The organism is Enterococcus sp. DIV1368f, assembly GCF_051712245.1.
In the GTDB taxonomy this organism is placed as follows: Bacteria; Bacillota; Bacilli; order Lactobacillales; family Enterococcaceae; genus Enterococcus; species Enterococcus faecalis.
In genome coordinates this window covers 1,403,872-1,865,244 of record NZ_JBIOON010000001.1, presented here as the reverse complement: position 1 = coordinate 1,865,244, position 461,373 = coordinate 1,403,872, and the positions used below count along the sequence as shown (strand labels likewise).

Here is a 461,373-nt window from a genome sequence, read left to right as displayed (position 1 = left end):
AGTTTAGGAGAGATAGTATGATTACATTAAAATCACCACGAGAAATTGAAATGATGGATGAATCAGGGGAATTATTAGCGGATGTTCACCGTCATTTACGGACGTTTATTAAACCTGGCATTACAAGCTGGGATATTGAAGTATTTGTGAGAGACTTTATTGAAAGTCATGGTGGCGTGGCGGCTCAAATTGGCTATGAAGGTTACAAATATGCTACTTGTTGTAGTATCAACGACGAAATCTGCCACGGATTTCCTCGTAAAAAAGTATTAAAAGATGGCGACCTAATCAAAGTAGATATGTGTGTCGACTTAAAGGGCGCAATCTCTGATTCATGCTGGTCTTATGTCGTGGGTGAATCAACACCTGAAATTGACCGCTTGATGGAAGTAACCAAAAAAGCGCTATATCTTGGAATTGACCAAGCACAAGTAGGAAATAGAATTGGCGACATTGGTCATGCAATTCAAACGTATGTAGAAGGAGAAGGCTATGGGGTTGTTCGCGACTTTGTAGGCCACGGCATTGGCCCGACTATCCATGAAAGTCCAATGATTCCTCACTATGGTGAAGCAGGTAAAGGACTACGTTTAAAAGAGGGAATGGTTATTACCATTGAGCCAATGGTTAACACAGGAACTTGGCGCATGAAAATGGACCCAAATGGTTGGACTGCTTATACTGAAGATGGCGGTCTAAGTTGTCAATATGAACATTCATTAGCGATTACGAAAGAAGGTCCAAGAATCTTAACGTCACAAGGCGAAGAATTGACTTATTAATAAGGAGAGTGTGTGATGAAGTTTCTCGACAACATCAAAAAGAATCAATCTTTGATGCGTTTTATTGAGACAACGCAAAGTCACATGGTCACAGCCGAAATAGGCAACAGCTCAGTGGTTGTTGCCTATTATTTATTACTCTCGCTGTTTCCATTACTGATTGCGGTAGGTAATGTCTTACCTTATTTAAGAATCGACCCTAATTCTGTGTTGCCTTATATTGCAGAGGCGATTCCGAAAGATGTTTATAAGAACTTAGAACCAGCGATTCGTTCACTACTGACTCAACGTTCAGGCGGGTTGCTTTCTGTTTCCGCTTTAGCAGCATTTTGGAGTGCCAGTCAAAGTATTAATGCACTACAAAATGCGATGAATAAAGCTTTTGGTGTCGAACAAAGGAAAAATTTTATTCTCGTAAGAGTGGTTTCATTTTTAGTTATTTTGTTATTTATGGTAGCAATTGTCGGTGTAGTAGTAATTTTAGGTCTGGGTCAGTACATTATTGAATTACTGCAACCAATTTTCCATTACTCAACATCTGTGATCGATACTTTCCAAGCGTTAAAATGGCCGTTAACGACCGTTGTTTTATTAGTGATTATGTGTTTGATTTATGCGGTCGTTCCTAATCGGAAATTATCGTTACGTTCTATTTTGCCAGGGGCTATTTTTTCGACAGTCGGTTGGATGCTATTATCACAAATTTTTGGTTTGTACGTAAAATATTTTAGTTCTAGAATCGCAAGTTATCAAATCATCGGGAGTTTTATCATCTTGATGTTATGGCTGAATTTTGCTGCCACGATTATTATTTTAGGAGCAATTGTCAACGCTGTCGTTGATGAATACTTATCTGGAGATAAAGAAAAGAAACAACCAAGTTTTGAACAACGCTTGTTTAGATGGTTTAAAAAGAAAAATAAATAGATTTCTTTAAAAAAGTCTAAACCGTTGCCAGAACACATGTTTCAGCTTGTAAATGCTTCAGTTTACGGTATAATATACCCTGAACGAGAAGAAAGTGGGTTCGACTATGTCACTATTTATTTATGAAGTTTTGATACGTTTATTTATGACATTTATCTTATCTTTGCTATTAACACCACTTGTTAAGCTTCTAGCGTTTCGGATTGGCGCCTATGATGCACCAGGAGAGCGACGAATCAATACCAAAAATATGCCTACAGCAGGAGGACTTGCAATCTACATTGCTTTTGCTAGTTCATGTTTATTGATTTTTCGTTCGATTATCCCACAAGATTATATTTGGCCGATTATTTTGGCTGGTGGAATGGTTGTTTTGACAGGCCTCATTGATGATATTAAAGAGATTACTCCAATGAAAAAAACAATCGGTATTTTGTTAGCAGCATTAGTTATTTATTTTGTTGCTGGAATTCGGATAGATTTTGTGACGTTGCCAGTTGTTGGAATGATTGATTTACGCTGGTTTAGTTTACCACTAACTTTATTGTGGATTTTAGCGATTACGAATGCAGTAAATTTAATTGATGGTTTGGATGGTTTAGCATCAGGCGTATCCATTATTGGATTAACCACGATTGGTATTACAGGGTATTTTTTCCTACATGCTAAAACGGTCTATATTCCAATTGTTATTTTTATTTTAGTTGCGAGCATTGCGGGATTTTTCCCATACAATTTTTATCCGGCTAAAATATTTCTAGGAGATACCGGGGCGTTATTCCTCGGGTTTATGATTGCAGTAATGTCGTTACAGGGCTTGAAAAATGCTACGTTTATTACGGTAATTACGCCAATGGTGATTTTAGGTGTGCCAATTACGGATACGGTTTATGCAATTATTCGACGGCTATTGAACAAGAAGCCCATTTCCTCAGCAGATAAAATGCATTTACATCACCGCTTGTTATCTTTAGGTTTTACCCATAAAGGGGCGGTCATGACTATTTATGCATTAGCGTTAGTTTTTTCCTTTGTCTCTTTATTGTTCAGCTATTCAAGTACAGTAGCATCAATTTTATTAATTGTCTTTTGTTTAATTGGCTTAGAACTATTCATTGAACTAATCGGTCTAGTTGGCGAAGGGCATCAACCGTTGATGTATTTGTTACGGATTTTAGGGAATCGTGAATATCGTCAGGAGCAAATGAAAAAGCGACTTGGCAAGCATTCTAAGAGAAAGTAAAGAAATCTTTAGGTTGCTTTGCGAGAGCGTAAACCTATGATATAATTCCATTAAACTTAAAAAAGTATATGTGTGAAACATATGCTTTTTTTTTAAGACGATGTTTCAGTAGTAAGGAGAAATGAGCATGCAAGAAATGGTAACAATCTCGATTGTCACTTATAATAGTCGTTACATTTTTAATGTACTAGACCAATTAAAAGCCGAACTAGGTACTGATAGTATCTATGATATTCATATCTATGACAATCATTCTGAAACAGCGTATCTTGAAAAATTAACAACATATGAACCATTTATTACTATCCATCGCGCTGAAGAAAATCAAGGGTTTGGTCATGGTCATAATCAAGTGTTATTCAATGCTTCGACAAAGTATGCAATTATTTTTAATCCCGATGTGTTGGTTACTAAAGACGTGCTTGATCGTTTATTAGACCGTATCAAAATAGATAAGAACATTGCAGTCGTTAGCCCTAAAGTGTTAAATGAAGATGGCACGACGCAATATTTAGTTCGTCAAAAATTAGATGTCTTCGATTATATGTTACGTTTTATTCCCTTTCAATTTGTAAAGAAAATTTTTGATAAACGTTTGAGCATTTATGAATGTCGCGATTTGTCGGATACAGAAACAACGGATATTAAAATGGGCTCAGGTTGTTTTATGTTGATTGATCGTGAAAAATTCGTTGAAATTGGTGGCTTCGATGAACGTTTCTTCATGTACTTTGAAGACAACGATTTATGTTTACGCTTTGGCAAAGCAGGCTATCGGATTCTCTATACGCCTTTTGAAACGGTTGTTCACATGTATGAAAAGGGCGCCCATAAAAGTCGAAAATTGTTTAAAATCTTTATGCAATCAATGGGGAAATTTTTTAACAAATGGGGCTGGAGGTTCTTTTAATGAGTCAAAGATTAGCGGTAGTCATCGTCTTATATCAAATGAAAATGGCTGATACGCCGAATTATTTGTTATTAAAAGAAGTGGTAAATCATCCCGAATTGCACTTATTTATTTATGACAACAGCCCACTTCCTCAAGAAGATGCATTATTTTTACAACAAAATGTTACTTATCGACATAATCCTGATAATCCAGGCCTAGCGACCGCTTATAATGAAGCGATTGCTTTTAGTCAAACGAATCAATGTGAATTATTGTTGCTCCTTGACCAAGACACAGAAGTACCAGCTTCTTATTTTGATACGTTGATCATCATGCCGTTAGATCCGACTGTGGCAGTCTATGTTCCAATTGTAGAAGCAAATGGACAACAAATTTCGCCAGTATATAGTGATCAATATGTTGGACTTAAAGGAGCAAAGCCAACAGCAGGGATAGCCAACCAACCGTTGATGGCTATCAATTCTGGTACAGTCATTACGGCAGAAACACTGCGCTGGTTGGAAGGATTTTCGGAAGAATTTCCTTTGGACTATTTAGATCATTGGTTCTTTTATCAATTGAATCAAGCCAATAAAAAGATTGAAGTCTTACCAATCCACCTAAAACAAGAATTGTCTGTTTTAGATTATCGTACAATGAGTCCTCAACGTTATCGCTCTATTATTGAAGCAGAAACGTTATTTTATCGTCGATATGATCAAGAAAAGTTTTCCCATCATCGACGCCATTTATTTTTACGCAGTAGTAAGCAATTTTTAACTGTCAAAAATCGCCAAATTTGGCGGCAAACATTGGCAGAATTTCTCAAGTTAATGAAAGGATAATCTATGATCTCAGTTTGTATTGCGACATATAATGGAGAAAAATATCTCGCGGAACAATTAGATAGTATTCTTTTACAAGTCAGTGAAGAAGATGAACTAATTATTTCAGATGATGGTTCTACTGATCATACGTTGGAAATTTTGAGAACGTATGCAGCGAATTATCCCCAAATTCAATTGTTACAAGGTCCAGGGCAAGGAGTGATTGCTAATTTTGCATTTGCGCTTACGCATACGAAAGGCGAAGTGATATTTTTAGCAGATCAAGATGATGTTTGGTTGCCAAATAAAGTAACGACGGTGACAGAATATTTTGAAACGCACCCTGACATCCAAGTGGTTATTAGTGACTTGAAAATTGTTGATGCGGATTTACAAGTTACCAATCCCTCTTATTTTAAGTTTCGAAAAGTCAAACCAGGATTTTGGCGAAATGCGATAAAAAGTGGCTATATTGGGGCAGGTATGGCCTTTCGTCAAGAGATGAAAAACGTCATTTTACCCATTCCGCCAGAAGTTCCTATGCATGATATGTGGATTGGCTTATTAGCTGCACGGAAGAAGCAAACGGGTCTCATTAAAGAACCATTAGTGCTTTACCGAAGACATGGAGCGAATGTCAGCCCTATTATTACCAAAACAAGTTTCCAACAAAAATTAAATTGGCGTGTGAATTTATTAAAAGCTTTACATCAGCGTTTAAAGGAACAACGCTAAACTTTTACAGATTTGTAAAATTTACGTAAATAACATGACAAACCCTATGCTTAATGCGATAATAGGGAAGGATATTTGGTTTTATAGAAACTAAAAATAGAAGTATTTAAGGAGATTGTTCATGAAAGGAATTATTTTAGCAGGCGGAAGCGGGACACGCTTATATCCGCTAACAAAAGCAACATCAAAACAATTAATGCCAATTTACGACAAACCAATGATTTATTACCCAATGTCAACGTTAATGTTGGCGGGAATTAATGAAATTTTGATTATCTCTACACCAGAAGATACACCACGTTTTGAAAGCTTATTCGGCGATGGCCATGATTTAGGCATTCATATCGAATACGCGGTGCAAGAAAGCCCAGACGGTTTGGCGCAAGCATTTATTATTGGTGAAGAATTTATTGGTGATGATAGTGTCTGCTTAGTTTTAGGGGACAATATTTATTATGGTGGCGGTTTATCAAAAATGTTGCAACGAGCGGCTTCTAAAGAATCCGGGGCAACAGTCTTTGGTTACCATGTAAATGATCCAGAGCGTTTCGGCGTGGTAGAATTTGATGAAGAGATGCGGGCGCTTTCTATTGAAGAAAAACCAGCACAACCGAAGTCAAATTACGCAGTGACAGGTTTGTATTTTTACGACAATGAAGTGGTTGAAATTGCGAAAGGGATCAAACCGTCAGAACGTGGGGAATTAGAAATAACAGACGTTAATAAAGTCTACCTTGAAAAAAATAAACTTTCTGTTGAGGTAATGGGCCGTGGCTTTGCTTGGTTAGATACAGGCACACACGAATCCTTGCTAGAAGCGTCAACATTTATTGAAACAATTGAAAAACGTCAAAATTTAAAAGTCGCTTGTTTGGAAGAAATTGCTTATCGAATGGGCTATATTACAAAAGAACAATTGGTAGAATTGGCACAACCATTGAAGAAAAATGGCTACGGCCAATACTTGCTACGTTTAGCAGCAGAATAGGAGCGAAGAAACGTGAAAGTTATTGATACAAAATTACAAGATGTCAAAATTATCGAAATGGATGTTTTCGGTGATCATCGTGGCTTTTTTACAGAAAGTTATTCCAAAGCTAAATTTGCAGAACATGGATTAGACTTTGATTTTGTCCAAGATAATCATTCATTATCAACAGAAGCAGGTGTCTTGCGTGGATTGCATTTTCAAAAAGGCGAAGCTGCGCAAACAAAACTAATTCGCGTTGTAACAGGTGCGGTATTAGATGTGATTGTTGATATTCGTAAAGGGAGTCCAACCTATGGTCAATGGGAAGGCTACATTTTATCAGAACATAATCACCGTCAGCTTTTAGTACCAAAAGGTTTTGCCCATGGTTTTGTCACTTTGACACCGAACGTGAACTTTATGTACAAGTGTGACAATTACTACAATGCGGCAGCAGACGGCGGTATTGCTTTTAACGATCCAGCGTTAGCTATTGATTGGCCAATTGCGCCAGAAAAAGCGATTACGTCAGAAAAGGATCAAAAACATCCAACCTTAAAAGAATTTGAAGCGGAAAATCCGTTTATCTATGGCGAAATTTAAGAAAAAAGTAGGAGAGTTTCAATTATGAAAAAAATCATCGTAACAGGTGGAGCTGGTTTTATCGGCTCAAATTTTGTTCATTATGTTGTAAAGAATCATCCAGAAGTTCATGTAACTGTATTAGATAAATTAACGTATGCAGGAAATGAAAAAAATCTTGAAGGTCTACCAAGTGATCGTGTGGAATTAGTCGTAGGAGATATCGCTGATGCTGAATTAGTTAATCGTTTAGTCGCTGAAACAGATGCGGTCGTTCACTATGCTGCTGAATCGCATAACGACAACTCATTAAACGACCCATTCCCATTTGTACAAACCAATCTGATTGGGACGTACACATTGATCGAAGCTTGCCGTAAAAACAATGTTCGTTACCACCATGTATCGACTGATGAAGTTTATGGCGATTTACCTTTAAGAGAAGATTTACCAGGACATGGAGAAGGCGAAGGGGAAAAATTCACTGCCGAAACGCCTTACAATCCTTCAAGTCCTTATTCTTCAACAAAAGCAGGATCTGACTTGTTAGTCAAAGCATGGGTTCGTTCTTTTAACTTACAAGCAACAATTTCAAATTGTTCAAATAACTATGGTCCATATCAACATATTGAAAAATTTATTCCTCGTCAAATTACCAATGTCTTAAGTGGCATTACACCAAAACTTTATGGTGCTGGTAAAAATGTTCGTGACTGGATTCATACAAACGACCATTCTTCGGCTGTTTGGGCAATTTTAACAAAAGGTCAAATTGGCGAAACGTATTTAATTGGAGCCGATGGTGAAGAAGACAATAAAACAGTGATGGAATTAATTTTAGAATTAATGGGACAACCTGTTGATGCCTATGAGCATGTCAACGATCGTGCAGGACATGACTTACGTTATGCGATTGATTCAACCAGATTACGCGAAGAATTAGGTTGGGAACCAGAATTCACGAATTTCCGTGAAGGCTTGGCAGAAACAATCAAGTGGTATACAGAAAATGAAGACTGGTGGCGTGCAGATAAAGAAGCTGTTGAAGCAAAATATGCACAAAATGGTCAGTAATTTTTTCTGACATGTGAGATAACAGTCGAAAGGCGATGGCAAAGTACAAAAGCTACTTTGCCCTGCCTTTTTTTCAAGAAGGAGCGAAAAAAATGATTTTAATTACTGGTGGAAATGGCCAATTGGGCACAGAATTACGTCACCTATTAGACGAACAAGGAATTGAGTATGTTTCAACGGATTCAACAGAATTAGATATTACTGATGCGGATAGTACGTTGGCAAAAGTGAAAGAAATTCAACCAAGCGTCATTTATCATTGTGCTGCTTATACAGCTGTTGATAAAGCAGAAGACGAAGGCAAGGAATTAGATGAAAAAGTGAATGTAGATGGCACACGTCATGTTGCAGAAGCTGCTAAAGCAGTGGGGGCGACACTTGTTTACGTAAGTACAGATTATATTTTTGATGGAACTAAAAAAGAAGGCGTCTATGCGATTGATGATCAACCGAATCCTTTAAATGAGTATGGTCGGACGAAGTTATTAGGTGAACAAGCGGTCCAAGAAATCCTGGACGACTATTATATTATTCGAACATCATGGGTATTTGGCCAATACGGTCATAACTTTGTCTTTACCATGCAAAAATTAGCGGAAACAAGAGACCAACTAACGGTAGTGGACGATCAGTTTGGCCGCCCAACTTGGACAAGAACGTTAGCCGAATTTATGGCATTTGTTATTGCAGAAAAAGCGCCATTTGGTGTTTATCATTTGTCTAATGAAAACAGCTGTAGCTGGTATCAGTTTGCTAAAGAAATTTTAAAAGATACTGAAGTGGAAGTACTGCCAGTGGATTCAACTCAATTTCCACAAAAGGCGCAAAGACCACAATATTCTGTTATGGATTTAAGTAAAACAGAAGCGTTAGGCTTTAAAATTCCTACTTGGCAAGAAGCCTTAGCACAAATGTTAGAAAATGTTCAACAATAAATTGCTTTGTGTAAGTGAGGGGTTTTGTTAGAGAAAAAGTGGAAAGGTGTTTCTCTTTATGAAGGTACTTTTAATCATTCCTGCTTACAATGAGGAAGAAAACATTTTGCGGACGATTGCTTCCATTGAAACATTTAAACAGGAAGTTACGCATTTTCAACATGAATTGGATTATGTGGTAATTAATGATGGCTCGACAGATGGAACCAAACAAATTTTAGAAGTCAACCAAATTAATGCCATTCATTTAGTGTTGAATTTAGGGATTGGCGGGGCGGTACAGACCGGCTATAAATATGCCTTAGAAAATGAATATGATGTGGCGGTTCAGTTTGATGGTGATGGTCAACATGATATCAATAGTTTACCTATTTTACTTGAACCATTAGCAGAGGGTAAATGTGATTTTTCGATTGGCTCTCGTTTCATTCCTGGAAACGAAGCGGCTTTTCAAAGTACGAAAATGCGCCGTTTTGGTATTCGTTTGTTATCTTTTTGCATTCGAATGGCTTCTGGTAAAACAATTTATGATGTGACTTCGGGGTATCGAGCAGGAAATCGGAAAGTGATTGCTTTTTTTGCAAAGCGTTATCCGACAAATTATCCCGAGCCAGAATCGATTGTTCACTTAATTAAAAAACGCTTTGTGATTGTTGAAAGACCTGTCAATATGATGGAACGGCTTGGTGGTGTTTCTTCGATTCGTGCCTTGGCTTCTGTGAAGTATATGCTGGAAGTCGGCTCAGCAATTCTGATTGCTGCCTTTATGAAGGAGGGAGATTGATGCTACCAACCGTGTTATGGCTAGCTTTATTTTTATTTGCAATTGGCTTTTTCTTATACATTATTCGAGGGATTAATAAAAATATTTTTCTCCTAAAAAATGCTTTGATTTGGTTATTAATCTCAATTGTTTTAATTATTTTTGCTATTTTCCCGCATGTGGCAGAATGGTTAGCAATGGCCTTTGGGTTTGAAACAACATCAAACTTCTTATTATCAGCTGCAGTGATTGTCCTTTTAATTATGGAAATTAAAAATTCTGTGTTGATTTCAAAACACGAAAATCGCATTAAAACATTATTGCAGGAATTATCTATCATGAAATCTGAAGAAAATAAAAAAGATCGCTAATGTGTAGTGACCCTTAAAAGTTGGACCTGAAAGTCTAATTTTTAAGGGTCAGCTCAATGGATAGCGATCTTTTTTATTTAAGATTCATAATCACAATGCCGACAATAATAACCACAGCACCAATAAGGGCATTCGTTGTGATTGTCTCTTTTAGAATCAGATTTGAAGCGATTAAAATAGCAATGTTTGTACAGGCAACGCCTAAAGGAACAATGTAAGAAACATCGGAACGACTAATAATTAACATCCATAAAATAAAACTAATTAAATAACAAAATAAACCTAATAAAGAAATAAGTGAGATATTCATTGAAAAGATTGTTTGTTGGAGTTGGATGTTCAAACTGCTAGAACCTAGTTTAAATAAGACCAGACCAGCAGAAGACAGAAATACGTAAATAATAAAAAGAACCATAATTTCCCTTCTCTCAAAAATAGTTTCCATGCAAAAAATGCAAGACCTCCATTATTGTAGCATAATCTCCTAAAAATTGGACAAGATTTTTTAATATAGCGAAATCAGTTAAATTTTTCTTTATAAAAAGGGGTCTACTATTGAAAAGCTAGGCGTTTATCGATAAAATAGAAATGTTGTTTAAAATGGCATTTTTGTATCCAAAAATTTTAGATAAAAATAGTTTATTACGGAAGGAATAAGTATATGTTTAAAGAAACATTTTCAATTTTCAAGAATATTTTTCAGAACAAAAAATTGTTACTACAATTTTCATTTAATGATTTTAAGGCCAAGTATGCTGGTTCAGCACTAGGAATTGTCTGGGCGTTTTTAACGCCATTAGTAACTGTTTTGACGTATTGGTTTGTCTTTTCTGTAGGCCTTCGTTCTAGAGCTGGCGACAATATGCCGTTCATTGTCTATTTAGTAACAGGGATGGTGCCTTGGTTCTTCTTTTCAGATTCGTTATTATCAGCCACGAATGTGTTTCGTGAATATAGTTATTTAGTTAAAAAAGTCGTGTTTAATGTACAAATTTTACCAACGTCTAAAATTTTATCGAACTTGTACACCCACTTGTTTTTCATTCTAATTGGTTTTGTAATTACTACAGCTAACGGTTATTACCCAAGTCTGTACAGTTTGCAATTAATTTACTACTTAGCTTGTTTATTAGTCTTTTTAACAGCAATTACGTGGATTACTGCTTCAACACAACCATTTTTACCTGATATTATGCAATTTATCAATATCATTATGCAAACAGTTATGTGGACATTACCAATTTTATGGCAACCAACTGGAATGATTGCGACAATCTTAAAAATCAATCCATTATATTATATTGTTCAAGGATACCGCGAATCTTATTTAGGCGGTGCATGGTTCTGGGAACATTGGCAATATAGCTTATATTTCTGGGGAGTTACTATTGTTTTACTATTAATTGGCTCAACCGTGTTTAGACGCTTAAAACCACATTTTTCAGATGTACTATAAGGAGAGAACGACATGTCAGAATATGCAATCGATATCCAACATATTACCAAAACATACAACATGTATAAAAAGCCGTCCGATCGGTTTAAAGAAGCGCTTAGTCCAACCAAAAAATCTTACCACGATTTGTTTTATGCGTTAGACGATGTCACGATGCAAATTAAAAAAGGCGAGATGATTGGTTTTGTCGGCGAAAATGGCTCTGGGAAATCAACCATGTTAAAAATTATTACAGGAGTACTAACACCAACCTCCGGGTCCATGGTGATTAATGGGAAAATTTCAGCGTTGCTTGAATTAGGTTCAGGTTTTAACCCCGAATATTCAGGATATGAAAATATTTTCTTAAATGGAATGGTCCTAGGTTTTTCCCGAGAAGAGATGGAAGAGCGTGTCCAAGATGTCATTGATTTTGCTGACATCGGCGATCATTTGTATCAACCAGTTAAAACGTACTCTAGTGGTATGTTTGTCCGCTTGGCTTTTGCGGTAGCTATTAACGTGGACCCAGATATTTTAATTGTCGATGAAGCGTTGGCTGTCGGGGATTTAGAGTTTCAATTAAAATGTATGGAAAAATTTACGGAAATTAAAAATTCTGGTAAAACAATTTTATTTGTTTCTCACGATGTAAACTCCATCCGTCGTTTTTGTGACAGAACTTTTTGGTTGCAACACGGGAAAGTCGTTGAATATGGAGATACGATGGATGTGACTACCAATTACGAAAACTTTTTGAAAAAGAAATCAATTAAAACAGTTGACCGCGAAGCGACCATGAAAGATGAAACCCCAACACCAGATATTATTGAAGTGGATCATGCGGAACTTTTAAACGCGGATTATGAACCATTAGAAATGGTAACGCAAGATGAAAAAGTGATTGTAAAAATTGAATATACTGTCAAAAATGACCAAATTAAGAAGCCTGTTTGTGGGGTCGCTATTCGAACAGTGGACAACCATTATGTCTGTGGCTTAAATACGTTATTAGATGGCGTGCAAATTCCTTGGAAAAAAGGACGGAATGTTTTTTATTTAGAATATGAAAAAATGTCATTATTAACAGGTGAATATTATTTTGATATTGCTTTCTTTGAGGAACATGCAACAGTCCCATTAGTCTACAAAACAAAATACGTGACGATGTTTATTACCGGTCGTTATGCCGGAGAAGGAATTGTCATCTTAGATCATAAATGGAAGGATACGACAAAAGATGAAGTATGATTTTGAAATGGAAACAGACGAGAGTACCAGTGTTGGGAAAATCGTAGCACAAATCAAAGAAAATAGTGATGTCTTGGAATTTGGTCCAGGTAATGGGCGAATGACTAGCTATTTGATGGAAGAAAAAAAGTGCCAGGTCTCAATTGTTGAATTAGACAAAGAACTTTATGATCATGTCAGTCAATTTTCAACAGATGCCTTTTATGGCAATATTGATGAAAATGATTGGGTCGAATACTTTGCTGGTAAGACGTTTGATTATATCGTTTTTGCGGATGTGTTGGAACATTTAATGAATCCTCAAAACGCCTTAGCAAAAGTCAAACCGTTTTTAAAACCAGGCGGTCAAATTTTAATCACGTTCCCTAATTTGGCACATAATTCGGTCTTAATTGATTTATTTAATAATCGTTTAACATGGAATGAAACTGGGCTATTGGATGCTACGCATAAATCATTCTATTTACAAGAAGGATTTGAAAGAGTTTTTGCAGAAGTTGGTTTATACATTGCCAAAGAAGATTTTACATTTAATCAAGTTGGCTACAACGAAATTCCTACGACGTATGAAGCGTTACCTGTAGAAGTGCAAGCAGCTTTTAAAGCGCGTCCCTTTGGCGAAGTGTATCAGTACTTTTTTGCCTTGACTGCTGAACCAGTAGAACAGCCAGAGCGAGTGACACCAGTAAATTCATACAATGAAAAAAACGTTCATATTTTAATTAATTGCGGCGAAGAAAAAGAGACTGAGTTGGATCAACCAGTTGATTTACAAAAACCTGAAACAAAACAGTTCCAACTGAAGATACCAGAAGACGTCCAACTGATAAAATTATTCCCAAGTTTAACGGGGGCAATTGTCAAATTATCCATGACGATAGACGGGGAGACAGTCCCAGTCGCAGCAACAAATGCTTTTCTGGTACAAGAGAATGTCTATTATTTCTTAGATACGCAAGTACCTGTAATCGAAGTAACCGATGCACAAATGGCAGGCAAAGACCTGACAGTAGACATTGATTATTTCTTTGAAGGCAACTATTCAGAACGTGAGAATACCTTTATTCATGCACTGTTAGATGAAAGAAATCAATTTTTAGAAGAAATGAATAAACAGACGGAGACATCCCCTATGCCTACTGGAAAATATAAACGAATTACGTTAACTAAATTTGATAAAATGATTAATTTAACCATCGATGATATTGCTCGCGATGTAGAAAATAACGTTTCTGTTATCAGAGGGTGGGCGTATGACAAACAAACAAATTATCCGCTAAGATTCAGCATTGCAGAAGCTAGTGAATCAGTCACTTATACGGTGGAAACAGAATACCGTCGTGATGTTATTGATATGTTTGAATTAGAAGGCGATCAAGACTATGGTTTTGTCATTACGATTAAAGATCCAGAAGATTTACCAGCCTACACGCTAAACATTGACACCAAATCAGGTCAGAAGGTTCAATACGTGGTGGAGCGTCCAAACATGGTTCAACCAGGTACGAAATTTGATCGAGCATGGCGTTCGATTCAGACACGTGGTTTCATGGGCTCAGTGAAGTGGTACTTTAAACGACAAGAAAAAGCAGAAGCCCCTGTTGACGTGGAGGCAGTTTTAGCGGAAATTAAAACGTTCCAATTTCAGCCTAAAATTTCTGTCGCTGTGCCTGTTTATAATGTCGAAGAAAAATGGCTTGCAGCATGTGTCTCTTCTTTACAAAATCAGTACTATGAAAATTGGGAGTTATGTTTAGCAGATGATGCATCGCCAAGCGAACATATTAAGCCCATGCTAGAAAAATATAAAGAACTAGATCAACGAATCAAAGTTATTTATCGCGAAGAAAACGGACATATTTCAGAAGCAACTAACTCAGCTTTGTCGATTGCTACTGGCGATTTTGTTGGTTTCATGGATAACGATGATGAATTAGCGCCACAAGCATTATATGAAGTGGTCAAAGCTTTAAACACAGACCCAACGATTGATTTTCTTTATACTGATGAAGATAAAATTACAGAAAATGGTCGTCGCTTCAACGCGTTTTACAAATCGGACTGGAATCCAGAACTGATTTTAAACCATAATTACATTACACACTTTGTTGTTGTGAAACGTGATTTATTAGAAAAAGTAGGCGGACTGAATTCAGCATATAACGGCGCTCAAGACTATGATTTCGTATTACGAGCAACGGAACAAGCAACGAAAATCAAGCATATTCCTGGTATGATGTATCATTGGCGTGCCATTGAATCATCGACTGCTCTAAACCCTGAAAGCAAAGGTTACGCCTATGTAGCTGGTCAAAAAGCGGTCCAAGCGGCAACGGAACGCCGTGGCTTAAAAGCACAAGTAGAGATTGCCGAATTTTATGGTTCCTATAAAATTAACTATCTTTATGATCATGTGCCGATGGTATCATTGATTATTACGAATGATACAGAGAATATGAGTAGTTACTTACGTCAATTATTAGAAAAAACTGCCTATACAAATTATGAAATTCTATTGCCTGCACGCTTCGAGAATCAAATAAATATCCAAAATGACCGTCTTCGTTATGTTTCAACAGAAACTCGTCATGGCATGATTCAAGCTGCTAAGGGAGAATATGTGGCTTTATTAAATGCTGGATTGGTACCAACGAAAAATGATTGGTTAAAAGAGTTAATGAACATTGGTCAACAAGAGACCTCTGGTTTAGTGACTGGCCGCGTAGTTGACGCACGCTATCGCGTGGAAACGGTGGGAGTATCAGTTGATACAGACAAAGGTCGATTACTTTATCCTGAAAAAGGCACCCCTGGTAAAAGCTTAGGTTACTATTACAGAATTGCTTTACCAAGAAATATTCAAGCAGCAACTGAAGACTGCTTACTATTCAACAAGCAACTTTACCTAAATTTAGAAGGAATTAACGAAAGCTTAGGAAAAGAGTGGATGGGTGTCGATTTATCGTTACAATTTGCTAGCGCTGGTAAACGAAATGTATATGTGTCCTATGCAATTTTAAAAGCAGACGAAAAAATGCAAAACCATGATAAAAAAGGATCTTATAAAGAACTTGCGGAAAAATGGACTGCGGAAGCTTTAGTTGATCCTTACCGAAATCCGAAACATCTATAAGGAGAATGCACATGAATGAAGACATTAAGGTGATCTTTGATAGTATCTATCGCGACAAAACAACAAATAATTTAACCATTACAGGTTGGGCGTTGGATACAATCACTAAAGAAAGCCCAACTTTCACAATTAATAATGAAAACCAAGTGTCCGCTTATAACATTCAGCGCGTTTTACGTGAAGATGTTAATCAAATTTATCAAACAGAGCCTGCGATTGAAGCTGGCTTTGTTGTTACACTTGAAGGAATTAAACAAAAAAAAGTACTCCCTTTTCATTTTCAATCATCAGCACATGTTGTAACGGTGGATTTTCCCTTGAATAAAAAATATCCAGTGATTCCAGGGACAGAAGATAAAGTGACTCGTCTTTGGATAAAAGCCAAAAAAGGATTTAAGTATATGGCTAAAAATGGTATTTCTCATACCATTCAACGAGCGAAAATTGAGAAACTGAGAAATCAAGCTTCGTATCCTAACTGGTTAGCTAGAAATGAAGTACTAGACATAGAAGCGATGACACAAGAAATCGCAACATTTCATTATCAACCTAAAATTTCCATTGCGATGCCAGTGTATAATGTTGAAGAAAAATGGCTTCGGTTGTGCATTGATTCTATTTTGAATCAAGTCTATACTAATTGGGAATTATGTATGGCCGATGACGCCTCAACAGATCCCAATGTCAAAAAGATTTTAACAGAGTACCAGCAATTGGATGAGCGAATTCGGGTCGTCTTTCGTGAACAAAATGGTCATATTTCCGAAGCAACCAACTCTGCTTTAGCGATTGCTACCGGAGAATTTGTCGCCTTACTAGACAACGATGATGAATTAGCGATCAATGCTTTTTATGAAGTGGTTAAAGTGCTGAATGAAAACCCAGAACTGGATTTAATTTATAGTGATGAAGATAAGATTGACATGGATGGAAATCGTTCTGATCCAGCCTTTAAACCAGATTGGTCACCTGATTTACTTTTAGGAACGAATTACATTTCGCATTTAGGCGTGTATCGTCGGAGTATTCTAGAAGAAATTGGCGGCTTTCGAAAAGGTTACGAAGGTTCTCAAGACTACGATTTAGTCTTAAGATTTACTGAAAAAACGACAAAAGAACGCATCAAACATATTCCAAAAGTTCTTTACTATTGGCGAATGCTGCCAACCTCAACAGCAGTGGATCAGGGCTCAAAAGGTTATGCTTTTGAAGCGGGGCTAAGAGCCGTGCAAGATGCGCTCGTTCGTCGAGGTATTAATGGTCATGCAACGCATGGGGCGGCGAATGGCTTATACGATGTTTATTATGGCATTGAATCCGACAAGTTAGTCTCAATTATTATTCCAACTAAAAATGGCTATAAAGACGTACAACGTTGTGTTTCATCGATTATTGAAAAAACAACCTACCAAAATTACGAGATTATTATGGCAGACAATGGAAGTACAGATCCAAAAATGCACGAATTATATGCAGAATTTGAACAACAATTACCTGGCCGCTTTTTCGTTGAATCAATCGATATTCCATTCAATTTCTCAACTATTAACAATCGTGCAGCGAAAAAAGCGCACGGAGAGTATTTATTATTTTTAAATAATGATACCGAAGTGATTACAGAGAATTGGTTAACTTTGATGGTTTCATTTGCTCAGCAAGAACGGATTGGCTGTGTAGGTGCGAAATTATTGTATCCAAATAATACGGTCCAACACGCAGGCGTTATTTTAGGATTAGGTGGTGTTGCTGGACATGGTCATTATGGTTATCCCCATGGTGACTTAGGCTATTTTGGTCGGTTAGCTATTAATGTTAATTATTCAGCAGTAACTGCCGCATGCTTACTTATGAAAAAAGCAGATTTTGATGCAGTTGGTGGTTTTGAAGAAGCGTTTACCGTAGCTTTCAATGATGTTGATTTATGCCTGAAAGTCCAAGCTTTAGGACGTGACAATGTTTGGCTTCATGAAGCAGAGCTTTATCATTTTGAATCTCAAACTCGTGGATATGATGATAAAGGCAAAAAGAAAAAACGTTTTGAACAAGAAAAAGTGATGATGGAAGAAAAATGGGGACCTTTAATTGAAAATGATCCATTTTATAATCCTAATCTGACAAGGGATATTCCCAACTTTTCATTACGAATTGACTAGATGCAATTGCGGATGACGAAATGGAGCGAAAAGATGGAACAACAACTAACTACAAGAAAAGAAAAACAACCATTACGCAACCAAGCTGAGCAGAGCGCTCGCTTGGTTGATCATTTGTTACGCTGGCGCTATCTGCTAGCGGCAGTCATTTTTATTTTACTGGTCGCCTTTAAAGTCCATGGTAGTTCATTAAACATGTGGGATGCGTATGTTTCTGAATATGCGGATGGCCAAAAAAGTTCATTAATTGCTGGTGAACCAAGAGGTGTTCGTTCGGATGAATGGCTCGTTCAAACCCCATTTAGTCTGTCGCAAACACAAACGGGTTTGAAAACACATAATGATGTGATTACGTTAAATGGTCAAGACATGGTGGTAGGCTATAATTCGCCAGCGTGGAATTTGGCCACGTTAGCGAAACCTTTTACGTGGGGCTACGTGCTACTAGGTAAAGAATATGGCTTATCTTGGTATTGGAATCTTAAATTAATTGGTTTGATTTTATTCTCTTTTGAAATTGGTTTGATCGTCACACGGCGGAATAAATATTTAGCTTTGTTAGCAAGTGTTTGGATTCCGTTTTCTTCGGCCCTTCAATGGTGGTTTGTCTCGCCAGTTGGAGATTTAGTATTTTTTGGCTTAGGTTTTTTAGTGGGAATTTATAATTATTTCTATTATCATAGTAGTGTTCGACGTCGTGTCATTTGTGCGATAACGGCTGTTATTATGGCCTCAGGATTTGTTTTAGTTATTTATCCTGCGTTACAAGTACCACTTGGTTATTTGATTTTATTATTTTTAATTTTATTCTTTTTAGAATTTCGTAAAAAAATTAAGTTGGATAAGTGGGATGGGGTCCTGATAGGTGGGGCACTCTTGATGACGGCGATTATTGTTGGCGGATCGCTATATGGCTCGTTGGATTCCTTAAAAGCAGTAATGGATACCGCTTATCCAGGAAAACGGGTAAGTTTAGGTGGCGATATGCCTAAACGCGATATTTTGTTATTTTTAACAAATTGGAAAATGCCGTTTCAAGATGTTCCATATTCAAATAATTCGGAAATCAGTAGTTTTTATCAATTATTTTTTGTTATTTTGCCGCTCTCACCATTTATTTTTTATAAAAAAATCAAAGAAAACATTTACGGTTTTGTCTTATTCGTGTATTGTTTATTTAACTTAGTTTGGATGAGCGTGCAATTTCCAACAATTTTTGCTAAGTTGACATTGTGGTCTTATGTGCCAGAACAACGGGCGATGTTATCCTTCGGGTTTGCAGCTGTGTTGTTGAGTTTATGGTTCATCGATTATTTATGGAATCGCCAAGCAAAAATTCCGATGATGGCCTGGTTAGGGGCGCTAGGATTAAATGTTGTTCTGTATTTCTTTGTTTTATATACGGGCAATTTACGGTTATACGTTACACGAATGGACATCATTGGTGTCTTGGTTGTCGCTACCGTTTTAATTGTTGCTTTATTTAAACGTTGGCGCACGTTATTTGTCCTTGTCTTATTAGGAATCATTATGGTTTCTGGTGCCTTTGTTAATCCAATTTCTCGAGGCGTTTCTGCTGTCTATGGAAAAAAATTAGCAGTAGAAGTGGAAGAAATTAACAAAAAAGACCCCAACCAATTGTGGGTGGGCGAACGCTTGATGTATGGTTATTTGCCAATGTTAGGTGTGCATACATTTAACGGTGTTGCTTTTACACCTGACTTAGAGGCTTGGAAACCATTAGATCCAAAAGGAAAAGACACATTTATTTATAATCGCTATGCGCACATCAATGTTGAAGTAGGAAATCAGACCCCTGTTTTAGAGTTGATGCAAAAAGATGCGATTATTGCTCGTTTATCTCCAGAAAAATTAAAAGAATATGGGATTAAATATGCGGTCGTTTATAAACCATTAGAACCGTTAGACACACCAACGATTCATTTTGAAAAATTATATGGACCTGATCAGAACGGGGCATATATTTATCGAATAAACGACTAGTGATTCATTCATGGAATGAGGTTTGAATATGGGAAAAGTATTGAATAGAATCGGTCGACTTATTTTATTAGTTACAATGATCGGCTCGTATACGATGTGGGTCGTAGGAATTGATGCGCCAGTCACAAAATATATGTATGCCAATAGTTCAATTTTATTATTAATAGCAGTAATACTTGTACTGCTATTAAATTGTACGAAATTAAAATTTATTGACTGGCTGACCGTAGCGTTGGCGCTAGCCACCTGGCTCTTGTTTCACTTTACGGAATCAATCCGTCATAGCACAATGCAAACAGATACAATGATTCCTTTAATTATTTTGTTGGTCCTTTGTTTTAAAGTTTGTGTCTTTGACCGTATGGATCAAACGCTTTTATTAATTGTCTCTTTAGTTGCTTTGAGTGCGACTTTGTATCGGATGTCCGTGGAGTTGCCACAGTTGATTCCAGCAGACGAAATTTTTAAAGAATCAAATAAACTAGAAAGTATTTGGATTAATACCAATACGATTGGTGCAACGTTGATGTTTTCAACAATGATGGCCAGCAGTTTGATCAAAGCATATAGAAATAAAGTTTTTAACCTGCTGCTTTTACCTGTATACATTGGTGGTGTTTTAGGTACATGGGTCAGTCAATCAAAAACCTCTTTTGCCATTTTAGTTGGTTTTATTCTGGTGGATAATCTTTTACCAAAACGTTTCTTGCAACGTTCGAAAGTTTGGCTGTTTGGTTTTGTCGGAGTAGCTGCATTGGGACCACTGTTATTTTACTTATGTGCGGAATCGGATACTGTTGATTTATTTACAGGAAGAGAACGAATTTGGCATGAGTTTTTTGCTAAATGGTTATCTGATCCTCAACATATTAAAGTCGGTATGGAGCCTTTTGTGGCCTCATGGAAACCGCTGGGGACACATAATGCTTTTCTATTTACGTTAAGTAATTTTGGTGTTATCGGCTATCTGATTTTATTTGGTTTTTTAGTCAGTATGATTTTATTGATTGGTTTCCGCAAAAAAACATTGGATCGTTTGCAAGTTAGTTTACTTTTAGGCTTCCTTTTAATCTGGATTCATTCATTTATGGAAGATATTTTATTAGCGCCTCATTGGATGCCGATTGTTTATAGTTTCCTTGGGCTAGCCTTCTACTTCCGGCCAGAGAAAAAACGAGGAAGACATGAAAGACCAACGACGCCTAAAAGAAGAAAACGAGTGAAACAAACAAGTCCTGTTAGCAATGAAGAGGGCCCAATAACACCTGTTGACGAAGAGGGCTGGGACCAACCTGAAGAATTAAGTCGTGTCCAAAGACATCGCAGATAATTTTCATCCTATAGAACTTTCTTGTCCGCTGACATTATGGTAATATAGGGGTTGCATGTTATTACAAATAATGTAATTACTGGAAGTGAAGAGAGGAAGTTTTTAATGACATCAAAAAGTGAATGGAGTAATGCAAGACGAATTGTAATTATTTTAGCAGACGTTTTGCTCTATAATTTATCAATCATCTTAGGTTTTATGGTGAAATTTGGCCGAGAAATTCCTTCATTTAACTTTGTGGCTTATGAAAAATCTGCAATTTACATTTCAATCTTTTTTATCTTTTTGAATTTATTGTTAGGTGCGTATATTTTTTATAATCGCAAAATTAGTGACATCATTTTTGTCACGGTGATTGGTCAAATTTTAATGACTTTAACGATTATGATTGTGACATTTGCCGGACGTTGGTTTACGTTCCCACGTTCTGTTTTAGGATATTCCTTTATAATCGGAATTATTGTTCTAAGTCTTTGGCGAATTCTTGTTTATTATTTATACTTAAAGGTCAGCAATGAGCGAAAAGTTGTTTTACTAGGTAAAGAAAATCAAGTTATGCGGTCAATTCAAAACTTTATGTCTGATAAAAATAACAAGCATAAAGTAACGAGCGTTGTTGTCAGCAATTACTATGAAAACTTAAAAAAAATTATCGATGAAATCGATATTGTTTATATTTCAAGTAATGTTGATGAGAACGAAAAAGTAAAATTGTATCAATTAATTGTCAAACACAAGAAAAAAATCTTTTTAGATACAAGTTTTGAAAATCTAATTATGTTAAAACCAAACATGATGAACTTTGAAGATGAAAGTATTATCGAAGTCTCAAATTTTGAAATCCAACCAGAAGAGAATTTTATTAAACGTTTATTCGATATTTTAGTCTCTGTTTGCCTATTTGTGATTACCTCCCCCTTAATGCTTATTGCAGCGATTTTAGTCAAAGCAACCTCACCGGGACCAGTGATTTACAAACAAACTCGGATTACATTAGATCAACGTGAGTTCTCGATTTTAAAATTTAGAACGATGTCGGCAACAGCGGAAGCAAAATCAGGTCCAGTCTTATCTACAAGTAACGACAGTCGCGTCACTACAGTTGGTAAATACTTGCGCGCTTTACGTATTGATGAGTTACCACAACTAATCAATGTTATTCGCGGGGATATGTCCATTGTCGGACCACGTCCTGAACGACCATTCTTTGTTGATCAATTTAATCAGGAAAACCCGAATTACTATTTACGTCACAATGTACGTGCGGGGATTACCGGCTATGCCCAAGTTTATGGGAAGTATGCTTCTGACTACAATAGTAAATTGAACTTTGATTTACTGTACATCAAGAATTATTCATTACTATTGGATATGAAAATTCTACTTCAAACCATCAAAATTCTCTTTGATAAAGTATCATCAAGAGGATTGGATGAGTCTGAAGAACGTGAAGAATTGACGATGGATTATTGTAAAGAGAATGCTATTAGAATTTACCGTTAAAAGTTTGAGACATAAGTTATTTAAGCTTATGTCTCAAACTTTTTTTGGAAACAAGGAACGTTGAAATAATAAAAGAGCTATGCGATAATATAAACTGTTACATTCTTACATAAAATGCAACGAGGAGTGAACAAATGGAAACAGCACTTGTTTCAATTATTATGCCTATGTACAACGCGGGCAAATTTTTATCAAAATCTATTGAAAGCGTTCTGGAACAAACTTACCAGAACTGGGAATTATTACTCATTGATGATGGAAGTAAAGATAATTCTATTGATATTGCACTTGCCTTTATGGAAAAAGATTCAAGAATCTTTTTACTGAAAAATGAACAGAACATGGGTATTGCAAAGACCAGAAATAAAGGAATTGAAGCTTCAAAGGGACAATATATTGCCTTTTTAGATAGTGATGATTTATGGCTTCCTAATAAATTAGAAGTTCAAATCAAGTGGATGGAAGAAAAAAAACTTTTATTTACATGTAGTTCTTATTTTGTATGTAATGAAAATGGCAACATTACGCATGAGCGTAATTTTAGTGAGGGACCACAAACCTATCAAGATCTTTTAAAAACAAATACTATCGGCTGCTTAACGGTCGTAGTCGAATCTAATCTGCTTAAACGCCATTTAATGCCGGATTTAAAACATGAAGACTATGCTACTTGGTTAAACATTTTGAAAGAAATAAATACGGTCTATTTTATTAACGAAAAATTAGCCATTTATCGTAAGCTAACTACCTCTACATCTTCTAACAAATGGAATACAATCAGTTGGGTTTGGAAAATTTTGCGTCAAAATGAACAGTTTTCAGTTATTAAAAGTTCATTCTACTTAATGCGTTTTTTATTCTATACAACATTTAAATATGCAAAGAATGAATAGGGAGGAAAAGGAAAAGTGAAACGAGCCTGGGACAAAAATCACTTTGGATTTTTGTCCCAGGCTTAAAAATTGATAAACGGCGGGAACAGAAGCAACTCCTTCGGAAATAAGCCGAAATTCTCCAAAAATTATAGAACAATTTTCGGAAATTCCTTCTTATTTCTCGGAGTTAAACGCTTCTGTCCCGACCTCGTTCCATTTGAAGATACAAAAATGCCAATACCAGTGGGCTACAAGCGCTAATTGTTGATACTAAAAAATCGTACACAGAATATCTTAAAAAATAAATAAAAGATGAAAACAATCGATTAAAGATCTGTTTTCATCTTTTTACCATTTAAAAGTAAAAAATTGATATAGGAATGTTAAAAAAGCGTAATTGAATTTGAAATAAAGGTATGAGATAATGATTGGTGTTAGTTTTAAAATGTGAAAACAATTAGTTGAAGGTTATAGGATACACATTTTTCGAGAGGGAATGGCAAGTGTTTAAGAAAGATACATATTATTAAATATATAAGGAGAGTTTCATGAAAAAAATCATTTCAGGTATGTTAATTTGTACCGTATTATTAAATAGTTTTAGTGTGATTGCATCAGGAGAAGAGCTTGTAAAAACAGAAACAACGGGGGAGGCCGGCTTGGTCACTCAAGCCACGTCAGAAATAACGACTAATTCAACGGAGGATACATCTTCTGTTACAGAAGAAAATACCTCTGAAAGAGATAGTTCTGCTTCAAGCACAAAAGAAGAGACTCTTGATTCTTCAACAAATAGTACAACAGAAGGACATTCTTCTGTTTCAGAAACAAACACAACAGATAGTAAAACGGAAGAATCACAAAGCTCTGAAGTAGAAAAAAAGACCATTAATCAAGATGAAGCGGATTATCAAGAAGCAGCACGTGAAGGAACGAACCATAAAAAAGGAACATATGCTATGAAAAACGGCATTTCTTCTAGGGTAGCGCGAGCAACAGTTGCGAACGTCTATGCGAATGATCCTAATTTGCCTGGCAAGAATTTTATTGACGTTTCTAGTTGGAATGGAGACATTTCAGTAGCTGAGTATCAAAAAATTAAAAGTTATGGTGTAACAGGTGTCTCGGTTAAATTAACAGAAGGAACTTGGTATGTTAATCCATATGCTGCTGGCCAAATTAGTAATGCCAAAGCTGCTGGCTTAAAAGTTTCAGCATATCACTATAGTATGTATGTCTCTGCTGCGACAGCACAAGATGAAGCAAGATATTTCGCTCAGGCGGCGGCTAACTCAGGCTTAGATAAAAATACCATAATGTTTAATGATGCGGAAGATCCAACGCTTACAAACAATGGACGAAACGCCCATGCTAATTCTATTGCATTTAACCAGCAATTAAAGGCACTGGGGTATAAAAATGATGCGTTGTATGTCGGCAAATGGTGGTTAACAGCTGGTTATATCGATACCTCCGCCTTCGGAAGAGACAGAGTATGGGTAGCGCAATATCCATATACTCCTGATAGCTCCATGCAGTGGAATAATGACCATGGTGCTTGGCAATGGTCTTCGCAAATGTATTTCCCTGGTTTAGCTAATTATGAAGGACGTCCGTTTGATATTTCCATGACCTATAGTAATTTTTTAGATATGGGTAATAATAGTAGCGGACCTGACTTAAGTAAGTATTACACAACTAATCCAGGTCGAGTAGTCGTGATGAAAGATGAAACATTTTATAACAATGCCGACTTTACAAGCAAAGGTGCCGCAGTGAAAAAGAACACACTAGTAGAAGTGCAAGGAATTGAATATTCATCAACAGGGTACCCCCGTTTGGTCACACCTCAAGGATATTTAACAGCAAGAAAAGATATCGTTTTAGCAGCAATCAGTAATATTGATAAGTATTACACAGCTAATCCAGGTCGAGTAGTAGTAATGAAAGATGAAACATTTTATAACAACGCCGACTTTACAAGCAAAGGTGCCGCAGTGAAAAAGAACACACTAGTAGAAGTGCAAGGAATTGAATATTCATCAACAGGGTACCCCCGTTTGGTCACACCTCAAGGATATTTAACAGCAAGAAAAGATATCGTTTTAGCGGCAATCAGTAATATTGATAAGTATTACACAACTAATCCAGGTCGAGTAGTAGTAATGAAAGATGAAACATTTTATAACAACGCCGACTTTACAAGCAAAGGTACCGCAGTGAAAAAGAACACACTAGTAGAAGTGCAAGGAATTGAATATTCATCAACAGGGTACCCCCGTCTGGTCACACCTCAAGGATATTTAACAGCAAGAAAAGATATCGTTTTAGCAGCAATCAGTAATATTGATAAGTATTACACAACTAATCCAGGTCGAGTAGTCGTGATGAAAGATGAAACATTTTATAACAACGCCGACTTTACAAGCAAAGGTACCGCAGTGAAAAAGAACACACTAGTAGAAGTGCAAGGAATTGAATATTCATCAACTGGATACCCACGTTTGGTCACACCTCAAGGATATTTAACAGCAAGAAAAGATATCGTTTTAGCAGCAATCAGTAATATTGATAAGTATTACACAGCTAATCCAGGTCGAGTAGTAGTAATGAAAGATGAAACATTTTATAACAACGCCGACTTTACAAGCAAAGGTGCCGCAGTGAAAAAGAACACACTAGTAGAAGTGCAAGGAATTGAATATTCATCTAATGGATATCCCCGCTTGGTAACAAGAAAGGGATATTTAACGGCAAGAAAAGATATCGTTTCAGCAGCAATCAGTAATATTAACAACTACTATACAGAAAATCCAGTAAAAATTGTGATGCTTGTCAATGATCGTTATTATACTGATTTAGAATTTAAAACACCTGGATCTCCAGTAAAAAAAGGAACTACTATTAAAGTGCAAGGAATTGAATATAGTAAAAATGGATATCCAAGATTAAAAACACCACAAGGGTATATCACTTCAAATAAACGTTATGTACAAAAAGTGAATTAGTTAAGTAACTTAAAAAGGCTCTTTGTCAAATAATATCGGGAAAGAGGAATTGTAGAATCGTGTCAAATCTAGAGGATAAAATCCTCTGGATTTTTTTATTTGGACATTTTCCCGCACAGACAGTGGAAAACGATTAAAATAACGTTCTAAGTAAGGCAGCTGTCGGTTTTCAACAATATCAAATAATTTTCTTGTTTGCCCATTAAAAATGAGGAAACTCATGACATTAGAAACATGACGAACGGATAAAAATCCGTCAAAGTGAAGAACCGTTGGTAAGAGCGTTTAGTTATTTGTGAGAAAAAAACGGCGAATGTCTCCTAATACACCAATCATGAGTCCCGCAGAGAGTTCACTAATTTCTAGAATACTTTCGAATTATTCTGTCTGTTTGGCTGCTTCAACTAGCAGTTTACCTAATTGTTCTTTAGTTGTCAGTAATTTTTTCAATTGTTGGGTTAGTGTACAACTTTTTGATTGGAGATTTTTATCGGTATTTTTCTTTAAAAGATTTTTTTATTTTGTCTGCCTAAATTCTTCTAAATAATTAGGATATAAATAAAAGTTAATTGTAAAGTGGTATGCAGGTTTATTATCATGTGTTTAATGTCTCCTTCGATTTGTTGATTTCTGATAATTATTGTTTTTGTTTTCGTAAAAATTGACTATGAGCTTGAGCCAGACGATGGGCATCGCGTTTATCAGTTTTGACTGAACGCAAGTCGATAGTTAATTTGTTGTCTTTTGGCTTCTAAAGGATTTAATAAGCAATAAGATAAGTGGTTATTTTGCCAAAACGTTTCAATGACAATTGAATACACCCCAGTTGCTTCAAAAACAATTTGTGGGCTTTCTGGTAAAGAATGGATTTCTTTATGAAGCTGGCTAAAATGGGGCTTGTCATGAAGAATTTCTTGCTAAAAAAGACAGGTATTTTCATGATAAATAACGGCGTTACTTTTCCTCATTGAAACATCTAAAGCAAGTGCACACATAATTTACAACTCCTAAAAAATATTGAAAGGTTCTTCAATGCTTCATTTCGTTCCTAATTTCCTACATACGGGCTCTAAGCCATAACATACTTAAACCAAATTTTAAAATGACAGTGAAGGAGACCATTTTTTTGTGTGGACTCGAAGTCCAAGAGGTCATGTTCGGTCATCCTTTCACTTACAACTATACGCTTAAAAAGAGCAATAGAGGGGGAATTCATCCGTCGATGCATTTCCCCTCTAATCTTAGTATGTTTTTATTACAGAGAGATAAAACTGTGGATAATCATTATAAAAGATTAATTGAAATATATGTATGCGTATGAGATAATATGGGGTGTTATTTACCTAATAAGCAATAAAGTAAGAGCAGGGGTGAATGGATGGAAAAGATACTTGTATCAGCTATTATGCCTGTTTATAAATCCAATATATATCTTGAATGCGATAGAAAGTATCAGAAAGCGGACTTGTAAAAATTGGAAATTAATAGTTAATGAGAAGGGTAGTAGAGATCGATTGATTTTTGTTACTAACAAGTACATTAAAAAAATAAGCATATCAAGTTGATAAAGAATAATAAAAATATAGGGATTGTAAAAATAAGGAAGCATGGAGTTGAAAAAAGCTACTATAGAATGTATTGCTTTTCTTATAGTGATGATGTTTAGTATCCCGAAAAATAAACATTCCAGATAACGTTGATGCAAAAACAAAAACTTAATTTTTCTAGTACCACGTGTTCCATAGTCAATGGAGAAGGACATAAAGTTTATACAATTAATTAGGAACTATCTATTTATATCATGAGAGAATTCAATATCAGCTAATAAATATAAAACGATTAGTCGGGCTTGAAAATATCTATAGAGATGTTTTAAAGATCTATTGTGCTCAAACATTTTGTACATGTAAATTTCTTTGAGCATGAAAACGTTAAAATATATTAATAAATGAGGTAAAAGTGTGGAAAAAGAAAATTTAAAGTTAAGCGTGGTTATTCCAGTATATAATGTGATGACCACGTTAACTCGTGCAGTAACTAGTGTTTTAAACCAAGATTTATCAGTTCCTTATGAAATAATTTTGGTTAATGATGGTTCTTCTGATGACAGTGGCAAATTAGCTGAAAAATTAGCAGAAGAACATAAAAATATAAAAGTGTACCATAAAAAAAACGGTGGACTTGCTTCTGCAAGGAACTATGGTTTGAAGTATGCCGAAGGTACCCTTATTGCCTTTTTAGATAGTGATGATTATTTCTTACCAAGCATTTTAGATAAAGCGGTCCAAGCTTTTGATTCTCCTGAAATAGATGTAGTAGTGTTTGGTCTGATAAAAGGTAACGAAGCCAAAGAAATTTCTTTGATTCCTAAAGAGCAAATAATTACTGACAAAGAGGCGATCATCCGCTCTCTTTTTGTTGATAAAGGAATAGACTTTTACGCTTGGAATAAGATATACCGCAATCACCTTTTTGATGAAGTACGTTTTCCTGAAGGTAAATTATATGAAGACATAGTGCCTGCCTATGAGGTTATGAAACGAGCCAAAGCCGTTAATTACTTAGCCATGCCAGGGATTTATTATTACCAAAATCATTCGAGTATAGTACATCAAAAATTTAACGAGAAACAATACGATAATGTTACTCAACGGGAGATTTTGTTAAATAAAATAGTAGAGGAGTATCCTGCTTTATCGTCACTAGCTTTAGATAAAGTATTAGATGGATATTTATCTACAGGATTTAAAATAACAAGTAAACCTAGAGGGGAAATCAATAAAAAATATCTGGATTTTTCTAGAAAAAGGATTAGAAAAAATCTCGTTGAGTTAATGAAAAATACTAAAACAAGTAGTGCAAAAAAAATGGGTTTACTTCTATATTTAGTAAATGGCCCATTATATAATTTTATGTATCGAAAAATTTTAGGGAAGTAAGGAGTTAAAAATGTCAGAAATTAGTATAATTGTTCCTGTTTATAATGTCGGAAATTATTTGAAAAAATGTGTTGAATCAATACTTTCACAAACCTTTACTGATTTTGAATTATTATTAGTAGATGATGGTTCTACAGATTCATCAGGAGAAATGTGTGATGAATTAAAGAGATTAGATGAGCGGATAAAAGTAATTCATAAAGAAAATGGTGGATTAAGTTCTGCACGAAATGCAGGGATTGATGTTGCTAAAGGGAAGTATCTAACTTTTGTAGATAGTGATGACTATATTGATACACATATGCTAGAAGTATTGTACAAAAATATGATACAGGAAGATGCTGATTTATCCATTGTGGGGGTAACAAGTGTTTATTCTGGTCAAGAGCCTGAAATAACTCCTTCTGAAAAATATGTAGTGACTCAAAAAGAAGCGACTAAAATGATTTTAATCGGTAAACAAGCATCTGTTTATGCTGTTGCTAAACTATATAAGAGAAATATATTTGCTGACTTAAGATATCCAGTTGGTAAGGCCCACGAAGATGTTTATGTAATTATGGATGTTTTAAATCAATGTAAAAAGGTAGTTGTAGATACTGCTAGTTATTATTTTTATGTTCATAGAGAAGGAAGCATTACTGCTTCTAAGTTTAATATTAGAGACTTAGAAAGTATTGATTCTTGGGAACAAGCATGGCATACTATTCAAGAAATTATGCCAGAATATAGCGACCTTGCATTCAAACGTGTATGTGCAGCTAATTTTTATGTTTTGGACAAGATGATGAAATCAGACAGTGAGTCAGAATACCCTGAGATAACTAAAAGAATAGTAGACTTTTTAAAAGAAAATCAAAAGTTTATTTATGCTAACCCTTATTTTACTAAAAATAGAAAATTAAGTTTAACATTTCTTCGAATACACCCAATGCTTTATAAAGTTTTTCCTAAAATGCAACAGAGGTATTTAAGAAAGGTTAATAAGTAGCTATACTGAGAGGTGGATTTAATAAGTGGTCTTAAAATTAAAGGATAAGTGGCTTTATTTGAAAACAAGGGTCTTTTCAAGAATATTTGCAAATAGTATATTCTATTTACTGTATCCGATTTTAATTTTTTTTCCAATTAAAAAGAATAAAATTGTAGTCAGTAACTTTAATGGTAAAGGCTATGGGGATAATGCAAAGTATATATGTAATTATTTGTTGGAAGCTAAGGCCCCAGTTGATATTGTATGGTTAATTGACAAACATTGGGTTAAAGAAAACGGAGGTTGTCCAAATAGTGTTCGTACTGTTCATGTTCGATCATTTCAAGCATTATTTGAAATGTTTACGGCAAAAATTTGGATTGACAATTGTCGGAAAAGTTTTTATCCCCCAAAAAGAGCGAATCAGTTTTATATTCAGACCTGGCATGCTGGCTTTACATTAAAACAAATTGAAAAATATGTTGAAACTAAATTGCCATCAAGGTACGTAAAAACAGCAAAAAAAGATTCTCAAATGTGTGATTTACTATTATTTGAAACTTCTAATATGATTCCTGATGTACAGGATACATTTTGGTATGAGGGAGAGACTTTTAGAAATGGTCTTCCTAGAAACGATTTGTTGGTAAACTATGATAAGCTCATTGTCGAAAAAGTATATAGCTATTTTAATATTGATTCTTCAAAAAAAATAATTATGTATGCACCTACTTTTAGGCAAGAGTATGATTTAGAAATGAATAATGAATTACTTTCTAAAATTATTCAAGTCTATTCTAAGACATTTAATCAAGATGCTGTAATGTTGATTCGCTTGCATCCAAATGATACAGTAAACAAAAATCGTATAATTGGCGAAGGACTCCCTACAGGAATGATAGATGCTTCTTCGTATGATGATATGCAAGAATTATTATGTGCAACAGATACATTGGTGACAGATTATTCTTCAACTTTAGGAGAAATGTTGATTATGGAAAAAAAATGTTTTATTTATGCCTATGACTATGAAGAATATCTAAAGGATCGGGGATTGTTGATGGATTTTAAAGAGCTGCCCTTTCCGTTTGCTTTAACAGAAAAAGAGTTGCTTAAATCTATCAAAGATTTTTCTGCTTCTGATTATGTAAAAAAAGTCCGTGATTTTAAAAAAGAACATAACATTTATGAGACGGGACATGCGAGTCAAGATATAGGAAATCGTATTTTATTAGAAATGAAAAAATAACTGAGACTAGAATAGAGGAGAATAAATTATGAAACGAGTAATAACATATGGGACATTTGATTTATTACATTACGGGCACGTAAATCTTTTAAAGAGAGCTAAGTCAAAAGGAGATTATTTGATTGTTGGTTTGTCTACAGATGAATTTAATCTCAATAGTAAAGACAAAGTCTGTTATTTTTCCTATGAAGAACGGAAATCTATATTAGAAGGCATCCGTTACGTTGACTTAGTTATTCCAGAAGAAAACTGGGATCAAAAAGTAAAAGATATGAAGTTATATGATATTGACACCTTTGTAATGGGGAACGACTGGGAAGGTAAATTTGACTATTTAGCTGAAGAAACGGGTGTTGAAGTTGCTTATTTAGAAAGAACTCCTGAGATTTCAACTACTCAAATAAAAAAAGAACTAAAAGATTTTAAATAAGGAATCTTGTTATTTCATCCGATAGCAAAGAACTGGAGTGCTAAAATGAAACAAAAGTATAAAAATGAAATAAACTACTGGCGGAAAAGAGTAATTCCCAGAATTATTAGGACAATCTTTTTTTATATCTGTTATCCTGTTTTGTTTTTTGTTCCAATAAAAAGAGATAAAATTGTTGTTAGTAATTTTAATGGACAAGGCTATGGAGACAATCCGAAGTACATTTGTGAATATTTACTTAGTCAAAACGAAGCATTAGATATTGTATGGCTTATTGATGAAAAACGGGTGAAGAACACACAAGCTTTTCCATCTTCTATACGTTTAGTATCCTTGACTTCTTTTAGAGCGTTGTATGAGCTACATACAGCAAAAATCTGGATAGATAATTGTCGTAAAAATATATATCCTAAAAAGAGAAAGAATCAGTTTTATATTCAAACATGGCATGCAAGTTTCTCTCTGAAAATGATGGAACGTTTAGTGGAGGATAAACTACCACCTAAATATGTCAAACGAGCAAAAAAAGATTCTAAGATGTGTGATTTATTGATTTTTGAAAGTGCCAATACGATTTCGGATGTTCCGTATAATTTCTGGTATGAAGGTGAAATGTTTAGAAATGGTACACCACGTGGTGATATATTTATTAACTATGATGAGAGACTGGTCCGTAAAGTCTATGATCACTACAATATAGATTATCATAAAAAAATTGTGATGTACGCACCGACATTTCGTCAAGGTTATGATTTAGAAGTGGACATAACATTTTTGGAACGACTAACGCAAACTTTTGAAAAGAGATTTAAAAATTCCTATGTAATGCTAGTGCGTTTACATCCCAACGACACAAAAAATAAAGAAAGAATTTTAGGGGGAAGCCTTCCTCAAAATATTATCGATGCATCTGATTATGAAGATATGCAGGAACTTTTATGTGCTACAGATACATTAATAACTGATTATTCTTCTAGCTCAGGAGAAGCACTGATTTCAGAAAAAAAATGTTTTATTTATGCGTATGACTATAAAGAGTACTCTAAAGATAGAGGCTTACTGATTGATTTGGATAATTTACCTTTTCCAGTTTCAACAAATCAAGAAGAATTAATAAACCAAGTTTATAAATTTTCTAATAGTGATTATCTTGAAAAAGTTGAACGCTTCAAAAAAATATATAATGTTTTTGAAACTGGTCATGCAAGTCAAGATATAGGGGATCGAATCCTTCAAGAAATTGATCAGGTGAAATGATAGGAGGAAATTTAATGAAATCAAATGTGCAAAGGTTTAATCAGTTAAGCAAAGAGTATTATATTCTTTTTATGTTAATTCTGTTGATGTTCAGAGCAATAGGGCCATACAGTTTATTGCCATCTATTGTTGATAATCTTTTATATGCTGCGGGTGCAATTTTTGGTAGTATTATAATATTAATTGATTTAGTCAACATTGTACGTGGTAAAAAGAAGTGGAATTATAATTGGTGGTTAATTGGTTTTTTGGTTGTAATATTTATTTCTTCAATTGTTAATAGAAGATATGGAATTACAGGAAATATTAAATTGTTAGTTTGGCAATCTATTTATTTTTTAGTTGTTTACGAAGTCGCACAAGACAACGAAATTTTTCCAAGATTAATCAAAAAATTCACTGGTTTACTAACAAGTGTATGGTTTGTCTTAGCGTTAGTTTCTTTAATAATGTTTTTCTTTCAATATAGTTATGCTGTTCACCTACAAACAAGATCTCGTTTTCTACGTATAGGTTTCTATGAAGGCCGACTATTTGGGGTTTTTGAAGATCCTAACTTTGGTTCAACTGTTTGTGTGGTTGTTATTATACTGTCTTTTGCATATCTAGTCAGAAAAAGTTATGGAAATAAATGGCTTGGTTTATTACTGAAAATAAATATTATTTTACAGTTCTTATATATTGTGTTGTCAGGATCTAGGACTGGAGTGTTAGTCTTAATATCTGTTTTCTTCGTTTATTCCTTCTTTAAAGTTTTTTATTCTAAAAGAATAAACAAGCAGCATGTTCTTGTGAAATTTTTATGTGCAATTTTGTTATCTTTAGTAGGTTGTGGAATAATCTATTTATCTGTTGATTTGTTTAAATGGATTCTTTCTTATATTCCTGAACTATTTAATGAAGTGAAAACAAAAAATCCAGTCAAAGAAAAACCAGTTGATTTAACTCGTCCAGATGTTGAAAATAATGATGATATTTCGAATGGGCGTTTGGCACTTTGGAAAAGTGGTATCGAATTATTTAAATCAAGTTGGTTAGTAGGAGTTTCTCCTAGGAACATGTTACCTTACGCATCAGATATGTTGCCTCAAACGTTTATTGCTAAAACACAAAAATATACACATAATTCATATATTAATTTGTTGGCATCTACTGGATCTTTAGGAGTTGTAACTTTTTTTAGCTTTTTTGTATCGAGAATTATTGAAATTGTAGCTTTTTCTTTTAGTAAAGTTAATAATTTCTTTCAACAAGGTTACGCTACCTATGTATTAAGTGTTTTAGCTGTGGCAGTTTCAGGAATGTTTTTAAATGACATTATTTTAGTGAACTCCATCGGTTCCTTAATATTCTGGTTATTTTTAGGAAGAATTGTCTATCTATCAAAAGAATTTAAATAAAGGTATTATTTAGGGGTAGTTCAACAAGGTAGCTATTCCTTTCTATAATGGAGGCATTGATTGCTATGGGAAAATATAAGAAGCTTGCTGGGAACTCAGTTGTTTTTGCTGCAGGTAATTTAGGAAGTAAGATGATTTCATTTATTCTGGTTCCTTTATACACATACTATTTAACTACTACAGAGTATGGTATTGTAGATTTGGTTACAACGACGACTAGTTTGTTACTGCCAATTGTTTCTGGTGGAATTGCTGTAGCAGTTTTACGATTTACTTTAGATAAGAATGCAAATAAAAGTATTGTAGTGTCAAACTCAGCTGTGATTTCATTGATAGGAATCGTCTTATCCTTTGCTTTATATGTTGCATTGTCTTTTTTTAATGTTTTGGAAAATGCGTTAATCTATTTTGTTTTGTTATTATCTCTACAAATTTTAACACAGATTTTAGCTCAGTTTGCTAGAGGAAATGGACAAGTAAAAGTATTTGCATTCAACGGAATGTTAAAGACAGCGGTTATTGGTGTTACAAACATTCTATTTTTAGTTAATTTTCATATGGGCTTGCAAGGATATTTACTTGCTTTAGTAGTGGCAGAAATTGTTTCTCTAATATATCTGTTAATAACAACACCGTATTTTAGTTATTTAAAATTATCAGCTGTAGATTTTACGTATATGAAAGATATGTTGATTTTTTCATTACCTACTATTCCAAATGATGTTCTTTGGTGGTTTGTTAACAGCTCAAGCAGATATTTTATTTTGTTTTTTTTAGGTGCAGGTGCAAATGGTCTTTACGCTGTAGCTAACAAAATTCCCTCTCTAATTTCTATGATTCAATCTGTTTTTTCTCAGGCATGGCAAATTTCATTAGTGGAAGAAAAAGATTCTAAAAATAAACACGAATTTCACGGACAAATATTTAAGGTATATTCATTTCTGCTATTTACAGTTGCTTCAGGAATTCTTGTCTTTTTAAAATTTTTTACAGCCAATTTAGTTGCTAAAGCTTATTATGATAGTTGGCAAGTAACGCCTTTACTATTATTATCTGCTATTTATTCAGGATTCATTGGATTTTATGGTCAATTTTACGTTGCCGAGAAAAAAACAAAAGGTTTAATGAATACATCTATAATATCAGGTATCTTAAGTATTATTTGTAATTATATTTTTATTTCAGCATTTGGCTTAATGGGTATCGGGATAGCATCAGCCATCAGTCTCTTCGCTGGCTGGATGGTAAGAATTTATGATACTCGATCATTTGTTCATATAAAAATAGATTGGTCAAGGCTAATAGGCAATCATGTGATTTTACTTATTCAATTTATTTTGTTGTTTTTAGTAGATGCCGGATTATTAATGGTTATTGAATTTATAATGTTTATTGCATTAATGTTTCTTAACAAAGATATTGTTTCAAATTTTATCGAACAATTCATAAAAATAATTAAGCGAAAAAAATAATTTGAGAAAATGGAGAATTTTTCTGATTTAATAGAAAAATTTTTCATTTTTTTTAAATAAAGTAATGAATTTGAATAAATAAAATTTACTAGCTCTTGACCGTTCGATAAAAGTGTTAGAAAATCACTATAGTAACAACAGGTATAAAAAGAAATCAAAATTACGGAGTAGAAAGATACAAAGACATTTACTTAAATAAAAAACTGTCGATGGTCATATTATTAATGGTAGGAGCTCTATTTTCAAATACTCGTATTGCTGATTTCCATAAGTTCTATAAAAAAGAGATAGAAAATTCAAGTTGCAAAGCAAATATGATATTAGCTATTTATATAGCATAGAATGAATGGAGTGCTTTTTAATGTTAATGCTGATTATACGGGGAGTTTTGCAAACGGGAGTAGCGCTCTTGACTACGACGTAATCCTTGAGTCACACAACTATAACTGATCAGTGCAAAGCAAACGTAGGGTATATATACGAGTAGTTGTTTAGAGAGTGTCAAAAATAATAGTGAACAGTAAAAATTAGGTTGGATGGACAGATGAGGGTTAAACGAAGCCTTGTATACAGCAAATTTGAAAAAAGAAAACAAGATAATTGCTATGAAAATTTTAAATAAGCAAAAAACAGTCTGCTATATATCTAAAACCATCAAAGACAATAGAAAATGTGGTAAAATTAGGTTGAAAATCTAAATATGCCAACCAACAAGCAAAACTTATTCAATCAGCAGAACTGTCGAATTGTTTGATGGTGTATCAATTTTAATTAAATAATAAAACTATTGGGTATATTTAACTAAGATAGTAAGGAGTTATTAATAAAGTGGAAACATTCCTAATCACAGGCGGCGCCGGCTTTATCGGCTCAACCTTAGCAAATTATTATAGTAAAGACAATCAAGTTGTGGTCATTGATGATTTATCAATGGGCCAAACTGAAAATTTAAACGCATCTGAAAATATCACGTTCATTGAAGGTAGCGTGATTGATCAACAATTAATGGAAAAAGTACTACAAGAGTATCAGTTCGATTACATTTTTCACTTAGCAGCGATTGCTAGTGTAGCAGACTCAGTAGCACGTCCAGTGGAAACACACCAAGTCAATTTTGAGAGTGTGTTACAATTATTGGAATTAATTCGGAAATACCAGAAAGATTTAAAACGTTTGGTGTTTGCTTCTTCTGCAGCGGTTTACGGCGATGAGCCAACTTTACCAAAACAGGAAGAATCAGTAATTCGTCCATTAACGCCTTATGCAGTGGATAAATTTGCTTCTGAAAAATATGTGTTAAACTATTGTCATTTATATGATGTTCCAACAAGCGCTGTTCGCTTCTTTAACGTTTATGGGCCAAACCAAAACCCTAATTCGCCTTATTCTGGCGTTATTTCGATTGTGATGGACTCTTACAAACGCTTATTAGCTAATGAAGAAGTGACATTCAATATCTTTGGTGATGGAAAACAATCCCGTGATTTTGTCTTTGTAGAAGACGTGGTTCAAGCGTTGGATCTCGTTTCCCATTCTGACCAATCACTTGGGGAAGTGTATAATGTCGGAACAGGGAAAGCAACCGATTTAAATGAGTTAATTTCTTCTTTAAATGATATTATGAAAGTCACTTTGCCAGTTGAATACAAAGAAGCGCGAGCTGGGGACATCAAAGATTCCTTAGCGGATATATCTAAACTACGTGCCATTGGTTATGAACCGAAATATAGTATTCAATCCGGTTTGGATAAATATGTTAAGTATGAATTAAAAGAAGTTTTCAAGTAATTTGTACGAAGTAGTCATAGATAAAAAAAGTTTAATATGGTATGCTAAAATTTGTATGCAAGTATTAAATTTGGGGGATTTAACCTGTGAAAAAGAAAATTTTAATTTCAATACCCGCGTATAATGAAGCAAATAATATACGTCCTCTATATAAAAAATTAAATGAAACTTTAGAAAAAAAAAGAGATGAAGTTGATTTTGAAATATTATTTATTAATGATGGAAGCAAAGATAACACTGTGAGTGAAGTTTTATCATTAATTGAACAAACGGATAATGTTTCTTTAATTGATTTGTCTAGAAATTATGGAAAAGAGATAGCAATGAGTGCGGGATTTGATTATTCTACACATGATGCTGTTATTACAATGGATGCTGATTTACAACATCCGCCAGCTACAATTATTGATATGATTGATCTTTGGCAGCAAGGTTATGAAGATGTCTATGCTAAAAGAAATCAACGCAAAGGGGAGTCATGGTTTAAAAAAACATCCTCTAAATGGTTTTATAAAGTATTAGGAAAACTAGCCAATACGCCTGTTTTACCAGATGCAGGAGATTACCGATTACTTGATCGTAAGGTAGTAGAAGCGCTGAAGCAAATGAGAGAATCTCAACGTTATACGAAGGGGTTATATAATTGGGTAGGCTTCAAAAAGGTTGCGATTGAATTTGATGCGGATGAAAGATTACATGGTGAAACAAAATGGAGTTTTGGCGCATTATTGAAATTGGCAATTGAAGGAATTACTTCTTATACAACGGCTCCTTTAAAGATTTCAATGTATTTTGGCTTTTTAGTTTCTTTTGTTGCGTTTATTTACATGATATATGTATTAATTAAAACATTGATATTTGGAGCGGACACCTCAGGCTTCCCTTCGCTAATGATTATGATATTATTTTTAGGTGGCTGCCAATTGATTTCTGTAGGGATTTTAGGGGAGTATGTTGGCCGTGTATTTTTAGAGACTAAGAAACGTCCCTTGTATTTTGTAGAAAATATATACAGTTTGCCAAAGAAAAATGAGACTAAAGAATCAGAATTAAAAGAGATTGATTAATGAATATATTCATTTTACTTATAAAAAACGAGGTAGTAGTCGAATGACTGTATCTCGTTTTTCCTATATTTGAACCCACCTCACTCCAATGGTACAATAAACAAGATTGGAGTGAGAGCATGACAGACATTATTGCACATCGAGGAAGTAAAGGAACCCACCCTGAAAATACGTGTATTGCTTTCAGAGAGGCTGTTCGTGTTGGTGCTGAAGGAATTGAATTAGACGTTCACCTATCTAAAGATGGTTATTTAATCGTTATGCATGATGAAACGGTAGATCGTACGACAGATGGTCATGGTGAAATCCAACAGTTAACATTAAACGAATTAAAACAACTGGATGCTGGAAGCTGGTTTCAGAAAAATCCTTCTGTTCAATGTGTTCCAACATTGGAAGATGTTTTAAATTGTCTTGAAGAAGAACAATTCAATGGTTTTTTGAATATTGAACTTAAAACGGATATTATTCATTATGAAGGAATTGAGAAAAAAGTTGTCCAACAAATGAATCAAAAAAACTGGCCGTTTCGTTATTTATATTCCAGTTTTTATTTCCCAAGTTTAGTTAAATTAAAAAAAGCTGATCCTAAGACAGAAATTGCCTTTATTTATGAATCTGCAGAGGATTTAAGTCAAGCGGGACCGGCATTCGCGCTTGTCGATAGTTTACATCCAAAAATGTCTTGGGTGTTGGCTCATGAAAAAGAACTTATCACAATTGGTAAACCGCTGCGGCCGTGGACTGTTAATCGGATGGAAGAAATGGAAAATTGTTTTCAGCTAAAATTGGCGGGTGTTCATACGGATTTTCCTGAAGAAGCAAAATTTGCTCGTCAAAATTGGCAAGAAGAAGGAGAAACATAATTGGAGAAAGTATTAGTTATTGTAGGACCCACCGCGGTGGGGAAAACAGCATTAAGTATTGCTTTAGCAAAAAAATTTAATGGTGAAATTATTAGCGGTGACTCCATGCAAGTTTATCGCTCGTTAGACATTGGCACCGCTAAAGTCACAGAAACAGAAAAAGAAGGGATTCCTCACTATTTAATTGATTGCCGTGAAGTCAGCGAAACATATTCTGCTGCTGATTTTCAGAGAGAGGGTCGTCAAAAAATCAAAGAAATTACTGAAAAAGGGAAACTACCAATTATCGTTGGAGGAACAGGTTTGTATATTCAATCACTCCTTTATGATTTTCAACTAGGAAGTCGTGAGATAGATGACTCGCCTGAAATTAGAGAAACGTACAATTTATTTGCGGAAGAAAAAGGGAATCAAGCCTTATGGCAGTTATTACAACAAAAGGATCCTCTAGCGGCTAACAGCATTCATTTTAATAATCGCAAAAAAGTGATTCGTGTGTTAGAGGTCTTTGACAAAACCGGTTATAGTATTTTGACCCCAAAGGAAAAACCAGCTCGTCTCTATGATTATTATTTGTTAGGTTTGGAAACAGATCGCGCTTTATTATATGAACGTATTAATCAGCGGGTGGATCAAATGATGACAGAAGGGCTGGTGGAAGAAGCAAAACAGATGTTTCAGCAACCACATGCACAAGCAGCTCAAGGTATTGGCTATAAAGAATTTTTCCCGTATTTTTCCGGTGAACAATCATTAGAGATGGCGGTTGAAACAGTCAAACAGCAATCGCGGCGATATGCCAAACGTCAATTGACTTGGTTTAGAAATCGAATGGCTGCGCATTGGTGGGATTTGGTTCAGCAGCCAACAGATTTGCCCAAGTTGGAAAAAGAAGTAGCGCAATGGCTACAACAGAAGGAGAGTGAGTAGGCGATGACCACTCATGAAAAAGTGATTCTAGTAGGAGTTGAAACGGAAAAAAATTATCAGACATTTTCTGCATCAATGGAAGAACTGGCGAATTTAACGGAAACCGCTAATGGAGAAGTGGTGTTTGTTTTAACGCAAAAACGACCACAAGTCGATCGACAAACCGTAATCGGTAAGGGGAAATTGGAAGAATTAATTCAATTAACAGATGCCTATGAAGCGGATCTTGTGATTTTTAATCATGAGCTCACACCGCGTCAAAATCAACTGTTATCTGAAGCGTTAGCTGTGCGAGTAATTGATCGTGTACAATTAATTTTGGATATCTTTGCTTTGCGTGCGCGCTCCAAAGAAGGAAAGTTACAAGTTGAATTAGCACAATTGGATTATTTATTGCCTCGCTTGGCTGGCCAAGGAAAACAGTTGTCCCGACTTGGAGGAGGTATTGGGACACGTGGGCCTGGTGAAACGAAATTAGAGTCGGACCGCCGACACATTCGGAATAAAATCTTAGGCATCCGTCGTGAGTTAAAAGAAGTCACTGCTCATCGTGAACGAAGCCGCCAAAAAAGACAAAATTCAGAACTATTTCAAATTGGCTTGATTGGTTATACCAATGCTGGCAAATCAACCATTCTCAACATGTTGACAACAGCAGGAACTTATTCAGAGGATCAATTGTTTGCAACGTTAGATCCTTTAACCAAAAAATGGCAATTGCCTCAAGGCATGGAAGTTACTCTGACAGATACGGTCGGCTTCATTCAAGATTTACCAACACAACTGATTGAAGCCTTTCAGTCGACATTGGAAGAAAGTCGGACGATGGATTTACTGCTCCATGTGGTGGATGCAAGTGCGCCAGATCGGTTACAACATGAACGCACGGTTCAAACATTGATGAAAGAACTAGCGTTGGAAAATATTCCGTGCTTGACGGTTTATAATAAAAGAGATCAAGTGGACAGCAAAGAATTTGTCCCAACCTTATTTCCCAATGTATTGATCTCAACTAAAATTCCTGAAGATAAAGAACGACTGGTTCAAGCTATCCGTGCTCAAATGATGGAATTACTCGAGCCTTATCAATTAGAAATTAGTCCAACTGACGGACAACTATTAAGTGAACTTCGACGGATGACACTAATGGTTTCAGAAGAATATGCTGAAAATGAAAATCGGTATATCGTGAAAGGCTTTGCGAAAAAAGAGTCTAAATGGTTGGCTGAATCCGAAAAAGAATAAAAAATGGTAAGTTGATTAGAAATGATTTGTAAAAACAAATCATTTCTATTTTTTTGATTAGTTGGAGAAAATCAGCCGTGAAAAGATGGGAAAGTCCATATTTATCAGGTTTTTTGTTTTATGTTAGAAAATCTAACATAAGTTCTTGACAATTTGTCATTCTATTGTTATTCTAAGAAATAACTAAGAGAGGAGGATGGAGATGAGAGAAAAAGAGTTACGCCGTTCCATGTCAGTTTTTCCAATTGGTACAGTTATGAAACTAACGGATTTGACCGCTCGACAAATTCGCTACTATGAAGAACAGGGATTGATTCATCCAGAACGTAGTGAGGGCAACCGACGCATGTATTCTTTAAATGATATTGATGTTTTGTTAGAAATTAAAGATTATTTATCTGATGGATTGAACATGGCAGGGATTAAGCGTGTGTATGAAATGAAATTAGAGGAACAAAAAAACACCGCCGAGGCGACTCGTCCGTTAACCGATGCAGATGTTCGTCAGATTTTATACGACGAAATCCTTTCGCAAGGAGGACTTACTCAGCAAAATCCGTTCCAATCGAATGTACCAAGGCTTTAACGTTTCAGCAGCCAATAAAAATGAAGGATGGGGATCAGACCGATGACAAGAAAAGCCAAAACGGCAGAAGAGATTAAACATATTGCAGAAGAAGAAAACGTACGTTTTTTACGACTAATGTTTACCGACATTATGGGAACAATTAAAAATGTTGAAGTTCCTGTGAGTCAGCTAGATAAAGTATTAGATAATAAAATGATGTTTGATGGGTCATCCATTGAAGGATTCGTTCGTATCGAAGAAAGTGACATGTATTTATACCCTGATCTATCTACATGGATGATTTTTCCGTGGGAAAGCGACCATGGGAAAGTTGCGCGCTTAATTTGTGATATTTACAATCCTGATGGTACCCCTTTTGCCGGAGATCCCCGCGGTAATTTAAAACGCGCCTTAGCAGATATGAAAGAATTAGGCTTTACTTCTTTTAACTTAGGACCAGAACCAGAATTTTTCCTATTTAAATTAGATGAGAATGGTGAAATTACCACTGATTTGAATGATAAAGGTGGCTATTTTGATTTTGCGCCAACCGATTTAGGTGAAAATTGTCGCCGTGATATTGTTTTAGAGTTAGAAAGTTTAGGCTTTGAAGTGGAAGCTTCGCATCATGAAGTAGCACCAGGTCAACATGAAATTGACTTTAAATATGCTGATGTAGTTGATGCTTGTGACAATATTCAAACGTTCAAATTAGTTGTGAAAACTATTGCGCGCAAACATGGCTTGCATGCAACATTTATGCCAAAACCTTTGTTTGGAATTAATGGTTCTGGCATGCACTGCAATATGTCATTATTTAATGAAGAAGGTAATGTTTTTTATGACGAGTCAGGAGAGATGGGCTTAAGCCAAACTGCGTATCATTTCTTAGGTGGTTTATTAAAACATGCCCGTGCCTATACTGCGGTATGTAACCCAACAGTGAACTCTTATAAACGCTTGGTACCAGGTTATGAAGCACCTGTTTATGTAGCTTGGAGCGGCAGAAATCGTTCACCACTCATTCGAGTTCCTGAATCTCGTGGTTTATCGACTCGTTTAGAATTACGTTCTGTCGATCCTTCAGCGAATCCGTATTTAACAATGGCAGTCTTATTACAAGCAGGTTTGGATGGTATTCGTAATGAACTTACGCCACCGCCAGCGGTTGATCGTAACATTTATGTGATGAATGAGGAAGAACGTCAACATGCACAAATTGAAGATTTGCCATCAACCTTACACAATGCCATCAAAGAATTACGTAAAGATCAAGTAATGATTGATGCATTAGGTCGTCACATTTTTGCCAATTTTGTAGAAGCGAAACGAATGGAATGGGCAGCCTTCCGTCAAACCGTTTCTGAATGGGAAAGAGAACAATATTTGGAGTTGTACTAAAAAAAGAGCCTTATGGCTCTTTTTTTATTTTGTTTCCATCGGCACGAATGTAATCGTTATTTCTTGTGGAATGTTATAAAATGTTTTGTAACGGCGTATCCAATATTCTGAGGTTGTTCCTTTCTCCCAAAAGTATTCTCCATTTGGTAATAAAGGTAATTTTACGGAAGTTTCTTTATTAGCGATTGCCTCATCTATAATTTCTTTTCTCTGTTGTTCTACCCTGTAGGTATATGCAAACATCAAGGTATAAAAGGTTAATAAGATAAGAATTCCTTGTTTAAGAATTTTCGTTATAAACAGTATTTCATGGTTGTTTTCTGCTTCACTTTGTAAATTAAAATAATAAGCGATAAATTGCAAAATAAGTATAATCCAAAAAACGTAAGTAATATAAAATGACCGAGGACCGATGGGCTCAGCAATGAAAAGAGGCCCAGCTGTACATACGATAGATAAGAACAAGAAAAGTAGTTTTGCTTTTAAATTACCTTTAAATTGAATGAGTATAAATATAAATATTGAAAGGTAGTATAGTAAAGCTAATAGTGCAGTGAAATCTTGACTGCGATTATAGGATATTGTGAAATAAGGATAAATAAAGACAGAGAAAACCGTATAAGTACTTATAAAAAATAGAGCTCCTTTATTTATCAGCTGCGTTGCCTTTGATTGTAAAATATCTTTATCTTGTTTTTTAGAGATTAATAAAGTTAACGTTGCTATACAAAGATTAATGAAACGATTTTGATGAAAAATATTTTCTGCCATTGGTCCAATTGTTTTATAGTAAAAATATGAAAGCGATAAATTGATTTTTTTATAGCCATCAGTATTATTGGCAGCATTTAAGTAAGCTGGATTAATTAGCATAATAATCAAACTAAGGAAACTTGTAACTAGAAAAGCAAGTAAGAACGAATCAATCATCTTTCTGGTTTTCCAAGAATAAATACATAAAGCAATTGCAAGGAATGTGATATAAACGCTGATGTTTTCAGAAAAAAATTGAGTCCCTAAACTTAAAACAATACCTGTTAGAACAGGGTGTTTTAAATTAGCTGTTTCATTAGTAAATAAGTAATTCACTATTATGAAAAAAACCACTAAACTAATGACAGGAGGAACGAAGTTCACAAAAGCTGCCGGCCATCCATAAGTTTGTTGAAAAAGTTTTGTGGGAATTAATATAAGCAGAGCTAAGCTAAAAATCAAAAGAAATTTTTTATTTGTAGTTGTTTTTCTATCTAAACTTAGGTTAGTGAATTTTGTTAGTACTGTAAGTAATAATAGAATTGTGCCGCTCATAAACAAGCTTTTAATTAAAACACTACGAGTAATAATTAAAGCGAAGATATTCCCAAAGTAGCGTCCATTGTATCCTTGAAAGCCGTTTTTTAATAAATCAAGCCCTTCTTGACTTCCCCACATCCATTCATCGTGAGCGTAAGGGATAAAATAAAAAATGATGGTTAGTAGTAAAAAAGCAAGGATAATAAATTTATTTTTTTGAAGAGTTTTCAATATATTCTCCCTTTCTGTAGATCGTTATTTTCAGTTGTTATTATAAACTAATTATATATAAAAACATAGAGACAATTTGTAACTGTAAAAGGAAACTCTAAAGAATGTTTGTGAAAAATGTTTCAAATGTTTGGTTTTTACGCTATAATAAACAAGAATATGCGTGCAACTATTCTATTTTTTAGATATAAAGGATGAGAAAAACATGCGGAAAATGAAAACAATGGATGGGAATGCAGCAGCAGCTTATATTTCCTACGCCTTTACGGAATTAGCAGCCATTTATCCAATAACACCAAGTTCAACGATGGCTGAGCTTGTTGATCAGTGGTCGGCCGAAGGTAAGAAAAATATCTTTGGTCAACCTGTGAAAGTAGTTGAAATGCAATCGGAAGCTGGTGCTGCCGGCGTGGTCCATGGCTCTTTAAAAACTGGCGCGCTTACCACGACCTATACGGCTTCACAAGGGTTACTTTTAATGATTCCTAATATGTACAAAATAGCTGGAGAACTATTACCATCTGTTTTTCATGTGGCAAGCCGAGCTTTAACCACGAATGCTTTAAATATTTTTGGTGATCAAGGAGACGTAATGGCCGCACGTCAAACAGGCTTTGCTATGTTGTCAGAAAGCAGTGTGCAAGAAGTGATGGATTTGGCACCAGTGGCTCACTTGGCTTCGATTGAAGCGAGTGTTCCATTTATGAACTTTTTTGATGGCTTTAGAACAAGTCATGAAATTCAAAAAGTGGCAGTTCTTGACTATGAAGAATTAGCACCCTTAGTAAATCAAGAGAAATTAGCCGAATTTCGTCGTCGGAGCATGAACCCGAATCACCCTTCCGTTAGTGGAATGAACCAAAATCCAGATATTCACTTTCAACAACGAGAAACAATAAATCCTTATTATGAAAAATTACCTGGTATTGTTCAAAAATATATGACAGAAATTAATCGATTACGGGGCACCAATTATGATTTGGTGACGTACTATGGCGCAGAAGATGCGGAAGAAGTGATTGTCACAATGGGTTCAGTTGCGCAAACAATTGAACAGACGGTTGATTATTTACAACAACAAGGAAGAAAAGTTGGCTTTCTTAATGTCCATCTCTATCGACCATTTCCAGTTGAAACATTTCTCGAAAAAATACCACAATCAGTTAAAGCAATTGCTGTTTTGGATCGGACGAAAGAGCCCGGTGCTGGTGGCGAACCGTTATTATTGGATGTCCAAAGTGCGATGTATGAAGCGGACATTCGCCCAACAATTATTGGTGGGCGCTATGGTTTAGGTTCTAAAGATGTGCTGCCAAATCAAATTGTTGCGGTTTTTGATGAATTAATGAAAGAACGTTCTGCCATGAAGAAGCGTTTTACAATTGGGATTGATGATGATTTAACTTATACTTCATTAGAAGTTGGCAAACCACTTGATTTGACGAATCCGAAAACCTATCAAGCTAAATTTTGGGGCTTTGGTTCTGATGGGACAGTAGGGGCGAACAAGTCAGCAATTAAGATTATCGGTGATCATACAGACAAGTATGCACAAGGATTTTTCTATTATGATTCAAAAAAATCAGGCGGGTTGACCGTTTCTCATTTACGTTTTGGCGAGACACCCATTCGCTCAACGTACCTCATTGAACATTCTGATTTTGTGGCTTGTCATACAGCCGCTTATTTGCATACCTATGATTTAGTAAAAGGGTTAAAAAAGGGCGGTACTTTCCTCTTAAATACCATTTGGAATGATGAACAACTAGCACGATTTTTACCAAATCAATTAAAACGGTATCTAGCTGAAAATGAGATTCAGTTTTATACAATCAATGCAGTGAAATTAGCTAGTGAAGTCGGACTAGGTGGGCGAATTAATACCGCGATGGAAACAGCTTTCTTCAAATTAGCGGAAATCATGCCTTTTGAGCAAGTGTTACCAATTTTAAAAGAAGAAGCACTGAAAAGTTATGGTCATAAGTCCATGAAAGTTGTCGAAAAAAATATTCAAGCAATCGATAAGACCGTTGAATTGTTGCATCAGGTACCTGTTCCAGAAGAGTGGAGAACGCTTGAAGTTCAACCGCGAAAACGTTCAGAAAATGTTAGTGATTTTGTTCATGAAATTGTTGAACCGATTAATCGTCAAGAAGGCAATGCGTTATCTGTTGCGACACTAGCGAAAAATGGGATGACAGATGGGCGAATGCCTTTGGGAACTGCGGCAGTTGAAAAACGTGGAGTTGCATTAGAAGTACCTGAATGGATTAGCGATCGGTGTACCATGTGTAATGAATGCGCCTTTGTATGCCCCCATGCGGCGATACGACCATTCTTAGCCGATGAAGAAGAAATGACTGAAGCGCCAGAAGGATTCATTGTACGTGATCTACGTGGTGCCGACGGCTTGAAATATCGTATCCAAGTCTCAGTCAAAGATTGTACTGGCTGTGGACTTTGTGTTGAAGCCTGTCCAGCTAAAGGCAAAGCTTTAGTAATGAAACCTTATGAAGAAGAAAAAGAGCAGGCTATGAACTGGGCGTTTGCTATGACGTTACGTCAAAAGGAAAACCCAGCAAAACCGAATACTGTTTTAGGTTCACAATTTAATAAACCTTTATTAGAGTTTTCTGGTGCTTGTTCTGGTTGCGGCGAAACGCCTTATGTTAAATTATTGACGCAAATGTTTGGTGACCGAATGCTGATTGCTAATGCAACAGGTTGCTCATCGATTTGGGGTGCTGCAGCGGGTGTGACACCTTACACCACTAATGAACAAGGACAAGGTCCAGCTTGGTCAAATTCTCTTTTAGAGGATAATGCCGAGTTTGGTTATGGCATGTTGTTAGCAACGCAAGCGCGTCGCGAACGTTTAGCTAGTAAAATGACCAAAGCTTTTTCTGTAGCCAGTGATTCTTTACGTTTATTGATGGAAGATTGGATAGCACATCTGTCCGAAAGTGAAGGTACGCAACAACGTGCAGCTAAATTACGTGCAGCTTTGCTTGAAGAAAAAACGAATCAACCTTTATTGGAAGCAATTTATGACGATCAAGATCTTTTTGTCAAACCAAGTCAGTGGATGATTGGTGGGGACGGCTGGGCTTACGATATTGGCTACGGCGGGATTGACCACGTGTTAGCTAGTGGCGCGGATGTAAATATGTTAGTTCTAGATAATGAAGTCTATTCCAATACAGGTGGCCAAACTTCCAAAGCAACTCCTGCATCAGCGATTGCGAAATTTGCTGCCAGTGGGAAATATGCCTCTAAAAAAGATTTAGGGATGATGGCAATGACTTATGAAAATGTCTATGTCGCTCAAATTGCCTCAGGGGCAAACCAAATGCAGACGATTAAAGCTTTTGAAGAAGCAGAAAAATTCCCTGGACCATCGATTATTATTGCTTATACACCATGTATCACACATGGTTTAGCAGGTGGGATGAGTCAAACGTTGAAAGAAGCGAAAGACGCGGTTCATTCAGGTTACTGGTCTTTATATCGCTATAATCCATTATTGCGAGAAAAAGGCAAAGAACCAATGACATTGGATTTCAAAAAACCAGATTTTTCATTAATGAAAGAGTTTATGCGCCAACAAGTTCGCTTTGCGTCCTTAGAATCTAGTCAACCGGATACAGCGGAATTGTTATTTAATAAAACAATTAATGATGCTAAGAGACGGTTCTATAATTATGCTCGTTTAGCTGGTCAAGAAGAAAAAATTCGAGCAAAACTTGAAAAACAAAGTGAACCAGAAATAACTGCGCCAGAGAACGAGAAGCCACGAGTGAAAAAGGAACGCGTAGTTGATCCGGAAGCGGAAGCAAGAAGGGCTGCCCGCCGCGCAGAACGAGCAGCCAAGAGAAAACAACGTGAGCAAGATTAAATAGAAATCAAAAAAACGTGTCTGAGCTTTTTGCTTGGACACGTTTTTTAGTTAGAAATGCGATTTTTTGATGAAAAATTTCAAGTTATTTGAAAAAGTTCCTAAATTTTTTTGATGTTTCCGCTTGCGTTCTGTGATGAAAGAAAATAATGTGGTATACTTGTTAGGAAATCTTGAGAGAGAAGTGAGGGGTATGATGTCGTTTCAATTGAATCAATTATTAGATTTGAATTATTGGCAGCAAGTCATCTCAACGGATTTCTTATCTAAGGATTTTGTTATCAATATCATAGATATCCTAGTCGTATGGTACCTCGTTTACAAATTAATCATGCTTGTTCGTGGAACGAAAGCAGTCCAACTATTAAAAGGTGTCGCTGTTTTTATCATTATCCGCATTCTAAGTGAGATAATTGGTCTACATACATTATCTTGGTTAATGAATCAAGTCATCATGTATGGTGTAATCGCCGCAGTTGTTATTTTTCAACCAGAAGTGCGAAGAGGGCTGGAACATCTAGGGAGAAGTTCGTTTTTCCGCCCGAATAAAGGTGCGCAACAAGAAGATGAGCGTATTATTCAGGCCTTTGACAAAGCCATTCAGTACATGTCAAAACGGAAAATTGGTGCTTTGATAACCATTGAACGCAATACTGGTTTAGATGAATACATTGAGACAGGTATTGATTTGGATGCCGATATTACTGGTGAATTACTGATTAATATTTTCATTCCAAATACACCACTACATGATGGTGCAGTGATTATCAAAAATGAAAAAATTGCTGTTGCTAGTGCGTATTTACCGCTATCAGAAAGCAATTTAATTCCAAAAGAATTTGGAACGCGCCATAGAGCCGCAGTCGGTATCAGTGAAGTCAGTGACGCCATTACGATTGTTGTTTCTGAAGAAACTGGTGACGTTAGTTTGACGTTGAACAACGAATTAATTCCTGGCCTAACGCAAGAAGAGTATTTAACAATTTTGCGTAAGGAGTTAATTTCGGAATCATCGGAAGATAAAAAAAGTGCTTTACAGCATTTTATCGATGATGTAACAAAGGGGGTTAAACGCAAATGAGAAAAGCCTCCCAAAAAAGCTGGTTTAATGGTTTGCTTTCATTGCTGTTTGCATTGTTGTTATTTTTTAATGCCAATGCAACAGGCAATAATCCCTCCAATTCAGGTTCAAGCCAAACGTATAGTGAAACACTGAATAATATTCCTGTCCAAGTCCAATACGATAAAGACAAATATTATGTCTCTGGATTTGAAGAGAGTGTAAATGTTCATTTACGTAGTGCGAACCGCATTCAATTAAACATGGAATCAAATGCTGACACACGAAATTTCCAAGTGGTCGCAGACTTAACCAAATTGCCATTAGGGACTTCGGAAGTGCCTTTGACAGTGCGGGGACTAAGTTCAGCTGTTACAGCTGAAATTGAACCGAAAACAGTGACTGTAACGATTGAAAAGAGAGTAACAAAAAAATTCGATGTAGAAGCACAACTTTCTGATAACATTGAAAAAGAAGGTTATAAAGTAAAAAATATTTCTGTAGATCCAAAAACTGTAGAAGTAACAACTGGAGAAGAAACAGCAAAAGCAATTGACAAAGTGATTGCGCCAGTCTCAAGTGCCAAACAAACAATTGATACGATTAAACAAACGGTAAATGTTCAAGCGCTAGATGCCAAAGGTCAAGTCCTAAGTATCGAAAATCCAGCACCACAAGTCAAAGTAACAGTAGGCTTAACTGCGCCAACAAAAGATGTACCACTGAATGTTAGTATGACAGGTACGCCACCTGCTGGGATCGCTCATTACAATTATAGTTTATCAACGTACCAAGTTAGGGTCAGTGGCCCGCAATCAATTTTAGATACGCTAGAATCAATTGAGGTACCGGTAGATATTTCTGATATTCGTAAAGAAACAAAACAATCAGTGACTATTCCTGTTAATGGAGAATACGTAGTTACACCAGATGAGGTTGACGTTTCTTTAAGCCCCGTGTACAATCAACAACAGTCATCAAATACAAATGAAACTTCAGGGGAACCTGCAAGTTCAACAACGGTTGGCTCAGGTAGCCAAGCAGTACAACCAAGTACATCCAGTCAAGTAGAATCAAATACTTCTGAAACAACAAGTGAGGGATCAACAGTAGAAAGTACAACTGCTGGTTCAACTGAAAATACAGAGAATCAAGTGACTAAGGAGAATCAAAATGGGTAAATATTTTGGAACAGATGGTGTAAGAGGAATTGCAAATAAGGAGTTAACACCTGAATTAGCTTTTAAATTAGGACGTTACGGTGGTTATGTGTTGAGTCAACATGAAGATAGTTCAAGAAAACCTCGTGTTCTCGTAGGCCGCGATACACGTATTTCAGGTGAGATGTTGGAACAAGCATTGATTGCTGGATTATTATCAGTCGGAATTGAAGTTTTCCAATTAGGGGTGATTTCAACACCTGGTGTAGCATATCTTACTCGTTTACAAAAAGCATCCGCTGGCGTAATGATTTCAGCTTCACATAATCCTGCGGAAGACAATGGGATTAAGTTTTTTGGGGCAGATGGCTTCAAATTAGTAGACGATCAAGAAGCAGAAATTGAAGCATTGTTAGACGCAGAAGAAGACACCTTACCAAGACCTTCTGCAGAAGGCTTAGGCTCATTAGATGAATTTCCAGAAGGCTTACTAAAATATTCGCAATTTTTAGTTCAAAGTATTCCTGGCGATTTAGCAGATATGACTGTTTGTTTAGATGCTGCCAACGGAGCAACTGCAACAGCAGTCAATCGTGTCTTCGCAGATTTAGAGACAGATTTCTATACAATGGGAACAAGTCCTAATGGATTGAATATCAATGATGGTGTGGGTTCCACTCATCCTGAAGCTTTGGCAGAAATGGTTGTTGAAAAAGGCGCAGATGCTGGTTTGGCTTTCGATGGCGACGGTGATAGAATTATTGCAGTCGATGAATTAGGACGAATTATCGATGGTGATAAAATCATGTATATTTGTGCCAAATATTTAGCTGAGAAAAAACGTTTGAAAAAAGATACAATTGTTACAACAGTGATGAGTAATCTAGGTTTCCATAAAGCTGTAGAAGAAATTGGCTTAAAAGATGTGGTAACGCAAGTGGGTGATCGCTATGTTGTAGAAGAAATGCGTAAAAATGATTACAATTTTGGTGGCGAACAATCTGGTCACATGATCTTTTTAGATTACAACACAACAGGTGATGGCATGCTTTCAGGGATTCAATTGTTGAATGTTATGAAGCAAACGGGCAAAAAATTATCTGAATTAGCGGATGAAGTGACGATTTATCCACAAAAATTAGTCAATATTCGTGTCACAGATAAAAATGGTGCAATGGAAGTTCCAGCAATCAAAGCAGTTGTCGAACAAGCAGAAGCAGAAATGAATGGCGAAGGTCGTATTTTAGTTCGTCCTTCTGGAACAGAACCATTGTTACGTGTGATGGCTGAAGCGCCAACACAAGAAAAAGTTGATTATTACGTTGATAAAATTGCCGAAGTAGTACGTGCAGAAATCGGCGTTGAATAAGAATAAATTAGAAACCAGACACTTAATGCTAGCTTGCGTTAAGTGTCTGGTTTCTTTGTTGAAAATCAAAAAAAGAAAATAGCTAATAAGCTCCGTCTATCATTGACATAGAGCGGTTAAAAGGGTACTATTTTAGAAGTAAGATGCACCGCGTATCTTCTTTTTTTATTTGATAAAATCAAGAAGGGAGTGGCTGTAAATCAATGGAGTTATAGAATGGAGGAGCGAAATGAAAGAAAAAATGTCCGTCAAGACAATTGTAGCAATTGGAATTGGCTCTGCAGTTTTTGTTATTTTAGGTCGATTCGTTGTGATTCCAACTGGGATTCCTAATACGAACTTAGAAACGTCGTATCCATTTCTTGCTTTAATGTCAGTTGTTTTTGGACCAGTAGCTGGAGGGCTAATTGGTTTGATTGGTCACACATTAAAAGATTTTACCACGTATGGTAGCGCTTGGTGGAGCTGGATTATTTGTTCAGGAATTATTGGTATTATTTTTGGCTTCGCTGGTCGTAAAATGGATCTTCAACATGGTGAATTTACAACAAATGACATGGTGCGTTTCAATATTTTCCAAGCGTTTGGTAATATCGTCGTTTGGGGCTTAATCGCGCCTAGTTTGGATATTTTGATTTATAGTGAACCCGCAAGTAAAGTGTTTACACAAGGCGTATTCGCGACTGTTTCAAATATTGTCGCTGTGGGGATTATTGGAACATTGTTGATGAAAGCTTATGCATCAACAAGAACAAAGAAAGGCAGTTTATCAAAAGATTAAGAAACTGTCGAAATAATTTAAATGGTTAAGGGTCTGCCCTAGTAATTACTTTGCTAATGCTCAGACCCTTTCTTTTATGGAGAAACTGAGGTGAGGCCGAATGAAAAAACCAATCATTACTTTTAATAATTTTTCCTTTCAATATCATAGCCAATCTGAACCGACATTAAAGGGGATTCAATTAACCATCTATGAAGGAGAAAAGGTTTTAATCGTTGGGCCTAGTGGTAGTGGCAAATCAACATTGGCGCAATGTATCAACGGGTTAATTCCCAATATTTATGAAGGTGAGATTCAAGGAACAGCTACGGTTGCTGGTAAAAATATCCAAGAAACAAGTCTATTTGATTTGTCTTTTGATGTAGGAACTGTTTTGCAAGATACCGATGGGCAGTTTATCGGCTTAACGGTTGCTGAGGATATTGCTTTTGCTTTAGAAAACGATGCAGTTGAACAAGCAGAAATGAAAAAAGCGGTCCACAAATGGTCCGAGATTGTTGAGCTGAATCAGTTATTGCAACACCGTCCACAAGATTTGTCAGGTGGTCAAAAACAACGTGTATCTATGGCGGGCGTTCTAATTAACCAATCAAAAATTTTACTTTTTGATGAACCTTTGGCTAATCTTGACCCACGAGCAGGACAAGAAACAATGACTTTGATTGACACCATTCAACAAGAAACAAAAGCGACTGTTTTAATAATAGAACATCGCTTAGAGGACGTTCTTTGCGAATCAGTTGATCGAATTATTGTCATGAATGAGGGCGCAATTATTTCTGATACAACGCCAGATGAATTGTTACGTCAAGATACGTTGACCCAGCAAGGGATTCGTGAACCTTTATACGTTACAGCCATGAAATATGCTGGGATTGATTTAACACAAGTTAGTCATTTAGACAAATTAGCCGAAGTATCAGGCGAAATGGTTTTGCCTAAAATGACACAGTGGTCTGTCCAACCTAGTTCAGTTAGTGCAGTCAAAGGAGCTGAACTATTACGTTTGGAACAAGTGTCCTATCAATATGATCGTCATGGTGAAAAAGTGTTAGATGACTTCTCAGTAACTATTCATCATGGAGAAATGATCAGCATTGTAGGAAAAAATGGTGCCGGGAAATCTACACTTTCTAAAATAATTTGCGGGTTCATCACGCCTCAATCGGGCAAGATTTTATGGGAAGGGCAGGATTTTTCCAATTATTCAATCAAAGAACGTGCAGATAAAATTGGTTATGTGATGCAAAATCCCAATCAAATGATTTCTAAAAAAATGATTTTTGAAGAAGTAGCTTTAGGATTAGTTTTACGAGATGTGCCACAAGCAGAAATTGAGGAACGTGTGACGAATATTTTACATATTTGTGGGCTGTATCCCTTCCGGAACTGGCCGATTTCTGCGTTGAGTTTTGGGCAGAAAAAACGGGTAACTATTGCATCAATCTTAGTTTTAGAACCTGAATTATTAATTTTAGATGAACCAACAGCTGGGCAAGATTTTAAACATTACACAGAAATGATGACATTTTTAGAAGAATTGAACCGCTTAGGTGTGACTATTTTAATGATCACTCACGATATGCACTTAATGTTGGAATATACAACACGTGCGTTAGTAGTTTGTGATGGACGTTTACTAGCAGATGCGACTCCAGTTGCTGTTTTAACAGATGAAAAATTAATTCAAGCAGCTTCTTTAAAAGAAACGAGCTTGTTTACCTTTGCTAAAGCGTTAGGCTTGGAAAATCCCTTGCTATTTACGGAAAAATTTGTTGCTTACGATCGTGAGGTGCGTTTTGGATGAGTGAACGACAAATGTTAGGCTATCATCCTGATTCAACCTGGATTCATCGCTTAAACGGCACAAGCAAATTAGTCTTTTTAATCGTTGTCTCTGTGGCTTGTATGACCACGTATGATACTCGTTATCTGTTAGGAATGTCTGTGGTTTCGCTTGTTTTGTTAAAATTATCAAATATTAAATGGCATCAAATATCTTTTGTTATTAAATTTATTGCTATTTTTTCTTTGTTAAATATCTTAACGGTTTACCTTTTTGCACCTGAATATGGGGTTGATTTATATCAATCACGTACCGTGATTTGGGAAGGAATCGGACGGTTTACTTTGACACAAGAAGAATTATTTTATGAATTTAATTTAGTTTTAAAATATTTCTGTACGATTCCGTTGGCATTAATCTTTTTATTAACAACAAATCCTAGTGAATTTGCCTCCAGCTTGAATCGAATTGGTGTGAGTTATCGGATTAGTTATGCAGTAGCGCTGGCTATTCGTTATATTCCCGATATCCAAGAAGATTTTTTTAATATTTCTTTAGCACAACAAGCGCGAGGGTATGAGATGTCTAAAAAGGGACGGTTAGGCCAACGAATCAAAGGCGTAGCACAAATCGTTTTACCCTTAATCCTATCTAGTTTAGATCGAATTGAAACTGTGAGTACCGCTATGGAATTAAGGCGTTTTGGTCAAAAGAAAAATCGAACGTGGTATGCGCAACAACCTTTTCATCTGCGTGATTTTTCGGTAATGTTACTTGCCTTATGCTTATTAGGAATCAGTTTCTGGTTGTTCCATGTGAATGGTGGCCGGTTTTATAATCCATTCCAATAAATAACAAATTGATAAGGTTCTATAAATAGAACGGATATTTTTTTATTATTAAGAATCTAGTACTTTCTCTTACTATGAGTGTACTAGATTCTTTTTTTGCAACTTTAAAGAACTAGACCAATTTTCGTTTTTTAGATTTTTGTTGACAAGCACCTACTTTTAATTGTATGATTGTTTATGTTTCTACGGAATATATTTACAAAGGAGGTATATAGACCAATATCGGATAGCGCCAGACCTGAACGTTCAGGTGACGAGGAGAGAGCTTATCGAAGATTCGGCGGGTGGCTCTAGGGACTGCACTCTACAGATAACAAAGAAAAACTAATTGTGAAGTTAGAACAAAGCGGTTATCACGCAGGTAGAAACATATAATGGGATTTGCTAGTTAAACAGGACCTAGTAAATACAGAATTTCAATTGGAAAGTAGGAATTAGCATTATGTGTGGAATTGTCGGAATGATTGGGAAAGAAAATGTTACGGAAAGTTTGATCCAAGGATTAACAAAATTGGAATATAGAGGTTATGATTCTGCTGGGATTTGTGTGAATGATCAAAGCCAACAGCCCCATGTAGTTAAGGCAGTTGGGGGCATTGCCGATTTAGCAGCAAAATTAACGCCAGAAATCGATGGAACGGTTGGTATTGGTCATACTCGTTGGGCCACTCATGGCGAACCAACTGTCGCCAATGCACATCCCCATGTTTCAAGCGATCAACGCTTTGCATTAGTGCATAATGGTGTCATTGAAAACTTTGAAGAATTAAAAGAACAATTTTTAAGTGGTGCTCACTTAATTGGTGATACAGATACTGAAATCGTCGTTCAATTAATTGCTCATTTTGCTGAAAATGGTTTTTCAACAAAAGATGCTTTTAAAGCGGCTTTAGCCGAAATTAAAGGTTCATACGCTTTTGCATTAATGGATAAAATGGATCCCAATACTATCTACGTAGCGAAAAATAAAAGCCCGTTACTTATCGGTCTAGGTGAAGGCTTTAATGTTATTTGTAGTGACGCGATGGCGATGATTAAAGAAACCAATCAATTTGTTGAGATTGTTGATGGTGAAATTGTAACTGTTACAGCGGATAAAGTAGTAATCGAAACGCCAGAAGGACAAGTAATCAACCGAGAACCTTTTGAAGCGCAATTAGATTTAAATGACATTGAAAAAGGAACATATCCGTTTTATATGCTCAAAGAAATTGATGAACAACCTGCAGTGATGCGCAAAATTGTTCAAGCATATACTCAAGGTGAAAAAGTGACTTTAGATGAGGCGTTACTTGAAAAAATTAATCAATGTGACCGAATTTACATTATTGCTTGTGGGACAAGTTATAATGCAGGTTGGGTCGGAAAATCTTTAATTGAAACGATTGCCAGTATTCCTGTGGAAGTTCATTTATCAAGCGAGTTTGGCTACAACATGCCTATTTTATCTGAAAAACCGTTCTTCATTTTCTTAAGCCAAAGTGGTGAAACGGCAGATAGTCGCCAAGTACTGGTACAGGTTAATGAATTAGGTCATCCATCACTTACATTAACAAATGTTGCTGGCTCAACATTATCACGTGAAGCGGACGATACCTTGTTATTACACGCAGGACCAGAAATTGCTGTCGCTTCCACCAAAGCTTATACTGCTCAAATCGCTGTCTTAGCTATTTTAGCAAAAGCAATTGGTGAAGAACGCCAGACATTAGCAGCCGTCTCATTTGATGTGGCTCACGAATTGAGCGTGGTAGCAGCTGTCATGGAAACCTTGATTGATGAAAAACAACAAATGAAAGCCTTGGTGGAAGATTATCTGACGTATACTCGAAATGCCTTCTATATTGGGCGAGGAGTCGACTATTATGTGTCGATGGAAGCGGCCTTGAAGTTGAAAGAAATTTCCTACATTCAAGCAGAAGGCTTTGCGGCAGGTGAATTGAAGCATGGAACGATTGCCTTAATTGAAGAAGGAACACCTGTGATTGGGATTGTGACAGATGCCAAAGTCGCAGCCCATACAAGAGGCAATTTAAAGGAAGTCGAAAGTCGTGGAGCAAGAAATATTGTGATTGCCTTGGAATCCTTGGCAAAACCACAGGACCAACTAATTATTCCAGATGTTCATCCGTTACTTTCTGCCTTAGTTAGCATTGTTCCAGGTCAATTATTAGCGTACTATGCAACCTTACAAAGAGGCTACGATGTTGATAAACCAAGGAACTTAGCCAAAAGTGTAACTGTTGAGTAAATCAAGAACCTGAGAGAAAGATGTTTAACGGGTTCTCATAAGTTTTAATATCTGAGGTCGGGACAGAAGCGTTTAACTCCGAGAAATAAGAAGGAGTTGCTTCTGTTCCCGCCGTTTATAAGTTTTTGAGCGTGGAGCAAAAATCCAAAGTGATTTTTGTCCCACGCTCAGATATTTTTTATAAAAGAAAGATATTCAGTCAAAAATGAAATATTCCAAAGAAATTCTTTTTTTCCGTTGAAAACTGTTTGCATTTTAGCAAAATTAGATATAATTAATAAGAACCGAAAAATAAGAATTAGCCAGTGAGGTAACTTTGTTTGAAAGAAAGCAAAAAGTAGGTTAAGCTGAAAAGTGCTAATTTATTTAACAAAAAAAGATTGTGAGTTGTTTGATATGGATCAGTTTAGTACATTAACTGAACAAGAATTTACTACCTTTGCAATGACACATCCTGCAGGTAACTTTTTAGAAACACCCGAAATGAAACATTTATTGGAACGACGTGGCTGGCATTGTGAATACGTTGGCGTCAAACGAGAAGGGCAACTAATTGCTGCGTGTATCCTAAGCAAGAAAAAAGTCAAAATTGGTTATGCTTTCGACATTGACGGCGGAATTTTGATGGATTATACAGATAAAAAATGTGTAGAAGCCTTTTTCACAGGCTTAAAAAAATATGTGAAAAAAAATGATGGCCTTTATTTAACCTTTACTCCCAATAAACAAATTTGTTTACGTGATTTTAATGGCGGTGAAGTTGAAAAGGTCAATCAAGAAACATTTGACTATTTCACATCAATTGGTTTTGAACACCAAGGGTTTGATGTGCACAATTTTGATGGCGCGCCACGTTGGCTGTTTGTCAAAGATATGGCTGGATTAACAGAAGAAGAGCTCTGGAAATCTTATGGAAAAGATGCTAAATATGACATCAAGAAAACATGGGAATATGGAGTAGCAACCCGAGAACTTCGTTACGAAGAGCTACCTCTCTTTAAGAAATTAACGGAAGAAACAAGTGCACGACGTAATTTTGAAGATAAGGATTTAGCTTATTACCAAGCTGTTTATGAAGAGTTTGGCGAACGAGCAAAATTTATGGTGGCGGAACTAAACTTTGCTACTTATTTAGAAAATCTTCATGAGAAATTACGCAAATTACAAGAGACGCTCAACGAAGTCAATGAAGCGTTAATTGTCAATCCTAAAAGCCGTAAAAAAAATAACCAGAAACGTGAATTTGAAGATGAAGTTCGTACCGTGCGCAAACGGATTGACGAAGCTAAAGAAATGAAAACATCAGATGAACCTGAAATTTTAGCAGGCGCCTTATTCATTGTTCATCCACAAGAAGTGGTTTACTTGTTTAGTGGTACGTATGAAAAATATAAACAATACTATGCACCGTATTTAATTCAACATAAAATGTTAACTTACACAGTAGAAAATAACATTCCCAAATATAATTTTTATGGCGTTGACGGTGTCTTTGATGGAAGTGATGGGGTTCTTAAATTCAAACAATCCTTTGGCGGTCATGTCGAAGAATTAATGGGCAATTTCCAATGGAAAGCCAAACCAATGAAATATGCCTTATATCACGCATTAAAAACAATTAAAGAAAAAGTCTAAAATTAAAACCTAATCCTTAAAAAGGAATGGCAAAGTGAGGCGTTTAAATGGAAAATCAAGTTGAGGTTATGACGTATGCACAGTTAAAAGAAATTATGCAGGCGTTAGAAGCAAACGAAGCGATTACAGAAGATACAAAAGTCTTTATTGATACAGGCTGGGATAGCGTGCAAGAAGTAGCACCAGATGCAGTCAGTATTGAAAAAGTTGCTAAATTTACAGTAGCAGATGTTTTAACAAACGAAAGTTTTGCTGGGTATAGTTTAGAAGAAAAGGCGGAGAAGATGAACGCTGAAGGCGACCTAGAAACGGCAATTATTATTCGTAATCTTTACTAAAAAAGTCCGTTTGAATAGTTAAAATCGAGGTCGGGACAGAACCGTTTAGCTCCTAGCAACGCGTAGTGTTGGTTCTGTTCCCGCCGGTTATCAGGTTTTGAGCCTGGAGCAAAAATCCAAAGTGATTTTTGTCCCAGGCTCATCTGCTTTAAATAAGAAATAAAGGAGGTTAGATATGAGTACCATTCATGAATTTCCAAAAAACTATGAACGTTTTATTGCACAAGGAGAAGAAGCACTTGTAGAACATAATCAGATCGCCGCTTTAGAAAATTTTCAACAAGCCTATCAGCTACAACAAACGCCGCCAGTAAACCAAAAAATTGTCCAATTATTGTTGGAAATGGGTGAAGCTGACGAAGCACTAGCATTGGCAGAAGCGTTCCAAGAGTCTTATTTTGAGAACCTTGAAACAGCGGCAATTTATATGCAAATTTATAGTCAAAGTCGTCGCTTTATTGAAGGGTATATTTTATTGAAGCAATTACTTCAAACTAAAAAAATAACGCTAGCACAACAAAAAACGTTAGAACAGCAATTAATGCAAGTGGAAGAGGCGTATCAACAATTAGAAACGCAGCAAATTCAAGCAATTAAAAGGAACTTGTTAGTAAGCGATCAATTGCCCGTTTATCAACAATTAGCGAACATTAAAACCAGTTTATATTTGCCTAAACCAGTATTTGTGGAAGTCGCAAAAGATTTAGTTATGAACCAAGCACTTAGTTATTTTGCTCGGGAATGGTTCATTGAAGAATTAGCACTGTTGCAATTTTCAGAACCACTGACCTTTCTTTGGTATGACAATCAGCCTCAGACAGTCTTACTAGAAGGAAAAACTGGACCGTTAAATACGCCAATCTATTCCGAAATTTATACTGAACTTAGGAATCGCTTAGAAAATGATGATCCAATTATGCTGCAGCATTTGGAAGAAGAAATTCGATTGCATCTTGCCTATTTGTATCCATTAGCAGAGACGGTTATTTCAGATCCAACTATCTGGGTCTGGGGTTATTTGGCAACCTATTATCCTGAATATATTGAAAAAGAATTGACTGAAGCAAAAGGCCATCAAATCGATGCTGTTCAAAATGTTCAACAGGCGATACGAACGGCATTTACACAAATAATGCTTTAAAAAATGGCACGTCCTAAAAGCGAGGACGTGCCATTTTTTCGGTTTCAGAAATTTGCTGAATCTGCTCTAATTGCTTTTCTTGACTGATTATTGCGGATAATAGAAAAAAGCAAGACAGAAATAAGTAAAAAGGATTCCTTGAATCAAGCAAATCACAACGAACAATGGCGTTGCTCCTGGAAAAGAATCAGAAATCCGTGTAATTAAAAATTCAACCAACCACAAAATCATTGAAAATAAAAATAATTTTTTCTGACGAGTTCTCATAGTCCGCAACAACCTTTCTGGTGATTTTCACTTCTCTATCATAACATAGAAAACGAGCTGTTTTTTCTCAAAAATTTTGTTACTTCATAAGAAAAATGGGAAATAAACAAGTTTCAGGAAGTAATAAATGTACCCGAAAAGAATACTTAATCCATCTTAATCAAACCATACAGTCACGTTTATTGCAAAAGAAGTGTTTTTGGATGGAACAAATTATTTCATAAACACAAATATTTCTTTGTTGTTTGTATAAATGTCATAAAAGTGATTACTTACTACTTTTTGATTTTTAGACATATCCGTATCTGTCAGTGGTGCCATCTCTACTCCTAAATTCGATGAAGTATTGAACCAAACGTAATTAGGGAAGTATAGACCGTCATTTGGTGGCACGATTTTTGAAAGAATTGGGTAGTTTCGACTTGTATTAGCATAAACAGTTGAATTTTTGAAAAACGTATTTAAATAAACTTTTTTTCGTTCGTTTGTTACAACATTTTTTAAATCATCTGTTAAAACAGCTGCTTGGCGATTGAATGCTTCTTTTTGATAGTTTAATGTGGAAGAATACACCAAAACAAACGATAAAATATAATAAGATAACAAGCTGGCCACAAGTAACGAAGTTAGATAAATTGCTTTCACTTGTCGATTGTTAAATAAACTTAACATGCTGATTGTAACGAAAACAGCAAATCCGTAAATATAGCGAGGCGCATCACCTGCGATATTTCTTGAATAGACAATAAAAATACCAAAACTTAAGAGAGAAGCAAGTCCTAAATACAAGATACAATAAAGGAAACTTAGGCCTAAGTTGATTTTGCTATTTGATAGATGACTAATAAAAAATAAAACAAGCAGTAGGAGCAGTAATAAGAGCCATAAACGATTACTCTGGTTCAATAGCTCTGAAAAATAATGGTAACTATTTTGATAAGCCACACTGGGAATATCATGCAAACTTGGTAAGGCCTGACTGCCCCCAATGTTGTTTGTTGCGGAAGGTACAAATTTTAACTCGATAAGGTAGCTGACTATAGAAAGTAGATAAGCGATAGCAGCAAGTGCGACTTTTTTACAAAGAGCAATGAAATTTTCTCCAGCAAGTAACTGCTTGAAAGTAAGGAATAAGACGATAACTATATAAATTCCTGACGAGGCTTGGTAAGTATTAAACATAACAAACAGTGAAAAGACAGAAACCAAGAAAAACGTAAAAGAATTACGCTGCCACCAATAAAAAGGAAGAAACGAACAAAAAATACTCAATGCCATATAGGGACTATCAAACCTGAAACTAAGACATTGAAGGAACCAAGGATTGAGGCCAATTAAAGTAGCTACCAAAGAGGAACCCCAGCTAATTTTTTGGTCATTGATGATATAAATAGCTAGTATGCTTGTGAGAGATAAGATAAGACCTGTCAGAATCGGTGTGGTCAAGCCCAGATCTGTCAAATGACGACTTCCTTGAACAAACCATGAGAGAAATTCACTGCCCCAACGTGCGTAAGTCGTACCAAAATCTGTCATTCCAGCGACTTGGCGAGCATTATCATCTAAATAAGGGAAATTGATAATGCCGATGGATAAAACTGCCACTTGATAAATTAAAATGATCAATAGAAGATAGGTTTTATTTTCAATACACCAATTCTTTAAATCAAATTTTTTTGATTCTGTAGGTAATTGTTTCATGATTGTACTCCACTCCAATAATTATTTAACAATTAAAATATACCATAACGAGTGGAATGAAGAAATTGCTTTTGTTATTTTCTCATCTTGACAGAACACTAAGAGTAGGCAAAACAAAAAAATCCCAACTCTTTATTAAAGAGTTGGGATTTTACCAAAAAGCCACCTGCCGGGCTTGAACCGGCGACCCCCACCTTACCATGGTGGTGCTCTACCAACTGAGCTAAGGCGGCGTTTTTAAAGGCTACACTGCGACGAGTAAACGTCAAAGTTCCTTTTGAAAAATCGTACAAATCTCGTGCACAAGAAATAGAATAACGTATAGATGAAAGTTTGTCAATTGCTCTTTCGTAAAAAAAGAAAAATGATTTTTTTCTAAGAAAAACTGTTGACAATCTCTTTTTTGTCTAGTAAAGTGTAAATCAACATCACAGATAACTATTCATTCGTTGAAGAGAAGAGTAAATTTTGATGACCTTCAAAAGAGAGTCCTGATTGGTGAAAAGGGACAAGGTTCAGAAAAGTTGAAGATGGCCTCTGAGAATAAATTGCTGATAAGTAAGCAATTTCGGCTAAGCACCCGTTACCATGTGCACCAAGTTAATAAAGACTTGGATAAGAGATGAGATATAAAGAATCAGTTATATTTCGAAAAAAGGTGGTACCGCGAATCATTCGCCCTTTACTAGCAAAACGCTAGTGAAGGGCTTTTTGCTGTGAATCACTACGACTGGCTCGAAGCGACAGAGTAGATGATGAACAGTACAAGGTGACCGAAGGGCAAGTTGTGTCATTTGCACGAAAGTGTTCCTACGATTCTCGCCAAAGCTGCGATTCTCGTCACAGTCAAATCCTGTTGAGCACTACGACTGATGCAAAGAGAGAGAGCAGCTATTATCTGCGATTACTCGATGCTTGAAGGGATAGGAACTCTAGTCTGTTTGATTTTGAAAATAAACGAAAATCAGTTTAAAATGAATAGAAATAAAAAAGCAGTGATATAGTAAGTACAAGACTTGATTTGTCTAACAGAGAGCCTAGGTAGCTGAGAATAGGTGACAAAGACGTTTTGGAAAATGGCTATTGAGCAAGCGCTCCGAGTGTTAAACACAAGGCGGCGACGGGGGCTCCCGTTATCGAGCTAGGGTATCGAACATATTGTTCCGTACTTGAAAAGGGAATTTGTGTGAGCAAATTCTGAACATGAGGTGGTAACACGCAAAAAAGCGTCCTCAACGATACAACTCGAGTTGTGTCGTTGAGGATGCTTTTTTCTTTTTTATGAAAAAATGCAGATTGGTAAGAATGAAGGGGGATAAAGAATGATTGAACTAAAAAATATCAGTGTGACATTTCAACAAAAAAAACAAGAAATTCAGGCTGTCCAAGATGTTTCTTTGACAATTGATAAAGGGGATATCTACGGAATCGTTGGTTATTCCGGTGCTGGAAAAAGTACGTTAGTACGGGTAATTAATTTATTGCAACGACCAACAGCGGGCACCGTTATTATTAACAAAGAAAATATTTTAACTTTTTCTAAAAAGGAATTACGACAACAACGAAAAAAGATTGGAATGATTTTTCAACATTTTAATTTGATGAAAGAGCGGACCATATTTAGTAATATCGATTTTTCATTAAAATATTCTGGGCTAAGTAAAAGTGAACGGCGTCAAAAAATCAGCCATTTATTAGAGCTAGTTGGACTAAGTGAAAAACGGGACGCTTACCCCAGTCAACTATCAGGAGGGCAAAAACAGCGGGTTGCGATTGCCCGCGCTTTAGCAAATGATCCTGAAATTTTACTTTGTGATGAAGCGACGAGTGCGTTAGATCCAAAAACAACGGGACAGATTTTAGCCTTGTTAAAAAAGTTAAATCAAGAACTGAACTTGACGATTGTCTTAATCACCCATGAAATGCAAGTGGTTAAAGAAATTTGTAATAAAGTCGCGGTGATGGAAAATGGCTGCGTTGTCGAATCAAACGATATTGTTTCGATTTTTAGTCAACCCCAACAACCTTTAACCAAAGATTTTATCCGGACAGCAACTCATATTGACCAAGCATTAACCACGATTCTTGAACATCCTAAATTAGCTGATTTAGATAAAAATCAAGAATTAATTGAATTTTCTTATGTGGGAGATCAAACGAACGAGCCATTAATTGCACAATTGTATAGCCAATATCAGGTGTATACGAATATCCTTTATGGCAATGTCGAAATTGTTCAAAACGTTCCTATTGGCCATTTAATTGTGGTGCTTTCTGGCGATGAGGCCCAGCGTCAACAAGCCCTTGCTTATTTAGCGAAACAAGGCGTGCGAACCAATGTTTTGAAAACCTATCAGCAAACGAAGCAAAAGCAGAATTTACAGGTGATTTAAAAAAGGAGTGAACTGAGAATGTATCAATTATTTGAGAAATATTTTCCGAATGTTGTCCAATTAAAACAAGAGTTTCTTCAAAGTACATGGGAAACAGTATACATGGTTTTTTGGACAGCCTTGATTGCTGGCGTGTTAGGAGTCTTGTTGGGTGTTGTGCTTGTCAGTACTGGGCCCAGTGGTGTTTTGAAAAATCCACCCCTGTATAGTGTCTTAGAAAAAATTATTAATGTTTGCCGCTCTATTCCTTTCATTATTATGCTCGCACTGATTCAACCATTAACACGAATTTTGGCAGGAACAACAATTGGTACAACCGCAGCGTTAGTTCCGTTAGTTATTGGCGTAATTCCATTCTTCGCGCGCCAAATTGAAAATGCGTTATTAGAAGTAGATCCTGGTGTTATTGAAGCGGCAGAAGCCATGGGGACGAGTCCCTTAGGGATTATTTTTCGGGTCTATTTAATTGAAGGGTTACCAAGTATTATTCGTGTTTCAGCAGTGACAATTATTAATTTGATTGGATTAACAGCCATGGCAGGAGCGATTGGAGCCGGTGGTCTGGGCAACTTAGCGATTACTCGAGGGTACAATCGGTTTCAAACCGATGTGACATTTATGGCCACATTAATTATTTTAATTATGGTATTTATCAGTCAAGCCATTAGTAATCAATTAATCAAAAAAACATCACATTAGAAAAAAGGAGAACTGACAAATGAAAAAATTTAGTAAATTAATTGGACTTATTGGAGTATTAGCTTTTACGATTGCAGGTTGTGCATCGGGGACTGCGAAGGATACTAAGACAGAAACTGTTAAACTAGGCGTTGTAGGAACAAAAAACGATGAATGGGAATCGGTCAAAGACCGTTTGAAAAAGAAAAATATTGATCTACAATTGGTAGAATTTACAGACTATACGCAACCAAATGCAGCATTAGCAGAAAAAGAAATTGATTTAAATGCCTTTCAGCATCAAATCTTTTTAGACAATTACAATAAAGAACATGGGACGAAATTAGTATCAATTGGCAATACAGTCAATGCACCATTGGGAATTTACGCCAATAAATTGAAAGATATCACGAAAATTAAAGACGGCGGAGAAATTGCTATTCCTAATGACCCAACGAATGGTGGGCGGGCGTTAATTTTATTACAAACTGCAGGACTGATAAAAGTTGATCCTGCGAAACAGCAACTACCGACTGTCAGTGATATTACTGAAAATAAACGCCAATTGAAAATAACTGAATTAGATGCTACGCAAACAGCGCGTGCTTTACAAGATGTCGATGCTTCAGTGATTAATAGCGGCATGGCTGTCGATGCTGGGTATACACCAGATAAAGATGCTATTTTCTTAGAACCTGTAAACGAAAAAGCGAAACCTTATGTGAACATTGTCGTGGCTCGAGAAGAAGATCAAGAGAATAAACTTTATCAAAAAGTTGTAGAAGAATATCAACAAGAAGAAACGAAAAAGGTCATTGCAGAAACATCAAAAGGCGCCAATGTTCCAGCCTGGGAAACATTTGGTAAAAAATAAAGGAGGCATTTATAATGAGTACAACAACGATTCAAACAATCCAAGAAGCTATTGCTACAGAAAAGGAATGGATAATCCATTTAAGACGTCATTTTCATCAATACCCTGAAGCAAGTTTAAAAGAATATGAAACGATTAAGCGCATTAAAGAAGAACTACTAGCCTTAGCTATTCCTTTTGTAGAAGTAGGGGAAACGGGTGTTTTAGCAACCATTGAAGGAGGTCTTGGCGCTGGCAAAACGATTTTGTTACGTGCAGATATTGATGCGTTGGAATTGCCAGATGCAACAGGTGCTGCCTATGCTTCTAAAAATCCAGGACTCAATCATGCTTGTGGACACGATGGTCATGCGGCAGCATTGCTAGGTGCAGCTAAAGTGCTCAAAAAACATCAGGATACCTTTTCAGGAACGATTAAACTGGCCTTCCAGCCAGCTGAAGAAATTGGTGCAGGCGCTCGACAATTTGTGGAAGGAAATTATTTAGACGCAATCGACCAAGTGTTTGGGATTCATTTAGATTCTAGTGTGCCGGTCGGGAAATTAGTCGCTACCAAAGGCGCCACCAACGCCTCTTGTGATATTTTTAAAATTGAAGTCAGTGGTCAAAGTAGTCACGTCGCCCAACCACAGAATGGCCGAGATGCTGTTTTAGCAGCGGCCAGTATCGTTGTGGAATTACAAAAAATTGTAGCTCGCGAGATTGATCCTTTAGATTCTGTCGTAGTAGGAATTGGCGTTTTACAAGCAGGAACACGCTATAATATTGTAGCAAACCAGGCAACCATTGAAGGTACTGTTCGAACATTTAGTCAGGAAACGCGCCAATTTGTTTTACAACGAGTCGAAGAAATTGCCCATGAAATTGCCCAGTCTCATCGCACAGAAATTGCTGATTTTTCTGTTTATGCGGCAGCGAATCCATTAATTAATGAAGAACAAGCAACCAACCGTGCACAGCAGGTAGCCAGTGAAATTGTTGGTTTTGAAAATGTTGTGACCGATCATCCTAAAAGTTTAGGGGCGGATGATTTTGCTGATTACTTAGGGGTAATTCCTGGTATCTATGGACGGGTCGGTTCACGAAACCCTGAAAATCCTGCTACTCATTTTGGACACCATCATGAACAATTTGATATTGATGAACGTGCCTTACTTTTAGCAGCAGAGTACCACGTACGCTATGCATTAAATTATTTGTCAGAATAATAGGGATAGGGAGCCGACAAAATGATGGTTTGTGGGCTCCTTTCGTTATAAACCAACGTGGCTTGCTTTCTTGTCATTCTATGGTAGAATACAAGCATAAGAAAGGTGATTCACATGTTTTTTGTTTTAACTGATAAATTAACAAGAAAAGTAGCTCCCGATAGTTTAAGAACAGATGAAGCACTGTTGTGGAGCCGAGCAATTAATTTCTTCATCGCTTGATAGGACATTTTTTGACTAGAAAAGCTAGTCTTATTTGAGTGTACGTACAAGCGGTTGTCGGGATTTCTGTCAGGATGGACGACGTGCAGACGTGGTTCTTTTTTTGTTGTCCCAAAATAATCAGTTAACAAGAAAGAAGTGACGAAAATGAGTATTTTAACTATTGAACATTTAACGCATCGGTTTGGCGAAAAGGTCTTGTATGAAGAGGCTTCATTGCAAGTGAATAAAGGGGATCATTTAGGCTTAACTGGCCAAAATGGGGTCGGCAAATCCACCTTAATTAAAATTTTAACGGGGGAAGTATTGCCAGACGAAGGAACGATTCAGTGGCAAAAAAATTGCAAGATTGGGTACTTGGATCAGCATGTTTCTGTAGAACAATCACTAACGATGGTTGATTTTTTGAAACAAGCCTTTCAAGAACTTTTTGATAAAGAAGCGAAACTGACAAAACTTTATGAAGAATACAGTCAAACGGCTTCGGAAAAACTTTTAGAACAAGCAGGCAAGTTACAAACAGATTTAGATGAAAGTAATTTTTACCAAATCGACACGATTATTCAGGATTTAGCCAATGGGTTAGGACTACAAGCAATTGGTTTGGATAAAAAGTTAGGGGAGCTAAGCGGTGGTCAACGTTCAAAAGTGATTTTAGCAAAATTATTGTTAGAGGCCCCTGATGTGTTACTTTTAGATGAACCCACCAACTATTTAGATGATACACATATTCAATGGCTTGTTCGCTATCTGAATAATTTTGAAGGAAGCTTTCTATTAGTCTCCCATGATTATCAATTTTTAAATGAAGTGACGAATTGCATCGCAGACATTGAGTTTGGCAAGTTAACCAAATATACTGGAAATGTAGAAAAATCTTTTGCACAAAAAGAGCAGAATAAACAAACCTATTTGAAACAGTATCAGGCCCAACAAGAAAAAATTGAAAAAATGGAAGCCTACATTCGTAAATACAAAGCTGGAAATCGAGCAACGATGGCTAAAAGTCGACAAAAACAATTGGACCGCTTGGAACGATTGACTACGCCTGGTTCCTTGACTAAGCCGGCGATTGAATTTCCTTATCAAGGGTTAGTTGCAACGCAAGCACTAACGACCCAAAAGTTAGTTGTTGGCTATCGGGAACCTTTGTTAGAACCGTTAGATTTAATGGTTCATGTCGGTGAAAAAGTCGCATTGAAAGGTTTCAATGGGATTGGCAAATCAACATTAATTAAAACGTTAACGAAAGTGATTCCTTCATTAGATGGAGAATTTCATTATCCGCTGAATACAAAAATTGCTTATTTTACCCAAGACTTAGCGTGGCCTAATGAACAGTTAACGCCACTAGACTATTTATCAGATCGTTTTCCAGATACCACGATTAAAGAGCGAAGAAGTCATTTGGCTAGGGCAGGTTTACCAGATAAGTTAGCAATGCAGTCGCTAGCCCTGTTAAGTGGTGGTGAGCAAACAAAAGTAAAACTAGCGGAACTAATGATGCAAACAAGTAATTTGTTATTTTTAGATGAGCCAACCAATCATATTGATGAAGCGGCCAAAAAAAGTTTACAAGAAGCAATTCACGTTTACCCAGGAACGGTTTTTCTGGTTTCCCATGAAGCAGATTTTTATGAGGAAATTGTGGATCGAGTAATTGATATTGAGGAATTAGTTAAATAAAGAAGAAAGAACCAAGTTGAGGGGGAGTCAACTTGGTTCTTTCTTCTTTATTATTTATTTACTCATTAAGCCATCATGGATTTTTGTTAAATTCCAGTTCATCATGCTGTAGTACGTATCGCCTTCTGTTCCTTCTTTGGCAAGAGAGTCTGTGAAAAGTGTATCGTAAATTGGTCGTTTCACTTCTTTTGAGACACGTTCCATACTACGTTTATCGACACTGGTTTCAACAAATAACACAGGTGCTTTTGATTTCTTAATGGTATCAATAATCGTGGTCATTTGTTCAGGTGTTCCTTGACTTTCTGTGTTAATTTCCCAAATATAAGCGGCATTTAAATCATAAGCTTTGGAGAAATATTTAAAGGCACCTTCACTTGTAACTAATAATTTTTTATCATCAGGAATATCAGCAAATTTAGCTTTGGCTTCCTCATGTAGTTTGCTAAGTTTTTCGGTATAATTTTTCGCGTTTTCTGTATAGAAATCTTTATTTTTTGGATCTTTTTCTACTAACACGTCACGAATGTTTTCTACATATTTAATGCCATTTTCAATGTCTAACCAAGCATGCGGATCTTCTGTTTGTTCTTGACCGGCACTTGTTAAATATTGTGGCGTAACATTTTTGCTTGTAGAAAAGTAATCTTTATTCTCAACTTTTTTGGCCGTTTTCATTAATTTGTTAAACCAGCCATTTCCGCCTGTTTCTAAGTTCAAGCCGTTAAAGAATAAAATGTCCGCTTCAGAAGCTTTCGCAATGTCTTCTGGTAACGGTTCATATTCGTGAGGGTCTGTCCCAATTGGCACAATACTATGCAGCTCAATTTTGTCTTGCCCAACATTTTTCACTAAATCAGATAGGATCGAGTTCGTTGTCACAATTGCTAATTTTTCTTTCTTTTCAGCGGCTTGATTCCCGCAAGCAGCTAACGTTAACCCTGCTAAAAGTGTTAAAAAAAATAAACTAAATTTTTTCATTCGTTGATTCCTCCATTTCTTTCTGACGGTTTACAAATACTAGGCCTTTCTTTGGTGAGAAAAAGAAAGCCAATAAAAAGAATAAGGCGGCGGTTAAAACAATCGTCGCACCAGAAGCTAAGTTATAAGAATAACTGAAGAATAGGCCAATCACTGAACTTAAAATCCCAAAAGTAGAGGCTAAGCCAATCATTGTCGGTAAGTGATTTGTTAATAGATAAGCTGTTGCCGCTGGCGTAATCAGCATGGCAATGACTAAAATAGTTCCGACGGTTTGTAAAGAAGAAACAGCGACTAGTGTTAGTAAAAACATCAATGCATAGTGGAAAAATTGAATATTTAAACCATAGGCCTGAGCCATTGTGGGATCAAAAGAAGTGAGTTGCAACTCTTTATAAAACAATGCCACAAAAATCAAAACAATCACGCCGACGACACAAGTAATTAAAATATCGGTATCTGCAACCGCTAATACATTTCCAAACAGAATATGATATAAATCTGTGGAACTTTTTGCAAAAGAGATAAAAATAATCCCTAAAGCAAAAAAAGAACTAAAGACAACACCAATGGCAGTATCATTTTTTAGTGGACTTTTTTGGGTAATAAAGCCGATCGATAATGCAGCTAATAAGCCAAAAATAGAAGCGCCAAAAATATAATTGAAACCAAACATATAAGAAACAGCGACTCCTGGTAAAACGGCATGGGAAATCGCATCACCCATCAAAGACATCCCACGTAAAATAATGAATGAACCAATTACCCCTGAAATGAGTCCGACAATTACAGACGTCAAAAGGGCATTTTGTAAAAATTGATAACGGAATAAACCATCAATAAATGCAGCAATCATTTTGCAACCCCCTGTATTAATAAATCACCTAACAAATCACCGTATGCTTCTTGGAGCGTTTCTGCAGTAAATGTTTGTTCAACAGGACCCGCAGCAATTAGCCGGTTTTTCAAAACGATTAATTCATCAAAATAGTGGGACACTTTGTGCAAATCATGGTGAACAATGATAATCATTTTACCTTGATTTTTTAATGATTTGAGAATATCCATAATCACTTTTTCACTAGACATATCAATGCCGACGAAAGGTTCATCTAAAAAAATCACCTCAGCACCTTGGGCCAAAACACGGGCGATAAATACACGTTGTAATTGGCCACCAGAAAGTTCACCAATCTGGCGTTGCGCATAGTCTTCTAATTGCACCATTTTTAATGCAGCCATGGCTGCTTGCTTTTCTTTCTTTCCTGGGCGTTTTAATAGTCCCAAGTTTGGATAGGTTCCTAGCAAGACCGTTTCAAAAACGCTAATTGGGAAACTAAGATCCAAGGCGCTACGTTGTTCTACATAGGCAATGGTTGTTTTTTGTTGGTCAATCGCTTGATTATTTAACAAAACATCACGTTCCTTTGTTTTAATCAAGCCTAATAACCCTTTAATAAATGTTGACTTTCCAGCACCATTTGGTCCGATAATTCCAGTAATTTTACCGGAGGGAATAGTAACGTGGATATTATTTAAAGCGGTCCGTCCTTGATATTGAACGGTTAACGCTTGAACAGCTAAGTTAAAGCTTTTTCTCATGAAATTCCTCCTTTTTAGGTTTGCCTTAAAATCAGTATAAGGGATAGTTTAAGAAAATGCAAATAATTTTTAGGCGCACCTAAATACAAGCGCTTTTTTCACAAAGAAAACCGTTTCTTTCAATAAATTAAGGAGGATCCCATGATTTTTATGACAAAAAATGGTAGAATATGAATGAAAACGACTATTATTTTATATTGACGGAGGATATCATGACCGAAAACTATCAAGATGACACCTTACGCATCTTCAGTTTAAATGCAAATCGACCACTTGCTGAAAAAATCGCAGCATCAGTAGGAACAGAATTAGGAAAAAGCACCGTGCGCCAATTTAGTGATGGCGAAATTCAAATTAATATTGAAGAAAGTATTCGTGGCGATCATGTCTACATCATCCAAGCAACGAATGCCCCTGTAAATGATCATTTGATGGAATTGCTTATTTTAATTGATGCATTAAAACGTGCTAGCGCAAAAACAATTAATGTTATTTTGCCTTACTATGGTTATGCTCGCCAAGACCGCACAGCGAAACCAAGAGAGCCCATTACTGCGAAATTAGTTGCTAATATGTTAGTAGAGGCAGGCGCAACACGTTTGTTAACATTAGACTTGCATACTGTTCAAGTCCAAGGATTTTTTGATATCCCAGTAGATAATTTATTTACAATGCCTTTGTTTGCTCATTATTATCGTCAACAAGCATTAGTAGGGGAAGAAATTGTGATTGTTTCGCCTAAAAACAGTGGCGTTCAACGCGCACGTAGTTTATCGGAGTACTTAGATGCGACCTTAGCAATTGTCGACCATGAAGAGATTGATGGGGTGCGTCAAGAAGGTTACGTTATTGGGAATGTCGCTGGGAAAAAATGTATTCTTGTTGATGACATTTTGAATACTGGTCAAACGTTAGCCACAGCGGCGGAAGTTTTAATGAAAAATGGTGCGCAAGAAGTGTATGCTTGCGCCTCGCATGGTTTGTTATCAGAAGGCGCAAAAGCAACCTTAGAAAATGCGCCAATTAAGGAAATTAGTATTACTGACTCTGTTTATACGACAGCAGACCGCCAACCAGCAACCTTGAATATTATTTCTTGCGCTGAGTTAATGGGGGAAGCGTTACTTCGTATTCATGAAAATAAACCAATGAGTCCATTATTCCGTTTAGAACCAAAAGGAGAATAAGTGGTTCCTTAAACTAAAAATAGGTCTAACAACTTTAATAGTGTTGGGCCTATTTTTCTTATCTCTTTTATAAATAGAAGAGAAAGTATTCTGATTTTGTGTTTTAAGCTTTTTATGCTAGAATAACGCCAGAACATAAGGAAAGGGACGAGTCATTTGGAACCCATTTATTTAGATCATGCGGCAACAACGCCGCTTCATCCAACGGTCATTCAAGCGATGACTGAAAATATGCAAACGACTTTTGGTAATCCATCAAGTATTCATCAGTTTGGACGAAAGGCACACGGTCTTCTGGAAGAAGTGCGTCAAACGATTGCCGAGAGCTTACAAGCCAAACCCCACGAAATTATTTTTAATAGTGGTGGCACAGAAGGGGATAACACAGCCATCTTGGCAGTTGCTTTTTCTCGTCAAAAGGAAGGAAAACATATTATTACTACGGCAATTGAACATCCCGCTGTGTTACGAACGATGGAATACTTAGAAACGTTAGGCTTTGAAGTGACTTACTTACCTGTGAATGAAAATGGTCAGATTTCAATGGATCAATTCAAAAAGTCTTTACGCGAAGAAACGATCTTGGTTTCAATGATGTATGGCAATAATGAAATTGGAAATCGATTACCAATTGCTGAAGTTGGTGCAATTCTTAAAAATCATTCGGCGATTTTTCATACAGATGCCGTCCAAGCTTACGGAAGTGAAGTCATTTTACCTCATGAATTAGGGATCGACTTATTAAGTATTTCTGCTCATAAAATCAATGGTCCAAAAGGCGTAGGTTTTTTATTTAAAAGCGATGCAATCCAATTACCACCTCTTTTACATGGTGGGGAACAAGAAGAAAAACGACGTGCGGGCACGGAAAACTTAGCTGGAATTATTGGCATGGGTACTGCCGTTTCATTACTAACTTCTGCAGAAAAGCAAGCAAGAAAAACAGCCTATCAAAGTTTTCAAACGATTATTTTAAAAGCGTTAGAAGAAGCCAATATTGATTTTTCAATTAATGGTGAACCAACGAATCGTTTAGCGCATGTCTTAAATCTTCATTTAAAAGGAATTCCCAGTGATTTGCTCTTAATGCATTTGGACTTAAGAGGTATTGCGATTTCAACAGGCTCGGCTTGTACAGCGGGAACTGTGGATCCTTCGCACGTGTTGACAGCGATGTATGGAGAAAATTCCTCAGCTATTAAAGAATCAATCCGGATTAGTTTTGGCTATGGGAACACACCAGAAGAAATTGCGACTTTTTCTGAAGTACTAGTTGCAGTGATTCAACAATTGAAAAAATAATCTGATTGCGGCAGCTACAGGTTTTCGCTATAATGAAGATAACAATGAAAATAATGAGGTGGAACCCATGGCATTTACAACAACGGCTGCTGTTGAAGGCTCAACAGTTTTTTACAAAGTACATCCTAGTGCAAAACGCTATACATTAAAAGATAACGGCTTTACTGAAACAAAATCAGGGAACTTTCAATTGATTCGTTCCTTAGATCCAACGCCTCAGAGAAATGAAGGCTTCAAATTGAAAATTACGATCACTGCTGATCTAAAAGAGTTGAAAATGTCCATTACAACGGCAAATGGTTTAAAACCAATGAATATTTTCAAGAATGAACAACATGAAATGAGTAAAGAAAAATACTTTTTCTTAATGGATGGCTTAATTAGCCGTGGTGTATTAGAGAAAGTAGAATAACTTAGAGAAACCTGAAGAAACAAGTGAAAGTAGCTTGTTCCTTCAGGTTTTCTGTTTCTTTGAAAGCAATAGCTTGTTGGCTGTGTCTTTGTTCCAAGTATTTTCTCATTATACGCCCGGCTTGCTTTACTTATTTCAAAAAAATAGTATAATGAAAAGCACTGAAAAGTTACGACCTTCAAATCGTGGATGATTTCAGAATCTAATTGAAATGATGGTGATAAAATGGCAGATAACAGCAAAACGCGTGTCGTGGTAGGCATGAGTGGCGGTGTCGATTCATCTGTCACAGCGTTGCTTTTAAAAGAGCAAGGCTATGATGTAATTGGGATCTTTATGAAAAATTGGGACGATACAGACGAAAATGGTGTCTGTACCGCAACTGAGGATTATAAAGATGTCGCAAAAGTAGCGGATCAAATTGGGATTCCGTATTATTCGGTCAATTTTGAAAAAGAATATTGGGACCGTGTGTTTGAATATTTTTTAGCAGAATATCGGTTAGGACGGACACCAAATCCAGATGTCATGTGTAATAAAGAAATTAAATTTAAAGCATTCCTAGATTATGCCATGCAACTAGGCGCTGACTATGTTGCAACTGGCCACTATGCACAAGTAGAAACGGATGAAAATGGCGTAGTGCATATGTTACGTGGAATTGATAATAATAAAGATCAAACCTATTTTTTAAGCCAATTATCACAAGCCCAATTGGCAAAAACAATGTTTCCATTGGGTGGCATGGAAAAATCAGAAGTTCGTGCAATTGCTGAACGTGCTGGATTAGCCACAGCCAAGAAAAAAGACTCAACGGGCGTTTGTTTTATTGGTGAAAAGAATTTCAAAGAATTTTTGAGTAATTATTTACCAGCTAAAAAAGGCAACATGGTGACAGAAGATGGCGAAATCAAAGGACAACATGATGGTCTGATGTATTATACTATCGGTCAACGCCAAGGCTTAGGAATTGGTGGCGGCGGTAAAACACAAGAACCATGGTTTGTAATTGGGAAAGATTTAACTACCAATACATTATATGTGGGACAAGGATTTCACCATGAAAAACTATATGCAACACATTTAGAAGCCAGTGAGGTTCATTTTACTGTTGATACGCCAATGCCAAAAGAGTTTGACTGTACGGCTAAATTCCGTTATCGTCAAGCAGATATTCCAGTGCATGTTTCCTTATCTGAAGATGGCACAAAAGCAACCGTTACGTTTAAGGAACCAGCGCGCGCAGTCACTCCAGGTCAAGCTGTTGTTTTTTATGATGGAATGGAATGCTTAGGGGGCGGCTTAATTGATCGCGCCTACCAAGATGAAAAAGAACTACAATACGTCTAAAAAGTTTCACGAGTTGTGAAACAAAAAGGATGAAGTTAACCAAAAGAAAAGCAGATATGCTGGTCATAAAACCAGTAAATATCCGCTTTTCTTTTTTGTTTTATATGCCTATTTTTTTTAAAATAAGAAAAAGAGAAAAATTAAAAATTCAAATTGTGGATAACTTTTCTGTGTATAACTTAGTCATCATTTTTCTCTTTTTTTAATTCGGCAGTGCTTCGACGAACCCATAGAAGGTTAAGGAGAACCAGACAAGAAGTGGAAATAAAGACCCCACGATAACCGAAAGCGGCAGATACGCTTGAACCAATCATAGGACCAATCACATTTCCTGTCGCTTGGAAAGATTGATTGTAACTGAAAATACGACCTGCAGCGTCACTTGGGGAATAACGAGTGATCAACGTTTGAACAGCTGGTAGTAAACAGGCATCGGAAATCCCAACTAAGAAACGAAGCATGGCAAGCTGCCAGACATTTTGAACAAAGGCCATTGGTAGGTAAACGAAAATGGCTAAAATTAAGCCAATTGTCAAGATGCGTTCACTGCCAATACGATCACCTAACCGGCCAAAACGAGGGGCGGCTATTAACGTTGCAATCCCTGGAATAGAAGCAATGACTCCGCTAATTAAGGTGACATTTCCGTGACCACCCAACAATTGTTGAATATATAAACTGATGATGGGACTAATTGAATTATTGGAAGCTTGAATGATTAATGTCGTAATAAACATTCCAAGAATCACGTGGGGATGTTCTAGTTTTTTTAAAATTTGTTTCCCAGATGCGGCTTGATTTTTTTCAATTGGCACAAACTCTTCATGGACAAAGGCGAGACTCAAAACAAAAACGAGTAATAAAATCGTACCAGTAATGAAAAAGGTTGGCCGATAACCGAAAATAGACGCAGTGACACCGCCCAATAGAGGACCAAGCAATGTGCCGGTAACAGAACCAGTGGCTAAAGTACCAAGCACTTGACCGCTTTTTTCCTTAGGTGTACCTGTAGCAACTAACGCTGTCGCATTACTGATATAACCAGAAAAAACACCTTGTAATAAGCGCAAGCCAATCAATTGATAAACACTTGTGACTGCGCCCATTAAACTAATGACGATAGCCATCCCTAATGAAGCACGTAATAACATTAACTTGCGTCCTTTTCGGTCGGCTAAACGGCCCCACCAAGGAGAAACAATGGTCGTGACTAAAAAAGTGGAGGAGAACGTGATTCCGCTCCAAAAATTCAATTGTTGGTGGGTAAAAGTACCTAATGTGTTGATATAAAGAGGCATGAATGGCATCACTAAGCTAAAGCCAATACCAGCCATAAATGTGCCAAACCATAAAACGAGCAGATTTTTTTCCCAAGGTTGTCTTGGACGGAAAATTTTACTTTTAATTAATTCATACATTCTATTTCCTCACTTTCTAGTAAAGAAATTCAAATTTGGCTTTGGCGAGTAGTTGATCATTCAATGCTTGATGCAATTCATTCGCAAAAAAGCCTTCTTTTAAATTTAGTGGATTTTTTGTAGCGTACACATATAACGTATAGGTGTGCACACCAGAGCGAGGGCTTAACCCCAGATAACGTTCGGTTAACTCAGGTAACGTTTCAGTGGCAAGCGCAGGAATCATCTGTTTCCCCAAAGGAGAAGCAAGACTATTTTTTCCTTGAATGGTAGGCTTGAGTGCTGTTCGACTAAAGTCTTCAGGAATCTCATTGGTTACAGGAACATTGGCAGCTAACCAATGAATAAAAGGGAAACCGATTAGAGGAATCGTGTCATAATCAATTAATTCCCAGGATAAATAACGGGCTTCTTTAGGAATGGCCGCTAAAGAAATAGGAAAAGATAAAATAGGACGTTCGTGTAATAAAAATTCTGCACTGGTTCGTTTGCCATAACGATCGGCCAAATGAGAACGGTTGGTAATATGCATGCCAAACAGCCTTCTTTCAAAAATGATGTTTACAAATTATTATTATAAACTATAATTTATAGTTTAAAAAGAGTCAATAGATATGATAAACTAATACTTGTCCAAAATTTAAGAATTGGAGGCGTCAGAAAGATGGCAAAAAAACGGAATTTAACGAAAGCCAAAATCCTTGAAAGTGCCCGCAACCTAGCGGAAGAATTGGGCGTTCAACAATTAACCTTTCAAAATTTAGCCGTTGATTTAGGCATCAAGTATCCTTCACTCTATAATCACTTTAAAAATATTGCTGAAGTAAAAAATGCTCTAGTGGACTTGTTAATTCAAGAATTAAATGATGCATTGCGACGAGCCTTAGTGGGTAAGAGTGGCGCAGAAGCAATTCGGATATATGCTGAAACGTACCAACAATTTGCTTTTGAAAATTCTGCAGTCTATGAATTACTTATCAGTGTGCCGAAAACGCAAAACCAACAATTAATTGAAGGCATCCATGAAACCAATCAAATTATCTTACAACTTTTAGCTTTTTATCCATTTAATAATGAAGAACGACTGCATAAAAGTCGAGAATTACGTAGTTTAATCCATGGCTATATTACCTTACGTTTTTTAGGTTATTTTCAACGCGAAGAAGCCACGCCGGAAGAAAGTTATCGTCGCATGATTGAAGATTTTATTGCTTCTTTAGAAGTGGCAAGATAAAATAAATTTCAAAAATTTCTCAGTCCGAAACCAAATCCTTGCAACTTTTTCAGAAAGTGACTATGATACCTACAGTAGCAAAAAAAGGAGCGGTTCAATGTATCAAGTAATTACAATGTATGGCGACAATGAACCTTGGTGGTTTTTTGATGATTGGCAAGAGGACATTGTTCAAGAAAAAACCTTTGATAACTTGACCGATGCAGAGACATATTATGTGGAAGTTTGGCAAAAACTTTCTCAGAATTATACATACGTCAACACAAAGCCTAATTATTTAACGGCTTTCTGGAATGATGGGGAAGAACGCTGGTGTGAAGAATGCGATGAAGATTTACAACAATACTTCGGTTTAGCATTACTAGAAAATCATCATGCGGTTACTTTTGAAAATAAAGCTGAGTTTACCACAATATCCAATCATTTTGGCAAAACAAAATTCTGCAAACGGAAAGTTATTTGAAACGCATGAGTTTAAAGAAAAACCTCAGGGAATTTTCTTTAAACTCTTTTTCTATTCTCGGAATTTAGAGAAAATCGAGCTAATATTTGGTATAATACGAAAAGATAGCACTCAAAAAGGAGCGAAACTAGTGGTTGCAAAACAATTAATTATTGCTGAAAAACCTAGCGTAGCAAAAGATCTAAGTCGCGTTTTAGGAGCAAATCAAAAAAATAAGAATTATTATGAAGGACCCAACGTGATTGTCACCTGGGCTTTAGGCCATCTCTTAGGACTAAAAATGCCAGAAGATTTAAACAAAGAATGGCAAACGTGGCAAATGGAAACTTTACCGATGATTCCTAAAAATTTAGGGATTAAACCGTTACCGAAAACGGGACATCAATTAAAAGCGATTAAACAATTAGCTAATCGTAAAGATGTTTCTGAAGCCGTGATTGCCACCGATGCTGGTCGTGAAGGTGAATTAGTAGCCCGCTGGATTTTAGAATATGTCCGTTTTAACAAACCAGTCAAACGCTTATGGATTTCATCTCAAACAGACAAAGCCATTAAAGACGGGTTTAAGAAAATTCGCCCAGCGAAAGACTACGATAATTTGTATTACTCTGCCTTGGCACGCGCAAAAGCTGACTGGTTGGTGGGGCTAAACGTCACACGGGCCTTGACAGTGAAATATCAAGATAACTTATCCGCAGGTCGTGTTCAAACACCAACTTTAGCAATGGTACGCCAACAAGAAAAAACGATTGAACAATTTAAGCCTCAAACTTATTTTACTATCTCGTTATCTGTTGAATCAGAAAAAGCAAAGATGACCCAAAAAAATCCATACGCTTTAAAAGAACGGCAGGAAGCAGAACAATTAGTCAAAGAACTCTCAAAACAAAAGGGCTTAGTTACCGATATCCAAGAAAAAGTTAAAACAGAAAACGCGCCGTTACCATATGATTTAACCGAAATCCAGCGTGAAGCCAACCAGCGATTCCAATTTTCTGCAAAGAAAACGTTGTCTCTTGTACAAAGTTTATACGAAACACATAAAATTGTTTCCTATCCTCGAACTGACAGCAAATATCTAACAACGGATATGAAAGGAACGATGAAAGAACGACTTCAAGCCATTGCTGATTTTTCACCAGAAGTGAAAGGCTACCTTAAAAATGGGGCCGTTGTTAAACAACAAAAAGTTTTCCAAAATGCAAAAGTCACGGATCACCATGGATTGATTCCAACTGAACAACGTCCTCGTTATGAAAAGCTAAGCAATGATGAACAAAAAATCTATCAAATGATTGTTCAACGATTCTTAGGTTTGTTTGCTGAGCCAAATCAAACCAAACAAACAAAAGTTACAGTCGCTTTTGGAAAAGAAACATTTGTCTTTCATCAAAATAAAGTAGTTGTTGCTGGCTGGAAAACAACAGCCGAACAGCCGCTATCCACTGTCCAATGGCAAAAAGGCATGACCGTTGCGCCAAACTTTACCATTAACAAAGAATTAATGTCGCCGCCAAAACCATTAACCGAAGGAACGTTGTTAGGAAAAATGGAGAAACACAGTTTAGGCACACCGGCAACGCGAGCTGAAATCATTGAAAAACTGATTAAATCAGAATTGATGGAACGAACCAATAGCGGTTTAAGTGTCTCTGCCAAAGGAAAGCAACTATTAGACTTGGTGAATCCATCACTTGTGACACCTGAACTAACGGAAAAATGGGAAAAATCGCTCGAAGCAATCGCTTCGGGTCAACAAAAGAGTCAACTTTTCTTAAAGGATATTGAAGAGGATACGAAAAAATTAGTCCGTGAAATTAAACAAAGCGAGAAAAAATATCAAGATTTTTCCATTACGCAAAAAAAATGTCCAGATTGTGGCTCAAACTTACGGGAAAAAAATACGAAAGATGGGAAGATTTACGTTTGTACAAACCAAGAATGTTCTTATCGTCGGCGAAAAGATCCTAAAGTATCCAATCACCGTTGCCCACAATGTCATAAAAAAATGGTCATCATAGAAGGAAAAAATGGTCGTTCTTTCAAATGTAAATTCTGTTCGATTACTGAAAAAATTCCCGATAAAAAAGAACGAAAACAAAAAATGACTAAACATGAAGAACGTCGTTTGATGAAAAAATATTCACAACCAGACGAACCAGAAGAAAGTGCTTTAGCACAGGCCTTAAAAGCCGCTATGAACCAAGAGTAGCGATTTGACGAATGTTGGCTCTAAATAATCAAGTCATCCTTGTTGGTCTTTAGTAAACTTTCAAATAGAAAGAGAGGGACACGGATGCTCGCAAATTTGAATCAAGCAATGGATTATATTGAAGAACATTTAACGGAAGAAGTATCCTTCGATGAATTGGCGAAAAAGACAGGGATTTCTGTTTACCATTTTAAACGAACTTTTTCGTTTATTGCGGGGATGAGTCTGGCTGAGTATATTAAAAAGAGACGTTTGGCGGAAGCAAATTTAGCATTACTTGCTGGTGAAAAAGTGACAGATGTAGCTTTTAAATATGGTTATCAAAGTATTGAAGGATTCTCAAGAGCCTTTCGCGATTGGTCAGGACAAGCCCCTTCTGAAGTAATGAAAACACAAATCCAAAAAACGTTCCCTAAATTCTCTTTCTATATTGATATTAAAGGAGGACAATCAATGGATGTTAAATTGATTGAAAAACCAGCGTTTCAAATAGTCGGAGTTAGTCAGAAGGTTCCCTTGCAGTATCAAGGGGAAAATCAAGCAATCATGGAATTGGCACAGCGCATTACACCACAACAACGAGCGGAAATGCATACATTTGATGACATATATCCTCATCAAGTAGTAAATGCTTCTTTTGACTTTCAAGAGGGACGAACAACAGAAGGTGGAGAAATGACACACATGATTGGCTTTGCCACTTCGCAAGAAAATACCTATGAAGATTTGGAGCAACTAAGCGTACCTGCTCATACATGGGCGGTTTTTCCAAATGAAGGTCCTTTCCCACAAACTTTACAAGAAACCTGGGCAAGGATATTCTCTGAATGGTTGCCTTCATCTGGTTACCAAGTCGTTGCAGCACCAGAAATTTCGTTTACGCAATATCAAGGACCAGCAGAAGCTAAGTATAGTGAAATCTGGCTCGCTGTTACAGCTACTAAATAAAGAAGAGGTCGGGACAGAAGTGTTTAACTCCGAGAAATAAGAAGGAATTTCCGAAAATTGTTCTATAATTTTTGGAGAATTTCGGCTTATTTCCGAAGGAGTTGGTTCTGTTCCCGCCGTTTATCAATTTTTAAGCCTGGGACAAAAATCCAAAGTGATTTTTGTCCCAGGCTCTTTTCCGCCAAGAAGGAGAAAGTTTGGTATAATAAACGTGAAGAAAAAAATCAGACCTTTCTAAACTGAAATCTAGCTATGGATAAGTGATGCGAATACGGAATCATGGAGAAAAAATAATTCTCCGAGGTTTTAGAGTCATGTTGTTTAGAATGGTACCAAAACGTTTCGGCAAGGCGAACCCTGGTATTTGGTGTTTTAGAGCCATGTTGTTAAAAAACAAACTATCACCTCAAGCAATCCGTAATTTTCATCACAAGATTAGAATTTTTATCATCAAAGCCGAGCTACTTCAATTTTCGGAAACTAATCAAGTGATAAGTCAAAATGTTGATAGATTGAGATTAGTTCTTCCTTTTTTTAGGAAGGGCTTTTTTTATTGATAGAAGAAAGGGAAGAAATCTTGGTAGCACCTAAAAAAATTGTGAGAAATGCTTCTGTATTGTTTGGTTTCTGCCTCAGAAAGTTGTATACTTAGATTGGAATTATTCTATATTACATGCATTTTCACACTTTTTGGAAAAGTTCACTTGAATTTTCTTTTAGTTTTGTAGATAAAAGGAGTCATCGCTAATGGAAATGAACAATTCAGGTAAGCTTGTTTCTTTGTGTGGAGGCAAATCAGGGAGGAAATAATATGTTTGATATTGTAACATTGGCGAGAATCCAATTTGCGATGACAACAGTTTTCCACTTTTTCTTCGTACCGTTTTCAATAGGATTAGCACTTGTTGTAGCAATTATGGAAACAATGTACGTTGTGAAAAAAGAGGAACGTTATCGTAAAATGGCCAAGTTTTGGGGAAATATATTCCTATTAAGCTTCGCTGTTGGGGTTGTAACCGGGATTATTCAAGAATTTCAGTTTGGGATGAACTGGTCTGATTATTCTCGATTCGTCGGAGATATTTTTGGGGCACCGTTGGCGGTAGAAGCGCTCTTAGCTTTCTTCTTAGAGTCAACATTCTTAGGTTTATGGATCTTTACTTGGGATAAAATGAATCCAAAAGTTCACGTAACCTTTATCTGGTTAGTCGTATTCGGTTCAATGATGTCTGCTTTCTGGATTTTAGTTGCCAATAGTTTTATGCAACATCCAGTAGGTTATGTCATCAATAATGGCCGTGCTGAAATGGTGGACTTTGTAGCTGTCATCAGCAATCCAAAAGTTTGGTATGAATTTTCACACGTTATCATGGGCGCCTTTACATTGGGCGGCATGGCAGTAGCTGGTATGGCTGCTTTCCAATTGTTGAAAAAACGGGATATTTCATTCCACAAAGCATCTATGCGCATTGGTTTATGGGTTACTTTGTTCGGTTCAATCGGCGTTTTATTAGCTGGCGACTTGCAAATGAAAGCTCTAATTGAAGGACAACCAATGAAATTTGCGGCGATGGAGGGGGCCTATGAAGACTCTGATGATCCTGCTGCTTGGACATTGATTGCTTGGGCAGATGAACGGGAACATAAACAAGTTTTTGGTATCGATATTCCGTATATGCTAAGTATTTTATCGTATAACAAATTATCAGGTTCGGTTGATGGAATGGATACAGTCAACAAGCGCTTGGTAGAAAAATATGGGGATGATAAAAATTATTATCCACCAGTTAACACTTTATTCTGGAGCTTCCGTATCATGGCTGGTTTTGGTGCCTTAATGTTATTGGTTGCTGCCTTAGGACTATTCTTTACAAGGAAGAAAAAACCATCTCTGTACGAGAAGAAATGGATGCTGTGGATTGTTGCTTTATGTACGTTCGCACCATTCCTTGCGAATACAACAGGTTGGTTAGTCACTGAATTAGGTCGTTATCCCTGGACTGTCTATGGATTATTTACGATTGAACAAAGTGTTTCACCAAATGTATCGGTTGCTTCATTAATTACGTCAAATGTCATTTATTTCTTATTATTTGCTGGTTTAGGTAGTGTCATGGTTTACTTGGTCATTTTAGAATTACGTAAAGGACCAGACTATGAAGCGAAAAAATTAGCGAAAGAAAATGAACCAGCGTTGGATCCATTTGATAAGGGGGTATTTGGCGAATGAGTACACTACAATTATTATGGTTTGTCCTTATCGGCGTCTTGTTCTCAGGTTTCTTCTTCTTAGAAGGATTTGACTTTGGTGTTGGAATGGCCGTTCAAACGTTGGCACACAATGACGACGAAAAAGATCAAGTCGTTGCAACAATTGGACCTGTTTGGGACGGAAACGAAGTTTGGCTATTAACAGCGGGCGGCGCAATGTTTGCCTCTTTCCCATATTGGTATGCTTCATTATTTAGTGGCTACTATTTAATTCTATTTACGATTTTATTTGGCTTAATTATTCGCGGAGTTTCCTTTGAATTCCGCCACAACATGCCGGAAGGTAAACGTCGTCGGATGTGGAACTGGACGCTATCAATTGGTAGTTTCCTTGTACCGTTCTTCTTTGGTATTTTGTTTATCAGCTTAGTCCAAGGAATGCCTTTAGATGCAAACGGCAATATGCATGCGCAATTTACGGATTATTTTAATCTGTTTTCAATTGTTGGTGGAGTAGCCTTAACATTACTTTGCTACTTACACGGCATGAACTATATTGCTTTAAAAACAGAAGGCCCAATTCGCGAACGTGCTCGAAATTATGCAGAAATCTTATACGGCGTTTTATATGTCGGTTTAGTTGTTTTTGCAGTGTTGATGTACTTCAAAACGGACTTTTATGAAAAGAACTTTGCGGTCACTTTAATTTTAACGTTAGCAATTGTGGTCTTAACGGTCATTGCCAATGTTGGGGTGTTTAAACGCAAAGAGATGTTAGCTTTTCTAGCGAGTGGTTTAACATTAGTTGTACTAGTTGCTCTCTTGTTCAGTGGCTTGTTCCCACGTGTTATGATTGGTAGTGAAGGTTTTGATTTGTTGATTAAAGATGCAACAAGCACACCATATACACTAAAAATTATGACGTGGATTTCTTTAAGCATTTTACCATTCGTGTTAGCTTATACTGCTTGGTCCTATTATATTTTCAGAAAACGTATTTCACAGACAGCCGTACCAGAGGGGTATTAAATCTATGATTGATAAAGACATCTTACAGATGCCTAAAATCAAAAAAATTCTTGTCTTGCTTGCAGGTTTTTCTTTCCTGCAAGCAGTCTTTATAATTGGGCAAGCTTTTTTTCTTTCAAAAGCCATTGTCGGCCTTTGGAGTGGCGGGCATCTTAACCAACAACTACAGAGTATTTTACTCTTTTTTATTTTTTATCTTGGTCGACATGTTATTACGTATTTTCGTGAGAAAATGCTCGATACATTTAGTTATGAACGCTCGAAAGAATTACGCGAACAATTATTAACCAAAATTTTCCGTTTGGGGCCAAATGTTGTTCAAAAAAATGGGACTGGAAATATGGTTACCATGGCTTTAGAAGGCATCAGTCAAACCGAAAATTATTTACAATTGATTTTGACAAAAATGATGAATATGATGATTATTCCTTGGATTATTTTGGCCTTTGTTTTTACACAAGATATTCGTTCAGGCATAACATTGCTGATTGTTTTTCCGATTATTATTATTTTTATGATTGTGTTAGGTTATGCAGCACAAAGTAAAGCGGACAAGCAATATGCGGCGTTTCAAATGCTTTCCAATCATTTTATTGATTCCTTGCGAGGAATTGACACGCTGAAACTGTTTGGGTTGAGTAAAAAATATGCTGGGAGTATTTACCATACAAGTGAACGATTCAGAAAAGCGACCATGAGTACATTGAAAATTGCTATTTTATCAACCTTTGCGTTAGACTTTTTTACGACATTATCGGTAGCTGTTGTGGCAGTTTTCCTTGGATTAAGTTTATTAAACGGCACGATTTTATTATTTCCTGCCTTGGTTACTTTAATTTTAGCACCTGAGTTCTTTTTACCGATTCGTGATTTTTCAAGTGATTATCACGCAACCTTAGATGGAAAAAACTCTTTTCAAGCGATCCAAGCGGTATTAGCATTGCCAGAAGCAGAACAGACCGATGTGTTAACGTTAGATGATTGGCATCAAGAAAGTCAGTTGTCAGTCACAGCGTTAAATTTTTCCTATGAAGATGCAACGCAAGAAGCGATTCAATCGTTGCAATTCTCTGTTGATGGTCGTAAAAAGATTGGAATTATTGGGGCGAGTGGTTCTGGTAAGTCAACGTTAATTAATTTATTAAGTGGCTTTTTATTACCAACAGAAGAAACGAGTCAATTGGCGATAAATGGCCAAACGATTCCACATTTTTTACAAAAAGACTGGCAAAAACAAATCCTTTATATTCCGCAAGCACCATATATTTTCCAAGATACTTTGGCAAACAATATTCGCTTTTATACACCTGAAGCGACAGATGAGGCAATTCAGCAAGCGATTCAGTTAGTTGGCTTAGACGAGCTGGTTAAAGACCTTCCCGAAGGAATTCATACCTTAATTGGGGAAAGTGGTCGAATGTTAAGTGGGGGACAAGCGCAACGAGTAGCGTTGGCCCGCGCCTTTGTCGATCAAAAACGCCACGTCTTGCTGTTTGATGAGCCGACAGCGCATTTGGATATTGAAACAGAAGTTGAAATGAAAGAGCGCATGTTGCCATTAATGAACGATCATCTCGTCTTCTTTGCGACACATCGTCTTCATTGGATGGAAGAAATGGATTACATTTTAGTGATGGAAAAAGGTCAATTAGTGGAACAAGGAACGCTAGCAGAGTTGATTGAAAAAGATGGCTACTATGTTCAATTAATGAAGCAAATGAGAGGAGGACGCCAATGATGGAAAAACAGCCGACAACGAAAGACGTTTGGAAAAACGATCAATGGGTTCGTCCTTTCTTAAAACGCTATAAAAAAACCTTGTATTTTGCCTTACTTTTAGGCTTCTTGACGTTCTTTAGCGCAGGGGCATTAATGTTTACGTCTGGTTACTTAATCAGTCGTGCGGCTTCCTTACCAGAGAATATTTTATTAATTTATATTCCCATTGTTTTAACAAGAGCATTTGGGATTGGCCGTCCTGTTTTTCGTTATGTGGAGCGTCTAACGAGTCATAACTGGGTGTTAAAAATGACCTCTGATCTGCGCTTGAAACTTTATAATGTACTAGAAAAAGATGCGATTTTCTTTAAGACAAAATATCGCACTGGGGATATCTTAGGTTTGCTTTCAGAGGATATTAATCATATCCAAAACTTGTATTTACGAACGATTTTCCCAACCGTTATTGCTTGGATTTTGTATATCTTTTTAGTGATTGCGTTAGGTTTCTTTTCTTGGTGGTTTGCTTTATGCATGTTACTGATGTTAGGAGTGATTGTTTTTCTATTGCCACTTGTTTCAGTTCTGGTGAATGGTGCGCGTCAAGAAAAACATAAATATGCCAAAAATGAGTTATATCAAACACTAACCGACAATATTCTAGGTGTGTCTGATTGGGTATTTAGTCAACGAGGCTCTGAATTCGTTGCTCGTTATGAAACAGATGAAGCAAACGTTCGTGTATTAGATGAAAAAATGAAGCAATTTAACCGTGGCCGAGACTTTGTTTTACAACTTCTGTTCGGTGTGATTGCGATTGCTGTCTTAGCTTGGACTAGTGTGCGGTTTCCAGGTAATCATGGGGGCGCAGCCAATTGGATTGGTGCCTTTGTTTTAACCGTTTTTCCGTTAATTGATGCTTTTGCTCCGCTACCTGCTGCAGCACAGGAAACAACGATTTATAAGGATTCCATTCGTCGTTTTAATGAGCTTCCTGAAGGGGAAGACGGCTCAACAGAAACGCCTGTTCAGCCAAATGGCACCAGTTTATCGATAGAACATTTGTCTTTTGCATATGAAAATCAAGCGAAAAAGGTATTAAATGACTTATCGTTAACAATTCCTGAAAAACAAAAATTAGCGATTTTAGGGCGCAGTGGTTCCGGAAAGAGTACGTTGGCTTCGCTCATTCGTGGTGATTTACGACCTACTTCGGGAGAAATCCTTTTAGGAAACATCCCAACTGAGGCATTTGGTGAGACGATGACTGAATATATTGGGGTTATGCACCAAGCACCGTACCTATTTCGAACAACCATTTTAAATAATATTCGGATTGGTAGAGAAGAAGCGAGCGAAGCAGAAGTTTGGGCGGTTTTAGAAAAAGTTGGCTTAAAAGAAATGGTTGCCCAATTACCAGAAGGTTTACAAACAATGGTGGATGAAGCAGGTTTGCGTTTTTCTGGTGGCGAACGACATCGCTTGGCGCTAGCGCGGATTCTTTTGCAAGATACACCGATTGTGTTATTAGACGAACCAACTACTGGTTTAGATCCAATTACAGAACAGCAATTGCTGGAAACCTTTTTTGAGGCATTAAAAGATAAAACCGTCATCTGGATTACCCACCATTTGCAAGGCGTAACTTTGATGGATCAAGTGATCTTTATTGAAGATGGTCAATTAGAGATGAGTGGTACGCCAGAGGAATTACTTGCAACCAATGCGCATTATCAGAAACTTTACCGAATTGATCGTGGCATTAGTTCTTTCGAGGAATAAAAAAACGACTGGTTGTTGATTAAACAAACAATCAGTCGTTTTTCTATTTCAATTAATGGCAATTCTTCTATAAAACGTTTAAAATGAACGATGTAATAAGAGCTCAGTTAAGGAAAGTAAGGTTTCTTTTGCTGTGCCATCAGGCAATTGTTGAATATCAGTGATTGCTTTGTTGGTTACTTTTTTAGCAAAAGCTTGTGCTTCTGTAACGCCATGATAGTCATTAACTAGCGCCGCAACTTCAGCTGCCTCTTCTAAGGTAATGGCGCGTCCTTTATCCAAATAAGGGCTGAATACGTCAGGTGCTGCTTGATAAGCGAAGAGAAGGGGTAACGTATAAACACCTTGTGACAAGTCTTCTAAAGCGGGCTTTTTCAAAGTTTCCGTGTCGGCAGTATAATCTAAAATATCGTCATAGACTTGAAAAGCAATGCCAATATGACGGCCAATTCGTTTAGCTAAACGTTGGACTTCTTTTGAACTATGACCGAAATAGGCCCCTTCAAGACAGCTTAGTGAAAAAAGTTCGGCTGTTTTGCCGTTGACACTTCTTAAATAAGCAGGAATCGACATGCGGCGGTCAAATCGATGACTCATTTGATCGAGTTCACCAAGTAATAACCGTTTCATTCCTTGTGCATTGATTTTCATAAATTCAGAGCCATTCATGGCATCTGCAATCAAAGTAAAGAATTCAGTGAATAGTAAATCACCTGTGTAAACAGCCACGTCTTTACCATATTGTGATTGAATAGTCACAGCGCCTCGGCGCAATGGAGAATCGTCAATAATGTCATCGTGAATCAACGTAGCCATATGTAGGATTTCCAAAGATGCAGCTATTTTTAATAGTTGTTGTTTCTCTTGTTTTTCTTCATCACCCAGTTGAGCAAAAAGAAAGAAAAAAGCGGGGCGTAATAATTTGCCGCCAGAACGAGCCAAAGTTACTAAGGCTTCTTCAATGTCTTCGTTGCGTGTATGCAACGTTTGTTCAATTAATTCACATGTTTCCGTTAAAGAACGTTCAACGTCAGGAAACGACTTCCAAAATGTGTTCATAAATATACTACGATCCTTTCAGTGGTTCAATACTATTTGATTGTATACGAATTGGCGACAGAAATACAGTAATTAAGTTTTAAAAGTAACAAAGTTTGTAAAAAAGTAGCGGAGGGATAGTTTGAATCGAGAAATATTTTTTGAATTAGTAGAATTAAAAGCAAAAACAGCTAGTGTTTTGCCATTTTTGTTAGGAATTTGTTTTAGTTGGTACCAATATGGGCGGCTCCATGTCGGCTATGTTTTAATTTTTTTCATTGCGATGTTTATTTTCAATATGGCGGTCGATATTTTAGATAATTATAATGATTACCATCATGCCACAGAAGTTCATGATTATAAGGAAAAAACGAATATTATCGGTCGAGAAAATTTATCTTTGCCATTAATACGCAAAATGATTTTTTGGATGATTCTCGTTTCTGCTTTAATGGGGATTGGGTTGTCATTTATTGTCGGCTGGCCGTTATTAATTATGGGTCTTTATTGTTACTTAATTGGTATTTTTTATTCATCAGGACCGAAACCTTTATCCAGTCTACCATTAGGGGAAGTTTTCTCAGGATTTACAATGGGGTTCATGATTACCCTTATTTGTGTCTACATTAATACGTTTGAAGTTTTCAATTGGTCAGCAGCTAATTTATGGGGGATTTTCTTAGTCGCCTTACCTAACACTTGTTACATTGCTAACTTAATGTTAGCAAATAATATCTGTGACTTAGAGGAAGATGAAAATAACAAGAGATATACATTAGTTCATTACCTTGGCAAAGCAAGTTCTTTGAAATTATTCGTCGGATTAAATACAATAGCAATGTTAGCCATTTTGTTAGCTGTCGGTTTAGGATTGACGCCGCCAACAATGTTACTCATGCTTTTAACTTTACCTTTTGTACGGAAACAAACCCAAGCCTTACTGAAGGAACAAGTGAAGAGTAAAACATTTGTTTGTGCTGTGAAGATCTTAGCTGTGGGAGCAACTGCACAAGTGCTATTTTTTGCCATAGGTTTGTGGTGGCTGTAAATTTTTTATAGAGTGGAAGGGAATCAAAATGAATAAGAAACATGTTGTTATTTTAGGTGCTGGTTACGCAGGCTTAAAAACATTACGCGAATTACAAAAAGGCGCCAAAGACGTCGAAATTACTTTAGTGGATCGTAATAACTATCACTACGAAGCAACGGACTTGCATGAAGTTGCTGCTGGAACACAACCAGCTGAAAAAATCACATACAATATTATGGATGTTGTCGATGAAAAAATGACCACCTTTATCCAAGGAACAGTTAAAACAATTGATGCTGCAACACAAACAGTTGCTTTAGAAGATGGCCAAACAATCAATTATGATTACTTAGTTGTTTCTCTTGGGTTTGAATCAGAATCATTTGGTATCCCTGGTGTGCAAGAACATGCTCTACAAATGGTAGATGTGAAAACGGCTTTAAACGTGTATGAACATATCCAAGAACAAATGCGTCAATACAAAGCAACTCAAAACGAAGAATTCTTAAAAATTGTTGTCTGTGGAGCAGGCTTTACAGGGATTGAATTATTAGGTTCTCTTGTTGAAAACAAACCAAAATTTGCTGAAATCGCAGGTGTCTCAGCAGATCAAATCCAAATTTATTGTGTCGAAGCAGTTACTCGCCTATTGCCGATGTTTAACGAAAAACTTGCGAACTATGGTGTGCAATTATTAAAAGATTCAGCTATTCATTTATTATTAGGTAAACCGATTAAAGAAATCAAACCAGGCGCAGTTGTTTATCAAGATAACGAAGCAGGCGACTTGGCAGAACTTTCTGCTAAAACAATTATTTGGACAACGGGTGTTAGTGGAAGCCACGTTGTAGGCGATTCTGGATTTGAAGCTCGTCGTGGTCGTGTCATGGTTCAACCAGATTTAACAGATGCGAACCATAGCAACGTCTATATTATTGGTGACTGCTCAGCAGTGATGGATACAGAAACCAATCGACCTTACCCAACAACAGCACAAATCGCCTTGAAGATGGGCGCTCATGCTGCTAAAAATATTCAAGCACAATTGAAAGGGGAAGCAACTAAACCTTTCAGCTTTAAATCACAAGGTTCTGTTTGTTCTGTCGGAAATACACGTGCTTTAGGAATTGTTGGTAAAACAGACATTAAAGGATACCCAGCTTCATTCATGAAAAAAATTATCATGAACAAAGCGCTCTTTGAAACAGGTGGTACCAAAGAAATGATGGCTAAAGGTCGTTTCGACTTATACCATTAAGAATCAGCAAAATAAGAAATAATGAGGTCGGGACAGAACCGTTTAGCTCCGAGAAATAAGAAGAAATTTCCGAAAATTGCTCTTTAATTTTTGGAGAATTTCGGCTTATTTCCGAAGGAGTTGGTTCTGTTCCCGCCGTTTATCAGTTTTTGAGCGTGGAGCAAAAATTCAAAGTGATTTTTGTCCCACGCTCATTTTTCTTAAATGAAAGTTTTTAAAAAATTTCCATGATTTTTCAAGTAAAATGAGGTGGGCACTTTTGTTCGATTCCATTTTTATGTATAATGAGAAGTGATGGAAAGAGGGAAGTTAAATGGCACAAAAAAGAGCAACAAATAAGAAAAAAAGTACGACAAAGAAAAAGACCAAAAAACAACAGCAACAACAAGAACGTTTAAATTATATGTTTCTTGGCCTGATTTTTATTTTATTCGGTGTCTTTGGACTCTTTCGCTTAGGGTTTTTAGGCACGTTATTAGCGAATTGTTTACGCTTAGTTGTAGGTAATACCTTTCCATTTGCAGCGATTTTACTAATCCTGTATGGCTTATTAGTCATGATTTATGGGAAAGATTTTCCGTTAAAAAGAGGGCGCCCTATTTTTGGGGCTGTTCTGATTTATATTAGTGTTTTGTTATTTTTCCATGCCTTTATGTTTCGAAATGTTAGTGGCAGTCAACCAGATATTTTAGGTAACACTTGGGAATTTTTGCAAAGCGATTTAAAAGCTAACCAAGTGACGCAAAACGTAGGGGGCGGTATAATTGGCGCGCTGCTTTATCAAGGAACGTACTTTTTGGTGGCACAATTTGGGAGCTATTTAATTGCCACCTTGCTACTGTTAGCGGGTATTTTCTTGATGAGTATGTGGGATTTTCAGCAAATTGTTGATCATTTCCAAAGTATTCAAGACCGCCTAAGTCATGTTTCGGCAAAATCACAGGCGCGACAAGAAGAAAAAGAGGCGAAGCGAGCAGCGAAGAAAGAAGCTAAGGCTGCAGAACGCCAAGCAAAAATTGAAGCCGCTGCCCAACAAAAATTACAAGAGCGGGAACGTATGGAACAAGCGGCAGCCGAGCGCTTAACAAAAACACCAGTTGAAACCCACCAACCAATGGTGGAAGAACCGGCCGCACCAACGCCTGTTCAAATTGATTCGTTTCAACAGCAAAATCAGGCGATGCCTGTACCACCAATTGCAGCAACAAAACCGCAACGAGAGCAAGAAGAAGAGGCGGCAGATGAAGCTGGTGTTCTCGAATTTGAAATTTCTGAAGAAGTGGAAGACCGTGATTATCAACTACCACCAACTGATTTGTTAGATACAATTCAAGCAACGGATCAAAGTGGTGAATATGAAAAAATCGAAAAAAACATTGGCGTCTTAGAACAAACCTTCAAGAGTTTTGGTGTTGATGCTAAAGTAGTCAAAGCTAGTTTAGGACCATCTGTCACAAAATTTGAAGTTCAACCCGCTGTTGGGGTAAAAGTTAGCAAAATTGTTAACTTGACGGATGACATTGCTTTAGCGCTTGCGGCCAAAGATGTTCGTATGGAGGCCCCGATTCCTGGGAAATCACTAATCGGGATTGAAGTTCCTAATAGTGCAATTAGTACAGTATCCTTTAGAGATATTGTTGAGGCACAACCAAGTCATCCAGATAAACTATTAGAAGTACCTTTAGGTCGAGATATTTCAGGGATGGTTCAAACTGCGGATCTATCAAAAATGCCGCATTTATTAATTGCGGGATCGACAGGGAGTGGGAAATCGGTTGCTATCAATGGCATCATCACAGGTATTTTGATGCAAGCGAAACCCCATGAAGTAAAATTAATGATGATTGACCCGAAAATGGTGGAATTGAATGTGTATAACGGGATTCCTCATTTATTAACGCCAGTGGTTACTAATCCGAGAAAAGCGGCACAAGCCCTGCAAAAAGTAGTTCAAGAAATGGAATTTCGTTATGAAAAATTTGCAGCAACAGGTGTCCGAAATATTACTGGTTACAATCAACTAATTCAACAGAAAAATGCGGAAGATGGCGAAAATCGTCCGATTCTACCATTTATTGTTGTCATTGTTGATGAGTTAGCTGATTTAATGATGGTGGCAAGTAACGAAGTAGAAGATGCGATTATCCGTTTAGCCCAAATGGCACGGGCAGCAGGTATTCATATGATTTTAGCGACACAACGGCCAAGTGTGGATGTCATTACAGGAATCATCAAAGCAAATGTCCCTTCTCGAATGGCTTTTGCGGTCTCAAGTGGGACAGACTCGCGTACCATTATTGATACCAACGGGGCGGAGAAACTATTAGGTCGAGGCGATATGCTCTTCTTACCAATGGGAGAAAATAAACCAATTCGTATCCAAGGGGCCTTTATCTCTGATCAAGAAGTTGAACGAGTGGTTGCGTTTGTAACGGACCAACAAGAAGCTGAATATCAAGAAAGCATGATGCCAACAGATGAACCGACCACTTCAGGCGGTGGTGAAGCTCCTCAAGATGAGTTGTTTGAAGAAGCGAAAAACTTGGTAGTTGAAATGCAAACAGCTAGTATTTCATTGCTACAAAGACGTTTTAGAATTGGCTATAATCGTGCGGCTCGCTTAGTAGATGAATTGGAAGCACACGGAGTTATTGGACCATCAGAAGGTAGCAAACCAAGAAAAGTCTTTCTACAAGCGGAATCAGAAGAGGCAGCACCTGAAACACCAGAACAATAAACAAAAAGAACAAAAATAGATAAATTTATCTATTTTTGTTCTTTTTTTATAATTTCAGCAAAGCATCATGTTATAATCATCATTTTCTGGTAAAATAGAAAGGAATAGTGCGGTTGGGAGGGAGCGTATCATGAGAAGAAAGAGCGTGCTTTATTTAGAAGTAGCAGATCAGATTAAAGAAGATATTTTGAGTGGCAAGTATCCAGTAGGAACGTTTTTACCAACAGAAACAGAATTGGAAGAGATGTTTAATGTTAGTAAAATTACGATTCGGCGGGCAATCGAAATGTTAGCAACAGAAGAATTTGTTGAGAAAAAAAGTGGCCGAGGCACAACTGTGTTAAGCAATCGTCCCTATAATAAACTATCAAAAGCAGGGACATTCACTGAATTTTTGAATGAATCAGGTCAGAAAGTAACCAAAAAAGTTTTACAAGTTGAAAACTTGACGTTGTCAAAAGAGATGCCGGCTTATCAATTTTTAGGAGAAGAAGTGGTTCACCTTTCACGGTTATATCTAATCGATGAACAACCCTATATTTATTTTAATTACTATTTGCCAGCTGCCATGAAAGACGTATCATTGACTGAATACAAAGAAGAATCCTTGTATCGTTTGATGGATCGACATGCCATTGAAATTTATAAATTTGAAGACCGTTTTGAAGTTGCAACTTTGACAGAAGCAGAGCAAAAGATGTTGCAAACAACTGAAACAACGGGCTTAAAAAGAATTCGGCGTTCGTTAAGCCCAACAGGTCGTTGCGTAGAATATTCAGAAGCTATTTATAATACGAAGATTCATCCTTATGTGATTGAATATGAAGCATAACTTTTAAAAGAATAACAGTGCACTTACAGTAATGTAAGTTCATTGTTATTCTTTTCTATTGTCGTTTTTTTTCGTTTTCGATACACTAAATGAGTGAGAAGAATAGGAGTGGAAAATATGTTAGAAGTACAAAATTTGAAAAAAGTTTACGGAAACGAAATTAAATATGAAGCTTTAAAAGGGATTAATTTAACTGTCCAAGATGGTGAATTTATTGGTATTATGGGACCTTCTGGAAGTGGGAAAAGTACACTTTTAAATTTATTGGCAACAATCGATAGTCCAACAGACGGTGAAATACTTTTAAATGGAAAAAATCCAAACAATTTGAATCAAGAACAAATTGCTAAATTCCGTCGTACAGAATTAGGATTTGTTTTTCAAAGCTTTAATTTAATGCCAACATTAACTGTTGAAGAAAATATTATTTTGCCATTGACACTTGATGGAGAAAAAGTCTCTGTAATGAAACGACAATTAGCAGAATTAAGTGAGCGTTTAGGTATCAATCATCTGTTGAAAAAACGAATTGCAGAAATTTCTGGTGGACAAGCACAACGGGTCGCCGTTGCTCGGGCAATGATTCATCATCCACAATTATTATTGGCTGATGAACCAACAGGAAACTTAGATACGAAATCATCTAAGGATGTGATGGGCTTGTTACAACAATTAAACGAAGAAGAAGCGGCGACTATTTTAATGGTGACCCATGATCCGCTAGCCGCAAGTTATTGCAAGCGCATCGTCTTTATTAAAGATGGTGAATTAATCGATGAAATTGTCCAAAACGGCAACCAAAAAGAGTTCTACGATTTAATCATGGTGAAACTGGCTGAGATTGAAGGTGTCGATAATGAATTTTAATCAGTTTGTTATAAGAAACACGATTCGAAATAAGCATTTATACTTAGCTTATTTCCTAAGTACAATGTTTTCTGTGATGATCTTTTTTACGTTCACTGGTTTTGTCTTTCACCCAGCCTTAGCTAATGGTTTAAATCCTAAAGCACAAATGGGAATGACGGCTGCGGCTATTATAATCTATGGTTTCTCTTTCTTATTCGTTTTATACTCGATGGATGTCTTTATCCAATCTCGGAAAAAAGAGTTTGGAACCTTGATGATTCAAGGGATGAGTCCAAAACAGTTAAAGAAAATGATTTTTATTGAAAACTTAGTGATTGGTTTCTTTGCTACAATTTTTGGTAGCATTTTAGGTGTTGGATTTTCACAGTTTATTTTATGGATTAGCAATTTATTGATGCATCTAGGTTTAGGTTTTTATTTGCCAGTGATGCCATTTATCATTACTGTCATTTCATTTGCGGTCTTGTTCTTAGTAATTTCTTTCTTTATTCAATTCCGCTTGCCAAAAGCGACACTTCAAGAGCTATTAAAAGCAGGGGAAATGGGTAAAGGTGAAATCAAAAGCTCTAAAGTTAAATCTTTCTTAGCCGTGTTGCTTTTAGTTGTCGGTTACGGAATTGCTTTAGTTGCTAAGGGACAGTTGGTTTTAATGGTGATGTTCCCAGTAATTTTCTTAGTTATTTTAGGGACAAAATTCTTATTTGACCAATTGAGTGTTTCTGTCATTGAACGTTTAAAACGGAAACCAAAAATCTTTTGGAAAAAAACCAATATGGTCGTTTTATCAGATTTAGCATTCCGCATGAAAGATAATGCACGTTCGTTCTTCTTGGTTTCGGTGATATCAACGGTTGCTTTTGCTGCCATTGGAACGTTATACGGCGTGAATGAGATGATTTTTAAAGGAATAAGTTCTGTACCGTACGAACTGACATTGTCTGATTCGACCAATCCAGAAAATCAAGAAATGAAACAATTTGCGACAAAAACATTCCAAGAAAAAAATATTCAGTTTGATCAGATTGATTACACAATGTACAAAACAAGTGCCGGTATCCAATTAATCAAAACATCTGAATATAATAAACTCGCAAAATTTATAGATGAACCAACTTTAACAGGTGAGAAAGTAGTTAATTTATCACAAAAAGATGCTCCTTCTGCTGCATCAGTAGATGTCAAATCTGTTCAATTGGGAAATGATCAAGTTTTAAACATTGATAAAACAGAAGAAACCAATGTATTACCGACTTTTGGCGGTGTGGTTGTTATCCCAGATAGTACCTCAACAGATGGAATTAAAGAGGAAACAGAAACGATTTGGCAACCAAAAGAAGGCACAGATAAAGAAACCTTAATTGATGCTGAAAATATTATTGGTGAAAAATACCCAATGTTACTAGGAACCGCGGCTACAGTTGCAGGTATTACGCAATTTTATACGCCAGTTCTTTTTGTCGGACTATTTATCGGTATCGTGTTCTTTGTTTCGGCGGGTAGTTTCTTATACTTCCGTTTATACAGTGATATGAATACGGACGTTGAAAAATTCAAGATGATTTACAAACTTGGCTTGACGAAAAAAGAATTGAAGAAAATGATTTACCAACAAGTAGGTATTTTATTCTTTACCCCAATTGTTGTTTCATTTATTCATGGAGCTGTTGCTTTGAAAGCAATGTATGCTGTCTTAGATCAGCCAATGCAATTAGCTGGCTGGGAAGTTTTAGGCGTTTTCTTATTGATTCAGGTCGTTTACTATTTAATTGCCAGAACGTTCTACTTCAAAAAAGTTTATCACTTAGTGAAAGATTAATTATAAAAAATCGTTAAGCATGCGTGCTTAACGATTTTTTTTGAGGCTCTTCGTGATATTGCATTCAAAGTGAGAATACGTTATAGTTATGAAGCGAATGTAATAGCAGAAATGAGGAAAAGAAATGCAGAAAGAATCCATTTATGGACTGACGAGAGAACAGCTTGTGGACTGGTTTTTAGCCCATGGCGAGAAGAAATTTCGCGCAACACAAGTGTGGGAATGGTTGTATACAAAACGTGTTGCTTCATTTAGTGAAATGTCGAACATTCCTAAAACGTTGATGACTTTATTAGAAGAAAATTTTTCATTAAATCCATTAAAACAAGTCATTGTGCAAGAAGCGCAAGATGGTACCGTGAAATATTTATTTGAATTACCAGATAAAAATATGATTGAAACAGTCTTGATGCGTCAAGAGTATGGATTATCTGTTTGTGTGACCACTCAAGTTGGCTGCAATATTGGGTGTACATTTTGTGCTAGTGGGCTATTAAAAAAACAAAGAGATTTAACTGCTGGCGAGATTGTTGCCCAAATTATGTGGGTGCAACATTATTTCGATGAACGTGGGTTGGATGAACGTGTTAGCCATGTCGTTGTGATGGGAATTGGTGAACCATTTGATAATTATGCCAATGTCATGAACTTTTTACGAACGATTAATGATGATAAAGGCTTGGCTATTGGTGCCCGCCATATTACAGTTTCAACAAGTGGTTTAGTGCCAAAAATTCGTGAATTTGCAGACAGTGGACTACAAGTAAACTTAGCAATCTCATTACATGCTCCTAACAACGAAGTCCGTACATCAATTATGCGGATTAATCGTAGTTTTCCAATTGAAAAATTAATGGCAGCAATTGATGAATACATTGAAAAAACCAACCGACGTGTTACATTTGAATATATTATGTTGAGTCAAGTGAACGACCGACCAGAACATGCTCAACAATTAGCAGATTTACTACGGAATAAGAAAAAACTTTCTTATGTTAATCTGATTCCGTATAACCCAGTGAGTGAACACGATCAATATAGCCGAAGCTCTAAAGAAGCGGTATTAAAATTTTATGATGTACTCAAAAAGAATGGCATCAATTGTGTTATTCGTAAAGAGCACGGAACAGATATTGATGCGGCTTGCGGACAATTACGCAGCAAACAAATGAAAAAAGAAAAAGTCAAAAACCAATAACGTAGTTAAAATCGGATCAAAAAGGTTTCTTTTTGATCCGATTTTTTATTTATTTAATGAAAAATCGTAAATTTCTCAATTCTTGTTTATAAACAAAAGATGAATGCTCTAAAACTTTTATGACAAATTTTCTTTTTGTGGTTTTCAAACTTGAAATTCTAAAAGAAATAGCTATACTGAAAAGAGATCGTTACAGAATTTTTCATGAAAACAGCTATTATTTTCGTTATTTTTTCAAGAAAGTGGAAATTTTGTTACGCTTGTTTATTTTAGATGAAATGAGGGAGTCTATGGAGAAAAAGCAATTAAAAAGAGAGATAACAACGTTTGGTGCGTTATCCACGGTAATGGGTACGGTGATTGGTGCTGGTGTTTTCTTTAAAGCTGCGAGTGTCGTTGGACACGCACAGTCAGCTAGTTTAGCTATCTTTGCTTGGGTGTTAGGTGGTGCCTTAACCATTTGTGCAGGATTAACCAGCGCCGAACTTGCTACAGCAATCCCTGAAACAGGTGGCGCAGTGAAGTATATTGAATATACATATGGTAAATTAGCTGGTTTTCTTTTAGGGTGGGCACAAAGTATCATTTATTATCCTGCCAACATTTCGGCGTTATCCATTATTTTTAGTACACAACTAATCAATTTGTTTCATCTATCGGCAAATTTATTGATCCCGATTGCCATTCTTGCGGGAACTAGTATCACCGTAATTAATTTATTAGGAACAAAAATTGCTTCTTTGGTCCAATCAACGACATTGGTAGTAAAACTGATTCCAATTGCCTTGATTTCTTTAGTGGGGTTATTTACTCCAGGACAAGTAGCTGTTTCGCTTTTTCCGATTGAAACAACAGCGAATACTGGCTTTTTAGTTGCTTTTAGTGGCGCCTTAGTTGCTACCATGTTTGCTTATGATGGCTGGCTAGGTGTGGGTAACGTGGCTGGTGAAATGAAGCGACCAGAAAGAGACTTGCCTAAAGCCATTATTTTTGGTTTGTTGTTGATTACTTTAATTTATGCCTTAATTAATTTTGTGTTTCTAAAAACATTACCAATTGAGCAAATCGCTGGGAATTTGAATGCAGCTTCGGATGCTTCTGTGGCTATTTTTGGACCAATTGGTGGCAAAATCGTAACTATTGGGATTTTAATCTCTGTATATGGTGCGTTAAACGGCTACACAATGACAGGGATTCGGATTCCTTATGCCTTAGCCTTAGATAATCTGATGCCTTTTAGTCGACAGTTTCAAAAGTTGTCTAAACGCTTTGTTGTTCCTTACGTTGCTGGAATTTTCCAGTTAGCTGTAGCCATTATTATGATGTTTTTCGGAACCTTCGATTTATTGACGGATATGTTAGTTTTTGTTATGTGGCTGTTTAATCTATTAATTTTCTTAGCCGTTTTTATTTTAAGAAAACGAGAACCTGAATTAAAACGACCGTATAAAGTTCCTGGCTATCCAATTATTCCAATTATCGCAAGTCTAGGTGGTATCTTTATCTTGGTTACAACGAGTATTACACAGCCTATTCTAGCATTGATTGGTATAGGAATTACGCTTCTAGGAATTCCAGTTTATTTAGTTAATAAACAAAAAACGAAGCCAAAAATGTAAACGATCCGATCTGATTCTCATAGTTTTTCTCAAAAATTTTGTGATTCAGAGAAATTTTTGAAAACTAAACGCAAAATTTTTTTAGTATAATACTAAGTGTCTAGTAGTTCCACTATTTTGGGGAAGATAGATGGACAGCGCAAACTTCAAAAAAGAACCTTCATCTTATTGGTGAAGGTTCTTTTTTTTGCTGAAATCATAAAATAAATGCGTAGTTTATTAGTGAGAGGAGGAAATGAATGACTGAAAATGTAAAAAAATTGGCCCATCAATTAATTGAATGGGGCGTCCTTCATGGGGCACAAGACGTTTATTTTTTACCCAATGATACCGAAATAGCTATCTCTTTTCGGACAGGGATGCAACGGACACCTTACACACAAGTTTCCGCAGAAATAGGCGAAAAGTTAATTTTCCACTTTAAATTTATAGGCGGCATGGATGTCGGAGAAAGACGAAAAGCACAATTAGGCGCGACAACTTATCTAATTGGCGAGATGAAGCAACGCTTGCGTTTATCATCTGTGGGAGATTTTCAGAATCGAGAGAGCTTAGTGATTCGTTTTTTGCACCGATTCGGTGAACAAGCTGAACATTTTTTCTTTCCCCACCAGCTAAATGAAATTGAAGCATCTTGTCAGAAACGAGGACTTTATTTATTCAGTGGGCCAGTTGGTTCCGGGAAAACAACAACCATGTATCGTGTGGCTAAACAAAGAAGTGGCGAACAACAAGTGATAGCGATTGAGGATCCTGTTGAAATTGAGGAAAAACAGTTTTTACAGTTGCAAACAAATGAAAAAATTCAGTTAACGTACGAAGCCTTGATAAAAGTTTGCTTGCGCCATCATCCTGATATTTTGATTATTGGTGAAATTCGTGATGGCGAGACGGCTCAAGCAGTTATTCGAGCCGCCTTAACGGGTCATACTATTTTTGCGACAATTCACGCCCGTAACTTATTGGGGGTGCAACGGCGTTTGATAGAATTAGGTGGCCCAGAGCATGAATTGGCCGAATGCTTGCAAGGTATCATTTATCAACAGATTTTGACAACCACGATTAATAAGGAACAAGTAGCGGGAATTCTTTATGATTATTTCTTCTTTAAGGAAGCCGTTATAAAGAGTAGTTGGCAAAAGAATCTAAGAAAGGCGTGGGCGTATGGGTTTATTACAGAAAAAACGTATTTTCAAGCCATCGAATAAATTAACGAAAAAACAACAGCAGCTTTTTCTGAAACTATTAGCGGATTTGCTTGCAAATGGTTTTAATATACAAGAAAGTTTTTCCTTCATGAAAAAATCAAACGCATTACCCCAGCACAGTATAACTTTTTTAGTTGAAGGTTTTTCCTCAGGCATTGCCTTACAAGCTTTAGTCGAAGAATTAGGGTTTTCAACAATGGTCTCGGCACAATTGTCGTTTGCTACCGCACACGGGGATTTGGTAGGGACACTACAAGCGATTTCCGAACATTTTTTTCAAACGGAAAAATATTGGCAACAGTTCTATAAAATAATTAGTTATCCGCTGCTCCTGATTGTTTTTTTGATTCTCGTCATTGTTGGTATTCGGCAATTTTTATTGCCCCAATTAATGGAAAATGATGCCAATAGTTATTCTAAAAATATTGGGATTCTTATGATTGTGTACAGTCCGTACATTCTGGTTACCTTAGTTTTTGTCCTCTCATTTAGTTTCTTTATTTTAAGCCGTTATTTGAAGCGTCAGTCTGCTATTCAGCGAGCGTTCATTTATCTGAAATTGCCCATTATCCGTGGCCTTTATCGGGAATACGTCAGTGCTTTTTTTGCACTAGAATGGGGGAAGTTGCTCGCACAAGGATTAGAAATGAAAGAAGTCATCGATTTGATGCGCCATACAACCAATTACCCCTTAATGAAAGAATTAGCTGGAGCAATTAGTGAAGGTCTGCTAGTTGGTGAAACCTTACATAGACAATTAGCTGCTTATCCTTTTTTTACAAAAGCATTGGGTTTAATGATTCAACAAGGAGAAGTAAAAGGAAAATTAGGCAAGGAGTTGATGGTTTATAGTAATGTCTGTTTCCAAGGTTTTTTCAAAAAAATTGAACGAGTCATTACTCTTGTTCAACCATTTATTTTTATCATAATTGCTTGTTTAATTATCGGTGTTTATGGGGCAATGTTGCTGCCTATTTATGGCAATATGGAAGGAGTTTTATAATGAAAAAGAAACAAAAATACGCAGGGTTTACATTATTAGAAATGTTGATTGTCTTATTGATTATTTCCGTATTGATTTTACTTTTTGTCCCTAACTTAGCGAAACATAAAGAAACAGTTGACAAAAAAGGCAATGAAGCAATCGTAAAAATTGTAGAATCACAAATCGAGCTCTACACACTAGAAAAAAATAAGACGCCTTCCTTAAATGAATTAGTCAACGAAGGCTACATTACTAAAGAGCAGTTAGATAACTATACAGCAGAAAAGCAATGAACAAGTCAGCAGGATTCACATTAATGGAAACACTTGCTAGTTTAACGATTGTTTGCTTTATGACTATGCTCCCAACACTCGCTATTCACCGCTGGCAAGAAACATTAAAAATTGAACAGTTTCTTGCTACGGTAGAAAAACAACTTCGTTTTGCGCAACAGCAAGCAATTGTTTTAGAGGAAACACAAGAAGTTTGGTTTTTTGAAGAACAACAAAGCTTTTCATTTCCTGATAAATTGAACCAATCAGCTCGAAGGACTTCGCTAGCTGTACCTGAAAAAATGACAGTGAGTGGCCCAAGCAAACTTAGTTTTCTTCATTCGTCAGGAAACAATGGCCGTTTAGTGAAATATATTTTTACTTGGACTGAAAAGAAACAGCAACTTATTTTACAATTTCAGATGGGGAGTGGCAAATATACGAAGAAAATTAACTATTTATAGCGGTTTTATTTTATTAGAGAGTCTCGTTAGTTTTAGTATTGTATGTGTGGTAGCAGGGATATTCTCCCTGACTATTACACAATTAATTCAGCAAAATTATCAACGGGAGCAAGAATTAACGCGCACTCGTCTAGGATACGAAGCAATTTTATTTTTAGAGCAGACGGGTGATTTACGTTTCAAAGAGCGGATATATCAAGGAGAAACTTACCGATTTTCTTTGATGGAGAACGAGGGAAGAAGGATACTAAAAGTCACAGATTCAAGAGGAGCGATTTTGATTGGTGAATAAAAAATATGCGGGTTTTACGATGTTAGAGTGTTTAGTGGCACTAGTCGTTTTAAGTTGTATGTGTCAATTGTTTCAGTTGATGATTCAACAAAGTTTTATCGGAAATCAATATTTGAAAAACAATGATTCGAAATCCTGGCATATTTTTTTAATTCAATTAGAAAAAGAATGTCAAAAGCTCGTTTTCCAAACAGGCTCTGCGCAAGAGATTTCTTTCCTAGACTCAGAAACAAACAAGACTATTTCAATTCAAATCAAAGAAGATAAAATTATTAAGCGAGTCAATGGTAAAGGCTACCAACCGCTGTTAATTGGTATCAAAAATGGACAGTTTAAAAATGAAGGACAATCGTTTACTTTGGAAGTTACTTTTACTTCTGGAAAAACATTTGATAGTTCTTTTCCAATAAAGGGAGAATTTTAATGAGGCAAAAATATTCAGGAAACTTATTGTTCACGGCTGTGGCCTTTGTTTATTTAATGAGTTTTCTCACCCTTCAGTTACTAGAAGAACGTCAGTTAACACAAAAATTTACGCAAGCTACCCAGGAATACTATGCAGGGAAAAGTATCCTTCATTTATTTCTTGCAGATGTTAAACAAAATAGACGAAAGTTAAAAACAGAAGAAAGGCTCTTATACGCGCAAGTAACCCTCGATTATACATACAAAAATGAACAATTAAGAATAACTGTTTTATTAAACAAATCTGGTCGAAAATACCAATATCAAGAGAGAGTTTCTCATTAAAAAAAAGCGGAAACAATACTGGAATAGCGTTGTTTTTCTACAAATTATTAGATTTTAGAAGAAAGACAGTAAAGGCATTGATTATTCTTTCTTTTTTCGTTAAAATAAAACAGGTATGGAAGTTGTTACATTTTGAATAGAATAGAGGTGCTAATTTGTTCCCAGAAAAAATTGAAGAGGCTTTCGAGCCAATGGAACAAGCAATCCAGTTATTGCAACAGTCATTGGATACTTCTTTTTTAGATGCGTATATTGAAAATGGTGAAAATATTTTAGATGATTTTCAAGTACGAGTACTTGACGGAGTACCTAATCCAGAGACAGTGAAACAATTAGAAACGCTGTATCATACGATTAAAAAAATTGATTTAGCTCCTGAAGATGTGCGACGCTTGTCCCAATTACTTTTGTTAAAAGGAACGAGAAAAGAGCAGCTTCAAGCAAATCATCAATTGACGCCAGACGGTATTGGCTTTTTGTTTGTTTATTTAGTAGAACAATTAACAAATAAATCAGAGCCATTAAAAATTTTAGATCCTGCTTCAGGAATGGGAAATTTACTGTTAACGGTTCTGCTGAACCTTGAAACAGCTGGTTACAAAGTTTCTGGTTATGGTGTGGATATCGACGAAACACTTCTGGCAGTATCTTCTGTGAACAATGCTTGGTCACAAGCCAATATTCAGTTGTTCCATCAAGACGGATTGCAAGATTTGTTATTAGATCCAGTTGATTTAGCATTAAGTGATTTGCCAATTGGCTATTATCCAAATGATGAGCGAGCAAAGGGATTTGCTGCTGCTGCGGAGGAAGGCCATAGTTATGCGCATCATTTATTAATGGAGCAAGCCATGAAATATGTGAAGCCAGCAGGGTTTGGCTTATTCTTAATCCCGACCAATATTTTAGAGACTGAGCAAAGTGAATTCTTTAAAAATTGGTTGACAAAAAATGTCTATTTACAAGGAATGATACAGTTACCTGATGAATTGTTTAAGTCAGAACAATCACGTAAAAGTATCTTGCTTGTTCAAAACAAGGGTGCAGATGCTGAGCAAGTGAAGGAAGTTTTGTTAGCAAAACTTGCCTCTTTGAAAGATATCAATAAAGTAACGGAGTTCTTTAAACAATTTGAAGCTTGGAAAGCTTCAAATTTAAAATAAAATAGTAACGAAGAGGAGAAAATTATGTCTAAAACAATTGCAATTAATGCAGGTAGTTCAAGTTTAAAATGGCAATTATACCAAATGCCAAATGAAGAAGTGATCGCTAAAGGAATCGTTGAACGTATTGGCTTAAAAGATTCTATCTTCACAATTAAATATGGTGAAGGACAAAAATATGAAGTAATTGTTGATATTGATAACCATGAAGTGGCAGTAAAAATGTTACTAGACCAATTAATCGACTTAAACATTTTAGGTTCTTATGATGAAATTACTGGTGTTGGTCACCGTGTAGTTGCTGGTGGAGAAGAATTTAAAGATTCTGTTGTTATTACAGACGAAGTATTAGAAAAAATTGAAGCTTTATCTGAATTAGCACCTTTACACAATCCAGCGAATGCGATGGGGATTAAAGCATTTAAACATATCTTACCAGAAATCATTAGCGTGGCAGTCTTTGATACGTCGTTCCACACAACAATGCCAGAACACAACTATTTATATAGTGTACCTCGTGAATACTATGAAAAATTTGCTGCTCGTAAATATGGAGCACATGGAACAAGTCATCGTTATGTCTCTCAACGTGCTGCGGAAATGTTAGGTCGTCCAATTGAAGACTTAAAAATTATCACTTGTCACTTAGGAAATGGTGCTTCAATCACTGCAGTTGATGGTGGTAAATCAGTCGATACATCGATGGGCTTCACTCCTCTTGCTGGTGTTACAATGGGGACTCGTTCAGGGGATGTTGATGCGTCACTATTGCCTTATTTAATGACAAAACTTGGCTTGACTGATGTGCAAGACATGGTTGATATTTTAAACAAAAAATCTGGTCTATTAGGTTTAACAAATGGCTTATCAAGTGACATGCGTGATATTCAATCAAACTTAGATAAACCTGAAGTTCAAACAGCATACAACATTTTTATCGATCGTATTCGTAAATACATTGGTAGCTATGTCACTGTTATGAATGGTGTTGATGCGATTGTCTTTACTGCTGGAATCGGTGAAAATGCAGTTGGCGTTCGTAAAGATATTATTGATGGCATGACTTGGTTTGGTTGTGAAATCGATGATGACAAAAATAATGTACACGGTGAAGAAGCAGTTATCTCAACTGATGATTCAAAAATCAAGCTTCTATTAGTACCAACTGATGAAGAGTTAATGATTGCCCGTGACGTAGAACGTCTAAAATAATTAAACGAACACACCTTGTGAGACGCTCTCACAAGGTGTGCTTAATAGGTAAATAAGAAGAAACTGAGCCAACTATCAAAAGTGATAGTTGGCTCAGTTTCTTCTTATTTTTTATTTTTCTTCATTTTTTGGTAATTTGTTGTCTAAATCCGTCCGTACAACGAGAACATCGCAACTAGCGTTACGGATAACTGATTCAGAGACAGAGCCAATAAATAAACGCTCAACGGCATTTAATCCAGTTGCTCCTAACATAATTAAATCAATGTTGTATTCTTTTGGTAATTCTTTGGCAATGATATTCTTAGGAGAACCATAGGCTAGAACGCTAGAGACTTTTGTTTGTCCCATATCCACCGCTTGTTGTTGGTAGGTGTCTAAGGTTTCTTTTGCCATTGACATTGCTTCTTCTGCTAGCGCACCATCAAAAGAGGACACTGATTGGAAAGAGCGCGTATCAACAACATGTGCTAATAGTAATTCAGCATCGTTTCGCTTAGCGACGTTGACCGCTTTTTTAAAGGCTAAGTCTGCTTCGTCAGAACCATCGATTGCTATCATAATTTTTTGATATTGTTGTAACATAATAACCGCTCCTTTCAGCGTAAAAAAATCATTAATTGTTTCTATAATAATTGTAAAACAAACAAAGAAAAAAAGAAACTGAAACCGCTTCTTTTTTTCTGAATATTGGCATTTTTTTGTAAAAAAAACTTCGTTCAAAAAAATCTTTTTGAACGAAGTTTTAAATTCATCGTCTTTTATGACATTTTTTTTGCAAAAGTTAAACTAAACAACGTTGAAAGTAATAAAACAAAAAAGATAAAACCAATTGACAATAACGGGCGATTAAAAATAGCCGCTAGAACACCTAGAATGGCGATAATCAAGTAATAACGCCCAAAACGTTCGATAAACTGTTGACTTTCTGTTGCAGTTTCTTTTTTTAAGAGTGGTAAAAAAGCTGTACTTTTCTTCATCAAATAATAACTGGCTACGCCTGTGACAATGGCGAGTAATAGTACGAGTATACGAATCATCTTGTCCTCCAAAAAAAAACAACTTGCCAGAGCAAATTGTTTAGAAATCTTCATAAAAATGGTAAAATCCGTCGATGCCGGTAATCGTCCTAGAGTATTGAACCCGCAAGATAAGCAGGTGGGTTCCTCGATCGCAGTATTGAACTACCAAAAGAAAAGGCATGTTACCAACTTTGATACAAGCAGGATCCCTAGATATCAATAAAAATGTTCGGTCAACACAGTGAAAGGACAACGCGTACATCACAGATTTACCATCTTTATAATAGCATACTCTCTCAAAATCGGCAACGAGATTGTTTCTTTTTTTGAAAGCGTATTATTTTGTTATTTTTTCTGTTTCCATTCTTGGATACGCTTGAGTTGCTGATGTAAGGCTTGTTCATATTTACCAATATCAATCGGTTCGTAATAACGTGCCTCTTTTAATTTGTCAGGTAAGTATTGCTGATTGACCCAACCGTTTTCAAAATTATGTGGGTATTGATAACCAATACCACGGTTTAATTCTTTGGCTCCAGCATAGTGAGCATCACGCAAATGATCAGGAACGTCTCCCACAGAGCCTTGTCGAATATCTGCTAAAGCAGCATCAATCGCTGTGACTGCAGAATTTGATTTTGGCGATAAACATAAATCAATGACGACACTGGCTAGAGGAATCCTAGCTTCTGGAAACCCTAGCTTTTCGGCGGCTTGAACAGCGGTGACTGTCCGAGCGGCGGCCGCAGGATTCCCAAGACCGATATCCTCGTAAGCAATGACCATTAAACGACGACAAATAATCGGTAAATCACCTGCTTCAACTAAGCGACCCAAATAATGAAGTGCAGCATCTACATCGCTTCCTCGAATTGACTTTTGGAAAGCGGAAATCACGTCATAATGGGCATCGCCATCTTTATCATGGGTTAAGGCTTTTCGTTGCACGCACTCTTCAATAATCGGTAAGGTGATCTTAATTTCGCCTTGTTCATTTTTGGGTGTTGATTTAACAGCTAATTCTAGTCCATTTAGCGCACTACGTAAGTCACCGTTCGTTGCGCGTGTCAAATGTTGTAATGCTTTTTCTTCTAAGTGGACGGGATAATCACCTAAGCCACGTGTGCTATCGGTTAAGGCTTCTTGAATCGCTTGCTGAATGTCTGTTTCTGTTAAGGGCTTTACTTCAAAAATTTGCGTGCGACTACGAATCGCAGGGTTAATTGTAATATATGGATTTTCGGTAGTGGCTCCAATCATAATAATTCGTCCGTTTTCTAAATGAGGGAGCAAAAAATCTTGTTTTGTTTTATCTAATCGGTGAATTTCATCAAGCAGTAAAATCACTGTGCCACTCATTTTGGCTTCTTCAGCAACGATTTGTAAATCTTTTTTAGTGTCTGTGGCCGCGTTCAACATGCGAAAGGCATAATTTGTTGAACCAGCGATTGCGCTGGCAATACTGGTTTTTCCAGTGCCAGGCGGCCCATAAAGAATCATCGATGAAAGCATTTTGGCTTCGACCATCCGACGAATAATTTTACCAGGGCCGACTAAATGTTGTTGACCAACTACTTCGTCTAAGTGACGAGGTCGCATTCGATAGGCTAAAGGTTGTTGCATAAAAGGACCTCCTTTTTCATAATCATCTTATTATAACATAAAGAACGTACATTCGCTTTTTGGTGGTTTTTTGGGTTTTAGATGGATATAGCGGAAGGTTTCGTGTATGATAGGGAGTGGTGAAAGAAATGAAAGAAACGATAAATATCTTTAACAAAAAAACAACTGAAGAAGTGGCACAATACTTGTTAGGGATGTATTTAGAGCACGAAACAGCAACAGGCGTTTTAGGTGGGTACATTGTGGATGCAGAAGCTTATTTAGGTCCTGGTGATGAGGCGGCCCATAGCTTTGGCTTGAGAAAAACGCCACGCTTACAAGCCATGTATGACAAACCAGGCACGATTTATTTATATACTATGCACACGCATTTAATTTTAAATATGGTGACACAAGAACAAGGCAAACCACAAGGGGTGATGATCCGCGCGATTGAACCTGTTGAAGGTGTCGACAAAATGATTGAAAATCGCCAAGGACGTCAAGGCGTGGAATTGACCAATGGACCAGGTAAATTAGTTGCAGCCTTAGGAATTGATAAGCAATTATATGGGCAGTCGATTTTTTCTAGTTCGTTACGGCTCGTGCCAGAAAAACGAAAATTTCCGAAAAAAATTGAGGCACTACCACGAATTGGAATTCCCAATAAAGGTCGTTGGACAGAGTTGCCTTTAAGATACGTCGTGGCTGGCAATCCATATATTTCTAAACAAAAAAGAACAGCAGTAGACCAAATAGATTTTGGCTGGAAGGATGAAGAAAATGAAAAAAGCAACAATGCTCACATACTTAGAGGAACAACTTGAAAAACACTTAGCAGATTACGAAGTAGGACTTGATTGGGATCGTAAAAACCATACCATCGAAGTTATTGTTCGTTTATATGCAGAAAACAATGAGCAAGTGGCAATTGATGATGTTGATGGTACGCTTTCAGAAGAAGCATTTATTGAATTTGAAGATGGCTTGTTATTTTACAATCCGCAAAAGTCTGTCGTTGATGACGAAGATTATTTAGTCACAATTCCTTATGAAGGAAAGAAAGGGCTACGCAAAGCAGTTTTAGACGGATTCATTCACTATTTAAAAGTGGTTTTAGATGAAGGGCAAAGTGATTTGTTAGACTTTTTATCAGATGAAACAGCGGAAGTTTTTGAATTGCATTGGGAGCCAGCAGATTTTGAAGCGATGATTAAAAAAGTGGCAGAAACAGAAAAAGAACAATGGATTGCGTATCCAAGTTATTAATTTAGAGGTGAGAACATGAAGTGGACAGAAGTAAAAGTAGAAACGGCTAGCGAAGCAGTTGAAGCAATTTCAAACATTATGATGGAAGCTGGCGCAAGTGGCGTGGCCATTGAAGATGCGTTGGACATTGAAAATTTTGAAAGTGATCTGTATGGGGAAATTTTAGATAAAGAGCAATTCACCCACATTAAAGAAGGGGCGATTGTGATGGCTTATTTTCCTGAAACAACCTTCTTACCAGAAATTTTACCATTTATGAAAGAAAATATTTTACGCTTGCCTGAGTACGGCTTATCCATTGGTAAAAACGAAATGACAATTAGTGAAGTAGCAGAAAGCGACTGGGCAACAGCTTGGAAAAAATATTATCATCCTGTCCGTGTCACACGATTCTTAACGATTGTGCCAAGTTGGGAAGCCTATCACGCACAAGATGAAGCAGAAAAAATTATCACATTGGATCCGGGGATGGCGTTCGGTACAGGCACGCATCCAACGACTCGTTTAACCTTGCAAGCTTTAGAAACTGTTTTACGTGGTGGCGAAACAGTTCTAGATGTAGGAACGGGTTCTGGTGTTTTGAGTATTGCAAGTCGCTATTTAGGGGCTAAAGACGTCTACGCATATGATTTAGATGAAGTAGCAGTTGCAGCGGCAAAAGAAAATATGGATTTAAATCCCATTGCGGCCGATGTTCATGTGTCAGCCAATGATTTACTAAAAGGGATTGACCATTCTGCTGATGTAATCGTCGCAAATATTTTGGCAGATATTATTGTGTTAATGATTGAAGATGCTTGGCGTTTGCTAAAACAAGACGGTACCTTCATTATTTCTGGAATTATTGAAGATAAAAAAGCAATGGTTTTAGAAGCACTAACGAAAGTCGGTTTTGTGGTGGACCAACTCTTTAATCAAGGCGATTGGTATGCGATTATCTTGAAGAAACCAGAGGAAGAGTAAAATGCAACGGTATTTCATGAAAGAAGATTATCAAGAAAAAGATTTGTATAAAGTCGCAGATGAAAACTATCATCATATTGTGCGAGTTATGCGAATGACACCGAATGATCGTTGTTATTTAGTATTTCAAAATAAAACTGCCATTTTAGCTGAGATTGTGGAAATTGATTCAACATCTGTTTACTTTAAAGAAATTAGTAAAGAAGAAATGGACAAAGAATTGCCAATTGAAGTGACGATTGCGTGTGGATTACCAAAAGGGGACAAGTTAGAATGGATTGTTCAAAAAGGCACGGAGCTAGGTGGCAATCAGTTTATCGGCTTTCCTGCGAAAACTTCCGTTGTCAAATGGGACCACAAAAAAAGAGCAGCCAAAGAAAAAAGATTACAAAAAATTGCTACAGAAGCGGCGGAGCAATCGCATCGGCAGCAGACACCAAATGTTTCTTTGGTGGAAAAAACACAAGAAATCATTGCGCAATTTGACTCATATGACACAGTCTTGGTTGCGTATGAAGAATCAGCAAAACAAGGAGAAAAAAGTCAATTAGCACAAGTATTATCCACTTGCCAGCCAGGCGCACGTTTGTGTGTGCTCTTTGGACCTGAAGGTGGCTTTGCACCGCAAGAAATTGAACAATTTCTGCAGTCTGGGGCGAAACTTTGCGGGTTGGGTCCGAGAATTTTACGAGCAGAAACAGCACCGTTGTATCTTTTAAGTGCGGTTAGCTACCAAATGGAACTTTTAAATTAAACGAAAGACCGCCTGTAAAATTCTTGTAGGCATTCTCTTTGAATAAACAGAGAGTAAAAAAGCGACAGTGATTGAAATTTAAGGGAAATTTAGTATAATAGAGTTGTTGAAAGTGCTACTGTTTCAAGTGGTACTTTTCTTTTTTATTAAAATAGATAAAACGTGAACGAAGTGTTCTTTATCCAAAGGTCACCTTCATAGAGGAGTGAATACCATGCCAAAAGAAGAAATACTGACAGGCCCAGCGGTCATCAAAATTGTAAGTACCTATATGGGACCAGAACATGTTGAGTTGGTTCAAAAAGCATTAACTTATGCTGAAAAAGCACACGAAGGTCAAGTCCGACAATCAGGTGAACCTTACATCATCCATCCGATTCAAGTGGCAGGCATTCTGGCTGAATTACATATGGATCCCCATACTGTAGCAACAGGATTTTTACATGATGTTGTCGAAGATACGGACGTAACACTGGACGATTTAAAAGAAGAATTTGGCGAAGACATCGCAATGTTAGTCGATGGCGTGACGAAACTAGGAAAAATTAAATATAAATCTCATGAAGAACAATTAGCCGAAAACCATCGGAAAATGTTATTGGCAATGGCGCAAGATTTACGGGTCATTATGGTGAAACTAGCCGATCGTTTGCACAATATGCGCACATTAAAACATTTACGTGAAGATAAGCAACGACGGATTGCACAAGAAACTTTAGAAATTTATGCGCCTTTAGCACATCGCTTAGGGATTAGTCGAATTAAATGGGAATTAGAAGATACGGCCTTACGTTATATTAACCCCAACCAATACTATCGAATTGTTAATTTGATGCAAAGCAAACGCGATGAACGTGAAGCTTATGTGGCAGAAGCAGTCGAAGATATTCGTTTAGCTACGGAAGATTTAGAAATTTACGCAGAAATATATGGTCGACCAAAACATATTTATTCAATCTATCGTAAAATGAAGGACCAAAAGAAACAATTTAATGAAATCTATGACTTATTAGCCATTCGTGTTATTGTCGATTCCATTAAAGATTGCTATGCCGTGTTAGGGGCGATTCATACACGTTGGACACCAATGCCAGGTCGTTTTAAAGATTATATTGCTATGCCAAAAGCGAATATGTATCAATCTATCCATACGACAGTTATTGGGCCAAAAGGGAATCCAGTAGAGGTCCAAATTCGGACCCATGAGATGCACCAAATCGCCGAATTTGGGGTGGCGGCTCACTGGGCCTATAAAGAAGGCAAAGCGGAAAAAATTGAAACAGATGAACTGACGAAGCAAGTCGATTGGTTCCATGAAATTATTGAATTACAAGATGAAAGCTATGATGCTTCTGAATTTATGCAAGGTGTGAAAGAAGACATTTTTAGCGACAAAGTCTATGTCTTTACGCCAAGTGGAGATGTAACCGAACTGCCAAAAGGCTCCGGACCACTAGATTTTGCCTACAGCATTCATACTGAAATTGGGAATAAAACAACCGGTGCGAAGGTCAACGGCAAAATGGTACAGTTAGACTATGTCCTAAAAAATGGGGATATTATTGAAGTCTTAACATCACCGAATTCTTTCGGACCTAGTCGCGATTGGCTGAAAATGGTTAAAACAAGTAAAGCCAAAAATAAAATCAAACGTTTCTTTAAAGAACAAGACCGTGAAGATAACATTATTAAAGGGCATGATGCTGTCATTAAATACATGACAGAAATCGGCTTTACACCGAAAGAATTTTTAACGAAGAATAAAATGGCGGAAGTGCTAGATAAATTCAAATTTCAAACGGAAGATGATTTATTTGCGGCAGTAGGTTATGGCGAAGTAAGTGCGCAAGTAGTGTGCAATCGTTTAACAGAAAAAGAACGCCGCGAACAAGAGTTGGAACGCCAACGTCAAGAAGCAGAAGAGTTGTTAAATCAGCCAGCTAAAAAAGAATCAGAAAAAATGAAAGTTCGTCATGAAGGTGGCATCGTGATTCAAGGGGTGGACAACCTATTGATTCGTTTAAGCCGCTGTTGTAATCCAGTGCCTGGTGATGAAATCGTTGGTTACATTACCAAAGGACGGGGCGTTTCAATTCATCGTGCGGACTGTCCTAACGTACAACATCAAGAAGAACTAGCACAACGTCTAATTGAAGTTGAGTGGGAAGATACCGAGCACAGTCGCAAAGAATACGCTGCCGATTTGGAGATTTACGGCTATGATCGTAGTGGCTTACTAAGTGATGTTTTACAAGTCATTAGTTCGATGACAAAAAATTTAGTCGGCGTTGAAGCTCGTCCATCCAAAGATAAGATGGCCCAGATTCATGTTACTGTGAAAATTCAAAACCTTTCTCATTTAAAAACCATCGTTGACAAAATTAAAAGTGTACCAGATGTTTATAGTGTTCGTCGAACCAATGGGTAAGTGTTAAAAGTGAGGAAAAAAAGATGAAAGTAGTTATTCAAAGAGTCAGTCAAGCACAAGTTGCGATAGAAGAGCAAATAGTGGGACAAATCAAACAAGGCTTCATGGTGCTGGTGGGCATTCATCAAGAAGACACGCCAGAAGATGTGGCTTATGTTGTTGGCAAAATCAGTAAATTGCGTGTTTTTGAAGATGACGAAGGAAAAATGAATCGCAGTATTCAAGAGATTGAAGGATCAATTTTGAGTATCTCTCAATTTACCCTCTATGCAAAAACTAAAAAAGGCAATCGTCCCAGTTTTATTGAAGCGGCTCGTCCAGATGTGGCGATTCCTTTGTATGAATTATTTAATCAACAATTAGAAGCAGAAGGAATAGCGGTAGCCACAGGAGAATTTGGCGCGGATATGCAAGTGTCGTTGACCAATGATGGTCCAGTAACCATTGTGATCGATACACGAGAAAAATAATTGATTTTCCTGTCGGAACCACTTGACTTTCTAAGAGAACTTTAGTAGTTTATAGGTAATATTAAAAATCTACGAAGGAACGAGTAAGTTTCATCTGTCTGCGAAGAGAGAGTTGCCGTGGCTGAGAGCAACTTCAACAGTGAAAGTGAAAGACATTCTGGAGATGGACGGAAGAAAAGCCGTCCCGTTACGAGCGTTAATCGTTGAGGAAAGAGTAAAATCTTTCAAAACTAGGTGGTACCGTGTAAAAGAGACTTTTACGCCCTTGTATGTTCAACATACAAGGGCTTTTTTCATTTTTAGAAAAAAGAAAATGGCGCACACATTTTTGTGGAATGATAGAAGGAGAGAAAGACAATGAGTTATCAAAAACCAAAAGGAACAAACGATATTTTGCCAGGAACTTCTGAAAAATGGCAATTTGTGGAAGAAACAGCTCGTTTGATTTTTAAAGATTATCAATACCAAGAAATCAGAACCCCGATTTTTGAACATTATGAAGTAATATCTCGCAGTGTTGGCGATACTACAGATATTGTTTCAAAAGAAATGTATGATTTTTATGATAAAGGAGATCGTCACGTGACGCTACGTCCTGAGGGGACAGCGCCAATTGTTCGGGCCTTCGTTGAAAATAAATTATATGGTCCGGAATATACGAAACCGTATAAAACCTATTACATGGGGCCGATGTTCCGCTATGAACGCCCACAAGCTGGTCGTTTGCGTCAATTCCATCAAATTGGTGTGGAAGCATTTGGTAGTGAAAACCCAGCATTGGATGTTGAAATTATGGCTATGGCTTTGGACTTCTTCAAACAATTAGGCATCCAACAAATCAAATTAGTCATTAATTCCTTAGGGGATAAAGAAACACGTGCTACGTACCGTCAAGCATTAATTGATTATTTAGAGCCCCATATGGCAGAATTAAGCGAGGATTCACAACGTCGCTTACACGAAAATCCATTGCGGGTGTTAGACAGCAAAGATAAAAAAGACAAGGTGATTGTCGCGGAAGCGCCCTCCATTTTAGATTATTTAAATGAACCATCTAAAGCACATTTTGAAGCAGTAACTGATATGTTAGATTTACTAGAAATTCCTTATGAAATTGATAGTAATATGGTTCGCGGCTTGGATTATTATACACACACAATTTTTGAAATTATGAGTGAAGCGCCTAAAATGGGTGCGCAATCAACTATTTGTGCAGGGGGCCGATACAATGGTTTAGTTGAAGAATTAGGCGGCCCAGATACACCAGGCTTTGGTTTTGGTATGGGCATTGAACGAGTGTTGTTAACAATGGAAGCTGAAGAAGTTGTGATTCCAGCGTTATCTGAATTAGACGCATATGTGGTTGGCATTGGTTCAGAAACCAACGTCGCAGCTTTACAACTTGTTCAAAGCATTCGTAACTTTGGTTTCTCAGCTGATCGTGATTACATGAATCGCAAACCAAAAGCGCAATTTAAAACGGCCGATAAATTACAAGCAAAATTAGTTTTAACAATCGGTGAAAATGAATTGAATGAAGGCATTGTCAACGTAAAATCAATGGCAACACGCGAAGAAAAAGCCTTCCCGTTAAGTGCTATTCATGATTCATTTGATGAAGTGTATGACGAAATGATGACAAAAATGATTGAAGAATAAAAAGGAGAGATTGAGAAATGGCAAAACGCACAACCTATTGCGGCAATGTATCTGCCGAATTTATTGAAAAAGAAGTTGTATTAAAAGGATGGGTTCAAAAACGTCGTGACTTAGGAGGCGTTATCTTTATTGATTTACGTGACCGTGAAGGAATCGTCCAAGTGGTCTTTAACCCAGAAAAGTCAAAAGAAGCATGGGAAATTGCTGATAAATGTCGTAGTGAATACGTCATCGAAGTTAAAGGTCAAGTCGTTTATCGTGATAAAGAAGCGATTAATCCCAAAATGAAAACTGGCGAGTTTGAAGTGATGGCGACTGACATTACGATTTTAAATACTGCGAAAACAACGCCATTTACCATTGAAGATGACAATAACGTTAATGACGAATTGCGCATGAAATATCGTTATTTAGATTTACGTCGTCCATCAATGACAAACAACATTAAATTACGTCACCAAGTAACGAAAACAATCCGTCACTATTTAGATAATCATGACTTTTTAGACATTGAAACTCCTTATTTAGGCAAATCAACACCAGAAGGCGCTCGCGATTATTTGGTTCCTTCTCGTGTCCATGCCGGTCATTTTTATGCTTTACCACAATCACCACAACTCTTTAAACAATTATTAATGGGGGCAGGCTTCGATCGCTATTACCAAATCGTTCGTTGTTTCCGTGATGAAGATTTACGAGGCGACCGTCAACCAGAATTTACACAAATCGATATCGAAACGACCTTTTTAACACCAGAAGAAATTCAAACATATACAGAAAATATGTTGGCTGAAGTGATGAAAGAGACAAAAGGAATTGAGATTTCTGTTCCGTTTCCACGAATGAGCTATGACGAAGCAATGGCACGCTATGGTAGCGATAAACCTGACACTCGTTTTGCTATGGAATTAATTGATGTCGCAGATGTAGTGAAAGACGTAGACTTTAAAGTTTTCCAAGCAGCGTTGGAAAATGGCGGACATGTGAAGGCTTTGAATGCAAAAGGCGCCGCAGATAAGTATTCTCGTAAAGACATGGATAACTTAGGTAAGTATGTGAGTCAATTTGGCGCAAAAGGCTTAGCTTGGTTAAAAGTTGAAGAAGATGGCTTAAAAGGACCGATTGCTAAATTCTTAACAGAAGTTAGTGATGAATTAATTGCTGCTACCAATGCAGAAGTCGGTGATATTTTAATGTTTGGTGCCGATAAACCTGAAATCGTAGCCGCTGCTTTAGGTGCGGTACGTACACGTTTAGGTAAAGAATTAGGTTTAATTGATGAATCGAAATTCAATTTCTTGTGGATTGTGGATTGGCCGTTGTTTGAATATGATGAAGAAGCTGGTCGCTATGTTTCTGCTCATCATCCATTTACACAACCAAAAGCAGAGGATGTGGCCCGCTTAGCAACAGACCCAGCCTCTGTGTATGCTGAAGCTTACGATGTTGTCTTAAACGGCTACGAATTAGGCGGTGGCTCATTACGGATCCATACACGAGAATTACAAGAAAAAATGTTTGAAACGTTAGGTTTTACAAAAGAAGAAGCACAAGACCAATTTGGTTTCTTGCTAGACGCATTAGATTATGGCTTCCCGCCACATGGAGGGATTGCTTTAGGGCTAGACCGCTTAGCAATGCTATTGGCTGGGGAAGAAAATATTCGTGAAGTGATTGCCTTCCCTAAAAACGGGAAAGCAATTGACCCAATGAACAACGCACCAAGTTTAGTTTCTCCATTACAATTGTTTGAATTAAACATTGATGTAACAGCCATTGACGAATAAGTATTAAATCCAAAGAAAGAGTGACTTCATTGACGGATGAGGTCACTCTTTCTTTGGGAAGGAAAAAGATAACGAAAGACTTAAAAAGTGGCTGAGCTAAAAATCTGCCAATTGGCTGTTTTTTCTTTTTAGAAAACTTTGTATGATAACTGAGTGTATAAAGGAGCGAAACAAATGACAAAAATAATTTTAACAATTGGCGGTTCCGATCCTTTTTCAGGTGGCGGGATTCAAACAGATTTAAAAACGTTTGAAAATCATCAAGTCTTTGGTTTATCAACTTTAACTTGCCTTGCTACAGCCCCCAAGAATCATTTTCAGATTCATGACCTTGAGACTTCTTTGGTGAAAGAGCAACTCGCTTCCATACCTGCCGGGAGTTTAGATGGCATCAAGATTGGCTTGATTCACAGTGAAGAAAGTATGTTACAAATTGCAACCTTTTTGAAAAAGCATGCAGGTCTGCCGGTGGTGTTGGATCCTGTCTTGGCATTTAAAGAAACGACTTCAGTTTATGAAAAAAGATACATGCAGTTATTGATTGAAAAACTTTTTCCATTCGCAACGATTATAACGCCTAATTTAAAAGAAGCAGAATTACTCATTGGCAGAAAATTAACAACCGTCGAAGAAGTTCAACAAGCGGCGGAAGAGTTAAACTCTTTAGGAGCGGCAACGGTGGTGATTAAAGGTGGTAATCGTTGGCTTGGCCAAGAAGCACGTGACTTTTTTTATGATGGACAACAACATATTCAATTGGTCAAAGAAAAAGTAATGGCCCACACCATTGATGGCGCTGGTTGTTCCTTTGCCTCTGCAATTGGTGCGAATTTAGTTAAAGGATATCCGTTAATTGAAGCAGTTGATTTAGCAAAAACATACGTTCATGAAGCCATTGTTTCTGGAGTCCAGCTAAATGCAGCTTTTGGAAGTGTGTGGCATGAAGGATTACTAGCAGGAGGTGTGGCGGATAATGACAAGAAAAATTAGTCTATATGCAGTAATTACCGCTTTAACAGTGGCTGTGTCAATGGTCTTTATTATCCCCGTCCCAGCAACAAATGGCTTTGTTACATTGGCGGATGCAGGGATTTACATTGCTAGTTTACTTTTTGGTCCGATTGGTGGCTTGACAGTCGGAGCTTTAAGCGGTGGTTTAATTGATTTATTGTCAGGCTATCCACAATGGTTCGTTTTTTCGTTATTGATTCATGGCGGACAAGGTTGGTTAGCAGGGCACTTCTTTAATAAAAGTAAAAAGATGCAAACGCTAGGATTACTTTTAGCCAGTCTCCTTATGATTAGCGGGTATGCTTTAGCGACTAGCTGGCTTTACGGCGTGGGTGCGGGGATTGCCTCTTTACCAGGGAATATCATTCAATCCTTATTTGGGGTGATTGTAGCATTGCCTCTTAGTCAAACATTAAAACGTGTGTTACCAAAAAATGGTCGTTTAGAAGAAAGAAGGATGAACAAATGACTATCGATGAAAAAATGTTAAAAGAACAGTTAGTGACAATTACAGAAGAAGTCATTACAGCAGGAAATTTACAAAAAGGGGACCTATTTGTTTTAGGTTGTACCACCAGTGAGGTGGTAGGTGGCGTCATTGGTAAAAATTCCAGTGCCGAAGTAGGACAATGGATTGTCTCAACCTTAATTGAACAATTAGACAAAAAAGGCATCTCTTTGGCTGTCCAAGGATGCGAACATATTAATCGTGCTTTAGCGATGGAACGTCGTGTGGCTGAAGAAAAAGGCTTTGAAATTGTCTCGGTAGTACCACAATTACATGCTGGCGGTTCTTGTTCAGTGGCTGCCTTTGAAAAATTTGATGAACCTGTGGAAGTGGAGCATATTGTTGCTCAAGCAGGGATTGACATTGGCGATACATCTATCGGTATGCATGTAAAACATGTGCAAGTTCCTCTTCGCTTGAGCATTCGAACGTTAGGTGCGGCTCATGTTACAGCATTATATTCTCGTCCTAAATATATTGGTGGACCAAGAGCCCATTATGAAACAACCCAAGAACGAAATCGTTAAGATTTCGTTCTTTTTTCATTTCTATAAACATTTGATGAATCTTCCGTAATTATTATAGGAATCTCTTTTTTTCTCTCGGTAAACCACGTATAATATGAAAAGAAATGTAATTTATTGAAAACCTGAAACGAGGCTATTATTTATGAAAAAAATTTATGACGGACTGCCAGTTCATGACTATACAACAAAATTTTCTGTGTCGATTGTCTATGCTATTCTTGCATCAATTGCCATGAACTTTTTCTATCAACCAGGAAATATTTATTCCAGTGGCTTAACAGGCTTGGCACAAATTTTAACAACCCTCTCAACAAAAATTGTCGGTTTTAATGTGCCTGTCTCCATTACATTGTATCTGTTAAATGTGCCGTTATTCTTTATTGCGTGGAAAAAAATAGGTAAGAAGTTTACAATTTTTACTTTCATTACCGTGACTTTAACTTCATTATTTATGCATATTGTTCCGCAAACGGTGATGACCCAAGATCCAATTATCTGTGCTATTTTTGGTGGGGCGATTTCTGGATCAGGAATTGGTTTTGTCTTAAAAAACGGGGTTTCTTCTGGGGGCTTAGATATTCTAAGCATTACCATTCGGAAAAAAACGGGGCGTTCAGTTGGCTCGATTTCAATTTATTTTAACGCACTAATTGTCTTCGTTGCAGGTTATTTATTTGGCTGGCAGTACATGTTCTACAGTGCGTTATCAATTTTTGTAAGTGGGAAGGTCACAGATGCTGTTTATACTAAGCAAAAGAAAATGCAAGTTATGATTGTCACTAAAAACCCAGATCGAGTCGTGGATGAGATTCAAAAGAAAATGCGCCGTGGTATTACAATTATTCATGAAGCGGAAGGGGCATATCGCCACGACCGCCAAACTGTTTTGCTAACTATTGTGACACGCTTTGAGTTGCCAAGTTTAGAAGCAGCCATGAAAGAAAGTGATCCGAATGCCTTTGTCAGCATCTCAGATAATGTTAAAATTTTAGGACGTTTTTACGAAGAAGATTACAAATAAAAGGGTATGAAGCAACGAGAGAATGGCTGTGTCTATTCTTTCGTTGCTTTTTTTGAAAAATAAGTAAAAAATGCTTTGTGAGAGGACCTGAAATTCCCATTTAAACAAGAAGTTAATTGAAAGACGTTCGTGAATTCCTTTGCTTTTGGTTTAATTAGATCTAATTATTCGGAAATAAGTCGCTATTGTTTCTCACAAACGAATGCTTTGTTTGGATTTGAAAGAAAACGATGAAAAAAGAATCATTTTTATTGAAAAGACCCAAAAAAACTGGTACACTAAGTGTGTAATTGATAAGTACTTTTAATACTGTTATGAATAAATAGTAGGAAAAACGAACATCAATTCTATTTTTTTAAAGTTCATAGGTCGTTTTCAGTCTTACTTGGACATATTTCGACCCACAAAAGGAGCGCATCATGTTAAAAGAATTTAAAATGATTGAAGCAGTTGCTCCAGATATGCTCGATGTATTACAAGAAAGATTCCAAATTCTTCGCAATATTTATTGGATGCAACCTATTGGACGTAGAAGTTTATCAGAAACGATGGGAATTACAGAGCGAGTCTTGCGTACAGAAACAGATGTTTTAAAGCAACTCAACCTGATTGAACCTTCAAAAAGCGGGATGACATTAACAGAACGCGGTTTGGAAGTCTACCAAGGCTTAGAATTAGTCATGAATCAATTGCTTGGTATGCACCAAATCGAAAAAGAAATGACACAGTACTTTGGCATTCAACGTTGTATCGTTGTTGCAGGAGATAGTGATATCCAAAAGAAAGTTCTTTCGGACTTTGGAGATGTCTTAACCAATACGCTGAATTTACTCTTACCAAATGGTGAGAATACAATTGCGGTTATGGGTGGGACAACAATGGCCATGGTGGCCGAAAATATGGGATCACTAGAAACTGAAAAACGTCATAATTTGTTTGTTCCAGCCAGAGGAGGGATTGGTGAAGCAGTTTCTGTCCAAGCCAATTCAATTAGTGCTGTAATGGCCAACAAAACGGGTGGTAACTACCGGGCGTTATATGTCCCAGAACAATTGAGTCGTGAAACGTATAATAGTTTATTACAAGAACCCTCGATTCAAGAAGTTCTTACGTTAATTAGTCATGCCAACTGTGTGGTGCACAGTATTGGTCGAGCGTTGCACATGGCGGCACGCCGAAAAATGTCTGATGACGAAATGGTTATGCTCAAACAAAAAAATGCCGTGGCAGAATCGTTTGGTTATTTCTTTGATGAAGAAGGAAAAGTGGTCTATAAAATTCCACGAATTGGCCTTCAATTAAAAAACTTACAAGAAATTCCCTATGTCGTCGCAATTGCGGGCGGCAAAACGAAAGCCAAAGCCATTCGCGCATATATGAAAAATGCACCAAAACAAACGTGGCTCATCACAGATGAAGCTGCTGCAAACGAGATTTTAAAAGGGGTAACCCTTTAAAATAAAAAATTTTTGATTTTCATAAGGAGGAAATCTTTAATGACAGTTAAAGTAGGTATTAATGGATTTGGACGTATCGGACGCTTAGCTTTCCGTCGTATCCAAGATGTAGAAGGAATCGAAGTAGTTGCAATCAACGACTTAACAGATGCTAAAATGTTAGCACACTTGTTAAAATATGACACAACTCAAGGCCGTTTCAACGGTACAGTTGAAGTTCACGAAGGTTCATTCAACGTTAACGGCAAAGAAATCAAAGTTTTAGCTAACCGTAACCCTGAAGAATTACCATGGGGCGAATTAGGCGTAGACATCGTTTTAGAATGTACTGGTTTCTTTACTTCTAAAGAAGCTGCTGAAAAACATTTAACTGCTGGTGCAAAACGTGTAGTTATTTCAGCTCCTGGTGGTAACGATGTACCAACAATCGTTTACAACACAAACCATGAAACATTAACTGGAGAAGAAACTGTAATTTCAGGCGCTTCTTGTACTACAAACTGCTTAGCTCCAATGGCTAAAGCTTTACATGACAACTTTGGTGTTGTTGAAGGTTTAATGACAACTATCCACGCTTACACAGGTGACCAAATGACATTAGACGGACCACATCCTAAAGGCGACTTCCGTCGTGCGCGCGCTGCTGCTGCAAACATCGTACCTAACTCAACTGGTGCTGCTAAAGCAATCGGCTTAGTAATCCCAGAATTGAACGGTAAATTAGATGGCGCTGCTCAACGTGTTCCTGTAGCAACTGGTTCATTAACTGAATTAGTTACTGTATTAGACAAAGAAGTTACTGTTGATGAAGTGAATGCAGTAATGGAAAAAGCTGCTAACGAATCTTATGGTTATAACACAGACGAAATCGTTTCTTCTGATATCGTAGGTATGACTTACGGTTCATTATTCGATGCAACTCAAACAAAAGTTATGACAGTTGGCGACAAACAATTAGTTAAAACTGTTGCTTGGTATGACAACGAAATGTCATACACTGCTCAATTAGTTCGTACTTTAGAATACTTCGCTAACTTATAAGATTCATTCTTATCATTAGTGAAATTTGAACAATTGTGAAATAATAAGCGGGGAAGCAACGCGCTTCTCCGCTTTCTTTTTTTAAAAAAGAAAAATCCTAAAATTGACAATACAGGAGGTCTACTCATGGCTAAAAAGACAATTAAAGATGTAGATTTAAAAGACAAAAAAGTCCTTGTCCGTGTTGACTTTAACGTTCCGTTAAAAGATGGCGTGATCACAAACGATAATCGTATCGTAGCGGCTTTACCAACAATCAAATACGTGATTGAAAATGGCGGAAAAGCAATTCTTTTCTCTCATTTAGGTCGTGTAAAAACAGAAGAAGACAAAGCTGGCAAATCATTAAAACCAGTGGCTGAACGTTTAAGCGAATTACTAGGTCAACCAGTTACTTTTGTTCCAGAAACACGTGGTAAAGAATTAGAAGACGCTGTTAACAATATGAAAGACGGCGACGTTTTAGTATTTGAAAACACTCGTTTTGAAGATGTTGACGGCAAAAAAGAAAGCGGCAATGACGCTGAATTGGGTAAATACTGGGCTTCTTTAGGCGATGTATTTGTCAATGATGCTTTTGGTACTGCACACCGTGCACATGCCTCAAACGTTGGAATTGCTTCAACTGGTATCCCAACAGTTGCTGGTTTCTTAATGGAAAAAGAAATTAAATTCATCGGCGAAGCTGTTGAAAATCCAAAACGTCCATTCGTAGCAATCTTGGGTGGCGCAAAAGTTTCTGACAAAATCGCTGTCATTGAAAACCTAATTGAAAAAGCCGATAAAATTTTAATCGGTGGCGGTATGGCTTACACATTCATGAAAGCACAAGGCTATAGTGTTGGTTTATCTTTACTTGAAGAAGATAAAGTGGACTTAGCGAAAAGCTTAATGGAAAAAGCTGGCGACAAATTAGTTTTACCGGTTGATACAGTTGTCTCTAAAGAGTTCAGCAATGACGCTCCTTTCCACACGGTTCCTTCAACTGAAATCCCAGATGATGAAGAAGGCTTGGATATCGGTGAAAAAACAATTGAATTATTCGCTAACGAATTACAAGGTGCGAAAACAGTTGTTTGGAATGGTCCAATGGGCGTATTTGAAATGAGTAACTTTGCCAAAGGAACAATTGGTGTTTGTGAAGCGATTGCTAATTTAGAAGATGCAACAACAATCATTGGTGGCGGGGACTCTGCTGCTGCAGCAATTCAATTAGGCTACGAAAACAAATTCTCTCACATCTCAACAGGTGGCGGAGCAAGTTTAGAATTATTAGAAGGCAAAACTTTACCAGGTTTAGCTTCTATTAACGATAAATAATCAGTTTAAAAGACAATATTTTTAAAAAAAGAAAAGGATGTGCTTTTCATGCGCAAACCAATTATCGCTGGTAACTGGAAAATGAACAAAACTTTAAGCGAAGCACAAAGCTTTGCAGAAGCAGTAAAAAATGCTGTTCCATCAAACGACGTTGTTGACGCTGTGATTGGATCTCCAGCATTATTCTTAGCTCCTTTAGCTTGGAACCTAAAAGATTCTGAAGTGAAATTAGCTGCACAAAACTGCTACTGGGAAAACGCTGGTGCCTTCACTGGTGAAAACTCACCAGCTGCAATTGCAGATTTAGGTGTGAACTATGTGATTATCGGACACTCTGAACGTCGCGAATATTTCCACGAAACAGATGAAGATATCAATAAAAAAGCCAAAGCAATCTTTGCAAATGGTATGACACCAATCTTCTGTTGTGGTGAAACTTTAGAAACGTATGAAGCTGGTAAAACAGCGGAATGGATCGAAGGTCAAATCACTAACGGCTTAGTTGGTTTATCAAACGAACAAGTTGCTTCAATGGTTATCGCTTACGAACCAATCTGGGCAATCGGAACTGGTAAATCTGCAGATGCTAATATTGCAGATGAAATCTGTGGTGTTGTTCGTTCAACAGTTGAAAAATTATACGGCAAAGAAGTTTCTGAAGCTGTTCGTATTCAATACGGTGGTTCTGTTAAACCAGAAAACATCGCTGAATATATGGCAAAAGAAAACGTTGACGGTGCTTTAGTCGGCGGCGCAAGCTTAGAAGCAGACTCATTCCTAGCTTTATTAGATGCTGTAAAATAAGAAATCACTAACGGTAACGTTTTCTCAATGACTTTTGCAAAAAAATGTTTGCATAGTTTGCGAGAATTAACTACAATCATACATGAGGGAATCCCCTTAGTATAAATACAAACTCAAAGGAGAGACAAAACATGTCAATTATTACTGATATTTACGCACGCGAAGTCTTAGACTCACGCGGTAACCCAACAATCGAAGTAGAAGTTTACACTGAAAGCGGAGCTTTCGGCCGTGGAATGGTTCCTTCAGGAGCTTCAACTGGTGAATACGAAGCAGTTGAATTACGTGATGGCGACAAAGCTCGTTACTTAGGTAAAGGTGTTACTAAAGCTGTAGATAACGTAAACAACATCATTGCTGAAGCAATCATCGGTTACGATGTACGCGATCAAATGGCTATCGATAAAGCAATGATCGATTTAGATGGAACTCCTAACAAAGGTAAATTAGGTGCTAACGCTATTCTTGGTGTGTCTATCGCCGTAGCTCGTGCTGCTGCTGATTACCTAGAAGTGCCTTTATATCACTACTTAGGCGGATTCAATACAAAAGTATTACCAACTCCAATGATGAACATCATCAACGGTGGATCACATGCTGACAACAGTATTGACTTCCAAGAATTCATGATCATGCCTGTAGGTGCGCCTACATTCAAAGAAGCTTTACGTATGGGTGCAGAAGTATTCCACGCATTAGCTTCAATCTTAAAAGGTCGCGGCTTAGCTACTTCAGTAGGTGACGAAGGTGGTTTCGCTCCTAACTTAGGTTCAAACGAAGAAGGTTTTGAAGTAATCATCGAAGCTATCGAAAAAGCTGGCTATGTTCCTGGTAAAGACGTTGTTCTTGCTATGGATGCTGCTTCTTCAGAATTCTACGACAAAGAAAAAGGCGTTTACGTTTTAGCTGACTCAGGCGAAGGCGAAAAAACAACTGAAGAAATGATCGCGTTCTACGAAGAATTAGTTTCTAAATACCCAATCATTTCAATCGAAGACGGCTTAGACGAAAACGACTGGGACGGATTCAAAAAATTAACTGAAGTATTAGGCGACAAAGTTCAATTAGTTGGTGACGATTTATTCGTAACAAACACAACTAAATTAGCTGAAGGTATCGAAAAAGGTATCGCTAACTCAATCCTAATCAAAGTTAACCAAATCGGTACTTTAACTGAAACATTTGAAGCAATCGAAATGGCTAAAGAAGCTGGCTACACTGCAGTTGTATCTCACCGTTCTGGTGAAACAGAAGATTCAACAATCTCTGATATCGCTGTTGCAACAAACGCTGGCCAAATCAAAACTGGTTCATTAAGCCGTACTGACCGTATTGCTAAATACAACCAATTATTACGTATTGAAGATCAATTAGGCGATGTAGCTGAATACAAAGGCTTAAAATCTTTCTACAACTTAAAAAACAAATAATTCATTTAATGAATAACGCTTAAAGGGACAATTGGTTAATGAACCAATTCTCCTTATACTCGGACGTAAAAACACGCCTTTCTGCAAAGAAAGGCGTGTTTTTTTATATTTATAAAAATATTGAAAAAAATAGATTAGAAATAACTTCAACCGTACATCGCTCTATAATCACTTGTTTAAAAATAACAAAACATTAACAAAACAACATTATATAAAAATTTAATAAAACAAAATAATTGTTATTTTATAATTTTAGTATTGACTGGTTTCAGATAACGCTGTACGCTTAAAGAAATAGTATAGAATTTCACAAAAAAATGAAAACACAAATTTAACTTGGAGGATGTTGAGTAGTGAGCAACGGGAAAAAGATTTTTATTAGTCAAAGTTCAAAGGATCAAGAATATGTGGATGCGTTTATCCAATTGTTGAAAAAGTTTGGGTTTCGAACACAGGATATTTTTTATAGTTCCACTATTGAAACAGGTGTACAGCCAGGAGAATTAATTTTTGACAAGATTAAAAGGGAGCTAACCAATCAACCTGTCATGCTGTATTTTTTATCTGATCATTATTATCAGAGTATTCCATGTTTAAACGAAATGGGTGCTTCTTGGATGCTATCAGATAAACACTATCCAATTGCGTTAAATAATTTTTCTATGAAAGATATGAAAGGTGTTATTAGCAGCGAGCGTTTGGCGATTGCGTTTAATGACAAGACAAGTACTAATGAAATAAACTGCTTATTAAAAAAGTTATCTCATGACACAGATGTACAAGCTGAACCAGATTTTGAACTAAACGTTGAGAAAAATATTCAGCCATTCCAAAATAAACTGACACAACTAATTCGGCAAGCAAGTTATTTAAAACCTGATGAAAAGGGATATTTTGAAACGACTCTTAGCACTCATCGTCCTGTGTATGGCACAGCAAAAGGGGTGTATGACTGTTTTAAATTACCTAGCTTAATTGAGCCTAAAAGTTTAGGTTTAGACACGCTATCAGAGGATGAAAGCCATTGGCTATTCTTTTTTCTTACGTGGGGAACTTTTCAAGAAGGCGAAAAAGTGCGGTTTAAATTGAAAAAGGATAAGGCGTATAACAATCGGGAATTCAGTGATATTGGTAAATGTAAAAATATTTACGTCTCTTATTTAGAGAAGGTAGAGTAATTGGAGGAGGTAATAAATGAAAATGAATTGGCGTCAGTTGGTTGGTACATATCGTATTTCTGATAATGGTAAACAATATCAAAATGACTGGTTAAATAAGCAAGTTGATTTAGCCACAGAACTTCGTAAATCTTTTGATAGTGACTATCGTAGAGTAATTAAAAGTGATGCATTTAGACGTTTACAAGACAAAACACAAGTTTTTCCTTTAGAACGTAATGATTTTGTAAGAACGCGTTTAACGCATAGCTTAGAAGTGGCAATGCATAGCAGGGATATACTTAGATTAGTTATTTCACAGTTGAACGAACGAAACATTGAGGTTATGGAATTATCAGAATGCTATCGGTTGTTAGAAACAGCTGCATTAATCCATGATATTGGCAATCCCCCTTTTGGACATTTTGGGGAAGAAGCCATTCGTATTTGGTTTGAAAAAAATGGTCCTTTGTATGCTTGTTGGTCTGATTTTTCGGAGCAACAACAAAATGATTTTCTTAACTTTGAAGGCAACGCTCAAACCATCCGACTTTTAACAAAACTGCATCATGATAATGGGACTTCTAAAGCAGGAATGAAACTAACAGCCACGACATTAGATACAGTTATCAAATATACGGCATCTTCAGATCAATTAAATAAGCAACAGCTTTTGTCTAAAAAAGTTGGCTATTTTTACTCGGAAAAACAAGTGTTTAACGCCATTAAATTTGCGACAGGAACACAAAATAAGAGACACCCATTAGTCTTTTTGTTAGAAGCTTCAGATGATATCGCCTATACTTTTTCAGATATCGAAGATGCCTATAATTATGGTTTATACAGCTATCAAGATTTAAAGCAGTTTGTTGATGGGCAAACAGGAACAAAAAAATTTTTAATGTTAGAAAAAGATAAAACAGAAGAAGCTAGCTTACAAGAATTTTTGAGAAAGACACAAAGAGCTGTTTGTCAAAGCGTAGCGAAAAATTTTGCTAATCATTATGACTTAATTATGAGAGGTATCTATCATAATGAAATTATCATTGAAGATTGTGATGAAGTGAAATGCTTTCAGGCATTAAAAAACTTTTCTAGAGCCTATGTTTTTCAAACAAAAACAATTTTGGATCAAGAGGTATTGGGCTTCAATATCATCAATCGTTTACTAGATGAATTTGTTCCAGTCGTACTAAAATACGAAAAAGTTTCCATGAATAAGTATGAGGAGCGAATCTTTAATAATATTTCGGAAAGCGCGAAAGCGTTGTATAGAAGAGAAGCAAAGAACGCTACAGAAGCAGAAAAAGACTATTATCGTTTGAAAATGGCGGTAGATTTTGTATGTAATATGACGGATGGATATGCCAAAAAAGTTTATGATACATTATTCACTTAAAATTTGAGAAAAAGCTTCTCAGCGGTTGCCGCCGCTGAAGAAAACTAGTTCATTGCACAGGCTGATCGTTTCAGTAAAAATTTTAAAGATGCTAGTAATTTCACTGAAAATCGGGTACACTAAAATTAGCTAGTGTAACTAGCAAAAAAGGCAACTGGAATAGATAGGTTGTGCTGTCTATGAAGGGCTTTGTTTGTCAGGTGGTGCTGACATGCAAAGTGCCTTTTTTCTTTTTCTCAACATTTTAAGGACAAAAAACGATTGCAACATGTCACAATCGCTAACCTCGGAGAAAAAGGAATTTTTCTCCAATGGCCATTTCGATAACCTGTTGTGTGTTTCGAAACATTCAGAACGGTGGTGCGTTCTTTCAGTGCCTAATTATCCAATTCGTTTCTTGTTCCTCTATTTACAGTATACTGAATGAAAGCCTATTCTGCAATGATAGAATCAAGTTCCTGTGATTAAATAACATAAAAAATGGGCTCCTTATATAAAGAAAAATAACAAAAGAAATTTTTACTAGAAGAGTCAATTTTACTGCTTTTTAAATTTTTTACGGCACTTATTCTTTTAACATGGTATTAAAGTTTAAATTTAAGAGAAGTATAGTATAATGAGAAGGAGTTATTTTTTCAGAAAGTAGGAAAACCAATGACAAAACCGAAAATCTATACAATGACCTTTGCCAGTGTTTACCCGCTATACATCCAAAAAGCAGAACGTAAAAATCGAACGCAAGCGGAGGTTGACGAAATTATTTACTGGTTAACTGGTTATGATGAAAAAGGCTTGCAACAACAATTGGCTCAAAAAGTAACGATGGAAACATTTTTTGAAGAAGCACCCAATTTTAATGAAAACGCCCAATTGATCAAAGGCGTAATTTGTGGCTATCGCGTGGAAGAAATTGAAGATCCTTTAATGCAAAAAATCCGTTATCTAGATAAATTAATCGACGAATTGGCCAAGGGAAAAGCGATGGAAAAAAATTTAAGAACATGAAGAGGTCGGGACAGAAGTGTTTAACTCCGAGAACCAAGTAGGTACTGTTTAACATCTATTTGCTTTGCAAATAGTGTTTCTCAGCAATAAGAAGGAATTTCCGAAAATTGTTCTTTAATTTTTGGAGAATTTTGGCTTATTTCCGAAGGAGTTGCTTCTGTTCTCGCCGTTTATCAGTTTTTGAGCGTGGGACAAAAATTCAAAGTGATTTTTGTCCCACGCTCTTCATGTTTTCTTGTACACGGAATTTAACTATTTCCTGTATTAACGAAAGAGGTAACTCTTGCGTGTAGGGAAATTGAATGGCACCTTTCGAGGTTTTAAAAGGGCGTAATTCTTTGCTGAAACGTTGGATGGCTGATGGCGTAGGATAGAACCCTAAATGTTGCTTGGCCGCCGCAAAATGCACTAAATTGCCATTTAAGTAAAAGGTCGGCATTCCATAAGCGATTTTTTCAGTAGTCTCCTGAGGAACAACCGCTAAAATTGCTTGGTAGATTTCTGTTAACTGTGTTTGATGTTGGGGTTGCTGGCGAATATAGTTTGCAATGATGGTCATATAAAAACACCTCCGTTTGTTTCAGTATACTATGTAAAAAATAAAAGGCGAAGGAGATACAAAAAAACCGTCTAGTATTTTTTCTTTACTAAACGGCTTTTAGCTTAAATAACTACCTAAAGGGTCTTGCATGGAAATGTTTGTCACTCCTTAGTTTAATTGTTTTAAGTGTGCAATTGCTTCTTCAATTGTGTGACCAGTTGCTGTTTTACTTTCATTTTTTGCATCAAAAACAATGAAAATATTTTTGTCTGTGTCTAATTGAATACGGTATTGAATGTTTTTTACTTTGTAAGTCATAGTTATTCTCCTTTCATAAAGTACTCTAAAAAGGCGACGATAACTGATAACGAAATTCCATTGTTACTATACCACTGGAAAATTATTTTTGCAACAAATAACATTTTTTCTTTACCATTCCTTAGACTTCTTTGCTAGCTACTTCTTTACATTCTTTTTCAAGAAGCATAAAATAAATACATTACTAGTTTTTGAATAGGAGATCGATGTGAAAAAGAGAGTTGAAAAATTTAGACGATGGCCCTACCGTTACCTTTTGTATGGAATCGGGTTCATCTTATTAATTATTTTTAGTAATTTATATTTGCAATGGTGTCAGAATAACTTGTCTGTTGATCTAGCCTTCAAGTTTGCTTTTTCGTGGCATACGGAAAAGTTTTTCTTAGGTTGTTTTGTGCTAAGCGTTTTTTTACTTTTTTTATGTAGTTTGGCAGGTTCATTAGGAGTTGGCGCTCTTTTATATAGTGTCATAATAGGTGTTTTAGGATTTGCGGACTATCAAAAGATGTTTTATCGTGTCGAACCTATTTATCCAGACGACTTAAAAATGATCACAGAAGTTAGTTTATTAAAAGAAATGGTTGGTTTATGGCCGTTTATTTTTGTGGTAGCGTTAGGTTGTGTAGCACTTTTTTTCTTAGGAAAAGCCTTTTATAAAAGTTTCTTTTTATCGAAGAAAAAACAAACGATTCGTGTGTTAAGTCTTGTTCTTTCGATTGGTCTATTTTCATATATTGGTGATTTTAACAATCCGCAAAATTTGTTACGTAAAGCCTATAATAAAACCGCGTTATGGATTCCTTACAGCCAAAAAATGAATTACTACAATACAGGATTTATTGGTGGTTTTCTATATAATTTAAAAGTAGAGGCTATGGACCAACCAAAGGGTTATTCAAAAGAAGCTATTTCAGAAATTACTCAGAAGTATCAAAAGTTGGCCGAGGCGAAAACAGTGCCGAGCAATGAGCAACCAAATATTGTGTTTGTCATGAGTGAAAGTTTTTCAAATCCAGATCATCTGAAAGGTTTGTCCATTATTGGTAATCCTTTAGCTGATTATCAGCAAATCGCTGATAAAACTTACAGTGGCCAGATGCTTTCACAAAACTATGGGGGCGGAACTGCGAATATTGAATTTGAAGCCTTAACAAGTTTTTCGATGGAATTAATGAATGCTCAAATGACTACACCTTATACGATGATGATTCCTAAGATGACGGAATTGCCTTCCATTGTTTCATTACTTAAGGAACAAAAGTACCAAACAACGGCTATTCATCCGTACAATACATCTATGTATAAACGAAAAGATGTGTATAAAATTTTAGGTTTTGATCAATTTATCAATGAAAAAACAATGAACTATACGGATAAACTAGAAAATAATCCTTACATTTCAGATCAAGCAGCGTATCAGGAAGTGACGACACTGCTTAAAGAAAAAGAGCAACCGCAATTCATTCATTTAGTTACTATGCAAACACATATGCCCTATGAAAACAAATACACAACGTCCAGTTATTTTTCTCAAGGAAACGGCAATCAAGTCGCGCTCAATAATTACTTGCAAGATATTGCCTACAGTAGCGAAGCTCTGAAAAATTTCCTACAAGAAATCGAAAAAATGCCCAAACGCACATTAGTCGTTTTTTGGGGAGATCACTTACCAAGTATTTATGATGAAAACATTCAAGCGTTGAATGAAGGGGCAGTCCTTCACCAGACAGAATTTCTAATGTATGATACGGCGAACCAGTTAACAGAAAAAAATCAGCATCAAGCAACTATTAGTCCATTTTATTTTGCTCCCTCACTTTTCCAACAAAGTGGCTTACCACAATCGGGATTTTACGCTATGCTAAATGAGGTACAAGGACAATTGCCTGCTTTTGAAAAGGGGAATTACTATCTCGGTGGGGAATGGAAAAAAACAGTAGAAATGAATAAAAAGCAAGAACAACTATATGAGGAATACCGACTGATTCAATATGACATTGTTTCAGGGAAGCAATATAGTTTAGAAAATCAATTTTTTAGCTAAGAAAAACACACGAAAGATTCGTGTGTTTTTTGATTTTTATTTTAAAGTTTTACGATAAACAATGACATAATAGCTGAAAGCTAACAGACAAGCAAAACTTAAAAAGTAAAGCGGTAAGACCCAAATGGTGCCATTGTGAAAGTAACTAATCAAATAGGTAAAGAAACTAACAAACAAGTAATAGGCAAAACTAAAAATTCCACTGGCAGTACCAATTACAGATTCATAGCCTTTTAAGGCCATACTTAAGGCATTGGGCAAAGTAATGTTAATCCCTAAGAAAAAGAGAAAAATAAACAAAATAAGACCAATGATTGATTCAAATTGTGTCATTATTAATAAACAGCAAGCCGCAAAGATACTTAGCAGCAAACCAGCAAAGGCAATTTTTTCCGCTGACCAATATCCTAGCAACCAATTGATAAGAACTGCAGCAAGAATACTAGACACAGCTAAAACTAAACCAAGAAAGCCATATTGGACACTGCTAAAGCCAAAGTGATTGATGAAAATAAACGGAGCTTCTGCATAGTAGCTAAACAATAAACCATTAATGCCCCCAATCAATAAGCCGTAGCACCAAACTTTCGAGTCGAAGGAAAGGCGTTTCGCCACGGACCAAAAAGGCGCTTTCGTTAAGGTATTTCCTAAGTGAAAGGTTTCTGGTAAACGATAAAAACTATAGAAAAGTAATAGAACAGCCATGACAATTAAGGTGCTAAAGACATGCTGATAGCCAAAATAGGTTTGAACAAGTCCGCCGACTAAGGGTCCGATGGCAGGAGATAGCGATAGGGCAGCGCTTGTTTGGGCAAAAATTTTCCCTCTTTGAAGATCGTTAAAGCTTTCCCGCATCATTGATTGGGTAATGACAGAACCAACGCTTGCACCAAATGCTTGAATTAAACGGAAGAATAACAGCCAAGGAAATGTCGGACTCAAAAAAAGGCCAATATTTCCAATTAAATAGCATAAAATTCCTAATAACATAGCTGGGCGACGTCCAATCGTATCGGATAAAATTCCCCAGAATAAAACGCCAACGGCAAAGGCAACAAAATAAATACTCATGGTTAATTGTGCCACGCTATCGTGAATGTTAAAAGCAGAACTAAGCGCTGGTAAAATGGGTGTGAAAATCGACTCGCTGATTTGTGGAAATCCCACAAGCAAAATAATAATTAGTAATGATGGGACGGTGTTTCGGGTGTTTTTCATGATTTTTCTCCTTAAAAGTTTAATCTAATCAAAAACACCCATTGTCTTTTACAACCGCCAAATTTAAAATAAGTAAAATAATGTCACCAACTTTCCTTGAAATTTTTTATTATACAAAGTCTAAATGAAGAAGCGCTTCTTCTTGACTAAATTCATAAGTGTAGCGACCGGATAAACCGGCAAGCTCACCTGATGCTTGAAATAGTTCACCTGGGCAGTCTAAAAGACCCTGTGTAAACGTCCCTTTTTCGCAAGCAGTAAAGGTGCCTTTTTTTCCTAAATAAGTTCCTTCGAAATGTAGGAAACCGACCACTTGAGCCACAGCTTCAAGCCCATCTGCCATTGAAGAGCCTTGATAAGTCATTAAGTATTCCACAGAAGCTGTCCCAGATAAGGCGCCTGACAATTGATAAGTAGCGCTCGCTTGATTCACTGGGAAATTTTCATTAAGATTGTCAATCGGTTGTTCTTGCCAACTAGATACAGTAAATGATGCTTGCTCCATTGCTGTCCCTTCTTTCTTATTAATAAGAATAGGGTAGCGGGAAGCGCACTATTTGTCAACAATCCACCACTTTAACTCTTCATTTTTTGCACAAAAGAATGTAACGCTAAGCGGTTGATGTGATAAGCAGTTCCTTGTTTTTGAATAAAGCCGCGCTCTCGAAATTGTTTGAAGGTATAAATAAGATGGCGATAACTAACCCCTAAGTATTCGGCAATCTCAGTATGTTTTTCTTTATAAACATCTTCGTGATTAGCGGCAACCAATAGCAATTCCGCTAGCCGATAACTTAGTTCATAGGTCTGATTCGTTGTAAAGTGGTCCACCCGTTGGAGCATTTTTTTCCCTAGATAATGGCTGAGTTGCTGCATAAAAAGCACCTTGTTTTTTAAAACAGTTTCTGCGTAAGCTAAAGGAATAGCCAAACAACAGGTTTCACCTAAGGCGATAACGTCCTTGGTTATCGTTTCCGCTTGGACTAATGTTAAATCGCCAATTAAATCACCTGTCGTTAAAAACTGAACAATGGATTGGCGGCCATTGCGTTCTGTTTTTAAAATTTTCGCTTTTCCTTTGATTAAATAAAAAAGATAATTTAATGGCTCTGCTTGGTGATGAATGAATTCTTGATTTTCAAAATCGATAATAAAACTGTGTTTTAAATCAGTTTCATAAAAAAAAGGCGTATTTTTAGCTAATTCTTGTTTCGATGATTGTTGGTAGGCTGTTTTAAGCATTTTTTCTCCTTGTAATAGGAGATATCTCCTATTTGTTTCTTCTATTGTAGCACATAATAGACGTATCAATAGTAGAGGAGTTTTTATAATGTGGACGAAAAAAATTGTGCTATCGTTTCTTTTTTATTTAATTAGTGCATTGGGCATCAGTTTGACAATTCAAGCAGGCATTGGGGTTAGCAGTTTTAATGCGTTTAATGTGACCTTTGCAACACTTACTCATTTAAAAGTCGGAACTGTTACCACAGCTATCAATTTCGCTTTTTTAGGCACGTGTTGGTTGTTAGATCAGCAGCGTAAAATTCAGGACTATTTGATTATTTTGGTGGCGTTAATTGGCTTTGGTTTTGTCATTAATTTTTTCTTATATCAATTATTTGGTTCGCTTGTTTTTCAAAATTATTTGGTTAAAATTGTTCTATTTATTTTAGGGACAATCATAGCAGGAATCGGGACAGGACAGGTAGTTGCGCTAGGTGTTTTGCAATTTCCCATTGAAAAATTTTGTACACTTATTTCTGAAAGAACGCGCTATAGTTTTCAGGTTTATCGTTATTTAGTTGATATTTTTTGTGTCAGTTTAGCACTAGGATTGTCCATTAGTTATCATTTGCCGATTTTTGTTCGTGAAGGAACCGTGATTAGTCTTTTCTTACTTTCTTGGGTTATTAGTTGGTCGAGAAAGCGGGGACAACAACGTATTTTACGAATACAAATCAAGAAACTGGAATCCGAATGAAAGGATTTCAGTTTTTTTCAAATGAGCAGAACTTTTATTTGAAAAAAAGAGTGGAAAACGGTATACTAATTAAGTAATTATTCATAACATTGGTTCTCCAATCAATGTTAAATAGTTTTTTCATGAGGGAGTAACTGACAGTATTTATGCTGTGACAACATCACCAACTCCGAAAGCAATTTCTGGTGTTGTCTTAAACGGTGAGACTTATGTATGTTCGACGAAGTAGCATACACAAGTCTATTTTTTTTCATTTATTTTTGATGAAATGTAAAATAGTACTTGAAGGATGCTGCAAAAAATAGAGGAGGAAGAACATGTCAGAAGAAAAGAAAACACAATTGTCTGAAGCGTTTTACGCACAAGACGACACAGTTGTTTTGGAGAAAATGAACACAACAACTGATGGATTAAGTGCACAGGAGGCTCAAAAGCGTTTAGAAACGTACGGGGAAAATGTGCTAGATGAAGGGAAGAAAAAATCACTTGCCGTGAAATTCTTTGAGCAATTCAAAGATTTTATGATTATTGTTTTATTAGCGGCAGCGGTCATTTCAGCCGTCTTTTCCCATGATGTGGTAGACTCGATTATCATCTTAGTGGTTGTTATCTTGAACGCCATCTTTGGGGTCATTCAAGAAGCCAAAGCGGAACAAGCCATTGAAGCATTAAAAGAAATGTCTTCACCAAATGCGAATGTTCGTCGTGATGGACACGTCATTACTGTTAAAAGTGATGAATTAGTACCAGGCGACATTGTTTTATTAGAAGCAGGCGATGTCGTTCCAGCTGATTTACGTTTATTGGAAGCGAATAGTTTAAAAATTGAAGAAGCAGCGTTAACCGGTGAATCTGTTCCAGTTGAAAAAGAAGTAACCATCTTAGAGGGAACCGATATTGGTATCGGTGACCGAATCAATATGGCTTATTCCAATAGTAATGTGACGTATGGACGTGGTCTTGGCGTTGTGGTTGGCACAGGGATGAATACAGAAGTCGGTAAAATTGCTGGCATGCTAGCAAGCGAACAAGAAACGGAAACGCCTTTAAAACAAAACTTAAACCAATTGGGTAAAATGTTAACAATTGCCATTTTAGTCATTGCAGCGGTGATGTTTGTGGTAGGAATGATGAATGGTCGTTCATGGATTGACATGTTATTAACGTCAATTTCGTTAGCTGTAGCGGCAATTCCAGAAGGATTACCAGCGATTGTCACGATTATTTTGGCTTTAGGTACCCAAAAAATGGCCAAGAAAAATGCGATTGTCCGTAAGTTACCAGCCGTTGAAACATTAGGAAGTACAGATATTATCTGTTCAGATAAAACAGGTACGCTAACCTTAAATCAAATGACCGTTGAAGCGTTGTATACAGATGGTCAAGTTTTATCTGCTTCCACAGAAATCCCTGCCGATAATATGGCTCTAAAAATCATGAACTTTACGAATGATACAAAAATCGCTCAAGATGGTTCATTAATTGGTGACCCAACAGAAACTGCCTTAGTACAATTTGGTTTAGATCATGCGTTTAACGTAACCGAAAAAGTAGCAGCTGAACCTCGTGTGGCAGAGATTCCTTTTGACTCTGATCGTAAATTAATGACTACTGTTCATGAATTAAAAACAGGTGGCTTCCTAGTTTCTGTCAAAGGTGCACCAGATGAATTATTGAAACGTTGTACGGAAATCTTATCAAATGGAGAAACAAGTCCATTAGATGAAACAAAACGTCAAGAAATTTTGAAAACCAACACCTCATTAGCGAAACAAGCCTTACGTGTTTTAGGAATGGCTTATAAATATGTTGAGACGATTCCAGCCGAAATGAGTTCTGAACTTGTGGAAAAAGATTTAACATTTGCTGGATTAGTCGGTATGATTGACCCAGAAAGAAAAGAAGCTGCAGATGCTGTAAAAGTCGCGAAAGAAGCGGGTATTCGTCCAATTATGATTACGGGTGACCACCGTGATACAGCAGAAGCAATTGCGGCACGTTTAGGCATCATCAAAGAAGGCGACGACGATGCCGTCATTACAGGCGCTGAATTAAATGAATTGTCAGATGAAAAATTCGCACAAGTCGTGGGACACTACTCTGTCTATGCTCGTGTTTCACCAGAACACAAGGTTCGGATTGTTAAAGCGTGGCAACAAGAAGGAAAAGTGGTTGCGATGACTGGTGATGGCGTAAATGATGCCCCAGCCTTAAAAGCTGCTGACATCGGGATTGGTATGGGAATTACCGGAACAGAAGTATCAAAAGGTGCTTCAGATATGGTCCTTGCCGATGATAACTTTTCAACAATTATTGTGGCAGTAGAAGAAGGACGTAAAGTCTTCTCAAATATCCAAAAAACGATTCAATATTTACTTTCAGCTAACTTAGGGGAAGTATTAACCTTGTTTATTGCAACAATGCTCAATTGGGATACCTTGTTACCTGTTCACTTATTGTGGATTAACTTAGTAACGGATACTTTCCCAGCGATTGCGTTAGGTGTGGAACCCGCAGAACGTGATGTGATGAGCCATGAACCTCGTGGTAAAAAATCGAACTTCTTCTCTGGCGGCGTTTTAAGCAGTGTTGTTTATCAAGGGATTACGCAAGGGGCATTGACTTTGATTGTGTATAAAATGTCAATTATGTTCCCAGCACATACCGCAGCTAACACAAACTTATCGGCGCAAGCGTTGTATGATTTACAACACGGCGATGCTTTAACCATGGCCTTCGCTACTTTGGGATTAATTCAATTGTTCCATGCCTTTAATGTGAAGTCGATTTATCAATCAATTTTCAAAGTTGGCTTATTCCGCAACAAATCATTTAACTATGGGATTCTTGTTTCGTTCTTGCTATTAGCTGCAACGATTGTTATTCCAGGATTTAATGATTTATTCAGCGTCACACATTTAGATGCATATCAATGGGCAATTGTAGCAGGTACATCTTTTGCTATCATCCCAATTGTGGAAATTGTGAAGTTCTTCCAACGTAAAGCAGGTAAAGGTGCTTAATAAATAAGAAAAGAAAATTGGCTGGTACTTAAACCAGTCAATTTTTCTTTATGTAAGGAGTGAAAGGGCTTGAAACGGAAAATTATTTTCGAAACACAACGACTTATTGTCAGAGAATGGCAGTCGGAAGATGAAGTGGAATTGAAAAAATTTTTGCAAGATGAAAATGTGATGTATGCCTATGAATACGCTTTTTCTGATGAAGAGGTTGCAAACTGGCTAAAGTGGAACTTACAGTCCTATCAAGAATACGGCTACGGCTTATGGGCGTTAGAGAAGAAACGAACAGGCGAAGTTATCGGCGAGTGTGGTCTCACTAATCAATTAGTAAAAGGCAAGAGCTATCCAGAAATTGGTTATCATTTATGTGGGAAAGAATGGCACAAAGGGTATGCGATTGAAGCTGCCGCAGCGACAAAGCAATACGCATTCGATGTATTAAATTTTCCAGAAGTTATTTCAACGATTCGTGATACGAACTTAGCCTCTATGAATGTCGCTATTCGAAACCAGATGCTTGTTAGGGATCGATACATTAAAACATATCGTGGCAAAACGATGCCTCACTATGTTTTCTCTGTTAAAAATCAAAAGAATAAAGACTGAAAAAGTGCCACTTGTCAGATGGAATAGAAAAAGTGTAAAATGGAGTGAAAGAGAAAAGGGAAAAGAGGGATGGTTATGAGACCAAATTTAGGATTTTACGTTCAAACAATTAATGATATCGTTAAAACAACAGAAGATATTGGCGAAGTCATGAATCCATATTACGAAGAAGTTCGTCAAGCGATCGATAAGAATAAAGTGAATGATTTAACAGCCGAACGAATTGCAGAAATTCAAGCAAAATTTAAAGAAGGTACTGAAAAATATGAATTAATGCTCAAAAAAGTCGGAACATTAAAACCAACACCACAAGTACTTGGTATTCACAAAAAATTTCAACATGCTTATACAGAATATGTAGCAGGATGCAATGAAATGATTTTAGCAACAGATCCAGAAACAGGTATTGATGCAGATTTATTTAATACTTCAGAGGAAAAGCAGGATCAAGCAACGGATGAATTAACCTTTGCCATTACGCGAATGAGCAACATTCTTTTGAAAAAATAAAAAACTAATAAAAATAACTAACGAATTTAATATTTTTTTCATGTCTTTTTTATGGACAAAAGAGAAAGTGTATTGTATTATTAATTCATACCAACAACAACCTTTTTATTTTTCATTTTACTCTTATTGAGTAAATACTCCTTTTCCATCGGCAAAACTGCCGGTGGTTTTTTTTGTTATTTTTTTTATTTAATAATAAAACAACCTTTGATTTTATTAAAATCAAAGGTTGTTTTAGCTTGTTAATTTTCAACATTTCGCACATAATCATCAAAGTATTGAATTAACTCTTTCTTGATTTGCTGATAATCTGCTTCAGAATAGTTCTTTTCTTCTAGCGTACCATTAAAAAATGGCAAATTTAGTTCTTCTTTTAAACGTTCAATCACTTCTTCTTGCTTCATAAGGACCCCTTCTCAACGAATTGTTCTCTTCTATTATAGAACATTGTAGTCATCCGTCAATTGTTCAAAGGCAATTTTCATTTCCTCTAGACGTTCATTCAATTGGTTGGTTTCATCTTCTTCATTGAAAAAATGTTGTTTTAATTCAAAATAAAAATTTTCGAAGGCTTGGAAAAAAGGCTCAGACTTGTTGTTTTCAAGAGCAGGAACACTTGTGTAGAGAACACGAGCGCTATGGTAGTAAGTAAAAACCTCGTTAATATTTAATAAAATACGCGCTTCCTCTGGGCGTGGTCGACTTGTAACTAAGTCATGTAAAGATAAACTTTTTGTATGGGTTTCAGATAAATAAAATAAAAATAGTTCCAATTGCTCTTTCGTTGCAGACATGAAAACTCCTCCTCAAACAGTAGTAACATTTATTATAAATGAAAATGAAAGTGCTTGAAAAGCAATGCGCTCAGCAAAAATAATTATTTTAAGGGAAAACTATAGTTGTTGCTTTAGCATTCTTTTTAATCATGATAAACTGAGAGAAGTATAGTAGGTCCTGACAGAGGAGGAAACAAATGAAAATTGTGATTATTGGTGCATCATTCGCAGGTATTTCCGCAGCAATTGCTTCAAGGAAAAAATATCCCCAAGCAGAAATTTCTTTAATTGATAAACAAGCAACAGTGGGGTATTTATCTGGTGGCTTAAGTGCGTATTTTAATCATACCATCAATGAATTACACGAAGCACGTTACATAACGGAAGAAGAATTACGTCGTCAAAAGATTCAGCTGCTTTTAAATAGAGAAGTCGTGGCAATGGATGTTGAGAACCAATTGATTGCTTGGGCACGAAAGGAAGAGCAACAGTGGTATTCTTATGATAAATTGATTTTAGCGACAGGCGCGAGCCAATTTTCCACGCAAATTCGTGGTAGTCAAACAGAAAAATTACTCAAATATAAATTTTTATCAGGTGCTTTAGCGGCTGTTCCATTACTGGAAAAAAGCCAGACAGTAGCTGTCATTGGTGCAGGCCCCATTGGAGTAGAAGCAATTGATTTTCTTGTGAAAATGAAGAAAACAGTCCATGTCTTTGAAAGTTTAGAAAATCTATTGCCTAAATATTTTGATAAAGAAATGGTCGCAGAAGTTCAAAAATCTTTGGAAAAACAAGCAGTAATTTTCCATTTTGAAGAAACGGTCCTAGGAATTGAAGAAACAGCAAATGGTATTGTTCTTGAAACAAGTGAACAGAAAATTTCTTGTGACAGTGGGATTTTTGCTTTAAACTTACATCCTCAATTAGCCTATTTAGATAAAAAAATTCAACGGAATCTGGATCAGACAATCGCGGTGGATCCTTATTTACAAACTTCAGTGCCGAATGTTTTTGCCATCGGTGATTGCATTTCAGTTATGAATGAACCAGTCGCGGAAACTTTTTATGCTCCGTTAGTGAACAATGCGGTACGAACTGGCTTAGTAGTCGCCAACAATTTAGAAGAAAAAACACACCGATTCATTGGCTCTTTGCGAACAATGGGAACAAAAGTGGGGGACTATTACCTTGCTAGTACAGGCCTAACCGAAACGGAAGGTTTATTTTTTCCGCAAACACTTGCTTCCGTAATTGTTAGACAGCCAGCGCCGCCTCTACAACATGGGACAGAAATTTTAGGCAAATTAATCTATGATAAAGTGACACAACGGGTCCTTGGGGCACAGCTTTGTTCAAAAAACAATTGTTTAGAAAAAATAAATACGTTAGCATTAAGTATCCAAACAGGTCAGACACTGACAGACCTATTACAAAAAGATTATTTTTATCAACCTTCCTTAACCAATATTTATGATATTACAAATTTGATGGGTGCTTCGGCTTATTGGAGAGAGAACGATGAAAGTTGAGACGTTATTAGAAAAGAAAGCGATGCGACAATTATTAACGGTGCAACAAACCATCTTAGCAGGCGGCACCTGCTCAGTCTCTGATTTAACAGCATTTTTAGCGGTCACAAAAGCCTCCTTTGAAAAAGACTTAGAGGATTTACATTATTTTTTGAAACCTTTTGGACAGGATTGTCAGCTTACTTATGATGGCCAACAGCTATCAATCACCTTATCGGATTTTTTTTCGTTGAATCATTTAATTGAAGCATTTGTAAAAGAGTCTCTTAAATTTCAACTTTTAGATTATTTATATCGTAATAAAGAGTTTTCTATTGTTCAATTAACGACTAAATTTATGATTAGTGAGTCTTCTTTATTTCGAAAGATTAAGGAACTCAATCAATTGTTAGCCGCCTTTGATTTGCAAATAAAAAATGGACAACTACAGGGCGAAGAATTGCAGATTCGTTACTTTTACTTTCAGTTGTATTGGTATATTACTCCCTATGAAACACACCAGAAAAAAACGATGTCCCCGTTAAATAAACGGATAATTGAAGGGATTGAGACTGGCTTAGGTTTTACTTTTAATGAACATAATGCGTTAAAAGTTAGCCTTTGGTTGAGTATTACGAAAAAGCGCCTAGCGGTCACTTCAAAAAAATATCAACAATTGAGAAAGAAAATGATTGATTTTAAAGAAGATCCGTTATTTAAGCAAGTTCGACAATTGTTTTTCCGTTTTTCTAGTCGCTATTCATTAGAATTAGACGAAGGAGAAAGCATGATTCATTTTGTTTTTCTAATCACAATGTCGGTCTTACCAGAATCAGCTTTTGATGAATATTCCTTAATTCGGGGACGTCGTTCCGCTGTTTCTTTAGCTGATACGTTTATCTTGGAAAATGTGGTCTTGTATTATCGGCCCCATAAATTTGAACCTACTCTTGAGAAAACCATGGCTTACTATTTTTCACAAATTCATGGAAAACTGTATTTTTTTAAAGGAGAATTGGAAGTCTTTGATCGGGCTCATATCTGGGAAAAAGAACAGCAATTATCTAGTCGGGAATTAGCTTCTTTTTCAACAACGTTATTAGAAAAAGCTTTAGCTTGTTTTGATGAAACGTATCAACCAGGAGATAGTTTGCATGAACTTTCTCTGGTCAAATATTTAAGCGTGTTGGCATTAATTGAATTTAAAATGATTGGTGAAATAAAAATTGGAATTCATTTAGCAATGGATGCTCTTTATCAAGCGGCGTTAACACAAGTATTAATGCTTAGTCTTAAAAATATGAATGGCACGCTGGTGGAGAGGTATCAGCCTGAACAAACATATGATTTAATTGTGACCAATTATCAGCAAACGAGCTATCAAGGAACACCGGAAGTCTATGTTTTGTCAGAATTAAGTTCGACCTATGATGTGCAACAATTAAAAAAGAAAATACGCACCTTGCGGGAGAAATAAACAAAAGGTTGGTGTGACGGAAATTGTCTGATCCTCGCACCAGCCTTTTTACAACTAAAAGTCGAAAATTAGGCTTTTTTAAACAAAAATGTTTCTTTTTATTGAAAAATTAGAGATAATAAAAGTATTATTGAAAGCGTTGTCTTTGTTGGTTTTAGTAGAAATCCTTTCAATTTTTTTAAAATAAAAAAAGTTTTTGACATGTTTAGTTATTCTTTTGTTTGTAAGATAGGGACATAAAGAAAACGATTTCAAAAACGTTTAGGAGGAATTATCATGGCAGAAGAAAAATACATTATGGCGATTGATCAAGGAACGACTAGTTCTCGTGCAATTATTTTTGATAAAAAAGGAAACAAAATTGGTAGTTCACAAAAGGAATTTACTCAATATTTTCCTAAGGCAGGCTGGGTGGAACATAATGCCAATGAAATTTGGAATTCTGTTCAATCCGTTATTGCAGGTTCTTTAATTGAGTCAGGAGTGAAACCAACGGATATTGCCGGAATTGGGATTACAAACCAACGGGAAACAACCGTTGTTTGGGACAAAGCAACTGGGTTACCCATTTATAACGCAATTGTTTGGCAATCACGCCAAACGACACCCATTGCTGATCAACTAAAAGAAGATGGTTACAGCGAAATGATTCATGAAAAAACTGGGTTAATCATTGATGCTTATTTCTCAGCAACGAAGGTTCGTTGGATCTTAGATCACGTAGAAGGTGCGCAAGAACGTGCAGAAAACGGAGAATTGATGTTTGGGACAATTGACACTTGGCTCGTTTGGAAATTAACGGGAGATACTCATGTCACTGATTATTCAAATGCAAGTCGGACGATGTTGTTTAATATCCATGATTTAGATTGGGATCAAGAAATTTTGGATCTTTTAAATATCCCACGAGTGATGTTACCGAAAGTCGTTTCGAACTCTGAAGTGTATGGACTAACAAAAAATTACCATTTTTACGGAAGTGAAGTTCCTATCGCTGGTATGGCTGGTGACCAACAAGCCGCTTTATTTGGTCAAATGGCCTTTGAACCTGGGATGGTTAAAAATACCTATGGAACAGGCTCATTTATTGTCATGAACACTGGCGAAGAACCTCAACTTTCTAAAAATAATCTGCTTACCACTATTGGCTATGGTATTAACGGCAAAGTATATTATGCCTTGGAAGGAAGTATCTTCGTGGCTGGTTCAGCGATTCAATGGTTACGAGATGGCTTAAAAATGTTGCAAACGGCTGCTGAATCTGAAGCAGTAGCCAAAGCGTCAACAGGGCACAATGAAGTTTATGTGGTTCCGGCATTCACTGGTTTGGGCGCACCATATTGGGATTCACAAGCGCGTGGGGCTGTCTTTGGATTAACACGCGGTACCACGAGAGAAGATTTTGTCAAAGCGACACTTCAAGCAGTTGCGTATCAAGTTCGTGACATTATTGACACGATGAAAGAAGATACAGGCATAGATATTCCTGTCTTAAAAGTAGACGGTGGAGCAGCAAACAATGATTTCTTGATGCAATTCCAAGCAGATATTTTAAACACTGCTGTTCAAAGAGCCCATAACTTAGAAACAACGGCCTTAGGCGCAGCTTTCTTGGCGGGCTTAGCGGTTGGCTTCTGGAAAGACTTAGAAGAAATCAAAGCATTCCAAGAAGAAGGACAACAATTTGAACCAATTATGGCGGAAGAAGAACGAGAAGATTTATATGAAGGTTGGCAACAAGCAGTAGCAGCTACCCAACAATTCAAACGTAAAAATAAGTAAATGGAAAAGGGGAATTTTCTATGACTTTCTCAATAGAAACACGCCGACAATCAATCGACGCTTTAAAAACACAACACTTAGATGTCTTAATTATTGGTGGTGGCATTACTGGCGCAGGCGTTGCCCTGCAAGCCAGTGCCGCTAAAATGAAGACAGGGTTAATTGAAATGCAGGATTTCGCAGAGGGCACCTCTTCACGATCAACCAAATTAGTTCATGGTGGTATCCGCTATTTGAAAACGTTTGACGTGGAGGTGGTGGCAGATACAGTGAAAGAACGAGCCGTCGTTCAATCCATTGCGCCACACATCCCTAAAGCGGATCCCATGTTATTGCCGATTTATGATGAGCCAAATGCAACATTTAATCTATTTTCTGTCAAAATAGCAATGGATTTATATGATCAGTTAGCTGATGTAACAGGTACCAAGTACGCCAACTATCTGTTAACAAAAGAAGAGGTTTTGGCACGTGAACCACAACTAAAAAGTGAAGGTCTACAAGGTGGCGGTGTTTATTTAGATTACCGAAATAATGATGCTCGTTTAGTTATTGAAAATATTAAACAAGCAGTAGCTGACGGGGCACATGCTGTGAGTCGGGTTCAAGCGGTGGGCTTTTTATACAATGATGAAGGAAAAATTACTGGCATTCAAGCAAAGGACCTACTAACTGACGAACAGTTTGAGATTCACGCAGATGTTGTGATTAATACTACTGGTCCTTGGTCAGATAAATTAAGAGGCTTAGACAAAAACGATTCATTTACACCACAAATGCGTCCAACTAAAGGGGTTCATTTAGTTGTCGACAAAAGCCGTTTAAATGTTCCTCAACCAACGTATTTTGATACAGGTAAACAAGATGGCCGCATGGTCTTCGTTGTTCCAAGAGAAGAAAAAACATATTTTGGGACGACGGATACAGATTACCATGGAGACTTTCAACATCCAACAGTAGAACAAAGTGATGTGGATTACCTATTGGAAGTAGTAAATAATCGTTATCCAGAGGTACAATTGACAATTAATGATATTGAAGCCAGCTGGGCTGGCTTACGACCTTTAATTTCTGCTAACGGTGGCTCAGATTATAACGGGGGAAACAATGGCAAACTTTCAGATAAAAGTATTGATGAAGTCATTGATGTCGTTGACAGATACCAAAAAAATCAAACAGATAAACGAGAAATTGAAGAAGTCCTAAACCATCTGGAAGACAGTTTGGTGGAAAATAAAGTCAATCCTTCAGCTGTCTCTCGAGGCAGCTCATTGGAAAGATCAGTGGATGGCTTGCTCACTTTGGCTGGTGGGAAATTAACAGATTATCGTAAAATGGCAGAAGGTGCGATGAAAATGATTCAAACCATCTTAGCAGAAGAATACCAGAAAGAATTCACCTTAATTGATTCTAAAAACTATCCAGTTTCAGGCGGGAAATTGAACCCTGCAACGGTAGACGAAGAAATAGAAGCGTTGGCAAAACATGGCGTATCTAAAGGGTTAAGTGAAAAGGATGCACTATACTTAGCTCATTTATATGGCTCCAACGTACCAACTGTTTTTGAAATGATTGATGATGCCAAAGTAATTCCTGGTTTAACCTTAACAGAAACTGTCTCTTTAAACTATGCGATGGAAGAAGAAATGGCTTTAACACCCGTCGACTTTTTATTGCGACGGACCAATCACTTATTATTTATGCGTGATCGTTTGGACCAAGTGAAAGCGGGAGTCATTGAAGAAATGGCACAGCATTATCAATGGACAGCGGAAGAAAGAGCACGACACATTGAAACATTAGAAAAAGTAATTGAAGAATCAGATTTAAAAAATTTGAAAGTAGGGTGAAGAAAAAATGGGAACTTCGATGATGACACAATTATTCGGTGAATTTTTCGGAACGATGATTTTAGTTTTACTAGGGGATGGCGTCTGTGCCGCAGTTAACTTGAAGAAAAGCAAAGCCTTTGCTTCTGGTTGGGTCGTTATTGCTTTAGGTTGGGGCGCTGCTGTTACATTAGCTGTTTACATGTCTGGGTATATGAGTCCAGCGCATTTAAATCCTGCTGTAACAGTTGCGATGGCAATTACTGGAAACCTTGAATGGGGCATGGTTTTACCTTATATCGTAGCTCAAGTCCTAGGCGGTTTTATTGGTGGTTTAGTTGTCTGGTTAGCTTATTTACCCCATTGGAACATTACAGAAGACAAAGGTGCTATTTTAGGAACCTTCGCCACTGGTCCAGCTGTCCGTAACTATCCAGCCAATGTTTTAACAGAAATTATCGGCACATTTGTCTTGGTTTTTGGCTTACTAGCCTTTTCTCAAAACGACTTAGCGGCTGGCATTAACCCAATGCTTGTTGGGATTTTGGTCTTAGGACTAGGTCTATCATTAGGCGGACCTACAGGTTATGCAATTAACCCTGCACGTGATTTAGGACCCCGTTTAGCGCACCAAATTATTCCTGTGAAAACAAAAGGTGATTCTGATTGGGCTTATTCTTGGGTGCCAATTGTGGGACCTATCTTAGGGGCTTCATTAGCTGCAGTAATTTATTTATTCACTATTTAATAAAATGAAATGTAAATAGTTGTTTTAGACAATAAAAAACGCTTGTGAGAAGTAATCAATTCTTGCAAGTGTTTTTTGCTACATATTAAACCAAAAAAGATTTCCTTAGACATTTAGACAATTTGTCCAAATGCGGAACAGAACAATTTTCCTATATGATACAATAAAAGTGCACAAGTAATTGGGGAGTAACATTTCATACTTATTTGTCAATTTTAAGCTGGACAATGTGTTCAGTAATATATACTAATTTAAAAAGGAGTACATGATTTGAATGGGATAATGGTTTTGTTAGTGGGCGCTGGGTACATCGGTTGGGTTATTTATAGAAATGGTCGTACGTATTTCCGTTATAAAAAAAATCTAAAAAAATATCAAACGACGCACCATCTAACGGACAGTGACCTAGAGATGTACCAAAGAATTATGGACGAATTAAAAAAACAAATTATTTATTTAAACGAACTAACGAATAAGTCACGAAATTTAAAAAAAATTGAACAAATAGAACTGGGTGTTGCTTCCGCTAAGGGAATCTTTAAACACTTAGTGAAGTATCCTGAAGCAATTACTCATTTTAGTGATTTTTTATATCATAAGGTACCAGAGATTTTACGAGCATCAGAACGGTTTTTAAGCATTAAAGAAGATAAATTGTCAACAGAAGAAATAACACTTGCAACCAATGGTATCTTAAGTACCATACGAGTGTTGTCGGAAAGTATCACAGATGATTACGAAAAATTAGTCTCCGAAGCATCTGAGGAAATTTCCTTATCAAAAAAATTAGTGGAGAGAAAAAATGGCTAAACAAAAGAATTTTTATGATACATATGATGCGCTTTTTCAAAAGCCAAAATGGTCGTTTTTTCCTGTCACAAGAACAGACACAGCAAAGCAACTTCCTAACCCCAATAAAAAAGTGGTAAAACCACAGACGAAAAAAAAGAAAAAACAAAAAAAGAACAAAAAAATTATTTGGATAGGCATTGCTGTAGCAATTGGCTTTATAGTATATATTGATCTTGCGGAGAAAGATGATTATTGGGATTACTCCGCTTCATCAGAAGATGTTTATCCTTTAAAAGAAGCTGGACTTACCACAACTGGACCTGTTGATTTAGAAAAACCACTAAAAGTCACAATAGAACAAAATAAACTTTTATTTAATCAAGGCTACCAAATAGAAATTATCGGCGATGCCGATATTGAAACCAGTGGCGGAAAGAACTTTTTAATTTTACCTTCTACAGAGGAGTATCCAGATACAAAATATCTAGGCAATATCAGTTTTTATGAAAAAAGAGACTATTATACATCGGCAGGTATGTACCTTTCTGGCAATCTTGTCAACAGTCTTTCTGATTATTTAGATACAAGTAAAGAGTTTATCAAAGCATACCCAATTGATAAAATTGCTGATGTACAAACTGGCTATATTTTAAAACGGAATCAAGGATATACAGACATCTCAAAATATTATCTCTTTAAAGATGGGACGGGATTTGAATTAGAAGTCTCTGTTGACCAATTGGAAAAGGTCAAAGATCCCAAAGACTATTCTTCTTTTGTAAAAACATACGCAAAAGAAGTCGCTTTTATAGAAAAAAGTTTTAAATTTGAGTCTACTGATGAGGAATCTCGATAGAGAAACTAGTTTTCAGCTTCAAGTAGCGCCTAGCAATACCTTTGTTGAAAAAATGTAAGAGCCTGAGACAAAAAACACTTTGGATTTTTGTCTCAGACTTAAAAACTGATCAGCGGTGGAAGCGTAGCACTTTAAGGACTGAAGTACGACGTGTACCCACTTACTAGATTGTCTTTGAAGGTAACGTAGAAAAGAACAGCAATATACAAGTGACCTACAAACTATTTTCTGTCAGACTAAAACTGGCAGAAAATAGTTTGTAGGTCGCTTGTTTTCATTATGGCTGGTGAGACAGGTTGGCGCTTGATGTTTGTTTTAATATTGCAAATCAAAAATGGCGATACTTATTTTACTGAAAATTAGTTCCCAATCTTCTCGGGTTAATTCTTCTTCTAAAATGTAAATTCGGTCTATTTCTTTTGGTAAATCAAATAAGGGATAGTCAGTAATCACAATGTCACAACTAGAAAAATCGGTTCGTTCAAAAATAATATCCTCACTAAATGCTTGCTTGATTTTCATCATAATAAAGCTAGCAATGTAAAAATCGCGAGAATATGCAACACCAATTTTAATTTTTTTGCGGGGACTATAGTGCTTATAAATTCGTAACAACAATTCACATGTCCAAATTGGGTTCTCCTGATCCTTAAAGCTTAACTGATAAGGGGAATGCGCTGAAAAGTTTTGATAAAAAGCATAGATTTCTTTCTGTAAATCTTTTTGATAAGTACTATTTTTATTGACTAAAAAATCTAGAATCGCGGTATTTGGTTGCTGTGAAATAAATAATTGGTTATAGATAATATTTTTAAATAAAATAAGTAAGAAGTAATGACGATCAAATTCACGCATTTTTGGAATTTGAAAAACTTCGCAAAAATTGGTTAATAAAGAATCAACGTAGAAATATTCTGGGCAAGAAATTTCATTTAGAGCAGCCAGTAAATCTTTGGCTCGTTTTGCAGAATCAAAATTATCAATGGCAATGGGTGCAATGATATCTACAACCCGCTGTTGATCTTCTGAAAAATTTGATTGGGAACAAAAAATAGTTTGTTTTGAGTCTGAGAAAAGCCTTAAATAAGGATGTTCTTCAAATTCTTTTTGGAGATCATCTTCACAAGTATATGGAAAGCGATATTTTGCGATGTGTAAAAGTAAATTTAATTTTAGTAGAGAAGCGTGTTCCAAGCGTTCAAGAATTTCTGGTTTAATATGCTGCGTCAGTATATCTTCAAAATAAGTAGAGGTATAACGTGGTAAGGCTAAGGTATTTAAAAAGATGGTCCAGTAGACATCAAGAAAAGCATATAGGACTTGAAATTCAGAACCTGTAATCACTTTACTCGCGGAGGGGGAAAAATGGACGGAAATTCCATACAAACCAAATAGTTTATTAATGTTATTTAACCGTTTGTAAATGTAAGATGAGCTAAAATTAGTTTCTTGACTCACTTTCCAGACAGAATTGTTTTCTTTTTTGATAATTGCTTGAAAAAGAATGAAGTCAGTAGAATGGACACAGTAATAATTAAATAATAAAAAATAGTGGGAAAGAAAATCATTGGAAGTCGTATGTAATGAAATTTTTCCGTGATGGATCTGAATCTCTAAGGTATTTTCAGGAAGGGTTGCTAAGTCTTCTTGAATTTCACGAAGATAAATTGATAAATTTTTAGTAGAAAGATCGAATTTTCGGGCAACACTAGATAAATCAAGGTTCGTTTGTTTTGCTAAGTATAAAAAGACAGCCAATTTTTTTTGTGTTTTCTTTGAAAGTAAAAATGTTTTTATGGCATCTTGTGTTTTGATGAGACTCACTCCTTAGTAATAACTTCTCTTTTATTATAATAGTTCGCCTAATAAATTGTAATAAAAAAGAACAATTCTCATTGGTTTATGAGAAAATAACAAGATATTCAGCAGGAAAACACCTGTGTCATTCGACACAGGTGTTACGATGAGCAAAAAGAGCGGGTTCTTTTTTTATCAAATAATTTTCCAAAGTGACGTGATCAACTAAAGAATCAATCACCCCTTCTTTAGAAACTGAAAATCCTGCAGCCTGAATTGCTATTTGAATGGCTGCTTCAGTCGGATAACCTTTCGAAAGATAGGAGGCGAGCGCGCTGATAAAGCTGTCACTGGCACCAGTACTATCCACAGCTATATTTTCTGTTGCAGGGAAATAGTGGCACACTTGGGGTGTTTTTAATAACACGCCTTTTTTTCCTAAAGTAACAATGACATTTTTTACGCCCATTTCTAAGAAGTACGCCGCTTTCTCTTCTAATGTACCAGTATCTGGTTGAAGTTCCAATAATTCATCTTCATTGGGAATGAAAAAATCAACCTTTTCTAGTATATTCACTGGAATATGATGAATAGCAGCTGGTTTTAAAATAATCGGTACCCCTGAATGTTGGGCGATTTCACAAGCTTTCTCTACAGCAGACAAAGGAATTTCTGTTTGAATGAGACAAAAACTGGCATCCATAAATAGGTGTTTTTGCTGTGCGATTTTTTTAGGCGTAAGCGCTGTGTTTGCACCAGGTAAGATTGAAATCATGGAGTCGCCGCTTGTCTCAACATAAATATAAGCTTGACCAGTCTCAGTATCTTGAATACGTGTGATACCATCTGTCGTAACGTGGTATTTTTCTAATTCTTTATATAAGTAATTCGCATCTGTGTCTGAGCCTAAACAACCAATTAGGGTGGCCTGATGGCCCAGTTTGGTTAAGCCAACAGCTTGATTTAATCCTTTTCCGCCGGGGAATTTAGCATAGCTAGACAGAAAATTTGTTTTGCCGTTATGTGGTAAATTTGTTGAATATAGATAATTATCAACGTTTAAACTACCCACTACAATCATTTTGCTATGTGGATTAACACTAGACACGCCTAATGTATTTTTGTGATCTAGCACCAATTTTTCAGCCTCATTAATCAAGGCTGTTTTTTCTTTGCGTTTGTTAAGCAATAACAAGGCTAACTGGCTGCCAAACGTCTCTGTATCTAACAAGACGGAAGAAATATGATCAGGTAAAAATGAACGATCAATTTTTCGCTTAATTGCGAGTAAAGAGTAATTATCGGGGGTTCGCAAACCGCTCTGCTTTAAAAGCTGTTCCAAAAAAACAGCCTGGGTATAGTCATCGGTAAGGATACCCGTAATCCCATCTGTGATAAGCTGATTACTGAAATCAGCAGGGATAGTAGTTAAAATATTTTCTTTACTAAAGGGTAAATTGACATCAAACAAGGCTTTTTTATAGCCTGCAATAATTGCTTCTTTATATTTTGGGTTAGTGACGAAATAACTAATTTTTTTATGGTTATTCTGTAATAATTCTTGGGTTAAAACATAACTAGCTTCTTCATAAAGCCCCGCTAGAGAAGGTAATTCGTTAGTTGAGTGATTGACGAAATAGTAAGGAATCGTTAATTCTTCTATAAATTTCGCGTATTGTTTACTGTTTTCATTGATTGGGTCCCAAATAATGCCACTGGCTTGTTTTAAAGTTGGCGAGGTAATATTTTTCAGTTCTTGTTCTAAACTACCGTGACTATTTAAAATCAAGCAGTTATAGCCATTTTCTTGAGCTTTATCAATAAAGCTCGTAACCCAAGCCTCAAAAGTTTCATGGCTATTTAATAATAACACGAAGGTTTTTGTAGTACTATTTGTGACGAGATTTGCTGAGTAAGGTGTGTAGTTGTAATCTCGAACGATTTTTAAGACACGCTCACGGGTTTCTTTACTAATAGTTTGATCTTTATTATTTATAATTTTGGATACAGTTGAAGCGGAAACGCCAGCTAATTTTGCAATATCTTTAATATTCATCATTTTCGTCCTTTCACTGAACTCTTTTTTATAGTAAGCATTCTAAAAGCAGAAAGTCAAGAAAAAGCCTAATTATTTATTATTTAGAAATTCTGCTTGACTTTTAATGAAAGCGCTGTTAATCTCAAATTAAGAAAACGTTTCCGGAAATGTTTTTCCTAAATGTGAATGGAGGAAGAAAAATGGATACAAAGAAAAGACCGATCATTATTGATACGGACCCAGGAATTGATGATGCTGTAGCTTTAGCGATTGCACTGAATCATCCTAACCTAGAAGTTCGCTTAATAACGACGGTTGCAGGGAATGTAGATGTAGAAAAAACAACAAATAATGCTTTGAAACTTGTCGATTTTTTTTGGAAAAAGGTTCCTGTAGCCAAGGGGTGTAATTGTCCGTTACTTATTCAATTGGAAGATTCTGCTGAGATTCATGGGGAGACTGGCATGGATGGCTTTGAGTTTCCGCAACCTATCTCTACGTGTTTAGATATTCATGCAGTGGAAGCTATGCGAAAAGAAATTCTGTCTAGTGATGTTCCTTTGACCATTGTTCCAATTGCTGCATTAACGAATATTGCTTTGTTACTGACCCTCTATCCAGAAGTCAAAGAAAATATTGCAGAAATCGTCATGATGGGTGGCTCATTAGCAAGGGGAAATACAAATACAAGTGCCGAATTTAATACGTATGTCGATCCACACGCTGCACAAATTGTTTTCCAATCAGGTGTCCCACTAACAATGGTAGGATTAGATGTTACAAGTCAAGCTGTGTTAACGAATCATGAAGTAACAGCCATCAGAGCGCTTGGCAGAGTGGGGGAAATGTTTTATGGTCTTTTCCGTCATTATAGAGGCGGCAGTTTAACTACAGGTTTGAAAATGCATGATGTCTGCGCGATTGCCTATTTAACTTCACCAGAATTATTTGAGACAACTGAAACGTTCATTGAAGTTGCTTTGGAAGGTCCAGCTGCGGGAGCTACTGTTGCAGATTTAAAAATGAAGTATCATAAAAACACGAATGCCGTTGCCTGTATAGATGTAAATGTTGAAGCTTTTCAAAAATGGGTTGTCGAAAAAATGAAAGCGGTTAATTAACTGAAGGAGGATAAGTATGATTGAAAGTTTATTGGTATTGGTCGTTTTAGTTGCTGTAGCCTATTTGATTGTAAAAAATTATCATCCCGCACTCAGTTTAATTATTGGTGCGCTTGTTCTACTTGCCTGTGCATGGATGTTAGGACATCCTATTTATCCTGCAGGAGAAGGAACCGGTTTTGGATTATTTGATATTTTCTTGAAGTTTAAAGATACAATTATTGCACAAGTGAGTTCAGCAGGAATTGTAATTATGATTCTTTTTGGTTATTCAGGCTATATGAATGCAATCGGGGCCAATCAGATGGCTGTCAACTTTTTGGTGAAACCATTAATGAAGATTAAACGTAAATCGTTATTTGTCCCTGTGGTCTTTTTAATTGGAAATTTAATGTCACTAGTAGTTCCTAGTGCATCAAGCTTAGCGATTATTTTAATGTCTATATTATATCCGATGCTAGCCAGCATGGGGATTTCATCATTAACTGCTGCAGGTGTGATTGCAATGACGGCAACTATCATGCCAACACCTTTAGGCGCGGATAACGTAATCGCCGCAAATACCCTTGGTTATGATGTGTTAAATTATGTTGTATGGAATGCCAAAATTTCGCTGCCATCGTTATTAATCATTGCGGTTGCACAGTACTTCTGGCAAAAATACTGCGATAAAAAAGAAGGCGAGGCTGCCTATGTTTCATTAAATGAAGAGGGCTTAAGCAAACAAAAAGAATTTGATATTCCTAAATTTTATGCAATATTGCCAATATTACCGCTATTATTAATTGTTGGAGTGGGAATCGTAGGAATGTTTATTAAAGGAATAACGATGGATATTTTTGTTCTTACATTTATTTCTTTCTTCATTGCTGTATTGGTTGAGACACTTCGCTTGAAATCTTTTAAAAAGGTTCAAGATACAGCTGTCGAGATGTTTAAAGGAATGGGGCAAGGGTTTAGTCAAGTTGTGATGCTTGTCGTAGGTGGTTCATTATTCACGTCTGCGATTCAAACGTTAGGAATTATTGATAGTATTATGGCATCTGTCGAAGCGTCAAGTTCAGCAGGAATCGTTACGACCTTAATTTTCAGCGGTGCAACGACCCTTTTTGGAATTTTAAGCGGTGGTGGACTGGCAATGTTTTATGCGGTTATCGAACTAATCCCTGGGATTGCCGAAAAAGCTGGGATTGATGGTATTTTAATTTCCTTGCCAATGCAGATGATTGCGAATTTAACTAGAACGATTTCTCCTGTAGCAGCAGTTGTCATGATTGTCGCATCAACAGTAGGAGTTAGTCCCATCAGAATTTTAAAACGGACGAGTGTACCGACCATCATTGGCATTATTAGTGTGATTGTCTTGTCGATTCTATTGTTACCTTATTAAGAGAATAAACAATGAAAATTAGAGTGGCTGATGAGAAAGAGTTACCGATGATTCTTCAATTTTTAACAGAAGTAAAGGCATACATGGACGTTGTGGGCATTACGCAGTGGACAAAGGACTACCCTTCTCAAGAAGATATCCAAGAAGACATTACAAAAAAACGGTTGTATTTGCTAGTGCACGAAGAAATGATTTTTTCAATGGCAACGTTATGTATGGAGCAGGAACGAGACTTTGTTTGGCTAAAGCGCTTTGCAACTTCGCCTAATTATATTGCCAAGGGTTATGGCAGTTTGTTGTTCCATGAATTGGAGAAACGAGCAGTCTGGGAAGGAAGACGTAAAATGTATGCTCAAACTAATCATACAAACCATAGAATGATTCGATTTTTCGAAAGTAAAGGGTTCACAAAAATTCATGAATCTTTACAAATGAATCGCTTAGATTTTGGCTCTTTTTATTTATACGTTAAAGAATTGGAGAACCAATCCATCGTTTAAAATAAGAAAACAGGAGTCAGATGCAAAAATTATTTAGCATCTGACTCCTGTTATTTTCCAAGGAAATAGTCAACTTAATTATACAAATAAAACACAAACACATTCGGGAACAGCAACATCTTTTTGAATCATTTCTAATAAGCCTGTTTCTTGGTTCCGACGATAAAGTGTTAAGTTATCAGAGTCTTGATTAGCAACAACGATGAAATCTTCAGAAGGATCTAAATCAAAATCTCTCGGAATATCGCCTTCTGTTGAAATTAATTGAATTCGTTCAATCGCTTCGCCATTTTCTGAAACAGCATAGACAGCAATTGAGTTATGGCCACGGTTTGAAGCATAAAGGAAACGGCCATCAGAAGAAATACGAATTGCAGCACCACCATTAAACGCATCATAATCAGCAGGCAAAGTAGAAACTTTTTGTAATTCAGTAAAAGAACCATCTGTTTCATCATATGAAAGAACTGAAACAGTGCTATCTAATTCACCAAATAAATAAGCCAATGATTTTGTTGGGTGGAACACTAAATGACGTGGACCAGTCCCTGGCTCAGTCACGAATTGAGCGATTTCAGAAAGCTTTCCATCTAAGCTAACATTATACGTATACACGCGATCGGTTCCTAAATCACAGACGACTAAGCGTTGATCAGGCGTCAAATCTGTGTAATGAACATGGGCATTGTTTTGATTTTCATGAGGACCAGTTGGCTCTGTATGAATCACTTTGTCAGCATCTTCCAAAGAACCATCTTCTAAGATACGATACACGTGAACGATACCTTGGTGATAATTTGCTGCATAGACAAGTTGTCGGTTTTCGTCAACAGCTACATAACATGGCGGTGCACCTTCTTCAGTTACTTTATTCAATAAATTAAAATGGTCCATTTCTGGTTGATAAGCGGCAGTGCCACCTTCACCGTCAACACTAGTGACGCTAAAAAGTTCGCCCTTTTGACTCAGAGCAAGATAGGTAGGACTCGTTTCTTCTAACAAAAGTGTCGCTTCTGTTAAACGACCTTGTGTCGTATCTAATGCAATTTTATAAATGCCTTGGCTGGCTCTTCGAGTATAGGTACCTAGTAAAATTTGTTCTAACATCACAATTCCTCCAATTTGTTTCAACACAATCACTTTTTATGAAAGTGCTTTTATATAATGTAGTATACCATAAGAAGTCTAAGAACAATAAAACTTTCTATCTGAGATGTTCGCATTTTAAAGTGGTTTGTGCTATTATGATGAGAGACTGTGATGACAGTCATTTTTTGATTTTTAGAGGGGTGACGAACATGTACGACAATACGGATAATAACGGGACCGTTCGTTGTTCATTTTGTGGGAAAACACAAGAAGAAGTAAAAAAAATTGTTGCTGGTCCGGGTGTCTATATTTGTAATGAATGTATTGATCTATGTAAAGAGATTATTGATGAAGAATTTTATGATGAAGCAGTCCGAGAATTAACGGATGTGCCAAAACCCCAAGAAATTTTAAATGTTTTAAATGAATATGTTATTGGACAAGAACGTGCAAAACGCACACTTTCTGTTGCTGTTTACAATCACTATAAACGTGTGAATCAATCAGAAACAGCTGCAACTCAAGATGACGTTGAATTGCAAAAAAGTAACATTTGTTTAATTGGACCAACAGGTTCAGGTAAAACTTTCTTGGCTCAAACGTTAGCAAAAACATTAAATGTACCTTTTGCAATCGCTGATGCGACCAGTTTAACAGAAGCAGGTTATGTAGGGGAAGATGTTGAAAATATCCTTTTAAAATTACTACAATCTGCTGACTATAATGTTGAACGTGCGGAAAAGGGCATTATCTATATTGATGAGATTGATAAAATTGCCCGTAAGAGTGAAAATGTTTCGATTACTCGAGATGTTTCAGGTGAAGGTGTTCAACAAGCCTTGCTAAAAATTCTTGAAGGAACAGTTGCAAGTGTACCACCACAAGGGGGCCGCAAACATCCACATCAAGAATTTATCCAAATTGACACAACGAATGTTCTCTTCATCGTTGGTGGAGCATTTGATGGAATTGAAACCATTGTTAAAAACCGCTTAGGCGAAAAAACTATTGGTTTTGGTAAAACCAATTCTGCTTTAAATGAAGAAGAAAGCATCATGCAGCATATTATTCCAGAAGATTTATTGAAATTTGGTTTAATTCCAGAATTTATTGGACGCTTACCTGTAATGGCTGCGCTTGATAAATTAACGAATGATGATTTGGTTCGGATTTTAACAGAACCGAAGAATGCCTTGGTGAAACAATATCAAAAATTATTGTCTCTTGATGACACTAAATTAGAATTTGAACCAGAAGCATTAAAAGCCATCGCAGCCAAAGCCATTGAACGTAATACTGGCGCACGCGGACTTCGTTCAATCATTGAAGAAATTATGATGGACGTAATGTTTGATGTTCCTTCAGATGAAAGTATTGAAAAAGTTATCATTACTAAAATGGCAGCTGAAGGTACCGGTAAACCAACAATTATTTATAACAAAAAAGATAAAGAAGCTGTATAAGATTGAAGCTGAAAACAGCTCTTTCGGCGGATCTCCGAAAGAGCTGTTTTTGTTAAGCTTTTGAATGAAAGACTGAATAGAAGAACGGAGGAAAACAATGAACGTACATAATGCAGAAATCGTGATTAGTGCGGTATCCCCTAAACAATATCCTGAATCTCAATTACCGGAGATTGCTTTAGCTGGACGTTCGAACGTTGGGAAATCATCTTTTATTAATACCTTGATTAATCGTAAAAATTTAGCAAGAACTTCAGGCAAACCTGGTAAAACGCAAACGCTAAACTTTTATTTAATTGAGGACGCCTTACACTTTGTGGATGTTCCTGGCTATGGTTATGCCAAAGTTTCTAAAACAGAACGTGCGAAGTGGGGAAAAATGATTGAAACGTATATCACGCAACGTGAGCAATTACGTGCAGTCGTTTCTTTAATTGATTTACGTCATCCGCCGACCCAAGATGATATCCAAATGTATGAATTTTTGAAATACTATGATTTGCCAGTTATTATTGTGGCAACTAAGGCAGACAAAATTCCGCGGGGCAAATGGAACAAACACGAGAGTGTCATCAAAAAAGCCTTGAATTTTGATAAACAAGATGACTTTATTATTTTCTCTTCTGAAACAAAAGAAGGAAAAGAAGCAGCTTGGACAGCAATTGAAAAGTTTCTATAGAAAAAAACAAGCAAAATTATTCTTTTGCTTGTTTTTTTGCTTCTTCTTTTTTTGCTTCTTGTCGTTGTTTTGCTAGTTCTTCAAGAGGTACTTCTTTCTTTAATGGATCAACGGCGAAAGAATCGAAGAGTTTATCTAAGTCATTGGAACGTTCAAATTTTAATCCCATTTACTAAGCCTCCATTCCTTTTTTTATAGTGTAGCACGTTTTTTTTCATTTGGATAGCAACAGAAATGTAAGAATTCGTAATAGGTGCACCTGGTGTAATTTCTCGTAACTAAGACTTGCCAAACATGAAAAAACAAGCTATTCTTTAGTAAGAATTAGTTAGAAAGAAGGCACTTTATGAAAAATCCGTTAATCGGCGGTGTTCGTTTTTATCAACGATTTATTTCTCCAGGATTGCCTGCACGTTGTCGCTATTACCCAACGTGTTCACAATATATGATTGATGCAATTCATACACATGGAAGTATCAAAGGAACAACGATGGGAGTAGCACGGATTTTACGATGTCATCCTTTTGTTAAAGGCGGCATTGACTATGTTCCGTTGAAATTTCGCTTGACGAAAAATCCTGATGAGACCTATCATGGACCGTATACGTATCGAAGAAATAAGAAAACAGAAGTAGAAAAGGATGGATAAATATGGCAATTTTAGCATTTGATCTTGGCGGTTCTTCCGTGAAATACGGCGTTTGGACAGGCAAAGAATTAACAAATCAAGGGAGCTTTCCAACACCTGGCTCTTGGGAAGAAATGAAAGCGCATTTATATTCGGTTTATGCAGACAAAAGAAATGAGTCGATTAGTGGTGTTGCTTTTAGTTCACCTGGAGTAGTTGACGAAAAAAGTCAACAGATTTTAGGGATTTCCGCCATTCCATATATTCATCATTTTAACATTTATGAAGAATTAGAAGCGTTGTTTGGCTTACCAGTGACTATCGAAAATGATGCGAATTGTGCTGGTTTAGCTGAGATATATGAGGGCGCGGCGAAAGGAAAAAAAGAAGTGCTTTTTGTCGTTATTGGGACAGGAATTGGCGGAGCGATTTTTCGCAATGGTGAATTGTACAAAGGCGCTCATTTATATGGAGGCGAGTTTGGACTGAACTTTTTAAGTAATGGCCAAACATTCAGTGAAATTGGCACAGCTGTCAAAATGGCTCAGCGCTATTGTGAACGAATTGGAGTCGAAAAACAGGCGGTGACAGGAGAAGAAGTTTTTGAACTGGCCCAACGAGGGGATGAGATTGCTCGCGAAGAAGTCAATAATTTTTATGATTATTTAACACAAGGGTTATTCGGCTTACAGTTTTCTTATGATCCTGAAATGATTGTACTCGGAGGCGGTGTTTCTGCTAAAGAAGGCTTATTAGCAGAGATTAATCGCCGGATGCTAACGCATTTACAAACCTTTGAATTAAAAGATTTTGTTCCAGAAATCGTGACCTGCCATTATCAAAATGATGCCAACTTGATTGGCGCAGCCGCCAACTTTCAAGCAAAAACGAATTGGGAACTATAAAGAAACAGCCGATTGTTATTCTCTTCAATCGGCTGTTTCTTTATTTATTTGCCTTGTCGTCAGTGTTTTCTTCTGCGGCAATCCGCGCTTGAACTTGTTGGCGTAAAGCTTCTAGTTCTTTTTCTTTCTTTTCTAATTCAGCTAAATCTTCAGAAATTTCATGGGCTTCTTCTGCTGGCTTAGGTTGTAAAAAGACGTTTAAACCAATCGCTATAAAGGTCCCAATGAATGTATCCAACACACGTTCCATTGCATATTGAAAGGAATCGCTTTGCGGAATACTTAAAGAAATCATTAAAAGTGTCGCAGTTGCAGAAATGATTCCAGCATTGTTATTAATCCCATCAGAAACAACGATGACGATAATGACTAAAAGTGGTAGTAGCAGTAATTCTACTAAGTGTTGATTAGGAAAATAATCTTGTGCTAATACATAAAGCAAAGCTAAAAAGCCACCCAATGTGTTTCCAATAATGCGCGATTTTCCAAAAGACAAACTGGTATTTAAATCTTGTCTTAGCGAAAAAACAGCTGCTAAACAGGCAATCATAGGTGAGCCACGATGGAAAAATTGAAATAAAAGAATACACAGCATGACAGCAATTGCTGTTTTTAACGTTCGCATGCCTAAACGAAATCGACCCACTATCATAAATATTCGCTCCTAAATAACTTTTCTCTTTAATGATAACCGAAATAGAGGTAAAATTACTAGAGAAAAGTGAAGAATTATTATTTTTTAAGGGGAGTATGCATGAAAATTGGTTTACGAACAGTCAAGACAGCCATTAGCGCTGCATTAGCAATGATTATTGCAGAAAAACTGGGATTACTTTATGCCCCTTCGGCAGGGATTATTTCAGTTTTAAGTGTTACTAGCACGAAAAAAACATCTGTCATGACAGGAATTTATCGTTTGTTATCCTTAGCTTTAGCAACTATTTTAGCGTATATTTGTTTTACTTTTTTAGGTTTTACAGCGATTGCTTTTGGTATTTTTTTGTTATTATTTATTCCAGCAGCTGTGTATTTTCAATTATCTGATGGGATTGTTGTGAGTTCCGTTTTGGTAACTCATTATTTAGTCGAAAAAAATCTTTCTTGGGCGATTATTGGAAATGAGTTTTTATTAATGAGTATTGGTGTGGGACTAGCGTTATTAGCTAATTCTTATATGCCTGATACAGAAAAACGTTTAAGAGAAGACCAAGAAGTCATTGAAACAATGTTTCGTAAAATTTTAAGGGAAATGGCGCTACATTTAAACAACGCTGCAGGAGAGCGAAATTTGGTCATGCATTGTGCAGATTTAAAAACCTTTATTCGCACAGGCGAGACGTGGGCCAAAAATCATGCCGAGAATCAATTGCTGTCTACCAATACGTACTATTTAGAGTACTTTGCGATGAGAAAAATGCAAAGTAATATTCTAAAAAACATGTTGGAATTATTAGAAGATATTACTGTTGATGCGCAACAAGTTCGCTATATTCAACAATTATTGGAATATACGGCAGAAACATTTGCAGAGAATAATGATGGACAAGAAATTATGAATCGAATTAAGACCGTTTATGAAACCTATCGCACAAAACCATTGCCGCAAACAAGAAGTGAATTTGAAAATCGGGCGCGACTCTTTCAGTTTTTACAATTGTTTCAGTCATTCATTCAAGTCAAAGCGGACTTTGCCAAATTACAACTAGATAAATAAACAAAAAAGAAACCTTTTTAAACGGAGGTTTCTTTTTTTGTTCTCTTAAAAATTCAGGCAAGTTCTTTAGTATTCATTGAGAATGTGTTAAACTAATGAGAAAGAAAAATAAAAGGAATGACCGCAATGGATAATGCTCAAGTGAAGAGAAAACATTTCCGTTTTCCAGCGTATGATGATGAACAGGGCGTAAAATTACCAACAGATAATGAACGTAACTTATTTCAAGATGATCTGATTGGTAAAGCAATGTCTGGTAGCAGAAGAACTGCAACATCTGCCGAAGATACTAGACAAAGCACACCATCCGTCCAACAACCAACAACGAATCAATCAACTACAAATAAACAAACACAACAATTAACAGCAGCACAACAAGAGCAATTAGCACGTCATCGTTCTAATTTGCCAGACTACACAAAACATGCTAGTAAAGCAACGAAAAATAAACAAGCAACGAAAAAAAATAATAGCCTTTTTGGGACGCCAAAAGGAAATGGCTGGACACAAACGTATAAAAAAAAAGAAGTCGTAGCGAAACCAAGTAGACCTGCCGCATCACCATTAGTGCAGAAAACGACACCTTCTTATTTTGTTCCTAAATATATCCCGGCTTCTGTGATTCCTGAGGAACAGGAACCTAGTTTTACTGAAGAAGAGTTGCTAAAAGCAATGAAAAAAGATCGGCGTTCATATGTCATTCTTGATGATGAACCAACGGCTTTTCAAGTGAAAGATACGGAAGAAGATCCAACGGTGCGGAAGTTTAATATTCCAACCTCAGAACCTGAGATTCCTTTAACTAGACGACAATATCAACAAATCAAACCAGACTTAGAACGTTTTGGCGAAGATGCGTTGGATTTACGTTCGCGTTCCCGTTTGAATGCCGCAAAGAAAAATGCTAAAAGTCAAACGGCTTATGGGAAAAAATTAGCTAAAGCGAATGCTCAAGTGGAGCCGGAAGCACCTGTGACAGAAGAGAAGAAAAAGGGCATCTTGGATAAACCATTAAGTGGGATGCTAGAAGATTCAAGTTCTGTATTAGAAAACAGTAAATATTTTAGTTAAGAGATGAAACTTGCATGTGGAATTGAAACATGTAAGTTTTTTATTCTGTTTTAATAGTTGATTATTTTTTTGTTTTATACGATAATGAATCTCGTATGATTGAAATTTTTTTAAAAAAGGTATGTTTTATATAGTGACAGAGAAGAGGATTATAATGGGAAATCAAGAGAACAAATTATACCATTTTGTCGGAATTAAAGGTTCTGGCATGAGCTCATTAGCGTTGGTTTTACACCAAAAAGGCTACAACGTTCAAGGATCAGACGTAGAAGAGTATTTCTTTACACAACGGGATCTTGAAAAATCAGGTGTCCCTATTTTACCATTTAATGCAGATAATATTGATAAAGACATGATTGTTATTGCTGGAAATGCTTTTCCAGATACCCATGAGGAAATCGCCCGCGCCATCGAATTAGGTGCAGAAGTAATTCGTTACCACGATTTCATTGCTCGTTTTATCGAACCGTACACAAGCATTGCTGTAACAGGGTCACATGGGAAAACAAGTACGACTGGTTTGCTAGCACATGTATTAAGTGGTATCAATCCAACTAGTTATTTAATAGGGGATGGCACTGGCCACGGCGAACCAGATGCTGATTTCTTTGCATTTGAAGCGTGTGAGTATCGTCGTCATTTCTTGGCTTATTCACCAGATTATGCGATTATGACGAATATCGATTTTGATCATCCAGATTACTACAAGAGCATTGAAGACGTTTTTTCAGCGTTCCAAACAATGGCCCATCAAGTCAAAAAAGGAATTTTTGCTTATGGTGATGATAAGTATCTTCGTCAGTTAGAATCAGAAGTGCCAGTTTATTATTATGGCGTCAGCGAAGAGGATGATATCCAAGCACGAAATATTCAACGAACAACGGAAGGCTCATCTTTTGATGTTTATCACAAGGATGATTTTGTAGGTCATTTTGTCTTACCAGCATTTGGCCATCACAATATCATGAATGCGCTAGGTGTGATTGCTGTGGCTTATTTTGAAAAACTTGATATGCAAAAAGTCGCAGAAGAAATGCTAAGTTTTAAAGGTGTGAAACGTCGTTTTAGCGAGAAAAAAGTCAGTGACATGATTATTGTTGATGATTATGCGCACCATCCAGCTGAAATTAAAGCAACGATTGATGGCGCTCGTCAAAAATATCCTGATAAAGAAATTATTGCTGTCTTCCAGCCACATACATTTACACGAACAATTGCCTTAATGGATGAATTTGCTGAAGCACTGGATTTAGCAGATGAAGTATTCTTATGTAATATTTTTGGCTCTGCGCGTGAAACACAAGGCGAGGTACGCATTGAAGATTTAGGTGAAAAAATTCAAAAAGGTGGACAAGTAATTACCGAAGATAATGTGTCACCTTTACTAGATTTTGAAAATGCAGTGGTTGTCTTTATGGGCGCTGGCGACGTTCAGAAATTTGAACAAGCCTACGAAACATTACTAAGTAACACAACTAGAAACGTTTTATAAGAGAACATAAATAAAATCGGGACAGGGGTATCTGGCTTCAAAAAATAAGAAGCTGCTCCTGTTCCGTTGTTTGTTTTTAAAATCTAGCATGGTAGATAAGTTGGTTTTGTTTAAACATCCTTTAAAGACTACTTTTTAGCTTGCCTTTTAAGTACATTTTGGTACAATTATCTTATCAATAACGGAGGTGTACTAATTTGAATATCGGAAAACCGAGAAAATTAGGCAAAACCATCGAAGATATCGAAGAGGGAGATTCGTTGTCCTTGACAGAGTCAATTGAAGACAAGGACTTATTACTTTACTTGGGCTTGACCAATGATGCGAATCCTTTATATATCCAACATGATTATGCCCAAAAAACAGAATATGAAAAACCAATCGTACCATCAATTATGTTGATGGGAATTATCACTAGTGCGATTTCCAAACATTTACCAGGACCAGGTTCACATGTTGTGAATTTCTCTGTGAACTTTGTGGAACCCGTTTTTCATTACGAAACATTGACTTTCCAATTAGAAGTAATCAAAGTCGACAAAATGAAAGATGTGATTACCATTTCAGTTGAGGCTGTTAATGAGCAAGAAAATCGCGTGTTAGATGCAGTGGTGATGGTTCAACCACCCCAAGTGACGATTGATGAACTAACAGAGAAAGAAGGGACTTTAACTTATGAATAATCAAGAGTATATCCAAACTGGCACAGGTTTGAATAAATTTTATGCCAAAATTTACGGATTTTTAGCGTTAGGAATTGGTATTAGCGCAATTATGGCTTATGCAATGACAACTGTCTTTTTACCTGTTCTAGCTACTTTATTCCAATCAAGCTTAGCTTTTTGGATGATTTGGCTTGTTGAAATTGGCTTAGTTTTATATCTAGGCGCAAAAGCACAGAAGAATCCAACCATTGCGATTGCAGGATTTGTTGCGTATGCATTATTAAATGGTGTCACTTTATCCGTGACGTTATTAATGTATACTGGTGGAACAGTGGCCGGCGCATTTTTAAGTGCAGCAGCTACCTTTGGCGCGATGTCATTAGTAGGTGTCTTTACGAAGAAAGACCTATCAGCAGTTGGTCATGCCGCTTATAGTGCCTTAATTGGAATCATCATTGCGATGTTGCTAAATATGTTCCTTTTACACAGTAATGCTGTAGAATTCTTTATTTCCATTTTAATGGTCCTAATTTTCTCAGGAATTACTGCTTATGATAACCAACGTATTCGCCAAGTCTATGCGCAAACAGGTGATCAAGCAGGTACTGGGATGGCCGTTTTCTTCGCATTACAATTATACCTTGACTTCATCAACCTATTCTTAGCTTTCTTAAGAATTTTTGGTAAAAACAACTAACATGAACGTAAAAGAGCCAATCTGCTCAGCAGATTGGCTCTTTTTTTAACCCATTCCAATAGCGAAATTCAACAGTTTATCGGAGTATGTTGGATTTTCTAAATCAGTTTTCATTGTTTCATTCAGTAGACTGAGCTGATCGGTAATGATGCCATCGACGCCATAAAAAATCATTCGCGTCATAACATCTTCATCATTTGCTGTCCAAGCATAAACCTTTTTCCCATCATGATGAGCGGCATTTACAAAGTTACGATTCATTGTACTGTATTCCATAGTAAAAAAGTCAACTGGCATTTTAGGCGGTCCCACAATGTTGAAAGGAATAACGTAGCCTACATAAAAGCGTGGTTCTTCTTTCTTTAAGGCCATCGCCGTATCATAGGTTAAGGTATGAAGGATATGACCGTTTTCTAAAATATTTTCACGGTATTGTTTGACAAAGCGCTGCACTAAATCAGGGCTATCCTGAGGCGTGGTTTTGATTTCAATTAATAAACGTTGTTTTAATTGATTGGCTTTGGCTAAATAATCATCAAAAGAAACCATTTTAGCAGTTTGACCATTTTCTGTGACATTCATGTTCGTTAATTCTTTAAGTGTTAATTGATTTGGTCGTTTATTAACACCCGTTAACGCCCGTAAATTAAAATCGTGCATGACAATAAATTGATGGTCTTTGGTTTCTTGAATATCCATTTCAACATAATCAGGTTTTGCCTTATTGGTCTCGATTAAAGAGTCTAAGGTGTTTTGAACGCCATTGTTACCATTGACACCACGATGGGAGATGGTAACCGGTTTTCGGTCAGGTGTATGACTTAGGTAATTCGTATTATAGGTGCCTACACCAATTCCGAAGATGATTGCAATCAAACAAAAAAGAACGACTCTGAAGGTGGTCCATTCTACCCGAACCTCTGATTTCGGGGTGAACCATTCTGGCGTGTCAGGCAAAATCCCTTCATCCTCCATATCATCAACAATAATGTAAAAAATAGCAACACTAGACAACACCAAGTTTAAGAGCATCATAACCTGAAGGAGCGTCATAGCGATGACAGCGCTAGGTAAAGACCACTCAGGTTTAAACGTTTCAACGGCGGTTTGACCTAAAAATATCAAGAAATAGCCAGCCGTAAAAATCCCTAAAACAGTTCCTCCAATGATAATAAATTGCCCTAAAATCTGGAAAAAGCGCCGCTTTGTAATTTGCCAACTACGTTTTAAAGACTCACGAAAACCAACATCACGTAAAATCAACTCTGGAAGGGCAAAAGCAAGTCGAATCGCTAAATATAAGATAATCAGTTCTAACAATACGAAACCAATAATAATAATGACGCGATTTGCAAAAATAAAATCTAAGATAAAGGCTGGAATCTTAACTCTTGTTAATAAATAAGAGCGGAAGGTTAACCCACTTAATGGTAAAATCAAAAAGAAATATGCCAGGAAAAACAGAAAGGTAATTCCTCGAACTTTTTTGATCTGAAGCAAGGTGCCGTGCAATAATTGCGTTAGAGTAATTGCTTGCTTTTTCTTAATAAAATAGACACTAAGCAATAAAAAGGTAAATTCAAAAAAGAGTGCCAATAAAATTAACAGCCCAATTAGTAGAAAAGTCAAAAGGACATAGGGATGTTGCGTAGCAATTGCCCCTAAGTTATCGTAGGAAATATAATCAATCCCACCTTCTTTGAGTACCAATTTGGACAAACTTGTCAATAAAGGCAATAGAACGAATAACATAAATCCGTGCATCAAGAGCACATCGCGAAAATACGCCGTTGTCCCTTTAAGAAAATCTAGCGTATTCACAATACTATTTTTAAAATAACTAAACATCAAAAGTCCCCCAGTTTCTACCAAAATTCCATAATAAAAGGACTAAATCAAACTGACACAGGCAGAGTTTTGATTTAGTCCGTTCGCTTTTTTATTTATTTTACATTCCCAGTAAGCTAGTTAAAAATGTTCCGCCATAAATTAACGCAAGACTATATAAATAGATAGAAGCAGGTTTTGCTAATAGAATAATCAGAGTAAATTTTTTCACAGACATTTTTGTTAAACCGGCCATTAAACAAAGCGCATCATCCGGTGCAATCGGGAAGAAAATTGCTAAAGCAAACAATCGTTCAAAACGTTTTTCATTGTCTAACCAACCGATATACTTGTTATATGTTTTATCACTGACAAGGCTCATAATGAATGGTTTCCCATAATTACGGCCTAATAAGAAAATGATAATAGAGCCAAGTGCAATACCAACGTAATTATAGACGAAGCCCATTGTTGGCCCGAAAATCAAGACCCCTGCAGCACAGCTAACACCACCAGGAATAATCGGAATAACCACTTGAATAATCTGAATTAACATGAAAATAATCGGACCGAGAATGACAGATTGCCCTACTAGTCCTCTTAGTGCATTGATGTCCTTGAAGACACCTAATCGGATAAAATAGATGGTTGCAATTATGGTTGCAACAATGCCCAAAATGGAAATAATATTAACAATTTTTCTAGATAGGGTAACACTCACATTTCTCATCTCCTTTAGTTATACTCATCGTACTTTTAGTATATAACTTTTTATCAATAAAAAACATCGTTTGTTCTTTCTGCAAACGAACAAAGTTGTAAGATACGCATCATTTGATAAGTTTATTATACAAAAAAAGAGACAGAAAAGACATCCTACTTAAGACCCATTCTGCACTGATCTTTCGAAAGAGAGTTAAAGAAACGAAAGTGGCGCATCTTTTAGGAATATTATAGAGGGGCAAAGAGTGAAATTAAATTTGCATCCACGTCTTTAATGATTGCGTATCGTTGGCCCCAAGGTGCATTCCAAGGTTCTTTAAAAACAATGTAACCAGCTTGGCTCATTTTTTTCACGGTGTTATCAACTTCTGCGGCCGTTTCACAAAGAAAAGCAAGTTCGATTTTATCGCCTTGCTGACTAGGCGCAAACCCATAGACACCAGTAATCATTTGTAGTGAATTTAAAGAAATCCTGACGCCATTGTTTTGTAATTCTGTGTAATCAGGCGAAGCTTCTCCCAGCACGTTAAAACCTAGCGTTTGGTAAAAAGAGAGTGCTTGTGTCATATCGTTGACGATAATACCGACCATATCTAACTTCATCCTCATAACCTCCGATCTATGATAAAATAAGTGTAAGGGATTTTTTGGTAAAAACCAAACGATTTATAGCGAAAGTGCTTAAAAAAATTAGAATGTAACAGTTTACAACGAAGAATAAGAAGACTATAATTATGTTAACTAGTTTTAGGTGTACCTAAAAGTGAAATGTGTGAACAAGATAGATTGAGGGATGTTGGATGAAAGAAAAGAAAACGGAAAAAATGCTTAATTATGCAAATGGACCTAGTTTAGAAGAGATAAATAATACCGTTGAGGTACCTAAAAACGCAAGCTTTTGGCGAACTTTGCTAGCCTATAGCGGACCTGGCGCTTTAGTGGCTGTTGGTTATATGGATCCAGGAAATTGGATTACGTCAATTGCTGGCGGAGCGGAATATAAGTACACGTTACTTAGTGTGATTTTGCTTTCTAGTTTAGTTGCCATGTTACTACAAAGTATGGCTGCGCGCTTAGGAATCGTGACAGGAATGGATTTAGCCCAAGCGACTAGAGAGCATACAAGTAAACGAACGGGCGTTGCCTTGTGGGTGGTGACGGAGTTAGCCATAATGGCAACAGATATCGCTGAGGTAATTGGTGGTGCCGTTGCTTTACAATTATTATTTGGTTTTCCATTATTAATTGGTGTGTTGATAACAACGTTTGATGTTTTATTACTTTTGCTACTGACAAAGTTAGGCTTTCGCAAAATCGAAGCAATTGTTTCTTGTTTAATTGCAGTCATCTTTTTTGTTTTTGCTTATGAAGTGGCATTAGCAGATCCAAATGTTGGTGAAGTATTACGAGGTTTTATTCCAGACACAAAAATAGCGACAGATAAATCCATGTTATTTTTAGCCTTGGGAATCGTTGGAGCGACAGTCATGCCTCATAACTTATATTTGCATTCTTCCATTGCGCAAGCTCGGAAATTTGATCGTAACGATGATGCTGAGAAAGCCAAAGCAATTCGTTTCACTACTTGGGATTCAAATATTCAATTAACTGTCGCTTTCGTCGTAAATTGTTTGCTGCTAATCCTAGGGGGAGCATTATTTTATGGAACCAACAGTGAATTAGGTAAATTTGTTGATTTATTTGATGCTCTGAAAAATCCAGATATTGTTGGTAATATTGCTAGCCCAGTGTTAAGTATTCTTTTTGCAATTGCTTTACTGGCTTCGGGTCAAAATTCAACGATTACAGGTACGCTGTCAGGACAAATTGTAATGGAAGGCTTTATCCATTTAAAAATGCCGTTGTGGGCACGACGAGTGTTAACTCGTTTGTTAGCAATTGTGCCAGTCATTATCTGTGTCATTATTTATGGCGGTAGCGAAACGGCTGTTGAAGACTTGTTACTTTATACGCAAGTTTTCCTAAGTATTGCTTTGCCAGTGTCGATTATTCCTTTAACGATGTATACAAGTGATAAAAAATTAATGGGCCAATTTGCGAATCCAGCGTGGGTGAAATTTTTAGCTTGGATTATTGCTATTGCCTTGACGTTATTGAATTTATTTTTAATTTATGGCACATTAACTGGTTTAACGAATTAATAAAAACAAAGGCTAACTGGAAAAGTTGGCCTTTGTTTTTTCATAGAATTTGCGCGTAAGAAATGGTAGAATAGGAAAGATGAAATACAAGGAAGAGAGGCTTTCACGTGACAGATTATTTAAATGTAGGAAAAATTGTGAACACACAAGGAATCAAAGGGGAAGTTCGGGTCATTTCGAAAACGGATTTTCCAGAAGAACGTTATCAAAAAGGGGCAACGTTACTGTTATTTCAAGAGAAAAAAGCACCAATTGAATTGGTCGTGAAGTCCCACCGCAAGCATAAGAATTTTGACATTTTAAGCTTTGAAGGACATCCAAATATCAATGATGTTGAAAAATATCGTGACGGTATTTTAAAAGTTGCAAAAGACAATCTCGCTGAATTGGCAGAGGACGAATTTTATTATCACCAAATCATTGGTGCTACTGTTTACGATGAAACCGGTAGTGAACTGGGAAAAATTAAAGAAATTTTATCTCCTGGTGCGAATGATGTGTGGGTCGTCCAACGACCAAAGAAAAAAGATTTACTTTTACCGTATATTGAAGGCGTTGTTACAAAAGTCGATGTCGAAAATCAACGGATTGATGTGGACATTCCAGAAGGATTGATTGACGATGAGAATTGATGTATTAACTCTTTTTCCTAGAATGTTTAAAGGACCAATGGGGGAATCAATTATTGGGAAAGCTCGGGAAAAGCAGTTATTAGAATTGAATGTCTCTAATTTTCGCGATTTTTCAGATAACAAACACCAAACGGTCGATGATTATCCGTATGGCGGTGGCGCGGGGATGCTTTTAAAAGTACAACCGATCTATGATAACCTAAAAGCAATTGAAGAAGAGACAAACCAGCAACCAAAACGGGTCATCTTATTAGATCCGGCAGGAAAACCGTTTAATCAAAAAATGGCCGAGGAATTTTCACAAGAAGAACATTTAGTTTTTATTTGTGGACATTATGAAGGCTATGATGAGCGAATTCGCACGATGGTCACAGATGAAGTTTCATTAGGGGATTACGTTTTAACAGGGGGCGAATTAGGCGCAATGGTCATGATTGATGCGACAGTCCGTTTATTACCTGATGTCTTAGGTAACAATCTTTCTGCACAAACGGATTCACATTCCACTGGCCTATTAGAACATCCACAATATACTAGACCTGCTATTTTCAACGATATGGAAGTCCCTGCCGTGCTAACGAATGGTAACCATAAATTAATTGCAGAATGGCAACTAAAAGAATCATTACGACGGACCTTTTTGCGTCGACCTGACATGTTGGAATCAGTAGAAATGACGCCTGAAATGTTGAAGTTATTAGAGGAAATTAAACAAGAAGAGCAAAAATAAGGGAACTTTCAAGAAAATTCTCTTTACAGCTTATTTTGTCTGTGGTAAACTAATTTGGTGAGTGCAATGCGCTCTAACTATTACAATATTCCGCTGTGGCAGAAGTGACCATAAGAATATTTGGGAATAAGGAGAAGGATAAAATGAATCCATTAATTCAAGAATTAACACAAGAACAATTACGTACGGATATTCCTGCGTTCCGCCCTGGTGACACTGTTCGCGTTCATGCGAAAGTAGTCGAAGGTACTCGTGAACGTATCCAGTTATTCGAAGGTGTTGTAATTAAACGCCGTGGTGCTGGAATCAGCGAAACTTACACAGTACGTAAAGTTTCAAATGGTGTTGGTGTGGAACGTACATTCCCATTACACACACCACGTGTTGCTCAAATTGAAGTGGTTCGCTACGGTAAAGTACGTCGTGCAAAACTTTACTACTTACGCGCATTACACGGAAAAGCAGCTCGTATCAAAGAAATCCGTCGTTAATCTTTACTATTCGACAAACGAACACCCTCTTGCTGAGCAAGAGGGTGTTTTTGTGTGTAATTAAGTAGAAAATCAACATTGACTAAGACCAGAAATGCTTCCTTTAGTGTTCCGAGTTGCTTTAATATAACACGCCAAATTGATAACCATTTGCTTGATAAAACTCTATTAATTGTGGCAATGCTTGTTTTGTTAATTCCTTATCTACTGAATCATGCATTAAGACTACTCTAATATTATAATCCGGATAAACCTCAAGTGAATGTTGATGGAAAGCGAGCATTTCTGCGACTGTAGTAGGCTGTCTGTCTAACGGCTCCGCATCCCCAACCATCGCATTCCAGTCAATCCAATGGATGCCAAGTTGTTTGAATAATTCATCAGATTTTTCTGTACCTCCCCATGACATATGACCTCCTGGGTATCGCCAGAGAGTTGTTTGAAATGTTTCGCCCAATATCTTTTTAAGAGAGTTCTCCATGGTTGCTATTTCCGCTTGTATTTCTTCAGTGTTGACAATCCCGTTTGGATATAACGTTGCATAATCATGAGTTGAACTATGAAAACCTATTGAATGCCCTTCTGCAACTTCACGTTTCACTATGTTTTGATTTTCGGAAGTTAGGGTATTTCCTACAAGAAAAAAAGTTGCGTGGACGTTATACTTTTTTAATGCATCTAGGACTTGTGGTGTTATTTGATTATTAACGCCATCATCAAAAGTCAAGAAGACTAATTTTTCATCTTTGTAAGGTTCTTCTCCAGTTATATATTTTCTGATTTTGTCTGCTGAGTAAGCATATTTTTTTGATGAAATAGTCATGTGTGTTGATTCCTTTTCTAACTTGGTCGGGGAATCTTTTTTTGCAGTTGAATTTTTAGTCAATGTCTGCACAGTATCATCATTTTTACTTGTTATCTTGGGTTGAGTTAAAAGGAACGTTTGAATGAAAACAAGAACAATGAGGATTAACGCACTAAATAATACATACCCGTTTATTTTGAATTTTCTTTTCTTATGTCGCATACTTTCACTCCTCTTTGGTTAATGAAAAAGTTAAAAAATACACCTCCACGTTATACAAAATTGAACGTCCTATTAGTTATAGACGAATTTGAGGACCAAAAAGTTTCAATTTTTTCAATTTAGTTAGTTGTTTATTTAATAAAAAATAAAAGGTTGCTAGAGGATGAAAGGAGTATACTTTATTTATCTAGAAGAGTAATCGGAATGAGAAAGGGCTGTGGAAAGGGATCATCAACAGGTGTTGAAAAATGAAATTAAACAATATTTAGTGAGTAAAAACTGTGAGAAGACGTATTATCATTGTATGGAAGTTGGAGAGTATGCCTATCAACTCGGTGAAAAATATTTAACTAGTCCAGAAAAAGTAAGTATTACAGGATATTTGCATGATATCTCTGCGGTTTATCCAAATAATCAGAGAATTAGTGTCGCACAAAAATATGGGATTGAATTAAACGAAGCAGAAATGGCCTTTCCAATGATAATTCATCAAAAAATTTCTAAGTCTATTGCGAAAATGGATTTTGGTATTGAAGACAATGAAATTTTATCAGCGATTGAATGCCATACAACATTGAAGAAAAACTATTCGGACATAGATTTAGTTTTGTTTGTCGCTGATAAAATAAAGTGGGATCAAGAAGGGAAGCCACCATATTTAGATGGTTTATTACAGGCTTTAAATTGTTCTTTAGAAAATGCCGCTGGTTCTACAGTAAAAAATTATTATATAAAACTATTCGTTCGGCTATTCAGAAAGAGGGATTTGATGTTCTGGCCGATGGGATGATTATGGATGATAATACTGACTTTCGTCCTGGATTAAGAGCAAGAGATCAAGAAGGGGTCATCAGTCCGTTACAACAAGTTAAATTATATAAAATTGAAATACGTCAACTTGCTAAAGACGCAGGTATTTCCAATTGGAGTAAAGTTGCCTCATGTAGCATTGCTTCAAGAATTCCTTATGGCATTAAGTTAACACGCTCAGCTATCGATCAAGTATTTGCTAGTGAAAAATATTTACGGGAAATAGGTTTTCCAATTGTCCGTGTCAGAGCACATCATGATTTAGCACGGATTGAAATTCCAGAAGACAAACTTTCTCTGTTATTAGAAAACAGAGAAAAAATTGCAGATTATCTTAAAAAACAAGGATTTAATTATGTAACTTTTGACTTAGAAGGATTTAAATCTGGCCGAATGAATGATATCCTCACAGAAACTGAAAAAAAGTTTTTTGTGAATGTTAGACAGATAAGTTTATAAAATTGAGACGGTGTAACGGAGTCAGGACAGGGGTATTCCGTTACAAAAACCAAGTTTTCTGCTCGATTAGGTCGGTTGTTTTCATTGATTACTCTGCCAGTAGTTTATCAACTTTTAAGCCTAGGAAAAATTCCCTTTGGATTTTTCCTAGGCTTTTTGTCTATTTAATCATTTGATATTTGCTAAAAAGAAATTAGCTGTAGAATTTTTTAAGATTACCAGTGATTGTTCAATTTGAGGAAAATAAATGGATTGTTTGGACTGGTTGATTAGTCGATTATTTTTGGGATTCGTGAGTGAAAGTATTTGCTGTGAATAGTTAAATAACTCAGTGTTTAGTGTGTCCGGCCTAACTGGCGTTAATTTTTTTAAGTAGTGTTGTGTTTTCATAAGTTCTAAAAGAAGCTCTTCCATAGCAGTTTGCATTTCCAACAGTTGATCATTTAGTTGTTTTTGTTGCATTAAGCTTTCAGCAGAGGCATCGTTACTATAAATAGGAGATTCAAGAACAATTTCTTGAATAGAATAGTTTACTCTACGTTGTACTCGATAAGCTAGTACCCAAGCATCACTTGGTAACGTGGTCTCTTCATTGATTAACGCTAGCAAAATAGAGCTGAGCGTTTTTGACCAACTATTGATATTTTTACGTAATACTTGACTATGCCATGTTGGGAAAATAAAAAACATAACAAAAGCAATCAGCGCACCAATAATTACATCAAAAACTCTTGTATAGCCTGCAGAACTACCACCTAATGTGAAAGTTAACCAAGTGGTCACACTTAGCATTAGAAATGCTTGACTTAATTTACGGACGGTTTCATACAATATAACTAGCAAACAAGACAATAGCATTGGCCATAAAGGATTTAGGTTTGTTAAGTTAGCAATTAATTGAGACAAAAAAATGCCTAAACAACCACCTAAAATAGAACCAATAGTTCTTGAAGTGATTTTACCGAGTGTACCATGATAACCTGGCATAACCATTAAACAACCAGAAATAACTACCCAGAATTCGTGATTAGCTAAAGGCAAAGGGTACATGTAATTAAGAATAAGCGAACAAAAATGACAAACTAAACCTGTTAAAGCTAAACGAATTGCAAATCTAGCAGAGCTGCCTTTGTAAGAATGAAGGATCTCTTTGGCTTCTGCAAGTCCTTCTTTTGTGGGTAAGAAAGATTTAAATGAGATTTTTTTAAAGGATTGTTCGTTTTGTATCAGAAGGATTGCTGATTTTATTTCGGTGTTTGCTGAAGCAAATTCTTGAAGAGGCAGGGTTAATTGTTCTCCTTTTAAAAAGAGTTGAATTGCTTTTAAAGCAGGAAGATTTTCAGCTGCATTGGTTGAATCTAACGAGCCTGCAATTGCATCTGCTTGTGAAACCAAGGGATAAATCCATGGTGTTTTTTGATGATTGACCCAGGGCATTGTTTCAACAGATTCGCGTACTTTTATTCTGAAATGGACATAGCGTGCGGGTTTTCCTTGTGCTAATAAATATAATTGTTCATATAAATCGGCTACTAATTTTCGTGCTTCATTATTTTGCGGCTTAGAATAAAGACAATAGAACAAACAAAGGATGGACATACCTAAAATTATTGCACCCAGACCTTCAAAAGTTTGACCAATAGACAAATTGCCTTTTAATTGCGCACCAGCTAGTAAAGAAATGGTCCCAAAGAGACATCGGATATACAGACCAATACTAAAGTTTCTCACAATCCCTGAAAAATACAAACCAAGGACGAATAATAAAATAATGAATATACTTGACGACTGTAAAAGTATCCCCAGACTGGCACCAATAAAAATCATTAAAATACCATCTATGGCACTTCTTTGTGGAGAGCCATGTCGTGGTAAGACACAAATTACAGTGCCCAAAAAGCTACCAACATTTACTAAAACAAAAGCGAAAGGAAAGACTATTGTTAGAACAGCACCAACAGCATTTGCAATAATGATACTAAGAACAAGGGCAAACAAGTTCTGTCTTGTATCAAAAGTTAGTATAGGGCGACTATACGCCCAAGACGATTCTAAGAAAACCTCAAAAAATTTTTTGATAGATAATTTCACAAAACATTCCTTCTTTAAAAATTTATTAGAAGCTAAAAAATTATTCCTCTGCTAGTATACACCTCTAAATTTTTTTTTCAAATTTGCTCTTTTTAAGAAAACTCACAATTATAGTCCAACATTAAGTTTAGCCATATATTTTTGTTGAATAAATTCTGTAAGCTCATGCCAACTTTCTTCATTTTCAATGGAATCTAAGTAGAAAATATCTTGATTAGAAGTAGCTTTTTCGAAGGAATCTGTGATGATGATATCCGCATTTGTGAAGTCTTCGGTAATAGAGATTGCGTTTGTATTATATAAGGAGGATAACCGTGTTTTAATAAAATAATTTGCATAAAAATCTTTGATAATTTGTAAATAGATTCTCACTTGTACTTTTTTTTCGGACACAGACAATGTGTAAAGCAGTTGACTGAGTAACTCTAAATGCGTTTCTTGGTGAACTAATTTTGCCACCGTTCCTTTTATTCGATTAAAGTATGCCACATCTGACGGAGTACAAATTTCTGGCTGCGGTAAATAAAGTGTTAAAAAAGTATAATAATTGCCCTCCGTTAAAAAGTACCAAGCATTAAAAATAGAAAGATAGTAAACGTATTGATAATCATGCTGATTTGTCAGTAAGTAGGCTACTTGCTTAAATAATTTTTTTGATAAGACACAATAAGGATGGTTAGATTCTATAAATAATTTTTCTATTTGTTTCGTTTGCTTTTCCGAAAAGATATAAGGGATAAAAATGCGAGATAAAAAATTAAAGTATAAAATTTCAGTTTTTCTTGTTTCGCATTGAATGTCAGCGAAGGAGTGTTCAAGAAAAAATAAAGTCACATGACTGTATTGATTGATCAGAATAAAAAAAGAATGCAGGTTTTTAGAGTGCGGCATCTTTAAGAAGTTTTGTGCACTTGTTCTAGTTTTAAATATCGCATATAAAATATAAAACGCTCTTTTCTTCATTCGGACATTTTTATAGGATCGTTCAAGAAGTTCATCGGGTAGACTTTTTTTTATTTCTTCAAGACTTATTTTAGAAAAAGGCCAAGCCAATTCTTGAAAGGAATCTTGTAGGAAAATGAAAGAAAACACTCGAATCGATAATTCATTGCCAGTTAATTGATAAATACCCTTAATACTAACGATTACTATATCAAAAATTTTAAAAAAGTTATTCAGTTGTTTCGTGATTTTTACCAGATAATGTTCAGAAATATATAAAACTTTAATTAATTCGTTTTTATCAATGGAAGAATGTGTGACCAATTGTACGCAATAATTAAATTGTACATTGTTTTTTAAAAGATTGAGTTTTAACGTGTAGGCGTATTCGACCGCGCTTTTTCGGTACGCTGGATTTACACAAACAATGCCATTATTGTTAGAGACAATAAAATGTTGGATTTGATAAGTATCCTCGAATTCTTGATTTATTTTTATCAGATTTTCCTTGACCGTTCTTTTTGAAATTTTTAAATTGGAAGAAATTTCATTTAATGACGTATGAGCTCGCTTGACTATATAAAATAAAATTTCTAGCTCATTCGTTAGGTAGGATGGAAACATGTTATGGACCTCCAAAAGTAAAATTTAGGTTCATTGTAGTCTACTTTCTTTAAATTTTTGTATTGATATGTTAACACAAGCGCAATAAGAAGCGGCCATCACAATTAATGTACAGCCTTATACATTAATTGTGTGTGGCAAAGCAATTTCAATGTTGATAAGCTAGCAGTAGTTAGAATAATTATTATTTAGTTTCTAATTCCAAAAAAGGTCAAGGTGAGTAAGCAATGAAAAAAATCAACGAACAATTAAAAATGAAAATGCCAACCTACAAAAGAAAAAAAAGCATTGCTTATTTCTTTTACTCTTGTCTACTATTGGTATCGATTTCTTGTTTTTTGAGCGTGCATTTTCAAGAATGCGAGGCAGCTTCGCTCTATCAAGCGGGAGGGATAGCCATTGATTTGAGAACTGATTTACCTTATGGAATGGAGATAAGCCATGACGGTGGTGGTCCTGATGGATCATTTGGAGGAAAATTACACGTAAAATTATACGGAACAGTGGACACTTCTCATACAGAAGCATTGAAGTTTCTTTCTTTTGGTACTGTAGGAATGCAATATGGACTGATGTTTCATTTGCCAGAAAATATAAGTGCAGATAATTTTAAAGCGGCTTATGACAAGGCTTTTGCGGATAATCCAGAAAATTTTTATTCAATTAGTGGACAAAAAAACACACAAATACCAATTGTTAACACAAAAGGAATGCGGACGTTTAACGGTTCTTCAGAAGATGGTTCACCGGGATGGGGTGATCCTGATCAAGATTATAGCGGAATTGATACTGAGCATCAGGTGATGTTTTGTGAACGGGGGGACACTATTAATTTTTCTTTTACTAAACTTTATGAAATTTGGCGACATGAACCTGACAAATCGGCCATAAAATTTGAACTTCATTTTGATTTAGATGTAGCTACTTTAATGAAGGATGGCGATTCAAAGGATTATTCCCTCAATAAAAATTTAACGAAACATCGCTTACCAGTATCAAATGTTTTGTCGGATGGCACTGAAAGTGATCAATTTTCGTTGTCGGCAGATTTTTTTGGTCGAACTTACGAATCAGATACAACGAATACGGTTAATCATAATTGGATATTGCTTAGTCCGGATATGTGGTTACGTGCGACAAGTTTAGCGGCAGCAGCAAATCATGATCCAAATAATTTGAATCATCAAATTATCACTGGAATCACCGGGAAAGTGGCTACTTGGTCTTCTTATATCTCGCCATGGGACAGCGGTGATAAAGACAATCCATTATCCAATTACAATACCCAAGATGCCTCTAAATATCCTGAAATACCTGAAAGCGAAACGATGTTACCAGGGGATTTTTTATCACCAAAGTTTACGATGAACCAAAGACAAGACAATCCGCTTAATTGGACAGATGGGTATGTTGCTCAACGGTTTGCGCGCGTAGTTAATTTTCATACTCACACAGTTGATCCTAAGGCCAATGTGAATGTCTCTTCACAACAACAAAACGGGTTAACGACTTATTTGTTTAGTGGCAAAGATGGTTGTGGGCGGCCGTTAGTCAATCCGCCAGGAACGGATTCTTCAGAGCCCACAGATAAAACATATATGCGCGTCACAACAGATCCATACCAAGTGCCAAGTTTAGAAAAGGCAGCTTTTGTTAAAGGTCAAACAACATTTCACCCGCAACAAAAGATACCAGTAGAACTAACCGTTAAGGCTCTGACAACTAGAAAAGTTCAGATTGAAGAAAAAATTTCAGGTGCTGCTCAAACTGATTTTCATAAAATTGGGGAGCAAGATTTAAAAAATTTACCAGTCACAGATGATTGTGTTAGTTTTAACTGTTTAGCAGATGCTTTACCAACTTCAGGAGATTACACATTAACGTTTAGAATTCTTGATGTTGATGATACATCTAAAAGCTACTCAAATGAGAAAAGTTTAGCTGTACACATTGATCAAGCGCAAATTAAAGTTAAATCTCAAGATACGATTTATCAATATACTCAATGGCAACCAGAAAGTGAAGTGACTAGCCTACAAACACCAGACGGTAAAAAAGGTGATTTTCGAGACGTAAGTGTCACTATATATAAAATGGACGGAGAGCAAAAGGTTCCAGTAGATACGGTGGATACAAAAGTGGTTGGTAAATATGAAATTGATTATATATACCTAGGATTAGAGGCGCAGACTACACTAGAAGTCATTCCCTCTTCAGCTCATATTGGTGCACATAACGGCAGCTTTTCTGTGGGAACGCCCTTCGATCCAAAGTGTCTTTTTGATAGTGCAACAGATAATGATGGGCAGTCTATTCCTTATAGCAAGATAACGATTCGCTATACGCCTGATCAGGTAAACGATGAAGTAGCGGGCATCTATAGAATTACTTATGATATCTCTAAAATAGTAGGTTTTAGTAAAAGTGTTACTGTTGATTGGACCTACTATTACTCTAATCGTCTAGACTTTTATCACTTATCTGAACAACTAATGCCTTTTGAGAACGTAAAATTTAATGGCCAAGATCAAACACAGACATTAAAAAGTTGTGAGATGAACATTGAAGATACGGGGGATCCTAATCGGACAACTGGCTGGCAGCTTGAAGTAGCCTATAATTTAAATGATCAGAAAACACAATCGTGGAAAGACGCAGGGCTTGATCTCACGCTAAATCCAAAGTCAGTCGATTATGTAACAACTGAGCAAAATATCATGGTTAACGATGAGCAACAATTAGTAGCTGGCGTAAGTAACCAATCTATCAAAAATAAAAAAGTTTTGACGAAATTACAATTATTGCCCACATTAACTATTTCAAAAGTCACACCTGCTGATAAATATGAAGCTCAGTTAATTTGGAACTTAGAAGCAACACCGTAAGGAAAGAGGGAATAGCTGTGAAATGGTTCATCTATGATTTATTGTTTGTTGCCTTTATTCTCGGTTTGCCAATTCAAGCACAAGCTGAAGACAAGACAACTGACGCACAAGCTGGCACAAAAGTCATGGTAATAGTGAAAGAGAGTGAGGATATTGTTCCGCATCCCAATGAGCTTATACCGCAGACTAACGATATGCCAACTTCACGAGGACAACCTAATTTTTTACCAAAAACAAACGAGATTACGTCTCAAGAGACGATTTTAGGAATCGTGGTACTCGGAAGTACATTAATCGTCGGACTTTATAAAGAAAAGAGGAAAAATAATGAATAAAAAAATAATTGGTTTAACTGTCACTTTAGGAACGGGGATCTTTTTAATTGGTCAACAAACTGTAAATGCGGCTGATAATACCAATACCACAGCGAATGTGTCGGTTTTAGGTGGCGGATTAACCATTACACCATTAGCACAAATTAACTTTGGGACGGTGACAAAAGACGGCCAAGATCATACGCAACCAGATCAAAGCAAGTCGCAACTTATCATTAATGATAATCGTGGGACAACGAATACAGGTTGGTATCTGACAGCGAATTTAGAAGATAAAGGAAAAGGTGTCACCGGCTTAGACGGAATGACACTTCATTTAGACACTAAAAAACCTGACGGATCTTCTGAAAAAGGTACCTTTACGGGCGTTGATTTAACCACAGATGCTTCAACCATTATTTCGCTAGATAAAAGTGATATCCGTTTATCAGACACTGTCACGACAGCCGATTTAAATGCAACGTTAAATATACCTAAAAGTATTGCTGCAAATACCTACTCTGGGACCATCGTCTGGAATGCCATCGATGGAGCACCCGCCTAAGAATTTAACATAAAACGATGTAAGAAAACGAGGCAGATAAATTGAAAAGAATTTTAAAGATACTTTTTATATTGACTATTCTCTGTTTAGGTGGAGCGATGCGTGCCTGGGCAGATCCGTCTAATACCAATAGTTCAGCAACAATTGACAATGCGAATGCGTATACAGTCACACCCGTTTTCGGAGCAACTCAAAATAACAAAACCAGTAATTTTTTTGATATGACATTAACTCCGAAACAAAAAGATACATTCAAATTAACGATAACCAATACTACGCCGAACCCTCAAAAATTTAAAGTTCAGGTAAATACAGCAACAACAAATAGTAATGGGATAGTTGACTATACAAAAAGTAGCTTTGAAAAAGATCCATCGATGAGTTTGGTACTTAGTGATTTGATTAGTCCCAATAGGAAGGACATTAGTGTTCCTGGTAAACAATCACAAACGATTGATTTTCAAATAACGATGCCAGAAAAGTTATTCTCAGGAATTTTATTAGGTGGAGTGACGATTCGACCTGTAGAGATAGCTGGGGACCAAAGCAAGGGTGGGATTCAAAATGTTTATATGCATACGATTGCTATTCGGGTGAATGAAACAGCAGAGACCATACCTGCAAAATTGGAAAGTGGTTCTGTTAAAATTGGGCAAATTAACCGCCACAATACTGTTTCGATGGAAATTAAAAATCCACAGCGGAAGTTATTGTCAAAAGTCGAAGGAGATTTTTTTGTTAAAGAAAAAGGAACAAACAAAACGATCATTCACGAAAAGAAAAATAATCTGAGTTTTGCACCAAACACAAGGTTTGACCTACCTATTTTACTGAAAGATTCGTTTAAACCTGGAGACTATACCTATACCATTAAGTTGAAAAACCATGAGGGGAGCTGGACGTTCTCAAAAGATTTCACGATAAACAAGAAGCAAGCTGATCAGTATAATAAGCGTTCTGTTGATCATAAAGCCAAAAACCTTCACTGGCTTAAGTACCTCATGGCCTTTTTAATTCTAGTTATTTTAGGTACCGTCTGCTATATCTTGGGAAAAAAGAAGGGAAAAATGAGGTTGTAAAACCTGCCTTTAAAATAGTTGACAATTATGCAGAAAAAATCATGCTAGTATGAATTATCTATGAGATAAGGGAAGAATAGCTATCTAGCAAGGATAAACTGTCAAATTAGCGTTAATTTACGCAAGTCATTGGTGTTCCTTATTTTGGAAAGTAGTATTATACTATTATTGTTCAATGATTCACAATAGAAACAAGGAGGAAAGAACCATGTATAAAGCAATTGTCGCAGCAAAAGGAAAAACAACAAAAATTGTTGAAAAAGAATCGCGTCCATTGAAAGATAATGAAGCGCGGTTGAAAATGGAAGTCTGTGGTGTCTGTCATACGGATTTACACGTTAAGAATGCAGATTTTGGCGATGTTAGTGGTTGTACCTTAGGTCACGAAGGAATTGGGATTGTGACGGAGGTTGGAAAAGACGTTACTAGTTTAAAGATTGGTGATCGTGCATCTGTTGCATGGTTTTATGAAGGCTGCGGGCATTGCGAATATTGTACTTCTGGTCGAGAAACGCTTTGTCGTTCAGTAAAAAATGCTGGATATACAGTTGATGGTGCCATGGCCGAAGAATGCATCGTCACAGACGGTTATGCAGTGAAAGTGCCAGAAAATTTAGCATCAGAGCCAGCTTCCTCTATTACTTGTGCAGGGGTAACAACCTACAAAGCGATAAAAGAATCTGGGATTCGTCCAGGTCAATGGCTAATGATTTCAGGATTAGGTGGGCTAGGTAATCTAGCTTTACAATATGCCAAGCATGTCTTTAATGCCAAAGTAGTAGCTGTTGATGTGAATGATAATCAGTTAGCTTTTGCGAAAGAAATGGGTGCTGATCTTTTAATTAATCCAGTTAAAGATCCTGATTTTGCTGCACAACTTCAAAAAGAAATTGGTGGTGTCCATGCAGCAGTAGTCACTGCGGTAGCTAAATCAGCATTTAATGGCGCAGTCGATGCAGTCCGTGCGGGAGGAACGGTTGTCGCCGTTGGATTGCCTGTTGAGACAATGGATTTATCTATTCCACGTCTTGTTCTTGATGGCATTCACGTAGTCGGATCGTTAGTTGGAACCCGTCAAGATTTAAGCGAAGCTTTCCAATTCGGTGCAGAAGGAAAAGTTGTTCCTGTTTGTCAAACACGCCAACCAGAAGAAATTAATGCTATTTTTGAAGAAATGGAACAAGGAAAAATTCGCGGGCGAATGGTCATTGATTTTCGCAGTTAATTCAGTTTTTTAGCGATTCGTTGATTTAATCTGAAAACCATGAAAGGGTGGATGGAATGTTTGCGAATCTTACTCTCCGTGAGAGACGACTGCTTAAGCAAGCACAAGTGGGAGCCACAATTAGCTTTATTCTTTTGTTTGTACCAATTCTGACAATCAGTCTTTTGCATACCAGTGATTTATTAGCAAAATGGCTAGGTATAGTTGGGGTAATTATGGTTTTACCATTGTTGTATTTTGCGTGGCAGATTTTAAAGATAGCCTATAAAGATCAAAAAGATAATCCAACGCCTCCTTTGTGGGTTCCGAAAGTTTATGGGATTGGGCTTTCGATCAATCCCTATCACCGGTTTGGAAAGTTAATTTTTATATTGCTAGCGGTACTGATAGTTGGCATCATCATTAGTTTGCTTTTCACACCAGCAAGTCAAATCAATCACTAAAAAACGAGTAATCAACACCCTCTTGCTGAGCAGGAGGGTGTTGATTGTTTTTAAATAGACTAAATTTGAGCAACAGGTATTAGATTTTTGAAAAAAGTCTTTCTTTTTCTGATGTAGATATTTTCGCAATAAAATCATCATTATAAGTGAATTAACAGGTTTATCAAGGGTTAATACTTGTTAATGGTGGCTGCTATAATTAACCGTTGACAAACACAAAAAAACCATCATACGATAATTATGTTATTAAAAAAGTGAAAAATTGGTAGTCAATAAATGAAAACGCATTCATAAGGAAATTGTGATTCTGTACTAAAATTTTTATATAAGATGAAAATGGATTGTTTTCATTTAATAATTTATTGAAAGGATGTGTTTATGAAGGTTTACTGAAACTGACTTTCTAACAGTCTCAGTAAACTAAGAAAATCGTTATGACTTTTCATCTGGATAAAACTTTGTTGGGTTTTGGATTTTGTGAGTAATTGTGTCGGAACTATTCTATGGGGAGCAATTTTAAGGAGGAAAAAATGAACAAAGAGTATCAGGGTAAAAAAATTTACGGTAAAAAGCACTGGTTGACATTTTTATTAGTGAGTTCGTCTGTATTGGCGTTCCATTCGTTTGTTACGATGGATTCTCAAGTGGTTGATGCGCAAGAGCAAACAGCAAAAGAAGACGTAGCTGATTCAGCAACGTCAGTCGGAGCAATTGTGTCGATTGAAAAAGCGGAGAAAAACTTTGTCATTACGTATGCTTCTGGCAAAAAAGCACAAATTAGTATTTTAAACGACCATCTTTTTCGCTATCATCTAGATCCAACTGGTAAATTTGAAGAATATCCAACGCCAAATGATCCAAAGCATGTTGCGAAAATTACGGCTAAAACAATGGCCGACTATGGCACACAAGCCTTTGAGCAAACGAACGTCACAGATTCAGGAAACCAATTTATTCTAGAAAATAATGGTTTAAAAATTATATTCGAAAAAGAAAGCGCTTTAATGAAGGTTCTAGACAAGAAAAAGAATCAAGTCATTTTAGAAGAAACCGCTCCGCTATCCTTTAAAAATGATAAAGCTACACAAACGTTAAAACAAAGTAGTCAAGAAAATTATTTTGGCGGAGGAACTCAAAATGGTCGATTTACGCATAAAGGAACAGCTATCCAGATTGTCAATACGAACAATTGGGTAGATGGCGGAGTAGCATCGCCTAACCCATTTTATTGGTCAACTGCAGGGTATGGCGTTGTTCGAAATACATGGAAACCTGGCAACTATGATTTTGGAAGTCATGATCCACAAACAACCACAACAACGCACGAAGGAACAGATTTTGATGCCTTTTATTTCTTTAATGATTCCTCAGCAGGTATTTTAAAAGATTACTATGAATTAACCGGGAAACCAGCTTTGATGCCAGAATACGGGTTCTATGAAGCACATTTAAACGCGTATAATCGGGACTATTGGGTGAAAGTAGCAGAAGGAACCGCGGGAGCAGTTAAGTTTGAAGATGGTAATTTTTACAAAGAATACCAACCAGGCGATTTAGGAAACTTAAATGGCACGTTAGAATCTTTAAATGGAGAAAAAGAGAATTATCAATTTTCTGCACGTGCAGTCATTGATCGGTATAAGAAAAACGATATGCCATTAGGGTGGTTCTTGCCAAATGACGGCTACGGTGCTGGCTATGGCCAAACAGATTCATTGGACGGCGATGTACAAAACTTAAAAGAATTTACTGATTATGCTCAAGCCAATGGTGTTGAAGTGGGGCTCTGGACCCAATCTAATCTCCATCCAGCGGATCCTAAAAATCCTAAAAAAGGAGAACGGGATATTGCGAAAGAAGTTAGTGTCGCTGGTGTTAAAGCTCTCAAAACTGACGTGGCGTGGGTTGGGTATGGGTATTCCTTTGGCTTAAATGGTGTAGAAGATGCTGCGAATGTTTTTGTAAAAGAAACAGATGGCGCAGTTCGTCCGATGATTGTCTCATTAGATGGTTGGGCCGGAACCCAACGGCACGCTGGGATCTGGACAGGCGATCAAACTGGTGGTCAATGGGAATATATTCGCTTCCATATCCCAACATATATCGGGACTTCGTTGTCTGGCCAACCAAATGTTGGTTCAGATATGGATGGAATTTTTGGTGGAAAAAATAAAGAGGTCAATATACGTGATTTCCAATGGAAAACTTTTACACCAGTACAGCTAAATATGGACGGCTGGGGCTCCAATCCGAAAACGCCATTTGCTTTTGATCAAGAAGCCACAGATTTGAACCGAGCGTATCTAAAATTAAAATCAATGATGATGCCTTATAACTACAGTATTGCCAAGGAATCAGTTGATGGACTACCAATGGTACGGGCCATGGCTTTAGAATTTCCTAATGAAGGAACAGCATATACAAAAGATTCTCAATACCAATATATGTGGGGACCCAATTTACTCGTTGCCCCAATTTATAATGGCAATCAAGATGAGGCAGGAAATTCAATCCGTGATGGAATCTATTTACCAGATGAAAAACAAGTCTGGGTTGACTTATTTACAGGCGAAAAATATCAAGGTGGCCGTGTCTTAAATGGAGTAAAAACACCGCTGTGGAAGGTGCCCGTTTTCGTCAAAGATGGCAGTATTATCCCAATGACGAATCCAAACAACAATCCAAAGGAAATCCAACGGGATCAACGATCTTTCTTGATTTATCCAAATGGCGCCACTTCTTTTAATATGTATGAAGATGACGGAATTTCAACTAGTTATGAAGCGGGGCAATCAGCTACGACTAAAATAAATAGTCAAGGCCCTAAATCAAACGAAAAAGGGGATCTGACCGTTACTATCGAACCGACAAAAGGAAGTTACAAAGGCTTTGTTGATGAACGAAGCACCACGCTTGATTTGCTAGCTTCAGAAGCACCCGAAAGCGTAACAGCAATGGTGGGGGGAACAGAAGTAACCTTGAAACAAGCAGCTAATAAGGAAGAATTTTCAGCTGGCACAAATCTATATTATTTTGATAAAGAATTCCAAGTGAATCAGTATCTTTCTGAAGCTTCAGGAGAAAAACTGAACCAATCAGCGTTATCAGTAAAACTAGTGAAACAATCTGTGACCGCCAAAGATGTTCAAATAACTGTCAAAGGTTTCATTAATAAAGGAACGGTTGACGGAGGAAATACAACGGTCGATGATCAGTTAACTATTCCGGCAAATGTCGCAATCAATGAAGAAAAAACAACGCCATCTTCTTTGACTCTTCAATGGGATCAAGTAACTGAGGCAACAAGTTATGAAGTAGAGCGTGACGGGACTGTTTTCGGAAATATTCAAACGAATACAGCAACATTTGATGGATTTTCCTTCCTAAGCGAACATACTTTTCGAGTTCGAGCTGTTGGAAAAAACGGGGTCTCTGAATGGAGTGAACCGATTAAAGGAAAAACACAAGATGATCCCTATAAAGAAACAATTAATCAAGTCAAAGCAACAAGTAATTTACCAGAACAACCAGGCGCAGAATTGAAGAAATTAACAGATAAAGATTTGAGTACAGGTTGGCATACGAACTGGTCAACCGGCATCGCTAATCCAAGTGATGGAAATTTCTTGACTTTAAAATTTGATCTTGGTGCGGAGTATCAAATGGATAAAATTGAATACTTGCCAAGAGACAATGCCGGCAACGGAAATATTTTGCAACTCCAGTATCGGACGTCGAAAGATGGAGCTAATTGGACAGAGTTTTCAGAACCTATTAACTGGAAGCAAGATGCTTTGACAAAAACCATTGAAACGAAGGACCAAGCGTATCGTTTTGTTGAAATGAAGGTATTAAAATCGGTGGGTAATTTTGGCTCTGGTCGTGAGATGCTCTTTTACAAACAACCAGGAACAGAAGGAATCTTACATGGAGACATTACTAACGATGGAACGATTGATGAAAATGATGCAATGAGTTATCGAAACTATACAGGCTTAGAATCGGTGGACAGTGACTTTAATGGCTATGTTGAAAAAGGCGATTTAAATAAAAATGGGGTAATTGATGCTTATGATATCAGTTATGTTTTACGACAATTAGATGGTGGGATTGAGATACCTGATGTCGAAGAAATTGCGGGCGGTTTATCCCTTGCTGTGGTTAATGAAAATGGCAAGGATACCTATCTTCCTGGCGATACATTAACCTTTACACTTAAAGGTCAAGACTTAAAAAACATTAATGCGTTAAGCACAAAAATGTCCTTTGATTCTAGCAAATTTGAACTTGTCGGTCAGCCTGCAACCACGAATAATACAAAACAAATGGAAAATTATTCTAAATATCGGAAACATTCAAATGATGTGGAGAATCTATATTTAGTTCTTAGTAATCAAGGAAATAAACAATTGTTAAATGGTTCAATGGACTTAGTTACCTTTAAAGTTAAAGTAAAAGAAACAACTCGCGTAAAACGTGCGACAACTGTTGAGCAGCCATTACAATTTGATATGAGTCAAGGCTTATTAGTAGGCCAAGGATTCCAACAAGCCACACTTTCAGATTTTTCTGTAACGGTGAAACCAACAGAGCTAGTAGATAAAGAGTTATTACAAGCGCTAATTACGCTAAATCAAGCACGTGTCGAAAAAGAATATACGCCTGAAACTTGGGCAATTTTTAAACCAGTCTTAGATGAGGCAGTAGTTGTTCTAGCCAATGAACAAGCCACACAGACAGACGTTTCTGCTGCTGTGGAAAATCTAGAAAAGGCTGTAGAACAGTTGGAAAAAATGCCTAATGTAGCGAATAAAGCTGATTTAGAAAAAGCAATTCAAGAGGGGCTGGCGAAAAAACCAAGTGATGGGCAAGAATTCACCGAAGAAACTAAAAAAGTTCTCGAAGAGTCATTAGCAGCAGCTCAAAAAGTATTTGCTCAAGAAAAAGTTACCCAAGAAGAAATAGACCAAGCGACTAAAACATTGCGTGAAGCAATTGCACAATTAAAAGAACAACCCGTCGCCGTTAATAAGGAAGCTTTAAAAGAACGAATCGCTCAAGCCCAAGGAAAAAAGCCGGAAGAAGGATACCAATTTACAAAAGAAACAGAAAAACAATTGCAAGAAGCAATTCAAGCGGCTGAAGCAATCGTAGCGAAAGAAACGGCGACAAAAGAAGAAGTCTCAGAGGCTCTAAACGCATTGGAAACTGCAATGGCTCAATTAAAAGAAGTACCCCTTGTAAATAAAGACCAATTACAAGAAGTTGTCAAACGAGCGCAGCAAGTCACTCCAAGTGAAGGGCACCAATTTACTGCCTCCTCGTTACAAGATTTACAAAAAGCGCTTTTAGCAGCTAAAAACACATTGGAAAACCCAGCAGCTAATCAAAAAATGATTGATGAAGCGGTTGCTGAATTAACTAGCGCCATCGATGGGTTACAAGAAGAAACATTAGTTACAGATAAAAAAGCCTTAGAGGCAATGATAGCCAAAGCAAAAGCAATCAAACCATCTGCCGGAAAAGAATTTACCAGCGAGTCTAAAGCGCGCTTAACTGAAGCAATTGACCAAGCGGAAGGCATTTTAGCTGATAAAAATGCTCGGCAAGAACAAATTGATACTGCTGAAAAAAATGTAAAAACTGCTTTGGATAGTTTAGAGGAACAAGTCCTTCAAACGGATAAAACAAAGTTGAAAGAACTGCTTCAAAAAGCAGAAACCTTGAAACCTAAAGCAGGAAAACAATTTACAAAAGCATCGCAAGAAGCTTTAGCTGAAGCAATTAAACAAGCAAAAGCACTTGTTGAGGACCCAAATGCGACGCAAGAAGCTGTGGACAAATGTTTAAGTATTTTAGCACAAGCCATTGAAGCAATGGCAGAAGAGCCAATCAGTAGCAACTCTACAGGCAACAATGGAAATCATGGCACGGTTAGCGGGACTGGTGGTGTAACCAGCACAGGAAAGGGCACAGCAACAGGTGGAACGACAACGAAAACCAACACTTCTGGCACTTTGCCAAAAGCAAATGAAGTTGTTTCGCCAATCTGGTCAATCAGTGGTTTTCTATTGATAGTAAGTATTGGTTTAGGAAAATTATTCTTCAAAAATAAAAAAGACCAAAATTAGCGTATCATTAACTTACAAGGCGCATTTGTACAAAAACAGTGTGCAAATGCGCAAGTAAGTAATAGGAGAGGATTTTTACGAATGAAAAGAAAGAAAATCAAGAATCAACTACTTGTTTTAACAAGTATTCTCGTTCTTCTGAGTTTGGAAGTCGCTCCAGTTGTTACGTTGGCTGCAGAATTACCAAGTAGCTCGCTACAAACAGCTCTGTCCTCGGAAACGACAATTACTTCGGAAGAAAAAGTAATTGAAACAACCAAAACAACCGAAACAACCGAAACAACTGTTGCTACATCGACAACGTCCACTAGTAGTTCGTCATCTGAATCAAGTAGTTCTACCGATACGACTACCGAATCAACGAGTCATTCAACGACAGAAACGACAACCACAAATACTAGTTCTGAAACAAAAAAAGAACCTACAGAGCCAACGGTATCATCAGAAATCACGCAGCCTGTTGAACAATCGCAACCACCACAAGTTCCTGTGACCAAGCAAGAACCTGAAGAACCTATTCAAGTTCCTGAAGCCACCAATAACGTTGTTGAAGAAAATCAGGCTGTATCGTTAAATCCGTCCCTCAAAGTAGATGAAATAGCTTCTTCAAATTTAAAAGGCTACGAACTTCCACTGTTGTCGTCTTTTGGCGAACAGAAACGGGCAGTTGTGGTGGCTGAAGCATTAAGACACGTTGGGAAAACAAAAAAAGAATTTAACTTGACGGAGCAAGCATTAACCAGTAGTTTCCTTGCCCAAAAAATTTACCAACAATTATTTAAAATAGACATTGGCAGTACGCCGCAAGAACAAATGACATTTGGTAAAGTTCGTTCTATAGAGGAGGCAGAACCTGGTGATCTGATTTTTTGGCAAACAGCTGAAGGAAAAACGCTTCAAAATGGTGTTTATCTTGGCCAAGGAAAATATTTAATTGCCGCAGCGGAATCGGATTCTAAAGAGAAACCAGAAGTAATCGCTCAGTTAGAGAATATCTATACTGCCAAACAACAACCAGACTCAAAAGAGGAAAAACGCTTGGTAGTGACTAATCCTTTTAAGGAGTTCACATTAACGGAGTATGGCAAAGAAGTTTTAGCAACATATGGTGCGTCATTTGAAATGCAGAAGTTAGAACAAACCACAGCGTTTATTAAAAAAATTGGTGAGACAGCCAGAGAACTTGGCGAAAAATATGATGTTTTTGCATCAGTGATGATAGCTCAAGCTATTTTAGAAAGTGGCTCTGGTGAAAGTCAACTAGCCCAAGAACCTTATTATAATCTCTTTGGCGTGAAAGGTTCGTTCCAAGGAAATAGTGTTAGCTTTTCAACAAAAGAGGCTGATCAGAGGGGCCAACTTTATACAATTTCCGCTGGGTTTCGCGATTACGGTGGCTATAATGACTCACTGCAAGATTATGTTCAATTACTCCGACAAGGGATTGACGGAAATCAAGATTTTTATAAACCAGCGTGGCGTTCGGAAGCCAAAAACTACCTTCAAGCAACGCGTTTTTTAACAGGTAAATATGCAACAGACAAGCAATACGATAATAAATTAAATTCGTTAATTGCGGTTTATAACTTAACCCAATTTGATTTACCAAAAACAGTGGACGGTTTGATTATCCAATCTAAAAATGAGCTGTCGGAAGCGGAACAGCAACAAATGCATTTTCCAGTCTATGATGGGATCAATTATAATCGAAGTGGTAGCTATCCCGTGGGCCAGTGTACGTGGTATGTCTATAATCGTTTCAAACAGTTGGGCACTTCTGTGGATGAATTTATGGGAAATGGCAGTGACTGGGGAAGAAAAGGACGTGCATTAGGCTATCAAGTTAGTTCATTGCCTAAAGCTGGTCGTGCGATTAGTTTCCAACCAGGAGTTGCTGGCGCAGATAATCAATATGGACATGTTGCTTTTGTTGAAGCGGTCACTTCTGATGGAATCATTATTTCTGAAAGCAATGTCATCAATGATCAAACGATTTCGTATCGTGTCTTACCTAATGTAATTGCTTATAGTAGTGGCGTGACCTACATTGGCGCTTAATCGACTCATTCAACAGGAAGAACTGTGGATGTTTAAGTAAAAAATTAGCACAATGATCCATGTGTGAACTAACAAATTAAAATAACCAGAATCGACCAATGAATTGATTTTGTCATGTATAAAATGACAAGAACAGTTTGGCGGTTGATTCTTTGTTTTTCATCAACGAAGAGACAATCGTCCTCATGATTCGTTAGCAAAAGATGAATAGTCCAAAGTACTCTTTCTTGATACTTTGTTATTTTATGTTTTTGTTTGCAGGAAACTACTGAAATCGCTATACTAAATTTATGTGAATATACTAACAGACAATCAATTTTTTATCTCTTTTATTGGTGTATAAATTGATTGAACATTATAATCATTTGTCTTTTGTTGTGTAATTTTATATCTTCTTGAGAAAGGGATGAGTGAACAAATGGCTATTTATATATTAGAAGACCAAATTATTCAAGCAAAAGCGTTAGAAGCATTGGTAACAAATATCCTACATTCAAGAAATATTTATAATGAAACAATCCATTTATTTTCACGTTCAGATGAATTATTACAAGTGGCACACCAGGACGCCCAACTAAATATCTTTTTCCTAGATATTCAAATGAACAATCATATCCAGGCAGGATTTGAGGTTGCTAAAGAAATCAGAAAAACAGACAGTGAAAGTCTGATTGTATTTATTTCTACTCACACAGAATTAGTTTTAACTTCCTACAAATATATGGTTTCAGCTCTTCAATTTATTCAAAAGAACGTGGATTTTCTAGATTTCCAAAAAGAGGTTGAAACATGTGTCGATGCATATATTCAACAAAAAGAAAATATAAAGACAAAAAGTGAATATATTATCATTAACTTAAAAGCGTCTTCTATAAAAATGGATATTAATGATATTTATTTCTTTCAAACGGAATACGATCATCGTGTGTCAATGGTTGGAAAAAATTTTAAAAGAGAATTTTATGGAACGTTATCAAAAATTGAACAACTGCATCCAGATTTGATTAGAGTCCATCAATCAATCATCATTAATAAAAAATATGCGTCAAAATTAAATTATAAAACGCATCTTTTAACTATGAGAGACGGAACGGAAGTACCAGTCTCAAGAAGATATTATACTCAGGTCAAGGCACTATTTCTTACTTAGGGAGGGATAATGACTAATTAAGGAATTATCTATCTATTAGTCGCTATATTCGTTATAATTTAGTGCAATACTTGAAGAGGAGGGCGATATGCTAATCGATTGGATTCTAAAAAATATTATGGATATGGATCAGGAAGATCAATCAGGAAAAACACAATGGACAAAGTATTATCTAACCGTTTATTTTTCTGGCTTATTTAATTTTCTGATGATTCTGATTTTATCAGTTTTATTTGGGACGTTAAGCGAAACCTTTATTGTATACGTCGTACTGATTTTTTTACGGCCTGTCGCAGGTGGCTGGCATGCAAAAACTAAATGGCTCTGTCGTCTAGAAAGCATTGTTATCTATGTCGCCATACCATTTGTATTGAAAAATTCTTCTGTGAGCTTACCGTTTATTTATAAAATTCTATTGATTTGCCTCTTAGTTGTATTATTTTATTGGTATGCGCCACAAGGAACAGCAATCGAACCTGTTCAGCCATCTGATTTAAACGTGCTCAAAAAGCAAAGCCTTATAAGGGTGTGTTTACTTATTTTATGTAGTTTGTTTGTCAAAGAAAAGGTTGCTTCAGTAATAATCTACAGTCTAGTCATCCAAGGTCTGATGATACTCCCTGTAACAAAAAATTTAATTGAAGGAAGTGTTTTTATGAAATTTGGTAAAAAAATAATTAAAAATGTTATTGAAAAAAGAGTTGCAAAAGTCAGTGATGGTGTGGGAACTAAGCCTAGATTAAATCAAAATTCGCCCAATATATTTGGACAATGGATGGGACAAACTGAAAAACCTAAAAAGAATATTGAAAAATGATTTTGTCGTTATTAGCTACTAACGTTTTGCTGGCATCTAGCTTTATCGTTTTTGTCTTTTTACGAGTAACATTGATCAAGATTGAATGTAAAATACCGTTACTTTCATTGCTTATTGTCATTAATCTTTGTTCGTTTGCGGCATTAATGTTGGGCTACTCTTGGTTGATTTATGCGCTGACAGTCGTTATTTTTACAGGATTTTTACTCATTCACAAAAAGAGGTTCTCAATTTTTAAAGCGATATTTTTATCCGCTTTTACATTGCTTATGGTTTCGTTTATCAATTACACGGAGCAAACGATTTTAAGTGTTTTTTTTCAACAGATTTATCAAAATAAATTATTATGGATTGCCTCAAATGTTATTCTGTTGCTTATAAATATCTGGATTGCTTTAAAAATTCCCAATAGTGTTTTTTTAAGATTAAATCGTGTGTTAGAAAATAGCCGAATTTTTTTTGGTTGTTTACTTTTATTGTTGATTCTGTTGTTACTTTTTGTGTTTTTGATTTCGCCAGAGATTTCACCTGACTTTATGCGAGGATTTGTCACGGTAAATAGTTCTAAATTGGAGTTATTAATAAGTGTAGGTTTATTTTTAATTCTGATTGGCTTAGTCATTGAAGCTTATTTGGAAGAACAACGTATCAACACTCAATTATTGAATAATTTAACGATTTATACTGAAAAAATAGAATCCATTAACGAAGAGCTAGCGATGTTTCGTCATGATTATAAAAATTTATTGTATAGTTTACAAATTGCTATTTCATACGAAGATATTCTAGAAATCAAAAGAATTTATGAAGAAACGATTGCACCAACCAAAAAAATTATTGATAATGAAGAATTTGAACTTATGAAGTTAAATCGTTTGAAAAATATGGAACTTAAGGCACTCATAAGTATGAAAATTAATACCGCAAAGCAAGCAAAACTAAAAGTGATTGTTGATGTGCCAGAAGTATTTATTCTTGATACATCAATCGACTTAGTGATTGTGATTCGTTTGTTGGCTATTCTATTAGATAACGCGATTGAAAACAGTGCAAAATCAGAATTGAAAATGTTCGCTATCTCAATTTTCAATAAAAATGAAACACAAGAGTTTGTGATAACAAATAGTGTCCAAGCCGAATTTGATTTTAGGGTTATGAAGAAAACCAAATTTAGTTCTAAAAGTAACCCTGAAGAGCATGGTTGGGGGTTGTTATACGTAAAAGAAATTGTTGATTTTTCAGATCAATTTGATTTGCAAACGTCCTTCAATGAAGGAGCGGTCACTCAACATTTAATTATTGAAAAAAATCATAACAGTAAAAAAGTTGTTAACGAATGAATTTGTTAACAACTTTTTTGCTATGGTATTGAGTTATGAGGGGCAATACAGGGAAAAATGTCGGCTGATTAAGGAATTTAGATAGTGCCGGTTAGGTAGTTGTCTATAATGAAAATAGCAACAAATATTTACGCAGGGAAAGGGGCGGTCGTTTAACGGGAAAGATTAGGGAAGATAAAGCAATACTTTTGTTGGGAAAAGAAATAAAAGGAAACTGGGGAAGGAGTTAATCGTTTAATGAAGGGAAATAAAATTTTATACATTTTAGGTACAGGCATCTTTGTTGGAAGTTCATGTCTATTTTCTTCACTTTTTGTAGCAGCAGAAGAACAAGTTTATTCAGAAAGTGAAGTTTCAACAGTTTTATCGAAGTTGGAAAAGGAGGCAATTTCTGAGGCAGCTGCTGAACAATATACGGTTGTAGATCGAAAAGAAGATGCGTGGGGGATGAAGCATCTTAAGTTAGAAAAGCAAACGGAAGGCGTTACTGTTGATTCAGATAATGTGATTATTCATTTAGATAAAAATGGTGCAGTAACAAGTGTTACAGGAAATCCAGTTGATCAAGTAGTGAAAATTCAATCGGTTGATGCAATCGGTGAAGAAGGAGTTAAAAAAATTATTGCTTCTGATAATCCGGAAAATAAAGATCTTGTCTTTTTAGCTATTGACAAACGTGTAAATAATGAAGGGCAATTATTTTATAAAGTCAGAGTAACTTCTTCACCAACTGGTGACCCTGTATCATTGGTTTATAAAGTGAACGCTACAGATGGAACAATTATGGAAAAACAAGATTTAACGGAACATGTCGGTAGCGAAGTAACGTTAAAAAACTCTTTTCAAGTAGCGTTTAATGTACCAGTTGAAAAAAGCAATACGGGAATTGCTTTACACGGAACGGATAACACAGGGGTTTACCATGCAGTAGTTGATGGTAAACATAATTATTCTATTATTCAAGCGCCATCACTAGCGACATTAAATCAGAATGCTGTTGACGCCTATACGCATGGAAAATTTGTGAAAACATATTATGAAGATCATTTCCAACGACACAGTATTGATGATCGAGGGATGCCCATCTTGTCAGTTGTTGATGAACAACATCCAGATGCTTATGACAATGCTTTTTGGGATGGAAAAGCAATGCGTTATGGTGAAACAAGTACACCAACAGGAAAAACGTATGCTTCCTCTTTAGATGTAGTTGGTCATGAAATGACACATGGTGTGACGGAACATACTGCCGGTTTAGAATATTTAGGACAATCAGGTGCGTTGAATGAATCTTATTCTGATTTGATGGGTTATATTATTTCGGGTGCATCTAATCCAGAAATTGGTGCGGATACTCAGAGTGTTGACCGAAAAACAGGTATTCGAAATTTACAAACGCCAAGTAAACACGGACAACCAGAAACCATGGCTCAATACGACGATCGAGCACGGTATAAAGGAACGCCTTATTATGATCAAGGCGGTGTTCATTATAATAGTGGAATTATTAATCGGATTGGTTACACCATTATCCAGAACTTAGGCATTGAAAAAGCACAGACTATTTTCTACAGCTCGTTAGTAAATTACTTAACACCTAAAGCACAATTCAGTGATGCTCGTGATGCGATGCTTGCTGCTGCAAAAGTTCAATATGGCGATGAAGCAGCTTCAGTGGTATCAGCAGCCTTTAACTCTGCTGGAATCGGAGCTAAAGAGGACATTCAGGTAAACCAACCAAGTGAATCTGTTCTGGTCAATGAATGAAAAAAATTCCCCAATTAAATAAAAATGGATAAGGAGTGGCATAATCTTATGAAAAAGTTCTCCATACGAAAAATTAGTGCTGGTTTTTTGTTTCTGATTTTAGTAACTTTGATCGCCGGTTTTAGCTTGTCTGCAAATGCAGAAGAGTATATCGTTCCTGCCGAAAGTCATTCACGACAAAAAAGATCGTTACTGGACCCTGAGGACAGAAGACAAGAAGTGGCAGATACAACCGAAGCGCCTTTTGCGTCAATCGGAAGAATCATTTCCCCTGCCAGTAAACCAGGCTATATTTCTTTAGGAACAGGCTTTGTTGTTGGAACCAATACAATTGTCACCAATAATCATGTGGCTGAAAGTTTTAAGAATGCCAAAGTATTAAATCCGAATGCCAAAGATGATGCTTGGTTTTATCCAGGTCGAGATGGCAGTGCGACACCATTTGGCAAATTCAAAGTGATTGATGTAGCTTTTTCCCCGAATGCGGATATTGCGGTAGTGACTGTCGGCAAACAAAACGATCGTCCAGATGGCCCAGAGTTGGGAGAAATTTTAACGCCATTTGTTTTGAAAAAGTTTGAATCTTCAGATACCCATGTCACAATATCAGGCTATCCAGGTGAGAAAAACCACACACAATGGTCTCATGAAAATGATTTGTTTACATCTAACTTTACAGACTTAGAAAATCCATTACTATTTTATGATATCGATACAACCGGTGGTCAATCTGGTTCACCAATCTATAATGATCAGTTTGAAGTAGTTGGTGTTCATTCCAATGGTGGCATTAAGCAAACAGGAAATCATGGTCAAAGACTAAATGAAGTGAATTATAACTTTATTGTTAATCGAGTGAATGAAGAAGAAAATAAACGTTTATCCGCTGTGCCAGCAGCGTAAAGAACCATAAAAATACTCGGAATTTCCAGAATCACGGGAAATCTCGAGTATTTTTGTTTTTTTAGATAGTGTAAGTTACGATAAAAGTACCTTGTAATTATCGGTTAAAAGCATATAATAGTGCTGAAAAGAAGGCAAATAATCCGATTAAGTTAGTATTTCTAAACCATCATAACTCGTAATGATTTCATGCTTTTGAGATAAAGCCGCCATCTCCGCATAAGACAAGCCGCCATTGTGAGAAAAATGGTTGGCAACGTAAATCGTTTTATCTGTGACGAGTTTTCTTTCTTTTAATTCTGCAATTAATTTTAAATTTTCTTCCCAATTCATATGACTATTGCCAGTTTCGTTTGTTTGACTAGTACAATCTAAAGAAACAATACTAAGAAGTAAGTGGCTCTTTTCAAGATATTCAAACATTTCTGACGTAAAGTAACCTGTATCATGGGTGGATAAAAAAGCATCTTTACCATCGTTTATAACGAAAATAAAACAATCTTCACTGAAATTTCCATGTTGTGCAGGAAGGGGATAAATCGTATAGTTCGCAATAGTAAAACATTTGTAGGGCTGAATAACCTGATACTGTAATCGGGTATCGTCTTGACGACCTTCTAAATCAAAGGCGCGCTGATAAAACGTCTTAACTGCTTCATTTCCGTAAACAGTTAAACGATTGGGAATATCTAATGCATAACCAGACATTCGATAAGCCAAATCCTCGCCGTAAAAATGATCGGAATGCCAATGAGAGATTAGTAAAGAGTCAAAGTCTGCAAAACACAAGTCGTACTGCAACAGGTGTAAATAAGAATCCCCTGGAAAATCAATCAGCAGGACATCATCAATAATTAATTGAGTTTGTGTACGAATTTCTCGTCCTTTTTTCTCTCGAGCGTACTTACATAATTTACAATTACAAAAAATTCCTGGAATCCGTTCTGCTGCACCCGTACCTAAATAGTTGATTTTCATTGGGAGTACCTAACCTTTCTTTGACATTCTTCATGCTTAGTAGATAACGCTGAACCTTAAAGTAAATGGGCATGGAAACTGAAACATTTGTTGTGTCCATCTTACCTTTTTTAGAGAAGAATTGAAATGGAATTTCTTAAGTAAATATGCGTAAAATAGAAAAAGCTAGACGCCTTTTTTGATAAGCTGAATTTGTTGTGAATGTTCATGCTATTTCCGAAAAAAAGTTTTACCAAAGGCACTTTCATATTCATCTACTATTAGTTATAGAAAAATAACAAGATGGACATAGCTTATTAGAGCAAAAATAACTACGCTATTGATAAAGAGTGAGGCGTGTTTTGAACAGGTTGCGTGGGCAAATGAATTTGAATAAAAGGGATGACAAAAGATGACTATTGAAAAATTAGAATATTTTTATACCATTGCAAAATATAATAGTATTTCCAAAGCAGCCTCTGAACTCCATGTTAGTAAATCAACCTTAAGTGCGTCATTAAAAGATTTGGAAAGTGAATTGGGCCATTTACTTTTTGACCGTAACGGGAATTCTTTGACGTTAAATTCCTATGGTGATAAAATCGTCCAATCTGTATATATCATTTTAAACGAGGCTAAGAAAATGAAACTTAATTTGCATGAAATGATTGAGAATCCAGTGATGCGTTTAGGTTTTGGAAATACGTCCTTGATGTATAAAGTGACAGAAAATGAGGATCAACTGAATCGTTTTTGGGAATGTTACCATGGTTCATCGTTTGAGTTATTGAATAAATTGGAGAATCATGAGTTGGATTTTGTGATTACTTCTGCAGATGTGAATAGTCCAGTTTTAAAGAAAGAACAATTAATTGAACTAAAAATGTATCTTTGTGTTTCAAGAGAAATTAAACAAGAAATTGAGGAAGAAGGCTTCATCTGTTTGACCAACTATCCATTTCTATTTTTGCCTCATCACTTAGATCATTTAGAAGCTACCAAGAGTGTGCTAGAAATGTTGCAATTAACAAGTCCGCTTGTTTGTTGCTACGATACGTTGATGCTTACTCGTCTCATTGAAAAAAGTAAAGGAGTTTATGCGGTAATCTCTCTTCGGAAAGAACAACTGCAGGAAATTGATTCTAAACTCTTCTTTTTACCGATTGAACGAAAACAAAAATTTTATTTATATCGAAATGTTTCCAGTTCGGTTTTTGTCCAACCTGGTCAAATCAAGGCAACTTTACAAAAGTTGCTAGAGACTTAGCCATTAAAATTACTTTGGAATAGTTACCAAAAATAGCTTTATTCGCTTAGATTTACTTCTGCTGCGGATAAGGCTATTTTTGTAGTTCATTGTTTAAAAGAGATGCTCTATTATGGGTCTGTTCGATATTTCTGAACGGAATGTTCAATTATTTAATAACTTAAGAATCGATAAATCGTATCTATTACGGTTCAATTTAAAGGGGTTCTGGTGTATAGTTTGGCTATCTAAAGATTTATTTTTTTAAGTATAAAATAACTAAATGGCAAGGAATATAAAGAACTGTTGATACGTGAGTACTTGCGATAACCGTGTCGTTAGAAGTTTAAGTGTCATTGTTGCTTTTCCTGTTTTATGTAGTTGCTAGAAAGGACTGTTTTTATGATCGATAGAAAAAAAGTTATTTTGTATACTTGTTGCATGAGTTTGTTTGTAGTGACCATGGATGTTACGGTTGTCAATGTGGCGTTACCATCCATTCAAAGTGATTTTCACACGAGTCTGTCTACATTACAGTGGGTAACAGATGGGTACACTTTAATGGTAGCATCCTTATTATTGTTATCTGGGTCTACAGCGGATCGAATTGGCCGTAAACGAGTCCTTCAATTGGGCTTAGCCTGTTTTGGTTTAGCGTCTTTCCTATGTGGGATTTCGCAAACCCCAGGGCAATTGATTGCGTTTCGCATGCTGCAAGGGATTGGTGGTTCTATGTTAAATCCGGTAGCAATGTCTATTATTACACAGGTATTTACCGAAAAGTTAGAACGTGCGAAAGCAATTGGCTTGTGGGGCTCTGTTACAGGGATTTCCTTAGGCATGGGCCCGATTATTGGCGGACTAATTGTTTCTTATTTTAGCTGGCGGTATGTCTTTTTTGTAAATGTACCGATCATTGCAGCGGCAATCATCCTTACACAAAAATTTGTACCTGAGTCAAAAGTAGAGAAGACGGCGAAAAATGATTTTGTTGGTCAAGCATTGATGATTCTTTTTCTATTTAGTTCTATCTATTCCATTATCGGACTACCTAGAAAAGGGCTTTTCGCGCCAGATATTTTAAGTACTGGGATAATCGGCTGCTTAGCCATTGTTATTTTCTTTATTTATGAATATAACATTGACAATCCGTTAATCAACCCGCGTTTCTTTTTATCTATTCCATTTACATCGGCTTCTTTTTTAGCTATTTTTGGCTTTATCATATATAACGGCTATTTATTTTTAAACACGCTATATTTGCAAGAGATGAGAGGCTTCAGCCCGTTGGAAGCTGGCTTATCAACCATTCCTTTGGCTTTTGTTAGTTTTCTTGTTGCCCCGAGAGCCGGCGAAATGGTAGGGAGAATAGGGACGAAACGTCCTATTATGCTTTGTGGTATTTCAATGTTGGCTGTTAGCTTTTTACAATTATTTGTAACTAAAACAACGCCTATGATTATTTTATTTGTTATTTATATCTTTTTAGGCATTGGGTTTGGGATGTTAAATTCGCCGATTACCATTACAGCGATTGAAGGAATGCCACTTTCTCAGTCAGGAACGGCAGCAGCCATTGCGGTGACATGTAAGCAAATTGGCAATTCTTTAGGGGTTGCGCTACCAAGTCTTTTAATTACAAAGCCTATTACTAGTTCGCTTACTCGAACACCTTTTACAAACGTATGGCTTTTATTTGGATGTTGCGCCATTGCGATTATCTTTTTAAGTTATTTATCCAATTCTCCGCTAGCGAAAAAGTCATTGCGCAGAGTTAGGTTTTATTTTTAACAAATCAAGATTTTTTTGAAGGGAAAGGAAGACAAACTTAGATGAAAAAAATAAATAACCGATTAGGACTCTTTTTATTTTTTGTTTTACTCTTTTGGGCAAAAACGATTCTGGCGTATTACCTAGATTTCTCATTGGGCGTTAAGGGCAGTCTCCAACGAGAAATTTTATGGTTCAATCCAGTTGCTACTACGCTGTTATTATTTGGTTTTAGTTTGTATTTTAAAAAGCATAAAACATTTATGCTTAGCTTAACTCTTTTAAATGTTTTAAATACATTAATTTTATATTTGAATATTATTTTTTATCGTGAATTCACTGACTTTATTACCATCCAATCTGTTTTTGGCTTTTCAAAAGTTTCAGAAGGGATTTCTGGTGATTTACTTGCCTTAATGAGGGTTCACGATGTCTTTTATTGGCTAGATACTTTAGTGCTGCTCGTTTTGGTATTTTACTCTTTTAAACAGCGACGGAATCATCAAGTCTTTATGACTAAACCTATCAACAGAAGATTGGCGATCTCAATTAGTTGTTTAAGTGTCTTGCTCTTTTCGGTTAACTTATTTTTAAGCGAAACCGATCGTCCTCAATTGCTTCAAAGAATTTTTGACCGTAATTATATTGTAAAATATCTTGGCTTGGATGCATTCACAGCCATCGATGGTGTCAAAACAGCCATGTCAAATGAGGTAAGAGCAGAAGCTAGTTCAAACGAATTACCTGAAATCATGAAATTTACCAAGCAAAACAATTTACCGCTTAATCCGCAGTATGCCGGGATTGCCAAAGGAAAAAATGTATTTGTGATTCATTTAGAAAGTTTTCAACAATTTTTGATTAATATGAAAGTCCAAGGCCAAGAGGTTACACCGTTTTTAAATCAGCTCTATCAAAACAAAGCGACAATCAGTTTTGATAATTTCTTTCATGAAGTAGGGCAAGGAAAAACGAGTGATGCGGAGAACATGTTAGAAACAGGAACATTCGGGCTCCCTCAAGGCTCTCTTTTTACACAATTAGGATCAGACAATACTTTTGAAGCGGCTCCCGCTGTTTTAGGACAAAAAGGCTATACAACCGCTGTTTTCCATGGAAATGTGGGGAGTTTTTGGAATCGAGACCATGTGTATAAAAACTTAGGTTATCAATACTTTTTTGATCGATCATATTTTTCAAAAGATGACAAAATGCTAGGCTACGGTATTTTAGATAAACAATTGTTGCGTGAATCAGCTAGTGAGCTTGAGCATTTACAGCAGCCATTCTATGCGAAGTTTTTAACTGTGACCAATCATACCCCTTATTATACGGATGACCAAAACTTTCCGTTTCCTAAATTGAACACAGGCAATTCGATTGTGGATGATTATGTTCGAACAGCGCACTATTTGGATCAATCGCTAGAACAATTTTTCCATTACTTGCAAACAACAAGTTTATACAATCATTCTATTTTTGTTATTTATGGTGACCACTTCGGTATTTCAGATGCAAACAACAAGGACTTATGTAAAGCCTTCAACCGCGATCCAAAAACGTGGACAAACTATGACAATGCGCAATTGCAAAGAGTACCTTTGATGTTTTACATGCCAGGCTATACGCAAGGGAAAATCATGCACGAATATGGTGGGGAAATTGACGTTTTACCGACACTGTACCATCTTTTAGGTGTCGATGATAAAAATTATATCCATTTTGGCACGGACCTTTTATCTCCTCAATATAAACAAGTGGTTCCTTTTAGAAATGGCGATTTTGTAACGCCTCAATTTTCGTATCTAGGTGGGGAAATCTACAATAATCAAGGGAAAAAATTAGACCAAGTTCCAGCAGATTTAAAAGCAGAAGTCACGAAAGATAACGATTGGGTGAAAAAATCGTTAAGTTTATCTGACAAATTAAATCAGGAAAACCTTTTACGTTTTTATAAACCACAAGGATTCCAAGAAGTGCAACCAAAGGACTACAACTATGATGTAGTTTTTGAAAAAAACAAAGTCTTAGAAGTAGAAAAACAAAAAAATGCACAATCAACTAGCTTGTTTAGTCAAAATGGCAATCAAACGACAGTCCAAAATTATCCGACTACGCCGTAGATCATTTAAGAAGGATAACTTTTGTAAGGGAAAGAGAATCATATATGAAGTGAAGGACAAAAATCATTTTAGATTTTTGTCCTTTATTTTTTTCTTAGAAAGAGAAAAAATATTAAATTGTATGATATTTTGACACAACTTTATAAGAAAGCGATTTCAAAATCAGGAAATGTTGTTTTGATTTAAGTATACTATGGATGTTCTGAATTGTAATAATTCTAAATTGATCAAAACTTCAGTTTGGGGGTGCTATTCGATTAATGGTAAGGGGGACAACAAATGAAAAAATTTAGTAGACAATTGCTTATAATGCTAATGATGATTGGATGTATTCAAATATCTACTAGTTTTGGACAGGATGCTTTTGCAATTAGCGAAAAAAGTAACGTTGGCATTACCTTTAAAGGCAATATGCCACAACAAAAAACGAATAATTCAGATGTACAAACACAAAACAGCAAAAAGTATCACGAAATGAAATCCCAGAAATTATTTCCAATGACTAATGAACTAAAAAATCATTTTTTTATGCTTAGTGGTTGGTTACTTATTGGCGGATTACTATTATGGATATTTTTCAAAAGAAGAAAGAAGGAAACAGAACAATGAAAAAAATGATTTTAATTACGGCATTATTTAGTTGTGCAGCATTAGGTAGTACAGTCGTTCATGCTGAAGATAAAGATGCTACAAGTACAGCCAAAATCGGCATCTCACAAGCAGATCCAGATAATCCTGTTGGACCAATTGATCCTATTGATCCAGATGATAATCCTAATTCCAATGATCCAACAGGAAACACTGGGGTCTTGCGTATCGATTACATTTCTAATATTGATTTTGGTACGCAAACAATTTCTGGTTCTACAGAAACGTATGCTGCACAAAAACCTTCTTTACGTACAGAAGCTCAAGTATCCGATTTACGGGGAACTGGTGCAGGTTGGAATTTACAAGTCAATTATGATAGCGAAAGTGCTGGATTCAAAACACAAAGCGGGCAAGAATTGAAGGGGGCACAATTAACTTTACCTAACGGCACGCCTAAAACGGTGAATGATAATCAATCTGCAACGCCATCTACAGCAGTTGTAACAGTTAACACAGAAGCCCAAAATATCATGACCTCAGCAGTGAATACAGGGTTAGGAACATGGGCAGATCAAATGACTACAACAGATGTTTCTTTGAAAGTTCCTTCTGGAAATTTGGCTGGGGATTACACAGCGACTCTTGAATGGACGTTAACGGATGCACCCGCTTAAAAAAAGTTACAAACACATAAAGGAGAATGAATATGAAAAAAAGTATCTTATATTCTTTAGCAGCGACAACATTATTGTCTGCAACACTTTTGACTGGAGTTTTAGCAAATGCAGCCGAGTCAGGTGATGCAACAACGACTACAGCAAAAGTCACTTTTACTGGAGGAAACGATGATCCAGTTAATCCGGTTGATCCAGACGATCCAGATAATCCTGTCAATCCGGTTGATCCAGATGATCCAGATAATCATGGAACAGATGATAATGGTCCTTTATCTATTGATTATGTCTCTAATATTAGTTTTGGGACCCAAGAAATCTCTAGTGATAGTCAAGTATATAGCGCTTTAAATGCTGAACCACATGTCCAAATTACTGATAAACGTGGTGTTGAAGGAGGTTGGACTTTAACCGCAAGTGCTTCTAAATTTAAAGCAGAGGATCAATCTGAATTAAAAGGGGCCGTCTTATCGTTTGAAAATGGAGTTGCTCGAAAAAAATCAGATAATACCAGTGCACAACCTACTGTAAACGAAGATGTAACTTTCAATAATACTGAAGCACAAAATGTCATGTCAGCAACTAGTCTGACAGGAGAAGGAACCTGGCTAGATGTGTTTCCTGGTGAGGAAGGACATAATACAGATGTTCAACTAGCCGTTCCCTCAGGGAGTGCTCAGGCAAAAGAATATACAGCGACGATTACTTGGACTTTAACTGCTGGTCCAATTGATGCTCATGAATAAGAGCAGACCTTGTTTCTCCCTCATTAAAAGTTGTTTGTTTATCGGAATAAGTTTTATTATTTTAGGAATGAACAATGTAAAAGTGTATGCTGATTCCTCAGAATCAGCATACAGTGTTAGCGCAAATCTTCCATCTTTTCAAAATAATAAAAAGCTTTCTTATTTTGACTTATTGTTAAAACCGAGTCAAAAAGAACAAGTTTCTATTCATATAAAGAACAATAGTCAAGAGAAGGCGACTTACCTTGTTGATGTTAATAACGCTGTAACGAATAGTAATGGTGTCATTGATTATGGACAAAAAAACGTAAAAAAAGATGTATCAGCTGATTATGTGTTAAATCAATTGGTTTCACCAGAGACACAAGAGGTGATATTACAACCTGGAGAAGCAAAAGATATTCCCTTTCAAATAAAGATGCCAAAACAAGCTTTTACAGGGATAATTCTTGGTGGTATTCATATCACTAAAAAAGATACGCTAAGTAAAAAGGTTAGTGGGACAGCAATAAGAAATAAATATGCCTATGTAATCGGAATGAAATTAGAAACGAATACAAATAAAGTGACGCCAGATTTAAAATTACTAGCTGCGCGGCCCGGTTTAGAAAATTCGTATACGACTATTTTTGCAAATGTCCAAAATCCAACACCAACAATTATCAGTAAAGTAAGTTTTGACGCAACAATTACAAAAAAAGGTTCTAAAAAGGTTCTTTATAAATCGAAAAAAGAAAATATGTCCATTGCGCCTAATACAAATTTTAACTTTCCAATTGGCTTAAATAAAGAAAAGATTACACCAGGTAACTATACCGTCACAATTGATGCTAAAGAAGGGACTACCAATAAAACTTGGCATTTGACGACTGATTTCGAAATACAAGCTAAAAAAGCAGAAAAAATAAATAAAAAAGCTGTTCTAGAAAACAAAGGAGTTCCGTATTTACCGATCATTATCGTGGTAGGTTTATTATTAATAGGGATTATTCTAGTTTTAAGTTATAAATTACTTAAACAAAAGAAGTAGGTGAGCATATTCAATGAACATAATTAATAAAAAATTTTTTGCCACCAATTGTTTAGTTCTAATGTGTGCCATTTTTATTTCTCTGATTTTTTTTTCAGGGAATGTTTTAGCTGCAGACTACCCAGATAATCAAGAAGCAACCATTTTGGGTGGTCATGTGAAAGCTACAATTGCTTATGAAAAAGACCATTCACCGTACTATACCGCTGTTGGGGACACGGTCACAGTCAATACAACTTTGGAAAAACTAGATGATGGCGTCTTACCTGAATCTTTTAATCAATCTTCCATGTTAGTTCTTTTTCCAGATGAAACACAAGGATTGAAATTAGAAGGAGAACCAACGTTTATTTATAAAAGAGGAAGTTTATCTGATACTGGCTCATTTGTTGATACTGCTAAAGAACTTCATCGAGATATATTTTGGGCCTTTAATACAGAGGCACAAGTGATGTATCATGATACTGTTTCCTATGATGGTCGGATGACAGAACTGCAAGTAACGAATCAATATGATGATGGTCCTTATGATGACACTTATCGAATTTCCAACTTGTTAATAAACAAAGGAGATAAAATTATTCTTTCGTATAAAGCCAAGGTTACAGAGGAAGCGTTAAAAAATAAAGAGTTTTCTCTACATTCAGGTATTTATGACAGCTCTAAAGGTGATTTTGATTGGGAGGATTTTTTAACTACTAAAATGCCAGCTATTCAAAGTATCAATGTATCTTTTGATGACGGAAGTAAAAATAAAGTAGTCGACATCACTGATGCAAATTCCTACCATATAACTTTAACCGGTACATGGACTGGAAATATAGCGGATCTAAAACCCACGTTAACTGTTAATGGTCAAACTGTTGCGATACCAACTGGGAGTTTTCAAAAAGAGGGAACATTTTCAATACCCGTTGATTTAACTAATATAGGAATGATTGGCCAAAATAAAACACAGATTGAAATAAAAGATAGTATGGGGCAAACCGCATCCGATAACGGGATACTAACGTTGGTACAAAAAAATACACCTCCTCAACTTCAGTTGGTGGACGCATTATCAAATAAAACTATTCCGATAACACCGAATCTTTCATCCTTTAAAGTGGAAGGACAATGGAAAGACGCTGAGAGTCAAACGGGGACTCTTTATTACAAATTAAATGGGGTAGAACATCTACTAGAAAATTCTGTAGCGAATGCAAATAAAGGGAGTTGGAATGCTTTTTCACAAGAAATGCCATTAGCCGATTTAAAACTTGGAGCGAATGTTGTTGAAATTTATGTGGTAGATACAGAGGGACTCAAGTCAAATGTTGCAACTTTTACCTTACAATTAATGGAAGGCACTGTACATTTTAAATCTGTTGATTCAGTCCTATCTTTTCAAGATGCTGTTATTAATGGACAAACAGTTCACTCTCTTCCTCAAAAACCAGTCGATATAAAAATTGAAGATACCACGCGTTCACCAGGAAACTGGCAATTAGTAGTCAGCCAAATAAGCACATTTAAAAATACGCAAAGAGAACTTCCAGCCGTTCTCAGTTATCAAAATAATAGAGATAGTTTAGTCATTACGAATAATCAACAAGTTACCTTACCTGTTGTCAAAGAAACTGACACGGAATATGGTCTGATACAAGATGGAAATCATCAATTTGATTTAGCGATTTCATCGAATGCATATATTGGTGATTATCAATCTGAGTTAGAATGGACAATTATTGAAGCGCCCTAGTTAAAAAGAAAGAAAAACATAAATCCTTTGTTTTTCTTTCTTTTTTGGTATGATAGTATAGGTTAGCAAGTCAGGAGTGGAAGTAAAATAATGGAATTAATTGTGTTTGTGGGTATGGTGTATGTAAATATTTTAATAGGCATCAATCTATTATTTCAGGAGCGAAGTACGTACTTTTTTACTATCTTTTATTTATTATTGGCGGTTTGTAATTTACTTATGATAAAATATACATTCTTTTTTTTATTTCTGCTCTATTTTTCTCAATGTTACTATATCTATATTAAAGTAGAGAACATTTATCTTTCTATCTTACTAAATAATTTTTTAATGAGTTGTGGGGGATTAATTATCTTCTTGTGTATTGATCTTCCACGATACCTAGGATTCAATCATTTATATATTACTGTTTTTCTAGAGATCGCTATGACAGTAGTTTTATGTCTGTACTTGAAGCTTCTCGATAAAAAATATCATATTTTTGACTATTTTACAGATTATACGAAAAAAATGAAAAGCATTACCTTATTGTCTACTTTAATGATGGCAGGACTTTATTTTCTACATGCACAAGTGAACCTATATTCACTAGATTACGTGTTAACTTCAATTATTATGTTAGGATTCAATCTTTTTAGTAGTGTAGCTTTTATAGTGTTCATTATTAATAGAAAACGTAAGGAATTTGTTACTTCTTACTTAAAAGATTTAAAAGAAACACAAGAATATTACAATAAATTAGATGAATTTCGTCATGATTATTTAAATTTTATTGCCGCTTTAGAATATGGAATTAGTCACCAGACGCCAGAAGAGGCACAAGAACTGATAACTCATTTTAAAGAGTATTCTCTAGAGAGGATAGAAGATGCTAGACATAATCCAATGAAAAAGATTACAGACCCAGTGATTAAAGGTTTACTTTATGACTTTATCGATAAAGCAGAAAAGAATAATAGGTCATACTCTATTCAAGTTTTAAATGTGATTTCAACGGTTGCTGTGGACTATATCGACTTGATCCGTCTACTTTCTATTGCTTTAAACAATGCCATTGAGCATTATTCGGCAACAGATAATAATCAACCGATTGTTATCTGTTTAAACGAAAAAGATCAGGCTTTTCATTTTTTAGTTAGAAATCCTGCGATAATTGACCATGGTGGCAATTTAACGGTACTTTTAAAACGTGGTCATTCCGAGAAAAAAACAGGAGGACTAGGGCTTTATAATTTTTCAAGAATTGTTAACCTGTATAACAATATTAATTATGATTTGCGTTATGATAAACAAGAGAAACTGTTTGAATTATCTTTAACTATTTCTTTTAAGTAAACAAAAAGCAGGCATATTTTGCCTGCTTTTTGTTTATCCTAGAGCATCAATGTACGTAAGTAATTTCTTTATGCTGGTGGCACTCAATGCCAAACACTCTTCGTTTTTAAAAATAACTTCCAATGTATTTTTATTTATTTCTTTAATATTATACGGATTAATGGAAAAGCTTTTTAAATCGTTAAAGTAATGATAAGGAGCAAGTAATTGTTTTAAATTTTTCATTTTATCTTGAATGATAAAATTTTCTGTTGTACCGAAAAATTCTATAGACGAACGAAATCCTTTAATAGTGGAGAGGTAATTAATTTCATCTGGATGAATCAGATAGACTTTTGAAGAACCTTTAAGTTCAATAAGAGCAGTTGTGTTATTAACTTTTTTTAATCTAGATACCAAGATATTTTCCAGAGCTAAAAATACGTTGCTCATTTCATTTTTAGAGAGATATAAATCAGGTCGAATATGTTGATTGATAATTTCTAAACCTTTAGTTGTATCATTTGATAAAAAGATGATGTAGCAATCAGGATTAATTAGTCGAATCTTTTTTGCAAAATCAATACCAGAATGAAGGGATTGCAAATCAATATCAATTAAGAAGATATCGGAGACTGAAAAATCAAAAGTATCTAGTTTTTTATAAATACTTTCTAATTTATTATTGGGAAATATCTCTACAGGAACAGAACGTAAACTTTCATAGTTGTGGCGTTCTTTTTTAAATCGCTCTTGATGAAAAGGATTGTCTTCAATGTAATAAATTTTCATAAATTTACGCTCTCCTACCTACATATTTCTTACTTAAGTATAACAGAAATAAGTTAGGAAGAGAAAGTGCTACGTATACTTTCTTCCATAAGGCTAATACTGTAAAAGTCACAAAAATGAACCTATTAATAGATAGTTTTAATATACTCAAAGTATTGCTGATATTTGCGAGAAAAATTATCCATCTCTAATAAATGAAAAATTTGAAAGGCCTCATTAACTTTTTTTGTACCCGCAAGTTGTGCTCCTTTGGCATAGCAAAGCAATCCTTCTAAGAATAAAGCCATTGTTTTTCCGTATAAATCTCGAATTTCTAACATTGCTCGAAACTGTTTCAAATAACTTAGCCCTTCGTTGAGATACTTGTTGTTTACACAGAGAAGGATGGTATTGATGAGTATTTTGCTATATGGAGAATTGTAGCCATCAGAAGCAGAATAAAGATTTCTTTTTTTGAGCAATCGATTGACAATAATTAACAAAGTTTCGATAGGAATTTCGTCCATAATCGTAATGAACATCGTGACTTCCCTACTTGTCCAGTTCTCTAAGTTCATCAAGTTTTGAACAATATTTGTTATATTTTCGGCAACGACATTGCCGCCCAAACGATAAATAAACAGGTTAATTAATTGAATCGTAATTTCTTCTTCGTGTGGCAGTTTTCCAGTTAAAATCGCTGTTTTATAGTCCTCAAGACCTTTCATATTTCCTGCATGATAAAGTTCGGTAATCTCAAACCAAGTCTGATCTTTTAAAGCTTTCTGATAGCCATTGTGAATATACATAAATTCTTCTAATCGAACATTCAAATTTTTTATGATCTCCATAAATATATCGATGGTAGGGATACTAATGTTTCGTTCAATTCGGCTGTAATAGCTCAGTGTCACAACTCCTTGGCAAACATCTTTTTGAGTTAACCCTTTGTCTTTTCGAATTTTTCTGATTGTTTGACCATACACGCCAGTTTCCCTCCTTGGTCTCTGAAAGTTTCTTTCTGTTTCCCTATTATACCATCATAGAAAGGTCTTTCTCTAATGAAAATGACTTATAGTACATCTTTTTTAAAAAGGAAAAACATCTTGTGTTATGCTCCAATTCAGGCTAATTATCTTTTAGGTAGTTAAGGTCATTTTTTGAAAATTTTAAAAAGGATGGGATAGGATGAAAAAAAGTATTTTATCAACAATAGCAGTACTGGGAGTAACTTTGGGAGGTGGCGCAATCAATTCATATGCCGCTGAAGCGAACCCAACAGCTGAATTGACAAGTGAAGCATCTTTGACAATTCAACCAGGAATCTTAAATTTAGATGCAGTTTCTAACTTTAATTTTGGAGAGCTAACGATTCAAGATGTTGCGGAATCTGATCAAACATTGACTGGAACACCAGAGATAACGAAAGTATCTGATTATCGAGGGCCAAACGAATCCGGCTGGATGTTGTCGTTAAAACTATCAGATATTAAAAATGAAAATAACGTAAAATTACAATCTGCGAAATTAAATTTAGCAACTACACGTGCAAAAGGTGATGCGACAGTTACTGCTACGACAACAATTGATGCTGGCACGACTGAGCCGACACTTGTCGCTAGTGCAAACGGAACAACTGGATTGGCAGCGAATGAATTTGATTTATCAAACACAACGTTAACTTTTCCTAAACAAAATATTAATAGTGGCCGCTACAGAGGGACGGTTACTTGGGTGTTAACAAACGCTTATACCCCTGAATGAAGCAATCTAGACAAAAAAATTTAATATTTTGTCTGTAAGTTAAATGGCTCAACAATAGAGTTGAAATTTTGGCTGTTAGGAGGAGAGAGCATGACGGTTAAAAGTAACACTACTTTTTTGTTATTTTTTTTCACATTATGTAGCATATTTTTTAGCATAAATAGTAAAGTACTGTCTGTAGAGGCGGAAACGACCGCTTTTACTGTGACACCCGAGTATCCTGAAAATCAAGTATCAGAAGCTACATATTTTGATTTATATCTTCAGGAAAATAAACAAACGTTGACTCTTCTAGTTACAAATACATCTGAACAATCATTGCAAGTAAAAGCGAGTGCCTTAAACAGTTATACGACATCTACGGGCATAATTGCTTATCAAAGCCGTGAAACTGCAGAAATGTATCAGGGACAGTCATTTACTCAATTTGTTGAACCAAAACAACAAATCATAAGTCTGCAGCCTTCTGAAAGTAAAAAAGTTTCGTTTCAGTTAGACAGTCAACGACAAAAAATTACTGGTGAAGTGTTAGGTGCTTTTGCTTTTGAAACAATTACTTCCCCAAACCAAGAAAAAGCAATGCATTCAATGATTCAGGCAAAATATCTAACCCAAATCGGTGTCAGGTTACGCACCGATTTGGGTTCCCTGCCTGAGCCTAATTTACTTTTTGACAAAACTGAGCCCGTCATAAAAAATGATACTGTAGTTATCAAAAGTACCTTGATAAACAACCAGCCTACCGCACTTGGTATGGTAAACGTTGAGACAACTGTCTATGATAAAACAAATAAAAAAATAATTGGTGCGAAAAAAGCAAACAACTATCAAATTGCTCCTAACTCCTTGATGCCAATTTTAACAGAGTTAAAGGAAGAAACTTTAAAATCTGGAACATATAATGTTCATATCGCAATTCATTCCTCAAAAGGCAACTGGGTATTCGATGACTCGTTTACTGTTTCTGCTGCTCAAGCGAAAGCAATTAATCAAAAAACAGTCTTTTTTGCCAAACAGAAAGATGAATCTATTATATTTTCAATTTTAGTTGGAATGCTATTTGTGTTTTTACTAGCAATTCTGGGCTTGCTTTGGAAATATTACCAATTAAAAAATAAAAAGAGGGTGAATCAAGAATGAAGCCCAACAAATTAGGCGGCTTGTTTTTTTTACTTTCCTGTGTATTACTTTTCTTTGGTGGTCTATTTTTCCTTCCCAGTGAAGGGTTAGCAGAGATTATTGAACCAGCGTTTGAGACATTGCCAATTGATCAAACGATGATTTCGACGGTAGGAAAAGCGGGAAGTCCAAGTGGATCTGAAAATCACCGCTATGTTCAGATTAATGATACAACACCGAGTTCTAGTGGGGCAGTTTGGTTTAATAACCCAGTGAGTTTTACAAATGATTTTAAAATTGAGATGGCTTTTTATATTGAAAACGTAACAAATGATAGTGATGGATTAACATTTGTTATGCAAAGTAATGGTCCGACAGCAATAGCCGCAGAAACTGGTCCAACGATTGGAGTATGGGCAAACACAGGAGATTCTACACCACTAAGTAAGGGGGCAATTCCTAACAGTTTGGCGATTGAATTTGACACTTTCTATAACAATAATAGTAATCTTATTGCAAACGATGGCATGATGGATCGTGATACAAGTTCCAAAGGTCATCATATTGCCTGGGCTTATCCAGGGGCAGAAACTTCCTATACAAAAGATGGTATTTTTAAGATTGACAAAGTCCTTCATCACCGAAATGAAAAAGGAGTGGCAGATTTATCTGATAGTAATTGGCATAAATTTGTCGTGGAATTTAAACGAGAAGCGGGAACATTTACCTATTCTGTTCCTGATTATGCCTTAAATATTACGATTCCTGTGGATACGGAGTTTAAAAATAACTTAGGCTTAAATGAAAATAAACGTGTTTATTTTGGGTTTACTGGAGCAAATGGGGGCTATGCACAAGCAAAAGCTATTTCATTTACAAATGTGGAAGGGCTGGTAGATTTGCAATTACGTACGGGTGTTGCACAATCAGCGGATAACCAATTGCTAGCAGACACTGGGATTCCTCAAAACGAAGTTCATTCTGTCGACAGAAGTCAAGAAATCACGTATATGACAGCGATTGATTATTTACAAACAAGTGATTTACTTCGTTTACAAGCCGGGACGAGGATCCAAATGACACTCCCAGATAACTTTGAAGTGCTGGAGAATAAGGTTTACTTCGGGAGTGCTCAAGAAATTGGGACAGGCGCTCAACCAACGGGAGGACAAGCACTTCCTTTTACAAGAGAAAAAGACAAAATAGTCATTACATTGTCGGAACTTGAAAGAGGCACGTTGTATGGTCTTTATTTCAAAGTGAAAAATAAGCTCGTTCAAATAAATAGCCTGCTGGATTTAACTGTTCCTGTTTCTAGTACTTTTTCTGGGAATGCTTTTTCTAAACCAGTGACTACCGGTGATCCCGCTGCCCATTATTACAAGCTAACAGGGAAATGGATGCCGACAATTACAATTGGTCATTCTTCTGCAACGGAGGCAGCTCAGTCTCCTCAAATTGTAAGACAAAAACGTAAGGCCTACCTTCCTGTTCAAATTGAAGATGAAAATTCTACGTCCACTAAACTGTTTATGAGTCCTATTGTTTCAGAAGAAGAATTAGCTACGACTACTTTTACTGAAAAAGCACATCTTTCGAGAGAAAATTTAACGGAGAATTTTGAAACAACTATTGAATGCGAAACTTCACAGCTTCAACCTGAAAAAATGTATTACGTAGGTATGTATACAGTAGATGCTGAAGGAAATCAATCAGAAACCAAAATTCAAGCCATTGATTTCAAAGGAATTATAGAATTAACTACAGTTCCTACTGCTTTTGTTGGAAACACTTTGACAATCAACGAATTAGTTCAAACGAAGCGTGAAGATGGTTATTTCTATATGAAAATAGAAAATTTACCAGAGAATGATTCGTTGACAATTACAAATACAAGTAGTTACTCTTGGGAATTAAGCGGACAACTAGCAACTATCGTTGAACAACTAGAAAGCTGGGGACAAGAGGTCTCTCTTTGTTTTTTTGAAAAGAATACTCAAACATTGCTTTTTCAATTAACCAAAGATGAACAGTTAATTCTAAAGCAAGAAGTAGAGGGTAAGGATGTAACTAAAAGTCTCAATGATTATGATCTCTATTTTCGTTTTAAAGCTGATCCTTTAAAGGTTGTACCAGGACGATACTCAGGAAATGTTAGATGGCGGTTATCAGAAGTTAAACCTTAAAAATGAGAATATTTCTAAAGATTATTAAACAAAAAACTGACTATTTAACTGAGTAGTCAGTTTTTTTATCCGAAGTAAAAAAATAGTAGTGATAGTATTAAGTAAGTTTGGTTTTTCTTAATATATCCCTAAATTAGAGGTCTATTATTTATTTTTGTTCCCTCATAAATATTATTTTATAGCCATAAAATATATTTTTATTATAATTATATTATAAAACAATGAGCATATGATTTGCAGATAAGTTTTTCAGGGCCTATTCTAAATAGGAACTTAGCTATAAAAATAAAAGAGGAGAGTGGTTTTGATGAGAAAAACTCAGAAGATTGTGCCAATTGTGACAGCTTCAGACGAAAATTATGCTCCTTATTTGAATGTAATGATGACAACTGTTTTAGAAAATTGTCATGCGGAGAGACCTGTTCATTTTTATGTGATTGATGATGGGCTGTCGCTATCTAGCAAAAAAGAACTCCGAGAAACGGTTAGTAGTAACTCACAAAGTGCGACTGTTGAATTTCTAACAGCAGACAAAGAAGTTTATCAAAATTTTTTAGTGAGTGATCATATTACAACGACCGCATACTTACGCATTTCTTTACCGTCACTTTTACAAAAATATAGCTATAAAAAGGTTCTTTATTTAGATGCAGATACGCTGGTTTTAGATGACATTGTCCAGTTGTATGATACGCCATTAGTGAACCAAACGATTGGTGCGGTTATCGATCCTGGTCAAGCATATGCCTTGAAACGTTTGGGCATCCATTCCTCCGATTATTATTTTAATTCAGGAGTCATGATTATTGATATTGACCGATGGAACGAGAAAGCAATCACTCAAAAAACAATTCAGTATCTAGAAGAAAATGGGGACCGCATAGTTTATCATGATCAAGATGCTTTAAACGCTGTTCTTTATGAAGATTGGCTAGCTCTAGAACCAAGATGGAATATGCAGACGTCTTTAGTTTTTAATCGTCATGAAGCGCCTAATGAAGCCTATCAAAAATTATATGCAGCGGGAAATCAAGAGCCAGCGATTATTCATTTTACTGGTCACGATAAACCCTGGAATACGTTAGAAAATCATCCTTATACAGCTCTTTATCTAAACAAGTTAAAGAAAGTAGGTGCAAGAAATGGAAAATAGAAAAGAATTAGCGATTGTCTCCTGTTGCAATACCAACTTTGTACCGCATCTTGCTGCTATGTTTGTTTCAATTTTAGAAAATAGTCCTTCAGCGGCAGCTGTTCATTTTTATGTGATTGATGACAATATTAATTTTGAAAGCAAGCAACTACTGTATTTTACGATTAAACATACCCAAATCAATGCAGAGTTAACATTTTTAAAAATCAACCCCCATTTTTTCAAAAATGTTGTAACCAGTGAGCGAATTCCCAAAACAGCTTACTACAGGATTGCTATTCCAGAGCTGTTTAGAATAAGCCAGATCGAACGGCTGTTGTATATGGATTGTGACATGATTGCCTTAGATGATGTCGCAAAATTATGGACAGTTGATTTAGGTGAAAATATCATTGCCGCTGTTGAAGATGCAGGGTTCCATCAACGTTTGGAAAAAATGGCGATTCCTGCAGAATCTATGTGTTATTTTAACTCAGGCTTGTTGCTAATCGATGTTAAAAAATGGTTGAATTTAGATGTAACCACTAAAGTCTTAAGATTTATTGAAGAAAATCCAGATAAATTACGTTTCCATGATCAAGATGCATTGAATGCGGTTTTACACGACCGTTGGACCCTGTTGCATCCTAAGTGGAACGCCCAAGGTTATATTCTGTCAAAAGCGAAAAAACATCCAACTATTTATGGAGAAAGACAATATGACGAAACGAGAAGAGCACCATCCATTATCCACTTTACTGGTCATGTCAAACCTTGGACGAAAGAATTTCAGTGGTATACCAAGCGTTATTATGATCAATATGCGAATAGGACGGCCTTTCGTTGTGTCAACACATTCAATCAATATTTATCTTATACGAAAATTAGTAGAAGGATTGAATATGCTCAATAATGAATATTGTCATGGATTTCGTAAAATCAGTTACTTGTTAGTTGTTGCCAGAACCAAACAATAGAAACGAAGAAGTCGGGATCGAACTGTTTTTCAGATTTTGAGTATGAGACAAAAATCTAAAGTGATTTTTGTCTCATACTCTTTTTTGTCTATTTAAAATAAAGCCAGCAACTGGTATCATATTTAAGGATGGTTTTTTATAAAAAAATGATTTCTTGAGGAAAAAAATATTACAATAAAGAAAAATAAAAAAATGTAAACGTTATCATTTCAAGGTTATAGCGGTATGAAGATATTTATTAATACTTTTTATTGACAAAATAAAAAAAACCACCGTACTATTGGTTTGTGGTTATAACCAGTTAGGGTAAAGGAGAAAGTTATGGAAAATGCCTTTAAAAACAAAGCTTTGTATCATCAACTTGTCGATTTACTGCAGGAACGAATCGAAACATGCATGATTCCTCATGACAAGTTGCCCTCTGAACGTGAATTGACTGCACAATATGGAGTGAGTCGGACGACGGTCCGGTTAGCGCTACAAGAACTAGAAAATAGAGGTTCCATCTATCGTCGTCATGGCAAAGGAACATTTGTTTCAGATATAAAAAAAGAGGCCGCTGATTTAGCTGGCGCATATAGTTTTACAGAACAAATGAAAGGGCTGGGCCGAAAACCACATACCCGTATATTATCTTTCGAAAAATTGGAAGCGGATAAATTTATTTGTCAGCATTTGAATCTGTCGTTAGGAGAGGCAGTTTTTAAATTAAGTCGGTTGCGGATTGCTGATAACGAGCCATTAATGGTTGAAGACACATACTTGCCTGTGAAATTTTTCTTATCACTCACGGATCAATTACTACGTAGCAAACCATTATATGATTTGTTTTCGGAAGATTTTAAGCAAACCGTTCGTTTAGCTGATGAAGAATTATACGCTAGCATTGCGTCAAAAGAAGATGCCAAATTATTGATGATTCCAGAAGGAGCGCCAGTCCTTCATTTAGCACGCCAGACATATAACATGAAAAATGAAATTATTGAATTTACGTTGAGTGTGGCACGAGCAGACCAATTTCATTATCAGATACGCCATATTCGGAATAGTTAGGAGAGTTAAGTATGTTTACAGCAGAAAAAGAAGAACTAGAACAACTAGGAGCGGAAATCACGACACGTGAAATTCGTCAGCAACCTGAGCTTTGGCAAGAAACCGTGACACTTTATCATGAAAATCAAACAGCTTTGGAAAACTTTTTAAAAGAAGTCCAAGCCAAAGCGCAAGGAAAACGCACAAGAGTAATTTTTACAGGAGCAGGGACTTCGCAATATGTCGGTGATACTGTTGTACCTTATCTCCGAGCACACGGCGACACACAAGCCTTTTCATTCGAAAGTATTGGGACAACGGATATTGTGGCCAAACCAGAAGATTATCTGATTAAAGACGAACCAACATTGTTAGTTTCGTTTGCAAGAAGTGGAAATAGTCCTGAAAGTTTAGCGGCAGTTGAAGTAGCTAATCAAGTGGTTGAAACAATTCATCATTTAGCGATCACTTGTGCCGAAGAAGGACAACTGGCACAAATAAGCCAAAAAGAAGAAAACAGCTTTTTATTCTTAATGCCAACACGTTCCAATGATGGTGGTTTTGCGATGACTGGTAGCTTTTCTTGCATGACCTTGGGTACATTACTACTCTTTGATCAAACAGCCTTTGAGCAAAAACAAGATTATGTAACCGCTCTAATTAAATTAGGTGAAGAAGTGCTATCCCGTGAAGAAGAATTAAATGAAATTGTTAACCTTGATTTTGAACGCATTGTTTATGTTGGTTCTGGAAGTTTAGCTGGTTTGACAAGAGAAGCGCAATTGAAAATTTTAGAACTAACAGCCGGCAAAGTTGCCACAATTTTTGACTCTTCTATGGGCTTCCGTCATGGACCAAAATCATTTATTAATGAAAAAACAATAATGTTTGGTTTTGTTAATAATACACCATACACAAGAGATTATGACTTGGATATCTTAGAAGAAGTTCACGGTGACGAAATTGCGGCGGGTGTTTTTGCGATTGCTCAACCTGGCAAACGTAATTTCTCAGGTTCAACTATTGAATATTCCGCAGAAACTGCTCTATTACCTGATGGCTATTTAGCATTAGCAGATATCATGGTAGCCCAAACAGTCGCACTTTTAACATCTATTAAAGTTGGAAATAAACCGGATACCCCTTCACCGACAGGTACAGTGAATCGTGTGGTTAAAGGCGTAACGATTTATGACTATAAATAATACAACATTTGGAGGAGGAACTATGCTTACGTTAACAGCTGGAAAAAAAGCGGCAATGGATCGTTTGTCAACCCAAGAAGGAATCATTAGCGCATTAGCCATTGATCAACGAGGTGCCTTGAAAAAAATGATCAAAGCACTAGATGTAGAGCCAACTGATGCACAAATTGAAACGTTTAAAGAATTAGTCTCGAAAGAATTGACACCTTATGCGTCCGCCATTTTATTGGATCCAGAATATGGATTGCCTGCTGCAAAAGCACGCGATACCGAGGCTGGATTGTTACTCGCTTATGAAAAAACGGGCTATGATGCAACAACTCCGGGACGATTGCCTGATTTACTAGCAGATTGGTCTGTTTTACGCTTGAAAGAAGAAGGCGCAGACGCGATTAAATTTTTACTCTACTATGATGTGGATGAGGATCCAGAAATCAATCATCAAAAACATGTATTCATTGAACGCTTAGGAAGTGAATGTGCAGAAGAAGACCTACCATTTTACTTAGAATTAGTTTCTTACGATGCACAAATAGCAGATGCGACTTCTTTAGAATATGCAAAAGTTAAACCGCATAAAGTGAATGAAATGATGAAAGAATTTTCTAAACCCCAATATAAAGTAGATGTATTGAAAGTGGAAGTTCCAGTTAATATGAATTTTGTAGAAGGTTTTGCGCCGGCTGAAACAGCGTATACAAAAGAGGAAGCGGCGAATTATTTCTTAGAACAAAGTCAAGCCACTGATTTACCTTTTATCTTTTTAAGTGCCGGTGTCTCAACAGAGCTATTCCAAGAAACACTACGTTTCGCTAAAGAAGCTGGTTCAACATTTAATGGTGTTTTATGTGGCCGTGCTACGTGGAAAAATGGCGTGAAACCTTTCGTTGAAGCAGGAGAAACTGCGGCTTGTGATTGGTTAAAAACAGAAGGCCGAGAAAACATTGAAAGTTTAAATGAAGTCATCGCAGCAACCGCCAGCTCTTGGCATGCGAAAGTTCAAGTAAACGAAGGGTAATTGGGAGGCATAGCTGTGATAGTAACAGTAACAATGAATCCGTCAATTGACATCTCCTACCTATTAGATCATCTAAAGCTTGATACCGTTAATCGGACCAGTCAGGTGACCAAAACTCCTGGTGGCAAAGGACTAAATGTCACTCGCGTTATTCATGATTTAGGTGGAGATGTTATAGCTACCGGCGTTCTTGGTGGTATTCATGGGGCGTTTATTGCAAACGAGTTAAAGAAAGCAAACATCCCCCAAGCATTTACGTCAATCAAAGAAGAAACGCGTGATTCGATTGCGATTTTGCACGAAGGGAATCAAACTGAAATTTTAGAAGCTGGACCAACTGTTTCCCCAGAAGAAATCAGCGACTTCCTTGAAAATTTCGATCAATTAATTAAGCAAGCAGAAATTGTCACAATTTCTGGCAGTTTAGCGAAAGGATTACCATCAAATTTTTATCAAGAATTAGTTCAAAAAGCTCAAGCACAAGAGGTTAAAGTACTACTAGATACTTCTGGTGATAGTTTAAGACAAGTTCTTCAAGGACCATGGAAACCGTATTTAATTAAACCTAACTTAGAGGAACTAGAAGGATTACTAGAGCAAGATTTTTCAGAAAATCCATTAGCAGCTGTGCAAACAGCTTTAACAAAACCAATGTTTGCTGGAATTGAATGGATTGTCGTATCTTTAGGAAAAGATGGTGCAATTGCCAAACATCACGATCAATTCTATCGTGTAAAAATTCCAACGATTCACGCTAAAAATCCTGTTGGTTCAGGAGATGCAACCATTGCTGGTCTTGCATATGGACTAGCCAAGGATGCCCCAGCTGCCGAACTGCTAAAATGGGGCATGGCAGCTGGAATGTCTAATGCCCAAGAAAGAACGACTGGGCATGTAGACGTAGAGAACGTGAAGAAACATCTTATGAACATCCAAGTAGTTGAAATTGCTAAATAAAGAGGTTTCTTTATTTAGCAATTATCCAGCAATTGAAAGCGTTTACTAGAAAGGGTGGCAATGTGGACAGATTTGAAATTAAAGAGGAGTTTCTTTTAAATGGTCAACCATTTAAAATTTTATCAGGCGCCATTCATTATTTTCGTGTAGATCCCTCAGATTGGTATCATTCACTTTATAACTTGAAAGCTTTAGGCTTCAATACAGTTGAGACATATGTACCATGGAATTTACATGAACCGCAAAAAGGAACATTTCATTTTGAGGGAATATTAGATTTGGAGCGCTTTTTAAAATTAGCACAAGAACTTGGACTATATGCGATTGTGCGGCCGTCTCCTTATATTTGTGCAGAATGGGAGTTTGGCGGTTTTCCAGCATGGCTATTAAATGAACCAGGACGAATTCGTTCGAATAATCCAACCTATCTGAAGCATGTCGCGGAATATTATGATGTTTTAATGGAAAAAATTGTTCCGCATCAACTTGCTAACGGTGGCAATATTTTAATGATTCAAATCGAAAACGAATATGGTTCATTTGGCGAAGAAAAAGCGTATTTACGGGCGATTCGCGATTTGATGATTGCACGTGGCGTGACAGCACCATTTTTTACTTCTGACGGGCCATGGCGCGCAACATTGCGGGCAGGCAGTATGATTGAAGATGATATTTTAGTAACTGGGAATTTTGGCTCAAAAGCCAAAGAAAATTTCGGTATGATGCAAGCCTTTTTTGAAGAACATGGTAAAAAATGGCCGTTAATGTGTATGGAATTTTGGGATGGCTGGTTTAATCGTTGGAAAGAGCCAATTATTAAACGAGATCCGCAAGAATTGGCTGAATCAGTTAGAGAAGCATTAGCATTAGGCAGTATCAACTTATATATGTTTCATGGCGGCACCAATTTTGGGTTTATGAATGGCTGCTCCGCACGAGGAACCATTGATTTACCACAAATCACTTCCTATGATTATGATGCGCCACTTGATGAACAAGGGAACCCAACCGAAAAGTATTTTGCGTTACAAAAAATGCTTCACGAGGAGTATCCTGCGTTACCACAAGCTGAGCCATTAGTAAAAGAATCTTTTGCGCAAACAGCAATTCCTTTAACCAACAAAGTGAGTTTGTTTGCAACCTTAGAAACGATTAGTCAGCCAGTAATTAGCGTTTATCCGCAAACCATGGAACAATTAGGACAAAATACAGGCTATCTTCTTTACCGAACAAGCATTGAAAAAGATGCTGCAGAAGAGAAGCTAAGAGTGATTGACGGTCGTGATCGTCTGCAATTATTTGTCAATCAGGTACATCAAGCAACGCAATATCAAACGGAAATTGGCAAAGATATTTACGTTACACTGCCGCAAGAGAATAATCAAATCGATGTTTTAATGGAAAATATGGGTCGTGTCAATTACGGGCACAAATTATTTGCAGATACTCAGAAAAAAGGGATTCGAACGGGTGTCATGGCAGATTTACATTTTATGACGCAATGGCAACAATATTGTTTACCTATGACAAGCTGTGAACAGGTAGACTATTCAAGAGAATGGCAACCTGATCAACCAAGCTTTTACCAGTATCATGTGGAGTTAGCAGAAGTGAAAGATACATTTATTGATGTTTCTAAATTCGGCAAAGGAATTGTTTTTGTTAACCAAACCAATCTTGGTCGTTTCTGGAATGTTGGTCCGACGCTTTCCTTATATATTCCCAAAGGATTGTTAAAAGAAGGGCAAAATGAGATCGTCATTTTTGAAACGGAAGGAACGTACCAACCAGAAATTCAGTTAGTAAAAGAACCACTATATAAAGAAATGAAAGAGGGATTACAATGAGTATTATTGGCGTAAGAATTGATGGACGTTTGATTCATGGACAAGTGGCAAATTTATGGGCGACAAAATTGAATATTTCCAGAATTATGGTCGTTGATGATGAGGTTGCAGGGAATGCCATTGAAAAAAGTGGCTTAAAATTAGCAACACCAGCTGGCGTGAAACTAAGCGTGTTACCAGTTGAAAAAGCTGCTCAAAATATTTTAGCAGGAAAATACGACTCACAACGTTTACTAATTGTGGTACGGAAACCAGATCGTTTATTAAAACTAGTAGAACTTGGGGTGCCGATTAAAGAAATCAATGTTGGGAACATGTCACAAACAAACGAAACACGGTCGATTACTAAGTCAATCAATGTGGTCGATCAAGATATTGAGGTTTTTAAAGAGTTAAATGCTAAAGGCGTCCATCTGATTGCTCAAATGGTGCCAAGTGACAAAGCGGAAGACTTTATGAGTTTGATAACAAAATAGGAGGGAACAAAAAATGAATATCTTATGGTGGCAGATCTTATTATTAACATTATACGCAGGATACCAAATTTTAGATGAATTACAAATTTATTCTTCATTAAGTGCGCCAGTGTTTGCAGGTCTTTTTGCAGGATTAGTGATGGGGGATATTAAAGCAGGACTTATTATTGGTGGAAGTATGCAATTAACTGTATTAGGAGTTGGGACTTTCGGGGGTGCTTCCAAAATTGATGCTAACTCAGGCACGATTCTTGCCACAGCATTTTCTGTGTCTTTAGGAATGAACCCTGAACAAGCAATCGCTGCTATTGCAGTACCAGTTGCTAGTTTAATGATTCAATTAGACATTTTGGCTCGTTTTGCGAATACCTACTTTGCACATCGGATTGATAAAATGGTCGAAGATATGAACTATAAAGGAATTGAACGTAACTTCTTAATGGGTGCCTTACCTTGGTCTCTTTCTCGAATGATTCCAGTCTTCTTAGCACTTGCTTTTGGTGGTGGTTTAGTACAAAAAGTTGTATCTGTCCTAAATGGCGATTTGAAATGGTTAGGTGATGGCTTGTCTGTTGCTGGGGCGGTCTTACCAGCGGTCGGTTTTGCAATTTTACTACGTTACTTACCAGTGAAAAAACATTTCCCTTATTTAATTCTTGGTTTCACTGTAACTGCTTTACTAGGAACAATCTTTACAAACATGCAACTTTTAGGAACATCTGTTGCGAGCGTTGTGAAAGACTTCAGTGGTGTATTTAACGCACTACCAATGTTAGCAGTTGCTTTAATTGGTTTCGCTTTAGCCGCAATTAGCTACAAAAATGGTCAAATGATTCCGAGTGGGCCAGCAGCCAAAAAAGAACATGCAGCGAATGATTCAGACGAAGGAGAGATTGAAGATGACGAAATCTAATTATAAATTGACGAAAGAAGATTTTAAACAAATTAATCGCAGAAGCTTGTTTACTTTCCAATTAGGTTGGAACTACGAAAGAATGCAAGGATCAGGTTACTTGTATACGATTTTGCCACAATTGCGTAAAATTTATGGGGATGATACGCCTGAATTAAAAGAAGTGATGAAAACACACACGCAATTTTTCAATACTTCAAACTTCTTTAATACGATTATTACAGGGATCGATTTGGCCATTGAAGAAAAAGAAGGCATTGCTGGAAAACAAACAGTTTCAGGTTTGAAAACTGGTTTAATGGGACCGTTTGCAGCAATTGGGGATTCAATTTTCGCCGCTTTAATTCCAACTATTTTTGGGGCGCTAGCTGCCAACATGGCGATTAATGGCAACCCAACTGGTATCTTTATCTGGATTGTTGCTCAAATTGCCGTGATGGTCTTCCGTTGGAAACAATTGGAATTTGCGTATCGCGAAGGAATTTCTTTGGTGACAACTATGCAACACCGCTTAACTGCCTTAACAGACGCTGCAACTTTACTAGGGGTCTTCATGGTTGGCGCTTTAGTGGCAACGATGGTTAATGTCAAACTATCATGGGCACCAAGTATTGGGGATGTAACACTTAACATGCAAAATAACTTGGATATGATTTTACCACGTCTACTTCCTGCAGGAATTGTCGGTGGCGTTTATTGGATGCTAGGTAAAAAGAATATGACATCTACTAAAGCCATTTTTATCGTATTAATTGTCTGTGTCGCATTGTCTGCGTTAGGTGTTATTTCAAAATAAGTAAGACAGGAGAAAATCGATGAGTGAACATTTAGTTTTAGTAAGTCATGGCCGTTTTTGCGAGGAATTGAAAAAAAGTGCGGAGATGATTATGGGACCGCAAGAAACAATTTCCACTGTTGCTTTATTACCAGAAGAAGGTGAAGCTGACTTTTTAGAAAAATTTGAAGCGATTACGGAATTGTTAGAAGATTTTGTTGTCTTTGCTGATCTATTAGGGGGGACACCGTGTAATATATTATCTAAAAAAATTATGCAAGGTGCTTCGTTTGACTTATATACTGGAATGAATTTACCGATGGTTATCAGCTATGTAAATGCAAGTTTATTAGCGATCGAAGGTGACTATGTTAAGGAATCAGCAGAAAGTATTGTGAAAGTCAACGAATTGCTGCTAAATGTTGCAGTAGATGACGAGGATGAATAATTCTGACTTGTTGTCGTAAGTAATCAAAGTTTTTAAGAGAATGATTTAGAGATGGACGTTCCAAAAATAAAAGAATTTATTTTTGGAACGCCCCTTTAATTGTTAATAATGAAAGCGTGTTCAAAAATGTTAGGGGGCTGATTTATCAGATGAAACATGGAAAAATAAAACGATTTAGTACATTGACACTATTGGCAAGCGCAACGATTTTAGTACCATTAAGTACGTCTGCAGAAGAAACAACAAACAGCAGCACTGAAACAAGCTCATCAATGGTGGAACCTACCGCAACAGAAGAAAAATTGTGGCAATCTGATTTTCCAGGAGGGAAAATTGGTGAGTGGCAAGATGTGATTGGTAAAACAAATCGAGAATTAGCAGGAGAGTCATTGGCGATTTCACGAGATGCAGCAGCAGGTAATAATGCCGTATCTTTAAATTTAGATTCCCCTAAATTAGCTGATGGTGAAGTAGAAACAAAGTTTAAATACACTGCTGGAAGCGGTCGAACGGGTGTGATTATTCGTGGTAATACCAAAGATAGCTGGGTTTTTGTAGGCTATAACGCGAATGGCAAATGGTTAGTTGAAAGCCCTAATTCGTGGAATGATTCGATTTCTGGGCCAACGTTAAATGAAGATACGAATTATTTGTTGAAAGTACGTTATGTTGGTGAAAAAATTACTATCTGGCTTAACACCACGTTGATTTACGAAGGAGAACCTGTTTTAGCCAATGGAGACAAAATTCCAACAGAAGCCGGACATGTGGGTGTCCGTTTGTGGTACGACAAAAAAATTGTCAATTATGACTATTTTAAAAATGGCCCCGTAGATAGCATTCCGGAAATTGTGCCAGAAGTGACACAAATTGCGCCAGTCAAAGTTTTTACAAAAATTGGTGTCGCACCAAAATTACCGAAACAAGTAAAAGTGACCTATAATACTGGTAAAGAAGCCAATGAAGCAGTCCGTTGGGATGAAATCGATCCTGATGCATACAAAGAACCAGGAACTTTTGAAGTCGACGGTACTTTGGAAAATACAAACATCAAAGCAAAAGCCAGCATTGTTGTTGCTAAAGACAATGAAGCTGAAAAAGGCGACAAAATCTCTTCTGCAGATTTAACAGCCGTGGTTGACCCACAATTTCCACGAATTATTCGTTACGAAGACCCTCAGAGTAATCAAGTGATTTTTAATGGCCAACACGAGAAAATTGACCAAGTAATGATTGATGGCAAAGCATATAAAGCAACTGCTGAAAAACAAAAGAGTGAAGCAAATCAAGCCGTTTATAACGTAGCTGTCCCAGAAATTGGTCTGCGTTTCACAACGACATTGACTGTTTCCGAAGGCCAAGAATTAGCTATGAAACTCTCAGATATTCGTGAAGAAGGAACCAAAATACACACAATTTCAATTCCAAATCAAGGCTTGATTTCTGTCAATAGTACAGATGAAGGGGCGACTTTTGCTGGCGTTGTGATGAATACTGGGACAAATGCAAATAACGGAAATAAAAATGGTGATACTATCCAAGATTTAACTACAACAAGCCAAGAAGAAACGAAAAAATATATGTATGGTTTCTTAAATACGGCGAATTATGCTGCAAGTTTTTGGACGAACGCCTATGGAGACGGCTCTGTCGATGGTAGTGACAATAATCGAATCCATAAACAAACAAAAGAAGCGGCGACTGGTTTTGTAACAACCTTGTCAAGTGGGGCATGGACCTATCGACCATTTGATGCACCGGAAGATTACACAACTGGGGAAACGCCAGAAGTGAAAGTTAAATTCTCAAAAGATAGCAATGACGACAATCGGGTGGATTGGCAAGATGCGGCAATTGGGTTCCGTTCAATTATGAATAACCCAATGGGCGCGGAAAAAGTCCCTGAATTAGTCAACCAACGGATTCCTTTTAACTTTGCTAGTCAGGCGACAAACCCATTCTTAGTGACGTTAGACGAATCAAAACGCATTTACAATTTAACAGATGGATTAGGACAAATGAATTTACTAAAAGGGTATCAAAATGAAGGACATGATTCTGCGCATCCAGATTACGGTGCTATTGGTCAGCGACCTGGCGGGGAACAAGCGTTGAATCAATTAATTGATGAAGGCCATAAATTAAATGCCGTTTTCGGTGTGCATATTAATGACACCGAGTCTTACCCAGAAGCAAAAGGATTTAATGAGGAATTAGTTGATCCAACGAAGCGTGGCTGGGATTGGTTAGATCCGTCTTATTTTATTAAACAAAGACCCGATGCATTGAGTGGTCGTCGCTATGAGCGCTTTAAAGAATTAAAACAAAAAGCACCGAATCTAGATTATATTTATGTTGATGTTTGGGGCAACCAAGGCGAATCAGGTTGGGCAAGTCGTCAACTAAGTAAAGAAATTAATTCACTCGGTTGGTTTACAACCAATGAATTTCCGAATGCTTTAGAGTATGACTCGGTTTGGAACCATTGGTCTGCAGAAAAAGATTACGGCGGTACAACAACGAAAGGCTTTAACAGTACAATCGTTCGTTTTATTCGGAATCACCAAAAAGACACTTGGATTATTTCCGACAACCCTTTGTTAGGTGGAGCTGAATTTGAAGCCCATGAAGGTTGGGTGGGTAAAACCAATTTTAATACCTATCGCCAAAAAACTTTTGCCATTAATGTCCCAACTAAGTTCTTACAACATTACCAAATTACGAATTGGGAAACTACAACAGCAGAAGATGGTCAAATCTATGGCACGATTAAATTAGCGAACGGTGCTGAAAAAGTGACCGTTACTCAAGCAGATGCTAATTCGCCAAGAAGCATTACGTTAAATGAGACAGAAGTTCTAAAAGGTGATGCGTATCTACTGCCTTGGAATGTCAATGGTCAAGACAAACTATATCACTGGAATCCAAAAGGCGGTACCAGCACTTGGTCATTGGATAAGAAAATGCAAGGAAAAACGAATTTACATTTATATGAATTAACAGATCAAGGGCGTATTGACAAAGGCGCAATTGCCACTACAAATAACCAAGTGACCATCCAAGCCGAGGCTAATACACCGTATGTCATTGCTGAACCTGACAGTATTGAACCGATGACATTTGGAACAGGAACACCATTTAAAGATCCTGGATTTAATGAAGCCAATACCTTGAAAAATAACTGGAAAGTTTTCCGAGGTGATGGAGAGGTTAAAAAAGATGCCAACGGTGATTATGTCTTTAGTTCAGAAAAAGAAAGAACCGAAATCAAACAAGACATCAATCTTCCTAAACCAGGAAAATATAGTTTGTATCTAAACACAGAAACACATGATCGTAAAGCCACAGTAACTGTTAAAATTGGTGGTAAAAAATATACGCGGACAGTGAATAATTCGGTTGCCCAAAACTATATTCAGGCAGATATTAACCATACAAGCAGGAAAAATCCGCAGTATATGCAAAATATGCGAATTGATTTTGAAATCCCAGATAATGCCAAAAAAGGCTCGGTGACGTTAGCGGTTGATAAAGGCAATTCCGTTACAAAATTTGATGATTTACGAATTGTTGAGCGTCAAACGGATATCATGAACCCAGACAAACAAACAGTTATTAAGCAAGATTTTGAAGACACACAAGCAGTTGGGTTATATCCGTTTGTTAAAGGCTCAGCTGGTGGTGTAGAAGATCCACGGATTCATTTATCAGAAAGAAATGAACTTTACACACAATATGGTTGGAATGGAAACCTTGTTTCAGATGTATTAGAAGGCAACTGGTCCTTGAAAGCCCATAAACAAGGAGCAGGTTTGATGCTTCAAACAATTCCGCAAAATATTAAATTTGAACCGAACAAGAAATATACGGTCCAATTTGATTATCAAACTGATGGTGAAAATGTCTTTACTGCTGGGACCATTAATGGGGAGTTGAAAAATAACAATGACTTTAAGCCAGTCGGTGAGTTGACTTCGACAGCAGCAGATGGTCAAACCAAGCATTATGAAGCAGAAATAATTGGGGATGCTTCAGGAAACACTACGTTTGGTATTTTTACAACAGGTGCCGATAAAGATTTCATTATGGATAACTTTACGGTCACAGTTGAATCGAAAAAATAAATTTAGTCTATCTAAGCAACTTGGGCTACAAGTTAAACGTACTTGTAGCCCAAGTTGCTTCTTTTATGAAAAGAAGCAAGGTCTAGTGCCTCATTTTTATACTGCAGAATAAACCGACACATTTTTTAAAGTGTCAGGCTTCTTTGTGTATTTCATCAAGAACGAATGGACAAACTTGCCTTTTGCCACAAATCGTTTACAATTACAATGATAGGCATAATTTATTTAGAGGTGAAGTGATTGAAGAAATACAATGTTGATTGGAATTACTGGGTTGTCCGCTTTTTATTTGTAATGGCGCTGATTGTTGGCTATTTATTAATCACGAATTATCAGCACTTTGTCCATAGTGTTTCGGGTTTATTAGGCATCTTATCCCCATTCATTACTGGGTTTGTGATTGCTTATTTATTGAGTGGAAGTCAGAAAAAAATCGAGGGATTACTAGAAAGAGTTCCTTTACCAGTCGTTAAAAAAGCGAAACACGGCTTGAGCGTACTCCTTTTGTACCTGATTATTTTGTTTATTTTTGTTTTGACATTAAACTATATCGTTCCGCTACTCATTAGTAATTTAGTAGATTTAGCAAACTCTTTACCCACTTTTTATGATCACATGGTTCAGTTTGTAATGAGTTTAGAAGATAAAGGGATTTTAAAAACAGCCGCGATTGAAAAATATTTAAATAGTGTCCTTAAAGATTTGTCGCCAGAACGTTTTTTAAATCAATGGACACAAGCGTTGTTTTCATTAGGAACGTTGACTAAAAATGTTTCATCATTCTTTTTAAATGCATTTTTGACGTTGATTATCTCAATATATGCGCTGGTATTTAAGCAATCTATTTTGACATTTGTTGAAAAGGCTGCCCACAAATTGCTGTCTGAAAAAGTGTACAAGCAAACACAAACCTGGTTAAATACAACGAATAAAATTTTCTATAAATTTATCAGTTGCCAATTTCTTGATGCTTGTATAATTGGCGTTTCATCAACGATTTTGTTAAGTATTTTGAATGTGAAATTTGCTGTGACTTTGGGGATTTTATTAGGTATTTGTAATATGATTCCTTATTTTGGTTCGATTTTTGCGTCAATTGTTGCTGGTGTGATTACGCTTTTCACAGGTGGTATTACTCAAGCAATTACGGTGTTACTAGTTTTATTAATTTTACAACAAATTGACGGTAATATTATTGGTCCTCGAATTATGGGAGATGCCCTAAATGTCAATCCGATTTTAATTATTGTTTCAATCACGATTGGGGGAGCGTACTTCGGCGTCTTAGGGATGTTTTTAGCAGTTCCTGTTGCTGCAATCATTAAAATTATTGTCTCGGAGTGGCTAAATGAATCAAAAGAAAATGATAAGATTGTAGATTCTATTGAATCCTAAAGTAAAACTTTTCGTCTCGCGTTGACGAAAAGTTTTTTAGTGGAAAAGAAAGTTTCATTATTTGGAATTTTTGATATGCTATACTTGAAGTAAATAGAAAATCAAAATTGAGGTGAATAGATGCAGTTTTTAAAAAAATATGGCGGCTTTTTTTTAGTTTTAGGGGTCTTACTTGATTTTTTTACACCTTATTATGTCGGATTCAAAGATCAAGGTTACAATCAATTGACAGAAGTAATTAGCTTATTAGGTGAGGTGAATAGTCCAGTTAGGGAAAACTTTAATCGGTTAACTATCATTGCGGGAATGTTGATGTTAGCAAGTTTACCTAGGATATATGCTATTTTTTCCAGAAAAACGAAAAAAGGTGCTTGGTTAGTAGTGGCAATGATTGGCGCTTATGGTTTATTTGATTGTATTTTCAGTGGGCTCTTCAGCGTAGACACTTCAAGCGCTGGCACAGTTGCTGCCGCGCTTCATAACGGAGGATCAGCAGTCGGTTATACAGGCTTTTTGTTGTTATCAGGCGTCTTAACCATTATCTATAGTAAATACGGTTCGCAAAAAAATAAAAAACTTTTTGGCTTTTTGTTTATTTTATGTATGCTTGCAGCCGGCTTATATGGCTTAGCAAGGATTCCACAACTACAACAGGTAAAACCATTTAATTATTTAGGCTTATGGCAAAGAGTGAGTTCATTTTGTAATTATCTACCAATGCTAGCACTGTGTTTACAAACTAAAACCAATGACAAATTTGATTGAACATTTGTCATTGGTTTTTTACTAGTTAAAATTGTCTGGTAATAACTTAATTATTGGCTACGGTGACTTCACCAGTAACAGTGGCACCATCTTTTTCTAAGTCAGCAGAATCTTTGTATTCTTGTTTATCAAAAGTAATATTGCCATTAACTTTGGTACCATTTAAAGTAAAGCCATTTGCTTTCACCTCAATATCACCTTTGACAGTCCCGTGAACGATGTTGAAATTTTCAGAAGAAACGATTAGTTTAGGAACCGTGATTTCATATTCAGCAGTTACTTTTTTATTATCATCTTGAGAATAAAGCGCTAATTTGCGATAGACATCGTTGGAATCTTTCCCCTTATCATGGAAAGTACCAGCAACTGTTACCTCTTTATCAAAAGTGACATTGTCAGTAGCTGCGACAATCCAATTTCCTTTATCACTTAACGCCATTTCGAGTTCTTCAGGCTTGGCACTAATTGAAGCACCAGAGACTACTTCTGTACTTGAATTAGTTGTTTCTTTGCTACTAGAACTACTATCTGTTTTTTTATCAGATGAACAAGCACTAAGCAGCACAAGAGTAGCAGTTGCCGTCAAAACAGTGGTGAGTACTTTAGACATTTTCATGAAAATCCCTCCAAAAAATTTATTTATTTCTTCCTTTATCATAACTGATTCAAAGGGAAATGAGTAATCATACACTCAAAGATTGAGAAGTTTAGCCAACGGGAAATTAGGCTTATTCTCTCAAGAGTGTTCAGGAAATATTCAAAGTAATCATTTCTTTTTCAAATGTTCCTTTTCTGTAGTAAGCTAGTAATAGACAGAATTTAAGGAGGAGATTTTGATGCCTTGGAATATGAATGATTATCCTACATCAATGAAAAATTTAGCACCTTTGATTCGGAAAAAAGCGATAGATATTGGCAATGCGTTGCTTGCGGATGGCTACCCTGATGATCGTGCCATTCCAATTGCGATTAGTCAAGCGGAGAAATGGTATCAAGAGGCAAGTGCAGCAGACAAAAAGGCCTTCGAACATGAAGCAAATCCTACGAAACAAGATTCGCATAAACAGGATAAACATGCTGGAAAATTATTAACGGCGGCTGTCAACGTTAAATATAAAGACGACCAATGGTTGGTGATTTCAGACAGCGCTGAAAAAGCAAGTAATACATTTACCCACAAACAAGAGGCGGTTGAACGAGCTCAAGAAATTGCTCGGAATAAGCAAACAAAGCTGAAAATCTATAAGCAAGATGGGACGTTACAAGAAACCAAAGAGTATACTGAATAATTTTTCGAAACCTTGATATTCCGTTGTAATTGAAGAAACGGCTATCAAGGTTTTTTGGCGAGGGAGAAATGGACAAGTAAGAAAAAATAACAAAAGTTAAGAATGAGAATAAGGCTTGCTTTTCTAGTTTTTGGTGGGTACAATTACACTAATTAAGATAAAAAATCAAAATAATTGAGGTGCTACGACAATGGAAAAAGCCAATCTTGATTGGAATAATTTAGGATTTTCTTACATTAAAACGCCTTTTCGTTATATTAGTTATTGGCGAGATGGCAAGTGGGAAGAAGGCTCGCTAACAGATAACAATCAGTTAACGATTAGTGAAGGTTCGCCTGCTTTACATTATGGCCAACAATGTTTTGAAGGATTAAAAGCGTATCAATGTGCAGATGGTTCTGTCAATTTGTTTCGTCCAGATGAAAATGCCAAACGGTTACAAAAAAGTTGTGCGCGTCTACTGATGCCACAAGTGCCAGTAGAAACCTTCGTTTCTGCATGCCAAGAAGTGGTGAAAGCCAACCTTGCTTATTTACCGCCATATGGAACGGGTGGCACGTTGTATCTTCGCCCTTATATGATTGGTGTCGGCGATAATATTGGCGTAGCGCCTGCCAAAGAATACATTTTTTCTATTTTTTGCGTGCCGGTTGGTTCGTATTTTAAAAATGGTTTAGCACCAACCAACTTTATCGTTTCTGAATATGATCGAGCAGCGGGTCGAGGAACTGGGGCCGCTAAAGTGGGGGGCAATTATGCAGCTAGTCTTTTACCAGGTGCAGAAGCACATGAGAAAGAATTTAGTGATTGCATTTATTTAGATCCGTATACGCATACGAAAATTGAAGAAGTTGGTGCAGCTAATTTCTTTGGTATAACCAAAGATGGTACTTTTATTACGCCGAAATCAGCGTCTATTTTACCAAGTATTACTAAATATTCATTATTGACGCTAGCAAAAGAACGTTTAGGGATGACTGCGCTTGAAGGAGACGTTTACATTGATCGATTAGCGGACTTCTCTGAAGCAGGTGCTTGTGGCACAGCGGCGATTATTTCTCCTATCGGTGGGATTCAAAATGGCACAGATTTCCATGTATTTTATAGTGAAACGGAAGTTGGACCAGTGACTAAGCAACTGTATGATGAACTGGTTGGCATACAGTTTGGTGACAAAGAAGCGCCAGAAGGCTGGATTGTAAAAGTTTAAAGAGATAAAAAAGAGAGAATTCATGCTCTCTTTTTTTGTGTAGAATATTCAGAATTTTCTATAAAAAGATTGACTTTGATACTATTTAAAGGAATAATGGAAGATACAAGATTTAAAAAAGGAGGGAAAGCTATTGCTTATTAAATCAGCAGAATCAGAAGAAATGACGATTTTTTTTGATAAAGAAAACCAACCAAATGCACAAGTTCAAATGGGCATTATTACATTACAGCCTGGTGAAAAACGACCTTTAGCTGGATATGCTCGCCATGAACAGGATGAATATTCTTATGTGATTTCTGGCGAAGCACATACGATTTTAGAAGATGGTCAAGACTTAGTTGGAAAAGCCGGACAAGCCCAATTAATTGAAGCTGGTGAGGGGCACATTAATTATAATGATGGGTTGGAGCCGGCGGTCGTGGTCTGGATACTTGTGGAAAGGACAGAATAAAAGGGAAGCTGTCTTTCTGTAAGTAAAAGCATAAAAAAATGAAGAGCTATAGGAGAAAGAAGATGAAAAAGTATTTAAAAATCACAATGGTTTGTATTTTATTGGTAGGATTTTTAGCTGGGTGTACCAATAAAAATGAAAATAAAAAGAAACAGAAAAATACCAAAGAAGCCGTTCAACTGATGTCACCCTCGGAATTAACAACGCTCAACACCTCTGTATTATTGGATTTTCCAGATGCTATTGTCCAAACAGCAGCGTTTGAAGGATTATATAGTTTAGATGAACAAGACCAATTGGTACCAGGCGTAGCAAAAGCATTGCCGATGATTTCAGAAGATGGAAAAACCTACACGATTTCTTTAAGAAAAGAAGCGGTTTGGAGTAACAATGATCCTGTCACAGCACATGATTTTGAATATGCTTGGAAAAAAATGATTGATCCTAAAAACGGCTTTGTTTATAGCTTCCTCATCGTTGAAACAATTCAAAATGGTGCAGAAATCTCAGCGGGGAAATTAGCACCCAATGAACTTGGTGTCACAGCTGTGGATGATTATACATTAAAGGTGACGCTCAAAGAGCCAAAACCGTACTTTACGTCCTTGTTAGCTTTTCCTACATTTTTCCCGCAAAATCAAAAAGTAGTCGAACAATTTGGTGCAGACTATGGAACTGCTAGTGATAAAGTCGTCTATAATGGTCCCTTCGTGGTAAAAGATTGGCAGCAAACAAAGATGGACTGGCAATTAGCAAAAAATAATCGCTATTGGGATCGCCAGAACGTGCGCTCAGACATTATCAGTTATACGGTTATCAAAGAAACATCTACCGCATTGAATCTTTTTGAAGATGGACAATTAGATGTGGCTACACTAAGTGGTGAACTGGCGCAACAGAATAAAAATAATACGTTGTATCATTCGTATCCAACAGCGACAATGAACTATTTGCGCTTAAATCAAAAACGGAAAGGGCAAGCAACGCCGCTTGCAAACGAAAACCTGCGTAAAGCGTTGGCTTTAGGCATAGATAAAGAAAATCTAGTCAATAATATTATTGCAGATGGTTCTAAAGCGCTACATGGTGCGATCACGGAAGGTTTTGTGGCGAATCCCACAACAGGCCTCGATTTTCGTCAAGAAGCAGGTAATTTAATGGTTTATAACAAAGAAAAAGCGCAAAGTTATTGGAAAAAAGCACAAGCAGAATTAGGAGAAAAGGTTAACGTTGAATTGATGGTAACAGATGATGGTTCTTACAAAAAAATTGGTGAAAGTTTGCAAGGCTCGCTACAAGAACTGTTTCCTGGTTTGACGATAGAGCTAACCGCATTGCCGACTGAAGCTGCATTGAACTTTGGGCGAGAAAGCGACTATGATTTATTCTTAATTTATTGGACACCAGACTATCAAGACCCTATTTCTACCCTGATGACTTTATACAAGAGCAATGATCGCAATTATCAGAACCCTGTCTATGACAAATTATTAGATGAAGCAGCCACAACGTATGCCTTAGAGCCAGAAAAAAGATGGGCGACACTGATTGCAGCTGAAAAAGAAGTGATTGAAACGACTGCTGGCATGATTCCACTTAGCCAAAATGAACAAACAGTCCTGCAAAATGATAAAGTCAAAGGCTTGAATTTTCATACCTTTGGCGCTCCATTAACGTTAAAAAATGTTTATAAGGAAAAATAAAAAGAGAGCCTGGCCTGAAAATCGCTTTTGATTTTCGGCCCAGGCTTAAATCCTGCTTTTTAACCCAAAATTTGTCATCATTTAGCCTTTTCGGGTTTTATCTCGAACGCTTCTGTTCTAATAGTTCAGAATCAGGTGCAGTGTGTGGCTGGGCATATTTTTTCATATATGTCGGCAAGGCTTGACTAATCTTCGTTGGTAAAACAACATAGTCGGTTTTGGCCAAATCATCTCCAATGAGACTGTGTAAGTAGACGGCGCCAGCAATGGTTTCAATTGTCGGCTTAAACTGAGCTAAAAAACCAGCAATGATGCCAGCCAAGGTATCCCCAGTTCCGCCAGTAGCCATCCCAGGGTTGCCGCCTGTATTTTGAAAAGGTTCTCCTGCGTGGAAAATTGTGGTGCGATGACTTTTTAAAACAATCGTACTGCCTAATTTTGCTTGTTGGCGCTGGTTATTTGCCAGTGTTTGTTGCTCGATAGGTAAGTGACTCAAACGTTGCCATTCCATTTGATGAGGTGTGAAAACAACTTTTTCAGGATAGGTAAGGGAAAAATTGCCTTGGCTAAACAGGGTAATTGCTGAGCCATCGATAATTAACCATTGTTGTTTTTGATGTTGGGCGAGTACCATCTTTAATATTTGTTGTGCAGTAGCATCTAAGCCTAAACCTGGACCAATTAAAATAACCTCCGCTTGCTCTACGACGTCCGTCAGAAGGACTGTTTCTTCAAAGCCCACGACCATCGCTTCTGGGCATCTTGCATGTAAAGGCCCGTGGTTTTTAACATCAGTAATCACAGTGGTGAGACCAGCGCCACTATTGATACACGCTTCGGTACTCATGATGATGGCTCCGCCATATTGACGGTTTCCTCCGATTAATACGACACGCCCAAAATTGCTTTTATAAGAGTCGGAGGGACGTTGAGTGATGACTTTCTCTAAAATGTCCTTGCTTAAATAGCGCATTCTATCACTCCTTTTCTTGGGATTTCTTTGTTCTCAGTATACTACAAGAGCACCAAAAAAATCAGTTTATTTAATGTTAAAAGTTACTCTATTGAAGGCAATGAGGTGTATAATAAGGACCAGATAAATGAGTTAGGAGAGTGAAACAGATGGAAGAGAAAAAAACATTTTATATGAGTGGCTACGTAGGAATTGCGAGCTTATTAGTTATTTTAATTGCGGGAATTGGTTTATTTATTTATGGAGCGAGTCATACCAATGGTTTTCTTGTTGTTTTAGGTATTATTTTGTTAATTGGCGCTATTTTATTTTTAAGTTCCTTAACTATTGTTAGTCCCAACCAGGCGAAAGCGATTTTATTTTTTGGTTGCTACTTAGGTACGATTAAAGAAAATGGGTTGTTTATTACCATTCCATTTACGCAAAAAATGAACATTTCTTTGAAAGTACGGAATTTCAATAGTTCTTTATTAAAAGTCAATGACTCTGACGGGAATCCAATCGAAATCTCTGCGGTCATCGTTTTTCGGGTAGTCGATACAGCTAAGGCGTTATTTAATGTCGATTATTATCAAGACTTTGTGGAAATTCAAAGTGAAACGGCAATCCGGCATGTAGCAACACAATATCCTTATGACACTTTTTCAGATAATGATGTAACTCTGCGAGGAAATACCGAACAAATTTCCGAGGAGTTAACCAAAGAATTGCAAGAACGCTTAGCAGTGGCTGGTGTAGAGGTTATCGAAACACGGTTGAATCATTTAGCTTATGCAACTGAAATTGCTAGCTCCATGTTGCAAAGACAGCAAGCAAAAGCAATCTTAGCGGCTCGACAAACAATTGTTGAAGGTGCGGTAAGCATGACACAAATGGCCTTAGAACAGATCGAAGAAGGGCAAGAAATTAATTTTACCGATGAACGAAAAGTACAACTTATTAATAATTTATTAGTCTCAATCATTACTGATAAAGGAACACAACCAGTTATTAATACAGGCGACGTTTCTTCTTAAAGAGGAAGTAACGCTAAAAATAGCAAAAAAGAGTCATCTTTCCGATGACTCTTTTTTTGATAAACACGAACATTATATAATTTTAATCTATAATATTTCGGTTTTTCTTTGACATCTCTTTTTCTCATTGTTAGAATAACAGTGAAAAAAGGCGGAAGGAGTTATTACATTCATGAAACCATTAGTCGCTGTGATTATGGGAAGTACCTCAGACTGGGCAACGATGAAAGCTGCTTGTCTTGTGTTGGAAGAGTTGAAAATTACTTATGAAAAACGAGTGATATCAGCACATAGGACCCCTGATTTGATGTTTCGTTTTGCAGAGGAATCACGAACAAAAGGATTGAAGGTTATTATCGCTGGCGCTGGTGGAGCGGCCCATTTACCAGGGATGGTAGCTGCAAAGACAACCTTACCTGTCATTGGTGTTCCAGTTAAAACACGAACATTAAACGGTATTGATTCACTGTTGTCTATTGTGCAGATGCCAGGGGGAGTTCCTGTAGCAACAACTGCGATTGGCTCAGCAGGTGCTACCAATGCTGGGTTATTAGCTGCAGAAATACTAAGTATTGATGATTTACAGTTAGCAGAAAGAATCCAAGCAAGACGACAATCATTGGAAAAAGCGGTTATGGAAAGTGGGGAACAACTTGAATAAACCTTTAAAAGTCGGAGCAACTATTGGCATTGTAGGTGGGGGACAGTTAGGGCGAATGCTAGTTATGAGTGGTAAAAAAATGGGTTTCCAAATGATTGTGTTGGACCCAACGCTCAATAGTCCAGCTGGTCAAGTAGCTGACCGTCAAATTGTGGCAGCCTTTGATCAGACATCTGCTTTAACTGAACTAGCAGAGTTATGCGATGTGATCACCTATGAATTTGAAAATATTGAAGTGGCCTCCCTAGAAAAGGCCATTCCACTAGAAAAGCTGCCACAAGGAACAGAATTGTTAAAAATTACTCAAAATCGATTGCTTGAAAAAACGTTTCTTCAATCGATTGGCTGTAAGATTGCCCCTTTTGCGGAAGTAAAAAGCCAGAAAGAGCTGCCACAAGCAATAGAAAAGATTGGTTTTCCATGTGTCTTAAAAACTATTCAAGGTGGATACGATGGAAAAGGACAGGTCGTCTTAAAATGCGAAGAGGATTTCTCCCAAGCGACTGAATTATTAGCTAACGCTACTTGTGAATTAGAAAAGTGGGTGCCTTTCACTAAAGAACTTTCAATCATCGTTGCAGGGAATAAGCATGGTTACCAAAGCTTTCCTGCATCTGAAAACATTCATCGAAAGAATATCTTGCATGAATCAATTGTGCCAGCTCGAATTTCTGAGAATGTGCAACAAAAAGCAGCGGAATTGGCGCAACACATTGCTGAGGAATTAAATTTATCTGGGGTTTTAGCTATCGAACTGTTTTTAACGGATTCAGAAGAGTTGTACGTCAATGAATTAGCGCCACGGCCTCATAACTCAGGTCATTACTCTATTGAAGCTTGCTCATTTAGTCAATTTGATGCGCATATTCGAGGGATTAGCAATTGGGGCATTGGGTTACCCCAGTTACTTCAACCAGTGGTTATGGTGAATCTCTTAGGTGAACACTTAGAAAAAAGCTACCAGTTATGCACGTCCAAACCCACTTGGCAAGTCCATTACTATGGAAAAGCCGAATCAAAAGTTGGCAGAAAAATGGGCCACGTCACCATTACAACACCTTGTTTATCAGAAACGTTAAAGGAAATTGAGACTGTTGGTATTTGGAACGTAACTTAATAAATGCTTGCTCCAAGCAAGTTTTTTATTTTTACATTCAACAAACACGAACGATTGTTGTTTTTTTGTAACTAATGTAAGTTTTTAACTGATGTGAATCAGCTGACTTAGAAAGAATAGCGTTCATGAAGCTAACGAGAAGAGGGAAAGAATGGAAAAGAAAGCACTTGTGTATACAGGAAAAGCGAAGAAGTTGTATCAAACAGAAAATGCAGCGGTTCTTTTTGTGGAATATCTTGATCAAGCAACAGCTTTAAACGGTCAAAAAAAAGACAAAGTTCTTGGGAAAGGCGCTTTAAATAATCAAATCACTAGTCTAATTTTTGAACATTTACAGCAACAGAAGATTCCCAATCATTTTATCAAAAAAGTATCTGAACACGAACAATTAATTCAGGCCGTAGAAATGATTCCTTTGGAAGTTGTCGTACGTAATTATGCGGCAGGAAGTTTTTCAAAGCGTTTAGCGATTGAAGAGGGCACTAAATTAGTGACGCCCATTATTGAATTTTATTACAAAGAAGATCGTCTGGATGATCCTTTTATTAACGAAGACCATATTCAATTTCTAAAAGTAGCCACTCCTGCTGAAATTGTGGAGATTAAAGCATTGGCTTTACAAATTAATCAGGCGCTTAGTCAACTCTTTCAACGCCTCAATATTTGTTTGATCGATTTTAAAATCGAGATTGGTCGGACGAAGGCCAATCAATTGTTACTGGCAGATGAAATTTCTCCAGACACCTGTCGTCTATGGGATTTAAACACAAACGAACATCTGGATAAAGATGTTTATCGCCGTGAATTAGGAGAAATAGTTCCTGTATATGAAGAAGTTTTACAACGTTTACTAACAGCTAATTGAGGAGGAAGCGCGTATGTATTTTGTCAAAGTCTATGTTACGTATAAAGAATCAATTTTGGATCCCCAAGGTGAAGCGGTTAAGGAAGCAGTTCATCGGCTTGGTTTTACAGAAGTAGCCGAAATCCGTGTCGGTAAGTATTTTGAAATTCGCGTCCAGCAGACAGAAGCAATTGAAGAGAAAATTGAACAAATTTGTGATCAACTATTAGCCAATGTAAATATGGAATCCTATCGTTTTGAAATTTTATCTTTGGAGGAAATTTAAATGAAATTGGCAGTGATTGTTTTTCCAGGATCCAATTGTGATGCAGACTTATTGTGGGCTGTCAAAGAGGTGATGGGCGTCGATGCAGAATTTGTCCGACACGATGCCACTTCTTTAGCAAAATTTGATGGCGTATTGTTGCCTGGTGGTTTTTCTTATGGCGATTACTTACGTTGTGGTGCAATTGCTCGGTTTTCGCCAATTATCAATGAGGTGATTCGCTTTGCTACAGAAGGCAAAATGGTTTTTGGTACTTGTAATGGCTTTCAAATTTTAACAGAAATTGGCTTGCTTCCTGGTACGTTGTTAAGAAATGATTCGCTTCGTTTTATTTGTAAAAGTGTCCCATTGAAAGTGAATACGCACACAAAGTTTACAAGCGAGTATCCTGAAAATGTTTCGATACATTTACCAGTAGCACATGGCGAAGGGAATTACTATTGTGATGAAAAAACGTTGCAAGAGCTGAAAGAAAAGAACCAAATTGTTTTTACGTATCAAGAAAAGGTGAACGGTAGTCTTGCGAATATTGCTGGTATTTGTAATGAACAGGGCAATGTTCTAGGAATGATGCCTCATCCGGAACGAGCGATGGAAGAATTGTTAGGTTCAACAGATGGACGCAGCTTTTTTGCTTCAATCATTAAAAACTTTGGAAAGGAATTAAGCCAATGATGAATGAACCAACACCAAAAGAAATCAAGGAGACACGGTTGTATGCAGAATGGGGACTAACAGATGAAGAATATCATCAGATTGAGACCATTTTGCAAAGAGAACCTAATTATACAGAAACTGGCTTATTCTCCGTGATGTGGAGTGAACATTGCTCTTACAAAAATTCCAAGCCCGTTTTAAAAAAGTTTCCGACGGAAGGGCCACAAGTGCTTCAAGGCCCTGGTGAAGGAGCTGGGATTGTCGATATTGGTGACGGATTAGCTGTTGTTTTTAAAGCAGAGAGCCATAATCATCCTTCTGCAGTAGAACCTTACGAAGGAGCAGCTACAGGCGTTGGTGGAATTATTCGCGATATTTTCAGTATGGGGGCGCGGCCGATTGCTTTACTGGATTCGTTAAGATTTGGCGAACTGACGGATGCACGAACACGTTATTTGTTTCAAGAAGTTGTGGCGGGGATTAGCGGTTATGGAAATTGTATTGGTATTCCAACCGTTGGCGGCGAAATTGCTTTTGAGCCATGTTATCAAGGAAACCCACTTGTTAATGCTATGTGTGTGGGATTGATTCGTCATGATGAGATTCAAAAAGGCCAAGCAAAAGGCGTCGGAAATAGCATTCTTTACGTAGGTGCGAAAACAGGACGAGATGGAATTCATGGTGCGACCTTTGCTTCAGAAGAATTTAGTGAAGGTGAAGAACAGCAACGATCTGCGGTACAAGTAGGTGATCCGTTTATGGAAAAATTATTATTGGAAGCTTGTCTTGATTTAATCAAAAATCATCAAGATATTTTAATCGGCATCCAAGATATGGGGGCGGCTGGCTTGGTTTCTTCAAGTGCTGAAATGGCATCAAAAGCAGGTTCAGGCTTGATTCTAGAGCTAGATAAAGTTCCGCAGAGAGAGACGCAGATGAGCCCCTATGAAATGCTCTTGTCTGAGTCCCAAGAACGGATGTTAATCTGTGTAGAAAAAGGAGCAGAACAGCAAGTTTGTGAATTGTTTCAAACATATGACTTAGAAGCGGTAACGATTGGATCCGTAACAGATGATGGACAGTATCGTGTCTTTCACAGTGGCAAAATAGTCGCAGATGTACCAGTAGATGCTTTAGCAGAAGAAGCACCTGTTTACCAGAAAGCCTATCAAGAACCAGAACGGATGCGTGCTTTTAAAAAATTAGCGCCCTTCATTCCAGAAATTACGAATAGTACGGAATTATTAAAACGCCTATTGCAACAGCCAACGATTGCATCGAAAAAATCAGTTTACGAAACCTATGATAGTCAAGTACAAACGAATACAGTGGTGCAACCAGGAAGTGATGCAGCTGTATTAAGAGTACGGGGCACCAATAAAGCCTTAGCGATGACGACAGATTGTAATAGCCGTTATTTGTATTTAAATCCTGAAATTGGTGGGCAAATTGCGGTTGCAGAAGCAGCCCGTAATATTGTAGCAAGTGGAGCACAACCTTTGGCTATCACTGATTGCTTGAATTATGGTTCCCCAGATAAACCAGAAAGTTTTTGGGAATTATGGACGTCGGCGGATGGAATCGCCGCAGCCTGCCGTCAGCTAGGAACACCCGTGATTTCAGGGAACGTCTCTCTTTACAATGAAACAGATGGTCAAGCCATTTACCCTACGCCGATGATTGGTATGGTGGGAGTGATTGAAGATGTTTCACAAATTGCCACACAAGCGTTTAAACAAGTTGATGACTTAATTTATCTCATCGGTGAAACCCACGCAGATTTTAACGGCTCAGAAATTCAAAAAATGCAACTGGGTCGAATTGAAGGGCAATTACGCTCATTTGATTTAAAAGAGGAAAAAGCAAACCAAGAATTAGTTTTAAAAGCAATTCAAGCAGGCCTAATTGCTAGCGCGCATGATTGCGCTGAAGGCGGCGTTGCCGTTGCTTTAGCCGAGTCGGCTTTTGCTAACGAACTGGGGTTACAGGTGACACTGCCATTAACAAAAGAATATCTATTTGCGGAGACGCAATCCCGTTTTATTCTTTCAGTTAGTCCCCAGCATCAAGAAGAATTTGAAACACTAATTGGAAAAAAAGCCCAACACATTGGGAAAGTGACTGAAACTGGTTTGGTCATCCATGCGTTAGATGATGTGATCAATTGTTCAACAAAAGAAGCCAAAGCCTTATGGGAGGATGCGATTCCATGTCTTATGAAGCAAAAAGCTTAAATGAAGAGTGTGGTATTTTTGGTATTTGGGGTCATCCTGATGCGGCACACGTGACCTATTTTGGCTTACACAGCTTGCAGCATCGAGGCCAAGAAGGCGCGGGAATTGTGGTGAACAATTCTGGGAAATTAGATGGCCACCGTGATTTAGGTTTATTAGCAGAAGTATTCCAAAAGCAAGAACAACTGAATGCGTTAGAAGGAACGGCGGCTATTGGTCATGTACGCTATGCAACCGCTGGTACGGGTAGCGTGGATAATATTCAGCCATTTTTATTTAAATTTTATGATAGTCAAATTGGGTTAGCACACAATGGCAATTTGACAAATGCCAAGCGTTTACGAAAACAACTAGAAAGAGAAGGAGCTATTTTTCATTCCAATTCAGACACTGAAATTTTAATGCACTTGATTCGAAAAAGCACTGCTGTCTCGTTTCTCGATAAACTAAAAGAGAGCTTGAATTTGGTTAAGGGTGGCTTTGCTTATCTTTTATTAACAGAAACGATGATGATTGCTGCACTGGATCCCAACGGCTTTCGCCCTCTCTCCATCGGACAAATGAACAATGGGGCGTACGTTGTGGCATCCGAAACGTGTGCATTAGAAACAGTTGGGGCTAGCTTTATTCAAGATGTGGCGCCTGGTGAAGTAGTCATCATTTCTGATGAAGGCTTGAAAATAGAGGTTTTCACTACGGAAGTCCAACCGGCGATTTGCGCAATGGAATATATTTATTTTGCACGACCAGATTCAAATATTGCTGGAGTTAATGTGCATACAGCTCGTAAAAGAATGGGAAAGAACTTGGCGATCGAAAGTCCAGTCGCAGCTGATATGGTAGTTGGGGTACCGAACTCGTCATTGTCTGCAGCTAGCGGCTATGCAGAAGAAGCACAGATACCTTACGAACTAGGTTTAGTAAAAAATCAATATGTCGCTCGAACATTCATCCAGCCGACACAAGAATTAAGAGAACAAGGTGTCCGTATGAAACTATCGGCAGTTCGTGGCGTGGTCAAAGGAAAAAAAGTCATTTTAGTAGATGATTCGATTGTTCGCGGGACCACTATTCGGCGCATTATTCATTTATTAAAAGAAGCAGAAGCGCAAGAAGTTCATGTCAGAATTGCTTCACCACCATTAAAATATCCGTGTTTTTATGGCATTGATATACAGACGCGAGACGAACTAATTGCGGCAAACTATTCAATTGAAGAAATCAAAGAGCAGATTGGCGCAGATTCGCTGGCTTTTTTGAGTGAAGCAGGGCTGATTGATGGGATTCAATTAAATTATGATGCTCCTTATTCTGGGCTGTGTATGGCTTACTTTAATGGAGACTATCCAACGCCTTTGTATGATTATGAAGAACAATATCAAGCATCCTTGAAAAAAGAAACTAGGAGGAATTGACATGGAAAATGCCTATTCAAAAGCTGGTGTAAATGTTGAGGCGGGATACGAAGTAGTAGAACGAATTCAAAAGCATAGCCAAAAAACACAACGGACGGGAACGTTGGGCATGCTTGGTGGTTTTGGTGGTTGTTTTGATTTAAGCAGTTACAAGCTTAAAGAACCAGTTTTGGTATCAGGAACGGATGGCGTAGGCACAAAGTTACTCTTGGCAATTGAAGAACAGAGACACGAGACAATCGGAATTGATTGTGTAGCAATGTGTGTCAATGATGTCGTCGCACAAGGCGCCGAACCGTTATATTTTTTAGATTATTTAGCGTTAGGGACCGTTAATCCAGCTAAAGTTGAAGCAATTGTTGCGGGTGTTGCGGCTGGCTGTTGTGAGGCGAATGCAGCCTTAATTGGGGGCGAAACAGCTGAAATGCCTGATATGTATGAAGCAGATGCTTATGACGTGGCTGGTTTTGCCGTGGGTATTGCTGAGAAAAGTCAACTCTTGACTCCAAGTAACGTAAAAGAAGGCGATTTCTTGATTGGTCTTCCTTCAAGTGGTCTTCATTCTAATGGTTACTCGTTAGTAAGAAATGTTTTTTTTAAGAAACGTTCGTTTAAAACAACGGACAAGCTTCCAGAATTGGCACCCAAAACGTTAGGGGAAGAATTATTAACACCAACAAAAATTTATGTGAAGGAATTATTGCCATTGTTAAAAGCAGGACTCGTGCATGGGGCTGCGCATATTACTGGTGGCGGGTTTTTAGAAAATCTACCAAGAATGTTTTCTTCTTCATTAGCTGCAGAGATTCAATTAAATAGTTGGCCAGTGCTACCAATTTTTAAATTGATTCAAAAATACGGTGAAATTCCACCTGAAGAAATGTATGAAATTTTCAATATGGGCTTGGGGATGATTTTAGCGGTGAGTCCAGAGCATGTTGAAAAAGTTCAGGAGCTTTTGCCAGAAGCTTTTGAAATTGGTCGTTTGGTACCCAGGAAAACGAAAGCCGTTATTTTTAAGGAAGCCTTATGAAGATAGCTGTTTTTGCATCTGGCAATGGTAGCAATTTTGAGGCGATTGCTGCAGCTTTTTCCCAGAAAAAAATCGCAGGGCAGTTGAGCTTAGTCTTTTGTGATCAGCCTGAAGCCTATGTATTGACCCGTGCCCAAAAACGCAAGATTCCCGTTGTTTGCTTTTCGCCATCTGATTTTCCATCTCGTACGCAGTATGAGAAACAAGTATTGAAACATTTAAAAGAGCATCAGATCGATTTAATCGTGTTAGCTGGTTATTTGAGAATTATCGGCAAGACTTTACTGGAGGCTTATCCAAAGAGAATCGTCAATATTCATCCTTCTCTGTTACCTAGTTTTCCAGGTCTTCACGGAATTGAAGAGGCATTTCATTATGGAGTGAAAATAACAGGAATCACTATCCATTATGTTGACTCTGGGGTTGATACAGGACCGATTATTTTCCAAACAACCACCAAGATTGATACTGAAGATACATTGGACACATTAGCAGAGAAAATTCATGCTCTTGAGCACGAATGGTACCCAAAAATAATTTCACAAATTGTAAAGGAGACAATGAAATGACCAAAAGAGCATTGATTAGCGTTTCAGACAAAACAGGAGTGACAACATTTGCAGCAGGCTTAGTTGCAAATGGCTTTGAAATTATCTCCACTGGGGGTACAAGGAGTGTCTTAGAAGAAGCGGGGGTACCGACACTTGCTATTGACGACATCACTGGCTTTCCAGAAATGTTAGATGGCCGTGTCAAAACGTTACATCCGAATATCCATGGCGGACTTTTGGCAAAAAGGGGAAACCAAGCGCATCAAAAAGCACTGACTGAACAAGGCATTCACTTTATTGACCTTGTAGTAGTGAATCTTTATCCATTTAAAGAAACAATTTTAAAACCAGCGATTTCTGAAGCAGAAGCGATTGAAATGATTGATATTGGCGGTCCTAGCATGTTACGTTCAGCGGCAAAAAATTATCAAGACGTAACAGCAGTGATTGATCCTAGTGATTATGAACAGGTATTAAGTGAAATTAGCAGCACCGGAACTAGCCAGTTAGCCACTAGAAAAAGATTAGCAGCAAAAGTCTTTCGTCATACCGCTGCTTATGACGCGCTTATCGCTGACTATTTGACGACGCAAGTGGGTGAAACTGAGCCAGAGAAACAGACGCTTACTTATGAACGCAAACAAACATTGCGCTATGGTGAAAATAGCCATCAACAGGCCACCTTTTATCAATCCGTTGTACCTGTATCACTATCCATTGCTTCCGCTCGACAACTTCATGGCAAAGAACTGTCATATAACAATATTCGAGATGCTGATGCAGCACTCCGGATTGCTAGCGAGTTTACAGAACCTACGGTCGTCGCTGTTAAACATATGAACCCATGTGGAATTGGAACAGGAAAAACGATTTTGGCAGCCTACCGTCAGGCATTTGAAGCAGATCCAGTTTCAATTTTTGGTGGCATTGTTGTTTTGAATCGTCCAGTGGACCAAGCGACTGCGGCTGAAATGCATCAAATCTTTTTAGAGATAATTATTGCGCCTAGTTTTGAGGAAGAAGCTCTGGCACTGTTATCTCAGAAAAAGAATCTTCGTTTGTTAACGTTAGATTTTCATGCTCAAGAAAAAAAAGCGGTGGAATTAGTTTCTGTTATGGGCGGGTTATTAATTCAAGAACAAGATACAGTTGTTGAAAATGACCAAGCATGGCAAGTTGTTACAGAGCGCCAACCCACACCAGCTGAAAGAGACGCATTGAACTTTGCTTGGAAAGCAGTCAAGCATGTAAAATCAAACGCTATTGTTTTAGCCAATGAAAGCCAAACGGTGGGGATTGGCGCTGGTCAAATGAATCGAATTGGGTCAGTAAAAATTGCAGTTGATCAAGCCCAAGCAGCTGGAAAATTACAAGGGGCCGTCTTAGCAAGTGATGCCTTTTTCCCCATGGCAGATAGTGTGGAATACGCTGCACAACATGGTATTCAAGCAATTATTCAGCCAGGCGGGAGCATTAAAGACCAAGCATCAATCGATCTAGCGAATCATTATGGCATTGCGATGATTTTTACTGGGACTCGTCATTTCAAACATTAATTTTTAAAGGAGAAACCGATGAATATATTAGTGATTGGGCGTGGTGGTCGTGAACATGCAATCGCCAAAAAATTACAGCAAGAAAACAAAGTCAAGGCTGTTTATTGTGCACCAGGTAATCCTGGTATGAGTGGTGATAATATTCGGACTGTACCTATCAGTGAAGAGCAGCAAACGGAACTAATTCAATTTGCGAAGGATAATCAGATTGATTGGACATTCGTCGGACCGGAAACGCCATTAATTGAAGGGGTTGTAGATGCCTTTCAAGCAGCGGGATTACTGATTTTTGGCCCGACAAAAGCAGCTGCAATAATTGAAGGTTCAAAAAGTTTTGCGAAAGATTTTATGCAAAAATACCAGATTCCAACGGCAGAATATCGGGTCTTTCAACGTTTGGCACCTGCCTTAGAATATATTGAACAGCAAGGAGTACCAATTGTTATTAAGGCGGATGGTTTGGCAGCTGGAAAAGGAGTAGTAGTTGCCGAAACAAAAGCAGCCGCAAAACGGGCGCTAGTTGCGATGATGGAGGACCAACAATTTGGAGCAAGCGGTCAAACGGTCGTAATCGAAGAATTTTTGCAAGGAGAAGAATTTTCCTTAATGGCTTTTGTTTCTAATGAGAAGGTATATCCGATGGTGATTGCTCAAGATCATAAGCGGATTTTCGATGGGGATGCTGGTCCGAATACAGGGGGGATGGGTGCTTACACACCAGTGCCTCAGATCCCAGAAGAAGCGATTCAGCAAGCCATTAGCCAAGTACTGAAACCGACTGCTAAAGGAATGGTGGCTGAAAAACGTCCGTTTCAAGGGATTTTATATGCTGGTTTAATCCAAACAGCAACTGGCCCCAAGGTTATTGAATTTAATGCTCGATTTGGGGATCCAGAAACACAAGTTGTGTTGGCGCGTTTAGAGAGTCCCCTTTCAGAAATAATTTCTTCATTGCTGGTGAAAGAGCAACCAACGATTGCATGGAATGAGTTAGCGAGTGTTGGTGTTGTTGTAGCTGCAGAAGGCTATCCTAATCAATACAAGACAAATCTACCATTGCCCGAAATGTCTGATGAAACCATCTATTATGCAGGGGTAACTCGTTCAGAACAGGCTCTGGTTTCGGCTGGCGGACGAATCTTTTTAGCAGAAGCAACTGCTTCGACTCTTGAAGAAGCCCGCAAAAAAGTTTATCAAACATTGGATAATTACTCATTTCCTGGAATGTATTATCGAAAAGATATAGGTGTGAAAGGCTTGATTTAGGATTTTCAAAAACAGAGGCAAGGACATTTAATCAAATGTTTCCTTGTCTTTTTTTTATTGCAAATTCAGATAGGGAGGCATAAACTGAAAGTATATCCATCATTAAACTAGAGGAGAAAGCTAAGATAATGAGAGAGAAGCAGATTGAAAAAGTTAGTCAGGGGTTATTTATTGTTACAAGTGTCTTGGCAGTCAGTTTACTGTTATTAAGTGCGGTGGTTTATCCTGATTTACCAGCTCATGTGCCCATTCATGTGAATTTTTGGGGCGAGGGTAATTCGTTTGGCCCAAGATCTAGTATATTTATGTGGCCAGCGGTCCTGTTTGGCTTGAGTATTTATCAACGAAGTTATCAATCAGTACAACCATACGGTGGATGGCTGAAGGTGTTCTTAATCATTGTTAATCTTGGCGCTTTGTTTAGTATTCTGCGTCTATTTATTCATTTGTTGGTTTGAAGGGGGCGAAAGGTGAGAAAATGAGAAAGCTAATTTTGGTTTTTGTGGGCTGTGCCATGGCCTTTTGTTTATGGCCTAATCAAGCGGCGGCTGTAGCTGGTGGCTATGGCGGTGGACGTGTAGAAAGTCCTAGCGGGGGTAATCCCTCGAATGGTTTTTCGCCAGGCGGTGACGGATCAAGAAGTTATGTTCATCATAACGAGACCGGGACCAGCAACACAACGCCACTGGAAGGCTTAATTTCAACAGTGTTTTTTGTTCTTTTTGGGGGCACGATGATTTGGCAAAGACGCCGCAGAAATCAACCAGTCGATGAAGGTGCTTTTCAAGAAATGTGGGCAGCATTACCTGGAACATCAAAAGAAAAAAAGGCACTCTTAAAAGAAATACAACAAACGTTTTTAGAAATACAACAAGCGTGGGATCAAGAAAACTTGTCTGTAGTCAAAGATAACTATACAGAAAAACTTTATCAAAAACATCTTGCAGTATTACAAGAAAATCAACAAGCGGGCATCAGAAATCATGTAAAAAAAGTGAAAGTAGCGCCAGCTTCGAATTATCATCATATTAGTGAAACCAGTTTTTCACTGATGCTTCATTTTTCTTGTATTGACTACGAGGAAGATACTCAAAGCGGTCGTGTTTTATCAGGATACAAGCATCAAAAACAATATTTTTCACAACTTTGGTATTTTGATTACAATCCATCCCTTGGAAAATGGCAAGCAGACTTCATTCAACCTAAAGGATAGTGCTAAAAAGCGCTTGGGGTTTAAATCCCAAGCGCTTTTTTATTCTTCGATGCGTTTTACAAGCTGTATTTTTTTATTTAATACGTAAATCAGGATACCGCCGACTGTCATTGAAAGAAGTTCACCAAGTCCAACGGTCAACCATGTGTACCAAAAAGGTAACTGATAAAAGAACGTTAAGGGTCCGGCGACAGTGAACATGGACAAAGCAAAAAGAATGGCCGCCAGCATTAGTTTAATCAATAAATTTTGCTGATTTTTTGTCGCAAAATAGGCAATCCATAAGACTGCGCACGTTCCAGCGCTACCGATGACTATATCGATGATGCCAAGAGGCGAAGCGGTGTTGGCAATCGCAACCCCTAACGTAATGGACCAGATATATCGCTTGTTAAAAACGCCTAAATAATTAAATAATTCGGCAAGACGAAGCTGTATCGGACCAAAACTAAGCGGAGCGAGAAGTACAGTGACAACGACATACAAAGCGGTAACCAGCGCCATTTTAGCCAAAGCCGTAGCTGACCACGTACTGGTTTGTGGATTTGATGAATGATTCATTTGAGATTCTCCTTTATAAAACAACGACGTGTTTTAGTGATAACCATAACCAAAGGAAGGGCAGTAAAGCCAACTGAAGTGTTATGGTGTGAGTTGCCTCACTGTGTTACATGTTACTGAAGAACAGACACTCTGTAAAGTCTTTTTATTTCATGGTCCAACCACCATCAATGGTCATAACTGTGCCATGGATATAATCAGCGTCATCACTAGCTAGAAATAATGAAAGTTTTGCTACTTCTTGTGGCTGTGCCCAACGGCCCGCGGGTGTTTCACGTGCTACCCAAGCAGCCATTTCACCTTCTCCTGCAAAATCAGCTGCGTTCATGGGTGTTTGGATGGCACCTGGCGCAATCGCATTTGCTCGAATGCCTAATTTGGCATAATCGTAGGAAAGCTGTTTTGTATACCCGATGATTGCGTGTTTAGAGGCAGTGTACGCTGCGCCGCCGCCCCCAGCTACTAAGCCGGCGATAGATGCCATATTAACGATTACTCCTTTTTTTTGTTGGAGGAAATAAGGTAATATGGCATTGGTCACTAAAAAGACACTTTTTAAATTGGTTGCTAAAATTTGATCCCATAAAGCTTCCGAAGTTTCTAGAGAAGGACGATAATCATCTAAAATACCTGCCGTATTTAATAAAATATCAATTTGGCCGTTGTTTTTCACAATTTGTTTCATCGTGGCTTGCACAAATGAGGGAGAAGACACATCACCGACAAAATAAGTAAATGGCTTAGTAGAATCTGGGTTAACCAGTGCGGCTGTCTGTTTTAACCCCGTTTCGTCTAGGTCGATGCCAATAACCTCAGCGCCCTGTTCAGCAAAGGCAATTGCTTGTGCTTGGCCAATCCCTGAAGCTGCACCGGTTACAAGCACCCGTTTTGTTTCAAATTCTTTTGGCATAAGAAAAACTCCTTTAAACATTTAAAAATTAAGGTCTGGAAGAACGAGCAATCGCCGTAATCTGCCAGACCTTATATGTGTAGTTATGCTTCAACAATCACCCAATCTTCTGCTAAGACATCACAAGGTGTTGGTGAAAACATGCTGTAGCCTTCATCAGAAGTTTTGATTAAAAAATACGGGGTAACTTGTAAAAATTCACCTTCGGAGGTGCCAATTTCATCACGTAATTCAATAAAAAGTTCAAAACCGCTCCAGCCTTTACGTACGGCTTTTTTTCCTGCTTTAATCTGTGGCAATACTTCTTCAAATGTCATTTGATTGTGCTCCTTTTTCGTTAAATGGTAGTTCGTGATAGCTCGTTGCGCCTTTTTCAATTGTCAACTGACCGTTAAGTAGATCTGTCATTTCAGCTATAAATGTTTCTGTTGCTTGTTCATCTACTAAACAAATTAACTGAATAGACTCTGTGTAAATAGTTTCTTTAAGCGTGTAGGGACTATGTTCTAAAAAGGCTTGGGCTTTTCCTAATAAAGGATAGGCGATCGTAATCAATAGTTCTTGTTGCAATTTGCCAATGACTAAACCAATTTCATCTAAAGTGTGGGAAAGAGCATGACTATATGCTCGGATTAAACCACCAGTGCCTAATTTTATTCCGCCAAAATAACGAGTGACAACAGCCACTACGTTGATTAACTCTTTTTTCTGTAAGACTTCCAGCATTGGAACACCAGCAGTGCCACTAGGTTCGCCGTCATCGCTGCTCCGCTGAATGTCATTTTTTTCGCCGATCACAAAAGCACTACAATTATGATTGGCTTTCCAATGTTCTTTTTTTATTGCGGCGATAAAGGCTTTTGCTTCTTCTTCTGATGTTACGCGCTTTACAGAACAGATAAACCGCGATTTCTTGATTTCAATCCCGCTGAAACCATCTTGTTTGACTGTAATATAGCTTTCTAACATATGGGCATCCTTTTCTCTCGTAATAAAGTCAGTATAAAAAAGAATCAACTGAATAGCAACTTTTTCTCTCATCTTTTTTGTGAGATTTTTGGAAAAAAACGTTATAATAAGGTATGATAGAGAAAAGGGAGGCGCTGGAAAATGGTACATACACGACAGAAAAAATATGATACAATTACTCATTATTTGAAAACGAATGGCGGTTCCCAAGTTACCTTGACCTTTACCCAGTTTGATGAATTGTTATTCCCTCATTCTGGTTTACCAAAAACTGCTAAGACAGATGTCGATTGGTGGGCAAACGATTATAAGCATCCAGAAAAGGGCGCTTATGGTTGGTTGAATGCGAGTTACCAAGTAGTTCAAGTGAATTTGGAAAAAGAATATGTGGTATTTAATAAATTACTGAAGTCAGCATGGTACGTTTAAACCAAGATTGTATCCGCTTTAAAAAACAAGAATGATTGACAAAAATTAACTTTACACTATAATATTTTTAATAGATAATGTTGAAAATTGAAAAAGGCAATGGTAAAAGGGGCTGTTAAAATGTCAAAAAAAACAATTATGTTAGTTTGCTCCGCAGGAATGAGTACTAGTTTACTTGTTACAAAAATGCAAAAAGCAGCATTTAATCAAGGCTTAGATGCCCATATATTTGCGGCTTCTGCATCGGAAGCAGAAACAAATTTAGAAAATAATCCAGTCGATGTGTTATTGTTAGGTCCACAAGTTCGTTATATGAAGAGTGATTTTGAAAAGCGTCTATCACCAAAAGGTATCCCAACAGATGTCATTAGCATGTCTGATTACGGCTTAATGAACGGGGAAAAAGTGTTGGAACAAGCCTTGGGTTTGTTAGCACAAGCAGATAAAAAAGAGTAAAAAACAAGTTGTTTTTTCGAGAATCTTCGAAAAAGCAACTTGTCTTTTTTTATGATTTTAGTTAATTGGAATTAAGCTGAAGCAGCCATTCTGGTTTATCAGTTTCATAAATTATAGAGCCGAAATTAGTCCTATGAGCTAGAGAAAGATAACTGTCTTTAATTTTTTACTTTAATCTAGATACTAAAAAAGCATACTTAACAATCTATTTTCTGAATAATAAACGCCTTTTTCCGTAGTCTAAAAGTTGTAATTCAAAGAATGATTAACAATATTTTTATATACGAGTCATTATAGTATGGCATAAGCATTTCGAATAACAGACTTATTCAGCAAATAAATGAGAGATAATTCTGTTTTTGTTGTTTAAAAATAATGAGGTTATTTCATAAGGCATACTTTCTTCATACGTGATTTCTAAAGGACTATCTTTATCAAAAGAAATAATTTGTGAGTCAGGCATTGCAAGTAATATAGGTGAATGAGAGACAATAATAAACTGAGACCCCTCATCAATTAGTTTTTTTATAGATATCATTAAGGCTAGTTGGCGTTGAGGTGAGAGAGCCGCTTCAGGTTCATCTAACAGGTACAGACCATTTCCTCTAAACCGATGGTTCACCAGATTCAAAAAACTTTCGCCGTGTGATTGATGATGTAGGGATTTATCGCCGTATTCAGAAAAATCTAAGTCTATATTTTCTGCATATGTAGCAACATTGTAGAAACTTTCAGCTCTTAAAAAGAAACCATCCGTAGCACGCTTTACACTTTTTCCAACAGTTAAATAATTATATAAATCCAAGTGAGTATCGTTTGTAGAGAAATTAAAATTAATACTACCGCCTTCAGGATTAAATCCCCAGTTGACTGCGATTGCTTCTAGTAAAGTGGATTTTCCAGTTCCATTTTCACCTGAAAAAAAAGTAATAGGTTTTTTAAAATTTAGTGAATTAAATTTATTCAGCCCTTCAATTTTTGAAAAAACAGAATCTTCTTCAAAAGCTTTGAATTCTAGTCTTTTTAAAAAAATATTTTCCATGATAAAGCTTGCTCCTTTCTAGTCTTTTCAAATTAAAGCTTGAATTACTAGATATACTTTAACATTAATTTTTCTTTAAAGGTAGATAAATTTGTTTATAAAAAAGCTGCATATAGGTAAGTCGAAAGTAGAAGATTCGTGTAAACAATAAAGCGTATCAAGAGTTTGTTTAGTAGGTAACGACTAGATAAGAATAGAAAGATAACGGTGGGAGATCTCCTTTTTCGCAAAAAAGCTAGAGAAATGCGTATTTTATAATTGAGGTGGTTAACATGGAAGATTTGCATGGACGTAAAATAATTCTTGAAGAAACAGAACCTTCAATACAGACAAAACTGGTTTATTTATCAACAATGTTAGAGCGTTCAACCCTAACAATTCAATGTCAGCGGTGCGGAGAAGTCGTATCCAAAAAAGAAAACAGACTGGCGACAAATGTATACTACTGTCATGCGTGCATTCAATTAGGCCGTGTGACTTCTTGTCAAAAATTTTGTCATTTACCAGAAAGGCCCAATAGCCCAAGAACTGTCTTTTTTGAGTGGTCTGGACAATTAACAAAGGGACAGCAAGCGATCTCAGTTGAACTTTGTGAGACGGTAAAAATAAGGGAGAATCGCTTAGTGTGGGCAGTTACAGGTGCAGGCAAAACAGAAATGTTATTTGCTGTTTTGCACCAAACCTTACAAGAAGGGGGACGAATTGCGCTGGCTTCGCCGCGTGTCGATGTTTGCTTAGAACTGTTTCCCAGAATCCAAGCGGTTTTTCCTCACGAAGCAATTGCTTTACTTCATGGAAACAGTCAAGAAGCGTATCGTTATACGAAACTAGTGATTTGCACCACCCATCAATTATTGAAATTCCATCAAGCGTTTGATTTACTTATCGTTGATGAAGTCGACTCTTTTCCTTTTGTTAATAACGAGCATCTTTATTATGGAGTGCGTAACGCACGAAAAAAAAGAAGTAGTTTGGTGTACTTAACAGCAACCCCTACGAAAGAATTACGGAAGCTTTTACAGCAAAAGAAGTTAGCGGCCAGTATTTTGCCAGCAAGATATCATCGTAGGCCATTACCTGTGCCACGCCGATTTTGGGTTCAGTCGTGGCAACGTATTTCTACCAAAAATATTAAAATCATTGCACATCATTTGAAACGTTTATTGGTGCGTAATTCAGTTTTATTATTTTGCCCAAGCATTCCATTAATTCACCAATTGCATCCATTAATAGCTGAGCGATTTTCCGACAAAGAAGTTGTCGTCGTTTATGGTAGTGATGAACTTCGTCTGGAAAAAGTTCAAGCAATGCGTCAGCAGAAAACGGATATTTTGATCACTACAACCATTTTAGAACGTGGTGTGACTTTTGATGCAGTCTCAGTTATTGTTTATGGTGCCAATCATCGAGTCTTCACTTCTTCAACACTTGTCCAAATTGCGGGCCGAGTCGATCGAAGACAAGAATTCAATTACGGCGAAGTTTTATTTTTACATGATGGGGAAACAAGAGACATGAAAGAGGCAATTCGGCAAATAAAGCAAATGAATCGCTTGGCTAGCAAACGAGGGATGTTAGATGGATTGTAAAAATTGCGCAAGCCCCATTCGTTTGGAGATAACATTAAAAATGCTCTTACGTTTTAAAAAATGGGCGAGGCCTTCACTTTGCCAGCACTGCCAAGCAAAGTTCCAGAAACTGCCAATGACAGGCACTTGTTTTGGCTGTAGTCGCGTCAGCCAAGAGCATTATTGTTTTGATTGTCAAAGGTGGCAGCTGCTTTATCCAGAGTATTCTTTTCATAATACAGCGTTGTTTCATTATGATGAAGGAATGCAAGAGTGGATGGAACGCTATAAATTTCAAGGAGACTATCGCTTAAGAATGTGTTTTAACGAGGAAATCAACTTTTACTTTCAGCAACAATCTGCGGACTATATAATTCCGGTGCCCTTATCCGAAAAACGAATGCAAGAACGAGGCTTCAACCAAGTAATTGGCTTACTAGAAGCGGCTGATGTTCCGTACAGCCCTTTTTTAATTAGAAAAGAGGAAAATGTTCCGCAATCTAAGAAAACTAGAAAGGAAAGGATGCGGTTGCAACAACCATTTGACATCCCAAAAGAAAATCAAAAAAAATTAAAAAATTGTTCTATTATTTTGGTGGATGACATCTATACCACTGGACGAACTCTTTTTCACGCAGCGGCTGTTATCAATGACTGTTATCCTAAAAGTTTGAATACGTTTACTCTCGCGCGGTAAAAAGAAAAGAATTCATAAATTTGATGACTATTTTGTTGGCAAAACCCAGATTATTCGATATAATGAAATTAAGAAGAAGGGAATTAAAGAGTGGTCCTTTAATCTTTTCTTTACTGGTAGATGAAAGGGGTAATTGTTATGTTTAGATATAATGTACGTGGAGAAAATATCGAGGTAACCGAAGCGATTCGAGACTATGTTGAGAAAAAAGTCGGTAAATTAGAAAGATATTTCAGCGATTCACCTGAAGCAACGGTTCACGTGAATTTGAAAGTGTACACTGAAAAAACAGCCAAAGTCGAGGTTACTATTCCTCTTCCTTATCTAGTTTTACGAGCTGAAGAAACGTCACCTGATTTATACGCAAGTATTGATTTGGTTGTCGATAAATTAGAACGACAAATTCGTAAATTTAAAACAAAAATCAACAGAAAATCTCGTGAAACAGGACGTAACAATACAAAAGCCGCTGTCTTCTTAGTTGGTGAAGAAACAGAAGAAACACCTTCAGAATTAGACATCGTTCGTACAAAACGTCTATCATTAAAACCGATGGACAGTGAAGAAGCTGTTTTACAAATGAACATGTTAGGACACAACTTCTTCATTTTTGAAGATGCTGAAACAAATGGAACAAGCATTGTTTACCGTCGTAAAGATGGCAAATATGGCTTGATTGAAACAGACTAAAGCTTAAAATAAGAGCTGAAATGCCTTCGTGCATTTCAGCTCTTTAAACATCTTTAAAGCACGGAGTAAAGAAAAAATAAAGAAATACATAAAATAACTTTAAAAGTTCCTCTTTTAAAGGAAAATGTCTGCAAAATAGAGAGAAATGGTTTTCTTTCTCGTCAAGTAATGATAAAATAAAACGGATAGATTGTGCTTCTTGTACAAAAAGGATACAAAAATAAAAAGAGGTAATTGAAAGGAACACAGATACCAATGGCAAATTTTTTGAAAAAAATGATTGAAAACGATAAAAAAGAATTAAGACGATTAGAAAAAATCGCCGATAAAATTGATGCACATGCAAGTGCAATGGAACAACTAAGCGATGAACAATTACGTGAAAAAACAGATGAATTTAAAGCCCGTTATCAAAAAGGGGAAACCTTAGACGAACTATTACCAGAAGCGTTTGCGGTTGTCCGTGAAGCTGCTAAACGAGTACTAGGTTTATTCCCATACCGTGTCCAATTAATGGGTGGGATTGTGCTTCATGACGGGAACATTCCTGAAATGAGAACAGGTGAAGGGAAAACCTTGACTGCCACAATGCCTGTATACTTGAATGCACTATCTGGCGAAGGAGTACACGTTGTTACAGTTAATGAATACTTAGCAACCCGTGACTCTAACGAAATGGGAGAATTATATAATTTCTTAGGCTTAAGCGTTGGCTTAAACATTAACTCTAAATCTTCTGATGAAAAACGTGAAGCGTATAACTGTGATATCACTTATAGTACAAATAACGAATTAGGATTTGACTATTTGCGTGATAACATGGTTGTTTATCGCAGCCAAATGGTTCAACGTCCATTAAACTATGCAATTGTCGATGAAGTGGATTCAATCTTAATTGATGAAGCAAGAACCCCATTAATTATTTCTGGACAAGCTGAAAAATCGACAGCACTCTATACGCGTGCCGATAATTTTGTCAAACGCTTAAAAGAAGATGAAGACTACAAAATTGATATTCAGTCTAAAACAATTGGTTTAACAGAAGCAGGTATTGAAAAAGCTGAACAAACTTTCGGATTGGATAACCTTTACGATATTGAAAATACAGCATTAACGCACCATTTAGATCAAGCGTTACGGGCAAACTATATCATGTTACTAGACATTGATTACGTGGTTCAAGACAATAAAGTCTTAATTGTTGACCAATTTACTGGTCGTATCATGGATGGTCGTCGTTATTCTGATGGCTTGCATCAAGCGATTGAAGCAAAAGAAGGCGTCGAAATTGAAGATGAAACAAAAACAATGGCGACGATTACGTTCCAAAACTACTTCCGGATGTACAAAAAACTAGCCGGGATGACTGGTACTGCTAAAACAGAAGAAGAAGAATTCCGTGAAATTTACAATATTCAAGTCATTCAAATCCCAACCAATCGTCCAATTATCCGTGACGATCGTCCAGATTTACTTTATCCAACCTTGGAAAGTAAATTTAACGCAGTGGTGGAAGATATTAAAGAACGTTACCACAAAGGGCAACCAGTGTTGGTAGGGACTGTTGCGGTAGAAACATCAGAATTACTTTCTGATAAATTAAACGCAGCTAAAATTCCTCATGAAGTATTAAATGCGAAAAATCACTTTAAAGAAGCCGAAATCATTATGAACGCTGGTCAAAAAGGCGCAGTTACAATTGCAACAAATATGGCTGGTCGTGGAACGGATATTAAACTTGGTTTAGGTGTACTTGAACTAGGTGGTCTAGCGGTTATCGGGACAGAACGTCATGAGTCACGTCGTATTGATAATCAGTTGCGTGGACGTGCAGGACGTCAAGGGGATCCAGGGGTTTCACAATTTTATTTATCTTTAGAAGATGACTTAATGAAACGCTTTGGTTCAGAACGAATTAAAACATTCTTAGAACGAATGAATGTGCAAGAAGAAGATGCAGTTATTCAAAGTAAAATGTTTACTCGCCAAGTAGAATCTGCTCAAAAACGTGTGGAAGGAAATAACTATGACACACGTAAAAATGTCTTACAATACGATGACGTGATGCGCGAGCAACGTGAAGTTATTTATGCGCAACGACAAGAAGTAATTATGGAAGAAAATGACTTGTCTGATGTATTGATGGGCATGGTAAAACGGACGATTGGCCGAGTGGTGGATAGCCATACACAATTAGAAAAAGAAGAATGGAATTTAGATGGGATTGTCGATTTTGCAGCCTCAACACTTGTCCATGAAGATACGATTTCTAAAAAAGATTTAGAAAATAAATCAGCTGAAGAAATCAAAGACTACTTAGTGGCACGTGCGCAAGAAGTATTTGAAGAAAAATCTCAACAATTGAATGGTCAAGAACAATTGCTAGAATTTGAAAAAGTAGTCATCTTGCGTGTCGTCGATACTAAATGGACAGATCACATTGATGCGATGGATCAATTACGCCAATCTGTCGGCTTACGTGCGTACGGTCAAAACAACCCATTAGTAGAATATCAAACAGAAGGTTATTCTATGTATAACAATATGGTGGGTTCAATCGAATATGAAGTAACACGTTTATTCATGAAATCGGAAATTCGCCAAAATGTCCAACGTGAGCAAGTAGCTCAAGGACAAGCGGAACATCCAGAAACAGAACAAGATGCAGCTGCACAAAGCAACACAAGTGCGAAGCGTCAACCTGTGCGTGTAGATAAAAAAGTGGGCCGTAATGATTTATGCCCATGCGGAAGTGGCAAAAAATTCAAAAATTGTCATGGGAAAAACGCTTAATTAAAGAAAAAACGCAGGGTGGGGCAATTTGTCCCGCCTTTGCTCTTTTTACCATAAAGAGAAAGAAGGAATCATTTTGGAAAACCCAGAAATTCGTACATTATTAGACGAAATGACACAAAAAATTACTAGCTTCAGGAGGTCTCTTTGACTTAGACCAGTTAGAAGAAGACATTGCCGAGGCGGAAAATCGGATGGGAGAACCTGGTTTTTGGGACAACACAGAAACGGCTCAAAAGCTAATTAACGAAACCAATAGTTTGAAAGAAAAATATCAACAATTTCATCAGCTCTCTGAGGAACTTGACGAATTAACGGTGATGTTTGAATTACAACAAGAAGAATATGATGCAGAGATTCAAGAAGAATTGGAAGAAAGAATTCATCTCTTGCAAGAACGTTTAACAACTTATGAGCTATCCTTACTACTAAATGAGCCATATGATCATAATAACGCCCTAATTGAATTACACCCTGGTGCCGGTGGTACTGAATCACAAGATTGGGGAAGTATGCTTTTACGAATGTACACACGTTGGGCAGAAAGTCATGGTTTCCAAGTTGAAACGTTGGATTACCAAGCTGGAGATGAAGCAGGGATTAAAAGTGTCACCTTATTAATCAAAGGTTACAATGCCTATGGCTACCTAAAATCAGAAAAAGGTGTCCATCGTCTTGTGCGGATTTCGCCCTTTGATTCCGCTAAACGCCGTCATACTTCGTTTTGTTCAGTTGATGTAATGCCTGAATTAGACGACACAATAGAAATTGCGATCAATCCAGATGACTTAAAAATTGATACCTATCGAGCAAGTGGTGCCGGTGGTCAGCATATTAATAAAACAGAATCGGCTGTTCGAATCACACATATTCCAACAGGCACCGTTGTCGCAAGCCAAGCACAACGTTCTCAATTAAAAAACCGTGAGCAAGCAATGAGTATGTTAAAAGCCAAATTATATCAATTGGAAATGGAAAAGAAAGCCCAAGAAGCAGCAAGTTTACGTGGTGAACAAATGGAAATTGGCTGGGGCTCACAAATCCGTTCTTACGTGTTCCATCCGTATTCAATGGTCAAAGACCATCGGACAAATTACGAAACCGGTAATGTACAAGCTGTGATGGATGGAGACCTTGATGGTTTCATTGATGCCTACTTAAAACAGCGCTTAAGTTAAGCTCTTCATTAAATTGAAATAAAAATGTAACTTAATGCAAGAAGTTTGCAATATTCACATGTTATAATAAGTAGGATTGAAGAAAAAAGAGATGGAGAGAACGCCATGATTGAAATGAAAGATGTAATGAAGAAATATTCGAATGGTACAACAGCGATTCGGAATATTTCAGTAGAGATTGACCAAGGCGAGTTCGTCTATGTGGTTGGTCCCTCAGGTGCAGGGAAATCAACCTTTATTAGATTAATGTATCGTGAAGAAAAAGCAACAAAAGGTAATTTGACAGTTGCAGGTCATGATTTAATGAAAATAAAAAATAAAGAAGTTCCTTATTTACGTCGTGAAATCGGCATCGTTTTCCAAGACTATAAACTATTACCGAAGAAAACTGTGTATGAGAATGTGGCCTATGCGATGCAAGTTATCGGACGACGTCCTCGCGAAATCAAAAAACGCGTGATGGAAGTTTTAGATTTAGTCGGTCTAAAACATAAGGTACGTGTTTTTCCAAGCGAACTTTCTGGTGGGGAACAGCAACGGGTATCCATTGCACGAGCAATTGTAAATACACCGAAAGTTTTAATTGCCGATGAACCAACTGGGAACTTAGATCCAGAGAATTCATGGGAAATCATGAAATTGTTGGACCGGATTAACGCACAAGGAACAACAGTCGTGATGGCAACGCATAATAGTACAATTGTAAATACGATTCGTCACCGTGTTATTGCCATTGAAAATGGTCGCATTATCCGTGACCAAGTGGAAGGAGAATACGGCTACGATGATTAGAACATTCTTTTCTCATTTATTTGAAAGTATCAAAAGTTTAAAACGGAACGGTTGGATGACTGTTGCCTCAGCAAGTGCGGTTACAATTACATTAGTTTTAGTTGGTATTTTTATGGGCGTTATTTTTAATGCAACGAAACTTGCTGATGATGTCGAAAAAAACGTGACAGTGTCAGTTTTTGTCGATATTGGTACAAAACAAAATGAAATGAAAACATTAGAAAAACAACTTAAAGGATTAGACAATGTTGAAGATATTTCTTATTCAAACAAAGATCAACAATTGAAAAAAATCCAAGAACAAATGGGGGATGCTTGGAATCTTTTCGAAGGCGACAGTAACCCATTATACGATGTGTATTATGTCCGTGCGAAAACACCAGAAGACACGAAAGATATTGCGAAACAAGCAGCTAAATTCCCAAGTGTTTTTAAAGCCGATTACGGTGGTGTAAACTCAGACAAAATCTTTAAAATCGCTCAAACCGTTCGAACTTGGGGCTTAGCGGCGGCTGCATTACTTTTATTCGTTGCAGTGTTCTTAATTTCCAATACCATTCGGATTACGATTTTATCTCGTCAAAAAGAAATCCAAATTATGCGTCTTGTAGGAGCGAAAAACAGTTTCATTCGTTGGCCGTTCTTCTTAGAAGGTGCCTGGATTGGTTTGATTGGCGCAATCGTGCCAGTCATCATTATGACGTTAGGCTACCATCAAGTTTATAACATGTTCAACCCGCAGTTATTGCGCTCGAATTATTCATTAATTCGTCCAGAAGATTTTATCTGGAAAGTTAATCTATTAATGATTGCAACAGGAATGATTATTGGATCACTAGGTTCAGTTATTTCAATGCGTCGTTTCTTGAAAATTTAAAAAAGTATAATTTTGCGGGCAAAAACCTTGCCATCTAAGTGATCTATCACATAGAGATTGTTGTGATAGGAGAAATGTTTTTGTTCAGTAGACTATCTTAAAAGTTAAAAAATGACACATAAGTTGACTCGACTTATGTGTCATTTTTTAGTTAATAATCAATACACCAATCCATCGGAGTCTGTAGTAGATTTTGTATACGGGAGGACCTAGTTAATGGTGAAATTTATTGCCAGATGCTTAAAACGTATATATTATTTAAGTATAAGCAGATAACCGTAGATTAAAATTGTGGAAGTTGTTATTTTTTTCTTTCTAAATCATGATAAATTAAAGGGATAATAGTTATCATAAATTTCTGAAAATTATTTATTGAAAATTGTATCCCTTTACAAAAAATATTGTATAATTAAATTATTAATTGTCATTGCTTAAAGGAGGTTCTCATGTACAGTATCGGTTTAGATTTAGGGATTAGTAGTGTTGGTTGGTCAGTGATTGATGAACGGACAGGCAATGTTATTGATTTAGGTGTCCGTTTATTTAGTGCGAAAAATAGTGAAAAAAATTTAGAACGACGCACAAATCGTGGTGGACGTCGTTTAATTAGACGGAAAACGAATCGCTTAAAAGATGCAAAAAAAATACTTGCGGCTGTTGGATTTTATGAAGATAAATCATTAAAAAATAGTTGCCCGTACCAATTAAGAGTAAAAGGATTGACAGAACCATTAAGCAAAGGAGAAATTTATAAAGTGACTCTTCACATTTTAAAAAAACGTGGAATTAGTTACTTAGACGAAGATGATACGGAAGCAGCGAAAGAAAGCCAAGATTATAAGGAACAAGTTAGGAAAAATGCTCAGTTGTTAACAAAATATACGCCGGGTCAAATCCAATTACAGCGGCTGAAAGAAAATAATCGAGTGAAAACAGGAATCAATGCTCAAGGTAATTATCAGTTAAATGTTTTTAAAGTTTCTGCTTATGCAAATGAATTGGCAACCATTCTTAAAACCCAACAAGCCTTTTATCCTAACGAATTGACAGATGATTGGATTGCATTATTTGTACAGCCTGGTATTGCAGAGGAAGCTGGATTAATTTATCGCAAACGACCGTATTATCATGGACCAGGAAATGAAGCCAATAACAGTCCTTATGGTCGTTGGTCTGATTTTAAAAAAACAGGCCAACCAGCAACAAATATTTTTGATAGATTGATTGGCAAAGACTTTCAAGGTGAACTACGAGCAAGCGGCTTAAGTCTATCTGCACAACAATATAATTTACTCAATGATTTAACCAATTTAAAAATTGATGGAGAAATACCACTTTCGCCAGAACAAAAAGAATACATTTTAGCAGAATTAATGACCAAAGAATTTACTCGTTTTGGCGTTAATGATGTGGCTAAATTGCTGGGTGTAAAAAAAGAACGATTAAGTGGTTGGCGTTTGGATAAAAAAGGTAAACCAGAAATTCATACATTAAAAGGCTATCGGAATTGGCGAAAAATTTTTGCAGAATCAGGGATCGATTTGGCTACGTTACCAACAGAAACGATCGACTGTTTAGCAAAAGTTTTAACCTTAAATACCGAACGCGAAGGGATTGAAAATACGTTAGCTTTTGAACTGCCTGAATTAGCTGAATCTGTGAAGTTACTCGTTTTGGATCGCTACAAAGAATTGAGTCAAAGTGTTAGCTCGCAAGCGTGGCATCGTTTTTCTTTAAAGACATTACACTTATTAATTCCAGAACTAATGAACGCTACTTCAGAACAAAATACACTATTAGAACAGTTTCAGTTAAAGTCAGATGTTAGAAAACGTTATAGTGAATATAAAAAATTACCAACAAAAGATGTTTTGACAGAGATTTATAATCCAACGGTGAACAAAACAGTGAGTCAAGCCTTCAAAGTCATAGATGCTTTGTTAGTAAAATATGGAAAAGAGCAAATTCGTTACATCACTATTGAAATGCCTAGGGACGATAACGAAGAAGATGAAAAAAAACGAATAAAAGAATTACATGCAAAGAATAGTCAACGAAAGAATGACAGCCAAAGTTATTTTATGCAAAAGTCTGGATGGAGCCAAGAAAAATTTCAAACGACCATTCAAAAAAATCGTCGTTTTTTAGCTAAGTTATTATACTATTACGAACAAGATGGCATATGTGCCTATACAGGACTGTCTATTTCTCCTGAATTATTGGTTAGTGATTCAACAGAAATTGATCATATTATTCCAATTTCGATTAGCTTAGATGATTCTATTAATAATAAAGTACTGGTTTTAAGTAAAGCTAATCAAGTCAAAGGACAACAAACACCATATGATGCATGGATGGACGGTTCTTTCAAAAAAATTAACGGGAAATTTAGCAACTGGGATGACTATCAAAAATGGGTGGAAAGTCGCCATTTTAGTCATAAAAAAGAAAATAATTTATTGGAAACGCGGAATATTTTTGACAGTGAGCAAGTCGAAAAATTTTTAGCTAGAAATCTGAATGATACGCGTTATGCCAGTCGTTTAGTTTTAAATACCTTACAGAGTTTTTTTGCGAATCAGGAAACGAAAGTTCGAGTAGTTAACGGCAGTTTTACTCATACTTTACGGAAAAAATGGGGTGCTGACTTAGATAAAACTCGTGAAACACATCATCATCATGCCGTTGATGCGACATTGTGTGCAGTCACCCCGTTTGTCAAAGTTAGTCGTTATCACTATGCAGTGAAGGAAGAAACTGGTGAAAAAGTCATGCGTGAAATCGATTTCGAAACTGGTGAAATTGTCGATGAAATGTCTTACCGGGAATTCAAAAAATCAAAGAAGTATGAACGAAAAACCTATCAGGTAAAATGGCCTAATTTTCGTGAGCAATTGAAGCCAGTAAACCTCCATCCAAGAATTAAATTTTCTCACCAAGTGGATCGTAAAGCTAACCGCAAACTCAGTGATGCCACTATTTATTCTGTTCGAGAGAAAACGGAAGTCAAAACGCTGAAAAGTGGTAAACAAAAAATAACGACTGACGAGTACACAATCGGTAAAATCAAAGACATTTACACGGTAGATGGTTGGGAAGCCTTCAAGAAAAAACAAGATAAACTTTTAATGAAAGATCTTGATGAAAAGACCTATGAACGATTGTTGTCTATTGCAGAAACAACTCCTGATTTTCAAGAAGTGGAAGAAAAAAATGGTAAGGTAAAGCGTGTTAAACGTTCACCGTTTGCTGTTTACTGTGAAGAAAATGATATTCCAGCGATTCAGAAATATGCGAAAAAAAACAATGGACCACTTATTCGTAGTTTGAAGTATTATGACGGTAAATTGAATAAACATATTAATATCACCAAGGATTCACAAGGACGACCTGTTGAAAAAACTAAAAATGGTCGCAAAGTTACGCTACAAAGTTTAAAACCATATCGCTACGATATTTATCAAGACTTAGAAACTAAGGCTTATTATACAGTACAACTATATTATTCTGACTTACGTTTTGTGGAAGGTAAGTATGGAATCACAGAAAAAGAATACATGAAAAAAGTCGCCGAACAGACAAAAGGACAAGTGGTGCGTTTCTGTTTTTCTTTACAAAAAAATGATGGTTTGGAAATCGAATGGAAAGATAGCCAACGCTATGATGTGCGTTTTTATAATTTCCAAAGTGCTAATAGTATTAATTTTAAAGGGTTAGAGCAAGAAATGATGCCAGCAGAAAATCAATTTAAGCAAAAACCTTATAATAATGGAGCCATCAATTTAAATATTGCTAAATATGGCAAAGAAGGCAAAAAGTTACGAAAATTCAATACAGATATTTTAGGAAAGAAACATTATCTGTATTATGAAAAAGAACCAAAGAATATTATTAAATAAAAAGGAAGAAACGAAAAGGAAAGGGTTGCATGATTAGCGTTTTTGTAGTAATCTTTAATTGTAGTCGACGGACTACCGCGTTTGACGAAACGCGTCTTTAATAATTTTACTGATAAGAAATTATTGAGAATCTACAAAAATAAGGCATTTTGCCGAATTTACCGCCCTACATATGTAGGGCGGTTTTTTTATTAAAAAGGAGGAAATGTTGTTGGGATTTCGAACAGTTTTCGTAAAAAATGGCGAGAAATTAAAAGTAAAGTTAGATAATTTAGAAGTGATAAAAGAAGGGAATACATATGTCATTCCTTTGACAGATATTGAAAGTGTAATTTTAGAAGGCGACCAGACAGTCATCACTACACGGTTACTAGCGAAGTTCGCACAACATCATATTGATACCGTGATTTGTGATAATACGTTCATGCCTGTAGGTGTTTTTCTTGGTATTGGTCAGTATCATCGCAGTGCGAAACGAGCAATCTGGCAAAGTAATTGGACAGAAGAACATAAACAAGTAGCGTGGTGCGAAATTGTAACACAAAAAATTCAGAATCAAATCGCAGTTGCGAAATATTTAGGAACAAATTCCGAACGAGTGGAAGTATTAGAAAAACTTAGTGAAGGAATTTTACCAGGGGATACAACGAATCGTGAAGGACATGTTGCAAAAGTATATTTTCATTCATTGTATGGTGTGGGTTTTACCCGTGAAGAAGAGTGCTTACCAAATGCCTGTATGAATTATGGCTATGCAGTTATTCGTGCACAAATGGCCCGTTGCGTGGTAGCGTTAGGATTATTACCGATGTTAGGGATTTTCCATAAAAATGAATATAATTCGTTTAACCTAGTTGATGACTTAATGGAACCTTTTCGTCCATTAATGGATTGGTATATTCATCAAACGATATTGAAAAAGAATGAAAAGTATTTAACCTATCATAGTCGTTTAACCTTGGTGGAATTTTTACATCAAAAGATTAAGGTGAAAAACAAAAAAATTTATATGAACCAAGCAATGTCTGAATATGTAGCTGCTTTTGTGAAAGCAATGGAAACAGGTGATTTTGAAAACGTTCAGAAAATTCATTTGGTAAATATGTTGGAGTGTGAGGGGAAGTGAGTTTAGGAGTCGTGCGATTAATGTGTTTATTTGATTTACCCTTTGAAACGAAACAGGAGCAAAAAGAATACCGAATTTTTAGAAAACATTTACTGGAAAACGGATTTATTATGTTGCAGTATTCTATTTATTATCGGAGTTTGCCCAATCGTAGTGCGTTAAAAAAATATGAAACAATTCTAAAGAGAAAAGTACCACGTTCAGGGAACGTTCGATTGTTGTATGTTTCAGAAATTCAGTTTCAAGATATGCTATTATTGGCGGGCAGTCGTAGTCATCAAGAAGAAGTAGTTGGCGTTCGTCGATTGGTGGTGATTTAATGAAACAAATTCGTTTAGAATATCAGTATCAACAATTTATTGAATTCTTTTTGGAAGATTATGTATTTTTTTATGGAGGAGAAAACCAATGGCGTCGTAAAATATTACGAACATTAAAACGGTTTGCGAAACAAAAAGCGTTAAGTGACTTAGAAGAATCAATCTATGGAGATAACGGTATTGAAATTTTTTTAGAAGAAAAAAAGTTAAAGGCAAAGAGTATTGATTTTTACTTTTTAGAGGACAATACAAGTATTTTTCAACAAATGAATTTTATCAAAGGTACGTTACTTCACCAGGAATTACTTTATTTACAAGATGATTTTGATATTACAAATCAAATGAGCAATTTAAATGATCAGTTGTTAAAACTAGAAAATTTAATGAATGATAAATTAAATAACTATTTAACGAATATTGAACCGCATTTTTTAGAAATGAATTTTCAGGATATTTTGAAGTATTCGTTGTCATTAAACTATTTAGAAAATGGCCAATCGTTGCCTTTAGAAATGATGGATACAGGGGAATTGTTGGCTGAATTTATTTATCTCTTGCAACGGAGTATCAGCCGAAGAGAACAGCCTGTCTGGCTTGTTATTACAAATCCAGAAAGTTTTTTGGAGACGGAATCAATTCATTATATCTTTCAGCAGTTAAAGAAATTGGCTCAAGAAACAAAGCAGTTGAAGTTTTTTATTTTTAGTAATAGAAGCTTACCTTTACCGTATACGGAGGAAGATGTTGAGAAAACGATTTTGTTATATGATAAGTATCAGCAGTTGCCAGTTTTTGATGTTTTTCGTCAAAGTATCGAGCGACATTATCCAGATCAACTCTCTTGGACAAATCAACAACTAATTGATGCTTTTTATCGAGTCTGTCATTTTGTTGGTGATCAGTATACAAAAAATTATCTTTTACCTAAAGATATGATATTATTAAAATTGTTGAAGGAATTGTTAGATGACAATAGTGAGTGTGTCGAGACGTCAATGGAAAAGCTCACTGTATTGGAAGAACAATATTTTCGCGAACGATTATTGCGGAAAGAGTGAGTTTGGAATTTTAACCGTGTAAAGTTATATTTTTTATCAAAAGGATTATTAATGAGATTTCAAATTTTAAATTTGAGGTTTTTGTACTCTCAATAATTTCTTATCAGTAAAACATCAGCAACGCTTTTCCATTCATCAGATTTGTTTTTGTACTCTCAATAATTTCTTATCAGTAAAACCATTAAACAATACATCAATGGCATATGACAGTTTTTGTACTCTCAATAATTTCTTATCAGTAAAACTTTTCAGCAGTCTCTGCTTGTAATAATCGAGTTTTTGTACTCTCAATAATTTCTTATCAGTAAAACTTCGTGGATCGGTGAATACCCTTGATCAGGTTTTTGTACTCTCAATAATTTCTTATCAGTAAAACTGTTTTAGCTAATTCCTCTGCGCGCCATTCGTTTTTGTACTCTCAATAATTTCTTATCAGTAAAACAATTTTCTTTAATAACCGCATACGCTGAAGTTTTTGTACTCTCAATAATTTCTTATCAGTAAAACCTTTTGCAGCAAGATTCGCTAATTCATCGTGTTTTTGTACTCTCAATAATTTCTTATCAGTAAAACTTCTTGAATTCTTGGTATTTCAGTGCACCTGTTTTTGTACTCTCAATAATTTCTTATCAGTAAAACTTGATCATCAATCTAGCGTTACTAACTACTGTTTTTGTACTCTCAATAATTTCTTATCAGTAAAACACAGGATTAGGAATAGAAATTTTCGTTAAAGTTTTTGTACTCTCAATAATTTCTTATCAGTAAAACTAGGTCATTGCCAAAATATCCGCTTCATTGTTTTTGTACTCTCAATAATTTCTTATCAGTAAAACACGCTATTATGCTATTCTGCGTGGTTGCATGTTTTTGTACTCTCAATAATTTCTTATCAGTAAAACTTTGGGTGCAAAAGTATTAGATAGTGATTTGTTTTTGTACTCTCAATAATTTCTTATCAGTAAAACTAATAACCTCACTTTCTTTTGACGCTACGGGTTTTTGTACTCTCAATAATTTCTTATCAGTAAAACTGACGAAATTGAAATTCCTAGTTCGTGGACGTTTTTGTACTCTCAATAATTTCTTATCAGTAAAACTACAATACTAGCGGTATTTATGAACAATACGTTTTTGTACTCTCAATAATTTCTTATCAGTAAAACTGTGACCATTTACAAATGGATCGTCATGCAGTTTTTGTACTCTCAATAATTTCTTATCAGTAAAACTGCAAAAGCAGTGATTGGAACTGCAGTAGAGTTTTTGTACTCTCAATAATTTCTTATCAGTAAAACTCATGTGTCTGTTTTTCCTAGGCACTTCTAGTTTTTGTACTCTCAATAATTTCTTATCAGTAAAACTTTATATACCCTTGTTTTTCCGACTGGCTGGTTTTTGTACTCTCAATAATTTCTTATCAGTAAAACAATAAGGAAGTAGGTTGGATGTACGAACTCGCTTTTATACCCCAAATAATTTTCAAAAAAGCCATCCCCACTAAATGTTTAAATATAGTCATCTTTCTAGCATAATTATTTGTATCTGAAGCAACAGCCAAATTGGCTTTTTCAGATACTTTTTGTTATTTAATTTAAGAGTTTTCTCAGTTGTACCAACAAATTGATAACTTATAATTTTCAAGTCCTACATATAATGGTAAAATAGAATAGATTGAAATTAATTGGAGGAATAATGAATCGATGAAAAAAAGATTGCTATTATTTATTGGTTTGGCAAGTATACTTACTTTAACAGGATGTGCAAAATGGATTGATCGTGGTGAATCCATCACAGCGGTAGGCTCATCAGCTTTACAACCATTAGTAGAGACAGCGAGTGAGGAATATCAAAGCCAAAATCCGGGAAGATTTATTAATGTCCAAGGTGGCGGAAGCGGAACAGGTTTGAGTCAAGTCCAATCTGGCGCGGTAGACATTGGTAATTCTGATTTATTTGCAGAAGAGAAAAAGGGCATCAAAGCGGAAGACTTAATTGATCATAAAGTTGCTGTCGTTGGGATTACACCAATCGTTAACAAAAATGTCGGTGTCAAAGATATCTCAATGGAAAATTTAAAGAAAATCTTTTTAGGTGAAGTAACAAACTGGAAAGAACTTGGCGGGAAAGACCAAAAAATTGTTATTTTGAATAGAGCGGCCGGTAGTGGTACGCGCGCTACTTTTGAAAAGTGGGTCTTGGGAGATAAAACAGCCATTCGTGCGCAAGAACAAGATTCCAGCGGCATGGTTCGTTCCATTGTTTCTGATACACCAGGAGCGATTAGTTATACCGCATTTTCATATGTTACTGATGAAGTAGCTACGTTAAGTATTGATGGTGTTCAGCCAACAGATGAAAATGTAATGAACAATAAATGGATTATTTGGTCTTATGAACACATGTACACTCGTAAAAATCCAAGTGATTTAACCAAAGAGTTTTTAGACTTTATGTTGTCAGATGATATCCAAGAACGTGTGATTGGTCAATTAGGGTATATTCCTGTTTCGAAAATGGAAATTGAACGGGATTGGCAAGGAAATGTCATTAAATAATTCTCTTAACACAAAATTTACAAACTTAACATAAAATTTACATGTTATTAAAAACAAATTGATGTAAAAAAGGTACACTATTTTTATCTGTAAAAGTTGGATTGTTTGAGGAGGAAATATTCTTGGAAGATGTACAGAAAAAATTATTAACAAAATCGAAAAGAGCCAAGATGGAGCAACGAGGGAAATTTATTAGTTTCCTATGTATTGCCTTAATTGTAGCAGTGGTTGTTTCAATTTTCTATTTTGTTGCAAGTAAAGGACTTGCTACATTCTTTAAAGATAAGATTAACGTGTTTGATTTCTTATTTGGAACAAACTGGAACCCAAGTGATATCGGCGCAGACGGTAAACCCATGGTTGGGGCTTTACCAATGATTGCGGGTTCCTTTATTGTAACGTTTTTGTCAGCGATTGTTGCGACGCCATTTGCGATTGGAGCGGCTGTTTTTATGACAGAAATTTCACCTAAAAAAGGAGCGAAATTTTTACAACCAGTTATTGAATTACTTGTAGGGATTCCCTCTGTTGTTTATGGATTTATTGGTTTATCTGTCATTGTTCCTTTTGTCCGTTCAATCTTTGGCGGAACTGGCTTCGGTATTTTAGCTGGTACGTTTGTGCTATTTGTTATGATTTTACCAACGGTCACGACAATGACTGTGGATGCGCTAAAAGCTGTGCCCAGACATTATCGTGAAGCGTCGTTGGCGCTTGGTGCTACGCGTTGGCAAACGATTTATAAAGTTGTCTTGCGGGCAGCTGTGCCTGGTATTTTAACTGCGGTTGTCTTTGGTATGGCTCGTGCGTTTGGTGAAGCCTTAGCAATCCAAATGGTAATCGGAAATGCAGCTGTGATGCCAACTAGTTTGACGACACCAGCTTCGACACTAACAAGTATTTTGACAATGGGGATTGGGAATACGATTATGGGAACAGTTGAAAACAACGTTCTTTGGTCTTTAGCCTTGATTCTATTGTTGATGTCTTTACTATTCAACATTGTTATCCGAATTATCGGTAAGAGAGGAGCCTTAAAATAATGAATGCAAAAAAAGCTGATAAAATCGCAACAGGTATCTTATATGCCATATCTGGCGTCATTGTTTTAATTTTGGCGGCCTTACTGATTTACATTTTAGCTAGAGGAATTCCACATATTTCGTGGGAATTTTTAACACAACCATCCAGAGCCTATCAAGTTGGTGGTGGGATTGGTATTCAGCTTTTCAACTCACTATATTTACTATTGATTACAATGATTATTAGTATTCCAATTTCATTGGGTGCTGGAATTTACTTATCGGAATATGCGAAAAAGAATTGGTTGACTGATTTAATTCGTACCTCGATTGAAATTTTAAGTTCATTGCCTTCCGTTGTTGTCGGGCTGTTCGGCTTCTTGATTTTCGTTGTACAAATCGGATATGGCTTTTCAATCTTATCAGGTGCGTTAGCATTAACATTTTTTAACTTACCATTATTGACTAGAAATGTTGAGGAATCTTTGAAAGCCATTCATTATACACAGCGTGAAGCGGGGTTAGCCTTAGGTCTTTCACGTTGGGAAACAGTTAAAAAAGTTATTTTGCCAGAAGCGTTACCAGGAATTTTGACAGGTGTTATTTTGAGTTCTGGTCGGATTTTCGGTGAAGCCGCTGCGCTAATTTATACAGCAGGACAAAGCGCACCTGCCTTAGATTTCAGTAATTGGAATCCATTGAGCGTTTCAAGTCCAATTAGCATTTTCCGTCAAGCGGAAACGTTGGCTGTGCATATTTGGAAAATTAATACCGAAGGAACGATGCCAGATGGCGCTGCGGTCTCAGCAGGTGCCTCCGCTGTGTTAATTTTAGTAGTTTTACTTTTCAATTTCGGCGCTCGTTTTATCGGCAACCGTCTTTATAAGAGAATGACATCAGCTTAATGTTAGGGGAATTAGCATGAAAGAATACAATTTAAATGATACCCATTTACTTCAACTAGATAGCCAAAAAGACCCGATTGCGTTACACACGGAAGACTTACATGTCTTTTACGGGGACAATGAGGCTATCAAAGGTGTTGATTTGCAATTTGAAAAGAACAAAATAACCGCCTTAATTGGACCTTCTGGTTGCGGTAAATCCACGTATTTACGTTCGCTAAATCGTATGAACGATGGCATTGCCAATTCACGTGTTACTGGAAAAATCATGTATAAAGATGTCGATGTCAATACGAAAGAAGTTGACGTCTACGAAATGAGAAAACGCATTGGCATGGTTTTTCAGCGGCCCAATCCATTTAGTAAATCTATCTATGAAAATATCACATTCGCATTGAAACAGCATGGTGAAAAGGATAAGAAAAAATTAGATGAAATCGTTGAAACAAGTTTGAAGCAAGCCGCACTTTGGGATCAAGTAAAAGATAACTTAAACAAAAGCGCCTTAGCTCTGTCTGGTGGGCAACAACAACGTTTGTGTATCGCTCGGGCAATTGCGATGAAACCAGATATTCTGTTGTTAGATGAACCGGCAAGCGCGTTAGATCCGATTTCAACAGGAACGGTTGAAGAAACGTTAGTGAATTTAAAAGATGATTACACGATCATCATTGTGACACATAACATGCAACAAGCGGCGCGGATTAGTGACTATACAGCTTTCTTCTATATGGGCAAAGTCATTGAATACGATCATACAAGAAAAATCTTTACACGACCAAAAATTCAAGCAACGGAAGACTACGTTTCAGGACATTTTGGTTAGGAGGAGCAAGATGGGCAAAGAAATTATTTCATCAAAAGATTTACATTTATATTACGGGAAAAAAGAAGCATTAAAAGGCATTGATTTAACTTTTAATCAAGGAGAATTAACTGCCATGATTGGTCCTTCTGGTTGCGGGAAGTCAACGTATTTACGTTGCTTGAATCGTATGAATGATTTAATCCCAGACGTAACTATTACTGGAAGTGTTGTCTATAAAGGAAAAGATATTTATGGACCGAAAACAGATAACGTTGAATTACGTAAAGAAATTGGGATGGTTTTCCAACAACCTAATCCATTTCCATTTTCAGTTTATGAAAATGTGATTTATGGCTTGCGCCTAAAAGGAGTCAAAGACAAGCAAGTCTTAGATGAAGCAGTTGAAACCAGTTTGAAAGCTGCTGCCGTTTGGGAGGATGTCAAAGATAAACTTCACAAAAGTGCACTTTCACTTTCTGGTGGACAACAACAGCGGGTTTGTATCGCTCGTGTTTTAGCTGTGGAACCAGATATTATTTTATTAGATGAACCAACTAGCGCCTTGGACCCAGTTTCTAGTGGTAAAATTGAAAACATGCTGTTAACATTAAAAGAGAAATATACCATGATTATGGTGACACATAATATGTCACAAGCATCACGGATCTCTGATAAAACGGCCTTCTTTTTACAAGGTGATTTAATTGAATTTAATGACACGAAAAAAGTATTTTTAAATCCAAAAGAAAAACAAACAGAAGATTACATTTCTGGTAAATTTGGTTAAAAGGGGGAAAAAGAATGTTACGGACACAATTTGAAGAAGAACTATTAAATCTGCACAATCAATTTTATGAAATGGGTATGATGGTTAGTAGTGCCGTCCATAAATCCGTGAAAGCATATATTAATCATGATAAAAAATTGGCTCAAGAAGTGATTGATCGCGATATTGAAATCAATGATATGGAAGTCAAACTTGAGAAAAAGAGTTTTGAAATGATTGCGTTACAACAACCAGTGACAACAGACTTACGTATGATTATCACTGTTATGAAAGCTAGTTCGGATTTAGAAAGAATGGCGGACCATGCCGTTTCAATTGCTAAATCAACGATTCGCTTAAAAGGAGAAACACGTATTCCTGAAATCGAAAAAGAAATTTCAGATATGTCTGATTATGTGAAAAAAATGGTGGATAATGTTTTAATCGCCTATGTTAAAACGGATCAAAAAGATGCACGAATGATTGCACAAATGGATGATCGTACTAATGAATATTTCGATAGTATTTACAAACATGCCGTAGAAGCAATGAAAGCTAATCCAGAAACAGTCATTAGCGGAACTGACTATCTACATGTGGCACAATACTTGGAAAGAATTGGCGACTATGTCACAAATATTTGTGAGTGGATTGTTTACTTGGCAACTGGTAAAATTACCGAATTGAATAGTAATCGTGACGAACAATTTTAAGATAAACAAATAAAAAAACTAGGAGACGGCCTTTTTTAGACCAATTCCTAGTTTTTTTAGCGTAAAATGAACTGATTTTATAAAACTAGTCCTTACTAATGAGAAGAAATCGTTCTTAAGTCCTATGACAAATGATCAAAAACAAGGCATAATAATGCATGTAAGGAAAACACTATTGAGTGAAAAATTTGCTAAGGAGGCAATATCCATGAAAGAAAGAGAACGCGTATTAGAATTAGTGAAAAAAGGTATTCTAACGTCAGAAGAAGCGTTAATTTTATTAGAAAATATGGCAACTGAAAAAGATGAAAAACAAATCGAAAAAGCTGCTGAAAAAGTCGATACACAAAATATTGGAACAACAAATAAAGAAGATCAAGTCGCAGATTTGATGGATGCATTAGAAAAAGGCGAATCAGAAGGACCTACTGTTGATTCGTTTGAAGAAAATACACAGGACAGTGCAGAAAAAGATCGTGAAAACTTAGAAAGAATTCTTGATGAGTTAGCAACAAAAGCCAATCGTGCTTCGGCTGAATTGGACGAAGTCAACGCAGAAATTGCCGGCATCAAAGAAGAAATTAAAGAAGTCGCAGAAGAAATTGGAACATTAGATACAAAAGAAGAATTAGATGCATTAACAGAAGATGAACAAGTTCAACGAAAAGACTTGCACGTTTTACTTGCACAATTAGAAGAAAAATTAGCGACTCAAAGTACTGAAAAAACAGCACTGGAAGAAGAACTAAAAAACATTCGTAAAGAACAATGGAAAGGTCAATGGAATGATACAAAAGAAAAAGTTTCTTCTCAATTCTCTGAAGAGTGGAAAGATCAAGCCACAGACACCTTTAACCAAGTCGGCGGCAAAGTTGCCGAAGTTGGCGGCCAAGTGGGAGAATTCTTGAAAAAAACATTTAATTCTTTCAGTGACACCATGAATGATAATGTGGAATGGAAAGACATTAAAATGAAAGTTCCTGGTGTGGCAACAACTAAGTTTGAACATGAGTTTAATTATCCAAATCCACAAGCAAGTTTAATTGATGTCAAGGTAGCAAATGGGACCGTGGTTTTCAAAACTTGGGATCAAGAAGATGTGAAAGTCGAAGCAAAAATCAAATTATATGGTAAAATGGCAGGAGATTCACCAATGGAAGCTTTCTTAGAACGAAGTGACATTGATGTAGATGATGAAACAATTTCTTTCCAAGTGCCAAACAAACGAGTGAAAGCAGATTTAACGTTCTATTTACCAAAACGCACTTACGATCATGTATCTGTTAAATTATTAAACGGAAATGTCTTAGTAGAAGAGTTAACAGCGAAAGATGTTTACACAAAATCAACGAATGGGACGATTACGTTTAAAAAAATTGATGCAACTATGTTAGAAATTGAAGGCGTGAATGGTGAAATTAAAGTCCTAGAAGGAACAATTTTAGATAACATTATTGAAACAGTCAATGGCGATGTGTCTATTTCCGCGGCACCAGAAAGTCTAAGTGTTTCTCTGATTAATGGAGATATCCGCATTACAGCTAAAGAAAAAACGCTTCGCCGTGTTGAAGCAAGCTCTGCAAATGGGAATATCAAGTTGGCCTTGCCAAATGACTTAGGTGTTGAAGGGCAAGTGAAAACGAATTTAGGTAGTATTAACAGCCGTTTAACAGATATTGAAGTTGTTCGTGAAAAGAAAGATCGCGGCAATCAACAATTACATTTTAGACGTGTACTGGAAGAATCAATGGCTCAAATTAATGCTTCTACAACAACGGGAAGTATTTTCCTAAAAGATACGGATAAATAATTAATAATTTTAAGCTAGATGGGCTGACGAATCAGCCTTTCTAGTGTAAAATTTAGTAGACGAGGTGAAAACATATGAAAAGAAAACTAACAAAATCTCCGAATAACGTGGTTTTAACAGGAAGCTTAGCTGGGATTGCTGATTGGCTAGGAATTGACCCAACAATTATTCGTGTCGTTTATGTCTTGCTCAGCTTTTTCTCAGCAGGATTTCCAGGCATTCTCTTATACATTGCTTTAGCAGTCTTGATCCCTTCTGGAAGAACAGGAAGCGATCGCGGCTACGGCCATCAAAATCCTTATAATAGAAATGTTCGCAATGAAAATCCTTATGCTGCCAATAAAAAGCAACGTAAAGAAGCAGAAAAAATTGATGATGACGAATGGAGTGACTTTTAATGACATATTTTCAGCGATTGGTTGTTAATACACTGACGTTCATTTCTTTATCAGTTGTTTTTCCTGGCATGATTCATGTGAGAGGCATAATGCCTGCAATTATTGCCGCTTTTGTTCTCTCAATCCTAAATATGTTGGTGAAACCAGTCTTAACAATCTTGTCGCTCCCATTTACTTTATTAACGTTTGGTCTATTTAGTTTTGTTGTCAATGCAGCGATTTTACAAATGACCTCGTTTTTTGTGGGGGAAATGAACTTTGGCTTCTCAAGTTTTTGGGCAGCGGTGCTAATGGCTGTAATTATGTCAATTGTCAATACGATCGTTACGGATCACAATTTATCTAAATATGAATAAAAAAAGCCTGAAGAACGTAGCATAAAATGCGTTCTTCAGGCTTTTTCGATGGTTAAATTTTCTAGGTGACATTCTGGATGGCGGCTGATATAGCCATATAAAATGTTTAAAAAATCAACTTGTTGCTTCGAGTAATGCTCAATTGTTTTCGGTGGTTTTTTGGGCATGATTTTTTTTGCTAGTTCAAGCGGTGAATATTTTTGAAACGTTTGTTTAGTTACAACACGTGTTGCTACCACCAAGCCTTGGTAAATTAAATAGTATTTGATTTTTTTCTGACAAGGTAACCACATCAGTTGCCAATCTCGTTGGTTAGCTTGACTAATTCGTTGATTTTGGTTTGCAAAGCGTGTCAGAAAGAGCCAATCTTCTTTGAGTTTTGCCGCTTTTTCGAAGGCTTGTTTTTCAGCAGCCTCTTGCATTTGTTGAGCAATTCGTTTGATTGGTTCTCGTCCTTGATTATGGAAAAAGTCGAACAATTCTTGTTGAAATAGTTCGGTCGGAATGGCACTCTCTTTTTGAAAGGTTTGATGCCAATAGTTGGTTGGGACGAGATCGTAGATACTATCCAAAATTATTTTTAAACGGTTTAATTTTCGACGAATCGAATAAGGACCAAAACAGTTCTCTTTAGTGGGAATATTTAAGAGTTTAATCTCTAATTGCCGCTCATTAACGGCTACCGATACATAAGAATATTGTTCATAAGCATTCATTTGGCGATTATAGCGCGGCCGGTACTGTTGAATCAGTTGACATTCTAGGAGGAGCGCATCCAATTCTGTGTCAGTATGGAGAACATCGAAGTCTATAATTTGTTTGACTAAGCGCATCGTCTTTCGAGAATGTTGATTACTATTAATAAAATAGCTCGACACGCGATTTTTTAATTTTTTGGCTTTACCCACATAAATAATTGTGTCGGTTGCGTCTTTCATTAAATAAACACCCGGTGTTAACGGTAATTGATGGGCTTTTTCCTTTAAATATTCTTTCATAAGTTTCCTCTTTTCTTAAAAGGATCGGCTTCAAGTATACAAAGTTTTCTGAAATAGTCAAGTAACAGAAATAGCATAGATAATTTCATTGAAAAATAGTTTCATTTTTTTGAAATATGATAATTCTAGGAATTATCTAGTGAATAGCTAGAAACTTGTATTTTTAAATGATAAAATATAACAAGTAGCAGAAAGGACTGACATTCGATATGACAGAAGTGGTAAAGATTTATCAACTGGTAGAAAATCTTTCTTTAGAAGTAGTATACGGAGATGAAGAAAGCTTAAATAGAACAATTAAAACTGGTGAAATTTCCCGGCCAGGTTTAGAATTAACTGGGTACTTTAATTATTATTCCCATGACCGTTTACAATTATTTGGGAGCAAAGAAATTACCTTTGCAGAACGAATGATGCCTGAAGAGCGTTTATTAGTGATGCGCCGTTTATGTGCGAAAGATACTCCAGCCTTTATAGTATCCAGAGGACTAGAAATCCCCGAAGAATTAATTACAGCAGCAAAAGAAAATGGGGTTTCTGTATTACGTTCACCGATTTCAACTTCCCGTTTACTAGGGGAACTATCCAGTTATTTAGATGGCCGTTTAGCTGTTCGGACAAGTGTCCATGGGGTTTTAGTTGATGTTTATGGACTTGGTGTTTTGATTCAAGGGGATAGCGGTATTGGTAAAAGTGAAACAGCTTTAGAGCTTATTAAACGTGGACATCGGCTAATCGCAGACGATCGTGTCGATGTTTATCAGCAAGATGAATTAACCGTGGTTGGAGAGCCACCAAAAATTTTGCAGCATTTAATTGAAATTCGTGGTATCGGAATTATTGACGTCATGAACCTGTTTGGAGCTAGTGCGGTCCGTGGCTTTATGCAAGTTCAATTGGTCGTTTATTTAGAGGCATGGGAAAAAGACAAGAAATATGATCGTCTTGGTAGTGATGATGCAATGGTTGAAATAGCTAACGTTGATGTCCCTCAGATTCGTATTCCTGTTAAGACCGGCCGAAATGTGGCCATTATCATTGAAGTAGCAGCAATGAACTTCCGCGCGAAAACAATGGGCTATGATGCAACAAAAACGTTTGAAGAGCGCTTAACCCGTTTAATTGAAGAAAATTCAGGAGAATAGAAGGAGAAGATGTGATGATGTTAGCTCAAGTAAATTCAATTGCATTTCGCCTTTTCGGTATTCCCGTCTATTGGTATGCAATTATTATTGTTTCAGGGATTGCTTTAGCTGTTTGGCTAAGTAGTCGTGAAGCCGTTCGTGTTGGTTTAAAAGAAGATGATGTCTTTGACTTTATGCTCTGGGGATTACCTGCAGCAATTGTTGGCGCGCGTTTGTATTACGTCGCTTTTCAATGGCAAGATTATGTAGACAATCCGATTGAAATTTTCTTTACTCGAAATGGTGGCTTAGCGATTTATGGTGGTCTTATTGGTGGGGGACTGGCGCTGTTTTTCTTTACGCGTCATCGTTTCATTTCTACATGGACTTTTTTAGATATTGCTGCACCAAGTGTGATTTTAGCGCAAGCAATTGGTCGCTGGGGCAACTTTATGAATCATGAAGCCTATGGGCCAGCGACCACCAGACAATTTTTAGAAAATCTCCATTTACCAACGTTTATTATTGATAACATGAATATCAACGGAACGTATCATCAACCAACATTTTTATATGAATCTGTCTGGAATGTTTTAGGCTTTATCGTTTTAGTGTTATTACGCAAAAAGCCACACTTTTTAAAAGAAGGCGAAGTCTTTTTAGGTTATATAATATGGTATTCTTTCGGCCGCTTCTTCATCGAAGGGTTACGGATGGACAGTTTGTATGCGTTTAGTAACATTCGTGTCTCACAATTGTTGTCTTTAGTGATGTTCGTGGCAGCAATTGTTATTGTGATCGTTCGTAGAAAAAATCCTAATTTGAAATTTTACAATCGGGAGAAACAAAAGAAAAAAATAACAACTTCTTAATCCAACTTGATCGAAGAATATGGTAGAATAGAGAAGTAACGTTGTTTAGCGAAAGGAGAGTTTCACCGATGAAACAAAAAGTCGCTGTTTTAGGTCCAGGTTCCTGGGGGACAGCTTTAGCTCAAGTATTAGCCGAAAATGGACACGAGGTCTGTATTTGGGGAAATAAACCAGAGCAAATCGATGAAATAAATACAAAACATACCAACAAACATTATTTACCAGAATTAATCTTACCTACTTCAATTCAGGCAACCACTGATTTAGCCACTGCTTTAGTAGATGTTGATGCGGTACTGTTTGTGGTACCAACTAAGGCCATTCGTTCAGTAGCACAAGAAGTGGCTCAACATTTAAAAACAAAACCAATTATTATTCATGCAAGTAAAGGGCTCGAACAAGGTACACATAAGCGGATTTCAGAAGTGATAGCGGAAGAGATTCCAGCAGAAAAACGGCAAGGGATTGTGGTTTTATCTGGTCCAAGCCATGCAGAAGAAGTCGCTGTTCATGACATCACAACCATTACAGCAGCAAGCGAAAATTTAGCAGACGCTGTGTATGTGCAAGAGTTGTTTATGAATGATTACTTTAGAATTTATACGAATGATGATGTGATTGGTGTAGAAACAGGGGCGGCCTTAAAAAATATTATTGCTTTGGGCGCCGGAGCGATTCATGGCTTAGGCTTTGGTGATAATGCCAAAGCGGCAATTATGACTCGTGGTTTAGCAGAAATTAGTCGTTTAGGGGTTGCGATGGGAGCAAACCCATTAACATTTATTGGTTTAAGTGGTGTTGGGGATTTAATTGTTACTTGTACAAGTGTCCATTCTCGAAATTGGCGTGCGGGTAATTTATTAGGAAAAGGTCATAAGTTAGATGAAGTCTTAGAAAACATGGGCATGATTGTGGAAGGTGTTTCAACAACTAAAGCAGCCTATGAATTGGCACAACAACTAGAAGTCGAAATGCCAATCACAGAAACAATCTACAATGTCTTGTACAATGACGAAGATGTACAACAAGCAGCAAAAGAAATCATGTTGCGCGATGGCAAAACCGAAAACGAATTTACACTTGATTTTTAGGAGGAAAAAAGATGAAAGTTAAAAAGGCAGTTATTCCAGCAGCTGGGTTAGGAACACGTTTCTTGCCGGCTACCAAAGCGATGGCAAAAGAAATGTTACCGATTGTTGATAAACCAACGATTCAATTTATCGTAGAAGAAGCACTAGCTTCAGGAATCGAAGATATTTTAATTGTGACAGGCAAAGCCAAACGTCCGATTGAAGATCATTTCGATTCAAATGTTGAACTAGAAAATAACTTAAAAGAAAAAAATAAAACCGATTTATTGAAATTAGTCGAAGAAACAACGGATGTTAATTTACATTTTATTCGTCAATCCCATCCGAAAGGCTTAGGACACGCTGTTTTACAAGCGAAAGCATTTGTTGGCAATGAACCTTTTGTCGTGATGTTAGGCGACGATTTAATGGAAGATAAAGTGCCATTAACGAAACAATTAATGGATGATTACGAACAAACACATGCTTCGACAATTGCGGTAATGAAAGTACCCCATGAAGATACTTCAAAATATGGTATTATCAACCCAGAAAAAGAAATCGAAAAAGGACTATACAATGTCGAGAATTTTGTTGAAAAACCAAAACCCGAGGAAGCACCAAGTGATTTAGCGATTATCGGCCGTTATTTATTAACCCCTGAAATTTTTGATGTACTTGAAAATCAAAAACCAGGCGCTGGTAACGAAATTCAGTTAACAGATGCGATTGACACTTTAAATAAAACACAACGCGTTTTTGCTCGTGAGTTTAAAGGAGAACGTTACGACGTTGGCGATAAATTTGGGTTTATGAAAACAAGCATTGAATATGGTTTGACTCATCCAGAAGTAAAAGATAATTTACGAGAATACATTATTAATTTAGGTGCTCAGTTAGCGAAAAAAGAGCAACCAAAAGAAAAATAAATAAAAATAAGCGTAAAATTTCAATTCGTTAGAAGGAAATTTTACGCTTATTTTCTTAAAGAAAAGGGCATGAGAATTTTATAAAATAAATTGTCATTCTTAGCTTTATGAGTTGTGAAAAATATAAGTTGGTGTTATCCTAAGATTATAAATAAAATTTCAGAGGGGAGTAATGATATGTCAGGTGGGGAAATTGCTGCCTTAATTGCAGCGGTAGCATTTGTTGTTTTAGTCATCTTTTTAGTACTTGTGTTATATAAAGTTTCTCAAGTTGTTTCAAAAATTGAAGATACAATTGATGAAACAAATACAACAATCAAAGTCGTGACTAGCGATGTGAATGTATTGAGTCGCCAAGTGGAAGGCTTGCTTGTTAAAAGTAATGAACTATTAACAGATGTGAATCAAAAAGTGGCAACGATTGATCCGTTGTTTACGGCCGTTGCTGATTTAAGCGAAAGTGTCTCTGAATTGAACACCTCAAGTAAACATTTGATTACGAAGGTAGGAACCGTAGGGAAAGGCACAGCGAAAGCTGGTTTAGTGAGTAAAGTAGGCGGTTCTGCTTTTAGAGCAATGCGTTCAAAAAATAAAAAAACAAATAACTAATTGGAGGAGATTTTTATGGCTAAAAAAGGCGGATTTTTCTTAGGAGCAGTAATTGGTGGAACAGCAGCAGCCGTTGCCGCATTATTACTTGCACCAAAATCAGGTAAAGAATTACGTGATGATTTATCAAATCAAACAGATGATTTAAAAAACAAAGCGCAAGATTACACAGATTATGCTGTTCAAAAAGGAACAGAATTAACAGAAATCGCAAAACAAAAAGCCGGCGTTTTATCAGATCAAGCCTCTGATTTGGCAGGTTCTGTCAAAGAAAAAACAAAAGATTCATTGGATAAAGCACAAGGTGTTTCTGGCGACATGCTTGATAACTTTAAAAAACAAACAGGTGATTTATCTGATCAATTTAAAAAAGCAGCTGACGATGCTCAAGATCACGCGGAAGATCTAGGTGAAATTGCTGAAGATGCAGCAGAAGATATCTATATTGACGTTAAAGATTCTGCGGCAGCAGCCAAAGAAACTGTTTCTGCTGGTGTCGATGAAGCAAAAGAAACCACCAAAGATGTTCCTGAAAAAGCTGCAGAAGCAAAAGAAGATGTTAAAGATGCAGCGAAAGACGTAAAAAAAGAATTTAAAGGGTAACAAGCGTTTAGCTTATGAAAGTTAGCAACGGATCGTGTTGCTTTTGTTCAGCGGCTTACCTTAATATTTAGAAATGAGGCCATCAGTCCGGTTGACTGATGGCCTCATTTTATTTTTATGCTATTCAATAATTTGCAATTCTTTGGTTGTCTTAGTGAATGGTTCGGAGCCTGTTTTCGTTACGTGTAAACAATCTTCAATACGAACGCCTACTTTTCCAGGAATGTAAATACCGGGCTCAATAGAGAAACACATACCTTCTTCAATGACTAAATCATTGCCATGAACCAGCGATGGGTATTCATGGACAGTGGTTCCAATGCCATGGCCTAAGCGATGGTTAAAGTATTCACCATAACCAGCTTTTGTGATTACACCTCGAGCAATATCATCTAATTCGCCTGCTGTAACACCAGGTTTCACCGCTTCAGTTGCTGCTAATTGTGCTTCTAAGACAATTCCATAAATTTCTTTTTGGAAATCAGAAGGTTCCAAGTAGCTGACTGTTCGTGTGGCATCACTACAATAGCCATTATGAACGACACCTAAATCAAATAACACTAAGTCATGGGGCTCAATTTTTGTTTCGCCAGGTACCCCGTGAGGACTAGCTCCGTTTTTTCCTGTTAAGACTAACGTATCAAAACTCATCGAGCGAATACCTTGACGTTTTAATTGATACTCGATTTCTGCAACAATTTCTTGTTCCGCAACGCCTGCTTGAATTGCTTTGAAGCCAATCTCAAAAGCGACATCCGCCCAACTACCAGCTTCTAGTAAACGTTGAATTTCAGGTTCTGTTTTAATTAATTGAAGTTTTTCAATTAAAGGCGTAACATCATGCGAAAAATCGCTAGCTGGGAAATAGGTTTTCAATTGATCAAAACGAGCTAAAGAAAGAGCTTGTTTTTCTAAAGCAAAGCGTGGTGTGCCTTGTGTTCGTTTATTTAATAAAGCCGCAATTTTTTTCCAAGGATTTTCGCTATCTAAATAACCATAAACGGGATAAGTCCAACTACTATTTTCGGCATCTTCGACTTCCAATGCAGGTGTAAATAAAAATGATTGGTCGTCCGCAGCGATAAACAAAGCTAACACGCGTTCATGAGGTTCGCTTTCGTAACCGGAAAAGTAAGCGATATGACCAGGATCACTAATATAAGTGAAGTCAATCTTTTCTTGGTGCATCCAATTTTTTAAATCGGCAATTTTTTCTTGATTCATAAAACATCCTTCTTTCTTTTATTCTGAAGTGAATCACAGTACTATCATAACATGAAATGACAAAAAGTTCCTTTTGAAATGGAAAGTAAATTTTCATGAAAAAACGATAAAACGGTTGCAAAAATAGAAGAATTTTGATATTCTAGGCTAGGAAAGAAATGTAAACAGTGTTTTCAGAAAATGAGAACAAATTCATATTTATAGGAGAAGAAACATGGAAAAACAAACAATTACAATTTATGATGTTGCTAGAGAGGCAAATGTATCTATGGCTACTGTTTCTCGTGTTGTCAATGGTAATCCCAATGTAAAACCAGCAACGCGTAAAAAAGTCTTAGAAGTGATTGATCGCTTAGATTACCGTCCTAACGCAGTCGCACGTGGTTTAGCAAGTAAAAAAACGACAACAGTGGGTGTTATTATTCCAGATGTTAGTAATGCATTTTTTGCTTCATTAGCACGTGGCATTGACGACGTGGCTACAATGTATAAATACAATATCATTTTAGCTAATTCAGATGGAGATGATCAAAAAGAAGTTACTGTATTAAACAATTTACTTGCCAAGCAAGTAGATGGGATTATCTTTATGGGTCATCGCATTACAGATGATATTCGTGGTGAATTTTCACGTTCAAAAACACCTGTTGTCTTAGCAGGTTCAATTGATCCAGACGAACAAGTCGGTAGCGTTAATATTGATTACACAGAAGCAACGAAAGATGCAACAGCGACTTTAGCGAAAAATGGGAACAAAAAAATTGCTTTTGTTAGTGGTGCATTAATCGATCCAATTAATGGTCAAAACCGAATGAAAGGCTACAAAGAAGCTTTAGCGGAAAATGGCTTATCTTATAATGAAGGCTTAGTTTTTGAATCTGAATATAAATTTAAAGCAGGCATTAATTTGGCTGAGCGTGTCCGTAATAGTGGGGCAACTGCTGCCTTTGTTACAGATGATGAGCTAGCAATTGGCTTATTAGATGGGATGCTAGATGCTGGTGTGAAAGTTCCAGAAGAATTTGAAATCATTACAAGCAATAACTCATTGCTTACAGAAGTCTCTCGTCCACGTCTATCAAGTATTACACAACCTTTATATGATATCGGTGCCGTGTCAATGCGCTTATTAACAAAACTAATGAACAAAGAAGAAATTGAAGAAAAAACAGTTGTTTTACCTTATGGAATTGATCAAAAAGGTTCAACAAAATAAGAGAAAATTCTACTAGAAATGCAAAAAAGCACAAGAAGAAATCATTTTCATGATTTCTTCTTGTGCTTTATTTGATAATGAATTACTTCTTTGCATTCTGCTATTAATACACAGTAATGTTAAAAGTTAAAATAAGATTAAATTGATTAGAAAACAGGTCGGTAAAACATTGCGCATGGTATCTTTAGATTAAAAAAAGAGGTGTTTTTGTGAAGGTAAAAGAATTAACTGTCGAGTATGGTAATAGAACAATTATAGAAAATTTATCTATGCAAGCTGAATTTGGTGAAATAATTGGCTTAGTTGCTCCTAATGGAACTGGAAAAACCACGTTCTTTAAAGCTATATCTGGTTTAATCCCTAGAAAAAATGGAAATATTAGTTTAAATAAGATTGATTACAATAGTAGAGGTGCAACGTATTTAAAAGAACTATTTTTTCTTGAAAGTAGTAAAAATTTATATGATTATTTGACGCCGAAAGAACATCTTGAATATATTAAAGCCGCTTGGAAAAGTAATAGCGATATAGAGCATATTTTTGAACAATTAAAGATGAAAGAATATCAAAATAGAACAATAAAAAAATTATCTCTTGGAATGAAACAACATGTATTATTAGCAATGTATCTAGCAAGTGATGCAACAATACTTTTGTTAGACGAACCTTTTAATGGCTTGGATCCTACTAGTGTTAGTTTATTCATAATGTGCTTAAAAGAAATAGTTTCCAAAGATAAAATAGTTATTTTATCTTCTCATGATTTGTATAATGTTGAACACACATGTACACGTATTTTATTTATGAAAAATAAAAAGCTGGTTGAGAACGATCAACGTAACCTTTCTTTACGTGAACAATATGATAACTTATATTTAAGAGGAGAAGAGAGAAATGCTTAAGATAGAAACGATAAAAATATTGAAAGAGAAGAGTCTGTGGTTTGTGTTTGTAGCCTTTATTTTAATGTTAATTTATCCGTTGCTAGCTCAACCCCAACAACTTTCTTTTAAAGAAATGCAATATGAAAACCGAATCAAAAATAACGAACAAGCGAAAGAAAAAATGAAAAATGAGCCTGCAGCAAAAGAAACTTTAAGTGAGATAGAAGATGAAAGTGAGCAATTAAGGAAAGCGATTAATGCCATCAAAATGGGTGATGAATGGGCTTTATTAGAAGCTGAGAAAAAATTGGAAGAAAGTAATTTAAACGCAATGTTAAAAGGAACGTTGTACAGTATACCAATTATTGAGCAACAAAAAAGAGTCAAAGAATTGCAATATTTATCTGAAAACAGGATCAAACAAGTGGATTCTTCTGAAGTTGCTAAAATGCCTGCTTTGAATTACCTAGGTTTTCTTTTATCGATGGATTTTCCATATACATTATTATTAATTATCCCTAGTTTAATGATTATAGCGCTCGCAACTTTAGAAAAAAGAAAAAATACTGTTTCTTTATGGAATGGCCTTCCCTTAAAACTATGGAAAAAATATTCTATTAAAATAAGTAGTATTTTGTTTACAGTCGGATTGGTTTCTTATCTGTCAATCTTTCTTTCTGTAATCAGTGCATTTTTCAAAAATGGTCTGGGAAACCCTGATTATCCAGTCGCGATTATTGAAAAGGGACAAAGTGTTACAATCATTTCGCTTTCTAACTATTTGTCGAGAAGCCTAATTATGTTTGGTATGCTGTTATTAGCATTGACAGTATTCAGTTTCTTGCTTTCACTATTTACTGGAAATTTGATTGTTCATAGCTTGCTAATTGTTGGTGTGATATTATCTTCAGGAGTTAGCCTGATTTCCAATAAATTTTTCTTTACAGCTTATATGAATTTTCCCAAAATTATTAATGGAGGAAATGGGTATGAGCCGATGGATGAGATAGGTCTCACATTTGATTTTTCTTTAAAGATGATAGTTGTCTATGTATTAATAAGTTTAATAGTATCTGCTATTGTTTTGAGAAACAGAAAGGGATTATTTTAGTTAAAATAGGTTGATTGCTGCATATTATTTCATTAAATGTAGGAGCTATTTTTGAATAGCTCGATCTTGTATCGATGGTAAAGAATAAGAGAAACAATAAAAGTAGAGACGTAATCCATCAATTGATGAATTACGTCTCTACTTTTTTACATAATTTTGGTTGCAAGCTTAACTTACCAAATTCTTTAGTTGTTCTTTTTATTGTTATTGTTGTTGTTATTATTTGTAGTGGCACGTGGAGCAAGATTTCCCCAATAAGAAGCGTAATTGCTGTCTGTTCCACCGATCCCAAATTTATAGGTACTTTGTGGTGCACCATCTTTGGCATAGTATGAAGTCGTTGTTTTGCCAGGTGTATTGAACTTGGCACCATTATAGGTAATTGAGCCAGGCTTTTCACCAGTAAATTCAGAAACTTTTGATTTAATAACGCTTGGATCTAATTCAAATTTTTGACCAATGCCAAACAATTCTGGATTCGCATAGTACAGCGCGTTGGCTAAGTTCGCCATATAATTCCCATTATTGTCGCCGCTGGTCATCGTCATTGGTGCTGGTAGATCATGTCCTGCCCAAGAACTTAGTGTCACAGTTGGGGTAGAGACAATCAGCCATGAATCTTTAAACTCATCAGTTGTCCCAGTTTTTCCGACCCAATCAGCACTAGCTAGATGAGGATTCAAGCCAGCTAACGTTGGTTTGAATTTTGTCGTATTCGCAGAATCCACCACTGAGCGCAACAAGTCATTCATAATAGAAGCGGTCGCCGGTGAATAAACTTGCGTTCCTTCATCTTTGTGTTCGTAGACCACATGTCCGCTATTGTCTGTGATTTTTTCAATCATGTAGGCTTTTTGATATTTACCTTTGTTAGCAAGCGCTTGGAAGCCGTTTGTTTGTGTTACAACATTTGTTTCTACTGAACCCAATGGCGCAGATTCGTAAGCCCAAGCATCTGAAGCTGGATAGTTCATTTTACTTAAGTAGTGATTGTAAGAGAAATTATCATCACCCATTTTTTTTCTTAGCTCATTATTAACATGAACGACAGGGATATTGAAAGACCAATTCAAGGCATTCCGAACAGTCACGAATTGATTTAAATCCACATTTGTGGAATTAACAAATTCACGACCATCAGCATAAGTCGTTGGGTAGTTGGCCAGACGACTTTCAGAACCAATGATTCCTTGATCAATCGCAGGACCATAGACAGAAATTGGTTTAATCGTAGAACCAACTTGACGATCGGCATTAAAGGCATGGTTGTTTTGATTAATATCGAAGTTTCTGCCGCCAATAAAACCAAGGATACGACCAGTAGCGTTATCCATTAAAATATTGCCAGTTTCAATCATTGTATTCCCATTGACATCTGCAGTGCCATCATCAAGCAAATAACCATAATTTGCGACAGCGGTTTGCATCGTGTTGTAAATATTCTGATCAATGGTCGATTGGATTGTATAGCCTTGCGACTGGATTTCGCGACGTGCTTGTTCTTCATATTGATCTAAACCAACTTGATCTAAATCATCACGATTAACTTTAGCTTTTTTCATATCTAAATCCATGACAATCTCAACTGCTTTATCTAACACTGTGTAGTATAGATAGCCTTCTGTATTGACATTGGCCTGCTCAGTTGGTAAAAAGTCTTTTTTCAAGTCGTAAGCTTTGGCTTCTTCATATTCCTTTTGCGAAATAGCTTTTTCTCGGTACATACTGAAAAGAACAAAATCTTTTCTCTTCATTCCTAAAGATAAATCGTCTTTTAAAGCACCAGTGTTAGTATAGGGCGTGTAAACAATAGGACTTTGGGGAAGTCCTGCGATAAAGGCTGCTTGAGGAAGATTCAAGTCCTTGGCACTTTTACCAAAGAGTCCTTTGGCTGCTTCTTCCACGCCTGCAATATTTTCACCTTTGTTATTACGACCAAAAGGGGAGACATTTAGATAAGTTGTCACGATTTCGTCCTTAGAAAAGTATTTTTCAATACGTAAAGCTAATAAAATTTCGTTGGCTTTCCGTTTAAAAGTCGTTTCGTCAGTTAAAATCTGTTGCTTGACCAATTGCTGAGTCAATGTTGAACCACCAGAAGAACCGCCGATACCTGTCGCATCAGAAATCAACGCTCGAACTAGGGCTTTTGGTACTACCCCATGATGTTCTTCAAAATATTCATCTTCTGTTGAAATAATGGCTTTTTTTAGCAATGGAGACATTTGATCGCCATTAATTCGTGTCCGAATTAAATCTGATTTGATGTTAGCAATCGGAGTACCATCTGCGTAAGTCATTTTTGACACTTCGGTAATATCACTGATTTCTTTTTGCAATTCTTCCTTCGTTGGGGGCTGTGTATCTTCAACTAGAAAAGCAAAATAGCCCATTCCGATACCTAAGCCAAGAGAGCCACCTAAGACAATCAGAATAACCCCAAAAACCACTAATGACTGAAAAACGCGAATAATGACATTTAAAATAAGTAAAAAGACATTGCCGCCAGAAGAGGTCGTTGGTTTTTGCTTATTGTTACTTGAATTATTTTTCAAAAGCTTCACCTCAATAAAATGATACATTCTGTGTTATTATAGCAAAAAAAAGCTTCTATGAATAGTTTCTACACCAATTGCCATTTTTTGTTGAAAAAACTTAAGAGAAAATAGGGAAATCTCATTTTTTGACTTTTCAAGTGTGACAGAATCGGTTACTATGAATAGGGGAATTTGATCTATTATTATGTTTTACTATAGGAGGAAAATCATGAATTCAGCTTTTTTTGAAGAATTAAAAGCCCGTGGGTTGGTCTACCAAGTCACAGATGAAGAAGCCTTACAAAAACAATTAAATGAAGAATCTGTTAAATTATATATCGGCTTTGATCCAACGGCAGACAGTTTACACATCGGGCATCTACTGCCAATTCTTATGTTACGTCGTTTCCAACAAAATGGTCATGTGCCCATTGCTTTAGTTGGTGGCGGAACAGGCATGATTGGTGATCCATCATTCAAAGATGCAGAACGTAGTTTAAACACACTTGATACAGTGAAAGCTTGGTCTGAAAGTATTAAGGGCCAGTTGTCACGTTTTATCGATTTTGAAGATGAAAAAAATCCAGCGATTCTAGCAAATAACTATGATTGGCTTGGAGAGCTTTCATTAATTGATTTCTTACGTGATGTTGGAAAAAACTTTACAATTAACTATATGATGAGTAAAGAAAGCGTGAAACGCCGAATCGAAACAGGAATTTCTTATACTGAATTTGCGTATCAATTATTACAAGCGTATGATTTCTTGAAATTGTACGAAACAGAAGGCTGTTTATTGCAATTAGGCGGCAGTGATCAATGGGGAAACATTACTTCAGGGATTGAATTATTACGCCGAGAACAAGAAGTTCAAGGATTTGGCTTAACCATGCCTTTAATTACAAAAGCAGATGGTACCAAATTTGGTAAAACAGAAGGAAATGCAGTTTGGCTAGATGCGGAAAAAACTTCGCCATATGAATTTTATCAATTCTGGATTAACACAGATGATCGTGATGTCGTGAAATTCTTGAAATACTTTACTTTCTTAACATTGGATGAAATTGCAACAATTGAAGAAGAATTTACAGCGAACCCAGGTCAACGTGCTGCGCAAAAAGCGTTAGCCAAAGAAGTGACTACTTTAGTCCACGGTGAAGCAGCCTATCATCAAGCGGTTAAAATTTCAGAAGCGTTGTTCAGCGGAGATATCCAAAGCTTAACAGCAGAAGAAATTAAACAAGGCTTTAAAGATGTACCAACGTACGAGGTGCAACCAGAGGATCAATTAAGTTTAGTTGACTTATTAGTTACCTCAAAAATAGAACCATCCAAACGTCAAGCCCGTGAAGATGTTCAAAATGGAGCGATTTACGTCAATGGAGAACGTAAACAAGATTTAGCAGCTGAATTGACAGAAACTGATAAAATTGAAGGGCAATTTACTGTGATTCGTCGCGGGAAGAAAAAATATTTCTTGTTAAAATACTAAAAAAATGAAAGCTTGGGACGAAGGTCGTTTAGACAACAGGTTCCAAGCTTTCGCTTTTAAAAAAGATAAATTGGGATTAATTCTGTTACAAAAAACTCTTTTTTACTATTGGGCATATTCAATTACAGATAACTTGTGCTATGCTAGAATAAAAAGTGCAGTCGCTATAAGGAGTAGGTTATGAAATCAATTGTCGAAAAGTTAAACTTAACGAAGTATCAGCAACCAGTTATTTTAAATAGACCACGGGCAGAGTATCTATCTGAATTTGCTTCAGCCGCGCAGCAATTACCCTCAGAACCAGTTGAGCTGATTTTTGCATTTGTGAAAACGATGGCGGAATTTCAAGAGATTGTTTCAATGGTGATTGAAGGTCAACATTTAGTAGAAAATGGGTTGTTATATGTGGCTTATCCGAAAAAAGGCAATAAAATGTATCCAACTTTTGTCCACCGAGATGAAATTTTTCCAACATTACAAGTAAACGAGGCAGATGGGTATATTAAAGGCTCAACTTTAAAATTTAATCGTATGGTTAGTTTAGATGAGACTTTTACGGTTGTCGGCATGAAGAATGTTCTTAAAAAGCCAGCGAAGAATCAGACCAGTTCTGCTGTTGGGGATTATGTTCAATATTTACCAGAAATTGAAGCGTTGGTACAAACAGAACCAGCTGCTGCAGCGACATTCGCTGCATTAACGCCTGGTTATCAAAAAGAGTGGGCGCGGTATGTATTTAGTGCAAAGCGAGCGGAGACACGGAAAAAGCGGCAAACGGAAATGTTAGTCATTTTAAAAGAAGGCTATAAAACCAAAGCTCTTTATCAGCAAAGGAAGAAATAATGGGGCAGTCAATTGAAACAGTTACAGCATACATCGAAACAGTTGAACCAAAATGGCGAATTGCTTATCAGCAAGTATTAGATGTCGTTTCGCAAAATTTGCCAGCAGGATTTGAATTAACGATGCAATATGGCATGCCAACCTTTGTTGTGCCGCTTTTAGTATTTCCAGAAGGCTATCTCAACCGTGGTGATGAGCCGTTACCATTTATCAGCTTAGGCGCTACTAAAAGGCAAGTAGCTTTATATCACATGGGATTAATGGGAAATGAAGCCGTCCGAAGTTGGTTTCAAGAAGCCTATCAGGAACAAGTGTCAACAAAGCTAAACATGGGGAAAAGTTGTCTTCGCTTCACTAATCCTAAGCGAATACCCTATGAACTAATTGGCGAATTAGTAACAAAAATCACGCTTGAAGAATGGCTGCAACAGTATCAACACTACCAAAAGAAAAAGAAGAATTATTAGGAGGAACCACATGTTATTAGGATCACACGTTAGTATGAGTGGCAAGAAAATGCTATTAGGCTCTGCCGAGGAAGCGGCTAGTTATGGCTCAACAACCTTTATGATTTATACAGGCGCGCCACAAAACACGCGCCGGAAACCGATTGAAGAAATGAATATTGAAGCTGGGCAAGCTTTTATGAAAGAACACAATTTAAGTAATATCGTCGTTCATGCCCCGTATATTATTAATTTAGGTAATACAATCAAAACGGAAAATTTCGGTTTTGCCGTAGACTTTTTGCGTCAAGAAATTGAGCGAGCACAAGCGTTGGGAGCAACGCAAATCACGTTACACCCAGGTGCGCATGTTGGTGCAGGTCCAGAAGCCGGCATTAAACAAATTGTTAAAGGTCTAAACGAAGTCTTGTGGAAAGAGCAAATCCCTCAAATCGCTTTAGAAACAATGGCTGGTAAAGGAACCGAAATCGGCCGTACGTTTGATGAACTAGCTGCGATTATTGACGGAGTTACGCTAAATGATAAACTTTCTGTCACTCTGGATACTTGCCACATTAATGATGCAGGTTATAATGTAAAAGATGATTTTGATGGCGTATTAGTTGAATTTGATAAAATTATCGGATTGGATCGTTTAAAAGTTATTCATGTGAATGATTCTAAAAATCCTATGGGCTCACATAAAGATCGTCATGCCAATATTGGTTTTGGCACTATTGGTTTTGAAGCTTTAAACGGTGTGGTTCACCATGAAAAATTAACTGCTTTACCAAAAATTTTAGAAACACCTTATGTCGGAGAAGACAAAAAAAATAAAAAGGCCCCTTACGGCTTTGAAATTGCGATGTTAAAAAATCAAAGATTTGATCCAGAATTATTAGAAAAAATTCAAGGACAAAACTAAAGCAACAATCGCTCTTAAAGGTCCTATTGACATTTAAGAGCGTATATTTTTGACTTTTAATCACTATTTTGCAAAAAAATCAGACTTTTTTCATTATTTAAGAGAAATCCCGCAAAAAGAACTTTTCTTTTTTTGCTATTTCTAGTAAAATAATTCATTGAGAGCAAAACTATACGGAGAGGAGAGAGTTTCAATGGCAACAGGTTGGGTAGTATTAATCGCAGTAATCGCTTTATTAGTAGGCGCTGCAGGGGGCTTTTTCCTTGCACGCAAATATATGCAAGATTATTTCAAAAAAAATCCTCCCGTTAATGAGGATATGTTACGCATGATGATGGCATCAATGGGTCAAAAACCGTCAGAGAAAAAGGTTAGACAAATGATGCAACAAATGAAAAACCAAGGAAAATAGTAAAGGTTATTCAGGTAATCATGAATAAGTGTAAAAACGGGCTGATTTTCAGTCCGTTTTTTTGTTGTTTTGCGGGAGAATAGGATAATCTAGGAGGAAAAGAGCGAGACGTTTAATCAAAAACAACACAATAACGAAGAAACCTTCTAGCTCGAAAGTAGTCTTCGTAGAACAACAAAGTAAAAGGAGGGACAACTGAATGTCCATATTCAAAAAATTAGGCTGGTTTTTTAAGCAAGAGAAAAAAAGTTATATTATTGGGGTTTTCTCATTAATGATGGTCGCTCTTGTTCAATTAGTCCCGCCCAAAGTTATTGGCGTCGTTGTAGATGAAATCGTTAACAAAGAAATTCGCTTAACGAAAATTATCGTGTGGGTTGCACTCTTGGTTGGTGCTGGGCTTGCCCAATATCTTTTTCGCTATATTTGGCGGATGCATATTTGGGGGAGTGCCGCTCGTTTGGAAAAAGAGCTACGGACTCAATTATTTCATCATTTCACAAAAATGGATAGCATCTTTTATCAGAAATATCGGACAGGTGACTTGATGGCGCATGCAACCAATGATTTAAATGCCATCCAAAATGTGGCTGGAGCTGGGATTTTAACGTTTGCCGACTCTGTGATTACGGGAGGAACAACGATTATCGCAATGGTTCTATTTGTCGATTGGCGCTTAACATTAATCGCTTTATTACCGCTGCCTTTATTAGCCGTCACTTCACGAGTTCTAGGTTCTAAGTTGCATGATGCCTTTCGAGATTCACAAGCTGCTTTTTCAGCGATTAATGATAAAACACAAGAAAGTATCACTGGAATTAAAGTCATTAAAACATTTGGGCAAGAAAAAGAAGATCTTGCTGATTTTACAGAGAAAATTGATGATGCTATCGTCAAAAATAAACGAACGAACTTTTTAGATGCACTGTTTGATCCGTTTATTACGCTGATTATTGGTGTTTCTTATGTTTTGACAATTATTATTGGTGGTCGTTTCATCATGGAAGGAACGATTAGTTTAGGTCAGTTGGTCTCTTTCATTGCCTATATTGGGATGCTAGTTTGGCCAATGTTTGCGATTGGGCGCTTATTTAATGTGCTAGAACGTGGGAATGCTAGTTACGATCGTGTGAACGAATTATTACATGAAAAAACGCATATTATCGAACGAAAAGATGCCATCAAAACAATGGCGCAAGGAACAATTTCAATGAAGATTGATTCTTTTTCTTATCCAAAAGAAGATGCAGTGGCATTGGAAAACATCCAATTTTCGTTGCAAGAAGGAGAAACCTTGGGGATTGTTGGTAAAACAGGCGCTGGTAAAACCACTATTTTGAAGTTGTTGATGCGTGAATATGACCAATACCAAGGAACGATTTCCTTTGGAAAACATAACATTAAAAATTACACATTAGATGCATTGATGGGTGCAATGGGATACGTGCCACAGGACCACTTTCTCTTTTCCATGACGGTACGAGATAATATTCGTTTTGCTAAACCAGACTTGGAACAAGCAGCAGTTGAACAAGCGGCAGAATTAGCATTTATTAACCAAGAAATTAAAGCATTCCCTGAAGGCTATGACACAATGGTTGGGGAACGTGGCGTTTCGCTTTCTGGAGGACAAAAACAACGGATTTCTATTGCACGGGCCTTGATTGTTGAACCAGAATTGTTAATTTTAGACGATGCCTTATCTGCAGTCGATGCGAAGACTGAAGAGGCGATTTTATCAAATCTAAAAGAAACGCGCCAAGAAAAAACCACTATTATTACAGCGCATCGTTTAAGTAGTGTCATGCATGCAAAAGAAATCTTAGTGTTGGATGAAGGGAAAATTATTGAACGGGGGACGCATCCAGAGTTACTGGCTCAGAAGGGTTGGTATCAGCGGATGTGGGAAAAACAGCAATTAGAAGCGAAAATTGAAGGGAGTGAGAGTTAATGGAAGAAAAGTATCAATCCGAATGGTCCAGAGAGTTACCGCTGAAAGAACAATTAACGATTGTTCAGCGTTTGTTTCGTTTTGCCAAACCGTTTCGACGCATGTTTTACACAGCTATTCTCTTTGCATTTGGCTTATCAATTATCAATATTCTTTTGCCTAGAGTCATTCAAGTTTTTATGGATAATTATTTAACGCCTAAAACTGCTACAATGCAAGTGATTCTAACTTTTGCTGCTATTTATTTCTTTGGTGTCATTGTCAAAAGTATTGTTTGGTTTTTCCAATGGTATTTGTATTCGATGGCTTCTTTAAAAACGTATCAATATATACGAGTGAAATTATTTGAAAAATTACACACTTTAGGTATGCGTTATTTTGATCAAACACCAGCGGGTTCGACGGTGTCTCGTGTTACAAATGACACAGAAACATTGTTTGAATTCTGGTATGTATTCCTAATGGTGATTACAGGAATTTTTGCCGTAATCTCGTCATTTTTTGCAATGTTTCAACTCAGTCCAGAAATTTCATTTTATTGTCTAATTTTCTTGCCAATTTTATTAGTTGTGATTTGGTATTACCAAAAATTTAGTTCAAAATTATATCGCAGTATGCGGGAAAAATTAAGTCAATTAAACACCAAACTAAATGAATACATCTCTGGTATGCAAATCATTCAACAATTTCGCCAAGAAAAGCGTTTGGAAAAAGAATTTGAAGAAACCAATGATGACTATTTAAAAACACGAGTAGCAATGATTCGTATGAATTCGTTATTATTAAGTCCCATCATTAATTTGTTGTATACGTTGGCGATTGCATTGGCCTTAACTATGTTTGGCATCGATGCTTTACATTCACCTGTTGAAGCGGGGATGATTTATGCTTTTGTAACGTATGTCCAAGCTTTTTTTAATCCGATGACACAAATGATGGACTTCCTAAGTATCTTTACAGATGGGATTGTCGCAGGTAGCCGTATTTTAAAAATTATGGATACGGAAGAATTAACGCCGCAACAATCAGTAGGAGCGAATGGGGAAATTATTCGCGGGAAAATTGAATTTCGCAATGTTACTTTTTCTTATGACGGCAAAAACGAAGTATTGAAAAATATTAGCTTTGTCGCAAATCCCGGGGAAACCGTCGCTTTAGTCGGTCATACTGGAAGTGGTAAAAGTTCAATTATTAATGTACTCATGCGTTTCTATGAATTTTATGAAGGGCAGATTTTAATTGATGATCGTGATATTCGTGATTTTCCCATGCCAGAATTACGGGAAAAGATGGGCTTAGTATTACAGGACGCTTTCATGTTTTATGGAGATATTGCTGGAAATATCCGTTTACTGAATCCCAATATTACAGATGAACAAATTAAACAGGCTGCGGAATTTGTTCAGGCAGATAAATTTATTCACACGTTACCCAATACCTATCATGCGAAAGTTATTGAACGAGGAGCGAGTTATTCTAGCGGGCAACGTCAATTAATTTCGTTTGCACGAACAATTGTAACTGATCCCAAAATTTTAGTTTTAGATGAAGCAACCGCTAATATTGATACAGAAACAGAAGGATTGATTCAAGAAGGATTAGCCAAAATGCGTCAAGGGAGAACGACAATTGCGATTGCGCATCGCCTTTCGACGATTCGTGACGCAAACTTGATTTTAGTTTTAGACAAAGGGCAGATTGTAGAACGAGGAACGCACGAAACGTTACTGGCAGAAGGTGGCCTTTATGCGGATATGTATCAGTTACAAAGTACGGAAGTTTAACGTAACAACAGAAAGAGTTAAATAACCCAAACAAAGGCATTTAGTGTTAGGAAATTCCTAATTCTAGGTGTCTTTGTAGCTCTTTAAATTGCAAAAAAGAATAGAAATGGTATGATATGAAGAGAGAAAAACAAACGAGGAAGTTAGGTGGAACTGTGAAGCCAGTTATAGTCAAAAATGTGCGAATAGGTGAAGGGAATCCCAAAATTGTGGTGCCCATTGTTGCTCCAACAGCCGAGGATATTTTGGCCGAAGCAACGGCGAGCCAAACACTAGATTGTGATTTGGTGGAATGGCGTTTAGACTATTATGAAAATGTCGCTGATTTTTCCGATGTATGTAATCTTTCACAACAAGTAATGGAACGGTTGGGGCAAAAACCGTTATTGTTAACTTTTCGTACACAAAAAGAAGGCGGCGAAATGGCTTTTTCTGAGGAAAATTATTTTGCTTTGTATCATGAATTAGTGAAAAAGGGTGCGTTGGATTTATTAGATATTGAATTATTTGCGAATCCGCTGGCGGCAGATACGTTAATTCACGAAGCTAAAAAGGCGGGGATTAAAATTGTTCTCTGTAATCACGACTTTCAGAAAACACCGTCGCAAGAGGAGATTGTCGCGCGGTTACGCCAAATGCAAATGCGTCAGGGGGATATTTGTAAAATAGCTGTGATGCCACAAGATGCGACAGATGTACTTACGTTACTTTCAGCAACCAATGAAATGTACACCCATTATGCATCCGTCCCAATTGTTACTATGTCAATGGGACAGTTAGGGATGATTAGTCGCGTAACAGGTCAACTGTTCGGGTCGGCACTAACTTTTGGCTCAGCCCAGCAAGCGTCTGCACCAGGCCAACTATCCGTACAAGTATTAAGAAATTATTTAAAGACATTCGAACAAAACAAGTGATTCAGAAGGTGAAAAAAGTGGCAAAGAAAAAAACACAACAAAAAACGAATGCGATGCGCATGGTAGAACAACATAAAGTACCATATAAAGAATATGAATTCGCTTGGAGTGAAGATCATTTAAGTGCAGAAAGTGTCGCTGAAAGTTTAGGTATTGAAAAAGGACGAATTTTTAAAACCTTGGTTACAGTAGGTAATAAAACAGGTCCAGTCGTGGCTGTCATTCCTGGTAATCAAGAATTAGATTTGAAAAAATTAGCGAAAGCTAGTGGCAACAAAAAGGTAGAAATGCTTCACTTAAAAGATTTAGAAGCAACCACAGGCTATATTCGTGGGGGCTGTTCCCCAATTGGGATGAAAAAACAATTTCCCACCTATTTGGCTGAAGAAGCTCAACAATATTCTGCAATTATTGTTTCTGCAGGCAAACGTGGCATGCAAATTGAATTAGCGCCTGAAGCAATTCTTTCGCTAACCAATGGACAATTTGCGGGAATAACGACAGAAGAATAAGTGGTTATAAGAAGAGGTTGAGACAGAACCGTTTATCTGTTTTTAAGCGTGGAGCAAAAAACACTAGGGATTTTTGCTCCACGTGTTTAATTATCAAATTAATAAAGGAAAAGCATTAAGTAAACAGTGCTACTTTTTATTGGGATAAAATTTTTGTAATGCTTGCCGTGCGAGCATATCGGCGGCTTTGTTTTGACTTTCAGGTAGCCATTTGATTAAGAGTAAAGGAAAATTCTTTTCTAGTTGTTGATATTCTGCTAAATAAGGCTGGTACTTTTCATTTTTAGCATAGTTTTTTTCAATTGTTTGGACAACAATTTTACTATCTGAGTGGAGAAGAACGGTTTGTTGATTGTCTTCATTGGCAATCGCTTGTTTTAAAGCTTCAATCAGCACTTTAAATTCGGCTTCGTGATTACTAACAATGCCTAGAGGCACATGCAATTGTTGCCGCGATTGGTCGGTGAGGTAAACGATACCGCCTCCAGATTCACCTGGATTGCCTTTTGTTGCAGCATCTACATAAATTCTTAACATAAAATTACTCCTAATTTCTTTTTGTTCTTAAAAAAAGTATGTTACTATTATAACATATTTAAATTTAGCGGCGTTGATCCAGAAGTAGTGAGGGCACTTTATGAAAAAACAGAAATTCTATTGGCAGCCAGAATTAGCATCAACAATTATTTACTGGTCTTGCACATTTTGTATATTATTTATTAGTTTAATTTTAGCATTGGAAAATAATGGTCCTTACTTGATTAGTAATCTGGTGATGGTTCCATTTTTTGTGTTTGCTTATCTAGGAATTGCGCGGTCTTTTAACATGACAGAAACATCTTTAATTGTCAGAGATGTTTTATGGTTTCGCAAAAAAGCACTTCCGCTTTCTCAGATAGAAAAAGTAACCTACAATGAAAAAAGCATCGAAATTTTTTCCTCAGAATTTAAGGAAGGTTCAAAAGTCTTTTTAATGAAAAAGAAAACGATTCCGTTATTTCTTGAGGCACTTAAGGTAAAAAAGCCTGAATTGAAGGTAGCAGAAGATCATTCTTTGGGCCTTCATAAAAAAGAAGAGAAAAACAAGAGTGAGTCATAAGTCGAAACGACTGGTGACCCACTCTCAAAATCTTAAAATAATCAGCTGAAACAAACGCTACGTTTACTTACTTTTTGGAGCTAAGCGCTGTTGGTTCAGCTTTTTTAGTTATCTATTTTTTTGACATGTGCTGCTTGTAGCCCACGATTGCCTTCCATTATCTCGAATTCTACAGATTGATTCTCATCAAGTGATTTGAATCCGTCACCTTCTATAGCAGTGAAGTGGACAAAAATCTCATCTTCTTCGTTGTAAACGATAAAACCATAACCTTTTCTGTTATCGAACCATTTGACAATTCCTTTTTGCATCCAATTCACGCTCCTTTTAGATTTGTAAAGACACTTTCATTATACGAGAAAAGGCTACCAAACGTCAATGGTTGGGTTGTTTAAAAAAGGTTATTCTAGCCATTCTATTCAATACAAGCTATAATTTAAAAGAAACAATGTGTCACAAAGACGATAAAGAATTGAAAAGGGGTCCGTTATGAAGACAGATATTAACATTGCACAAGCAGCAACATTAAAACCTATTCAAGAGATTGCCGAAACAATCGGTCTTTCAGAAGATTCGCTCGAACTTTATGGAAAATACAAAGCGAAAATAGATTTCCCAACGCTTCAATCCTTAGAAGCGAAGCCAGAAGGTAAATTAATCCTCGTTACATCGATTAATCCAACGCCAGCAGGAGAAGGAAAATCAACCGTGACCATTGGTTTAGGAGATGCATTAAATCGAATCAATAAAAAAACAGTTATTGCCCTAAGAGAACCATCATTAGGTCCTGTGATGGGGATTAAAGGTGGCGCAACAGGTGGCGGTTACGCACAAGTATTACCAATGGAAGAAATCAATTTGCATTTTACTGGTGATATGCATGCGATTACGACAGCCAATAATGCCTTAGCTGCGTTACTAGATAATCATTTACAGCAAGGAAATGAATTAAAGATTGATTCTCGGCGGGTGATTTGGAAACGGGCAGTGGATCTAAATGATCGTGCGCTCAGACAGGTCGTTGTTGGTTTAGGCGGTCCTTTCCAAGGTGTACCAAGAGAAGACGGTTTCGATATTACTGTGGCGAGCGAAATTATGGCGATTCTTTGTTTAGCGCAAAATTTAACGGACTTAAAAGAACGCTTAAGTCGGATTATTATCGCGTATAATGACCAAAGAGAGCCGGTGACAGTTAAAGATTTAAACGTGGCAGGTGCGCTGACTTTATTATTAAAAGACGCCTTAAAACCTAATTTAGTTCAAACGATTGAAGGAACTCCAGCTTTTGTTCACGGTGGTCCTTTTGCCAATATCGCTCATGGATGTAACAGTATTTTAGCGACAAAAACGGCTTTGCATCTAGGGGATTATGTCGTAACAGAAGCGGGTTTTGGTGGTGACTTAGGTGGCGAAAAATTTTTAGATATTAAAGTACCTTCTTTAGGAAAAGCACCCGATGCCGTTGTGATTGTGGCAACGATTCGCGCGTTGAAAATGCATGGCGGTTTGGCGAAAGATCAGTTAGCAGAAGAAAATTTACCAGCGTTACAAAAAGGCTTTGCCAACTTAGAAAAACATATTCAAAACATGCAACGTTATGATGTACCAGTAGTTGTTGCAATTAATGAGTTTACACAGGATACAGAGAAGGAAATTCAACTGTTGAAAGAAGCTTGCCAAGCGTTAGGCGTGCCCGTCGAGTTAACAAGTGTTTGGGCGCAAGGTGGCGCAGGTGGCACGAATCTAGCGAAAACAGTGGTAGCAGAGATTGAAGCCAATACAAAGCAGTTTCAACATTTGTATAACCCTCGCCAAACAATTGAAGAAAAAATTCAAGCCATTGTACAAACGATTTACGGCGGGGAACAGGCGATTTTTTCTCCGAAAGCGCAAAAGCAAATTGCAGACTTTACAAAAAATGGTTGGGATCAATTACCAATCTGCATGGCGAAGACACAGTATTCACTTTCTGACGATCCTCAAAAACTAGGACGGCCAGAAGGGTTTACGATTACGATTCGTGAACTAGTTCCAAAAATCGGTGCAGGGTTTATCGTGGCGTTAACGGGTGACATTTTAACGATGCCTGGCTTGCCGAAAGTTCCTGCTGCGTTAAATATGGATGTGGACGAAACGGGTCAAGCGAGCGGTCTCTTTTAAAGCCGCTCTTTCCTGAGACCTATTTTTAGTATATACTTGAAAGTAGCTCAATAAAAAATAATGACGGAAATTTATTGCGTAGTTTATTATAAGGAGCAACGACTATGGGGGAACGAGCAGATACATTTTTAGCACACTTTAATCGCATTGAAAAGTGGATGAGAGAGAGACTGAACAATCCTGTCAATATGGGATTCAGTGAAATGACAAGACGTCTTTCCCGAAAAGAAAAAGGACAGATTGCTCAATTTGAAGAGGATTTGCTTCAAATGGCTCAGTTAAGAAATGCCATTGTTCATGAGCGAATTGCTGATGATTTTGTAATTGCAGAGCCAAACGAATGGGCGGTTCAACGAATTGAAACGATTGAACAAGCTTTAACAAAACCAGAAAAAGTAGTGCCTAAATTTGCGAAACGTGTTACAGCTTTTGAAATCACCACTTCTTTAGAAACGTTATTAACGATTATTGCAAAAAAACAATATTCTCAATTTCCGATTTATGAAAAAGGTGTATTTAAAGGATTAATCACGGTTCGAGGGATTGGTGTATGGTTTGCCATTGAGAGCACCAAAGGCGAAGTTCACATTGCCAACCGAACGGTGCGAGAATTGTTGGCATCAAATTATAAACGCAGCAACTATCAATTTGTTTCAATTGAAGCAACCGTTTTTGAAGTTGAACAAATGTTTCGGGAGCAGCCACGCTTAGAAGCTGTGCTTATTAGTAAAAGTGGCCATCCTAATGGTGAGTTAGTAGGCATTGTTCGACCAAGAGATTTAGCAAGTATTCATAGAGAAAAGGAATGACGCGATTGTTAGTAGTATATTTTTTAATCAGTGCCTTATTAGTAGGGCTTGACCAATGGAGCAAATATTTGACGGTCCAAAACATTTCTTTGGGTGAAACAAAAGAATTCATTCCTGGATTTTTGTCGCTGACCCATTTAAGAAATACCGGAGCTGCTTGGAGCTTATTGGAAGGAAAGATGATATTCTTTTATGTCATCACAGTAATTGTTAGTGTCGTGATTATTTATTTATTAATTAAGAATTATAAAAAAAGTATCTGGTATTCTGTAGGTTTATCTTTTGTCTTAGCAGGTGCCATTGGGAATTTTATTGATCGTGTACGTTTAGGCTACGTGGTGGACATGCTCCAAACGGATTTTATGAATTTTCCTATTTTTAATGTTGCAGATAGTACGTTAGTGGTCGGCGTTATTTGTATATTTATTTATTTGATTTTAGATGAAAAAGCAGCAAAGGAAGGCAAAAATGGAACAAATTAACGTAACGATTCAAACAGAAAAAGGCCGGATTGACAAAGTATTAAGTGAACATTTACCCAATCATTCCCGCTCGCAAATTCAACAATGGTTAAAAGAAAAACACGTAACAGTTAACGGTGAAACGGTCCGCGCAAATTACAAAGTTACAGCAGGCGATGAAATTGTGGTAACAATTCCTGAACCAGAAGTGCTAGATATGGTAGCAGAGGATATTCCTTTGACCATTGTTTATGAAGACAATGATGTGATTGTCGTCAACAAACCTCAAGGCATGGTTGTTCATCCTTCGGCAGGGCATCCCAAGGGTACATTAGTGAACGCGTTACTTCATCATGCGGATCACTTATCGGCGATTAATGATGTGGTGCGACCGGGAATTGTTCATCGAATTGATAAAGATACTTCGGGGCTATTGATGGTGGCTAAAAATGATCAAGCCCATGAATCATTAGCGAAACAGCTAAAAGAAAAAACATCGTTACGTAAATACGTTGCCTTGGTCCACGGTGTTATTCCTCACGATAAGGGAGAGATAAATGCGCCTATTGGTCGTTCCAAGGTTGACCGCAAAATGCAAGCGGTCATTGAAGGCGGTAAAGAAGCAGTCACGCATTTTACTGTTTTAGAGCGTTTTGATGCATTTACCTTAGTTGAATTACAACTAGAAACGGGCCGGACACATCAAATCCGTGTTCACATGAAATATATCGGTTATCCATTAGCTGGAGATCCGTTATATGGACCGAAAAAAACATTGCCTGGCAATGGACAATTTTTACATGCGAAGTTATTAGGCTTTACACATCCTACTACAGGTGAACAATTAGTCTTTGAAGCACCTTTACCAGAAGTTTTTGAAAAAACTTTACACCAATTAAGAAATAATCATTGATTTTTTTCTGAAGAAGAGGTAAACTCTTTTTTAAGAAGAAAAATAACTAAATAACTGTAACCTTTAAGTTTAGTCCCGTGAGGCTAAGAAGGAATCATGCAAAAGAACACTAGGTGCGCTTAGTTAGTAAGTTGTGTGGGCTACATGGTACCCTTGTACCTTTTTAAACTGTAACCAACATCCTCCTATCCTCATACGGGTAGGAGGATTTTTTGTTGGAAAAAATAACAGGACAATTTCAATAAAAACCCACTTATTTTTCAGCTGCTCAATTGAAGGAAGAATCGCTGACCCCAAGACAGCGAGGACGTAGATAAAAAAGAAATGAGGAGGAAATTATTATGCCAAAGAAAGAAGTTGTTGACGCAGTCACAATGAAACGAGCGCTTACTCGAATCTCGTATGAAATTATTGAAAGAAACAAAGGAATTCAAGACATTGTTTTAGTAGGAATTAAAACGCGTGGGATATACATTGCACAACGTCTAGCCGAACGCTTAAAACAATTAGAAGATATTGACGTGCCAGTTGGTGAATTAGATATTACTTTGTATCGTGATGATGTGAAAGATATGGAGGAACCTGAATTACATTCTTCTGACGTACCAGTCTCAATTGAAGGTAAAGAAGTTATTTTAGTGGATGATGTCTTGTACACGGGCCGGACCATTCGTGCTGCAATGGACGCAGTTATGGATTTAGGTCGTCCAAGAAAAATCTCTTTAGCAGTCTTAGTAGATCGTGGGCATCGGGAACTACCGATTCGTGCCGATTATGTAGGAAAAAATATTCCAACATCAAAAACTGAGGAAATTATTGTGGAAATGGAAGAGCGTGACGGCGCAGATCGTATTATGATCAGTAAAGGAAACGAATAAAAAGGAGTGAACAACGTTGTCAGAAAAAGAATTTCGAAATGAGGATGCAGTCTTAGATATTAAAGACAGACCGCAAGCTTTTCACTGGGTTGGCCTAAGTTTACAACATTTATTTACGATGTTTGGCGCAACGGTTTTAGTACCAATCTTAGTGGGAATTGACCCAGGGATTGCGTTAGTCAGTTCAGGATTAGGAACAATGGTCTATCTGATTACTACAAAAGGAAAAATCCCCGCTTATCTTGGCAGTAGCTTTGCTTTTATTGCAGCCATGCAGATGTTAATGAAGAGTGATGGTTATCCAGCCATTGCCCAAGGTGCTATGACAACCGGCTTGGTATACCTAATCGTTTCATTAATCATTAAAAAAATTGGTTCCGACTGGTTGGATAAAATTTTACCGCCTATCGTTGTAGGACCTGTCGTGATGGTTATCGGTTTAGGCTTGGCAGCTAATGCCGCAAATAACGCAATGTATAACAACAACGTTTATGATTTTAAATATATTGCCGTAGCCTTAATTACTTTAGGCTTAACCATTTTTTACAACATGTTTTTCAAAGGTTTCCTAGGATTAATTCCAATTCTTTTGGGAATTGTTAGTGGGTACCTGGTCGCTTTAGCTTTCGGAATTATTGATTTAACCCCTATTAAAGAAGCTGCGTGGTTTGCTTTACCTAATTTTGAAGTACCTTTTGTTCAATATGAACCGAAATTGTATTTAAATGCCATTACAACAATGGCACCAATTGCTTTTGTAACAATGACAGAACATATTGGTCATTTAATGGTCTTGAATAAATTAACCAAGCGCAACTTTTTCCAAGACCCAGGCTTATCTAAAACTTTAATGGGAGATGGCTTAGCGCAAATTGTAGCAGGTTTTGTTGGTGGACCGCCAGTTACAAGTTATGGTGAAAATATCGGCGTGCTGGCAATTACAAGAGTACACAGTGTCTTCGTAATTGGTGGAGCCGCGGTGTTCGCTGTAGCTTTAGGCTTTGTTGGAAAATTAAGTGCCTTGATTCTAAGTATCCCAGGACCAGTTATTTCAGGAATTAGTTTCGTCTTGTTCGGTGTGATTGCCGCAAGTGGTTTGAAAATCTTAATCGATAATAAGATTAATTTTGATAAGAAAAAGAATTTATTGATTGCTTCAGTAATTTTAGTTATCGGCATTGGTGGCTTAGTCTTCAAAGTAGGAACCTTTGAATTGTCTTCAATGGCATTAGCAACCGTCTTAGGAATTGTTTTGAATTTAATTTTACCGGAAAACGCACGTAGCGAAGAACAGTAGGAGGACTGGACGAATGATTATTACATCTGAACGAATTAGTTTAAAACATCTTTTAACTGCTGAGGCTTTAACCGACCGTGAAGTCATGGGGTTAATCCGTCGCGCAGGAGAATTTAAACAGGGGGCAAAATGGCACCCAGAAGAACGTCAATATTTTGCAACAAACTTGTTTTTTGAAAATAGTACTCGAACACATAAAAGTTTTGAGGTAGCTGAGAAAAAATTAGGCTTAGAAGTGATTGAGTTTGAAGCAAGTAGAAGTTCTGTTCAAAAAGGAGAAACATTATACGACACAGTACTAACGATGTCGGCAATTGGTGTAGATGTAGCAGTCATTCGTCATGGTAAAGAAAATTATTACGATGAATTGATTCAAAGTAAAACGATTCAATGTTCTATTATTAACGGTGGGGACGGGAGTGGACAACACCCTACACAATGTTTATTGGATCTGATGACTATTTATGAAGAATTTGGTGGATTTGAAGGCTTGAAAGTGGCGATTGTGGGAGATATTACACATTCTCGCGTTGCTAAATCAAATATGCAGTTATTAAACCGTTTAGGCGCTGAAATTTATTTTTCAGGTCCAGAAGAGTGGTATGATCATCAGTTTGATGTCTATGGACAATATGTGCCATTAGATGAAATTGTTGAAAAAGTCGATGTGATGATGTTGCTTCGCGTGCAACACGAACGTCATGATGGTAAGGAAAGTTTTTCAAAAGAAGGCTATCATTTGGAATATGGTTTAACCAACGAACGGGCAACTCGTTTACAGAAACACGCAATTATTATGCATCCAGCGCCAGTCAATCGGGATGTTGAACTGGCAGATGAATTAGTGGAAAGTCTGCAATCAAGAATCGTCGCGCAAATGAGTAACGGAGTCTTTATGCGCATGGCAATTTTAGAAGCAATTTTACATGGAAAGGCCTAGGTGGAGAAATGAAGACGTTAATTAAGAATGGAAAAATCATCAAAAAAGAGAATCAATTGATTGAGGCAGCACTTTGGCTAGAAAATGGTGTGATTCACGCAATCGGGGAATCGTTTGACGAAGCAGATTTTGAGCAAGTGTTTGATGCGAACGGGCAACTAATCACGCCAGGCTTGGTCGATGTGCATGTTCACTTTAGAGAGCCAGGCTTTACGTATAAAGAAACGATTAAAACGGGTAGTAAAGCTGCTGCTCGCGGTGGTTTTACTACGGTTTGCGCAATGCCCAATTTGAATCCAGTACCAGATACGGCTGAAAAATTAAGTGAGGTTTACGACTTAATTCAAAAAGATGCAGTCGTGAAAGTTTTACAATATGCCCCCATTACAGAAGAGCTACGGAGTGAAGTTTTAACCAATCAGAAGGCCTTAAAGGAAGCGGGCGCCTTTGCATTTACGAATGATGGTGTTGGTGTCCAAACGGCAGGAACGATGTACCTAGCCATGAAAGAAGCGGCTGCATTAAATATGGCGCTTGTTGCGCACACGGAAGATGAATCTTTATTATTTGGTGGTGTGATGCATGAAGGAGAAGTTTCTAAGAAATTAGGCCTACCAGGGATTTTAAGTGCAACGGAAGCTTCACAAATTGCTCGGGATATTACTTTAGCAAAAGAAACAGGCGTTCATTATCATGTTTGTCATGTTTCAACAGAAGAAAGCGTGCGCGTTATTCGAGATGCTAAAAAAGCAGGGATTCACGTAACAGCCGAAGTTTCGCCACACCATTTAATTTTAGTCGATGAGGATATTCCTGGTGACGAAGGGTTTTGGAAAATGAACCCGCCATTACGTGGTTTAGCAGATCGACAAGCATTGATTGACGGCTTGTTAGATGGCACGATTGACTGTATTGCTACCGACCACGCGCCCCATGGTTTAGAAGAAAAACAACAATCATTTTTAAACGCACCTTTTGGTATTGTCGGTAGTGAAACGGCCTTCCAATTGATTTATACGAACTTTGTCGAAACAGGCATTTTCACATTAGAACAAGTGATTGATTGGATGGCAGTGAAACCGGCAGAAATTTTTGGATTAAACGCAGGAACACTAACAATTGGTGCACCAGCAGATATTGCAGTTTTTGACTTAGCAACAGCTGCACCAATTGATGCAGAAGCATTTGAATCAATGGCTGTCAATACACCATTTACAGGGTGGACAGTCAAAGGAAAGACACTTATGACATTTGTTGACGGAGCATTAGCTTGGTCGGAGGAGGCGCAGTAGGTTTGAAAAGGTTATTGATTTTAGAAGACGGAACAGTATTTGAAGGAAAAGCGTTTGGTGCAGAAGGCAATGTAGTAGGAGAAGTTGTTTTTACTACTGGCATGACAGGTTACCAAGAAGCAATTACTGACCAAAGTTTTAATGGACAAATGATTACTTTTACGTATCCATTAGTTGGAAATTACGGGGTCAACCGAGATGATTATGAATCCATTGCACCAACCTGTAAAGGTGTCATTGTTAAAGAGCATGCGCGGGTTGCTTCAAATTGGCGTCAACAAATGACCTTGGATGAATTTTTAAAGCGCAAAGGGATTCCGGGAATTTCAGGAATTGATACGCGTGCACTGACTCGTAAATTACGATCAGCTGGAACAATGAAAGGGAGCATCATTGATGCCGTGGATGATTTGCCGCATGCGTTTGATCAATTAAAAGCGACAGTCATGCCGAAAAATCAAGTGGCACAAGTCTCCACCACTAAGCCTTATCCGAGTCCAGGTATTGGGCGTAATGTAGTCGTCGTTGATTTTGGGTTGAAACATAGTATTTTGCGAGAATTATCAAAACGGCAATGCAACTTAACCGTGTTGCCTTATAATACAACGGCCGAAGAGATTTTAGAATTAAGTCCCGATGGTGTCATGTTGACAAATGGGCCTGGAGATCCCAAAGATGTACCTGAAGCTATTGAAATGATTCAAGCAATCCAAGGAAAAGTTCCAATTTTCGGCATCTGCTTAGGTCATCAGTTATTTTCATTAGCGAATGGTGCGGATACGTATAAGATGAAGTTTGGACATCGCGGTTTGAATCATCCTGTACGAGAAATTGCAACAGGACGCATTGATTTCACTTCACAAAATCACGGATATGCCGTGGATGAAGCAACAATTGATCCAGAAAAATTACTTGTGACCCACGTGGAAGTCAATGATGGAACGGTTGAAGGCGTGCGTCATCGAGATTATCCAGCTTTTACTGTGCAATATCACCCAGATGCGGCTCCAGGACCGCACGATGGTCTTCATTTATTTGACGAATTTATGGAATTAATGGATGCATGGAAGGAGCAAAACTAATGCCAAAACGAACGGACATCAAGAAAATCATGGTGATTGGTTCAGGACCAATCATTATTGGACAAGCAGCAGAATTTGACTATGCAGGCACACAAGCCTGTTTAGCGCTAAAAGAAGAAGGGTATGAAGTTGTCTTAGTAAACTCAAATCCAGCGACCATCATGACCGATAAAGAAATCGCGGATCATGTTTATATTGAACCGATTACTTTAGAATTTGTCTCAAGAATTTTGCGGAAAGAACGTCCCGATGCTCTTCTACCAACATTAGGTGGTCAAACTGGATTAAATATGGCGATGGAATTATCGGAATCAGGAATTTTAGATGAGCTAAATGTAGAATTGCTAGGAACAAAGCTCAGTGCGATTGACCAAGCGGAAGACCGTGATTTATTTAAACAATTGATGGAAGAATTAGAACAACCGATTCCAGAAAGTGAAATTGTCAATACGGTGGAACAAGCCGTGGCTTTTGCCAAACGAATTGGCTATCCAATTATCGTTCGTCCCGCATTTACCTTAGGTGGAACAGGCGGCGGCATGTGCGATACGGAAGAAGAACTCCGCCAAATTGCTGAAAATGGTCTGAAATTATCACCAGTTACACAATGTTTAATTGAAAAAAGTATTGCTGGTTTTAAAGAAATTGAATATGAAGTGATGCGTGACTCGGCTGATAATGCGATTGTGGTTTGTAACATGGAAAACTTTGATCCTGTCGGCATTCACACTGGGGATTCGATTGTTTTTGCTCCGAGTCAAACCTTATCAGATTATGAATACCAAATGTTGCGAGATGCGTCCTTGAAAATTATTCGTGCATTAAAAATTGAAGGTGGCTGTAATGTTCAATTAGCTTTGGATCCGCATAGTTTTAATTATTATGTGATTGAAGTGAATCCTCGTGTTTCTCGCTCATCTGCACTTGCTAGTAAAGCCACAGGGTATCCCATTGCGAAGTTAGCTGCAAAAATTGCTGTTGGTTTAACATTAGATGAAATGAAAAATCCAGTTACTGGAACCACTTATGCCGAATTTGAACCGGCTTTGGACTATGTTGTTTCCAAAATTCCTCGTTGGCCTTTTGATAAATTTGAAAAAGGTGCTCGAGAACTAGGAACGCAAATGAAAGCAACCGGGGAAGTCATGGCAATTGGCCGCAATATTGAAGAATCCTTATTAAAAGCAGTTCGTTCTTTAGAAATTGGTGCTTATCACAACGAGTTAGCAGAACTAAGTCATGTCAGTGATTTGGAATTAACGAAGAAAATGGTCCATGCGCAAGATGATCGATTGTTCTACTTATCAGAAGCCATTCGCAGAGGATATAGCATTGAAGAATTGCAAAGTTTAACGAAAATTGATTTATTCTTCTTGGATAAACTTTTACACATTATCGAAATTGAAACGGCCCTTGAAAGTCACGTGGACAACGTAGCTGTCTTGAAAGAAGCCAAACAAAATGGCTTTTCTGATCGGAAAATCGCAGCACTTTGGGGACAAACAGAACAAGCCATCGCTGACTTCCGCAGAGCCAATCAAATTGTGCCCGTCTATAAAATGGTGGATACGTGTGCTGCAGAGTTTGAATCACACACGCCTTATTTTTATAGCACGTATGAAGTGGAAAACGAAAGCAATGTTTCGAAAAAGCCTTCTGTACTAGTATTAGGTTCTGGTCCCATTCGCATTGGTCAAGGGGTCGAGTTTGATTATGCAACGGTTCATTCTGTCAAAGCGATCCAAGCGGCTGGTTATGAAGCAATTATTATGAATAGTAATCCTGAAACAGTTTCAACAGATTTCTCTGTTTCTGATAAATTATACTTTGAGCCATTAACTTTAGAAGACGTCATGAATGTGATTGATTTAGAAAATCCGATTGGCGTGATCGTCCAATTTGGTGGACAAACAGCTATTAATTTAGCTGAGCCGCTCACAAAACAAGGCGTTAAAATTCTTGGAACAACGATTGAAGATTTAGATCGTGCGGAAAATCGTGATTTATTTGAACAAGCTTTGCAAGAGTTAGCGATTCCTCAACCACCAGGAGATACAGCCACAAGTGCAGAAGAAGCAGTCGTGATTGCTGATCGTATCGGCTATCCCGTTTTAGTGCGTCCAAGTTATGTTTTAGGTGGTCGTGCAATGGAAATTGTCGAAAATCAAAAGGATTTGGAAGATTATATGCGACACGCAGTCAAAGCTTCTCCAGAACATCCTGTCTTGGTTGATAGCTATTTATTGGGACAGGAATGTGAAGTTGATGCCATTTGTGATGGTGAAACAGTACTAATTCCAGGGATTATGGAACATATTGAACGAGCTGGCGTGCATTCTGGTGATTCAATGGCGGTTTATCCGCCGCAGTATCTTTCTCAAGAAATTCAGGCAACGATTGCCGATTATACAAAAAAACTGGCACTTGGTTTAAACTGTGTAGGCATGATGAATATTCAATTTGTTATTCATGAAAATCGTGTTTATGTGATTGAAGTGAATCCTCGTGCGAGTCGAACAGTTCCTTTCTTAAGTAAAATTACAGGGATTCCGATGGCCCAAGTTGCTACAAAAGCGATTCTTGGTGAGAAACTGACTGACCTAGGATATCAAGACGGGTTATATCCTGAAAGTAAACAAGTTCATGTGAAAGCCCCTGTATTCTCCTTTACGAAACTACAAAAAGTAGATACGTACTTAGGGCCTGAAATGAAATCAACCGGGGAAGTTATGGGTAGTGATTATTATTTAGAAAAAGCCTTGTATAAAGCCTTTGAAGCATCTGGCTTGCATTTGCCAAGTTATGGGGCTGTACTTTTCACCATTGCTGATGAAACAAAAGAAGAGGCGTTAGAAATCGCTAAGCGTTTTTCAGCAATTGGCTATAGTTTAGTCGCAACGGAAGGAACCGCTGACTTTTTAGCGAAGCATCAGTTGCCTGTTAAGAAAGTGACGAAAATTTCTAATCCTGAAGGGGAAACCGTGCTGGATGTCATTCGCAACGGGAATGCGCAAGTGGTAATCAATACTATGGATAAAAATCGTTCCAGTGCCAACCAAGATGGGTTTTCAATCCGTCGGGAAGCAGTCGAACATGGGATTCCATTGTTTACCTCACTTGACACAGCGAATGCGATTTTAAAAGTTTTAGAATCAAGAGCCTTTACGACAGAAGCCATTTAAGCAAAAATCTGGAACAATCGTCTGAGGAGGACTGTTCCAGATTCTTTTACGAAGAAATAGAAAATCATTTATAGGGGAATCAGAGAATAAAGGAGTGAAGGATACTGATGCAGAGAAAGCAAGAAATGATGACCATTGTAGCTCAAAAACAGTTAGCGCCACGGATTTATCAGTTAGACTTACAAGGCGAGTTAGTGAAAGAGATGACACGACCTGGACAGTTTGTGCATATCAAGGTTCCGCGTGCAGATTTACTTTTGCGGCGACCGATTAGCATCAACCAAATTGATCATTCGAACGAAACCTGTCGTTTGATTTATCGAGTCGAAGGCGCTGGAACGGAAGTGTTTGCCACCATGAAGGCTGGTGAACAATTAGATATTTTAGGTCCTTTAGGAAACGGCTTTGATATAACTACCGTAGCAGCTGGTCAAACTGCTTTTATCGTTGGCGGAGGAATCGGGATTCCCCCATTGTATGAATTATCAAAACAACTCAATGAAAAAGGCGTGAAAGTGATTCATTTTCTTGGTTATGCATCAAAAGAGGTTGCTTATTACCAACAAGAATTTATGGCATTAGGAGAAACACATTTTGCCACAGATGACGGCTCGTTTGGCGCTCATGGCAACGTGGGCCGTTTATTGTCAGAAGCGTTAGCAAAAGGACGGATCCCTGATGCAGTTTATGCTTGTGGTGCGAATGGTATGTTAAAAGCAATTGATTCTTTATTTCCAACACATCCACACGTTTACCTTTCTTTAGAAGAACGGATGGCCTGTGGAATTGGGGCTTGCTATGCCTGCGTTTGCCATAAAAAAGGAGACACTACTGGAGCAAAAAGTGTCAAGGTCTGTGATGAAGGTCCGATTTTTAAAGCAAGTGAGGTTATCTTATGATGAAAAATCCTTTAGCCGTTTCAATTCCAGGTTTAACATTAAAAAATCCAATTATTCCCGCCAGTGGTTGCTTTGGGTTCGGGGAAGAATATGCTAACTATTATGACCTTGATCAATTAGGTTCAATTATGATTAAGGCAACAACACCCCAAGCACGATATGGAAATCCCACACCACGTGTAGCTGAAACACCTAGTGGTATGCTAAATGCCATTGGATTGCAGAATCCAGGCTTAGACGTGGTTATGCAAGAAAAATTACCAAAATTAGAAAAATACCCTAACTTACCGATTATCGCAAATGTTGCAGGTGCTTGCGAAGAGGACTATGTGGCTGTTTGCGCAAAAATTGGGCAAGCGCCTAACGTCAAAGCAATTGAATTGAATATTTCCTGTCCTAATGTGAAACATGGCGGCATAGCTTTTGGTACAGATCCAGAAGTTGCTTTTCAATTAACACAAGCAGTCAAAAAAGTCGCCTCTGTTCCGATTTATGTTAAACTATCACCAAACGTAACGGACATTGTGCCAATCGCCCAAGCAATTGAAGCAGGGGGCGCAGACGGTTTTTCTATGATTAATACATTGCTAGGGATGCGCATTGATTTAAAAACGAGAAAACCTATTTTAGCCAATCAAACTGGTGGACTATCTGGACCAGCCATTAAACCTGTTGCCATTCGCTTAATCCGACAAGTCGCCAGTGTTTCTCAGTTGCCAATTATTGGAATGGGCGGTGTTCAAACAGTGGACGATGTCTTGGAAATGTTCATGGCAGGTGCTAGCGCTGTCGGGGTTGGTACGGCCAACTTTACAGATCCATACATTTGTCCGAAGTTGATTGACGGATTACCTAAGCGAATGGAAGAGTTAGGCATTGAATCGTTGGAACAATTAATTAAAGAAGTGAGAGAGGGGCAGCAAAATGCACGATAGACCAATTATTGCGTTAGATTTTCCCACGCAAAAAGAAGTGGCTGTTTTTTTAGAAAAATTTCCTAAGGAAGAAGCCTTGTTTGTTAAAGTGGGGATGGAACTTTTTTACGCAGAAGGACCAGCGATTGTTCGCTGGCTTAAAGAACAAGGACACGATGTTTTCTTGGATTTAAAATTACATGATATTCCGAATACTGTGGAAAAAGCGATGACAAATTTAGCAAAATTAGGCGTTGCCATTACCAATGTCCATGCAGCAGGGGGCGTTCGAATGATGCAAGCAGCTAAGGAAGGTCTAATCAAAGGGGCTCAGCCAGGCGCTAAGGTTCCTGAGTTAATTGCTGTAACCCAGTTGACTTCTACTAGTGAAGAAGAGATGCACCATGATCAATTAATCAACGTTCCTTTAGAGACAAGTGTCATTCATTATGCTAAATGTGCGGAAAAAGCGGGGCTGGATGGCGTGGTTTGTTCAGCATTAGAAGCACGTGGTATTCAAGAAGCAACCAAGCAGACGTTTATTTGTTTAACACCTGGTATTCGTCCAGCAGGAAGTGCAGTAGGTGACCAACAACGGGTCGTTACGCCGCAACATGCTCGCGAAATCGGGTCCACATATATCGTTGTTGGCCGACCTATTACCCAAGCAGAAAATCCTTATGAAGCCTATCAAGAAATCAAAAAAGACTGGAGCGGAAAGTAACATGACAAAAGTAGCAAAAAAGATTGCCAAAGATTTATTAGATATTGAAGCGGTATTTTTAAACCCTAATGAGCCTTTTACTTGGGCTAGTGGCATAAAAAGCCCGATTTATTGTGATAACCGTATCACGATGAGTTATCCTGCCGTGCGTAAAGAAATTGCAGAAGGCTTAGCGGCAAAAATTAAAGAGACTTTCCCAGAAGTCGAAGTGATTGCTGGGACAGCTACCGCAGGGATTCCACATGCGGCATGGGTAGCCGATATTTTAGGATTACCAATGGTTTATATCCGCAGTAAAGCCAAAGATCACGGCAAAGGGAATCAAATTGAAGGCCGAATTTCTGAAGGACAAAAAATGGTAGTTATCGAGGATTTAATTTCAACCGGCGGTAGCGTGTTAGAAGCGGCAGAAGCGGCGGAACGTGAAGGAGCAACGGTTTTAGGCGTTGCGGCAATCTTCACTTATGAGTTACCCAAAGGAACGGCAAATTTTGCAGATAAACAGATGACGTTACTAACGTTAACCAATTATTCAACTTTAATTGATGCTGCATTAGAAGCAAATTATATCGAAGAAAAAGATGTTACCTTATTACAAGAATGGAAAAAAGATCCTGAAAACTGGGGCAAATAAACGTTGAACTAAAGATAGTTCTTGTCGTCTGATTTTTAGTGTCATTTTCAGTAACCAGATTTAACGGTAGGAGAACTTAGGTCATTTGCCGAGGAGCGTAATGATCTAAGTTCTTTTGTTTGACGTAGAAAAGATGTTAGGATAGAGTTTTAACATGAGTTTTACCTGATTACTATGTGGAAATGAAGGAAGAGTGTATGAAAAAAATAAAAAATATGGACGTTGAATGGAGCTATACAGGTAACGATGGACCGGAACATTGGCATACGCTATGTGACTGGTTTGCAGAAGGTGCTAAGTTTGCTTATCAATCGCCAATTGCTTTAGAAAAAGAAAGTGCTGAGACAGTAAATTCTCAGATTACGTTTCATTATAAAAAAGAAGAATTCACTGAAAAGGAATTCAAAAATACGTTTCATTTTGTACCACCAAATACGGAAAGTTACGTAATGTTTGAAAATGTTGCGTATCATTTAACCGATATCCATTTTCATATGCCTAGCGAACATTTGCTATCGGGAAAGCAGTATCCGCTAGAATTCCATTTGGTTCATATGAACGATGCTGGCGAAAATTTAGTTGTCGGTTGCCTGTTTACCATCACAGAGGAAGAAAATCGTTTTTCAGAAGCGAATCATCCGATGGACTGGGAAAACGGCACGCACCAACAATGGTTTAATCCGTCAATCTTTTTACCAGAGGAGCGTCTACACTACCATTATGTAGGCTCGTTAACAACACCGCCAACTAAGGGTCCAGTGAAATGGTTTGTATTTGATACCATTCAAAAAATGGATCAAGCCTTTTTAAATAAGATCAAGGAAGGTATGTTGACCTTTAACAATCGGCCCCTTCAACCGTTGAATGGGCGTAAGATTTATTTTTCAAATGATTAGTGTGTGGAGGAAAAAGTGTTGAATATTCAACAAATGAAGTATGTTGCTGCCATAGCTAACAATGGGAGTTTTCGGGAAGCAGCCAAAAAACTATTTATTACACAACCTAGCTTGTCAAATAGTATTCGGGAATTAGAAGAAGAACTAGGGATTTCCCTCTTTTTACGTACTAATAAGGGCGCTTTTTTAACAGAAGAAGGAATGGTTTTTTTAGAACAAGCGGAGAAAGTTTTAGTTCAAATGGAGTTATTGGAAAATCGCTATCGCGAGACAGTGACCAGCGAACGATTCTCCATCTCTTCGCAACATTACGATTTTTTAGGTGAGGTAATTGCCAAAGTTCTTAAAAAGTATGGGGATCAATATAAAGATTTTCGTGTCTTTGAAACCACGACCTTAAAAGTAATTGAAGACGTCAAAGGATTTCACAGTGAGTTGGGGATTATTTATTTAAATGAACAAAATAGTGTCAGTATTGAACGGTATTTAGAACAAGCTAATCTAGCCTACGAGGTAATTAGTACTTTTAATACACACATTTTTTTAGGAAATCATCATCCTTTAGCCAAGCAAAAAGAAATTCATTTAGAAGAATTAGTTCCCTATCCACAAGTTCGCTTTAATCAAGAAGGAAGCAATTTTTCCTATTTTTCTGAAGATTTAGTTGAAATTCCTGAACAGGAATCGGTCATTCATACGACAGATCGTGGAACCTTGATGAATTTGTTGGTAGAAACCAATGCTTATGCTTCTGGTTCAGGTGTCGTAACGGGTTTTACGAAGAAAGAAATTCGGTTAGTACCATTGGCGCCAGCCTTGGAAAATCGTATTTGTTTACTCTTTCCCAAAAATCGGGAAATCAGTCCGATTGGTCGCTACTTTATCAAAGAACTAAAAGCGTTGTTTAAAAAAGAGGTAGATACCAAAATGTTTAGCACTAAGGAATAAAAAGAAGGAACTATCAGTGATTTGACTGATAGTTCCTTCTTTTTTGGCTCATTTTGAAACAGTAGAAATGGTTTCTCTTTCAATTAATGTGACAGGCACTTGAATGTCTTCTATGACTTGAACATCCTGTTGCATCGTTTGTAATAATACTTCGCCAGCTAGTTTTCCCATTTCTTTAAAGTCTTGCGCCATGGTTGTTAATGGCGGTTCGACAAATGCTGCTGCTTGAATATCATCAAAACCAATAATCGATAATTCCGCTGGTACATGAATACCTAGGTTTTTACAGTTTCGTAAACAATGTAACGCGCTGAAGTCATTATCGCAGACCACGGCTGTGAGTTGGTGCGCCTCAAAATACTGTTTAAAGTTGTGTTCATCTAAGAGATTGGTTTCTGTGATTGCTGTATGGAACGCCAGATTGGCTTCTTTTAAAGCTTGGAGATAACCTAAATAACGTTGCCGAACGGATTGTAGGGCTGGACTTCCTGAAAGGATATATCCAATTTTCGTATGTCCTAAGCCAATTAAGCGTTCGGTTGCTGTTTTACCACCAGCGAAGTTGTCTGATTGAATGGTTGCAAAAGGTAAATCATGGATCTTTTTATCCAAGACAACGACTGGAAAATTCATCAAAGCCAACTCGAACAGTAAGTCGAGGTAGTCATTACTAGTAGCAGCATAATAGACAAGCCCGGAAAATTCATTCACAATGTCCGCAGCATTTTTCTCTCTCAAAAAATTAGGCGAGGTCATAAAGACTTCTAAACCAGCTGCTTGAATAGTAGGGGCCAAACCGCTATAGAAATTTCCTACTGATAAATCGTCTGCAAAAGGCAATAAAAAAAGAACTTTATTTAAAGAAGTATGGAGAGGATGCTTTGGTGCTTGAACAAAACTTCCTTTTCCTTGGTGACGTTGGATTATGCCTTGCGTTTCCAATTCAGTTAGCGCTCGTTTGGACGTAATTCTACTGACGTTAAACTGAGCCGATAATTCTTTTTCGGTAGGCACTTGCGCTCCAACAGGCAATCGCCCAGAATCAATTTCATTTTGTAAATAATCAATAATTTGTTGATATAATGGTTGCTTCATTCATTTCACCTCACAATAAGATATATCTTATTTATAGTTTACCATAAATTAATTGGTTTTAAAATGAAAAAAATGATCGAAATCACTAGACAAAGTGAAATGTAAACGCTATAATTCAATTGTGAAATGATATATCAAATTTAAGAGGTGACGAGAATGGTTTATACAGAAGTTCCAAAATCCGTAGCAACATTTATGGAGACAATTACAGAAAAATGCGGTGAAGCACATCAAGATTGGGCAAAAAACTTTCAGGCGGCCTTTGCCAATACTTTACTAACAACAGTGAAACGTCAAGAAGATGGTACTACCTTTTTATTAACAGGCGATATTCCAGCAATGTGGTTGAGAGACTCAACAGCGCAAGTTCGTCCCTATTTAGTGATTGCGAAAGAAGACGAAGATCTTGCTCAAATGATTGCTGGTTTGGTTAAGCGCCAGTTTCGTTATATTTGCATTGATCCTTATGCCAATGCGTTTAATGAAACAGATAATCATGCAGGCCATCAAACTGATAAGACAGAAATGAATGGCTGGATTTGGGAACGGAAATATGAAATTGATTCATTATGTTACCCGGTCCAATTAGCCTATTTACTTTATAAAAATACTGGGATGACCGAACAATTTAATTCAGATTTTGTGGAAGGCGTCAAAAAAATTCTCAACGTTTTCACAACAGAACAAGATCACGCACAGTCACCTTATTTATTTGAACGAGATACGTGGCGTCAAGAAGATACGTTGGTTGAAGCAGGGAAAGGAACACCAGTTGGCAAAACAGGGATGACATGGTCAGGCTTCCGTCCTAGTGATGATGCCTGCCAATATGGTTACTTAGTTCCTTCTAATATGTTTGCAGTCGTAATTTTAGGCTATATTCAAGAAATTTTCTCTGATGTTTTAGAAGATGCTACGATTGTGGCGATTGCTAAAAAATTACAAGAAGAGATTGAAGAAGGCATCCAAACATTTGGACGAACAAAAAATCAAAATAACGAAACGATTTACGCGTATGAAGTGGATGGCTTAGGCAATGCAAGCGTGATGGATGACAGTAATGTTCCTAATTTAGTAGCAGCTCCATATCTTGGCTATTGTTCAACAGAGGATGAACAATATTTAACAACCCGTCAAACCTTATTAAGTAAAGAAAATCCTTACTTCTATGAAGGCAAATACGCGAAAGGGATTGGTAGCTCGCATACACCAGAAAATTACGTGTGGCCGATTGCTTTAGCAATGGAAGGAATGACAACCAAAGATAAAGCAGAAAAAGAACGAATTTTAGATTTATTAGTTGCCACAGATGCGGGGACTCATTTGATGCATGAAGGTTTTGACGTAGATAATCCTGAAAATTATACAAGAGAATGGTTTTCATGGGCTAATATGATGTTTTGTGAATTAGTTATGGATTATTTTGACATCCGAGTGGAAAAATAGGAGGAAAAGTGATGACAAAGAAAAAAGTCTATATTGTTTCCCATAGTCATTGGGATCGTGAATGGTATCTTCCTTATGAAGAACATCATATGCGCTTAATTGAATTAGTGGATAATGTATTAGATTTAATTGAAAATGATCCAGAGTTTAACAGTTTCCATTTAGATGGACAAACGATTATCTTAGACGACTATTTACAAGTTCGCCCAGAGAAAAAAGAAGCCGTAAAAAAAGCTGTCCAAGCAGGCAAACTAAAAATCGGACCATTTTATATTTTACAAGATGACTTTTTAATTAGCTCTGAATCCAATGTTCGAAACATGCTGATTGGGCATTTAGAAAGTCAAAAATGGGGAGCACCAGTTCAATTAGGTTACTTCCCGGATACATTTGGGAATATGGGTCAAACGCCTCAAATGATGCAATTAGCAAATCTGCCTGCGGCTGCCTTTGGACGCGGGGTGAAACCGATTGGCTTTGATAACCAAGTCTTAGAAAGCGACTATAGCTCACAATATTCCGAAATGTGGTGGGAAGGTCCTGATCAAACGAAAATTTTCGGCTTGCTTTTTGCGAACTGGTATAGTAATGGGAACGAAATTCCTTCAGAAAAAGAAGCGGCAATCGCTTTTTGGAAACAAAAATTGGCTGATGTGGAACGTTACGCTTCCACAAACCATTTATTGATGATGAATGGGGTCGACCACCAACCGGTGCAAAGAGATATTACTAAGGCCATCGCTTTAGCCAATGAACTATTCCCAGAATATGAATTTATTCATTCCAATTTCGATGACTATTTGAAAGCTGTTCAAGAGGAGTTACCAGAAGATTTAGGAACAGTAACAGGCGAATTAACGAGTCAAGAAACGGATGGCTGGTACACATTAGCCAATACTTCTTCTGCTCGCGTCTATTTAAAACAGTGGAACACAAAAGTACAACGCCAATTAGAAAATATCGCAGAACCTTTAGCAGCAATGGCTTACGAAGTAACTGGCGACTACCCACATGACCAATTTGATTATGCTTGGAAAACATTGCTTCAAAACCATCCGCACGATAGCATTTGTGGCTGTTCTGTCGACGAGGTTCACCGAGGCATGATGACTCGCTTTGAAAATGCCAATGATGTCGGGCATTTCTTAGCAGATGAAGCAACACGACAATTAACAGAAGCAATTGATACAAGTGTTTTCCCAGAAAAAGCGCACCCGTTTGTTTTATTTAATACTAGTGGCTATCAGAAAACGGAGGTTGTCACTGTGGAAGTGGAGATTGAACGATTGCCATTTTATACAGGAAAACCGGAAGATCTTTATCATGAATTAAAGCAAAAAGCCACCCCAGATTATCAAGTGATTGATCCAACTGGAAAAGCCGTTGCAAGCCGTATTGTCAAAGAAGATGTTCGTTTTGGTTACGATTTACCTAAAGATGCTTTCCGTCAACCATACATGGCTAAATACTTAACGGTCGAATTATCTGTTAAAGAAATGGCGCCATTCTCTTGGGATAGCTTTGCATTGATTCAAGGAGAAACGAAAGCTTTTGAAGGAAGTCTTTTGGCTAAACCAGCAATAAATGAAATGGAAAACGAATTTATTCAAGTGAAAATTGAAAACAATGGTAGCTTAACCATTGCTGACAAAAAAACAGGAGAAACATTTTCAAAATTGTTAACATTTGAAGATACTGGCGACATTGGGAATGAATATATCTTTTTCAAACCGACCGAAGACCAAGGAATTACAACCGAAAATGTAACGGCTGAAATTACGAATAAAGAAAATTCCCCTGTAAAAGCAAGTTATCAAATTAAACAAACCGTCATGTTACCAGTTGCGGCAGATGAACGATTAGAAGAAGAACAAAAGGCTGTTCGTGAGTTTAGAGAACGCCATGCACAACGTTCAACGACGCTTCGCCCGTTCGAAATAACGACAGTGGTTACAATGATCAAAGAAAGTAACCAATTATTCTTTGAAACAACCATTAACAATCAAATCAAAGATCATCGTTTACGCGTGCTTTTCCCAACTGGCATGGTCACAGAAACACACGAAGCGGATAGTATTTATGAAGTCGTGACACGACCAAATCAAGTAAGCGACACATGGGAAAATCCAACAAACCCGCAGCACCAACAAGCGTTTGTGAATGTTCATGACCAAAATAAAGGCGTGACTATCTTCAATGAAGGCTTAAATGAGTATGAAGTCTTGGCAGATGGAACCATTGCGGTCACATTAATTCGTTGTGTTGGGGAACTAGGTGATTGGGGCTATTTTGCGACACCAGAAGCACAATGCCAAGGAGAATATACCTTTAAATATGGTTTGTCATTGCATGGAAAACCAGAAGAACGCTTTGCTACGTATCAACAAGCCTATAGTGCACAAATTCCTTTTACTGCAGCTACTACTGCGCGTCATGAAGGTAAACTAGCACCGAACCATGTCTACTTGACAACGGCAGAAGGACCAATTGGTTGGACAGCCGTTAAACGTCAAGAGCAAACAAATCATTTAGTCGTTCGTGGCTTTAATCTAACAGCGCAAAATATTCCTTGTGAACTTCACAAAGAGACACAACCAGCGACTTGTTTAACAAATGTATTAGAAGAACCGTTGACACCAGCGATAGAAGTTGATGCACCATTACGTCCGTTTGAAATTCGGACATGGCGTTTCGAAAAATAAATAAATAGGAGAACTTTGTTGAAAAGGACAAAGTTCTCCTATTTTCTTCTCTGCCGTTTTTTTGAGATATTTATAATAAAAATCTAGCGAAACAATGAGAAAATCATTCATTTTACGGTCAATTTGTGCTACTATAACGTCAACTGAAGGAGTGAAGCTAAATGGATTTAACCAATCGTTTTAATCGTCAAGTAAATAAAATTGCTGTTTCTTTAATTCGTCAATTTGACGAACAAGTCTCAGGAATTGAAGGTATTTTAAAATTAACACTAGGAGAGCCGGATTTTAACACACCTGAGCATGTCAAAAAAGCAGCCAAAGAAGCAATTGATGCGAATTTTTCTCATTATACAGGGATGTCTGGTTTGTTAGATGTCCGTGAAGCAGCCGCTTATTTTATGAAAGAAAAGTACCATTTGACTTACCAGCCTGCGACAGAAATTTTAGTAACAGTTGGAGCAACAGAAGCGATTTCAGCTTCGTTATTAGCAATTTTAGAACAAGGTAACAAAGTGCTATTGCCAGCACCTATTTACCCAGGGTATGAACCAATTATTACATTGGCGGGGGCGGAGCCGGTATATTTGGATACACGAGACAACGATTTTGTCTTGACCCCTGAAATGATTGAAGCGGCAATGGCCGAGCATGGGGAACAAGTCAAAGCAATTATTTTAAATTATCCTAGCAACCCAACTGGTGTCACCTATAACCGCCAAGAGTTGCAAGCAATTGCTGATGTTCTAAAAAAATACGACATTTTTGTGATTAGTGATGAAATTTATAGTGAGTTAACTTATGATGAAAGTCATGTTTCGATTGCTGAAATGTTACGTGACCAAACGATTTTAATTAACGGTTTGTCGAAATCACATGCCATGACAGGCTGGCGGATTGGCTTTATTTTTGCACCAGCGATTTTAACAGCGGAGATTATTAAAGTTCATCAGTATTTAGTTACTGCGGCTGCAACAGTGTCTCAAAAAGCGGCTGTTCGTGCCTTAATCGAAGGGATGCATGATGCTGAAATTATGAAAGAAGAGTATCGGAAACGGCGCGATTTTGTTTATGAACAGATGACTCAATTGGGGTTTGAGGTTGCGCGTCCAAATGGCGCCTTTTATATTTTTGCTAAGATTCCTACTGGTTATGAACAAGATTCTATGAAATTTTGTATTGATTTAGCGCAAAAAGAAGCAGTAGCGTTGATTCCAGGTATTTCTTTTGGTCCAGAAGCAGAAGGATACGTCCGAATTAGTTATGCGTCCGATATGGATAAATTAACAACGGCCATGGAACGAATTGCACATTACATGGCGACACAACGCGTAACGCACTAGCCTTTATAGATTCTTTACACACCTTTACCTTTTATTTACATTTAATTGAAACAGAATTAACAGAGTCTTGGTAGACTAAACTTGTAACTAATTGAAAAGGAAGTGCAAAGATGAAAAAACGTGTAATTGCAGCAACTATGCTGAGTCTAGGGTTATTATTAACTGGGTGCGGAGCTCAAGGAGGCACAACTGAAAAATCCAGCGAAGCGGATAGTAACAAACCAGTTAAAATTGTCGCTGTTGGTTCCACCGCTTTACAACCGTTAGTAGATGCTGCGAAAGATCAATTTACACAAGAACATCCCAATTATACAGTTTCTGTCCAAGGTGGCGGCAGCGGAACAGGACTTTCGCAAGTTGCAGATGGCGCAGTGACCATTGGAAATTCCGATGTGTTTGCCGAAGAGAAAGATGGCGTGGATGCCTCTAAATTAGTTGATCATCGGGTGGCCGTGGTCGGTATGGGACCAGTGGTCAACAAAGAAGTCGGCGTGAAGAATTTAACAAAGCAACAATTGATTGATGTCTTTACTGGCAAAGTCAAAAACTGGAAAGAAGTGGGCGGCAAAGATCAAGAAATCGTCGTAATAAACCGCGCAAACGGAAGTGGCACCCGAGCAACATTTGAAAAATGGGGCTTAGATGGAGCTAAACCAGTTCAATCACAAGAACAAGATTCTTCGGGAACAGTTCGTAAAATTGTTGAACAAACACCAGGAGCAATCAGCTATTTAGCTTTTTCTTATATGGATAATTCCACCGTTGCCTTAAGCATTGATGGTGTTGAACCAAAAGAAGAACACGTGAAAGACAATTCATGGAAAATATGGTCTTATGAACATATGTATACAAAAGGGGAGCCTAATAAAGAAGTAAAAGCCTTCTTAGACTATATGGTCACCGATGATGTTCAAAAAACAATTGTCAAAGACTTAGGTTATTTAGCCATCACAGACATGCAAGTAGAACGTGATGTAAATGGAAAAGTAACTGAAAAATAAAAAAAACTCAGCCAATAAACAGGATTGGCTGAGTTTTTTTAGGCTTCTTTTTTTGTTAAAGGCAAGGTGATTGTAAAAGTGGTCCCTAAGCCTAAGTGACTATCAATGGCGATTTTACCGCCTAATAATTCTGTGTAATTTTGGACAATAGCTAGACCTAGACCGGTGCCACCAGAATGACGGCTACGTGCTTTATCGACACGATAGAACCGTTCAAAGATCCGTTCTTGGTCTTTTTGACTAATGCCAATGCCAGTATCTTGAACAGATAAACGTAATTGCTGATTTTCAATAGCATAAGAAATAGTAATCTGTCCATTTTCTTGGGAATACTGAATGGCATTTTCAATTAGATTCTTCACGATTGGATAAAACAATTCGTATTTGGTGAAAAACTGGCTCTCTGGCAGACCATGAACGACTGTTTTCAGCTGTTTTGCTGCCAATTGTTGCTGATAAGAGCTGAGAATTTCTGTAATAAATTTTTCTAAAGTAATTTCTTGTTCCGCATAAGGAATTGTTGCACTGCCTCGAGAAAGTTCTAAAATTTCTTGAATTAATTGTTGCAGACGCTGGGCATCTTTTTGCATGATGTGCAAAAATTGATCAAGAACTTCCGGATCTTCTTTGGCGCCGTCTATGAGTGTCTCGGTAAAGCCTAAAAGAGAAGTGACAGGCGTTTTTAATTCATGAGACACGTTTGATACAAAATCTTTTTGCATTTTTTCTAGTTGGCGAACGCGCGTTAAATCATAGGCAATTCCTAATACTTGATAATCATTGGCACTTTGATCATCCAAGTAACGAAGAGAAAGATCTAAGCGTAAAGGTGTTGGTCCTTGTGTCACAGTGATTTCTTGATGTAAACTATTTTTTTCAGCGACGACTTGATGGATTAAATGAATCAAATCGGCATCTTGAATCACTTCAAGATAATTGCTTTGCATATTTTTAGCAGAGAGTCCTAACATTTCCTGCATTTTAGGGTTCAACAGACGAAGCCGTCCTTGCGTATCAATGATAAAGACACCAATCATCAACTCATCTAAAAGTTCGTGAAATTGCTCATCCGCAGACGTATACGCTTTATACGTTTGACTTACTTGTTGACTCAGTAAGTTAATAGTTTCGTAAAGTTCATTCCATTCAGAAGATTGCTGGATAATGGATCGATTTTCATCTGGATGTTTAAGCATTCGTTTCAGAATCGGTAAGACAGTCACTAGCGGTTGATTTTTTTGCCGTAACAATAAAAAGATAAACAAGGTAATTAGTAGGAACAAGATGCCAAATGTAAAGATAATATAGCGACGAAAAGATTGGATATTTTTAGAAAATAGCGCAGTTTGTTCCGAAATCCGAATAATACCAACGATTTCTCCTGATTTTAAAACAGGCGTGGCAACGTACAGAAGTTCTTTATTTAACGTTTTACTCTTTCGTAAGGCGGAACCATAGGTAGCTCCTGATAGAACCGCAGCGATTTCAGGTCGTTTTTTGTGCGACTCTAGCGGTTCATTTTGGCTGCTGTCAAAAAAGACGGTACCATTTTTTAGCAACAAAGTTACCCGTTCTTCTGCATCATCTAACGCATGGGTTACAAGGAGTTGTTGCTGGTTTGTCAGTTGCCCTTTTTCGAAAACGGAAGGGGGCAACTGGTCTGTTAAAAGGGTATTTTTTCTTCTTAAATAGGTTTCTTGCTGAGCAACCATTTCTTTTTGAAAGAAAAAATTGGTCGCTGCAATACTCCCGACAAATAATAAAAGCATGACTGCCGCAACTAAAAAATATTCAATCCGCAGTCTCTTTTTCATCGTTTTGGCTCCTGAAAACGGTAGCCAAAGCCACGGACAGTTACTAAGTAAACGGGCCGTTTGGGATCGGGCTCGATTTTATCGCGTAAATGACTAATGTGGACATCGACGATGCGACTTTGTCCAGCGAAGTCATATTGCCAAATTCGTTCCAACAAGGTTTCCCGATTAATGACCCGATCTTTGCGTTTCATGAAGTAAACGAGCAATTCAAATTCTTTTGGTGTTAGCTCAATGGGCTGATTGCGCACAAAAACTTCATAATTTTGTTCATCCACACGAATCTCGCCAATCACAAGCGGAGCTTTAGGTGTGTCCTCTTGAAGCGGTTCGGTCGTGGTAGGTTTTAAACGACGGAAAATAGCTTTCATGCGTGCTAGGACTTCTCGGGGACTAAAAGGTTTTGTTAAATAATCATCTGCCCCAATTTCTAATCCGATGATTTTATCTACTTGTTCATCTTTGGCAGTTAAAATCAAAATAGGCGTGTCAATTTTTTCTCGACGAAGTGCTTTGGTAATTTCTAAGCCATCCATACCAGGAAGCATTACATCTAAAATTATAAAATCATATTGATTAGACAAAGCTAATTCGAAGCCGTTTTTACCATCTTCGGAAGTAGTCACCTGATAGCCTTCTTTTTCCAAATTAAAGGTTAACAAAGTTAAAATCGATGGTTCATCATCGACGACAAGAACTTTTTTCATTTACATAACTCCTTCAAGAAATTTCTGAAAATAAGTGTATATTTCACTATTGTTAGTTTAACATATTTTTAGAGGAAGAACGTACTTTAAAGTAAGCGAGAATGCTACTTTTGAGAAAAGTCAACTCATGGTATAATAGAGAAATGAAATGAGGAGAAGCGAATGATTGGTATTAGTAGTTGCTTAGGTGGGATTTGTTGCCGTTACGATGGAAAATCTCAAGAACAAGAAGCGTTAAAACAACTTGTAACTAATGGAAAAGCAATAATGATTTGTCCCGAAGTTTTAGGGGAGTTGCCCATTCCACGTCCGCCAGCAGAAATCATTGGCGGGGATGGCTTTGATGTTTGGGCGAATACTGCTTATGTATATACGGATAACGGGGAAGATGTGACTGAGGCATTTAAAGCAGGGGCACAACGCGCGTATCAAAAATTAAAAGCCCAACAAATTACAACCTTGATTTTGAAAGAAAAAAGTCCCAGCTGTGGCAGCCAGCTGATTTATGATGGACAATTTTCTGGCATTAAAAAAGCTGGAGTTGGAGTCGCAACTGCTTATTTTATTCAACAAGGAATGACCGTTTATTCTGAAGAAACATGGCAACTTGCGGACATTTCTTTTTAAAAGGTAAAAACTTAGTAAAAAAAGATTGACTATTCCCTATGAAATCGGTAACCTATAAGGGATTGAAGATGGGAGCACGGCTCATGGAAATGGAAAAAACAAACCGCATGAATGCGTTATTTGAATTTTATTCGACATTATTAACGGAAAAGCAGATGAATTATATGGAGCTTTACTATGCTGATGACTTTTCTTTAGGAGAAATTGCGGAAGAATATGAGGTTAGTCGCCAAGCGGTTTATGATAACATTAAACGAACCGAAAAAATTTTAGAAGAATACGAAAAAAAGTTACATCTTTATTCAAACTATGTTGTACGGAAAGAATATCTTGAACAACTACAGCAGTATGTTCAAGAAACTTATCCCAAAGATAGTGAAATCAAAAAATATATTGAACAAATTCAAGAAATAGAGGAATGAAACTATGGCTTTTGAGAGTTTAACAAACCGCCTACAACAGGCAATGAGTAAAATCCGTCGTAAGGGAAAAGTTTCCGAAGCCGACGTAAAAGAAATGATGCGAGAAATCCGTTTGGCTTTATTAGAAGCCGACGTTAATTTACAAGTGGTCAAAGATTTCACAAAACGTGTCAGAGAACGGGCAGTAGGAGTCGAAGTATTAGAAAGCTTATCACCAGCCCAACAAATTGTAAAAATTGTTGATGAAGAATTAACGAAAACGTTAGGTTCAGAAACGGTTGAACTGAATAAATCTCCAAAAATCCCGACAGTGATTATGATGACAGGGTTACAAGGGGCTGGTAAAACAACTTTTACTGGTAAATTAGCCAAACACTTAATGAAAACTGAAAACGCTCGTCCGCTTTTAATCGCTGGTGACGTTTATCGTCCAGCAGCGATTGATCAGTTGAAGGTTTTAGGTCAACAATTAGAAGTTCCCGTTTTTGATATGGGAACCGATGCTAATCCAGTGGAAATTGTTCGTCAAGGGTTAGCGTTAGCAAAAGAAAAGAAAAATGACTATGTCTTAATTGATACGGCCGGCCGCTTGCACATTGATGAAGCTTTAATGGACGAATTGAAACAAATTAAAGAGTTGGCTAATCCCAATGAAATTCTGTTAGTTGTTGATGCGATGACGGGGCAAGATGCTGTCAACGTTGCAGATAGTTTTAATGAACAGCTTGGAATTACTGGGGTTGTTATTACCAAAATGGACGGCGATACTCGTGGGGGGGCTGCGCTGTCAATTCGGGCAGTAACGGGCGCTCCGATTAAATTTGTCGGTTCTGGTGAAAAATTAACCGATTTAGAAATTTTCCATCCCGATCGTATGTCGAGTCGTATCCTAGGTATGGGGGACATGTTGACGCTAATTGAAAAAGCGCAACAAGATTACGATGAGAAAAAAGCAGAAGAACTTGCTCAAAAAATGAAAGAAAACAGTTTTGACTTTAACGATTTCATCGAGCAATTGGATCAAGTTATGGGCATGGGACCGATTGAAGACTTATTAAAAATGATCCCTGGAATGAGTAACATGCCTGGTATTGAAAATGTCAAAGTCGATCCAAAAGATGTGGCACGGAAACGGGCGATGGTCCTATCAATGACCCCTGCAGAACGTGAAAATCCTGATCTATTAAATCCTAGTCGCCGCCGCAGAATTGCAGCTGGTTCAGGAAATAGTGTGGTTGAAGTCAATCGTATGATTAAACAATTTAAAGAATCCAAAAAAATGATGCAACAAATGTCCAAAGGGGATATGAACATTCCTGGTATGGATCAAATGCTAGGTGGCGGCGTTAAAGGCAAGTTAGGTAAAATGGCCATGAATCGTATGATGAAGAAAAACAAAAAAAAGAAAAAGAAAAAAAGATAAACAGGCTTTAGTTAATTATCATAAGAAACAGAAAGTGCGCCATCAGTCTCTTCGACTGATGGCGCACTTTCTGTTTAAGCGTAGTTTTGGATAATTGCGTTTAACGCTTCGGCAAAACCAGCGCCGTGTTGTTCATAATATGACGTAAATCGTTCATCGCCAACATACATAAGGCCTAAGCCTTTGTGTGCTTCTGGCGAATAGCTTGACCAAGAGTACATTAACCAATCTTTGTGTAATTGGAAAATTTCTTGCGCAAGTTGACTAGTCAACTTGGGTGATTTTTGATACATGGCTAACTTAGAAAATAAATCTTTTTCCACGTTCTGCATTGCTTGCATGTCTTTTTCCGTCAAGTTTAAATATTTTTTGTTGGCTTGTTCAATCGTTTCGTTGCCATATTTTCCCCGAATCTCTTTACCATATTTTTCTTCGTTTTCTTGAACTTTTTGTTGTTTAAATGCTTCGAATTTTTGCTGATCGGACATGTTTATCTCTCCTTTGTAATGGTGTAAGGTTTGTTGAACAGAGGTTAAAAGACGATCAATTTCATTGCGCTTTTCCAATAGTTTTTGTTGATGCTCGTATAAAGCCTGTTCAACATTAAAGTCAGGTTGCTCCAAAATTTCTTTAATTTCATCTAGTTTCAGATCCAATTCACGGTAAAAAAGAATTTGTTGCAAACGATTCACCTCGGCTTGCCCGTAAATTCGATAACCAGAAGAATTAATTCTGGCTGGTTGAAGAAGACCAATTTCATCATAATATCGTAACGTCCGTGCACTGACGCCAGATAGTGAAGCCATTTTTTTAATTGTATATTCCATCATTCATTCCTCCTGACAAAATCTATCATAAACCTTTACGTAACGAGAAGGTCAAGCAAAAAAATAAAAAAAGTGAGACAACCTGTAAAAAGTTGCCTCACTTTTTCTCGATTGATTCAATTAGGCAGTTAAGCGATTAAAGAAATCCACGTAAGCATCTACAATTGATTGTAAGAAGCCAACAGTGCCATCAATAATTTTACCATCTTCATCAATTAAGTTCGTAATACCGCCAATATAGGCTTCAGGTTGTTGTAAAGTTGGAACATTTAAGAAGACTAATGATTGTCTTAAATGATGGTTTGCACCAAATCCGCTAATTGCACCTGGTGAAACACTCACCACAAGTCCGGGTTTTTTATCCCAAACGCTTTCGCCATACGGACGTGAACCGACATCCAATGCATTTTTTAAAACAGCTGGTACTGAACGGTTATATTCTGGTGTTACAAACATCACACCATCTACTTGTTTGACTTCTTCACGGAATGTTGTCCAAGCTTCGGTGGGGGTTCCTTCATCATCCAAATCTTGATTGTATAACTCTAAATCACCAATGTTAATAAAAACAGGTTCGAAATCAGCTGGAAATAAGTCCGCCATTGTTTTTGCTACCAATTTGTTAAATGAATCTTTTCTTAAACTCCCTACAAAAATACCAATTTTTTTTGTCATGTAAATCCCTCCATTTTTCTTTTACTTACTTTATGATAGTACTTTTTCGAAAAAAGCGCAAACGTTTTATCCTTGTACATTGTTGAACTTCGTAACTTCACGTATAATAGCTAGTAAAAGGAAGAGTAAAGGAGCAACTGCTTGAATAAAAAAATAAATTGGCGCCGACAATTAACACCGTCGGAGAAACAAACATTGACTGAATTAAGAAACAAGGAAATGATTAAACAAGGAACTTTTTATAAATTGGAACAAATATTTCCTGAGGAATCAGCTTATACTTATTATGGTTTATACAGGAAGGGACAAGCCATTCAAGCATATATCGTAGGGTATTGTTTTGATGGGGAAACCTTGGAAGCGACGATTGTTGCGCCAAATGTAGGACCATTTTTTGAAGAACTTGTTCAAGAACTCGAAAAGCAAGCAGCTTTGTGGGGAATGAAAGAAGTCTTTCTCGTGATGGACGACAAGCAATCTGTTGGCCTGAATTATTTTAATAGACAAGGAATTATGCCAGCTTTTTCAGAACAGTATCTGGTTTTTCAAGGAAAAACTTACTCACAGGAGTTGGCGAAGCTGACACTTTTCCGACCACAAGTGGCTGATTTGGATTCCTTGGCTAGGTTACTCGAAGGTACGCCTTTGCCGGAGGACCTTCAACGAACACTTATTTATAAAGAAAACAATCAACTTTTAGCCACGCTACGTTTGGATCATTTTGAAAACGAATGGGGGATTTATGGCTTTGTTGTGACAAAAATGCAACGAGGTCGCGGTCTTGGCCGTCAAGTGTTACAGTCTGCGCTCCGAATGATTTTAGAAAATTCAGCTTCAGCGACTATTTTTTTAGAAGTTGAAACAGAAAATCAAGCAGCGCTTCATCTCTATCAAACAGAAGGCTTTCAAGTGAGAAACCAGTACAACTATTATCAAATTTTGTAAAAATTCTTCATTATTTCGTTTGTTTTCCTGCAAATTGGCTAAAAAAATTGAAAAAAAGTAAAGGTGTCAAGAAAAAACTCTTTACAGGTTGTTGTTAATCTGTTAAACTAACTCTTGTGATTAAGTTAATGGAGGTGTATTTAATAATGGCAGTTAAAATTCGTTTAAAACGTATGGGTTCTAAAAAGAGTCCTTTTTACCGTATTGTAGTAGCTGATTCTCGTTCTCCTCGTGATGGACGTTTCATCGAAACTGTAGGTACTTACAACCCTTTGAAAGACCCTGCAGAAGTAGTTTTAAAAGAAGATTTAGTTTTAGATTGGTTATCTAAAGGTGCGCAACCTTCTGATACAGTTCGTAACATCCTTTCAAAAGAAGGCGTTATGAAAAAACATCATGAAGCTAAAAACGTTAAGAAATAAGGTGATTGAATATGGCAGATGTGAAAGAGTTAATTTTAACTATTGTCCGTCCGTTAGTCAGTCAACCTGAAGCAGTCTCGTTAGAAATTGAGGAATCAACTGATTTCCTCGAGTATAATTTGACTGTGGCCAAAGAAGATATTGGACGTATCATTGGTAAACAAGGGCGTGTTGCAAAAGCAATTCGGACAATTGTTTATAGTGTACGTATCGATGGTCCGAAAAAGGTCCGTTTAAATATTCTTGATGGTAAATAAGCATTAACAAGGAGGTAGCCTAGCTATCTTCTTTTTTTATACATAACCAAAAAGTTTTCATTGCTAGAGACAGGCCTTTCTTGCTAAAATAGATGTATCCAGAATAAAGGAGCGATTTGTATGGCAAAACGAATTATCATTATGAACTTTGATATTGAAAGTAAATCGTACCAAGCATTTTCCGAAATAAAAAAGATGCAGGCAGAAAGACAGCTTAAAGGTGAGCAAATGGCGGTTGTTACGCATGTTAATGATGGCCAGCATCAATTTAAAATCAATGATTTTATCGATTTTACAGGCAACAATCATACATCAAAAGATAGCATGATCGGGATGCTAGTAGGCATATTAGGTGGTCCTCTGGGCATTCTTTTTGGCTGGTTTGCTGGAAGTATGTATGGTGCAAGCAAAGACGCCAAAGAAATTCAAGAAGCACAAACGGTTTTTGAACATGTGATTCAAAAGATTGATGAAGGACAAACGGGATTATTATTAATTGCAGAAGAAGAAGACAACCGTCCACTCAACCAATTGGTTATGTTTGACTTAGGTGGCGAAATCACGCGGCTTGATTTAGAGGAAGTCCAACAAGAAATTAACGATGCGAACGAAGTTGCAAATGAAGCGAAACAATCGTGGCAAGCAAAAAAAGAACAACATAAAGAAGCGACATCGAAAGAAGAATAAGGAGCAAAGACTGTTTTCTGAATAAAGGGAAACAGTCTTTTAAAATACTAAGAAATCACGGTTTTTTATGGTAGTTTGCTAATTTTTTGTTATTTTATCGTAAAATACGGTAAACTAAGAAGAAAACTTTGAGAAAATAGATAAATTATTATTTGCTAAAGGAGCAAACTTCTTCTAAAATAAAAAGGAAGTTTAAAAGAAAGTATGGTAGCAGATGGAAATACAATTTTTAGGAACAGGCGCTGGTGTGCCAGCAAAACATCGCAATGTCACAGGAATTGCGTTGAAATTATTAGATGAACGAAATGCAGTTTGGCTCTTCGATTGTGGGGAAGGGACGCAATTGCAAATTTTAAAAAGTAGTATTCGCCCAAGAAAAATTGAAAAGATTTTTATTACACATTTACATGGGGATCATATTTTTGGTTTACCTGGTTTGTTAAGTAGTCGTTCTTTTCAGGGCGGGACAGAACCTTTAGAAATCTATGGACCAGTTGGGATTGCTGACTTTGTCAAGACTTCTTTACGGGTCTCGCAATCGCGGTTGTCCTATCCACTGAAATTTATTGAATTAACGAAAGAAAATGACGTTATTTTTAAAGATAAACAATTCACTGTTCGCTGTAATATCTTGGACCATGGCATCACGAGCTTTGGCTATCGAATTGAGGAAGCAGCGCATGAAGGAGAATTACAAGTAGAGAAACTTCAAGCTTTAGGGATTCCTTCTGGGCCATTGTATGGCAAACTCAAACGTGGTGAAACGATTGTTTTTGATGGACAGGAAATTAATGGACAAGCGTTTGTGGGAGAGCGTAAACCTGGTCGAATCGTGACGATTTTAGGAGACACTCGCAAAACTAAAAATAGTGTAACCTTAGCACGACGAGCGGATGTTTTAGTCCATGAAAGTACGTTTAATAAACACGAAGCAAAAATGGCAAAAGCCTACTTCCACTCAACCAGTCAACAAGCAGCTGAAGTTGCAAAAGAAGCGCAAGTAAAACAACTTATCTTAACGCATATTAGTGCCCGTTATTTAACCAAAGAGGCCTATCAGCTTCAAGAAGAAGCCCAAGAAATTTTCCCCAATACAAAAATCGTGAAAGATATGGATATCATTGAGATTCCATTTGCCAATGAAGGAGGAGCTTAGATGGATTTAACAAATAAAGTCGTTGTCGTAACTGGAGGTTCAGCTGGTTTAGGTGAACAAGTTTGTTATGAAGCAGCTAAACAAGGAGCGGTCGTCGTTGTCTGCGCCCGCAGAATTAATTTGATTGGTAAAGTTCGCGAGCAGTGTGCCGCTTTAAGCGGACGAGAAGCATTTTCTTATCAATTAGATATTGCCGATCCAGAAAGCGTTGAACGTGTGGTTGAAGCTATTTCAGCAGAAGTTGGTCCTATCGATGTTTTAGTCAACAATGCTGGTTTTGGCTTGTTTGAAAATTTTGTTGAGATTGACTTGGCTGTTGCGCGCCAAATGTTTGATGTCAACGTTTTAGGAATGATGACGTTTACTCAAAAAGTAGCTATTAAAATGATTGAAGCTGGACAAGGACATATTATCAACGTTGCTTCAATGGCTGGGAAGATGGCTACAGCTAAATCAACCGTTTATTCTGCAACGAAATTTGCTGTGTTAGGTTTTTCAAATGCTTTACGTTTAGAATTGAAACCGTTGGGTGTAGCAGTAACGACTGTCAATCCAGGACCAATCCAAACAGAATTCTTTGATAAAGCGGACCCGACAGGCACTTATCTAGCTGCGGTGGATAAAATTGTTTTGGACCCTACGAAATTAGCGAAAGAAGTGGTTGGGAGTATGGGGACTTCTCGACGTGAGATTAATCGTCCATTTGTCATGGAAGCGGCTGCCCGCTTTTATACATTGTTTCCACATTTAGGAGATTTCATAGCGGGAAATATTTTAAATAAAAAATAAAGGAGTCGATCAAGTCATGAAAAATCAATGGCGTGTTATTTTAGGCCTTGTGTTGGTCTTAATTGTTGTTATTTTTGCTGTTTTAAATAATCAAGCTGTTCCAGTAAACTTTGGTTTTACTAAAATTAGTGGACCGTTAATCTTAATTATTTTAGGTTCTGCAATTATTGGCGCACTAGTTGGGTTACTAACCTCCACAACCACCATTTGGAACCAACGTAAGGAATTAAAAGCTGTACAAAAAGAGTTGGATATTTATAAAAATGATATGGATAAATTAGTCAAAGAAGAAACGGAAAAAGTTCAACGTTCTTTTGATAATCAATTGGCTGATTTGCAAGCCAAACAAGCGGCAGCACCACAAGTCTCAGAACCAGTGGTCAACGAACAAACATCAAACACAGAAGTAGACGCAACGCCTATGTCAGGTAGTCGTATTGATCGTTATGTGAAACCTCGTGTGAATGAAGAGGAACAAAAATAAGGAAGAGACTTTATCGCTAAGTTTCTTTTAAAATAAAACTGTGATATCTGCTATTTATCTAACAGATATCACAGTTTTTTTCTCAGATTTAAAAAAATGCTTTCTTTAGTTTTTGGAAAAATTTTGCTATAATTACTTGGTTAGGAGTGACGTCGTGAAAAAATCAAACTATCAATGGCAGTTACAGACAAAGACAGAATTACCTGTAGAATTTATAGAACAATTAAAAAAAGAAGAAATTAATCCATTAATTGGCCAACTTTTATGGCACCGCAATATCCGGACAGAAGAAGCATTACGTAAGTTTCTACATCCGACTATCGAAGATATTTATGATCCGTTCTTAATGCATGATATGGAGAAAGCGGTAGCCCGCATCCAACAAGCCGTCGAAGCGGGTGAACAAATCCTTGTCTATGGGGATTATGATGCAGATGGCATCACTAGTACCACGGTTATGAAAGAAGCAATCGAATTAGTCGGTGGCATGGTTCAGTACTTTCTACCGAATCGTTTTGTTCATGGATATGGACCTAATAAAGACGTATTTGCTGAACAAATTGAACAAGGAGTCCAATTAATTGTAACCGTTGATAATGGTGTAGCCGGACATGAAGCAATTAACTACGCTATGGCACAAGGAGTAGATGTAATCGTTACTGACCATCATGAATTGCCTGAACAATTACCAGAAGCCTTTGCGATTGTCCACCCTAGACATCCGCAAGGTGACTATCCTTTTGGAGATTTAGCTGGTGTTGGCGTGGCTTTCAAAGTCGCTACTGCGTTACTTGGTGAATTGCCAATTGAGTTATTAGATTTGGTAGCAATTGGGACAATTGCTGACTTGGTTTCATTAACCGATGAAAATAGAACGTTTGTCAAAATGGGCCTGCAAATGATTCAAACTGGTGATCGAATTGGTTTAGACGTTTTACTACAAGAAGCGGGTGTGAAAAAGGAAGCTGTTTCAGAAGAATCAATTGGCTTTACCATCGGACCCCGTTTAAATGCGTTAGGTCGATTAGGGGAAGCCGCACCAGGTGTTGAATTGATGACTACATTTGATGAAGAGCAAGCACTGGAAATCGCTAAATATATCGATCAACAAAACAATGAACGAAAAGACATTGTAACGACGATTGCTAAAGAAGCGCTGGATTTAATCGATCCGAATGCGCCGGTCCACATTTTAGCGAAACAAGGCTGGCATGAAGGCGTCTTAGGGATTGTCGCGGGCCGCATTATGCAAGAAACGGGGAAACCAACCATTATTTTAGCAATAGATGAATCTGGTACGACCGCTAAAGGCTCTGGACGTAGCATTAGCGCATTGAATCTCTATGAGGCGTTGAACGAAGTGCGTGAGCAATTCACTCATTTTGGTGGGCATCATATGGCAGCGGGAATGACTTTACCTGTTGAAAATATTCCTTTTGTTCAAGAACATTTGGCACACTTTATTGAAAAAAATCAAATTGATATGGCTAATGGACAAGAGTTGCTCATTAGTGAGAGCTTAGCGGTTTCGCAGGCAACGACTACTTTTATTGATCAATTGCGTATTTTGGCGCCTTTTGGGACTGATAATACTGTGCCAACTTTTGTATTTAAGGAAATCACGCCTACGCAAATTCGGCAAATTGGTGCAGATAATGCACATCTGAAATTTCAAATGAATCAAGAAGGGGCACAATTGGATGCAATTGCTTTTCAAATGGGGCCTCAAGCGGATGAACTAGCACAAGGAACCGCCGATGTGGCAGGCCAACTTTCCATCAATGAATGGAATGGTCGTAAGAAACCACAATTAATGGTGACTGATTTTGCTGTATCGGGAAGACAATTATTTGATTTTCGTGGCAAAAATAATCAAACGAAACCAATTCCTTCAGAAGCAACAGCTTATCTTTTGTTTGATGAAAAAAATCAAAAATTCATTTCAGATCCAACCGCTAATATTATTGTTTGGTCAAACCAAGAAGAATTGGTGGAAGCTGTTTCTCAAAATCAAATCGAACAACTGGTTTTTGTCGACTGTCCTGTGGAAGCAATCACGGTTAAAGAAATTGTTGAAGCGACTGAGGTACAACGTATATACATGATGTTTATTTCACCAGAAGAAGCTTATTTAAACGGTATGGCTTCACGTGAACAATTTGCAACATTGTATAAATTTATTTTGCAGCAAAAAGAAGTAAATCTACGTTCCCAGCTATCGAAGGTGGCAAATTACTTAAATATCCAAGAAAAATTATTAATTTTCATGATACAGGTGTTTTTTGACTTAGGATTTGTTACAATAGAAAGCGGTGTTTTAAACAGTATTGAGAAACCCGACAATCGACCATTGACTGAAAGTCAAGTGTACCAACAACGATTGAAAAAAATAAAAACAGAAGAATTTCTACTTTACAGTGATTGTCAAACAATACAACAATGGCTGTGGAATGAGGAGGACAAATAAAAATGGATTTAAGAGATTACATTGCAAGCATTCCAGATTATCCTGAGAAAGGGATCGTGTTCCGTGACATTTCTCCATTAATGGCTAATGGGGATGCATACCGTGAAGCAACGAAACAAATCGTGGATTACGCGAAAGAAAAAAGAATTGATATGGTTGTAGGACCGGAAGCTCGTGGCTTTATTGTTGGCTGTCCAGTGGCTTATGAATTAGGGGTTGGCTTTGCTCCGGTTCGTAAAAAAGGAAAACTTCCTCGTGAAACCATCGAAGTGACTTATGACTTAGAATATGGTTCAGATACATTGACGTTGCACAAAGATGCCATCACACCAGGTCAACGTGTTTTGATTTGTGATGACTTGTTAGCAACTGGTGGTACAATTAAAGCAACCATCGAATTAGTCGAACAATTAGGTGGTATTGTGGTTGGTTGTGCGTTCCTAATTGAATTAATGGATTTACATGGCCGCGATAAAATTGATGGCTACGATATTGTTACCTTAATGGAATACTAATCTAATTTAATTAGAAAGAGCGAAGGATTTAATCCTTCGCTCTTTCTTTGACATATTTATAAAAACGGAGCGTAGCTTGGGGGGAACACACCGTTTTATTATTTATTAAGGGAACTTACGATAAACGTATCTTGCTTGCTGTTGTTTACGTGTACGTGTATAACGCTTCTCATCCCATGACATAAACCAAAGAATAAATAACGGCGTCACGATCATAAAAGCAAGACGTAATCCTAATGTTCCCAAAAAAATACCTATAACCAATACAAAAAATAAAAATCCAACACGACGAATTGCTTCCATGTGTATCACCTCTTCATTTGATTCGAACGAGTGTTCGTATTGTTATTATACGAATGTATGTTCGTTTTGTAAAGTCTTTTCTACTAATTTATGTTAAAATAATTCGAAAAGAAGAATAATCCTTTATAATAAAGAGATTTAGGGCAATAAAAGAACACGATGCTCAAAGCATCGTGTTCTTATTGTGCTGTGGTTACGTATAAAAGAGAACAGAAAAATACATGAGGATCGCTGCAAGCATGACGAACAAATGCCAAACTACATGCATAAACCGCACATTTTTCAATGAATAGAAGGCTGCACCTAATGTGTAAGACACGCCTCCTGCGACCAATAACGCTGTTCCTGTAAATCCAAGAGATTCATATAACGGACGAGCAGCGATGATACAGAGCCAACCTAAAACAATATAAATAATCGTTGAAATGTTTTTCACTGTTTCTTGTTTATGCAACGTGAGGGATTTATAGACAATACCGACGATGGCGATTAACCAGACTAAACTAAATAAGGTCCAACCTAACCAACCGCCAATACTAATTAAGCAAAAAGGCGTATAGCTGCCAGCAATCAATAAGAAAATAGAACTATGATCGAAGACCTGAAAGACCTTTTTGGCTCTTGTAAAAATTAAACTATGAAATAACGTTGAAGATAAAAAAAGTAGAATCAACATGGAGCCATAAATAGCATAAGATACCACGTGAATTGGTGAACCTAAACGAGCTCCTTTAACAAGTAAAATGACTAAGCCAGCAATACTTAAACCTGCGCCTATGCCATGTGTAACTGCATTTAAGACTTCGTTCACGATTAGGTATTTTTTTGAGAAATGCGTTTTTTCCAATAAATTCACTTCCTTTATTTTAATTTGATGAAAAATTCGGCAGTGTCTGTTATACTATAACTAGATAATTAACCGTTTAATGGTATTCTACCATGAAAACAGGTTCCTTTTAAAGAAAGAGTGATAAATTTATGACAAACGTTAAAATCGTAACGGATTCTTCATGTACGATGGAAAAAAGTCTTAGAGATGAATTAAATATCCATATGATGCCTTTATCAATTATGGTTGATGGCGTTGTTTATCCAGATGATGATCATTTGCCAGGCGAAAAATTTATGGACATGATGGCTAATGCGAAGGCCTTACCCAAAACCAGTCAACCACCAATTGGTGAATTTGTAGAATTATATGATCGCTTAGGTGAAGATGGCAGTGAAGTAATTTCGATTCACATGACAAAAGGCTTAAGTGGAACGGTTGAAGCGGCCCGTCAAGCTAGCAACTTATCATCAAGTAAAGTAACGGTGATTGATAGCGATTTTACAGACCAAGGTTTGTCTTTCCAAGTCATTCAAGCAGCAAAATTGGCACAAGCGGGAGCGGGTGTTCCAGAAATTTTAGCTGAAATTGAACGCGTCAAACAAAATACTAAATTATACATTGGCATTTCAACATTGGATAATTTGGTTAAAGGTGGACGAATCAGCCGTACAACAGGATTATTATCAAACATTTTTAATATGAAAGTTGTCATGGACTTTGAAAATACGGAATTGATTCCTGTAGCAAAAGGCCGCGGCGTTAAAACGTTTAATAAATGGTTTGACGAATTGAAATCAGAATTAAGTAAGATTCCAAATGTTCGACAAATTGGCATTTCTCATGCGGATGGGCTAGAACTAGCAAATGGATTCAAAGAAGGATTACAAGCAATCTTTAAAGACATGGATATTCCCGTATTACATACGAATCCAGTCATTGCAACACATACAGGAAAAAATGCCTTTGCTATTATGTACTATACAGACTAAGAAATAACGAGGTTGGGTCTCACTCTTAAATGAGTAGACGCAACCTCTTTCTAACAAGAAAAGGAAAATTTCTTGTAAGTTTATTTAAAAGGAAGTGACAAAGATGAAAAAACAAACACAGCATATTTTGCTGACCATCTTAACACCTATCCTCATTGCGTTAGGTGTTTTTACATTGTTAAGTGTGGCCATCCCCAAAGCAAAGCCACTATTAAAGCAAGAGAAAGTGGCCACAACTGCTCAAAAAAATCAAAAAGAAGTTATTCATTATACAGCAATCGGTGATTCTTTAACTGAAGGAATTGGCGATTTGACGAATAGTGGAGGTTTTGTTCCTATTGTGGCAGATGATTTAAAAGAACACTACAACTTGAACGGTGTTCAAACAGACAATTTTGGGAAAAATGGGGATCGTAGTGACCAAATTTTAAAACGAATCAAAGAGAAACCTGAAATTCAAAAGGGCCTTGCCTCTGCGGACGTGATTACGCTAACGGTTGGTGGAAATGACTTAATGAAAGTAATTAGTAGTAATATTTTCGACTTGAAAGTCAGCTCGTTCAATCGTCCGCAAAAAGCCTATCAACGCCGCGTAAGACGACTACTTGAAGAAATCCGAGAGTACAACGAGAAGGCCCCTATTTATGTCTTAGGAATTTACAATCCCTTCTACTTAAACTTTTCCGAAATTACAGAAATGCAAGAAATCGTTGATAACTGGAATCAAGCAACCGAAGAAATGGTTCAAGAGCAAAAACGAGCCTATTTCATTCCTATCAATGATTTACTCTATAAAGGTCGTGGCGATGAAGTTGGCGTAACTGGTGGCGACTCAGAATCTACAGGAAGTAGTGCTAGCAAAGAGGATTTAAACAATTTGTTATATGAAGAAGATCGCTTCCATCCGAATAATCTTGGCTACCAAATTATGGCCGGAGCTGTCCGGGATGAAATGGTCAAGACAGAGAAAGAATGGATAACCAAATCAGAAGGTAGTGAATAAAATGAATGAAGAAAAGCCAAAAACAAGTAAATCAATTAAAAAGACACAACCAACCAATCCTAAACGAAATCCCTGGAAAATCGCTTTTCTTGTTCTAGTGGGTTTAGTCATTGGTAGTGTAGCTTTCGTGACATTTCGAGCAACACAAGTTCGCGAACCAGATTTAAAGAAAATACCAGCAATTGTTGAAAAAGAAGGCGAGCCAGTCGTCACAATTCAGTCAAAAAAACAACAAGTGAACAAACTGATTGACTTTTATTTAGCCGACTTTCAAAAAGGTTCGGAGATCAAATATAAATTTTATTTAGAAAATGATGCTTTATTAAATGGAACATTTCAGGTGTTAGGGCATGACATTCCTTTTTACTTATATTTTGATCCTTACGTGATGGCGAATGGCAATGTACAATTAAAAGCAAAAAGTTTATCTATAGGAACGCTAGGCTTGCCAATTAAAGAAGTATTGAAATTTGCTAAACGTTCTTACAAACTACCTAAATGGGTTGAAATCAATCCAGATGATCAAACTGTTTTATTACGTTTAGATCAGTTTAGAATGCAAAATGGTCTATTTGTTCGAGCAGAAAAGATTAATTTAGTTGACGATGACATTCGGATGAATATATACTTGCCAAAAGAGAAATAAAAAAGGAGTGTTAGAGATGGAAGAAAAAGCAATTTTTGCAGGCGGCTGTTTCTGGTGTATGGTGCAGCCTTTTGATACACAACCAGGGATTATCTCAGTTGTTTCGGGTTATACAGGTGGGCACGTGCCTAATCCAACATATGAACAGGTTCTAACACACACAACAGGCCATACGGAAGCAGTAGAAATCACTTTTGATCCAGCGATTATTTCTTACGAACAATTAGTGGAGATTTATTGGCAACAAACGGATCCTACTGATGCTTTCGGTCAGTTTCAAGACCGCGGCGATAATTATCGGCCAGTTATTTTTTATCGTTCCCAAGAACAAAAAGAAATTGCTGAGAAAAGTAAAGAACGTCTAGCTAATAGCGGTCGTTTTACAGAACCAATTGTTACTACCATCGAACCAGCAGCACCATTTTATCCTGCTGAAGAATACCATCAAGACTTTTATAAAAAAGACGCTTTGCGTTATGGATTGTCCCATCAACGTAGAAGTGAATTTATCGAAGAAAAATGGAGTGACTAATTTACATGAGACGAAGCTTTTACCATTACTTAATGACATTAAAAGGTCCGGCTAAAGATTCTGAAACTGATTTTGCCAATGAAGCGGCCAAAGATATTCAGTTTCCAAAACAAACCGAGGATTATCATGAACTTTCTTCTTATTTAGAAATGAATGCTGACTATTTAAGCAACATGGACATCTTTGATGAGTTATGGGAAAAGTACCTTGAAAACAATAAATAAATCCAGAGGAAAAGCAAACAAAGCTTTTCCTCTTTTTTCATTCATGTTATAGTAAACAAAAGTAGTGACGAATTTGTTAGAAATGAGATGAAATCTATGAAGAACAAACGAACTGTTCCTTTTTATCAATATATTATTTCGCTCCTCTGTGTCGCATTTTTAGCTGGAGGAAGTAGTTATATTTATTTTGATCATCGTGTTAAAAAGATGAGTCAAGAAGGGGCAATTACCAATGCTGATTTAAGCAAAGTGCAGGATTTATATAATGAAATTAGTACCAATTATGTAGGTGAAGTAGATAAAAATGAATTAGTTGAAGGCGCCTTAAAAGGCATGTCTGAAGCTATTGGAGACCCATACTCAACTTATCTAAATGAATCTGCTGCCAATGATTTAAACGAAAGCTTATCTGGCGATTTTGAAGGAATTGGTGCCACTATGACAATGAAAGATGGCGAACCAGTTGTAGCAGAGGCCCCTGTAGCAGATTCCCCAGCTGAAAAAGCGGGAATCAAAGAAGGCGATATTATTGAAAAAGTTGATGGTACAGCTACAAAAGGGATGAAACTAGCAGAAGTCGTCTCAAAAGTCCGAGGTAAAAAAGGAACTTCCGTTGAATTGACTATCCAAAGAGAAGGAGAAACTAAAAATATCTCAATCAAACGTGGGAAAATTCCCGTTAAAACAGTGACAGGTGAGTTAGACAAAGAAGATGCACAAATTGGCTCGATTAAAATTACGTCCTTTGGTAAAAAAACATATCAAGAATTGAAAGAAACAATCACGAATTTACGTGCCAAAGGAGCTAAATCCTTTGTAATTGATGTACGCCAAAATCCTGGTGGACTGCTAGATCAAGCAGAGCGAATGGCCAGTATGTTTTTAAAAAATGGCGAAACAATTGTTCAATTTGAAGACAAAAAAGGACGTACGATGAAAGAAGTTGCTTCCAAAGAATTAGACGACGGCTTTAAAGTAAAAGAACCTGTTGCAGTTATCATTGATGGCAATAGTGCCAGTGCATCCGAAATTTTTGCTGCAGCACTGCATGAATCTGCGAATGTCCCACTAATTGGAACGAAAACATTTGGCAAAGGAACGGTCCAAACGGTGAAGGATTTAAATGACCAAACCGAAATAAAATTGACTGTTTTAAAATGGTTAACACCAAAAGGCGAATGGATCAACGAAAAAGGAATTGAACCAACCATCAAAGCTGATTACCCAGAGTATGCCTATTTAAAATTGATTCCTCGCGATAAAACGCTAAAAGAAGGAGATCAATCTGAAGATATTCAGAACTTAAATGCTATTTTAGCTGTATTAGCGTATCCTGTTGATGAAAACAATGCAAACTACACCGCAGAAACAAAAGCAGCGGTTAGCGATCTTCAACAGAAAAATGGCTTGCCTGTAACTGGAGAAATCGACAATGAAACAGCCACAAAAATTGAAGCCACTTTAGGTAAATTAATTCTTGAAAATGACGCTGCCTACGATACAGCAGTCAAAGAAATTCAAAAAAACTAGAAAAAAGGTGGCACGAAGTTGAAGAAGAAACGTGATTATGTTGGGTATTTAATGTACTTTCTGAAAATCTTAGTACCAGCAATCGTAGCCGTTTTTATTTTAAGAGGATTTTTCCTGATTCCTGTTCGGGTGGATGGCCATTCCATGCAAAAAACCTTGAATCAAGGAGATATGATTGTGATGGAAAAATTCTCCGCCATTAAACGGTTTGATGTGGTGGTCTTTAAAACAGATACAGGATCGATTCTGATTAAACGTGTGATTGGTTTACCAGGAGAAGCTGTGCGTTACGAAAACGATCAATTATATGTCAATAATCAGCCAATCGCTGAACCGTATTTAACTAAAAACAGAAAAAAAGATCATGAAACGATGCCTTACACTACGAATTTTGATTCAAAAGAATTGTTAATGCAAGAAAAATTACCTAAAGATAGCTATTTTGTGCTTGGTGATAATCGCCGTATGTCCAAAGACAGCCGTTCTTTTGGTGCAATACATGCAGATCAAATCTTAGGGAAAGCACAATTTGTTTATTACCCACTCACTCATATGAAGATCATTCCTAAATAAGTAAGACCACTAGTTCGTTTATTTAAATAACGACTAGTGGTCTTTTCTAATCTGAAAAATTGTTCTCTTAGCTGAAAAATGTTAAGGTTAAAGTAATGATAGATGTAGGAGGTCATGCAAATGATTAGAAAAACAATTTTAGCAAGTTCTATCTTAGGCGTTGGGTTGCTAATTGGTGCATGTGGGAATCAAACCCAAACTCAAATGAATTCAACTAATACCAGTGAATCATCACAGCCTAAAGTAACCGAATCAAGTCGCAAGTCATCTGAAAGTGCGTCTAATAACGAAGGTGTATCAAGCGATTCTAGTAAATCCACAAGTTCCACTACAGAATCAGAAATCTTAAAAGGTCTGGCGGAAGAAAAAACGCTAAAAGAAAAAATCCCATCCTTAAATCAAACAACGATTAAGCAAGTCACTGATAATGAGTATAAACGCATTCTTGTGATGGAAGAAAAGGCTACAGGAACAACCTATAAAAGTATTTTGATCAAAAAACAAAATCGCTTAAAAATTGTCAACGAAACAACCGATGAATTGTTATACAATGGAACCCTATAAGAACGAAACCATTCAATAAACTCAAAAGTATCGCCATTGTTTTCAAAGAAAAATTTCTTTGGAAACAATGGTTTTTTTATTGACAAAAGAATTTCTAGGATATATAGTTACTTACATAAGTAGTTAACCGTTTAAGCGAGGTGTAAAAATGGAATTTAATTTTTCGGGGGAAAAGCCTTTATTTCAGCAAGTAGCCGATCAGATTGCCGAAGGAATTTTTAATGGCGCTTACTTAGAAGGCGAACAAATTCCCTCAACCACAGAAATATCAAAAAGTTATCAAATCAATCCAGCCACCGTTTTAAAAGGAATGAATTTATTAGTAGAACGACAGTTGATTGAAAAGAAACGGGGGATTGGCATGTTTGTTTTACCAGGCGCTCAAGAGAGAGTAAGAAGTGCACGGAAAGAAGAATTTTTAAATAAAGAAGTCTTAGAAGTTGTCGCAGAAGCTAAAAAATTAGGGATTACAGCTGAACAATTAAAACAACTAATTGAAAGAGGGTATGAAGCATGAGTTTGCGGGTGGAATCAGTAAGTAAAAAATATCATCAAAAAAAAGCACTAGATAATATTTCAATTACTTTTGAAAAAGAAACGATTTATGGGCTCTTAGGCAGAAACGGGGCTGGTAAAAGTACGTTATTAAATATCATAAATAATCGAAGTTTTGCCACTTCAGGTTCCGTTCAATTGGCGGGAGAAACAGTGACCGATAATGAGGCTGCTTTGACTCATATTTACTTAATGAGTGAAGATAATTTGTTTCCTCCTCAGTTAAAAATTAAAGATATTTTTAAAACGACTGAAGGTTTTTATGGATCCTTTGACTGGTCTTTAGCCGAACAAATGTTAAGCGATTTTGATTTAGACGGTAAAAAGACATTCAAAAAATTATCAACTGGTTATCGGAGTATTGCTAAACTAATAGTGGCGCTATCCGTCCCCTGTGAGTATATTTTTTTAGATGAGCCAGTCTTAGGTTTAGACGCCAATCATCGGGAATTATTTTATACTTATTTAATTGAGACATACCAAGAACGTCCCCGTACGTTTGTGATTTCTACACATTTGATTGAAGAAATTGCGAATTTATTAGAAGATATTATCATCATTGATCAAGGAAAATTGATTCGCGCAGAATCTATTGAAACAATTTTGAAAAACGGTCGCATTGTTTCTGGGCCGAAAGAACAAGTAGAGCGCTATACTCAGTCATTGGAAATCTTAGGCATGGACACTTTAGGTGGGGCAGTTACGGCTTACGTGTACGGCGACTTGCCGACTGAAAAAGCAGAGGTTCAAATTGCGCCGCTAAATTTACAAACATATTTTGTGCAATTAACCAATAGAAAGAAGGAAAAGTAAAATGAAATTTAAAACAGCTTTGCGGTATCGTGTTATTTATCAAGTCCGTTCCTTAGCAATTTATTTTGGCTTTTATGCTTTGTTCGGCATTCTTTTTCCTCTTATTGGCTTGCTCTTTTCTAACGACGTGAATACTGTCAGCTCTGATGCAGTAATTCCTTGTCTGGTTTTTATGGGGATACTATCATTTTTAGGGGTGAACACAGATTTTAAACTGTTTATTCAAAACGGGCTTTCCCGCTGGACAATTTTTTTGGTAAATTTTGTAAGTAATGCTATTTTATCTTTGGTTGGATCCTTGGCTGTACTTGTACTGATTAAAGTATTTAGCGGCAATTTCATTTCTCATTTTCAATTATCAATGAAATTAATTGATGTCTATGCGCAAGGAAACTTTTTCATGTCGTGGTTGCTCTTTTTTATCTTACTAATGCTTAGCGGCTCACTTGGCTTGTTAGCAGGTGTCTTTAATGATCGGATAGATGGCGTAAAAAAACTCATTGTTTTATTGCTGTTATTAATGATTCCTATTTTACTGGGCACGATTGCACAATTAGGGGGGGCACCAATGCGCCTGAGAATGCTCCACGTCTTGCAAACAATGGTGGGTTATCAATCCACTGGTTTTACTGTCCTGCCACTTCTTCTGACAATCAGTTGCTTTGTGGGCATTAATCTTGGTTTGACCTATTTATTGAATAAACATCGTGAAATTAAACGCGTAAATGCATAACTAATTAAATTAAAACAGATTGAGATTAATAATAAATACACTTTCTCTCAATTTAACTAAAGCATATTCTTATATAAAAAGAAGACAATAGGCGTATACTGGAAGTGTGAAAAATGAAACAAATGAGAGGAAGTTGGTTTATGAAAGCTGTTGTGATTAATCAGTACGGAAGTAAAGAGGTACTTGAAGAAGCAGAAGTAACACTGCCGAAATTATCGGAACATCAAGTGTTGGTAAAGGAATACGCGACATCAATTAATCCGATTGATTGGAAATTGCGTGAAGGATATTTAAAACAGATGTTTGATTGGTCCTTTCCGATTATTCTTGGTTGGGATGTCGCTGGTGTGATTACAGAGGTGGGGAGTCAAGTAACGGATTGGCAAGTTGGCGATAAAGTTTTTGCTCGTCCTGAAACTACTCGTTTTGGTACCTATGCAGAAGTAACGATTGTGGATGATCATTTATTAGCAAAAATCCCTGAAACAATTAGCTTTGAAGAAGCTGCCGCCGTTCCGTTGGCTGGTTTAACCGCTTGGCAAGCATTGTTTGATCATGGTCACCTTAAAGAAGGAGAAACTGTTTTAATTCATGCTGGTGCAGGTGGGGTCGGTACTTATGCGATTCAACTAGCAAAAGAAGCGGGCGCACATGTCATCACGACCGCTAGCGCCAAAAATCATGCCTTACTGAAAAAAATTGGTGCAGATGAAGTGATTGATTATCATACAACGAATTTTGCAGAGGTATTAGCTGATGTTGATTTGGTCTTTGATACAATGGGTGGTGAGGTTCAAAAAAATAGTTTTGCCGTCTTAAAACCAAACACAGGTCGTCTTGTTTCAATTGTGGGCATTGAAGATAAACAATTGGCAGCCGAAAAAAATATTTCTGCTGAAAGTATTTGGCTTCAACCAAATGGAGAACAATTACAAAAAATTGCTGATTTGATGGCAGCTGGAAAAGTGAAATCAATTATTGGTGAAGTTTTCCCTTTTTCTAGACAAGGGATTTATGATGCACATGCACTCAGTGAAACGCACCATGCAGTTGGTAAAATAGTTGTTCAAATGGCAGAATAAAAAGAAGCTCAGACAGTGAATTATCTTAAAATAGAAAAAGTGGGTCCTAAGCCATTTCGACTTAGGACCCACTTTTTTGTTAAGAGGACAGATGTGCCAACCAAGTTTGTGTTTCCTTAATTTCTTGATAAGTTAATTGATGACTTTGTGTCCAAACCTCTTGTACGGTTGCTCCATGATTCTGAAATAATTGAATCACACGCATACTTTCAGGAAGTGGGACAATCGGGTCATGCTCTCCTAGAGATAATAAAACAGAAGTGGCGGTCAAGTCTGGTTGATTGGTCAATTCAACAGGAAACATGGGATGATAGAGGACAGCTTGATGGTAACTATCGGGATGAGTAAGCAATAATTGAATAGCGATATTGGCCCCATTTGAATAGCCAATAAAAATAATTTTATCCAATGAAAATTGATGCTCGTTAGCGGCTTGTTGAATAAACTTATGAAGCGCCTCGCCGCGTTTTTCTAGATCTTCTAAGTCATAATGACCTTCCGCTAGGCGCTTAAAATAACGATTCATTCCATTTTCTGAAACATCACCACGAATACTTAGCACAGTAGCTTGTTTATTTAGTTCTTGGGCAATTGGTAGGAGAGATGTTTCATCACCACCTGTACCGTGAAGTAGCACAAAGACAGGTGCTTCAGGATGTCCTTTTTTAAAAATTGAATGCATGTTTTTTCCTCCTTAGGCTCGTTTTGTATTGAAAGGCTTGATAACACTCTCAATATACTCACGACGGTTTTCTAAAAATGGTGCAAGAGATAACTTTTCTCCTAATGTTTCGTAAGGTTCATCCCCCATAAACCCTGGTTCATCGGTGGCTAATTCGACTAAAATATGCCCAATGCGAACATACAATGATTCAAAATAATAACGATCGACATAGCCAGAGTTTTGTAAGCCTAAATGATCAAAGAGCGCTTGCCAAGTCCCAAGTGATTTACGATCCGCTAGGCGGAATGCAACGTGATGTACTTCACCATATCCTTGTTGCGCTTGTGAGCTAGTATCATCGTCTACCAAAACGACTTGGGCACCATTGCCACCTTGGCCAACTTCTAGTAAATAGCGATTGCCTTCTTGTGCCACTAGGTGAAAGCCTAGAATTTCTTCAAAGACTTCTTTGAATTCATGAAAATAGGAAATAGCTATTTCGACAGGTCCTAAGCCATAAATCGCAAATTCTGTTGGAACAGGTCCTTTTTTCCAAGGGGTGCCCGCTGCAACGCCCTGATTTAATTCATCAGAGATTAATTGATACGCTTGATCATCAAAATCCCAGAAGCGAAGGACTTTTTTGCCAAATTCTTCAGAAATACCTGTGTGTTTGACCGCAAATTCATTAAAGCGATTTTCATAATAAGTCAAAGCTGCATCTGAAGGAACCCGGAACCCTGTTCTTGAAATTGTATTGGTTCCTTTTAATCCTTTAGGGTTATTGGGAAAATCGAAAAAGGTCATGGTTGTACCTGGTGTACCCAAATCATCAGCAAAATAGGTATGGTAAGTATAGATATCATCTTGATTTACTGTTTTTTTGACTAAACGCATCCCTAAAACGTCTGTAAAGAAGTGATAGTTTTTTTCTGCATCACTTGTCATAGCTGTAACGTGGTGGATTCCTAATAATTGATCTTCTTTTTTCATCATTATTTCCTCATTTCGTTTCATTTGTTATTTTTCGTAAAGTTTTTTGAAGAAGTGTTAATTCTTCAGAAGAGAGTTGTTCAAATGCTTCTGCAATTCGCTTTGCATGCGTCGGGAAAATTTCTTCAATTAATGTTTTTCCAGATTCTGTTAATTCGACGTAAGTAATGCGTCGGTCTTTTTCACTGGGGGTGCGCGTTACATAGCCTTTTTTATGTAATTGGTCAATAACATAAGTGGTGCTACTGCTAGCGATTAAAATTTTCTCCTTAATTTTTTGGATGGTCTGAGGACCTTTATGGAGTAACAGCTCTAATACTGAAAATTCTGTAATGTTTAAGTCATAACAAGCGACATCTTGCTTGGCAAGTTGCTCTAGTCGATGGCTGGTTCTTAATAAACCGATATAGGCTTTTAAAGCTTCTTGCTGTTGGCTCATTGTTTCACCTCTTTTTTATTTCGAATTCGAGATAAATATAACTTACTTTTGGTAAGTAATCAATTAATATGCTTAAAAAGACAGCCAGCAAAAAATGTGAATTTTTGCTGGCTGTCTTTTTTGTTTATTTTAGAATATTGTTGGAACTAAGCCGCCATCGATTCTTAAGGCTTCTCCTGAGAAGGAAGAAGAATCTGGGCTGGCCACAAAGGTAACAAAACGACCAATTTCTTCTGGTCGAATGAGCCGTTGGATTTGTGAACGAGAACGACGATTTTTCATGAAATCTTTTTCCCAATCCTCTTTGGGAATGTCTGAATCAGCGTACATATCTTCCAACATTTTTTCTACACCTTCGGTAAGGGTTGAGCCAGGCATAACCGTGTTAACGGTGACATGTGTGCCGACAGTTAAGTTGGATAAACTTTTAGCTAAGGAAAGATTCATCGTTTTTGTCATGCTATATTGGGGCATTTCGCCAGAAGGCATCACCGCTTCTTCGCTAGCAATGAAAATAATGCGACCAAAATCTTGTGCAAGCATTTTAGGTAGATAAGCTTTTGCTAATGCATTGCCTGACAACACATTCACAGTAAAAAATTTTTCCCAAGTGGCATCATCGATGTCCCAGTATTCCATTGGCTCAAAAATCCCCATATTGTTCACTAAAATGTCGACTTTAGGGAATTTTTCAAGTAAAGTAGCTCGTTGACTTTCAATGGAAATATCGGCAGTCCCTGCTTGAGGATGAGTGTCTGGAAACATTGCTTGTATTTCTTCAACAACTTTGATTACTTCGGCTTCATTGCGCCCATTGATAATGACATCGGTCCCTTCACGAGCCATTTCAATCGCAATTGCTTTGCCAATTCCTTTGGTTGAACCAGTAATTAATGCTAATTTATTCGTTAAGTGTAAATCCATTTAAATCCCTCCAACGTTTGTCTATCTCTAGTGTAGGTCTTTTTCTGGACTTTTAAAAGGAAAAAGTTTTTTCGGCCTGCGGGAAACAAGCCCCAATAATTACTTAACAGCTAGATTTTCACTTTTTGGGCGTAAAACGAGTAATTATTGTCAGTAAAAAAGCATCACTTTTTTGATAGAATAACTAGAGACGAAATTGGCTAAGACCAATTTTGTAAAATTGTACATAAAAAAGAAGAGTGGGAATGCTATGAAGAAACAATATTACTGGAATATACCCGATAACTTACTAAACTCGTTAAAACAGCGGAAAAAGTTATACAACTTTTATAAAAATGAACAAAATAATGCAAGAGAATTAGTAGAAAATTGTCAGTCGGTTCTTTTTCCTGAATTAGTCGCTTCGCTGAATAAAATAGATGAGCGGATTAAATTATTGATATTCTATCAAAATTTAGAAGATTGTGAGCTTTCAGAAGAAGAAATTATTACTGTGATTGAGCGAGAATATTTTGTGACTTTTTATGAAACAATTGAAGAACCGACCACTGAAATTATTAGTAGTCATTCCATGTATTATTTATTGCAACAGCCGACTAAAGAAATGCTTTGGGATTTAGACTTTAGTAACATGTTAAAACAAGGTCAGTTAGTTGATTTAATGGATTACCAAAAATTGACCAAATGTTATCAAAAGCTGCAGAATCAAGCTAAAAATTTGATTGAAAAATTAAATAAAGAAACATTTTACACATTTTATAGTCAACTTTTATTGATTGATTGCCAATGTAAATTATTAATAGAAGAGGCGCTTCTAAAAGAAGAATCATTGATGACGGTCGATGAATGCTTAATAGCCATTAAGCAAGAAATTCGAAAAATTCATTTTGAACAATTTAAATACCAACATTATTTATTTGAAGATTTATCTTTGCGGTACCAAGTTTAACGAAAGTGACAAAAAGAATGGTTGAATCTAACAAGAATGTTCGTTGTTTTCTGTTATATAAAAAGATATGATAGTTTCTGTAGAAAAAATAAAGGAGACGATTCATGAACGCAAATCGCTTAAAGTTATTGATGATGGGGTTAATGGTTCTTGACCATATTAGTTATTTTGTTCCGCCAGAATGGGCACTGATTTTTCATGTAATTACTCGTTGTGTCGGTGTGTTTTTTGGTTACATGGCTGTAGAAGGTTTCAACTATACACGGAATGTTTATCGCTACAATGGTCGTTTGTATATTTGGGCAGCAATCATGTTTGTTGGAAATATGCTTCTAAATCATTTAGTGAATAATCCAGCTGTTGCTGTTCACAACAATATTTTCTTCACCTTAGCCCTTGGTGTCAGTATGTTAATTGTGACAAAAGCGATGCTAGAGATGCCAAAAATCAGTTTAAAAATTGTTTTATTGATTAGTATATTAGCAATTTTAGGAATAGGAACAATGTTTGCTGAAGGTGGCATTGTGATGTTACCTTTTATGTTGATTACGTATCTAGCCAGAAAGAGACTTGTCTTACGGAACTGTTTATATGGTGCATTAGCGCTCTTTTTCTTAGTTACAAGTTTTCAATGGTTGGGAGATTGGCCAACGACAATTGAAATGTTAGCTTATAATTCTGATTTTATGTTTATCACTGTGTTACCATTTATATCGCTTTACAATGGTGAGAGAGGGAGCAAAGCACCATTTTTCAAATATTTATTTTACGGATTCTATCCGCTTCATTTATGGCTGATTGCATTGATAGCCAATTACGTTCATTAAACCTTTTTATATTAAAAGAATAAAAACAGCGGCTCACAAAAATGTGAGTCGCTATTTTTTTAGATGGGTAAGATACTGATTCCTAAAAGAAGAGTGACAAGTAGAAAAACAAAAAGCACAATTCGCTTATCATGAACCAGTAAGGCAATGTATTCTCGGATTAGAGCAGTTGGTAAAAAATATAAGGCAGTTGGCGCCCCGACACCTTCAGCTTTTAAGCCGACACGATGGGCATACATAGCTCCTCGTAAGACATGATAGTTATTTGTTGAAAAAATAACAGAGGGTTGTTTAGAATCAGACGGCATCTTTTGCCAATCTGCCTGAATTATTGCTTTAGAAAACAACATATTTTCATAAGTGGTTGTGGATTGGTCCTCCATCAAAATTGCTTCTGCAGGAATATTTTGTAAAAGCAAATATTTTTTCATTGCGAAAGCTTCGGCCACAGGTTCGTCAGGACCTTGACCCCCGCTGACTACAAATTTAGCGGTGGGATTTTTTTCATAATATTCAATCCCTTTATCTAACCGACTCTTCAAAAGTGGAGGTACTTCCTCGCTACGAATTCCCGAGCCTAAAACAATGATATAATCAACCGCTTTTTTTAAAGGAATCATTTGGTACATCCATGAATACAAGACGTAAGCAGCAAATAGAAAGGTCAGTAAAAGATCCATTAACAATAGAAAAAGTAAGAACAGAAAAAGGACATAGGGTACTTGCATTGTGCCAATCGATAATAAATAAAGAAAGGCTGGTAAAGCAATTAATAAGTTCAACCCTAAGCCCGCCGACAATTTAGCCGTGACACTTTTGCCTTCTTTCGTTTGCATCGTACGTGAGTTAAAAATAAAGTAAAGGCAAATACCGATAAACACAGCGGGAATTAATAGATAAGCAATGGCTAAGGTAATGAGGTCGCCATTCTTAAAATGTAAATAAATTTTGTCTAGTCCGATAAATAGTAAGGTGACTAATGACAATAAGGTGCCAGAAGCCAGAGTAATACCGCCGAGGATACTGCGGTTATTAATTTTTAATATACCAAATCCTAGTAGGGCGATAAACAAAAAGAATAGTAGTAGTGCCATTTAATTCCTCCTAAAAATAAGTATCTAAAGTATAACATGGTTTAGAATCTGACATAAATAAACAGCTGTGCCGAAGCATAAGTTTTCCTTTCATTCTTAGAAAAGAAGTTTTTTCATGAAAAGTAAATTAGATAACGATTGTTTAGAGAAGGAAAAGCTTGATTTACTAAGCTTTTCCTTCTCTATAAAAAATATTAATAAGGGCATAAAAATTAACAATTTGTATGCGCTTACATACTGAGGTAGATTTAAAGTGTAAAGAAGAAAAAATGAGGTGAGAAAATGATCACTGTTTCAATTGCAGGAGGTTCACAACCAGAGATTTTACAGCTAGTTAAAAAAGCGCTAAAAGAAGCCGAGCAACCGTTGCAGTTTATTGTATTTGATACAAATGAAAATCTTGATACTGAAAATCTCTGGAAATATGTTCATTGCTCAGATGAGGCCGCGGTAGCGCAGGAAGCTGTCAGTCTAGTTGCAACCGGTCAAGCACAAATTTTATTGAAAGGAATTATTCAGACCCACACATTACTGAAAGAAATGTTGAAAAGCGAGCATCAATTAAAAAATAAACCGATTCTTTCCCATGTAGCAATGGTGGAGCTGCCTGCGGGAAAAACCTTCTTGTTAACCGATTGTGCGATGAATATCGCCCCCACTCAAGCGACACTCATTGAAATTGTTGCAAATGCTAAAGAAGTCGCCCAAAAATTGGGACTGCACCACCCGAAAATTGCTTTGTTAAGCGCAGCGGAAAATTTTAATCCTAAAATGCCTTCGTCTGTTTTAGCAAAAGAAGTCACGGCACATTTTAATGATCAACAAGAGGCTACGGTTTTTGGCCCACTTTCGCTTGATTTAGCGACCTCTGAAGAAGCGGTTGCGCATAAACGTTACAGCGGTCCTATCATGGGGGATGCAGATATTTTAGTGGTCCCAACTATTGATGTTGGCAATTGTTTATACAAATCATTAACCTTGTTTGGGCACGCCAAGGTGGGAGGAACGATTGTTGGCACAAAAGTCCCAGTCGTTTTAACATCTAGAAGCGATTCAACAGAAAGCAAATTCCATTCATTAAGATTTGCCATGAGACAAGTTTAAAAAAAGGAGCAGAAAACAATGGAAACAGTATTGGTTATTAATCCTGGCTCGACCTCCACTAAGTTAGCGCTTTTTGCTAATCATGATTGCTTGGCGGAAGAAACGCTTAGACATAGCGTCCAAGAATTGGCACCTTTTGAAAATGTTGTCAGTCAAACATCATTTCGAAAACAAATGATCGCGGAATTTTTAGAAACACATAACATCACACAATTAGCCGCTGTCGTAGGGCGTGGTGGTTTGCTTAAGCCTATTCCTGGCGGTACGTATCTTGTCGATCAACAAATGCTAGAAGACTTGCGGACAGAACGCTTTAATACCCATGCTTCAAATTTAGGGGCGATTTTAGCTAATGAGTTTGCAGAAAAATATCACGTGCCAGCCTTTATTGTCGATCCTGTTGTTGTAGATGAGCTACAGCCATTAGCCAGGATTTCCGGATTAAAAGGCATTCACCGGCGTAGCGTTGGTCACGCCTTAAATCAAAAAGCGGTCGCTCGAAAAATCGCTGAGGATTTAGGGAAAACATATGAGCAAAGCAATTTTATCGTTGTTCATTTAGGTGGGGGCATTAGCTTGGGGGCGCATCAAAAAGGCCGCATGGTGGATGTGGTAAATGGGCTTGATGGTGAAGGTCCTTATACGCCTGAACGCAGTGGTGCCTTACCGCTCGTTGAATTTGCGCAATGGATACTTGAACAGGAGTTGACGATTAGCCAAGTGAAAAAGCTAATTGCGGGAAATAGCGGACTTAAATCATACCTAGGTGAAACAGATTTACGGCATATCCAAGCACAAATAGCTGCAGGTGATCAAACAGCAAATTACTATTTAAAAGGAATGTGTTACCAAATCGCAAAAAGTATTGGCGAGATGGCCGTAGTTCTTGAAGGCACAATTGATGCAATTATTTTAACAGGGGGCGCAGCCTATTCGCAAACCGTTGTTCAAGAAATTAGTCAAAAAGTCACTTGGATTGCACCAATTAAGGTTTACCCAGGTGAAATGGAGATGGCTGCTTTATATGAAGGCGTCAATCGAGTATTAACAGGGGAAGAACAAGCTTTAAATTATAATGAAGCAAAAATTGAGCAGGAGTGATCAAAATGGCGGAACAAACAGATTTACTGATTTTAGGTGGCGGAACAGGAGGCTATGTAGCAGCAATTCGAGCCGCACAAAAAGGGCTAAACGTCACAATTGTTGAAAAATACAAATTAGGTGGCACTTGTTTGCACAAAGGCTGTATCCCTACAAAAGCTTTATTAAGAAGCGCAGAGGTTTTTGATACCTTAAAACAAGCGGCTTCTTTTGGGATTGAAACAGAGGCAGCGTCCATTGATTTTTCTAAAATACAACAACGGAAAGAAGGAATTATTGAGCAGTTACACAAAGGTGTTGAAGGCTTATGCAAGAAAAATAAAATCAAAATTTTAGCAGGCGAAGGTGCAATTTTAGGTCCCTCTATTTTTTCACCAGTCTCTGGCGCAGTGGCAGTTACGTTTAATGATCCAACACGGGAAGAAGAAATTATCGTTCCTAAAAATGTCATTATTGCGACAGGCTCTAGTCCTAAAACGTTACCTAATTTGCCACTGGATGAAGAATTTATCTTATCTTCTGATGGGATGCTTGAATTAGAAGAGCTACCAGAATCAATTGCAATTATTGGAGGTGGCGTTATTGGTGTCGAGTGGGCTTCTTTATTAAATAGTTTAGGTGTCAACGTAACTATCATTGAATTTTTGGATCGTTTACTTATAAATGAGAGTACAACAATTTCTAAAGAATTAAAGAAACGTTTAGAGCAACGAGGAATTAACATTTTATTAGGTAGCAAAGTCCAAGAAGCGAAAGTTAACGGGCAGAAGGTTCAAGTAGAAGTTGCAGGACAAGAAAGCCTCGCTGTTGACAAAGTCATGGTAGCAATTGGGCGTCAACCCAATATCAATAAGTTAGGGTTACAGAATACCTCAGTGAAATATACTGACAAAGGCATTGAAGTAAATGAATTTTATCAAACCACAGAAGGACATATTTATGCGATTGGTGATTGTATCGATACACTCCAACTAGCACATGTGGCTATGAAAGAAGGAGAGTTAGCTGTTCAGCATCTTTTAGGCGAGACAGTTGAACCTTTAAATTATACAAACGTGCCTCGAGGTGTTTATACAAATCCTGAAATAGCAAGTGTCGGCTATACTAGAGAAACTTTACCAGCAGATAAAGAAGTAGTGATTGGTACCTTTAATTTTAATGGTAATGGTAAATCACTTGTTTATGGAGAAACAGATGGCTTTATAGAAGTAATTCGTGACAAGAAGACCGATGATTTATTAGGGGTTTCTATGATTGGGCCACATGTCACGGATTTAATTGCCGAAGCAAGTACTGCCATGTATTTAGATGCCGCGCCCATTGAAATTGGTGAAGCAATCCATGCGCATCCAACAATGACAGAAGTATTGCAAGAAGCTGCCTTAGATACTTATGGCTTAGCGATTCACAAATAGAGAAAGGTTGATGAAAATGAAAGCGCTTAAAAAATCAGGTTTATCAAAAGAAGAATTGATTCAGGCATATCGTGAAGTACTAAGAGGACGTCGTTTAGACGAACGGTTGTGGCAATTAACAAGAATTGGTAAGACCTCTTTCAATATTTCTGGTCAAGGGGCAGAAGTTGCACAAGTAGCGATGGCGATGGCTTTTGATCCTCAAAAAGATTATTTTTTACCGTATTATCGTGATATGACCGCGTGCTTGGTTTGGGGCATGACCTCCAAAGATATTTTAATGGGTTCTTTTGGAAAAGAAGCGGATCCTTCTTCCCATGGTCGTCAAATGCCGAATCATTATGGTTCAAAAGAGCATAATATTGTTTCCTTCTCTTCAACAGTAAGTACACAAATGCCATTAGCGACAGGTGTTGGTTATGCAGCGCAACTTCAAAAGGCTGATTTTGTTGCACTAACCACCACTGGGGAAGGCTCTGCCAATCAAGGAGAAGTCCAAGAAGCTATGAACTTTGCAGGCGTAAAAAAATTACCAGTCATTTTTGTTGTTGAAAATAATGAATATGCGATTTCTGTCCCAATTGAAGAACAATATGCCAATAAACGAATGGCCGATCGCGCGAAAGCTTATGGCTTTGAAGGTGTAACCGTTGATGGTAGTGATTTTACTGAAGTCTATCTAGCATTTAAAGAAGCAGTAAAAGCGGCTCGCGGGAAAAAAGGACCAAAATTGATTGAATTAATGGTTTCTCGCTTGACTTCTCATTCCGCTGACGATGATCAATCTGTTTATCGTTCAAAAGAAGAAATTGAAGAGATGAAAAAGAACGATGCAGTGAAGCTTTTTGAAAAACAATTATTAGAAGAGGGCTATTTAACAGACGAAGACATTGCCAAAATTGATGAAGAAATTCGTGCAGAAATCAATCAAGCAACGGATGAAGCAGAAGCAATGCCAGATCCTGTACCGACATCAATTTTAGAAGAAGTGTATGCAAAATAAGAGAAGAGGAGAAGAAATATAATGGCTGAGATGACTTATTTAGAAGCAATTAACTTAGGAATTTCTGAAGAAATGGCTCGTGATGAAAAAGTAGTTATTTTTGGGGAAGATGTCGGCGGCGACAAAGGCGGCGTGTTCGGTGTAACAAAGGGCTTGGCTGCTAAATACGGTGACGAGCGTTGTTTTAATACACCGTTAACAGAAGGCTTAATTGGTGGTTTAGCTGTCGGCTTAGGTTTAATGGGCTATCGCGCAATTGGTGAATTTCAATTTGCGGATTACATTTTGCCTGCAACCAATCAATTGTTATCAGAGGCTCGGACAATGCGCTATAGAACAAAAGGTGATTGGACTGCGCCAATCGTTTATCGGACCCCTTATGGCGGCGGTGTTCGTGGTGGGCTGTATCATTCTCAGTCTACAGAAAAAGTTTTTTGTGGACAACCAGGATTAAGAGTTGTGACCCCCTCTAATCCTTATGATGCAAAAGGGATGATTAAAGCAGCGATTCGTTCCGATGATCCAGTCATTTTTTACGAACATAAGCGTTTATATCGTTTACTAAAAGATGAAGTGCCTGCAGATGATTATATCGTACCAATTGACAAAGCCAATGTCGTTAGAACGGGTAGTGATTTAACCGTGATTAGTTACGGCATGACCTTGCAATTAGCTTTAGCTGCGGCGGAAAAACTAGCCGCTGAAGGAATTGATGCCGAAATCGTCGATGTTCGCTCGTTATATCCTTTAGATCGCGAAACATTAGTGGCTGCAGCTAAGAAAACAGGGAAGGTCTTACTCGTAACAGAAGACAATAAAGAAGGCAGCGTGATGAGTGAAATTGCGGCAATGATTTCAGAAGATGCTCTCTTTGATTTAGATGCACCGATCCAAAGACTTGCAGGACCTGATTGTCCAAGCATGCCTTATGCATTACCTTTAGAAAGAGAATTTTTAATCAATGAAGAGCAAGTATTAGCAGCAATGAAAGAATTAGCAGAATTTTAATTGAAGCAAGGAGGAAAAAATAAATGGCCACAAAAGAAATCAAAATGCCTCATCTAGGCGAAAGTGTCACAGAGGCAGCCATTGTCCAATGGTTAGTTAAACCAGGAGATTCAGTGAAACGCTATGATCCCTTAATGGAAGTCGTTTCTGATAAAGTCACCACGGAAGTCCCATCAGATTTTGATGGTGTAGTAAAAGAATTTCTGATTTCTCTAGATACAGATGTGCCTATCGGAACAGCGGTGATGACGTTAGAGACAGAAGAAACAACCGAAGAAACAGAAGTAGCTACTTTAGCACCAGTGAAAGAAGCAAGTGTGGAACAAGCGCAAGAACATGAAACGGTTGCAACAACAAGTACTGCGACGCCCCATCAAAAAAATAATGGTCGTTATTCCCCAGCAGTCCTTAAAATTGCCCAAGAAAAAAAGATTGATTTAACACAAGTTACAGGGACAGGTCGTGATGGTCGAATTACTAGAAAAGATGTTACAAACTTTACACCAACACAGGAAAGAACACCTGAGCAAGCAGTGAGTCCAGGAACTAGCCCTTCAATTTCAGAGGAGCCAGTTGCTTCGCAAAATGAAAGCGCCGCAATAGCTAGTCCAACTGAAACAACCACAGATAAAATTGTCTCTGCAGATCCTGTACGTAAAGCAATTGCTAAAAAAATGGTCCAAAGCGTCAACGAAATCCCTCACGCTTGGTTAATGGTGGAAGCGGATGTGACCAACTTAGTCCAACTTAGAAATTCATTAAAAGATGAATTTAAACAACAAGAGGGCCTATCTCTAAGCTTCTTCCCATTTTTTGCCAAAGCAGTCATTCAAGCGTTAAAGAAAAATCCAAAAATCAATACATCTTGGGATGATGGCTCAATTATTTATCATAAAGATGTTAATTTATCCATAGCTGTAACGACAGACGAGCATCTTTACGTGCCAGTGATTCAACAAGCGGATAACTATTCGATTGCAGGGCTAGCTAAAGAAATCAATCGCTTGGCACAAGAAGTCCGACAAGGAACGCTGGCAAGCAAGGAAATGCAAGGAGGGACCTTTACCCTTAATAATACTGGGACACTAGGTTCCGTCCAATCGATGGGAATTATTAACCATCCACAAGCTGCGATATTACAAGTAGAGTCAATTAATAAACGCCTTGTGCCAACCGCAGATGGAGGCTTTAAAGTGGCAGATATGGTTAACTTATGTCTTTCTATTGATCATCGAATTTTAGATGGACAACAAGCAGGTAAGTTCTTGCGAGATGTTAAAGATAATTTAGCGAAATATAATGCGGATACGGATGTTTATTAAAAAATCGTTTCTTGCTTAAGTTGAATAAAAAGCGCCTCAAAGAAATAAGCGCTCTTCTTTGAGGCCGCTCTTTATCTAACAGAAAGTTCAATCATTCTCAAACTTATTCTAAAAAAATAAAAATAATCAATAGGAGTGTTGAAAATGCCCACTGATAAACTGGATGCTCAATTAACCCCAAGAATATTTTTTAACAAAGTGTTAGCTGGAACAGCTTCCGGCACCATTATCGCCTTAATTCCCAATGCTGTATTAGGAGCCATTTTAAAATATTTTGCAGAATACAAGATTATCGAAATGATTATTCATGCGGCGCAAATTTTCCAACTAGCCACCCCTTTAATTATTGGTGGACTGATTGCTTTTCAATTTGGCTTAACGCCACAGAAAATGATGGTTGCTGGCGGTGCAGCATTTGCTGGTTCTGGCGTGATTAAATTTAATTCAGAAGTGAAAGGCTTTATTGGTGCAGGCACTGGTGACATCATTAATATTATGATTACCGCTTCTGTTGCAGTCTTACTTTTATTAGTCATCGATAAAAAATTCGGTTCAGTGGAAATCATTGCTTTACCGATCGTTGTTGGAGTAGGTGCAGGTTTGTTTGGCATGTTGATTTATCCATATGTGACACAAATTACGGTTGCCATCGGGAAAGTGATTAACAATTTTACTGATTTTCAGCCAATTATCATGAGTATTTTAATTGCTTGTTCATTTGCTGCACTGATTATTTCGCCAATCACTACTGTGGCAATTGGTTTGGCGATTCAGTTGAATGGCTTGTCTGCAGGTGCTGCTGCAATGGGAATTGCAGCCACAACTGTTGTTCTTGTGATTAATTCTTGGAATGTCAACCAATCGGGAGTGACGTTGGCTGTCTCTTTGGGCGGCATGAAAATGATGATGCCTAACTTATTTAAATACCCAATTATTTTAATTCCTTGTTTATTTACAGCGACTATTTCAGCAATTCCTGTGGTTCTATTCAACATTTCAGGAACCCCACAATCGGCTGGATTTGGCTTGGTTGGACTCGTGGGGCCACTTGCTTCATTGGATGCGGGCTTAGGGATCTTACCCTTACTCTTTTCTTGGTTTGTTGTTCCAATTATCGCAGGTTTATTCTCGAAATTCTTATTTGAAAAAGTGTTGAAACTTTATGATAGTAAAGTCGTCTTTGCTTATCAAGGCTAGATTATCCATTAATTTTCTTTAATGATTTGGATAAAATCTCTAACATCTTCTGTCATACTAAAATCGCGGCGCAAAGCAATGCCGATGGGGAAATAGTCAAACTTATCTTTTAAAGGAATCCATTTCAGTCCCTGACTTTTTCCCACTTCATAATATTCAATCGGCAGCAAACAAATCGAATTATTTTTTTGCAAACTATAAAGAAGTACTTGTAAATCATCGTTATGCAAAATGATATTCGGCTCATAACCGAAGCTCCGAGTTCGGTCTAGTAGTAGGCGACCAATCATAAAATTATCACTTAACGATGAAAATCGTTGATCTTTCAAATCTTTAAAAGTTAATTTTTCATATTGGGAGAGAGGATTTGATTCTGGTACCACGACATAAACATGGTAGCCTTTGGTAGTCGTTTCTAAAGGTTCAATATGAATAATTTCAGGTAAGGTATTTGGGAAAGAAATTAGTCCCATATCAATTTCTTTATTTGCTAACATCGTTTGTAATTTTGGCGAGCCATCTTGCTGTAATATTAAATTCACATGTGGATGGGTTGTTAAAAATCGTGAAATTTCTTTCATAAATTGTACAGCAAATAAAGTAGTTAACCCTAAACGCAATTGCTTTTTAACTGGTTTCTGGTTCATTTCACGAATATCTGTTACCAATTGATCGAATTGAAAAACAACTTCTTGGCCATGTTCATATAAATAAACACCTATATCGGTTAATTGAAACGGTTGATCAGAATGATCAAACAACGCTGTGCCTAACTCAGATTCCATTTTTTTCAATGCTAAAGAAAGTGTTGGTTGGGTGACAAATAAATTTCGAGCGGCCGCCGATAAACTGCGGGTATTAACAATTTCAATGAAGTACTTTAAAAGCTGAATATTCATCAGAAACTCCCCTTCTTTTTAAAAGCGCTTACATAAATGCGCTTGGATAAAAAATAACAAATAGATCACTTATAATATAACATATGTTTTGCGTTTTTATTGCTATAAAAGTAAGAGATAGAGATTTTCTTAGCAGATTTTTACCTAAAAATAAAAAATTGAACGGAGGAAAAGAAATGAAGATTATTATCGCAGGTGCTGGAGCTATGGGCAGTCGTTTTGGACTAATGTTACATCAAGCAGGAAATGACGTTATTTTTGTTGATGGTTGGCCAGAACATATTGAAGCAATAAGAAAAAACGGGTTAGTTGCTGATTTTAATGGCGAAGTGGTGACCGCTAAAATTCCTATCTATCCTCAAACAGAAGTAGCAAGCATCGATTTTACAGCAGACTTAGTTATCTTATTTACAAAAGCAATGCAACTGGAAGGAATGCTTAAAGCATTAGAACATTTCCTTAATAAAAATACGAAAGTTTTATGCTTGTTAAATGGAATTGGGCACGAAGATATTATCAAAAAATATGTGCCTTACGAAAATATTTTATTAGGAAACACAATGTGGACCGCTGGTTTAGACGGACCGGGTAAAGTAAAATTATTTGGCAATGGTTCGATTGATTTACAAAATTTAGGAGCGCAAAGTGAACAAGCAGCAGAAGCAGTCATTAAGGTATTAAATAACGCTGGCTTAAATGCACGTTATTCTGAGAATATTTTATCATCCATTTATAAGAAGGCTTGCGTAAATGGAACAATGAATGGTTTATGTACTTTGTTGGATTGTAATATGGCAGACTTTGGCGAAACAGAGCAAGCAGATCAAATTGTTCAACAAATAGTTAATGAATTTTTAGCAGTCGCTGAAGCGGAACAAGTTACGTTAGATAAACAAGCAGTCCTTCAACAAATCCGCTCATGTTATAATCGAGAAACAATTGGTCTGCACCATCCATCGATGTATCAGGACTTAATAACCAATCATCGTTTAACCGAAATTGATTATATCAATGGAGCAATTGTTCGCAAAGGGAAAGCCTATGGGATTGCTACACCGTACTGTCAGTTTTTAACAGAGTTAATTCATTGTAAAGAAAATTTACTTCATGCTAAATAACAAGTAAAAACAGAAATACTCTTGAGTCGGTCTTGAGAAGAGCTTGACCTACTTCTTTCTATACTTTGCCAGTGTACAAGGCTGAGACAAAATCCAAAGTGAGTTTGTCTCAGCTTTTTCGTTTTTTAAAGAACACTACAGAAAATAAATCAAATCCGTGAAAAATATGTTAAACTAGAGAAGGTGTTTTTTCGCAAGAATCTACGCGGAACACAGGACTCGTTGAAGAATTGAATCAAAGAAACAATGTGTTAAAGAAGGGATTTGAACAGATTATGACCATTCAATGGTTTCCCGGCCATATGGCCAAAGCAAGAAGAGAAGTTTCGGAAAAAATCAAATATGTCGATATTGTATTTGAACTAGTTGATGCGCGGTTACCGCTTTCTTCCCGTAACCCAATGATGGACCAAATTGTCCAACAAAAACCACGATTAGTCCTTTTAAATAAAGGGGACTTAGCAGACAATGACCAAAATAAAAAATGGCAACATTACTTTCAAAAGAAAGGGTACCAAACCCTAGTCATCAATGCCCAACAAAATAAAGGAATCAATAAAATTGTGCCAGCAGCCAAGGAAGCGTTAAAAGAAAAATTGGCTCGTGAACAGGCGAAAGGCTTGAAACCGCGTGCGATTCGCGCAATGTGTATTGGGATTCCCAACGTTGGTAAGTCAACTTTAATGAATCGTTTAGTCGGAAAAAAAATTGCGCAAACTGGGAACAAGCCAGGCGTGACAAAAGGACAACAATGGTTACGCTCTGGTTCCCAATTGGAATTACTGGATACACCAGGAATTCTCTGGCCAAAATTTGAAGATGAAGAAATTGGGAAAAAATTAGCTTTAACTGGCGCTATAAAAGATCAATTATTGCATTTAGATGATTTGGCGATTTATGGATTAGAATTTTTTGCACGTTTTTATCCACAACGTTTAACGGAACGATATGGTTTAACAGAGGAAGAGCTATTTTTACCTGCCCCAGAACAGTTGATGTTAATTAGCCAAAAACGTGGTTTTAGAGATGATTATAATCGAGCCAGCGAAATGATTATTTTAGAAATTCGCAGTGGAAAATTAGGTACGTATACTTTGGACCGCTGGGAAGAACTAGGAGACGAATAACATGGCAAAAGAGTCGATTCAGGTAATCAAAGAAGCGCTGTTAACGGTCACTGATGCAACCGATGAACGATTAGCAAGCTGGCGAGAAGATGAACGTTCAGGAGTGCAACAAGCTATCAAACAATGGGAACGTCGCCAGTTAGCCAAAGAAAAAGAGTGGCAACTTTTTAAAGAAATGAGTCAATTTGAGGAAGCGGCCTATAAAAAAGGCCATCGTTTAATTGCGGGAATTGATGAAGTAGGCCGCGGACCATTAGCTGGTCCTGTTGTGACAGCTGCAGTTATTTTACCGAAGGATTGTCAATTATTAGGCTTAAATGATTCAAAAAAGCTATCTGCTAAAAAACGGGAAACGTTATATAACCAGATTCAAGAACAGGCTGTCGCTATCGGGTTAGGTATCGCTGATCAAGGAGTCATTGATCAAATTAATATTTATCAAGCAACTAAACAAGCGATGAAAATGGCAATTGACGATTTAGCTTTTACACCAGATTATTTATTAATTGATGCAATGCAGTTAGACGTTCCCCAACCACAAGAAAGTTTGATTAAAGGGGATGCACGCTCCATTTCGATTGCAGCAGCCAGTATTATTGCAAAAGTAACAAGAGATCGATTAATGGAAGAATATGATGAATTATATCCTGGATATGGATTTAAAAACAATGCAGGCTATGGAACAAAAGAACATCTTCTCGGGTTAGAAAAATACGGTGTAACACCCATTCATCGACGTACTTTTGCGCCAATAAAAGATATGATTTAAAAATAAAACACTTTTTTTACGTATTCTTATTTTAAGAAGATGTGAAAGAGGTGTTTTTTGTTGGAAATTTTACAACGACAATTATTATTTAAATTAGCGGTATGCCAAGGAATTGGCAATTTAGGGATCTTAAAAGTGTTACAAGAAGCTATCGCACAAAAGCGTGTTGATTTTTCCAGTACAGAAATTATTAGAATCGCTGAAATCAAGAAATATCGTGAATTATTTGAACAATCTTGGTTACACCATACGATTCATAGTGAAGCGTTATATATACGATAATGCCAACACCAATTTATGACAATTTTAGATGCCGTCTATCCTAAATTATTACGAGAAATTTATAATCCACCAGCAATTCTTTTTTATAGAGGAAATTTACAATTGTTAAGCAGAAGGAAAATTGGCATCGTCGGCGCTCGCTATGCCACTTCATATGGGTTAAGAGTGACTGAAGCTCTGGTTCCTAAAATAGTCAAAGAAGGATTCACAATCGTCAGCGGTCTTGCCAAAGGTATTGATAGTCGTAGCCATGAGATGGCCATCCAGAACGGGGGCCAGACAATTGGAATTTTAGGCACTGGATTAGATGTATATTATCCGTATGAAAAGAAAGAATTACAGCAAACTATGAAGCAGAATCAGCTTGTTTTAACAGAATATGTGAATGGGAGTGGGCCGAAAAAATATCATTTTCCTGCACGTAATCGTATTATTGCTGGATTATCTTTAGGGGTCTGCGTGATGGAAGCTCGTAAGAATAGTGGCTCTTTAATTACTGCACAAGCGGCGATGGATTACGGGCGCGAGGTATTTGCCGTACCGGGAAGTATTTTCCAGTCTTTTTCAACAGGCTGCCATGAATTAATTCAGGACGGCGCTAAATGTGTTCAGACAATTGATGATATCTGTGAAGAATTGTGACTTTTACTAATTGTGAATTGACAACCTACGTTCACTTCGGTACTATTTAATCAGATTTTAATCTTTTGGTTGGTAGTTAGGAGTGTCTAAATGGAAACGGTTGTTAGAAAAAGATGGTTGTTTGGTATGCAGCTACTGGGCTTTTTGATTTTGGATCAAATTCCTTTGATGATGGTCTCAGTTGTTCAAGTTTCTACAGAAAATTTTTTGTTTCGCTTTGTTAGTGGATTAGTGGCTGTTGGACTTGGTGCCTATTTCGTCTATCTATTTGTTGCTTTTTTGAAAAAGAAAAAGCTCATAACTTGGACTTTTTTAGGAATCAAAGAAACCTTGCCAGTGGTCTTGTTAGGTTTGGTGATAATCTTTTGTGTGGGAATATTTGGTGATTTCTTATTACGTCTGGAAGGACTAGAGACGACCTCTAACCAACAAAGTGTTGAAGAAATTGTCCAATCTATTCCTAAAGGGCTTATACTTATTTTTGCAGGTGTGATTGGGCCAATTTTCGAAGAGGGAATTTTTCGTGTCGGGATTCAAGCGTTTTTCAAGCCAGCTTCAAAAATAGGAATACTCGTTTCTTCTATTTTATTTGCACTTGTGCACACGCCCACAGATATAGGTAGTTTTATTATTTATTGGGGCATGGGTTTAGCTTTAAGTTGGGTCTATCTACGCACGGGTCGCTTTGAAGCTGCTGTCTTGACTCATTTTATTTGGAATGTTATAGGTATTTTAATGCTTTAGGATAAAATCTATAAATCATAGGGATTTTTTATTTATAAATTCGGACAGTCAAACAGAAATGACAGAAATGTTAGAAAGCCTAGTCTTGACAAACCTATTCTATTTAGCATATGATGTATTACGATTTGTGCGTTTTTTACATATATTATATAGTAGGAAAGCGAACGCGAAAGGAGCTAATTGAATGGCCTATAAGTATCTCGTGATTGTAGAATCACCTGCCAAAGCCAAAACAATTGAAAAATATCTAGGAAGAAACTACAAGGTGGTTGCCAGTGTTGGTCACATTCGCGATTTACCAAAAAGTAAAATGGGGATTGATATTGAAAATAATTATGAACCTCATTATATTTCGATTCGTGGAAAAGGCGACGTTATCAAAAGTTTAAAAGCGGCTGCAAAAAAAGCTGAAAAAGTCTATCTCGCAGCCGATCCGGACCGAGAAGGTGAAGCAATTGCTTGGCATTTAGCTTATCTTCTTGGCCTTGATTTAAAAGATAAAAACCGCGTGGTATTCAATGAGATCACTAAAGAAGCGGTAAAAGCGGCATTTAAAGAACCTAGAACCATCAACGTTGATTTAGTTGATGCACAACAAGCACGGCGTATTTTAGACCGTTTAGTTGGATACTCGATTAGTCCTATTTTATGGCGTAAAGTCAAAAAAGGTTTGAGTGCTGGTCGTGTGCAATCTGTTGCTTTAAAAATGATTATTGATCGAGAAAATGAAATTCGAGAATTTAAACCTGAAGAATATTGGAGCATTGATGGGAATTTCCAAAAAGGTCGCAAGAAATTCAAAGCAAATTTCTGGGGCGTAGATGGTAAAAAGAAAAAATTACCAAATGCAGAAGCGGTGAAAGAAATTACTTCTCGAATTGACGGTAAAGATTACGATGTTACAAAAGTTGAGAAAAAAGAACGGAAACGTAATCCTGCATTACCTTTTACAACCAGTAGTTTACAACAAGAAGCGGCACGTAAATTAAATTTTCGTACCCGTAAAACCATGATGGTTGCGCAACAATTGTATGAGGGAATTGCTTTAGGGAAACAAGGCACTGTGGGGCTGATTACCTACATGCGTACAGACTCAACCAGAATTGCTGATTCCGCCAAAGCAGAAGCTGCTGAATTCATTGAAAAGACCTACGGAGATGAGTTCTCAGCACATGGCGGCCGCAAAGCAAAAAATACGCAAGGTGCACAAGATGCCCATGAAGCGGTTCGTCCGTCAAGCGTTTTAAGAACACCCGATGAAATGAAGAAGTATTTAGATAAAGATCAATTAAAATTATATACTCTTATTTGGTCGCGCTTTGTTGCTAGTCAAATGACACCAGCGATTTTAGATACCATGAAGGTCACGCTTCAACAAAACGGCGTAACGTTTATTGCCAATGGCTCCAAAGTGAAATTTAAAGGGTTTATGCAAGTATATGTTGAAGGACGCGATGATGGTAAAGAAGACAAGGAAAATATTTTACCTGAATTAGTGGAAGGTGACGTTGTGAAATCGGTCGATATCGAACCGAAACAACACTTTACTCAACCACCGGCTCGTTTTAGTGAAGCCACGTTAATCCGGACTTTAGAAGAAAATGGTGTGGGCCGACCATCAACATATGCGCCAACATTAGAAACTATTCAACGGCGTTATTACGTGAAGCTAACGAATAAACGGTTTGAACCAACGGAATTAGGTGAAATTGTGAATTCCCTAGTTTCAGAGTTTTTCCCACAAATTGTCGATACACATTTTACAGCGACAATGGAAACGGACTTAGATAAAGTCGGTGAAGGCCAAGAAAAATGGGTTGAAGTTGTCGATCGTTTCTACAAGCCCTTCGAAAAAGAATTAACAAATGCCGAAGAAAAAATTGAAAAAATCCAAATTAAAGATGAACCAGCAGGCTTTGACTGCGAACTATGTGGACATCCAATGGTGATTAAGCTGGGTCGCTACGGAAAATTTTATGCATGTAGTAATTTCCCAGATTGTCGGAATACAAAAGCGATCGTTAAAGAAATTGGCGTGACGTGTCCTGTGTGTCACGAAGGACAAGTTATCGAACGGAAATCAAAGAAAAATCGGATTTTCTATGGCTGTAGTCGGTACCCAGAGTGTGACTTCACTTCTTGGGACAAACCAGTAGGCCGACCATGTCCAAAATGTGGGCAATATTTAGTAGAGAAAAAAGTTAAAGGCGGCAAACAAGTCGTTTGTATCAATGGCGATTATGAAGAAAACGTCCAAAAATAAGAAAAATTGAGACCGAAGAATTTACTTCGGTCTTCTCTTTTAGTAAAATGAATTGAGTTTGTAAGAGACAGCTCTTAACTTCTTGACATAGAAAGGAATTTTTATACATGACAAAAAAAGTCACAATTATTGGTGCCGGTTTAGCCGGAAGTGAAGCGGCATGGCAAGTGGCCAATGCTGGCGTACCAGTTGATTTATATGAAATGCGCCCTGTCAAAAAGACACCAGCGCATCAAACAGAAAATTTTGCAGAGTTAGTTTGTTCTAATTCATTACGTGGAAATAGTTTAACCAATGCGGTAGGTGTTTTGAAAGAAGAAATGCGCCGTTTAAATTCAATTATTATTGGTAGTGCAGATCAAACCGCTGTACCAGCTGGCGGCGCCTTAGCAGTTGACCGTGATTCTTTTTCTGAAACAATCACTGAAAAAATTAAAAGTCATCCATTAATTACAATCAAAAATGAAGAGATCACTGATATTCCGGAAGGGATTGTAATTATTGCAACGGGTCCCTTAACCTCTGAAAGCTTATCACAAAAAATTCAAGAATTTAATGGTTCTGAAGGCTTTTATTTTTACGATGCAGCAGCACCAATTATTGATAAATCAACAATTGACATGGATAAAGTTTATTTAAAATCTCGTTATAACAAGGGGGAAGCGGCTTACTTAAATTGTCCGATGACTGAAGAAGAATTCAATGCTTTTCATGAAGCGCTAGTCAATGCAGAAGTGGTTCCTTTACGCACGTTTGAAAAAGAGAAGTTTTTCGAAGGCTGTATGCCCATCGAAGTAATGGCGCAACGTGGCATTAAAACCATGTTGTTTGGCCCAATGAAACCTGTCGGACTAGAAGACCCTAAAACAGGTAAACGCCCTTATGCTGTAATTCAATTACGTCAAGACAATGCTGCAGCTTCTTTATACAATATTGTTGGTTTCCAAACGCATTTAAAATGGGGTGAACAAAAACGAGTATTCCGTATGATTCCGGGATTAGAAAATGCTGAATTTGTTCGCTATGGTGTCATGCACCGTAATAGTTTTATGAATTCTCCAGAGTTGCTAAAACCAACCTATCAATCAAAAAAACGTGACGATCTGTTTTTTGCTGGACAAATGACTGGTGTTGAAGGATATGTTGAAAGCGCGGCAAGTGGTTTACTCGCAGGTATTAACGCAGCTCGTCTTGCCAAAGGGGAAGAGCCGATTGAATTCCCTCGCGAAACGACTTTAGGAAGTATGGCTTATTATATTACACATGCAGAAGGCAAACATTTCCAACCAATGAATGCAAACTTTGGGCTTTTCCCAGAGTTACCTGAACGAATTCGTGACAAAAAAGAACGCTATGAAGCAATTGCTAATCGGGCCTTAGATGTCCAAGCTCAAGTTATCCAATCTTTAGACTAAATTAGAAAAAATATGAGAAAAGACTGAGTATCATTGCTAAGAAATGCGATGATACTCAGTCTTTTAATTTTTAGAAAAAAATAACAAAAGCTAAAGAATAGTTAAAATTGTGAACATATTTAGAAATATTGATTAAATTCTGACAACTTAATTGTCTTTTGAAAAAGGTTATGCTAAAGTTACTTTGTAATCGAATGAGGAGGGCTATCACGTGGAAGAAAAGAATTGGCCTGAGTTATTTGCTCGTTATCTTATTGTCGAAAGAGGCTATTCAGAAAAAACAAAAAAAGCATATCAAGAAGATATACAACATTTTTTTTCGTTTTTAAAGACTTCAGGTAATGACAATTATTTGACTGTGGAACATTTGGATGTTCGGGCTTATTTGAGCGAATTATACGATCAGGAATATAGCCGCAATTCGATTAGTCGAAAAATTGCCAGTTTGCGTTCTTTTTATCAATTCTTATTAAAAAATGAAGCAATCCAAGAGAATCCTTTTTCCTATGTTCATATGAAAAAGAAACAGTTACGGTTGCCCCGTTTTTTTTATGAAAAAGAAATGGATGCATTATTTGAGAGCGCACAAGGGGAGCAACCGCTTGATTTGAGAAATCAAGCGTTGCTAGAAGTTCTGTATGGGACTGGCATTCGGGTCAGTGAATGTGCGAACTTAACGGTGGACGCAGTTGACTTTCAAGCTTCTGTTTTATTGGTTCACGGAAAAGGAAATAAAGACCGCTATGTGCCTTTTGGTTCATTTGCACAAGACGCCTTAAAGAATTACTTAGAGAATGGCCGCGCGCTATTAATGACAAAATATCAAAAAAAACATCCGTATATCTTTGTTAATCATCATGGTGAACAAATCACGCCAACAGGGATTGAATATGTCTTAAACCAACTAATTAAAAAAAGTTCATTAAATGCGGAAATTCATCCCCACATGTTACGCCATACATTTGCGACACATTTATTAAATAATGGCGCCGATATGCGGACAGTTCAAGAATTATTAGGACATGCTAATTTATCAACAACTCAGATATATGCGCATGTGACAAAAGAAAGTTTACAAAAAAATTATCGAACGTTTCATCCTCGTGCATAATGGAGGGAAACGTCTAGGAGGAACAACAATGGTTGAATCACAATTTCACTCTACAACAATTTGTGCAGTCGAAAAAGATGGAAAATTTGCAATGGCTGGTGACGGCCAAGTAACAATGGGCGAATCTGTCGTTATGAAAGGTACGGCCAAAAAAGTGCGCCGTATTTACAATGATGAAGTCGTTGTCGGTTTTGCAGGAAGTGTGGCAGATGCCTTTACATTAGAAGAAAAGTTTGAAGGAAAATTAAATGAATACAACGGAAACTTAACGAGAGCTGCGGTTGAGTTAGCCCAAGAGTGGCGGACACAACAGTCTATGCAAAAATTAGAAGCTATGCTGATTGTGATGAATAAGGAAGAAATGCTCTTAGTTTCAGGAACTGGGGAAGTCATCACACCAGACGATGGTATTTTAGCAATTGGTTCTGGCGGTAATTTTGCTTTGTCCGCTGCAAGAGCCATGAAAAACTTTGGTGATAAAGAAATGCCAGCGAAAGAGATTGCTAAAAATGCCTTAAATATTGCTGCAGATATCTGTGTATTTACGAATCATAATATCATTGTAGAAGAATTATAAGCGAGGGAAAATCCATGAATGAATTAAACAAAACACCAAAAGAAATAGTCAAAGAACTAGATCAATATATTGTTGGACAGCAAGCTGCCAAAAAATCAGTGGCGGTAGCTTTACGTAACCGCTATCGTCGCTTGCAATTAGAAGAAAATATGCAGCAAGATATTACGCCTAAAAACTTACTAATGATTGGACCAACAGGTGTTGGTAAAACTGAGATTGCTCGTCGTCTCGCAAAAATTGTCAATGCGCCTTTTGTAAAAGTTGAAGCAACCAAATTTACAGAAGTAGGCTATGTCGGTCGGGATGTCGAATCAATGGTGCGGGATTTAGTAGAAAATGCGATCCAAATTGTTGAAAAACAACAATACAGTCGCGTGTATGCGCAAGCCTTGAAAAAGGCCAATCAACGTTTAGTCAAAGTATTAGTGCCTGGAATTAAAAAAGAACAAAAACAGGCTGGCGGTAATCAATTTGAACAAATGATGAACATGTTTAACATGGCTCAGCAACAGCAAGAAGCACAAGAAGAAGTAACGGAAGATATTCGAGCGAATCGCCGAACGATTTTGGAACAGCTGGAAAAAGGTCTATTAGATAATCGTGAAGTAACAATTGAAATTGAAGAACCTAAGAAAACGATGCCAGCTATGAACAATGGCCTAGAACAAATGGGCATCGACTTAAATGAAACGTTAGGCGCTCTGTCACCAAAGAAAAAAATCGAACGTACTGTAACGGTGAAAGAAGCACAAGAATTATTAGTGAAAGAAGAATCAGCAAAAATTGTCAATGACGCTGATATTCATAGTGAAGCGATTCGTTTAGCTGAATCAAGCGGAATTATTTTTATCGATGAGATTGATAAAATCACCTCTAAAAGTCAACAAAATTCGGGCGAAGTCTCTCGTGAAGGAGTACAAAGAGACATTTTGCCGATTGTTGAAGGCTCTCAAGTTAACACGAAGTATGGTCCTTTACAAACGGATCACATTTTATTTATCGCTTCAGGTGCTTTCCACTTGTCAAAACCAAGTGACTTGATTCCAGAATTACAAGGCCGCTTCCCAATTCGAGTTGAATTAGATGATTTAACGGCTGATGACTTCGTAAGTATCTTAACTGAGCCAAATAATGCTTTAATTAAACAATATGTAGCATTAATTGGCACAGAAAATGTTTCAGTCATCTTTACAAAAGAAGCAATTGAACGGTTAGCACACATCGCTTATGATGTAAACCGTGATACAGATAATATTGGGGCGCGTCGTTTACACACAATTTTAGAACGTTTATTAGAAGATTTATTATATGAAGCACCAGATATGCAAATGGGTGAAATTACGATTACCGAAGCATATGTCAATGAAAAATTGAATGACATTGTTCAAAATGAAGATTTAAGTCGTTACATCTTATAAAAAAGGCTGGAGGAGAAAAGATGGCTACATTATTAGAAAAAACACGTCAAGTGAACGAGCTTTTGCAAAAAAATAATCTGTTTGACGTACAAGCAGAACTTCCGTACAACAAAATGGCAATGATTTTAGGGGATATTTTAGAAAGTAATGCGTATATTATTAGCAGTTCAGGGGATTTGTTGGGGTATACTGAAAAATTAGATGTTAATAATGCCCGTATCAAAAATATGTTTAAAGAGAAAAAATTTCCTCAAGGATACACCGAGGCCGTGGATATGCTCAAAGTAACCGAAGCCAATATTCCAATAGACAGCGATTTAACTGCATTTCCTTTTGAATCACGAGAGCTGTATCCGTTTGGGTTAACCACTATTGTGCCTTTGTACGGTGCTGGCAAACGCTTGGGTACGATTATTTTAGCGCGTGTTGAAAAATCCTTTAACGAGGATGATTTAGTGTTAGCTGAATATAGTGCGACCGTTGTCGGCATGCAAATTTTGTATCATCAATCCAGAACAATTGAAGCAGAAGTTCGCAGTGCGACTGCCGTGCAAATGGCCATCAACACTCTTTCCTATAGTGAATTAAAAGCCGTCCATGCCATTTTTGAAGCCTTAGATGGCGAAGAAGGTCGTTTAACTGCTTCAAGTATTGCAGATGAAATAGGCATTACTCGTTCCGTAATTGTGAATGCCTTAAGAAAATTAGAATCAGCTGGAATTATTGAATCACGTTCTCTTGGTATGAAAGGGACTTATTTAAAAGTATTAAATCAACAATTTATTAAAGAGTTGGAAAAATAAGCAATTGCTCGTATCAACTAGGAGGACAACGCAATGACTGTACAAATTGAAAATGAATTTCTAATCGCAACATTTGCTGAAGAAGGAGCAGAATTAGTAAGTTTACAATCAAAAGAAACCGGCATTGAATATATTTGGCAAGGAAATCCTGAATTTTGGGCCCGCCATGCGCCCGTACTTTTTCCGATTGTCGGTCGTCTAAAAGAAGATACGTATATGTACCAAAATCAAGCGTATCATTTAACTCAACATGGTTTTGCTCGTGATCAAGTATTTGATGTGATTGAAAAAGGTGGAGAAGAAGTTTCTTTTTCACTAAAATCAACAAAAGAAACCAAGAAGAAGTATCCTTTTGATTTTGAACTAGTGATTACTTATACATTAGAACACCAAGAATTGACTGTAAACTACCAAGTAGAAAATACAGGGAAAGAAGAGATGTATTTTGGGATTGGTGGTCATCCAGCCTTTAATGTACCTTTAGAATCTTCACTAACGTTTGAAGATTATTATCTAAGTTTTTCACCTAAAAAATCACGGACACAAATTCCCTTAGCAGGCCCGTTTATTGATTTAGCGAGTAAAACGCTAGCCCAAACGAATACCAGCTTTGACTTAACGCATCAATTATTTGAAAATGATGCAATGATTTTTGAAACAAAAGGTCAAACAGCAATTACGATTGCCACAGACGAAAGTGACCATCAAGTCACTTTGAGTTATCCAGAAATGCCTTTTGTGGGGATTTGGTCACCGACACCGAAAGAAGCGCCTTTTGTCTGTATCGAACCTTGGTGCGGGATTGCTGATGCTTTCGACGCAACTGGCCAACTTGCTGAAAAATTTGGCATCAATAAGTTACCAGCTAACGAACTATTTAAAACACAGTATATGATTAGTGTAAAATAAAGAAAAAGGCTGTGAACATTATTTGTTCACAGCCTTTTTCTTTATTTTTTTGCACGTAAGCCAAAAGAAAGACGACTTTCTGTTCCATTTTTAATTCGCTGAATGTTTTCACGATGACGGACAAAGATAAAAGTAGTCAAAGCAATCGCAATCACGGTTAATAACCAGTTAAATGTTGGTAAAATAGCTGGGACAGTGAAAGGCAAAATAATAGTAGAAAGTGTAATTAGTACAGCGCTAATCATACTTGTTAAACTCACCATACTGGTTAGATACAGACAAATCACAAAAATAAGAGCAGAATAAATAAAAAATGTGGGGCTGTATGCTAATAACATGCCAGCGCTAGTGGCTACGGCTTTACCACCTTTGAAATTGGCAAAAATAGGGAAGGTATGCCCTAAAACAGCTGCTACCCCAAAGAAGAGCGGGTTCACGCCTTGCAAACCAAACAAATAGGGTAATGAAGTGGCTAACGTTCCTTTCAAGATATCCATTAATAATACCGTAATTCCGGCAGGTTTCCCTAAGACACGAAATGTATTGGTTGTTCCTGTATTCCCACTCCCAAATTGGCGTATATCTTTTTTAAAGAAAAGTTTACCAATCCAAACACCTGAGGGAATCGAACCTAATAAATAGGCAACAAGTAACAAAATGACGATTTTCATCAAGTTAACCTCTTTCTTATTCAAACTAGGATTTATTTTATCATGAATAGAAAAACGGAACAACGTCTAATAACTAAAACAAGAAAAGTTTTTCTTTTGCTTGAGGAAGCGTTGACAAATGGTTGATAACCGTTATAATAAATGTGTGTCATTAGACAAAGACGTCTAATCACTGGTTTGAAAATTAGTTATCAACGAAGATACAATATATATGTACTTATGAAGTGTCAGGGAAAGAGGTGCGAATCCTCTACAGACCTACCTACTGTATGGTGGATGAAACCAATAAGACCACAGATTATTCTGGAAGGATTGGCAGTAAGAAGAAGCTAAGTCAGGATACCGGCTTGATAAGTCTAATCATTCTTTTGTAGGAAAAAGAAGGGGCTTTGAAGATAACTGGCTGAGTATATCATTAGCATAGTTAAGTGACTGCTTTTTTTCTATTGGAGAAAAAAGTGGTTTTTTTGTATTGTTTTGACGTTGAGACAAAGGAGGTTCATTTCAGAAAATTTTCCCCAAAATAAAATAGACGAATGCGAGGATGAAAAAATGAAAAAATTTACTTTAACAATGATGACTTTAGGTTTAGTAGCAACACTTGGCTTAGCAGGATGTGGTAAACAGGAAAAGAAAGCAACTACCTCTTCTGAAAAAACAGAAGTAACGTTACCAACCAAAGACCGTAGCGGCAAAGAAATTACTTTACCCAAAGAAGCAACCAAAATTATTTCCCTAGTGCCATCAACAACAGAAGTGATTGAAGACTTAGGTAAAACCGACCAATTAATCGCAGTTGATACTCAAAGTAGCACAATGATGACTGATTTAAAAAAATTACCACAAATGGATATGATGGCTGTCGATGCAGAAAAATTGATTGCCTTGAAACCACAAATTGTTTATGTGAATGACATCAATTTAGCTAGCTCAGAAAGTGTTTGGAAACAAGTGGAAGATGCTGGAATTACAGTCGTTAATATCCCCACTAGTACAAGTATCAAAGCAATCAAAGAAGACGTCCAATTCATCGCGGATAGCTTATCTGAACATGAAAAAGGACAAAAGTTAATCAAAACAATGGATCAAGAAATCGACGAAGTAGCCAAAATTGGGAAAACTATTAAAAAACCAAAAACTGTTTTGTTTGAAGTAGCTGCCTTACCAGACATTTATAGCTTTGGTAATGGGACATTTTTAAATGAAATGATTGAAACAATTGGGGCAAAAAATGTTTTGGCAAATGAAAAAGGCTGGTTACCAGTGACAGAAGAAGCGGCCATTGCTGCAAAACCAGAAGTCATTTTAACCAATGTTAACTATATGAAAGATCCCGCCAAAGAAATTTTAGCTCGTAAAAACTGGGAAAACGTTCCTGCAGTTCAAAACAAAGAAGTTTTCGAAATTGATAACATGTCTAGCTCTTTACCAAATAACCACATTACCAAAGCATTAAAACAAATGGCAAAAGCTGTTTATCCAGAGGAATACAAGGATTTAAAAGATGAGTAAAAAAACGTGTCTCATACTGATGCTCTTGATCAGTATGAGCATGCTCTTTTTGGGTATTAAAATTGGAAGTGTTCAGATTTCGTTAACGGATTTGCTTCAAATTTTAGTGAAAAAGACGGTTTCAGAAGATGGGATTTTAGAAGGAATCATCTGGAATGTTCGGTTACCGCGTGTCGTGATGGCCTATCTCGTGGGCGCAGGCTTAGCAGTAAGTGGCACGGTGATGCAATCACTCTTAGGTAATCCTTTAGCTTCTTCATATACTTTGGGCGTATCAGCGGGAGCATCCTTAGGCGCTGCGTTAATCATGGTAACTGGAGTAACTGCTTCGATTTTAGGGGCATTTTTATTGCCTTTAACTGGTTTTATCTTTGGCTTAGCAACGGTCTTTTTAGTTTTGTTATTTACGCAAACAATGGATAGTCAAATGTCTAATCAAACAGTTGTTTTAGTGGGGATGATTATGACCTTGTTTGTCGGTGCTATTTTGACGTTGATTACAGCACTTTTCCAAGATTATTTGAAACAATTAGTCTTTTGGCAAATGGGTAGTTTTTCTGGCAGTAATTGGCAAAAAATTGCTATTTATTGTCCAATCTTGCTTGTCAGCAGTCTGTTTCTTTGGTTTGATGCCAACGCATTGGATGTTCTCGGTTTAGGAGAAGAACATGCGATGTTAGCGGGAGTAGAAGTCAAAACAGCAAAACTACGCATTATTCTTTTGGCTAGTTTATTGGCAGGAAGTGCGGTTTCATTTGTCGGTGTGATTGGTTTTGTTGATTTAATAGCACCACATATTGTCCGTCGCTATTTAGGGGCGACTCATCGCTGGCTGATTCCCGGTTCAGCAATCTTAGGTGGGACCATCATGGTAATAGGGGACACAATTGCCCGCACGATTTTATCACCAAGAGAAATTCCCATTGGGGCCGTAACAGCCTTGATTGGAGCGCCATTCTTCTTGTATATTTACTTTAAAAAAAGGGGCGTTGCTGCATGATTGAATTAAAAGAAACAGCTGTAACACTCCAACAAACCCCCATTTTAAAAGATATTTCCCTCGTTTTTCCGACAGGTAGTAAAAGTTGTATTTTAGGGCCAAATGGATGTGGCAAAACGACACTTTTAAAAACGATTGCCGGACTTGTCCCTTATAGTGGTTCTGTTTTAATTGATGGTCAAGAAGTTCATGGACAAAAGCGGAAGGAATTGGCAACGAAAGTAGCGATGATGAGTCAATTCACGACAGTTGCTTTTGATTATACGGTTTACGAAACAGTTTTGATGGGGGCGTATCGACAACAAGCACAACGTTTTTTACCTATTGTTTCTAAACAAGAAAAAGAACGAGTTCTTTATTATTTAGAACGCACGGGTTTATTGCCTTTAAAAGATAAAGTTGTCAATCAGCTTTCAGGAGGACAACAACAACGAGTATTTTTGGCTAAATTATTTGTACAAGATCCAGAAATTATTTTATTGGATGAACCCAATAATCATTTGGATATTCGGTATCAACAAGAATTGATTCAGCAGTTAAATGAGTGGAGTGCGCAAGAAGGGAAAACGTTAATCGGGGTGTTTCATGATATCCGTTTAGCGTTAACGCTAAGTGAAAAAATTGTGTTTATGAAGCAAGGGAAAGTGGCTGCGCAAGGTGATTTTCAAACGTTGGCTTCAAAAGAATTTTTACAAACAATTTTTGAAACAGATATTGTCTCCTATTTTCAGAAACAACATAAAGTTTGGGAAACTATTCAATAATTTTGACAAGTTTTTTGGAAACAGGTAAGATAAAGGCAAAGAATCAGAAACACAATGGCGTGTTTTAACAAATCGGCAAAGGAGCCCAAGACTAAGTACGTAATGGTACTTGCTTTGGGCTCCTTTTTTATGGAGGTAGCGATGAAACGAATCATTTTAATGGGAGCTATCGGTTGTGGCAAAACCACGTTATGTCAAGCTCTGCAAGGCAAAGAATTAATTTATGATAAAACACAGGCGGTGGAATTTCATACAGAAATGATTGATACACCGGGCGAGTTTATTTTGCATCGACAATATTATAATGCGTTAAACGTCACAGCGGCAGAAGCAGATGTGATCGGTTTGGTCCAAAGTGCTGTAGAAACACAACAAGTTTTTTCACCAGGATTTGGTAGTATTTTCCCGAAAGAAATCATTGGTATTTTAACCAAGATTGATTTAGCACAAGATTCTCAGCAGTTAGAAATTGTTCGGCAACAATTAAAAAGTGCGGGTGCAACAAGAATTTTTGAAATTTCTTCTGTTGAAAAAATTGGCTTGCAAGAATTAGTAGATTATTTAGAGGAGGATGAAGCAGAATGAAAATTTATACAAAGACTGGCGATAAGGGAATGACGAAATTAGTCGGCAGCTCAACCGTCGCTAAGGATTCTGATCGAGTTGAAAGTTATGGAACGATTGATGAATTGAATTCTTGGGTCGGCTATATTATCAGCCAACTTCCGCAAGAAAATCAAGAAATTAAAGAAGAACTAGAAGCTTTACAACATTTACTTTTTGATGCGGGAACAGATTTGTCAACACCGATTGAAGCACAACGACCATTTAAATTACAAAAGGAAAGTGTGCATTGGCTAGAACAGCGGATTGATTTCTACACTGCACAATCACCAGATATTGATCGTTTTATTTTACCTGGCGGAACCCCAGCAGCCAGTATGGTTCATGTGGCTCGGACGATTGCACGGCGCGCAGAACGCATCATTGTTCGTTTAAATTGGACAGCCAAAATTAACGAAGAGGTGTTAATTTTTACCAATCGTTTATCAGATTATTTTTATGCGTTGGCTCGCTATTTAAATGTTCAAGCACAACGACCTGATGTTTTTTATGAACGAAGCGAAAAGGTTTTCCATAAAATTAAAGAAGATGGATTGTAAACAGTTGCTTTTCTAAAAAACTTATGGTAAATTTCAGATAGATTAAACGAATATTTTATGAAAAATATGAATGGAAGCCAGTGAGAATCTGGCACGGTCCCGCCACTGTGAAGAAGCAAGGTTGCTTTTAAGTCAGGTCTTTTCATTTTTTCATTATTGGGCATGCTGTTTCGAGGCAAAACAGGATGTTTCTTAACAACGCTTGTGTTGAAAATCCAGCCCAAGATATTTGTATTAATCCAATTAATGGCACGAGGAAGTGCTTTTGGGAATTTTGGGCTGGTCTTTCAATGTTGAAGGAGATTTCAGGTACAATGACGTACTGCTATATTCCCTTTTTTTATTGACAATTAATTAAAGGCGTTGTACTCTATGGATAAGGTTTCGTGTACAATGGCGTATACATAAGGAAGCAAAGACGCTTCAGACAGATGATTTTTCGTTTGTTTGAAGTGTCTTTTTGTATTTTATTAAGGAGGAATTGAGATGAAAACAATTCATTTCCCTACCGAACTATGGGTAGGAGAAGGCGCATTAGCCAATTTGGAAACACTTCATGATAGACGTGTTTTCATTGTCACAGATCCATTCATGGTTGACTCTGGATTTGTGAATGAAGTGACAAAGCATTTAACAAAAAGTGAATGGCAAATTTTTAGTGACATCATCCCCGATCCACCAATTGATAAGATTGCTGCGGGAATTAAGCAGTTAGCGGCATTTCAAGGAGATACGATATTAGCTTTAGGTGGGGGATCCGCTATTGATGCGGCCAAAGCAATGAAATTTTTTGGCAAACGTACTTTGCAAACTCAGATTGCTGAGTTTATTGCGGTTCCTACAACTAGTGGGACTGGTTCAGAAGTTACGAATTTTTCAGTGATTACGGTTGCTGAGACTGGCACCAAAATCCCGCTTGTAACGGATGAAATTCAACCAGAAATTGCGATTTTAGATACAAATTTAGTGATGAGTGTCCCACCAAAAATCACAGCGGATACAGGAATGGACGTCTTAACGCATGTTATTGAAGCTTATGTTTCAACAGAAGCAAATCCGATTTCAGATGCGTTGTGCGAAAAAGTCGTTCGCCTGGTATTCGACAATTTAGAAATAGCCTTTAATGATGGCAGCAACCAACAAGCCCGGGAAAATATGCATTTAGCTTCATGTATGGCAGGGATGGCGTTTAATGTTACTTCGTTAGGCTTGAATCACGGTATTGCTCATGCGGCCGGTGCGCGTTTACATGTGCCACATGGACGAATGAATGCAATGCTCTTACCGGAAGTCATTGCATATAACAGTGGCTTAGCGAATGGCAAAGTCACCAACGAACCAACAGCCAAACGTTATGCGCAGTTAGCAAATTGTCTAAATGATACACAGACAACCAATGCACGGATTAGTGTTCAACAATTTATTCGACAAATCAAGCAACTCCGTCAAAAATTAAACATGCCTGCCACTTTTAGTGACTATGGTTTACCAAAAGAAGAAGTCCAAGCTGCAATCCCAAAAATAGCTGAAGGCGCATTGATGGATGGCTGCACCAAAACAAATCCTGTTCAACCAACAGGAGCAGAAGTGACAAAAATTTTAAATTCTATCTTATAAGCGATTGACAGGATGAAATCGATAACATATAATGTGGGTAGCACAACGGCGTGCTTCAAAATTTAAGAGCAAAGAAGCTCCTTAGTAGAAAGCGAAAGTGGAACCTTTACGTTTTTTATTGAGGATTTTTTATTTGCTAAATTAAAGGAGCGAGTCTGGTTGGAAGAAAAACAACGAATGATTCAAGAATATGTTCCTGGGAAACAAGTAACGTTAGCGCACATCATTGCTAGTCCTAATAAAGAAATTTATACAAAATTAGGGTTGCCAGAAGGCACCAGCAATGCACTAGGTATTTTGACAATCACTCCGAGCGAAGCGGCAATTATCGCTGTTGATATTGCGACTAAAAGCGGAGATATCCAAATCGGTTTTATTGATCGTTTTTCTGGATCGGTAGTCATTTCTGGTGACGTAAGCTCAGTGGAAGCAGCCTTACAAGCGGTGATTGAAGGTTTACAACAGATTTTAAACTTTTCTGTAACTTGTAAAATTACCAGAACATAGCGTTGAAAGGACAAGGGCGTGAAGAAAATGGATGGACGAATTGTAATAGTCGATGATGAACCTATTACGAGACTCGATATTCGTGATATTGTGATAGAAGCAGGGTACGAAGTAGTCGGTGAAGCAGCCGATGGTTTTGAAGCAATTGAAGTATGTAAAAAAACACAACCTGACCTAGTATTAATGGACATTCAAATGCCAATTTTAGATGGTCTAAAAGCAGGTAAAAAAATTGTTCAAGACCAACTAGCCAGTAGTATTGTCTTTTTATCTGCATACAGTGACGTACAAAATACGGACAAGGCTAAAAAATTAGGCGCACTGGGTTATTTAGTTAAACCTCTAGATGAAAAATCATTAATACCTACAATTGAAATGAGCATTGAACGAGGCAAACAAACGCAGCTGTTACTAAGTCAAATCGATAAATTAAGTTTAAAATTAGAAGAACGTAAAATTATTGAAAAAGCCAAAGGTATTCTTGTAAAAGAAAATCATATATCGGAAGAAGAAGCCTACCAAATGTTGCGTACGTTAAGTATGAACAAACGCGCACGTATGAGTGAAATTGCAGAATTGATTGTAATGGATGATGAATAAATGAAACGATTAGAGCAATTATGTCACCAATATACCAATCTTTCAGAATCAGACATTAAAGAATTACAACGTACAGCACGTTATCTTTCTTCGACGACACTCTATCAAAGTGCAGATGTTTTTATTGATGTGTATAAGGAAATGTCACAGCAAGCACTAGTCGTTTATCATAAGCCGCCTGCGAAGACAACTTCTTTATATAGCGGAGATGTCGTCGGGATGGAAGCTTTATTAAAAAATGAACCTGGTGTTCTGCGTACCATGCAGACTAGCTTAAATAGCATTGGTTTGTTAGCAGTGACTCAGGAAAATCGTTTGATTAAGCAAAATATCTATCCCATTCGCAATGAACATCGAACGATTGGTGTCATTATTGTCGAGATTGCGGCAGATGAAGAGATTCAAGCGGACTTACAAAAAGAGGAGCTAAATAACTGCCAGTTAGCAAAAGTAGCGAAATCAACTAGTCAAGTCGATGCGTTATTTATTGATCAATTGGCAGAAGCCGTTTTGATTTTTGATGCGGCGGGTCACTTATTAATTACCAATCACAATGCACAAGAGCTTTATCGCAAACTTGGTTATCGGGACAATATCATTGGAATGAGCTATGACAATTTGTCCATCGATTATACAACTTTTGAATATGTGTTGTATCAAATGAAATATAAAATGAGTAATCAACCAATTGAAAGCAAAACGACCTACCTTAATTATTATTTTAAGGTTCGGAAAGTGTGGTTGGCATCAGAAGAACAACTGATTATGATTATTCAAGACAATACAGAATTTAAAGAAAAAGAAGCGGAAATTATTTCCAAATCTGTTGCGATTCGTGAAATTCATCATCGTGTTAAAAATAACTTGCAATCGGTGGTTTCCTTATTGCGTATTCAAGAACGGCGAACGCAAAGCCCCGAAGCAAAGAAAGTCCTTCATGAAAGTGTCAATCGAATTATGGCAATTGCAGCCACCCATGAATTGCTGTCAAAACAAGTCAAAGATGACGTTGCTTTACGGCAAACATTGGAAGCAGTGATGTATAATTTTAGACATCTTTTTCAAGGCGCACAACCCATTGAGATGATGATGGATGTTGATCCAGCCATTATGGTTTCTAGCGAACAAATGGTCACCATTTCCCTTGTTGTCAACGAACTATTACAAAACATTTTTGATCATGCATTTGAGCCACAAACAAGTGGCGTTGTTAAACTTAGTGGAACATTAGATAATAAAATGATTACCATTACTGTTACAGATAATGGTAAAGGCTATGACGTTCATCAAAGTAACGAGACCAGTTTAGGTTTGATGATTGTCAAAAGCTACGTAAAAGATAAATTAAAAGGAAAAATTACAATTGAATCCAATAAACAGGGAACTAAAACCTGTTTCTATTTCGAACAGAACACCAGTGATGTTGTTCATTGATTAAGCAAAGGCGCTTAAAGAAAAGTAGAAAGAAATTTTCTAACGATTCTTTAAGTGCCTTTTTGTATGCAAAAGGAGGCGAGTCAGGCGATGTCGAAGGAAACACTTTTAACCGTAGGGATTGATTTAGGGACGTCTACAACCCAATTAGTCTTGTCAGAATTAACTGTTGAAAATTTTGCCTCTGCGTTTACAGTACCACGTATCAGCATTTCTGATAAAAAAGTCATTTACCGAAGTGACATTATCTTTACACCCTTACTTAACCAATCAGAAATTGATGCAGAACCTATCAAAGCGTTTGTAGCGGAGCAATATCGCCAAGCAGGTATTCATAAACAAGATATTCAAATGGGTGCGGTAATTATCACAGGTGAAACTGCTCGAAAAAGCAATGCCAACAATGTGCTACGAGCACTTAGTGGCTATGCAGGTGATTTTGTCGTTGCTACGGCTGGTCCTGATTTAGAAAGTATCATTGCTGGGAAAGGCGCTGGGGCTCAAACTTATTCTGAGACGAAACGCAAACCAGTGGTTAATTTAGACATTGGTGGTGGAACGACAAATTTAGCTGTCTTTAAAGATGGTGAAGTGATTGACACGGCTTGTTTTGACATTGGCGGACGCTTAATTAAATTAGATCAACAACAAAAAATCACCTATATAGCTCCGAAGATTCAAGAAATTATAAATAAAAAAGGGCTAACCTTGCACCTTGGTGACCAAGCCACCGAACAAAACTTACTGCCAATTATTTCGGAATTAGTTGCCGTGTTAGAAAATAGCATTGGCTTGGGGACACAAAGTCCGTTCTACCAGTTATTAGTAACCAACCATCCACTACGAAAAGGTGAGGAATTACCAATTGTAACATTTTCTGGTGGTGTGGCTGATTGCTTAAATACGACAAGTACGAATCTCTTTAAATATGGGGACATCGGCTTACTTTTAGGAAAATATCTGAGAAAGTCACTGATTTTTTCGGAAAAAGAAGTCTTAGAAAGCGCAGAAACAATCCGAGCGACGGTCGTCGGAGCAGGTTCACATACTGCTGAAATTAGCGGAAGCACGATTGCTTACCGTGAGCAAATTTTGCCGGTAAAAAATATCCCAATTCTAAAATTAGCGCAAGAGGATGAAACCCTTACTGTGACAGAATTAGGCCAGCGAATCCAAGAAAAACTCAATTGGCATCGTATTGAAGAAACACCCCAGATTGCCCTAGCAATTAGAGGCATGAGCAATCCAACATTTGCTGATATTCAACGCTATGGTCAAGGGATTGTGGAAGGATTAGCTAGTTTAGTTGCTGAACAAATTCCCATTATTGTTATGGTGGATGAAGACATGGCGAAAGCTTTAGGGCATGCCTTAAGTGCCCATCTGCCAAAAGACTATCCGTTTATCTGTCTTGATTCGGTCAAAGTAGAAAACGGTGATTATGTAGATATCGGTTTACCAGTGGCAGAAGGAGCCGTCCTTCCAGTCATTGTTAAGACCTTAGTATTTAATTAAAAAGGAGCGACACAAAGATGATTTTAAAAACCAAACTATTTGGCAAAGTCTATCAATTTACATCCGTTAAAGAAGTCTTAGCCAAAGCCAATGAAGAAAAGTCTGGCGACAAGTTAGCTGGCGTAGCTGCTAATTCAGCCGAAGAACGCGTGGCAGCGAAAGTCGTTTTATCGGAATTGTCCTTAAATGACTTGTTTAACAATCCCGTTGTTGATTATGACGAAGACGAAGTGACACGCATTATTATTGACCAAGTCAATATGCGAATTTTTGAAAGTATCAAACATTGGACAGTTGCGGAATTACGCGAATTTATCTTATCTTCGGAAACAACCGATTTTGATATCAAACGAATTTCCCGTGGACTCACTTCTGAAATGATTGCTGCTGTCTGTAAATTAATGTCCAACATGGACCTAATTGTTGGTGCAAAAAAAATCAATATTGAAAAAACCGCCAACACAACGATTGGCCGTCCCGGAACTTTTTCAAATCGTTTACAGCCAAACCATCCAACCGATAATGTCGATGGCATTATGGCATCAGTTATGGAAGGTCTTTCTTATGGCGCCGGTGATGCGTTAATTGGTTTGAATCCTGTTGATGATTCTACAGAAAGTGTTAAACGGATCTTAAACAAATTTGAAGAGTTCCGCAGCGAATGGGAAATTCCAACACAAACTTGCGTGCTTGCTCACGTAACGACACAAATGGAAGCCATGCGTCAAGGCGCGCCAACTGGCTTAGTCTTTCAATCCATCGCTGGTTCAGAAAAAGGGAACACAGCATTTGGTTTAAATGCAGAAATTTTAGCTGAAGCACAAGATTTAGCGCTTCACAGTGGTCAAGCAGCTGGTCCTAATGTGATGTATTTTGAAACAGGTCAAGGCTCAGAACTTTCTTCTGAAGCGAACTTTGGCGCAGACCAGGTCACAATGGAAGCGCGTTGTTATGGCTTAGCCAAAAAATTTGATCCGTATATTGTAAATACTGTTGTCGGCTTTATTGGACCAGAATATCTTTACGATTCAAAACAAGTCATCCGCGCTGGTTTAGAAGATCATTTCATGGGCAAATTAACTGGAATTTCAATGGGCTGTGATGTCTGCTACACCAACCATATGAAAGCTGATCAAAATGATATGGAAAACTTAGCAATGTTATTAGCAACAGCTGGTTGTACGTATATCATGGGGATTCCTCATGGCGATGATGTCATGTTAAATTATCAAACAACTGGGTTCCATGAAACTGCGACGATTCGTGAAACATTAGGCTTACGTCCAATTAAAGAATTTGAAGAATGGATGGAAAAAATGGGCTTAATGGAAAACGGAAAATTAACAAGTCGCGCTGGCGATGCATCTGTATTTATTAAATAAACGAGGTGAGAATACAAATGAACGAAAAAGAATTAAAAGAAATGATTGCCGGAATTTTAACAGAAATGGTCGCTGACAATCAAGCGGTTTCGACTGCCACTGTGACTGCTGAAGAAAAACCAGTCACAACACACGTCACTGAAACGACAGAAATTGAAGAAGGCCTAATTCCTGACATTACTGAAGTAGATTTACGTAAACAATTACTATTGAAAAATGCTGTTGATCCTGAAGCACTATTAAAAATGAAAGCTTTCTCGCCAGCTCGTTTAGGCGTTGGTCGTGCAGGGACGCGTTATATGACTAGTTCAACATTACGTTTCCGAGCGGACCATGCGGCAGCACAAGATGCGGTCTTTTCAGACGTAAGCGAAGACTTGGTAAAAGAAATGAATTTTATTTCTACAAAAACAATCTGTAACAGTAAAGATGAATATTTAACACGTCCAGATTATGGTCGTCAATTTGATGAAGAAAATAGCGAAATCATTCGGAAAAATACGACACCAAAAGCCAAAATCCAAATGGTCGTAGGGGATGGCCTTAGTTCAGCTGCTATCGAAGCGAATATTAAAGAAGTCCTACCAGCAATTAAACAAGGATTAAACATGTACAACTTAGATTTCGATAATGTTGTTTTTGTTAAATATTGTCGCGTGCCAGCAATGGATAAAATTGGTGAAATAACTGACGCTGATGTTGTTTGTTTGCTAGTTGGCGAACGTCCTGGTTTAGTAACAGCTGAATCTATGAGTGCCTACATTGCTTACAAACCAACTGTCGGTATGCCAGAAGCACGGCGGACAGTTATTTCAAATATTCACAAAGGTGGGACACCGGCTGTTGAAGCAGGGGCCTACATTGCCGAAATTATCAAAAAAATGTTAGACAAGAAAAAATCTGGTATTGATTTAAAAGAAGCTGAATAAAGGAGGATTTCTCATGAAAAATGATCGTCTAGGCGCAAATGTCCTAAGTATGAAAGTCATTCCCAATGTCGATCCGGCATTAGCAAAAGAATTATCATTGAAACCAGAACATCGCTCATTAGGAATTGTTACTTCCGATTGTGATGATGTCACTTATGTTGCATTAGATGAAGCAACCAAAGCCGCCGATGTTACTGTAGTTTACGGTAAAAGTATGTATGCTGGCGCAGCAAATGCTTCAACCAAATTAGCTGGTGAAGTGATTGGCATTATTGCTGGTCCGAGTCCTGCTGAAGTCAATAGTGGCTTGAGTGTCATTACGCAAGTCATTGAAGAAGAAGCCAGCTTCTATAGTGCTAACGAAGATGACAGTATTGTTTATTTTGCACATGTAGTATCAAGAACGGGTAGCTTTTTATCTGAACAAGCGAATATTCCTGAAGGTGAAGCGATTGCTTATCTGATTGCACCACCGCTAGAAGCAATGGTTGGCTTAGATGCAGCAATGAAAGCTGCCGATGTTCAAATGGGTGTCTTTTATGGCCCACCTTCTGAAACGAACTTTGGCGGTGCCTTATTGACAGGTAGTCAATCTGCATGTAAAGCTGCTTGCAGTGCGTTTGAACAAGTCATTCAAAATATCGCTGACAATCCGTTGAGTTATTAAGGATGTGACCTGAATGAAAGCATTAGGAATGGTCGAAGTCAAAGGATTTTTAGGTGCCATTAGTGTGGCTGATGCGGCATTGAAAGCCGCCGACGTTACTTTGTTAAAAGCTGAAATTATTAATGGCGGTTTAACAACTGTGGAACTGATTGGTGACGTTGCCGCGGTCCAAGCTGCCGTTGAAGTAGGCACGGAAGTAGCTAAAGAATTAAATTGTTTAATTGCTCATCATGTGATCTCACGGGTTGATGCTCAAACGGAAGTAATTTTATCAGATCCAGAACCAAAGTCAGCACCTGAACCGATGGAACAAGTAGAAGTAATTGAAGAAGAGATTGAAACACCAGATTTGGAAGAACACACAGGCACACGCCAAAAATTAGAAACACAACGCGTGGTTGATTTACGCAAACAAGCTTACAAAATGAACCTAAGTAGTTTAAAGAAAAGTGAGATTAAATTTGCCAATAAAGAAGCTTTAATTCAAGCAATCATGGCTGAAATAGAAAGAAGTGAAGACGAGTGGAATTAGTAGATAAAGACTTACGTTCCATCCAAGAAACAAGAAATTTAATCAGAAAAGCCAAAGAGGCACAGCAAGTATTAGCAACATTTTCGCAAAAACAAATCGATGCGATTGTCCAAGCGGTTTCAGAGGCTACATTTAACCAACGAGAAAAGTTAGCGAAAATGGCCAATGAAGAAACAGGATTTGGTATCTATGAAGATAAAATCATCAAAAATGCTTTCGCTTCAAAAGTAGTATATGACGAAATGAAGGACAAAGCTACAGTTGGTGTGATCCATGATGATGCTGCCAAAAAAGTCACTGAAATTGCTGTCCCAGTTGGTGTGATTGCAGGATTAATTCCTTCTACCAACCCGACATCAACAGTCATTTACAAAGCATTAATTTCATTAAAAGCTGCCAACAGTATTGTTTTTTCACCACATCCCAATGCGTTGAAATCGATTATTGAAACAGTGGAAATTATCCAAAAAGCGGCTATTGCTGCAGGGGCACCAGAAGGTTGTGTCTCGGTCATCAAAACGCCAACTATGCAAGCGACCAGCGAATTAATGAAAAATAAAGAAACAAATTTAATTTTAGCTACTGGTGGAAACGCAATGGTTAAAGCCGCGTACTCTTCTGGGACACCAGCAATCGGTGTTGGGCCTGGTAATGGACCAGCCTACATCGAACGAAGCGCAAATGTTCCTCATGCAGTGAAACAAATAATGGATTCAAAAACTTTCGATAACGGTACAATTTGTGCATCGGAACAATCAATTATTGTTGAAACTGTCAACCGTGAAGCGGTCAAAGAAGAGTTAATTAAGCAGGGAGCGTATTTCTTAAGTCCAGCCGAAGCCGACAAATTAGCTAAATTTATTTTACGACCAAACGGTACAATGAACCCGCAAATCGTAGGACGTTCCGTTCAACATATTGCTTCATTAGTCGGTTTATCTATTCCAAAAGATCGCCGCTTAATTGTTGCCGAGGAAACACATGTAGGCTTGAAATATCCATTTTCAAGAGAAAAATTGGCACCGATTATTGCTTTCTATACAGTTGAAAACTGGGAAGCAGCTTGCGCGTTATCAATTGAAATTTTGAAAGGTGAAGGTGCGGGTCATACGATGGGTATTCACACAGAAAACAAAGAAGTCATTCGTGAATTTGGCTTAAGAAAACCCGTCTCTCGTTTGCTTGTTAACACCTCTGGTACACTTGGCGGAATTGGTGCTTCAACTAACTTAGTGCCAGCATTAACACTTGGTTGTGGCGCAGTTGGTGGCAGCTCAACTTCTGATAATATTGGGGTTGAAAATCTGTTCAATTTACGTCGTGTTGCTTATGGCGTGCGTGATTTAGAAGAGATTCGTCAAGAATTTGGTCAAACATCAACCACATCTGTGGCTACTTCTTGCGAAACAACCAATCAAGAAGAACTAGTAAATGCCGTGGTAGCCCAAGTTTTAGCTCGCTTAAACTAACAAGAAACGAGCGAGTAAGAGTAAAACAAATGAATTATTGGATTTAGGGTTTGGGACCTAAGTCAAATTGATAATTGTCCCAAATTTTTAAAAATAAAACATACATCTTAGGAGGAAATTATAATGTCAAGTACAAATGCTTTAGGAATGATCGAAACTCGTGGTTTAGTAGGTGCTGTTGAAGCAGCCGATGCAATGGTGAAAGCGGCAAACGTTACTTTAATTGGAAAAGAACAAGTCGGTGGCGGTTTAGTTACAGTAATGGTTCGCGGTGACGTTGGTGCCGTGAAAGCAGCAACAGATGCTGGTGCTGCTGCAGCAGAACGTGTTGGCGAATTATTATCTGTCCATGTAATTCCACGTCCACATACAGAAGTAGACGCTATTTTACCACACGCAACAACTGAATTATAATTTTGATTTTTTGGGGCAGAGGTAGGTTCATTACTTCTGTCCTAAACTTTCATTGAGGAGGGGTGTTATGACAGTTATTACAGAAGATATGCTTCGCAACAAAAGGCTTAAAAAAGAACTAGAAGATGGCACGGATTTTGTGTTTCCTGTAGGCAGTTTTCTGACGCCAGCCGCCAAAAGCTATCTACGCGAGCATCGGATTAATAGCAGCTTCTCTTCAACAAACCCATTGCTTTCTGAGGTTCATTCAGTGAAGGCCTCCTCACAAAAACAAAAACAAGAACATTTATCAAAAGAAACAATTTATGAGATTCGGCACTTAAGCCATCTATTGTATTTGCCTTTCTTAACGAATGAAGCGTTATCAACAGAAGGTTGGTTATATTTCGAACAACAACAACAGTGGTTAGAGAAGTTTATTTTAGAACAGTCGATTGTAATGGAACCAGTCATTCTGGAATCAAAGGTAACTATTCTAACTAACCAACAGAGACAATGGCGCTATTCCTCAAAAGAAATTCAATTACAACTAGATAAAATTATTCTCCAGTTAAAAGGAGAATCACAACTGTTCGGACTTTTTCAAGCTTGGGCTACAGAATTAATTAGCACCATGGCTGAAATATCACGAAACTAGGAGATGAACAAATTGGATTCAATGAATGAAATTGTTGAAGAAGTTGTTAAACGAATTCAGCAACAACAACAAAATACTTTTGAAGTTGAAGCTTCTGGCCGACATGTTCATTTGTCTCGTCAAGAGATTGATGCATTATTTGGACCAGGATATCAACTAACAAAAGTGAAAGATTTATCACAACCTGGACAGTTTGTTTGTAAAGAACGAATTACGGTTGCTGGACCTAAAGGACTTTTTCAAAATGTGGTTATTTTAGGCCCTGAACGTAGCGAATCACAAGTCGAAGTTTCTATGACGGATACACGTATTTTAGGAATTAACGCCCCAGTTAGAGAGAGTGGCAAGACAGAAGGGACGCCAGGCGTCACGTTGATGAACGGATCAGCAGTTGTGACATTAAGTCACGGCTTAATTGTTGCCAAACGTCACATTCACATGACACCCGAAGACGCCTTGAAAAATAAAGTAAGCAATAGCCAAATTGTGCAAGTCAAAGTGGAAGGCACACGTCCGTTAATCTTTGATGATGTAGTTGTGCGAATCAGTCCACGATTTGCAACGTACATGCACATTGACTACGATGAAGCCAACGCTTGCGGCTTAACCAAAGGAGCTCGTGGCTATATTCTTAAGTAAAAGGAGGAAGGACAATGAACGTTTCTGAAATGGAAAATTTGATTCAACAGATTACTGATCGAATTTGCCAACAATTGCTGTCGTCGTCTTATTCAGTGGCTTTAGCAGAAGCAAAAGAAGCATTTCCTGAAGAAATGTTTGTTCGTTTTCCTGATGTAAATTGGGTAACCAAGGAGCAGAAGCTAGCACGAGGCTTGGTTGTAAAGAGGCTAACGATTTCCCAAGTAAATGCGATTGCGCATTTACAGGAAACGGATGAATTAGTCAAAAACATCTTAGCATTCTTATTTGAAGGTAAGCCGGTATTGGTTTTAACCCCAATACCTTCAGTGAGTAAAAATTCACGATTGAAGTATCGTTTGAAACAAACGATTCAGGAAAACGTGGACATGTGCCAACAGTTTGGGCTGATTTTTTATCATGATTCAGAAAATTACGCTGTGTTTCAGGCGGCCTGTCAAAAACAACTTCGTTCTTTGGCTGAGACCAAACGAACCTACATTACTGAAAAACAATTGATAAGAATGACAGAATCAGGTGTTTCTTTAAGTAAAAACGCCTATTTAACCCCGTTAGCGAAAGATTATGCTAGGAAACATCAATTGCTGACGTAAGGAGGAAAAACGATGCTTTTAGGAAAAGTGACTGGTAGCCTTTGGTCAACAAGAAAAGATGAAAAATTAAATGGCTGGAAATTTATGATGGTTGATATTTTGAATCAAGAGGACGAAAAGCAAGGATTTTTAATTGCTGCTGACAACGCTGGAGCTGGTGTCGGGGACAAAGTGTTAATTAGTCAAGGCAATGCTGCCCGTATTTCGGCAGAAGATTCAAATGTCCCAATTGATGCAATGATTATTGGTGTCATTGATTCTACAGAGGAAGAATAGGGAGGACGAGACATGAGCATTAATGAAATTATTATGTATATTATGGTTCTTTTCATGATTATTGGAGGAATCGATAAATGTATTGGCAACAAACTAGGTTTAGGGGAGCAATTTGAGGAAGGGATTATGGCTATGGGTTCTCTAGCGCTTTCTATGGTAGGGATTATCACTTTAGCGCCTGTCTTAGCCAATCTTTTAAGTCCGATTGTCGTTCCTGTCTATGAATTACTAGGTGCTGATCCAGCAATGTTTGCCACAACCTTATTGGCTAATGATATGGGCGGCTTTGCGTTAGCGCAACAATTAGCCAATGATCCACAAGCTGGTTTATTTGCGGGGGCAATCTTAGGCGCAATGATGGGACCAACATTAGTCTTTACAATTCCAGTAGCGCTTGGCATTATCCAAAAAGACGACCAACAATTCTTAGCAACGGGTGTTTTGAGCGGGATTATTACAATTCCTTTTGGTTTATTAGCAGGTGGTTTAACAGCTGGCATGCCATTGTCATTGATTATTCCTAACTTAATTCCAATTATTATTGTTGCTGCTTTAATTATTTTAGGTTTATGGTTAGCGCCAAAAGGCATGATTAAAGGCTTCCAAATTTTTGGTCAAGGCGTAGTGATTGTCGCTATCTTTGGTTTAGTTGTGGGGGCGATTCAACTATTATTAGGAATTACAGTGATTCCTGGTATTGCACCAGTTACTGAAGGAATTGAAGTCGTTGGCGGGATTGCTTTAACTTTAGCTGGCGCTTTCTGTTTAGTAGCTGTGATTACGAAAGTCTTTAATAAACCATTGATGAAACTAGGAAAAGTTTTAGGAATGAATGAAGTAGCGGCTGCAGGAATGGTTGCTACATTAGCTAACAATATTCCCATGTTCCAAATGTTAAAAGACATGGATAATCGAGGAAAAATTATTAATATCGCTTTTGCTGTTTCGGCTTCTTTCGTTTTAGGTGACCACCTTGGTTTTACTGCAGGCGTAGCAAAAGAAATGATTTTTCCAATGATTGTTGGCAAATTAGTTGGAGGGATTACCGCCATTTTTGTGGCTATCTTTATGGCAAATCGAATGCTAGGGAAACCCGAAACAGAAGTGAAATAATGAGGTGTAAATATGACAGAATTAAATCGTGAAATGATTGAAACGCTTGTTCGACAAATTGTCACAGAAAAATTAATGCCGACTAAACAAGTGGATCCAAGTGGAATTATGTCCATCAAATTACCCGAAATCGACGTAACAGAAGACGATCGTTTAGATACAGGCAACCCAGCGGACATTGTTTACACAAAAGATCTGTTTTCTTTAGAAGAAAGCCCGCGCCTTGGTTGCGGTTTAATGGTGATGAAAGATACTACCTTCGACTGGACATTGGAATACGATGAAATTGATTATATTATTTCAGGACAACTGGATATACTGATTGACGGACGTAAAATTTCTGCAACAGCCGGCGAAATTATTTTAATCCCGAAAAGTAGCAAAATTCAATTTTCAGTGACGGGTGATGCCCGCTTTGTCTACGTGACTTATCCAGCAGATTGGCAAAGCCAATAATTATTTTACCGGCAGTCAGAGAATAATTTTGCCAAAACCCTTTACTCAGCGTTATAATAAATAAGAACGAAAAAAGGGGTTGAGTGAATGACATTTGAGAATCCAAGTCAAAATCAAATTTTTGATATTTTAAAACAAGCAAAAAATATTGCGGTAGTTGGTTTGAGTAACAAGCCCGACCGCACGAGTTACAAAATTGCGGAAATTTTACAGCAACATGGCTATCGTGTGTTACCTGTCAATCCAGTTTTAAAAGGTGAAACGGTGCTTGGCGAAACGGTTTATGGGGCATTAACAGAGATTCCTGAAAAGATTGATATTGTTGATGTCTTTCGGCGGAGTGAATTTTTGCCAGAAGTGGCCGTAGAAACATTGAAAACAGAAGCACCTGTTTTTTGGGCCCAACTAGGTTTGGAAAACGAAGAGGCAGCGAACTTGTTATTAAATGAAGGTCGGCAAGTTATTATGAACCGTTGTATTAAAATTGAATTGGCAAAAATGGCAGATGCTGAATAAACACGTGTAATTTTATAAAGAAAGAGCGTCCTGAACGGAAAGCTCTTTTTTTTTTGACCCAGATAGAGTATTATTGTAATGATGGTTTTAGAAGGAGCGAACGGAAAACGCAAGAAACCGGCTCACTCTTCTTCTAATTCTTTAAGAAATAGTTAATGTACGCTTATTAACTAAACGAGAATCTAAGTATAAGGAGTTTTTTCTTTGGCTAAAAAAATTAACAATGAGTACAATGATGCCTCTATCCAAGTCCTAGAAGGATTGGAAGCAGTGAGGAAAAGACCTGGTATGTATATCGGTTCAACCGATAGCCGTGGACTCCATCACTTAGTCTATGAAATTGTCGATAACGCAGTCGATGAAGCGTTATCTGGCTACGGGAATGAAATCAACGTAACTATCCAAAAAGATAATAGTATTTGTGTTGCAGACTCTGGCCGCGGAATGCCAACAGGGATGCATGCTTCTGGTATCCCAACAGTAGAAGTCATTTTTACTGTCTTACATGCGGGTGGTAAGTTTGGCCAAGGTGGCTATAAAACTTCAGGCGGACTCCATGGGGTGGGTGCCAGTGTTGTTAATGCCTTATCTAAGTGGTTAGAAGTTCATATTGTTCGTGATGGCGTAGAATACATGGAACGATTTGAGGACGGCGGTAAACCAGTTGGTACCTTAAAAAAAATCGGCAAAACAAAAAAACGCAACGGCACCTCCGTTACTTTTTTACCTGACGACACCATTTTCTCTACGACAAATTTTTCTTACGAAATTTTAGCAGAACGTTTGAGAGAATCAGCTTTCTTATTAAAAGGCGTCAAAATTACTTTAACGGATGAACGTGGGGAAGAACCCAAAGAAGAAGTCTTTCGCTACGAAGAAGGCATTAAAGAATTTGTTGCCTATCTAAATGAAGAAAAAGATACATTAACACCTGTTGTTTATTTTTCAGGAGCCAAAGAAGGTATTGAAGTTGAATTAGCCTATCAATACAACGATGGCTATTCTGAAAATGTTTTATCTTTCGTTAACAATGTCCGCACAAAAGATGGCGGTACCCACGAAGTCGGTATGAAAACGTCAATGACAAAGGCGTACAATGAATATGCACGGAAAGTGGGACTATTAAAAGAAAAAGATAAAAATTTAGAAGGTAGCGACTTCCGTGAAGGCTTAGCAGCCGTCCTTTCTATTCGAGTACCAGAAAACTTACTACAGTTCGAGGGCCAAACCAAAGGGAAATTAGGTACACCTTTAGCAAGAACCGTTGTCGACAACGTCGTAGGCGAACAAATGGGCTTCTATTTACAAGAAAACAGTGAAATGAGTCAATCATTAATTCGGAAAGCGATTAAAGCCCGTGAAGCCCGTGAAGCGGCTCGCAAAGCCCGTGAAGAAAGCCGGAACGGTAAAAAACGGAAAAAAGGCGAATCGTTACTTTCTGGAAAATTAACCCCAGCTCAATCCAGAAATCCTAAGAAAAATGAATTATATCTTGTCGAAGGAGACTCGGCCGGTGGCTCAGCAAAACAAGGGCGCGACCGGAAATTCCAAGCCATTTTACCGCTACGAGGAAAAGTCATTAATACGGAAAAAGCGAAAATGCAAGACATCTTGAAAAATGAAGAAATCAATACTATGATCTATACGATTGGCGCAGGCGTTGGTCCTGAATTTTCAATTGAAGATTGTAATTATGATAAAATCATCATCATGACCGATGCGGATACCGATGGTGCCCATATTCAAGTGTTGCTATTAACGTTCTTCTATCGTTATATGAAACCATTAATCGAAGCCGGGAAAGTCTACATTGCCTTACCACCACTTTATAAAGTCTCTAAAGGAACTGGAAAAAAATCAGTCATTGAGTATGCTTGGACCGATGGTGAATTGGCAGAAGTGATTGATAAAGTTGGTAAAGGCTATATGCTCCAACGCTATAAAGGTCTGGGGGAAATGAATGCAGAACAACTTTGGGAAACAACGATGGATCCTGAAACTAGAACCTTAATTCGTGTTCGGATTGATGATGCAGCTCAAGCAGAACGCCGTGTGACCACATTAATGGGCGATAAAGTCGAACCTCGTCGAAAATGGATTGAACAACATGTTCAATTTACATTGGAAGAAGATGGCAGTATTTTAGATCGTTCAGAAGAAGACACTTCTGCACCAACAGGAGAAAGTCTTTTAGATGCGGAAAAAACAAAAGAAGCAGAACAAACCGATGACACTGAAATCAGTTTGTTTGACATAGAGTAGGGAGTGACAATTTTGGAAAAACGCCAAGAAGTTCAAGAATTAACCCTTGAAGAAGTAATGGGCGATCGTTTTGGAAGATATTCCAAATACATCATTCAAGAACGGGCCCTACCAGATATTCGAGATGGGCTAAAACCAGTACAACGCCGCATTCTCTTTTCAATGAATAAAGACGGCAATACCTTTGATAAAGGCTTTCGTAAATCGGCAAAATCTGTCGGAAACATTATGGGGAATTATCATCCCCATGGCGACATTAGTATTTATGAAGCGATGGTGCGTCTAAGTCAAGACTGGAAATTACGGGAAGTACTAATTGAAATGCACGGAAACAACGGAAGTATGGATGGCGACCCACCAGCGGCGATGCGTTATACAGAAGCTCGTTTATCACAGTTAAGTGGTGAGTTGTTAAAAGATATCGACAAAAATACCGTCGACTTCGTCTGGAATTTTGACGATACAGAAAAAGAACCCACTGTTTTACCAGCCAAATATCCTAATTTATTGGTAAATGGCTCAACGGGGATTTCAGCAGGTTATGCAACAGAAATTCCTACACATAATTTAGCGGAAATTATTGATGGGACCGTGTATTTAATTGATCATCCTAATGCAAGTTTAGAGAAATTAATGGAATACATTCCAGGACCAGATTTTCCAACAGGTGGGATCTTACAAGGAAAAGCAGAAATTAAAAAAGCCTACGAAACCGGCCGTGGTAAAGTAATTTTACGTGCGAAGACAAAGATTGAACCGTTAAAAGGCGGCAAACAACAAATTGTCATTTCTGAAATTCCTTATGAAGTCAATAAAGCAACGCTAGTGAAGAAGATGGATGAAATCCGTTTAAATAAAAAAGTAGACGGCATTGCCGAAGTTCGTGACGAAAGTGACAGAACTGGCTTGCAAATTGTTGTTGAACTAAAAAAAGATGTCAATGCAGAAGGTATTTTAAATTATCTATTTAAAAATACTGAATTACAGATTAACTATAATTTTAATATGGTTGCGATTGACAACATGACCCCGCAACAAGTGGGCCTAAAACGGATTTTAGAAAGTTACATTACGCACCGCAAATCAGTTATCATTAACCGTTGTCAATTTGAGTTGGACAAAGCTCGCAAACGTGAGCACATTGTTGCTGGTTTAATTAAAGCATTGTCTATCTTAGATAAAGTGATTGCAACAATCCGTGGCAGTAAAGATAAAAAAGATGCGAAGAAGAACTTAGTATCCGACTATGCGTTTACTGAAGAACAAGCTGAAGCAATCGTTACTTTACAGCTATACCGTTTAACCAATACAGATATTACTGATTTACAAGAAGAAGCGAAAACTTTAGAACAACAAATTGCTGAGTTATTGAACATTTTAAACAATGAAAAAGAACTATTCTCAGTCATGAAAAAAGAACTTCGCGAAGTTAAAAAGCAATATGGCAATCCGCGCTTAACTCAAATTGAAGAGGAAATTCAAGAAATCAAGATTGAAACAGCCGTGTTAGTTGCGCAGGAAGACGTGGTCGTAACCGTGACGCACGAAGGCTATATCAAGCGGAGTAGTATTCGTTCTTATACAGCATCAAAACCAGAAGAAATCGGCATGAAAGAAGGCGACTTTTTACTATATGCTGGCGAAGTCAATACATTAGATCATCTTTTACTAGTAACAAATAAAGGAAATATGATCTATCGCCCCGTCCATGAGTTGCCAGATTTACGCTGGAAAGAAATTGGCGAACATATTTCTCAAACCATTTTAAATCTTGCTATCGATGAATCGATTATTGCTGTATATCCTTATAAAGAGTTAAGTCCGACAAAAACCTTTGTTTTCATTACAAAAGCTGGCATGATTAAACAAACCAAAATGGCTGATTTTGAGCCTTGGCGCACGTATAAGAGCCGCCCGACATCTTGTATGAAATTAAAATCAGACCAAGATGAAATTACCAATGTTTATTTAACAAATGATCAAGACTTATTGGATGTTTTCCTCGTTAGCAATCGCGGTTTTGGCTTACGCTATCCATTATATGAAGTACCAGTCGTAGGTAGTAAAGCGGCTGGAGTTAAATCAATGAACCTCAAAGAAGATGATTATGTCGTTAATGGTTTACTGGTTCATTCTGAAGGGGATACACCGATTGTCATCGTTACCCAACGTGGCGGTGTTAAACGCATGTTAGCCCAAGAATTAACACAATTAGGACGAGCAAAACGTGGATTAATGGTCTTACGGGAATTGAAGAAAAATCCACATCGTGTTGTCTTTATGTCTGAAAGCACCGATTTAGATTTATTAGTCACTACGCAAAAAGGCACACAAGAAGTTATTCAGTCGAAAAATTATCCAATCAGTGAACGAACATCCAACGGTTCCTTTGTCATCGATGAACAAAAAGATGGCCAAGTAATGGAAGTCCACGAGATGCATTCTGCAGTGATTGAAGAAGAACAAACAAACTAAACTGTGTTATAAATATCTCCACAGCAGCCATCTGTATTAATACAGATGGCTGCTGTTTTTAATACAGAAGTACATTTTTCACAAGTGATAACAACTATAAATCGTTCTTATTTTCACAAGTATAAATGTTTATATATCAGCATTTAGAATCTTTGCTCCCCATTTATTTATTAAGAAAGTGCAATAAATAATAAAAAAACGCTTGCATCTAAAAGGTTATGTGTTATACTAATCACATAAAGCTGTTACATACAATCAAGTAGCAGTTAACTAAGGAGGCAAACACTTCATGAAACAATGGGAAGGCTTTAAAGGCGACAAATGGAGAACAAGCGTTGACACTCGTGATTTTATTCAAAACAACTACACAGAGTACAAAGGCGACGACAGTTTCTTAGAACCAATCGCTCCGAGCACTGACAAATTATGGACAAAACTACAAGAATTATTTGAAATCCAACATGAAAAAAATGGCGTTTATGACATGGATAGCGATATCCCAGCAACTATTACGTCACATGAACCTGGTTACTTAATCAAAGAAGAAGAAAAAATTGTCGGTTTACAAACAGATGTACCATTAAAACAAGCATTTATGCCATTCGGTGGTATTAAAATGGCGAACAATGCCTTGGTTTCAAATGGTTATGAAACTGACGAAGAAATGACAAAAATCTTCACAGAATACAGAAAAACACATAACCAAGGTGTTTTTGATGCCTACACAGCTGAAATGCGTTTAGCACGTAAAAACAAAATCATTACTGGTCTTCCAGATGCTTATGGCCGTGGCCGTATTATCGGTGACTATCGTCGTATCGCATTATATGGTATCGACTACTTAATGGAACAAAAGAAAAAAGATCATGATAACACTGGTAACAAAGAAATGACAGACGATGTTATTCGCTTACGTGAAGAAATTTCTGAACAATACCGTGCGTTAAATGACTTAAAACAAATGGCTGCTTCTTATGGTTTCGATATTTCTCGTCCTGCTGCAAATGCGCAAGAAGCAATCCAATGGTTATACTTTGGTTACCTAGGTGCCATTAAATCTCAAAATGGTGCGGCAATGTCAATTGGTCGTATCTCAGCATTCTTAGATATCTATATCCAACGTGACTTAGAAGCAGGTTTAATCACTGAATTTGAAGCACAAGAAATGATTGACCATTTAATCATGAAATTACGTATGGTTAAATTTGCACGTACACCAGAATACAACCAATTATTCTCTGGTTATCCAATTTGGGCAACATTATCTATTGCTGGTATGGGTATTGACGGTCGTTCATTAGTTACCAAAAATGACTTCCGTATCTTACACACCTTAACAAACATGGGACCATCTCCAGAACCTAACTTAACTGTATTGTATTCTTCTCACTTACCAGAAGGTTTCAGAACATATGCAGCTAAAATCGCGAAAGAAAGCTCATCTATCCAATTTGAAAACGATGACTTATTACGTGAAAACTGGGGCTCTGACGACTGTGCAATCGCATGTTGTGTTTCTGCAACAGTTATGGGTAAAGATATGCAATTCTTCGGCGCTCGTGCGAACTTAGCGAAAGCTGTTCTTTATGCAATTAACGGCGGGGTCGACGAAAAAACTAAAATGCAAGTAGCACCAAAATATCGTCCAATGACTGGTGACAAATTAGATTACCACGAATTCATGGAACGCTATAAAGACATCTTAGACTGGTTAGCTGAATTGTACGTTAACACATTAAACATTATTCATTACATGCATGATAAATATGCATATGAAGCACCACAATTAGCTTTAATGGATACTGATTTACAACGGACATTCGCAACTGGTATTGCCGGAATCTCTCATGCGACTGATAGTATCATGGCAATTAAACACGGTGAAGTAGAAGTAATCCGTGACGAAGATGGTATGGCAATTGATTATGTACCAACAAAAGAATTCCCAACATACGGAAACGATAACGAAGAAGCCGATGCAATGGCTAACTGGATTTTAGATTACTTTATGACACAAATTAAACGTCAACACACATACCGTAACTCTAAACCAACGACTTCATTATTAACAATCACTTCAAACGTTGTTTATGGTAAAGCAACAGGGAACACGCCTGACGGACGTCGTGCCGGCAAACCTCTTGCACCAGGTGCGAACCCAAGTTATCAAGACGGTAAATTCTTAGGTGAGAAAAATGGCTTGTTAGCTTCATTAAACTCAACAGCTCGTTTAGAATATACAATCGCTTTAGATGGTATTTCTAATACACAAACCATCAACCCTAATGGTTTAGGTAAAGACGACGACACAAGAATTAACAACTTACGTAACGTATTAGATGGCTACTTCGATAAAGGTGGTTACCACTTAAACGTAAACGTATTTACAAACGAATTATTATTAGATGCACAAGCACATCCAGAAAAATATCCAAACTTAACTATCCGTGTATCTGGATATGCCGTGAAATTCCGTGACTTAACTCCTGAACAACAAGCAGACGTTATTTCAAGAACTTCACACGACAGACTATAAAAAACATTTACATTATTTAACTGAAAGGGTGACATTTAACGTGTCATCCTTTTCGTTTGAAAGAAGAGGGATCATTATGACAACACCAGTTACAGGTAGAATTCATTCAACAGAAAATTTTGGTACCGTTGATGGCCCAGGTGTCCGTTTTATCGTATTTACACAAGGGTGTCGCATGAGATGTCAATTCTGTCATAATCCAGATACTTGGAAAATTGGTTCCGGTGGTCGTGTGGTGACGACTGACGAAGTATTAGAGGAAGCATTACGTTTTCGCTCTTATTGGGGCGAAAAGGGTGGTATCACTGTCAGTGGTGGTGAGCCGCTATTGCAAATGGACTTTTTGATCGATTTATTTAAAAAAGCCAAAGCACAAGGCATTCATACAACCTTAGATACGTGTGGCAAACCTTTTACTCGGGAAGAACCCTTCATTAGTCAATTTGATGAATTGATGAAGTATACAGATTTACTCTTATTTGACATCAAACATATTGATAACGAGCAACATAAACTGTTAACAACGCAATCAAATGATAATATTTTAGAGATGGCTACCTATTTATCTGAAATTGACAAACCTGTTTGGATTCGCCACGTATTGGTGCCTCAACGTAGTGATTACGACGAATATTTAATCCGTCTGGATGCCTTCATAAAAACATTAAACAATGTAGATAAAGTTGAAGTGCTTCCTTACCATACGATGGGCAAGTACAAATGGGAAGAACTAGGTATTCCTTATCCATTAGAAGGAATTGAGCCTCCTAAAAATGATCGTGTTGAAAATGCGAAAAAACTACTACATGTCGAGGACTATCAAGGTTATCTAGCACGTTAACAAACGAAAAAATAGAAAAGAAGACAATTTTTTTGTTGTTTCTTTTCTATTTTTTGTTATCATTAAGAGTGAATCAAAACCAAGGAGTGTGTATTATGTCAAAAATTTTAGTTTTTGGACACCAAAATCCTGATACAGATGCTATCGGAGCAGCAATTAGTTTTGCTTACTTACAAAAAGAATTAGGAAAAGAGACAGAAGCTGTCGCTTTAGGAACACCAAGTGAAGAAACTCAATATGCCTTAGATTATTTTAATATTGAAGCACCACGTGTTGTCACTGAAGCAGCTAGCGAAACAAACCAAGTCATGTTAGTGGATCATAACGAATTCCAACAAAGCATTTCAGATATCGCTGAAGTAAACATTTTAGCAGTAGTGGATCATCACCGGATTGCCAACTTCGAAACAGCAGATCCATTGTATTATCGTGCAGAACCAGTAGGGTGTACCAGTACAATCATCTATAAAATGTTTAAAGAAAATAACGTGACAATTCCAGCTCAAATTGCTGGTATGATGGTCTCAGCGATTATTTCTGATACATTATTATTTAAATCACCAACTTGCACACAAGAAGACATCGATGCAGCGCACGCCCTAGCTGATATTGCTGAAATTAATTTAGAAGGCTATGGTCTTGACTTATTAAAAGCAGGAACAAATTTAAGCGATAAATCAGCTGAAGTTCTTTTAGATTTAGATGCTAAGAGCTTCCCAATGAACGGCAAAACAGTTCGCGTTGCCCAAGTAAATACCGTCGACTTAGCAGAAGTTTTAGATCGTCAAGCTGAATTAGAAGCAGCTATGGCCGCAGAAAATGCAGCCAATAATTATGACTTGTTTGTCTTAATTATTACGAATATCCTAGACAGTGATTCTGAATTATTAGCGATTGGTGCGGAACAAGCCAAAATTGAAGCAGCGTTCAATGTAACATTAGTTAACAATCGTGCGTTCTTACCAGGCGTTGTTTCTCGTAAAAAACAAGTAGTACCACAATTAACAGAAGTCTTTAACTAAAACCGTAAGCGCCTAAGCAACGCGATAAATTCCTTGTTGCTTAGGCGCTTCAATAGTAAAGGGGCGTTAACATGAATGATTTAGCAATTTACTATCATTCTCCGCAACAAACGAAACAATACAATCATTTGCTCAACCACTCACTTTTTTTCCCTCTTGTTACTTTTATGTATGAACATCGGGAAGAAAGAATCATTTTAAGACAATTAAAAGCGGCCTTTGCAACAGAAGCCAAGTTAGAACAATTTTTATCAGAAATGATTGATTGTCAGTTAATCATTCGGGAAAATCGTCAATATCGTTTGAATTTTCCTATTTATACGGCAGCTGAAGTTGCGAGTTTGACCATGGCTGAAGACGAACTTCCTAAGTTTAAAGGAACTGTAACAGAGCAATTATTTTGGCTAGCTGAATCTTTTTGGCCACAAGTGTTTCCAGAAGAGGAAGACTATTTTTTTGGCGTGAGCGGTGGCCCCTCATTTTATCAAAAACAAAGATTGGCCTCGGCACAACTATCTATAATTACGCTTGAAAAAGAAAAGACAGAGGTTCCAACAATACCTCGTTATTTTGATTACTTGGGCAAAGAGGAAGCCTTGCCAGAAGCCTTCAGCGCTTTATATGACTTGCTAGGGGACGTAAATCCTGAATACTATCTTTCGCAAGCGAGAAGAGTTATTAAACAAGCTCTGCGAGGCCGCAAAGTCAGTACTGTGCCTAATATTTTTCAAGAAAGTTTGCACTTGACCCAAGTGATTACGATTGACCAGGACCACTTAAAACTCCTTTTACCAGTAGCAACGGAACAAGCCGAGCCTTTAGAAGCACAGTCGGATATTCTAGCATTTTATTATGAAAAAATTGCTAACCGATCGGCCATCGAACGCTTAGTTTTTATGCAACAATTGATTGAGCAACTAGGTACGAACTCTCTAAGTTATCTTAGAATAAATTAAAGTTACGATAATTTTATTATGTAAACTAAAAATCAATAACAAGAAATGACGCCGCTTCTTAGTGAGAAATGGCGTCATTTCTTTTGCGAACTTTTTTCGTCCAAAACCCACCGGAAATGAACTTAGGCTCATAGGAAATGATAAATGCTCTCGGCTCTAATTGATTGATTAATTTGTACAATGTACGTTCGTTTTTTCTTGGGGAAAGGATTTCTAAAACCATTCGTTCTCCTTCGCGTCCGTAGGCAACACTTTGTGTAACACCATAGCCGTGTTCACGAAGTGTTTCTGGTAAATGAAATTGTTCAGTAGTAGAAGGGAGGATAACCGATACCATAATATAACCCAAGGCCAAATAGTCTTCGATTTTAATTCCTACACTAATGCCAACAGCGTAACCAAGCGCATAAACAAGTAAATTTAAAGGATTGTCTAACCGATTCAGAACCATACTTAGCCCTAAGACATAAATTGTTATTTCAGCCATACTAACCAGCGGTGCAATAACCCGATAACCTTTCATCGTTAACATAAAACGAATAGTATTTAAGGTAATATACGCAAAATTAATGATAAAAATCATAGCTAACATTTTCAAATCAACGACCATAAAATAAGTACCTCTTTTCAAAATCTTTACATCCAGCCCTCATTATAGTACAGAAAAACTGAGAATCAAAGGCGAAACACTTATAGAAATGAATTCTTTTTTGAATACTCGCTCATATTATTCGCCTAATTTAACTGTTATTTGATATAATCTTAGTATGAAGTAAGAAGGAGGTAAGCGATGAAAATTTTTGTTTGGATTTTGTTATTTTTATTAGTAATTAACGTTATTGCTGCCTTAATTACTGTTTTTAGAAAACCTCGTAGTATTTCCAGCGTTTTAGCATGGATGATGACGTTGATTTTCTTGCCTGGTATCGGATTTATTATTTACTTATTCTGTGGGCGGGGTATCGATGGACAAGAAGTATTTAAATTGTCTGATGATGAAAAACAAATGGTTCAACGAATTAAAGAAAAAGTGGACATTGATAACAAAAAAGCAGGGCGCGATAAACGTTATGATTTACTTTATGATGCGAAAGTTTTAAATCGTTATTTCCGGAATATGGACGCATCACCGTTGGCCAAAAGAAATAGTTTGCAATTATTCACAGATGGCCAAGAAAAATTCCAAGCATTATTTGAAGATATTCGTGCAGCGAAAGAAACCGTTCATGTGGAATATTATGCGTTTTTTAATGACACGATTGGCAATCAATTTTTAGATGTATTAATCGAAAAGTTGCATGAAGGCGTGGAAGTTTACTTAATTTACGATCCTTGGGGTTCACCAGGCGCAAATAAAAAGTTTTTTGCTCGTTACGTTGACGCTGGAGGAAAAGTAGCTCCCTTTATTACTTCACGCGATATGATCCGTAAAACACGTCTAAATTATCACTTGCATCGAAAAATTGTTGTCATCGATGGCAAAATTGGCTGGACCGGCGGGTTCAATGTCGGGGATCAATATTTGAATGTCACCGAAAAATTTGGTTACTGGCGAGATACCCATATTCGTTTGGTCGGAACGGCCGTATTTTCATTGCAAGAGATATTTATCATGGATTGGAATGCTTCAGTCAAATATCCTGAAGAACGTATGACGTATCATGAAAAATATTTTAAATTACCAGAAGATCATGAAGTGGAGCATTTGTCCTTACAAGTTGTTTCAGATGGTCCTGATTCAGAAGAAGAAATTTTGAAAAGCGGGTTTGTCCGGATGATTTTTTCTGCAGAAAAGAGTGTCTGGATTCAAACACCGTATTTAATCCCTGATGATAGTATGATTAATGCGTTGTTAGTGGCGGTTCGTTCGGGTGTCGACGTGCGAATTATGATTCCTTGTATGCCTGACCATCCCTTTATTTACCGCGCAACACAATATTACGCGAATTACTTACACAAACGCGGCATTAAAATTTATATTTATGATAGTGGGTTTATTCATGCAAAAACAATGGTAATTGATGATGAATTAGCTATGGTTGGCACAACAAACCAAGATATTCGCAGTTATTCATTGAATTTTGAGGTAAGTACGTTTATTTACAATCCCGACATTGCGTGGATGTTAGCGCAAGTCTTTGAAGAAGATATAGAAAAAAGTGTCTTACTAACCGACGAGATAATTAAAAAACAAGGGTACTGGCTACGCTTCAAGCAAAACTTTTCACGCTTGTTGTCCCCAGTCTTGTAATCAAATAAATCAGCAGTGAATGTAGTAAACTACTATTTTCACTGCTGATTTTAGTAACAAAACACTGAGGTGGTCTACCTAATTCATTGATAATCCCTCTAAATAATGGTAAATTAAAAATAAATTCAATCAGCTATTCTATCGTGAGAAACATAGTTATTACGTAGATCAGATCAAGGGGACATTCACGACGAGCAAATATTGAGTGTGTTTGCTGAAACGTGCATGTGTGATTTGGTCTTTTTTATTGAGCTGTTATTTTATAGATAAGGAGTGGTCACCATGGACTACCTAGCAATAGCAAAAGAAATTTTGAAAGACGTAGGTGGCAAAGACAATATCGTGGATGTCACACATTGTTATACACGATTGCGTTTCGTATTGAGAGACACGAAACAAGCGAACAAAGAAGCCTTACTACAAACAGAAGGCGTCATTTCTGTTATTGAAAGCGGCGGGCAGTATCAAGTGGTTTTAGGCAATAAAGTCGCGCATGTCTATAATGCTCTAGAACCTTTGTTGGCTCAGCAACTTACGACCAAAACATCCACAAAAGAAAAAAATTCATTAGGCAATCGAATTTTAAATACTGTTGCCGCGATTTTCACGCCTGTCGTACCAGCAATTGCCGCTTCTGGCATGTTAAAAGGAATTTTAGCTATTGCTGTGATGGTCGCAAACAATTTTTACCAGGTCGATTTAAAACCTTTGAATACGTATATTATTTTAAGCGCCGCTTCCGATGCACTTTTTTATTTTATGCCAGTTATTTTAGGTTATTCAGCTGCTAAGGTTTTCAAAACAAACGAATATATCGCCATGGTAATTGGTGCTACCTTATGTTATCCGACCATCGTTTCATTAATGACTGAAAAATCAGCGGTTACCTTGTTTGGATTACATGTGACCAAAGCCAATTATGTTTCCACGGTAATTCCAATTATTCTTGCAATTTTTATGTTAGCTTATGTGCAACGCTTTTTGGAAAAAGTTATTCCAGAAGTTCTAAAAATCATTATGGTTCCTACGCTATCATTACTTTTAATGATTCCAGCCACTTTATTATTATTTGGACCAATAGGGATTTATTTAGGTGACGGCGTGAATTGGTTGTATTATTATATAATGAATTTGAGTCCCATCTTGTTAGGCGGTTTTATCGGCGGAATTTGGTGTGTCTTAGTCATTTTTGGGGCTCACCGTGGGCTTGTGCCAATTGGGATTAATGATGTCGCTCGAACAGGACGGCAAAATTTGCTAGCGTTTGCTGGTGCAGCGAACTTTTCTCAAGCGGGCGCCGCATTTGGCGTGTTTGTCCGCACAAAAAATAAAGACTTGAAAGCTGTTGCTGCCTCTGCAACAGTGACTGCATTATTTGGTATCACAGAACCAGCCATTTATGGGGCAAACTTGCGGCTAAAAAAACCGATGATTTATGCGGTGGCTAGCGGAGCAGCAGGCGGGGCCTTAATGGGCTGGGGCGGTTCCTACGGGACAGCCTTCGCTAACCAAGGACTCTTGACCATCCCAGTTTACGCAGAAGCAGGAACCAAAGCCTTTATTTGTTATTTATTAGGTTGTGGTATTGCTTTTTTTGGTGCATTTCTATTAACGATTTTTCTAGGCTTTAATGATTTACCGCTTGACGATTCACGTCAAGAACCCGGCTTAAAGACAGAGGCAACGACAGTCAAAGAAAAGCAACGGATTCAAGCACCTGTTCAAGGACAACTCGTATCTTTAGACCAAATTAACGATGAAGTCTTTGCTTCTCAACAAATGGGAAAAACGCTAGCTATTTATCCGACAGAGGAACAAATTGTTTCACCAGGAAATGGGCAAGTGACGGCTTTATATCCAACTCATCATGCAATTGGCTTAAAGTTAGACAATGGTGCTGAAATCCTCCTTCACATTGGAATCAATACAGTCGAATTAAAAGGGCGAGGATTTGAAACGTTCGTAAAAGCAGGAGAAAGGGTCAGACTAGGACAAAAACTGCTCTCTTTTGATAAACAAATCATCCAAGCTGCTGGTTATGATCCAACCGTCTTAGTCATCGTAACAAATACTGCGGAAATGGCTGTAATTGAGACAACCAAACAAACAGAGATTACACCACAAACAAATTTATTTTTCATGCAAGTAAAGGAGCAAAACTAATGGTTAAACAATTTAAGAACGATTTTTTATGGGGGGCTTCTTCCTCCGCTTTTCAAATTGAGGGCGCTTGGAATGAGGACGGCAAAGGCCTAACAGTCGCTGATTACAATTCTTTTAAAAAGTCAGCTGTTCAAGCAGATACGAAAGTTGCCAGCGATTTTTACCATCATTTCAAAGAGGACATTGCGTTAATGAAAGAATTAGGCTTAAAAACCTATCGTTTTTCTCTTTCATGGGCACGAATCATTCCAACAGGTGATGGCGAAATCAATCAAGCCGGCATCGATTTTTATAATGCTGTCATTGATACACTTTTAGAAAACGATATTTTGCCGTTTGTCACACTTTATCATTTTGATTTACCTTTTGCGTTGGTGGAAAAATACAATGGTTGGGCGGATCGTCGCTGCGTTTCCGCATTTCAACGCTATGCGCAAGTCTGTTATCAAGCATTTGGTGATCGAGTCAAAAATTGGCAAGTTACAAACGAACAAAACTTAATGATTCGTGTCGATGAACGAATGAATATGTACGATGTTGCACCAGAAAATATTGAAAAAATTCGTGCACAAATGGATTACCATATGTTTGTTGCCCATGCGTTAGCGACGAATGATTGTCACCAATTGGTTGCTGGGGGAAAAGTCGGACCCTCTGTTTCCTCAACGATGACTTATCCTAGTTCCAATAAGCCTGAAGATGTTTGGGCAGCTCGTATGAATGATAACTTTAAAACGAATTACGCTCTAGAAATGTATTGTTTTGGCGAATATCCTGGTTACTATCAAGAGTATTTGACCAAATGCGGCATTTATCCCGAAACACAGCCAGAAGATCAAGCAATTTTGAAAGCCGCTAAACCAGATTTTATCGCCCTTAATTATTATCGGACGTTAGTCGCTAGCTATTTACCGACAGATGAGCAACACCCATTGGGTACGAAAGAAAAGGACATTGATTTTGATCTATACGGTTATTTCAAAATCGAAAAAAATCAACATTTAAAAACCTCTAAGTATGGTGCCCAAATTGATCCAACTGGTTTACGTTTAGTTTTAAATGATTATTATCATCAATACCGTTTACCGTTAATCATTACAGAAAACGGCTTAGGCACACCAGATCGCCTAACAGAGGACGGAAAAGTTCATGATGACTATCGAATTGCGTATTTGTATGACCATATTGCTGCTTGTCATGCGGCTATTTCTGACGGTGTTGAGTTGTTTGGTTATTGCCCTTGGTCGGTCATGGATATTTTAAGTTCCCATCAAGGATTCAAAAAACGCTACGGTTTTATTTACGTTAATCGTGAAGACCATGAGTTAAAAGATTTACGACGTATTAAAAAAGATAGTTTTTATTGGTACCAATCAGTGATTAAAAATAATGGGTTACCAGAAGAATAGTGACCAAAAAGGATCATCCATTGCATAAGTGGGTGATCCTTTTGTTTTCAAGTTCTGTCATTCCGTGTTAGACTTAAGTTAACAAACCCATTAAAGGTGGTGAGAGAGATGAATAATTACGATTTATGGAAATGGGCTGCCGGGAAACGAACCGAAAAAGATAAAAATGAAACCTATAGCGCCAAAAATTGGTGGTATGTTTTACTAATGCTCGGTGTATTTGTAGGGATCATGTTGTTGTATTATTTAATCTCTGTGCTTTGGAATTAAGGGGAAATGGGCAAATGAGGAATTAAGAATAAAAAAAGACACCTTTTCAGGTGTCTTTTTTAACAGGATTCAGACAATGATAGCTGAATCGGAATAGGATAATTTTCCTCGAGCGCAACATCAGAATCTTTCATTCTACGAAGCAGTAAGTCAATCATAACGTCACACATCTCGTCGATCGGCTGCACAATGGTTGATAGTTGTGGGGCAATTCTTTTGATTAATTTTGTCCCATCATAACCAATTACTTTTAATTCTTCAGGAATCGATATCTTCAATTTTTGAGCAATATTCATAACTGTAATTGCTGTCAAATCATCGGTACAAAAGATGCCGTCCACAGTTTTATTTTGAAGTAAACGTTCAATTTCTAGATTTTTTAATGTTGTTGAGGTTCCATTATCAATTTGTAGAATCGTTTTTTCTGCGCCATATTTTTCCATCGTTTGTTTATAACCAGCCAATCGATAATCGCTAGGTGCGCCTGTGTTATTAGCACCAGTAATAATTGCAATCTTTTGTGCTCCACTTGCAAATAAGGCTTCAGTGGCTTTTTGGCCACCTTGAAAGTTTTGCGAAGAGACAATTGGAATGCCAGGTGCCAAGAAACGGTCAAAGGAAACAATAGGTAGTGAAACATTTTCATATTCGTTAATAGCTAAGTTATGGCTACCAGTGATTACACCATCCACTTTATTTGCAGCGAGCATTCGTAAATAGGCGCGCTCTTTTTCTGGATCTTTTTCACTATCACATAAAATCACTTTATATCCTTGAACAAAGAGCTTTCTTTCCAGTGTTTCAATTAATTCACCAAAAAATGGATGACTAACAGAAGGGAAGACTAAACCAATCAGCTGCGTACTTTTTCCTTGGAGGCTTCTGGCTAATCCATTAGGTTGATAATTTAATTCTTCCATCGCTTGATGAACTTTATCAATTGTTTTTTGACTAAGATAACCATAATTATTAATCACGCGGCTTACCGTTGTCGGGCTCACCCCAGCAAGCTTTGCTACATCCGTTAATTTAACCACCATCAAAATTCACCATCATTCCTAATTATTCGTATTTTCCAGCTCATAAAAACAAGCTTTTGCCGTCTTGGATAGATGAAGATACTGTTGCGCTTTATCTGGAAAGAAGCGACCAGTCATCGTTTTTTCACCTTTATTTACATAGATTTCTGCAACAGAGCAATCAACAAAAATAGTTAACTGAACTGACTTATTTTTCCTAATTTTAGTTTCACGAATTGTGCCATACTTTTCAGCAAAAGGTTGGCCAGCAAATGTTCGATCAAGGGTTATTTTACCATGAATCGTATCAATAGTAATTAAAAGTCCTTTTGAACCCGTTTCGTTCGCTAAAAGCCGAATAAAAGCAATCTCATTTTTGGGAATATCCACTTCTAATTCAAAAGAAGCAGTAGATAAAAAATGGCAGCCATTTGATAAAGTAGTGGCGGATTGACGAAGCATTTCTGTTTCAGAAACTGGATATTGAAATAGTTTCCCGTTGTGAATTGTGAGTTCTTTAACCAGACTTAAGCCATTTGCCCAACCCTCCACATCACTTGGGTAAGTGATTTCTGGCAACCCAATCCAACTGACCGCAAGTGCACGACCATCTGGCGCATTAAAGGCTTGAGTGGCGTAGACATCAAACCCTTCATCTAAATTTTCAAAAGGCCCAGCCTGAACTAAAGAAAGATTCTCCAAATCAAACGTTTCGGCCAATGTGTACATATTCGGATAGATATTCTGATAACTTTTTACAGATGGAGATAGACCTTGTGGGCAAAATAATAAGACAGGCTGGCCATCAATAAATACCAAATTAGGACATTCAACCATGTAGCCTAATTCTTGGTCGGTGAACGTCAATTCGCCAAGTTGATGAAAATTGTGTACGTTTCGATCTTTAGAAAAATAGACCACAATTTTTCCTTGTCCATTTAAATCACTAGCACCAATTAATAAAACAAGTCCTTCTTGATAAGGAAATACCATCGGATCACGAAAATGGGAAGAATAATTGGGGTCAATAGGTAGGAATGGTGTTGATTCCTTTGTGATCGCACCTAAAGAATTCAGCCATGCAATATTTTGATATGCAAATCGTTGCCAAGTTTGATCACGAACATTTCCTGTATAAAATAAACATAGTTGGTTATCTATTGGTAAAGCTGAGCCTGAATAGACGCCATGAGAATCATATTCAGAGTCGGGATAAAGGGCAATTCCTTCATACTCCCAGTGAATTAAGTCGGAGGAAGTTAAGTGGGCCCAACTTTTTAGTCCGTGAACACTCCCGAAAGGAAACGCTTGATAAAATAAATGCCACTGGTTATTGAAATATGAAAAACCGTTGGGATCATTTAGTAGTCCTGTCTGTGGTTGAATATGATACTTAAAACGCCAACTAGATTGCGCGATAATAGAAGTTAAATTTTCGAGGTGAGCAGATGTCCAAGAAGAATAAGGTGCATAACGTAATTCATCAGTCCATTGGTTCATGATGCTTGACATAAGTAATGTCTCCTTTATTAGAAAATAGTAGTTAGTCTAATAGTATAAACAAATCAGAAAAAAGTCAAACGTATAACACATATAAATCTATTTAAATCAAAAGAATATTATAATTTACATTTATTTATGATAAACGTTTGACATATTACGCAAAAACGAGTATCATACAGAATGTAAAAACGGTTACAGAAAAAATTAACAGGACTAGTTTAAGAGTGAGGAGAACCAGAATGAACAGAAATTGGTGGCAAAAAGAAGTGGCCTATCAAATTTATCCACGTAGCTTTTCGGATAGTAATAATGACGGAATTGGTGATTTACAAGGCATTATTCAAAAACTGGATTACTTAGAAAATTTAGGAATTACGCTGATTTGGCTGAGTCCAATGTACCCGTCGCCAATGGCTGACAATGGATATGATATTTCAGACTATTATGGTATTTCTAGCGATTTTGGTACAATGGCAGACTTCGATGAACTCATTGAAGAAGCAAAAAAACGAAACATAAAAGTTATTTTAGATTTAGTGGTAAACCATACATCTGATGAACATGCTTGGTTTCAAGATGTTTTAAAAAATCCTCAAAGTCGTTTTCGAGACTTTTATATTATAAAAGAAGGGCGAGAAGCACCTACAAATTGGCGGTCTAACTTCGGTGGTAGTGTTTGGGAAAAATTACCTGGGGAAGATGCCTACTACTTTCATGCCTTTCATAAAAAACAGCCGGATTTAAATTGGGAAAATCCTGAACTACGTAAAGAAATCTACCAAATGATCCGTTTTTGGTTAAACAAAGGAATTGCTGGTTTTCGTGTAGATGCGATTAATTTTATTAAGAAAGATTTGACTTGGACAAACTTACCTGCTGATGGGGCAGATCAATTAGCCAAAGTAACAAAAGCTAGTAGAAACATGCCAGGAATGAGTGACTTTCTGAACGAGTTAAAAGAAAAAGCTTTTGATGGTTTTGATATTGTCACAGTTGCCGAAGCGGCCGGCGTCAATTATCCAAATTTATCAGAATTTATTGGAGAAACAGGGTATTTCGACATGATTTTTGACTTCAAATGGGCTGATTTGGATGTAAAATCAGGAAGCGAATGGTTTTATAGAATCGATTGGTCTTGGAATGATTTACGCACATTAATTTTCAAACAGCAAGAAGCCATGCAAGAGGCTGGTTGGAGTGCAAATTTTATCGAAAATCATGATCAACCTCGAGCGACAACGAAATATTTAAAAGAACAGGCTCAACAGCCAAATGCGGTTAAAACATTCGGCGCCATGTATTTCTTTTTAAGGGGCACGCCTTTTATTTACCAAGGACAAGAATTAGGAATGACCAATTTTGAAAGGGGTTCGATTGATGAATTCGATGATATTTCTAGCATTGATCAATACTATCGAGCAATAAAAGAAGGATTTACGCCCAAAGAAGCCTTGTCACTTGTCAATTTGCGTAGTCGAGACAATGCCCGCACGCCTTTTCCATGGAATGATTCTATGTATGGCGGTTTTTCAAGCGTCAAGCCTTGGTTAGGAATGGTGGATAATTATAAAGAAATCAATGCCGAAGCAGAAATAAAAAATAGTCAAAGTATTTTTCATTTCTATAAGCGGATGATTGCATTTCGTCAAAAGAGTCCCTATACAGACATCTTACTTTATGGAACATTTGAGGGACTATCAAATCTTCCAGATAATGTTATTGCTTATAAACGCAAATTAAATGAAAAAACGATTTACGCCTTTTTTAATTTTGGTGAGGCGGTTCCAATCCCTCATTATTTAGTTAATGGCACAGTTATTTTTGATACACAGTCTGAAGAACGAGAGCAGTTAGTTCAGCAGGGAACATTATTAAAAAGCTATCAAGGACTATTGATTACTATAAATGAGTAGCTAGGAGGAGTATAACATGGCAGAAAATTATAAGCAGGCAGCCAAAGACATTATTCAATTAATCGGTATGGATAACATTATATCGGTCACCCATTGTCAAACGCGGTTACGTTTTATTTTGAAGGACCACGAACAAGTAGATGGTAAACAACTAGAAAAAATTGATTTAGTAAAAGGTGTCTTTTATAATGGCGGTCAATACCAAGTGATTTTAGGAACTGGCATTGTAACTAAAGTATATGATGAAATAGAAAAACTTGGAATCAACGTTGTGTCAAAAGCAGAGCAAACAGCAATTTTAAAAAATAATGAAACGGGCATGCGCAAAACAATGCGCATTTTAAGTGAAATATTCATTCCAATTGTTCCAGTAATTGCAGCAACAGGATTGTTCCTAGGGTTAAAAGGTGTTATTTTTAACGACACTTTTTTACAATTATTCGGAGCAAGTGTAGCCAATATTCCTGAAAGCTTTCAACAAATTGTCTCTGTCATTACAGATACCGTCTTTGCCTTTTTGCCAGCTTTGATTGTTTGGTCTACCTTTAAAGCATTTAATGCGACACCTGTAATCGGGATTGTTATTGGTTTAATGATGGTATCACCCATTTTACCAAACGCTTATGCAGTTGCAACACCAGATTCTGGCGTGAAAGCTATTATGGCTTTTGGTTTTATCCCAGTTGTCGGTGCACAAGGATCCGTTTTAAGTGCAATTGCTGCTGGTATAATTGGCGCAAAGATTGAACTTTTTTTCCGAAAAAAGATGCCGAATATTCTTGATCAAATTTTTACACCTTTTATGACTATGTTAATTACTTTTTTAATCATGATTCTCGGAATTGGCCCAATTTTGCATACCGTTGAGTTAGGCATGGTAGATGTTGTCCAATGGTTGATTGGGTTGCCCTTAGGACTAGGTGGTTTCGTGATTGGTGCCTCATATCCTTTAATGGTTTTGATTGGTATTCATCATACACTAACTATGGTAGAAACATCATTATTAGCAAATACAGGATTTAATGCATTGATTACAATATGTGCCATGTATGGGTTTGCCAACGTTGGCAGTTGTTTAGCCTTTGCGAAAAAAGCGCAAGATAGCAAAGTGAAGTCGACAGCCATTGGTTCTATGTTGTCTCAATTATTTGGAGTTAGTGAGCCTGTGTTATTTGGATTACTTATTCGTTGGAACTTAAAACCGCTGCTATGTGTCTTGTTTACATCAGGTTTAGGCGGAGCAATTTTAGCTATTTTTCATATTCAATCAAATTCTTATGGATTAGCCGTTATTCCTTCTTTCTTAATGTATATCTATAGTGCACATCAATTAGTGATCTATTTATTAGTCGCACTTTTATCTGTCGGTGTATGTTATGCATTAACCAGTCTATTTGCAATTCCGCAAGAAGTTTTGATTTCAGATAAAGTAATCGAAGAGGAAGAACGCGAAGTCTTTGAAATGCAACACAATACCTTAGATGAACAACTTTTTTCTCCGGTAACTGGTTACGCCATGAATCTTACTGCTGTTAATGACCCGGTATTTTCAAGCGAGATGATGGGCAAAGGTTTAGCAATCATGCCAACAGCGAACAAGGTTTACGCGCCTGCAGATGGTTTATTAAACTTGGTTGCAGAAACTGGGCACGCTTATGGTATCCAAACGGACGCAGGAGCTGAAGTATTAATTCATATAGGAATTGATACTGTCACATTGGGGCAGGAGGTCTTTCAGACACAAGTAACCCAAGGTCACCGTGTTAAAAAAGGAGATCTTTTAGGAACGTTCGATCGAAAAGCCATTAAAGAAGCTGGGCTTGACTCAACTGTCATGGTTATCATTACAAATACTTCAAGTTATTTAAGTGTAGAGCCAATGATGTCAGATCATAATGAAATTACGCCGGAACAAATCATTTTAAACCTAAATACACCTAACTAAACAAAAGAACAGCAAGAAGTAGTTATCACTTCTTACTGTTCTTTTCTTAAGAAAAAACCAATGATTTTCGGTTGTATTTGTCTATCCGTTTGTAGTATGATTGAGTCAGTTTTAAAGGAAACATGCCAAGTATGGAAGACCATACTTGACACGCATTGACTAATTAAACATGGGGAACGTTGCCATAAGTTGATGTTCCAGTCAATAATGCAAGTAAATCAAACATAGCATGTACCTCCTTTAATTGATAATCAAAGTATAACATTTTTTAATGAATTTACATAATAATACAAGTGGAGGTCTGTTCGTGAAGGTAGCAGGAGACAAAATAAAACAAGCGAGAAAACTTAAAAAAATCACACAATCAGAGCTGGCTAACGGCATCTGTACGCAAGCAACAATTAGTAATATTGAAAACCGTAATCTATGTGACAGTTTAGATATTTTCTCATCTATTTGCCTCCGATTAGATTTAGAAGTAGAAGAATGCATGATGATTTCTGAAGAAAAGAAAATTGAAAATCTACTAAACAAAGTCGAGGATTTATCTTTACGGTTATTTCACTTAGAGGCCTACAATTTATTACAAGAAGTGCCTGAAGGTCTTATCTTATCTAATAATGAACTAACGACTAAATTGTTATATTATAAGGGAATTACTTGTTTATTAGGAAAAAAAGATAAAGCAGAAGCCTTGTTTTACCTATACCGGGGCGCGGAAATTGACCGTAAAGTCAATATTTACAACATTTTAAGCCTGAATGCGCTAGGTACGCTATATGAACTGGAAAAAGATATGAGAAAAGCGCAAGTATATTACGAAAAATCATTACAAGAATTGGAACAATTTAAATTAGAATGTTCCTTGGAGCGTTGTAGAATTTATTATAATTCTGCTAAATTCTACTCGGAAATGAAAGACTACCAAAAAAGTGTCATTTTAAGCGAAAAAGGGATTCAGATTTGTCGTGACAAACACTCCATTTATTTGCTAGATTATCTTTTATATGAAAAAGCCTTTAACAAACAAATGCTCGGGGAAGACACAGCCGATGACTATCGTCAAGCCTATTATTTTACACAATTTTTTGGCAATACAGAAGTCCTACAATATATTGAGAAAGATATGAAAGCTTTTAATATTTCCTATTAATTTAATCAAAAAGCCGATAAAAGCTGAAAATCCAGTTTTTATCGGCTTTTTGAAAAGTCTAGGCAAGTTGCTTTTAAAAATCAGCAGTCACGGTTACGATAAGCAAGACGAAGTATTTAGGAGGATTTAAAAATGAAAAGAGTAATGTGGTTTAGACGTGATTTACGATTACAAGATAATAAAGCATTAGCACACGCGTTACAAAATTCTGCAGCTGATGAATTGATTTTATTATTCCAAATGAATCCTCAACAATTTATTCAAGAAAGTGCTAATCATAACGCTTTTTTTGCAAGTTTAGCCTCGTTTAAAGAACGAATCGATCAAGAGGCACATTTACAAATCATGGTCGGCGAACCATTAGATTTATTTTCACGTTTGAAACGCAAATTACCCGATTGGCAGGCCATTTATTTTAATGAAGATACTTGTGGCTTTGGGGCAAAGCGGGACCAGCAAGCTATGCGCTTTTTTGAAGAAAATAATATTCAGTCTTTCTCTTTTCAAGATGCCTATTTGCATGGCTCTGAAGAAATTAAGAAGAACGATGGCAGCAAGTACCAAGTGTTTACGCCCTATTACAATAAATGGAAAGAGGCGCCTAAAGAAACCCCGATTCCTGTTTCCTATACAGCTGAAAAAATTTTTAGTGCGTGTCTTTTTCCAGAAGAGGAAGCAGCATATGGGGAACAGATTGCGAGAATTCCTTTAACACACTATAGTGTCGGCGAAGAAACAGCCAGAAGGCGCTTAAATACTTTTATTGATCAAAAACTTCAATCCTATGAAAATAAGCGTGATTTTCCTTATCAGGATCAAACGAGTCATCTGTCTACTTTTTTAAGAACGGGAGAACTTTCGATTCGCACCATTTGGCAAGAGCTTGCATCTGCGCCTTCTAGCTTAAGTAAAGAAACCTTCAAAAAAGAATTAGCTTGGCGTGACTTTTACAATATGATCTATAGTGCTTTTCCACAACAAAAAGAGGAAGCTATTCAAGAAAAATTTCGTTATATTCAATGGACAAATGACCCAGAAATGTTTGCCAAGTGGCAAAAAGGGGAGACGGGATACCCTATAATTGATGCCGCAATGCGACAACTGAATCAAACTGGTTGGATGCACAATCGCTTAAGAATGATTACTGCCTCTTTTTTAGTTAAAAATTTACACATCGATTGGCGTTGGGGTGAAAAATACTTTCAAAAAATGTTGATTGATTATGATGCCGCCAATAATATCGGTGGCTGGCAATGGGCTGCTTCGACAGGAACGGACGCTGTCCCGTATTTTCGGATTTTTAATCCAATTATCCAGTCAAAAAAATTTGATAATGACGGCCAGTTCATCAAAAAATATGTCCCAGAACTTAAACAAGTGCCACAAAAGTATATTCATCAACCAAATTTAATGAACGAAGCCTTACAAACGCAATATCATGTACATTTAGGAGAAAATTATCCAAAACCCATTGTCGATTATGCATCAAGTAAAAAACAAACATTATTTCTATATGAAGCGAGCAAAGAAATTCATCAAGAAATGAACAATCCAAGGTTTCAATAAACAGTAAACCCAACTAGCTTAGCAAACAACTGTAAGGTTAGTTGGGTGAATTGATTGGTCGAAAGAGAAGTGGCAAGTTATCGGCTAAAGTTTTTTATTTTATTCTAGTTAACATAATATACATTATACAAAGTAGAGTAAAAAGCATTGAAAAGCAAATAAAACCAGTCTTTAGTTTATCTAGACTGGTTTTGTCACTTGCGTTATATAAATTATGCTTGTTGTTTGATGGCTTGTTCGACGCGTGCTCCATATTCTGGATTTATTCTAGTGAACAAATCAATTTGACGCGCGATGATTTCTTGATTTTTCACTTGACCTAAAGATGCCGCTATATTGTTAATTAAGTTTTCTTTTTCTTCGCTTGGCAGCAAATTATACAAAGCGTTTGCTTGTGTAAAGTGATCTTGATTATAGCTATAATTACCAACATTTCCCTCAACTTCAAAGGAGCTAATTTTCGCCTTAGGATCTTCTTTTGGTGTTTCAGTATAACTATTTGGTTCGTAATTAATTTCGCTATTGCCATTGTCAAAACGCATATTGCCGTCTTTTTGGTAGTTATTTACAGGTGCTTTTGCTTGGTTGATTGGCAATTGGTGACTATTAGCGCCCACGCGATGACGATGTGCGTCCCCATAAGCGAACAAACGTCCTTGCAATAATTTATCTGGAGAAGCTTCAATACCAGGAACGAAATTCCCTGGTGAAAATGTTACTTGTTCAACCTCTGCAAAATAATTCTCTGGATTTCTATTTAAAGTCATCGTGCCAACTTCAATCAGCGGATACTCTTTTTGAGAAACCGTTTTTGTTACATCAAAAAGAGTTTCTTTCATTGTTAACGCATCTGCATACGGGATAATTTGCACAGATAATGTCCAAGAAGGAAATTCTTGATTTTCAATTGCATTATGCAAATCTTCAATATGGAAATCTGGGTTTTTCCCAGCAATTTCTTCTGCTAATTGACTCTCTAGATTTTTGATTCCTTGATTCGTCTTGAAGTGATATTTAACAAAAAATACTTCTCCAGCAGCATTGACCCATTTGAATGTATGGCTACCAAAACCATGCATGTGACGGAACGACAACGGAATGCCACGATCACTCATTAAAATTGTTACTTGATGAAGGCTTTCCGGTGAATGAGACCAAAAATCCCAAACTGCTTCTGGACTTTTCAAATGCGTCCGCGGATTTCTTTTTTGGCTATGAATAAAATCTGGAAACTTAATTGCATCACGAATGAAAAAAATGGGCGTATTATTGCCAACTAAGTCGTAATTTCCTTCATCTGTATAGAATTTAAGCGCAAAACCGCGAGGATCACGCAATGTATCTGATGAACCTAACTCTCCAGCTACAGTTGAAAAACGAGCGAATAAAGGTGTTTCTTTGCCAACTTCAGATAAAAAATCTGCTTTAGTATATTGTGCCATTGATTTGCTCACCTTGAAAATCCCATGAGCGCCAGCACCTTTGGCATGAACAACCCGTTCTGGCACGCGCTCACGATTAAAATGAGCTAATTTTTCTAATAAATGAACGTCTTGGATTAGGACAGGTCCAAATTCTCCTGCAGTTAGCGAATTTTGATTATCGCCAACAGGACTTCCTTGTGACGTAGTTAAATGTTGATTTTTCACCTAAAACACTCCTTCATCTAAAATTATACTCATTGTATAAAAAAAACACTCTGCATAACAAAAATAATGCTTAAAAACACTCAAAAACATTTGTTATTTAATAGAATGATTAAAAATAGCAATAGAATTTAAATCAAAAATAAATGTATTAACTTTAAACTGTTTACACCACCAAAAATAACAACCAATAATTCAAAGAAAACTAAAATGCTGTTTTTTTATTCAAAAAAAGACCTAGCATCCCAATCATGCTAGGTCTTTCGTTACTTTTTTTGAGGGACCGTTTTTATTGGTCATTCATCGTTATTGATTGATCGCAACAGTCGTGTCTTCAGTCGATAGACCTGTCATAGAGGTGCTATCGGAAAATATTTTTTCAACTTCTTGTTCTGATAAAATATTTTCTTTCTTAGGCATTGAAATCGTCGCTTTTTTGGCTTTTTGTGTAATGCTAATTTTACTAGATAATGATTCAAGTCCCATGTCAACGTTCTTGTCTTGTTGCGGTTTCACATTAATCAACATATTTGTTTTATTTTCTTTTGTATTAACAGAAACTTTAGCAGAAACATCTTTGACTTTTTCGAAAGGAACTTGTTCTTTACCTTTCTCAGATGTTTCTGTCGTAATTTTGATCAACTTTTGTAATTCTTTTTTTGTAAACGTATGGGTAATGGTGTCCCCTTTTTTCTCGAACGTATCCTTGTCTAATCCTTCTAAAAACTCTTTGCATTCCTTAGCAGACTGTTTTCGTTCTTTTTCCGATTCTTGATACTCTTTGATTGTATCTTGCCATTCTTTCGCACTTTCCTCGTTCATGGCTAAAAGATCAATGTATTTCCCTTTTAGTTTTTCTGTATCTAACTGAGAACTATCAATAGCACCGTCAGACATTGAGTCTGCGACAGCGACAATATATTCCATCATATCTGTTGCTAAATAGAGTTTTGGCTCTTTGCCCTCGTTATCTAATGATCCAATCAATGAAATCGGTACATCCATGCCCATCGCTTTTAATTTCATCTCTAAGTTGAATGCTTTTTCTTTTTTTGCATCTACTTGAATCTTCCCAGAAAGCGATGCGTCTTTGATTTGCGTGATGAGCATCCCAATCATAGGATTCGTTTGTGCACCATCTTCTTGTGAAAATTTCATGTCACTAATTGACATAGAGAAATCCCAAACCCCAGATTCTTGTGCGTTTTGATTGCCGATCCCTTGAATGAACTCATCTTTCGCACTTTTGCCACAGCCTGTCAGTAACAAAGCTGAACAGAAAACGCCTGCGATAATCCCCACTTTTCTTTTTAACACACTTTTTCCCCCTCATTATATAAAAAATTAATTCCCTTTTATTAAGAATAGCAAACATTGCTTATAAATAGCAATGTTTAATTTTAGATTTTCTCTCTTTTAATAAGTGGGATTGATTTAATCTTTTAGGTTTGAATCATTAAGCTGTATTATTTTTAAAATAAAATTGCTTTTCGCCAAAAAATACTGGGAAAAGTTCTGCTAAACTGCCAGCTAAAGGACCTTCTCGCAATTCTTTTTCAGTGACCCAAAACAAGGGTTGTTCCGTTTCTTCTGGTAGTTCATCCGCTGTTTCTGCAATGAATAATGCGGCTAATTCCCGCGCACCCGAACAATCATTCAGCCATTCTGCAACACCTACTAATTGTGGTTTCAGCACTAATCCTGTTTCTTCAAGGAGTTCGCGAACCATGGCTGTTTCCATGCCCTCGTTTTTTTCAACATGTCCGCCAGGGAACGTCCAACCAGGCCAATCCTTTTTTTGTCGTTCTTGCACAAGGATTTCATTTTTCTGATTTCTAATCATACATAATGTTGTTAATTCCACTTCAAAATTCCGCTTCATTTGGCACCTCATCATTTTTTCCTTTGTTAAGGTTACGATACAGAAAAACAGAGAAAGATTCAACTAAGAATTTTCTCTGTTTTATCATCTAGCTCTTTAATAAGTCGTATTGCGATTGATATAAATGATGATATAACGCATGTTTTGCCATTAGTTGATCATGAGATCCTTCTTCCACAATACGACCACCATCAATATAGAAAATTTTATCGCTATTTTTGATGGTAGAAAGCCGATGAGCAATAATAAACGATGTCCGTCCTTTTAGAAGTTGTTGTAGTCCTTCTTGTAACAATTCTTCTGTTTTTGTATCAATACTGGAGGTTGCTTCGTCTAAAATTAAAATTTTGGGATCTGCCAGTAAAGCACGAGCAAATGAAATTAATTGGCGTTGTCCTGCCGAGAGTGTACTACCCCGCTCTTCCACAACTGTTTCATAGCCATCTTTTAAATCCTTGATAAAATCGTGCGCACGAACAATTTTTGCGGCTTGGATGACTTCTTCCTCTGTGGCTGCTAAATTTCCGTATCGAATGTTTTCAATAATCGTTCCTGAAAAAATAAACGTATCTTGAAGCATTACCCCCATTTGTTTTCTTAACGAACGGAGTGTCACATCGCGAACATCATAACCATCAATTTTAACGGCCCCTTCATTCACATCATAAAAACGACTTAACAAATTGATGATTGTTGTTTTACCCGCACCTGTTGGCCCAACCAAGGCGATTGTTTGTCCTGGCTCAATATGAAAACTAACATCGGTCAAAATATTTTTTCCTTCTTCATAACGGAAATAAACATGCTGAAAGTCGACGGTTCCTTTAATTGGCGGCAACTCAATAGCTTGCGGCGCATCTTGAATTTCTGGAACAACATCCATCGTTTCAAAAATCCTTTCCAAATAGGCAGTTGCAGTAATCAGAGAATTGTAGAAGTTACCAATATTGATGACCGGATTCCAAAAGTTATTGATATAACCGATAAAAGCAATTAGCGTCCCAGTGGTAACGGACACACCTAATTGACGGATTCCTACGAAATAGATAAAACAAGTCGTAATAACGGATATATTTTGCACTGCTGGCCATAATAAATACTGGACACGCACAGCTTTCATAAAGGATTGACGATATTCTTCGCTTACCTCGTTAAAAATCTGGAAATTTTCATCTTCTCGTGCAAAAGATTGTGTAATTTTAATTCCTGAAATACTTTCATGAATATAGGCATTTAAGTTTGATTGTTTATTGCTAAGCTCTTGGTAAGCTTTCCGTTGTTTCCCTTGGATAAACAGAACCATCACGAACAACACAGGCAATAGCAGTAAACTGTATAAGGTTAATTTCACATCAATAAATAACATAAAAATTAAGGTGATAATCACATTAAATAAATCAGAAATTAAATTGATCAATCCGTTACTTAGTAAATCACTTAACGTATTGATGTAATTGACCACCCGTATTAAGATTTTTCCATGCGGCCGACTGTCAAAATAAGAAAATGGTAATTTTTGTAGATGCTCAAAAATTGAAAAACGCATATCTTTTAAAATATCTTGTCCAATTTCTGTGATGGCATATATTCGATAACGCATACACCAACCAATAATCACCAAGGAAAATAGGAAAATAGCCCCTAGTATCAAGAGTAACGAGAGATTCTTTTGTGGAATTACTTGGTCAATCGCAATTTTAGTAAAGTAAGGGCCTAACATACTTGCCAGATTAGCTAATATGATGACAAATAATGTTTTAAAAACAGCTTTTTTGTAAGGTTTAATATAGACGCCTAATCGTTTATAGTGAGACCAATTAAATTCTTTTTCTAAAGTCTCATCCACATCAAACGTATTTCTAGCCACGCGACTCACCTTCCTTTGTCAGACCTAATTGTTTTTGATATACGTCAAAATATTTGCCTCTTTGTTCGACTAATTCGCTATGCGTACCGCTTTCCACCACGCGGCCTTTTTCCATCATCAAAATTAAATTGGCCTCTCTCACAGAAGAAATTCGGTGGGCAATAATAAATGTCGTTTTCTTTTCCGTCAAACGGCCTAGTTCTTTTTGAATTTTTGATTCTGTTTCCATATCAACAGCGGAAGTTGTGTCATCTAAAATTAAAATAGCTGGATCTTTGGTTAAGGCACGGGCCAGTGAAATCCGCTGTTTTTGGCCACCAGATAGGCCAACGCCGCGTTCACCAACAATTGTTGCATAACCTTCGGGCATTCTGGAAATAAAGCTATGGGCATCAGCAATTTCAGCCATCATTTGCACTTGTTCCAAGTTAGCCAATGTGTTACCAAAAGCAATGTTATCTTCTATCGTATTGGAAAAAAGAAAGACATCTTGCATAACCATGGAGATATTTTCTCGCAATTTACGAACAGAATAGCTTTTAGCATCTTTTCCATCAATATAAACAGTGCCTTTGGTTGGATCGTAAAACCGAGCGATTAAGTTAACTAAAGTGGTTTTGCCTGAACCAGTTTCCCCTAAAATACCAATTGTTTCACCAGGTTTTGCTGAAAATGAAACATCCGATAAAATGGGGGTTTCTGGATCATCTGAAAAATGAAAGGACACGTGATCAAACGTCACATAGCCTTGGATCGGTTCTGCTTCTTTTTCCCGAGCAATGGGAATCTTCGGTTTCGTTGCTAATAACTGACGAATTTTAATGGACGATGCCGTAAAGCGTTGCACATCATTGATCAACCAGCCACTCATTCGCATCGGCATGTTCAACATCCAGAGAAAACCGTTAAAGGCCACTAAATCACCAATTGTCATCCGACCTTGAATTACAAAGAGGCCACCAAGAACTAAGGCAATAACATTTAAACTACCTGCAAAACCGTCTAACCACGGTAAATATTTTTTAGAGACATCTGCAGAAGCCATATTCCATTTTTTATAGTCTTCATTGTGCTTGTTAAACTTTTCAATTTCATAAGGTTCTTGAGAAAAAGCTTTAACCACCCGATTTCCACCAATATTTTCTTCGACCATTGAATTTAACCGAGAAAAACTTTCCCGAATCTCAAAAAATACCGGATGCGATTCCTTCGACATTTTTTGTGTTAACAGAAAAATCAAAGGTGTAATTAAAATTAATGCTAGCATCAATTGCCAATTGATCGTCCCCATCACAATCACGGCTGCGATGAACCATAAAATACATTCTAAGAGGTTATAAGTGACCCAAGAAACAAAATGGCGGATAGCGTCTGTATCCCCTGTCATTCGCGCCATAATATCGCCAACACGTGTATGATTAAAGAAATCAAAATCTAATTCTTGAAGTTTGACATACATATCTTTTCTTAAGTCAAATAACGCAGATTGTCCAACCGATTCAAACAAGACTTGATAACTATAACGAACAACTGTCCGAATAACGGTCACCCCAATCATAATCCCAAGAATTGGGACAAGCTCTTCAGTTTTCCCCTGATTGATTACTTGGTCTACAATTCTGCCAGATAACAATGGAATAATAACAATTAAAATAGCGTTAATAACGACAAAAATAACAGCTAGCAGTAACTTATTCTTATTTTTTTTAGCATATTGCCAAATCCATTCAAAACTATTCATTTTCTCCCCTACTCTCTCTTGTTTTTATGGACGTGTATAAGATTACTGTTTTTTTATAGGAAAAGAAATGGGCATTCTTGTATATTTTGATGTACAATATAGTATAGAAAGCGGATACAAGTAGGAGTGATTTTTTATGAACTACACAAATAGTCGAACGTTTAATCCTGAAATTTTATATGCCTTCGATCCTTGGAACGAAGAGACCCACCCTTATAATTGTCATCATCATGAATTTCTGGAAATATCTATTCTTTTAGAAGGTGAATCTGAATATATTGTTCAAGGGCAACAGTACCATGCCACTGCTGGTACGGTGTTTCTTTTTAATCCGCGAACGGAACATGGTGAGCAACAAAAAGCAGGAACTTACTCACATCAACTACACATTGGCATTTCAAATCTCTATTTAGAAGGCTTAGAGCGAAACGTATTTCCAAATAAATCAGCTTTATTAGATTTAAGTCATTTACATGGTGCTTTTTTAGAAAAAGCTTGGCAAATTGTTCATGAATTAAACCATCAAGAAGTTGAATCAGCGTTACAAATTAAAGCTTTAGTTATTGAACTATTGGTTTATATTTTAAGAAGCTTAGCAGTTGATCAAGAAAATAAAATTGAAACTCGGCTATCGAAAACGGAAAAAAGAAAACGAAATTTAGTCAATCATACGATTTATTATCTGGAAACGCACCATGACGAAGAAATTACTTTGGAACAGTTAGCTGAAATGTTATATGTTACCCCGACTTATTTGTCGAAAACCTTTAAAGCGGCCACAGGCGTTGGGCCAATCAATTATTTAATTCAAATCCGCTTAAACCATGCGAAAGAATTGCTGAAAAATGATTCCTTAAGTGTCAAAGAAGTGGCAAAAACGGTTGGTTACGAAGATGCCTATCATTTCAGTAAATTATTCAAAAAATATTATGGAAAATCCCCTTCACAATTTTAAGATAAAAAAACAAGGAATCGTCGGCTTCATTGCGTCCGTTTCCTTGTTTTTGCTTTACGTTGACTCTTTTAACTGTTTCGTCATTGTATAATCGGTATGGCGTTCATTTCCCATATAAAAATCATGTTCATCTGTTTTGACGAAGCCTAATGATTGATAAAATTTTTGCGCTGGATGATTATGTTCCCAAACACCTAACCAAACCGTCTCTTTTTCTGCTTCTTCCGCTAATTCAATTGCTTTCGTAATCAAATGTTTGCCTAAGCCTAAACGCTTAAAAGATTTACGAATATAAATGCGCTCAACTTGTAACGCTTGTGGATGTTGATAGGTAATCTGAGCATCACCGTGATTTAATTTCACATAACCTGCAAGTTCATTATTATAAAAAGCAAAGAAATATTGCGAATCTTTATGTAAGATTTCGCTTTCTAAAACTGCTGGACTAAATTTCCTCTCATAATGTGCCTGTAAATCCTCTTCGTTTTCGCCATCTCCATAAGTATCTGCAAAAGTCTCTTGGCAAATGGCCTCTAATTCTGGTACGTCTGCGACGGTACACTCTCTAATAAATACTGACATACTAAAACTCCTTTGTAGATTAAATCAACTGTTTAATTAAAATTAAACAAGGATTCCAAGCGTCCCATAATGTCGGAAAAACCTCAAGGCGCTTAAAACCCAATGATTCGTAAAAACGAATAGTATGATCGTACACGGAATAATTTCCTTCGTCAACTGTTTTGACTTGAATAAAAAAATAGTTATTTTTAGAATACGTTTCCACGCTTTCTATCAATAACTTGCCGATACCTTTGCGATGATACCGCTTTTTAACTGCCATACAATGGATTTCTACTGTATCTTTACTTGTTTCTGAAAGTGTTATAAAACCGAGTATTTTATTCTCTACATCCTTTGCCACCCACATAGGTAAAGTGCTAGCTATATCGATATACTTGCGGGTCTCTTTTTCAAGGCCAAACCATTCTGGAAGATTAAACAATACTTCTTGTGCTGCCTGAGTCTTTTTATCTGCATTTTTTTCCCTTATAATTGTAAATTCTTTCAATTTACAACCTCCTTTTTGTTTACATAACAAAATTATTGTATACACAATCCTTTTTATTAAATAATAGCATAGGTAGTTTAAAAATGTAAGTTAGTCATTTATTCTTTATTATTTCCTTAAAACGACGCCTTTTCTCGCTAAATCTGCCCTTTCTTTATTTTTTTCTGTTAAACTAAACGTATTAAGTCTATGAGGAGCGTGCGTATATGGATTATCTGAACACCTATAAGCGGTTGCTAGCATTGGCAGATGCAGGTCTTTTTTACGGGAAAGATGCTTTTGATCAAGAACGTTACCAAGAACTACGGGAACTTACGTTACAACTTATTAGCACAACCGGACACGAAGCGACTGTTTTGCCCGACTTAGAAAAAATCTTAACTAAAGAGGAAGGTTATCCAACACCGAAAGTAGATGTTCGCGGTTTGATAAAAAAAGAGAATCGTTTTTTATTAGTTGAAGATTTACAGACCAAAGAATGGTCATTACCTGGTGGCTATGCCGAAATTGGCTGCTCCCCTAAAGAAAATATTGAAAAAGAAGTATTGGAAGAAACTGGCTTAGTTGTTACAGCAAAAGAATTGCTTGCTGTTTATGATACAGATAAACGAAAAGACATTCCTCAACTATTTCAGTACTATAAAATGATCTTTTCTTGTGAGATTTTAGAAAATCATCCCTTTGAAAAAAACATTGAAACCTCGAATTGTGCTTATTTTTCTTTAGATAATCTCCCCCCTCTTTCTATCAAACGAACAACGAAAGAGCAATTAATGGCATTAATGAACCAAACAACTGGAGCGCTTAGTGACTAACAAAAAGAGGTCGGGACAGAAGTGTTTAACTCCGAGAAATAAGAAGGAATTTCCGAAAATTGTTCTTTAATTTTTGGAGAATTTCGGCTTATTTCCGAAGGAGTTGCTTCTGTCCCCGCCGTTTATCAATTTTTAAGCCTGGGCCAAAAATCCAAAGTGATTTTTGGCCCAGGCTCTTTTTCTATTATTAATTACATATTTTCTAAAGCGGCTTGGGCTAATAAGTTTAAGTAGTTCCAAGGGCGATCAAAATGTGGTTGGAAGAAGAAATCAGAAATCGCTAAATCTTCGACAGTCATTTTATTTTGGACCGCTAATGATAAAGTATTGGCAGATTGTGTGATATCATATTTAGACATCAATTGACCACCAACAATGCGTTGTGTTCCTTTTTCATAGACTAATTCCATCAGAACTTTTTCAGTTGTTGGCATAAACTCTGGACGATAGTTATCTTCGAAAACAGTTGCTTCGACATCTAGTCCGTTTAATTTGGCACTTTCTTTTGTCACACCTGTTGAACCAATTTTCCAACCGAATAAATATAAGCCAGAAGTTCCCTGTGTGCCACGATAAGCCAATTTTTGTTCAGTCAAATTACGACCTACTAGCATACCTTGACGAACAGCATTCGTTGCTAACGGGATATAATTTTTTGTTTGACTTGGGTTGTAGTGAACAACTGCACTATCACCCGCAGCAAAAATATCAGGATTGCTTGTTTGCATATACTCATTGACTTCAATTGCACCGTTTGGTAACATGTCAACTTTATCTTTTAATAATTCTGTATTTGGACGGAAACCTACACACATAATCACCATATCTGCTTCGAATTCTTGACTTGGTGTAATAACTTTTGCCACTTTTCCTTGCTCATCCGCTACGAATTGTTGGACATTTTCACCTAAAGCTAAGTTAACGCCACGATCAACTAATTCTTTTTCTAGAACATCTGTGAATGGCTTATCTAAATATTTATTTAAAATGCGGTCTAACCCGTCAACTAAAGTGACTTCTTTACCTGATTCTACAAAAGCTTCTACTAATTCAATACCAATATAACCGCCACCAACGACAACGACACGTTTGGCATCTTTCGCTTTTTCAATAATCACGTTGGCTTGTGAATAGTTTTTACATAATAAAATATTTTCAGCATCAATTCCTGGAATTGGTGGAATAATTGGCCAAGAACCAGTTGTCATCACTAATTTATCATAAGAAACGGTCTCAGTTGCGCCCGTTTGTAAGTTTTTCGCTATAACAGTTTTGTCGTCCACGTTGATTTCTTCAACATTGTGTTCCATCTTCACTGTTGCTCCTAAAGAAGCCAGTTCTTCTGGATTTGAATAAAATAAATCAGCAGCATTTTTAACTACGCCTCCAACGTACAAGGCAATTCCGCAAGATAGGAAGGAAATATTGTCATTTCTTTCATATACAGTGACTTCCGCCTCCGGGTGATTTGCTAAAATACTTTTAACTGCTGAAGTTCCAGCATGGGTACATCCTACGACTACGACTTTCATGTTGTAAATCCCTTCTTTCACAATCTTTGTTTTGCAGAGGTGACGTCTCCCTCTGTCTGTTTAAAATATATCAGAGGAATCAAGCTTATTCGAGTTCTATGCTTGTGAATCGCATATAAAAAAATTCACAAACTGTTGCTAATTCTTAATAATAGCTAGTTAATTTTTTGTTTTTAAGAATTTAAAAGTCAATAACCACACAAAAAAACAAGCATAAGAGTGAAAACTCTTACGCTTGTGAAATTTGCCTAGACAAGTGACTTATCTTTTGATAAATTTTTAACAGTATGTAATTTTTTACACATTCTCCTGTTGTGCTTGTTGGCAATCTGGACATAATCCATATAATTCTAAACGATGTTCATTAATTTCGAAGCCTGTTAATTTACTAGCGGCCATTTCAACGTCCTCTAACCCTGGATAATGAAAATCAACGATTTTACCACATTTTTGACAAATCACGTGATAATGTTTCTTCGAACTAAAATCAAAACGACTAGATGCATCGCCATAACTCATTTCTTGAACGAAACCGATTTCAGTAAATAAACGTAGATTGTTGTAAACCGTTGCTACACTCATATTTGGAAAATGATCTTCTAATGCGCGATAAATTTCATCAGCTGTTGGGTGTGTATGATTTTCGATTAAATATTCCAAGATAGCATAACGTTGCGGAGTAATTCGGATATTGGCTTCTTTTAATTCAGCAAGTGCATTTTTAACCAATACGTTGTCCATCTTTGTATCCCTCCCCTGTCTATCTTTCTTAAATAATACTATTTCTTATTACGATTGACAAGAATTATTGTAGGATTCTCGTGGAAAAAACGAGCATTTTACTAAACTAAGAGAAATGCTCGTTTTTTGGCGTGTTTTTTATTCTGGAAATTCGTAAAGAGCTGTCGAAAGATAACGTTCACCATTATCTGGAACCAGCGCTAAGACACGTTTGCCTGCGCCTAATTCGACTGCCAAATCAATGGCAGCTTTAATTGCTGCCCCTGCTGAAATCCCCACAAGGATGCCCTCTTTTGGCCCCATTAAACGAGCAGTTTCTAACGCGTCTTCACTAGAAACGGCGGCAACTTTTTGATAAACAGTGGTGTCTAAAACTTCTGGGACAAAACCAGCGCCTATTCCTTGGATTTTATGTGGACCTGGTTCGCCACCTTCTAAAACAGGCGACTCCGTTGGTTCTACTGCAACAATTTCAATATCTGGAAAAATCCGTTTCAATTCATGGCCAACTCCTGTAACGGTTCCTCCAGTGCCAACACCAGAAACAAACGCATCTAAGCCACGTTTACCAAAGACATCAACAATTTCTTTTCCTGTTTTTTGTTCATGTACCATTGGATTAGCTGGATTATTAAATTGCAAAGGCATGAAGTACCCATGTTCTTCTGCTAATGCTGTGGCTTTTGCAATTGCCCCTTTCATTCCTTCGGCACCAGGGGTTAATAATAAATCAGCCCCATATGCTTGCATTAATTTGCGGCGTTCAATACTCATAGTATCTGGCATCACAATCTTAACTGGATATCCCAACGCAGCACCTACCATTGCTAACCCAATGCCTGTATTACCACTAGTCGGCTCAATAATCGTTTGTCCAGGTTTTAGGCGACCATCTGCTTCGGCTTGTTGGATCATGCTTAAAGCAATTCGATCTTTCACACTGCCACCAGGATTAAAGAACTCTAGTTTAACAAAAACATCTGCAGCTCCTTCTGGTACCATCCGTTTTAATTTCACAACTGGGCTTTGACCAATTAACTCTGTTACTGATTTTACATAACCTTTAGTCATAATCCTACATCCTCCAATTTTACAAACAATATAATAATTCTTTCTCTAAGCATAGCTCAAAAAAACGATTTCTACCAGAAAAACGAATTTTAGTTTGTGAAAAATTAAATAAAAAAACGGATTATACTCATCCAATAATTGCTGCTGGCCCTACCTATTTTCACGATAAAAGACCTTACAAAAACTACTGCTTTTGTAAGGTCTTTCTTCAACTAAATAATTGCAAAATTAACCGATTTGGATGGTTTGACCCACCGATAAAACAGAATCCAATGTTAATCCATTTAGTGACATTAAATTATCAACTGTCGTTCCAAAACGTGCAGCAATGTCCCACAATGTGTCGCCGTTTGCGACAGTGTAACTTTGACTAGCTACAGTTTCTGCTGTTGCTGTTGCAGAAGCCGCTGTATCGATTGTTGTATCAACGGTTCCCGTTGTATCTGAATAACTAGTGGTTTGAGCGACTGGTGCTCCCCAATCATATTGAGTTAAATTATATGCTTCAATTAACCAATTCAATTTTTCGGCATAGCCTGGATCAGTTGCATAACTTCCAGCTAAAGCGGCTGTTGCATCGCGATAACTGCTAGTATTACTCTTCCAAACGCCAGAATAATGGTATGTATCCCCAAAAGCAGTGGAACGAATAACATTGGCATGATCTTGGAACGATTCCGCATAAGAATTATAACTTCTAAATGCTGCTGTGACGGTCACCCATTGTCCGTCTAAATATTCTTTTGTTGGCATATAAACAGATTGTCCATTATAACTTCCTTTTACACCAAACAAGTTATAGTTCGGTGCAGATGCTAACCCAGAACTACCATAACTACTTTCTAGCAACGCTTGAGCAATCATGACGGAAGCATACATATCATTGCTATTGGCAACGGCTGCTGCTGAATTTCCGATTTCATTAATAAATGCTTGCTGGCTTGATTCTGCTTGGGCAGGTACCGCAGCACCAACCACAGGTGCTAAAATCATTGAAGTCCCCGCAACGGCGGTAGCACGTTTATAAGCTTTTTGCTTTTTAAGAGCTTTTTGAATATGTTTACTACTTCTTGTTAACTGTTCGCTCATTCATTTTTCCTCCTCACTGTCTCACTTTTCTATTTTACCGTTAATTTCCTATTGAAACAAGAAATAAACGTATTAAATTTTGAGTTTTAAAATTTCTGTAATGTAATTGAAATCTTGTTTGTATTTAATTAACCCTCTTCACACTTGTGAAAACAACCACTTCTTCTTTTCAATTTGATGAGATTTTTGTTATTTATCCTCTTACTTTTCTTTATTTATTGTGATAAAATTTTTAATGGACTTGTCACTTTTTGAACAAACTTTATAAGAGAAGTCTGTTTTTGTAGTCAAAAACAACTATTACCAAGTAGTTGTTGTATTACAAAATGAATTACATAGAAATGTAGGTGGTTAGATGAAGAAACAACAATCGGGTTTAACAAATCAAGTGACGTTTTTATTAGCGTTAACTTGCGGGGTCGTGGTCGCCAATATGTATTATATTCAACCAATTGGCACCCAAATTGCTCAGGACTTTCAAGTCAGTATTGGTTCTATTGGTTTTGTTACTATGCTGACCCAATTAGGGTATGCGCTAGGCTTACTTTTTCTTGTTCCATTAGGCGATGTCGTTGATCGCCGCAAATTAATCATTCGAGTAGCTGGGCTCTCCTCGCTGTCTCTAAGTGCTGCGTTTTTTGCACCAAGTTTTCTTCTGTTTGCACTCTCTTCTTTTTTTATTGGGTTGCTCTCTATTGTCGCCCAAATTATTATTCCTTATGCTGCGGTCATGGCGGGACCAGCGAACCGTGGTAAAGTAACAGGTCGAATGCTAGGCGGACTATTGACAGGAATTTTATTGTCTCGAACGATCTCGGGTTTCATTGCTAGTGCAGCTTCTTGGCGAACAGTGTACCTAATCGCCGTAATATTCGTGTTAGCATTGGTCGTTCTACTCCAATTAAAATTGCCCAAAACAGTGATACATACTCAAACTTCAAATCGATTAACTTATTTAGGTTCTTTGAAAAGTCTTCCTAAGCTAATCAAATCGCAACCTTTGTTAAGAGAAGCAACTGTCAATGGCTTTTTTATGTTTGCAACCTTTTCAATTTTTTGGTCTACATTAATTTTCTTTGTTAGTAGTCCAGCTTATTATTGGGGACCGAAAGAAGTCGGTATTTTAGCAATTTTTGGGTTATCAGGGGCTTTCGTAGCACCCATCATTGGTCGTCTATCCGATTATTATCCAGAACGGAAGATCGTTTTGATTGGCCTGTTGATGCAGTTCGGTAGTTTTATCTTACTTTTTCTAGGTGGAACACATGTGGTCTTACTAATCTTAGCAATTATTGTTTTAGATATCGGTACTCAATTTGGGCAAGTAGCCAATCAAACACGCGTCCAAAATTTGGGAGAAGAAGCCAGCAATCGTAACAATACCGTCTTTATGTTTTTCTATTTCATCGGCGGTTCACTAGGGTCATTGATTGGTACATTAATGTGGCAAAACTATGGTTGGTCTGGTGTTACTTTAACTGGTATTGGGTTCCAATTGTTCGCATTATTTTTCCACTTTATGCTCTTTGCTCCCAAAAAGAAATGAAGCAAAAAAACCTGAATGCTATCACAAGCATTCAGGTTTTTTAATGTTTATTTATAGTGATTTATAGGTATTAACCACATTTTCAGGAGTAAAGCCGAATTTTTCAAGAACTAGACCGCCAGGTGCAGAAGCGCCGAAGTGATCAATTGTGATTGTTTTGCCTTCCGTTCCTACATAGCGTTCCCAACCAAAGCTTGCTGCAGCTTCAATCGCCACACGTTTTGTCACAGCTTTAGGTAACACACTTTCTTTATATTCAGCAGATTGTTTTTCAAACAAATCAAAACTTGGCATTGACACGACAGATACATCGATGCCTTCTTCCGCTAATTTCGCTTGTGCTTCCACTGCTAGATTTACTTCAGAACCAGTCGCAATTAAAATCCCTGCTGGTTGTTCACCTTTTTGTGGTGACAATACATAAGCACCTTTTTGAACAGAATCAGAAGCGTGTTCTAACGTTCCTTCTAAAACAGGTAAGTTTTGACGACTTAGAACTAAAATAGTTGGTGTTTCCGTAGAAGTCATAGCAATTTTCCAAGCAGCAACAGTTTCATTGCCGTCTGCTGGACGAATCACATGAACATTTGGAATGCAACGAACACTTGCTAATTGCTCAATTGGTTCGTGTGTTGGCCCATCTTCACCCACCGCAACAGAGTCATGCGTTAAGACGTAAGTTACAGGAACTTTTTGTAAAGCGGCTAAACGGATTGCTGGACGTAAGTAGTCAGTAAAGACGAAGAATGTCCCGCCATAAACATGACTACCACCGTGTAATTGAATCCCGTTCATTGCTGCAGCCATTGCAAATTCGCGAACACCAAACCAAATATTACGGCCTTCGTATTGACCAGGTTCGAAATCTTTTTCTGCAGCAACCATTGTATTATTTGAGGCAGATAAATCAGCTGAACCGCCCCAGAAACTTGGAACAACTTTTGAAATAGCTTGAATCGTTTCTTTACTTGTTACACGACTTGCGGCACTTGTTCCTAGTTCATATTTAGGTAATTCTTGTTCCCAACCTTCAGGTAATTGGTTGGCAAAAGCTTCTTTAAATTGTTTGGCTAATTCTGGATGCGCATGTTCATAGTTCTTAAACATCTCATTCCAAGCCTCTTCAGCTTTTTGGCCTTCGTCAATCATCGTTTCTTTAAAACGAGCAGCGACTTCCTCTGGCACAGTAAAGTCAGGATATTCCCAACCATAAACAGCTTTAGCCGCTGTAATGCCCTCTTCACCAATTGGCGCGCCGTGAACGGAAGAAGTTCCTTCTTTTGGTGCTCCGTAACCGATGACTGTTTTAACTTCAATCAATGTTGGTTTATCTGTTTCAGCTTTAGCCGCTTCAATCGCAGCCTCTATTTCATCTAAATCATTGCCATCTTTAACTAAAATATGTTGCCATCCGTATGCTTCATAACGAGCCCCAACATTTTCAGTAAAGGCTTTAGAAGTTGGTCCATCTAATGAGATGTCATTTGAATCGTACAAGACAATTAATTTTCCTAATTTCATATGACCTGCCATTGAACTTGCTTCTTGAGAAACACCCTCCATTAAATCGCCGTCACCACAAATTGCGTACGTATAATGATCCATAATAGGGAAACTATCACGATTATAAGTTGCAGCTAAATGCGCTTCAGCCATTGCCATACCAACAGCCATAGCAATCCCTTGCCCTAGAGGTCCCGTTGTTGCTTCAACACCATCTGTGTGGTGCACTTCTGGATGCCCTGGTGTTTTACTATCCCATTGACGGAAATTTTTCAAATCGTCAATTGTTACGTTGTATCCTGATAGATGTAATAAGCTGTACAACATTGCAGAGCCGTGGCCTGCTGAAAGTACAAAACGATCACGATCAACCCAGTTTCTAGAAGTTGTTGGGTTCACCTTTAAATGTTTTGTCCAAAGTGCATACGCCATTGGGGCAGCACCCATTGGTAAACCAGGATGTCCTGAGTTCGCTTTTTGTACGGCTTCAATACTTAATGTCCGGATTGTATTAACGCCCAATTGATCTGTCTTGTCAAACAAAAAAATCATCTCCTAATTTAGGTTTTTTTTACCTTTATTCATAGTGTAGCTTATTTCGACAATGAAAGCAATTACTTTCTGTTGTGAAGTCCTTTTTCACGTTGAATTTGTTTTAGTTTTTCAGGAGTCACATCGGTCCCTTCTTGATCCACGACCTTCATTCCTTCGATATGGTGACGCATCCCTCCACGAAATGCTTCTAAATACTCTTTACGTAATTCTTGTTGTTCGACTTTTTCTTTCGCACTAAGTTCTTCCACTTTTGCTTTATTCGCTAATTCATTTATACGGGCAATTTTTTCTTTCGATAACATCAAAATCCCTCCTTACTCTCACTGTCTATATTATAAGAACTGCCTTAAAAAAACAACTATATTCTGATATTTATAAAACACGAACGCTTGTTTGATTTCGTTCGCATTTTATGGTACACTAATTTTATCAATTGAAAGAAGGTGCGGGTTTTGGCGAAACGTACAGAAACAAGACAATTAGAAGTACTTAAATATATATACGAACAAGTCGAATTAAAGGGTTATCCGCCAACCGTTCGCGAAATTGGGAAGGCTGTTGATTTATCCTCAACTTCTACCGTTCACGGACATTTAGCTCGTCTTGAAAAAAAGGGTCTAATCTTACGTGACCCAACAAAACCGCGAGCAATCGAATTAACACCAGAAGGCTTGGAAAAGATCGGAATTCAACCGACAACTATTCCGATGTTAGGTGTCGTAACTGCTGGTGAACCAATTTTAGCGGTGGAAGAAGCATCAGATTTCTTCCCGTTACCTCCTGATTTACGTACAGAAGAAAATGCTTTATTTATGTTGACGATTCGAGGAGAAAGTATGATTAACGCAGGTATTCTAGATGGCGACCAAGTGATTGTTCGTAAGCAATCGAATGCCAATAATGGCGACATCGTAATTGCAATGACCGATGAAGATGAAGCAACCTGTAAACGATTCTTCCGAGAAGTAGATCATATCCGCTTGCAGCCTGAAAATGATGCATTAGCGCCTATTCTTTTAGATAACGTTACAATTTTAGGTAAAGTTGTTGGTTTATATCGCAATCATATTTAATAAAAAAAGGAAGTCACTCCGTTGAGCGGCTTCCTTTTTTGCTTGTTAACAAGTGAATAGCCTTTTGGGCTTCCTCGATAACCTCTTCTTCAGTTTCTACAGAAAGTAGATAATTTAAAGCTTCTAAACTTTGCTCAGGTTCTCTTTTTGCGAGCTGACCTAACGACCAAGCAGCTGTTCCGCGAATGACAGGACGCTGATCATTTAAACAGAGAATAATTTGTGGGATAGCTTCACGGCCGCCCAAATTCGCTAACGCAATTAAAGCATTTCGTTGCAATGGTTTTTTGCCACGCCAAGAGCCTGCTAAGTGTCCGAATTGCTGTTTAAATTCTTTATTGGAAATAGTTAATAACGGTGCCAATTTGGGATAAACTTCCTCAATCTTTGGTTCCATCTCTTCATGAAAATGAAAATCTTTTCCTTTATTATAAGGGCAAACCAGCTGACAAATGTCGCAACCATAAATGACGTTACGCATTTTTTTCCGATACTCTTCAGGCATCATGCCTTTTGTTTGCGTTTGATAAGACAAACATTTTTGAGCATTCATTCGACCGTCCCCTAACAAAGCCCCTGTAGGACATCCTGTGATACAACGAGTACAATCACCGCAACCATTTGGAACAGGTTCATCTGGTTCAAATTGAATGTTGGTGGTCACCTCACCTAAATATACAAAGGAACCAAATTCTTCGGTAATCAGTAGACCATTTTTACCAATGAATCCTAAACCCGCCCGCTGAGCAACAGCGGTGTCAACATATTCGCCAGTATCTACTTGCGGCCGAAAGTGCCAGTGTTCTTTTTCTGCTTCAGTGGCAGCTTGCTCTTCAATAAAAGCAATTAATTTTTGCAACCGATCCTGCAAAATGTGATGATAATCAATTCCCCAAGAGGCTCGCGCAAATTGTCCACGCTTTTCATCTCTAGGCATTTTTTCCTGAGCTTTGGTGGGATAAGCTAAAGCAATGGAGATAATACTTTTAGGATGCTCAAACGTTTTTTCTGGGTAAATTCGTTCTTCCACATTTTGATGTTCAAACCCCGAGTTATATCCTCGCTCTCGTTGTTCATGCAGAGAATCTTCTAATTCAATAAATGGTTCAGCATGAGTAAAGCCGATTTTATCGATGCCTAAACGTTGACTCTCTTGAATAATTTTTTCTTTCAATGTCGGCATTGCTCATGCCTCCCTTCATTTTATTATTTATCGTTTCGATGATACGTTTCATAGTCATGTGCATAGAGATTTTTCTCGTCCACGACGCCGGGAACAGTGGCAACTTTTTCCCAAACAGACCAGTCGATTTCTGGAAAGAAGGTGTCGCCTTCAAACGTTTCATGAATCATCGTCCGATATAAGACATCGCATGCGGGAATCAGTTCTTTAAAAACGACAGAACCTCCACCAATAACGGTCACGCCTTCATACTTGTCAGCATACGCAAGAATTTCCTCTACGGAATGCATAACCAAAACGCCTTCAGCTTGGTAATCCGGATTACTGGTAAGAACAATCGTTGTTCGATTTGGTAACGGACGACATCCCATACCTTCGAAAGTTGCACGTCCTAAAACCAATGTATTATGAATTGTTTTTTCCTTGAAAAATTTCAAGTCGTTGGGTAAATGCCAAGGCAATTTGCCTTCTTTACCAATCACTCCTTGTTCATCTTGGGCCCAAATGGCTGCTAACATAGCTTCTCTCTCCTTTTTTATACGGCAATCGGCGCTTTAATCGCTGGATGTGGGTCATAGCCTTCTACTTTAATATCTTCCATATCAAAATCAAAAACAGAAGCCTTGTCTGGATTCAAAACGAGCGTTGGAAAAGAACGAACTTCTCGTGATAATTGTTCTTGCATTTGCTCCACATGATTTTGATATAAGTGGGCATCTCCTAGCGTGTGTACAAACTCCCCCACTTCTAAACCTGTTTCATGTGCAATTAGATGTGTCAATAAAGCATAGCTTGCAATGTTAAAAGGAACACCTAAAAAAACATCGGCACTGCGCTGATAAAGTTGACAGCTTAATTTTCCTTCATTTACATAAAATTGAAACATAGTGTGACAAGGCGGCAACGCCATTGAAGGCACATCTTCTGGATTCCAAGCGGAAACAATTAAACGGCGAGAATCAGGATTGGTTTTAATCATTTCAATCACATTAGCTAATTGATCGATAAAGCTACCATCTTTGGTTTCCCAGTGACGCCATTGCGCACCATAAATATTCCCTAATTCACCATATTTTTCTGCAAACTCTGCATCATTTAAAATGGCATCACAGAATTTTTGATGTTCTTCTTTGTATTGTTCTGCAAACGCTGGATCTTGTAAGACACGATGCCCAAAATCCGTCATGTCTGGTCCTTGATAATCTGCGCTTTTTACGTAACGTTCGAACGCCCATTCATCCCAAATATGATTATTTCGCTCTAACAAATAACGAATATTCGTGTCGCCTTTTAAAAACCACAATAACTCACTTTTAATCAAGCCAAACGGTACTCGTTTGGTTGTTAGTAAGGGAAATCCTTTGGCCAAATCAAAACGCATTTGATAGCCAAATAAACTATACGTACCAGTTCCTGTACGGTCTTCTTTAAAATGACCTTCTTCTAAAATCTTTTTTCCTAGCGCTAAGTATGCTTCTTCCATCTTATTCCCTCCGTCTCTTAATCCGCGTATTCACTCAAGTATTCCCAACGATTCATTTTTTCTTCTAACAATTGTTCCGTTGCTGTTACTGCTTCTTGCAATTCTTGTAAACGAACAAAATCATCACCCTGATGATTCATTTCTTCAGTTAATGTTTCTAATTTCGTTTCTAATTGTGTGATGTCTTCTTCAATTGTTGCCCACTCTTTTTGTTCCATATAAGTCAGCTTTGTTTTTTCTTTCTTTTCTGTCGATGCTTCTTTTACTGGTTTATTGAGCGGTTTTTCTTTGACCTTTTCTTGTTCTTTTTGGTTCGCCAAATATTCACTCATCGTGCCATAAAATGATAGGATCTGACCATTTCCTTGAAAAACTAACAATTTATCCATTGTTTTATCCAAGAAATAACGGTCATGAGAAACCGCAATTACCGCTCCTTTAAACGTTTGGATATAATCTTCTAAAATGGTCAACGTATCAATGTCCAAATCGTTGGTTGGCTCATCCAATAATAACACGTTAGGCTGACTAATTAATAATTTTAAGAGATATAACCGGCGTTTTTCTCCACCAGACAGTTTGCCAATCAGTGTGCCATGCATAAAACGAGGAAATAAAAAGCGCTCTAACATTTCAGCGACCCCAACGCTGCTTCCATCACTGCGTTTCACTTCTTCTGCTGCTTCTTGCAAATAAGCAATCATCCGTTGATTAGGGTCCATTTCTTCGTTTTGCTGGGTATAATAGCCAATTCGGACGGTTTCACCGATACTATATAGGCCACTCTCTAAAGGAATGCGGCCAGCTAAAATATTTAATAATGTGGATTTGCCTGCACCGTTTTTACCAGTAATGCCAATTCGATCGTTTGCTTGAATGAGTAAATTAAAGTCTTTCAAAAGCTGTTTATGATCAATGGCATAATTTCCTTCCTTGATTTCCAGAACTTTTTTCCCTAAACGCTGCGTGGCAAAGTCTGCTTCTAAGGTGCCATTGGTTTGTACCTGATGCAAGTTTTCTTTTAAATCCTGAAACCGATCAATTCTTGCTTGCTGTTTTGTTCCTCGTGCTTGAACGCCCGCTCGCATCCACGCAAGTTCTTGTTTGAAGAGGCGCTTTCTTTTTTCTTCTTGCTCTACAGCGACACGTTCACGTTCGGCTTTTTCCATCACATACGTTTCATAGTTTCCTTTGTATTCATACAGTTTTCCAAAAGAAAGTTCGAAAATCCGATTGGTTACTCGATCTAAAAAGTAGCGGTCATGGGTCACCATTAAAACCGCACCACGATAGTTATTTAAAAAGTTTTCCAGCCATTCAATCGTTTCATAATCCAGATGGTTCGTTGGTTCATCCAATAACAGTAAATCAGGCGCTTCAATTAAGACTTGCGCCAAGCTTACTCGTTTTAACTGCCCACCAGAAAGCTCACCTATTTTCTTTTCCAATGTGGGAATGCCTAATTTTTGTAAAATAATTTTTGCATTGGTATCTGCTGTCCAAGCATCTTGTTTATTCATGGCTTCTTCTGCTTGCGTGTAACGTCTTTGAACCCCTTCGTCTAAACCATTCTCACTTAAAGCAGCTAACGCTAATTCATAATTTTTGACCGCTTTTATGATTGGGCTGTCTCCTTGAAACACGGCTTCTGCAATCGTAATATTCTCGTCAAATGTTTGATTCTGGGAAAGGTACCCAATTTGATAATCACTTGGCTGCTGAATTGCAGCAAGATCACCATCACCGCTATCTACGCCAGCAATGATATTTAATAAACTGGTTTTCCCTGTGCCGTTAATCCCAATTAAACCAATGCGATCTTTTTCGTGAATCAAAAAAGAAAGATGATCAAATAGTGTTTTTTCCCCATATGTTTTGGTTAAATCTGTTACTTTTAATTCTTTCACCGACACTACCAACTCCTTCTATTTTGGTCTTGCTTATTGTATCAAAAATTGGATTATAAAAAAAGTGCATGAGATAAAAATCGTCTTGGTTTCATCTCATACACTATACTTATTCTTTATTAAAATTTTTAACAAATCGTTTCAGCGGAACATTATTCACTTCGCCGCTAATCGAATAACTCTCTAATAAATTGACATTTTTTCGTAACTCGTTTGCTTCGATAATTGAAATGCGTTCAGATTGTTCGTAATGATCAATCATCCGTCGTTCTTCTTGGAAGCCTAATAATAGGTCTTTGACATAGTCTGTCTCCGTATGAACAATATACGAATCAATAAATTCGCCTTTTTCAAACTTATGGGCTAAATCCAAGCGTCCGTCAATGAAAAAATCAATTAAATCATCATCATAGACACCGCGCAAATTATCTAAACTTTTTAGAATAACTTGAGAATTTCTTAGAAAAACTTGACGAATATTTTCTAATTCTTCGTTTCGTAATTCTTTTTCTTCTTCAGAAGCTTCACCACGATTGAAAAATAGCTTAGGATGTAAAAGAATCGAAATGATTTGTCGAGCAAATAATAACCAAAAGCCTACAATCGATAATAATTGTTTGGCAATCGACCGTTGCATCCGTGTAATCAAGCGTTGATACATACGATAACTTCTGACACTAATTTCTCCTTGTTTCAGACTTTCTTCTAAGCCGTCTCGTTCAATGGACACAATTAACGTCCGCAACTCTTGCACTTCTTGTTTTCGTTCTGCACTTAGCTGCTCGGTATACAATTCTTTTAAACGATCTTGATAATTTTCAATGACCGCATTCATTTCACCACGAGGATTCTCTTCATTTTGCTGTTTTAAGACATCAATGACATCACGTAATAAATCAATTTCGACTGACTCTTCATTTTCCACTTCCGTCTCTGAATCAGTTAAAAATGGTAAAACTAGAATCCCGCCAATCAGAGTCACCAAAATAACACAAGCCGTAATGAATAGTAATAACGGTCGTTCTTTAAAATGCTCGCCGTTAATCGCTGTTGGCAAAATAAAGATGGTGGCTAAACTCACTGTTCCTTTAACACCGCCAAAAGTTAAAATCAGCATTTCATTCATTGCGTTTTTAACTTTTTTAAGGCCATGTTGAAGCGTGTAAACACTGAAAATGGCTAAGAAACGAATCAAAAAGACAACGGCGCTAATAATTAGAACAACCATTAGTAGGAACCAGTTTGAATATTGTTGGTCAATCCAAATTGGCGAAAACACTTGAGAAAGTTCAATTCCTAAGAATAAGAAAACTAAGGCATTTAAAGTGAACTCAATCATACTCCAAATACTTTCGCCAACATTTGACAGCTCTGCTTCAAAAAGCGAAACTTTTTTCAAACTAGACGCTTGCATAATTCCAGCAATCACAGCGGCAATAATTCCAGAAACGCCAATCAACTCTGAAATTAAATAAGCAATAAATGGCAAGAGTAATTCAATCAACAAGTAGCCTGTAACATCTTTTGCCACTGCAGTTTCAAGTAAATGAACAATTTGCTGTTTTAATAGAACTAACACGATTCCGACTACCGCTCCACCAATACTGGAAATAACCAAGGTCCCTGCCGCTTCCACCGGCGAAAATGACCCCGTTAATAAAGCCGCTAATGCAAATTGAAAGGCTGTAACGCCTGATGCATCATTAATGAGTCCTTCACCAGATAAAATGTTCATCGAACGTTCAGGAATGTCAATTCGACCTGATAACGAACCTACCGCCACCGCATCCGTTGGCCCTAGAGCCGCTCCAAAAGCGAAGCAAGCGGCTAATGGTAAAGTAGGCAAAATCATATGCAGGGTCCAGCCGACTCCGACTAAGGTAATTAACACACCAAAAAAGGCCAAGAAAAGAATCATCCCGAAATTTTTCATCATTGCTTTCAGATTGATTAGCTCCCC

Annotated in this window: 416 protein-coding genes, 1 tRNA gene, 1 other RNA gene, 5 pseudogenes, 1 CRISPR repeat array, 2 riboswitches and 2 other annotated features (1 of these 428 only partly in view); of the genes and pseudogenes, 339 read left to right on the top strand and 84 right to left on the bottom strand. The window is 37.1% G+C overall.

Annotation, left to right across the window (positions count from 1 at the left end; genetic code table 11):
• Nucleotides 1-17: 17 nt before the first annotated feature.
• The 12 genes from map (at nucleotide 18) to IGL07_RS09115 (ending at nucleotide 10,101) form a co-directional block, all read left to right on the top strand.
• The gene (map, locus tag IGL07_RS09170) at nucleotides 18-782 is read left to right on the top strand and encodes a type I methionyl aminopeptidase (RefSeq protein ID WP_002389095.1); all 765 of its coding nucleotides are present in this window, start codon (nucleotides 18-20) and stop codon (nucleotides 780-782) included.
• 15 nt (nucleotides 783-797) lie between these two features.
• A complete protein-coding gene (locus IGL07_RS09165) occupies nucleotides 798-1,709 on the top strand; it encodes a YihY/virulence factor BrkB family protein (protein WP_002384297.1) in 912 nt (303 codons plus the stop codon).
• Between the two features lie 106 nt (nucleotides 1,710-1,815).
• The gene (locus IGL07_RS09160) at nucleotides 1,816-2,952 is read left to right on the top strand and encodes an MraY family glycosyltransferase (RefSeq protein ID WP_002366956.1); all 1,137 of its coding nucleotides are present in this window, start codon (nucleotides 1,816-1,818) and stop codon (nucleotides 2,950-2,952) included.
• Nucleotides 2,953-3,073: 121 nt separating this feature from the next.
• The gene (locus IGL07_RS09155; protein WP_002359892.1) at nucleotides 3,074-3,862 is read left to right on the top strand and encodes a glycosyltransferase family 2 protein; all 789 of its coding nucleotides are present in this window, start codon (nucleotides 3,074-3,076) and stop codon (nucleotides 3,860-3,862) included.
• The gene (locus IGL07_RS09150) at nucleotides 3,862-4,689 is read left to right on the top strand and encodes a glycosyltransferase (RefSeq protein WP_002376950.1); all 828 of its coding nucleotides are present in this window, start codon (nucleotides 3,862-3,864) and stop codon (nucleotides 4,687-4,689) included. Before IGL07_RS09155 ends, IGL07_RS09150 begins: the two co-directional genes overlap by 1 nt.
• 3 nt (nucleotides 4,690-4,692) lie before the next feature.
• On the top strand, nucleotides 4,693-5,406 hold the full coding sequence (locus IGL07_RS09145) for a glycosyltransferase family 2 protein (protein WP_002362119.1): 714 nt from the start codon (nucleotides 4,693-4,695) through the stop codon (nucleotides 5,404-5,406).
• A 121-nt stretch (nucleotides 5,407-5,527) separates the two neighbouring features.
• The gene (gene rfbA, locus IGL07_RS09140; RefSeq protein WP_002364387.1) at nucleotides 5,528-6,394 is read left to right on the top strand and encodes a glucose-1-phosphate thymidylyltransferase RfbA; all 867 of its coding nucleotides are present in this window, start codon (nucleotides 5,528-5,530) and stop codon (nucleotides 6,392-6,394) included.
• A 12-nt stretch (nucleotides 6,395-6,406) separates the two neighbouring features.
• Nucleotides 6,407-6,979 carry a dTDP-4-dehydrorhamnose 3,5-epimerase gene (gene rfbC, locus IGL07_RS09135; protein WP_002356893.1) on the top strand — a complete coding sequence of 191 codons (573 nt, stop codon included), beginning with the start codon at nucleotides 6,407-6,409 and terminating at the stop codon, nucleotides 6,977-6,979.
• Between the two features lie 24 nt (nucleotides 6,980-7,003).
• On the top strand, nucleotides 7,004-8,032 hold the full coding sequence (gene rfbB / locus IGL07_RS09130; protein ID WP_002359895.1) for a dTDP-glucose 4,6-dehydratase: 1,029 nt from the start codon (nucleotides 7,004-7,006) through the stop codon (nucleotides 8,030-8,032).
• A 92-nt stretch (nucleotides 8,033-8,124) separates the two neighbouring features.
• Nucleotides 8,125-8,967: a dTDP-4-dehydrorhamnose reductase gene (gene rfbD, locus IGL07_RS09125; protein WP_002356895.1), complete on the top strand. Its 843-nt coding sequence runs from the start codon at nucleotides 8,125-8,127 to the stop codon at nucleotides 8,965-8,967.
• Between the two features lie 58 nt (nucleotides 8,968-9,025).
• Nucleotides 9,026-9,751 (top strand): glycosyltransferase family 2 protein, encoded by a 726-nt coding sequence (locus IGL07_RS09120; protein ID WP_002359897.1) that lies wholly within the window; start codon nucleotides 9,026-9,028, stop codon nucleotides 9,749-9,751.
• Nucleotides 9,751-10,101 (top strand): DUF2304 domain-containing protein, encoded by a 351-nt coding sequence (locus IGL07_RS09115; RefSeq protein WP_002356898.1) that lies wholly within the window; start codon nucleotides 9,751-9,753, stop codon nucleotides 10,099-10,101. The genes IGL07_RS09120 and IGL07_RS09115 overlap by 1 nt, the downstream gene beginning before the upstream one ends.
• Before the next feature lie 73 nt (nucleotides 10,102-10,174).
• On the opposite strand, the gene IGL07_RS09110 is transcribed toward IGL07_RS09115, so the two are convergent.
• The gene (locus IGL07_RS09110) at nucleotides 10,175-10,516 is read right to left on the bottom strand and encodes an EamA family transporter (RefSeq protein WP_002356899.1); all 342 of its coding nucleotides are present in this window, start codon (nucleotides 10,514-10,516) and stop codon (nucleotides 10,175-10,177) included.
• A gap of 246 nt (nucleotides 10,517-10,762) precedes the next feature.
• On the opposite strand from IGL07_RS09110, the gene IGL07_RS09105 reads away from it, so the two are divergent.
• The 9 genes from IGL07_RS09105 to IGL07_RS09065 all read left to right on the top strand — a co-directional run bounded on the left by IGL07_RS09105 (nucleotide 10,763) and on the right by IGL07_RS09065 (nucleotide 26,793).
• Nucleotides 10,763-11,557, top strand: coding sequence for an ABC transporter permease (locus IGL07_RS09105; RefSeq protein ID WP_002356900.1), 795 nt, complete (start codon nucleotides 10,763-10,765; stop codon nucleotides 11,555-11,557).
• 12 nt (nucleotides 11,558-11,569) lie between these two features.
• Nucleotides 11,570-12,787, top strand: a complete 1,218-nt coding sequence (locus tag IGL07_RS09100) for an ABC transporter ATP-binding protein (RefSeq protein WP_002356901.1) — start codon at nucleotides 11,570-11,572, stop codon at nucleotides 12,785-12,787.
• Nucleotides 12,777-15,920 carry a glycosyltransferase gene (locus IGL07_RS09095; protein WP_010817475.1) on the top strand — a complete coding sequence of 1,048 codons (3,144 nt, stop codon included), beginning with the start codon at nucleotides 12,777-12,779 and terminating at the stop codon, nucleotides 15,918-15,920. The genes IGL07_RS09100 and IGL07_RS09095 overlap by 11 nt, the downstream gene beginning before the upstream one ends.
• Nucleotides 15,921-15,931: 11 nt before the next feature.
• Nucleotides 15,932-18,073 carry a glycosyltransferase family 2 protein gene (locus IGL07_RS09090; protein WP_010817474.1) on the top strand — a complete coding sequence of 714 codons (2,142 nt, stop codon included), beginning with the start codon at nucleotides 15,932-15,934 and terminating at the stop codon, nucleotides 18,071-18,073.
• On the top strand, nucleotides 18,074-20,077 hold the full coding sequence (locus tag IGL07_RS09085) for a DUF7657 domain-containing protein (RefSeq protein ID WP_002383759.1): 2,004 nt from the start codon (nucleotides 18,074-18,076) through the stop codon (nucleotides 20,075-20,077). It abuts the gene before it with no gap.
• Nucleotides 20,078-20,105: 28 nt separating this feature from the next.
• Nucleotides 20,106-21,407, top strand: coding sequence for an EpaQ family protein (locus IGL07_RS09080; protein ID WP_010817473.1), 1,302 nt, complete (start codon nucleotides 20,106-20,108; stop codon nucleotides 21,405-21,407).
• Nucleotides 21,408-21,512: 105 nt separating this feature from the next.
• The gene (locus tag IGL07_RS09075; RefSeq protein ID WP_002356909.1) at nucleotides 21,513-22,910 is read left to right on the top strand and encodes a sugar transferase; all 1,398 of its coding nucleotides are present in this window, start codon (nucleotides 21,513-21,515) and stop codon (nucleotides 22,908-22,910) included.
• Between the two features lie 134 nt (nucleotides 22,911-23,044).
• Nucleotides 23,045-23,803 carry a glycosyltransferase family 2 protein gene (locus IGL07_RS09070; RefSeq protein WP_002396066.1) on the top strand — a complete coding sequence of 253 codons (759 nt, stop codon included), beginning with the start codon at nucleotides 23,045-23,047 and terminating at the stop codon, nucleotides 23,801-23,803.
• A 530-nt stretch (nucleotides 23,804-24,333) separates the two neighbouring features.
• Entirely contained in the window at nucleotides 24,334-26,793 is a 2,460-nt protein-coding gene (locus IGL07_RS09065) for a DUF5776 domain-containing protein (protein ID WP_202578135.1), read from the top strand.
• Nucleotides 26,794-26,889: 96 nt separating this feature from the next.
• Here the strand turns inward: IGL07_RS09065 and IGL07_RS09060 are convergent.
• A pseudogene (locus tag IGL07_RS09060) lies at nucleotides 26,890-27,072 on the bottom strand (ISL3 family transposase); the annotation flags it as partial.
• Nucleotides 27,073-28,754: 1,682 nt separating this feature from the next.
• Here IGL07_RS09060 and IGL07_RS09055 point away from each other — a divergent pair.
• The 14 genes from IGL07_RS09055 to glnA all read left to right on the top strand — a co-directional run bounded on the left by IGL07_RS09055 (nucleotide 28,755) and on the right by glnA (nucleotide 44,378).
• The gene (locus IGL07_RS09055; RefSeq protein WP_002376960.1) at nucleotides 28,755-29,732 is read left to right on the top strand and encodes a glycosyltransferase family 2 protein; all 978 of its coding nucleotides are present in this window, start codon (nucleotides 28,755-28,757) and stop codon (nucleotides 29,730-29,732) included.
• A 10-nt stretch (nucleotides 29,733-29,742) separates the two neighbouring features.
• Nucleotides 29,743-30,723: a glycosyltransferase family 2 protein gene (locus tag IGL07_RS09050; RefSeq protein WP_002376961.1), complete on the top strand. Its 981-nt coding sequence runs from the start codon at nucleotides 29,743-29,745 to the stop codon at nucleotides 30,721-30,723.
• A gap of 25 nt (nucleotides 30,724-30,748) precedes the next feature.
• Nucleotides 30,749-31,954: a CDP-glycerol glycerophosphotransferase family protein gene (locus tag IGL07_RS09045; RefSeq protein WP_010817470.1), complete on the top strand. Its 1,206-nt coding sequence runs from the start codon at nucleotides 30,749-30,751 to the stop codon at nucleotides 31,952-31,954.
• Nucleotides 31,955-31,982: 28 nt separating this feature from the next.
• The gene (tagD, locus tag IGL07_RS09040) at nucleotides 31,983-32,384 is read left to right on the top strand and encodes a glycerol-3-phosphate cytidylyltransferase (protein WP_002356917.1); all 402 of its coding nucleotides are present in this window, start codon (nucleotides 31,983-31,985) and stop codon (nucleotides 32,382-32,384) included.
• A 45-nt stretch (nucleotides 32,385-32,429) separates the two neighbouring features.
• On the top strand, nucleotides 32,430-33,641 hold the full coding sequence (locus IGL07_RS09035; protein WP_010817469.1) for a CDP-glycerol glycerophosphotransferase family protein: 1,212 nt from the start codon (nucleotides 32,430-32,432) through the stop codon (nucleotides 33,639-33,641).
• A 14-nt stretch (nucleotides 33,642-33,655) separates the two neighbouring features.
• Nucleotides 33,656-35,041 carry an O-antigen ligase family protein gene (locus IGL07_RS09030; RefSeq protein ID WP_010817468.1) on the top strand — a complete coding sequence of 462 codons (1,386 nt, stop codon included), beginning with the start codon at nucleotides 33,656-33,658 and terminating at the stop codon, nucleotides 35,039-35,041.
• A 47-nt stretch (nucleotides 35,042-35,088) separates the two neighbouring features.
• On the top strand, nucleotides 35,089-36,513 hold the full coding sequence (locus tag IGL07_RS09025) for a lipopolysaccharide biosynthesis protein (protein WP_050560583.1): 1,425 nt from the start codon (nucleotides 35,089-35,091) through the stop codon (nucleotides 36,511-36,513).
• An 828-nt stretch (nucleotides 36,514-37,341) separates the two neighbouring features.
• Nucleotides 37,342-38,301, top strand: a complete 960-nt coding sequence (locus IGL07_RS09020; RefSeq protein WP_010817466.1) for a GDP-mannose 4,6-dehydratase — start codon at nucleotides 37,342-37,344, stop codon at nucleotides 38,299-38,301.
• Nucleotides 38,302-38,387: 86 nt separating this feature from the next.
• Entirely contained in the window at nucleotides 38,388-39,368 is a 981-nt protein-coding gene (locus IGL07_RS09015) for a glycosyltransferase family 2 protein (RefSeq protein ID WP_002376980.1), read from the top strand.
• 119 nt (nucleotides 39,369-39,487) lie between these two features.
• On the top strand, nucleotides 39,488-40,234 hold the full coding sequence (locus IGL07_RS09010; RefSeq protein ID WP_010817465.1) for a glycerophosphodiester phosphodiesterase: 747 nt from the start codon (nucleotides 39,488-39,490) through the stop codon (nucleotides 40,232-40,234).
• Entirely contained in the window at nucleotides 40,235-41,164 is a 930-nt protein-coding gene (gene miaA / locus IGL07_RS09005) for a tRNA (adenosine(37)-N6)-dimethylallyltransferase MiaA (RefSeq protein WP_438747311.1), read from the top strand.
• A 3-nt stretch (nucleotides 41,165-41,167) separates the two neighbouring features.
• Nucleotides 41,168-42,409, top strand: a complete 1,242-nt coding sequence (gene hflX, locus IGL07_RS09000) for a GTPase HflX (protein ID WP_002372073.1) — start codon at nucleotides 41,168-41,170, stop codon at nucleotides 42,407-42,409.
• A gap of 202 nt (nucleotides 42,410-42,611) precedes the next feature.
• Nucleotides 42,612-42,995 carry a MerR family transcriptional regulator gene (locus IGL07_RS08995; protein WP_002388239.1) on the top strand — a complete coding sequence of 128 codons (384 nt, stop codon included), beginning with the start codon at nucleotides 42,612-42,614 and terminating at the stop codon, nucleotides 42,993-42,995.
• A gap of 42 nt (nucleotides 42,996-43,037) precedes the next feature.
• On the top strand, nucleotides 43,038-44,378 hold the full coding sequence (glnA, locus tag IGL07_RS08990) for a type I glutamate--ammonia ligase (RefSeq protein ID WP_002356929.1): 1,341 nt from the start codon (nucleotides 43,038-43,040) through the stop codon (nucleotides 44,376-44,378).
• 24 nt (nucleotides 44,379-44,402) lie between these two features.
• On the opposite strand, the gene IGL07_RS08985 is transcribed toward glnA, so the two are convergent.
• Entirely contained in the window at nucleotides 44,403-45,902 is a 1,500-nt protein-coding gene (locus tag IGL07_RS08985; protein WP_010817464.1) for a DUF6056 family protein, read from the bottom strand.
• 163 nt (nucleotides 45,903-46,065) lie between these two features.
• Here IGL07_RS08985 and nifJ point away from each other — a divergent pair, with 163 nt between their 5' ends.
• From nifJ to IGL07_RS08930, 11 genes are all read left to right on the top strand, one after another.
• A complete protein-coding gene (gene nifJ / locus IGL07_RS08980; protein WP_025189566.1) occupies nucleotides 46,066-49,797 on the top strand; it encodes a pyruvate:ferredoxin (flavodoxin) oxidoreductase in 3,732 nt (1,243 codons plus the stop codon).
• 196 nt (nucleotides 49,798-49,993) lie between these two features.
• Nucleotides 49,994-50,878: a diadenylate cyclase CdaA gene (cdaA, locus tag IGL07_RS08975; protein ID WP_002389035.1), complete on the top strand. Its 885-nt coding sequence runs from the start codon at nucleotides 49,994-49,996 to the stop codon at nucleotides 50,876-50,878.
• On the top strand, nucleotides 50,875-52,038 hold the full coding sequence (locus tag IGL07_RS08970; protein ID WP_002374494.1) for a CdaR family protein: 1,164 nt from the start codon (nucleotides 50,875-50,877) through the stop codon (nucleotides 52,036-52,038). The genes cdaA and IGL07_RS08970 overlap by 4 nt, the downstream gene beginning before the upstream one ends.
• Nucleotides 52,031-53,386, top strand: coding sequence for a phosphoglucosamine mutase (gene glmM, locus IGL07_RS08965; protein WP_002356936.1), 1,356 nt, complete (start codon nucleotides 52,031-52,033; stop codon nucleotides 53,384-53,386). The genes IGL07_RS08970 and glmM overlap by 8 nt, the downstream gene beginning before the upstream one ends.
• A gap of 229 nt (nucleotides 53,387-53,615) precedes the next feature.
• Entirely contained in the window at nucleotides 53,616-54,167 is a 552-nt protein-coding gene (locus IGL07_RS08960) for an ECF-type riboflavin transporter substrate-binding protein (protein WP_002356937.1), read from the top strand.
• Nucleotides 54,168-54,267: 100 nt separating this feature from the next.
• Nucleotides 54,268-55,974, top strand: a complete 1,707-nt coding sequence (locus IGL07_RS08955; RefSeq protein ID WP_002378495.1) for an ABC transporter ATP-binding protein — start codon at nucleotides 54,268-54,270, stop codon at nucleotides 55,972-55,974.
• Nucleotides 55,971-56,804 (top strand): energy-coupling factor transporter transmembrane component T family protein, encoded by an 834-nt coding sequence (locus IGL07_RS08950; RefSeq protein ID WP_002359933.1) that lies wholly within the window; start codon nucleotides 55,971-55,973, stop codon nucleotides 56,802-56,804. The genes IGL07_RS08955 and IGL07_RS08950 overlap by 4 nt, the downstream gene beginning before the upstream one ends.
• A 442-nt stretch (nucleotides 56,805-57,246) precedes the next feature.
• Nucleotides 57,247-59,055, top strand: coding sequence for a glutamine--fructose-6-phosphate transaminase (isomerizing) (gene glmS / locus IGL07_RS08945; protein ID WP_002356940.1), 1,809 nt, complete (start codon nucleotides 57,247-57,249; stop codon nucleotides 59,053-59,055).
• 354 nt (nucleotides 59,056-59,409) lie between these two features.
• Complete coding sequence (locus IGL07_RS08940; RefSeq protein WP_075575389.1) at nucleotides 59,410-60,690, top strand: aminoacyltransferase; 1,281 nt, start codon at nucleotides 59,410-59,412, stop codon at nucleotides 60,688-60,690.
• Between the two features lie 47 nt (nucleotides 60,691-60,737).
• Nucleotides 60,738-61,028 (top strand): hypothetical protein, encoded by a 291-nt coding sequence (locus IGL07_RS08935; RefSeq protein WP_002359936.1) that lies wholly within the window; start codon nucleotides 60,738-60,740, stop codon nucleotides 61,026-61,028.
• A 175-nt stretch (nucleotides 61,029-61,203) separates the two neighbouring features.
• Nucleotides 61,204-62,169: a hypothetical protein gene (locus IGL07_RS08930; RefSeq protein WP_010712623.1), complete on the top strand. Its 966-nt coding sequence runs from the start codon at nucleotides 61,204-61,206 to the stop codon at nucleotides 62,167-62,169.
• 87 nt (nucleotides 62,170-62,256) lie between these two features.
• On the opposite strand, the gene IGL07_RS08925 is transcribed toward IGL07_RS08930, so the two are convergent.
• The 3 genes from IGL07_RS08925 to IGL07_RS08915 all read right to left on the bottom strand — a co-directional run bounded on the left by IGL07_RS08925 (nucleotide 62,257) and on the right by IGL07_RS08915 (nucleotide 64,370).
• Complete coding sequence (locus IGL07_RS08925; RefSeq protein ID WP_002383739.1) at nucleotides 62,257-62,436, bottom strand: hypothetical protein; 180 nt, start codon at nucleotides 62,434-62,436, stop codon at nucleotides 62,257-62,259.
• Between the two features lie 213 nt (nucleotides 62,437-62,649).
• The gene (locus IGL07_RS08920) at nucleotides 62,650-64,137 is read right to left on the bottom strand and encodes a glucosyltransferase domain-containing protein (RefSeq protein WP_010817461.1); all 1,488 of its coding nucleotides are present in this window, start codon (nucleotides 64,135-64,137) and stop codon (nucleotides 62,650-62,652) included.
• A 160-nt stretch (nucleotides 64,138-64,297) separates the two neighbouring features.
• Nucleotides 64,298-64,370 (bottom strand) — tRNA-Thr (locus IGL07_RS08915).
• Nucleotides 64,371-64,577: 207 nt separating this feature from the next.
• Nucleotides 64,578-64,823, top strand: a binding site (T-box leader).
• A gap of 300 nt (nucleotides 64,824-65,123) precedes the next feature.
• Nucleotides 65,124-65,374 (top strand) — a binding site (T-box leader).
• A gap of 85 nt (nucleotides 65,375-65,459) precedes the next feature.
• Between IGL07_RS08915 and IGL07_RS08910 the strand changes: the two genes are divergently transcribed.
• From IGL07_RS08910 to IGL07_RS08890, 5 genes are all read left to right on the top strand, one after another.
• The gene (locus IGL07_RS08910; protein ID WP_002369140.1) at nucleotides 65,460-66,530 is read left to right on the top strand and encodes a methionine ABC transporter ATP-binding protein; all 1,071 of its coding nucleotides are present in this window, start codon (nucleotides 65,460-65,462) and stop codon (nucleotides 66,528-66,530) included.
• An 18-nt stretch (nucleotides 66,531-66,548) separates the two neighbouring features.
• On the top strand, nucleotides 66,549-67,229 hold the full coding sequence (locus IGL07_RS08905) for a methionine ABC transporter permease (protein ID WP_002366918.1): 681 nt from the start codon (nucleotides 66,549-66,551) through the stop codon (nucleotides 67,227-67,229).
• 19 nt (nucleotides 67,230-67,248) lie between these two features.
• Nucleotides 67,249-68,082: a MetQ/NlpA family ABC transporter substrate-binding protein gene (locus tag IGL07_RS08900; RefSeq protein WP_002377024.1), complete on the top strand. Its 834-nt coding sequence runs from the start codon at nucleotides 67,249-67,251 to the stop codon at nucleotides 68,080-68,082.
• 14 nt (nucleotides 68,083-68,096) lie between these two features.
• The gene (locus tag IGL07_RS08895; protein ID WP_010817460.1) at nucleotides 68,097-69,290 is read left to right on the top strand and encodes an amidohydrolase; all 1,194 of its coding nucleotides are present in this window, start codon (nucleotides 68,097-68,099) and stop codon (nucleotides 69,288-69,290) included.
• 369 nt (nucleotides 69,291-69,659) lie between these two features.
• Nucleotides 69,660-71,198, top strand: a complete 1,539-nt coding sequence (locus tag IGL07_RS08890; RefSeq protein WP_010817459.1) for an ABC-F family ATP-binding cassette domain-containing protein — start codon at nucleotides 69,660-69,662, stop codon at nucleotides 71,196-71,198.
• Between the two features lie 54 nt (nucleotides 71,199-71,252).
• Here the strand turns inward: IGL07_RS08890 and IGL07_RS08885 are convergent, their stop codons facing one another.
• Genes IGL07_RS08885 through IGL07_RS08875 form a run of 3 tightly spaced genes read right to left on the bottom strand, consistent with a single transcriptional unit; the run spans nucleotide 71,253 to nucleotide 73,781 of the window.
• Nucleotides 71,253-72,179: a metal ABC transporter substrate-binding protein gene (locus IGL07_RS08885; protein ID WP_002356954.1), complete on the bottom strand. Its 927-nt coding sequence runs from the start codon at nucleotides 72,177-72,179 to the stop codon at nucleotides 71,253-71,255.
• Nucleotides 72,166-73,035, bottom strand: coding sequence for a metal ABC transporter permease (locus IGL07_RS08880; RefSeq protein ID WP_002377030.1), 870 nt, complete (start codon nucleotides 73,033-73,035; stop codon nucleotides 72,166-72,168). The genes IGL07_RS08885 and IGL07_RS08880 overlap by 14 nt, the downstream gene beginning before the upstream one ends.
• Entirely contained in the window at nucleotides 73,032-73,781 is a 750-nt protein-coding gene (locus IGL07_RS08875) for a metal ABC transporter ATP-binding protein (protein WP_002360005.1), read from the bottom strand. The genes IGL07_RS08880 and IGL07_RS08875 overlap by 4 nt, the downstream gene beginning before the upstream one ends.
• Before the next feature lie 212 nt (nucleotides 73,782-73,993).
• Here IGL07_RS08875 and IGL07_RS08870 point away from each other — a divergent pair, with 212 nt between their 5' ends.
• From IGL07_RS08870 to mnmA, 4 genes are all read left to right on the top strand, one after another.
• Nucleotides 73,994-74,968: a ribose-phosphate diphosphokinase gene (locus IGL07_RS08870; RefSeq protein WP_002362076.1), complete on the top strand. Its 975-nt coding sequence runs from the start codon at nucleotides 73,994-73,996 to the stop codon at nucleotides 74,966-74,968.
• A 156-nt stretch (nucleotides 74,969-75,124) separates the two neighbouring features.
• On the top strand, nucleotides 75,125-76,270 hold the full coding sequence (locus IGL07_RS08865) for a cysteine desulfurase family protein (RefSeq protein ID WP_002360007.1): 1,146 nt from the start codon (nucleotides 75,125-75,127) through the stop codon (nucleotides 76,268-76,270).
• Between the two features lie 67 nt (nucleotides 76,271-76,337).
• Nucleotides 76,338-76,682 (top strand): DUF1831 domain-containing protein, encoded by a 345-nt coding sequence (locus IGL07_RS08860; RefSeq protein ID WP_002356959.1) that lies wholly within the window; start codon nucleotides 76,338-76,340, stop codon nucleotides 76,680-76,682.
• Nucleotides 76,683-76,907: 225 nt separating this feature from the next.
• Nucleotides 76,908-78,032, top strand: a complete 1,125-nt coding sequence (mnmA, locus tag IGL07_RS08855; protein ID WP_002362075.1) for a tRNA 2-thiouridine(34) synthase MnmA — start codon at nucleotides 76,908-76,910, stop codon at nucleotides 78,030-78,032.
• A 179-nt stretch (nucleotides 78,033-78,211) separates the two neighbouring features.
• On the opposite strand, the gene IGL07_RS08850 is transcribed toward mnmA, so the two are convergent.
• Both IGL07_RS08850 and IGL07_RS08845 read right to left on the bottom strand, forming a co-directional pair.
• Nucleotides 78,212-79,450, bottom strand: coding sequence for a multidrug efflux MFS transporter (locus IGL07_RS08850; protein ID WP_010817458.1), 1,239 nt, complete (start codon nucleotides 79,448-79,450; stop codon nucleotides 78,212-78,214).
• Between the two features lie 16 nt (nucleotides 79,451-79,466).
• Nucleotides 79,467-79,982, bottom strand: coding sequence for a YbhB/YbcL family Raf kinase inhibitor-like protein (locus tag IGL07_RS08845; protein WP_002356963.1), 516 nt, complete (start codon nucleotides 79,980-79,982; stop codon nucleotides 79,467-79,469).
• A 132-nt stretch (nucleotides 79,983-80,114) separates the two neighbouring features.
• Between IGL07_RS08845 and IGL07_RS08840 the strand changes: the two genes are divergently transcribed.
• From IGL07_RS08840 to cydC, 9 genes are all read left to right on the top strand, one after another.
• The gene (locus tag IGL07_RS08840) at nucleotides 80,115-80,684 is read left to right on the top strand and encodes a TetR/AcrR family transcriptional regulator (protein ID WP_002364252.1); all 570 of its coding nucleotides are present in this window, start codon (nucleotides 80,115-80,117) and stop codon (nucleotides 80,682-80,684) included.
• 97 nt (nucleotides 80,685-80,781) lie between these two features.
• Nucleotides 80,782-81,147 (top strand): DUF1033 family protein, encoded by a 366-nt coding sequence (locus IGL07_RS08835; protein ID WP_002356966.1) that lies wholly within the window; start codon nucleotides 80,782-80,784, stop codon nucleotides 81,145-81,147.
• 130 nt (nucleotides 81,148-81,277) lie between these two features.
• Nucleotides 81,278-83,359, top strand: a complete 2,082-nt coding sequence (locus IGL07_RS08830; RefSeq protein WP_010817457.1) for a DNA topoisomerase III — start codon at nucleotides 81,278-81,280, stop codon at nucleotides 83,357-83,359.
• Nucleotides 83,360-83,443: 84 nt separating this feature from the next.
• Entirely contained in the window at nucleotides 83,444-84,307 is an 864-nt protein-coding gene (locus IGL07_RS08825; RefSeq protein WP_002369920.1) for an AraC family transcriptional regulator, read from the top strand.
• Nucleotides 84,308-84,364: 57 nt separating this feature from the next.
• Nucleotides 84,365-84,550, top strand: coding sequence for a hypothetical protein (locus tag IGL07_RS08820; protein WP_075575387.1), 186 nt, complete (start codon nucleotides 84,365-84,367; stop codon nucleotides 84,548-84,550).
• 568 nt (nucleotides 84,551-85,118) lie between these two features.
• The gene (locus IGL07_RS08815) at nucleotides 85,119-86,537 is read left to right on the top strand and encodes a cytochrome ubiquinol oxidase subunit I (protein ID WP_002356974.1); all 1,419 of its coding nucleotides are present in this window, start codon (nucleotides 85,119-85,121) and stop codon (nucleotides 86,535-86,537) included.
• A complete protein-coding gene (gene cydB, locus IGL07_RS08810; RefSeq protein WP_002356976.1) occupies nucleotides 86,534-87,547 on the top strand; it encodes a cytochrome d ubiquinol oxidase subunit II in 1,014 nt (337 codons plus the stop codon). The genes IGL07_RS08815 and cydB overlap by 4 nt, the downstream gene beginning before the upstream one ends.
• Nucleotides 87,548-87,551: 4 nt before the next feature.
• Nucleotides 87,552-89,285 (top strand): thiol reductant ABC exporter subunit CydD, encoded by a 1,734-nt coding sequence (gene cydD / locus IGL07_RS08805; protein WP_010712617.1) that lies wholly within the window; start codon nucleotides 87,552-87,554, stop codon nucleotides 89,283-89,285.
• The gene (gene cydC / locus IGL07_RS08800) at nucleotides 89,282-91,048 is read left to right on the top strand and encodes a thiol reductant ABC exporter subunit CydC (protein WP_025189401.1); all 1,767 of its coding nucleotides are present in this window, start codon (nucleotides 89,282-89,284) and stop codon (nucleotides 91,046-91,048) included. The genes cydD and cydC overlap by 4 nt, the downstream gene beginning before the upstream one ends.
• 78 nt (nucleotides 91,049-91,126) lie before the next feature.
• Here the strand turns inward: cydC and IGL07_RS08795 are convergent, their stop codons facing one another.
• Entirely contained in the window at nucleotides 91,127-92,107 is a 981-nt protein-coding gene (locus IGL07_RS08795) for a polyprenyl synthetase family protein (protein ID WP_002360015.1), read from the bottom strand.
• A 121-nt stretch (nucleotides 92,108-92,228) separates the two neighbouring features.
• Here IGL07_RS08795 and IGL07_RS08790 point away from each other — a divergent pair, with 121 nt between their 5' ends.
• The 17 genes from IGL07_RS08790 to IGL07_RS08710 all read left to right on the top strand — a co-directional run bounded on the left by IGL07_RS08790 (nucleotide 92,229) and on the right by IGL07_RS08710 (nucleotide 109,792).
• Nucleotides 92,229-93,134, top strand: coding sequence for a prenyltransferase (locus tag IGL07_RS08790; RefSeq protein ID WP_002360016.1), 906 nt, complete (start codon nucleotides 92,229-92,231; stop codon nucleotides 93,132-93,134).
• A 28-nt stretch (nucleotides 93,135-93,162) separates the two neighbouring features.
• On the top strand, nucleotides 93,163-94,374 hold the full coding sequence (locus IGL07_RS08785) for an NAD(P)/FAD-dependent oxidoreductase (protein WP_002360017.1): 1,212 nt from the start codon (nucleotides 93,163-93,165) through the stop codon (nucleotides 94,372-94,374).
• A 313-nt stretch (nucleotides 94,375-94,687) separates the two neighbouring features.
• Nucleotides 94,688-97,111: a DNA translocase FtsK gene (locus IGL07_RS08780; protein WP_010817456.1), complete on the top strand. Its 2,424-nt coding sequence runs from the start codon at nucleotides 94,688-94,690 to the stop codon at nucleotides 97,109-97,111.
• 130 nt (nucleotides 97,112-97,241) lie between these two features.
• The gene (locus IGL07_RS08775) at nucleotides 97,242-97,943 is read left to right on the top strand and encodes a GntR family transcriptional regulator (protein ID WP_002356983.1); all 702 of its coding nucleotides are present in this window, start codon (nucleotides 97,242-97,244) and stop codon (nucleotides 97,941-97,943) included.
• Between the two features lie 117 nt (nucleotides 97,944-98,060).
• The gene (locus tag IGL07_RS08770) at nucleotides 98,061-98,810 is read left to right on the top strand and encodes an ABC transporter ATP-binding protein (RefSeq protein ID WP_002381711.1); all 750 of its coding nucleotides are present in this window, start codon (nucleotides 98,061-98,063) and stop codon (nucleotides 98,808-98,810) included.
• Entirely contained in the window at nucleotides 98,800-100,629 is a 1,830-nt protein-coding gene (locus IGL07_RS08765; RefSeq protein WP_010712614.1) for an ABC transporter permease, read from the top strand. Before IGL07_RS08770 ends, IGL07_RS08765 begins: the two co-directional genes overlap by 11 nt.
• A 124-nt stretch (nucleotides 100,630-100,753) precedes the next feature.
• Nucleotides 100,754-101,827 carry a 23S rRNA (adenine(2503)-C(2))-methyltransferase RlmN gene (gene rlmN, locus IGL07_RS08760; RefSeq protein WP_010817455.1) on the top strand — a complete coding sequence of 358 codons (1,074 nt, stop codon included), beginning with the start codon at nucleotides 100,754-100,756 and terminating at the stop codon, nucleotides 101,825-101,827.
• 290 nt (nucleotides 101,828-102,117) lie between these two features.
• Nucleotides 102,118-103,446, top strand: a complete 1,329-nt coding sequence (locus IGL07_RS08755) for an APC family permease (protein ID WP_002377056.1) — start codon at nucleotides 102,118-102,120, stop codon at nucleotides 103,444-103,446.
• 239 nt (nucleotides 103,447-103,685) lie between these two features.
• Nucleotides 103,686-104,654, top strand: coding sequence for a competence type IV pilus ATPase ComGA (gene comGA / locus IGL07_RS08750; protein WP_010712613.1), 969 nt, complete (start codon nucleotides 103,686-103,688; stop codon nucleotides 104,652-104,654).
• Complete coding sequence (comGB, locus tag IGL07_RS08745) at nucleotides 104,611-105,657, top strand: competence type IV pilus assembly protein ComGB (protein WP_010817454.1); 1,047 nt, start codon at nucleotides 104,611-104,613, stop codon at nucleotides 105,655-105,657. The genes comGA and comGB overlap by 44 nt, the downstream gene beginning before the upstream one ends.
• The gene (gene comGC / locus IGL07_RS08740) at nucleotides 105,657-105,932 is read left to right on the top strand and encodes a competence type IV pilus major pilin ComGC (RefSeq protein WP_010817453.1); all 276 of its coding nucleotides are present in this window, start codon (nucleotides 105,657-105,659) and stop codon (nucleotides 105,930-105,932) included. Before comGB ends, comGC begins: the two co-directional genes overlap by 1 nt.
• On the top strand, nucleotides 105,929-106,375 hold the full coding sequence (gene comGD / locus IGL07_RS08735; protein ID WP_002366895.1) for a competence type IV pilus minor pilin ComGD: 447 nt from the start codon (nucleotides 105,929-105,931) through the stop codon (nucleotides 106,373-106,375). The genes comGC and comGD overlap by 4 nt, the downstream gene beginning before the upstream one ends.
• Complete coding sequence (locus IGL07_RS08730) at nucleotides 106,341-106,667, top strand: type II secretion system protein (RefSeq protein ID WP_025189556.1); 327 nt, start codon at nucleotides 106,341-106,343, stop codon at nucleotides 106,665-106,667. The genes comGD and IGL07_RS08730 overlap by 35 nt, the downstream gene beginning before the upstream one ends.
• The gene (gene comGF, locus IGL07_RS08725) at nucleotides 106,657-107,091 is read left to right on the top strand and encodes a competence type IV pilus minor pilin ComGF (RefSeq protein WP_002366893.1); all 435 of its coding nucleotides are present in this window, start codon (nucleotides 106,657-106,659) and stop codon (nucleotides 107,089-107,091) included. Before IGL07_RS08730 ends, comGF begins: the two co-directional genes overlap by 11 nt.
• Nucleotides 107,091-107,417 (top strand): competence type IV pilus minor pilin ComGG, encoded by a 327-nt coding sequence (comGG, locus tag IGL07_RS08720; protein ID WP_010817419.1) that lies wholly within the window; start codon nucleotides 107,091-107,093, stop codon nucleotides 107,415-107,417. The genes comGF and comGG overlap by 1 nt, the downstream gene beginning before the upstream one ends.
• 155 nt (nucleotides 107,418-107,572) lie before the next feature.
• Nucleotides 107,573-108,580 (top strand): class I SAM-dependent methyltransferase, encoded by a 1,008-nt coding sequence (locus IGL07_RS08715; RefSeq protein WP_002357063.1) that lies wholly within the window; start codon nucleotides 107,573-107,575, stop codon nucleotides 108,578-108,580.
• 24 nt (nucleotides 108,581-108,604) lie between these two features.
• Entirely contained in the window at nucleotides 108,605-109,792 is a 1,188-nt protein-coding gene (locus IGL07_RS08710) for an acetate/propionate family kinase (RefSeq protein WP_002357064.1), read from the top strand.
• Nucleotides 109,793-109,903: 111 nt separating this feature from the next.
• Here the strand turns inward: IGL07_RS08710 and IGL07_RS08705 are convergent, their stop codons facing one another.
• The 4 genes from IGL07_RS08705 to IGL07_RS08690 form a co-directional block, all read right to left on the bottom strand.
• Complete coding sequence (locus IGL07_RS08705) at nucleotides 109,904-110,377, bottom strand: universal stress protein (RefSeq protein ID WP_002357065.1); 474 nt, start codon at nucleotides 110,375-110,377, stop codon at nucleotides 109,904-109,906.
• Nucleotides 110,378-110,553: 176 nt separating this feature from the next.
• Nucleotides 110,554-110,886, bottom strand: coding sequence for a hypothetical protein (locus tag IGL07_RS08700; protein ID WP_025189555.1), 333 nt, complete (start codon nucleotides 110,884-110,886; stop codon nucleotides 110,554-110,556).
• A 7-nt stretch (nucleotides 110,887-110,893) separates the two neighbouring features.
• Nucleotides 110,894-111,087, bottom strand: a non-coding RNA gene (gene ssrS / locus IGL07_RS08695) — 6S RNA.
• A gap of 72 nt (nucleotides 111,088-111,159) precedes the next feature.
• Nucleotides 111,160-112,437, bottom strand: a complete 1,278-nt coding sequence (locus IGL07_RS08690; RefSeq protein WP_002360030.1) for a replication-associated recombination protein A — start codon at nucleotides 112,435-112,437, stop codon at nucleotides 111,160-111,162.
• A 128-nt stretch (nucleotides 112,438-112,565) separates the two neighbouring features.
• Here IGL07_RS08690 and IGL07_RS08685 point away from each other — a divergent pair, with 128 nt between their 5' ends.
• From IGL07_RS08685 to IGL07_RS08580, 22 genes are all read left to right on the top strand, one after another.
• Nucleotides 112,566-113,243: a DNA-3-methyladenine glycosylase gene (locus IGL07_RS08685; protein WP_002377070.1), complete on the top strand. Its 678-nt coding sequence runs from the start codon at nucleotides 112,566-112,568 to the stop codon at nucleotides 113,241-113,243.
• Complete coding sequence (locus tag IGL07_RS08680; protein ID WP_010817417.1) at nucleotides 113,200-113,685, top strand: DUF3013 family protein; 486 nt, start codon at nucleotides 113,200-113,202, stop codon at nucleotides 113,683-113,685. Before IGL07_RS08685 ends, IGL07_RS08680 begins: the two co-directional genes overlap by 44 nt.
• Before the next feature lie 15 nt (nucleotides 113,686-113,700).
• The gene (prmA, locus tag IGL07_RS08675) at nucleotides 113,701-114,648 is read left to right on the top strand and encodes a 50S ribosomal protein L11 methyltransferase (RefSeq protein ID WP_002357075.1); all 948 of its coding nucleotides are present in this window, start codon (nucleotides 113,701-113,703) and stop codon (nucleotides 114,646-114,648) included.
• A 1-nt stretch (nucleotide 114,649) separates the two neighbouring features.
• Nucleotides 114,650-115,402 carry a 16S rRNA (uracil(1498)-N(3))-methyltransferase gene (locus tag IGL07_RS08670; RefSeq protein ID WP_010817416.1) on the top strand — a complete coding sequence of 251 codons (753 nt, stop codon included), beginning with the start codon at nucleotides 114,650-114,652 and terminating at the stop codon, nucleotides 115,400-115,402.
• 214 nt (nucleotides 115,403-115,616) lie between these two features.
• Nucleotides 115,617-117,830 carry a RelA/SpoT family protein gene (locus tag IGL07_RS08665; RefSeq protein ID WP_002357079.1) on the top strand — a complete coding sequence of 738 codons (2,214 nt, stop codon included), beginning with the start codon at nucleotides 115,617-115,619 and terminating at the stop codon, nucleotides 117,828-117,830.
• A gap of 23 nt (nucleotides 117,831-117,853) precedes the next feature.
• On the top strand, nucleotides 117,854-118,300 hold the full coding sequence (dtd, locus tag IGL07_RS08660) for a D-aminoacyl-tRNA deacylase (RefSeq protein ID WP_002357080.1): 447 nt from the start codon (nucleotides 117,854-117,856) through the stop codon (nucleotides 118,298-118,300).
• A 139-nt stretch (nucleotides 118,301-118,439) separates the two neighbouring features.
• Nucleotides 118,440-118,661 carry a hypothetical protein gene (locus tag IGL07_RS08655; protein ID WP_002383130.1) on the top strand — a complete coding sequence of 74 codons (222 nt, stop codon included), beginning with the start codon at nucleotides 118,440-118,442 and terminating at the stop codon, nucleotides 118,659-118,661.
• A complete protein-coding gene (hisS, locus tag IGL07_RS08650; RefSeq protein ID WP_002362049.1) occupies nucleotides 118,658-119,959 on the top strand; it encodes a histidine--tRNA ligase in 1,302 nt (433 codons plus the stop codon). Before IGL07_RS08655 ends, hisS begins: the two co-directional genes overlap by 4 nt.
• A 17-nt stretch (nucleotides 119,960-119,976) precedes the next feature.
• Nucleotides 119,977-121,746, top strand: a complete 1,770-nt coding sequence (gene aspS, locus IGL07_RS08645; RefSeq protein WP_002360034.1) for an aspartate--tRNA ligase — start codon at nucleotides 119,977-119,979, stop codon at nucleotides 121,744-121,746.
• A gap of 153 nt (nucleotides 121,747-121,899) precedes the next feature.
• Nucleotides 121,900-122,736 (top strand): bifunctional hydroxymethylpyrimidine kinase/phosphomethylpyrimidine kinase, encoded by an 837-nt coding sequence (locus IGL07_RS08640; protein WP_002385835.1) that lies wholly within the window; start codon nucleotides 121,900-121,902, stop codon nucleotides 122,734-122,736.
• Nucleotides 122,720-123,226 carry an ECF transporter S component gene (locus IGL07_RS08635; protein ID WP_002395212.1) on the top strand — a complete coding sequence of 169 codons (507 nt, stop codon included), beginning with the start codon at nucleotides 122,720-122,722 and terminating at the stop codon, nucleotides 123,224-123,226. Before IGL07_RS08640 ends, IGL07_RS08635 begins: the two co-directional genes overlap by 17 nt.
• Nucleotides 123,223-123,792: a TIGR01440 family protein gene (locus IGL07_RS08630; protein ID WP_002365825.1), complete on the top strand. Its 570-nt coding sequence runs from the start codon at nucleotides 123,223-123,225 to the stop codon at nucleotides 123,790-123,792. Before IGL07_RS08635 ends, IGL07_RS08630 begins: the two co-directional genes overlap by 4 nt.
• Before the next feature lie 142 nt (nucleotides 123,793-123,934).
• Entirely contained in the window at nucleotides 123,935-124,813 is an 879-nt protein-coding gene (locus IGL07_RS08625; RefSeq protein WP_002357090.1) for a YitT family protein, read from the top strand.
• A gap of 419 nt (nucleotides 124,814-125,232) precedes the next feature.
• The gene (locus tag IGL07_RS08620) at nucleotides 125,233-126,270 is read left to right on the top strand and encodes a sugar-binding transcriptional regulator (protein WP_002357092.1); all 1,038 of its coding nucleotides are present in this window, start codon (nucleotides 125,233-125,235) and stop codon (nucleotides 126,268-126,270) included.
• Between the two features lie 39 nt (nucleotides 126,271-126,309).
• Nucleotides 126,310-127,311, top strand: coding sequence for a type I glyceraldehyde-3-phosphate dehydrogenase (gene gap, locus IGL07_RS08615; RefSeq protein WP_002357093.1), 1,002 nt, complete (start codon nucleotides 126,310-126,312; stop codon nucleotides 127,309-127,311).
• Nucleotides 127,312-127,437: 126 nt separating this feature from the next.
• On the top strand, nucleotides 127,438-128,631 hold the full coding sequence (locus tag IGL07_RS08610) for a phosphoglycerate kinase (RefSeq protein WP_002357094.1): 1,194 nt from the start codon (nucleotides 127,438-127,440) through the stop codon (nucleotides 128,629-128,631).
• A gap of 48 nt (nucleotides 128,632-128,679) precedes the next feature.
• Nucleotides 128,680-129,435 (top strand): triose-phosphate isomerase, encoded by a 756-nt coding sequence (gene tpiA, locus IGL07_RS08605; protein ID WP_002362045.1) that lies wholly within the window; start codon nucleotides 128,680-128,682, stop codon nucleotides 129,433-129,435.
• A gap of 131 nt (nucleotides 129,436-129,566) precedes the next feature.
• A complete protein-coding gene (gene eno, locus IGL07_RS08600; RefSeq protein ID WP_002357098.1) occupies nucleotides 129,567-130,865 on the top strand; it encodes a phosphopyruvate hydratase in 1,299 nt (432 codons plus the stop codon).
• Nucleotides 130,866-131,218: 353 nt separating this feature from the next.
• Nucleotides 131,219-132,043, top strand: a complete 825-nt coding sequence (locus IGL07_RS08595) for a toll/interleukin-1 receptor domain-containing protein (RefSeq protein WP_010817415.1) — start codon at nucleotides 131,219-131,221, stop codon at nucleotides 132,041-132,043.
• Between the two features lie 16 nt (nucleotides 132,044-132,059).
• A complete protein-coding gene (locus IGL07_RS08590; protein WP_010817414.1) occupies nucleotides 132,060-133,421 on the top strand; it encodes a deoxyguanosinetriphosphate triphosphohydrolase in 1,362 nt (453 codons plus the stop codon).
• Between the two features lie 211 nt (nucleotides 133,422-133,632).
• Nucleotides 133,633-133,848 carry a hypothetical protein gene (locus IGL07_RS08585; RefSeq protein ID WP_002357102.1) on the top strand — a complete coding sequence of 72 codons (216 nt, stop codon included), beginning with the start codon at nucleotides 133,633-133,635 and terminating at the stop codon, nucleotides 133,846-133,848.
• A gap of 227 nt (nucleotides 133,849-134,075) precedes the next feature.
• Nucleotides 134,076-134,426 (top strand): DUF2200 domain-containing protein, encoded by a 351-nt coding sequence (locus tag IGL07_RS08580; RefSeq protein ID WP_195526142.1) that lies wholly within the window; start codon nucleotides 134,076-134,078, stop codon nucleotides 134,424-134,426.
• A gap of 199 nt (nucleotides 134,427-134,625) precedes the next feature.
• Here the strand turns inward: IGL07_RS08580 and IGL07_RS08575 are convergent, their stop codons facing one another.
• Nucleotides 134,626-134,985, bottom strand: a complete 360-nt coding sequence (locus IGL07_RS08575; RefSeq protein ID WP_002364154.1) for an iron chaperone — start codon at nucleotides 134,983-134,985, stop codon at nucleotides 134,626-134,628.
• Nucleotides 134,986-135,135: 150 nt separating this feature from the next.
• Nucleotides 135,136-135,285, bottom strand: coding sequence for a hypothetical protein (locus tag IGL07_RS08570; RefSeq protein ID WP_002357118.1), 150 nt, complete (start codon nucleotides 135,283-135,285; stop codon nucleotides 135,136-135,138).
• A 208-nt stretch (nucleotides 135,286-135,493) separates the two neighbouring features.
• Between IGL07_RS08570 and IGL07_RS08565 the strand changes: the two genes are divergently transcribed.
• Nucleotides 135,494-137,329: an LTA synthase family protein gene (locus tag IGL07_RS08565; RefSeq protein ID WP_010817413.1), complete on the top strand. Its 1,836-nt coding sequence runs from the start codon at nucleotides 135,494-135,496 to the stop codon at nucleotides 137,327-137,329.
• Between the two features lie 36 nt (nucleotides 137,330-137,365).
• Here IGL07_RS08565 and IGL07_RS08560 read toward each other — a convergent pair whose 3' ends face one another.
• From IGL07_RS08560 to IGL07_RS08550, 3 genes are all read right to left on the bottom strand, one after another.
• Nucleotides 137,366-138,547: a multidrug effflux MFS transporter gene (locus IGL07_RS08560; protein WP_010817412.1), complete on the bottom strand. Its 1,182-nt coding sequence runs from the start codon at nucleotides 138,545-138,547 to the stop codon at nucleotides 137,366-137,368.
• A 109-nt stretch (nucleotides 138,548-138,656) separates the two neighbouring features.
• Complete coding sequence (locus tag IGL07_RS08555; protein WP_002362038.1) at nucleotides 138,657-139,052, bottom strand: DUF3224 domain-containing protein; 396 nt, start codon at nucleotides 139,050-139,052, stop codon at nucleotides 138,657-138,659.
• Between the two features lie 71 nt (nucleotides 139,053-139,123).
• Nucleotides 139,124-139,789 (bottom strand): cyclic nucleotide-binding domain-containing protein, encoded by a 666-nt coding sequence (locus tag IGL07_RS08550; RefSeq protein WP_010817411.1) that lies wholly within the window; start codon nucleotides 139,787-139,789, stop codon nucleotides 139,124-139,126.
• A gap of 88 nt (nucleotides 139,790-139,877) precedes the next feature.
• Between IGL07_RS08550 and IGL07_RS08545 the strand changes: the two genes are divergently transcribed.
• The 4 genes from IGL07_RS08545 (at nucleotide 139,878) to IGL07_RS08530 (ending at nucleotide 144,667) form a co-directional block, all read left to right on the top strand.
• A complete protein-coding gene (locus tag IGL07_RS08545) occupies nucleotides 139,878-140,528 on the top strand; it encodes a YczE/YyaS/YitT family protein (protein ID WP_010817410.1) in 651 nt (216 codons plus the stop codon).
• Between the two features lie 317 nt (nucleotides 140,529-140,845).
• Complete coding sequence (locus IGL07_RS08540; protein WP_002377094.1) at nucleotides 140,846-143,551, top strand: cation-translocating P-type ATPase; 2,706 nt, start codon at nucleotides 140,846-140,848, stop codon at nucleotides 143,549-143,551.
• A gap of 69 nt (nucleotides 143,552-143,620) precedes the next feature.
• A complete protein-coding gene (locus tag IGL07_RS08535) occupies nucleotides 143,621-144,157 on the top strand; it encodes a GNAT family N-acetyltransferase (RefSeq protein WP_010817409.1) in 537 nt (178 codons plus the stop codon).
• A gap of 69 nt (nucleotides 144,158-144,226) precedes the next feature.
• Nucleotides 144,227-144,667 carry a hypothetical protein gene (locus tag IGL07_RS08530; RefSeq protein WP_016615209.1) on the top strand — a complete coding sequence of 147 codons (441 nt, stop codon included), beginning with the start codon at nucleotides 144,227-144,229 and terminating at the stop codon, nucleotides 144,665-144,667.
• A gap of 242 nt (nucleotides 144,668-144,909) precedes the next feature.
• Here IGL07_RS08530 and IGL07_RS08525 read toward each other — a convergent pair whose 3' ends face one another.
• Nucleotides 144,910-145,071: a hypothetical protein gene (locus IGL07_RS08525; protein ID WP_002357133.1), complete on the bottom strand. Its 162-nt coding sequence runs from the start codon at nucleotides 145,069-145,071 to the stop codon at nucleotides 144,910-144,912.
• A gap of 33 nt (nucleotides 145,072-145,104) precedes the next feature.
• On the bottom strand, nucleotides 145,105-145,461 hold the full coding sequence (locus IGL07_RS08520; protein WP_002357135.1) for a hypothetical protein: 357 nt from the start codon (nucleotides 145,459-145,461) through the stop codon (nucleotides 145,105-145,107).
• Nucleotides 145,462-145,640: 179 nt separating this feature from the next.
• Between IGL07_RS08520 and IGL07_RS08515 the strand changes: the two genes are divergently transcribed.
• The 7 genes from IGL07_RS08515 to IGL07_RS08485 all read left to right on the top strand — a co-directional run bounded on the left by IGL07_RS08515 (nucleotide 145,641) and on the right by IGL07_RS08485 (nucleotide 154,438).
• Nucleotides 145,641-146,975 carry an FAD-dependent oxidoreductase gene (locus IGL07_RS08515; RefSeq protein ID WP_002377098.1) on the top strand — a complete coding sequence of 445 codons (1,335 nt, stop codon included), beginning with the start codon at nucleotides 145,641-145,643 and terminating at the stop codon, nucleotides 146,973-146,975.
• Nucleotides 146,965-148,431, top strand: a complete 1,467-nt coding sequence (locus tag IGL07_RS08510) for a helix-turn-helix domain-containing protein (protein WP_002385844.1) — start codon at nucleotides 146,965-146,967, stop codon at nucleotides 148,429-148,431. Before IGL07_RS08515 ends, IGL07_RS08510 begins: the two co-directional genes overlap by 11 nt.
• 276 nt (nucleotides 148,432-148,707) lie before the next feature.
• Nucleotides 148,708-150,213, top strand: a complete 1,506-nt coding sequence (glpK, locus tag IGL07_RS08505; RefSeq protein ID WP_010817408.1) for a glycerol kinase GlpK — start codon at nucleotides 148,708-148,710, stop codon at nucleotides 150,211-150,213.
• 20 nt (nucleotides 150,214-150,233) lie between these two features.
• The gene (gene glpO, locus IGL07_RS08500; protein WP_010817407.1) at nucleotides 150,234-152,063 is read left to right on the top strand and encodes a type 1 glycerol-3-phosphate oxidase; all 1,830 of its coding nucleotides are present in this window, start codon (nucleotides 150,234-150,236) and stop codon (nucleotides 152,061-152,063) included.
• Nucleotides 152,064-152,070: 7 nt separating this feature from the next.
• Entirely contained in the window at nucleotides 152,071-152,790 is a 720-nt protein-coding gene (locus tag IGL07_RS08495) for an MIP/aquaporin family protein (RefSeq protein ID WP_195526144.1), read from the top strand.
• 282 nt (nucleotides 152,791-153,072) lie between these two features.
• On the top strand, nucleotides 153,073-153,600 hold the full coding sequence (locus IGL07_RS08490) for a 5-bromo-4-chloroindolyl phosphate hydrolysis family protein (protein WP_025189554.1): 528 nt from the start codon (nucleotides 153,073-153,075) through the stop codon (nucleotides 153,598-153,600).
• Nucleotides 153,593-154,438: a hypothetical protein gene (locus IGL07_RS08485; RefSeq protein WP_010817405.1), complete on the top strand. Its 846-nt coding sequence runs from the start codon at nucleotides 153,593-153,595 to the stop codon at nucleotides 154,436-154,438. Before IGL07_RS08490 ends, IGL07_RS08485 begins: the two co-directional genes overlap by 8 nt.
• Before the next feature lie 315 nt (nucleotides 154,439-154,753).
• Here IGL07_RS08485 and IGL07_RS08480 read toward each other — a convergent pair whose 3' ends face one another.
• Both IGL07_RS08480 and IGL07_RS08475 read right to left on the bottom strand, forming a co-directional pair.
• Entirely contained in the window at nucleotides 154,754-156,262 is a 1,509-nt protein-coding gene (locus tag IGL07_RS08480) for a helix-turn-helix domain-containing protein (protein WP_010817404.1), read from the bottom strand.
• Nucleotides 156,263-156,380: 118 nt separating this feature from the next.
• On the bottom strand, nucleotides 156,381-158,294 hold the full coding sequence (locus IGL07_RS08475) for a PfkB family carbohydrate kinase (RefSeq protein ID WP_010817403.1): 1,914 nt from the start codon (nucleotides 158,292-158,294) through the stop codon (nucleotides 156,381-156,383).
• Nucleotides 158,295-158,440: 146 nt separating this feature from the next.
• Between IGL07_RS08475 and rihC the strand changes: the two genes are divergently transcribed.
• The 3 genes from rihC to IGL07_RS08460 are packed head-to-tail and all read left to right on the top strand — an operon-like array spanning nucleotide 158,441 to nucleotide 161,284.
• On the top strand, nucleotides 158,441-159,394 hold the full coding sequence (gene rihC / locus IGL07_RS08470) for a ribonucleoside hydrolase RihC (RefSeq protein ID WP_025189219.1): 954 nt from the start codon (nucleotides 158,441-158,443) through the stop codon (nucleotides 159,392-159,394).
• Between the two features lie 16 nt (nucleotides 159,395-159,410).
• Nucleotides 159,411-160,784, top strand: coding sequence for a C4-dicarboxylate transporter DcuC (dcuC, locus tag IGL07_RS08465; RefSeq protein WP_002377109.1), 1,374 nt, complete (start codon nucleotides 159,411-159,413; stop codon nucleotides 160,782-160,784).
• A gap of 11 nt (nucleotides 160,785-160,795) precedes the next feature.
• Entirely contained in the window at nucleotides 160,796-161,284 is a 489-nt protein-coding gene (locus tag IGL07_RS08460; RefSeq protein WP_010817402.1) for a GNAT family N-acetyltransferase, read from the top strand.
• Nucleotides 161,285-161,362: 78 nt separating this feature from the next.
• Here the strand turns inward: IGL07_RS08460 and IGL07_RS08455 are convergent, their stop codons facing one another.
• The gene (locus IGL07_RS08455; RefSeq protein WP_002357153.1) at nucleotides 161,363-162,391 is read right to left on the bottom strand and encodes a lactonase family protein; all 1,029 of its coding nucleotides are present in this window, start codon (nucleotides 162,389-162,391) and stop codon (nucleotides 161,363-161,365) included.
• Between the two features lie 191 nt (nucleotides 162,392-162,582).
• Between IGL07_RS08455 and clpX the strand changes: the two genes are divergently transcribed.
• Together clpX and yihA are read left to right on the top strand one after the other, a co-directional pair.
• Complete coding sequence (gene clpX, locus IGL07_RS08450; RefSeq protein WP_002357154.1) at nucleotides 162,583-163,836, top strand: ATP-dependent Clp protease ATP-binding subunit ClpX; 1,254 nt, start codon at nucleotides 162,583-162,585, stop codon at nucleotides 163,834-163,836.
• Between the two features lie 97 nt (nucleotides 163,837-163,933).
• Complete coding sequence (yihA, locus tag IGL07_RS08445) at nucleotides 163,934-164,515, top strand: ribosome biogenesis GTP-binding protein YihA/YsxC (protein ID WP_002357155.1); 582 nt, start codon at nucleotides 163,934-163,936, stop codon at nucleotides 164,513-164,515.
• Nucleotides 164,516-164,531: 16 nt separating this feature from the next.
• Here the strand turns inward: yihA and IGL07_RS08440 are convergent, their stop codons facing one another.
• Entirely contained in the window at nucleotides 164,532-164,684 is a 153-nt protein-coding gene (locus IGL07_RS08440) for an SPJ_0845 family protein (RefSeq protein WP_002362024.1), read from the bottom strand.
• Nucleotides 164,685-164,861: 177 nt separating this feature from the next.
• Between IGL07_RS08440 and yidD the strand changes: the two genes are divergently transcribed.
• Nucleotides 164,862-165,164: a membrane protein insertion efficiency factor YidD gene (yidD, locus tag IGL07_RS08435; protein ID WP_010817401.1), complete on the top strand. Its 303-nt coding sequence runs from the start codon at nucleotides 164,862-164,864 to the stop codon at nucleotides 165,162-165,164.
• A gap of 2 nt (nucleotides 165,165-165,166) precedes the next feature.
• On the top strand, nucleotides 165,167-166,048 hold the full coding sequence (locus IGL07_RS08430) for an ROK family protein (protein WP_002360061.1): 882 nt from the start codon (nucleotides 165,167-165,169) through the stop codon (nucleotides 166,046-166,048).
• Nucleotides 166,049-166,088: 40 nt separating this feature from the next.
• Here IGL07_RS08430 and IGL07_RS08425 read toward each other — a convergent pair whose 3' ends face one another.
• On the bottom strand, nucleotides 166,089-166,700 hold the full coding sequence (locus IGL07_RS08425) for an FUSC family protein (RefSeq protein ID WP_002365791.1): 612 nt from the start codon (nucleotides 166,698-166,700) through the stop codon (nucleotides 166,089-166,091).
• Nucleotides 166,701-166,802: 102 nt separating this feature from the next.
• Here IGL07_RS08425 and IGL07_RS08420 point away from each other — a divergent pair, with 102 nt between their 5' ends.
• The 5 genes from IGL07_RS08420 to IGL07_RS08400 all read left to right on the top strand — a co-directional run bounded on the left by IGL07_RS08420 (nucleotide 166,803) and on the right by IGL07_RS08400 (nucleotide 171,687).
• Nucleotides 166,803-167,762 carry an aromatic acid exporter family protein gene (locus IGL07_RS08420; RefSeq protein ID WP_002360063.1) on the top strand — a complete coding sequence of 320 codons (960 nt, stop codon included), beginning with the start codon at nucleotides 166,803-166,805 and terminating at the stop codon, nucleotides 167,760-167,762.
• A 117-nt stretch (nucleotides 167,763-167,879) separates the two neighbouring features.
• Nucleotides 167,880-168,833 (top strand): hypothetical protein, encoded by a 954-nt coding sequence (locus IGL07_RS08415; protein WP_002360064.1) that lies wholly within the window; start codon nucleotides 167,880-167,882, stop codon nucleotides 168,831-168,833.
• A 154-nt stretch (nucleotides 168,834-168,987) separates the two neighbouring features.
• A complete protein-coding gene (gene murC / locus IGL07_RS08410) occupies nucleotides 168,988-170,325 on the top strand; it encodes a UDP-N-acetylmuramate--L-alanine ligase (protein ID WP_002357163.1) in 1,338 nt (445 codons plus the stop codon).
• Nucleotides 170,326-170,522: 197 nt separating this feature from the next.
• Complete coding sequence (locus tag IGL07_RS08405) at nucleotides 170,523-171,008, top strand: MaoC/PaaZ C-terminal domain-containing protein (RefSeq protein ID WP_002357164.1); 486 nt, start codon at nucleotides 170,523-170,525, stop codon at nucleotides 171,006-171,008.
• Nucleotides 171,001-171,687 (top strand): Bax inhibitor-1/YccA family protein, encoded by a 687-nt coding sequence (locus IGL07_RS08400; RefSeq protein ID WP_002357165.1) that lies wholly within the window; start codon nucleotides 171,001-171,003, stop codon nucleotides 171,685-171,687. Before IGL07_RS08405 ends, IGL07_RS08400 begins: the two co-directional genes overlap by 8 nt.
• Nucleotides 171,688-171,732: 45 nt before the next feature.
• Here the strand turns inward: IGL07_RS08400 and IGL07_RS08395 are convergent, their stop codons facing one another.
• From IGL07_RS08395 to IGL07_RS08385, 3 genes are all read right to left on the bottom strand, one after another.
• Nucleotides 171,733-173,535, bottom strand: coding sequence for a glycerophosphoryl diester phosphodiesterase membrane domain-containing protein (locus IGL07_RS08395; RefSeq protein WP_002377127.1), 1,803 nt, complete (start codon nucleotides 173,533-173,535; stop codon nucleotides 171,733-171,735).
• 100 nt (nucleotides 173,536-173,635) lie between these two features.
• The gene (locus tag IGL07_RS08390; protein WP_002383106.1) at nucleotides 173,636-174,244 is read right to left on the bottom strand and encodes a TVP38/TMEM64 family protein; all 609 of its coding nucleotides are present in this window, start codon (nucleotides 174,242-174,244) and stop codon (nucleotides 173,636-173,638) included.
• Nucleotides 174,245-174,465: 221 nt separating this feature from the next.
• Nucleotides 174,466-174,840 (bottom strand): VOC family protein, encoded by a 375-nt coding sequence (locus tag IGL07_RS08385; RefSeq protein ID WP_002381774.1) that lies wholly within the window; start codon nucleotides 174,838-174,840, stop codon nucleotides 174,466-174,468.
• 197 nt (nucleotides 174,841-175,037) lie between these two features.
• Here IGL07_RS08385 and IGL07_RS08380 point away from each other — a divergent pair, with 197 nt between their 5' ends.
• The 4 genes from IGL07_RS08380 (at nucleotide 175,038) to rplS (ending at nucleotide 178,252) form a co-directional block, all read left to right on the top strand.
• Nucleotides 175,038-176,399 carry an Nramp family divalent metal transporter gene (locus tag IGL07_RS08380; RefSeq protein WP_002360069.1) on the top strand — a complete coding sequence of 454 codons (1,362 nt, stop codon included), beginning with the start codon at nucleotides 175,038-175,040 and terminating at the stop codon, nucleotides 176,397-176,399.
• A gap of 107 nt (nucleotides 176,400-176,506) precedes the next feature.
• Nucleotides 176,507-177,031 (top strand): ribosome maturation factor RimM, encoded by a 525-nt coding sequence (gene rimM, locus IGL07_RS08375; RefSeq protein ID WP_002360070.1) that lies wholly within the window; start codon nucleotides 176,507-176,509, stop codon nucleotides 177,029-177,031.
• The gene (trmD, locus tag IGL07_RS08370) at nucleotides 177,021-177,761 is read left to right on the top strand and encodes a tRNA (guanosine(37)-N1)-methyltransferase TrmD (protein WP_195526145.1); all 741 of its coding nucleotides are present in this window, start codon (nucleotides 177,021-177,023) and stop codon (nucleotides 177,759-177,761) included. The genes rimM and trmD overlap by 11 nt, the downstream gene beginning before the upstream one ends.
• A gap of 143 nt (nucleotides 177,762-177,904) precedes the next feature.
• Nucleotides 177,905-178,252, top strand: a complete 348-nt coding sequence (rplS, locus tag IGL07_RS08365) for a 50S ribosomal protein L19 (RefSeq protein ID WP_002357176.1) — start codon at nucleotides 177,905-177,907, stop codon at nucleotides 178,250-178,252.
• Between the two features lie 121 nt (nucleotides 178,253-178,373).
• On the opposite strand, the gene IGL07_RS08360 is transcribed toward rplS, so the two are convergent.
• On the bottom strand, nucleotides 178,374-179,279 hold the full coding sequence (locus tag IGL07_RS08360; protein WP_010817400.1) for a polysaccharide deacetylase family protein: 906 nt from the start codon (nucleotides 179,277-179,279) through the stop codon (nucleotides 178,374-178,376).
• Nucleotides 179,280-179,496: 217 nt separating this feature from the next.
• Here IGL07_RS08360 and yqeK point away from each other — a divergent pair, with 217 nt between their 5' ends.
• Together yqeK and IGL07_RS08350 are read left to right on the top strand one after the other, a co-directional pair.
• Entirely contained in the window at nucleotides 179,497-180,069 is a 573-nt protein-coding gene (gene yqeK / locus IGL07_RS08355) for a bis(5'-nucleosyl)-tetraphosphatase (symmetrical) YqeK (RefSeq protein WP_025189552.1), read from the top strand.
• Nucleotides 179,985-180,532, top strand: a pseudogene (locus IGL07_RS08350) (ATP-dependent sacrificial sulfur transferase LarE); the annotation flags it as partial. The gene yqeK and the pseudogene IGL07_RS08350, both read left to right, overlap by 85 nt.
• Nucleotides 180,533-180,716: 184 nt before the next feature.
• Here IGL07_RS08350 and IGL07_RS08345 read toward each other — a convergent pair.
• Both IGL07_RS08345 and IGL07_RS08340 read right to left on the bottom strand, forming a co-directional pair.
• On the bottom strand, nucleotides 180,717-182,639 hold the full coding sequence (locus tag IGL07_RS08345) for an FUSC family protein (RefSeq protein ID WP_438747290.1): 1,923 nt from the start codon (nucleotides 182,637-182,639) through the stop codon (nucleotides 180,717-180,719).
• A 108-nt stretch (nucleotides 182,640-182,747) separates the two neighbouring features.
• Nucleotides 182,748-184,205, bottom strand: coding sequence for a helix-turn-helix domain-containing protein (locus tag IGL07_RS08340; RefSeq protein ID WP_002397404.1), 1,458 nt, complete (start codon nucleotides 184,203-184,205; stop codon nucleotides 182,748-182,750).
• Between the two features lie 227 nt (nucleotides 184,206-184,432).
• Here IGL07_RS08340 and IGL07_RS08335 point away from each other — a divergent pair, with 227 nt between their 5' ends.
• The 13 genes from IGL07_RS08335 to sprE all read left to right on the top strand — a co-directional run bounded on the left by IGL07_RS08335 (nucleotide 184,433) and on the right by sprE (nucleotide 204,882).
• The gene (locus tag IGL07_RS08335) at nucleotides 184,433-187,090 is read left to right on the top strand and encodes a bacterial Ig-like domain-containing protein (protein WP_010817396.1); all 2,658 of its coding nucleotides are present in this window, start codon (nucleotides 184,433-184,435) and stop codon (nucleotides 187,088-187,090) included.
• Complete coding sequence (locus IGL07_RS08330) at nucleotides 187,066-187,425, top strand: hypothetical protein (RefSeq protein ID WP_025189551.1); 360 nt, start codon at nucleotides 187,066-187,068, stop codon at nucleotides 187,423-187,425. Before IGL07_RS08335 ends, IGL07_RS08330 begins: the two co-directional genes overlap by 25 nt.
• On the top strand, nucleotides 187,418-187,969 hold the full coding sequence (locus tag IGL07_RS08325) for a hypothetical protein (RefSeq protein WP_002357217.1): 552 nt from the start codon (nucleotides 187,418-187,420) through the stop codon (nucleotides 187,967-187,969). Before IGL07_RS08330 ends, IGL07_RS08325 begins: the two co-directional genes overlap by 8 nt.
• Nucleotides 187,970-188,067: 98 nt before the next feature.
• On the top strand, nucleotides 188,068-189,048 hold the full coding sequence (locus IGL07_RS08320) for a DUF916 and DUF3324 domain-containing protein (RefSeq protein WP_025189550.1): 981 nt from the start codon (nucleotides 188,068-188,070) through the stop codon (nucleotides 189,046-189,048).
• A 208-nt stretch (nucleotides 189,049-189,256) separates the two neighbouring features.
• Complete coding sequence (adhP, locus tag IGL07_RS08315; RefSeq protein WP_010817394.1) at nucleotides 189,257-190,273, top strand: alcohol dehydrogenase AdhP; 1,017 nt, start codon at nucleotides 189,257-189,259, stop codon at nucleotides 190,271-190,273.
• 47 nt (nucleotides 190,274-190,320) lie between these two features.
• Entirely contained in the window at nucleotides 190,321-190,716 is a 396-nt protein-coding gene (locus IGL07_RS08310; RefSeq protein ID WP_002361986.1) for a hypothetical protein, read from the top strand.
• A gap of 503 nt (nucleotides 190,717-191,219) precedes the next feature.
• Nucleotides 191,220-196,847 (top strand): TIM-barrel domain-containing protein, encoded by a 5,628-nt coding sequence (locus IGL07_RS08305; protein ID WP_025189548.1) that lies wholly within the window; start codon nucleotides 191,220-191,222, stop codon nucleotides 196,845-196,847.
• 81 nt (nucleotides 196,848-196,928) lie between these two features.
• Nucleotides 196,929-198,905 (top strand): amidase domain-containing protein, encoded by a 1,977-nt coding sequence (locus IGL07_RS08300; RefSeq protein ID WP_010817392.1) that lies wholly within the window; start codon nucleotides 196,929-196,931, stop codon nucleotides 198,903-198,905.
• Nucleotides 198,906-199,323: 418 nt separating this feature from the next.
• A complete protein-coding gene (gene fsrA / locus IGL07_RS08295) occupies nucleotides 199,324-200,055 on the top strand; it encodes a response regulator transcription factor FsrA (RefSeq protein ID WP_073340375.1) in 732 nt (243 codons plus the stop codon).
• A gap of 88 nt (nucleotides 200,056-200,143) precedes the next feature.
• On the top strand, nucleotides 200,144-200,872 hold the full coding sequence (gene fsrB / locus IGL07_RS08290) for a quorum-sensing system protein FsrB (RefSeq protein WP_010817391.1): 729 nt from the start codon (nucleotides 200,144-200,146) through the stop codon (nucleotides 200,870-200,872).
• The gene (gene fsrC, locus IGL07_RS08285) at nucleotides 200,869-202,212 is read left to right on the top strand and encodes a sensor histidine kinase FsrC (RefSeq protein WP_010817390.1); all 1,344 of its coding nucleotides are present in this window, start codon (nucleotides 200,869-200,871) and stop codon (nucleotides 202,210-202,212) included. Before fsrB ends, fsrC begins: the two co-directional genes overlap by 4 nt.
• Nucleotides 202,213-202,449: 237 nt before the next feature.
• Nucleotides 202,450-203,979 (top strand): gelatinase GelE, encoded by a 1,530-nt coding sequence (gene gelE / locus IGL07_RS08280; protein ID WP_010817389.1) that lies wholly within the window; start codon nucleotides 202,450-202,452, stop codon nucleotides 203,977-203,979.
• 48 nt (nucleotides 203,980-204,027) lie between these two features.
• A complete protein-coding gene (sprE, locus tag IGL07_RS08275) occupies nucleotides 204,028-204,882 on the top strand; it encodes a serine proteinase SprE (protein ID WP_002379530.1) in 855 nt (284 codons plus the stop codon).
• Nucleotides 204,883-205,029: 147 nt separating this feature from the next.
• Here sprE and IGL07_RS08270 read toward each other — a convergent pair whose 3' ends face one another.
• Complete coding sequence (locus tag IGL07_RS08270; RefSeq protein WP_010817388.1) at nucleotides 205,030-205,860, bottom strand: MBL fold metallo-hydrolase; 831 nt, start codon at nucleotides 205,858-205,860, stop codon at nucleotides 205,030-205,032.
• 391 nt (nucleotides 205,861-206,251) lie between these two features.
• Here IGL07_RS08270 and IGL07_RS08265 point away from each other — a divergent pair, with 391 nt between their 5' ends.
• From IGL07_RS08265 to IGL07_RS08225, 9 genes are all read left to right on the top strand, one after another.
• The gene (locus IGL07_RS08265; protein ID WP_002408854.1) at nucleotides 206,252-207,106 is read left to right on the top strand and encodes a LysR family transcriptional regulator; all 855 of its coding nucleotides are present in this window, start codon (nucleotides 206,252-206,254) and stop codon (nucleotides 207,104-207,106) included.
• A 381-nt stretch (nucleotides 207,107-207,487) separates the two neighbouring features.
• Nucleotides 207,488-208,876, top strand: coding sequence for an MFS transporter (locus IGL07_RS08260; protein ID WP_010817387.1), 1,389 nt, complete (start codon nucleotides 207,488-207,490; stop codon nucleotides 208,874-208,876).
• A 41-nt stretch (nucleotides 208,877-208,917) separates the two neighbouring features.
• Complete coding sequence (locus tag IGL07_RS08255) at nucleotides 208,918-210,978, top strand: LTA synthase family protein (protein ID WP_010817386.1); 2,061 nt, start codon at nucleotides 208,918-208,920, stop codon at nucleotides 210,976-210,978.
• Nucleotides 210,979-211,257: 279 nt separating this feature from the next.
• A complete protein-coding gene (locus tag IGL07_RS08250; protein ID WP_010712554.1) occupies nucleotides 211,258-211,587 on the top strand; it encodes an LPXTG cell wall anchor domain-containing protein in 330 nt (109 codons plus the stop codon).
• Nucleotides 211,584-212,243, top strand: coding sequence for a WxL domain-containing protein (locus tag IGL07_RS08245; RefSeq protein WP_010712553.1), 660 nt, complete (start codon nucleotides 211,584-211,586; stop codon nucleotides 212,241-212,243). The genes IGL07_RS08250 and IGL07_RS08245 overlap by 4 nt, the downstream gene beginning before the upstream one ends.
• Nucleotides 212,244-212,275: 32 nt before the next feature.
• Nucleotides 212,276-212,989, top strand: coding sequence for a WxL domain-containing protein (locus IGL07_RS08240; protein WP_010712552.1), 714 nt, complete (start codon nucleotides 212,276-212,278; stop codon nucleotides 212,987-212,989).
• Nucleotides 212,982-214,019, top strand: coding sequence for a DUF916 and DUF3324 domain-containing protein (locus tag IGL07_RS08235; RefSeq protein ID WP_025189394.1), 1,038 nt, complete (start codon nucleotides 212,982-212,984; stop codon nucleotides 214,017-214,019). The genes IGL07_RS08240 and IGL07_RS08235 overlap by 8 nt, the downstream gene beginning before the upstream one ends.
• 13 nt (nucleotides 214,020-214,032) lie before the next feature.
• Nucleotides 214,033-215,760: a hypothetical protein gene (locus IGL07_RS08230; protein WP_010817385.1), complete on the top strand. Its 1,728-nt coding sequence runs from the start codon at nucleotides 214,033-214,035 to the stop codon at nucleotides 215,758-215,760.
• Nucleotides 215,761-215,850: 90 nt separating this feature from the next.
• On the top strand, nucleotides 215,851-217,095 hold the full coding sequence (locus tag IGL07_RS08225) for a GHKL domain-containing protein (protein WP_010817384.1): 1,245 nt from the start codon (nucleotides 215,851-215,853) through the stop codon (nucleotides 217,093-217,095).
• 33 nt (nucleotides 217,096-217,128) lie between these two features.
• Here the strand turns inward: IGL07_RS08225 and IGL07_RS08220 are convergent, their stop codons facing one another.
• Together IGL07_RS08220 and IGL07_RS08215 are read right to left on the bottom strand one after the other, a co-directional pair.
• Complete coding sequence (locus IGL07_RS08220; protein ID WP_002377201.1) at nucleotides 217,129-217,866, bottom strand: LytTR family transcriptional regulator DNA-binding domain-containing protein; 738 nt, start codon at nucleotides 217,864-217,866, stop codon at nucleotides 217,129-217,131.
• Between the two features lie 125 nt (nucleotides 217,867-217,991).
• The gene (locus IGL07_RS08215) at nucleotides 217,992-218,831 is read right to left on the bottom strand and encodes a helix-turn-helix domain-containing protein (protein WP_010817383.1); all 840 of its coding nucleotides are present in this window, start codon (nucleotides 218,829-218,831) and stop codon (nucleotides 217,992-217,994) included.
• Nucleotides 218,832-219,033: 202 nt separating this feature from the next.
• Here IGL07_RS08215 and IGL07_RS08210 point away from each other — a divergent pair, with 202 nt between their 5' ends.
• From IGL07_RS08210 to IGL07_RS08130, 17 genes are all read left to right on the top strand, one after another.
• Nucleotides 219,034-219,609, top strand: coding sequence for a WxL domain-containing protein (locus IGL07_RS08210; RefSeq protein WP_002377203.1), 576 nt, complete (start codon nucleotides 219,034-219,036; stop codon nucleotides 219,607-219,609).
• 90 nt (nucleotides 219,610-219,699) lie between these two features.
• On the top strand, nucleotides 219,700-220,749 hold the full coding sequence (locus tag IGL07_RS08205; RefSeq protein ID WP_010817382.1) for a DUF3324 domain-containing protein: 1,050 nt from the start codon (nucleotides 219,700-219,702) through the stop codon (nucleotides 220,747-220,749).
• A complete protein-coding gene (locus IGL07_RS08200) occupies nucleotides 220,746-222,914 on the top strand; it encodes an L-type lectin-domain containing protein (RefSeq protein ID WP_195526147.1) in 2,169 nt (722 codons plus the stop codon). Before IGL07_RS08205 ends, IGL07_RS08200 begins: the two co-directional genes overlap by 4 nt.
• Before the next feature lie 307 nt (nucleotides 222,915-223,221).
• Nucleotides 223,222-224,067, top strand: a complete 846-nt coding sequence (locus IGL07_RS08195; RefSeq protein ID WP_010817380.1) for a glycosyltransferase family 8 protein — start codon at nucleotides 223,222-223,224, stop codon at nucleotides 224,065-224,067.
• Nucleotides 224,057-224,959, top strand: a complete 903-nt coding sequence (locus IGL07_RS08190; RefSeq protein ID WP_010817379.1) for a glycosyltransferase family 8 protein — start codon at nucleotides 224,057-224,059, stop codon at nucleotides 224,957-224,959. Before IGL07_RS08195 ends, IGL07_RS08190 begins: the two co-directional genes overlap by 11 nt.
• A 385-nt stretch (nucleotides 224,960-225,344) precedes the next feature.
• Nucleotides 225,345-226,076 (top strand): GntR family transcriptional regulator, encoded by a 732-nt coding sequence (locus IGL07_RS08185; protein WP_002360115.1) that lies wholly within the window; start codon nucleotides 225,345-225,347, stop codon nucleotides 226,074-226,076.
• An 11-nt stretch (nucleotides 226,077-226,087) separates the two neighbouring features.
• On the top strand, nucleotides 226,088-227,260 hold the full coding sequence (gene agaS / locus IGL07_RS08180; protein ID WP_002357242.1) for an SIS domain-containing protein: 1,173 nt from the start codon (nucleotides 226,088-226,090) through the stop codon (nucleotides 227,258-227,260).
• A gap of 22 nt (nucleotides 227,261-227,282) precedes the next feature.
• Complete coding sequence (lacD, locus tag IGL07_RS08175) at nucleotides 227,283-228,278, top strand: tagatose-bisphosphate aldolase (protein ID WP_002357245.1); 996 nt, start codon at nucleotides 227,283-227,285, stop codon at nucleotides 228,276-228,278.
• A gap of 15 nt (nucleotides 228,279-228,293) precedes the next feature.
• A complete protein-coding gene (locus IGL07_RS08170; RefSeq protein WP_438747279.1) occupies nucleotides 228,294-229,235 on the top strand; it encodes a hexose kinase in 942 nt (313 codons plus the stop codon).
• 32 nt (nucleotides 229,236-229,267) lie between these two features.
• Nucleotides 229,268-231,082, top strand: coding sequence for a glycoside hydrolase family 35 protein (locus tag IGL07_RS08165; RefSeq protein ID WP_195526148.1), 1,815 nt, complete (start codon nucleotides 229,268-229,270; stop codon nucleotides 231,080-231,082).
• Nucleotides 231,079-231,558 carry a PTS system mannose/fructose/N-acetylgalactosamine-transporter subunit IIB gene (locus IGL07_RS08160; protein WP_002361968.1) on the top strand — a complete coding sequence of 160 codons (480 nt, stop codon included), beginning with the start codon at nucleotides 231,079-231,081 and terminating at the stop codon, nucleotides 231,556-231,558. The genes IGL07_RS08165 and IGL07_RS08160 overlap by 4 nt, the downstream gene beginning before the upstream one ends.
• Before the next feature lie 13 nt (nucleotides 231,559-231,571).
• A complete protein-coding gene (locus IGL07_RS08155; RefSeq protein ID WP_002357253.1) occupies nucleotides 231,572-232,471 on the top strand; it encodes a PTS mannose/fructose/sorbose/N-acetylgalactosamine transporter subunit IIC in 900 nt (299 codons plus the stop codon).
• Complete coding sequence (locus IGL07_RS08150) at nucleotides 232,458-233,267, top strand: PTS system mannose/fructose/sorbose family transporter subunit IID (protein WP_002357254.1); 810 nt, start codon at nucleotides 232,458-232,460, stop codon at nucleotides 233,265-233,267. The genes IGL07_RS08155 and IGL07_RS08150 overlap by 14 nt, the downstream gene beginning before the upstream one ends.
• A gap of 19 nt (nucleotides 233,268-233,286) precedes the next feature.
• Nucleotides 233,287-233,694 carry a PTS sugar transporter subunit IIA gene (locus tag IGL07_RS08145; protein WP_010817376.1) on the top strand — a complete coding sequence of 136 codons (408 nt, stop codon included), beginning with the start codon at nucleotides 233,287-233,289 and terminating at the stop codon, nucleotides 233,692-233,694.
• 149 nt (nucleotides 233,695-233,843) lie between these two features.
• A complete protein-coding gene (locus tag IGL07_RS08140) occupies nucleotides 233,844-237,818 on the top strand; it encodes an endo-alpha-N-acetylgalactosaminidase family protein (protein WP_010817375.1) in 3,975 nt (1,324 codons plus the stop codon).
• Nucleotides 237,819-238,058: 240 nt separating this feature from the next.
• On the top strand, nucleotides 238,059-239,213 hold the full coding sequence (locus IGL07_RS08135) for an AI-2E family transporter (RefSeq protein ID WP_010817374.1): 1,155 nt from the start codon (nucleotides 238,059-238,061) through the stop codon (nucleotides 239,211-239,213).
• A 120-nt stretch (nucleotides 239,214-239,333) separates the two neighbouring features.
• A complete protein-coding gene (locus IGL07_RS08130; RefSeq protein WP_010817373.1) occupies nucleotides 239,334-239,978 on the top strand; it encodes a DUF998 domain-containing protein in 645 nt (214 codons plus the stop codon).
• 46 nt (nucleotides 239,979-240,024) lie between these two features.
• On the opposite strand, the gene IGL07_RS08125 is transcribed toward IGL07_RS08130, so the two are convergent.
• On the bottom strand, nucleotides 240,025-240,636 hold the full coding sequence (locus IGL07_RS08125; RefSeq protein ID WP_025189543.1) for a hypothetical protein: 612 nt from the start codon (nucleotides 240,634-240,636) through the stop codon (nucleotides 240,025-240,027).
• A 178-nt stretch (nucleotides 240,637-240,814) separates the two neighbouring features.
• Between IGL07_RS08125 and IGL07_RS08120 the strand changes: the two genes are divergently transcribed.
• From IGL07_RS08120 to IGL07_RS08105, 4 genes are all read left to right on the top strand, one after another.
• Nucleotides 240,815-241,267, top strand: coding sequence for a DUF2188 domain-containing protein (locus IGL07_RS08120; RefSeq protein WP_002374668.1), 453 nt, complete (start codon nucleotides 240,815-240,817; stop codon nucleotides 241,265-241,267).
• Nucleotides 241,268-241,457: 190 nt separating this feature from the next.
• Nucleotides 241,458-242,477 (top strand): branched-chain amino acid aminotransferase, encoded by a 1,020-nt coding sequence (locus tag IGL07_RS08115; RefSeq protein WP_010712540.1) that lies wholly within the window; start codon nucleotides 241,458-241,460, stop codon nucleotides 242,475-242,477.
• Between the two features lie 133 nt (nucleotides 242,478-242,610).
• Nucleotides 242,611-242,931: a cupin domain-containing protein gene (locus IGL07_RS08110; RefSeq protein WP_010817371.1), complete on the top strand. Its 321-nt coding sequence runs from the start codon at nucleotides 242,611-242,613 to the stop codon at nucleotides 242,929-242,931.
• A 62-nt stretch (nucleotides 242,932-242,993) separates the two neighbouring features.
• A complete protein-coding gene (locus IGL07_RS08105; RefSeq protein ID WP_010817370.1) occupies nucleotides 242,994-244,634 on the top strand; it encodes a peptide ABC transporter substrate-binding protein in 1,641 nt (546 codons plus the stop codon).
• A 97-nt stretch (nucleotides 244,635-244,731) separates the two neighbouring features.
• Here IGL07_RS08105 and IGL07_RS08100 read toward each other — a convergent pair whose 3' ends face one another.
• Nucleotides 244,732-245,607: an NAD(P)H-hydrate dehydratase gene (locus IGL07_RS08100; protein ID WP_010817369.1), complete on the bottom strand. Its 876-nt coding sequence runs from the start codon at nucleotides 245,605-245,607 to the stop codon at nucleotides 244,732-244,734.
• A 149-nt stretch (nucleotides 245,608-245,756) separates the two neighbouring features.
• Between IGL07_RS08100 and IGL07_RS08095 the strand changes: the two genes are divergently transcribed.
• From IGL07_RS08095 to IGL07_RS08030, 14 genes are all read left to right on the top strand, one after another.
• Entirely contained in the window at nucleotides 245,757-246,623 is an 867-nt protein-coding gene (locus tag IGL07_RS08095) for an SPFH domain-containing protein (RefSeq protein WP_010817368.1), read from the top strand.
• A gap of 172 nt (nucleotides 246,624-246,795) precedes the next feature.
• Nucleotides 246,796-247,284, top strand: a complete 489-nt coding sequence (gene purE, locus IGL07_RS08090) for a 5-(carboxyamino)imidazole ribonucleotide mutase (protein ID WP_002377220.1) — start codon at nucleotides 246,796-246,798, stop codon at nucleotides 247,282-247,284.
• Nucleotides 247,277-248,401, top strand: coding sequence for a 5-(carboxyamino)imidazole ribonucleotide synthase (gene purK, locus IGL07_RS08085; RefSeq protein WP_010817367.1), 1,125 nt, complete (start codon nucleotides 247,277-247,279; stop codon nucleotides 248,399-248,401). The genes purE and purK overlap by 8 nt, the downstream gene beginning before the upstream one ends.
• A 151-nt stretch (nucleotides 248,402-248,552) precedes the next feature.
• Nucleotides 248,553-249,266 carry a phosphoribosylaminoimidazolesuccinocarboxamide synthase gene (purC, locus tag IGL07_RS08080; RefSeq protein ID WP_002357270.1) on the top strand — a complete coding sequence of 238 codons (714 nt, stop codon included), beginning with the start codon at nucleotides 248,553-248,555 and terminating at the stop codon, nucleotides 249,264-249,266.
• A 13-nt stretch (nucleotides 249,267-249,279) separates the two neighbouring features.
• A complete protein-coding gene (purS, locus tag IGL07_RS08075; protein ID WP_010817366.1) occupies nucleotides 249,280-249,531 on the top strand; it encodes a phosphoribosylformylglycinamidine synthase subunit PurS in 252 nt (83 codons plus the stop codon).
• Complete coding sequence (gene purQ / locus IGL07_RS08070) at nucleotides 249,532-250,206, top strand: phosphoribosylformylglycinamidine synthase subunit PurQ (protein ID WP_002357272.1); 675 nt, start codon at nucleotides 249,532-249,534, stop codon at nucleotides 250,204-250,206.
• Nucleotides 250,203-252,422 (top strand): phosphoribosylformylglycinamidine synthase subunit PurL, encoded by a 2,220-nt coding sequence (gene purL / locus IGL07_RS08065; protein WP_010817365.1) that lies wholly within the window; start codon nucleotides 250,203-250,205, stop codon nucleotides 252,420-252,422. Before purQ ends, purL begins: the two co-directional genes overlap by 4 nt.
• Nucleotides 252,398-253,837 (top strand): amidophosphoribosyltransferase, encoded by a 1,440-nt coding sequence (gene purF, locus IGL07_RS08060; RefSeq protein ID WP_010817364.1) that lies wholly within the window; start codon nucleotides 252,398-252,400, stop codon nucleotides 253,835-253,837. The genes purL and purF overlap by 25 nt, the downstream gene beginning before the upstream one ends.
• Nucleotide 253,838: 1 nt before the next feature.
• Complete coding sequence (purM, locus tag IGL07_RS08055; protein ID WP_010817363.1) at nucleotides 253,839-254,870, top strand: phosphoribosylformylglycinamidine cyclo-ligase; 1,032 nt, start codon at nucleotides 253,839-253,841, stop codon at nucleotides 254,868-254,870.
• Nucleotides 254,867-255,439 (top strand): phosphoribosylglycinamide formyltransferase, encoded by a 573-nt coding sequence (gene purN / locus IGL07_RS08050; protein WP_010817362.1) that lies wholly within the window; start codon nucleotides 254,867-254,869, stop codon nucleotides 255,437-255,439. The genes purM and purN overlap by 4 nt, the downstream gene beginning before the upstream one ends.
• A complete protein-coding gene (gene purH / locus IGL07_RS08045) occupies nucleotides 255,391-256,977 on the top strand; it encodes a bifunctional phosphoribosylaminoimidazolecarboxamide formyltransferase/IMP cyclohydrolase (protein ID WP_373419675.1) in 1,587 nt (528 codons plus the stop codon). Before purN ends, purH begins: the two co-directional genes overlap by 49 nt.
• An 18-nt stretch (nucleotides 256,978-256,995) precedes the next feature.
• Complete coding sequence (purD, locus tag IGL07_RS08040; protein ID WP_010817361.1) at nucleotides 256,996-258,243, top strand: phosphoribosylamine--glycine ligase; 1,248 nt, start codon at nucleotides 256,996-256,998, stop codon at nucleotides 258,241-258,243.
• A 128-nt stretch (nucleotides 258,244-258,371) separates the two neighbouring features.
• Nucleotides 258,372-258,701, top strand: a complete 330-nt coding sequence (locus IGL07_RS08035) for a DUF1648 domain-containing protein (RefSeq protein ID WP_010712531.1) — start codon at nucleotides 258,372-258,374, stop codon at nucleotides 258,699-258,701.
• Between the two features lie 20 nt (nucleotides 258,702-258,721).
• Nucleotides 258,722-259,456: a TIM44-like domain-containing protein gene (locus IGL07_RS08030; protein WP_010817360.1), complete on the top strand. Its 735-nt coding sequence runs from the start codon at nucleotides 258,722-258,724 to the stop codon at nucleotides 259,454-259,456.
• A 39-nt stretch (nucleotides 259,457-259,495) separates the two neighbouring features.
• Here IGL07_RS08030 and IGL07_RS08025 read toward each other — a convergent pair whose 3' ends face one another.
• The 4 genes from IGL07_RS08025 to IGL07_RS08010 all read right to left on the bottom strand — a co-directional run bounded on the left by IGL07_RS08025 (nucleotide 259,496) and on the right by IGL07_RS08010 (nucleotide 261,896).
• On the bottom strand, nucleotides 259,496-260,017 hold the full coding sequence (locus IGL07_RS08025) for a QueT transporter family protein (protein WP_010817359.1): 522 nt from the start codon (nucleotides 260,015-260,017) through the stop codon (nucleotides 259,496-259,498).
• Nucleotides 260,018-260,162: 145 nt separating this feature from the next.
• Complete coding sequence (locus tag IGL07_RS08020) at nucleotides 260,163-260,948, bottom strand: 3-oxoacyl-ACP reductase (RefSeq protein ID WP_025189540.1); 786 nt, start codon at nucleotides 260,946-260,948, stop codon at nucleotides 260,163-260,165.
• Between the two features lie 62 nt (nucleotides 260,949-261,010).
• Nucleotides 261,011-261,244: a DUF2829 domain-containing protein gene (locus IGL07_RS08015; protein WP_002357284.1), complete on the bottom strand. Its 234-nt coding sequence runs from the start codon at nucleotides 261,242-261,244 to the stop codon at nucleotides 261,011-261,013.
• Complete coding sequence (locus IGL07_RS08010; protein WP_010817357.1) at nucleotides 261,234-261,896, bottom strand: YigZ family protein; 663 nt, start codon at nucleotides 261,894-261,896, stop codon at nucleotides 261,234-261,236. Before IGL07_RS08010 ends, IGL07_RS08015 begins: the two co-directional genes overlap by 11 nt.
• Nucleotides 261,897-262,037: 141 nt before the next feature.
• Between IGL07_RS08010 and IGL07_RS08005 the strand changes: the two genes are divergently transcribed.
• Together IGL07_RS08005 and IGL07_RS08000 are read left to right on the top strand one after the other, a co-directional pair.
• On the top strand, nucleotides 262,038-262,325 hold the full coding sequence (locus tag IGL07_RS08005) for a DUF7662 domain-containing protein (RefSeq protein ID WP_002357286.1): 288 nt from the start codon (nucleotides 262,038-262,040) through the stop codon (nucleotides 262,323-262,325).
• A 120-nt stretch (nucleotides 262,326-262,445) separates the two neighbouring features.
• The gene (locus tag IGL07_RS08000) at nucleotides 262,446-262,781 is read left to right on the top strand and encodes a PTS sugar transporter subunit IIB (RefSeq protein ID WP_002360150.1); all 336 of its coding nucleotides are present in this window, start codon (nucleotides 262,446-262,448) and stop codon (nucleotides 262,779-262,781) included.
• A 325-nt stretch (nucleotides 262,782-263,106) separates the two neighbouring features.
• On the opposite strand, the gene IGL07_RS07995 is transcribed toward IGL07_RS08000, so the two are convergent.
• A complete protein-coding gene (locus tag IGL07_RS07995; protein WP_010817356.1) occupies nucleotides 263,107-263,823 on the bottom strand; it encodes an AAA family ATPase in 717 nt (238 codons plus the stop codon).
• Nucleotides 263,824-264,095: 272 nt separating this feature from the next.
• On the opposite strand from IGL07_RS07995, the gene IGL07_RS07990 reads away from it, so the two are divergent.
• The 20 genes from IGL07_RS07990 to IGL07_RS07895 all read left to right on the top strand — a co-directional run bounded on the left by IGL07_RS07990 (nucleotide 264,096) and on the right by IGL07_RS07895 (nucleotide 288,157).
• Entirely contained in the window at nucleotides 264,096-265,412 is a 1,317-nt protein-coding gene (locus IGL07_RS07990; RefSeq protein WP_010817355.1) for a DEAD/DEAH box helicase, read from the top strand.
• On the top strand, nucleotides 265,402-266,088 hold the full coding sequence (locus IGL07_RS07985; protein WP_010817354.1) for a ComF family protein: 687 nt from the start codon (nucleotides 265,402-265,404) through the stop codon (nucleotides 266,086-266,088). Before IGL07_RS07990 ends, IGL07_RS07985 begins: the two co-directional genes overlap by 11 nt.
• Before the next feature lie 138 nt (nucleotides 266,089-266,226).
• Nucleotides 266,227-266,778, top strand: coding sequence for a ribosome hibernation-promoting factor, HPF/YfiA family (gene hpf, locus IGL07_RS07980; protein WP_002357293.1), 552 nt, complete (start codon nucleotides 266,227-266,229; stop codon nucleotides 266,776-266,778).
• A gap of 255 nt (nucleotides 266,779-267,033) precedes the next feature.
• Nucleotides 267,034-269,571, top strand: a complete 2,538-nt coding sequence (gene secA / locus IGL07_RS07975; protein WP_010817353.1) for a preprotein translocase subunit SecA — start codon at nucleotides 267,034-267,036, stop codon at nucleotides 269,569-269,571.
• A 76-nt stretch (nucleotides 269,572-269,647) separates the two neighbouring features.
• Nucleotides 269,648-270,749 (top strand): peptide chain release factor 2 gene (prfB, locus tag IGL07_RS07970; RefSeq protein WP_111997025.1). Its coding sequence is split into 2 segments (ribosomal slippage): nucleotides 269,648-269,719 and nucleotides 269,721-270,749, totalling 1,101 coding nucleotides; the frame shifts between segments, so codons are not numbered across the junction.
• Between the two features lie 105 nt (nucleotides 270,750-270,854).
• Nucleotides 270,855-271,541 carry a cell division ATP-binding protein FtsE gene (ftsE, locus tag IGL07_RS07965; protein WP_002361935.1) on the top strand — a complete coding sequence of 229 codons (687 nt, stop codon included), beginning with the start codon at nucleotides 270,855-270,857 and terminating at the stop codon, nucleotides 271,539-271,541.
• Nucleotides 271,534-272,418: a permease-like cell division protein FtsX gene (gene ftsX, locus IGL07_RS07960; RefSeq protein WP_002360154.1), complete on the top strand. Its 885-nt coding sequence runs from the start codon at nucleotides 271,534-271,536 to the stop codon at nucleotides 272,416-272,418. The genes ftsE and ftsX overlap by 8 nt, the downstream gene beginning before the upstream one ends.
• A 446-nt stretch (nucleotides 272,419-272,864) precedes the next feature.
• Nucleotides 272,865-276,317, top strand: coding sequence for a type II CRISPR RNA-guided endonuclease Cas9 (cas9, locus tag IGL07_RS07955; protein ID WP_010817352.1), 3,453 nt, complete (start codon nucleotides 272,865-272,867; stop codon nucleotides 276,315-276,317).
• Between the two features lie 205 nt (nucleotides 276,318-276,522).
• A complete protein-coding gene (gene cas1 / locus IGL07_RS07950; RefSeq protein WP_025189538.1) occupies nucleotides 276,523-277,443 on the top strand; it encodes a type II CRISPR-associated endonuclease Cas1 in 921 nt (306 codons plus the stop codon).
• A gap of 20 nt (nucleotides 277,444-277,463) precedes the next feature.
• On the top strand, nucleotides 277,464-277,763 hold the full coding sequence (gene cas2 / locus IGL07_RS07945) for a CRISPR-associated endonuclease Cas2 (protein WP_002408903.1): 300 nt from the start codon (nucleotides 277,464-277,466) through the stop codon (nucleotides 277,761-277,763).
• A complete protein-coding gene (gene csn2-St / locus IGL07_RS07940) occupies nucleotides 277,763-278,821 on the top strand; it encodes a CRISPR-associated protein Csn2-St (protein ID WP_010817350.1) in 1,059 nt (352 codons plus the stop codon). Before cas2 ends, csn2-St begins: the two co-directional genes overlap by 1 nt.
• 77 nt (nucleotides 278,822-278,898) lie before the next feature.
• A CRISPR array of direct repeats spans nucleotides 278,899-280,251; the repeat unit is 36 nt; unit sequence GTTTTTGTACTCTCAATAATTTCTTATCAGTAAAAC.
• A gap of 273 nt (nucleotides 280,252-280,524) precedes the next feature.
• Nucleotides 280,525-281,379 carry a phosphate ABC transporter substrate-binding protein PstS gene (locus tag IGL07_RS07935; RefSeq protein WP_002357298.1) on the top strand — a complete coding sequence of 285 codons (855 nt, stop codon included), beginning with the start codon at nucleotides 280,525-280,527 and terminating at the stop codon, nucleotides 281,377-281,379.
• 122 nt (nucleotides 281,380-281,501) lie between these two features.
• Nucleotides 281,502-282,422 carry a phosphate ABC transporter permease subunit PstC gene (gene pstC, locus IGL07_RS07930; RefSeq protein ID WP_002357299.1) on the top strand — a complete coding sequence of 307 codons (921 nt, stop codon included), beginning with the start codon at nucleotides 281,502-281,504 and terminating at the stop codon, nucleotides 282,420-282,422.
• Nucleotides 282,422-283,306 (top strand): phosphate ABC transporter permease PstA, encoded by an 885-nt coding sequence (pstA, locus tag IGL07_RS07925; protein ID WP_010817348.1) that lies wholly within the window; start codon nucleotides 282,422-282,424, stop codon nucleotides 283,304-283,306. The genes pstC and pstA overlap by 1 nt, the downstream gene beginning before the upstream one ends.
• Before the next feature lie 16 nt (nucleotides 283,307-283,322).
• Complete coding sequence (pstB, locus tag IGL07_RS07920) at nucleotides 283,323-284,132, top strand: phosphate ABC transporter ATP-binding protein PstB (protein ID WP_002357302.1); 810 nt, start codon at nucleotides 283,323-283,325, stop codon at nucleotides 284,130-284,132.
• 10 nt (nucleotides 284,133-284,142) lie between these two features.
• On the top strand, nucleotides 284,143-284,901 hold the full coding sequence (gene pstB, locus IGL07_RS07915; RefSeq protein ID WP_002357303.1) for a phosphate ABC transporter ATP-binding protein PstB: 759 nt from the start codon (nucleotides 284,143-284,145) through the stop codon (nucleotides 284,899-284,901).
• Between the two features lie 14 nt (nucleotides 284,902-284,915).
• Complete coding sequence (gene phoU / locus IGL07_RS07910; protein WP_002357304.1) at nucleotides 284,916-285,593, top strand: phosphate signaling complex protein PhoU; 678 nt, start codon at nucleotides 284,916-284,918, stop codon at nucleotides 285,591-285,593.
• Between the two features lie 208 nt (nucleotides 285,594-285,801).
• Complete coding sequence (gene liaX / locus IGL07_RS07905) at nucleotides 285,802-287,403, top strand: daptomycin-sensing surface protein LiaX (protein WP_002360155.1); 1,602 nt, start codon at nucleotides 285,802-285,804, stop codon at nucleotides 287,401-287,403.
• Between the two features lie 74 nt (nucleotides 287,404-287,477).
• On the top strand, nucleotides 287,478-287,801 hold the full coding sequence (locus tag IGL07_RS07900; protein WP_002357306.1) for a PspC domain-containing protein: 324 nt from the start codon (nucleotides 287,478-287,480) through the stop codon (nucleotides 287,799-287,801).
• A complete protein-coding gene (locus IGL07_RS07895; protein ID WP_002357307.1) occupies nucleotides 287,801-288,157 on the top strand; it encodes a phage holin family protein in 357 nt (118 codons plus the stop codon). Before IGL07_RS07900 ends, IGL07_RS07895 begins: the two co-directional genes overlap by 1 nt.
• 35 nt (nucleotides 288,158-288,192) lie before the next feature.
• On the opposite strand, the gene IGL07_RS07890 is transcribed toward IGL07_RS07895, so the two are convergent.
• Nucleotides 288,193-289,155 carry a GIY-YIG nuclease family protein gene (locus IGL07_RS07890; RefSeq protein ID WP_002365747.1) on the bottom strand — a complete coding sequence of 321 codons (963 nt, stop codon included), beginning with the start codon at nucleotides 289,153-289,155 and terminating at the stop codon, nucleotides 288,193-288,195.
• Nucleotides 289,156-289,364: 209 nt separating this feature from the next.
• On the opposite strand from IGL07_RS07890, the gene hprK reads away from it, so the two are divergent.
• From hprK to IGL07_RS07860, 6 genes are all read left to right on the top strand, one after another.
• Nucleotides 289,365-290,300: an HPr(Ser) kinase/phosphatase gene (gene hprK, locus IGL07_RS07885; protein ID WP_002357309.1), complete on the top strand. Its 936-nt coding sequence runs from the start codon at nucleotides 289,365-289,367 to the stop codon at nucleotides 290,298-290,300.
• A 17-nt stretch (nucleotides 290,301-290,317) separates the two neighbouring features.
• The gene (gene lgt, locus IGL07_RS07880) at nucleotides 290,318-291,151 is read left to right on the top strand and encodes a prolipoprotein diacylglyceryl transferase (protein ID WP_025189537.1); all 834 of its coding nucleotides are present in this window, start codon (nucleotides 290,318-290,320) and stop codon (nucleotides 291,149-291,151) included.
• A gap of 68 nt (nucleotides 291,152-291,219) precedes the next feature.
• Nucleotides 291,220-292,242 carry an NAD(P)H-dependent glycerol-3-phosphate dehydrogenase gene (locus tag IGL07_RS07875; protein WP_002357312.1) on the top strand — a complete coding sequence of 341 codons (1,023 nt, stop codon included), beginning with the start codon at nucleotides 291,220-291,222 and terminating at the stop codon, nucleotides 292,240-292,242.
• Nucleotides 292,243-292,253: 11 nt separating this feature from the next.
• Nucleotides 292,254-293,150 (top strand): UTP--glucose-1-phosphate uridylyltransferase GalU, encoded by an 897-nt coding sequence (galU, locus tag IGL07_RS07870; protein ID WP_002357314.1) that lies wholly within the window; start codon nucleotides 292,254-292,256, stop codon nucleotides 293,148-293,150.
• A gap of 177 nt (nucleotides 293,151-293,327) precedes the next feature.
• Nucleotides 293,328-293,759 (top strand): DUF948 domain-containing protein, encoded by a 432-nt coding sequence (locus tag IGL07_RS07865; RefSeq protein ID WP_002357316.1) that lies wholly within the window; start codon nucleotides 293,328-293,330, stop codon nucleotides 293,757-293,759.
• A gap of 15 nt (nucleotides 293,760-293,774) precedes the next feature.
• Nucleotides 293,775-294,362: a YtxH domain-containing protein gene (locus IGL07_RS07860; protein ID WP_002381831.1), complete on the top strand. Its 588-nt coding sequence runs from the start codon at nucleotides 293,775-293,777 to the stop codon at nucleotides 294,360-294,362.
• 120 nt (nucleotides 294,363-294,482) lie between these two features.
• Here the strand turns inward: IGL07_RS07860 and IGL07_RS07855 are convergent, their stop codons facing one another.
• Complete coding sequence (locus tag IGL07_RS07855) at nucleotides 294,483-295,586, bottom strand: aminopeptidase P family protein (protein WP_002377253.1); 1,104 nt, start codon at nucleotides 295,584-295,586, stop codon at nucleotides 294,483-294,485.
• A 214-nt stretch (nucleotides 295,587-295,800) separates the two neighbouring features.
• On the opposite strand from IGL07_RS07855, the gene ccpA reads away from it, so the two are divergent.
• From ccpA to IGL07_RS07840, 3 genes are all read left to right on the top strand, one after another.
• Entirely contained in the window at nucleotides 295,801-296,802 is a 1,002-nt protein-coding gene (gene ccpA, locus IGL07_RS07850) for a catabolite control protein A (protein WP_002357319.1), read from the top strand.
• A gap of 209 nt (nucleotides 296,803-297,011) precedes the next feature.
• Nucleotides 297,012-297,704 carry an ABC transporter ATP-binding protein gene (locus IGL07_RS07845; protein ID WP_002420131.1) on the top strand — a complete coding sequence of 231 codons (693 nt, stop codon included), beginning with the start codon at nucleotides 297,012-297,014 and terminating at the stop codon, nucleotides 297,702-297,704.
• A complete protein-coding gene (locus IGL07_RS07840; protein ID WP_010817346.1) occupies nucleotides 297,697-298,797 on the top strand; it encodes an ABC transporter permease in 1,101 nt (366 codons plus the stop codon). Before IGL07_RS07845 ends, IGL07_RS07840 begins: the two co-directional genes overlap by 8 nt.
• Before the next feature lie 185 nt (nucleotides 298,798-298,982).
• Here the strand turns inward: IGL07_RS07840 and IGL07_RS07835 are convergent, their stop codons facing one another.
• Nucleotides 298,983-301,379 (bottom strand): transglycosylase domain-containing protein, encoded by a 2,397-nt coding sequence (locus IGL07_RS07835; RefSeq protein WP_016616324.1) that lies wholly within the window; start codon nucleotides 301,377-301,379, stop codon nucleotides 298,983-298,985.
• A gap of 184 nt (nucleotides 301,380-301,563) precedes the next feature.
• Between IGL07_RS07835 and tyrS the strand changes: the two genes are divergently transcribed.
• The 10 genes from tyrS (at nucleotide 301,564) to ybaK (ending at nucleotide 310,616) form a co-directional block, all read left to right on the top strand.
• On the top strand, nucleotides 301,564-302,826 hold the full coding sequence (tyrS, locus tag IGL07_RS07830) for a tyrosine--tRNA ligase (protein WP_002377261.1): 1,263 nt from the start codon (nucleotides 301,564-301,566) through the stop codon (nucleotides 302,824-302,826).
• 4 nt (nucleotides 302,827-302,830) lie between these two features.
• On the top strand, nucleotides 302,831-303,010 hold the full coding sequence (locus tag IGL07_RS07825) for a hypothetical protein (RefSeq protein WP_002365741.1): 180 nt from the start codon (nucleotides 302,831-302,833) through the stop codon (nucleotides 303,008-303,010).
• Nucleotides 303,007-303,669, top strand: coding sequence for a YdeI/OmpD-associated family protein (locus IGL07_RS07820; protein ID WP_010817345.1), 663 nt, complete (start codon nucleotides 303,007-303,009; stop codon nucleotides 303,667-303,669). The genes IGL07_RS07825 and IGL07_RS07820 overlap by 4 nt, the downstream gene beginning before the upstream one ends.
• Nucleotides 303,669-304,136, top strand: a complete 468-nt coding sequence (locus tag IGL07_RS07815) for a DUF1801 domain-containing protein (RefSeq protein ID WP_438747276.1) — start codon at nucleotides 303,669-303,671, stop codon at nucleotides 304,134-304,136. Before IGL07_RS07820 ends, IGL07_RS07815 begins: the two co-directional genes overlap by 1 nt.
• A 10-nt stretch (nucleotides 304,137-304,146) precedes the next feature.
• Nucleotides 304,147-305,040 carry a deoxyribonuclease IV gene (locus IGL07_RS07810; protein WP_010817343.1) on the top strand — a complete coding sequence of 298 codons (894 nt, stop codon included), beginning with the start codon at nucleotides 304,147-304,149 and terminating at the stop codon, nucleotides 305,038-305,040.
• A gap of 193 nt (nucleotides 305,041-305,233) precedes the next feature.
• Entirely contained in the window at nucleotides 305,234-305,452 is a 219-nt protein-coding gene (locus IGL07_RS07805) for a YneF family protein (RefSeq protein WP_002357397.1), read from the top strand.
• Nucleotides 305,453-305,651: 199 nt separating this feature from the next.
• A complete protein-coding gene (locus IGL07_RS07800; protein WP_010817342.1) occupies nucleotides 305,652-307,403 on the top strand; it encodes an ABC transporter ATP-binding protein in 1,752 nt (583 codons plus the stop codon).
• Entirely contained in the window at nucleotides 307,403-309,187 is a 1,785-nt protein-coding gene (locus IGL07_RS07795; protein ID WP_010817341.1) for an ABC transporter ATP-binding protein, read from the top strand. The genes IGL07_RS07800 and IGL07_RS07795 overlap by 1 nt, the downstream gene beginning before the upstream one ends.
• 155 nt (nucleotides 309,188-309,342) lie before the next feature.
• Nucleotides 309,343-310,104, top strand: a complete 762-nt coding sequence (gene aroD / locus IGL07_RS07790) for a type I 3-dehydroquinate dehydratase (protein WP_010817340.1) — start codon at nucleotides 309,343-309,345, stop codon at nucleotides 310,102-310,104.
• Nucleotides 310,101-310,616: a Cys-tRNA(Pro) deacylase gene (gene ybaK, locus IGL07_RS07785; RefSeq protein WP_002393364.1), complete on the top strand. Its 516-nt coding sequence runs from the start codon at nucleotides 310,101-310,103 to the stop codon at nucleotides 310,614-310,616. The genes aroD and ybaK overlap by 4 nt, the downstream gene beginning before the upstream one ends.
• Nucleotides 310,617-310,745: 129 nt before the next feature.
• Here the strand turns inward: ybaK and IGL07_RS07780 are convergent, their stop codons facing one another.
• Nucleotides 310,746-311,153 (bottom strand): ribonuclease HI family protein, encoded by a 408-nt coding sequence (locus tag IGL07_RS07780; RefSeq protein WP_002357402.1) that lies wholly within the window; start codon nucleotides 311,151-311,153, stop codon nucleotides 310,746-310,748.
• Nucleotides 311,154-311,253: 100 nt separating this feature from the next.
• On the opposite strand from IGL07_RS07780, the gene IGL07_RS07775 reads away from it, so the two are divergent.
• Nucleotides 311,254-311,715 (top strand): EbsA family protein, encoded by a 462-nt coding sequence (locus IGL07_RS07775; RefSeq protein WP_002357403.1) that lies wholly within the window; start codon nucleotides 311,254-311,256, stop codon nucleotides 311,713-311,715.
• 104 nt (nucleotides 311,716-311,819) lie between these two features.
• Here the strand turns inward: IGL07_RS07775 and IGL07_RS07770 are convergent, their stop codons facing one another.
• Entirely contained in the window at nucleotides 311,820-312,026 is a 207-nt protein-coding gene (locus tag IGL07_RS07770; RefSeq protein ID WP_002357404.1) for a cold-shock protein, read from the bottom strand.
• Nucleotides 312,027-312,204: 178 nt separating this feature from the next.
• On the opposite strand from IGL07_RS07770, the gene IGL07_RS07765 reads away from it, so the two are divergent.
• The 16 genes from IGL07_RS07765 to IGL07_RS07690 all read left to right on the top strand — a co-directional run bounded on the left by IGL07_RS07765 (nucleotide 312,205) and on the right by IGL07_RS07690 (nucleotide 329,744).
• Nucleotides 312,205-313,875: a formate--tetrahydrofolate ligase gene (locus IGL07_RS07765; RefSeq protein WP_010817339.1), complete on the top strand. Its 1,671-nt coding sequence runs from the start codon at nucleotides 312,205-312,207 to the stop codon at nucleotides 313,873-313,875.
• A gap of 104 nt (nucleotides 313,876-313,979) precedes the next feature.
• Nucleotides 313,980-314,684, top strand: a complete 705-nt coding sequence (locus IGL07_RS07760; protein WP_002360173.1) for a CBS domain-containing protein — start codon at nucleotides 313,980-313,982, stop codon at nucleotides 314,682-314,684.
• Nucleotides 314,685-314,689: 5 nt separating this feature from the next.
• Nucleotides 314,690-315,166: a signal peptidase II gene (gene lspA, locus IGL07_RS07755; RefSeq protein WP_002360174.1), complete on the top strand. Its 477-nt coding sequence runs from the start codon at nucleotides 314,690-314,692 to the stop codon at nucleotides 315,164-315,166.
• On the top strand, nucleotides 315,153-316,058 hold the full coding sequence (locus tag IGL07_RS07750) for an RluA family pseudouridine synthase (protein WP_002357408.1): 906 nt from the start codon (nucleotides 315,153-315,155) through the stop codon (nucleotides 316,056-316,058). Before lspA ends, IGL07_RS07750 begins: the two co-directional genes overlap by 14 nt.
• 338 nt (nucleotides 316,059-316,396) lie before the next feature.
• Nucleotides 316,397-316,936, top strand: a complete 540-nt coding sequence (gene pyrR / locus IGL07_RS07745) for a bifunctional pyr operon transcriptional regulator/uracil phosphoribosyltransferase PyrR (RefSeq protein WP_301280621.1) — start codon at nucleotides 316,397-316,399, stop codon at nucleotides 316,934-316,936.
• Nucleotides 316,937-316,952: 16 nt separating this feature from the next.
• Nucleotides 316,953-318,233 (top strand): solute carrier family 23 protein, encoded by a 1,281-nt coding sequence (locus IGL07_RS07740; RefSeq protein WP_002357410.1) that lies wholly within the window; start codon nucleotides 316,953-316,955, stop codon nucleotides 318,231-318,233.
• Nucleotides 318,234-318,246: 13 nt separating this feature from the next.
• Nucleotides 318,247-319,173, top strand: coding sequence for an aspartate carbamoyltransferase catalytic subunit (locus IGL07_RS07735; protein WP_002357411.1), 927 nt, complete (start codon nucleotides 318,247-318,249; stop codon nucleotides 319,171-319,173).
• Nucleotides 319,174-319,181: 8 nt separating this feature from the next.
• A complete protein-coding gene (locus IGL07_RS07730) occupies nucleotides 319,182-320,465 on the top strand; it encodes a dihydroorotase (protein ID WP_002357412.1) in 1,284 nt (427 codons plus the stop codon).
• 2 nt (nucleotides 320,466-320,467) lie between these two features.
• Nucleotides 320,468-321,547, top strand: a complete 1,080-nt coding sequence (locus IGL07_RS07725) for a carbamoyl phosphate synthase small subunit (RefSeq protein ID WP_002360175.1) — start codon at nucleotides 320,468-320,470, stop codon at nucleotides 321,545-321,547.
• Nucleotides 321,547-324,729: a carbamoyl-phosphate synthase large subunit gene (gene carB, locus IGL07_RS07720; RefSeq protein WP_010706664.1), complete on the top strand. Its 3,183-nt coding sequence runs from the start codon at nucleotides 321,547-321,549 to the stop codon at nucleotides 324,727-324,729. Before IGL07_RS07725 ends, carB begins: the two co-directional genes overlap by 1 nt.
• 107 nt (nucleotides 324,730-324,836) lie before the next feature.
• Nucleotides 324,837-325,628, top strand: a complete 792-nt coding sequence (locus IGL07_RS07715) for a dihydroorotate dehydrogenase electron transfer subunit (protein WP_002365731.1) — start codon at nucleotides 324,837-324,839, stop codon at nucleotides 325,626-325,628.
• Entirely contained in the window at nucleotides 325,625-326,563 is a 939-nt protein-coding gene (locus IGL07_RS07710) for a dihydroorotate dehydrogenase (RefSeq protein ID WP_002379493.1), read from the top strand. Before IGL07_RS07715 ends, IGL07_RS07710 begins: the two co-directional genes overlap by 4 nt.
• Entirely contained in the window at nucleotides 326,553-327,266 is a 714-nt protein-coding gene (gene pyrF / locus IGL07_RS07705; RefSeq protein WP_010817338.1) for an orotidine-5'-phosphate decarboxylase, read from the top strand. The genes IGL07_RS07710 and pyrF overlap by 11 nt, the downstream gene beginning before the upstream one ends.
• A 1-nt stretch (nucleotide 327,267) precedes the next feature.
• A complete protein-coding gene (pyrE, locus tag IGL07_RS07700) occupies nucleotides 327,268-327,900 on the top strand; it encodes an orotate phosphoribosyltransferase (protein WP_002357418.1) in 633 nt (210 codons plus the stop codon).
• A gap of 182 nt (nucleotides 327,901-328,082) precedes the next feature.
• The gene (locus IGL07_RS07695) at nucleotides 328,083-328,796 is read left to right on the top strand and encodes a carbonic anhydrase (protein ID WP_029658973.1); all 714 of its coding nucleotides are present in this window, start codon (nucleotides 328,083-328,085) and stop codon (nucleotides 328,794-328,796) included.
• Nucleotides 328,797-328,814: 18 nt separating this feature from the next.
• Nucleotides 328,815-329,744, top strand: a complete 930-nt coding sequence (locus IGL07_RS07690; protein ID WP_002374725.1) for a LysR family transcriptional regulator — start codon at nucleotides 328,815-328,817, stop codon at nucleotides 329,742-329,744.
• 48 nt (nucleotides 329,745-329,792) lie between these two features.
• Here the strand turns inward: IGL07_RS07690 and IGL07_RS07685 are convergent, their stop codons facing one another.
• Complete coding sequence (locus IGL07_RS07685; RefSeq protein ID WP_010817336.1) at nucleotides 329,793-330,839, bottom strand: GntR family transcriptional regulator; 1,047 nt, start codon at nucleotides 330,837-330,839, stop codon at nucleotides 329,793-329,795.
• Nucleotides 330,840-330,995: 156 nt separating this feature from the next.
• Between IGL07_RS07685 and IGL07_RS07680 the strand changes: the two genes are divergently transcribed.
• The 4 genes from IGL07_RS07680 (at nucleotide 330,996) to IGL07_RS07665 (ending at nucleotide 337,328) form a co-directional block, all read left to right on the top strand.
• On the top strand, nucleotides 330,996-332,285 hold the full coding sequence (locus IGL07_RS07680; RefSeq protein ID WP_002357422.1) for a glycoside hydrolase family 125 protein: 1,290 nt from the start codon (nucleotides 330,996-330,998) through the stop codon (nucleotides 332,283-332,285).
• Between the two features lie 11 nt (nucleotides 332,286-332,296).
• The gene (locus IGL07_RS07675; protein ID WP_010712507.1) at nucleotides 332,297-334,987 is read left to right on the top strand and encodes an alpha-mannosidase; all 2,691 of its coding nucleotides are present in this window, start codon (nucleotides 332,297-332,299) and stop codon (nucleotides 334,985-334,987) included.
• Between the two features lie 161 nt (nucleotides 334,988-335,148).
• Nucleotides 335,149-336,327, top strand: a complete 1,179-nt coding sequence (locus tag IGL07_RS07670) for a pyridoxal phosphate-dependent aminotransferase (protein WP_010712506.1) — start codon at nucleotides 335,149-335,151, stop codon at nucleotides 336,325-336,327.
• A 110-nt stretch (nucleotides 336,328-336,437) separates the two neighbouring features.
• On the top strand, nucleotides 336,438-337,328 hold the full coding sequence (locus tag IGL07_RS07665) for a phosphate ABC transporter substrate-binding protein PstS family protein (protein WP_010712505.1): 891 nt from the start codon (nucleotides 336,438-336,440) through the stop codon (nucleotides 337,326-337,328).
• A gap of 38 nt (nucleotides 337,329-337,366) precedes the next feature.
• Here the strand turns inward: IGL07_RS07665 and pnpS are convergent, their stop codons facing one another.
• Together pnpS and IGL07_RS07655 are read right to left on the bottom strand one after the other, a co-directional pair.
• Complete coding sequence (gene pnpS, locus IGL07_RS07660) at nucleotides 337,367-339,142, bottom strand: two-component system histidine kinase PnpS (protein WP_010817335.1); 1,776 nt, start codon at nucleotides 339,140-339,142, stop codon at nucleotides 337,367-337,369.
• Nucleotides 339,139-339,849, bottom strand: a complete 711-nt coding sequence (locus IGL07_RS07655) for a response regulator transcription factor (RefSeq protein ID WP_002360193.1) — start codon at nucleotides 339,847-339,849, stop codon at nucleotides 339,139-339,141. Before IGL07_RS07655 ends, pnpS begins: the two co-directional genes overlap by 4 nt.
• 162 nt (nucleotides 339,850-340,011) lie before the next feature.
• On the opposite strand from IGL07_RS07655, the gene IGL07_RS07650 reads away from it, so the two are divergent.
• From IGL07_RS07650 to ffh, 3 genes are all read left to right on the top strand, one after another.
• Nucleotides 340,012-340,476 (top strand): DUF523 domain-containing protein, encoded by a 465-nt coding sequence (locus tag IGL07_RS07650; protein WP_002364031.1) that lies wholly within the window; start codon nucleotides 340,012-340,014, stop codon nucleotides 340,474-340,476.
• A gap of 83 nt (nucleotides 340,477-340,559) precedes the next feature.
• Nucleotides 340,560-340,898, top strand: coding sequence for a putative DNA-binding protein (locus IGL07_RS07645; protein WP_002357429.1), 339 nt, complete (start codon nucleotides 340,560-340,562; stop codon nucleotides 340,896-340,898).
• Nucleotides 340,899-340,902: 4 nt separating this feature from the next.
• Complete coding sequence (gene ffh, locus IGL07_RS07640; RefSeq protein WP_002360194.1) at nucleotides 340,903-342,321, top strand: signal recognition particle protein; 1,419 nt, start codon at nucleotides 340,903-340,905, stop codon at nucleotides 342,319-342,321.
• Nucleotides 342,322-342,395: 74 nt separating this feature from the next.
• Here ffh and IGL07_RS07635 read toward each other — a convergent pair whose 3' ends face one another.
• Together IGL07_RS07635 and IGL07_RS07630 are read right to left on the bottom strand one after the other, a co-directional pair.
• A complete protein-coding gene (locus IGL07_RS07635; protein ID WP_010817334.1) occupies nucleotides 342,396-343,151 on the bottom strand; it encodes a MerR family transcriptional regulator in 756 nt (251 codons plus the stop codon).
• A 117-nt stretch (nucleotides 343,152-343,268) separates the two neighbouring features.
• Nucleotides 343,269-343,823, bottom strand: a complete 555-nt coding sequence (locus IGL07_RS07630; RefSeq protein ID WP_002377294.1) for an NADPH-dependent FMN reductase — start codon at nucleotides 343,821-343,823, stop codon at nucleotides 343,269-343,271.
• Nucleotides 343,824-343,964: 141 nt separating this feature from the next.
• Between IGL07_RS07630 and IGL07_RS07625 the strand changes: the two genes are divergently transcribed.
• From IGL07_RS07625 to IGL07_RS07585, 9 genes are all read left to right on the top strand, one after another.
• Complete coding sequence (locus IGL07_RS07625) at nucleotides 343,965-344,768, top strand: GNAT family N-acetyltransferase (protein ID WP_010817333.1); 804 nt, start codon at nucleotides 343,965-343,967, stop codon at nucleotides 344,766-344,768.
• Between the two features lie 146 nt (nucleotides 344,769-344,914).
• Nucleotides 344,915-345,190 carry a 30S ribosomal protein S16 gene (gene rpsP, locus IGL07_RS07620; protein WP_002357434.1) on the top strand — a complete coding sequence of 92 codons (276 nt, stop codon included), beginning with the start codon at nucleotides 344,915-344,917 and terminating at the stop codon, nucleotides 345,188-345,190.
• Between the two features lie 11 nt (nucleotides 345,191-345,201).
• Nucleotides 345,202-345,447, top strand: coding sequence for a KH domain-containing protein (locus tag IGL07_RS07615; protein ID WP_002357435.1), 246 nt, complete (start codon nucleotides 345,202-345,204; stop codon nucleotides 345,445-345,447).
• A gap of 120 nt (nucleotides 345,448-345,567) precedes the next feature.
• On the top strand, nucleotides 345,568-346,134 hold the full coding sequence (locus IGL07_RS07610) for a hypothetical protein (protein WP_002357436.1): 567 nt from the start codon (nucleotides 345,568-345,570) through the stop codon (nucleotides 346,132-346,134).
• 214 nt (nucleotides 346,135-346,348) lie between these two features.
• A complete protein-coding gene (rnz, locus tag IGL07_RS07605) occupies nucleotides 346,349-347,290 on the top strand; it encodes a ribonuclease Z (protein ID WP_002360200.1) in 942 nt (313 codons plus the stop codon).
• On the top strand, nucleotides 347,291-348,079 hold the full coding sequence (locus tag IGL07_RS07600; RefSeq protein WP_010817332.1) for an SDR family NAD(P)-dependent oxidoreductase: 789 nt from the start codon (nucleotides 347,291-347,293) through the stop codon (nucleotides 348,077-348,079).
• A 16-nt stretch (nucleotides 348,080-348,095) separates the two neighbouring features.
• Entirely contained in the window at nucleotides 348,096-348,563 is a 468-nt protein-coding gene (locus IGL07_RS07595) for a LapA family protein (protein ID WP_010817331.1), read from the top strand.
• 154 nt (nucleotides 348,564-348,717) lie between these two features.
• On the top strand, nucleotides 348,718-351,030 hold the full coding sequence (gene recJ / locus IGL07_RS07590) for a single-stranded-DNA-specific exonuclease RecJ (protein WP_010817330.1): 2,313 nt from the start codon (nucleotides 348,718-348,720) through the stop codon (nucleotides 351,028-351,030).
• 2 nt (nucleotides 351,031-351,032) lie between these two features.
• On the top strand, nucleotides 351,033-351,545 hold the full coding sequence (locus IGL07_RS07585; protein ID WP_002357441.1) for an adenine phosphoribosyltransferase: 513 nt from the start codon (nucleotides 351,033-351,035) through the stop codon (nucleotides 351,543-351,545).
• Nucleotides 351,546-351,650: 105 nt separating this feature from the next.
• Here the strand turns inward: IGL07_RS07585 and IGL07_RS07580 are convergent, their stop codons facing one another.
• Both IGL07_RS07580 and trhA read right to left on the bottom strand, forming a co-directional pair.
• Entirely contained in the window at nucleotides 351,651-351,848 is a 198-nt protein-coding gene (locus IGL07_RS07580) for a hypothetical protein (protein WP_002360203.1), read from the bottom strand.
• Nucleotides 351,849-352,041: 193 nt separating this feature from the next.
• Entirely contained in the window at nucleotides 352,042-352,695 is a 654-nt protein-coding gene (gene trhA / locus IGL07_RS07575) for a PAQR family membrane homeostasis protein TrhA (RefSeq protein WP_002357443.1), read from the bottom strand.
• A gap of 131 nt (nucleotides 352,696-352,826) precedes the next feature.
• Here trhA and IGL07_RS07570 point away from each other — a divergent pair, with 131 nt between their 5' ends.
• From IGL07_RS07570 to IGL07_RS07515, 12 genes are all read left to right on the top strand, one after another.
• Nucleotides 352,827-353,669: a DegV family protein gene (locus IGL07_RS07570; RefSeq protein ID WP_002357444.1), complete on the top strand. Its 843-nt coding sequence runs from the start codon at nucleotides 352,827-352,829 to the stop codon at nucleotides 353,667-353,669.
• A 103-nt stretch (nucleotides 353,670-353,772) separates the two neighbouring features.
• On the top strand, nucleotides 353,773-354,672 hold the full coding sequence (locus IGL07_RS07565; RefSeq protein ID WP_010817329.1) for an SGNH/GDSL hydrolase family protein: 900 nt from the start codon (nucleotides 353,773-353,775) through the stop codon (nucleotides 354,670-354,672).
• On the top strand, nucleotides 354,665-355,318 hold the full coding sequence (locus IGL07_RS07560) for a YpmS family protein (protein ID WP_002377303.1): 654 nt from the start codon (nucleotides 354,665-354,667) through the stop codon (nucleotides 355,316-355,318). Before IGL07_RS07565 ends, IGL07_RS07560 begins: the two co-directional genes overlap by 8 nt.
• Nucleotides 355,319-355,334: 16 nt before the next feature.
• Complete coding sequence (gene msrA / locus IGL07_RS07555) at nucleotides 355,335-355,850, top strand: peptide-methionine (S)-S-oxide reductase MsrA (RefSeq protein ID WP_002377304.1); 516 nt, start codon at nucleotides 355,335-355,337, stop codon at nucleotides 355,848-355,850.
• Nucleotides 355,851-355,855: 5 nt separating this feature from the next.
• Nucleotides 355,856-356,074 (top strand): YozE family protein, encoded by a 219-nt coding sequence (locus IGL07_RS07550; protein ID WP_002364020.1) that lies wholly within the window; start codon nucleotides 355,856-355,858, stop codon nucleotides 356,072-356,074.
• A gap of 87 nt (nucleotides 356,075-356,161) precedes the next feature.
• Complete coding sequence (locus IGL07_RS07545) at nucleotides 356,162-357,604, top strand: S41 family peptidase (protein WP_025187289.1); 1,443 nt, start codon at nucleotides 356,162-356,164, stop codon at nucleotides 357,602-357,604.
• Nucleotides 357,605-357,622: 18 nt separating this feature from the next.
• Nucleotides 357,623-358,177 (top strand): signal peptidase I, encoded by a 555-nt coding sequence (gene lepB / locus IGL07_RS07540; RefSeq protein WP_002382369.1) that lies wholly within the window; start codon nucleotides 357,623-357,625, stop codon nucleotides 358,175-358,177.
• Between the two features lie 114 nt (nucleotides 358,178-358,291).
• Nucleotides 358,292-358,741, top strand: coding sequence for a hypothetical protein (locus IGL07_RS07535; protein WP_002371090.1), 450 nt, complete (start codon nucleotides 358,292-358,294; stop codon nucleotides 358,739-358,741).
• A 148-nt stretch (nucleotides 358,742-358,889) separates the two neighbouring features.
• Nucleotides 358,890-359,258, top strand: a complete 369-nt coding sequence (locus IGL07_RS07530; RefSeq protein WP_002365712.1) for a GntR family transcriptional regulator — start codon at nucleotides 358,890-358,892, stop codon at nucleotides 359,256-359,258.
• Complete coding sequence (locus tag IGL07_RS07525; RefSeq protein ID WP_002361884.1) at nucleotides 359,255-360,109, top strand: ATP-binding cassette domain-containing protein; 855 nt, start codon at nucleotides 359,255-359,257, stop codon at nucleotides 360,107-360,109. Before IGL07_RS07530 ends, IGL07_RS07525 begins: the two co-directional genes overlap by 4 nt.
• A gap of 1 nt (nucleotide 360,110) precedes the next feature.
• A complete protein-coding gene (locus tag IGL07_RS07520; RefSeq protein WP_002377311.1) occupies nucleotides 360,111-360,842 on the top strand; it encodes a hypothetical protein in 732 nt (243 codons plus the stop codon).
• Nucleotides 360,843-360,955: 113 nt separating this feature from the next.
• Entirely contained in the window at nucleotides 360,956-361,924 is a 969-nt protein-coding gene (locus IGL07_RS07515) for an NADP-dependent oxidoreductase (protein WP_016615155.1), read from the top strand.
• Between the two features lie 79 nt (nucleotides 361,925-362,003).
• On the opposite strand, the gene IGL07_RS07510 is transcribed toward IGL07_RS07515, so the two are convergent.
• The 4 genes from IGL07_RS07510 to IGL07_RS07495 all read right to left on the bottom strand — a co-directional run bounded on the left by IGL07_RS07510 (nucleotide 362,004) and on the right by IGL07_RS07495 (nucleotide 364,944).
• Nucleotides 362,004-362,606, bottom strand: coding sequence for an alpha/beta hydrolase (locus IGL07_RS07510; protein WP_010817327.1), 603 nt, complete (start codon nucleotides 362,604-362,606; stop codon nucleotides 362,004-362,006).
• A 12-nt stretch (nucleotides 362,607-362,618) separates the two neighbouring features.
• A complete protein-coding gene (locus tag IGL07_RS07505) occupies nucleotides 362,619-363,581 on the bottom strand; it encodes a ring-cleaving dioxygenase (RefSeq protein ID WP_033591911.1) in 963 nt (320 codons plus the stop codon).
• A gap of 10 nt (nucleotides 363,582-363,591) precedes the next feature.
• Nucleotides 363,592-364,020 carry a MarR family winged helix-turn-helix transcriptional regulator gene (locus tag IGL07_RS07500; RefSeq protein WP_010817326.1) on the bottom strand — a complete coding sequence of 143 codons (429 nt, stop codon included), beginning with the start codon at nucleotides 364,018-364,020 and terminating at the stop codon, nucleotides 363,592-363,594.
• A 129-nt stretch (nucleotides 364,021-364,149) separates the two neighbouring features.
• Nucleotides 364,150-364,944: an SDR family NAD(P)-dependent oxidoreductase gene (locus tag IGL07_RS07495; RefSeq protein ID WP_010817325.1), complete on the bottom strand. Its 795-nt coding sequence runs from the start codon at nucleotides 364,942-364,944 to the stop codon at nucleotides 364,150-364,152.
• Nucleotides 364,945-365,140: 196 nt separating this feature from the next.
• Between IGL07_RS07495 and IGL07_RS07490 the strand changes: the two genes are divergently transcribed.
• On the top strand, nucleotides 365,141-365,893 hold the full coding sequence (locus IGL07_RS07490) for a DUF7006 family protein (RefSeq protein ID WP_411161455.1): 753 nt from the start codon (nucleotides 365,141-365,143) through the stop codon (nucleotides 365,891-365,893).
• Between the two features lie 104 nt (nucleotides 365,894-365,997).
• Nucleotides 365,998-366,720: a TraX family protein gene (locus IGL07_RS07485; RefSeq protein ID WP_002377314.1), complete on the top strand. Its 723-nt coding sequence runs from the start codon at nucleotides 365,998-366,000 to the stop codon at nucleotides 366,718-366,720.
• A 59-nt stretch (nucleotides 366,721-366,779) separates the two neighbouring features.
• On the opposite strand, the gene IGL07_RS07480 is transcribed toward IGL07_RS07485, so the two are convergent.
• On the bottom strand, nucleotides 366,780-367,814 hold the full coding sequence (locus IGL07_RS07480) for a YdcF family protein (protein ID WP_010817324.1): 1,035 nt from the start codon (nucleotides 367,812-367,814) through the stop codon (nucleotides 366,780-366,782).
• Between the two features lie 282 nt (nucleotides 367,815-368,096).
• Between IGL07_RS07480 and ptb the strand changes: the two genes are divergently transcribed.
• The 8 genes and pseudogenes from ptb (at nucleotide 368,097) to IGL07_RS07440 (ending at nucleotide 375,964) form a co-directional block, all read left to right on the top strand.
• Nucleotides 368,097-368,918 carry a branched-chain phosphotransacylase gene (gene ptb / locus IGL07_RS07475; protein ID WP_002405354.1) on the top strand — a complete coding sequence of 274 codons (822 nt, stop codon included), beginning with the start codon at nucleotides 368,097-368,099 and terminating at the stop codon, nucleotides 368,916-368,918.
• Between the two features lie 18 nt (nucleotides 368,919-368,936).
• Nucleotides 368,937-370,019 (top strand): butyrate kinase, encoded by a 1,083-nt coding sequence (gene buk, locus IGL07_RS07470; RefSeq protein WP_010817323.1) that lies wholly within the window; start codon nucleotides 368,937-368,939, stop codon nucleotides 370,017-370,019.
• Between the two features lie 5 nt (nucleotides 370,020-370,024).
• Nucleotides 370,025-371,434 carry a dihydrolipoyl dehydrogenase gene (gene lpdA, locus IGL07_RS07465; protein ID WP_010817322.1) on the top strand — a complete coding sequence of 470 codons (1,410 nt, stop codon included), beginning with the start codon at nucleotides 370,025-370,027 and terminating at the stop codon, nucleotides 371,432-371,434.
• 10 nt (nucleotides 371,435-371,444) lie between these two features.
• Nucleotides 371,445-372,437 carry a thiamine pyrophosphate-dependent dehydrogenase E1 component subunit alpha gene (locus tag IGL07_RS07460; protein WP_002369347.1) on the top strand — a complete coding sequence of 331 codons (993 nt, stop codon included), beginning with the start codon at nucleotides 371,445-371,447 and terminating at the stop codon, nucleotides 372,435-372,437.
• A 21-nt stretch (nucleotides 372,438-372,458) separates the two neighbouring features.
• The gene (locus IGL07_RS07455; RefSeq protein WP_002357475.1) at nucleotides 372,459-373,445 is read left to right on the top strand and encodes an alpha-ketoacid dehydrogenase subunit beta; all 987 of its coding nucleotides are present in this window, start codon (nucleotides 372,459-372,461) and stop codon (nucleotides 373,443-373,445) included.
• Nucleotides 373,446-373,468: 23 nt separating this feature from the next.
• Nucleotides 373,469-373,639 (top strand): annotated as a pseudogene (locus IGL07_RS07450) (biotin/lipoyl-containing protein); the annotation flags it as partial.
• A 195-nt stretch (nucleotides 373,640-373,834) separates the two neighbouring features.
• Nucleotides 373,835-374,767, top strand: a pseudogene (locus IGL07_RS07445) (dihydrolipoamide acetyltransferase family protein); the annotation flags it as partial.
• Nucleotides 374,768-374,911: 144 nt separating this feature from the next.
• The gene (locus tag IGL07_RS07440) at nucleotides 374,912-375,964 is read left to right on the top strand and encodes a PTS sugar transporter subunit IIC (protein ID WP_195526150.1); all 1,053 of its coding nucleotides are present in this window, start codon (nucleotides 374,912-374,914) and stop codon (nucleotides 375,962-375,964) included.
• 8 nt (nucleotides 375,965-375,972) lie between these two features.
• Here IGL07_RS07440 and IGL07_RS07435 read toward each other — a convergent pair whose 3' ends face one another.
• Nucleotides 375,973-376,863, bottom strand: coding sequence for a LysR family transcriptional regulator (locus tag IGL07_RS07435; protein ID WP_195526151.1), 891 nt, complete (start codon nucleotides 376,861-376,863; stop codon nucleotides 375,973-375,975).
• A gap of 176 nt (nucleotides 376,864-377,039) precedes the next feature.
• Here IGL07_RS07435 and IGL07_RS07430 point away from each other — a divergent pair, with 176 nt between their 5' ends.
• The 12 genes and pseudogenes from IGL07_RS07430 (at nucleotide 377,040) to IGL07_RS07375 (ending at nucleotide 390,041) form a co-directional block, all read left to right on the top strand.
• A complete protein-coding gene (locus tag IGL07_RS07430) occupies nucleotides 377,040-377,981 on the top strand; it encodes a 2-dehydropantoate 2-reductase (RefSeq protein WP_010817319.1) in 942 nt (313 codons plus the stop codon).
• A 275-nt stretch (nucleotides 377,982-378,256) separates the two neighbouring features.
• Nucleotides 378,257-379,108 (top strand): ribosome biogenesis GTPase YlqF, encoded by an 852-nt coding sequence (gene ylqF / locus IGL07_RS07425; RefSeq protein WP_002357480.1) that lies wholly within the window; start codon nucleotides 378,257-378,259, stop codon nucleotides 379,106-379,108.
• Nucleotide 379,109: 1 nt separating this feature from the next.
• Nucleotides 379,110-379,877 carry a ribonuclease HII gene (locus IGL07_RS07420; protein WP_002377329.1) on the top strand — a complete coding sequence of 256 codons (768 nt, stop codon included), beginning with the start codon at nucleotides 379,110-379,112 and terminating at the stop codon, nucleotides 379,875-379,877.
• Between the two features lie 60 nt (nucleotides 379,878-379,937).
• Nucleotides 379,938-380,801, top strand: a pseudogene (dprA, locus tag IGL07_RS07415) (DNA-processing protein DprA).
• A 90-nt stretch (nucleotides 380,802-380,891) separates the two neighbouring features.
• Nucleotides 380,892-381,545: a CPBP family intramembrane glutamic endopeptidase gene (locus tag IGL07_RS07410; protein ID WP_010817316.1), complete on the top strand. Its 654-nt coding sequence runs from the start codon at nucleotides 380,892-380,894 to the stop codon at nucleotides 381,543-381,545.
• A 184-nt stretch (nucleotides 381,546-381,729) separates the two neighbouring features.
• Nucleotides 381,730-383,808, top strand: coding sequence for a type I DNA topoisomerase (topA, locus tag IGL07_RS07405; protein WP_002357484.1), 2,079 nt, complete (start codon nucleotides 381,730-381,732; stop codon nucleotides 383,806-383,808).
• Nucleotides 383,809-383,915: 107 nt separating this feature from the next.
• The gene (trmFO, locus tag IGL07_RS07400; protein ID WP_002357486.1) at nucleotides 383,916-385,223 is read left to right on the top strand and encodes an FADH(2)-oxidizing methylenetetrahydrofolate--tRNA-(uracil(54)-C(5))-methyltransferase TrmFO; all 1,308 of its coding nucleotides are present in this window, start codon (nucleotides 383,916-383,918) and stop codon (nucleotides 385,221-385,223) included.
• Between the two features lie 211 nt (nucleotides 385,224-385,434).
• Entirely contained in the window at nucleotides 385,435-386,334 is a 900-nt protein-coding gene (gene xerC / locus IGL07_RS07395) for a tyrosine recombinase XerC (protein ID WP_010817315.1), read from the top strand.
• A gap of 28 nt (nucleotides 386,335-386,362) precedes the next feature.
• Nucleotides 386,363-386,911, top strand: coding sequence for an HslVU peptidase proteolytic subunit (hslV, locus tag IGL07_RS07390; protein ID WP_002357489.1), 549 nt, complete (start codon nucleotides 386,363-386,365; stop codon nucleotides 386,909-386,911).
• Nucleotides 386,912-386,925: 14 nt separating this feature from the next.
• Nucleotides 386,926-388,329 (top strand): ATP-dependent protease ATPase subunit HslU, encoded by a 1,404-nt coding sequence (hslU, locus tag IGL07_RS07385; RefSeq protein ID WP_002366731.1) that lies wholly within the window; start codon nucleotides 386,926-386,928, stop codon nucleotides 388,327-388,329.
• A gap of 20 nt (nucleotides 388,330-388,349) precedes the next feature.
• On the top strand, nucleotides 388,350-389,132 hold the full coding sequence (gene codY, locus IGL07_RS07380) for a GTP-sensing pleiotropic transcriptional regulator CodY (RefSeq protein WP_002357492.1): 783 nt from the start codon (nucleotides 388,350-388,352) through the stop codon (nucleotides 389,130-389,132).
• Nucleotides 389,133-389,165: 33 nt separating this feature from the next.
• A complete protein-coding gene (locus IGL07_RS07375; RefSeq protein WP_195526152.1) occupies nucleotides 389,166-390,041 on the top strand; it encodes an aldose 1-epimerase family protein in 876 nt (291 codons plus the stop codon).
• 41 nt (nucleotides 390,042-390,082) lie between these two features.
• On the opposite strand, the gene plsY is transcribed toward IGL07_RS07375, so the two are convergent.
• Nucleotides 390,083-390,712 carry a glycerol-3-phosphate 1-O-acyltransferase PlsY gene (gene plsY, locus IGL07_RS07370; RefSeq protein WP_002360243.1) on the bottom strand — a complete coding sequence of 210 codons (630 nt, stop codon included), beginning with the start codon at nucleotides 390,710-390,712 and terminating at the stop codon, nucleotides 390,083-390,085.
• A 205-nt stretch (nucleotides 390,713-390,917) separates the two neighbouring features.
• Nucleotides 390,918-391,077: riboswitch (cobalamin riboswitch) on the top strand.
• A 118-nt stretch (nucleotides 391,078-391,195) separates the two neighbouring features.
• Between plsY and IGL07_RS07365 the strand changes: the two genes are divergently transcribed.
• The 29 genes from IGL07_RS07365 to IGL07_RS07225 all read left to right on the top strand — a co-directional run bounded on the left by IGL07_RS07365 (nucleotide 391,196) and on the right by IGL07_RS07225 (nucleotide 420,560).
• The gene (locus IGL07_RS07365; protein ID WP_002384486.1) at nucleotides 391,196-392,224 is read left to right on the top strand and encodes an ABC transporter substrate-binding protein; all 1,029 of its coding nucleotides are present in this window, start codon (nucleotides 391,196-391,198) and stop codon (nucleotides 392,222-392,224) included.
• Nucleotides 392,217-393,224 carry a FecCD family ABC transporter permease gene (locus IGL07_RS07360; protein WP_002361862.1) on the top strand — a complete coding sequence of 336 codons (1,008 nt, stop codon included), beginning with the start codon at nucleotides 392,217-392,219 and terminating at the stop codon, nucleotides 393,222-393,224. Before IGL07_RS07365 ends, IGL07_RS07360 begins: the two co-directional genes overlap by 8 nt.
• Entirely contained in the window at nucleotides 393,221-393,988 is a 768-nt protein-coding gene (locus IGL07_RS07355; protein WP_010817314.1) for an ABC transporter ATP-binding protein, read from the top strand. Before IGL07_RS07360 ends, IGL07_RS07355 begins: the two co-directional genes overlap by 4 nt.
• Before the next feature lie 141 nt (nucleotides 393,989-394,129).
• Nucleotides 394,130-394,573 (top strand): EutP/PduV family microcompartment system protein, encoded by a 444-nt coding sequence (locus IGL07_RS07350; protein WP_002363995.1) that lies wholly within the window; start codon nucleotides 394,130-394,132, stop codon nucleotides 394,571-394,573.
• Complete coding sequence (locus IGL07_RS07345) at nucleotides 394,570-395,151, top strand: cob(I)yrinic acid a,c-diamide adenosyltransferase (RefSeq protein ID WP_002360247.1); 582 nt, start codon at nucleotides 394,570-394,572, stop codon at nucleotides 395,149-395,151. The genes IGL07_RS07350 and IGL07_RS07345 overlap by 4 nt, the downstream gene beginning before the upstream one ends.
• A 44-nt stretch (nucleotides 395,152-395,195) precedes the next feature.
• A riboswitch (adenosylcobalamin (AdoCbl) riboswitch) is annotated at nucleotides 395,196-395,345 on the top strand.
• 292 nt (nucleotides 395,346-395,637) lie between these two features.
• On the top strand, nucleotides 395,638-396,768 hold the full coding sequence (locus tag IGL07_RS07340) for a 1-propanol dehydrogenase PduQ (protein ID WP_010817313.1): 1,131 nt from the start codon (nucleotides 395,638-395,640) through the stop codon (nucleotides 396,766-396,768).
• Between the two features lie 159 nt (nucleotides 396,769-396,927).
• A complete protein-coding gene (gene eutS / locus IGL07_RS07335; RefSeq protein WP_002345864.1) occupies nucleotides 396,928-397,275 on the top strand; it encodes an ethanolamine utilization microcompartment protein EutS in 348 nt (115 codons plus the stop codon).
• A 27-nt stretch (nucleotides 397,276-397,302) separates the two neighbouring features.
• Nucleotides 397,303-397,875: an ANTAR domain-containing response regulator gene (locus IGL07_RS07330; RefSeq protein ID WP_002384488.1), complete on the top strand. Its 573-nt coding sequence runs from the start codon at nucleotides 397,303-397,305 to the stop codon at nucleotides 397,873-397,875.
• Nucleotides 397,876-399,309: a sensor histidine kinase gene (locus tag IGL07_RS07325; protein ID WP_002357504.1), complete on the top strand. Its 1,434-nt coding sequence runs from the start codon at nucleotides 397,876-397,878 to the stop codon at nucleotides 399,307-399,309. It abuts the gene before it with no gap.
• A 66-nt stretch (nucleotides 399,310-399,375) separates the two neighbouring features.
• Nucleotides 399,376-400,824 (top strand): ethanolamine ammonia-lyase reactivating factor EutA, encoded by a 1,449-nt coding sequence (eutA, locus tag IGL07_RS07320; RefSeq protein ID WP_002382341.1) that lies wholly within the window; start codon nucleotides 399,376-399,378, stop codon nucleotides 400,822-400,824.
• 17 nt (nucleotides 400,825-400,841) lie between these two features.
• A complete protein-coding gene (locus IGL07_RS07315; protein WP_002357506.1) occupies nucleotides 400,842-402,206 on the top strand; it encodes an ethanolamine ammonia-lyase subunit EutB in 1,365 nt (454 codons plus the stop codon).
• 17 nt (nucleotides 402,207-402,223) lie between these two features.
• On the top strand, nucleotides 402,224-403,135 hold the full coding sequence (gene eutC, locus IGL07_RS07310) for an ethanolamine ammonia-lyase subunit EutC (protein WP_002363986.1): 912 nt from the start codon (nucleotides 402,224-402,226) through the stop codon (nucleotides 403,133-403,135).
• 13 nt (nucleotides 403,136-403,148) lie between these two features.
• Nucleotides 403,149-403,802: an ethanolamine utilization microcompartment protein EutL gene (gene eutL / locus IGL07_RS07305; RefSeq protein WP_002357509.1), complete on the top strand. Its 654-nt coding sequence runs from the start codon at nucleotides 403,149-403,151 to the stop codon at nucleotides 403,800-403,802.
• A 13-nt stretch (nucleotides 403,803-403,815) separates the two neighbouring features.
• Nucleotides 403,816-404,334, top strand: coding sequence for a BMC domain-containing protein (locus tag IGL07_RS07300; RefSeq protein ID WP_002357510.1), 519 nt, complete (start codon nucleotides 403,816-403,818; stop codon nucleotides 404,332-404,334).
• On the top strand, nucleotides 404,325-405,803 hold the full coding sequence (locus tag IGL07_RS07295; RefSeq protein ID WP_002357511.1) for an acetaldehyde dehydrogenase (acetylating): 1,479 nt from the start codon (nucleotides 404,325-404,327) through the stop codon (nucleotides 405,801-405,803). The genes IGL07_RS07300 and IGL07_RS07295 overlap by 10 nt, the downstream gene beginning before the upstream one ends.
• A gap of 123 nt (nucleotides 405,804-405,926) precedes the next feature.
• Nucleotides 405,927-406,217, top strand: coding sequence for a BMC domain-containing protein (locus IGL07_RS07290; RefSeq protein WP_002357513.1), 291 nt, complete (start codon nucleotides 405,927-405,929; stop codon nucleotides 406,215-406,217).
• Nucleotides 406,218-406,284: 67 nt separating this feature from the next.
• Nucleotides 406,285-406,854 carry a hypothetical protein gene (locus tag IGL07_RS07285; RefSeq protein ID WP_010817312.1) on the top strand — a complete coding sequence of 190 codons (570 nt, stop codon included), beginning with the start codon at nucleotides 406,285-406,287 and terminating at the stop codon, nucleotides 406,852-406,854.
• 3 nt (nucleotides 406,855-406,857) lie between these two features.
• The gene (gene eutD / locus IGL07_RS07280) at nucleotides 406,858-407,493 is read left to right on the top strand and encodes an ethanolamine utilization phosphate acetyltransferase EutD (RefSeq protein ID WP_002357516.1); all 636 of its coding nucleotides are present in this window, start codon (nucleotides 406,858-406,860) and stop codon (nucleotides 407,491-407,493) included.
• Between the two features lie 14 nt (nucleotides 407,494-407,507).
• Nucleotides 407,508-408,107 (top strand): TIGR02536 family ethanolamine utilization protein, encoded by a 600-nt coding sequence (locus IGL07_RS07275; RefSeq protein WP_002369364.1) that lies wholly within the window; start codon nucleotides 407,508-407,510, stop codon nucleotides 408,105-408,107.
• A gap of 12 nt (nucleotides 408,108-408,119) precedes the next feature.
• The gene (locus tag IGL07_RS07270) at nucleotides 408,120-408,383 is read left to right on the top strand and encodes a EutN/CcmL family microcompartment protein (protein WP_195526153.1); all 264 of its coding nucleotides are present in this window, start codon (nucleotides 408,120-408,122) and stop codon (nucleotides 408,381-408,383) included.
• A 12-nt stretch (nucleotides 408,384-408,395) separates the two neighbouring features.
• Entirely contained in the window at nucleotides 408,396-409,496 is a 1,101-nt protein-coding gene (gene eutH, locus IGL07_RS07265; protein WP_002357520.1) for an ethanolamine utilization protein EutH, read from the top strand.
• A 12-nt stretch (nucleotides 409,497-409,508) separates the two neighbouring features.
• Entirely contained in the window at nucleotides 409,509-409,952 is a 444-nt protein-coding gene (locus tag IGL07_RS07260; RefSeq protein ID WP_002357522.1) for an ethanolamine utilization protein EutQ, read from the top strand.
• A gap of 87 nt (nucleotides 409,953-410,039) precedes the next feature.
• Entirely contained in the window at nucleotides 410,040-410,468 is a 429-nt protein-coding gene (locus tag IGL07_RS07255; RefSeq protein WP_010817311.1) for a CoA-binding protein, read from the top strand.
• A 204-nt stretch (nucleotides 410,469-410,672) separates the two neighbouring features.
• Nucleotides 410,673-412,730 carry a DNA topoisomerase IV subunit B gene (gene parE / locus IGL07_RS07250; protein ID WP_010817310.1) on the top strand — a complete coding sequence of 686 codons (2,058 nt, stop codon included), beginning with the start codon at nucleotides 410,673-410,675 and terminating at the stop codon, nucleotides 412,728-412,730.
• A 12-nt stretch (nucleotides 412,731-412,742) separates the two neighbouring features.
• A complete protein-coding gene (gene parC, locus IGL07_RS07245) occupies nucleotides 412,743-415,205 on the top strand; it encodes a DNA topoisomerase IV subunit A (RefSeq protein ID WP_010706655.1) in 2,463 nt (820 codons plus the stop codon).
• A gap of 289 nt (nucleotides 415,206-415,494) precedes the next feature.
• Nucleotides 415,495-417,741 (top strand): formate C-acetyltransferase, encoded by a 2,247-nt coding sequence (pflB, locus tag IGL07_RS07240; protein ID WP_002357529.1) that lies wholly within the window; start codon nucleotides 415,495-415,497, stop codon nucleotides 417,739-417,741.
• Between the two features lie 76 nt (nucleotides 417,742-417,817).
• The gene (gene pflA / locus IGL07_RS07235; protein WP_002357530.1) at nucleotides 417,818-418,582 is read left to right on the top strand and encodes a pyruvate formate-lyase-activating protein; all 765 of its coding nucleotides are present in this window, start codon (nucleotides 417,818-417,820) and stop codon (nucleotides 418,580-418,582) included.
• A gap of 95 nt (nucleotides 418,583-418,677) precedes the next feature.
• A complete protein-coding gene (locus IGL07_RS07230) occupies nucleotides 418,678-419,604 on the top strand; it encodes a manganese-dependent inorganic pyrophosphatase (RefSeq protein ID WP_002360265.1) in 927 nt (308 codons plus the stop codon).
• Between the two features lie 71 nt (nucleotides 419,605-419,675).
• Nucleotides 419,676-420,560: a DUF1803 domain-containing protein gene (locus IGL07_RS07225; protein WP_010817309.1), complete on the top strand. Its 885-nt coding sequence runs from the start codon at nucleotides 419,676-419,678 to the stop codon at nucleotides 420,558-420,560.
• Between the two features lie 58 nt (nucleotides 420,561-420,618).
• On the opposite strand, the gene IGL07_RS07220 is transcribed toward IGL07_RS07225, so the two are convergent.
• A complete protein-coding gene (locus tag IGL07_RS07220) occupies nucleotides 420,619-421,170 on the bottom strand; it encodes a DUF2179 domain-containing protein (RefSeq protein ID WP_002361848.1) in 552 nt (183 codons plus the stop codon).
• Between the two features lie 180 nt (nucleotides 421,171-421,350).
• Here IGL07_RS07220 and cls point away from each other — a divergent pair, with 180 nt between their 5' ends.
• From cls to IGL07_RS07200, 4 genes are all read left to right on the top strand, one after another.
• The gene (cls, locus tag IGL07_RS07215; RefSeq protein WP_002381891.1) at nucleotides 421,351-422,811 is read left to right on the top strand and encodes a cardiolipin synthase; all 1,461 of its coding nucleotides are present in this window, start codon (nucleotides 421,351-421,353) and stop codon (nucleotides 422,809-422,811) included.
• A 282-nt stretch (nucleotides 422,812-423,093) separates the two neighbouring features.
• Nucleotides 423,094-424,974, top strand: coding sequence for a beta-glucoside-specific PTS transporter subunit IIABC (locus tag IGL07_RS07210; RefSeq protein WP_010817307.1), 1,881 nt, complete (start codon nucleotides 423,094-423,096; stop codon nucleotides 424,972-424,974).
• Nucleotides 424,974-426,383, top strand: coding sequence for a glycoside hydrolase family 1 protein (locus IGL07_RS07205; RefSeq protein ID WP_010817306.1), 1,410 nt, complete (start codon nucleotides 424,974-424,976; stop codon nucleotides 426,381-426,383). Before IGL07_RS07210 ends, IGL07_RS07205 begins: the two co-directional genes overlap by 1 nt.
• A 99-nt stretch (nucleotides 426,384-426,482) precedes the next feature.
• On the top strand, nucleotides 426,483-426,653 hold the full coding sequence (locus IGL07_RS07200; RefSeq protein ID WP_002365676.1) for a hypothetical protein: 171 nt from the start codon (nucleotides 426,483-426,485) through the stop codon (nucleotides 426,651-426,653).
• Nucleotides 426,654-426,712: 59 nt separating this feature from the next.
• On the opposite strand, the gene IGL07_RS07195 is transcribed toward IGL07_RS07200, so the two are convergent.
• Entirely contained in the window at nucleotides 426,713-427,693 is a 981-nt protein-coding gene (locus IGL07_RS07195) for a LacI family DNA-binding transcriptional regulator (protein WP_016626664.1), read from the bottom strand.
• Nucleotides 427,694-427,711: 18 nt separating this feature from the next.
• Nucleotides 427,712-429,172: a sucrose-6-phosphate hydrolase gene (locus IGL07_RS07190; RefSeq protein ID WP_025189533.1), complete on the bottom strand. Its 1,461-nt coding sequence runs from the start codon at nucleotides 429,170-429,172 to the stop codon at nucleotides 427,712-427,714.
• 242 nt (nucleotides 429,173-429,414) lie between these two features.
• Between IGL07_RS07190 and IGL07_RS07185 the strand changes: the two genes are divergently transcribed.
• The 4 genes from IGL07_RS07185 (at nucleotide 429,415) to IGL07_RS07170 (ending at nucleotide 435,752) form a co-directional block, all read left to right on the top strand.
• On the top strand, nucleotides 429,415-431,088 hold the full coding sequence (locus IGL07_RS07185; RefSeq protein WP_002396323.1) for a glycoside hydrolase family 13 protein: 1,674 nt from the start codon (nucleotides 429,415-429,417) through the stop codon (nucleotides 431,086-431,088).
• Between the two features lie 16 nt (nucleotides 431,089-431,104).
• Entirely contained in the window at nucleotides 431,105-433,033 is a 1,929-nt protein-coding gene (locus IGL07_RS07180) for a sucrose-specific PTS transporter subunit IIBC (protein WP_010712469.1), read from the top strand.
• 271 nt (nucleotides 433,034-433,304) lie between these two features.
• A complete protein-coding gene (locus IGL07_RS07175; RefSeq protein WP_002363971.1) occupies nucleotides 433,305-434,186 on the top strand; it encodes a helix-turn-helix domain-containing protein in 882 nt (293 codons plus the stop codon).
• A 132-nt stretch (nucleotides 434,187-434,318) separates the two neighbouring features.
• A complete protein-coding gene (locus IGL07_RS07170; RefSeq protein WP_002377376.1) occupies nucleotides 434,319-435,752 on the top strand; it encodes a cryptochrome/photolyase family protein in 1,434 nt (477 codons plus the stop codon).
• A gap of 212 nt (nucleotides 435,753-435,964) precedes the next feature.
• Here the strand turns inward: IGL07_RS07170 and IGL07_RS07165 are convergent, their stop codons facing one another.
• From IGL07_RS07165 to IGL07_RS07145, 5 genes are all read right to left on the bottom strand, one after another.
• The gene (locus tag IGL07_RS07165; RefSeq protein ID WP_010817292.1) at nucleotides 435,965-437,401 is read right to left on the bottom strand and encodes a catalase; all 1,437 of its coding nucleotides are present in this window, start codon (nucleotides 437,399-437,401) and stop codon (nucleotides 435,965-435,967) included.
• 303 nt (nucleotides 437,402-437,704) lie between these two features.
• Entirely contained in the window at nucleotides 437,705-438,715 is a 1,011-nt protein-coding gene (locus IGL07_RS07160) for a hypothetical protein (protein WP_195526155.1), read from the bottom strand.
• Between the two features lie 139 nt (nucleotides 438,716-438,854).
• Nucleotides 438,855-439,280 (bottom strand): NUDIX domain-containing protein, encoded by a 426-nt coding sequence (locus IGL07_RS07155; protein WP_010712466.1) that lies wholly within the window; start codon nucleotides 439,278-439,280, stop codon nucleotides 438,855-438,857.
• Nucleotides 439,281-439,368: 88 nt separating this feature from the next.
• The gene (locus tag IGL07_RS07150) at nucleotides 439,369-441,147 is read right to left on the bottom strand and encodes an ABC transporter ATP-binding protein (RefSeq protein ID WP_010817290.1); all 1,779 of its coding nucleotides are present in this window, start codon (nucleotides 441,145-441,147) and stop codon (nucleotides 439,369-439,371) included.
• Nucleotides 441,140-442,888: an ABC transporter ATP-binding protein gene (locus tag IGL07_RS07145; protein WP_010708179.1), complete on the bottom strand. Its 1,749-nt coding sequence runs from the start codon at nucleotides 442,886-442,888 to the stop codon at nucleotides 441,140-441,142. The genes IGL07_RS07150 and IGL07_RS07145 overlap by 8 nt, the downstream gene beginning before the upstream one ends.
• A gap of 136 nt (nucleotides 442,889-443,024) precedes the next feature.
• On the opposite strand from IGL07_RS07145, the gene IGL07_RS07140 reads away from it, so the two are divergent.
• The gene (locus IGL07_RS07140) at nucleotides 443,025-443,843 is read left to right on the top strand and encodes a helix-turn-helix transcriptional regulator (protein ID WP_002363966.1); all 819 of its coding nucleotides are present in this window, start codon (nucleotides 443,025-443,027) and stop codon (nucleotides 443,841-443,843) included.
• A gap of 54 nt (nucleotides 443,844-443,897) precedes the next feature.
• Here the strand turns inward: IGL07_RS07140 and IGL07_RS07135 are convergent, their stop codons facing one another.
• Both IGL07_RS07135 and IGL07_RS07130 read right to left on the bottom strand, forming a co-directional pair.
• Nucleotides 443,898-444,425, bottom strand: a complete 528-nt coding sequence (locus tag IGL07_RS07135) for a GNAT family N-acetyltransferase (RefSeq protein ID WP_002357555.1) — start codon at nucleotides 444,423-444,425, stop codon at nucleotides 443,898-443,900.
• Between the two features lie 19 nt (nucleotides 444,426-444,444).
• Nucleotides 444,445-444,945 (bottom strand): GNAT family N-acetyltransferase, encoded by a 501-nt coding sequence (locus IGL07_RS07130; protein ID WP_002382331.1) that lies wholly within the window; start codon nucleotides 444,943-444,945, stop codon nucleotides 444,445-444,447.
• 176 nt (nucleotides 444,946-445,121) lie between these two features.
• Here IGL07_RS07130 and IGL07_RS07125 point away from each other — a divergent pair, with 176 nt between their 5' ends.
• Entirely contained in the window at nucleotides 445,122-445,730 is a 609-nt protein-coding gene (locus IGL07_RS07125) for an NUDIX hydrolase N-terminal domain-containing protein (RefSeq protein ID WP_010817287.1), read from the top strand.
• A gap of 191 nt (nucleotides 445,731-445,921) precedes the next feature.
• Here the strand turns inward: IGL07_RS07125 and IGL07_RS07120 are convergent, their stop codons facing one another.
• The 4 genes from IGL07_RS07120 to IGL07_RS07105 all read right to left on the bottom strand — a co-directional run bounded on the left by IGL07_RS07120 (nucleotide 445,922) and on the right by IGL07_RS07105 (nucleotide 450,163).
• Complete coding sequence (locus IGL07_RS07120; RefSeq protein WP_002377398.1) at nucleotides 445,922-447,262, bottom strand: NADH oxidase; 1,341 nt, start codon at nucleotides 447,260-447,262, stop codon at nucleotides 445,922-445,924.
• Between the two features lie 297 nt (nucleotides 447,263-447,559).
• The gene (locus tag IGL07_RS07115) at nucleotides 447,560-448,003 is read right to left on the bottom strand and encodes a Fur family transcriptional regulator (RefSeq protein ID WP_002357560.1); all 444 of its coding nucleotides are present in this window, start codon (nucleotides 448,001-448,003) and stop codon (nucleotides 447,560-447,562) included.
• A gap of 138 nt (nucleotides 448,004-448,141) precedes the next feature.
• Nucleotides 448,142-449,074 carry a cysteine synthase A gene (gene cysK, locus IGL07_RS07110; RefSeq protein WP_002357561.1) on the bottom strand — a complete coding sequence of 311 codons (933 nt, stop codon included), beginning with the start codon at nucleotides 449,072-449,074 and terminating at the stop codon, nucleotides 448,142-448,144.
• A 228-nt stretch (nucleotides 449,075-449,302) separates the two neighbouring features.
• Nucleotides 449,303-450,163 (bottom strand): glucosaminidase domain-containing protein, encoded by an 861-nt coding sequence (locus IGL07_RS07105; protein ID WP_002357562.1) that lies wholly within the window; start codon nucleotides 450,161-450,163, stop codon nucleotides 449,303-449,305.
• A 355-nt stretch (nucleotides 450,164-450,518) separates the two neighbouring features.
• Here IGL07_RS07105 and IGL07_RS07100 point away from each other — a divergent pair, with 355 nt between their 5' ends.
• The gene (locus IGL07_RS07100) at nucleotides 450,519-451,709 is read left to right on the top strand and encodes an MFS transporter (RefSeq protein WP_010817286.1); all 1,191 of its coding nucleotides are present in this window, start codon (nucleotides 450,519-450,521) and stop codon (nucleotides 451,707-451,709) included.
• 51 nt (nucleotides 451,710-451,760) lie between these two features.
• On the opposite strand, the gene tkt is transcribed toward IGL07_RS07100, so the two are convergent.
• Nucleotides 451,761-453,755, bottom strand: a complete 1,995-nt coding sequence (gene tkt, locus IGL07_RS07095) for a transketolase (RefSeq protein ID WP_002360299.1) — start codon at nucleotides 453,753-453,755, stop codon at nucleotides 451,761-451,763.
• 71 nt (nucleotides 453,756-453,826) lie between these two features.
• The gene (locus IGL07_RS07090; RefSeq protein ID WP_002384502.1) at nucleotides 453,827-454,069 is read right to left on the bottom strand and encodes a DUF896 family protein; all 243 of its coding nucleotides are present in this window, start codon (nucleotides 454,067-454,069) and stop codon (nucleotides 453,827-453,829) included.
• A 150-nt stretch (nucleotides 454,070-454,219) separates the two neighbouring features.
• Here IGL07_RS07090 and lexA point away from each other — a divergent pair, with 150 nt between their 5' ends.
• The gene (gene lexA / locus IGL07_RS07085) at nucleotides 454,220-454,840 is read left to right on the top strand and encodes a transcriptional repressor LexA (protein ID WP_002357566.1); all 621 of its coding nucleotides are present in this window, start codon (nucleotides 454,220-454,222) and stop codon (nucleotides 454,838-454,840) included.
• A 13-nt stretch (nucleotides 454,841-454,853) separates the two neighbouring features.
• On the opposite strand, the gene queG is transcribed toward lexA, so the two are convergent.
• The 5 genes from queG to IGL07_RS07060 form a co-directional block, all read right to left on the bottom strand.
• Nucleotides 454,854-456,023, bottom strand: a complete 1,170-nt coding sequence (queG, locus tag IGL07_RS07080) for a tRNA epoxyqueuosine(34) reductase QueG (RefSeq protein ID WP_010712461.1) — start codon at nucleotides 456,021-456,023, stop codon at nucleotides 454,854-454,856.
• A 23-nt stretch (nucleotides 456,024-456,046) separates the two neighbouring features.
• Complete coding sequence (gene dfr, locus IGL07_RS07075) at nucleotides 456,047-456,541, bottom strand: trimethoprim-sensitive dihydrofolate reductase (protein ID WP_002360302.1); 495 nt, start codon at nucleotides 456,539-456,541, stop codon at nucleotides 456,047-456,049.
• Nucleotides 456,542-456,558: 17 nt separating this feature from the next.
• A complete protein-coding gene (locus tag IGL07_RS07070) occupies nucleotides 456,559-457,506 on the bottom strand; it encodes a thymidylate synthase (RefSeq protein WP_010817285.1) in 948 nt (315 codons plus the stop codon).
• A 17-nt stretch (nucleotides 457,507-457,523) separates the two neighbouring features.
• Nucleotides 457,524-459,413 carry an ABC-F family ATP-binding cassette domain-containing protein gene (locus tag IGL07_RS07065; RefSeq protein WP_002365663.1) on the bottom strand — a complete coding sequence of 630 codons (1,890 nt, stop codon included), beginning with the start codon at nucleotides 459,411-459,413 and terminating at the stop codon, nucleotides 457,524-457,526.
• 109 nt (nucleotides 459,414-459,522) lie between these two features.
• Nucleotides 459,523-461,373: the 3' portion of a cation:proton antiporter gene (locus IGL07_RS07060; RefSeq protein ID WP_002360309.1), read on the bottom strand. Its footprint extends 204 nt past the window's final position; only the last 1,851 of its 2,055 coding nucleotides appear in the window; its start codon lies beyond the right edge, outside the window; the stop codon is at nucleotides 459,523-459,525.

Bases quoted from the DNA above. Each gene is read 5' to 3' on its own strand.
- IGL07_RS08585 (WP_002357102.1), top strand. From the start codon at position 133,633: ATGCAAAGTGCCTTTTTTCTTTTTCTCAACATTTTAAGGACAAAAAAC.
- IGL07_RS09050 (WP_002376961.1), top strand. From the start codon at position 29,743: ATGTCAGAAATTAGTATAATTGTTCCTGTTTATAATGTCGGAAATTAT.
- IGL07_RS07225 (WP_010817309.1), top strand. From the start codon at position 419,676: ATGAATGATTTAGCAATTTACTATCATTCTCCGCAACAAACGAAACAA.
- IGL07_RS07340 (WP_010817313.1), top strand. From the start codon at position 395,638: ATGAAAACAATTCATTTCCCTACCGAACTATGGGTAGGAGAAGGCGCA.
- rfbB (WP_002359895.1), top strand. From the start codon at position 7,004: ATGAAAAAAATCATCGTAACAGGTGGAGCTGGTTTTATCGGCTCAAAT.
- pstB (WP_002357302.1), top strand. From the start codon at position 283,323: ATGAAAGAATACAATTTAAATGATACCCATTTACTTCAACTAGATAGC.
- rplS (WP_002357176.1), top strand. From the start codon at position 177,905: ATGAATCCATTAATTCAAGAATTAACACAAGAACAATTACGTACGGAT.
- IGL07_RS07410 (WP_010817316.1), top strand. From the start codon at position 380,892: ATGGAAACGGTTGTTAGAAAAAGATGGTTGTTTGGTATGCAGCTACTG.
- murC (WP_002357163.1), top strand. From the start codon at position 168,988: ATGGGAAATCAAGAGAACAAATTATACCATTTTGTCGGAATTAAAGGT.
- hslV (WP_002357489.1), top strand. From the start codon at position 386,363: ATGGTTGAATCACAATTTCACTCTACAACAATTTGTGCAGTCGAAAAA.
- IGL07_RS07440 (WP_195526150.1), top strand. From the start codon at position 374,912: ATGCCCACTGATAAACTGGATGCTCAATTAACCCCAAGAATATTTTTT.
- IGL07_RS07180 (WP_010712469.1), top strand. From the start codon at position 431,105: ATGGCAGAAAATTATAAGCAGGCAGCCAAAGACATTATTCAATTAATC.
- glpO (WP_010817407.1), top strand. From the start codon at position 150,234: ATGACTTTCTCAATAGAAACACGCCGACAATCAATCGACGCTTTAAAA.
- dtd (WP_002357080.1), top strand. From the start codon at position 117,854: ATGAAAGTAGTTATTCAAAGAGTCAGTCAAGCACAAGTTGCGATAGAA.
- hslU (WP_002366731.1), top strand. From the start codon at position 386,926: ATGAATGAATTAAACAAAACACCAAAAGAAATAGTCAAAGAACTAGAT.
- IGL07_RS08960 (WP_002356937.1), top strand. From the start codon at position 53,616: ATGAAAGAAAAAATGTCCGTCAAGACAATTGTAGCAATTGGAATTGGC.
- prmA (WP_002357075.1), top strand. From the start codon at position 113,701: ATGAAGTGGACAGAAGTAAAAGTAGAAACGGCTAGCGAAGCAGTTGAA.
- hflX (WP_002372073.1), top strand. From the start codon at position 41,168: ATGACCACTCATGAAAAAGTGATTCTAGTAGGAGTTGAAACGGAAAAA.
- IGL07_RS07810 (WP_010817343.1), top strand. From the start codon at position 304,147: ATGTTATTAGGATCACACGTTAGTATGAGTGGCAAGAAAATGCTATTA.
- IGL07_RS07185 (WP_002396323.1), top strand. From the start codon at position 429,415: ATGAACAGAAATTGGTGGCAAAAAGAAGTGGCCTATCAAATTTATCCA.
- fsrC (WP_010817390.1), top strand. From the start codon at position 200,869: ATGATTTTGTCGTTATTAGCTACTAACGTTTTGCTGGCATCTAGCTTT.
- IGL07_RS08525 (WP_002357133.1), bottom strand. From the start codon at position 145,071: ATGAAGCAAGAAGAAGTGATTGAACGTTTAAAAGAAGAACTAAATTTG.
- IGL07_RS07765 (WP_010817339.1), top strand. From the start codon at position 312,205: ATGAAGACAGATATTAACATTGCACAAGCAGCAACATTAAAACCTATT.
- IGL07_RS08005 (WP_002357286.1), top strand. From the start codon at position 262,038: ATGGTACATACACGACAGAAAAAATATGATACAATTACTCATTATTTG.
- IGL07_RS09095 (WP_010817475.1), top strand. From the start codon at position 12,777: ATGAAGTATGATTTTGAAATGGAAACAGACGAGAGTACCAGTGTTGGG.
- plsY (WP_002360243.1), bottom strand. From the start codon at position 390,712: ATGAAAATCGTCATTTTGTTACTTGTTGCCTATTTATTAGGTTCGATT.
- rfbA (WP_002364387.1), top strand. From the start codon at position 5,528: ATGAAAGGAATTATTTTAGCAGGCGGAAGCGGGACACGCTTATATCCG.
- IGL07_RS08195 (WP_010817380.1), top strand. From the start codon at position 223,222: ATGAGAAAAACTCAGAAGATTGTGCCAATTGTGACAGCTTCAGACGAA.
- glmS (WP_002356940.1), top strand. From the start codon at position 57,247: ATGTGTGGAATTGTCGGAATGATTGGGAAAGAAAATGTTACGGAAAGT.
- IGL07_RS07665 (WP_010712505.1), top strand. From the start codon at position 336,438: ATGAAAAAACGTGTAATTGCAGCAACTATGCTGAGTCTAGGGTTATTA.
- IGL07_RS08205 (WP_010817382.1), top strand. From the start codon at position 219,700: ATGACGGTTAAAAGTAACACTACTTTTTTGTTATTTTTTTTCACATTA.
- IGL07_RS07535 (WP_002371090.1), top strand. From the start codon at position 358,292: ATGCAAATGATTAGAAAAACAATTTTAGCAAGTTCTATCTTAGGCGTT.
- IGL07_RS09165 (WP_002384297.1), top strand. From the start codon at position 798: ATGAAGTTTCTCGACAACATCAAAAAGAATCAATCTTTGATGCGTTTT.
- IGL07_RS08390 (WP_002383106.1), bottom strand. From the start codon at position 174,244: ATGAGAAATGTGAGTGTTACCCTATCTAGAAAAATTGTTAATATTATT.
- IGL07_RS07895 (WP_002357307.1), top strand. From the start codon at position 287,801: ATGACATATTTTCAGCGATTGGTTGTTAATACACTGACGTTCATTTCT.
- IGL07_RS07695 (WP_029658973.1), top strand. From the start codon at position 328,083: ATGAAGGAAGAGTGTATGAAAAAAATAAAAAATATGGACGTTGAATGG.
- IGL07_RS08530 (WP_016615209.1), top strand. From the start codon at position 144,227: ATGGTTATGAGACCAAATTTAGGATTTTACGTTCAAACAATTAATGAT.
- IGL07_RS07510 (WP_010817327.1), bottom strand. From the start codon at position 362,606: ATGCATTCAATTTTTAAAAAAGGACATCCTGAAGCACCTGTCTTTGTG.
- IGL07_RS07485 (WP_002377314.1), top strand. From the start codon at position 365,998: ATGAACGCAAATCGCTTAAAGTTATTGATGATGGGGTTAATGGTTCTT.
- IGL07_RS08885 (WP_002356954.1), bottom strand. From the start codon at position 72,179: ATGAAAAAATTTAGTTTATTTTTTTTAACACTTTTAGCAGGGTTAACG.
- eutL (WP_002357509.1), top strand. From the start codon at position 403,149: ATGAAAAATGATCGTCTAGGCGCAAATGTCCTAAGTATGAAAGTCATT.
- IGL07_RS08210 (WP_002377203.1), top strand. From the start codon at position 219,034: ATGAAAAAAAGTATTTTATCAACAATAGCAGTACTGGGAGTAACTTTG.
- codY (WP_002357492.1), top strand. From the start codon at position 388,350: ATGGCTACATTATTAGAAAAAACACGTCAAGTGAACGAGCTTTTGCAA.
- IGL07_RS07515 (WP_016615155.1), top strand. From the start codon at position 360,956: ATGAAACAAATGAGAGGAAGTTGGTTTATGAAAGCTGTTGTGATTAAT.
- IGL07_RS08385 (WP_002381774.1), bottom strand. From the start codon at position 174,840: ATGAAGTTAGATATGGTCGGTATTATCGTCAACGATATGACACAAGCA.
- IGL07_RS08520 (WP_002357135.1), bottom strand. From the start codon at position 145,461: ATGTCTGCAACGAAAGAGCAATTGGAACTATTTTTATTTTATTTATCT.
- IGL07_RS09080 (WP_010817473.1), top strand. From the start codon at position 20,106: ATGGGAAAAGTATTGAATAGAATCGGTCGACTTATTTTATTAGTTACA.
- IGL07_RS08870 (WP_002362076.1), top strand. From the start codon at position 73,994: ATGACCGAAAACTATCAAGATGACACCTTACGCATCTTCAGTTTAAAT.
- IGL07_RS07325 (WP_002357504.1), top strand. From the start codon at position 397,876: ATGAAACGATTAGAGCAATTATGTCACCAATATACCAATCTTTCAGAA.
- trmD (WP_195526145.1), top strand. From the start codon at position 177,021: ATGAGAATTGATGTATTAACTCTTTTTCCTAGAATGTTTAAAGGACCA.
- IGL07_RS08845 (WP_002356963.1), bottom strand. From the start codon at position 79,982: ATGCATATTACCAACCGTTCTCATTTGGCCGATCGTTATGGCAAACGA.
- tpiA (WP_002362045.1), top strand. From the start codon at position 128,680: ATGCGCAAACCAATTATCGCTGGTAACTGGAAAATGAACAAAACTTTA.
- IGL07_RS07435 (WP_195526151.1), bottom strand. From the start codon at position 376,863: ATGAATATTCAGCTTTTAAAGTACTTCATTGAAATTGTTAATACCCGC.
- IGL07_RS07565 (WP_010817329.1), top strand. From the start codon at position 353,773: ATGAAAAAACAAACACAGCATATTTTGCTGACCATCTTAACACCTATC.
- IGL07_RS08880 (WP_002377030.1), bottom strand. From the start codon at position 73,035: ATGATTGCTGCATTTATTGATGGTTTATTCCGTTATCAATTTTTACAA.
- IGL07_RS07595 (WP_010817331.1), top strand. From the start codon at position 348,096: ATGAAAAATCAATGGCGTGTTATTTTAGGCCTTGTGTTGGTCTTAATT.
- trmFO (WP_002357486.1), top strand. From the start codon at position 383,916: ATGACAAAAAAAGTCACAATTATTGGTGCCGGTTTAGCCGGAAGTGAA.
- IGL07_RS09115 (WP_002356898.1), top strand. From the start codon at position 9,751: ATGCTACCAACCGTGTTATGGCTAGCTTTATTTTTATTTGCAATTGGC.
- hpf (WP_002357293.1), top strand. From the start codon at position 266,227: ATGTTTAGATATAATGTACGTGGAGAAAATATCGAGGTAACCGAAGCG.
- IGL07_RS07120 (WP_002377398.1), bottom strand. From the start codon at position 447,262: ATGAAAGTCGTAGTCGTAGGATGTACCCATGCTGGAACTTCAGCAGTT.
- IGL07_RS07460 (WP_002369347.1), top strand. From the start codon at position 371,445: ATGAAAATGAAAGCGCTTAAAAAATCAGGTTTATCAAAAGAAGAATTG.
- carB (WP_010706664.1), top strand. From the start codon at position 321,547: ATGCCAAAACGAACGGACATCAAGAAAATCATGGTGATTGGTTCAGGA.
- IGL07_RS07730 (WP_002357412.1), top strand. From the start codon at position 319,182: ATGAAGACGTTAATTAAGAATGGAAAAATCATCAAAAAAGAGAATCAA.
- IGL07_RS08710 (WP_002357064.1), top strand. From the start codon at position 108,605: ATGTCTAAAACAATTGCAATTAATGCAGGTAGTTCAAGTTTAAAATGG.
- IGL07_RS08440 (WP_002362024.1), bottom strand. From the start codon at position 164,684: ATGGGATTAAAATTTGAACGTTCCAATGACTTAGATAAACTCTTCGAT.
- IGL07_RS09075 (WP_002356909.1), top strand. From the start codon at position 21,513: ATGACATCAAAAAGTGAATGGAGTAATGCAAGACGAATTGTAATTATT.
- IGL07_RS07125 (WP_010817287.1), top strand. From the start codon at position 445,122: ATGGATTATCTGAACACCTATAAGCGGTTGCTAGCATTGGCAGATGCA.
- lgt (WP_025189537.1), top strand. From the start codon at position 290,318: ATGTTAGCTCAAGTAAATTCAATTGCATTTCGCCTTTTCGGTATTCCC.
- IGL07_RS08825 (WP_002369920.1), top strand. From the start codon at position 83,444: ATGCTCGCAAATTTGAATCAAGCAATGGATTATATTGAAGAACATTTA.
- IGL07_RS07525 (WP_002361884.1), top strand. From the start codon at position 359,255: ATGAGTTTGCGGGTGGAATCAGTAAGTAAAAAATATCATCAAAAAAAA.
- IGL07_RS07420 (WP_002377329.1), top strand. From the start codon at position 379,110: ATGGCAAAAGAGTCGATTCAGGTAATCAAAGAAGCGCTGTTAACGGTC.
- IGL07_RS07985 (WP_010817354.1), top strand. From the start codon at position 265,402: ATGGATTGTAAAAATTGCGCAAGCCCCATTCGTTTGGAGATAACATTA.
- IGL07_RS07220 (WP_002361848.1), bottom strand. From the start codon at position 421,170: ATGGTCGTTGATTTGAAAATGTTAGCTATGATTTTTATCATTAATTTT.
- topA (WP_002357484.1), top strand. From the start codon at position 381,730: ATGGCCTATAAGTATCTCGTGATTGTAGAATCACCTGCCAAAGCCAAA.
- IGL07_RS07315 (WP_002357506.1), top strand. From the start codon at position 400,842: ATGATTTTAAAAACCAAACTATTTGGCAAAGTCTATCAATTTACATCC.
- IGL07_RS08185 (WP_002360115.1), top strand. From the start codon at position 225,345: ATGGAAAATGCCTTTAAAAACAAAGCTTTGTATCATCAACTTGTCGAT.
- IGL07_RS07070 (WP_010817285.1), bottom strand. From the start codon at position 457,506: ATGGAAGAAGCATACTTAGCGCTAGGAAAAAAGATTTTAGAAGAAGGT.
- IGL07_RS08320 (WP_025189550.1), top strand. From the start codon at position 188,068: ATGCGTGCCTGGGCAGATCCGTCTAATACCAATAGTTCAGCAACAATT.
- IGL07_RS08920 (WP_010817461.1), bottom strand. From the start codon at position 64,137: ATGAAACAATTACCTACAGAATCAAAAAAATTTGATTTAAAGAATTGG.
- IGL07_RS08260 (WP_010817387.1), top strand. From the start codon at position 207,488: ATGATCGATAGAAAAAAAGTTATTTTGTATACTTGTTGCATGAGTTTG.
- IGL07_RS08015 (WP_002357284.1), bottom strand. From the start codon at position 261,244: ATGACATTTGAAGAAGTATTGCCACAGATTAAAGCAGGAAAAAAAGCC.
- IGL07_RS07875 (WP_002357312.1), top strand. From the start codon at position 291,220: ATGAAACAAAAAGTCGCTGTTTTAGGTCCAGGTTCCTGGGGGACAGCT.
- IGL07_RS08145 (WP_010817376.1), top strand. From the start codon at position 233,287: ATGAGTGAACATTTAGTTTTAGTAAGTCATGGCCGTTTTTGCGAGGAA.
- IGL07_RS07330 (WP_002384488.1), top strand. From the start codon at position 397,303: ATGGATGGACGAATTGTAATAGTCGATGATGAACCTATTACGAGACTC.
- IGL07_RS07170 (WP_002377376.1), top strand. From the start codon at position 434,319: ATGAAAAGAGTAATGTGGTTTAGACGTGATTTACGATTACAAGATAAT.
- IGL07_RS09030 (WP_010817468.1), top strand. From the start codon at position 33,656: ATGAAATCAAATGTGCAAAGGTTTAATCAGTTAAGCAAAGAGTATTAT.
- lpdA (WP_010817322.1), top strand. From the start codon at position 370,025: ATGGCGGAACAAACAGATTTACTGATTTTAGGTGGCGGAACAGGAGGC.
- IGL07_RS08430 (WP_002360061.1), top strand. From the start codon at position 165,167: ATGGCAATTTTAGCATTTGATCTTGGCGGTTCTTCCGTGAAATACGGC.
- IGL07_RS09090 (WP_010817474.1), top strand. From the start codon at position 15,932: ATGAATGAAGACATTAAGGTGATCTTTGATAGTATCTATCGCGACAAA.
- IGL07_RS07570 (WP_002357444.1), top strand. From the start codon at position 352,827: ATGACAAACGTTAAAATCGTAACGGATTCTTCATGTACGATGGAAAAA.
- IGL07_RS07520 (WP_002377311.1), top strand. From the start codon at position 360,111: ATGAAATTTAAAACAGCTTTGCGGTATCGTGTTATTTATCAAGTCCGT.
- IGL07_RS09145 (WP_002362119.1), top strand. From the start codon at position 4,693: ATGATCTCAGTTTGTATTGCGACATATAATGGAGAAAAATATCTCGCG.
- IGL07_RS08665 (WP_002357079.1), top strand. From the start codon at position 115,617: ATGCCAAAAGAAGAAATACTGACAGGCCCAGCGGTCATCAAAATTGTA.
- IGL07_RS08570 (WP_002357118.1), bottom strand. From the start codon at position 135,285: ATGACTTACAAAGTAAAAAACATTCAATACCGTATTCAATTAGACACA.
- purN (WP_010817362.1), top strand. From the start codon at position 254,867: ATGAAGATAGCTGTTTTTGCATCTGGCAATGGTAGCAATTTTGAGGCG.
- purL (WP_010817365.1), top strand. From the start codon at position 250,203: ATGATGAATGAACCAACACCAAAAGAAATCAAGGAGACACGGTTGTAT.
- IGL07_RS08455 (WP_002357153.1), bottom strand. From the start codon at position 162,391: ATGTTAGAACAAATTTTACTAGGTACCTATACTCGAAGAGCCAGCCAA.
- IGL07_RS07360 (WP_002361862.1), top strand. From the start codon at position 392,217: ATGAGTAAAAAAACGTGTCTCATACTGATGCTCTTGATCAGTATGAGC.
- fsrA (WP_073340375.1), top strand. From the start codon at position 199,324: ATGGCTATTTATATATTAGAAGACCAAATTATTCAAGCAAAAGCGTTA.
- IGL07_RS07650 (WP_002364031.1), top strand. From the start codon at position 340,012: ATGATTGGTATTAGTAGTTGCTTAGGTGGGATTTGTTGCCGTTACGAT.
- IGL07_RS07800 (WP_010817342.1), top strand. From the start codon at position 305,652: ATGTCCATATTCAAAAAATTAGGCTGGTTTTTTAAGCAAGAGAAAAAA.
- cydC (WP_025189401.1), top strand. From the start codon at position 89,282: ATGATGGAAAAACAGCCGACAACGAAAGACGTTTGGAAAAACGATCAA.
- rnz (WP_002360200.1), top strand. From the start codon at position 346,349: ATGGAAATACAATTTTTAGGAACAGGCGCTGGTGTGCCAGCAAAACAT.
- IGL07_RS08765 (WP_010712614.1), top strand. From the start codon at position 98,800: ATGAATTTTAATCAGTTTGTTATAAGAAACACGATTCGAAATAAGCAT.
- IGL07_RS07195 (WP_016626664.1), bottom strand. From the start codon at position 427,693: ATGGTGGTTAAATTAACGGATGTAGCAAAGCTTGCTGGGGTGAGCCCG.
- pyrE (WP_002357418.1), top strand. From the start codon at position 327,268: ATGACAAAAGTAGCAAAAAAGATTGCCAAAGATTTATTAGATATTGAA.
- purE (WP_002377220.1), top strand. From the start codon at position 246,796: ATGAAACCATTAGTCGCTGTGATTATGGGAAGTACCTCAGACTGGGCA.
- IGL07_RS09035 (WP_010817469.1), top strand. From the start codon at position 32,430: ATGAAACAAAAGTATAAAAATGAAATAAACTACTGGCGGAAAAGAGTA.
- rihC (WP_025189219.1), top strand. From the start codon at position 158,441: ATGTTTTTCCTAAATGTGAATGGAGGAAGAAAAATGGATACAAAGAAA.
- IGL07_RS07155 (WP_010712466.1), bottom strand. From the start codon at position 439,280: ATGAAGCGGAATTTTGAAGTGGAATTAACAACATTATGTATGATTAGA.
- IGL07_RS08305 (WP_025189548.1), top strand. From the start codon at position 191,220: ATGGGGAGCAATTTTAAGGAGGAAAAAATGAACAAAGAGTATCAGGGT.
- IGL07_RS08970 (WP_002374494.1), top strand. From the start codon at position 50,875: ATGAGAAAAGCCTCCCAAAAAAGCTGGTTTAATGGTTTGCTTTCATTG.
- IGL07_RS08200 (WP_195526147.1), top strand. From the start codon at position 220,746: ATGAAGCCCAACAAATTAGGCGGCTTGTTTTTTTTACTTTCCTGTGTA.
- IGL07_RS08340 (WP_002397404.1), bottom strand. From the start codon at position 184,205: ATGTTTCCATCCTACCTAACGAATGAGCTAGAAATTTTATTTTATATA.
- comGB (WP_010817454.1), top strand. From the start codon at position 104,611: ATGGGTTTATTACAGAAAAAACGTATTTTCAAGCCATCGAATAAATTA.
- ftsE (WP_002361935.1), top strand. From the start codon at position 270,855: ATGATTGAAATGAAAGATGTAATGAAGAAATATTCGAATGGTACAACA.
- IGL07_RS07545 (WP_025187289.1), top strand. From the start codon at position 356,162: ATGAAATCTATGAAGAACAAACGAACTGTTCCTTTTTATCAATATATT.
- gelE (WP_010817389.1), top strand. From the start codon at position 202,450: ATGAAGGGAAATAAAATTTTATACATTTTAGGTACAGGCATCTTTGTT.
- pflB (WP_002357529.1), top strand. From the start codon at position 415,495: ATGAAACAATGGGAAGGCTTTAAAGGCGACAAATGGAGAACAAGCGTT.
- ptb (WP_002405354.1), top strand. From the start codon at position 368,097: ATGATCACTGTTTCAATTGCAGGAGGTTCACAACCAGAGATTTTACAG.
- IGL07_RS09160 (WP_002366956.1), top strand. From the start codon at position 1,816: ATGTCACTATTTATTTATGAAGTTTTGATACGTTTATTTATGACATTT.
- rfbD (WP_002356895.1), top strand. From the start codon at position 8,125: ATGATTTTAATTACTGGTGGAAATGGCCAATTGGGCACAGAATTACGT.
- secA (WP_010817353.1), top strand. From the start codon at position 267,034: ATGGCAAATTTTTTGAAAAAAATGATTGAAAACGATAAAAAAGAATTA.
- IGL07_RS07495 (WP_010817325.1), bottom strand. From the start codon at position 364,944: ATGGATTTACACTTAACGAATAAATTAGCATTAATTACTGGTTCAACC.
- IGL07_RS08105 (WP_010817370.1), top strand. From the start codon at position 242,994: ATGAAAAAGTATTTAAAAATCACAATGGTTTGTATTTTATTGGTAGGA.
- IGL07_RS08785 (WP_002360017.1), top strand. From the start codon at position 93,163: ATGAATAAGAAACATGTTGTTATTTTAGGTGCTGGTTACGCAGGCTTA.
- IGL07_RS08860 (WP_002356959.1), top strand. From the start codon at position 76,338: ATGGCATTTACAACAACGGCTGCTGTTGAAGGCTCAACAGTTTTTTAC.
- IGL07_RS07090 (WP_002384502.1), bottom strand. From the start codon at position 454,069: ATGTTATCGAAAGAAAAAATTGCCCGTATAAATGAATTAGCGAATAAA.
- queG (WP_010712461.1), bottom strand. From the start codon at position 456,023: ATGCCGACATTGAAAGAAAAAATTATTCAAGAGAGTCAACGTTTAGGC.
- IGL07_RS08925 (WP_002383739.1), bottom strand. From the start codon at position 62,436: ATGAGAACTCGTCAGAAAAAATTATTTTTATTTTCAATGATTTTGTGG.
- IGL07_RS07710 (WP_002379493.1), top strand. From the start codon at position 325,625: ATGATGAAAAATCCTTTAGCCGTTTCAATTCCAGGTTTAACATTAAAA.
- IGL07_RS07345 (WP_002360247.1), top strand. From the start codon at position 394,570: ATGAAAATTTATACAAAGACTGGCGATAAGGGAATGACGAAATTAGTC.
- mnmA (WP_002362075.1), top strand. From the start codon at position 76,908: ATGGCAGATAACAGCAAAACGCGTGTCGTGGTAGGCATGAGTGGCGGT.
- IGL07_RS08235 (WP_025189394.1), top strand. From the start codon at position 212,982: ATGAATAAGAGCAGACCTTGTTTCTCCCTCATTAAAAGTTGTTTGTTT.
- gap (WP_002357093.1), top strand. From the start codon at position 126,310: ATGACAGTTAAAGTAGGTATTAATGGATTTGGACGTATCGGACGCTTA.
- IGL07_RS07375 (WP_195526152.1), top strand. From the start codon at position 389,166: ATGACTGTACAAATTGAAAATGAATTTCTAATCGCAACATTTGCTGAA.
- IGL07_RS08000 (WP_002360150.1), top strand. From the start codon at position 262,446: ATGTCAAAAAAAACAATTATGTTAGTTTGCTCCGCAGGAATGAGTACT.
- ftsX (WP_002360154.1), top strand. From the start codon at position 271,534: ATGATTAGAACATTCTTTTCTCATTTATTTGAAAGTATCAAAAGTTTA.
- IGL07_RS09100 (WP_002356901.1), top strand. From the start codon at position 11,570: ATGTCAGAATATGCAATCGATATCCAACATATTACCAAAACATACAAC.
- IGL07_RS09065 (WP_202578135.1), top strand. From the start codon at position 24,334: ATGAAAAAAATCATTTCAGGTATGTTAATTTGTACCGTATTATTAAAT.
- IGL07_RS07935 (WP_002357298.1), top strand. From the start codon at position 280,525: ATGAAAAAAAGATTGCTATTATTTATTGGTTTGGCAAGTATACTTACT.
- IGL07_RS08895 (WP_010817460.1), top strand. From the start codon at position 68,097: ATGAGTACAACAACGATTCAAACAATCCAAGAAGCTATTGCTACAGAA.
- purC (WP_002357270.1), top strand. From the start codon at position 248,553: ATGGAAAAGAAAGCACTTGTGTATACAGGAAAAGCGAAGAAGTTGTAT.
- csn2-St (WP_010817350.1), top strand. From the start codon at position 277,763: ATGAAACAAATTCGTTTAGAATATCAGTATCAACAATTTATTGAATTC.
- pyrF (WP_010817338.1), top strand. From the start codon at position 326,553: ATGCACGATAGACCAATTATTGCGTTAGATTTTCCCACGCAAAAAGAA.
- IGL07_RS08685 (WP_002377070.1), top strand. From the start codon at position 112,566: ATGAAAGAAACGATAAATATCTTTAACAAAAAAACAACTGAAGAAGTG.
- purF (WP_010817364.1), top strand. From the start codon at position 252,398: ATGTCTTATGAAGCAAAAAGCTTAAATGAAGAGTGTGGTATTTTTGGT.
- IGL07_RS08770 (WP_002381711.1), top strand. From the start codon at position 98,061: ATGTTAGAAGTACAAAATTTGAAAAAAGTTTACGGAAACGAAATTAAA.
- IGL07_RS07210 (WP_010817307.1), top strand. From the start codon at position 423,094: ATGGACTACCTAGCAATAGCAAAAGAAATTTTGAAAGACGTAGGTGGC.
- IGL07_RS08670 (WP_010817416.1), top strand. From the start codon at position 114,650: ATGCAACGGTATTTCATGAAAGAAGATTATCAAGAAAAAGATTTGTAT.
- IGL07_RS07600 (WP_010817332.1), top strand. From the start codon at position 347,291: ATGGATTTAACAAATAAAGTCGTTGTCGTAACTGGAGGTTCAGCTGGT.
- adhP (WP_010817394.1), top strand. From the start codon at position 189,257: ATGTATAAAGCAATTGTCGCAGCAAAAGGAAAAACAACAAAAATTGTT.
- IGL07_RS08910 (WP_002369140.1), top strand. From the start codon at position 65,460: ATGATTGAACTAAAAAATATCAGTGTGACATTTCAACAAAAAAAACAA.
- rlmN (WP_010817455.1), top strand. From the start codon at position 100,754: ATGCAGAAAGAATCCATTTATGGACTGACGAGAGAACAGCTTGTGGAC.
- IGL07_RS08840 (WP_002364252.1), top strand. From the start codon at position 80,115: ATGGCAAAAAAACGGAATTTAACGAAAGCCAAAATCCTTGAAAGTGCC.
- dfr (WP_002360302.1), bottom strand. From the start codon at position 456,541: ATGTTAGCAGCCATTTGGGCCCAAGATGAACAAGGAGTGATTGGTAAA.
- IGL07_RS07825 (WP_002365741.1), top strand. From the start codon at position 302,831: ATGAAAGCTTGGGACGAAGGTCGTTTAGACAACAGGTTCCAAGCTTTC.
- IGL07_RS08095 (WP_010817368.1), top strand. From the start codon at position 245,757: ATGGAAGAGAAAAAAACATTTTATATGAGTGGCTACGTAGGAATTGCG.
- cas9 (WP_010817352.1), top strand. From the start codon at position 272,865: ATGTACAGTATCGGTTTAGATTTAGGGATTAGTAGTGTTGGTTGGTCA.
- IGL07_RS08635 (WP_002395212.1), top strand. From the start codon at position 122,720: ATGACAAGAAAAATTAGTCTATATGCAGTAATTACCGCTTTAACAGTG.
- yihA (WP_002357155.1), top strand. From the start codon at position 163,934: ATGAACGTACATAATGCAGAAATCGTGATTAGTGCGGTATCCCCTAAA.
- purH (WP_373419675.1), top strand. From the start codon at position 255,391: ATGGTACCCAAAAATAATTTCACAAATTGTAAAGGAGACAATGAAATG.
- cydD (WP_010712617.1), top strand. From the start codon at position 87,552: ATGATTGATAAAGACATCTTACAGATGCCTAAAATCAAAAAAATTCTT.
- IGL07_RS07835 (WP_016616324.1), bottom strand. From the start codon at position 301,379: ATGTATCATTTTATTGAGGTGAAGCTTTTGAAAAATAATTCAAGTAAC.
- IGL07_RS07105 (WP_002357562.1), bottom strand. From the start codon at position 450,163: ATGAGCGAACAGTTAACAAGAAGTAGTAAACATATTCAAAAAGCTCTT.
- ylqF (WP_002357480.1), top strand. From the start codon at position 378,257: ATGACCATTCAATGGTTTCCCGGCCATATGGCCAAAGCAAGAAGAGAA.
- IGL07_RS08890 (WP_010817459.1), top strand. From the start codon at position 69,660: ATGAGTATTTTAACTATTGAACATTTAACGCATCGGTTTGGCGAAAAG.
- IGL07_RS07585 (WP_002357441.1), top strand. From the start codon at position 351,033: ATGGATTTAAGAGATTACATTGCAAGCATTCCAGATTATCCTGAGAAA.
- IGL07_RS08360 (WP_010817400.1), bottom strand. From the start codon at position 179,279: ATGCGACATAAGAAAAGAAAATTCAAAATAAACGGGTATGTATTATTT.
- IGL07_RS07820 (WP_010817345.1), top strand. From the start codon at position 303,007: ATGAAATCAATTGTCGAAAAGTTAAACTTAACGAAGTATCAGCAACCA.
- IGL07_RS07635 (WP_010817334.1), bottom strand. From the start codon at position 343,151: ATGATGGAATATACAATTAAAAAAATGGCTTCACTATCTGGCGTCAGT.
- IGL07_RS08475 (WP_010817403.1), bottom strand. From the start codon at position 158,294: ATGATGAATATTAAAGATATTGCAAAATTAGCTGGCGTTTCCGCTTCA.
- purS (WP_010817366.1), top strand. From the start codon at position 249,280: ATGTATTTTGTCAAAGTCTATGTTACGTATAAAGAATCAATTTTGGAT.
- pnpS (WP_010817335.1), bottom strand. From the start codon at position 339,142: ATGAAAAAGAGACTGCGGATTGAATATTTTTTAGTTGCGGCAGTCATG.
- IGL07_RS08905 (WP_002366918.1), top strand. From the start codon at position 66,549: ATGTATCAATTATTTGAGAAATATTTTCCGAATGTTGTCCAATTAAAA.
- comGA (WP_010712613.1), top strand. From the start codon at position 103,686: ATGACTGAAAATGTAAAAAAATTGGCCCATCAATTAATTGAATGGGGC.
- IGL07_RS08245 (WP_010712553.1), top strand. From the start codon at position 211,584: ATGAAAAAAATGATTTTAATTACGGCATTATTTAGTTGTGCAGCATTA.
- purM (WP_010817363.1), top strand. From the start codon at position 253,839: ATGGAAAATGCCTATTCAAAAGCTGGTGTAAATGTTGAGGCGGGATAC.
- cls (WP_002381891.1), top strand. From the start codon at position 421,351: ATGAAAATTTTTGTTTGGATTTTGTTATTTTTATTAGTAATTAACGTT.
- IGL07_RS08690 (WP_002360030.1), bottom strand. From the start codon at position 112,437: ATGCAACAACCTTTAGCCTATCGAATGCGACCTCGTCACTTAGACGAA.
- IGL07_RS08515 (WP_002377098.1), top strand. From the start codon at position 145,641: ATGAAAATTGTGATTATTGGTGCATCATTCGCAGGTATTTCCGCAGCA.
- IGL07_RS08265 (WP_002408854.1), top strand. From the start codon at position 206,252: ATGACTATTGAAAAATTAGAATATTTTTATACCATTGCAAAATATAAT.
- IGL07_RS08230 (WP_010817385.1), top strand. From the start codon at position 214,033: ATGAACATAATTAATAAAAAATTTTTTGCCACCAATTGTTTAGTTCTA.
- IGL07_RS07795 (WP_010817341.1), top strand. From the start codon at position 307,403: ATGGAAGAAAAGTATCAATCCGAATGGTCCAGAGAGTTACCGCTGAAA.
- IGL07_RS09120 (WP_002359897.1), top strand. From the start codon at position 9,026: ATGAAGGTACTTTTAATCATTCCTGCTTACAATGAGGAAGAAAACATT.
- glmM (WP_002356936.1), top strand. From the start codon at position 52,031: ATGGGTAAATATTTTGGAACAGATGGTGTAAGAGGAATTGCAAATAAG.
- hprK (WP_002357309.1), top strand. From the start codon at position 289,365: ATGACAGAAGTGGTAAAGATTTATCAACTGGTAGAAAATCTTTCTTTA.
- IGL07_RS07610 (WP_002357436.1), top strand. From the start codon at position 345,568: ATGGCAAAACGAATTATCATTATGAACTTTGATATTGAAAGTAAATCG.
- IGL07_RS08395 (WP_002377127.1), bottom strand. From the start codon at position 173,535: ATGTTTAGTTATTTTAAAAATAGTATTGTGAATACGCTAGATTTTCTT.
- agaS (WP_002357242.1), top strand. From the start codon at position 226,088: ATGTTTACAGCAGAAAAAGAAGAACTAGAACAACTAGGAGCGGAAATC.
- IGL07_RS09010 (WP_010817465.1), top strand. From the start codon at position 39,488: ATGACAGACATTATTGCACATCGAGGAAGTAAAGGAACCCACCCTGAA.
- IGL07_RS08795 (WP_002360015.1), bottom strand. From the start codon at position 92,107: ATGAACACATTTTGGAAGTCGTTTCCTGACGTTGAACGTTCTTTAACG.
- IGL07_RS08130 (WP_010817373.1), top strand. From the start codon at position 239,334: ATGCAGTTTTTAAAAAAATATGGCGGCTTTTTTTTAGTTTTAGGGGTC.
- IGL07_RS07715 (WP_002365731.1), top strand. From the start codon at position 324,837: ATGCAGAGAAAGCAAGAAATGATGACCATTGTAGCTCAAAAACAGTTA.
- IGL07_RS08935 (WP_002359936.1), top strand. From the start codon at position 60,738: ATGGAAAATCAAGTTGAGGTTATGACGTATGCACAGTTAAAAGAAATT.
- tagD (WP_002356917.1), top strand. From the start codon at position 31,983: ATGAAACGAGTAATAACATATGGGACATTTGATTTATTACATTACGGG.
- IGL07_RS08815 (WP_002356974.1), top strand. From the start codon at position 85,119: ATGTTTGATATTGTAACATTGGCGAGAATCCAATTTGCGATGACAACA.
- hisS (WP_002362049.1), top strand. From the start codon at position 118,658: ATGAGTTATCAAAAACCAAAAGGAACAAACGATATTTTGCCAGGAACT.
- IGL07_RS08540 (WP_002377094.1), top strand. From the start codon at position 140,846: ATGTCAGAAGAAAAGAAAACACAATTGTCTGAAGCGTTTTACGCACAA.
- IGL07_RS07865 (WP_002357316.1), top strand. From the start codon at position 293,328: ATGTCAGGTGGGGAAATTGCTGCCTTAATTGCAGCGGTAGCATTTGTT.
- comGD (WP_002366895.1), top strand. From the start codon at position 105,929: ATGAACAAGTCAGCAGGATTCACATTAATGGAAACACTTGCTAGTTTA.
- cas1 (WP_025189538.1), top strand. From the start codon at position 276,523: ATGTTGTTGGGATTTCGAACAGTTTTCGTAAAAAATGGCGAGAAATTA.
- IGL07_RS08575 (WP_002364154.1), bottom strand. From the start codon at position 134,985: ATGACCATCATTGCAAACTATATTCGCCAGCAACCCCAACATCAAACA.
- msrA (WP_002377304.1), top strand. From the start codon at position 355,335: ATGGAAGAAAAAGCAATTTTTGCAGGCGGCTGTTTCTGGTGTATGGTG.
- rpsP (WP_002357434.1), top strand. From the start codon at position 344,915: ATGGCAGTTAAAATTCGTTTAAAACGTATGGGTTCTAAAAAGAGTCCT.
- IGL07_RS08240 (WP_010712552.1), top strand. From the start codon at position 212,276: ATGAAAAAAAGTATCTTATATTCTTTAGCAGCGACAACATTATTGTCT.
- IGL07_RS08780 (WP_010817456.1), top strand. From the start codon at position 94,688: ATGGCACAAAAAAGAGCAACAAATAAGAAAAAAAGTACGACAAAGAAA.
- IGL07_RS07270 (WP_195526153.1), top strand. From the start codon at position 408,120: ATGCTTTTAGGAAAAGTGACTGGTAGCCTTTGGTCAACAAGAAAAGAT.
- IGL07_RS07260 (WP_002357522.1), top strand. From the start codon at position 409,509: ATGACAGAATTAAATCGTGAAATGATTGAAACGCTTGTTCGACAAATT.
- IGL07_RS07480 (WP_010817324.1), bottom strand. From the start codon at position 367,814: ATGGCACTACTACTATTCTTTTTGTTTATCGCCCTACTAGGATTTGGT.
- comGG (WP_010817419.1), top strand. From the start codon at position 107,091: ATGAGGCAAAAATATTCAGGAAACTTATTGTTCACGGCTGTGGCCTTT.
- IGL07_RS07840 (WP_010817346.1), top strand. From the start codon at position 297,697: ATGCTTAAGATAGAAACGATAAAAATATTGAAAGAGAAGAGTCTGTGG.
- IGL07_RS07735 (WP_002357411.1), top strand. From the start codon at position 318,247: ATGATTATTACATCTGAACGAATTAGTTTAAAACATCTTTTAACTGCT.
- IGL07_RS08680 (WP_010817417.1), top strand. From the start codon at position 113,200: ATGAAAAAAGCAACAATGCTCACATACTTAGAGGAACAACTTGAAAAA.
- IGL07_RS07760 (WP_002360173.1), top strand. From the start codon at position 313,980: ATGGGGGAACGAGCAGATACATTTTTAGCACACTTTAATCGCATTGAA.
- IGL07_RS08380 (WP_002360069.1), top strand. From the start codon at position 175,038: ATGAAAGAAAAGAAAACGGAAAAAATGCTTAATTATGCAAATGGACCT.
- IGL07_RS07805 (WP_002357397.1), top strand. From the start codon at position 305,234: ATGGCAACAGGTTGGGTAGTATTAATCGCAGTAATCGCTTTATTAGTA.
- cysK (WP_002357561.1), bottom strand. From the start codon at position 449,074: ATGACTAAAGGTTATGTAAAATCAGTAACAGAGTTAATTGGTCAAAGC.
- IGL07_RS08555 (WP_002362038.1), bottom strand. From the start codon at position 139,052: ATGGAGCAAGCATCATTTACTGTATCTAGTTGGCAAGAACAACCGATT.
- IGL07_RS07255 (WP_010817311.1), top strand. From the start codon at position 410,040: ATGACATTTGAGAATCCAAGTCAAAATCAAATTTTTGATATTTTAAAA.
- IGL07_RS07285 (WP_010817312.1), top strand. From the start codon at position 406,285: ATGACAGTTATTACAGAAGATATGCTTCGCAACAAAAGGCTTAAAAAA.
- pflA (WP_002357530.1), top strand. From the start codon at position 417,818: ATGACAACACCAGTTACAGGTAGAATTCATTCAACAGAAAATTTTGGT.
- IGL07_RS08100 (WP_010817369.1), bottom strand. From the start codon at position 245,607: ATGCGCTATTTAAGCAAGGACATTTTAGAGAAAGTCATCACTCAACGT.
- IGL07_RS09150 (WP_002376950.1), top strand. From the start codon at position 3,862: ATGAGTCAAAGATTAGCGGTAGTCATCGTCTTATATCAAATGAAAATG.
- cas2 (WP_002408903.1), top strand. From the start codon at position 277,464: ATGTGTTTATTTGATTTACCCTTTGAAACGAAACAGGAGCAAAAAGAA.
- IGL07_RS08225 (WP_010817384.1), top strand. From the start codon at position 215,851: ATGGAATTAATTGTGTTTGTGGGTATGGTGTATGTAAATATTTTAATA.
- IGL07_RS07990 (WP_010817355.1), top strand. From the start codon at position 264,096: ATGGAAGATTTGCATGGACGTAAAATAATTCTTGAAGAAACAGAACCT.
- IGL07_RS09085 (WP_002383759.1), top strand. From the start codon at position 18,074: ATGCAATTGCGGATGACGAAATGGAGCGAAAAGATGGAACAACAACTA.
- IGL07_RS07675 (WP_010712507.1), top strand. From the start codon at position 332,297: ATGACAAAGAAAAAAGTCTATATTGTTTCCCATAGTCATTGGGATCGT.
- purQ (WP_002357272.1), top strand. From the start codon at position 249,532: ATGAAATTGGCAGTGATTGTTTTTCCAGGATCCAATTGTGATGCAGAC.
- IGL07_RS07685 (WP_010817336.1), bottom strand. From the start codon at position 330,839: ATGAAGCAACCATTATATCAACAAATTATTGATTATTTACAAAATGAA.
- IGL07_RS08700 (WP_025189555.1), bottom strand. From the start codon at position 110,886: ATGAAGATTTCTAAACAATTTGCTCTGGCAAGTTGTTTTTTTTTGGAG.
- cydB (WP_002356976.1), top strand. From the start codon at position 86,534: ATGAGTACACTACAATTATTATGGTTTGTCCTTATCGGCGTCTTGTTC.
- IGL07_RS07775 (WP_002357403.1), top strand. From the start codon at position 311,254: ATGAAAAAACAGAAATTCTATTGGCAGCCAGAATTAGCATCAACAATT.
- glnA (WP_002356929.1), top strand. From the start codon at position 43,038: ATGACAAGAAAAGCCAAAACGGCAGAAGAGATTAAACATATTGCAGAA.
- IGL07_RS07505 (WP_033591911.1), bottom strand. From the start codon at position 363,581: ATGAAAAAAGAAGATCAATTATTAGGAATCCACCACGTTACAGCTATG.
- IGL07_RS08930 (WP_010712623.1), top strand. From the start codon at position 61,204: ATGAGTACCATTCATGAATTTCCAAAAAACTATGAACGTTTTATTGCA.
- IGL07_RS08150 (WP_002357254.1), top strand. From the start codon at position 232,458: ATGACGAAATCTAATTATAAATTGACGAAAGAAGATTTTAAACAAATT.
- IGL07_RS07630 (WP_002377294.1), bottom strand. From the start codon at position 343,823: ATGACAAAAAAAATTGGTATTTTTGTAGGGAGTTTAAGAAAAGATTCA.
- IGL07_RS07815 (WP_438747276.1), top strand. From the start codon at position 303,669: ATGGGGCAGTCAATTGAAACAGTTACAGCATACATCGAAACAGTTGAA.
- IGL07_RS09105 (WP_002356900.1), top strand. From the start codon at position 10,763: ATGTTTAAAGAAACATTTTCAATTTTCAAGAATATTTTTCAGAACAAA.
- cdaA (WP_002389035.1), top strand. From the start codon at position 49,994: ATGTCGTTTCAATTGAATCAATTATTAGATTTGAATTATTGGCAGCAA.
- IGL07_RS08270 (WP_010817388.1), bottom strand. From the start codon at position 205,860: ATGAAAATCAACTATTTAGGTACGGGTGCAGCAGAACGGATTCCAGGA.
- IGL07_RS07115 (WP_002357560.1), bottom strand. From the start codon at position 448,003: ATGGACAACGTATTGGTTAAAAATGCACTTGCTGAATTAAAAGAAGCC.
- IGL07_RS08400 (WP_002357165.1), top strand. From the start codon at position 171,001: ATGAATAATCAAGAGTATATCCAAACTGGCACAGGTTTGAATAAATTT.
- eutA (WP_002382341.1), top strand. From the start codon at position 399,376: ATGCAAAAGGAGGCGAGTCAGGCGATGTCGAAGGAAACACTTTTAACC.
- IGL07_RS08425 (WP_002365791.1), bottom strand. From the start codon at position 166,700: ATGATAGTGGGTCGATTTCGTTTAGGCATGCGAACGTTAAAAACAGCA.
- IGL07_RS08120 (WP_002374668.1), top strand. From the start codon at position 240,815: ATGCCTTGGAATATGAATGATTATCCTACATCAATGAAAAATTTAGCA.
- eutD (WP_002357516.1), top strand. From the start codon at position 406,858: ATGAACAAATTGGATTCAATGAATGAAATTGTTGAAGAAGTTGTTAAA.
- IGL07_RS08900 (WP_002377024.1), top strand. From the start codon at position 67,249: ATGAAAAAATTTAGTAAATTAATTGGACTTATTGGAGTATTAGCTTTT.
- IGL07_RS08155 (WP_002357253.1), top strand. From the start codon at position 231,572: ATGAATATCTTATGGTGGCAGATCTTATTATTAACATTATACGCAGGA.
- IGL07_RS07530 (WP_002365712.1), top strand. From the start codon at position 358,890: ATGGAATTTAATTTTTCGGGGGAAAAGCCTTTATTTCAGCAAGTAGCC.
- IGL07_RS08850 (WP_010817458.1), bottom strand. From the start codon at position 79,450: ATGTATGAATTAATTAAAAGTAAAATTTTCCGTCCAAGACAACCTTGG.
- IGL07_RS08775 (WP_002356983.1), top strand. From the start codon at position 97,242: ATGAGAAGAAAGAGCGTGCTTTATTTAGAAGTAGCAGATCAGATTAAA.
- IGL07_RS07995 (WP_010817356.1), bottom strand. From the start codon at position 263,823: ATGGAAAATATTTTTTTAAAAAGACTAGAATTCAAAGCTTTTGAAGAA.
- comGC (WP_010817453.1), top strand. From the start codon at position 105,657: ATGAAAAAGAAACAAAAATACGCAGGGTTTACATTATTAGAAATGTTG.
- IGL07_RS08115 (WP_010712540.1), top strand. From the start codon at position 241,458: ATGGAAAAAGCCAATCTTGATTGGAATAATTTAGGATTTTCTTACATT.
- buk (WP_010817323.1), top strand. From the start codon at position 368,937: ATGGAAACAGTATTGGTTATTAATCCTGGCTCGACCTCCACTAAGTTA.
- IGL07_RS07655 (WP_002360193.1), bottom strand. From the start codon at position 339,849: ATGAAAAAAGTTCTTGTCGTCGATGATGAACCATCGATTTTAACTTTG.
- IGL07_RS08950 (WP_002359933.1), top strand. From the start codon at position 55,971: ATGAGTGAACGACAAATGTTAGGCTATCATCCTGATTCAACCTGGATT.
- IGL07_RS08580 (WP_195526142.1), top strand. From the start codon at position 134,076: ATGACAAAACCGAAAATCTATACAATGACCTTTGCCAGTGTTTACCCG.
- IGL07_RS07455 (WP_002357475.1), top strand. From the start codon at position 372,459: ATGGCTGAGATGACTTATTTAGAAGCAATTAACTTAGGAATTTCTGAA.
- IGL07_RS07550 (WP_002364020.1), top strand. From the start codon at position 355,856: ATGAGACGAAGCTTTTACCATTACTTAATGACATTAAAAGGTCCGGCT.
- IGL07_RS09025 (WP_050560583.1), top strand. From the start codon at position 35,089: ATGGAGGCATTGATTGCTATGGGAAAATATAAGAAGCTTGCTGGGAAC.
- IGL07_RS07205 (WP_010817306.1), top strand. From the start codon at position 424,974: ATGGTTAAACAATTTAAGAACGATTTTTTATGGGGGGCTTCTTCCTCC.
- IGL07_RS08125 (WP_025189543.1), bottom strand. From the start codon at position 240,636: ATGATAAAGGAAGAAATAAATAAATTTTTTGGAGGGATTTTCATGAAA.
- IGL07_RS07355 (WP_010817314.1), top strand. From the start codon at position 393,221: ATGATTGAATTAAAAGAAACAGCTGTAACACTCCAACAAACCCCCATT.
- IGL07_RS08610 (WP_002357094.1), top strand. From the start codon at position 127,438: ATGGCTAAAAAGACAATTAAAGATGTAGATTTAAAAGACAAAAAAGTC.
- IGL07_RS07900 (WP_002357306.1), top strand. From the start codon at position 287,478: ATGAAAAGAAAACTAACAAAATCTCCGAATAACGTGGTTTTAACAGGA.
- sprE (WP_002379530.1), top strand. From the start codon at position 204,028: ATGAAAAAGTTCTCCATACGAAAAATTAGTGCTGGTTTTTTGTTTCTG.
- IGL07_RS08460 (WP_010817402.1), top strand. From the start codon at position 160,796: ATGAAAATTAGAGTGGCTGATGAGAAAGAGTTACCGATGATTCTTCAA.
- IGL07_RS08835 (WP_002356966.1), top strand. From the start codon at position 80,782: ATGTATCAAGTAATTACAATGTATGGCGACAATGAACCTTGGTGGTTT.
- IGL07_RS07430 (WP_010817319.1), top strand. From the start codon at position 377,040: ATGAAGATTATTATCGCAGGTGCTGGAGCTATGGGCAGTCGTTTTGGA.
- IGL07_RS08560 (WP_010817412.1), bottom strand. From the start codon at position 138,547: ATGAAAAACACCCGAAACACCGTCCCATCATTACTAATTATTATTTTG.
- IGL07_RS08620 (WP_002357092.1), top strand. From the start codon at position 125,233: ATGTTAAAAGAATTTAAAATGATTGAAGCAGTTGCTCCAGATATGCTC.
- IGL07_RS08415 (WP_002360064.1), top strand. From the start codon at position 167,880: ATGACCGCAATGGATAATGCTCAAGTGAAGAGAAAACATTTCCGTTTT.
- IGL07_RS08335 (WP_010817396.1), top strand. From the start codon at position 184,433: ATGAAAAAAATCAACGAACAATTAAAAATGAAAATGCCAACCTACAAA.
- IGL07_RS07190 (WP_025189533.1), bottom strand. From the start codon at position 429,172: ATGAACCAATGGACTGATGAATTACGTTATGCACCTTATTCTTCTTGG.
- IGL07_RS08495 (WP_195526144.1), top strand. From the start codon at position 152,071: ATGGGAACTTCGATGATGACACAATTATTCGGTGAATTTTTCGGAACG.
- tyrS (WP_002377261.1), top strand. From the start codon at position 301,564: ATGAATTCAGCTTTTTTTGAAGAATTAAAAGCCCGTGGGTTGGTCTAC.
- IGL07_RS08020 (WP_025189540.1), bottom strand. From the start codon at position 260,948: ATGTTTAAAGGAGTTTTTCTTATGCCAAAAGAATTTGAAACAAAACGG.
- IGL07_RS07750 (WP_002357408.1), top strand. From the start codon at position 315,153: ATGGAACAAATTAACGTAACGATTCAAACAGAAAAAGGCCGGATTGAC.
- galU (WP_002357314.1), top strand. From the start codon at position 292,254: ATGAAAGTTAAAAAGGCAGTTATTCCAGCAGCTGGGTTAGGAACACGT.
- eno (WP_002357098.1), top strand. From the start codon at position 129,567: ATGTCAATTATTACTGATATTTACGCACGCGAAGTCTTAGACTCACGC.
- phoU (WP_002357304.1), top strand. From the start codon at position 284,916: ATGTTACGGACACAATTTGAAGAAGAACTATTAAATCTGCACAATCAA.
- dcuC (WP_002377109.1), top strand. From the start codon at position 159,411: ATGATTGAAAGTTTATTGGTATTGGTCGTTTTAGTTGCTGTAGCCTAT.
- IGL07_RS08025 (WP_010817359.1), bottom strand. From the start codon at position 260,017: ATGAATCATTCATCAAATCCACAAACCAGTACGTGGTCAGCTACGGCT.
- clpX (WP_002357154.1), top strand. From the start codon at position 162,583: ATGTACGACAATACGGATAATAACGGGACCGTTCGTTGTTCATTTTGT.
- IGL07_RS07855 (WP_002377253.1), bottom strand. From the start codon at position 295,586: ATGAATCAAGAAAAAATTGCCGATTTAAAAAATTGGATGCACCAAGAA.
- IGL07_RS08160 (WP_002361968.1), top strand. From the start codon at position 231,079: ATGAGTATTATTGGCGTAAGAATTGATGGACGTTTGATTCATGGACAA.
- IGL07_RS08590 (WP_010817414.1), top strand. From the start codon at position 132,060: ATGAAAATGAATTGGCGTCAGTTGGTTGGTACATATCGTATTTCTGAT.
- IGL07_RS08625 (WP_002357090.1), top strand. From the start codon at position 123,935: ATGAAAAAAATTTATGACGGACTGCCAGTTCATGACTATACAACAAAA.
- IGL07_RS07770 (WP_002357404.1), bottom strand. From the start codon at position 312,026: ATGCAAAAAGGAATTGTCAAATGGTTCGATAACAGAAAAGGTTATGGT.
- pstB (WP_002357303.1), top strand. From the start codon at position 284,143: ATGGGCAAAGAAATTATTTCATCAAAAGATTTACATTTATATTACGGG.
- ffh (WP_002360194.1), top strand. From the start codon at position 340,903: ATGGCTTTTGAGAGTTTAACAAACCGCCTACAACAGGCAATGAGTAAA.
- IGL07_RS07135 (WP_002357555.1), bottom strand. From the start codon at position 444,425: ATGTCAGTATTTATTAGAGAGTGTACCGTCGCAGACGTACCAGAATTA.
- eutC (WP_002363986.1), top strand. From the start codon at position 402,224: ATGAACGAAAAAGAATTAAAAGAAATGATTGCCGGAATTTTAACAGAA.
- fsrB (WP_010817391.1), top strand. From the start codon at position 200,144: ATGCTAATCGATTGGATTCTAAAAAATATTATGGATATGGATCAGGAA.
- IGL07_RS07230 (WP_002360265.1), top strand. From the start codon at position 418,678: ATGTCAAAAATTTTAGTTTTTGGACACCAAAATCCTGATACAGATGCT.
- IGL07_RS08550 (WP_010817411.1), bottom strand. From the start codon at position 139,789: ATGCTTAAAACAGCCTACCAACAATCATCGAAACAAGAATTAGCTAAA.
- IGL07_RS07175 (WP_002363971.1), top strand. From the start codon at position 433,305: ATGAATTTACATAATAATACAAGTGGAGGTCTGTTCGTGAAGGTAGCA.
- IGL07_RS08035 (WP_010712531.1), top strand. From the start codon at position 258,372: ATGAGAGAGAAGCAGATTGAAAAAGTTAGTCAGGGGTTATTTATTGTT.
- IGL07_RS09155 (WP_002359892.1), top strand. From the start codon at position 3,074: ATGAGCATGCAAGAAATGGTAACAATCTCGATTGTCACTTATAATAGT.
- IGL07_RS08255 (WP_010817386.1), top strand. From the start codon at position 208,918: ATGAAAAAAATAAATAACCGATTAGGACTCTTTTTATTTTTTGTTTTA.
- IGL07_RS07140 (WP_002363966.1), top strand. From the start codon at position 443,025: ATGAACTACACAAATAGTCGAACGTTTAATCCTGAAATTTTATATGCC.
- purD (WP_010817361.1), top strand. From the start codon at position 256,996: ATGAATATATTAGTGATTGGGCGTGGTGGTCGTGAACATGCAATCGCC.
- IGL07_RS09070 (WP_002396066.1), top strand. From the start codon at position 23,045: ATGGAAACAGCACTTGTTTCAATTATTATGCCTATGTACAACGCGGGC.
- liaX (WP_002360155.1), top strand. From the start codon at position 285,802: ATGAAAGAAAGAGAACGCGTATTAGAATTAGTGAAAAAAGGTATTCTA.
- IGL07_RS08995 (WP_002388239.1), top strand. From the start codon at position 42,612: ATGAGAGAAAAAGAGTTACGCCGTTCCATGTCAGTTTTTCCAATTGGT.
- IGL07_RS07780 (WP_002357402.1), bottom strand. From the start codon at position 311,153: ATGTTAAGAATTTATGTAGATGCTGCAACAAAAGGCAATCCAGGTGAA.
- IGL07_RS07890 (WP_002365747.1), bottom strand. From the start codon at position 289,155: ATGAAAGAATATTTAAAGGAAAAAGCCCATCAATTACCGTTAACACCG.
- IGL07_RS08510 (WP_002385844.1), top strand. From the start codon at position 146,965: ATGAAAGTTGAGACGTTATTAGAAAAGAAAGCGATGCGACAATTATTA.
- IGL07_RS08190 (WP_010817379.1), top strand. From the start codon at position 224,057: ATGGAAAATAGAAAAGAATTAGCGATTGTCTCCTGTTGCAATACCAAC.
- IGL07_RS08485 (WP_010817405.1), top strand. From the start codon at position 153,593: ATGGCTAAACAAAAGAATTTTTATGATACATATGATGCGCTTTTTCAA.
- IGL07_RS08755 (WP_002377056.1), top strand. From the start codon at position 102,118: ATGGAGAAAAAGCAATTAAAAAGAGAGATAACAACGTTTGGTGCGTTA.
- IGL07_RS09110 (WP_002356899.1), bottom strand. From the start codon at position 10,516: ATGGTTCTTTTTATTATTTACGTATTTCTGTCTTCTGCTGGTCTGGTC.
- IGL07_RS07615 (WP_002357435.1), top strand. From the start codon at position 345,202: ATGGCAGATGTGAAAGAGTTAATTTTAACTATTGTCCGTCCGTTAGTC.
- IGL07_RS08250 (WP_010712554.1), top strand. From the start codon at position 211,258: ATGAAAAAATTTAGTAGACAATTGCTTATAATGCTAATGATGATTGGA.
- IGL07_RS08955 (WP_002378495.1), top strand. From the start codon at position 54,268: ATGAAAAAACCAATCATTACTTTTAATAATTTTTCCTTTCAATATCAT.
- IGL07_RS07500 (WP_010817326.1), bottom strand. From the start codon at position 364,020: ATGAGCCAACAGCAAGAAGCTTTAAAAGCCTATATCGGTTTATTAAGA.
- IGL07_RS08030 (WP_010817360.1), top strand. From the start codon at position 258,722: ATGAGAAAGCTAATTTTGGTTTTTGTGGGCTGTGCCATGGCCTTTTGT.
- IGL07_RS07670 (WP_010712506.1), top strand. From the start codon at position 335,149: ATGGATTTAACCAATCGTTTTAATCGTCAAGTAAATAAAATTGCTGTT.
- IGL07_RS08300 (WP_010817392.1), top strand. From the start codon at position 196,929: ATGAAAAGAAAGAAAATCAAGAATCAACTACTTGTTTTAACAAGTATT.
- IGL07_RS08420 (WP_002360063.1), top strand. From the start codon at position 166,803: ATGAAAATTGGTTTACGAACAGTCAAGACAGCCATTAGCGCTGCATTA.
- IGL07_RS08220 (WP_002377201.1), bottom strand. From the start codon at position 217,866: ATGAAAATTTATTACATTGAAGACAATCCTTTTCATCAAGAGCGATTT.
- IGL07_RS07680 (WP_002357422.1), top strand. From the start codon at position 330,996: ATGGTTTATACAGAAGTTCCAAAATCCGTAGCAACATTTATGGAGACA.
- IGL07_RS07860 (WP_002381831.1), top strand. From the start codon at position 293,775: ATGGCTAAAAAAGGCGGATTTTTCTTAGGAGCAGTAATTGGTGGAACA.
- map (WP_002389095.1), top strand. From the start codon at position 18: ATGATTACATTAAAATCACCACGAGAAATTGAAATGATGGATGAATCA.
- IGL07_RS08010 (WP_010817357.1), bottom strand. From the start codon at position 261,896: ATGTTAGAAAGCTATATTACAGTCAAACAAGATGGTTTCAGCGGGATT.
- pstA (WP_010817348.1), top strand. From the start codon at position 282,422: ATGAATGCAAAAAAAGCTGATAAAATCGCAACAGGTATCTTATATGCC.
- IGL07_RS07300 (WP_002357510.1), top strand. From the start codon at position 403,816: ATGAAAGCATTAGGAATGGTCGAAGTCAAAGGATTTTTAGGTGCCATT.
- IGL07_RS08325 (WP_002357217.1), top strand. From the start codon at position 187,418: ATGAATAAAAAAATAATTGGTTTAACTGTCACTTTAGGAACGGGGATC.
- IGL07_RS07350 (WP_002363995.1), top strand. From the start codon at position 394,130: ATGAAACGAATCATTTTAATGGGAGCTATCGGTTGTGGCAAAACCACG.
- IGL07_RS08875 (WP_002360005.1), bottom strand. From the start codon at position 73,781: ATGAGAAAAAGCTTTAACTTAGCTGTTCAAGCGTTAACCGTTCAATAT.
- IGL07_RS08545 (WP_010817410.1), top strand. From the start codon at position 139,878: ATGTGGACGAAAAAAATTGTGCTATCGTTTCTTTTTTATTTAATTAGT.
- IGL07_RS07275 (WP_002369364.1), top strand. From the start codon at position 407,508: ATGAACGTTTCTGAAATGGAAAATTTGATTCAACAGATTACTGATCGA.
- ccpA (WP_002357319.1), top strand. From the start codon at position 295,801: ATGGAAAAACAAACAATTACAATTTATGATGTTGCTAGAGAGGCAAAT.
- IGL07_RS07290 (WP_002357513.1), top strand. From the start codon at position 405,927: ATGTCAAGTACAAATGCTTTAGGAATGATCGAAACTCGTGGTTTAGTA.
- IGL07_RS07145 (WP_010708179.1), bottom strand. From the start codon at position 442,888: ATGAATAGTTTTGAATGGATTTGGCAATATGCTAAAAAAAATAAGAAT.
- IGL07_RS07580 (WP_002360203.1), bottom strand. From the start codon at position 351,848: ATGGAAGCAATTCGTCGTGTTGGATTTTTATTTTTTGTATTGGTTATA.
- IGL07_RS08705 (WP_002357065.1), bottom strand. From the start codon at position 110,377: ATGTTACAACAATATCAAAAAATTATGATAGCAATCGATGGTTCTGAC.
- glpK (WP_010817408.1), top strand. From the start codon at position 148,708: ATGGCAGAAGAAAAATACATTATGGCGATTGATCAAGGAACGACTAGT.
- eutH (WP_002357520.1), top strand. From the start codon at position 408,396: ATGAGCATTAATGAAATTATTATGTATATTATGGTTCTTTTCATGATT.
- IGL07_RS07100 (WP_010817286.1), top strand. From the start codon at position 450,519: ATGAAGAAACAACAATCGGGTTTAACAAATCAAGTGACGTTTTTATTA.
- IGL07_RS08490 (WP_025189554.1), top strand. From the start codon at position 153,073: ATGGTTTTGTTAGTGGGCGCTGGGTACATCGGTTGGGTTATTTATAGA.
- aspS (WP_002360034.1), top strand. From the start codon at position 119,977: ATGGCAAAACGCACAACCTATTGCGGCAATGTATCTGCCGAATTTATT.
- IGL07_RS08630 (WP_002365825.1), top strand. From the start codon at position 123,223: ATGACTATCGATGAAAAAATGTTAAAAGAACAGTTAGTGACAATTACA.
- IGL07_RS08140 (WP_010817375.1), top strand. From the start codon at position 233,844: ATGAAACATGGAAAAATAAAACGATTTAGTACATTGACACTATTGGCA.
- yidD (WP_010817401.1), top strand. From the start codon at position 164,862: ATGAAAAATCCGTTAATCGGCGGTGTTCGTTTTTATCAACGATTTATT.
- lacD (WP_002357245.1), top strand. From the start codon at position 227,283: ATGCTTACGTTAACAGCTGGAAAAAAAGCGGCAATGGATCGTTTGTCA.
- IGL07_RS07645 (WP_002357429.1), top strand. From the start codon at position 340,560: ATGGAAATGGAAAAAACAAACCGCATGAATGCGTTATTTGAATTTTAT.